The sequence below is a fragment of the Arcticibacterium sp. GJ41-1 genome, assembly GCF_055808875.1.
This window is the reverse complement of the sequence record NZ_CM147888.1, coordinates 65,172-526,544: the sequence shown is the minus strand read 5'-3', so window position 1 is coordinate 526,544 and position 461,373 is coordinate 65,172. Positions and strand designations below refer to the sequence as shown.

General features: G+C 37.5%; 387 protein-coding genes, 5 tRNA genes and 1 pseudogene (2 of these 393 running past the window's edge). 250 read left to right on the top strand and 143 right to left on the bottom strand.

Features of this window, described 5'->3' with window-relative positions:
* The 5 genes from AC0L6O_RS02205 to AC0L6O_RS02185 form a co-directional block, all read left to right on the top strand.
* Positions 1–173 carry the final stretch of a rhomboid family intramembrane serine protease gene (locus AC0L6O_RS02205; RefSeq protein WP_473305974.1) on the top strand. Its footprint begins 745 nt before the window's first position, so the window shows 173 of its 918 coding nt (coding positions 746–918); the start codon falls outside the window, past its left edge; its stop codon occupies positions 171–173.
* Between the two features lie 98 nt (positions 174–271).
* On the top strand, positions 272–2,203 hold the full coding sequence (gene dxs / locus AC0L6O_RS02200; RefSeq protein WP_473305972.1) for a 1-deoxy-D-xylulose-5-phosphate synthase: 1,932 nt from the start codon (positions 272–274) through the stop codon (positions 2,201–2,203).
* A gap of 6 nt (positions 2,204–2,209) precedes the next feature.
* On the top strand, positions 2,210–3,004 hold the full coding sequence (locus AC0L6O_RS02195) for an AAA family ATPase (protein WP_473305970.1): 795 nt from the start codon (positions 2,210–2,212) through the stop codon (positions 3,002–3,004).
* Between the two features lie 132 nt (positions 3,005–3,136).
* On the top strand, positions 3,137–3,355 hold the full coding sequence (locus tag AC0L6O_RS02190; protein ID WP_473305968.1) for a hypothetical protein: 219 nt from the start codon (positions 3,137–3,139) through the stop codon (positions 3,353–3,355).
* A gap of 7 nt (positions 3,356–3,362) precedes the next feature.
* The gene (locus tag AC0L6O_RS02185; RefSeq protein WP_473305967.1) at positions 3,363–4,238 is read left to right on the top strand and encodes a hypothetical protein; all 876 of its coding nucleotides are present in this window, start codon (positions 3,363–3,365) and stop codon (positions 4,236–4,238) included.
* 123 nt (positions 4,239–4,361) lie between these two features.
* Here the strand turns inward: AC0L6O_RS02185 and AC0L6O_RS02180 are convergent, their stop codons facing one another.
* Positions 4,362–5,591 carry an MFS transporter gene (locus AC0L6O_RS02180; RefSeq protein ID WP_473305966.1) on the bottom strand — a complete coding sequence of 410 codons (1,230 nt, stop codon included), beginning with the start codon at positions 5,589–5,591 and terminating at the stop codon, positions 4,362–4,364.
* Positions 5,592–5,913: 322 nt separating this feature from the next.
* Between AC0L6O_RS02180 and AC0L6O_RS02175 the strand changes: the two genes are divergently transcribed.
* A complete protein-coding gene (locus AC0L6O_RS02175) occupies positions 5,914–6,516 on the top strand; it encodes an outer membrane beta-barrel protein (protein WP_473305964.1) in 603 nt (200 codons plus the stop codon).
* A 163-nt stretch (positions 6,517–6,679) separates the two neighbouring features.
* Complete coding sequence (locus tag AC0L6O_RS02170; protein ID WP_473305963.1) at positions 6,680–8,272, top strand: fibronectin type III domain-containing protein; 1,593 nt, start codon at positions 6,680–6,682, stop codon at positions 8,270–8,272.
* Between the two features lie 69 nt (positions 8,273–8,341).
* Here the strand turns inward: AC0L6O_RS02170 and AC0L6O_RS02165 are convergent, their stop codons facing one another.
* The 5 genes from AC0L6O_RS02165 to AC0L6O_RS02145 all read right to left on the bottom strand — a co-directional run bounded on the left by AC0L6O_RS02165 (position 8,342) and on the right by AC0L6O_RS02145 (position 13,914).
* Entirely contained in the window at positions 8,342–8,689 is a 348-nt protein-coding gene (locus AC0L6O_RS02165; RefSeq protein ID WP_473305961.1) for a zinc ribbon domain-containing protein YjdM, read from the bottom strand.
* 141 nt (positions 8,690–8,830) lie between these two features.
* Positions 8,831–11,803, bottom strand: coding sequence for a protein translocase subunit SecDF (gene secDF, locus AC0L6O_RS02160; protein ID WP_473305959.1), 2,973 nt, complete (start codon positions 11,801–11,803; stop codon positions 8,831–8,833).
* A 133-nt stretch (positions 11,804–11,936) separates the two neighbouring features.
* The gene (locus AC0L6O_RS02155; RefSeq protein WP_473305958.1) at positions 11,937–12,293 is read right to left on the bottom strand and encodes a hypothetical protein; all 357 of its coding nucleotides are present in this window, start codon (positions 12,291–12,293) and stop codon (positions 11,937–11,939) included.
* Between the two features lie 74 nt (positions 12,294–12,367).
* On the bottom strand, positions 12,368–12,757 hold the full coding sequence (locus AC0L6O_RS02150) for a hypothetical protein (protein WP_473305956.1): 390 nt from the start codon (positions 12,755–12,757) through the stop codon (positions 12,368–12,370).
* Between the two features lie 89 nt (positions 12,758–12,846).
* On the bottom strand, positions 12,847–13,914 hold the full coding sequence (locus tag AC0L6O_RS02145; RefSeq protein ID WP_473305955.1) for a mannose-1-phosphate guanylyltransferase: 1,068 nt from the start codon (positions 13,912–13,914) through the stop codon (positions 12,847–12,849).
* A gap of 241 nt (positions 13,915–14,155) precedes the next feature.
* On the opposite strand from AC0L6O_RS02145, the gene AC0L6O_RS02140 reads away from it, so the two are divergent.
* From AC0L6O_RS02140 to lnt, 11 genes are all read left to right on the top strand, one after another.
* Positions 14,156–14,653 (top strand): hypothetical protein, encoded by a 498-nt coding sequence (locus AC0L6O_RS02140; RefSeq protein WP_473305953.1) that lies wholly within the window; start codon positions 14,156–14,158, stop codon positions 14,651–14,653.
* A 309-nt stretch (positions 14,654–14,962) separates the two neighbouring features.
* A complete protein-coding gene (locus AC0L6O_RS02135; RefSeq protein ID WP_473305952.1) occupies positions 14,963–15,250 on the top strand; it encodes a hypothetical protein in 288 nt (95 codons plus the stop codon).
* A 29-nt stretch (positions 15,251–15,279) separates the two neighbouring features.
* Positions 15,280–17,139 carry a sensor histidine kinase gene (locus AC0L6O_RS02130; RefSeq protein ID WP_473305951.1) on the top strand — a complete coding sequence of 620 codons (1,860 nt, stop codon included), beginning with the start codon at positions 15,280–15,282 and terminating at the stop codon, positions 17,137–17,139.
* A 9-nt stretch (positions 17,140–17,148) separates the two neighbouring features.
* On the top strand, positions 17,149–17,877 hold the full coding sequence (locus AC0L6O_RS02125) for a LytR/AlgR family response regulator transcription factor (protein WP_473305949.1): 729 nt from the start codon (positions 17,149–17,151) through the stop codon (positions 17,875–17,877).
* Between the two features lie 218 nt (positions 17,878–18,095).
* Positions 18,096–26,504: a 3-coathanger stack domain-containing protein gene (locus AC0L6O_RS02120; protein WP_473305948.1), complete on the top strand. Its 8,409-nt coding sequence runs from the start codon at positions 18,096–18,098 to the stop codon at positions 26,502–26,504.
* A 50-nt stretch (positions 26,505–26,554) separates the two neighbouring features.
* Complete coding sequence (locus AC0L6O_RS02115) at positions 26,555–27,007, top strand: LytR/AlgR family response regulator transcription factor (RefSeq protein ID WP_473305947.1); 453 nt, start codon at positions 26,555–26,557, stop codon at positions 27,005–27,007.
* A gap of 43 nt (positions 27,008–27,050) precedes the next feature.
* Positions 27,051–31,289 carry a 3-coathanger stack domain-containing protein gene (locus AC0L6O_RS02110; protein WP_473305946.1) on the top strand — a complete coding sequence of 1,413 codons (4,239 nt, stop codon included), beginning with the start codon at positions 27,051–27,053 and terminating at the stop codon, positions 31,287–31,289.
* A 314-nt stretch (positions 31,290–31,603) separates the two neighbouring features.
* Positions 31,604–34,357, top strand: a complete 2,754-nt coding sequence (locus tag AC0L6O_RS02105; RefSeq protein ID WP_473305945.1) for an ATP-binding protein — start codon at positions 31,604–31,606, stop codon at positions 34,355–34,357.
* Between the two features lie 105 nt (positions 34,358–34,462).
* Complete coding sequence (locus AC0L6O_RS02100; RefSeq protein WP_473305944.1) at positions 34,463–36,007, top strand: hypothetical protein; 1,545 nt, start codon at positions 34,463–34,465, stop codon at positions 36,005–36,007.
* A gap of 8 nt (positions 36,008–36,015) precedes the next feature.
* Positions 36,016–36,633 carry a hypothetical protein gene (locus AC0L6O_RS02095; protein ID WP_473305942.1) on the top strand — a complete coding sequence of 206 codons (618 nt, stop codon included), beginning with the start codon at positions 36,016–36,018 and terminating at the stop codon, positions 36,631–36,633.
* A gap of 5 nt (positions 36,634–36,638) precedes the next feature.
* Entirely contained in the window at positions 36,639–38,192 is a 1,554-nt protein-coding gene (lnt, locus tag AC0L6O_RS02090) for an apolipoprotein N-acyltransferase (RefSeq protein ID WP_473305940.1), read from the top strand.
* A 14-nt stretch (positions 38,193–38,206) separates the two neighbouring features.
* Here the strand turns inward: lnt and AC0L6O_RS02085 are convergent, their stop codons facing one another.
* Positions 38,207–39,169, bottom strand: coding sequence for a nucleoside hydrolase (locus AC0L6O_RS02085; RefSeq protein WP_473305939.1), 963 nt, complete (start codon positions 39,167–39,169; stop codon positions 38,207–38,209).
* Between the two features lie 403 nt (positions 39,170–39,572).
* Between AC0L6O_RS02085 and AC0L6O_RS02080 the strand changes: the two genes are divergently transcribed.
* The 3 genes from AC0L6O_RS02080 to AC0L6O_RS02070 all read left to right on the top strand — a co-directional run bounded on the left by AC0L6O_RS02080 (position 39,573) and on the right by AC0L6O_RS02070 (position 44,019).
* Positions 39,573–40,235 (top strand): ABC transporter ATP-binding protein, encoded by a 663-nt coding sequence (locus AC0L6O_RS02080; RefSeq protein ID WP_473305937.1) that lies wholly within the window; start codon positions 39,573–39,575, stop codon positions 40,233–40,235.
* 24 nt (positions 40,236–40,259) lie between these two features.
* The gene (locus tag AC0L6O_RS02075; protein ID WP_473305935.1) at positions 40,260–41,558 is read left to right on the top strand and encodes a TolC family protein; all 1,299 of its coding nucleotides are present in this window, start codon (positions 40,260–40,262) and stop codon (positions 41,556–41,558) included.
* 70 nt (positions 41,559–41,628) lie between these two features.
* The gene (locus tag AC0L6O_RS02070; RefSeq protein WP_473305934.1) at positions 41,629–44,019 is read left to right on the top strand and encodes an ABC transporter permease; all 2,391 of its coding nucleotides are present in this window, start codon (positions 41,629–41,631) and stop codon (positions 44,017–44,019) included.
* Here the strand turns inward: AC0L6O_RS02070 and AC0L6O_RS02065 are convergent, their stop codons facing one another.
* Positions 44,020–44,496: a hypothetical protein gene (locus tag AC0L6O_RS02065; RefSeq protein ID WP_473305932.1), complete on the bottom strand. Its 477-nt coding sequence runs from the start codon at positions 44,494–44,496 to the stop codon at positions 44,020–44,022.
* A gap of 131 nt (positions 44,497–44,627) precedes the next feature.
* Between AC0L6O_RS02065 and AC0L6O_RS02060 the strand changes: the two genes are divergently transcribed.
* From AC0L6O_RS02060 to AC0L6O_RS02040, 5 genes are all read left to right on the top strand, one after another.
* A complete protein-coding gene (locus tag AC0L6O_RS02060; protein ID WP_473305931.1) occupies positions 44,628–45,458 on the top strand; it encodes a winged helix-turn-helix domain-containing protein in 831 nt (276 codons plus the stop codon).
* Positions 45,459–45,524: 66 nt separating this feature from the next.
* Positions 45,525–46,238 carry a (Fe-S)-binding protein gene (locus AC0L6O_RS02055; RefSeq protein WP_473305930.1) on the top strand — a complete coding sequence of 238 codons (714 nt, stop codon included), beginning with the start codon at positions 45,525–45,527 and terminating at the stop codon, positions 46,236–46,238.
* Positions 46,235–47,599, top strand: a complete 1,365-nt coding sequence (locus AC0L6O_RS02050) for a lactate utilization protein B (protein ID WP_473305928.1) — start codon at positions 46,235–46,237, stop codon at positions 47,597–47,599. The genes AC0L6O_RS02055 and AC0L6O_RS02050 overlap by 4 nt, the downstream gene beginning before the upstream one ends.
* Positions 47,596–48,174, top strand: a complete 579-nt coding sequence (locus AC0L6O_RS02045; RefSeq protein WP_473305926.1) for a LutC/YkgG family protein — start codon at positions 47,596–47,598, stop codon at positions 48,172–48,174. The genes AC0L6O_RS02050 and AC0L6O_RS02045 overlap by 4 nt, the downstream gene beginning before the upstream one ends.
* 90 nt (positions 48,175–48,264) lie before the next feature.
* Positions 48,265–49,902 (top strand): ribulokinase, encoded by a 1,638-nt coding sequence (locus tag AC0L6O_RS02040; RefSeq protein ID WP_473305924.1) that lies wholly within the window; start codon positions 48,265–48,267, stop codon positions 49,900–49,902.
* 129 nt (positions 49,903–50,031) lie between these two features.
* On the opposite strand, the gene AC0L6O_RS02035 is transcribed toward AC0L6O_RS02040, so the two are convergent.
* Positions 50,032–50,490 carry a GyrI-like domain-containing protein gene (locus AC0L6O_RS02035; protein ID WP_473305922.1) on the bottom strand — a complete coding sequence of 153 codons (459 nt, stop codon included), beginning with the start codon at positions 50,488–50,490 and terminating at the stop codon, positions 50,032–50,034.
* 177 nt (positions 50,491–50,667) lie between these two features.
* Here AC0L6O_RS02035 and AC0L6O_RS02030 point away from each other — a divergent pair, with 177 nt between their 5' ends.
* The 3 genes from AC0L6O_RS02030 (at position 50,668) to AC0L6O_RS02020 (ending at position 52,699) form a co-directional block, all read left to right on the top strand.
* Complete coding sequence (locus AC0L6O_RS02030) at positions 50,668–51,552, top strand: sulfite exporter TauE/SafE family protein (protein ID WP_473305920.1); 885 nt, start codon at positions 50,668–50,670, stop codon at positions 51,550–51,552.
* Positions 51,553–52,108: 556 nt separating this feature from the next.
* Positions 52,109–52,498, top strand: coding sequence for a hypothetical protein (locus AC0L6O_RS02025; protein ID WP_473305919.1), 390 nt, complete (start codon positions 52,109–52,111; stop codon positions 52,496–52,498).
* Positions 52,499–52,699, top strand: coding sequence for a helix-turn-helix transcriptional regulator (locus AC0L6O_RS02020; protein WP_473305918.1), 201 nt, complete (start codon positions 52,499–52,501; stop codon positions 52,697–52,699).
* On the opposite strand, the gene AC0L6O_RS02015 is transcribed toward AC0L6O_RS02020, so the two are convergent.
* Genes AC0L6O_RS02015 through AC0L6O_RS02005 form a run of 3 tightly spaced genes read right to left on the bottom strand, consistent with a single transcriptional unit; the run spans position 52,696 to position 56,332 of the window.
* Positions 52,696–53,940: an acyltransferase family protein gene (locus AC0L6O_RS02015; RefSeq protein WP_473305917.1), complete on the bottom strand. Its 1,245-nt coding sequence runs from the start codon at positions 53,938–53,940 to the stop codon at positions 52,696–52,698. The two genes, AC0L6O_RS02020 and AC0L6O_RS02015, sit on opposite strands and share 4 nt — an antisense overlap.
* Complete coding sequence (locus AC0L6O_RS02010; protein WP_473305915.1) at positions 53,941–55,473, bottom strand: gluconokinase; 1,533 nt, start codon at positions 55,471–55,473, stop codon at positions 53,941–53,943.
* Positions 55,463–56,332, bottom strand: a complete 870-nt coding sequence (locus AC0L6O_RS02005; RefSeq protein ID WP_473305914.1) for a helix-turn-helix transcriptional regulator — start codon at positions 56,330–56,332, stop codon at positions 55,463–55,465. The genes AC0L6O_RS02010 and AC0L6O_RS02005 overlap by 11 nt, the downstream gene beginning before the upstream one ends.
* A 139-nt stretch (positions 56,333–56,471) precedes the next feature.
* Between AC0L6O_RS02005 and AC0L6O_RS02000 the strand changes: the two genes are divergently transcribed.
* From AC0L6O_RS02000 to AC0L6O_RS01980, 5 genes are all read left to right on the top strand, one after another.
* The gene (locus tag AC0L6O_RS02000) at positions 56,472–59,597 is read left to right on the top strand and encodes a SusC/RagA family TonB-linked outer membrane protein (protein WP_473305912.1); all 3,126 of its coding nucleotides are present in this window, start codon (positions 56,472–56,474) and stop codon (positions 59,595–59,597) included.
* A gap of 31 nt (positions 59,598–59,628) precedes the next feature.
* Entirely contained in the window at positions 59,629–61,185 is a 1,557-nt protein-coding gene (locus tag AC0L6O_RS01995) for a SusD/RagB family nutrient-binding outer membrane lipoprotein (RefSeq protein WP_473305910.1), read from the top strand.
* Positions 61,186–61,373: 188 nt separating this feature from the next.
* Positions 61,374–62,300: an RraA family protein gene (locus AC0L6O_RS01990; RefSeq protein WP_473305909.1), complete on the top strand. Its 927-nt coding sequence runs from the start codon at positions 61,374–61,376 to the stop codon at positions 62,298–62,300.
* A gap of 51 nt (positions 62,301–62,351) precedes the next feature.
* The gene (locus tag AC0L6O_RS01985) at positions 62,352–63,869 is read left to right on the top strand and encodes a mandelate racemase/muconate lactonizing enzyme family protein (RefSeq protein WP_473305908.1); all 1,518 of its coding nucleotides are present in this window, start codon (positions 62,352–62,354) and stop codon (positions 63,867–63,869) included.
* 43 nt (positions 63,870–63,912) lie between these two features.
* Positions 63,913–64,842 (top strand): bile acid:sodium symporter family protein, encoded by a 930-nt coding sequence (locus AC0L6O_RS01980; protein WP_473305907.1) that lies wholly within the window; start codon positions 63,913–63,915, stop codon positions 64,840–64,842.
* Positions 64,843–64,932: 90 nt separating this feature from the next.
* Here AC0L6O_RS01980 and AC0L6O_RS01975 read toward each other — a convergent pair whose 3' ends face one another.
* The 3 genes from AC0L6O_RS01975 to AC0L6O_RS01965 are packed head-to-tail and all read right to left on the bottom strand — an operon-like array spanning position 64,933 to position 68,687.
* Positions 64,933–65,292 (bottom strand): phage holin family protein, encoded by a 360-nt coding sequence (locus AC0L6O_RS01975; RefSeq protein WP_473305906.1) that lies wholly within the window; start codon positions 65,290–65,292, stop codon positions 64,933–64,935.
* A 19-nt stretch (positions 65,293–65,311) separates the two neighbouring features.
* The gene (gene priA, locus AC0L6O_RS01970; protein ID WP_473305905.1) at positions 65,312–67,798 is read right to left on the bottom strand and encodes a replication restart helicase PriA; all 2,487 of its coding nucleotides are present in this window, start codon (positions 67,796–67,798) and stop codon (positions 65,312–65,314) included.
* 19 nt (positions 67,799–67,817) lie between these two features.
* Positions 67,818–68,687, bottom strand: a complete 870-nt coding sequence (locus AC0L6O_RS01965; RefSeq protein ID WP_473305903.1) for a DMT family transporter — start codon at positions 68,685–68,687, stop codon at positions 67,818–67,820.
* Between the two features lie 131 nt (positions 68,688–68,818).
* Here AC0L6O_RS01965 and AC0L6O_RS01960 point away from each other — a divergent pair, with 131 nt between their 5' ends.
* The 5 genes from AC0L6O_RS01960 (at position 68,819) to AC0L6O_RS01940 (ending at position 75,126) form a co-directional block, all read left to right on the top strand.
* A complete protein-coding gene (locus AC0L6O_RS01960; RefSeq protein WP_473305902.1) occupies positions 68,819–70,711 on the top strand; it encodes a 3-coathanger stack domain-containing protein in 1,893 nt (630 codons plus the stop codon).
* Positions 70,712–70,839: 128 nt separating this feature from the next.
* Positions 70,840–72,636, top strand: coding sequence for an acyl-CoA dehydrogenase family protein (locus AC0L6O_RS01955; protein ID WP_473305900.1), 1,797 nt, complete (start codon positions 70,840–70,842; stop codon positions 72,634–72,636).
* Between the two features lie 644 nt (positions 72,637–73,280).
* A complete protein-coding gene (locus AC0L6O_RS01950; protein ID WP_473305899.1) occupies positions 73,281–73,991 on the top strand; it encodes an ATP-binding cassette domain-containing protein in 711 nt (236 codons plus the stop codon).
* 3 nt (positions 73,992–73,994) lie between these two features.
* Positions 73,995–74,753 carry a HipA family kinase gene (locus AC0L6O_RS01945; RefSeq protein ID WP_473305898.1) on the top strand — a complete coding sequence of 253 codons (759 nt, stop codon included), beginning with the start codon at positions 73,995–73,997 and terminating at the stop codon, positions 74,751–74,753.
* Positions 74,743–75,126, top strand: a complete 384-nt coding sequence (locus AC0L6O_RS01940; RefSeq protein WP_473305897.1) for a DUF3037 domain-containing protein — start codon at positions 74,743–74,745, stop codon at positions 75,124–75,126. The genes AC0L6O_RS01945 and AC0L6O_RS01940 overlap by 11 nt, the downstream gene beginning before the upstream one ends.
* Here the strand turns inward: AC0L6O_RS01940 and AC0L6O_RS01935 are convergent.
* The 3 genes from AC0L6O_RS01935 to AC0L6O_RS01925 form a co-directional block, all read right to left on the bottom strand.
* A complete protein-coding gene (locus AC0L6O_RS01935) occupies positions 75,123–75,677 on the bottom strand; it encodes a DUF4136 domain-containing protein (protein ID WP_473305896.1) in 555 nt (184 codons plus the stop codon). The genes AC0L6O_RS01940 and AC0L6O_RS01935 overlap by 4 nt on opposite strands.
* A gap of 114 nt (positions 75,678–75,791) precedes the next feature.
* Positions 75,792–76,820 carry a 3-dehydroquinate synthase gene (gene aroB, locus AC0L6O_RS01930; protein ID WP_473305894.1) on the bottom strand — a complete coding sequence of 343 codons (1,029 nt, stop codon included), beginning with the start codon at positions 76,818–76,820 and terminating at the stop codon, positions 75,792–75,794.
* A gap of 15 nt (positions 76,821–76,835) precedes the next feature.
* Complete coding sequence (locus tag AC0L6O_RS01925) at positions 76,836–77,609, bottom strand: 1-acyl-sn-glycerol-3-phosphate acyltransferase (RefSeq protein WP_473305893.1); 774 nt, start codon at positions 77,607–77,609, stop codon at positions 76,836–76,838.
* Between the two features lie 151 nt (positions 77,610–77,760).
* On the opposite strand from AC0L6O_RS01925, the gene AC0L6O_RS01920 reads away from it, so the two are divergent.
* From AC0L6O_RS01920 to dinB, 3 genes are all read left to right on the top strand, one after another.
* A complete protein-coding gene (locus AC0L6O_RS01920) occupies positions 77,761–78,237 on the top strand; it encodes a DinB family protein (RefSeq protein WP_473305892.1) in 477 nt (158 codons plus the stop codon).
* Positions 78,238–78,290: 53 nt separating this feature from the next.
* A complete protein-coding gene (locus tag AC0L6O_RS01915; RefSeq protein ID WP_473305891.1) occupies positions 78,291–79,028 on the top strand; it encodes a hypothetical protein in 738 nt (245 codons plus the stop codon).
* Between the two features lie 94 nt (positions 79,029–79,122).
* On the top strand, positions 79,123–80,205 hold the full coding sequence (dinB, locus tag AC0L6O_RS01910) for a DNA polymerase IV (protein WP_473305890.1): 1,083 nt from the start codon (positions 79,123–79,125) through the stop codon (positions 80,203–80,205).
* Here dinB and AC0L6O_RS01905 read toward each other — a convergent pair.
* Entirely contained in the window at positions 80,195–81,532 is a 1,338-nt protein-coding gene (locus AC0L6O_RS01905; RefSeq protein WP_473305888.1) for a Gfo/Idh/MocA family protein, read from the bottom strand. The genes dinB and AC0L6O_RS01905 overlap by 11 nt on opposite strands.
* 25 nt (positions 81,533–81,557) lie before the next feature.
* The gene (locus AC0L6O_RS01900; RefSeq protein WP_473305886.1) at positions 81,558–82,925 is read right to left on the bottom strand and encodes a 3-keto-disaccharide hydrolase; all 1,368 of its coding nucleotides are present in this window, start codon (positions 82,923–82,925) and stop codon (positions 81,558–81,560) included.
* A 104-nt stretch (positions 82,926–83,029) separates the two neighbouring features.
* On the opposite strand from AC0L6O_RS01900, the gene AC0L6O_RS01895 reads away from it, so the two are divergent.
* From AC0L6O_RS01895 to AC0L6O_RS01875, 5 genes are all read left to right on the top strand, one after another.
* The gene (locus tag AC0L6O_RS01895) at positions 83,030–83,893 is read left to right on the top strand and encodes an AraC family transcriptional regulator (RefSeq protein WP_473305885.1); all 864 of its coding nucleotides are present in this window, start codon (positions 83,030–83,032) and stop codon (positions 83,891–83,893) included.
* Positions 83,894–84,156: 263 nt separating this feature from the next.
* Positions 84,157–87,300 (top strand): carboxypeptidase-like regulatory domain-containing protein, encoded by a 3,144-nt coding sequence (locus AC0L6O_RS01890; protein WP_473305883.1) that lies wholly within the window; start codon positions 84,157–84,159, stop codon positions 87,298–87,300.
* Positions 87,301–87,474: 174 nt separating this feature from the next.
* Positions 87,475–89,691, top strand: coding sequence for an NADP-dependent isocitrate dehydrogenase (locus AC0L6O_RS01885; RefSeq protein WP_473305882.1), 2,217 nt, complete (start codon positions 87,475–87,477; stop codon positions 89,689–89,691).
* A gap of 60 nt (positions 89,692–89,751) precedes the next feature.
* The gene (locus tag AC0L6O_RS01880; protein WP_473305880.1) at positions 89,752–91,674 is read left to right on the top strand and encodes a T9SS type A sorting domain-containing protein; all 1,923 of its coding nucleotides are present in this window, start codon (positions 89,752–89,754) and stop codon (positions 91,672–91,674) included.
* A gap of 45 nt (positions 91,675–91,719) precedes the next feature.
* A complete protein-coding gene (locus AC0L6O_RS01875) occupies positions 91,720–92,712 on the top strand; it encodes a Gfo/Idh/MocA family protein (protein WP_473305879.1) in 993 nt (330 codons plus the stop codon).
* On the opposite strand, the gene AC0L6O_RS01870 is transcribed toward AC0L6O_RS01875, so the two are convergent.
* Together AC0L6O_RS01870 and AC0L6O_RS01865 are read right to left on the bottom strand one after the other, a co-directional pair.
* Complete coding sequence (locus tag AC0L6O_RS01870) at positions 92,709–93,443, bottom strand: polyprenol monophosphomannose synthase (RefSeq protein ID WP_473305877.1); 735 nt, start codon at positions 93,441–93,443, stop codon at positions 92,709–92,711. The genes AC0L6O_RS01875 and AC0L6O_RS01870 overlap by 4 nt on opposite strands.
* A gap of 3 nt (positions 93,444–93,446) precedes the next feature.
* Positions 93,447–93,821, bottom strand: coding sequence for a DUF4296 domain-containing protein (locus tag AC0L6O_RS01865; protein WP_473305876.1), 375 nt, complete (start codon positions 93,819–93,821; stop codon positions 93,447–93,449).
* A 172-nt stretch (positions 93,822–93,993) separates the two neighbouring features.
* Here AC0L6O_RS01865 and AC0L6O_RS01860 point away from each other — a divergent pair, with 172 nt between their 5' ends.
* From AC0L6O_RS01860 to AC0L6O_RS01840, 5 genes are all read left to right on the top strand, one after another.
* Positions 93,994–94,854 (top strand): DUF58 domain-containing protein, encoded by an 861-nt coding sequence (locus AC0L6O_RS01860; RefSeq protein ID WP_473305875.1) that lies wholly within the window; start codon positions 93,994–93,996, stop codon positions 94,852–94,854.
* Positions 94,851–95,765 (top strand): hypothetical protein, encoded by a 915-nt coding sequence (locus AC0L6O_RS01855; protein WP_473305873.1) that lies wholly within the window; start codon positions 94,851–94,853, stop codon positions 95,763–95,765. The genes AC0L6O_RS01860 and AC0L6O_RS01855 overlap by 4 nt, the downstream gene beginning before the upstream one ends.
* Positions 95,766–95,772: 7 nt before the next feature.
* The gene (locus tag AC0L6O_RS01850) at positions 95,773–96,408 is read left to right on the top strand and encodes a NeuD/PglB/VioB family sugar acetyltransferase (protein ID WP_473305871.1); all 636 of its coding nucleotides are present in this window, start codon (positions 95,773–95,775) and stop codon (positions 96,406–96,408) included.
* A gap of 163 nt (positions 96,409–96,571) precedes the next feature.
* On the top strand, positions 96,572–100,024 hold the full coding sequence (locus tag AC0L6O_RS01845) for a pyruvate carboxylase (RefSeq protein WP_473305869.1): 3,453 nt from the start codon (positions 96,572–96,574) through the stop codon (positions 100,022–100,024).
* A 140-nt stretch (positions 100,025–100,164) separates the two neighbouring features.
* Complete coding sequence (locus tag AC0L6O_RS01840) at positions 100,165–102,024, top strand: SulP family inorganic anion transporter (RefSeq protein WP_473305867.1); 1,860 nt, start codon at positions 100,165–100,167, stop codon at positions 102,022–102,024.
* Between the two features lie 87 nt (positions 102,025–102,111).
* On the opposite strand, the gene AC0L6O_RS01835 is transcribed toward AC0L6O_RS01840, so the two are convergent.
* The 4 genes from AC0L6O_RS01835 to AC0L6O_RS01820 all read right to left on the bottom strand — a co-directional run bounded on the left by AC0L6O_RS01835 (position 102,112) and on the right by AC0L6O_RS01820 (position 105,427).
* Positions 102,112–103,059 carry an N-acetylornithine carbamoyltransferase gene (locus AC0L6O_RS01835; protein ID WP_473305865.1) on the bottom strand — a complete coding sequence of 316 codons (948 nt, stop codon included), beginning with the start codon at positions 103,057–103,059 and terminating at the stop codon, positions 102,112–102,114.
* 171 nt (positions 103,060–103,230) lie between these two features.
* Positions 103,231–103,983 (bottom strand): hypothetical protein, encoded by a 753-nt coding sequence (locus AC0L6O_RS01830; protein ID WP_473305864.1) that lies wholly within the window; start codon positions 103,981–103,983, stop codon positions 103,231–103,233.
* 161 nt (positions 103,984–104,144) lie between these two features.
* A complete protein-coding gene (gene rimK / locus AC0L6O_RS01825; protein ID WP_473305862.1) occupies positions 104,145–105,023 on the bottom strand; it encodes a 30S ribosomal protein S6--L-glutamate ligase in 879 nt (292 codons plus the stop codon).
* Entirely contained in the window at positions 105,020–105,427 is a 408-nt protein-coding gene (locus AC0L6O_RS01820) for an ATP-dependent zinc protease family protein (protein ID WP_473305861.1), read from the bottom strand. The genes rimK and AC0L6O_RS01820 overlap by 4 nt, the downstream gene beginning before the upstream one ends.
* A 156-nt stretch (positions 105,428–105,583) precedes the next feature.
* Here AC0L6O_RS01820 and AC0L6O_RS01815 point away from each other — a divergent pair, with 156 nt between their 5' ends.
* Positions 105,584–106,675 (top strand): Gfo/Idh/MocA family protein, encoded by a 1,092-nt coding sequence (locus AC0L6O_RS01815; RefSeq protein ID WP_473305859.1) that lies wholly within the window; start codon positions 105,584–105,586, stop codon positions 106,673–106,675.
* 77 nt (positions 106,676–106,752) lie between these two features.
* Complete coding sequence (locus AC0L6O_RS01810; RefSeq protein ID WP_473305858.1) at positions 106,753–106,944, top strand: YqaE/Pmp3 family membrane protein; 192 nt, start codon at positions 106,753–106,755, stop codon at positions 106,942–106,944.
* On the opposite strand, the gene mazG is transcribed toward AC0L6O_RS01810, so the two are convergent.
* Together mazG and AC0L6O_RS01800 are read right to left on the bottom strand one after the other, a co-directional pair.
* The gene (gene mazG, locus AC0L6O_RS01805; RefSeq protein WP_473305857.1) at positions 106,941–107,720 is read right to left on the bottom strand and encodes a nucleoside triphosphate pyrophosphohydrolase; all 780 of its coding nucleotides are present in this window, start codon (positions 107,718–107,720) and stop codon (positions 106,941–106,943) included. The two genes, AC0L6O_RS01810 and mazG, sit on opposite strands and share 4 nt — an antisense overlap.
* Before the next feature lie 125 nt (positions 107,721–107,845).
* Entirely contained in the window at positions 107,846–108,508 is a 663-nt protein-coding gene (locus AC0L6O_RS01800; protein WP_473305856.1) for a thioredoxin family protein, read from the bottom strand.
* A 226-nt stretch (positions 108,509–108,734) separates the two neighbouring features.
* On the opposite strand from AC0L6O_RS01800, the gene AC0L6O_RS01795 reads away from it, so the two are divergent.
* Together AC0L6O_RS01795 and AC0L6O_RS01790 are read left to right on the top strand one after the other, a co-directional pair.
* Entirely contained in the window at positions 108,735–110,240 is a 1,506-nt protein-coding gene (locus tag AC0L6O_RS01795) for a zinc-binding dehydrogenase (protein WP_473305854.1), read from the top strand.
* Positions 110,241–110,264: 24 nt separating this feature from the next.
* Positions 110,265–110,975, top strand: coding sequence for a 2-phosphosulfolactate phosphatase (locus AC0L6O_RS01790; protein ID WP_473305852.1), 711 nt, complete (start codon positions 110,265–110,267; stop codon positions 110,973–110,975).
* On the opposite strand, the gene AC0L6O_RS01785 is transcribed toward AC0L6O_RS01790, so the two are convergent.
* Complete coding sequence (locus tag AC0L6O_RS01785; RefSeq protein WP_473305851.1) at positions 110,972–111,817, bottom strand: AraC family transcriptional regulator; 846 nt, start codon at positions 111,815–111,817, stop codon at positions 110,972–110,974. The two genes, AC0L6O_RS01790 and AC0L6O_RS01785, sit on opposite strands and share 4 nt — an antisense overlap.
* Before the next feature lie 2 nt (positions 111,818–111,819).
* On the bottom strand, positions 111,820–112,764 hold the full coding sequence (locus tag AC0L6O_RS01780) for a glycosyltransferase family 2 protein (RefSeq protein WP_473305849.1): 945 nt from the start codon (positions 112,762–112,764) through the stop codon (positions 111,820–111,822).
* Positions 112,765–112,967: 203 nt separating this feature from the next.
* Here AC0L6O_RS01780 and AC0L6O_RS01775 point away from each other — a divergent pair, with 203 nt between their 5' ends.
* The gene (locus AC0L6O_RS01775) at positions 112,968–113,279 is read left to right on the top strand and encodes a DUF6787 family protein (RefSeq protein ID WP_473305847.1); all 312 of its coding nucleotides are present in this window, start codon (positions 112,968–112,970) and stop codon (positions 113,277–113,279) included.
* Here AC0L6O_RS01775 and AC0L6O_RS01770 read toward each other — a convergent pair.
* The gene (locus tag AC0L6O_RS01770; RefSeq protein WP_473305846.1) at positions 113,276–115,396 is read right to left on the bottom strand and encodes an outer membrane protein assembly factor BamB family protein; all 2,121 of its coding nucleotides are present in this window, start codon (positions 115,394–115,396) and stop codon (positions 113,276–113,278) included. The two genes, AC0L6O_RS01775 and AC0L6O_RS01770, sit on opposite strands and share 4 nt — an antisense overlap.
* A 216-nt stretch (positions 115,397–115,612) precedes the next feature.
* On the opposite strand from AC0L6O_RS01770, the gene AC0L6O_RS01765 reads away from it, so the two are divergent.
* The 6 genes from AC0L6O_RS01765 to AC0L6O_RS01740 are packed head-to-tail and all read left to right on the top strand — an operon-like array spanning position 115,613 to position 122,493.
* Positions 115,613–118,093, top strand: coding sequence for a YfhO family protein (locus tag AC0L6O_RS01765; RefSeq protein ID WP_473305844.1), 2,481 nt, complete (start codon positions 115,613–115,615; stop codon positions 118,091–118,093).
* Positions 118,094–118,103: 10 nt separating this feature from the next.
* Positions 118,104–118,844: a class I SAM-dependent methyltransferase gene (locus tag AC0L6O_RS01760; RefSeq protein WP_473305843.1), complete on the top strand. Its 741-nt coding sequence runs from the start codon at positions 118,104–118,106 to the stop codon at positions 118,842–118,844.
* Positions 118,841–120,109 (top strand): glycosyltransferase, encoded by a 1,269-nt coding sequence (locus AC0L6O_RS01755; protein WP_473305841.1) that lies wholly within the window; start codon positions 118,841–118,843, stop codon positions 120,107–120,109. The genes AC0L6O_RS01760 and AC0L6O_RS01755 overlap by 4 nt, the downstream gene beginning before the upstream one ends.
* A gap of 5 nt (positions 120,110–120,114) precedes the next feature.
* A complete protein-coding gene (locus tag AC0L6O_RS01750; RefSeq protein WP_473305839.1) occupies positions 120,115–120,900 on the top strand; it encodes an FkbM family methyltransferase in 786 nt (261 codons plus the stop codon).
* Positions 120,890–121,708, top strand: coding sequence for an O-fucosyltransferase family protein (locus AC0L6O_RS01745; protein ID WP_473305838.1), 819 nt, complete (start codon positions 120,890–120,892; stop codon positions 121,706–121,708). The genes AC0L6O_RS01750 and AC0L6O_RS01745 overlap by 11 nt, the downstream gene beginning before the upstream one ends.
* Positions 121,705–122,493, top strand: a complete 789-nt coding sequence (locus AC0L6O_RS01740; RefSeq protein WP_473305837.1) for a DUF268 domain-containing protein — start codon at positions 121,705–121,707, stop codon at positions 122,491–122,493. The genes AC0L6O_RS01745 and AC0L6O_RS01740 overlap by 4 nt, the downstream gene beginning before the upstream one ends.
* On the opposite strand, the gene AC0L6O_RS01735 is transcribed toward AC0L6O_RS01740, so the two are convergent.
* Positions 122,488–123,975, bottom strand: coding sequence for an oligosaccharide flippase family protein (locus AC0L6O_RS01735; protein ID WP_473305836.1), 1,488 nt, complete (start codon positions 123,973–123,975; stop codon positions 122,488–122,490). The two genes, AC0L6O_RS01740 and AC0L6O_RS01735, sit on opposite strands and share 6 nt — an antisense overlap.
* Positions 123,976–124,025: 50 nt before the next feature.
* On the opposite strand from AC0L6O_RS01735, the gene AC0L6O_RS01730 reads away from it, so the two are divergent.
* The 5 genes from AC0L6O_RS01730 to AC0L6O_RS01710 all read left to right on the top strand — a co-directional run bounded on the left by AC0L6O_RS01730 (position 124,026) and on the right by AC0L6O_RS01710 (position 130,667).
* The gene (locus AC0L6O_RS01730; protein WP_473305835.1) at positions 124,026–124,949 is read left to right on the top strand and encodes a glycosyltransferase family protein; all 924 of its coding nucleotides are present in this window, start codon (positions 124,026–124,028) and stop codon (positions 124,947–124,949) included.
* A gap of 66 nt (positions 124,950–125,015) precedes the next feature.
* Positions 125,016–126,407, top strand: coding sequence for a dihydrolipoyl dehydrogenase (gene lpdA / locus AC0L6O_RS01725; protein WP_473305833.1), 1,392 nt, complete (start codon positions 125,016–125,018; stop codon positions 126,405–126,407).
* Between the two features lie 90 nt (positions 126,408–126,497).
* Complete coding sequence (locus AC0L6O_RS01720) at positions 126,498–128,441, top strand: hypothetical protein (protein WP_473305831.1); 1,944 nt, start codon at positions 126,498–126,500, stop codon at positions 128,439–128,441.
* A 2-nt stretch (positions 128,442–128,443) separates the two neighbouring features.
* Positions 128,444–129,748: a DEAD/DEAH box helicase gene (locus AC0L6O_RS01715; RefSeq protein ID WP_473305829.1), complete on the top strand. Its 1,305-nt coding sequence runs from the start codon at positions 128,444–128,446 to the stop codon at positions 129,746–129,748.
* A 61-nt stretch (positions 129,749–129,809) separates the two neighbouring features.
* Positions 129,810–130,667 (top strand): tetratricopeptide repeat protein, encoded by an 858-nt coding sequence (locus tag AC0L6O_RS01710; RefSeq protein ID WP_473305828.1) that lies wholly within the window; start codon positions 129,810–129,812, stop codon positions 130,665–130,667.
* Here the strand turns inward: AC0L6O_RS01710 and nudK are convergent.
* Complete coding sequence (gene nudK, locus AC0L6O_RS01705; RefSeq protein ID WP_473305826.1) at positions 130,650–131,243, bottom strand: GDP-mannose pyrophosphatase NudK; 594 nt, start codon at positions 131,241–131,243, stop codon at positions 130,650–130,652. The genes AC0L6O_RS01710 and nudK overlap by 18 nt on opposite strands.
* 53 nt (positions 131,244–131,296) lie before the next feature.
* Here nudK and AC0L6O_RS01700 point away from each other — a divergent pair, with 53 nt between their 5' ends.
* Positions 131,297–131,983 carry a DeoR/GlpR family DNA-binding transcription regulator gene (locus tag AC0L6O_RS01700; RefSeq protein ID WP_473305825.1) on the top strand — a complete coding sequence of 229 codons (687 nt, stop codon included), beginning with the start codon at positions 131,297–131,299 and terminating at the stop codon, positions 131,981–131,983.
* A gap of 127 nt (positions 131,984–132,110) precedes the next feature.
* On the opposite strand, the gene AC0L6O_RS01695 is transcribed toward AC0L6O_RS01700, so the two are convergent.
* The 5 genes from AC0L6O_RS01695 to AC0L6O_RS01675 all read right to left on the bottom strand — a co-directional run bounded on the left by AC0L6O_RS01695 (position 132,111) and on the right by AC0L6O_RS01675 (position 138,871).
* Positions 132,111–132,488, bottom strand: a complete 378-nt coding sequence (locus AC0L6O_RS01695; RefSeq protein WP_473305823.1) for a hypothetical protein — start codon at positions 132,486–132,488, stop codon at positions 132,111–132,113.
* Between the two features lie 135 nt (positions 132,489–132,623).
* Positions 132,624–133,250, bottom strand: a complete 627-nt coding sequence (locus tag AC0L6O_RS01690; RefSeq protein WP_473305822.1) for a response regulator — start codon at positions 133,248–133,250, stop codon at positions 132,624–132,626.
* Positions 133,251–133,252: 2 nt separating this feature from the next.
* On the bottom strand, positions 133,253–134,908 hold the full coding sequence (locus AC0L6O_RS01685) for an ATP-binding protein (RefSeq protein WP_473305820.1): 1,656 nt from the start codon (positions 134,906–134,908) through the stop codon (positions 133,253–133,255).
* 26 nt (positions 134,909–134,934) lie between these two features.
* Positions 134,935–136,659: a M3 family oligoendopeptidase gene (locus AC0L6O_RS01680; protein WP_473305818.1), complete on the bottom strand. Its 1,725-nt coding sequence runs from the start codon at positions 136,657–136,659 to the stop codon at positions 134,935–134,937.
* A 241-nt stretch (positions 136,660–136,900) separates the two neighbouring features.
* Positions 136,901–138,871: a YgiQ family radical SAM protein gene (locus tag AC0L6O_RS01675; protein ID WP_473305816.1), complete on the bottom strand. Its 1,971-nt coding sequence runs from the start codon at positions 138,869–138,871 to the stop codon at positions 136,901–136,903.
* Between the two features lie 311 nt (positions 138,872–139,182).
* On the opposite strand from AC0L6O_RS01675, the gene AC0L6O_RS01670 reads away from it, so the two are divergent.
* The 3 genes from AC0L6O_RS01670 (at position 139,183) to AC0L6O_RS01660 (ending at position 144,469) form a co-directional block, all read left to right on the top strand.
* Positions 139,183–140,691, top strand: coding sequence for an erythromycin esterase family protein (locus AC0L6O_RS01670; RefSeq protein WP_473305814.1), 1,509 nt, complete (start codon positions 139,183–139,185; stop codon positions 140,689–140,691).
* 120 nt (positions 140,692–140,811) lie between these two features.
* Complete coding sequence (locus AC0L6O_RS01665) at positions 140,812–141,972, top strand: PQQ-dependent sugar dehydrogenase (RefSeq protein ID WP_473305812.1); 1,161 nt, start codon at positions 140,812–140,814, stop codon at positions 141,970–141,972.
* 70 nt (positions 141,973–142,042) lie between these two features.
* Positions 142,043–144,469: a DUF5686 and carboxypeptidase regulatory-like domain-containing protein gene (locus tag AC0L6O_RS01660; RefSeq protein ID WP_473305810.1), complete on the top strand. Its 2,427-nt coding sequence runs from the start codon at positions 142,043–142,045 to the stop codon at positions 144,467–144,469.
* Positions 144,470–144,484: 15 nt separating this feature from the next.
* On the opposite strand, the gene AC0L6O_RS01655 is transcribed toward AC0L6O_RS01660, so the two are convergent.
* Positions 144,485–145,438 (bottom strand): hypothetical protein, encoded by a 954-nt coding sequence (locus AC0L6O_RS01655; RefSeq protein WP_473305808.1) that lies wholly within the window; start codon positions 145,436–145,438, stop codon positions 144,485–144,487.
* 29 nt (positions 145,439–145,467) lie between these two features.
* The gene (locus AC0L6O_RS01650; RefSeq protein ID WP_473305807.1) at positions 145,468–146,505 is read right to left on the bottom strand and encodes a hypothetical protein; all 1,038 of its coding nucleotides are present in this window, start codon (positions 146,503–146,505) and stop codon (positions 145,468–145,470) included.
* Positions 146,506–146,595: 90 nt separating this feature from the next.
* Between AC0L6O_RS01650 and AC0L6O_RS01645 the strand changes: the two genes are divergently transcribed.
* On the top strand, positions 146,596–147,747 hold the full coding sequence (locus AC0L6O_RS01645; protein WP_473305806.1) for a 1-deoxy-D-xylulose-5-phosphate reductoisomerase: 1,152 nt from the start codon (positions 146,596–146,598) through the stop codon (positions 147,745–147,747).
* Between the two features lie 42 nt (positions 147,748–147,789).
* On the top strand, positions 147,790–148,515 hold the full coding sequence (locus tag AC0L6O_RS01640; protein ID WP_473305805.1) for an RluA family pseudouridine synthase: 726 nt from the start codon (positions 147,790–147,792) through the stop codon (positions 148,513–148,515).
* Positions 148,516–148,543: 28 nt separating this feature from the next.
* On the opposite strand, the gene AC0L6O_RS01635 is transcribed toward AC0L6O_RS01640, so the two are convergent.
* Positions 148,544–148,711 (bottom strand): hypothetical protein, encoded by a 168-nt coding sequence (locus AC0L6O_RS01635; protein WP_341226516.1) that lies wholly within the window; start codon positions 148,709–148,711, stop codon positions 148,544–148,546.
* A gap of 158 nt (positions 148,712–148,869) precedes the next feature.
* Positions 148,870–150,792 (bottom strand): glucosamine-6-phosphate deaminase, encoded by a 1,923-nt coding sequence (nagB, locus tag AC0L6O_RS01630; RefSeq protein ID WP_473305803.1) that lies wholly within the window; start codon positions 150,790–150,792, stop codon positions 148,870–148,872.
* 219 nt (positions 150,793–151,011) lie between these two features.
* On the opposite strand from nagB, the gene AC0L6O_RS01625 reads away from it, so the two are divergent.
* The 4 genes from AC0L6O_RS01625 to AC0L6O_RS01610 all read left to right on the top strand — a co-directional run bounded on the left by AC0L6O_RS01625 (position 151,012) and on the right by AC0L6O_RS01610 (position 155,759).
* Positions 151,012–153,369, top strand: coding sequence for a TonB-dependent receptor (locus AC0L6O_RS01625; protein WP_473305802.1), 2,358 nt, complete (start codon positions 151,012–151,014; stop codon positions 153,367–153,369).
* Between the two features lie 3 nt (positions 153,370–153,372).
* On the top strand, positions 153,373–154,278 hold the full coding sequence (locus tag AC0L6O_RS01620) for a DUF4249 domain-containing protein (RefSeq protein ID WP_473305801.1): 906 nt from the start codon (positions 153,373–153,375) through the stop codon (positions 154,276–154,278).
* Positions 154,279–154,308: 30 nt separating this feature from the next.
* On the top strand, positions 154,309–155,151 hold the full coding sequence (locus AC0L6O_RS01615; protein WP_473305799.1) for a 1,4-dihydroxy-2-naphthoyl-CoA synthase: 843 nt from the start codon (positions 154,309–154,311) through the stop codon (positions 155,149–155,151).
* Between the two features lie 155 nt (positions 155,152–155,306).
* Complete coding sequence (locus tag AC0L6O_RS01610; RefSeq protein ID WP_473305798.1) at positions 155,307–155,759, top strand: cold-shock protein; 453 nt, start codon at positions 155,307–155,309, stop codon at positions 155,757–155,759.
* Between the two features lie 144 nt (positions 155,760–155,903).
* Here AC0L6O_RS01610 and dnaN read toward each other — a convergent pair whose 3' ends face one another.
* A complete protein-coding gene (dnaN, locus tag AC0L6O_RS01605; RefSeq protein ID WP_473305796.1) occupies positions 155,904–157,028 on the bottom strand; it encodes a DNA polymerase III subunit beta in 1,125 nt (374 codons plus the stop codon).
* Between the two features lie 95 nt (positions 157,029–157,123).
* Positions 157,124–158,782: a gliding motility-associated ABC transporter substrate-binding protein GldG gene (gldG, locus tag AC0L6O_RS01600; RefSeq protein ID WP_473305795.1), complete on the bottom strand. Its 1,659-nt coding sequence runs from the start codon at positions 158,780–158,782 to the stop codon at positions 157,124–157,126.
* A 61-nt stretch (positions 158,783–158,843) separates the two neighbouring features.
* On the opposite strand from gldG, the gene AC0L6O_RS01595 reads away from it, so the two are divergent.
* Together AC0L6O_RS01595 and AC0L6O_RS01590 are read left to right on the top strand one after the other, a co-directional pair.
* Positions 158,844–159,341, top strand: a complete 498-nt coding sequence (locus AC0L6O_RS01595) for a cupin domain-containing protein (protein WP_473305794.1) — start codon at positions 158,844–158,846, stop codon at positions 159,339–159,341.
* A 27-nt stretch (positions 159,342–159,368) separates the two neighbouring features.
* A complete protein-coding gene (locus AC0L6O_RS01590; protein WP_473305793.1) occupies positions 159,369–159,836 on the top strand; it encodes a DUF4293 domain-containing protein in 468 nt (155 codons plus the stop codon).
* A gap of 28 nt (positions 159,837–159,864) precedes the next feature.
* Here the strand turns inward: AC0L6O_RS01590 and AC0L6O_RS01585 are convergent, their stop codons facing one another.
* From AC0L6O_RS01585 to AC0L6O_RS01570, 4 genes are all read right to left on the bottom strand, one after another.
* Positions 159,865–160,449: a non-canonical purine NTP diphosphatase gene (locus AC0L6O_RS01585; RefSeq protein WP_473305791.1), complete on the bottom strand. Its 585-nt coding sequence runs from the start codon at positions 160,447–160,449 to the stop codon at positions 159,865–159,867.
* Position 160,450: 1 nt separating this feature from the next.
* A complete protein-coding gene (gene prfA, locus AC0L6O_RS01580) occupies positions 160,451–161,524 on the bottom strand; it encodes a peptide chain release factor 1 (protein WP_473305789.1) in 1,074 nt (357 codons plus the stop codon).
* A gap of 35 nt (positions 161,525–161,559) precedes the next feature.
* Complete coding sequence (locus AC0L6O_RS01575; RefSeq protein ID WP_473305787.1) at positions 161,560–162,225, bottom strand: nitroreductase family protein; 666 nt, start codon at positions 162,223–162,225, stop codon at positions 161,560–161,562.
* Between the two features lie 188 nt (positions 162,226–162,413).
* Positions 162,414–162,929, bottom strand: a complete 516-nt coding sequence (locus AC0L6O_RS01570; RefSeq protein ID WP_473305786.1) for a hypothetical protein — start codon at positions 162,927–162,929, stop codon at positions 162,414–162,416.
* Between the two features lie 186 nt (positions 162,930–163,115).
* Here AC0L6O_RS01570 and AC0L6O_RS01565 point away from each other — a divergent pair, with 186 nt between their 5' ends.
* The 3 genes from AC0L6O_RS01565 (at position 163,116) to AC0L6O_RS01555 (ending at position 165,475) form a co-directional block, all read left to right on the top strand.
* Positions 163,116–163,781 carry a hypothetical protein gene (locus AC0L6O_RS01565; protein ID WP_473305785.1) on the top strand — a complete coding sequence of 222 codons (666 nt, stop codon included), beginning with the start codon at positions 163,116–163,118 and terminating at the stop codon, positions 163,779–163,781.
* Positions 163,782–163,883: 102 nt separating this feature from the next.
* Positions 163,884–164,375 carry a cyclic pyranopterin monophosphate synthase MoaC gene (gene moaC, locus AC0L6O_RS01560; protein ID WP_473305784.1) on the top strand — a complete coding sequence of 164 codons (492 nt, stop codon included), beginning with the start codon at positions 163,884–163,886 and terminating at the stop codon, positions 164,373–164,375.
* 2 nt (positions 164,376–164,377) lie between these two features.
* Positions 164,378–165,475, top strand: coding sequence for an NTP transferase domain-containing protein (locus tag AC0L6O_RS01555; RefSeq protein WP_473305782.1), 1,098 nt, complete (start codon positions 164,378–164,380; stop codon positions 165,473–165,475).
* Here AC0L6O_RS01555 and AC0L6O_RS01550 read toward each other — a convergent pair.
* Positions 165,472–165,897: a molybdenum cofactor biosynthesis protein MoaE gene (locus AC0L6O_RS01550; RefSeq protein ID WP_473305781.1), complete on the bottom strand. Its 426-nt coding sequence runs from the start codon at positions 165,895–165,897 to the stop codon at positions 165,472–165,474. The genes AC0L6O_RS01555 and AC0L6O_RS01550 overlap by 4 nt on opposite strands.
* Positions 165,898–165,905: 8 nt before the next feature.
* Complete coding sequence (locus AC0L6O_RS01545) at positions 165,906–166,148, bottom strand: MoaD/ThiS family protein (RefSeq protein WP_473305779.1); 243 nt, start codon at positions 166,146–166,148, stop codon at positions 165,906–165,908.
* A 134-nt stretch (positions 166,149–166,282) separates the two neighbouring features.
* Here AC0L6O_RS01545 and AC0L6O_RS01540 point away from each other — a divergent pair, with 134 nt between their 5' ends.
* Both AC0L6O_RS01540 and AC0L6O_RS01535 read left to right on the top strand, forming a co-directional pair.
* A complete protein-coding gene (locus AC0L6O_RS01540; protein ID WP_473305778.1) occupies positions 166,283–167,371 on the top strand; it encodes an XdhC family protein in 1,089 nt (362 codons plus the stop codon).
* Positions 167,371–168,561 (top strand): molybdopterin molybdotransferase MoeA, encoded by a 1,191-nt coding sequence (locus AC0L6O_RS01535; RefSeq protein ID WP_473305777.1) that lies wholly within the window; start codon positions 167,371–167,373, stop codon positions 168,559–168,561. Before AC0L6O_RS01540 ends, AC0L6O_RS01535 begins: the two co-directional genes overlap by 1 nt.
* A 139-nt stretch (positions 168,562–168,700) precedes the next feature.
* On the opposite strand, the gene AC0L6O_RS01530 is transcribed toward AC0L6O_RS01535, so the two are convergent.
* Together AC0L6O_RS01530 and recF are read right to left on the bottom strand one after the other, a co-directional pair.
* Complete coding sequence (locus tag AC0L6O_RS01530) at positions 168,701–169,258, bottom strand: YqgE/AlgH family protein (protein WP_473305775.1); 558 nt, start codon at positions 169,256–169,258, stop codon at positions 168,701–168,703.
* Between the two features lie 16 nt (positions 169,259–169,274).
* Entirely contained in the window at positions 169,275–170,351 is a 1,077-nt protein-coding gene (gene recF, locus AC0L6O_RS01525; RefSeq protein ID WP_473305774.1) for a DNA replication/repair protein RecF, read from the bottom strand.
* Between the two features lie 255 nt (positions 170,352–170,606).
* Between recF and pdhA the strand changes: the two genes are divergently transcribed.
* The 11 genes from pdhA (at position 170,607) to AC0L6O_RS01470 (ending at position 183,126) form a co-directional block, all read left to right on the top strand.
* On the top strand, positions 170,607–171,626 hold the full coding sequence (pdhA, locus tag AC0L6O_RS01520) for a pyruvate dehydrogenase (acetyl-transferring) E1 component subunit alpha (protein WP_473305772.1): 1,020 nt from the start codon (positions 170,607–170,609) through the stop codon (positions 171,624–171,626).
* A 159-nt stretch (positions 171,627–171,785) separates the two neighbouring features.
* Positions 171,786–172,487: a tetratricopeptide repeat protein gene (locus AC0L6O_RS01515; protein WP_473305771.1), complete on the top strand. Its 702-nt coding sequence runs from the start codon at positions 171,786–171,788 to the stop codon at positions 172,485–172,487.
* A 76-nt stretch (positions 172,488–172,563) separates the two neighbouring features.
* Complete coding sequence (gene ribH / locus AC0L6O_RS01510) at positions 172,564–173,043, top strand: 6,7-dimethyl-8-ribityllumazine synthase (RefSeq protein ID WP_473305769.1); 480 nt, start codon at positions 172,564–172,566, stop codon at positions 173,041–173,043.
* Between the two features lie 51 nt (positions 173,044–173,094).
* Positions 173,095–174,426: an aspartate kinase gene (locus AC0L6O_RS01505; protein ID WP_473305768.1), complete on the top strand. Its 1,332-nt coding sequence runs from the start codon at positions 173,095–173,097 to the stop codon at positions 174,424–174,426.
* On the top strand, positions 174,423–174,863 hold the full coding sequence (locus AC0L6O_RS01500) for a DUF1572 family protein (protein WP_473305767.1): 441 nt from the start codon (positions 174,423–174,425) through the stop codon (positions 174,861–174,863). The genes AC0L6O_RS01505 and AC0L6O_RS01500 overlap by 4 nt, the downstream gene beginning before the upstream one ends.
* A gap of 2 nt (positions 174,864–174,865) precedes the next feature.
* Positions 174,866–176,137, top strand: a complete 1,272-nt coding sequence (serS, locus tag AC0L6O_RS01495) for a serine--tRNA ligase (protein WP_473305765.1) — start codon at positions 174,866–174,868, stop codon at positions 176,135–176,137.
* A gap of 3 nt (positions 176,138–176,140) precedes the next feature.
* The gene (locus AC0L6O_RS01490; RefSeq protein WP_473305764.1) at positions 176,141–176,722 is read left to right on the top strand and encodes a 5-formyltetrahydrofolate cyclo-ligase; all 582 of its coding nucleotides are present in this window, start codon (positions 176,141–176,143) and stop codon (positions 176,720–176,722) included.
* Positions 176,723–176,744: 22 nt separating this feature from the next.
* Positions 176,745–179,138: an RCC1 domain-containing protein gene (locus tag AC0L6O_RS01485; RefSeq protein WP_473305763.1), complete on the top strand. Its 2,394-nt coding sequence runs from the start codon at positions 176,745–176,747 to the stop codon at positions 179,136–179,138.
* Between the two features lie 233 nt (positions 179,139–179,371).
* Positions 179,372–180,364 (top strand): aspartate-semialdehyde dehydrogenase, encoded by a 993-nt coding sequence (locus AC0L6O_RS01480; RefSeq protein WP_473305761.1) that lies wholly within the window; start codon positions 179,372–179,374, stop codon positions 180,362–180,364.
* 418 nt (positions 180,365–180,782) lie between these two features.
* Complete coding sequence (locus AC0L6O_RS01475) at positions 180,783–181,673, top strand: DMT family transporter (protein WP_473305760.1); 891 nt, start codon at positions 180,783–180,785, stop codon at positions 181,671–181,673.
* A 247-nt stretch (positions 181,674–181,920) separates the two neighbouring features.
* Positions 181,921–183,126, top strand: coding sequence for a hypothetical protein (locus AC0L6O_RS01470; protein ID WP_473305759.1), 1,206 nt, complete (start codon positions 181,921–181,923; stop codon positions 183,124–183,126).
* A gap of 81 nt (positions 183,127–183,207) precedes the next feature.
* On the opposite strand, the gene AC0L6O_RS01465 is transcribed toward AC0L6O_RS01470, so the two are convergent.
* The 4 genes from AC0L6O_RS01465 to AC0L6O_RS01450 form a co-directional block, all read right to left on the bottom strand.
* Entirely contained in the window at positions 183,208–183,969 is a 762-nt protein-coding gene (locus AC0L6O_RS01465; protein ID WP_473305758.1) for a ThuA domain-containing protein, read from the bottom strand.
* A gap of 107 nt (positions 183,970–184,076) precedes the next feature.
* Positions 184,077–185,300: an ADP-ribosylglycohydrolase family protein gene (locus tag AC0L6O_RS01460; RefSeq protein WP_473305757.1), complete on the bottom strand. Its 1,224-nt coding sequence runs from the start codon at positions 185,298–185,300 to the stop codon at positions 184,077–184,079.
* Between the two features lie 9 nt (positions 185,301–185,309).
* Positions 185,310–186,284 carry a phosphotransferase gene (locus tag AC0L6O_RS01455; RefSeq protein ID WP_473305755.1) on the bottom strand — a complete coding sequence of 325 codons (975 nt, stop codon included), beginning with the start codon at positions 186,282–186,284 and terminating at the stop codon, positions 185,310–185,312.
* A complete protein-coding gene (locus AC0L6O_RS01450; protein WP_473305753.1) occupies positions 186,284–186,706 on the bottom strand; it encodes an NUDIX domain-containing protein in 423 nt (140 codons plus the stop codon). The genes AC0L6O_RS01455 and AC0L6O_RS01450 overlap by 1 nt, the downstream gene beginning before the upstream one ends.
* A 180-nt stretch (positions 186,707–186,886) precedes the next feature.
* Here AC0L6O_RS01450 and AC0L6O_RS01445 point away from each other — a divergent pair, with 180 nt between their 5' ends.
* From AC0L6O_RS01445 to AC0L6O_RS01425, 5 genes are all read left to right on the top strand, one after another.
* Positions 186,887–188,131: a DUF6807 domain-containing protein gene (locus tag AC0L6O_RS01445; RefSeq protein WP_473305752.1), complete on the top strand. Its 1,245-nt coding sequence runs from the start codon at positions 186,887–186,889 to the stop codon at positions 188,129–188,131.
* Positions 188,128–189,501, top strand: a complete 1,374-nt coding sequence (locus AC0L6O_RS01440; RefSeq protein WP_473305750.1) for a Gfo/Idh/MocA family protein — start codon at positions 188,128–188,130, stop codon at positions 189,499–189,501. Before AC0L6O_RS01445 ends, AC0L6O_RS01440 begins: the two co-directional genes overlap by 4 nt.
* A gap of 74 nt (positions 189,502–189,575) precedes the next feature.
* Positions 189,576–190,940 carry a putative oxidoreductase C-terminal domain-containing protein gene (locus AC0L6O_RS01435; protein WP_473305748.1) on the top strand — a complete coding sequence of 455 codons (1,365 nt, stop codon included), beginning with the start codon at positions 189,576–189,578 and terminating at the stop codon, positions 190,938–190,940.
* A 24-nt stretch (positions 190,941–190,964) separates the two neighbouring features.
* Positions 190,965–191,150 carry a hypothetical protein gene (locus AC0L6O_RS01430; RefSeq protein WP_473305746.1) on the top strand — a complete coding sequence of 62 codons (186 nt, stop codon included), beginning with the start codon at positions 190,965–190,967 and terminating at the stop codon, positions 191,148–191,150.
* A gap of 41 nt (positions 191,151–191,191) precedes the next feature.
* Positions 191,192–191,710 (top strand): cupin domain-containing protein, encoded by a 519-nt coding sequence (locus tag AC0L6O_RS01425; protein ID WP_473305744.1) that lies wholly within the window; start codon positions 191,192–191,194, stop codon positions 191,708–191,710.
* Between the two features lie 101 nt (positions 191,711–191,811).
* Here the strand turns inward: AC0L6O_RS01425 and AC0L6O_RS01420 are convergent, their stop codons facing one another.
* A complete protein-coding gene (locus AC0L6O_RS01420) occupies positions 191,812–192,402 on the bottom strand; it encodes a hypothetical protein (RefSeq protein WP_473305743.1) in 591 nt (196 codons plus the stop codon).
* 120 nt (positions 192,403–192,522) lie between these two features.
* The gene (locus AC0L6O_RS01415) at positions 192,523–194,145 is read right to left on the bottom strand and encodes a dipeptidyl-peptidase 3 family protein (protein WP_473305741.1); all 1,623 of its coding nucleotides are present in this window, start codon (positions 194,143–194,145) and stop codon (positions 192,523–192,525) included.
* Positions 194,146–194,430: 285 nt separating this feature from the next.
* Here AC0L6O_RS01415 and AC0L6O_RS01410 point away from each other — a divergent pair, with 285 nt between their 5' ends.
* Positions 194,431–194,847, top strand: coding sequence for a hypothetical protein (locus tag AC0L6O_RS01410; protein WP_473305739.1), 417 nt, complete (start codon positions 194,431–194,433; stop codon positions 194,845–194,847).
* A gap of 164 nt (positions 194,848–195,011) precedes the next feature.
* Here AC0L6O_RS01410 and AC0L6O_RS01405 read toward each other — a convergent pair whose 3' ends face one another.
* Both AC0L6O_RS01405 and AC0L6O_RS01400 read right to left on the bottom strand, forming a co-directional pair.
* The gene (locus tag AC0L6O_RS01405; protein ID WP_473305738.1) at positions 195,012–195,293 is read right to left on the bottom strand and encodes a GIY-YIG nuclease family protein; all 282 of its coding nucleotides are present in this window, start codon (positions 195,291–195,293) and stop codon (positions 195,012–195,014) included.
* 162 nt (positions 195,294–195,455) lie between these two features.
* Positions 195,456–195,528, bottom strand: a tRNA-Phe gene (locus tag AC0L6O_RS01400).
* 170 nt (positions 195,529–195,698) lie between these two features.
* On the opposite strand from AC0L6O_RS01400, the gene AC0L6O_RS01395 reads away from it, so the two are divergent.
* Genes AC0L6O_RS01395 through AC0L6O_RS01380 form a run of 4 tightly spaced genes read left to right on the top strand, consistent with a single transcriptional unit; the run spans position 195,699 to position 201,501 of the window.
* On the top strand, positions 195,699–197,030 hold the full coding sequence (locus AC0L6O_RS01395) for a 4Fe-4S dicluster domain-containing protein (RefSeq protein WP_473305737.1): 1,332 nt from the start codon (positions 195,699–195,701) through the stop codon (positions 197,028–197,030).
* A gap of 41 nt (positions 197,031–197,071) precedes the next feature.
* Positions 197,072–198,253 (top strand): anhydro-N-acetylmuramic acid kinase, encoded by a 1,182-nt coding sequence (locus AC0L6O_RS01390; RefSeq protein WP_473305736.1) that lies wholly within the window; start codon positions 197,072–197,074, stop codon positions 198,251–198,253.
* A gap of 52 nt (positions 198,254–198,305) precedes the next feature.
* The gene (locus tag AC0L6O_RS01385) at positions 198,306–199,862 is read left to right on the top strand and encodes a DUF1800 family protein (RefSeq protein WP_473305734.1); all 1,557 of its coding nucleotides are present in this window, start codon (positions 198,306–198,308) and stop codon (positions 199,860–199,862) included.
* A gap of 1 nt (position 199,863) precedes the next feature.
* On the top strand, positions 199,864–201,501 hold the full coding sequence (locus tag AC0L6O_RS01380; RefSeq protein WP_473305732.1) for a DUF1501 domain-containing protein: 1,638 nt from the start codon (positions 199,864–199,866) through the stop codon (positions 201,499–201,501).
* 3 nt (positions 201,502–201,504) lie between these two features.
* Here the strand turns inward: AC0L6O_RS01380 and msrA are convergent, their stop codons facing one another.
* On the bottom strand, positions 201,505–202,032 hold the full coding sequence (gene msrA, locus AC0L6O_RS01375; protein ID WP_473305730.1) for a peptide-methionine (S)-S-oxide reductase MsrA: 528 nt from the start codon (positions 202,030–202,032) through the stop codon (positions 201,505–201,507).
* A 99-nt stretch (positions 202,033–202,131) separates the two neighbouring features.
* Between msrA and AC0L6O_RS01370 the strand changes: the two genes are divergently transcribed.
* The 3 genes from AC0L6O_RS01370 (at position 202,132) to gldJ (ending at position 207,789) form a co-directional block, all read left to right on the top strand.
* Positions 202,132–203,019 carry a PPK2 family polyphosphate kinase gene (locus AC0L6O_RS01370; RefSeq protein WP_473305729.1) on the top strand — a complete coding sequence of 296 codons (888 nt, stop codon included), beginning with the start codon at positions 202,132–202,134 and terminating at the stop codon, positions 203,017–203,019.
* A gap of 82 nt (positions 203,020–203,101) precedes the next feature.
* Positions 203,102–206,458: a transcription-repair coupling factor gene (gene mfd, locus AC0L6O_RS01365; protein WP_473305727.1), complete on the top strand. Its 3,357-nt coding sequence runs from the start codon at positions 203,102–203,104 to the stop codon at positions 206,456–206,458.
* Between the two features lie 71 nt (positions 206,459–206,529).
* Positions 206,530–207,789 carry a gliding motility lipoprotein GldJ gene (gene gldJ, locus AC0L6O_RS01360; protein ID WP_473305726.1) on the top strand — a complete coding sequence of 420 codons (1,260 nt, stop codon included), beginning with the start codon at positions 206,530–206,532 and terminating at the stop codon, positions 207,787–207,789.
* A 52-nt stretch (positions 207,790–207,841) separates the two neighbouring features.
* On the opposite strand, the gene AC0L6O_RS01355 is transcribed toward gldJ, so the two are convergent.
* Positions 207,842–208,528 carry a ComF family protein gene (locus tag AC0L6O_RS01355; protein WP_473305724.1) on the bottom strand — a complete coding sequence of 229 codons (687 nt, stop codon included), beginning with the start codon at positions 208,526–208,528 and terminating at the stop codon, positions 207,842–207,844.
* Between the two features lie 11 nt (positions 208,529–208,539).
* Between AC0L6O_RS01355 and AC0L6O_RS01350 the strand changes: the two genes are divergently transcribed.
* The 9 genes from AC0L6O_RS01350 to AC0L6O_RS01310 all read left to right on the top strand — a co-directional run bounded on the left by AC0L6O_RS01350 (position 208,540) and on the right by AC0L6O_RS01310 (position 222,097).
* Positions 208,540–208,905 (top strand): hypothetical protein, encoded by a 366-nt coding sequence (locus AC0L6O_RS01350; protein WP_341226461.1) that lies wholly within the window; start codon positions 208,540–208,542, stop codon positions 208,903–208,905.
* A gap of 9 nt (positions 208,906–208,914) precedes the next feature.
* Positions 208,915–209,679, top strand: coding sequence for an exodeoxyribonuclease III (locus AC0L6O_RS01345; protein WP_473305723.1), 765 nt, complete (start codon positions 208,915–208,917; stop codon positions 209,677–209,679).
* A 12-nt stretch (positions 209,680–209,691) separates the two neighbouring features.
* Positions 209,692–212,997 carry a DUF4175 family protein gene (locus tag AC0L6O_RS01340; protein WP_473305722.1) on the top strand — a complete coding sequence of 1,102 codons (3,306 nt, stop codon included), beginning with the start codon at positions 209,692–209,694 and terminating at the stop codon, positions 212,995–212,997.
* Positions 212,998–213,133: 136 nt separating this feature from the next.
* The gene (mnmG, locus tag AC0L6O_RS01335) at positions 213,134–214,996 is read left to right on the top strand and encodes a tRNA uridine-5-carboxymethylaminomethyl(34) synthesis enzyme MnmG (protein ID WP_473305721.1); all 1,863 of its coding nucleotides are present in this window, start codon (positions 213,134–213,136) and stop codon (positions 214,994–214,996) included.
* A 4-nt stretch (positions 214,997–215,000) separates the two neighbouring features.
* Positions 215,001–216,599 carry an Ig-like domain-containing domain gene (locus tag AC0L6O_RS01330; protein WP_473305720.1) on the top strand — a complete coding sequence of 533 codons (1,599 nt, stop codon included), beginning with the start codon at positions 215,001–215,003 and terminating at the stop codon, positions 216,597–216,599.
* Between the two features lie 396 nt (positions 216,600–216,995).
* Positions 216,996–218,795, top strand: a complete 1,800-nt coding sequence (locus tag AC0L6O_RS01325) for a tetratricopeptide repeat protein (protein ID WP_473305719.1) — start codon at positions 216,996–216,998, stop codon at positions 218,793–218,795.
* Between the two features lie 157 nt (positions 218,796–218,952).
* Positions 218,953–220,071 carry an MORN repeat-containing protein gene (locus tag AC0L6O_RS01320; protein WP_473305718.1) on the top strand — a complete coding sequence of 373 codons (1,119 nt, stop codon included), beginning with the start codon at positions 218,953–218,955 and terminating at the stop codon, positions 220,069–220,071.
* A 129-nt stretch (positions 220,072–220,200) separates the two neighbouring features.
* Entirely contained in the window at positions 220,201–221,046 is an 846-nt protein-coding gene (gene accD / locus AC0L6O_RS01315) for an acetyl-CoA carboxylase, carboxyltransferase subunit beta (RefSeq protein ID WP_473305717.1), read from the top strand.
* Between the two features lie 268 nt (positions 221,047–221,314).
* A complete protein-coding gene (locus AC0L6O_RS01310; protein WP_473305716.1) occupies positions 221,315–222,097 on the top strand; it encodes a PIG-L deacetylase family protein in 783 nt (260 codons plus the stop codon).
* 202 nt (positions 222,098–222,299) lie between these two features.
* Here AC0L6O_RS01310 and leuB read toward each other — a convergent pair whose 3' ends face one another.
* From leuB to leuC, 5 genes are all read right to left on the bottom strand, one after another.
* A complete protein-coding gene (gene leuB, locus AC0L6O_RS01305) occupies positions 222,300–223,361 on the bottom strand; it encodes a 3-isopropylmalate dehydrogenase (RefSeq protein WP_473305714.1) in 1,062 nt (353 codons plus the stop codon).
* 99 nt (positions 223,362–223,460) lie between these two features.
* Positions 223,461–223,844: a GxxExxY protein gene (locus AC0L6O_RS01300; protein WP_473305712.1), complete on the bottom strand. Its 384-nt coding sequence runs from the start codon at positions 223,842–223,844 to the stop codon at positions 223,461–223,463.
* 212 nt (positions 223,845–224,056) lie between these two features.
* Positions 224,057–225,589: an alpha-isopropylmalate synthase regulatory domain-containing protein gene (locus AC0L6O_RS01295; protein WP_473305710.1), complete on the bottom strand. Its 1,533-nt coding sequence runs from the start codon at positions 225,587–225,589 to the stop codon at positions 224,057–224,059.
* Positions 225,590–225,727: 138 nt separating this feature from the next.
* On the bottom strand, positions 225,728–226,324 hold the full coding sequence (leuD, locus tag AC0L6O_RS01290) for a 3-isopropylmalate dehydratase small subunit (protein ID WP_473305708.1): 597 nt from the start codon (positions 226,322–226,324) through the stop codon (positions 225,728–225,730).
* An 82-nt stretch (positions 226,325–226,406) separates the two neighbouring features.
* The gene (leuC, locus tag AC0L6O_RS01285; protein WP_473305706.1) at positions 226,407–227,804 is read right to left on the bottom strand and encodes a 3-isopropylmalate dehydratase large subunit; all 1,398 of its coding nucleotides are present in this window, start codon (positions 227,802–227,804) and stop codon (positions 226,407–226,409) included.
* A gap of 272 nt (positions 227,805–228,076) precedes the next feature.
* Here leuC and AC0L6O_RS01280 point away from each other — a divergent pair, with 272 nt between their 5' ends.
* From AC0L6O_RS01280 to AC0L6O_RS01265, 4 genes are all read left to right on the top strand, one after another.
* Positions 228,077–228,457: a DUF983 domain-containing protein gene (locus AC0L6O_RS01280; RefSeq protein WP_473305704.1), complete on the top strand. Its 381-nt coding sequence runs from the start codon at positions 228,077–228,079 to the stop codon at positions 228,455–228,457.
* Between the two features lie 24 nt (positions 228,458–228,481).
* Complete coding sequence (gene trxA, locus AC0L6O_RS01275) at positions 228,482–228,781, top strand: thioredoxin (RefSeq protein ID WP_473305702.1); 300 nt, start codon at positions 228,482–228,484, stop codon at positions 228,779–228,781.
* A 219-nt stretch (positions 228,782–229,000) separates the two neighbouring features.
* On the top strand, positions 229,001–229,765 hold the full coding sequence (locus AC0L6O_RS01270) for a TerC family protein (RefSeq protein WP_473305701.1): 765 nt from the start codon (positions 229,001–229,003) through the stop codon (positions 229,763–229,765).
* A 15-nt stretch (positions 229,766–229,780) separates the two neighbouring features.
* Positions 229,781–230,533 carry a lysophospholipid acyltransferase family protein gene (locus AC0L6O_RS01265; protein WP_473305700.1) on the top strand — a complete coding sequence of 251 codons (753 nt, stop codon included), beginning with the start codon at positions 229,781–229,783 and terminating at the stop codon, positions 230,531–230,533.
* Between the two features lie 4 nt (positions 230,534–230,537).
* Here the strand turns inward: AC0L6O_RS01265 and AC0L6O_RS01260 are convergent, their stop codons facing one another.
* Positions 230,538–231,044 carry a DUF1905 domain-containing protein gene (locus tag AC0L6O_RS01260; RefSeq protein ID WP_473305699.1) on the bottom strand — a complete coding sequence of 169 codons (507 nt, stop codon included), beginning with the start codon at positions 231,042–231,044 and terminating at the stop codon, positions 230,538–230,540.
* Between the two features lie 86 nt (positions 231,045–231,130).
* On the opposite strand from AC0L6O_RS01260, the gene AC0L6O_RS01255 reads away from it, so the two are divergent.
* The 5 genes from AC0L6O_RS01255 to AC0L6O_RS01235 all read left to right on the top strand — a co-directional run bounded on the left by AC0L6O_RS01255 (position 231,131) and on the right by AC0L6O_RS01235 (position 236,798).
* Positions 231,131–232,240 carry a glycoside hydrolase family 26 protein gene (locus AC0L6O_RS01255; RefSeq protein WP_473305698.1) on the top strand — a complete coding sequence of 370 codons (1,110 nt, stop codon included), beginning with the start codon at positions 231,131–231,133 and terminating at the stop codon, positions 232,238–232,240.
* A 134-nt stretch (positions 232,241–232,374) separates the two neighbouring features.
* Positions 232,375–232,899, top strand: a complete 525-nt coding sequence (locus AC0L6O_RS01250) for a gluconate 2-dehydrogenase subunit 3 family protein (RefSeq protein WP_473305697.1) — start codon at positions 232,375–232,377, stop codon at positions 232,897–232,899.
* A gap of 40 nt (positions 232,900–232,939) precedes the next feature.
* Positions 232,940–234,643, top strand: a complete 1,704-nt coding sequence (locus AC0L6O_RS01245; RefSeq protein ID WP_473305695.1) for a GMC oxidoreductase — start codon at positions 232,940–232,942, stop codon at positions 234,641–234,643.
* Between the two features lie 19 nt (positions 234,644–234,662).
* Positions 234,663–235,553 carry a sugar phosphate isomerase/epimerase family protein gene (locus tag AC0L6O_RS01240; RefSeq protein WP_473305694.1) on the top strand — a complete coding sequence of 297 codons (891 nt, stop codon included), beginning with the start codon at positions 234,663–234,665 and terminating at the stop codon, positions 235,551–235,553.
* Between the two features lie 168 nt (positions 235,554–235,721).
* The gene (locus AC0L6O_RS01235) at positions 235,722–236,798 is read left to right on the top strand and encodes a glycosyltransferase WbsX family protein (protein WP_473305692.1); all 1,077 of its coding nucleotides are present in this window, start codon (positions 235,722–235,724) and stop codon (positions 236,796–236,798) included.
* On the opposite strand, the gene AC0L6O_RS01230 is transcribed toward AC0L6O_RS01235, so the two are convergent.
* Positions 236,795–237,475: a TVP38/TMEM64 family protein gene (locus AC0L6O_RS01230; RefSeq protein WP_473305690.1), complete on the bottom strand. Its 681-nt coding sequence runs from the start codon at positions 237,473–237,475 to the stop codon at positions 236,795–236,797. The genes AC0L6O_RS01235 and AC0L6O_RS01230 overlap by 4 nt on opposite strands.
* Before the next feature lie 4 nt (positions 237,476–237,479).
* Positions 237,480–238,418 carry a GDP-L-fucose synthase gene (gene fcl, locus AC0L6O_RS01225; RefSeq protein WP_473305689.1) on the bottom strand — a complete coding sequence of 313 codons (939 nt, stop codon included), beginning with the start codon at positions 238,416–238,418 and terminating at the stop codon, positions 237,480–237,482.
* A gap of 61 nt (positions 238,419–238,479) precedes the next feature.
* On the opposite strand from fcl, the gene AC0L6O_RS01220 reads away from it, so the two are divergent.
* Positions 238,480–239,496 carry a toxin-antitoxin system YwqK family antitoxin gene (locus tag AC0L6O_RS01220; protein ID WP_473305687.1) on the top strand — a complete coding sequence of 339 codons (1,017 nt, stop codon included), beginning with the start codon at positions 238,480–238,482 and terminating at the stop codon, positions 239,494–239,496.
* On the opposite strand, the gene AC0L6O_RS01215 is transcribed toward AC0L6O_RS01220, so the two are convergent.
* The 4 genes from AC0L6O_RS01215 to rnr form a co-directional block, all read right to left on the bottom strand.
* Positions 239,493–242,795, bottom strand: coding sequence for a VCBS repeat-containing protein (locus AC0L6O_RS01215; protein WP_473305685.1), 3,303 nt, complete (start codon positions 242,793–242,795; stop codon positions 239,493–239,495). The genes AC0L6O_RS01220 and AC0L6O_RS01215 overlap by 4 nt on opposite strands.
* Before the next feature lie 80 nt (positions 242,796–242,875).
* Positions 242,876–244,414 carry a RagB/SusD family nutrient uptake outer membrane protein gene (locus AC0L6O_RS01210; RefSeq protein ID WP_473305684.1) on the bottom strand — a complete coding sequence of 513 codons (1,539 nt, stop codon included), beginning with the start codon at positions 244,412–244,414 and terminating at the stop codon, positions 242,876–242,878.
* Between the two features lie 40 nt (positions 244,415–244,454).
* Positions 244,455–247,592: a SusC/RagA family TonB-linked outer membrane protein gene (locus AC0L6O_RS01205; RefSeq protein WP_473305683.1), complete on the bottom strand. Its 3,138-nt coding sequence runs from the start codon at positions 247,590–247,592 to the stop codon at positions 244,455–244,457.
* A gap of 380 nt (positions 247,593–247,972) precedes the next feature.
* Positions 247,973–250,306 (bottom strand): ribonuclease R, encoded by a 2,334-nt coding sequence (rnr, locus tag AC0L6O_RS01200; protein WP_473305682.1) that lies wholly within the window; start codon positions 250,304–250,306, stop codon positions 247,973–247,975.
* Positions 250,307–250,467: 161 nt separating this feature from the next.
* On the opposite strand from rnr, the gene AC0L6O_RS01195 reads away from it, so the two are divergent.
* Positions 250,468–251,526: a 2Fe-2S iron-sulfur cluster-binding protein gene (locus tag AC0L6O_RS01195; RefSeq protein WP_473308491.1), complete on the top strand. Its 1,059-nt coding sequence runs from the start codon at positions 250,468–250,470 to the stop codon at positions 251,524–251,526.
* 41 nt (positions 251,527–251,567) lie between these two features.
* On the opposite strand, the gene AC0L6O_RS01190 is transcribed toward AC0L6O_RS01195, so the two are convergent.
* Positions 251,568–252,296 (bottom strand): outer membrane beta-barrel protein, encoded by a 729-nt coding sequence (locus AC0L6O_RS01190; RefSeq protein ID WP_473305680.1) that lies wholly within the window; start codon positions 252,294–252,296, stop codon positions 251,568–251,570.
* Positions 252,297–252,502: 206 nt separating this feature from the next.
* Here AC0L6O_RS01190 and AC0L6O_RS01185 point away from each other — a divergent pair, with 206 nt between their 5' ends.
* Positions 252,503–252,991: a DUF4136 domain-containing protein gene (locus tag AC0L6O_RS01185; RefSeq protein WP_473305679.1), complete on the top strand. Its 489-nt coding sequence runs from the start codon at positions 252,503–252,505 to the stop codon at positions 252,989–252,991.
* A gap of 7 nt (positions 252,992–252,998) precedes the next feature.
* Here the strand turns inward: AC0L6O_RS01185 and AC0L6O_RS01180 are convergent, their stop codons facing one another.
* The 6 genes from AC0L6O_RS01180 to AC0L6O_RS01155 form a co-directional block, all read right to left on the bottom strand.
* On the bottom strand, positions 252,999–253,907 hold the full coding sequence (locus tag AC0L6O_RS01180) for an ROK family protein (protein WP_473305677.1): 909 nt from the start codon (positions 253,905–253,907) through the stop codon (positions 252,999–253,001).
* 115 nt (positions 253,908–254,022) lie between these two features.
* Positions 254,023–254,619 (bottom strand): ribosome biogenesis GTP-binding protein YihA/YsxC, encoded by a 597-nt coding sequence (gene yihA, locus AC0L6O_RS01175; RefSeq protein WP_473305675.1) that lies wholly within the window; start codon positions 254,617–254,619, stop codon positions 254,023–254,025.
* 2 nt (positions 254,620–254,621) lie between these two features.
* A complete protein-coding gene (locus tag AC0L6O_RS01170) occupies positions 254,622–255,032 on the bottom strand; it encodes a Fur family transcriptional regulator (RefSeq protein WP_341226425.1) in 411 nt (136 codons plus the stop codon).
* A gap of 5 nt (positions 255,033–255,037) precedes the next feature.
* Positions 255,038–256,843 carry an ABC transporter ATP-binding protein gene (locus AC0L6O_RS01165; protein WP_473305673.1) on the bottom strand — a complete coding sequence of 602 codons (1,806 nt, stop codon included), beginning with the start codon at positions 256,841–256,843 and terminating at the stop codon, positions 255,038–255,040.
* 1 nt (position 256,844) lies between these two features.
* Positions 256,845–257,813 carry a gliding motility protein GldB-related protein gene (locus AC0L6O_RS01160; RefSeq protein WP_473305672.1) on the bottom strand — a complete coding sequence of 323 codons (969 nt, stop codon included), beginning with the start codon at positions 257,811–257,813 and terminating at the stop codon, positions 256,845–256,847.
* A 71-nt stretch (positions 257,814–257,884) separates the two neighbouring features.
* Positions 257,885–259,627 carry a DUF4153 domain-containing protein gene (locus AC0L6O_RS01155; RefSeq protein WP_473305670.1) on the bottom strand — a complete coding sequence of 581 codons (1,743 nt, stop codon included), beginning with the start codon at positions 259,625–259,627 and terminating at the stop codon, positions 257,885–257,887.
* A gap of 150 nt (positions 259,628–259,777) precedes the next feature.
* Between AC0L6O_RS01155 and AC0L6O_RS01150 the strand changes: the two genes are divergently transcribed.
* From AC0L6O_RS01150 to AC0L6O_RS01125, 6 genes are read left to right on the top strand one after another with little or no spacing between them, the layout of a single operon-like run.
* Entirely contained in the window at positions 259,778–260,407 is a 630-nt protein-coding gene (locus AC0L6O_RS01150) for a TetR/AcrR family transcriptional regulator (protein WP_473305669.1), read from the top strand.
* Positions 260,404–260,754 carry a DUF4260 domain-containing protein gene (locus AC0L6O_RS01145; protein ID WP_473305667.1) on the top strand — a complete coding sequence of 117 codons (351 nt, stop codon included), beginning with the start codon at positions 260,404–260,406 and terminating at the stop codon, positions 260,752–260,754. Before AC0L6O_RS01150 ends, AC0L6O_RS01145 begins: the two co-directional genes overlap by 4 nt.
* 6 nt (positions 260,755–260,760) lie before the next feature.
* Positions 260,761–261,189, top strand: coding sequence for a PaaI family thioesterase (locus AC0L6O_RS01140; protein WP_473305666.1), 429 nt, complete (start codon positions 260,761–260,763; stop codon positions 261,187–261,189).
* Between the two features lie 2 nt (positions 261,190–261,191).
* On the top strand, positions 261,192–262,532 hold the full coding sequence (locus tag AC0L6O_RS01135; protein WP_473305665.1) for a TolC family protein: 1,341 nt from the start codon (positions 261,192–261,194) through the stop codon (positions 262,530–262,532).
* Positions 262,533–262,544: 12 nt separating this feature from the next.
* A complete protein-coding gene (locus tag AC0L6O_RS01130) occupies positions 262,545–263,582 on the top strand; it encodes an efflux RND transporter periplasmic adaptor subunit (protein WP_473305663.1) in 1,038 nt (345 codons plus the stop codon).
* A 12-nt stretch (positions 263,583–263,594) separates the two neighbouring features.
* Positions 263,595–266,636, top strand: coding sequence for an efflux RND transporter permease subunit (locus tag AC0L6O_RS01125; protein WP_473305662.1), 3,042 nt, complete (start codon positions 263,595–263,597; stop codon positions 266,634–266,636).
* Here the strand turns inward: AC0L6O_RS01125 and AC0L6O_RS01120 are convergent.
* Both AC0L6O_RS01120 and AC0L6O_RS01115 read right to left on the bottom strand, forming a co-directional pair.
* A complete protein-coding gene (locus tag AC0L6O_RS01120) occupies positions 266,633–267,436 on the bottom strand; it encodes an alpha/beta hydrolase (RefSeq protein ID WP_473305660.1) in 804 nt (267 codons plus the stop codon). The two genes, AC0L6O_RS01125 and AC0L6O_RS01120, sit on opposite strands and share 4 nt — an antisense overlap.
* A gap of 13 nt (positions 267,437–267,449) precedes the next feature.
* Positions 267,450–268,304, bottom strand: coding sequence for an alpha/beta hydrolase (locus AC0L6O_RS01115; protein WP_473305659.1), 855 nt, complete (start codon positions 268,302–268,304; stop codon positions 267,450–267,452).
* Positions 268,305–268,705: 401 nt separating this feature from the next.
* Here AC0L6O_RS01115 and AC0L6O_RS01110 point away from each other — a divergent pair, with 401 nt between their 5' ends.
* From AC0L6O_RS01110 to AC0L6O_RS01085, 6 genes are all read left to right on the top strand, one after another.
* The gene (locus tag AC0L6O_RS01110) at positions 268,706–270,160 is read left to right on the top strand and encodes an ATP-binding cassette domain-containing protein (RefSeq protein WP_473305657.1); all 1,455 of its coding nucleotides are present in this window, start codon (positions 268,706–268,708) and stop codon (positions 270,158–270,160) included.
* A gap of 38 nt (positions 270,161–270,198) precedes the next feature.
* The gene (gcvT, locus tag AC0L6O_RS01105; RefSeq protein WP_473305656.1) at positions 270,199–271,296 is read left to right on the top strand and encodes a glycine cleavage system aminomethyltransferase GcvT; all 1,098 of its coding nucleotides are present in this window, start codon (positions 270,199–270,201) and stop codon (positions 271,294–271,296) included.
* 1 nt (position 271,297) lies between these two features.
* On the top strand, positions 271,298–272,032 hold the full coding sequence (gene fabG, locus AC0L6O_RS01100; protein ID WP_473305655.1) for a 3-oxoacyl-[acyl-carrier-protein] reductase: 735 nt from the start codon (positions 271,298–271,300) through the stop codon (positions 272,030–272,032).
* 92 nt (positions 272,033–272,124) lie between these two features.
* Entirely contained in the window at positions 272,125–273,264 is a 1,140-nt protein-coding gene (locus tag AC0L6O_RS01095) for an acyl-CoA dehydrogenase (protein WP_473308489.1), read from the top strand.
* 292 nt (positions 273,265–273,556) lie between these two features.
* Positions 273,557–274,480, top strand: a complete 924-nt coding sequence (locus AC0L6O_RS01090; protein WP_473305653.1) for a helix-turn-helix domain-containing protein — start codon at positions 273,557–273,559, stop codon at positions 274,478–274,480.
* Positions 274,481–274,844: 364 nt separating this feature from the next.
* On the top strand, positions 274,845–275,096 hold the full coding sequence (locus AC0L6O_RS01085) for a hypothetical protein (protein WP_473305652.1): 252 nt from the start codon (positions 274,845–274,847) through the stop codon (positions 275,094–275,096).
* Positions 275,097–275,221: 125 nt separating this feature from the next.
* On the opposite strand, the gene AC0L6O_RS01080 is transcribed toward AC0L6O_RS01085, so the two are convergent.
* From AC0L6O_RS01080 to AC0L6O_RS01070, 3 genes are all read right to left on the bottom strand, one after another.
* The gene (locus AC0L6O_RS01080; RefSeq protein ID WP_473305651.1) at positions 275,222–277,267 is read right to left on the bottom strand and encodes a penicillin acylase family protein; all 2,046 of its coding nucleotides are present in this window, start codon (positions 277,265–277,267) and stop codon (positions 275,222–275,224) included.
* A gap of 107 nt (positions 277,268–277,374) precedes the next feature.
* Positions 277,375–278,766 carry a purine-cytosine permease family protein gene (locus AC0L6O_RS01075; RefSeq protein WP_473305649.1) on the bottom strand — a complete coding sequence of 464 codons (1,392 nt, stop codon included), beginning with the start codon at positions 278,764–278,766 and terminating at the stop codon, positions 277,375–277,377.
* 307 nt (positions 278,767–279,073) lie between these two features.
* Positions 279,074–280,399, bottom strand: coding sequence for an ApeA N-terminal domain 1-containing protein (locus AC0L6O_RS01070; protein ID WP_473305647.1), 1,326 nt, complete (start codon positions 280,397–280,399; stop codon positions 279,074–279,076).
* A 425-nt stretch (positions 280,400–280,824) separates the two neighbouring features.
* On the opposite strand from AC0L6O_RS01070, the gene AC0L6O_RS01065 reads away from it, so the two are divergent.
* The 10 genes from AC0L6O_RS01065 to AC0L6O_RS01020 all read left to right on the top strand — a co-directional run bounded on the left by AC0L6O_RS01065 (position 280,825) and on the right by AC0L6O_RS01020 (position 288,269).
* A complete protein-coding gene (locus tag AC0L6O_RS01065) occupies positions 280,825–282,078 on the top strand; it encodes a tyrosine-type recombinase/integrase (protein WP_473305646.1) in 1,254 nt (417 codons plus the stop codon).
* 12 nt (positions 282,079–282,090) lie between these two features.
* A complete protein-coding gene (locus tag AC0L6O_RS01060) occupies positions 282,091–282,954 on the top strand; it encodes a hypothetical protein (RefSeq protein WP_473305645.1) in 864 nt (287 codons plus the stop codon).
* A gap of 47 nt (positions 282,955–283,001) precedes the next feature.
* Complete coding sequence (locus tag AC0L6O_RS01055; protein ID WP_473305643.1) at positions 283,002–283,334, top strand: helix-turn-helix domain-containing protein; 333 nt, start codon at positions 283,002–283,004, stop codon at positions 283,332–283,334.
* A 3-nt stretch (positions 283,335–283,337) separates the two neighbouring features.
* Entirely contained in the window at positions 283,338–283,889 is a 552-nt protein-coding gene (locus tag AC0L6O_RS01050; RefSeq protein ID WP_473305642.1) for a hypothetical protein, read from the top strand.
* A complete protein-coding gene (locus tag AC0L6O_RS01045) occupies positions 283,879–284,622 on the top strand; it encodes a hypothetical protein (protein WP_473305641.1) in 744 nt (247 codons plus the stop codon). Before AC0L6O_RS01050 ends, AC0L6O_RS01045 begins: the two co-directional genes overlap by 11 nt.
* A 196-nt stretch (positions 284,623–284,818) precedes the next feature.
* Complete coding sequence (locus AC0L6O_RS01040) at positions 284,819–285,106, top strand: hypothetical protein (protein ID WP_473305639.1); 288 nt, start codon at positions 284,819–284,821, stop codon at positions 285,104–285,106.
* The gene (locus AC0L6O_RS01035; RefSeq protein ID WP_473305637.1) at positions 285,090–285,347 is read left to right on the top strand and encodes a hypothetical protein; all 258 of its coding nucleotides are present in this window, start codon (positions 285,090–285,092) and stop codon (positions 285,345–285,347) included. Before AC0L6O_RS01040 ends, AC0L6O_RS01035 begins: the two co-directional genes overlap by 17 nt.
* Before the next feature lie 255 nt (positions 285,348–285,602).
* Complete coding sequence (locus tag AC0L6O_RS01030; RefSeq protein ID WP_473305636.1) at positions 285,603–285,887, top strand: hypothetical protein; 285 nt, start codon at positions 285,603–285,605, stop codon at positions 285,885–285,887.
* Between the two features lie 129 nt (positions 285,888–286,016).
* On the top strand, positions 286,017–287,204 hold the full coding sequence (locus AC0L6O_RS01025) for a phage integrase SAM-like domain-containing protein (protein WP_473305635.1): 1,188 nt from the start codon (positions 286,017–286,019) through the stop codon (positions 287,202–287,204).
* 339 nt (positions 287,205–287,543) lie between these two features.
* A complete protein-coding gene (locus AC0L6O_RS01020; RefSeq protein WP_473305633.1) occupies positions 287,544–288,269 on the top strand; it encodes a hypothetical protein in 726 nt (241 codons plus the stop codon).
* A 99-nt stretch (positions 288,270–288,368) separates the two neighbouring features.
* Here the strand turns inward: AC0L6O_RS01020 and AC0L6O_RS01015 are convergent.
* A tRNA-Val gene (locus AC0L6O_RS01015) sits at positions 288,369–288,443 on the bottom strand.
* 313 nt (positions 288,444–288,756) lie between these two features.
* A complete protein-coding gene (locus AC0L6O_RS01010; protein ID WP_473305632.1) occupies positions 288,757–290,211 on the bottom strand; it encodes a tagaturonate reductase in 1,455 nt (484 codons plus the stop codon).
* Positions 290,212–290,498: 287 nt separating this feature from the next.
* Between AC0L6O_RS01010 and AC0L6O_RS01005 the strand changes: the two genes are divergently transcribed.
* From AC0L6O_RS01005 to AC0L6O_RS00965, 9 genes are all read left to right on the top strand, one after another.
* Positions 290,499–292,469 carry a sensor histidine kinase gene (locus tag AC0L6O_RS01005; RefSeq protein ID WP_473305631.1) on the top strand — a complete coding sequence of 657 codons (1,971 nt, stop codon included), beginning with the start codon at positions 290,499–290,501 and terminating at the stop codon, positions 292,467–292,469.
* Positions 292,470–292,484: 15 nt separating this feature from the next.
* Positions 292,485–293,183: a response regulator transcription factor gene (locus AC0L6O_RS01000; RefSeq protein WP_341226403.1), complete on the top strand. Its 699-nt coding sequence runs from the start codon at positions 292,485–292,487 to the stop codon at positions 293,181–293,183.
* Between the two features lie 145 nt (positions 293,184–293,328).
* Positions 293,329–294,360 (top strand): rod shape-determining protein, encoded by a 1,032-nt coding sequence (locus AC0L6O_RS00995; protein ID WP_111373174.1) that lies wholly within the window; start codon positions 293,329–293,331, stop codon positions 294,358–294,360.
* Between the two features lie 28 nt (positions 294,361–294,388).
* Positions 294,389–295,243, top strand: coding sequence for a rod shape-determining protein MreC (mreC, locus tag AC0L6O_RS00990; RefSeq protein WP_473305630.1), 855 nt, complete (start codon positions 294,389–294,391; stop codon positions 295,241–295,243).
* A complete protein-coding gene (locus AC0L6O_RS00985) occupies positions 295,236–295,757 on the top strand; it encodes a hypothetical protein (protein ID WP_473305628.1) in 522 nt (173 codons plus the stop codon). The genes mreC and AC0L6O_RS00985 overlap by 8 nt, the downstream gene beginning before the upstream one ends.
* Positions 295,757–296,947, top strand: coding sequence for a serine hydrolase domain-containing protein (locus AC0L6O_RS00980; RefSeq protein WP_473305626.1), 1,191 nt, complete (start codon positions 295,757–295,759; stop codon positions 296,945–296,947). Before AC0L6O_RS00985 ends, AC0L6O_RS00980 begins: the two co-directional genes overlap by 1 nt.
* A gap of 42 nt (positions 296,948–296,989) precedes the next feature.
* Positions 296,990–298,312, top strand: coding sequence for a vanadium-dependent haloperoxidase (locus AC0L6O_RS00975; protein ID WP_473305625.1), 1,323 nt, complete (start codon positions 296,990–296,992; stop codon positions 298,310–298,312).
* Positions 298,313–298,513: 201 nt separating this feature from the next.
* Positions 298,514–298,948, top strand: a complete 435-nt coding sequence (locus AC0L6O_RS00970; RefSeq protein WP_473305623.1) for an Hsp20/alpha crystallin family protein — start codon at positions 298,514–298,516, stop codon at positions 298,946–298,948.
* Between the two features lie 180 nt (positions 298,949–299,128).
* Positions 299,129–300,661, top strand: a complete 1,533-nt coding sequence (locus tag AC0L6O_RS00965; protein WP_341226397.1) for a trypsin-like peptidase domain-containing protein — start codon at positions 299,129–299,131, stop codon at positions 300,659–300,661.
* 143 nt (positions 300,662–300,804) lie between these two features.
* Here the strand turns inward: AC0L6O_RS00965 and tsf are convergent, their stop codons facing one another.
* From tsf to AC0L6O_RS00935, 6 genes and pseudogenes are all read right to left on the bottom strand, one after another.
* Entirely contained in the window at positions 300,805–301,638 is an 834-nt protein-coding gene (gene tsf, locus AC0L6O_RS00960) for a translation elongation factor Ts (RefSeq protein WP_473305622.1), read from the bottom strand.
* Positions 301,639–301,882: 244 nt separating this feature from the next.
* A pseudogene (gene rpsB, locus AC0L6O_RS00955) lies at positions 301,883–302,701 on the bottom strand (30S ribosomal protein S2); the annotation flags it as partial.
* A 133-nt stretch (positions 302,702–302,834) separates the two neighbouring features.
* The gene (rpsI, locus tag AC0L6O_RS00950) at positions 302,835–303,221 is read right to left on the bottom strand and encodes a 30S ribosomal protein S9 (RefSeq protein WP_341226394.1); all 387 of its coding nucleotides are present in this window, start codon (positions 303,219–303,221) and stop codon (positions 302,835–302,837) included.
* Between the two features lie 23 nt (positions 303,222–303,244).
* The gene (gene rplM, locus AC0L6O_RS00945) at positions 303,245–303,688 is read right to left on the bottom strand and encodes a 50S ribosomal protein L13 (RefSeq protein WP_341226393.1); all 444 of its coding nucleotides are present in this window, start codon (positions 303,686–303,688) and stop codon (positions 303,245–303,247) included.
* A gap of 263 nt (positions 303,689–303,951) precedes the next feature.
* Complete coding sequence (gene mraY, locus AC0L6O_RS00940) at positions 303,952–305,148, bottom strand: phospho-N-acetylmuramoyl-pentapeptide-transferase (protein ID WP_473305620.1); 1,197 nt, start codon at positions 305,146–305,148, stop codon at positions 303,952–303,954.
* 90 nt (positions 305,149–305,238) lie between these two features.
* Positions 305,239–305,586 (bottom strand): YraN family protein, encoded by a 348-nt coding sequence (locus tag AC0L6O_RS00935; protein ID WP_473305619.1) that lies wholly within the window; start codon positions 305,584–305,586, stop codon positions 305,239–305,241.
* A 120-nt stretch (positions 305,587–305,706) separates the two neighbouring features.
* Between AC0L6O_RS00935 and lipB the strand changes: the two genes are divergently transcribed.
* From lipB to moeB, 3 genes are read left to right on the top strand one after another with little or no spacing between them, the layout of a single operon-like run.
* Entirely contained in the window at positions 305,707–306,414 is a 708-nt protein-coding gene (gene lipB / locus AC0L6O_RS00930) for a lipoyl(octanoyl) transferase LipB (protein ID WP_473305618.1), read from the top strand.
* Positions 306,411–307,427 (top strand): dipeptide epimerase, encoded by a 1,017-nt coding sequence (locus AC0L6O_RS00925; protein ID WP_473305616.1) that lies wholly within the window; start codon positions 306,411–306,413, stop codon positions 307,425–307,427. The genes lipB and AC0L6O_RS00925 overlap by 4 nt, the downstream gene beginning before the upstream one ends.
* Before the next feature lies 1 nt (position 307,428).
* Positions 307,429–308,502 (top strand): molybdopterin-synthase adenylyltransferase MoeB, encoded by a 1,074-nt coding sequence (gene moeB / locus AC0L6O_RS00920; RefSeq protein ID WP_473305615.1) that lies wholly within the window; start codon positions 307,429–307,431, stop codon positions 308,500–308,502.
* On the opposite strand, the gene ruvX is transcribed toward moeB, so the two are convergent.
* Together ruvX and AC0L6O_RS00910 are read right to left on the bottom strand one after the other, a co-directional pair.
* Positions 308,483–308,896: a Holliday junction resolvase RuvX gene (ruvX, locus tag AC0L6O_RS00915; RefSeq protein WP_473305613.1), complete on the bottom strand. Its 414-nt coding sequence runs from the start codon at positions 308,894–308,896 to the stop codon at positions 308,483–308,485. The genes moeB and ruvX overlap by 20 nt on opposite strands.
* 2 nt (positions 308,897–308,898) lie before the next feature.
* On the bottom strand, positions 308,899–309,315 hold the full coding sequence (locus tag AC0L6O_RS00910; RefSeq protein ID WP_473308488.1) for a nucleoside-diphosphate kinase: 417 nt from the start codon (positions 309,313–309,315) through the stop codon (positions 308,899–308,901).
* Between the two features lie 114 nt (positions 309,316–309,429).
* Here AC0L6O_RS00910 and AC0L6O_RS00905 point away from each other — a divergent pair, with 114 nt between their 5' ends.
* From AC0L6O_RS00905 to AC0L6O_RS00870, 8 genes are all read left to right on the top strand, one after another.
* Entirely contained in the window at positions 309,430–310,476 is a 1,047-nt protein-coding gene (locus AC0L6O_RS00905) for a DHH family phosphoesterase (RefSeq protein ID WP_473305611.1), read from the top strand.
* A 28-nt stretch (positions 310,477–310,504) separates the two neighbouring features.
* Positions 310,505–311,338: an FKBP-type peptidyl-prolyl cis-trans isomerase gene (locus AC0L6O_RS00900; protein WP_473305610.1), complete on the top strand. Its 834-nt coding sequence runs from the start codon at positions 310,505–310,507 to the stop codon at positions 311,336–311,338.
* Entirely contained in the window at positions 311,335–312,198 is an 864-nt protein-coding gene (locus AC0L6O_RS00895) for an FKBP-type peptidyl-prolyl cis-trans isomerase (RefSeq protein WP_473305608.1), read from the top strand. Before AC0L6O_RS00900 ends, AC0L6O_RS00895 begins: the two co-directional genes overlap by 4 nt.
* A 301-nt stretch (positions 312,199–312,499) precedes the next feature.
* Complete coding sequence (locus tag AC0L6O_RS00890; RefSeq protein ID WP_473305607.1) at positions 312,500–312,886, top strand: TraR/DksA family transcriptional regulator; 387 nt, start codon at positions 312,500–312,502, stop codon at positions 312,884–312,886.
* 42 nt (positions 312,887–312,928) lie between these two features.
* Positions 312,929–314,221, top strand: coding sequence for an MptA/MptB family glycosyltransferase (locus AC0L6O_RS00885; protein WP_473305606.1), 1,293 nt, complete (start codon positions 312,929–312,931; stop codon positions 314,219–314,221).
* Between the two features lie 169 nt (positions 314,222–314,390).
* Positions 314,391–315,899, top strand: a complete 1,509-nt coding sequence (gene atpD / locus AC0L6O_RS00880) for a F0F1 ATP synthase subunit beta (RefSeq protein WP_473305605.1) — start codon at positions 314,391–314,393, stop codon at positions 315,897–315,899.
* 30 nt (positions 315,900–315,929) lie between these two features.
* Positions 315,930–316,178 carry an ATP synthase F1 subunit epsilon gene (gene atpC / locus AC0L6O_RS00875; RefSeq protein WP_473305603.1) on the top strand — a complete coding sequence of 83 codons (249 nt, stop codon included), beginning with the start codon at positions 315,930–315,932 and terminating at the stop codon, positions 316,176–316,178.
* A gap of 108 nt (positions 316,179–316,286) precedes the next feature.
* Positions 316,287–317,768: a GH3 auxin-responsive promoter family protein gene (locus AC0L6O_RS00870; protein ID WP_473305602.1), complete on the top strand. Its 1,482-nt coding sequence runs from the start codon at positions 316,287–316,289 to the stop codon at positions 317,766–317,768.
* A 10-nt stretch (positions 317,769–317,778) separates the two neighbouring features.
* Here the strand turns inward: AC0L6O_RS00870 and AC0L6O_RS00865 are convergent, their stop codons facing one another.
* The 3 genes from AC0L6O_RS00865 to AC0L6O_RS00855 form a co-directional block, all read right to left on the bottom strand.
* Positions 317,779–318,558, bottom strand: coding sequence for an amidohydrolase (locus tag AC0L6O_RS00865; RefSeq protein WP_473305601.1), 780 nt, complete (start codon positions 318,556–318,558; stop codon positions 317,779–317,781).
* Between the two features lies 1 nt (position 318,559).
* Positions 318,560–319,138 carry a peptide deformylase gene (def, locus tag AC0L6O_RS00860; protein WP_473305599.1) on the bottom strand — a complete coding sequence of 193 codons (579 nt, stop codon included), beginning with the start codon at positions 319,136–319,138 and terminating at the stop codon, positions 318,560–318,562.
* A gap of 72 nt (positions 319,139–319,210) precedes the next feature.
* A complete protein-coding gene (locus AC0L6O_RS00855; RefSeq protein WP_473305598.1) occupies positions 319,211–319,654 on the bottom strand; it encodes a GNAT family N-acetyltransferase in 444 nt (147 codons plus the stop codon).
* Between the two features lie 136 nt (positions 319,655–319,790).
* Between AC0L6O_RS00855 and AC0L6O_RS00850 the strand changes: the two genes are divergently transcribed.
* From AC0L6O_RS00850 to AC0L6O_RS00710, 29 genes are all read left to right on the top strand, one after another.
* On the top strand, positions 319,791–322,451 hold the full coding sequence (locus AC0L6O_RS00850; protein ID WP_473305597.1) for a PKD domain-containing protein: 2,661 nt from the start codon (positions 319,791–319,793) through the stop codon (positions 322,449–322,451).
* An 86-nt stretch (positions 322,452–322,537) separates the two neighbouring features.
* On the top strand, positions 322,538–323,563 hold the full coding sequence (ruvB, locus tag AC0L6O_RS00845; protein ID WP_473305595.1) for a Holliday junction branch migration DNA helicase RuvB: 1,026 nt from the start codon (positions 322,538–322,540) through the stop codon (positions 323,561–323,563).
* Between the two features lies 1 nt (position 323,564).
* Positions 323,565–325,421 carry a glycosyltransferase family protein gene (locus AC0L6O_RS00840; RefSeq protein WP_473305593.1) on the top strand — a complete coding sequence of 619 codons (1,857 nt, stop codon included), beginning with the start codon at positions 323,565–323,567 and terminating at the stop codon, positions 325,419–325,421.
* 131 nt (positions 325,422–325,552) lie between these two features.
* Positions 325,553–326,149 (top strand): glycerol-3-phosphate 1-O-acyltransferase PlsY, encoded by a 597-nt coding sequence (plsY, locus tag AC0L6O_RS00835; RefSeq protein ID WP_473305592.1) that lies wholly within the window; start codon positions 325,553–325,555, stop codon positions 326,147–326,149.
* Positions 326,150–326,233: 84 nt separating this feature from the next.
* Positions 326,234–327,613, top strand: a complete 1,380-nt coding sequence (locus AC0L6O_RS00830) for a dipeptidase (protein ID WP_473305590.1) — start codon at positions 326,234–326,236, stop codon at positions 327,611–327,613.
* Between the two features lie 6 nt (positions 327,614–327,619).
* Complete coding sequence (gene murQ, locus AC0L6O_RS00825; RefSeq protein ID WP_473305589.1) at positions 327,620–328,438, top strand: N-acetylmuramic acid 6-phosphate etherase; 819 nt, start codon at positions 327,620–327,622, stop codon at positions 328,436–328,438.
* Positions 328,438–329,430 carry a VWA domain-containing protein gene (locus AC0L6O_RS00820; RefSeq protein ID WP_473305587.1) on the top strand — a complete coding sequence of 331 codons (993 nt, stop codon included), beginning with the start codon at positions 328,438–328,440 and terminating at the stop codon, positions 329,428–329,430. The genes murQ and AC0L6O_RS00820 overlap by 1 nt, the downstream gene beginning before the upstream one ends.
* Positions 329,414–330,643 (top strand): nucleotide sugar dehydrogenase, encoded by a 1,230-nt coding sequence (locus tag AC0L6O_RS00815; RefSeq protein ID WP_473305586.1) that lies wholly within the window; start codon positions 329,414–329,416, stop codon positions 330,641–330,643. The genes AC0L6O_RS00820 and AC0L6O_RS00815 overlap by 17 nt, the downstream gene beginning before the upstream one ends.
* An 87-nt stretch (positions 330,644–330,730) precedes the next feature.
* A complete protein-coding gene (locus tag AC0L6O_RS00810) occupies positions 330,731–333,034 on the top strand; it encodes an SLBB domain-containing protein (RefSeq protein WP_473305584.1) in 2,304 nt (767 codons plus the stop codon).
* Position 333,035: 1 nt separating this feature from the next.
* Positions 333,036–334,082, top strand: a complete 1,047-nt coding sequence (locus AC0L6O_RS00805) for a Wzz/FepE/Etk N-terminal domain-containing protein (RefSeq protein WP_473305583.1) — start codon at positions 333,036–333,038, stop codon at positions 334,080–334,082.
* Between the two features lie 46 nt (positions 334,083–334,128).
* Entirely contained in the window at positions 334,129–335,139 is a 1,011-nt protein-coding gene (gene pseB, locus AC0L6O_RS00800; RefSeq protein ID WP_473305582.1) for a UDP-N-acetylglucosamine 4,6-dehydratase (inverting), read from the top strand.
* The gene (gene pseC / locus AC0L6O_RS00795) at positions 335,136–336,287 is read left to right on the top strand and encodes a UDP-4-amino-4,6-dideoxy-N-acetyl-beta-L-altrosamine transaminase (protein ID WP_473305580.1); all 1,152 of its coding nucleotides are present in this window, start codon (positions 335,136–335,138) and stop codon (positions 336,285–336,287) included. Before pseB ends, pseC begins: the two co-directional genes overlap by 4 nt.
* Positions 336,284–337,132 (top strand): aldo/keto reductase, encoded by an 849-nt coding sequence (locus tag AC0L6O_RS00790; protein WP_473305578.1) that lies wholly within the window; start codon positions 336,284–336,286, stop codon positions 337,130–337,132. The genes pseC and AC0L6O_RS00790 overlap by 4 nt, the downstream gene beginning before the upstream one ends.
* Positions 337,133–337,135: 3 nt before the next feature.
* Positions 337,136–337,906 (top strand): SDR family NAD(P)-dependent oxidoreductase, encoded by a 771-nt coding sequence (locus tag AC0L6O_RS00785; RefSeq protein WP_473305577.1) that lies wholly within the window; start codon positions 337,136–337,138, stop codon positions 337,904–337,906.
* 2 nt (positions 337,907–337,908) lie between these two features.
* Complete coding sequence (locus AC0L6O_RS00780) at positions 337,909–338,736, top strand: cytidylyltransferase domain-containing protein (protein ID WP_473305576.1); 828 nt, start codon at positions 337,909–337,911, stop codon at positions 338,734–338,736.
* Positions 338,726–340,156, top strand: a complete 1,431-nt coding sequence (pseG, locus tag AC0L6O_RS00775) for a UDP-2,4-diacetamido-2,4,6-trideoxy-beta-L-altropyranose hydrolase (protein ID WP_473305574.1) — start codon at positions 338,726–338,728, stop codon at positions 340,154–340,156. Before AC0L6O_RS00780 ends, pseG begins: the two co-directional genes overlap by 11 nt.
* 34 nt (positions 340,157–340,190) lie before the next feature.
* Positions 340,191–341,234 carry a pseudaminic acid synthase gene (pseI, locus tag AC0L6O_RS00770; RefSeq protein ID WP_473305572.1) on the top strand — a complete coding sequence of 348 codons (1,044 nt, stop codon included), beginning with the start codon at positions 340,191–340,193 and terminating at the stop codon, positions 341,232–341,234.
* Positions 341,235–341,246: 12 nt separating this feature from the next.
* A complete protein-coding gene (locus AC0L6O_RS00765) occupies positions 341,247–342,455 on the top strand; it encodes a hypothetical protein (protein ID WP_473305570.1) in 1,209 nt (402 codons plus the stop codon).
* Between the two features lie 78 nt (positions 342,456–342,533).
* Positions 342,534–343,439, top strand: a complete 906-nt coding sequence (locus AC0L6O_RS00760) for an FkbM family methyltransferase (RefSeq protein ID WP_473305569.1) — start codon at positions 342,534–342,536, stop codon at positions 343,437–343,439.
* Positions 343,440–343,445: 6 nt separating this feature from the next.
* Positions 343,446–344,732: a hypothetical protein gene (locus tag AC0L6O_RS00755; RefSeq protein WP_473305567.1), complete on the top strand. Its 1,287-nt coding sequence runs from the start codon at positions 343,446–343,448 to the stop codon at positions 344,730–344,732.
* A gap of 312 nt (positions 344,733–345,044) precedes the next feature.
* Positions 345,045–346,031, top strand: coding sequence for a hypothetical protein (locus tag AC0L6O_RS00750; RefSeq protein WP_473305565.1), 987 nt, complete (start codon positions 345,045–345,047; stop codon positions 346,029–346,031).
* Positions 346,032–346,123: 92 nt separating this feature from the next.
* Positions 346,124–346,636 (top strand): DapH/DapD/GlmU-related protein, encoded by a 513-nt coding sequence (locus AC0L6O_RS00745; protein WP_473305564.1) that lies wholly within the window; start codon positions 346,124–346,126, stop codon positions 346,634–346,636.
* Positions 346,621–348,126 (top strand): GMC oxidoreductase, encoded by a 1,506-nt coding sequence (locus AC0L6O_RS00740; RefSeq protein ID WP_473305563.1) that lies wholly within the window; start codon positions 346,621–346,623, stop codon positions 348,124–348,126. Before AC0L6O_RS00745 ends, AC0L6O_RS00740 begins: the two co-directional genes overlap by 16 nt.
* The gene (locus tag AC0L6O_RS00735) at positions 348,123–349,166 is read left to right on the top strand and encodes an NAD-dependent epimerase/dehydratase family protein (protein WP_473305562.1); all 1,044 of its coding nucleotides are present in this window, start codon (positions 348,123–348,125) and stop codon (positions 349,164–349,166) included. Before AC0L6O_RS00740 ends, AC0L6O_RS00735 begins: the two co-directional genes overlap by 4 nt.
* Complete coding sequence (locus AC0L6O_RS00730) at positions 349,156–349,911, top strand: glycosyltransferase family 2 protein (RefSeq protein WP_473305561.1); 756 nt, start codon at positions 349,156–349,158, stop codon at positions 349,909–349,911. The genes AC0L6O_RS00735 and AC0L6O_RS00730 overlap by 11 nt, the downstream gene beginning before the upstream one ends.
* 100 nt (positions 349,912–350,011) lie before the next feature.
* The gene (locus tag AC0L6O_RS00725; RefSeq protein WP_473305560.1) at positions 350,012–351,301 is read left to right on the top strand and encodes a hypothetical protein; all 1,290 of its coding nucleotides are present in this window, start codon (positions 350,012–350,014) and stop codon (positions 351,299–351,301) included.
* Positions 351,302–351,359: 58 nt separating this feature from the next.
* The gene (locus AC0L6O_RS00720; protein WP_473305559.1) at positions 351,360–352,295 is read left to right on the top strand and encodes an NAD-dependent epimerase/dehydratase family protein; all 936 of its coding nucleotides are present in this window, start codon (positions 351,360–351,362) and stop codon (positions 352,293–352,295) included.
* On the top strand, positions 352,292–353,245 hold the full coding sequence (locus AC0L6O_RS00715) for an MraY family glycosyltransferase (protein ID WP_473305557.1): 954 nt from the start codon (positions 352,292–352,294) through the stop codon (positions 353,243–353,245). Before AC0L6O_RS00720 ends, AC0L6O_RS00715 begins: the two co-directional genes overlap by 4 nt.
* A 69-nt stretch (positions 353,246–353,314) precedes the next feature.
* Positions 353,315–355,243 (top strand): polysaccharide biosynthesis protein, encoded by a 1,929-nt coding sequence (locus AC0L6O_RS00710; RefSeq protein WP_473305556.1) that lies wholly within the window; start codon positions 353,315–353,317, stop codon positions 355,241–355,243.
* Here the strand turns inward: AC0L6O_RS00710 and AC0L6O_RS00705 are convergent.
* The 3 genes from AC0L6O_RS00705 to AC0L6O_RS00695 form a co-directional block, all read right to left on the bottom strand.
* Positions 355,221–356,732 (bottom strand): capsule assembly Wzi family protein, encoded by a 1,512-nt coding sequence (locus AC0L6O_RS00705; protein WP_473305555.1) that lies wholly within the window; start codon positions 356,730–356,732, stop codon positions 355,221–355,223. The genes AC0L6O_RS00710 and AC0L6O_RS00705 overlap by 23 nt on opposite strands.
* Positions 356,732–358,717: a T9SS type B sorting domain-containing protein gene (locus tag AC0L6O_RS00700; protein WP_473305554.1), complete on the bottom strand. Its 1,986-nt coding sequence runs from the start codon at positions 358,715–358,717 to the stop codon at positions 356,732–356,734. The genes AC0L6O_RS00705 and AC0L6O_RS00700 overlap by 1 nt, the downstream gene beginning before the upstream one ends.
* A 153-nt stretch (positions 358,718–358,870) precedes the next feature.
* The gene (locus AC0L6O_RS00695; protein ID WP_473305553.1) at positions 358,871–360,232 is read right to left on the bottom strand and encodes a hypothetical protein; all 1,362 of its coding nucleotides are present in this window, start codon (positions 360,230–360,232) and stop codon (positions 358,871–358,873) included.
* A 294-nt stretch (positions 360,233–360,526) separates the two neighbouring features.
* Here AC0L6O_RS00695 and AC0L6O_RS00690 point away from each other — a divergent pair, with 294 nt between their 5' ends.
* From AC0L6O_RS00690 to AC0L6O_RS00625, 14 genes are all read left to right on the top strand, one after another.
* On the top strand, positions 360,527–361,063 hold the full coding sequence (locus tag AC0L6O_RS00690) for an SPOR domain-containing protein (protein ID WP_473305552.1): 537 nt from the start codon (positions 360,527–360,529) through the stop codon (positions 361,061–361,063).
* A 6-nt stretch (positions 361,064–361,069) separates the two neighbouring features.
* Positions 361,070–362,167, top strand: coding sequence for a GDP-mannose 4,6-dehydratase (gene gmd / locus AC0L6O_RS00685; protein WP_473305551.1), 1,098 nt, complete (start codon positions 361,070–361,072; stop codon positions 362,165–362,167).
* A gap of 170 nt (positions 362,168–362,337) precedes the next feature.
* Positions 362,338–363,360 carry a PorP/SprF family type IX secretion system membrane protein gene (locus tag AC0L6O_RS00680; protein ID WP_473305549.1) on the top strand — a complete coding sequence of 341 codons (1,023 nt, stop codon included), beginning with the start codon at positions 362,338–362,340 and terminating at the stop codon, positions 363,358–363,360.
* Positions 363,361–363,476: 116 nt separating this feature from the next.
* Positions 363,477–364,928: an amino acid permease gene (locus AC0L6O_RS00675; protein ID WP_473305548.1), complete on the top strand. Its 1,452-nt coding sequence runs from the start codon at positions 363,477–363,479 to the stop codon at positions 364,926–364,928.
* A 105-nt stretch (positions 364,929–365,033) separates the two neighbouring features.
* Positions 365,034–366,602: an alanine/glycine:cation symporter family protein gene (locus AC0L6O_RS00670; protein WP_473305547.1), complete on the top strand. Its 1,569-nt coding sequence runs from the start codon at positions 365,034–365,036 to the stop codon at positions 366,600–366,602.
* A gap of 139 nt (positions 366,603–366,741) precedes the next feature.
* Positions 366,742–368,019, top strand: coding sequence for a DUF349 domain-containing protein (locus AC0L6O_RS00665; RefSeq protein ID WP_473305546.1), 1,278 nt, complete (start codon positions 366,742–366,744; stop codon positions 368,017–368,019).
* 9 nt (positions 368,020–368,028) lie between these two features.
* Positions 368,029–370,032: a glycosyltransferase family 39 protein gene (locus AC0L6O_RS00660; RefSeq protein WP_473305544.1), complete on the top strand. Its 2,004-nt coding sequence runs from the start codon at positions 368,029–368,031 to the stop codon at positions 370,030–370,032.
* 82 nt (positions 370,033–370,114) lie between these two features.
* Entirely contained in the window at positions 370,115–370,345 is a 231-nt protein-coding gene (locus tag AC0L6O_RS00655; RefSeq protein WP_473305543.1) for an acyl carrier protein, read from the top strand.
* 6 nt (positions 370,346–370,351) lie between these two features.
* Positions 370,352–371,404, top strand: coding sequence for a 3-oxoacyl-ACP synthase III family protein (locus tag AC0L6O_RS00650; protein ID WP_473305541.1), 1,053 nt, complete (start codon positions 370,352–370,354; stop codon positions 371,402–371,404).
* 5 nt (positions 371,405–371,409) lie between these two features.
* Positions 371,410–372,384, top strand: coding sequence for a 3-oxoacyl-ACP synthase III family protein (locus AC0L6O_RS00645; protein ID WP_473305539.1), 975 nt, complete (start codon positions 371,410–371,412; stop codon positions 372,382–372,384).
* A gap of 10 nt (positions 372,385–372,394) precedes the next feature.
* A complete protein-coding gene (locus AC0L6O_RS00640; RefSeq protein WP_473305538.1) occupies positions 372,395–373,027 on the top strand; it encodes a PglD-related sugar-binding protein in 633 nt (210 codons plus the stop codon).
* 6 nt (positions 373,028–373,033) lie between these two features.
* Positions 373,034–374,017 carry a glycosyltransferase family 2 protein gene (locus AC0L6O_RS00635; protein WP_473305537.1) on the top strand — a complete coding sequence of 328 codons (984 nt, stop codon included), beginning with the start codon at positions 373,034–373,036 and terminating at the stop codon, positions 374,015–374,017.
* 40 nt (positions 374,018–374,057) lie between these two features.
* On the top strand, positions 374,058–375,170 hold the full coding sequence (locus AC0L6O_RS00630; protein WP_473305536.1) for an aromatic ring-hydroxylating oxygenase subunit alpha: 1,113 nt from the start codon (positions 374,058–374,060) through the stop codon (positions 375,168–375,170).
* 2 nt (positions 375,171–375,172) lie between these two features.
* On the top strand, positions 375,173–376,510 hold the full coding sequence (locus AC0L6O_RS00625) for an NAD(P)/FAD-dependent oxidoreductase (protein WP_473305535.1): 1,338 nt from the start codon (positions 375,173–375,175) through the stop codon (positions 376,508–376,510).
* A gap of 75 nt (positions 376,511–376,585) precedes the next feature.
* On the opposite strand, the gene lgt is transcribed toward AC0L6O_RS00625, so the two are convergent.
* Complete coding sequence (lgt, locus tag AC0L6O_RS00620) at positions 376,586–377,416, bottom strand: prolipoprotein diacylglyceryl transferase (RefSeq protein ID WP_473305534.1); 831 nt, start codon at positions 377,414–377,416, stop codon at positions 376,586–376,588.
* 221 nt (positions 377,417–377,637) lie between these two features.
* Here lgt and argC point away from each other — a divergent pair, with 221 nt between their 5' ends.
* The 7 genes from argC to AC0L6O_RS00585 all read left to right on the top strand — a co-directional run bounded on the left by argC (position 377,638) and on the right by AC0L6O_RS00585 (position 386,928).
* Positions 377,638–378,606, top strand: a complete 969-nt coding sequence (gene argC / locus AC0L6O_RS00615; RefSeq protein ID WP_473305533.1) for an N-acetyl-gamma-glutamyl-phosphate reductase — start codon at positions 377,638–377,640, stop codon at positions 378,604–378,606.
* Positions 378,607–378,631: 25 nt separating this feature from the next.
* Complete coding sequence (locus tag AC0L6O_RS00610; RefSeq protein WP_473305532.1) at positions 378,632–379,759, top strand: aspartate aminotransferase family protein; 1,128 nt, start codon at positions 378,632–378,634, stop codon at positions 379,757–379,759.
* Positions 379,760–379,932: 173 nt separating this feature from the next.
* Positions 379,933–381,600: a carboxylesterase/lipase family protein gene (locus tag AC0L6O_RS00605; RefSeq protein WP_473305531.1), complete on the top strand. Its 1,668-nt coding sequence runs from the start codon at positions 379,933–379,935 to the stop codon at positions 381,598–381,600.
* 124 nt (positions 381,601–381,724) lie between these two features.
* Positions 381,725–383,233, top strand: a complete 1,509-nt coding sequence (locus tag AC0L6O_RS00600; protein WP_473305530.1) for an MmgE/PrpD family protein — start codon at positions 381,725–381,727, stop codon at positions 383,231–383,233.
* A complete protein-coding gene (gene prpB, locus AC0L6O_RS00595) occupies positions 383,230–384,126 on the top strand; it encodes a methylisocitrate lyase (RefSeq protein ID WP_473305529.1) in 897 nt (298 codons plus the stop codon). The genes AC0L6O_RS00600 and prpB overlap by 4 nt, the downstream gene beginning before the upstream one ends.
* Before the next feature lie 87 nt (positions 384,127–384,213).
* Complete coding sequence (locus AC0L6O_RS00590; RefSeq protein ID WP_473305528.1) at positions 384,214–385,329, top strand: bifunctional 2-methylcitrate synthase/citrate synthase; 1,116 nt, start codon at positions 384,214–384,216, stop codon at positions 385,327–385,329.
* Positions 385,330–385,458: 129 nt separating this feature from the next.
* Complete coding sequence (locus tag AC0L6O_RS00585; protein WP_473305527.1) at positions 385,459–386,928, top strand: alpha-L-fucosidase; 1,470 nt, start codon at positions 385,459–385,461, stop codon at positions 386,926–386,928.
* On the opposite strand, the gene AC0L6O_RS00580 is transcribed toward AC0L6O_RS00585, so the two are convergent.
* Positions 386,925–388,535 carry a hypothetical protein gene (locus AC0L6O_RS00580; RefSeq protein ID WP_473305526.1) on the bottom strand — a complete coding sequence of 537 codons (1,611 nt, stop codon included), beginning with the start codon at positions 388,533–388,535 and terminating at the stop codon, positions 386,925–386,927. The genes AC0L6O_RS00585 and AC0L6O_RS00580 overlap by 4 nt on opposite strands.
* A gap of 272 nt (positions 388,536–388,807) precedes the next feature.
* Between AC0L6O_RS00580 and AC0L6O_RS00575 the strand changes: the two genes are divergently transcribed.
* Entirely contained in the window at positions 388,808–390,007 is a 1,200-nt protein-coding gene (locus tag AC0L6O_RS00575) for a glycoside hydrolase family 117 protein (RefSeq protein ID WP_473305524.1), read from the top strand.
* 119 nt (positions 390,008–390,126) lie between these two features.
* Here AC0L6O_RS00575 and AC0L6O_RS00570 read toward each other — a convergent pair whose 3' ends face one another.
* From AC0L6O_RS00570 to AC0L6O_RS00560, 3 genes are all read right to left on the bottom strand, one after another.
* Positions 390,127–391,203, bottom strand: a complete 1,077-nt coding sequence (locus AC0L6O_RS00570; protein WP_473305522.1) for a DUF2652 domain-containing protein — start codon at positions 391,201–391,203, stop codon at positions 390,127–390,129.
* Positions 391,204–391,536: 333 nt separating this feature from the next.
* Positions 391,537–391,622 (bottom strand) — tRNA-Leu (locus AC0L6O_RS00565).
* Between the two features lie 52 nt (positions 391,623–391,674).
* Positions 391,675–391,747, bottom strand: a tRNA-Gly gene (locus tag AC0L6O_RS00560).
* Positions 391,748–391,860: 113 nt separating this feature from the next.
* Here AC0L6O_RS00560 and hisIE point away from each other — a divergent pair.
* Genes hisIE through AC0L6O_RS00545 form a run of 3 tightly spaced genes read left to right on the top strand, consistent with a single transcriptional unit; the run spans position 391,861 to position 393,189 of the window.
* The gene (gene hisIE / locus AC0L6O_RS00555; RefSeq protein ID WP_473305521.1) at positions 391,861–392,463 is read left to right on the top strand and encodes a bifunctional phosphoribosyl-AMP cyclohydrolase/phosphoribosyl-ATP diphosphatase HisIE; all 603 of its coding nucleotides are present in this window, start codon (positions 391,861–391,863) and stop codon (positions 392,461–392,463) included.
* Positions 392,464–392,470: 7 nt separating this feature from the next.
* A complete protein-coding gene (locus tag AC0L6O_RS00550; protein WP_473305520.1) occupies positions 392,471–392,809 on the top strand; it encodes a phage holin family protein in 339 nt (112 codons plus the stop codon).
* The gene (locus AC0L6O_RS00545; protein WP_473305519.1) at positions 392,806–393,189 is read left to right on the top strand and encodes a hypothetical protein; all 384 of its coding nucleotides are present in this window, start codon (positions 392,806–392,808) and stop codon (positions 393,187–393,189) included. The genes AC0L6O_RS00550 and AC0L6O_RS00545 overlap by 4 nt, the downstream gene beginning before the upstream one ends.
* Here the strand turns inward: AC0L6O_RS00545 and AC0L6O_RS00540 are convergent.
* The 10 genes from AC0L6O_RS00540 to AC0L6O_RS00495 form a co-directional block, all read right to left on the bottom strand.
* Positions 393,164–393,781, bottom strand: coding sequence for a hypothetical protein (locus tag AC0L6O_RS00540; protein WP_473305518.1), 618 nt, complete (start codon positions 393,779–393,781; stop codon positions 393,164–393,166). The genes AC0L6O_RS00545 and AC0L6O_RS00540 overlap by 26 nt on opposite strands.
* A 5-nt stretch (positions 393,782–393,786) precedes the next feature.
* Positions 393,787–395,241, bottom strand: a complete 1,455-nt coding sequence (locus AC0L6O_RS00535; RefSeq protein ID WP_473305517.1) for a cellulose synthase family protein — start codon at positions 395,239–395,241, stop codon at positions 393,787–393,789.
* 7 nt (positions 395,242–395,248) lie between these two features.
* On the bottom strand, positions 395,249–395,938 hold the full coding sequence (locus tag AC0L6O_RS00530; protein WP_473305515.1) for a glycosyltransferase family 2 protein: 690 nt from the start codon (positions 395,936–395,938) through the stop codon (positions 395,249–395,251).
* A gap of 55 nt (positions 395,939–395,993) precedes the next feature.
* Positions 395,994–397,043, bottom strand: a complete 1,050-nt coding sequence (locus AC0L6O_RS00525) for an energy transducer TonB (protein ID WP_473305514.1) — start codon at positions 397,041–397,043, stop codon at positions 395,994–395,996.
* A complete protein-coding gene (locus AC0L6O_RS00520; RefSeq protein WP_473305513.1) occupies positions 397,044–398,513 on the bottom strand; it encodes a S41 family peptidase in 1,470 nt (489 codons plus the stop codon).
* 141 nt (positions 398,514–398,654) lie between these two features.
* Positions 398,655–399,860, bottom strand: coding sequence for a DUF2130 domain-containing protein (locus AC0L6O_RS00515; RefSeq protein WP_473305512.1), 1,206 nt, complete (start codon positions 399,858–399,860; stop codon positions 398,655–398,657).
* A 2-nt stretch (positions 399,861–399,862) separates the two neighbouring features.
* Positions 399,863–401,749, bottom strand: a complete 1,887-nt coding sequence (locus AC0L6O_RS00510) for a mucoidy inhibitor MuiA family protein (protein ID WP_473305511.1) — start codon at positions 401,747–401,749, stop codon at positions 399,863–399,865.
* Positions 401,746–402,315 (bottom strand): hypothetical protein, encoded by a 570-nt coding sequence (locus AC0L6O_RS00505; protein WP_473305510.1) that lies wholly within the window; start codon positions 402,313–402,315, stop codon positions 401,746–401,748. The genes AC0L6O_RS00510 and AC0L6O_RS00505 overlap by 4 nt, the downstream gene beginning before the upstream one ends.
* Before the next feature lie 7 nt (positions 402,316–402,322).
* On the bottom strand, positions 402,323–403,180 hold the full coding sequence (locus AC0L6O_RS00500; RefSeq protein WP_473305509.1) for a fumarylacetoacetate hydrolase family protein: 858 nt from the start codon (positions 403,178–403,180) through the stop codon (positions 402,323–402,325).
* Between the two features lie 13 nt (positions 403,181–403,193).
* Positions 403,194–403,970: an SDR family NAD(P)-dependent oxidoreductase gene (locus AC0L6O_RS00495; RefSeq protein WP_473305508.1), complete on the bottom strand. Its 777-nt coding sequence runs from the start codon at positions 403,968–403,970 to the stop codon at positions 403,194–403,196.
* Positions 403,971–404,118: 148 nt separating this feature from the next.
* On the opposite strand from AC0L6O_RS00495, the gene AC0L6O_RS00490 reads away from it, so the two are divergent.
* The 4 genes from AC0L6O_RS00490 (at position 404,119) to AC0L6O_RS00475 (ending at position 407,088) form a co-directional block, all read left to right on the top strand.
* Positions 404,119–404,192, top strand: a tRNA-His gene (locus tag AC0L6O_RS00490).
* Positions 404,193–404,319: 127 nt separating this feature from the next.
* The gene (locus tag AC0L6O_RS00485; RefSeq protein WP_473305507.1) at positions 404,320–405,489 is read left to right on the top strand and encodes a sialate O-acetylesterase; all 1,170 of its coding nucleotides are present in this window, start codon (positions 404,320–404,322) and stop codon (positions 405,487–405,489) included.
* Between the two features lie 41 nt (positions 405,490–405,530).
* Positions 405,531–406,229, top strand: a complete 699-nt coding sequence (locus AC0L6O_RS00480; RefSeq protein ID WP_473305506.1) for a hypothetical protein — start codon at positions 405,531–405,533, stop codon at positions 406,227–406,229.
* A gap of 46 nt (positions 406,230–406,275) precedes the next feature.
* Entirely contained in the window at positions 406,276–407,088 is an 813-nt protein-coding gene (locus tag AC0L6O_RS00475; RefSeq protein ID WP_473305504.1) for an enoyl-ACP reductase FabI, read from the top strand.
* Positions 407,089–407,148: 60 nt separating this feature from the next.
* On the opposite strand, the gene AC0L6O_RS00470 is transcribed toward AC0L6O_RS00475, so the two are convergent.
* Positions 407,149–408,339, bottom strand: a complete 1,191-nt coding sequence (locus AC0L6O_RS00470) for a dipeptidase (protein WP_473305503.1) — start codon at positions 408,337–408,339, stop codon at positions 407,149–407,151.
* 197 nt (positions 408,340–408,536) lie between these two features.
* Here AC0L6O_RS00470 and ilvD point away from each other — a divergent pair, with 197 nt between their 5' ends.
* The 4 genes from ilvD to ilvC all read left to right on the top strand — a co-directional run bounded on the left by ilvD (position 408,537) and on the right by ilvC (position 413,676).
* Positions 408,537–410,222: a dihydroxy-acid dehydratase gene (ilvD, locus tag AC0L6O_RS00465; RefSeq protein ID WP_473305502.1), complete on the top strand. Its 1,686-nt coding sequence runs from the start codon at positions 408,537–408,539 to the stop codon at positions 410,220–410,222.
* Positions 410,223–410,243: 21 nt separating this feature from the next.
* The gene (ilvB, locus tag AC0L6O_RS00460; protein WP_473305501.1) at positions 410,244–411,983 is read left to right on the top strand and encodes a biosynthetic-type acetolactate synthase large subunit; all 1,740 of its coding nucleotides are present in this window, start codon (positions 410,244–410,246) and stop codon (positions 411,981–411,983) included.
* Entirely contained in the window at positions 411,983–412,519 is a 537-nt protein-coding gene (gene ilvN / locus AC0L6O_RS00455) for an acetolactate synthase small subunit (protein ID WP_463046167.1), read from the top strand. The genes ilvB and ilvN overlap by 1 nt, the downstream gene beginning before the upstream one ends.
* Positions 412,520–412,632: 113 nt before the next feature.
* Complete coding sequence (gene ilvC, locus AC0L6O_RS00450; protein ID WP_111373268.1) at positions 412,633–413,676, top strand: ketol-acid reductoisomerase; 1,044 nt, start codon at positions 412,633–412,635, stop codon at positions 413,674–413,676.
* Between the two features lie 214 nt (positions 413,677–413,890).
* Here the strand turns inward: ilvC and AC0L6O_RS00445 are convergent, their stop codons facing one another.
* Entirely contained in the window at positions 413,891–415,384 is a 1,494-nt protein-coding gene (locus tag AC0L6O_RS00445; RefSeq protein WP_473305500.1) for a SusD/RagB family nutrient-binding outer membrane lipoprotein, read from the bottom strand.
* Positions 415,385–415,397: 13 nt separating this feature from the next.
* The gene (locus AC0L6O_RS00440) at positions 415,398–418,421 is read right to left on the bottom strand and encodes a SusC/RagA family TonB-linked outer membrane protein (protein ID WP_473305499.1); all 3,024 of its coding nucleotides are present in this window, start codon (positions 418,419–418,421) and stop codon (positions 415,398–415,400) included.
* 366 nt (positions 418,422–418,787) lie between these two features.
* On the opposite strand from AC0L6O_RS00440, the gene ilvA reads away from it, so the two are divergent.
* Entirely contained in the window at positions 418,788–420,035 is a 1,248-nt protein-coding gene (gene ilvA, locus AC0L6O_RS00435; RefSeq protein WP_473305498.1) for a threonine ammonia-lyase, read from the top strand.
* Between the two features lie 272 nt (positions 420,036–420,307).
* Here the strand turns inward: ilvA and AC0L6O_RS00430 are convergent, their stop codons facing one another.
* Both AC0L6O_RS00430 and AC0L6O_RS00425 read right to left on the bottom strand, forming a co-directional pair.
* A complete protein-coding gene (locus tag AC0L6O_RS00430; protein WP_473305497.1) occupies positions 420,308–421,006 on the bottom strand; it encodes a 3'-5' exonuclease in 699 nt (232 codons plus the stop codon).
* A 30-nt stretch (positions 421,007–421,036) separates the two neighbouring features.
* The gene (locus AC0L6O_RS00425) at positions 421,037–422,002 is read right to left on the bottom strand and encodes a YpdA family putative bacillithiol disulfide reductase (RefSeq protein WP_473305496.1); all 966 of its coding nucleotides are present in this window, start codon (positions 422,000–422,002) and stop codon (positions 421,037–421,039) included.
* A gap of 287 nt (positions 422,003–422,289) precedes the next feature.
* Here AC0L6O_RS00425 and rseP point away from each other — a divergent pair, with 287 nt between their 5' ends.
* The 4 genes from rseP to AC0L6O_RS00405 all read left to right on the top strand — a co-directional run bounded on the left by rseP (position 422,290) and on the right by AC0L6O_RS00405 (position 425,156).
* Positions 422,290–423,636, top strand: coding sequence for an RIP metalloprotease RseP (gene rseP / locus AC0L6O_RS00420; protein ID WP_473305495.1), 1,347 nt, complete (start codon positions 422,290–422,292; stop codon positions 423,634–423,636).
* Positions 423,611–424,135 (top strand): DUF6702 family protein, encoded by a 525-nt coding sequence (locus tag AC0L6O_RS00415; protein WP_473305494.1) that lies wholly within the window; start codon positions 423,611–423,613, stop codon positions 424,133–424,135. Before rseP ends, AC0L6O_RS00415 begins: the two co-directional genes overlap by 26 nt.
* 82 nt (positions 424,136–424,217) lie before the next feature.
* Entirely contained in the window at positions 424,218–424,685 is a 468-nt protein-coding gene (locus AC0L6O_RS00410) for a MarR family winged helix-turn-helix transcriptional regulator (protein WP_473305493.1), read from the top strand.
* Positions 424,686–424,706: 21 nt separating this feature from the next.
* Entirely contained in the window at positions 424,707–425,156 is a 450-nt protein-coding gene (locus AC0L6O_RS00405) for a hypothetical protein (RefSeq protein WP_473305492.1), read from the top strand.
* Between the two features lie 2 nt (positions 425,157–425,158).
* Here the strand turns inward: AC0L6O_RS00405 and AC0L6O_RS00400 are convergent, their stop codons facing one another.
* The 5 genes from AC0L6O_RS00400 to AC0L6O_RS00380 all read right to left on the bottom strand — a co-directional run bounded on the left by AC0L6O_RS00400 (position 425,159) and on the right by AC0L6O_RS00380 (position 430,235).
* Positions 425,159–426,802 (bottom strand): S41 family peptidase, encoded by a 1,644-nt coding sequence (locus AC0L6O_RS00400; RefSeq protein ID WP_473305490.1) that lies wholly within the window; start codon positions 426,800–426,802, stop codon positions 425,159–425,161.
* 163 nt (positions 426,803–426,965) lie between these two features.
* Entirely contained in the window at positions 426,966–427,925 is a 960-nt protein-coding gene (gene nadA, locus AC0L6O_RS00395; RefSeq protein ID WP_473305489.1) for a quinolinate synthase NadA, read from the bottom strand.
* A 1-nt stretch (position 427,926) separates the two neighbouring features.
* A complete protein-coding gene (locus tag AC0L6O_RS00390; protein WP_473305488.1) occupies positions 427,927–428,844 on the bottom strand; it encodes a hypothetical protein in 918 nt (305 codons plus the stop codon).
* Between the two features lie 135 nt (positions 428,845–428,979).
* Positions 428,980–429,441 (bottom strand): DUF5606 family protein, encoded by a 462-nt coding sequence (locus AC0L6O_RS00385; RefSeq protein WP_473305486.1) that lies wholly within the window; start codon positions 429,439–429,441, stop codon positions 428,980–428,982.
* An 89-nt stretch (positions 429,442–429,530) separates the two neighbouring features.
* Entirely contained in the window at positions 429,531–430,235 is a 705-nt protein-coding gene (locus AC0L6O_RS00380; protein ID WP_473305485.1) for an SDR family oxidoreductase, read from the bottom strand.
* A gap of 82 nt (positions 430,236–430,317) precedes the next feature.
* Here AC0L6O_RS00380 and AC0L6O_RS00375 point away from each other — a divergent pair, with 82 nt between their 5' ends.
* Positions 430,318–431,052: an MlaE family ABC transporter permease gene (locus AC0L6O_RS00375; RefSeq protein ID WP_473305483.1), complete on the top strand. Its 735-nt coding sequence runs from the start codon at positions 430,318–430,320 to the stop codon at positions 431,050–431,052.
* A 6-nt stretch (positions 431,053–431,058) separates the two neighbouring features.
* Positions 431,059–431,805 carry an ABC transporter ATP-binding protein gene (locus AC0L6O_RS00370; RefSeq protein WP_473305482.1) on the top strand — a complete coding sequence of 249 codons (747 nt, stop codon included), beginning with the start codon at positions 431,059–431,061 and terminating at the stop codon, positions 431,803–431,805.
* 41 nt (positions 431,806–431,846) lie between these two features.
* On the opposite strand, the gene AC0L6O_RS00365 is transcribed toward AC0L6O_RS00370, so the two are convergent.
* Positions 431,847–433,241, bottom strand: a complete 1,395-nt coding sequence (locus AC0L6O_RS00365; RefSeq protein ID WP_473305480.1) for an MBL fold metallo-hydrolase — start codon at positions 433,239–433,241, stop codon at positions 431,847–431,849.
* 76 nt (positions 433,242–433,317) lie between these two features.
* The gene (gene purH, locus AC0L6O_RS00360; protein WP_473305479.1) at positions 433,318–434,832 is read right to left on the bottom strand and encodes a bifunctional phosphoribosylaminoimidazolecarboxamide formyltransferase/IMP cyclohydrolase; all 1,515 of its coding nucleotides are present in this window, start codon (positions 434,830–434,832) and stop codon (positions 433,318–433,320) included.
* A gap of 165 nt (positions 434,833–434,997) precedes the next feature.
* On the opposite strand from purH, the gene AC0L6O_RS00355 reads away from it, so the two are divergent.
* The 5 genes from AC0L6O_RS00355 (at position 434,998) to AC0L6O_RS00335 (ending at position 439,818) form a co-directional block, all read left to right on the top strand.
* Complete coding sequence (locus AC0L6O_RS00355) at positions 434,998–435,981, top strand: isoaspartyl peptidase/L-asparaginase family protein (RefSeq protein WP_473308487.1); 984 nt, start codon at positions 434,998–435,000, stop codon at positions 435,979–435,981.
* Between the two features lie 66 nt (positions 435,982–436,047).
* Entirely contained in the window at positions 436,048–437,358 is a 1,311-nt protein-coding gene (locus AC0L6O_RS00350; RefSeq protein ID WP_473305478.1) for a DEAD/DEAH box helicase, read from the top strand.
* A 15-nt stretch (positions 437,359–437,373) separates the two neighbouring features.
* Positions 437,374–438,471, top strand: coding sequence for a helix-turn-helix domain-containing protein (locus AC0L6O_RS00345; RefSeq protein WP_473305477.1), 1,098 nt, complete (start codon positions 437,374–437,376; stop codon positions 438,469–438,471).
* Between the two features lie 65 nt (positions 438,472–438,536).
* Positions 438,537–439,184, top strand: a complete 648-nt coding sequence (locus AC0L6O_RS00340; RefSeq protein WP_473305476.1) for a hypothetical protein — start codon at positions 438,537–438,539, stop codon at positions 439,182–439,184.
* A gap of 109 nt (positions 439,185–439,293) precedes the next feature.
* Positions 439,294–439,818, top strand: a complete 525-nt coding sequence (locus AC0L6O_RS00335) for a YceI family protein (RefSeq protein WP_473305475.1) — start codon at positions 439,294–439,296, stop codon at positions 439,816–439,818.
* Between the two features lie 102 nt (positions 439,819–439,920).
* Here AC0L6O_RS00335 and AC0L6O_RS00330 read toward each other — a convergent pair whose 3' ends face one another.
* The 4 genes from AC0L6O_RS00330 to uxuA form a co-directional block, all read right to left on the bottom strand.
* Complete coding sequence (locus tag AC0L6O_RS00330) at positions 439,921–440,859, bottom strand: mechanosensitive ion channel family protein (protein WP_473305473.1); 939 nt, start codon at positions 440,857–440,859, stop codon at positions 439,921–439,923.
* Between the two features lie 182 nt (positions 440,860–441,041).
* Positions 441,042–441,797, bottom strand: coding sequence for an SDR family NAD(P)-dependent oxidoreductase (locus AC0L6O_RS00325; protein ID WP_473305472.1), 756 nt, complete (start codon positions 441,795–441,797; stop codon positions 441,042–441,044).
* A 46-nt stretch (positions 441,798–441,843) separates the two neighbouring features.
* Positions 441,844–443,928 carry an alpha-glucuronidase family glycosyl hydrolase gene (locus AC0L6O_RS00320; protein ID WP_473305471.1) on the bottom strand — a complete coding sequence of 695 codons (2,085 nt, stop codon included), beginning with the start codon at positions 443,926–443,928 and terminating at the stop codon, positions 441,844–441,846.
* Between the two features lie 11 nt (positions 443,929–443,939).
* Entirely contained in the window at positions 443,940–445,139 is a 1,200-nt protein-coding gene (gene uxuA / locus AC0L6O_RS00315) for a mannonate dehydratase (protein WP_473305470.1), read from the bottom strand.
* A gap of 209 nt (positions 445,140–445,348) precedes the next feature.
* Between uxuA and AC0L6O_RS00310 the strand changes: the two genes are divergently transcribed.
* Positions 445,349–446,377, top strand: a complete 1,029-nt coding sequence (locus AC0L6O_RS00310; RefSeq protein WP_473305469.1) for a LacI family DNA-binding transcriptional regulator — start codon at positions 445,349–445,351, stop codon at positions 446,375–446,377.
* Here AC0L6O_RS00310 and AC0L6O_RS00305 read toward each other — a convergent pair.
* Together AC0L6O_RS00305 and AC0L6O_RS00300 are read right to left on the bottom strand one after the other, a co-directional pair.
* The gene (locus AC0L6O_RS00305; protein WP_473305467.1) at positions 446,364–447,581 is read right to left on the bottom strand and encodes an S-adenosylmethionine:tRNA ribosyltransferase-isomerase; all 1,218 of its coding nucleotides are present in this window, start codon (positions 447,579–447,581) and stop codon (positions 446,364–446,366) included. The genes AC0L6O_RS00310 and AC0L6O_RS00305 overlap by 14 nt on opposite strands.
* A complete protein-coding gene (locus AC0L6O_RS00300) occupies positions 447,578–448,075 on the bottom strand; it encodes a hypothetical protein (protein WP_473305466.1) in 498 nt (165 codons plus the stop codon). The genes AC0L6O_RS00305 and AC0L6O_RS00300 overlap by 4 nt, the downstream gene beginning before the upstream one ends.
* Before the next feature lie 77 nt (positions 448,076–448,152).
* Here AC0L6O_RS00300 and AC0L6O_RS00295 point away from each other — a divergent pair, with 77 nt between their 5' ends.
* A complete protein-coding gene (locus tag AC0L6O_RS00295; RefSeq protein WP_473305464.1) occupies positions 448,153–448,704 on the top strand; it encodes a cob(I)yrinic acid a,c-diamide adenosyltransferase in 552 nt (183 codons plus the stop codon).
* Here AC0L6O_RS00295 and AC0L6O_RS00290 read toward each other — a convergent pair.
* Genes AC0L6O_RS00290 through AC0L6O_RS00270 form a run of 5 tightly spaced genes read right to left on the bottom strand, consistent with a single transcriptional unit; the run spans position 448,701 to position 455,404 of the window.
* Positions 448,701–450,722: a ComEC/Rec2 family competence protein gene (locus tag AC0L6O_RS00290; RefSeq protein WP_473305463.1), complete on the bottom strand. Its 2,022-nt coding sequence runs from the start codon at positions 450,720–450,722 to the stop codon at positions 448,701–448,703. The genes AC0L6O_RS00295 and AC0L6O_RS00290 overlap by 4 nt on opposite strands.
* 37 nt (positions 450,723–450,759) lie before the next feature.
* Positions 450,760–451,578: a 3-methyl-2-oxobutanoate hydroxymethyltransferase gene (gene panB, locus AC0L6O_RS00285; RefSeq protein ID WP_473305461.1), complete on the bottom strand. Its 819-nt coding sequence runs from the start codon at positions 451,576–451,578 to the stop codon at positions 450,760–450,762.
* 57 nt (positions 451,579–451,635) lie between these two features.
* Positions 451,636–452,820 carry a murein hydrolase activator EnvC family protein gene (locus tag AC0L6O_RS00280; protein WP_473305460.1) on the bottom strand — a complete coding sequence of 395 codons (1,185 nt, stop codon included), beginning with the start codon at positions 452,818–452,820 and terminating at the stop codon, positions 451,636–451,638.
* A gap of 40 nt (positions 452,821–452,860) precedes the next feature.
* Positions 452,861–453,679, bottom strand: a complete 819-nt coding sequence (gene lolB1 / locus AC0L6O_RS00275) for a lipoprotein insertase outer membrane protein LolB1 (RefSeq protein ID WP_473305459.1) — start codon at positions 453,677–453,679, stop codon at positions 452,861–452,863.
* Between the two features lie 9 nt (positions 453,680–453,688).
* Entirely contained in the window at positions 453,689–455,404 is a 1,716-nt protein-coding gene (locus AC0L6O_RS00270) for a tetratricopeptide repeat protein (protein ID WP_473305457.1), read from the bottom strand.
* A 191-nt stretch (positions 455,405–455,595) separates the two neighbouring features.
* On the opposite strand from AC0L6O_RS00270, the gene AC0L6O_RS00265 reads away from it, so the two are divergent.
* Positions 455,596–457,629 (top strand): tetratricopeptide repeat protein, encoded by a 2,034-nt coding sequence (locus AC0L6O_RS00265; protein WP_473305456.1) that lies wholly within the window; start codon positions 455,596–455,598, stop codon positions 457,627–457,629.
* A gap of 1 nt (position 457,630) precedes the next feature.
* Here the strand turns inward: AC0L6O_RS00265 and AC0L6O_RS00260 are convergent, their stop codons facing one another.
* Positions 457,631–459,043, bottom strand: a complete 1,413-nt coding sequence (locus tag AC0L6O_RS00260; protein WP_473305455.1) for a tetratricopeptide repeat protein — start codon at positions 459,041–459,043, stop codon at positions 457,631–457,633.
* A 207-nt stretch (positions 459,044–459,250) separates the two neighbouring features.
* On the opposite strand from AC0L6O_RS00260, the gene purU reads away from it, so the two are divergent.
* Positions 459,251–460,090, top strand: a complete 840-nt coding sequence (gene purU / locus AC0L6O_RS00255; RefSeq protein WP_473305453.1) for a formyltetrahydrofolate deformylase — start codon at positions 459,251–459,253, stop codon at positions 460,088–460,090.
* On the opposite strand, the gene AC0L6O_RS00250 is transcribed toward purU, so the two are convergent.
* Together AC0L6O_RS00250 and fucP are read right to left on the bottom strand one after the other, a co-directional pair.
* Positions 460,087–460,707: a hypothetical protein gene (locus AC0L6O_RS00250; protein ID WP_473305451.1), complete on the bottom strand. Its 621-nt coding sequence runs from the start codon at positions 460,705–460,707 to the stop codon at positions 460,087–460,089. The genes purU and AC0L6O_RS00250 overlap by 4 nt on opposite strands.
* A 173-nt stretch (positions 460,708–460,880) precedes the next feature.
* A protein-coding gene (gene fucP, locus AC0L6O_RS00245; protein WP_473305450.1) for an L-fucose:H+ symporter permease crosses the window boundary here: on the bottom strand, positions 460,881–461,373 show its 3' portion. Its footprint extends 776 nt past the window's final position; the window shows 493 of its 1,269 coding nt (coding positions 777–1,269); its start codon lies beyond the right edge, outside the window; the stop codon is at positions 460,881–460,883.

The following is a 461,373-nucleotide window of genomic DNA, read 5'->3' as shown; positions in this document are numbered from 1 at the left end:
ACTCTACCGTGGGTCAGTCTATGGCTTATCATAACACCGAAGAAACAGACTATGCCAACGAACAAGAAGAGGTAGACGCCCTTCTTGACAAGATTGGAACTTCTGGCTACAAGAGCCTTACTTTAGAAGAAAAAGAACGACTTTATAAAGCTTCGCAAAGCGACAAACTCTAGGTTTTTTACGAGGCTGCATCCTATCCTCTGGTTTCTTCGTACATTTGTCACAACTCACACGTGGCTCAAATTTGGCCACTAGCTTAAAATGCCCCTTTATGTTTATTGAGCCTGGCGAATTATTGAACAAAGTAAATAGCCCTGAAGACCTCAGGAAGCTTAGCAAAGACCAATTACCACAGTTTTGTGACGAACTCCGTCAATACATTATTGACACGGTTTCTATCAATGGCGGACACTTTGGAGCCAGCTTAGGGGTAGTAGAACTTACTGCCGCATTACATTATGTATTTAACACTCCTGATGACAAACTAGTATGGGATGTAGGCCACCAAGCCTATGGTCATAAAATCATTACGGAAAGAAGAGATAAATTTTTCACCAACCGTATTTATGGAGGTCTTTCTGGTTTCCCTAAGATATCTGAAAGCAAGTATGACGCTTTTGGCGTAGGGCATTCGTCTACTTCTATTTCTGCAGCTTTAGGGATGGCCGTTGGCTCAAACCACAATGGTGACAAAAATGCTCAGCACATTGCCGTTATTGGCGATGGAGCATTAACCGCAGGACTTGCCTTTGAAGGTATGAACCATGCAGGCTCTTTAAAAGATGCTAACATACTCATTATACTCAATGACAACTGCATGTCTATTGACCCTAATGTAGGGGCTCTCAGAGAATATTTGACAGATATTACTACCTCAAAATCTTATAATAAGGTTAAAGAGGATGTTTGGAATCTTTTAGGCAAAATGAGCCATTTTGGCAAAAGTGCTAGAGAGATAGTTCAAAAAATAGAAAATGCGATGAAGGGTGCTGTTCTTGGTAACAGCAATTTCTTTGAAGCATTAAATTTAAGATACTTTGGCCCTGTGGACGGTCACGACATAGACCACATGGTGCATGTCATGGAAGACCTGAAAAACATTCCTGGCCCAAAAATATTACACTGCATCACCAAAAAAGGTAAAGGCTATGAGCCCGCAGAAAAAGACCAAACTAAATGGCATGCTCCAGGTCTTTTTGATAAACTTACTGGTGAAATTAAGCAGGTAGCTTCTCCTACGCCACAAGCTCCAAAATACCAAGTTGTTTTTGGAAAAACGATAGTAGAATTAGCAGAAAAGAACAGTAAGATAGTTGGGGTAACACCTGCCATGCCATCTGGCTCCTCATTAAATATTATGATGGATGCTATGCCAGATAGGGCTTTTGATGTAGCTATAGCGGAGCAGCACGCCGTAACTTTCTCCGCAGGAATGGCCACAAAAGGCTTAACTGTATTTTGTAACATCTACTCCACATTTATGCAGCGTGCTTATGACCAAGTCATTCACGATGTATGTTTACAGGGTTTACCTGTGATTTTCTGTTTAGACAGAGCTGGCTTTGCTGGTGCAGACGGGCCAACGCACCACGGTGCCTATGATTTGGCTTTTATGCGATGCATACCAAACATGATAGTTTCTGCTCCGATGAACGAAGAAGAGCTTAGAAACTTGATGTTTACGGCCCAGTCGGATAAAATTCAATCAGGGAAAGATGCTTTCACCATTAGATACCCAAGAGGAAAGGGTGTGATGGTAGACTGGAAGCTTCCTATGCAAGAAATAGAAGTAGGAAAAGGCAGAAAGCTTAAAGATGGTGAAGATATCGCCATATTGAGTATTGGTCATATTGGAAATTCTGCATTAAAAGCAGCCAAGGAATTGGAGAAAGAAGGTTTATCTGTAGCACATTACGACCTTCGTTTTGTGAAACCTTTAGACGAAGAAATGCTTCATGAAGTATTCTCTAAATTTTCAAAAGTAATAACAGTAGAAGACGGTTGCCTACAAGGTGGCATGGGCTCAGCTGTTTTAGAGTTTATGATAGACCACGGCTATACTGCTCAAGTAAAACGCTTAGGTATACCTGACAGACTGGTAGAACACGGCGAACAAGCAGAACTTCAAGCAGAATGTGGTTTTGACCAAGAAGGCATACAAAAGGCTTGTTTGGCTATGCTTGCTGCTAAAACCTTGGCCTAGTTTGAGATGCTTCACTTACAATCCGTAAGTTTAAGAAACCTTCCCGAAGAAGAGGAATTCCCTTTTACGCTTCCGCTTATCAAAGATTTGGAGCCTATAATCTTCAATAAGAACATCACGTTTTTTGTTGGTGAAAACGGTGCAGGAAAATCAACCATTCTAGAAGCTATAGCCTATAAACTTAATGTTCCCGTGGCAGGTACTGCCAGTGTGGAAATTGACCCAATGCTAGAAAATGCAAGGAAACTGGGCAAATACCTCAGCGTAAGACAAGCTTCAAAGTCATCTCGTGGTTTCTTTCTGAGAGCAGAAGACTTTATAGGCTTTGTAAAGAATATTCAAAGACAAATAGTTGGTCTTAACAGTGAGATAGATGAAATTAAAAACACTTGGACTGGCGGAGACATCACCTTAGCACTTGGAGCGGTAGAAGGCGAAAAGAAAGCCTTGATAGACCGATACGGTGAAGACTTAGATGCCATGAGCCATGGCGAAGGTTTCTTGAAATTTTTCCTTTCTAGAATAACCGGCAAAGGCGTTTACCTTATAGATGAGCCCGAAGCCGCCTTATCTCCTACTCGCTTACTTTCACTAATCTCCCTTATTCGCCAAAAAGTAAATGATGTGGATGCTCAGTTTATAATAGCCACACATTCCCCCATCATCATGGCCATACCAGAAGCGGAAATCCTACATTTCAAAGATGGTAAAATAGCCCCTATTGCTTATCGAGAAACTGAGCATTACACGCTGACTAAATCATTTTTGGAGAACCCTGAAGTGTTTTTGAGGGAGTTGTGAAATTCTATTAGTTAGTCTGAACAAGATGGCAAACCGCGACAAACTAATTGCTATTAACACTTCTGAAGTTAAACCCCATTTAAATGTTTCTTTCTACCTTAGATCTTTAAACAACCAAAAACACACAGACAGATGGAAACAATCGAATTTGAAGCACCTAAATACTATCCCTCAGACAAATTTACTCCAACAACTGGGCAGTATCTCATTTTCATAAGTAATAAACTCTCAATCCCTGAAATAGGTCTTTACACAAACACCGCTGGCTTTCAAAACTTAGTTGGAGAAAAAGTAAATCCTACTTTTTGGGCATACGCGGGCTCATCGTTTGGTGTCGACCTAAAATTATAGAGAAATCATGGATTTCAAGTTTAAGGATAGACGTAAGTTTGAGCGGTTGATTCCTTCTTTGAAAGAAGTACGTGCTTTTGAAAAGGAAATTACTAATTCGAATATATTAGGGGACGATTTTTCTTACTTTAAAAACATTTTGAATCAAATTGTACCTACAGATCTAACTTATGCTGGTCAGTCAATGGAGACTCCCTTTCCAATATTATATCGAGCTAGTTCTTTTGACGTTTTCCAGAAGGAAAATCTTTCTGACATTACAACGAAATCTTTTTCACATCCTCCAAAACAAAAATGCACTAACTTTCAAAGGTGCAATATTCTAAAATACCCAGTACTATATCTCGCCGGTGATATCTATACTGCTGGAAAAGAAGCTAGAATCCAAATTGGTCAAAAAGTATATATTTCAATCTGGGAATACCCTCATGAAATTCGACCAAAATACATAAATTTCATTGGAGAGCCAGCTCCAAACTCCACTATTGAATACCAAGCACATTGTAAAGCTTTTTATCAAATTCAAGAGCAATTGATAACAGGACTTTCCAAAAGCAAAAGAAAGAGTATTAAAATGATAAATGCTTTAGTCTTTGATTTGTTCACCAAACAATCGAACTATAAGTGGAGCTCTGCCTTAGCTCATATTAAATTATACGAAAAGGAATATGCAGATATTTTAATATATCCAGGCATCGCATCTGACAAACAAAGTGTCTGCTATGCAATACACCCTAAAGCATTACAGACAAAAAAGTTAACAATCAAAGAAGTATGGTTAATTGAGGTAAAAGATTATTTTCGATGTAATGAAATCACTTTCGACTTGATAAAAAAAGGAATACCCGTAAAGGGCTCAGATGAGCTTAAATGGCTCAACTAATAGCCTATAAATATACCTTTACTATCATTCCCTGTGCTCCTTATCCTCCGAAATTAGTTACAACATTTTTTCCATTTATAAATAAAAAAGAGAATACTACAATCGATTTAAGGGAGTTATAACCTATTCCTGCTCCTTAGTACGTTTCTCAGCTAACTTATTAATACCAAACATTAAAGCTCCCGAGGCTATCATGGATACTATCACTACGCCGCCCAACAAAGGATAATTTTCTACAAAACCATCGGTACGCTGCACCACTATCAAACCTGCTATGGCGGAGGCTATTCCACCAGAAATTTGAGAAACGGATGAGTTAATACTCATAAATGCCCCTCTATCTTTTAAATCAGGAATGGCCGTAATAAGTGATGAAGATGCTATCATTCGGGCATTAATGCCTAAAAACAGAATGACGTTTAGCACTAAAATTACCCAGAAAGGTGTCACGCCTAAATTAGTGTAAATCCCCACCAAGATAATTCCTAAAACCGTCCCAAATATAAAGACTTTGAGTCTTCCGAATTTGTCTGCCATTTTACCTAGAATAGGACCAAAAACTATAGTAAAAACACCAGTTATTCCATAAAGTAATGGCAGCTCTTCTAGGGTTATTCCGAGATTATTAATTCCGTAAGTAGAGCCAAAAGGCATCAACATAAACCCACCAGTAGCTAATAAAGTTGTGGCTAAAAACACCCTAATATAATCTGGATTTGACACTGTACTGAACAGGTGGCTAATCGGGTTTTGTCCCTTACTAGCTTCTAAGTGGGTATTTATTGGCCTAATTTTCCAAACCATCACTATACCTACCAATATTCCCACTATCACAATCATCCAGAAACTAGAATGCCAGCCATAATTATTTGCCAAATATAGCCCTATGGGTAAGCCTAGAATTTGCGAAGCTGCAAAAGCCATTTGGGTAAAACCCATTACTCTTCCACGTACTTTAAGTTCGAAAATGTCGGTAATAATAGCGAAACCTATGGAGCCAATTACACCACCAAAAACACCCGTGAAGATACGAGCCGCAAGAAGCATGGGATAGGTATTGGCAGAAGCACATAAACCCGTACCAATCAAAAATCCTACATAAAAGAAGAGTAGCAACTTTTTGCGGTCAAACTTATCAGCAAAACCTGCCGCCAAAATCCCAGAAATACCTGCACTAAAAGCATAACCAGACACTACCCAGCCAAACTGAGCGGTGGTAATGTTCATTTCTGGTATAAGGATGGCACCCAAAGGCGACAATACCATAAAATCTAAAATGACAGTAAACTGAATAAAAGCCAAAATGGCAATCATGAATACCTGATAGCGAGTAAAAACTCTTTCTTTCTTCATTAATAATTTTAACAGCTTGGCTTTGTTTTAAGCCCCTTAAAATGTCTTTTAATAATAAGGTGGTACAATAATTATTTTTCGCGGTAGCTATTAATCTCTTTTGGAAGAAACATTTCAATATCCCCTTGAAAAGGCAAAGGTAACTTTTAATTATTGAGTGCTCTATGTTGAAACTTATTTAACCTATGCAAATAATGAGCTCACCATATGTTGCGAACAAGTTGCGAATTATGCCGCCTGTGTCACATTCTCCACATATCCCTAAAAAATAAGGTGGGGAACAAGTATTTAGGAATAGACTCCAAACTAAAACAATTAAGAAATGAAAAAACTACTTTCTATATCAGCTGTACTTATCGCTCTAATAACCATTCCTAACCTGGCTAAGGCTCAAGACACCTCATGGGGGCCAATGATTGGAGTCAATGGTTCTAGCATTCCTGATTTCCCATTAAGTGCTAATAAAACTGGTGTAAACCTAGGTGCCTTTTTAAATCATTCTAAACATGAGCATTTGGGTCTTAAAGTAGAGGCCTTTTACTCACAAATGGGCTCTAACTTTAACGGGTTTGAAGACAAAATAGAAATGCATTATTTCCAAGTGCCTGTGTACGGGGTTTGGTATTTGAACGATAAAGGAAACGACTTCCGTCCAAAAATCATGTTAGGGCCTTACTTAGGTTTTCTTGCAGGAGCGTCGGGTTCAAATACGAGTGGAAACAATTTCTCTGGAGAAAATTTCAAAAGTATAGACTTTGGTGGTAAAGCCGCTGCTGGCTTTAACTGGAAGCTTAATCCTAAAATGTGGTTAAATACAGAGTTTTACTATGGCGGTAGCTTCGCAAATATTTACAAAACAGATATCATTAATATCAAAAATCAAAACCTCGGATTAAACCTTGGTCTAAGTTTTCCTGTCAAATAAGTCTCAATACGTAAACCCAAGTACTTCAAGTATTTGGGTTTATTTTTTACCCTAAACCCAAATTTCTTTACTTAAACTTAATACTCAAGTCCACTCAAAACTTACCAATAAACTTCAGAAAGCTGTAAATTAGGCTCACAATTAAAAAAGACCCTAGACAGCCATGAAGATAAAAAGCTTTTTATTACTCCTACTTTTCTTTCCTTTTTTAGGGAAATCTCAAACGACAGAAAAATTTCTAGTTCAGCCATATTTACAAGACGCTGAGCCTAACTCCATAAAAATCTTGTGGGAAACCTCCACAGGGGAAGAAAGCATTGTACAGTATGGCCTAAGCCCTAAACTTGGTAAGAAAGAGATTGGCTCAGCCCATGACATCAATTTTAGCGAGTCCAGAGTACATGAGGTAAAACTAAAAGATTTAAAAAGGTTAACCACTTATTACTATAGGGTAAAAACGGGTAAAATCCTTTCTGATATTTATCAATTCAAAACACCCCCATTTGCATCAGACCGCCAGTCTTTCAACTTGATTGCCATGAGCGACATGCAAAGAGACCATAACAATCCTGAAAAATTTGCTGAGGTGGTGAATGATGGTATTTTAAAATACATGGAAAAGGAGTTTGATGGTGCTGTGCCAGAAAACTTGGCTTTAGTTCTAATTCCAGGAGACTTAGTAGCTACAGGTACAGAATATGACCAATGGCAAAATGAGTTTTTCAATCCTGCCGAAAAGCTTTTTTCACAGGTTCCTGTATATCCTGTTTTAGGCAATCATGAGAAAAACTCGACCTTCTATTTCAAGTATTTCAGTTTGCCAGAAAATGGCACAGCAGGGTATGCAGAACACTGGTGGTACAAAGACTACGGAAACACTAGAATAATAGGCTTAAACTCAAACGATGGCTACAGAGACACCCCAGAGCAATACAAGTGGTTACAGAAGGTGCTAGATAAGACTGCGGAAAACGAAGATATTGATTTCGTATTTGCACAGCTCCATCATCCATTCAAATCTGAACTGTGGATTCCTGGCGAAGAGGAGTTCAGTGGTAAAGTGGTTAAATTGCTAGAAGATTTCTCTACCAAAACAGGTAAGCCAAGCATACATTTCTTTGGTCATACACACGGTTACTCTCGTGGTCAGTCTAAGAATCACAAGCATTTATGGATTAACGTAGCCTCAGCAGGTGGAGCTATTGATAATTGGGGAGAATTTGAAGGGCGAGATTATGATGAATTTACAAACACACAAGACGAATACGGTTTTGTGATGGTAGAGATAGATGCCAATAAGGAAAATCCAAAATTCACGGTCAAAAGGCTTAGTCGTGGCAACGAAAACATTGAAAGAGATAATGAACAAACCGACGAGATAACCATCTATAAAAAAGAGAGAAAGCCTAATACGCCTAAAGCACTTTCGCCTACTGGAGATGAGGTTGCTGGTAAATATGGTACATTGCTAAAAGCAGCCCCTTTTAAAAGTAGTTTTGCTTCAGCGGCTCACACAGCATCAAACTGGCAACTAGCAGAAAACGAAAACTTCGAAAACCTAGCACTAGATAGCTGGAAACAATCTGAAAACTGGTATTACATGGAAAACCGTCAAAAGAACGATGATTTGACAGATGAAATCACCAAGAGGTTAAAGCCAAGCACCACCTATTTTTGGCGAGTTCGCTATAGAGACCAAAACCTAAACTGGAGTGATTGGTCAGAGACCCAATCATTTAAAACTAAAGAATACTAATCAGACATTCCTCCATAAAAAAGCAGAGCCTCCCAAAAAGGGGCTCTGCTTTCATATAATAGCAAACTATTACGCTTTCCTTACAAACTCCGACTTTAAGCCCATAGAGCCAAAGCCTACTATTTTACAGTCAATATTATGGTCGCCGTCGGTCAAACGAATGTTTTTAACCTTTGTTCCCGCTTTCACTGGCTTTGGAGCACCCTTTACTGGTAAATCTTTAATGATAACTACGCTATCACCGTCTTGCAGCACATTTCCATTAGAGTCCAACACTTGGCCTTCTTGGCTTTCTAATTCTTCTTCCGTCACTTCGTCAGGATTCCACTCATGGAAACACTCCGGACAAACCAATAAACTATCCATAGGATAAGTATACTCGCATTTGCATTTAGGACATGGAGGGAATTCGCTCATTTTTAATCAGGGTTTTTGTTCACACAAAGATACAATTTTAAAGCTTTATTTCACTCAAAAAAAGGAGCCCTTAAAACAAAAAAGGGCTGCGTTGATATTAAATCAACACAGCCCTTCTAAATTCTAAATAAGTATTAAAGCTTATTTCTTAGCACCAGCTACAGCTACTTCAGCAGCCTTAAGACCAGCGTCTTTCTCTTTCAAAAGCTGTCTTTGCATAGCATCAACCACGATAGGAGCAGCAATATAAAGCGAAGAATAAGTTCCTACTATAACTCCCAAGAACATAGCGAAGATAAAGCCACGAATGGTTTCACCACCGAATATCAAAAGAATAAGTAATACTAATAAAGTAGCAATACCTGTTACGGCCGTTCTACTCAAAGTACTGTTCAAGGCATTATTAATAACCTTAACAATATCTTCTTTGGCTTTGCTCTTGTCGTTTAGGTACTCACGTACACGGTCAAAAACTACCACGGTATCATTCATAGAATAACCCATCAGTGTTAACACCGCACCTACAAAAGCCTGATCTACATCTAAAGAGAATGGCAAGATGCCATTGAAAATAGAGAAGATACCAAGTATCACCAATACATCATGGAATACCGCAACCACAGCACCAAAACTAAAGGCCACACTACGGAATCTTACATAAATGTATATGAAAGTTAATATCAAGGAATAAAGAATGGCTTTCAGCGAGTTCCAAATAGTGTCATTCGCAATAGTAGGTCCTACTTTAGAAGAACTAACCACCTCCCCATGATTTCCATTTAAACTAGTTACTACACCGTTTATCTGATCTTGAATTTGTAACTCTACATTAGGGTCTGTGTTATCAATTTCATACGCTGTAGTAATTTTAACTTGGTCAAAACCACCAAACGTTTTTACCTCTGCAGTGAAACCTGCATTTTCCATCGCTTGTCTTACGTCTTCTGTTTTAACAGAGTTTTCAAATTTGGCAACATAAGTTCTACCTCCTTTAAAATCAACACCAAGACCAAAGCCTCTAATACCAATAGAAACAGCACCTGCAATGATAATAGCACCAGAAATCATATAAAAGACTCTACGCTTATTAACGAAATCAATGTCAGTATCCTTAAACATTTTCTCTGTCCAAGCAGTAAAGAAAGTCACTGTTTTACCTTTCTTGATATAGTGCTCAAACACTAAACGCGAAATGAAGATGGCACAGAAAAGAGAAGTGAAAATACCAATCAAAAGAGTGGTAGCAAATCCAAGAACCAAACCAGTACCGAAGATAAATAAGATTATACCGGTAATTAAAGTAGTAACGTTAGAGTCAATAATTGACGGCATCGCAAATTTAAAACCGTTTCTTACAGCAGTAGCAAAAGGTTTCCCTTCGTCCAGTTCTTCTTTTATTCGTTCATAAATAAGTACGTTGGCATCTACCGCCATACCTACAGAAAGTACCATACCTGCAATACCAGGAAGTGTTAATGTAGCACCAAAAGACGCCATCACACCTAAAAGCAAAATAAGGTTGACAATAAGGGCAAGGTTAGCAATCCAACCTGCTTTGTTATAATAAACCAATACAAAAATCAATACCGCTAATAAACCTACAAGTGATGAAATCACACCGGCTCTTACAGCACTCTCACCTACTGAGGCTCCTACTATAGCTTCTTCAATAATGTGTGTTGGAGCAGGAAGCTTACCCGCTTTAAGAACGTTTGCAAGGTCACTTGCTTCTTCTAAAGTAAAGTTTCCAGAGATGCTAGAGTTACCACCTGTAATCTCTTGGTTTACATTAGGAGCAGAATAAACATAGTTATCAAGTAAGATAGCTACTCTTTGACCAACATTAGCTGCAGTTAAATCTCTCCACTTTCTAGAACCAGTAGCATTCATTTGCATGCTAACATCTGGCTGACCTGTAGTAGGGTCATAATCTTGACGTGCATTTGAAATCACATCTCCCTCTAAAGGAGCATGACCCAAATCTTTAACCATGTATAAACTAACTAACTCTTCGTTAGTTGTTTCGTTCATAAACGCTTTAACGTCATAAACAAAACTAAGATTAGCTGGGAATAACTGACGCACCGCTGGTCTGTGTAAGATTTCATTCACTTTTGAAGAATCTTTTGTTCTTACCATTAAGCCACCTTGACCGCCAATAAACAAGCTACTGAAAGCATTGTTTGACAATAAAGAATCAGCTCCAAGCCCACCTGTACTATCAGAACTTCCTGTAAGTTGAGAAGCTAAGTCGCCAGCAGAAGAAGATGTATCTGTACTTGATACAGCAGGAGCACTAGTAGCAAGTTTCTCTAAATTTTTAGTTTGCTCTTCTAAATCAAGCTGAGATAGGTAAGCAGAAAACGCTTCTAAAGATGTTCCGATTTCTTGTGGCTCGTAAACCTCGCAAAACTCTAACTTCGCTGCACCAGAAAGTAATTTTCTTACACGCTGCGGATTATCAATACCCGGAAGCTCCACCTGAATTCTATTTGTTCCAGATAGTCTTTGAAGGTTTGCATTAGCCACACCAAACTTATCTACACGTGTTTGGATAATGTTAAAGGCACGGTCAAAAGCTCCATCTACCTCGTCTTTTACATAATTAGTAACCTCTGAATCTGTAGAGTTTAAGCCTAACTCACCTCTGTTAGACGCTGTAGAGAATACTCTTGCTAATGGCACATTAGGAGCCAATGCTTTAAAGTCGCTTACAAAAAGGTCTACAAAGTGGTCAGAGCTAGTTATTGCTTTTTCAGAAGCACTTTCAATAGCCTGAGCTACTCTTGGGTCTCTTGAACCACTTGCTAGTGACTTAACGATATCGTTAGGAGAAACTTCAAGAATTACGTGCATTCCACCTTGAAGGTCAAGACCTAAACCTAATTCTTGCTTAGTTAAATCTTCTAATGTAGTTCCTAAGAAAACAGGTTGTTTCCAAAGAGAATCTAAATAACGTTGTTTTACTTGTCTGTCTACGTTACCGTCTGCAGTCATGGCCGCAACCTCTGCATCATTTCTAATACTATTGGCCTTGTAAGTTCTGACCAAATAATAAACACTAACCGCCAAGAAAATGGCTACCAGCGTTAAAATTCCACCTCTATTTCTCATATTTTTAATTTTGCCCCTATTGAAAGACTTTTTGTGTTACAGGTAATCCGTGGGGTATTCAGACACCTCAAATGTTTTGATTTAATAAAATTGGAGTTTAATGACTGTTAGGAAAAACAATCATTTACAGCACTCAGGGTGCATTAATAGCTATATGAAGCTCAAAAAGCTTATCAAAATAAGAATGCTTAAATATTGGCTTTACAAAATTAGCAACAACGTCACTAAGCGGTAAAAACTTAACTGTAGGGCTAAGTAAAAAAACTAAGTCGCTATTAAAACTAAAAGCATTAGAAGGAATAACTACTTCCGAAGATAACTCACTAAAATAAGTTTGTTCCTCGTCGGGGTCATCGCTATTTTGGTCTGTAGAAACAGACACATCCGTCAAAACCTGCGTACTAAGCAAGCTTTTCGAAAGCACGGCCGTGAGCATAAAAATGCTCATAAAAACGCCGAAGGCTCTAATAATAAGACGGTTTTCTTTCATAATGAAGCCGCAAAGCTACAATCTTTTATCAAAAAAATTCAAATAATATGCCAGATAATTGAACTTATTACCTTTTACTTGATTGCGTTGACCAAAATTTCCTTTTGAAAAAGTACCCGCCAAAAGAAATCACTAGAGTCTGTGCTATCATTACATGTAGCACTATTGCTTGAAAAATAATAGGCATATTCTGTTTCAGAGAGCTTCTGTGGCGTAGCAGTGAAGAGTTCTTTTTGCTTTAAAGAATACGCTAGAGCTTCAATCACTCCTTTCTCCTTTTCGTTTAAAGCAACATAGTTTTCAGGATAAACCTTCTCTATCTTAAGACCTGCTACTCCGTTTAAAGAGTCTAACTGGGTGGTACAGTCTAGTTTCATAAGTAAGCCTTCTACCTCTTTTCCTTTATCATTTAGCACTACCAATACCTCAGATTCGGATACCTTCTTAATTTTGTAAGCATCCATTTGGCTTTTAATCTTAGTTGTATCTAAACGCTCTATGTTATTACAAGACCACAAGCACCCAATGCACAACAAAAAAATAAAATTTCTCATTATATATATTCCTCTCCTACCTCTTTGGCATCCGCCACAAACTGTTTCACTCTTTGTTCGTCTTCCAGTTTACATATCATTAATACATTACCAAACTCTGAAACGATATAACCTTCCAAACCACTTACCACTACTAATTTATCTTTTGGCGTTTTAACTACACAACTTTTAGTGTCGTACACCAATACGTTACCGTCAATAGAGTTTGACTCATTATCTAATTCAGAATTTTCATAAACCGAACGCCATGTACCTAAATCAGACCAGCCAATATCACTTTTCACCACAAAAACATTATCCGCTTTTTCCATGATAGCATTATCAATAGAAATGCTTCTACATCTAGAGTAAGCTGACTCTAAAGACGTAACTTCATTATCGGTATAAAAATCTTTCTGTGCTGCATTAAAAGCCTCCGCCATTTCAGGTAAATACTTTGCAAAAGCCAAGGTTATAGAAGCCGCTGACCAAACAAAAATCCCAGCATTCCAGGCGTAATCACCACTTTCTAAAAACATTTTGGCAAATTCTAAATTAGGCTTCTCTGTAAAAGCCTTTACCTTTTTCACGTCACCATCTGTATCATTAAACTGAATATAGCCATACCCTGTATTTGGGTGTGTAGGTTCTATACCTAACGTAACAAGGGCATCATTATCTTGAGCAAAATCAATTGCTACATTTACTCTTCTTTTAAACTCTTCCTCTTTTAAAATAATATGATCAGCAGGGGCTACCACAATATTTGCGTGAGGATCTTTTTTCTGAATTTTATAGCAGGCATAGCCTATACATGGAGCGGTATTTCTTCTTCCAGGCTCACATAAGACTTGCCCATCAGATAGAAAAGGAAGCTGCTCAAGCGTTAAATCTTTGTATTCACCACCAGTAACTACATAAATATTTTCTTTAGGACATACGCCTTCAAACCTGTCAGCTGTTTGTTGAATAAGTGTTCTACCTGTTCCTAAAACATCATGGAATTGTTTAGGGAAGGTTGTTCTACTGAAAGGCCAGAACCTTGTTCCTACGCCTCCGGCCATTATGACTAAGTAATTATTTTTCATGTTCTTATTTACGGTGAATAGTTTGAGCTGTTTACAAAACTAAGCTTTCTGGTATGCTCTTCCAATAAAATTTCAATACAGAATTAAACTTAAAAACAGCTTATTGCAAGACCCTCATTAGTAGCGTTAAATTTTAACGCACCATAGTACTATTTAAAATAAAATTCCATAATCTGAAATATCAATACAACCAATGCTATGCTTAAAGCATTATAAAGGGCATAAACGTAAATTATTAAAAATGAAAAAGATCCTATTAGTATTAAGTGTATTAAGTTTTATGGCTTGCGAGAACGAAGATGTGGCAAGCGAAGCAATCGATGATGTTGCATTTATTGAAGCAGAAACTTTGGAAGAATTTGACTGTGTAGGTCAACAAGTAGAGAGTCTTCCTTCTATTGAAGATGCCCGTACTATGATAGTAGGAACATGGCAACTAAAAGGAATGATTACTATGATGCCTACCGAAGAAGTTCCAAATATCAAGATTGAGTTTAAAGAAGACGGGGGTGTATTTGTTACTAATGCAGGTGAAAGTGTATTTACAAATGCCTACAGCATCAATGATAATGTTTCTGAAGATGGCTACCGCTCTATAGTAATTACTACAGACGAATTTGGCACCGACCTTAACGACAACAACTTTATAAAGGGAACAATCAGAATTTGTGAAGACGAATTAATGATTGATAACGGTATCGCCTTTGACGCTCCGGGCTATTTGCTTCGCAAAATTTAAGGAATAAAAAGTCTGTTTTTAGAAAGCCGATTGAAGAGAGTTCTTCAGTCGGCTTTTTGCTTTAAGGCAAGTCCATAAATAGCATGATTTACTAAATTGCCCCATTTTTATCGCTCATTAGTCAAAGCTTCGCAAAACGAACACTAAACAGACTTGTTTACAAGCTATTACCATCCCAAAAAAGCCTAAAATCACCTTTTGACTGACAGTCTGATTTGAAAGTTTTTTTATTGAACGGTTGTTCATATACTATAAAAACATATCTTGGAAACAGAGTTTTTACTCAACCCCAAAACCTGACCACCTAAAATGCCTCGAAAATTAGCTGCAATAGCTATCATATATTGCTGTGCTCTACCTCTGTCTTTCGCTCAGAGTTATAATCTAGATAGTCTCCAACTAGTTTTGGAATCTAATGCTCTGAAAGAAATGACATTTGATGAACACATTGAGATACAACGTAGTCTTCCAAACATTGACAAAGAACTAAGCATAGCTTTCGGGAGGGCTCTAAAAAAAAGAGAAGACTTTATGGCAGTGGATAGCCTTAAGGCAAAAGCTTACTTTGAATCTTTCTTTAAACCGAATCTAAAGTGATAAAAAATACAGAGAACACTTTTAAAACAATGACATATTTAGCTCCCTTTTATAGCTTACTCCTCATTTTTTTAGCAACAGATGTTCAAGGACAGTCATTTTCAAAGAGCAAAGGAGATAGCACCACAGTACTCCAAATTCTAAAACAAGCTAAGGCGGTCAAAGCCGATAGAGATTCTGCATTTACACTTAGTAAAAAAGCTTTAGCTATGGCTGAAGCCATCAACTTTGAGAGAGGTGTAGCACTCTCAAAAGCTAAAATGGTTGGTTATTTCCATGCTAAGTCAGACTATACAAATGCCGTTTCTTACAGCTTAGAAGTTATAAATTCTTTCGAAAAACTAGGCTTTATAGAAAGAGCATTACTGGAACAACTAACCCTCTCTACCATTTATAAAAATATGGGTGGAGGAAGAGGTACGGTAGACTATCTAAACAAGGCTCTTGACTTAGCAAAAGATGCAGAAGAAAAAGCCGAAAAGTTAAATTTTACTATAGTCAGTATTGAAAGTCTCAATAATCAAGGGATAATCTTGCGAGACCTTAGCTATACTTTGGACAAGCCACAATATATGGATTCGGCTCTAGTAAAATACGAACAAGCACTAGAGCTTTTAAGAACCCTTAAAGATGAAGAGCCTCAAATAGAGCAAATGCTTTATAATAACATGAGCCAAGTATATATTGAACGGCAAAAGGATTATAAAAAAGCTGCTGAGGTACTGAAAAAAGCGGTAGCTATCAACTTTAGAATAAACAACCAGAATAATCTAACGTATAATTATGGCAACCTGTCAAATCTATATTTAGAGCAAAAAGACTATAAAAAAGCAAAAGAATATGCTTTAAAAATGCTTGCAATAGCTCAAAAATCAAAAAGACCTCACCGAGCTCTAAATGCCTATGGCCAATTGAAAAATATCAGTGAAGCTACGCTGCAGTTCGATTCCGCCTATTTCTACTCCGAAAAAGTATTAACACTCAATGACTCACTCACAAACATTACAAAATCAAAGCAAATAGCTGATTTCCAAACCAAATATGAGACCGTAAAAAAAGATGCGGAGATTAATGTGTTAAACCGTGAAGCGGAATTAGCTCGGCTTAGAACTTGGGTCTTTATTGGTAGCTTAGTCTTATTAAGTTTTCTGGCTCTACTCCTTTACAATAGGTACTTGCTCAAAAAGAAAACCTCTGAAGAGCTTAGTACAAAGAATATTGAAATTGAGAATAAAAACAAGACTATCCAGTCGGCCTTAACAGAAAAAGAAACCTTACTTAGAGAGATACACCACCGCGTTAAAAACAACCTTCAAATTATTTCTAGTCTATTAAATATCCAGTCTAGCAATATTGACGACCCTTCTGTGCTTTCTTCTATTCAGGAAGGCCAAAGCAGAGTGCAGGCTATGAGTTTGATTCATCAAAATTTATATCAAAGCGAGCATATAAACGATGTGGATATTGAAAACTATTTGAAAGAATTGGTGAATTACCTGTCCGACATGTTTACTGGAGGGAATCAGAAAATAGAAGTGGAAGTAAGTGCAAAAGACATTCAGTTTGATATTGACACCGCTATTCCTTTAGGCCTAATCGTAAATGAGCTCGTGTCTAATGCCTATAAATATGCTTTTGATAAAAGAGATAGCGGTAAAATAAAAATTGGTATTAAAGCTGTTAATAAAATAGACTACGAACTCCACGTAGATGATGATGGAGAAGGCTTGCCAAAAGATTTTGACCCAGCCAAGAGTAAGTCACTCGGACTAAAATTAGTCAAAATTTTAAGTAAACAGCTTCGCGGAAAGTTTTCTTCAGGTAGTGATAATGGGGCTAATTTTACCGTATTTTTTAAAGATATTAGAGCTTATCAAAGTCAGCGATAAATATAAAAGATGATAAAGATTTTACTTGTAGAAGATGAGGGAATTATTGCAGCAGACATGGAAAATATGCTGGAGGCAATGGGTTATGATCTTATGGAAACGGCCATGGATTATGAAGAAGCCTTAGAACGATTAGAAGAAGGAACTCCTGATTTAATTCTATTAGATGTAAACTTGGGTGGTAAAAAGGACGGGATTGACCTCGCTGAGGTTATTAACGAACGATTTAGCGTTCCTTTTATCTTTACCACCTCCTATTCTGATGGGCCCACCATTCAAAGAGCCAATGCTGTAAACCCAACAAACTACCTGGTAAAACCTTTTAAGAAAGAACAACTTTTCACGGCCATAGAGCTAGCCTTATTAAAAATAGCAGGAGAAAAAAAACTAGAATCTGAAAAGCCAGAAACAGAAGGCCTTGTAATTAAAGACGCCCTTTTTATAAAGGAAAAATATAGATACACAAAACTCCCCGTGAGTGACATTCTTTGGCTGAAAGCAGAAGGGAATTATATAGAAATACATTTGGCAGAAAAAAAGGAACTCATAAGAATGAGCCTAAGCCATTTTCTAGAAAAAGTAAATAGGCCTAACTTCTTCCGTACACATAAGTCATATGCGGTCAACCTAGATTACATGACCAAGTTTGAGCCTACAATGGTCACCATTTTAGAGTCTGAAATCCCTATTACTAAGACTTATGCCGAAGAATTGGTCAAAAGAATAGAGGTCATGTGATATTGTTCATCACAAGTCCAGCCCGTTTCACACCTTGTGGGGGGCGTTTCAGCCCTTTAATTTGAACGACATGAATGATAAGGAGTATATTAAATTCTTAATCTAAGAAAGTGCCGGTTAATAAATATTAAAGGCTACTTGTAAAAGTATTCGCTGTTTGTTAGCCGTAAAAGGAAACTATAGAAATTGATTAAATCACAAGCATTCATATTTTGAAAATGAAAAGTCTTACTATGTGTCCCTTTAAGAAAGTTTTAGGATTAAGCATAATGCTAACGCTTCTAACGGTCTCTAACTCTTTTGCTGAAACCTATACCTATACTGCCAATAGCCCTAAAGCTGGCTGGGCAGGTGTTCAGCCAAAATGGACAGATGAAGCTCGCTGGGATACTTACCCAGGCACCACCATAAACTCTGGTGATCAGGTACTAATCTATGGTAGAATGATTATTGCCACCACCGTGGTAAATAATGGGTATATTATTATTAAAAATAGGCATGAATGGTGTATTCCAGCTGTCGGCTGTTTTTTTTACGAGAAGGGAGATGTTACCGTCCATGATTACGCTCTTCAAAGTCTAGGAGCTGGCTCTGTTATAAATAATGGGAATTTCATAGTTGAAAATACAGGAAGACTAAATTTATATGGAGGGACCTTCCATAATAACGCCAGTCTGGCCAATGATGGGACCATGAGTTCAGATTATCTTCCGGGGGGAAATGGAACTTTGAATGTCAATTCTGGAGCTACTGTAACCAATTCTGGGAGTTTCTATAATTTTGGAGGTGATATTGTAATCAGTTCCGGCGGACACTTTAACAATTTAGGGCACCTCGGCAGCGTAGCCCCCTCATTGGCTGTAGGCACTATTAATTTAAATCAAGGCGGAACACTCTCTTGGAAACCTTCTAACTCAGGGTTTCCTGATGCAGCATTTACCTGGAATGGCGGGAACTTTGTGGTTAGTGCAGGAGGGGTCACTTCAGTTGGAACACCCTTGACTATTCCAAATAATGGTATACTTACTGTAAATGGCACCTTTTCTTATAATAGCACGCTAACCAACAACGGTAACATAATATTAAATGGCAACTTGGCGATGAATAGCCCGACAGCTAATTACCCGACAGGAAATCTAACTTGGAACAGCGGAGGTACGGTAACAGTAAGCTCCATTACCGAAAATGAAATTACTACGCCGGTTAGCATTCCGGCTGGAGGTACTTTAATCTCTACTGGGGTACTTAAACTTAGCGGCCTTGTAAGCAATTCTGGAACTTTAGTGGCATCTAATGGCGGAAGCCTTACCATAGGGCATGCTTATAACTTTGAAACCGGAGAAGAAAGCATTTTAAGTGGAGGTACATTTAACATAGGGGCTACCGAAAACCTAAATCTTAATTCAGCACTTACCATCTCCGCCAATGGTATTTTGAATATTTATGGTAAACTAAATTTAAACCCAGGAGGATCCATTGTAAATAATGGCTCTTTAGTTCTAAAGCCGGGTGGCGAGTATCTTTTAAACTACCCCAACGCTGTTTTCCCTTCAGGTACGGTAGACTGGCAAGACGGAGGTGCCATTGGTCTTGGAGTTAATGGCACCGCATTGGTTGAAGATTTTAACTTCCCAATTTTTAGGACTGTTTCAGCAGGGAAGGTTTTTGTTAATCACGGTACTTTTAGTTCTAATGTCTCAGATTTGTTCTTTTTAGTGGAGGGTCAATTTGATAATTACGGCACCAGCACCTTTTCACAATCTTTAAGCATTATCGGAACATGTAATAATCATGGAACATTAACCGCTAATGGTTTTTTGGGTATTGATTTTTCAGGTCGTTTTAATCAGAATGCTGGTACTCTAAATCTGAACAAAGAAGTTTCTTATGACCTAGAAATGTATCGCTTTAAATGGAATGGTGGTAATATTAATATCTCGGCCATTTCAAGTGCTGATTTTTATCAATCTCCAACACCAGAGAATGGAACGTTAACCAACAATGGACGAGTAGATGTTCCGCCATTCTTTGAAATTATTAACAATGCCGACATCGTAAATAATGGTTACATGAGATTTGGGGAAAATGATTTTATAAATAACGGCACTATAACTAACAATGATACTCTTATAGTACCTTCATTAGGTTTTTTATATAACCATGATATTATCAACAATAATACGAATGGCAAACTCATAAACGAAGGTGACTTCTGGAATTACCAAACTTTAACGAATACCGGAAATTTCAAAAATAAAAGCTTCTTCAAGAATAAAAGCACCTTTACCAATTCAGGTACCTTTAACCATGAATCTGGAAATTTTGTAGTCGCTACACAGCCTAACATCCTACTCCCAGGTGGAACTTTTAATTGGGGGGGGATTGTGACTTTGGATACTTCCACTAACTTAACTTTAACCTCCTCATTTACGGTATCTGAATCCAAAAGACTTATTAATATTGGGTCCATCATTGTGAATAGTGGCGGGAACATAATTGGTTTAGCCAATTCAGAAATTAATAATTATGGATTACTTCAATTAAATGGTACAGGGGGCATCACATCGTCTTCAGGAGAGTTTATTTTAAATACTGGAGGTGTTTTTGAATTAAATAATTCCAATCCCTCCACATTGGGAAGTCTAACCTGGGTTGCTGGTGATATGGCAGTAGGTACTTCAGCAGATTTAACGATTAGTGAACCTCTTACGATTCCAGCTGGAAGCAATCTAAACGTAAACGGCATTTTAAGGGTGGGCCAGGTTGGTTTTTCAGGAGGCATTACTAATAACGGAACTTTCGTTTTAAATGCTTCAGGTAGTATTTATTTTAATACTGGTTCTGACCTCGGCCAAATGACATGGAACAGTGGTGGGAAGATTATAGTAAACCCAGCTGTTGGCTTTTCTATCAATAATGCATTAACCATTCCGAATGGAGGATTTTTTGAGAATTATGGAAATGTTCAAATAAGTACTGGGTCAAACCTAAATTTGGCACCTGGCTCCATATTTAACATTTATGACGGTGCCAGTATGAATATATACACCGATATCATTAATAATGGGGCTATTAATGTAAAATCTGGAGGGGAATATAGACTGAGCTTTGATACCACTTTACCCGTACCATCTGCTAATTTTAATTGGGAAGTAGGCGGAACATTAGCCTCAGGTGGAGGTGCTTACCTATCATTAGCAAACCCATACACCGTACCTACAGGTAGAATTCTAAAAATGGATGGTGGCGTTTTTTCTGTAAATAAGAAGCTAACCAACGATGGAATTATCAATTTAACCGGTAACCTAAACATCACAGATACCTTAGAGCAAAACAAAGATTTAAACTTTGGCTTATTAGGTGAAATTAGGCTCCAATCAACCGGAGTATTAGTGCTTAATGATACTATCTCTTACGCCGTTACCGACACCATTCATAATGATGGAGGTTTAGTCAAAATTAATCAGGGCGGGGCATTGATTGGTGATGGCGTGGTAAAATTAAAAGGAGGACTTCCGGCCAATGAAAATGGCAGGTTATGCCTTAATCAAACCATTCCAGATTTTGACTTAACAAAGATAGTCTGGAACGACGGCAGCAGTATCATCATAGGAGAAAACAGTACCTACGATTGGCCAAACGGTTTCACTATACCTTCCAATAAGAAGTTTCAGATAGATGGTTTAATGACCATCAAGACAGATAGTACCCTTGAAAATAACGGCTATCTAACCGTGAATGGGACATTAGACGATAATGGTACCCTAAACAATAATGTAGGAAGTACTTTTATAAATAATGGCCTAAGTAATATCAATGGAATTTTCCTAAATAATGGAATCATGGAAAACACCAGCACTTTAAATTTGAACGCCACAGGTAGTTTGACTTTGAATACAGGAAATATCACATTGGATGGAAGTTTTAATTGGCTTAACGGTGGTGATTTAACCATTGGGCCTAATGCCAATATGTATTTGGCAAATACCCTTACTATTCCAGCTGCAGCTACTTTAAATGTAGATGGTTTGCTTCAAATCAACCCTAACGGAGATGTAGCTAATAACGGTACGCTGTCTTTAAATGCTACGGGTGATTTTGTCATAAGAGACACTACAAACTTCATTACCAGTGCCAATTTCGTTTGGAATACCGGAGCCGACGTTACCATAAGAGATGGAGGACTGGTAAGCCTATCACAACCTTTTACCATTCCTACTGCTGATAGTTTAATTATAGAAGGAGGTACTTTAGAATTAAACCCTGGGGCTGTGGTGACAAACAATGGCACCTTAGACTTAAACGCTCATGGAAATATCATCTTAAACGAAAGCCCAGACTTTCTGGTCAATGGAAATTTCAACTGGAATTCACAGGGTATAGTTACACTTAGCAGTGGGATAACATTTAATGTCACTACGCCGCTTAACATTGGTTATTCTGCCGTTTTGGTTAATAATGGTAAAATTGTAATTCCGAGTGGAAGTAGTATCAATAACGGAGGTACGATCACCAATAATGATTCTTTAATTAATAACGGAACAGTAGTCAATACTCAGAGTAACAATAGCTTCATTTATAATAATGGTGCATTTGTTAATAACGGCGTTATTAACAACGACAAATGGTTTCATAACGAGGGACATTTGGTACTAAATACTCCTGGTAATACACTCTCAGCACTAAACCTATCATCCAATACTTCTGGAATTCTGATTATAGGGCAGAATGGAATCCTCGATATATCAGAAAATGTAGAATCTTCAATTGTTCGTGATTTATGGGTAGAGGGTATTCTGAATATCAATGACGGAGCTTCTTATACGGGGCTTTTTGAACTAAAAGATGGCGGTAAAATTAAATTGAATACTTATGCTAGCTATAAATCAGGAGATGGATTTAAACCTGTAGCACTAGTCCCTTATTTATTAAATGATTTTGATTGGAATACCAACTCTACCCTAGAAGTATCAGCATTGGGTGAACTTACCTTATTTGACACCTTAAAAATCCCGACGAATGGTAAATTTATTGTCAATGGAATCCTTAACATTGAACGCATCTCCGTTGATGTAGGTTATGTTGGTTTTTTCAAAAATGAAGGTATTTTAGAATTAAATAGTGGTGGTAATTTCAACTTTAAAAGTCCTACCGCGATTTTTCCTGAAGGCAATTTTCAGTGGAATGGTGGCGGAGTGACTGTTTCACAATTTACTGCTTTGTCATTAGAAAGTCCTTTAACTATACCAGCTGGCAGAACCTTAACCAACAGCGGAACGCTAAATATTAATGCCAATGGTTACCTTAACACGGTTGGCTCGGTGACCAATTCTGGAACACTCCATGTTAATAGCGGCGGAGTGCTAGATCATTTTGGTACTTTCACTAATTCAGGGGCTATAAATATCAACGCGAGTGGAGAGCTAACCGAAATAGGTACACTGACCAATACCGGAACTTTCGATTTAAATACCGACGGCGAATATCGAATAAAAAAGTCAGTGGCTAGCTTACCAGCCGGCACTTTTAATTGGAATGCAGGAAGGTTAACCTTAGATACGGCCAGCATTTTTGATTTGACTAATCCTTTACTGATCCCAACGGGTGGAACACTGGGCATAGAAAAAAGTGCAGTTTTGAATATCAAAGCAGGAGGTATTTTGACAGAGCAAGGAACACTAGAAATTAACGAAGCGGCTTTAAACCTTAATACTACTGGGCAATTGGTTTTGGATAAAACAAATGCCGCTATTCCTGGAACTGGATTTGCATGGAATGCAGGAACAATAAAAATTGGTACAAATGGCTCTTTGGGCTTAGCAAACGCCTTAAATATTCCAGCCACGGGTATTTTTGAAGTCAATGGACTGCTAGAAATAGACAATGGAGGGTCTGTGAATAACTTAGGTATTTTCAACCTGAATAATGGAGGAAATCTTGATTTCAATACCCCTACGGCCTCACTACCAACTGGTACTTTCAATTGGCTTTCTGGTGGTGACATTAAAGTAAATGCTGGCAGTACTTTTAGCCTTATAAATGCTCTAGAAATACCTACCAGCAGCACTTTGATAAATAATGGAACCTTTAATATCAATAACCTGGGCGTTCTTTCTAGTACTGGGGCATACACTAGTACGGGTGTAACCAACCTTAACTCCGGAGGAAAGTACCTCATCACAGGTGCTTTAACTTCCGTACCAAACACTAATTTCAACTGGAACACCGGCGGTATTTTTGAAATAACCAGTACGGGGTCATTGACTTTGGGTGACTCTCTCAGCATTCCTTATCAGAGACAGTTGGTTAACAAAGGGCAGCTTAACATCAACCAAAACGGCGTTTTGACCCAGATGGGAGCTATTGACAATCAAGGGACTTTTGACCTAAATGATATGGGCTATTTGATTCTTAAAACTTCGCCTTTAGACCTTACTCCTACTTCCGTTACTTACCCAAATGGTAGTTTTAATTGGAATAATGGTGGCGTTATAAAAATTGATTCTTTTACGGTTTTTGATAACGCAGCTCCATTTACGGTAGTGGCAAACAGAGAATTTATTATCTGTGGTACTTTTAATAATACCAGCACACTAGATATCAACGGTAAAATTAGCTTAGCCGGTAATCTGACTAATACCGATGCTATCAACTTGAAACTTGGCGGGGAATTGAATTTCTTAACACCGGCAGTTACTTTCCCAGCCGGAAACTTTGACTGGCAGGAGGGCGGAGATATAAACATTAGCTCACAAAGTACCTTAACACTCGCCAGTTCACTTACTGTCCCAGAATTTAGCAGCCTAAAAAATGAAGGAACCTTGACCATTAATAGTAGTGGTGTTTTGGTACTCAATGGTGATATTTCAGGAAACGGCACCTTAAACTTGAATTCGGCAGGCAAATTCCTTGTGAATTCTACGGTAAACCCATTGCTCACTTTAATGAACTGGAACCCGGGGGGAGAAATTGAAATAGGAGCTACGGGTACTATGGAGATAGAGGAGCCTTTTGTGATACCATTTGGTGGAATTTTCACCAACAAAGGCACAGTAAATATTGGCGACGGGTCTATCGTCAGTACAGCTAAATTAACACAATCGGGCACTTTTGATAATTTGCTTGGCAATCTAATTTTGCAACCCTATGGAACATTAGAATACAAAACGGCCGCTTCAGACCCCGGCCCAAGCACATTCAACTATCCTGCTGGCACCTTTGATTGGCAATCGGCAGGCATAGTAAAAATAGCAGCCAACACCGTATTCGATAATCAAAGCCCATTTGATGTCCAAGTAAGCAGAGAGCTTATCGTAGATGGGACTTTTGAAAACAATAGCATCTTAGCAATCAATGGTACTTTAACTGCTAATGGAGATCTAACAAACGGAGCTACAGGGGTTTTAAACCTAAATAATGGAGGTAATCTTGTGATCTATAAAGAAGGTTTTACAAAACCCGAAAATACTTTTAACTGGGCTAGTGGTGGTACTTTTACCATAGGTGACACAGGGAGTATGGATGTTACTACTGCTTTGGGAATTCCTACTGGTGGTATTCTAAATATTGAAGGGGCTATAAGCCTTAAGGGTGCTGGAATTATCAATAATTTGGGGACTATGGAGCTCCCTTTTGGTGGAAAGTTATTTCTAGATTATAATAATGCTCCAATGCCCACCGGTAATTTCAATTGGAACGGTAATGTTATTTTTGCCGAAAATAGAACCTTTAATATTTCGGAAAACTATGTAGTGCCAAGCTCTGGAAATTTAAAAAACGAGGGAATAGTTTTTATTAATCCAGAAAGTAGTTTGATGATTGATGGTTTATTTTTCAATGACAGTCTTTTGACAAATAATGGAACAATGGCAATTAGTAGTTTTGGGTATTTTGCTAACTACGTCTCCCTGACAAATAATGACACTTTAGTAAATGCTGGAACCATCGAAAACTATGCTCCATTGACTAATTCAGTAAATGGTATCATCATTAATCATTCTGATTTTTATAATTATGATACCCTATATAATCACGGAGGTTTAAGTGGAAACAACGGTACTATTTTTACCGATACCGAACTACTTTTTGAAAACACGGCAACTGCCCATGTTTCCCCTGGGAATGAAAGTACCTCAGGGAAAATTTCTATAACAGGAGATTTTGATTTGGGTAGTGCCACATATAAAGCTGATGTAGATGGCGTTTTAGGGGCTGAAGATCTATTAGAAATTAGAGATAAGGTAACGCTTACCAACAGCGTGCTGGATATAAACTTATTACAAAACCCAGCTGGGTCACAAGTGGATACACTGATGGTTTTTGGAACTAAAACTGGTGAATTTGGCACGGTTAATTTTCCGGTGGTTTCTGGATTTCAGTTTGCCCTAAATTATTTACCAAATGCAGTTACTTTAATAAGTACCTCTGATTGCGTAGCAAATCAAGCGGTGAACACCACCATTACGGACACCCAATCTTTATCTTCTGGGCAAGGCATTACAGGAAGTTCGATTATCACCATAACTGCCAGAGTCACCTTTTCTGCAGGGGCCACGGTAATCCTTGAGCCGGGCTTTGAAGCCAAAGGTGGTTCTGTATTTTTGGCGGATATTGGGGGGTGTCAGTAAGCGAAAACGTAGCAGAACTTAGACAGTCTATTAAACACTAAAGTTGGTGGATGTATGGAACCAATGAAATCTTGGCTACTTATTTTCATCACAACTCCAGCCCGTTTCACACCAACTCCACGGCGTTTCAGCCCATTTTTTTTGCAACCTACCAAGCTTGGACTAAGTTTATATCACCAAGCTTTATAGCCATGAACTCTCCTAAAATATTAAAAGAGATTGCTAATGAAACTTCTATACTTTTCATAAAAGCAGAGCAGAATTATTCCGTTTTCCATCTGGAAAACGGAAACCAGCTTACTTCAGCCTACACACTTAAGCACTACGAAAAACACCTACACAACAATAATTTCATTCGTTTAAGCCGGTCGATTCTGGTTAAAAGGAGTTTTGTGAAAGAAATAGATAAACAAACAAACTCCTCGTATGCAGTTTTAAAAAACGGCAGTAAAATTCTGATTTCAAGAAGAAGGTTACGGAATGTGATTAAAAAAGGCTTTTAAATTAAAACTAACCTTTAATGAAACCTATAACTACTATTTTAAAATGCTTACCAGAACTCTTAAAAGAATTCCGCCTATAAGGACTACTTTAAAAAATATCTTATTGGCAATCTGTATGCTTTGGCTCTCTTTAATTCAAGTGAATGCTACAGATTTTATAGCCCGTCCACCTCTTTTCCCTGGAACTGATGGAGTTCCTGTACAAATCGGAGAGTTTCAATGGTCTAATCCCTTATGCTGGTTACCATACTCACCTGGGAATACCATTGAAGAAGGCGATAGGGTCCTTCTTAATGAGGCAGGTTTTAAAATCACCAACTCTGTATTAATTAAAGGGAGGCTGGTCATACAACCGCCCACAATTGTGGAAGGTGTAACTATTAATTCTCCCCTATTAATTGTGGAAGAATACGGCTCTTTAAACATTGGTGCCACAGGAGTACTTAATAACCAATCAAGGCTTATTCTCAACGGATTGATGACAAACTATGGAGACGTTTTTAACTCTAAAACTTTCACCATTTCAGCTACAGGGCTTTTTGATAATTACAAAAACCTATACAATGATGTCAACGACTTTAGTGTAGCAGGTACACTTAACAATAATGAAGGCGGCCTTATTCAAAATCAATATAGTGGAAACATTCAAGGCACGGGGACGGTCACTTTGAGAGCTACTTCTAACTTCAACTATTTTTCAAACCAAAGCCAAATTCCCGCAAATAACTTTAACTGGTTGGGAGGTACCATTTCTGTTTATGAAGGCAGAACCTTAGGAATAAGTAGTGCCCTATCTGTACCTGCGGGAGGTCTCTTAAATTTAGATGGTGGAACCTTAAACATCAACTCAGGTGGTAAACTTACTGTAGAGAATACAGCATTAATAGTCACAGAGGGCTTTTCAGCCACACATGGCAAGGTCAACATTAATGCCTACGGAAACCTAATTTTCAATGGGACTTTCCTTTATGACCCAGTTGATTATAATTGGCAAAGTGACGCTATAATTACGATAACTAATGTAGTAAAGGTGCCTGGAATAAATGTGCCTCTTGGGGCTATTTTAGAGATTGCACCAACGGGAGTCTTACATTTAACTGCAGGAAGAAAGCTCATCTTAAACTATGCCAATGGCTTAGACAATAAAGGCAGAATCAACCTAAGTAGCACAGGTAGCCTTACATTTAACGGACCCGCTCACAGCTTACCTAATGGGATTTTCGACTGGTCTTCTGAAGGTATCGTTATTGTTTCTCCTGGTGCTACCTTATACTTGGGTGCCAACGACACCATTCCAGCTAACGCCAGTATGACTAACTATGGTAAAATAGAACTGGGAACCACTGATTTGGTGGTAAAGGGAAAGCTGCTCAACTTTGAATTAAGCAGTCCAAGTGTTTCCACGGGGGGTATTTATAATACTTCTATCAGAGTTGCCGATGGGGGAAATGCCGAATTCAACTCTTACACCACACCCGGCCTAGTACCATTTATTGAAAACCTAAAAATAGAGTCAGGCGGCACGGTAGAAACGGAAGTTAGAAGTAACTATGTTTTGCAAAGCAAGCTTGAAATACCTGATGGAGCTAGTTTTATAAACAACGGAATATTGAACATTCCTGTAACGGACACTTTGTCTGTTGCTGCAGGAGGAGCTTTTGAAAACCAGGGAACTACCAATAATGATGGCGTGGTAGAAAACGCAGGAGACTTAACCAATAGGCTAGCTTTCTGGAACAATAAAACCTTTAACAACACGGGTATTCTTTATGATTTCGGCAGTTTTGTCAATGTAGGAACACTTAATAACCCAGGCAGAATAGGCATGTTTGGGACTTTTGAAGACCGTGGAGTTTTTAATAATATCAACGAAATTAATCTTTATAGAACCTTTTTAATGGGTACTTCAAATGTGCTTGAAAACGGAAATTTTCTTTATGCACCAGGTTCAAAGCTTTTTGTAATGTACCCCCTTACTTTAAACGAAAGTTTTGATGTACCCAATTCAGCAGAATTAAGAGTCAACAGTAAACTAACCATTAACAGCGGTGTTATCTTAAAAAACTATGGAGATTTTAACTTAGGAAGCACTGGTATTTGTGAAATAAAAAGTGGCGGAGGCCTAGTGGCTTTAAGTAGCACCACAGCTTTACCAGATTCCGCCCATTTAGAATCAGGGAGCTATGTGACTATTAATGAGCCAGCATTAGTATCTAGAGCTGCACCCTGGGTAATTCCTAATGGCGTTACGCTCACCATTAATGGCTATTTAAGTGCTAGCAACCTTACCAATCACGGCATAGTAAATATAGTAGGTAAATTATCTTCTTCTAATCTCACCAACGAGGCCGACGGGCTAGTAACCTTATATGGAGAGAGCGAATTAACCTCTTCTCTAAAGGTAACTAACAAAGGGAAACTTGACGTTTACGGAACGCTAAGCAGTAATGTTTTAGACAATTATGGCAAAATACGTGGAAGTGGAACGCTATTGGGTGTTTTTCTAAACTATGAAAATAGCGAAATAGCTCCTGGCCCTAGCCTAGGAAGTCGCCTAAATTTCACTACCAAAAAATACAGTTCAGGAAATGACTATCCTTTTGAAATGGGTCTAGCAACTTATAACTGTGAAATAGGAGCCTTTGCAGACCACATCGTGACCACGGGAAATGCAAAAATTGAAAATGCAAAATTGAATCTCTCATTTCCTGAAATCCCAGCTGCTGGGCAGTATTTAATTATGGGATATAATGGCCATACAGGGGAGTTTGCAAACGTAACTATACCTTTCTCTTTTTGTGTCGACGTGGTTTTACAATATGAGGACAACGCCTTATACGCTTTAGTTACCACAAAGAAAGACACAGCCTATGTCAATAAATCAGCTACCCCAGGAAGTGCATCAGGGCGAGACTGGGAAAATGCTTTTCTAGATTTACAGCCTGCTCTAGAAATAGGATGCCCAGTAAATGTCTGGGTAGCAGAAGGAATATATACCCCAAGCAAAAGCCCTTATGGCGAAGAAAACCCAGCAGACCCAAGAGATAAAACCTTCTACCTACATGATGGCCTAAAAATTTTCGGAGGGTTTACAGGCAACGAGACAGACATTTTTTCAAGAGACTGGAATCTACATCCAACTATTTTAAGTGGTGATTTTAACAATGACGATAATGTAACCGGCGAGCTATACAACTTACGAATGAACAATAACGAAGAGAATGCCTATCACGTAGTACTCTCTGTCAATGATGACTTTTTCACCACCTTAGATGGTGTAAAAGTTAAAGGAGGGAATGCCAACGGAAGCGGAAGAATCATAGTAGAAGGTCAAGATATACACCAATCAAATGGTGGCGGCTTAGTCACGGCGTCTTCCAGTGTAGTAAGCAGAAATACCACTTATGAGAACAATGCTGCTTCAAATAGTGGTGGAGGAGTTTATTTATATGCTGGAGTACCTACGCTAGATGGTGTTAATATGATTAAAAACTACTCAGGCGTTCAAGGCGGTGGCTTAACTATTGAAATAAGCTATGCTACTGTTTATAATTGTGTTTTTTACGGAAACAGGTCACTTACTTATGGCGGTGGTATATATACCAATTTTACTCCTACCACCCTTTATAATACCCTTTTCATAGAAAACGCTTCTACCAAAGGCGGGGCTATTTATAATTATCAAGGAGACCCTAATTATGTTAACTCTACCATTACTAAAAACTATGCTGCCATAAACGGAGCTATTATTCATAGCAATGGAGGCAAATTCTCTAACTCCATATGCTATGATAATCAGGGTTTTGGTATCTACCAGATGTTGGGTTCTATGAAGGTAGATTATTCAAATATTGAGGGAGGAAGAGCCGGAATAGCCAATGTTGACGTGGCCCCTTATTTCAAAAGTGATGATTATAATGGCCCAGATAACATTTTTGGTACAGCGGATGATGGCTTACAGCTGAAATACTGCTCACCATTAATAGATATAGGAACCAATGAATTTACCACCAGCCTTGATTTGTCAAATGCGGAACGTGTGGTAGCCGACAAGTCTGACATTGGAGCCTATGAAAATCAGGACAAGAAAACGTTGATTGTTGAAGAGCTAGTACCCAGCAGCACCACAAAACTGGCAAGATATATAGAAGGTGAAAGTTTCATAAATGCACCCTCAACGGTAGAATACAAAGCGGTACATGCTGTTCTTCTAAATCCGGGTTTTGAAACGCAAAACAATGTTGTTTTTCAGGCTAAAATTGGCTCTGAATGTGAAAATTAAAAGCTGTTACGCTTAACTAAAAAACTTTCTTTTAATTCGATTGTAAGGTTCACTTACAATCAGATTTTTTTATTTCAACCGCTCCTTTAAAAGCGTCACCAACCTCAAATTATCACAATTTGGCTATTTGAATCAGAAGGCAGGTAATTCAATAAGTATTGTACTCCTTTAAAGTCGGTTGTCGGGTTATTTGTTGAGAAAAATTGAATAAAGGCCCTATATTGAAGCAAGGAACTAGAATAAAATCTTAATTCTTTATATTTAAAATCTGAATAGGTTTTCACTAAAGCCATATTGGTTTCGACATTTAAATAATGGGTTTAAGAATTTTATTCTTTCTTTTTCTATTCAATACTTGTCTTGCACAAACTGTGGTTTCTGTTTCTGATCATCAAACCGATCTGCTTAAGACTAGTTTTAAGTTTTTTGAGGAATCTGAGGAGCATACATTACAAACCATTCAAAAGGCAAACTTTACTCCTTTAACGGATAGTTTAGTAAACGAGCCTTATAAAATTGCATGGGTTAAATTTTCTTTAATTAACTCTGGTAATGTTAAAGTATCAAAGAAACTCAGGCTATTTGATGGCTGGTGCGAAAGAGTGGACATTTATCAGCAATCCATAAACGATACCCTTTCTTGGAAACACTCGATGGCTGGCTACATGCTCCCGCAAGATTCTTTAGATGGGGAGCACAATCAACCTTTAGTGTTCTGCCCACCTTATCTCACCACTATCGAATTAGATGCAGGTGAAACCCAGTATTATTATATCAGATATCGAAAAGCTTATCGTCCTTTTTTGGAGTTAAACCTTAGCCTTATTTCAGAGTCTGATGCTTTCGCAAAACAAATAACAGAAGCGAAAGGTTTCTGGACCACAGCTGCGTTTATGGGTATGATTGCCCTATTGTCTTTCTTTAATTTGCTCTACTTTTTTATTCTTAAAGACAATGCCTACCTCTTTTATTCGCTTTTTGGTTTTTCCATGATTTTTGGAGCAACGGTTATGGATAATTACAATCTTTTCTTTTACCAACTTTTTTTTCAAAACTATTCTACTATTCAGCCTTGGGTTTATCTTCTCTCGGGTTCTTTAAGTGTAATTTTTTACGCCCAGTTTTCTAGAACATACTTAAACACCAAAGAGCGTTTCCCTTTTTTAGAAAAATTATTGGTTTTTGTAATGGTTTTCGGCACCACCACCACCACTTTAATATCTATAAATTTCATATCATCCGGCAGACAATTTCATCCCTATATACCATTTTCTGGATTTATGATGTTGGTTGGTATTACTTATCTGGTCCAATTTGTTTCTGTAATACCTAAAAAAGAACCCTCAGATATGTTTATTTTAGGTGGAATTGGCTTGTTGCTTCTTTGTATTTTACCCTCCCAATTAAGAGCATTTATATTCCCTAATGAGTATTATTTCAAAGCCCCTATTTTAGGAACTTTGAGCTTGCTTCAATTGGGGACTATTCTTGAAATGGTGCTATTTGCATTAGGTTTAGGTTATAGAACTAGACAGCTAAAAAGAGATAAAACGCAACTGGAATCTTTGGACAAACTGAAGTCTAAATTCTTTACGGACATTTCTCATGAGTTTCGTACTCCATTGATGCTAATAATGGGGCCTATTCAACAATTGCGAAAAAAACTAAATACCCCTGAAGAATTTCAATTGGCAGATATTGCTGAAAAACATTCAGACAAACTGTTAGAAATGGTAAATCAAATTCTTGATTTATCAAAAATTGAATCTGATAAAATGGAGTTGAAATTGAGTCAGATAGATCTTATTATGCTCTGTAAAAGTCTTTTTTACAGTTTTGAATCTATAGCCTTGTCTAAGAAAATAAAACTTCGATTCCATAGCAATTTAGAAGAGCTTTTGATGGATTTAGATCAAGAAAAAATAGAAATCATTTTGAGCAATCTAATTTCCAATGCCATAAAATATTCCGATGAAGGAGGGGAAATAAAACTCAATATTGAAAGAGAAAAAAAACAAGCCAAACTGATTTTATCGGATTCAGGTGTAGGTATTGATAAAAGTGACATCGATAAAATATTTGACCGATTTTATCAAAAAGGCGACAATAGTAACAGTTTTGGGATTGGCTTAGCTCTTACGAAGGAAATTGTCCAGCTCCATAAGGGCGAAATTAGCGTAAAATCAAAAAAAGGAGTTGGCAGCACATTTTCTTTTACACTACCTATTACTATTAATAGTGTTAAAGGCTCTCTGACTCAAACTGCTATTCAAAAACCCACTGACATTTTACCCAATGAAATAACCTCAAGTTTAAAAGAAGAATTACAGATTTTAATCGTAGAGGATAATCCCGAAGTTAGACGTTTTCTGCATTTACAGCTGGCACAGAACTATGGGGTTTCGGAAGCTGAGAATGGGATTGCAGGAATTAAAGTGGCCAGAAAAACTTTGCCAGACATAATTATTTCGGATGTTAAGATGCCAGGGATGGATGGATACTCATTAACCCAAACATTAAAAACAGATATTCTTACAAGCCATATTCCAATAATTCTACTAACCGCCAAGGCAGAACAATCCGACAAAAATGAAGGATTATCAGCCGGGGCAGATGCTTATTTAACAAAGCCAGTCGATTTCCACGAACTTGAACTAAGAATACAAAATTTAATTAAGCTCAGAAAAGAAATGAAAGCCCGTTTTGCGGGAAATATTCAAATTAAGCCATCTGAAATATCAACAAACTCCATAGACAATGAATTTATGGAAAAACTGATGGGCATCATTGAAAGAAATATGAGCAATGAAAACTTCTCAGTAGAAGAATTAAGTGGAGAAGTTAGTTTAAGTAGTAGGCAATTGAACAGAAAACTAATTTCTCTGATTAATCAAACGCCTATTGAACTTATTAAATCTGTAAGATTAAACAGAGCAGCAGATTTGCTTTCCCAAAATGGAGGTTCTGTCTCAGACATTGCATTCCAAACGGGCTTCCGATCTGCCACTTATTTTAGTTCAAGCTTCAAAAAACACTTTGGCGAATCGCCGAAAAAGTATAAAAACTAGCTCAATCAACTTTCTTGTCCGATATTCAAACGTATGTGTCTGATTTTCTAACTTTTCATAAACAGAACAATGAGAGATTTACGCATACAAAATCTCAATCCAAAAATGAAATCAAATTTTACCTTCAAACTGATTTACTTGGTCTTTTTTTTAATGTCCAGTATTAATTCTTTTGCTTTTGCTGTAAGTTGCGAAGCAAAAAACCTTGGGCCTCGTATTTCTGGAACATCAAACAGAATTTACAAGAACCCAAAAAGCCAAAGCGATGACTTTAACCTTACAAATGTCAAGGGCAAAGTGGCATTGATTCTGGAGCAAACAGCAAAAAAGAATATTAAAAATGGAAGGACAGGTAGCAATACACCAATGATTCTTACAGCTATCGAAATGGATGCCATTTCGTCCCCACGAAGTTCTTGGCTGACCTTACTTGACAATGAAAGTTCCGTTAGCATGGACATTGGAATTGCAGATTTGAACAACGCCCAATCTTGGACCTTGCCCACCGATATATTAGATAAATTTGAATCTTATTACAATGAAGACTTTATACCTGTGGCCGAAGTGCCAGAAGACTTACAATTTGATGAAGCAAACAAAGTTGTCAAATCTGAATACAAAGATAGCGGCGGTAACACTATTGAAGTTTATGACCACTATGTTATTGATATTGATGCAGTGGAATATATTGGGGTTAGTTATTACTACTACCTAGATGAAGATGAAGATGTGTTCGATGCTACAGACTATAAATTTAGTGATGTACCGATGCAGCTAAATGATCAATACACATACCAGGTTCAAGAAGATGAAACTGAATTTAGAAATTTAAGATATATCGAAATTACTAAAACAATTGATGCATTTGGTACGCTCAATACTCCCTATGGGGCGTTCGATTGTCTACGTACAACCTTCTACACAAATCGGTACACCAGACCAGATATTAATAGCCCTTATGTGAATGATTTGTCTTCGCAGGCTGTTGGATTCATGACAGATAAAGGGCATTCTTTTCTTGCCAATTCTGCTAGGAGACTAAGTGGCATTACAACACTTGATAATATAGAATTTCGAGTAGTGGCCCCCACCGGCATCTTGCAGGATCAAAGTGAAGTGCAAATCAATAACGACGGCGATGGTGTATTGATAAGCAACACGGGCGTTTATATAGATGTATTGACTAAAACGGCCGACGCCAATGCGATTCTGGACATTGAAAGTGATGATAAGGGAATCATGATACCTAGGCTTGAAATGGCAAATAGACCAAGCTCTCCAAATCAAGGTCTCCTAATTTATCAAGTAGATAATACCCCTGGCTTTTACTATTACGATGGCTCTGCCTGGACACGCCTAGATAATACGACAACTGCTCCTTCTGCTAGAAAAGCGAATTCTTTACAAACTTCTGACATTGGAGCAAGAACTTATAAAAAAGGCTTTGGCAAATTAGAAAAGGGTTCTGCCTTTATATCATTAAAATCCAAGGCTGGGGTTTCTCCAGAAGACTTGTTGATACAGTTACAAGCTGAAGGAGAATGTAATGGCCTTTATATCTCGAGAAAAACAGCTGAAGGTTTCGAAGTCAAAGAGTTAAATAATGGAAAATCGAATAGTGAATTCAGCTGGAGTCTAAATCAAAACTAATTATTACTATGAAAAAAATATGTATTGCAATTGCTTTTTGTATCAGCGTGCTGAGTGTTTCAGCTCAGCGAGTTAGTTATTTTGGTGTTTTTGCTGGCGGAGCCGGACCCAATGCCTCTACGCTACAGCGAGCTTCAGCTCTGGGTTATAATGCCCGTGTATCGGTTAATGATGGTTTGGTGCTTGGCGATACCACACTTGTAAAAGTAGGAATAGGACTTTCAAGTCCGCAGTATCGTCTTGATGTTAAAGGTGTATTTAACATGCGTGTGGCTTTTAATGCTCCTTCTATGAAAATCAACGACCGTAATTTCCTTGAACTAGATAATGAAGGGCAATTTGTACTAAATGAATTCAAAATCAAATATGACAATGAAGGTATGTGGTCTGATAAAGTTTTTGAAAAGGACTACCCGCTACTGACTCTAAATCAGGTTTCTCAGTTTATTGATGAAAACAAACACTTGCCCAACATTCCATCTGCCAGAGAAGTGGTGAACCAAGGAGTGTCTGTAAATGATATGGTTTCAAAACTTTTAGAAAAAGTAGAAGAATTGACACTTTATACTATTCAGCAGCAGGCGGAAATTGACGAGTTGAAAAGCCTAATGAACGCTCAGAAATAAAAAATATGAGTTTTCAAAAAGGATTGGCTCCTTGGATACTTTCTGCTTGTCTTTTGGGGCTATCTTTTCCTTCTTTTGGAGATAGTGTTCCAAATGGAATTCTTGCTTGGGTGGCATTTATACCCGTTTTATGGGCTACTAAAGAGCTGCCAAAGCTCAAGTCTTATATTCTTTACAGCCTGACTTTCACACTACTTTTTCTTTACATTGATGTATGGTGGTTAGGCTATTTCAGTGTAACAGAATCGGCTCTAGTGATTTTTACTCAGGTGCCATTACTATGCTTACCTTGGCTTGGGTACTATTTTGCACATAAAGAATGGGGTTGGTATAAAGCACTTTTTCTTTTTCCTTTCATTTGGACAGTATCAGATTATTTTCATCATTTGATGCCTCATGGCATGCAAATATACCTTTTGCCATATACTCAAAGTCACCTAATTTGGTTCAATCAATTCATTGATATTACGGGAATGTTTGGCTTAAGCTTTTGGGTAATGATGCTAAATGTGGTACTGCTTCTTTTCATAAATAATAAAACGCTCAAGTCTTCTTTATTACTAATTTTGGTTTTTTGTCTTCCCCTTTTCTATAGTATTTGGACTGTAAAAATCAATCCAAAAGGAATCACAGGCTTAGGTAACGTCACTTCTAAAGTGGCGATTATTCAAACAAATAAGGATTCATACGCAAACAAGGATTCCTTGAATTTACAGCATGTACTTGATGAAATAGTAAGTTTAAGCGATTCTGCCGTGAGAACAACTCAACCAGACTTATTAGTACTTCCAGAAGCAGCGATACCCATCCATTTATTGCAGGATTCTACCTTATTGAACTTTACTCGTCAGCTTATTACTAGTTGGCAAACGTCTATAGCTATTGGTTTTCAAAATAATCCAGATGCTACCAAACCTTATGAGTTTGAGAATGATGCCATGATATTCACACCACAACTGGCCATGCTATGGGATAGCTTAAAGCTTAAACCTGAAGACATAAAGGTTTATCAAAAAGAGCACGGATTGCCTTTTGTAGAAATCACTCCATTTTTTAATGAAAAGCCTACGGTTGTAAACCAAAAGCTCATAAGTAACAAAGAAGTCTATACTTTTCAATATCAAAATTTTGCCAATCAGACTTTTAAAATGGCTTTATCTATCTGTTGGGAGCAATTATTTCCTGAAAAAATAGCCGCACTGGTACATGATGGAGCTCAATTCATAGCCCTGATGAATAATGACAGCTGGTTTGGTAAAACACCAGGAGCCAAACAATTAAGTGCTTTTACTCGCTTAAGAGCTATAGAAAATCGACGTTCTATTGTAAGAAGTAGTAATGGAGGAATCTCTTGCTTTATAGACCCCTTCGGGCGAATATATGGCACACTACCTTGGTTTATTTCTGGTTTTGAAACCAAAGAGGTACAGATGGTTTCAAAAAAGAGCTTTTATTCACAGCATTCTGTTTGGTTTCCTAGGACAGTATTAATCGTTTTAATAAGTCTATGCATATTCTTTTTCACTAGCGGAAGAATTGAAGAGCATGATAGGAGTTAATCTTTTGATTAATGTCAAAAAAGCCTACTTTTCAAAAGCCTAACAAGCCTGCCATTATCCACTTTTAGCATAACATTCACCGCTGGCCTTCCACGCCATGGCTCTGAGGCTGGTCTTGCTAGTACAGCTTCGTCACCAATAAGTGGCCAGGTTTTGCCTAAACTAAGACCGTCTTGCGTTTCCACTCTTATAGGGTATTTTTCTCCAGAGAAAATATTTTTGTCAATTAAGTAGGCTATCACGGAAGGGTCGTGAAGAAAAGAGCCGTCAATTTTATTATTCGAAGTGTTAAACTGCTCATAAAAAACATAGGCATCACAGACCATCTTATTCAGCTCCGAATCAGAACCTGCTCGTACCTCTTGGCCTTCCTTATGGCTTAGCAAAGTAGTTTCCGTCACGTCTAAACCTATCATCACCATAGGCCAGTTTGCACCCAAAACATAGTCTGCCGCTTCTGGGTCATTTAAGATATTAGCCTCTGCTGCCGGAGATGCATTTCCTGGCCAAAAGGCATTACCTCCCATTATCACCACTTCTTTAACTAATTCCGCTATTTCAGGAGCTTTTTGCAAAGCCAAAGCAATATTGGTCAAGGGGCCCAAAGGAGCCAAAATGATTTCATTTGGGTACTTCTTAACCTGTTCAAAAATGAAATCTTCCGCCGACTGAGCAATAGGCTTCAAACTACTTTCTGGAAGAAAAATATTACCCAGACCATCATCTCCATGAACAAAAGCCACTCCTCCACCAAAAGGTCTAGTTAATGGCTTGGCAGCTCCTTTAGCTACAGGAATGTCTCCTCTACCCGCCACCTCTAAAAGTTTTAAAGCGTTAGCAGTTGTCAATTCCAAATTCACATTCCCGTAAACCGTAGTCAGGCCAATTACCTCTAACTCTGGTGAGTTTAAGGCAAACTGAATGGCCATAGCGTCATCCACTCCTGGGTCTGTATCAATAATTATTTTCTGCGGCATTTTGATTCGTTTGTGATGATTCTCTTTTCAAGATTCGAATTTACTTGGTTTTTCTATATTTCGCTGTTCGTCACCGAACGAGAGCGTTCGCTTTCGGACACATTTTTTAGCCCAAAACAGCGTAATGTTCTATTAACGTGTCAATTACAATTATTGGCATTATTTAAGAACATTAAATGGCATGAGAGAAAAACTTCGCGGTCATTCTCCAACACAAATTATGAAAAAGTATAACAATGTCAGGCCGAGCGATAGTCGAGGTCTTGTAATAGTTCGATGAGTTAATCTAGAATAGGTAAGACTGTTCTCGACTTCGCTCGAACTGACACTATCGAGTTCGCTCGATGTAACAATAGAAAACATATCAAGCTGATAGCTCATGGCTAAAAGCCCAAAGCAATTTATGATAAAACTAAACAACATTTCTAAATACTATCCTGCAGGATTTGGAAAGACATACGTCCTTAGAAACATTAACCTAGAAGTAAAAGAAGGAGAATTTGTTTCCATTATGGGGCCATCTGGTTCTGGAAAGTCTACGCTTTTACATATTCTAGGCCTTTTAGAAGAAGCCTCTGAAGGGGAGTATCTTTTCATGGACACGCCCGTTCAGAAATTGAACGAGAAACGCAGAACAGAGCTTCACAGAAATGCCATTGGGTTTGTTTTTCAAGCCTACCATTTGATTGACGAACTAACCGTTTATGAAAACATCGAGACGCCTTTATTGTACAAAGGAATTTCAGGTTCAGAACGTAAAAGTAAGGTGGCTGACATTTTAGACAGATTCAATATTGTTGCAAAAAAGGACCTTTTCCCTAGCCAACTTTCTGGTGGACAACAGCAGCTGGTAGGTGTAGCCAGAGCATTGGTAACAGACCCGAAGGTAATCTTTGCAGATGAGCCTACAGGAAATCTACACTCTGAACAAGCGGAAGACATCATGAATGTTTTTAAAGAATTGAATCAAAAAGACGGAGTTACAATCATTCAAGTAACACATTCAGCAAAAAACGCCGAATACGGAAACAGAATTATCAGGCTTAAAGATGGTTGGTTAGATTAATACAGCCTCCAAAAATTGACAATTATGAAATTTTATATCTCGCTCTTTTTTACCCTTACCATTGGCTTGGCAAATGCCCAAACCATCTCCTTAAAAGAGTGCATCGCATTGGGTTTGAAAAACCATCCTGATTATCAAACAGGGGTTTTAACCGCCGAAGCTGCCACAGCCAGTTTGACAGAAGCCAAGAGTTTAAGGCTACCTACCATAGGGGTGGATGTTTACCAAAGTACCAATACCGGACGAAGTATTGATAGGTTTACAAATAGCTATATCAACGATGTTTATAATAGTACTTATGCCCAAGCTAGGTTAACGCAACCACTTTTTCAAGGTTTCAGGATACAGAGTACTATCCGTCAAAACGAACTATTGGTGGAGTCGGAAAAACTCAATTTGGCTTCTACCCAAAATCAGCTGACTATTCGAATAATTCAAGCGTATTTGAATGTTTTGGCTAGCCAAGAGCTCTACGCTATTGCTCAAAATCAAGTGCTTACTTCTAAAACGCAGCTAGACCAAATAAGCAAACGTGTAAACGCGGGTGTATTAGGAAAAACAGAAGAACTGCAAATAAAAACACAAGTAGCCAATGATGAATTTTCTGAAATAACTGCTTCCGGAAATTTAAGAGCCGCTCGTCTAGATTTGTTTCAATTAATGAATGCCAATCTCGCTCCAAACACACAATTTGAAACGCTGAATGCAGAGATTGTTGCTAAAAAATATGGTAACGAACTAGCGGAGAACGCCCTTTCAAATCTACCGGAAGTTAAAGCGGCAGACTTTGAAATAAGAAGCTTCGACAGCAGAATTAAAGCTATAAAAGGAGACAAACTTCCTCGCCTAAGCTTTGTTGCAGACTGGAACACTTTTTATGCCTCTTCTAATCCTGAGCAAGAGTTTTTTGAGCAAATAAATGGTTCTAGAAACGCATCTTTCTCTTTAGGATTAAGCATTCCTATTTTGGGTAGACTTCAAACCAACCCAAGAATTCAAACAGCCTCTATTCAGAAAAGAATGGCAGAAAACAGACTAGCTTCCACAAAACTGGTGGTAAACCAAGCGGTACAAACGGCCATTCAAAATTATGAATTAGCCTCAGAAAGATATAACAATGCTATTTCGCAAGTAGCCATAAATCAGGAAAACATTGACGCCATTCAGTCGCAGATTAATGCAGGTACAGTAAATTCAATTGAATTCATTTTAGCTAAGACAAATTTTGACCGAGCAAACTCTAATTTGGTGCAAGCCAAATATTCATTCTTACTTCAAGAAAAGATTCTGAAGTTTTATGAGAATGGAGCCTGGGATTTATAAAAACAGCCATAAGAAAAGTTAAAAACGTTAAAAGTCAAGGGTATCTACTCTTGGCTTTTTACTTTTAGTTATGCTCCAAAACTACTTCAAAACAGCCTGGCGAAACCTAATTAGGAAACGCTCTTTTTCATTCATGATGCTCATTGGCCTCTCTGTAGGTTTAGCATTCTCCTTTATTATTAGCAGCTATGTTTGGTCTGAGTTGCAAGTAAATCAGAACCTTAAAAACATTAACCGTCAGTTTCTTTTAAAAAGCGAATGGCAACAAGAAGGAAGATCTCCAGACTTTGTGAGTCCTGCTCCTTTGGCGGAAGCCTTAAAAAACGAATACCCTCATTTGGTGGCAAATGCCTATACCTATGATGGCGTAGGCGTTACTTTCCAACATGAAGATATTGTCCATACGGAGTCCGTGCAGCTTGGCGATAATGTTTTAGAAATGTATGGTTTAGGGCTAAGTCAAGGAAATCCAAAAACAGCATTGGAAGAACCTTACAGCATGGTCATTTCTGAGAAAATGGCTTTAAAGTACTTTGGAAAAACTGATGTACTTAATCAAACGCTCGAAGTAGAATCTTTCAGTGGAGAAAGAAGACCATTTAGAATTTCTGGCGTTTTAGCAAAGGCACCCTTTAACTCCGTTTTACAATTAATAAATGAAGAGCTTCCTGTTTTAATGTCAAAAGAAAGCTTGCGTTACTTTGGCAGATTTGAAAGCATAAATCAATGGCAAAACCTGTTTGCTGTCAATAACATCGAACTGGCCGAAGGTGTTTCTCCAGCACAATTAGAAAAACCAATTAAAGACTTGTTGCAAGCAAACACATCGGCAGATATATCGGAGAATTTAAGCATCAAACTAGCCGACTATAAAAGCCTGTATTTGACAGATAAAAACGGTTTTGTACAAAAAAACATCAACACCTTATTGACTATAGCTTTGGTCATGTTACTCATTGGTATTATAAACTTTGTCAATATTTCGCTAGGTGCTTCTTCCAATAGATTAAAAGAAATTGGCATTAGAAAAACACTGGGTAGCAACAGAAAACAACTGGTCTTTCAGCTACTTTTAGAAAGCTGCCTGCTCTCCTTTATCGCTTTCATCATCGGACTTATCATTTACCAAGTTGGCAGAAATTACTACGCCGAAATATTAGGAAAAACATTGGTTTCTTTGTTCCAAATCAATGCTGCATTCTTTGGTTTTGCATTCTTATTCAGTTTACTCATTGGCATTTTAGCCACGCTTTTCCCTACCTTAATTGTGTCCAAACTGCATGTGGTTTTAGCTCTCAAAAATCGATTCCAAAGTATTTCTGGTCAAACCAACTTGAGACGCTTTCTGATTGGCGTTCAGTTTGCCATGGCTTTGTTTGTAGGTTTTGGAGCTTTGGTGGTAGACAAGCAAATCAATTACTTCTTTGAAAAAGACTTGGGCTTTAGCCAGCAACAAATGGTCTATTTGACAATGCCTAGAGACTGGTCGCCAAAAGGTATTTCTAAAATGAAAACCATCCGGACAGAATTCGAAAGTCTTCCAGAAGTAGAAAAAGGAAGCATCTCTTATGAAATTCCTGATGGAAAGGTTGGCATGAGAACTGGAATAAAAAATGGAGAATCTCCGCAAGTGTTTGCTGAAATTTTACAAACAGACGAAGCCTATTCCGACGCCTATAACTTAAAACTATTGGCAGGGAGGTATCATAATGCCGGAAGTGAACCAAACAACCATGTTGTCATTAATCAGACCGCTGCTAAAAGCTTAGGTTTTGACACTCCTGAGAGTGCACTAAACCAAACAATTTATTTAGAAACCTTTCAAGGTGATTTTGAAATCATAGGCGTTCTTTCTGACTTTCACTTCGCCAGTTTCCATCAAAAAATTGGCCCACTGGTTTTTACGAATATCAATAATTCCAACATCTACCGTTACCTTTCTTTACGTCTAGGAGCTTCAGATTTTGGCGAAGCTAAAAAAGCCATCGAAACCAAATGGCAAAGCGTTTTCCCTAACTCCCCTTTCATTTACCAAAGCCAAGAAGCTAATCTTGCCAATCTCTACAGTTCAGAAATTCGCCTAAAAAAAGCATCTCGTTTAGCCACCATTTTGGCTCTTATCTTAGTTAGCCTTGGTGTGCTTGGTACACTTTCTTTAAATGTGTCTAAAAGGTTAAAAGAGCTAAGCCTGAGAAGAGTACTTGGGGCAAATTTCGTTTCTGTAAACTGGCTGCTCATAAAAGAATTCGTGTTCATTCTTCTGGCCGCATTATCTGTCACAGTTCCTTTCACTTATTATATATTGGGCGATTGGCTTCAAAACTATGCTTTCCGTATTTCTATGCCCGTGCAGAGTTTTGTGCTCGTGGTTATTTGCTTTTTGAGCATCATCATAACGCTAGCTGTTTTTCAAATCAATAAAGCTTTACGGCTAAACCCTGTGGAGCATTTGAAAGAATAATCAGGGAATCAGATTCAATATCTTTTTGGCTTTATAATGTTCCTTTTTTACGGGTCTTATAATTAACTCGTCGTTTACTCGGGCATATTTAAATATCTCAGAAATTTCGACCACATAAAACTGCTTGTCAAACAACGGAACGGAAGAAGGGTAAACAATTACACCATTCCTTCTTAAACTAACGGTAAACGGAATTTCTGTTCTATCGCCAGATTCTGGATTACCTCTAACCACGGTCAACTTTCCGTGCGAACGCAAATTGAAGTCATTATAATCTAGCGGCTTTTCGTTTATAAGAATTGGGTTTGTATAAAACGGCTCGTCCTTACCTAGCTCATTCCTTTCCATCTCATTATCTCTTTTGATAAGCCACGCCTTATCCCCCTTAATAATAGAGTCCCAATCTTGGGCATTTGAGGCAAGAGAAACCGACAGAAAAACCAACAGCAAAGCTCCTACTTTCATAAATTTATTCATTCGCTTTTTTGATAAAAGTACCGGCGTAAAGAAGTCTAGAGACAATTTATACTGTAAAAATTTATGTAAAAAAGTGTAAAATAGGCTTTTACAAAATGTTACTCGCCAAGCAAAGCTTTACCTTTAGGCCGATGAAACTTCTCAAAAACATTCTTCTTATTCTTAGCCTTTTCGCTACGCCTTCTTTTGGTCAACAAGCCTCTTTTGATGACGCTAAAACAGAGGTGGTCATGAGAATGATTGGTTATCAGGTATTACTTCAAAACGCTGATAGCACCACACGTGTGTTACCCGTCAAAAAACTGGCTGACGCCCAATATCAAATTCGTTTTAATGGCCCTATTAATCTGAATCCTGACTCCTTGGTCAATATTGTAAAAAGACAAATGGATGCCAACAGCATAGAAACGTCTTATATAGTAAGCGTAAAAGAATGTCTGATTCAGGAGACTTTATTTTCCTACGCCATTCTGCAAAAAAGACAGAAAGAAATAGTCCCCTGTAAAGACAGGCCGCTGGCTCCAGACTGCTACTTTATAGAAATAAGTTTTGACAAAGAAGCAAAAGCAGATTGGACCATTGCTTATGTTCTATTATTCATTGTCGCTTGCTTAGCACTCTTCTTGATTTTCAGAAAACGGAAACCAAAACCTTCTGACAGCTTATTGAAAATAGGCAAATATGAATTTGACACGGCCAATCAATGCCTCCTAATAGGAGAGCAAAAAATCAAATTGACCTATAAAGAAACCCAAATTCTAAGCATTTTGGCGGATAGCCCAAATCAACTAATTGAAAGAAACCGCATTCAAAAAGAAGTATGGGAAGACGAGGGTGTGATAGTGGGCCGAAGTTTGGACATGTACATTTCAAAACTCCGTAAAAAACTCGCAAAAGACCCAAACATTTCTATTTCCAACAAGCACAGTATAGGTTACGAACTTGGGGTTAAAACGGGCTAATCCTTGCACCGCACCCATCTATGATGTAACTATGCTATACAATTGACAACAATCCAGTAGGAAATTTTGAAAGTATCTCTTTTTATACCCTGTTATATTGACCAGCTATATCCTCAAACTGGCGTAGCTACCTTAAGTCTACTAGAAAAATTTGGCTGCGAAGTAGTTTTTCATCAAAGTCAGACTTGCTGCGGACAGCCTATGGCAAACTCTGGTTTTCAGCATTTGACTAAAAAACTAGACGGTCTTAACCAAAACCTTTTCGGTGATTCTGATTATGTGGTTTGCCCTTCTGGAAGCTGCACCCTGCATTTGAAAGAACATGTTTTGGGTACACAAACTAAGGTGTATGAACTCTGCGAATTTCTTACAGATGTTTTAAAGGTGAAAAGTTTAACATCAAACTTCCCATTCAAAGTAGGTTTACACCAAAGTTGTCACGGGCTTCGTGGATTGCAATTGGCCAAAAGCTCCGAACTGGTCGCAGAACCATTTTCAAAACTAGAACCATTGCTTAAAATGGTAGGTGGTTTAGAACTCTCTTATCCTGAAAAAGTAGATGAATGCTGTGGATTTGGTGGTACTTTCTGTGTGAGTGAAGAAGCGGTTTCTGCCAAAATGGGACAAGACAAAGCAGCGGAATTTGAAGCTGACGAAGTAGATTATATCACCAGTGCAGATATGTCTTGCCTGATGCACATTGACGGCATTTTGAAACGAAAAAAATCAAATATTAAGGTGATTCACATTGCTGAAATTTTAAACGGTTTAGCATCATGAGTGAAGGAAAACACGCCAGTTTAGCAGAAAAACTTACAAACGACACCGACCGAACAGATTGGCATAATAAATCTATTTGGGGTGTTAGAAAGAAAAGAGATGTGGCCGCTTTTGGTATTCCAGACTGGGAATTATTGAGACAAACGGCCTCCAATATAAAAGATTATGTTCTTGATAATCTTCATGACCTTTTAATAGAATTTGAAAAAAATGCTACAGAAAACGGCATAACGGTTCACTGGGCTGCTGATGCGGAAGAGCATAACGCTATGGTACATGGAATCTTGGCAAAACATAATGTCAAGAAAATGGTAAAGAGCAAATCAATGCTCACAGAAGAATGTGGACTAAACCCACATTTGGAGAAAAATGGCATTGAAGTTATTGATACCGACTTAGGCGAAAGGATTATCCAACTAAGAGATGAGCACCCTAGCCATATTGTGATGCCTGCCATCCACCTAAAAAGAGAAGAAATTAGCGATACTTTTCACGAGTCTTGGGGAACAGAAAAAGGAAACTTTGACCCTCAATACTTAGCAGAAGCCGCTCGCCAAAGCCTAAGACAAGACTTTTTGACGGCAGACGCCGCCCTTACGGGTGTAAACTTTGCGATAGCCGAAACGGGCGAATATGTAGTATGCACCAACGAAGGAAATGCAGACATGGGAGCACATTTAGCCCCAGTTCAAATCTCTTGCATGGGTTTAGAAAAACTTATTCCAAAAAGAGAGCATTTAAGCGTCATGCTTCGTTTACTGGCAAGAAGTAGCACGGGCCAACCCATAACGGCCTATTCCAGTCATTTCAAAAAGCCAAGAAAAGGGCAAGAGATGCACTTGGTTTTGGTAGATAATGGGAGAAGCAGGCATATTCAATTACCAAAATTCAAAGCGGGTCTAAAATGCATCAGATGTGCAGCATGTATGAATACTTGTCCGGTTTACAGAAGAAGTGGCGGACACTCTTATCATGTGACCGTTCCTGGACCTATTGGTTCTATTCTGGCTCCAAACACTAATTTAAAAGAGTATTCTGACTTACCATTCGCCTCTACTTTATGTGGTGCTTGCAGCAATGTTTGTCCTGTCAAAATAAACATTCATGAGCAGCTTTATGAGTGGCGACAGGTCATAGGAAAAGCGGGGCATTTAGAAACCTCCAAAAAGATAGGATTGAAAGTGATGAACTTCGTTTTGTCTAACCCGAAGGTTTATGATATTGGAGGGAAACTAGGTAAAAAAGCCATGACCTTAATGCCTTATGCCATCAATAACCCATTGAACCCTTGGTATAAAAGCAGAGAAATGCCCGACATGGACACGGAAAGTTTTAAAGATTGGTATAAGAAAAACAGATGAGCAGCAGAGCCCAAATATTAGATAGACTTAAAAGTCAAACCTCAAGCCAAGAGCAGGTGATTTTACCTGAATTTGATGTAGCCTACATTGGTGACCCTGTGTCAAAATTCAAAACCATTTTAGGCGAACTTTATACGGAGGTGATAGAGGTTAATTCCTTAAGCGAAGTGGCCAGTTTTGTAACTGAAAAGTTTGATGGAAAACGAATGATTTCTAATGTGGAAACCATTGACTTTCCAGATACCGCAAACTGGAAAGAGCAAGACCAACACCTTCTAGAAAATGTAGAGTTTGCTCTTTTTGAAGGAACGCTTGGCGTAGCAGAAAATGGTGCCATTTGGATTTCTGACAAACAAATGGGACAACGTGTAGCTCCTTTCATTTGCCAAAGGCTAGGGATTATTTTAAAGAAGTCGAGCATTGTTCCTTTGATGCAGCAAGCCTATAAAAATTTAGATAGCAGCAAATCAAGCTTTGGAACCTTCATTTCAGGCCCTTCAAAAACCGCTGATATTGAACAATCGTTGGTGGTGGGAGCTCATGGCTCTAGAGAGCTTTTCGTTTTCTTAATGTAATACTTAGAATTTAGTCTTAAGGACTGGTCAATCGAGGTCAATTTCCGTTTAAAGCTTTATCTTTAAACCCAGAATTAAATACCCTTTTGAATGACCTCTAAATACACCATCGGAATAGATTTTGGCTCAGACTCCGTAAGAGCCCTCATAGTTAATGCAGAAAATGGTGAAAGCCACGGTACTGCTGTATGCTATTATCCACGATGGAAAGAAGGAAAGTACTGTGACCCTGCTGCTTCGCAATTCAGACAGCATCCCTTAGATTATATTGAAAGTTTAGAAACTGCGGTAAAAGGGGCTCTAGCAGAAGCAGGCTCTGAGATAGCAAAAAACGTAGTTGGAATTTCTGTAGACACCACGGGTTCTACACCAGTAGCGGTGGATAGAAACGGAACGCCCTTAGCTCTTTTGCCTGAATTTGCCGAAAACCCAAACGGGATGTTTATTCTCTGGAAAGACCATACAGGCAATGCAGAAGCAGAAGAAATAAACGAATTGGCTCATAATGGCTCCATTGATTATACTAAATATGTAGGTGGCATTTATTCTTCGGAATGGTTTTGGGCTAAAATATTAAGAACGCTTAGGGTAGATGAACAAGTAAGAGATAAAGCTTTTTCTTGGGTAGAGCACTGCGACTGGATTTCAGCCGAATTGACAGGAAATACCAACCCACTAACACTTAAAAGAAGCCGATGTGCGGCAGGGCATAAAGCCATGTGGCATGAAGAATTTGAAGGACTTCCTTCTGAAGAATTTCTTACCATCTTAGACCCTTTACTTTCTGGATTAAGAGACCGACTTTTCTCCGAAACTTTCACCTCTGATGAAGCCATGGGTTATATTTCGCCTAAATGGGCTAAGAAGCTTGGCGTACCAGAAAACGTGGTTATAGGCGTAGGTGCTTTTGACGCTCATATGGGCGGCGTGGGTGCAGAAATTGAACCTTATTCGCTGGTAAGAGTAATGGGAACCTCTACCTGTGATATGCTGGTGGCACCTACCGAGGAAGTTGGGCATTTATTAATCAAAGGGATTTGTGGCCAAGTAGACGGCTCCATTTTGCCAGGAATGCTAGGAATGGAAGCAGGTCAATCTGCTTTTGGTGATGTTTACGCTTGGTTTCAAAGATTGATTCTTGGACCTGTTAACGACCTCATCGAAGACCAAGCTGTCAAAGATAAAATGGCGGAGGAATTGATACCTCATTTGGCAGACAAAGCTTCTCAATTAGCCCTAACAGAAAACGACGCCATAGCCCTAGACTGGTTTAACGGCAGACGTACTCCTGATGCCAATCATACATTAAAAGGTGCTATTGCTGGATTGAATTTAGGTAGCGATGCCGCTGTGGTTTTTAAAGCTTTGGTAGAAGCTACAGCCTTTGGTGCAAAAGCCATTGTAGATAGATTTATAGCGGAAGGTGTTCCTATAAAACAAGTGATTGGAATTGGTGGCGTTGCCAATAAATCGTCTTTTGTAATGCAGACATTGGCAGACGTACTAAACATGCCCATCAAAGTGGCAGCTTCTGACCAAGCCTGTGCTTTGGGAGCAGGAATGTTTGCCGCCACAGCCGCCGGGATTTATGACAATGTAGAAGAAGCTCAAAAAGCGATGGGTTCAGGATTCAATAAGGAATACCGTCCAAACCCATCAAAAACGGCTATTTACGATAAGCTTTATGCCAAATACACGGAATTTGGACAGTTTGTGGAGAACAAGTAGGCGTTTATGCCCTCAACGTTTGTCACGATTTTGGGACCAAAATCACGCCAAACAAACGAAGCTTTTAACCGAGTAGCGAGGGGTGAAACCCCTCGCTACCAACATTTCGCTCCTCTGGAGCTAAAACCGTTATTTTACAGCCACAAAAATATCAACCTCCGCATCTTCTCTATTCTGTGATTTGGCTCCATACACTTCAAAATCTGTAGTGTATCTTCTATCTGCTCCACTTTCCCAAATTTCCATCCAAGCATTACCTACTGCACCTTCGTTTAAATTCCCTTTAGCCACAAACTTCACATAATCACCTCCACCTATTTCTAATCCTTTCATACCTTCTGGTATTTCGTCTAAACTACTTACTTCACAGGCCAAAACTGTGGTATAAGGTTTTGTAAAATCGCCTTCGTATTCTGTGTAGATAGAATAAATTTCAGAGCCTATTAAATTGGGGATTTTTGACATGATTTCTTCTGACATAAACCTGCCCCAAAGTGCTTGAATATCTGTGAGTGCTTGCTCCTCGTGATTAGTGGTTCTTACCCAAATACCAATTACTTTTTTCGATGCTAATTCTTGTTTTTTCATATGCTTATTTCTTTTGATACAAAGTAAACCAGTGCAAGTGACATCAGTTTGTCAGTAGCCTCAACCTATTTGTATAAATATATTTAGTCTATTTATCTTATAGATTAACTAGAGTATAGTTTATTTGTGAAATTTTTAGTGACCTAGAAATCATAAATTATTTTTCTGTCAAAGCAAATGCATTCAAAAACTCAAACAAGTAATGTGATCGGGGCTAATAAGCTTTGGTACATCATACCTGCAGTCCTGCTTACTGGACTTGCCGTTTTCTTGTTTATAAACTATTCTGAGAGCTTTACCATTGAAAAAATCGAAAACGGATTTAATCAAGAGTTTCTCATATTTCTAGCTATTGGTGTTTTTGCCCAATTAGTAGATGGCACCTTGGGCATGGGTTATGGAGCCACCTCTACCACTTTTTTACTTTCTTTTGGTGTGCACCCTGCCACCAGTAGCATGGCGGTTCATGTAGCAGAAATGTTTACCACAGGTGCTTCTGCCATATCGCATTATAAGTTTAAAAACATCAACAAGAAACTCGTTTTAAACTTGTTAGTTCCGGGTATTGCTGGGGCTATAATCGGTGCTTATTTACTTGCAGATGTTATAGACGGAGAAGCCATAAAACCCTTCATAGCTATCTACATGATTATTCTAGCAGCTACCATCATCATTAAAGGCCTGAAGAAAAACATCAAAAAGAAGAAAAGTAAAAACCTTGGTCTACTGGCAGGTTTCGGTGGTTTTATGGACTCCATTGGCGGTGGAGGTTGGGGGCCAATTGTCACCTCTACGCTTATGGGTAGAGGAAGAGACCCTCGCTATACCATTGGTTCTGTCAACACCGCGGAGTTTGCAATTTCCTTTGCCAGCGGCATCACCTTTGTCCTTTTTGAAGGCATTAGCGGCTGGCGAGTAATTGCAGGGTTAGTGGTAGGTGGTATTATAGCTGCACCAGTCGGAGCCTATTTTCTAAACAAAATTCCAAGAAAACCAGCTACCATTTTAGTGGGTTTACTATTAATCATTTTAAGTGTCAGAACGCTTATTAGGCTACTTTAATAGTAACACTCAATTAAAATAACCTTTCGCTTTTCAGCAGTATCCGAGTATTTTTTGCCTCAAAACGGTAATCAACACTTGTCTTTATGTAATATATACTTTACATTTGGAGTGTATAATTTACATATCTTTTAAAAATGAAATATCAATTCTTACCACACTATTTTAAGTATGTAGGCCTAAGCCTCTATTTTTTGTTTGGTCTTGGCTCTGGATTGCAAGCGTTTATTAATGGTCTTAATGGGCTCCCTGAAGACATAAAAACTCTTGGCCTTCATCCTATTTTTTTTTCGGAGAAATTCGATTTAATCCAATACTTTGGGATTTTCGTTTACGCGTTTTCCAAGGATAAAATTATTGACGAATTCATGATCTATAGGAGGCTTGAAAGTATGTACATTACTTTTTTTGCTAGTCTAGTTTTTATATTTATCCGTTTACTTTTCAATATTGATTGGCAAATTGGAGCTTCTTATTTTTTCGAAACTCAGATTCTCCTTTTCCTTATAATCAACAAGTTTAGAAAACATTATTCCTTGTCAAGCTTTTAAACTCTATGAAATATCAATTCTTACCACATTACTTTAAGTATATCGCCTTAATATTCTTTATCCCTGTTGGAGTAATTTCGATAATAAACGGATGGAATGAGGCTCACTGGACAGCTAATGGGATAACGTTTCATCAATCTGAATTCTTACTAACCATTACTACACTAATTAGTATCATAATTTATGCATTAGCAAAAGACAAAACCTTTGATGATTATATTCAAAAGATAAGGATGGAAAGCATTTATCTTGTTTTCTTTGGCACTTTAGTATACATCGGTATTCGACTAATTATTGACAAGAATTGGTCAATGGAAGCTTCAAAATTATGTTTCTATCAAATCGTCTTCTATCTTCTATTAAATAAAGTGAGGAAAAACGCTCTGCCAGATTAAATGAAAAATCTAATACGTGTGGAAAGGGCAAGATTAGAAATGTCTCAAATAGAACTCGCAGAACACATAGGTGTCACGAGGCAAACCATATATGCTATTGAAAAAGGGAAATTTACGCCCTCAGTCATTCTTGCATTTAAACTAGCTAAAGCTCTTAAAGTTGACATTAACTACCTCTTTACGATAGAAGAAACCGATTAAACCTTCACAAAAATCTTCTTTTTATAAAATACCGCTAAAACAGCAAACCAGAATAGCAGATAAAGAATTGCCCACGAAAGAGACGCATATTTCGGGTCAGCAAACATTGGTACTAAACCATTTTTATAAACGTATTGCTGAAAGCCCACACCATCTATTTTGACAGTAGAAAGCACCCTTGGAATAATGCCTGAAAAGAAGAAAATAAGCATTGGGTTTACACCAAAAATTAAGAATGGCTTAATCCAAAATTTAATACCACGCTCTTCTACCACGAAATAAATCAAGGCCATTAATAAAGTGGCTAAGCCAGCTGTATAAAGAACATAAGAAGATGTCCATAAGGCCTTATTGATAGGAAAGACCATGTTCCAAAAATATCCCACGGCAGTTAATCCAAGACCAGCATAAATAAGATAATTGACTCTTTCTTTATCATATTTCTCCTTAGTTAAAAGGGTGCCTATAAATACACCCATTAAGCCCGTGGCAAAAGCCGGAAGCGTGCTAAAAAGTCCTTCTGGGTCCCATGTTTTAGAGGATGCCCACATGTGCCCTTCCAAAAATAACCTATCAAAGGCAGCGGCCACGTTTACATCTTTATCAAAAACACCAATTACCCCGTCTATTGGAATCAAAGCCATGGCGGCCCAATATCCCAAAAGAAGCACCACACAAATACCCGCTAATACCTTTAATGAAAATTTATTATACAGAATAGCGACCACAAAATACACCAAACCTATACGCTGTAACACACCCGGAATTCTAACATTTTCAAATCCTGAAACGGGTAAATAAGCTAAGGTGAAAAGTATAGCTAGAAAACCCAGAACCACGTATAATTGCCTCTTCAGGTCATATTTAGTCAATAATAAATAGTAGACCAAAGCCACAAAAATCAGTCTCACCATCAAAAGGGAGTAGCCCTCTAGCCCGAAAAGGTGAATTTTTGAAAAGAAATTTAGAAAGAGACCCAGTGAGAAAATTCGTAATGCTCTAACCGTAATTTTCAGAAAAGTATTCTTATCAAAAGAAGGTTCTGGCGATGCCAAAACGGTGGTAATACCTACCACAAAAAGGAAGAAAGGAAACACCAAATCTGTAGGTGTGCAGCCATGCCATTTAGCATGTAAAAATGGTGTAATCACATTGCCCCAGTCCCCTGGGTTATTAACTAAGGTCATGAGCATGATGGTTATTCCGCGGAAAACATCAATGGAAGGAAGTCTTTTCTTCATTTAATAGTCGTTTTGCAGTTTTGATATTTCTTCGAATTCCGGCTCCAATTTATTCGTAAGTCGCTCAAATAAATCGTAATATTTTGAATAAATCTTGTTTTTCTTTCCATTCGGGTTTTTCATGATTTTTTCTGGAGCTATTTCCAATGAATGCTCTAGACTATCATATACGCCCATTGCTGTTAAACCCACCATAGCAGACCCCATATTAGCAGCATGCTTGTAAGTACTTACCGAGGCCGGCATTCCATACAAATCACAGATTATGCCAGACCACAAAGGATGCATGGCATTATAGCCATTTAAGTGAATAGTTTGAAATTCTCTGTGACGCTTTATAGACCTCCCAATACTATAAATTTCATACAAAATACCTTCCAGTGTAGCCCTAATAATATGTCTTGATTCATGAGTAATGTTTAAGCCAAAATATACACCTCGTGCATTAGAATTCCATATAGGTGCTCTTTCTCCCTGTAGATAGGGTAAAAATATAAGCCCTTCTGACCCTTCTTTTACTTTTGCTGCCTCATTAAATAATTTCACCATCAAATCCTCTAATGGTAAATCCTTGTAATTGCCTCCCAAGCCTCTGGCAGCCCACTCAAAAGCTACTCCTCCATTATTAGTAGGTCCTCCGCTTATATATTTACCTTTTTCCAGTATATAATTAAAGAAACTTCCTTTACCGTCTAATAAATACTCTTCACCAAACACTCTCACAGCACCAGAGCTAGTCACCGACACCACAGCTTGATCACTCCTCATCGAACCAGCACTTAAAGATGCCATACAACCATCCGAGCTTCCCAAAATCAACTTAGTGTTCTTATCCAACCTTAAAGAGGTAAGAATGGGAGCTTTAATTTTCAATTCTGAATAAAAAATGTCCGCTGGTTTAGAAAAATAAGAGGCGTCTAGGTTGGCAAACTTCATAGCGTCTGCATCCCACTTAAGCTGCTCTAAATTAAACAAGCCTGTGGCAGATGCTATGCTATAGTCTACGCAAAACTCGCCTGTGAGCTGATAAATCACATATTCTTTCAAAGAAACAAACCGGCTTATTCTTTCAAACTTCTCTGGTTCATTTTCTCTTATCCATGTAATTTTTGATAATGGAGACATAGCATGAATAGGGGTACCCGTATTTTTATAAATTCTATTACCTAGCTCGGTTCCTTTTAAGGAGGTAGAAATATGACAAGCTCGATTATCTGACCAAATCACAGCATTGCCTAGTGTATTTCCACTCTTATCTAAGGGTAAAACACTGTGCATAGAAGAGCTTAGAATAATACTTTGTACATAATGTTTATCGTAAAAGGATGCATCATTTAAGATTCCCTTTAGTAAAAACATAATGGTTATAAAGATTTGCTCAGGATCTTGTTCACTCAAATCAGGATGTGGGTGAAAGGTAGGGTACGCCCCCTTTTTAACTACAACTTCTACTCCTAAATAATCAAAACCAATTATTTTAGTGGCAGAGGTACCAATGTTAATGGTAAGAATACAGGCCTTTTTAGAATCCATTTTTTCTATAACTTTTAGGAGAGAAACCCGTTAATTTTTTAAAGGTAGAAGAGAAGTGTTGTGAACTATAAAACCCAAGTTCTAAGGCAATTCTTGTCATAGAAAAGTCTGAGTTTTTAATCATACGCATGGCCTCCGCTACTCGCAAGTTTATCAAATATTGCAAAGGAGCAAACCCTGTATAATATTTTATTTTTTCTGTGAAGGCTGTTGTGCCCAATCCTACCATGCTTCCCATTTCATTAACAGTCCATGGGTGCCCTAGATTTTCTCTCAACATTTTATCCAATTTGAGAAACACTTTTGGGAAGTCATGACTCTGATTGTTTTCAACACTTAAGGCCCTTGAGACCGTAATAAAAAGTTCATCAATCAGGCCATTTACTCTTGTAACATGACCTAACCTACAACCCGTCAACTCATATATAAGCGTTTGAAGTATTCTCGAAACTTCCTTTAAATCCTGTATTATTAACGGGAAGTTCTGCTCCAACGTTTGTTTTATAAGTAAGCCATCTGGCACACTAAGCCCACTCCAAGTTCTATTAAACAAAACACCTTCAAGCTCATCGATAGATAATTCCACATAAGTACCCGTTTCCAAAATTCCTCCCCCAAAACTTAATAAATCGTTGGGATGCAAAACCAATAAATCATGAGGAAGTAAAATACAAGAGATACCATTAACAAACCACTCAAATTTACCCTCGTGTATAAAAAAGAACGTTAAACATTTAATTTCTAGCAGCATAGAATGCTCTTCCAGCTGTGGTGTACCCTTATGCACCACAAGCTTCCCAATCTGTTTGAAAGGGTCTAATAGCTCCGTTTGGCCTTGAATTAAAGCTTTTGGTGTCATTTTATAGGTTAAAAGGCATATCAAATCTGCGAATTATACAATTTTTGTAAAATCAGCCGCCGAAGTAATTTGAAAGCTTAATATAAATAAAAGGGGAATTTTTGACACTTATTCAATCACTTAACCTAAATAATTTAATATGAAGAACAATTATCTCATTCTAATGAGTTTGATGCTTCTATCTTTCAGCACGCTTGCTCAGCAAATAACCGGAACAGTGCAATCAGCCGTTGACAACTCCGCTCTCCCAGGTGTATCGGTCGTTGTTAAAGGAACCACAAACGGAACCACAGCAGATGCCAATGGAGCCTACCAAATAAATGCAGGAACCAATTCAACCTTAGTTTTTAGTTTTGTTGGCTTTAACTCTCAGGAAGTTGTAGTGGGAAATAAAACCACTATTAATATTAAGCTTTCAGAAAACTCTAAAAACCTTAGTGAGGTTGTTGTTACCGCATTAGGTATCAAGAAAGAGGCTAAAAGTCTTGGCTATGCTACTTCCACTGTTGGTGGAGAACAAATTTCAACCAATAGAACGGTGAATTTTATGAACGCCGTTCAAGGAAAAGTACCTGGTGTAAACATTTCTAGCGTTGGTTCTGGCCCAGCCGGTACCAGTAAAATCAGGATTAGAGGTCAGTCTTCTTTTGGTGGACAAAACACTCCTTTAATTGTAGTCAATGGTGTTCCTATTGATAACTCAACATTTGGAGTTACAGGTGGAAACCAGAGTTCTGACAATTCTTTAAGCACCGGTTCCGATTCTGATGGTGGAGATGGTCTAAGCAGTATCAACCCTGATGACATTGAAAGCATGACTATTCTTAAAGGTGCTGCCGCATCAGCTTTATATGGTTCAAGAGCAAAGGATGGTGTAATTATGATTACCACCAAGTCAGGAGGAGAAAAGGGACTACAGGTAGAGTACAACACAAACTACACCGTCGATGTCCCATTAGACTTTACAGATTTTCAGTATGAATATGGACAAGGTGAAGGTGGCTTAAGACCTACCAGTGCAAATCCTGTTTCTGGTGTATGGAGTTTTGGTGAAAAATTTGAGCCAGGTATGACGCAAGTCTTATTTGATGGAGTAACTGCCCCATACGAACCTGTTTATGACAGAATAAAGCAGTTTTATAGAACTGGGCAATCTTTTACAAACACAGTAAGTGTTTCTAATGGTGGAGCTAATGGTGGTATGAGAATGTCTTTTTCCAATCTAGATAATAAAGGGATTGTTCCTAACAATAGCTTTGACAGAAAGACCGTGAATTTAAACTTCAACCAAATTTTAGCCAATAAGCTGTTGGTTTCTGGAAGTGTAAATTACTCTCACAGTTATAATAAAAACTTACCTACTGTAAAAACGCAGGATTTAAGTACTCCTACCGTAATCTACTCCCTAGCGAACTCTATGCCCTTTGACTTATTAGAGTCTGAAGCAGAAGATGAGTTTGGCAATGAGCGTATTTACAGTAGGTTCAGAAACCGTACTAACCCTTATTTCATATTAAAAAACCACTTTAACAATGTTACCTCTGACCGTATCTTCGGTAACCTTTCGGCAAAATATGACTTTAATGACTGGGCGTATGCTCAAATACGAGTAGGACAAGATTACAGTACCCGTTATCAAGAGCTTAACAATAGACCAACAGGAGCCGCCGCAGAAGGTACAGCACCTGCTGGCTTTGTGAATGGAGACTACAGGCAAGATGTTAGTAGAATTAGAGAAACTAATGTTGATTTCATTCTTGGGGCAAACAGAACCTTTGGAGACATTGGTGTAAACCTAACCCTAGGTGGAAATCAAATGTCTAGAAGAATAGACAGACACATCCAATCTGCAACAGACTTTGTAGTTAGAGGTCTATATACCTTAGAGAATGCTAGAGTAGTAACGCCAAATTATATTCTTCAAGAAAGAAAAGTAAATTCTGTATTTGGGGCTTCTGAAATAAACTACAAAGGCTTTTTATATTTAAATGCTACGCTTAGAAATGACTGGTTCTCCACCTTGGCACCAGAGCTTAGAAGTATCATGTACCCATCTGTTACCGGTAGTTTTGTTTTTTCTCAAGCATTTTCAAACATACCAGATTGGATGAACTTTGGTAAAGTAAGAGTTGCATATGCAGAGGTAGGTAGCGATACAGATGTATCTCCTTATTCAAACAACCTTTTCTATCAAACCAATTCTCAACTTTTCAATGGCCTTAGCATAGGAAGTATTAGTGGAGATAGAATTCCAAGTAGCATCCTTAGCCCAATGAGAGTTAAAGAGTGGGAATTTGGAGTAGAAACTAAGCTCTTTAATAATAAAGTAGGTGTAGAATTGTCTTATTATGACAAAATCACGGAAGACCAAATTCTGGAAGTGTTGACCTCAAACTCTTCAGGATACACATCCAAGCTTGAAAACGTAGGGAAAAGTAAAAACAAAGGCTTGGAGATGTTAGTAACTTTCACTCCTATTGAAAGGGCCAATTTCTCTTGGGATATAAACTTTAATGCTGCCAACAATACCTCAGAAGTATTAGATTTAGGAGAAGGAGTTACCCAATTAATTCTTTCGCAAGGAGAAGTTAGAGGGGAGCTTTGGCATGTTTTAGGCGAGCCACTTGGTCAGCTTCGTGGTTTTGGCTACTTAAGAGATGATAACGGAAACCAAGTATTTTCTAGTACCAGCGGAAACTTCTTAACAACACCACAAAGAGTTGCTCTTGGATCTGCTATTCCTAAATGGGTAGGCGGTATATATAACTCTTTTAATTATAAAGGAATTAGTCTCTCTGCTTTGGTTGATTTCAAATTAGGTCATGATTTATTTTCTACTACCAACTTTAATGCTTGGCGACACGGCCTTCATAAAGGTACTTTAGAAGGTAGAGATACTGGTTTTGTGATAGGAGACGGCGTAAACGAAAACGGCGAGCCAAATACTACACCAATTGATGTTGATTCTTACTACGGAAGAATTAGAGGAGCAAACTTAATGGAAGAGTTCACTTATAATGCAGGTTTTTGGAAACTACGTCAATTAAATCTGGGATATGATTTGACCAAACATTTGAAGTCAGTGAAGTTTATCAAAGGAGCCAAAATAGACATCATCTCAAACAATGTATTGATTCTTAAAAAATGGACTCCAAACATAGACCCTGAGCAAATTTCTTTTGCCTCTGATAATTTAAATGGAATTGAAGACCCAGCTCTTCCTCCACAAAGATCATATGGTTTCAACTTGAACTTGAAATTTTGATAATCAGGCTAAACCAATAAAAATAATTAGAATGAAAAATATATATAAATATACTGGCCTATTACTCATCAGCTTATTCTTTACTACAAGCTGTGATGAAGGTTTTGACGAATTAAATGTTTCCCCAACGGCCGTTACCCGTTTGGATCCAATGACGGTACTTAATCAAGCTATTTTATCTTGTGTGCCACGAGCTAATGTGTTACCCCTAGAAATGGCTTTTGTACAGCAAGTAGTTACTCCAAATAGTGGAGTAATAGCTGGTGGTAATTTTAATCAAATCAATGTAACATTAACTAATGCCAACTGGAACAATGGATATCTAGAACTAATAAAGCATGCCGCTGATGTTATTAACACGCTAGAAGGAGATACAGGAAGATCAAACCTTTACAATATGGCAAGAATTATCAAAGCCTACGGAGCCATGATAATTACAGATACACATGGTGACATACCTTACTTTGAAGCGGGTAAAGGTTTTCTGGGTGACATTACATTTCCTGTATATGATTCTCAAAGAGCCATCTATTTAGACCTCATAAAGGAGTTTCAAGAAGCTTCTGCCGGCCTAAACTCTGGAGGAGCCGCGGAATCTACTGATATTCTTTTTGGTGGAGATGTTAACAGATGGAAACGCCTTGGCAATTCTTTACTATTGCGTGCAGCCATGAGAGTTTCAAACAGAGAACCAGAAATAGCCAAAACAGCTATTGCTGCTGCAATAAGTGGTGGATTGATAGAAAGTAATGATAATAACTTTGTGATTCGTCATGATAATAATTATCAGAACCTAATTTCACAACCTCTTACCAGTAATGAGTCATCTAACTATTATATGACTGGTAATTTTGTTGATCATTTGAAGAACACAAATGACCCAAGGTTAACTGCTATGGCCGTGCGTTATAAGGGTTCAGGTAGTGGAACAGACCAAAATAATGCAATTGCAGGAAACGCTCCGGACATCACAATAACGTCAAAGCCTGAAGACCAATTTGGCCTTCCAATGGGTTATGAGAATACCACAGCAGCCATTTGGGCTACGGAAAATGGGTTTGCCAGTTTTTATGATTTGACTCAGTTAGATAGAACAAGAATGGCTAAGCTTACCGCCCCTTCTTATATGGTAACTTATGCTCAAACACAATTATTATTGGCAGAAGCTATAATAAGAGGTTATGCTAGTGGTGACGCCAATTCTGTGTTCAAAACAGCTATTGCTGCCAATATGGATGTGATCTCTAATGAGTATGAAAACACTAGCTTAAACTCTGCGGATGTAGATAGTTATATTGCGGCAAACTCTTTGGTTTCAGGTACTGAACTAGAGCAAATCAATACCGAATACTGGGTTTCTTCTTTTTTAAATGGTCCAGAAGCTTGGGCTAATTTTAGAAGAACTGGGTTTCCTATGCTAACCCCTAATCCTTTTCCAGCAAAGGACATACAAGGCGATTTTGTAAATAGACTACCGTACCCAGTAGCCGAATTAAGTGCAAATGCAACTAACCTTCAAGCAGCTATTTCTAGTCAAGGCTTTAATGGCAATGACGACATGGATGGCAAAGTTTGGTGGGATAATTAATAACTCTCTCTACCCTTTTCAAAAGCCATGGGGTCTAACCTCATGGCTTTATTTTCATTGTCTTTCTCAACACTAAATATTGTGTTCTTTTGGTCGATTAAAATCAGCTAATCAACGTAAAAACGCTGTTTTCTGAATATTTTTTTCGAAATTAAACACAATTTCAACCCTGAATAATTATATAAAACATGAAGCAAATTAACTTATGCCTCACCCTATTTTGTGCACTTATTGTATTTACAGGAAATGCCCAACAAATAGAATGGACACCAGAGCAAATCAAAACTTTTACGAGCGATTATCAAGGAGAACGCTCTAAAGATGGAAGACCCCACGTCTCCGACGCTCTTATTAAAAGATTAGCCAATGTCTCTACCGAAGAGGCTTGGGGCTTTTTAAGAAACAAAGGTTACCATAACCAGTTTGACGCAGGCTGGGTCATTATTGGCGACAAGCCTTTAGTAGGGCGTGTAGTGACTACGCAGTATATGCCTTCCCGTCCTGACATGGATGACAAAATTAAGGCCAAAGGAAAACAAGAAAACCGTGTAGGCTCTCCAAACTCATGGCCAATTGATGTGCTTCAAGATGGTGACGTTTATGTTGCTGATGGTTTCGGGAAAATTATTGACGGAACACTTATTGGCGACAACCTAGCCAATGCCATTTATGCCAAGTCTAATAATGGTGTAGTCTTTGACGCAGGAGCTAGAGACATAGAAGGTATCAGTAAAATTGACGGTTTTGTGGGTTTTGTAAGAGGCCTTGACCCTTCTTATATCCAAGGTGTAATGATGACTTGTATAAACTGCCCTATCAGAATTGGTAGAGCAACAGTTTTACCTGGAGATTTGGTTTTAGGAAAACGAGAGGGCGTAGTTTTTATACCAGCACAGTTTGCAGAAGACTTAATTATAAATTCTGAATTTACTGCTCTCAGAGATGAATTCGGTGTTTTAAGACTTAAAGAAGGCGTTTATACACCGGGTGAAATTGACATGAAATGGTCAGAAAAAATCAAAACTGATTTCTTAAGTTGGATAAAATCTAATCCTCAAAAACTTCAAATGTCTCCAAAGGAATTTGACGACTATATGAAAGAAAGAAACTGGTAATTCCCTACTCTGGGACTCTTAAATAAAATTACAATTCAACCTTTATATAAAATGAAAAATAATTTATTCGACAGATTTAAGTTCAAGGGAGAAATTCCTTCTGGGCCAAAAGTTCATCAAGCAGACCAAACTGCTCAAAAATTAGCTTCTGAAAATGGCAGTGAGCCAAACAAAGGAGACAACAGAAGAGACTTCATTAGAAAATCTGCTTTAGGAGGACTTTCCTTAGGTATGATGTTTAATGGTCAGCCTGATAAAGAAATAGAATTCCTTTCGCAAAAAGTGAAAAGGTCAAGCAGCCCTTCTGACTTAAGAATTACAGATTTAAGAATTGCTATTATAGCAAAAGCTCCAATGACCTGCCCTATTATCAGAATTGATACTAATCAGGGTATATCAGGCTATGGCGAAATTAGAGATGGTGCTAGTGCCAACTATGGTCTTTTTCTTAAAAGCAGATTACTTGGTAAAAACCCGTGTAACCCAGAAATGCTTTTCAAAGAAATCAAGCAGTTTGGAGGTCATGGACGTGCAGCAGGTGGCGTTTGTGGTGTAGAAATGGCATTGATGGATTTAGCTGGAAAGGCTTACGGGGTTCCTGCTTTTCAAATGCTAGGAGGAAAATACCGCGACTATATCAGAATATATGGTGACACACCAACCGTGGCTGACCCAGTAATTTTTGCTCAAAAAATGAAAGAGCGTCAAGACTTAGGCCTTACTTTCTTAAAAATGGATTTTGGTGTAGACCTCTTAAAAAATCACCCTGGAACGGTAGTGGGTGGTAATGCCATGGACTATACAAAACAATGGGGAAACCCTCCTAAAATGAAAGGAAACGCTAGAGCTTATGCCAACACTAAGCACCCTTTCACAGGAATTCAGCTTACAGATAAGGGGATAGAAATATTGGCAAACTACGTGCACGAAGTAAGAAAAGCGGTAGGCTATGAAGTTCCTTTAGCAGCTGATCACTTTGGTCATTTTGGTGTCAATACTGCTATTAGAATAGGAAAAGCTATCGAAAAATATCAGCTAGCTTGGTTAGAAGATATGATTCCGTGGTTTTATACTTCTCAATGGAAACAAATTTCAGATGCCCTAGACACGCCTACGCTAACTGGTGAAGATATCTTTTTGAAAGAGGAATTCATTAAGCTGATTGACGCGAGAGCGGTTGATTTGGTTCAGCCTGATTTAGCCAGTTCTGGTGGCTTAATTGAAACCAAGAAAATTGGCGATTATGCCGAAGAAAGAGGAATTCCTATGGCCATGCACTTTGCGGGCACACCAGTATCCTTCATGGCAAATATTCATTGTGCGGCCGCTACAGAAAACTTTGTGGCTCTAGAACATCATAGTTTTGATGTGCCATGGTGGGAAGATTTAGTGGACGGAATAGACAAGCCTATTTATAAAGATGGTTTTGTAAAAGTGCCTGAAGCACCTGGTTTAGGTATAGACCTTAATGAAAAAGTAGTGAAGGAGCACCTGAAAAGTGGCACCATGTATTTTGCCCCAACTACAGAATGGGATGAACTAGATAGCCATGATAGAACTTGGAGCTAAATTTTCATATCTTTTCACTTTAATAAGGCCCTAAAACTCTTTTATGAAAAATTATTTGTACACCATCGTCATCATTGTTTTGGTGATAATAGCTTACAATTTCCCCGAATACCTCATTGAGGTAGGTGGTATAAAATTGACGCTTTTAATTATTCCCGTACTCCAGATTATCATGTTTGGTATGGGAACCACCATCACCATTGATGATTTCTTGGGAATCTTAAGAACACCAAAACTCGTTTTGATTGGTCTCTTTTTACAGTTTATGATCATGCCTGTTTGGGGCTATGGTTTAACACAAGTTTTTGATTTCCCTCCAGAAATAGCCGCAGGAATGATTTTAATAGGAAGTAGCCCTAGTGGTTTGGCATCAAATGTCATGTCGCTTTTAGCTAAGGCAAACATCGCCCTTTCTATTACATTAACCATTTTTGCTACTATGCTGGCTCCCGTGATAACGCCTACGCTTATGCAGTGGCTGGCCGGTGAGTTTATTGATATAGACTTCTGGGGAATGATGTGGAGCATGTGTAAAATCGTTATTCTGCCTGTGGCTCTTGGTTTTCTTTTAAATAGGTTTGTACCAAATCAAATTCAAGCCATAAAGAAGGTTTTGCCACTGTTTTCAATGGCTGGAATTGCCTATGTTATCACCGTAGTTACTGCCGCAGGTCAAGCTTCTTTAGCCGCTGTAGGTGCCTTGCTTTTTGTGGCAGTGGTGCTACATAATTTAGGTGGCTATGCCTTTGGATATGGTGCAGCTAAGCTGTTCCGCTTAAACAAAAGAGACGCCAGAACGATCTCGCTGGAAGTTGGAATGCAAAACGGCGGACTAGCATCTGCCTTAGCCGTAGAAATGGGAAAAGTAGCCACTGTGGGCTTAGCAGCCACTATCTTTGGACCGCTGATGAACGTTACAGGCTCTATGCTTGCCAGCTGGTGGGGAAGAGAAGATAATCAAAAAGACCTATAAGAGTGTAAATTTTAGCCCTTCTAAATCACTAAAACCCCGTTTGGTTTAATTACCAAATCGGGGTTTTTATTTATTCACAAGTAAGGCTTTTCAGCTATCCATAGCGTCCATTTCTTTCTGAATAGTTTCGGTTATTATCTCCTTAATTTCTGATTTCTTATTATAAACAATGCCTAGCGTCAGCAGAAGCAAAACCAATATCACCACATAGCCATAAGGCTCTCCTAGCCAAACATTCAAACCGTAGGCAGCTAAAATCAAAGCAAAAACCAAGGCAATAGAACCCAAAATCATGAGTAAAATAACAAAGATTAGTTCTGCTACACCCCTTTCAGCCTTCTCCTGAATTTCTATTTTCTTTAGCTCAAACTTGGCTTCAAAAAGACTTATAACACTATCTTTTATTTCTCCTAGTTTTAACAAATCACCGATTGTATTTCTCAGTCCCATATCCTTTCTTTTTTCGGTTTTAAACCACGTCTACAGTCACCACAAACCTAACACTTTTAAACTCTTTTTGTGTATTGAGTTCGGTAATCTGCTCTCTTATAAACTTCTTGGTAGCAGCCATATTCAGTTTATTTTTCTCCAGTTTTATCCAAACATCAAAAATATACTGATTTCTTATTCGCTCCACCATGCCTCTTTCTGGCCCCAAAACCCTTTGTGAACCTAGTTTCTCTTGCAATACTTTTACCAACAATCCCGCAGCCTTATGAGACACCGTTCTTTCCACATGCTTGGTAGACACACTAATAATTCTAGAATAAGGCGGATATCTAAAGCCTTCTCGTTCTTTAACTTCGGCATGGTAAAAACCCTTATAATCTCCCTGCACCACATAGCTTAAAACAGGATGCTCTGGGTCACCAGTTTGAATAAGCACTTGCCCAGGCTTCTCTTTTCTTCCTGCCCTACCACTTACTTGTGTTAGCATTTGATAAGCTCTTTCGGCAGCTCTAAAGTCAGGAAAATGAATCATCTTGTCGGCATCAAAAACACCCACCAAACTTACATTATCAAAATCTAGCCCCTTAGAAATCATCTGAGTTCCTACCAGAATATCTACCTCACCTTCGCTAAACTCATATATAATTCTTTGATACGCGTTTTTAGCTCGTGTGGTATCAAAATCCATCCTCAACAAACCTGCTTCTGGAAATATCTCTTGCAGGTCTTCTTCTATTTTTTGTGTCCCTACTCCTTTAGATTTTATCTTAAGCGAATCGCACACAGGGCATGTTTTAGGAAGGCTCTCGGTATGCCCACAGTAATGGCACACCAGCGTATTTTCATACAAATGATGCGTCAAACTCACTGCACATTGATGGCATTTCCCTATCCAGTTACACTCCTCACAGTTCATGTAGGGGGCATAACCTCTTCTGTTTTGAAAAACAATAGTCTGCTCGTTTCGCTTAATTCTAGCTTCAATAGCCTCTAACAAAACTTTGCTAAAATCACTTCGTACCGAATCATTTTTCCGCTCGGCTTTCATATCAATAAGCTCAATAGAAGGCAATTTTGCATCACCAAAACGCTTATTCAACTCCACGAGTCCATAATTTCCATCTAAAGCTTGCGTATAAGACTCAAAAGATGGCGTTGCTGAGCCTAATAAAACCTTCGCTTTTTGTTTGTGTGCCAACATGATGGCAACATCTCTGGCGTGATATCTTGGTGCAGGGTCAAACTGCTTATAAGAAATCTCATGTTCCTCATCTACTATGATTAAGCCCAAGTTTTTAAAAGGAAGAAAAATAGAAGACCGCACACCCACCACAAACTGGTACCTGCCAGACAGCACACCCATGTAAACCTCCACACGTTCATTGTCTGAAAACTTGGAGTGGTACACACCCATTTTGTCGCCAAAAACTTTTTGAAGCCTACTTACTATCTGTGTGGTTAATGCTATTTCTGGCAATAGCATTAATATTTGCGAACCACTGTCTAGTACTTTCTGAATAAGGTCAATGTAAATTTCGGTTTTTCCACTACCTGTAATTCCATGAAAAAGTACCACCTGTTTTTCGGCAAACGATTCCATAATGGCATCCGAAGCCTCATTTTGATGTTCCGTGAGCTTGATTTCTTTCAGGCTATCGGTGTCAATGCTGTCAAAGCGAGAAACTGTAATTTCAAATTGCTCTAAAATCCCTTTGTCAATCAGTGTTTTTAAAGACGATGCTGAGTTCTCTGCTTCTTTAAAAAAGACTTTGTCAATACCGTGAAGGTTTTTTGACTCAATATCATCTATTGCCACATGGCTCAAATACGTCAAAATTACCTGCTGCTGCTTTTCACTTTTGCCCAGCTGCTCTATCAGCGACAGCACGCCAGTTTTATTTGCTAAGGAGGCCTTAAGCCTAATTTTCTTTATTTTTTTAGGAACATAACGCTCTTTTACTTCTTCATAAACGATGATGGCGTTTTTCTCAATAAGCTTTTTGACCAGTTTGGTAACATCTATCTCATTGATAAACTTTGACAAATCGGCATAAGAGATGGAATCATTTTCAGCAATAATTTTCAATATCTCCACCTCCATGGGTTCTAAGATATCTTCCCTATCAAAATCTGGATTTATCTGAATTCTAGATTCACTATTGACCTTTAGGCCAGACGGCAAACCCATATTCATCACTTCGCCAGCATGGCACATGTAATAATCTGCTACCCATTGAAAAAGCCAAAGCTGGTTTTCTGTCACTATTGGCTGCTCGTCCATCAATTCAGAAATGTATTTGGCTTTATATTTTTCAGGCGGTGTGCCATGAACATCAGAAATTATTCCTGTCAAAACACGGTTTCGGCCAAAAGGCACAATCACCCTGCTCCCTTTTTTGACATACTCCGTAAAGTGCCTAGGCACCCTGTAGGTGAAAGCCTGCGGAATGGGTACTGGAAGCAGTACATCCACAAAAAGTGTTTCTGTTGGAAATAATTCAGACATAGAAAACAAAGATAAAATATCAGGACGCCTTTTTAGACTGATAAGAGATAATTATCCCTGAAATAATAACGAAAGCAATTCCAATAAATGCTAAAGTGGAAGGTCTAGGGTCTCCCAAAAATATTCCGAAAATAACCGAGAAGACGATATTGCTAAAGCCAACAGCTGAAATAGTGCCTGCTTTGCCAAAGCTAAAGGCTTTGGTCAAATATATCTGACCTATCATGGCTGCTATACCTAAGACCAAAATCCAGAGCCAGTCTGAACCATGTGGCTGTACATATGCAGCTACTAAAAAATCTAAAGACGGCAAGTCATAAAACTGCCCAATTAGCATTGAAATTATTGGCAATAAAATTCCTGAAATCATAAATGAAAGCACTATGCTCCTACCATCGTAATACGCACTAAGCCCTCTAATACTCATATAGGCAAATGCTGTCAAAACGGCATTGGTAACCCCAATAATATGGCTACGCGTATTAAGCAGACCCGTTGACATTTGCGGAACAAAAATGAAACATATACCTCCAAAACCTAGTAACACCGCAAGCCACTCGTTTCGCCTTAATCCTTCTCCTGCTATAAAAACAGAAAAAACGGCTATAAAAATGGGATAGGTTTGTTGATAAGTAATGGCCTCTGCCAGACCAATTTGTGTAATACTATAAAAGAAAGTATACAAGGCTATGGTACCAATAACCCCTCTAAAGATAAGAAGTCCTGGCTTTCCTCCTACCTGAACCAAAGGTCTTTTCAATACTGAATAACCAATAAACACCACGCCAATAAGATTGCGGAAGAAAACAATTTCTACCGAACTGATAGAATCTCTTAAAATACGTGTACATGCACCTACCAGAGCAAAGCAAAAAGATGCGATGAGCATAAAAATGACTCCCTGTTTGACATTCTCTTGGTTCATGTGGGGCAAAAGTACAATCTCCCTTGCCTTTGAATCAATTTCTTCTGATATATCTCATAAAATGGCTTACATCTTTTATTTTTGTGCTACTACATATGAAAAAATTCTTATTCTTTTACTTTGGTCTTCTGAGCTTTACCTCATCTTTTGGGCAAATCTCATTGACATTCCCTGTGGAAAGGCAGATATTTCAGCGTAATAATTCCAACCAAGCTTATATTCAAATAAGTGGAAACTTCACAGCAGAATATGACAGCATTACTGCCAAGGTTTTTCCAAGAGTAGTAGGGCAAGGAACAACCAGTGCCTGGCAAACAGTTGATTACAGAGATAGCAAGCCATACTTTTATGGCAAAATATTAGCCCAAGGTGGCTGGTACAAACTAGGTGTAAAAGCTTATAAGAACGGGGTACAAATAGACTCGGTAGGAAGAAACCGAGTAGGTATAGGTGAAGTTTTTGTGATAGCAGGTCAGTCAAATTCTACAGGAACCACATCCACTTCTGGAGTAGGCCATGATTCTAAAGAAGATCGCTCCAATGTGATGCGTTACTCTAATAAAACCAACGACTACGATATGTTGCCTATTGGTTATTCGCCAATGAATGCTGACAGTGTAGCCAGTGACTCCGTTTATATTGGCCCTTTTCATAATGCTCCTTGGATTTGGGGGAAAGTATCAAGTGATTTAGTAACTGCTCTAAATGTACCCGTCCTTTTTTACGGTGCTGGCTTTGGCGGTACTTGGGTTCAACTTTGGGCAGAGTCCGCACTTGAACAACCTTTAACCAATCCAGAATTTTATATTAAGCAAGAGTTCAAACATCCATATGGAGCTTTAGCTTCCGTTGTCAGAATGTATGCTAGTTTAACAGGACTAAGAGCAGTTCTTTGGCATCAAGGAGAATCAGATAGTTGGACTCAAACATCACATTATCAAGGATGGTTAGAAACGGTAATTGCGAAAACTCGAGAACAAAGCGAATACCCAAACTTAGCATGGATGGTAGCAAGAGCCTCCTATAATGGTAATTATCATGGAAATGTAATTCTAGGACAAAATCAAACTATCAATGCTGATGGAAATGTATACGGCGGCCCAGAAACCGATAATATAGTAGGTGGGGATAAAAGATCGGATGGTGTCCATATGGATAGACCTAACGGATTAACCGCTCATGCTACCGCATGGTACAACTATCTCACAAATGGATTTCTAAGTAGTTCCACTCCTCTTTTGGCTTCAGATTTAATTGAATTAAACTTTACCTGCACCGTAGGAAGTCCTTTCTCTCCCATTAGCCTCAGCCCCACAGCAAGCTACGAAAGTTACGACTGGTCTAACAGAGAGAACACAGATGCAGAAGCTTTAGGAAATACTAGCGACTACGGAGCAGACTATACCGCATTGCCACCCACGGGCTACTTACGACCAAATTGGGGCTATTCTTCCAGTCCAGGTGTTATTGTAGGTACTGGTAAATATTCCCTTAGAGTTCGTAAAGCCACTTCTGGCAAAATACTTTTTAGTCCTATCGTTGATTTAAACACTTTCACACTTCCTACTAACCCTAGTTTTGTGACTTCGGCTAGTCAAGTACGCTCTGCAGATACCTTAACTCTGACAGGGAGTGGCTGTAATGGTATTTATACTTGGGGCACTGGTGCCAAAACCAATCCATTAGAAATTTACCCAACAGTAACAGCAGATTATACATTGGCTTGCAAAACCTTACATTGCTTAAGCCCATACACCGCTCCTCAAAATGTGGTGGTGTCTTCTTGTTTTAATAGTCCTTTAAGTTTGACCGGCGGCGTTTTAAACGCCCAAAGTCCTTATCAAACCCAGCAGTCGCTTCAAAGTGTTCAGAAACTAGCCGCTACTGGTAAAATTAATTACTCTGCTAATCAGTCTGTATTTCTTAACCCTGGCTTCGAAGTAAAACAAGGAGCAGTGTTTAAAGCTACCATAGAAAACTGTCCTTAAAATAAGTCTAAGAATTATTTACTTTTTCATATAGTATGCTTGCATACTATTATTTAATTGTCTTATATTTGTAACGGTATGCAAGCATACTATTATTTCGACAGATAACATTTCAATTCTATAATTCTATGACAGCGGTATCAGAAAAAGCGTCTTTAAAAGGTGGCGAGTTTTTAATAAAAGAAACATCTGCTCAAGATGTGTTCATTCCAGAAGAGTTTAACGAGGAGCAGCGTATGATAGCTGACACTTGTATGGACTTCTTAAAAACGGAAATTCACCCGATTTTAGATGAAATAGACGAGGCTAAATCACCCGAATTAATGTCCTCTCTTATGGACAAAGCTGGAGAGCTTGGTCTTTTAGGAACAGCAGTTCCTGAAGAGTATGAAGGTTTCGGAATGGACTTTAATACTTCTATGCTAGTAGCAGAAGTGTTAGGAAACGGTCATTCTTTCTCCGTAGCTCAGTCGGCTCATACAGGTATAGGAACCCTTCCTATCTTATATTATGGAAACGACGAACAAAAGAAAAAATATTTGCCAAACCTTGCCACGGGTGTTTGGAAAGCGGCCTATTGTTTAACTGAGCCAGATTCTGGTTCGGACGCTAATTCAGGAAAAACGAAAGCGGAATTAAGTGCCGACGGCAAAACGTATAAAATCAACGGTCAAAAAATGTGGATCACCAATGGTGGTTTTGCCGATGTTTTTATTGTTTTCGCCAAAATAGAAGACGATAAAAATCTTACAGCCTTTATCGTTGAAAAAACACATGGTGGTATCACCATGAACGAGCCTGAGAAAAAACTAGGTATTAAAGGTTCTGACACGCGTCAGGTATTTTTTAATGACTGTACTGTACCTGCAGAAAACATGCTTTCTTCTAGACAGAACGGTTTCAAAATAGCTGTAAACATCCTTAACATTGGTCGTATCAAACTAGGTATAGCCGCTGTAGGAGGTTCAAAAGGAATTATCAACAAATCTATAAACTATGCCAATGAGCGTAAGCAATTTGGTATTTCTATTGGTCGTTTTGGAGCCATCAAACACAAAATAGGTGAGATGGCTACCCAAATTTGGGTATCAGAAACGGCATGTTACAGAGCAGGTCAAAACATTGACGATTTAATTATCTCTTTTAAAGAGAGTGGTAAGTCTGATGCAGAAGCCAAACTGAGTGCTTTAGAGCAATTTGCTATTGAGTGTGCTATTTTGAAAGTGCATGGTTCAGAAGTATTGGACTATGTAGCCGACGAAGGTGTTCAAATTTTTGGAGGCATGGGCTACTCAGCCGATGCTCCTGTAGAAAGAGCATACAGAGACTCTAGAATCAATAGAATTTTTGAAGGAACCAACGAAATCAACAGACTCCTTACGGTAGACATGCTTCTTAAGCGTGCTATGAAGGGTGAAATGGATTTGATGGGACCTGCTCAAGAAGTTGCCAAAGAAATCATGTCTGTCCCTTCTTTTGGAGGAGACGATGATGGTGTTTTTGCGACAGAGAAAAAAGTGGTTAAAAACTTGAAGAAAGCAGTATTGATGATTGCAGGTGCTGCAGTTCAGAAATTCATGATGAAGCTTTCTCATGAGCAAGAAATACTGATGAATGTAGCCGATATGATTATCGAAGTTTATGCCGCTGAATCTGCCATATTAAGAGTAGAAAAGAAAATGAGCACCTCTAGCGAAGAGGCCGTAAGTTTAGAAAAAGACATGATGATGCTAAACCTTCACAAAGCAGTAAATAAATCTGCTTCAGCAGGAAGAGACGCCATCCAGTCTTTTGCCGAAGGCGACGAACTAAGAGTGATGCTAATGGGACTGAAAAGGTTTACCAAAATAGACCCTTTCAATGTGAAAGATGCTAGAAGAAGGATTGCAGAAACTTTGCTTGCGGAGAACAAGTACATCTTCTAAGAAAATTTTACCCCTTTTATAATATTTACAATACTTCAACAAACACAAAAAACCAGAAACCGTCCCGCCATTTGGCAGGGCGGTTTTTCCTTTTAACAGAACAGAGCCGAGATAGATCCCCTGTAGAGGCATATTAATTGGACCGTTGATTATAACCTGAGTTCGATTCAAAATCGCCTAAAGGTATATTCAATATTTTGTCACATTTTTTGCTTGAGGGCAAAAAAAACGCCAAAATGAGAGACAATTTTCATCTTAGCCGTGGGTTAAAACCCACGGCTATTAATATTACACCCCTAAAGGGGTTTTTAAAGTATCGTTATACTGAACTTAAGTTTATAATAAGCCAGGTTCGCTTATTCAAAGTTTTCTATTCATTTTGTACCCCTCTGGACACTTTTGAACTCACATTGAAAAAATAAAATTGAGATGGATGCCCTGTAGGGGCATAATGTTGGTAGCGATGGGTAAAACCCATCGTTATAATACCAAAGCTTTATTCATTTGGCGGGATTTTGGCTACCAAAATCCCGCCAAATATTAATTGAAATATAATTCTGAACCTACATGCTTTAAGCTTAAACCACAATATCACATCACCACGAAATAAAATGTATTAATTTCGTTTTTCATTAAAAGCGTTTATGTCAATATCCATAAAGAACCTTACTAAAGTCTATGGCACGCAAAGAGCCATTGACGGTATTAGTTTTGATATCCAAAAAGGAGAAATAGTAGGTTTCCTTGGGCCAAATGGTGCAGGAAAAAGTACCACCATGAAGATTCTCACAGGTTATTTAGAAGCCACAGAAGGAGAAGCCATGGTTAATGACTATTCTCTGAACACACAAGCCAAATTGGCTCAGGCCTCTATCGGCTATTTGCCAGAGCATAATCCACTGTATTTAGAAATGTACATTCGTGAGTTTCTAGAATTTGCAGGTTCCCTTTATAACATGAGTGGTAAGGCTTTAAAAGATAGAGTTGCAGAACTCATTGACATGGTAGGGCTTGACCGAGAAAAGCATAAGAAAATAGGTCAGCTCTCTAAGGGTTATAGGCAGCGTGTGGGCTTGGCACAAGCCTTAATTCATGACCCAGAAATTTTGATTTTAGATGAACCTACCACAGGTTTAGACCCAAATCAGTTAAGTGAAATAAGAAGTTTAATTAAAGCTGTAGGCAAAAACAAAACTGTCATTTTTAGCACGCACATTATGCAGGAGGTGGAGTCTATCTGTGAAAGAGTAATAGTGCTAAATCAAGGTAAAATAGTAGCAGACGAAAGCATAGCAGCCTTTAAAGGCATGGGAGAAAGTCTCGAAGCTACTTTTCAAAAACTTACGCAATCTTAAATAATGATTGAAATAAGAAACGTTCATATAGACCGCTATGTCACCCCACTGAGAGAGGGAGGCTCGCTACCAGCTATAGTAGATGCCGATGACGGCTTTATGTATGTTCTGAAATTTCGTGGAGCAGGGCAAGGCTGTAAAGCCCTAATTGCCGACCTTATAGGTGGTGAAATAGCCAGAGCCGTTGGGCTAAAAATGCCCGAAATGGTTTTTGGTAACCTACCAGAAGGCTATGGCAGAGCGGAAGCGGATGAAGAAATTCAAGATTTATTAAAATGGAGCGTAGGCCTAAATCTAGGCGTTCATTACCTAAAAGGTTCTATCACTTTTGACCCAGTCGTAAATACTGTAGATGCTCTTACGGCATCCAAAATAGTGTGGTTAGATGCATTCTTGATGAATATTGACCGTACCGCCCGAAACACCAATATGCTTATATGGAACAAAGAGCTTTGGCTTATTGACCACGGAGCATCTTTATATTTCCATCATAATCCGGAAAACTGGAAAGAACAAAGCGAAAAACCTTTTGTGCTTATCAAAGACCATGTTCTTTTGAAAAGTGCTTCTATGCTCGCAGAAGTCAATGATTTTATGCTTGAAAAGATAAGCACAGAACTTTTAGAAGAGGTAGTTAGTGTTATTCCAGAAGACTGGCTAGCATCAGACGACAATCTTAGCAGTAAACTTTATTTGGACTTTCTTTTAAACAGAAGAAAGCACTCTGATGTATTCTTAAAACACGCCATCGATGCCAGATAAGCACCTTTACGAATACGCCGTATTGAGGTTAATCCCATGTGTAGACCGTGGTGAGTCTATCAATATTGGCGTAGCTTTATATTGCAAATCGAAACGATTTCTTGGTTTTAAATATCATCTAGACACAGACCGCTTAAAGGCGTTCAACAAAGATATTGACCCCATTGAGCTTAAGGAGCACCTCCTTTCTTTTGAAAAAATATGCAAGGGAACGGCTGACTCTGGCCTTATCGGCGAACAAGACCAAGCATCAAGGTTTAGATGGCTTACTGCAAGACGCAGCACCATCATCCAAGCATCAGAGGTACATCCTGGCTATTGCCAAGAACCCTCGGAGGCTATTGAAAAGATTTACGCTAAAATGGTCATTTAAAGACTCGTCAGCTTACGCGGCTGTTCACCTGCTGCAAAGAGCGGATATTGGTCAAAAATAGTTCTGACTACACTACGGTAATAATTAATAGGCTTTTTGACTTTCTTGTTAAACACACCGGAAGCATATCCTCTCCAAATCAGCTTGCTACTTTCTGCATCTAATAAAGAAACAAGAATCATACCTCCACCAAAATTAAAATTTTGTGTTTTATAGGTATCGTCGTAGTCATACTTATTTACCCATCGGTTTAACGTAGGCTGAAAATAACCTTTGTATTCTACTCTTTCTTTGATGATACTATAGCTTACTAGCAGTCCTGGACCTTCGTCAGTTAGTTTATAACCTCTGGCTCTCATCTGCCTCCTAATGGCATCTTGAATTTCAGTACAGATAAAAGAAGTGTCTACTTCACAAGCTAAAAAATTATAGTTTCTATAGGTTGTAAAGTCTGTATCGTAACTATAATCGTTGTCAACCATCAGCTTTAAAGAGTTGCATCCAGCAAAACTAAAAGCGATTAAGGCAAAAAGGGGTAAGAGTTTTTTCATTCAAAAAGATTTTAAAGGTTTCAACATCTACGAGCATTCTTTAAAAAAGGATGCAAGTAGCAAATAAAAATAACTTGGAAAACCGTTAAAACCAAACAATTAGTCCAAAATGACCTAGCCTACATAATATAATAAGGCACTTTTCATTTCAGCTTTATTACATATTACATCGAAAGCACAAGAACCACGGCCATCAAGTAAGGAAAACCTCACTTTAGAACCTTTGTTTTTTTTGTCTTGTAACGTATGTTTCAAAATAGCAGGAATATACTCTGGCTTTAGTTTCACTTTGCCATAAACACTGAACACAAACTCCTCAATTTCGTCAAATAGCTTTTGGTCTATCATGCCTCTTTCTAGCGAAAGAAATGCTTCGCAAATCATACCTACAGCGATGGCTTCGCCATGCAGCAATCTATGTTTCGGACCTTTTTCTAAAAAGTAGGTTTCTACTGCATGACCTAGTGTATGTCCAAAATTTAGAATCTTACGCAAACCTTTTTCGGTAGGGTCAGCAGCTACTACTTTCTTCTTAATCTCAATAGAATGCTCTATCAAGTCGTCAAAGTTTTGCTCTTCAAAATCCAAACTACTTATCTCTTCCCATTTTTTTGCATCCTGAATTAAGCAGTGCTTTGTAATTTCAGCAAAGCCAGACCTAAGCTCCGCGAAAGGAAGTGTTTTCAAGAAAACAGAGTCAATCAGTACGGTTTGTGGCAATTGAAAAACTCCAATATGGTTTTTGAAACCATTAAAATCTATCCCTAATTTTCCACCCACACTGGCATCTACCTGAGCTAAAAGCGTAGTAGGAATTTGAATAAAATCTATCCCTCTTTTATACGTGGCTGCACAAAAACCTCCCATGTCTCCTATCACTCCGCCACCTAAGTCTATCATAAGAGCATGGCGATCCATATTGGCATCAGTCATGGTTTGCCATATCTTCTGACAAGTGTCCAGCGTTTTATGAGCTTCGCCGCTTTTGATTTTGACCAAAATATGTTTTGGCAAAAGGCCTTTTACTAAAGGATAGCAGTGTTTTTTGGTGTTTTTATCTACCAACACTATTACCTGAGAGTAATCTTTATCTGCCAAAAATGCTGGCAACGTTTCTGCAATAGATCCAATTTTTACTGACATGCTTATAAGTTTTTTCTAGAAGATAAATGAAAGGCCGAAAATCAAAAGAATTAAATAGAGTGGATATGTAAGGTAAAGTACCCCAAACCAAATGGAATCTGAAAATATAGTCTTACCGAATTTCTTTTTGACAAAGGCATCAATGGCTAAATAGAGCGGAAAATTAATGAGCCAACCAAAATAATGAAACGCATTTCTAAGAAAACCAACTGGCTTAAACGTATGGTCAAACAGGGGCTCCATTTTACTGGCTAAAGTGGCTGTAAAGTCTTTTGAAAAACTAATTTCCTCACTCAGGTCAAATGATTCTTTTTGCAATGGTTTTCCAAAGTTTAGGTTAATCCTTTTGCCAAACGTTTTAAATGAATCATAAGTAAGTACCACGGGTACCACCTGTACATCTATACCATCGTTCCAAGCTTTAAAAGCCATGGAAGCTGTTCCTCTTTTCTTGAGTGGCAATAGCGTTGTTTGATTTTTACAAATTCCTTCTGGGTATATCAAAACCTGCTTATTCTGCTTGAAAAGCTCATTACACTTTTCAAAAGTTTTGGCATTCTTAGCCATATTGCTTCTCCCCTCTGTAATACGCCACACTGGCAGCATGTGAATAACATTTAAGATTTTAGCTACCAAAGGTTTCTTAAAAGCATCTCCCCTAGCCAAAGCATACACATACCTTTTAAAAACAATATGAAGCACTATGGCATCATAGAAAGAATTGGCATGAGTTGAGGCAAAAAGAATCGGTTTGTCCTTAGGAACATTTTCAATTCCAGTGGTGTCCATTCTCTTTACAAAAAAGAGATTAACAAAAAATGCCTCAAAGCGTAGAAAGAAATATATAAAAGGAATCAAAATGTAGAATGCGTTAGTATTTACCTATTAGATGTCTTTGAAAATCTAAATCTTTAAATTTGGCTCAAAATTAACGATTTGAATGATAGAAGTTGCCCAAAACTTAAAGGATGTTGTCAATAAAATGACTCCCATTCTCAAAGAAATAAATGATAAATCTGCATCAAAGAGACCTGCCGAAGGCAAATGGAGTCCAAAAGAGATTTTAGGACATTTGATAGACTCGGCAAATAACAATCAAATGAAGTTTGTAAAGGCTATAGAATCAAAAAGTATAGATGTGGCAGGTTATCATCAAAATGAGTGGGTCGATATTCAGAAATACGAGCATTATGACTGGAATCAATTGATAGATTTCTGGGCTATGTTTAATCATCACATCGCTCATATCATTGAAAATGTACCTGTGGATGCTTTATCAAACGAGTTAAAAGTGGAAGGTGTAGGACCATTCACGTTGGAGTTTATTATGAAAGATTATGTGGAGCATTTGAAGCACCACATGAACCAAGTTTTGCCAGACTTGGGTTTGGACTCTGCTTTTAAGATGGTTTATTAAAGAAAATGAACCAGTATTGGATATGAAGGAGATAAGCGATTTGATTAAAAAAGATGGGTAAAAAAAGATTGAATTTCTGGGATGCTGAATATTTTATTGAAAGAAAGGAAAGAATTACAAATTTAGAATTCTCAAAAGAATTTATTGATATAGCCAGCAAAAAGTTAGAACGGAATTTTAAAAGTAAAACGGGAATTAAATCTCGTGGAAATGTAATTATTGAATTACCTTCGGCTTTTTTTAAGGATAAATTTTCATACTCCTCTGGGGATGTGTCAAAAATACAATGGGCTCTAATATTGTACGATTACTTTTATCCGGTAGAAATAAATTGGAGTTCAAAATCAGGTAGGATATATGTGCCAAGTGATATTGATATTGAAGAATCTGATATTATTTTTTGGTTTGAGGATTTGGACGCAATTAAAGTTCATGAGATTTTGTACCCAACCATTCAAAATCCTTTAAAACTCGATTCGTTGCATTTTGATTTAAATATTAAGAGTATGAATCAAAACTTAATAATCGATATTGAACCAAATATTGTAGGCGATTTAATATTATTAAATATTGAAAATATGGTTATCAGAGTTTTCCAAAAGTGGAATGAAAAAGCTTTAAAAGACTCTAATGATAAACTTGGTTTAGGCTTAATTCATAGCTGGTCATTTCATAAGGAAAATAATTTGGAAATTAGAGTGGATATGGGATCAGCAGATGTCACCGTGTTAAAAAAACTGCTTTTAGAGTTAGATACTCTTGATACAATAAAGGCTATAAATATTGAATAATGTCTTGTCTTGCAATGACTTTAAAATCCTCTCGCATGGGTATTTGCTCTAAAGTATTCAAAAACCAGCTGATTAATGAGTAATTTATAAACTATTGAAAACACCCCTCCGAAAAATTATCCACATAGACATGGACGCCTTTTTTGCGTCGGTGGAGCAGCGTGATAATCCAGAGCTGAAAGGGAAACCTGTGGCCGTAGGAGGCAGTGCAGAAAGAGGTGTGGTGGCAGCGGCTAGCTATGAGGCTAGGAAGTTTGGCGTACGTTCAGCCATGCCATCTAAAACTGCCAAAAGGCTTTGCCCTAATCTTATTTTTGTCAAGCCGAGGTTTGAAGAATACAAAAAAGTTTCAAATCAAATCAGAGAGATTTTCTTAGAATATACCGAATTGATTGAGCCGCTATCTTTAGATGAGGCTTATTTAGATGTGACAGAAAATCACAAAAACATTTCGCTCGCTACAGAAATTGCGAAGCAAATAAGAGAAAAAATAAAGGCAAAAACGGGATTGACCGCTTCAGCTGGAATTTCCTTTAATAAGTTTCTCGCCAAGACCGCTTCGGATGTCAATAAGCCAAATGGCATGTTTGTCATAAAACCTCATCAAGCAGAAGCTTACGTAGAGACCCTTCCTATAAAACGTTTTTATGGTGTAGGAAAAGTGACGGCAGAAAAAATGACGAAAATGGGAATTGCCACAGGCAAAGACCTCAAAGAAAAAAGCTTAGAATTTCTGGTAAACAACTTTGGCAAAGCCGGCCGATACTACCACGAAATATGCCGAGGAAAAGATAACAGAAAAGTAAACCCCGACCGCATCAGAAAATCAATAGGCGTAGAAAACACTTTTAGTAATGACCTGAACTCGCCAGACGAACTTTATGTGGAGTTAGATATTATTTTGGCTCAGCTCTGGAAGAGGGTAAAAAAAGCAAGGGCATTTGGCAAGACGCTCTCGATAAAGATTAAATATGACGACTTTGAGATTATTACTCGAAGCCGAACCTCCCAACTTTTAATTATGGAAGAACAATTTATATCTAAACAAGCCTACGAAATGCTAAATGCCCTTTTGCCGTCGCCAAAAGGCATCAGGCTAATGGGATTGACGGTTTCTAATCTAGAATTTGAAACAGATTTAGAAGGCCGCCAAATACCATTGGTTTTTAGTATTTAAAAGGAACTCCTCCCGCTAATACCTGCTGCGTTTTCTCATCAAACGTAACTTTCAAGCCCGTTCTATAAGCCGCATTAGACATCATCGTGGCAATAGAATGCTGGTATCCAGCTTCTATAGGTGCATTAGGAGTTTTTCTACTTCTTACACACTCCATCCAGTTTTTCACGTGATTAAGTGTAAGATTATCTCCTCCCGTATTTGCAGAAGTTTCTACTCGTTGACCCTTAATTTTAGAAGGTGTCAATAAGTTTGCCTTCATACCCATAGCAGATGCATGACGCTGCTCAAGACCACCTTCTGAAGAAATCTCGTTGGTATCAAGATTAATCATTCCACCATTAGAGTAGTAAAGCTCTTTAGTACCACCAGCTGAGTTAGAAAAACGGCTAGTAAACTGTACTTGGAAACCTTTTGACATATCATCTAAAGGACCATAATCAAAAACTACTGTTAATGTATCTGCATTACTTCTGCCATCTTGCCATTGGTAAATACCGCCATTAGCTACTACGCTTCTTGGGTGAGCTAAACCACTAAACCAGTGAACTGTATCAATTTGGTGAGACATCCACTGTCCTGGAATTCCAGAAGAATATGGCCAGAATAGTCTGTACTCTAAATATTTACGAGGGTCAAACTCCTCATAAGGTCTGTTCATCAAAAATCGTTTCCAATCTACATCAGACTCCTTAAGGTTTGCTACCAACTCAGGTCTTCTCCATCTGCCTGGCTGGTTTACATTCCACATAAGTTCCACCATCTTGATATCACCAAATTTACCAGATTTGATATAATCTGCTGCTGCGTGGTAGTTAGCCCCACTTCTTCTTTGAGAGCCTATCTGAACTATCTTTCCAGAATCCTTAACCGCTTTTAAAACCGCACGGTTATCTTCCATGGTTTCTGCCAAAGGCTTTTCTGCATAAACATCACATCCTGCCTGAACAGCTTCTATAGTATGTAATGCGTGCTGAAAATCTGCCGTACTAATCATAACAGCATCTACACTTTTAGAAGCGTAAAGCTCATCGTTATTATTATAGGCGGTAACCTTACTGCCTAGTTCCTTTTGTAAATATGCCTGACCTTCTGTTCTTCTTTTGTTCCAAATATCTGAAACGGCTACCATTTCAAAATTCATCTCTTTTTGTAGAGCTTTGAAGGAAGCTACATGTGAAGAACGGTGACGGTCAGAAAAACCAACGCAACCAACTCTTACGCGATCATTGGAACCAATAATTTTAGCGTAACTACTGGCTGAGATGCTTGTGGCCATTCCTGCCAATACAGATTTCTTTATAAATTCTCTTCTATTTGTATTCATAGGGTTGTTTTATTAAATAAGAATATTACAGTTTTCTAATTTTAAGATTTTTAAACCTTACTTCATCTCCATGATCTTGAAGCAAGATTGGACCTTCGTCTGCCGTACCAAAGTTTTCATACTTAGCATATTTACTTCTAGCTACTAAAGCATTGAAAATATTGCTCTTTCTTTCGTACTCTACCACTTTATAGCCGTTTAACCAGTGTTGAACAGTGTTGTTTGGCATTACTACTAGTCTTCCCTGATTCCACTCACCAATTTTTCTTTGAAAACGCTTATCAACCTTTGTAGATGGAATCAAATCATATAAAGAGGCCAATGTTCTATTACCAACCACTCCCATTTTAGCATCTGGGTGAAGTACATCATCTAATACTTGAAACTCAAGACCTATTCCAGACTTTCCGCCTGCATCAAAATCTTCGTTCACAAAATACTTTACACCTGAGTTTGCACCTGGTGTCAATTTAAAATCAAACACTAACTCAAAAGCACCATAGTTTTCTGTAGTAACAATATCATTTCCTGTTTCAGAACCATCAGACTTACTAATCATGATGTTACCATCATCTACAGACCATCTTTTACCAGTCATGTCTTTTCTATTAACACCTCTCCAGCCGTCAAAACTTTTTCCATCAAAAAGTAATTTATACCCTTGGTTTTCTTCTTGTGCTGAAAGATTATTGTCAATCAAGTTTACTACAGGAACCTCATCATAAGGACTAGCAACTAAATTCTCTGTCTTTATTCTGATGTTACGCCATTTTATTTGCTTTCCTGCTCTGTCGCTAGAGCCTATACCATGTACCTGAAGGGCAATAAACCCAGCAGCTGTTTCTTCATCAATAAGGTGAGAAACCGGCACTCCATTTACCCATGTTCTTAGTACAGAACCAATAGCCTCTATCCTATACGTATTCCAGTCATTATGTTTGAAAGCCTTCTTTGCTGGCTCATTCATGTTTGGAATATAAAGCCAGCCTCTTCTAGCTTCATCATAAATTCCACCAGACCATGCTCTGTCAGATGGATCTACCTCCATTTGATATCCATGTACTCTCCCTTTATTATAATCTGGAGAAGACAAGCTTCTGAACTGAACACCAGAATTCATTTCTTCAGCTACCTTTAAGTCTACTTCAAAAATGAAATCGCCGTATTCTTTATTGGTACATAAAAAAGAGTTTGGCGTGTTGGCTACTGTTGTTCCTACTATTTCACCATTTTCTACAGTGTATTTGGCTTCTCCGTTTTTTTGATTCCAGCCGTCTAAATTTTTTCCGTTGAATAGGGTTATCCAACCATCTTTTGATGCTTTTTGGGCCAAAGAACTAAAGCTAAGGCAACTCAAAAGCACGTAAACCATGCTTGTACTAAATGCTTTCATTGAACTATTATTTGATTTAATATGATATTATGTAACAAAAGTAAGGGAAATCTAATACTATTATTACTATTTAGTAGTATTTTTGGACAAAATATACTTAAAAAGTGAAGCCACAATTATTAAAAATATCAACGCCGTCTGATTATTCTTTCAATATTTTTGATCAAGAAGCGGCTTTTTTCCCTACACCATGGCACTATCATCCAGAAGTAGAAATAGTGTTTATGCAAAAAAGTGTTGGTGAAAAGTACATCGGTAGCAGCATATCAGATTTTGAGCCAGGAGATTTGGCTATGATTGGCTCTTACTTACCACACTATTATAAAAATACGCCAGAGTATTATAAAGAAAACTCTGGACTGCGAGCTAAATCTTTAGTCATTCACTTTAACGAAGACTTTCTTGGAACCTCATTTTTAGAGGCACCAGAAAATCTTCTCATAAAACAGCTTTTAGATAATTGTAAAAGAGGGGTACAATTTGGTAAACGTTTTGCAGAAGAATTAGAAGACGACTTATTAGGTCTTTCTGAAAAAGAAAACATGGACAGGCTCATTGCTCTCCTTTCTATTTTAAATAAAATGAGCAGAACCAAAGACTTTAAATTTTTAACCTCTGACCCTATTTATTTAAACAACCATGTAGACTCCGACAGAATCAAAAAAGTTTTTGAATATGTCATGCAAAACTTTAAGCAAGACATCAAACTTCATGAAATTGCTGGATTGGCAAGCATGAGCGAATCCGCTTTTAGTAGATATTTTAAAAAGCGAACCCGCAAAACTTTCAGTACCTTTTTAACAGAAATAAGAATTGAGCACGCCTGTAAACTACTTCAAAAAGACAAACATAGCGTTTCGGAGGTTTCTTTTGAAAGTGGCTTTAATAATCTTTCCAATTTCAATAGACAATTTAAGAGCGTCAAAAACACAACTCCATTAAACTACCGTTCTCGTTTTTTATCTTAAGACAAGCCTTAGTAAATCGCTTATAACCTGCTTGATACAAAGTAGCAGCTTCCACATCTCTTCTGACTTATACGTATTATTCAATAGCAGTTTATAGCCAAACTTTAGATGGCTATAGCTTAGAATACCCCAATAATCTCTTCAAACTGCCCGCTGAATAAAAAATATCATAATTTTTAGTTTGAATTGAATAATAATACTATTTGATTTGTAGTATTCTAGCCAGCAAAAAATTACTTTATCAATAAATTAAAAACTGAAATATGTCTAAACTTATCCTTCAAAAGTTTACGCCAATAGCTTTTTTGCTATTTCTGGCAGCTTTTACCACAAATGCCCAAAGTACTATTACGGGTATCATCACCGACGCCGAGACAAAAGAGCCGCTTATAGGGGTGAGTGTTCAGGTTAAAGGAAAGATCATTGGAACCATTACAGATATCAAAGGCGAGTTTGAGCTTAATACCTCTACTCCTACCCCTTTTGAAATTGTGGTGAGTTACCTTGGTTTCCAAACGCAGGAAATACAAATCACAAGTGATAACACGAAACTCCAGATTTCTCTTGATGAGCAATCTCTTCTAGGTCAAGAGGTGGTAGTAGCCGCTTCTAGAGTAGAAGAAAGTGTTATGAAGTCGCCAGTGACCGTAGAAAAAATGGACATAAGAGCCATTCAGCAAAATGCCTCTGCTAGTTTTTATGAAGGCTTAGCCAACATGAAAGGAATAGACATGACCACGCAAGGTCTTTTATTCAAATCTATCAATATGAGAGGTTTTGGAGCTACGGGTAATCCAAGAACAGTTCAGATGATCGACGGAATGGACAACTCTGCTCCGGGGCTTAACTTCCCAATGGATAATATCATTGGTATTCCCGAACTTGATTTAGAAAGTGTTGAGGTGCTACCAGGAGCAGCATCTGCTTTATATGGCCCAAATGCCATCAATGGTCTTATTCTAATGAATTCTAAAAGTCCATTTTTATACCAAGGCTTAAGTGCCAATGTGAAAACAGGTATTATGGTAGCAGACAATAGAGACAAAAAAACAACGCCTTTTTATGATGCTACTATAAGATATGCGAAAGCTTTTAACAACAAATGGGCCTTTAAAGTAAACTTATCTTACCTAACAGCTGACGACTGGCAAGCTACCGACTATACTAACCTAAACGCTGCTTCAGGAAATCCTTACGAAACAGATGCCATTAATATTTATGGCGATGAAGTTCAAGCAAATATGACAACTGTGGCAAATGGCCTTTTAGCTAGCCCTGCAGTACCTGACGCTTTTAAAGGTCAATTACAAGGAGCCTTAGATGCTGGTTTAGTGCCTAATACCAATGTAAGTAGAACAGGCTTTATTGAAAGGGACATGGTAGACTATGGAACTAAGAGTTTTAAAACAAACCTAGCACTACATTACAGACTTAATGACAAAATAGAAGCAATTGGTCAGTTTAACTATGGTTATGGTACCACCGTTTATACTGGAACAGGTAGATACTCACTAAGAAACTTCAATTTGGCTCAGTATAAATTAGAACTGAAAGGTGATAACTTTATGCTAAGAGGTTACACTACGCAAGAACGATCTGGTGATTCTTATTTTGCAGGTCTTGCAGCTGTTGGCATGTTAAATAGTGTTAGTCCTCATGCAAACTGGTTTGGCGAATACCTTCAAGGTTTCCTTACAGGTAAATTAGGAGGAGCTGCTGATGCCGCTTCACATGCTGCTGCAAGAGCTTATGCAGACAGGAACCTTCCAGTTTCTGGTTCTAGCGAATACAATACTTTATATGAAACGTATAGAAACGAAGCCATCGCAGATGTTGATAACGACGGAATTACTGGTGGTGCTTTTTCAGAGAAAACCAACATGTATCATCTTGATGGTGTCTACAATTTCAAAAATGAAATAACTTTCATGGATGTTTTAGTAGGTGCTAATTATCGTCAATACGACTTACGCTCTAACGGAACATTATTTGCCGATACCAAAGATGGAAGAACGGGAAGTATTCCAATTAATGAGTGGGGTGCTTTTGCACAAGTGGCAAAAAGTGTATTTAACGATCACTTAAAGCTTACTGCTTCTATGCGATATGATAAAAATGAAAATTTTGAAGGTCAATTTAGTCCAAGGTTCTCTGCAGTAACTTCTTTTGGAAACTCTAACATTCGTCTTTCTGTACAGCAAGGCTTTAGAATTCCTACTACACAAAATCAGTACATTGACTTAGCAACACCTTCAGGAACATTGATTGGTGGCTTGCCAGAGTTTAATGACAGATATAACTTAGGTAATGGAGTTTCTTTAGTAACGCTTACCGCTTTAGCCACAGGTCAGTTCCAATTTTCAGATGCACAGTTAGCATCTATTACTGAGAAAGCTACTAATTATGGCATAGCGGCAGTGACTCCTAGTATTCCTTTAATTCAACAGGGAGTAATAGCCGCTGTTCAAGAGCAAGTAACTGCAGGAGTTACAGCTCAAGTTCAAGCTGCAGTTCAAGCTGGTCAAATAGCTCCAGAGAATGCAGAAGCGGCAATCATTGCTGGCGTAACAGCTCAAATGAGCAGCCCTGAAATTGCAGCAACAATCGCTGGTGGTGTTGAGGCTGTAGTGACAGAAAAAGTAACGGAGGTAGCGAGTCAGGTAAGTGCTGCTTACGCTGCAGAAGCTTTACCAAAATATCAATATAAGCAACTTCAGCCTGAAAAGATTGTTTCTTACGAAATCGGCTATAAAGGTATAATAGGCAAAAAACTACTAGTTGACGCTTATTACTATTACAGTAAGTACACAAATTTCATAGGTACAACTTCTGTAATTGTTCCAATAGCCGCTGCTGGCCCGGGCCTTCCTGTAGAATCTGGTGTGGCTAGTGCAAGTACAAGGCTAGCATACTCTAGACCAGCTAATACTTCTCAAGAAATTACCGTTCAAGGTTGGGCTGCACAGTTAGATTATTCATTACCAAACAGGTTCACGATTGGTGGTAACATCGCGTTTAATCAGCTTCAAGGTTTCACTCCTTCAGATGAATTACAATCGTCAGGTTTTAACACACCTGCATATCGTTATAACTTAAGCTTTGGAAGAAGAATTGCTCCAGGAAATGACTTTGGATTTAATATCAACTTCAGACACCAAGATGAGTTCACTTGGGAGTCAAGCTTTGGCGTTCCTACAAACTCTAGCTTAGCAAGATATCAAAACACGCAAGTACCTGTAGTTAATAACATAGATGCACAAGTTAGCTACAAGCTTTCTTCTATCAAGTCTATTGTTAAAATTGGAGGTTCTAACATAGGTGGCAAACCTTACATTCAGGCTTTTGGTAGCCCATCTGTAGGTTCTATGTATTATGTTTCATTAACATTTGATGAGCTATTAAACTAATTAAGATTTAATTGACAAAACTTAATATTGTGCATAAAGAGTTCTCGGTTTCCGAGAACTCTTTTTTTGGTTAAAGTTTGCGTCAAAATTCTTATCTTTGCACCTCTTTTCAAGAGAGAACATTGTTCTATTATATATGGCCGAAGACCATAAAAGACTTAAAACTAACAATTCATGTCAAAAATCATTTATACCATAACCGATGAAGCACCTGCTTTAGCGACCTACTCTTTACTTCCAATTATAAAAGCTTTTACTTCTAAGGCTGGTGTAGCTGTAGAAACTAGAGACATTTCGTTGGCTGCTAGAATTTTATCTGCTTTCCCTGAGTACTTAAAAGAAGACCAAAGACAAAGCGACGATCTAGCTGAATTGGGAGAATTAGCAAAATCACCAGAAGCTAATATTATCAAATTGCCAAACGTTTCGGCTTCGGTTCCTCAACTAGAAGCAGCAATAAAAGAATTACAGTCTCAAGGATATGCTCTTCCAGATTATCCTGAAGAGCCAAAAACAGACGAAGAAAAAGCTGTTTTTGCAAAATATAGTAAACTTAAAGGAAGTGCGGTAAACCCTGTACTTCGTGAAGGTAACTCAGACAGAAGAGCACCAAAAGCAGTTAAAACTTACGCAAAAAACAACCCACATAGCATGGGGGCTTGGTCTACAGACTCTGCTACACACGTAGCCACCATGAGCTCAGGCGATTTCTGCTCCAATGAAAAATCTGTTACCGTACCAACTGCCACAGATGTAAAAGTTGAGTTAGTTGCCAAAGATGGTTCTGTAACTGTTTTAAAAGACAAAATTTCTTTACTAGCTGGAGAAATTTTAGATAGCACAGTAATGAGCAAAAAAGCTTTAATTAGCTTTTTATCAGAACAAATAGCTGACGCAAAAGCGAAGAACGTTCTTTTCTCGCTTCACATGAAAGCAACCATGATGAAGGTGTCTGACCCTATCATTTTTGGACATGCTGTAAAGGTTTTCTTCAAACCAGTATTTGAAAAATATGCTGACACTATTGAAAAGCTTGGTGTTGATGTAAATAATGGCTTTGGCGATTTACTTAATAAAATCTCTGAACTTCCTGCAGCTGAAAAGGCAGCAATTGAGACTGACATTCAGGCGTGCTATGAAAATGGTCCTGCTTTAGCAATGGTTAATTCTGACAAAGGAATTACCAACCTTAATGTACCTAGTGATGTTATCATTGACGCTTCTATGCCTGCCATGATAAGAACATCAGGTCAAATGTGGAATGCCGCTGGAAAACAACAAGATACTAAAGCAGTTATTCCAGATAGTAGCTATGCTTCTGTTTATGAAGAAACTATCGAATTCTGCAAAAAGAATGGTGCTCTTGACCCTACTACAATGGGTAGCGTTTCTAACGTTGGCCTAATGGCTCAAAAAGCAGAAGAGTACGGCTCGCATGACAAAACATTTGAAATACCTACTGACGGTGTTGTAAAAGTTATTGACGCAAGCGGTGCAACACTTATGGAGCATGCTGTAGAAGCTGGTGACATCTGGAGAGCTTGTCAAGCTAAAGATGCACCTATTCAGGACTGGGTTAAACTAGCTGTAAATAGAGCAAGAGCTACAGGTACACCAACCATCTTTTGGTTAGATAAAAACCGAGCTCACGATGCACAGTTAATTGAGAAAGTAAACAAATACCTTCCAAATCACGATACTACTGGCTTAGAGATTAAAATAATGTCTCCTAAAGATGCCACTCGTTTTTCTTTAGAGAGAATCATCAAAGGAGAAGACACTATATCTGTAACTGGAAACGTGTTAAGAGATTACTTAACAGACCTATTCCCAATTTTAGAGGTTGGTACTTCTGCTAAAATGCTTTCCATTGTACCATTAATGAATGGTGGCGGATTGTTTGAAACTGGTGCTGGTGGTTCTGCCCCAAAACACGTTCAGCAGTTTGTACAAGAAAACCATTTAAGATGGGATTCTCTAGGAGAGTTTTTAGCCATCGCAGTTTCTTTAGACCACTTAGGCGAAAAAGACAATAACCAGAAAGCGAGAATCTTGGGTGAAACTTTAGATAACGCTACTGAGAAATTACTTTTGAATAGAAAATCTCCTTCTAGGAAAGTTAAAGAATTAGATAACAGAGGAAGCCATTTTTACCTTGCTATGTACTGGGCAGAGGCCTTAGCAAACCAAACAGAAGATAAAGATCTTCAAGCTCTCTTTACTGATATCTCTTCAAAACTCGGGGCTAATGAGTCTAGTATTGTAGAAGAATTAAATACAGTTCAAGGTAAGGCTATTGACATGGGCGGATATTACCACCCATCTGATGATAAAACATCAGCAGCAATGAGACCTAGTGCTACATTGAACGGCATTATCGCTTCTCTTTAAGAAGCTCCTTATTATTTAGTCTAGCCCTGATTGCTCCGCAATCAGGGCTTTTTTATAGGCATGAATTTTGTATTAATCTATAAAACATATTCTTGCTTGATGATTTCTTATAAATGCTTATTGACAGCTCTTGCTCTATCAATAAGCCCTTACGTATTTTCCCAGACTTACAGCATTACATCGCAGCACTCTTTTGGTGGTGATGAAGATGATGCTGCAAATGACCTTATAAAAACTTCTGACAATGGCATTATCATGGTGGGCTCCACGCATTCAAAAAACAGTTTTGATGTAGGAGCATCTAATGGGGCTAGAGGAAATGGCGGAAGCGATTTTTGGGCAGTAAAGCTAAATCAAAGCGGAAGCTTGGTATGGTCTAAAACCTTTGGTGGTTCGGATGACGATGAAGCTACCAGCATAGCAAAAACATCAAATGGCGAATATGTAATAGTTGGCTCCACCAAATCTACTAATGGCGATGCAAACTATAACGGAACCAATGGCGGCATCTTAATGATTAGAATAAAAGAAGATGGCAACCTGGTTTCCACGCGAATAATCCCGGGAGGAAGGAGATTTACAGAAGACACTTATCATTACGCCAGCACTTTTTCAAAACCCGCGGTAGCGGTATCAAAAGACGGATTCATATACATAGGAGGAACACATGAAATAGGCTCTTCGCCATATAAAGCAAAGCAGTTTTACCTAACAAAGTTAACCCCAACAGGAGACACACTTTGGCAAAAAATATTTGGTAGCGATTTTGACGAACAGCTTTCTAATATCGCAATAGCTTCTAATGGCGACGTACAGATGGTGGGTAGCACTACCTCTAACTCAACCCAAATAGCTGGTGCAGGAAACGGGAACCTAGATTTTTTTGCTGTAAGAACAGACAAAAATGGCAATTTACTTTGGCAAAAAGCTTGGGGAGGAAATAACATTGATGCACTTCACGGACTCATTGAAAACCATCAAAAAACAGGCTTTGTTTTAGTGGGTGAAACCAGCTCTAACCAAGGTTCAATCAATTCAAGTTTTGGAAATAAAGATGCCTACCTATTTGAAATAGACACAAACGGAAACCTGCGATGGAAAACACCCTATGGTGGAGAGAGTAACGACAACCTTTATGACATCGTTTATAGCGGTAATAGCAACTATCTAGCTCTTGGAACAAGTGATTCTAGGCTTACAGGAGTAACGTCAAAAGGCCCACTCACAGATATACTAACGCTTACGGTAAGCTCGTCCGGCCAAATTATTAATGCAGGACAGTACGGTGGAGAAGACTTAGACGTAGGTCGAGGAGGAATTGCCCTAAGCAACGAGACATGGGCTATTGCTGGCGTAAGCCGCAGTTCTTCTGAAGACGTATCAAAAAACAATGGCGAAAACGACTTTTGGCTATTAATGCTGGGTGAACCCACACCTATTGAAATTACAGATTTTAGAGGTTTCAGAAACCTAGATAACCAAGGAGAACTCTCTTGGAGAACTAATTATGAGTCTTCTGCCAAATCTATTGTGGTAGAAAAGAGTGCAGATAACACCTCATTTATCCCGCTTCAAACATTTTCAATTTCCGGAAATAGTAGCAGTAGAAAAAACTATAGTTACCTAGACCCTCAGTTAAGGTTAGGGGCAAACTACTATCGCCTTAAATATTACGGCACCAATGGCAAAGCATATATAGGACCTAGCTTATTAATTCAAAACATCCCATTGGCACTAGCTCCGGAAACAACTGCCATTTCTTTGTACCCAAACCCTACTGATGAAAAAGCAGTTCTTTCCATTTTTGACCTAGAAGCGTCTATAACTATATTTAACATTGCTGGTGTTTCACAAAAAACAGAAAATACTTACTCAAACCAGAATGGTTGGCTATTAAACCTTCAGGCCTTAAACCCTGGAGCATACCTCATTAAGGTTGATACCAAAGAGCAAAGCCTAACAAAGCGTTTTATAAAAAAATAATCTCGTATTTTTCTCATAAATTAGATGTTCAAAAAAGAACATTTAATGAGCAAGACAATTCACTGGGGAATTATTGGAATAGGTAGAATAGCAGAGAAATTTGCATCAGATTTAGCTACCGTAAAAAACGCAAAACTAGTAGCCGTAGCTTCACGCTCTATCGAAAGAGCAACAGATTTTGGCAAAAGATATGATGCCGCCCACGCCTATGGCTCTTATGAGGAAATCTTTAATACACCAGAATTAGATGCTATTTACATAGCAACACCTCACACCAGTCATGCTGAATGCACAAAACTCTGCCTAAATAAAGGTATAGCGGCTCTTTGCGAAAAGCCATTTGCCATGAATGAGCAAGAGGTACAAGAAATGATTGATTTGGCAAAAGAAAAAGAAACCTTCTTAATGGAAGCTCTTTGGACTCGTTTTTTGCCTAGCACTAAAAAAGTCCTTGAAATTATAGCATCAAAAGCTTTGGGTGACATAAAGTTACTTCAAGCAGACTTTGGCTTTATTCCACCATTTCTACCTGAAAGAAGGGTTTTAAATCCTGAATATGGCGGCGGTGCATTCTTAGATATCGGCATCTACCCAGCCTTTTTATCGCTGTTGATTTTGGATTATCCTTCCAGCATTTTAGCCACTTCTACCCAAGGTCCTACAGGTGTAGATGAAACCACAGCCTTCATATACAAATACGACAATAATGCCATAGCCAAGTTAAGTTGCACTTTTGGGGCACCAACTAATGTAGAGGCAACTATTTTCGGTACAGAAGGACGCATTGTGATGAAAACTAAGTTTCATGAAACAAAAGAAATAGAATTCATCCCGAACGAAGGCGAACCACAAGTTTTCAAGTTCCCAAGAGAAACTTTCGGCTACGATTCTGAGATAGAAGAAGTGAATGACTGCCTTAGAAAAGGAAAAACACAGTCTGACTTATGGCCTCTTTCACAAAGCTTAAAACTGATAAGATTATTAGATAAAACCAGAAAAGAAGCAGGTATACAGTATAAAACAGATGAGCCAGCTTAACGCTCGAACTTTTTAAACCAGCTCCATATTTTCATTATTACCACACCAAAGATGGCTTCCTTGAAAATGCCTGACGACATTTTTGAGGTGCCTTTGGTACGGTCTGTAAAAATAATAGGCACTTCGTGCACTTTAAATTTGTAGAGATAGGCGTTAAACTTCATTTCTATCTGAAATGCATAACCCACAAACGTGATTTTATCTAGCGGAATAGTTTCCAAAACCTTTCTGGTATAACAAACAAAGCCACCAGTAGGATCCATAAAAGGCATTCGTGTCAAAAAACGAACATAAACCCCAGCAAAATAAGACATTAACACGCGTCCTATAGGCCAGTTTACCACATTTACGCCAGAAATGTACCTAGAACCAATAGACATATCATTCCCGTCTATTTTACAAGAATTGTAAAGTCGAACTAAGTCATCTGGATTATGTGAAAAATCGGCATCCATTTCAAAAACAAACTGATAGCTTCTCGCTAAAGCCCATTTAAATCCATGAATGTAAGCCGTGCCCAAACCTAGCTTCCCTGCACGCTCTTCTAAATGAAGTTCTTCAGGATACTTTTGCTGCAATTTTTTTACAATATCAGCAGTGCCGTCCGGAGAGCCATCATCCACAATAAGCACGTGAAAAGGTACAGAAAGACTGAAGACCTTAAGAATTATGGCCTCAATGTTCTCCTTTTCATTATACGTAGGTATGATAACTAAATTCTCTTCTATCATGCTTTATTCTTTCGAAATTGGTTCTGCCGTTTCTATGTCTTTCGCCTCGTTTTCCATGGCCTCCAGATTGTCTTCTACCTTTTGATAAATCTCGGTAAAGAGCTTTGGGTACTTGGCATAATACTCATAACTCTCATTATACTGCAGAGAATCCACTCCCTTCTCTTCCCAAAGCCTCTTTTGAAGGTACTGAAATGCCACATGAGCCGAATCATAACTGTTTAGGTTCATTCTACCCACCTTTGACTCTAAAATATGTGTTTGGGAAATCAAATCTACCATAACCTCTTCTGAAATCAGATTTTCTGGAGCATCCTCATTACCACAACTCGTGAAAAATAATGCCAAAACTAGTACCTTGATAATTTTCAAACTCACCTTAATTGTAACTGATTAATAAACAACACATTAAAGACTCCAAAGAATTTAAGACTTAAGCACTCTTATCTTAAAAGCGAATTTCAGATAAACCCACTAACTTTGCTCAACAAAAGTAATCAATGCCTGCATTCTTAATAATAAAGCAGATTATAAAAAAGCTTAATACCGCGTGAAAAAGATATTTTCCAGACTGGACAAATATGAAATTAGAATTAGAAAAGCCGTCAACTCTCAAATGCACGGTAATTTTAGCTCTATTTTTAAGGGAACCGGTTTGGAATTTGCCGATTTGAGAACATATCAATACGGCGACGATGTAAGAACTATTGACTGGATTACCACCGCAAAAGGTCACGGAGCTTACGTCAAAATTTTTAAAGAGGAGAAAGAGCAAACCGTCTTTTTCTTGCTTGATATGAGTGCATCGCAGCAAGTAGGCGAACACGGAAGAGCTAAAATTGACAGAGCAAAAGAGATTTGTGGCGTTATGGCATTATCTGCCATAAAAGAGTCTAGTCACGTTGGTTTATACTGTTTCACAGACCAAAAGGAGCTTTATCTTAAGCCTGATAACGGCATGAAACACGCCTACAACTTCATATTGAAACTATTTCAGGTTATTCCAAAATCATTCAAAACAGATATTACAGAAGCCATTCGTTTTACTTTAAATATTCTTAAAAGGAAAAGCGTTATCATCATGATTTCCGATTTTCAGGACGAAGGCTACCAAGACAACCTCAAGGCACTTGCAAAAAAACACGACTTAGTGGTTTTACATTTATATGACGACAGAGAAGTGAACTTGCCTGAATTGGGGCTAATTCCAATTCAAGATACAGAAAACAACACCTTGAGATGGGTAAATACATCTTCTAGAAAGTTTCAAAAGGGAATGAAGCAGTCATTTAACGACAGTAAGAACACTTTAGAAAAGCTTTGTAAGCAGTATAACGCTTCTTACCTGTCTATTTCGTCTACCGAAGATTTTATACCAAGACTTGTTGAACTATTCAGAGTAAGAAAGTGATAATATCAAACTTTAAATATCCCCTTACTTTTTTAAGAATTTGGACTTTGATAGGTACTTTTTCCATAGCCACCTTTGGTCAAAATCCAAGTATAAACTTTATCTCAAAAAATGCCAATGTTGGTCAAGACATAAAGGTTTCCTTAACCTATAGGCACAATGCTAAAAGCGACGTCTTTTTCCCAAATAAGGCGATTTACTTTAAGCCATTCGAATTAAAAAACTACGTTTTCTTCCCTACACATACCAAAGACTCCACAAGTGTAGATAGTGTTATTTATACACTTAGGACTTTTAATGTTGACAAAATCCAAACCCTCAAACTTCCAGTTTGGACATTTGTTGAAAACGATAGTACTGCCTTCTGGTCAAATACGGACAGCTTATTCTTTCAAGAGTTAGTCTCAGACAGCTTGCTGAAAGACAGGCTTCTTGTTTCTTCTGCAGATTTCATAAAAAAGAAGGAAAACAAAATGCTCTCCATTGGGCTACTTATCTTTTTTGGAATACTAACCCTACTGGCTCTGTTGGCTTTGATTTTTCAAAATCAAATCAAAAAACAAATACTTCTTTATCGGTTTCAAGAAAAACAAAATGTTTATAATAAGAACTTCCTGAACCTAATGAAGTCCGACCTAAACCCTGAAAACCTAGAACAGGTTTTGGGTCTTTGGCGAAACCAAATGAAATGGATGGAGAAAAAACCATTTGACTCCCTGTCTTCCGTAGAAATTGAAAAGGTATCTGGGCAAAAAGTGGGTTTAGCCATTAGAGAAATTGAAACTAGTCTTTTTGGAGGTCAAAACTCTGAGAGAATCCCACTAGCTTTGCAAATTCTTTATTCATACAGTAAAGAACGTTTTAGAGAAAGAAGACTGGCTTATAAAAACCAGCTTAAAAATTTATATTAAAATCAATATGGACAATCCCGTTATAATTTTTGGTGCTGGCACCTTAGGAAAAATAGCTCTCGATATATTTAATGAGAACAATGTGCTCATTTATGGCATATTAGATGACAAAACGGAACTTCATAATACTGAAATAGGAACGGTTATGATTATGGGTGCTACGGACGATGCCGGAATCCTAAAAATTATTGGTAAAAAAACAGAAGCTTTTGTGGCTGTTAAAAACCAAGCCGACAGAAAAAGCCTTGCGGAAATGCTAAATAAAAAACGCAAGACCATGCCCATCAACGCCATTCATAAATCAGCAGTGGTTTCAGAAGAAGCCGTAATTGGTCATGGAAATTTAGTAGCCGCAAGTACGGTAGTAGGGCCTTTTGCTAGAGTAGGCAACTTAAATATTTTAGGAACATCAGTCGTGATAGACGCAGAAGCCGAAATTGGAAACTATGTAGAAATAGGTAGCGGTTCGGTTATTTCTAGTGAAGCCAAAATAGAAGAAGGTGCATTTTTGGGTAGCAATGTCACAGTAGTTTCAGGTATAACTATTGGGAAAAATGCACGTGTAGGTGCTGGTTCTGTGGTAATAGAAAACGTCGCAGAAAACGCAACAGTTTTTGGCAACCCAGCTAAGGCTATTGGATAGATTAAAAGAATCTATTACCAAAATTGAATTATTCCAAGATTCGATTGAGATTATAGTCTCAAAAATTGATTGGCTTTGTCTCTACCACTAAATTCGTTAGTTTTTAGAGTTTATATATGCTATATTCTCTATTGAGATACTGACTTTACCCCCATCCATTTAGATGAAAGATTACGTAAAACCAATAAAAAGATTACTAATAGCTAACCGTGGAGAGATTGCCATCAGAATAATGCGAGCAGCATCTGAACTGGGAATTACCACTGTAGCTCTATATACTTTTGAGGATAGATATTCACTGCACAGATACAAGGCAGATGAGGCATATCAAATAGGCACAAACGATGAGGCTCTTCAACCCTATTTGGATATTGAAGGCATTATTCAATTAGCCAAAGACAAAAAGGTTGATGGAATTCACCCAGGATATGGCCTTCTTTCTGAAAACGTCACTTTAGTAAGGAGATGTATAGCAGAAGGAATCATTTTTGTAGGCCCTGAGCCTGAGGCTATGGATGCTTTAGGTGATAAAGTAGCTGCAAAAAATATGGCCAAAAAAGCTGGTGTGCCTTTAATCCCTGACTTTAGAGAGGATATTCCAAATGCAGAATTTGCCCTAGAAAGAGCCAAAGAAATAGGCTTCCCAATGATGGTGAAAGCTGTAGCTGGTGGTGGTGGTAGAGGAATGCGAGTAGTGCATAGTGCAGAAGATTTCCCTAAAGCATATTCTGAAGCTAAGAATGAAGCAAAAACGGCCTTCGGAAATGATGTAGTTTTCCTTGAGAAATTTGTTTTGGAACCAAAACACTTAGAAGTACAGCTTTTAGGAGATAAACATGGTAACCTTATTCACCTTTATGAGAGAGACTGCTCTGTTCAGCGTAGATTTCAAAAAGTAGTAGAAATAGCTCCTTCCGTAGGTTTAAAACAAGAAACAAGACAAAAACTTTACGATTACGCCATTAAAATGGGTAAAGCCGTAAATTATTCAAATGCTGGAACGGTAGAGTTTTTAGTTGACAAAGAAGAAAACGTTTACTTCATTGAGGTAAATCCTCGTATTCAGGTAGAGCATACCATTACGGAAGAAATAACGGGTGTTGATATAGTTAGAACCCAGCTTTTAATAGCAATGGGGCACAAACTGTCTGACAACGGAATTTATATTCGCAACCAAGACGAGGTACCTTTAAAAGGCTTCGCCATCCAGTGTAGAATCACTACAGAAGACCCAGCCAATGGCTTCAAACCTGACTTTGGAACTATCATTGCCTACAGAAACGCTGCTGGTTTTGGTATAAGATTAGACGAAGGAAGTGCCTACCCAGGCATGAAAATTTCGCCTTACTTTGACTCCATGATTGTTAAAGTAACCGCTAGAGGTCGTACCCTTAAAGGTGCTGCTCAGCGATTATCAAGAGCATTGGTTGAGTTTAGAATTAGAGGTGTAAAAACCAACATTCCTTTCTTAAGTAATGTAATTAACGATAAAGATTTTCAAAAGGGTAAAGCTAGGGTTTCATTCATTGAGAATCGCCCTGACCTTTTAGTGCTTCGTAAGCCAAAAGACCGTTCTACTAGAGCGATGAAACTTTTAGCTGACGTAATAGTTAACGGAAACCCAACCTTAGGCAAAGTAGAGAAAATCGACTTTGAACTTCCTAAAGTTCCAATCATCGACCCATACAGCTCATATCCAGACGGTAACAAGCAAAGGCTTGATAGCATGGGTGCTGATAAGTTTGCTCAGTGGGTTAAAAACGAAAAATCGATATTATATACAGACACCACTTTTAGAGACGGACACCAGTCGCTTCTTGCTACTAGAGTAAGAACTACGGATATGTTGCAAGTAGCTGAAGGGTTTGCTAAAAACTTTCCGCAGCTGTTTTCTATGGAAGTGTGGGGTGGAGCTACTTTTGATGTAGCCATGCGTTTTCTTTATGAGAGCCCATGGAGACGTCTACAAGAGTTTAGAGAGGCTATGCCAAACATGCTTCTTCAAATGCTACTTAGAGGTTCTAACGCGGTGGGTTACACGGCCTATCCTGATAACCTTGTAGAGAGTTTCATTGAAAAATCTGCTGAAAACGGTGTTGATGTTTTCAGAATATTTGATTCACTTAACTGGATTGAATCTATGAAGTTAAGCATCAAAACGGTTAGAGAGCGTACCAACTCTTTGGCGGAAGCTGCGATTTGCTACACCGGCGAAATGCTTGACCCAAATCAGAAAAAATATACTTTACAGTATTATTTAGATATGGCTCGTCAGTTAGAAGACGAGGGGGCTCACATTATTGCCATAAAAGATATGGCTGGTCTACTTAAACCTTACACTGCTGAGGTTTTAGTAAGAGAAATGAAAAAGGCCGTAGACCTTCCTGTTCATTTACATACGCATGATACTTCTTCTATCCAGCCTGCTACTTATTTAAAAGCAACAGAATCTGGTGTTGATATTATTGACTGTGCATTAGGTGGTTTATCAGGCCTGACTTCGCAGCCTAACTTTAACTCGGTGGTGGCTATGCTACAAGGTACCGAGAGAGAATGCGAAATAGACCTTCACAAACTAAATCAGTATTCTAATTACTGGGAAGATGTAAGAGCCATGTATGCTCCTTTTGAGTCTGGACTTAAGTCTGGAAGTGCTGAGGTGTATGAACATCAAATGCCTGGCGGTCAATATTCAAACTTAAAGTCTCAATCAATTTCTCTAGGACTTGGAGACAAGTTTGACTTGTTAAAAGAAAATTACGCTATTGTCAATAACCTTCTTGGAGACATTGTGAAAGTAACACCTTCTTCTAAGGTAGTAGGTGATATGGCTCTCTTTATGACATCAAACAGCATAGATGCTGATGATATTTTCAAGAAAGGAGATACGCTATCGTTCCCTGAGTCTGTAAAAGGATTCTTTAGAGGAGACCTAGGTCAGCCTCCAGGAGGATTCCCTAAAGAGCTTCAGAAAATCATCTTAAAAGATGTGAAGCCTTTTACTGATAGGCCCAATGCTCACATGGAGCCAATTGACCTTGAAAAGGAATTTGCCCAGTTCCAGATAGACTTCCCTAACTCGGATGGTTACTTGGATTTCTTGGCCTATAAACTTTACGACAAGGTTTATGAAGACTTCCACGCCAATCGTGAGAAATATGGTGATGTAAGTTTAATACCTTCTCATGCTTTCTGGTATGGTCTGCACCAAAATCAGGAAATCATGATTCAGATAGAAGCAGGTAAAACTATCTTAGTTAGGTACCTGTACACTTCAGAGTCTGACGACGAAGGTAAGAGAACAGTGAGTTTTGAACTGAATGGTCAAACACGAAAAATCAAAGTTCGTGATAAGGCTATGAAGGTGACGAAACCTACCAATAAGAAAATAAGTAAGGAAGGCGATATTGGAGCTCCGCTTCAAGGTCGTATTTCTAGAGTACTAGTTAAGAAAGGTGACGAAGTGGCTAAAAACACGCCATTATTCGTAATAGAAGCCATGAAAATGGAATCTATTGTGGCATCTCCTTTTGAAGGCATAGTAGCCTCTGTACAGTTAGAGCAGGGTTCTGTAGTAGAACAAGATGACTGGGTAGTGGAGATAGAAAAAGCATAAGTTAAATTATTTAGACTTTAATAATCGACAGTTTTTGGGGTAGTATTTAAATGAACCTTCATTTAAGATAAGCCTCAAAACTGTCGATTAATTTTTTGGACCGTTTATGGTCAGGTATTTATTAAAAATTCTCTCTTTTTATGAAAAAGAAATTTAAGCTTTTTGATTTTACTCAAAAAGTGGATTACAAAAACGAAGTCCTTGCAGGTCTAACTGTATCACTTGCAATGATTCCTGAAGTTGTAGCCTTTGCGTTTGTTGCTCAAATTAGCCCTATCGTAGCACTTTTTGGTGCATTCGTTGTTGGGATTGTTGCGGCTACACTTGGCGGAAGACCTGGCCTTATTTCAGGTGCTGCAGGGGCTGTAGCTGTAATTTTTGTAGATATGATTCAGAAAGGACATGCAAAAGGCCTTCTGATGGATACTCCTATTGAAAATATGGGGTATTTTTATCTTATAGCAGCCGTGGTAATGATGGGTGTGATACAAGTGCTCGCTGGCTTCTTTAAGCTAGGGAAATTTGTACGGTTGATTCCAAACCCTGTAATGATGGGATTTGTGAATGGTTTAGCAATTGTGATTTTCATGGCACAATTGGGCATGTTCAAAGAGAACAATAAAGATATTTTTGGCCAAAATAAGCGTAATACAGAAAACACCGAATTAGCCTACAGTGTGGAAGGTAACTCGGTTAGAGACGTTGCCTCAAACTCCGTACTGTTTAACATCGTTGGAAATTCGATTCAAAACGCTGAGACAAATGAAGAAACCTTTGTTATTTCTGAAGGTCAAGTGTTTGATGTAAAAAATCAAAGGGTAGTATACAACGTAGAAGATGATGGCTTTTATAAAGTCAAAATTGCGGGGGTTTCAAAATCCTACTTGACAGGAAGCAAGCTCTACATTATGATTGGCCTAGTATTATTAACCATGCTTATAGTATGGGGGCTCCCTAGGCTCACCACGAAGATACCAGCTGCCTTAACCGCAATTTTGGTGGTTACCTTAATCGTTATTTTTGGAAACCTTGATGCCATAAACGTAGGTGGTTTCATTAGAGATGGAGGTGGCGAAGGCCTCAATGGGCTAAAAGAGATAAAAGATAAGCTTGACGTTTTTGCTTTGTGGAGTAACCTCCCTTTCAATTTAGATACCTTATGGTTTATTTTCCCATATGCATTCCTAGCCGCATCTGTGGGGCTGATAGAAACACTTATGACCATGAACCTTGTAGATGAAATTACAGACACAAGAGGTAGCGGAAACAGAGAGTGTGTAGCTCAAGGAACTGGGAACATTTTAAGCGGTTTCTTAGGCGGAACTGGTGGCTGTGGTATGATTGGCCAAACGGTTATAAACCTGAAAGCAGGAGGCCGAGGACGTTTGTCTGGAATAATGATGGCCTTAACTCTTTTAACGTTTATTCTCTTTGCCGATAAATACATAGAGCAAGTACCTATTGCAGCCCTAGTAGGTGTAATGTTTATGATGGTGATTGACACATTTGCCTGGTCTAGCTTTAGAATATTGAGAAAAATTCCAATGTCAGATGCTTTTGTTCTTATACTGGTTTCTGCTGTCACAGTCTTCTTTGATTTAGCTATTGCAGTATTTGTTGGTGTTATAATTTCAGCTTTGGTTTTTGCCTGGGAGAATGCGAAAAGAATTAGAGCAAGGAAATTTATTGATGAAAACGGTGTAAAACATTATGAGATTTTTGGACCGCTGTTTTTTGGTTCTTCACAAGTTTTTGGCGACAAGTTTGATGTTCTAACAGATCCAAAAGAAGTTATAATAGACTTTAAAGAAAGCCGTGTAAACGACATGTCTGGCGTAGATGCTCTTAATAAGATTACAGAACGTTATCAAAAAGCTGGCAAAAAAGTGCAGCTAAAACACCTAAGTAAAGACTGTAGAAAGCTATTGGCTAATGCGGAAGAAATCATTGATGTAAACATCATTGAAGACCCAACTTATAAAGTAGCGGTAGACCTTTAAAATACGTTTGTTTTTATAAAAGAATCCCCTTCCTAATTAGATTAGAAAGGGGATTTTCTTTGTATAAGAACCTGAGAACAATTAGTCTTATATGTTCTCCAAAATACGCTTTATAGCTGCCTGTACAGACCAAACTCTATTTCCAGCTTGCTGAATCACTACCGAGTTATCTGAGTCAATAACCGCATCTTCCACTATTAAACCTCTTCTTACAGGCAAACAGTGCATAAACTTAGCATTGTCTGTCAGTGCCATTTTATCTTCCGAGATAATCCAATCTTCATTTCCTGGGAGCACCTTTCCGTAATCGGTATAAGACGACCAGTTTTTAGCATAAATAAAGTCTGCCCCTTCAAAAGCCTCCGCCTGATTATGCGTCACGGTGGCATTCCCTCTGTAAGCTTCTGGTAAGTCATAACCCTCAGGATTTGTAATCACAAAATCGTAGTCTGTAAGGTTTAGCCATTCGGCAAAAGAGTTTCCTACTGCCTGCGGCAAAGGTTTAATATGCGGTGCCCAAGTCAAAACAACTTTAGGTCTCGTTTTAGTTTTTAATTCTTCAATGGTTATCAAATCTGCCAGTGACTGACAAGGGTGACGCGTGGCCGACTCCAAGTTAACAATAGGCACACCAGACAAAGCTCTAAAGCTTTCTAAAACCAGTTCTTTATAATCTTCCTCAGCATCTGTCAGTCCCGCGAAGGCTCTTACACCTATGATGTCTGCATATTGACCTATTACGGCTGCCGCTTCTTTGATATGCTCTGCTTTATTACCATCCATTTTGACACCATCGCCAAACTCTAGCTGCCAGCTATCAGAACCTACATTCATCACAATAACATTCATCCCTAGATTCATGCCCGCTTTTTGTGTACTCAAACGAGTTCTTAAGCTTGAATTAAAAAACAAAAGAACAAGTGTCTTGTCTTTCCCTAAATTTTTATTAGCTAAGGGAGCGGCCTTTTGAGCTAATCCTTCTTCTACTAAATCTTGAATATTAGGTACATCAGAAGGGGTAATAAAATGTTTCATTGAGTGCTTTTAATAAATATGGTTCGACAAAGTTAACAGAATCGACTTTTGACGGAACGAACTCCTAATCAAATTTTCATTTTCTTAGAAAAACGAAGCTAATAATATCAAAAAAGCCGTTTTCTATATATAATTGATAGAAAACGGCTTCATTATAGAACTGTATTACAATTAACGCCCAGTTTCAAACACGAAATGAGCTAGCTTTTTATAATCTTCTGTTTGCTTTAATTTATTCTTAGAGCTTTTCAGGTATTCCTTCCCGTTTATTCCTAAAGCCTCCAGCATACTCATAACCTCTTTCTTAGTATCTATGGAAGAGAGCACTTTACCATCCCAAAAGAAATAATGATCTATCTTATTAACCGTTGGCTCCTTACTTCCTACATCTAAAGCGGCATTATAATCTCCTTTTTGAATACTTATCTCTTTTGATTGCAAGAAGGCAATGCCATCTCTAGACCCTAATAATTCAAAAAAACCTTTCACATTTTCACTTCCAAACTCTTTAGGATTAATAAACTGCGAAACAGACTTATCTTCATTCAAGCACAAAATGTTTGAAACCCTTGAAGTCTCTATAACCTTGATTTTCTCACCATGCTTAAACTCTACATTGTTATTCCATAAATCGACTCTAGTCTCCACTCCTTTCAAACTATCTAGGCTTAAGGTTTCTCCTGAAGGTATAGTAAGCTGCTGTGGGTAGAAATAAACTTTCCCTTCTTGAAAAGCCTTTTCCCAAAAATAGTCGCCTTTTACATTAGACTTCATGTCATTTAAACCATAAAGTTTATGTTGACCTCCATCTGAAAAATCTACCTCAGAGAAATTATTTTCAGTAAACCACTGCTGCGGCAAAATACGCTGAGCCGAAAGCTGGAAACTTATAAAACATAAGAAAAATAGGATTTCCTTTTTCATCTTGTTCAATCTATTGAAATGTCATTATTAAATCATTTAAAAAATCGTTTAGTAAAAACCACTAAACCTCTTTTAAAATAGTAGACAGAACTAAGACCCTCCTCACAAAGTGGTGAAAATCATAACTTTCTGCCATTATGACATTTTCAGGTCTAGCTTTTTTAGCTATCTGCATGTCTTTCAATGTACCTGATAATAGCCTTCGCTATGTCTTTTTCAGTTGCCCTTTCTATTCCTTCTAAACCAGGAGACGAATTAACTTCCATAATCTTAGGTCCGGAATTAGAACGAAGCATATCAACACCGGCTACTCCCAAACCAAGTACTCGAGCCGATTTTAAGGCCGCGTTTTCTTCTTCCTCAGTAAGTTCTACTACCTCCGCTGTACCTCCTCGGTGAAGGTTAGATCTAAACTCACCCTCTTTTCCCTGACGCTTCATGGCTCCTACCACTACACCGTCAACCACAAAAGCACGAATATCAGAGCCATTGGCTTCCTTGATAAACTCTTGCACTATAACCCTAGCCTGAAGACCTTGAAAAGCATCTAAAACAGATGTTGCCGCACTTTGCGTTTCCGCCAATACCACACCCACTCCCTGCGTTCCTTCTAATAATTTTATAATACACGGCGGTCCACCAACTTTCTCAATCACCTGTTCGGTATCTTTAGAATAATTAGTAAAAACAGTCTTTGGCAAACCCAAACCGGCTCTAGCCAAAACTTGTAGGCTTCGCAGCTTATCTCTGCTCCTTACCAATGCTTGAGATTCTACCGTAGTAAATACTTTCATCATCTCAAATTGCCTAACCACAGCAGTACCATAAAAAGTTACCGATGCTCCAATTCTAGGAATAATAGCATCAACACCCGTTATAAAGCTTCCGTTATAAAAAATCTGTGGTTTTTTCTTTTCAATCACTAAGTCGCATTTCAATGGACTAATAATTTGAACTTCATGCCCACGTTTTTCAGCAGCCTCTTTTAGCCTTTTTGTTGAATACAAATTGGCGTTTCTCGATAGAATTACAATCTTCATTTTTTTAATATCTCTTTTTTAGCGACATCCACTAAATACTTTTTTCTAATAAATTTCCTGCCCAATAGCAGCGGGGTTTTCATTTCACTTCTGTTTGTAAGTGTAAGCTCAATGTCAAAAACATCTTCCCCCAGGCAGATTTGTGTCCAAATAGAATAGCGTTCTTCTTCAATTCCATTTGAACTTTTGACTCTTCTTTTACCGAAGTCAGTAAAAATTACATTTTCAACTGGTTCTTTAGAATTATCTGAGTTAAGAAATTGACAAGAAATACCACCATCTATTTCCGTTACTTTTTCACAGTGCATACTAGAAGTGTACGCACCTGTATCTACTTTAGCTCCAACATTAAACAAAGCCAAAGCTGGCAAGTCTGCCTGTTCTTTTCTACCTATAACTTTCAATCATATCTCATTTCAATTCGAAAAGTAGTTTGATTCATTAAGACCTACGTAGTTTTTTGCCAAATTTATTTTTTTGACTTGACTTTAAATTTTGAAACATCATCTGAATCGTTGTAAATTCAATTTGTTTAAACCCAATAAAATAATTCAATCCTTATGAATACGACTCGTCGTTCTTTTGTTAAAAAGTCAATTATAGCTTCTTCTGTGGCTGCCTTTTCACCAAACGTACTCTTAGCTACCACTAGACCCGTAAAAGAGAAATTAGGCGTGGCCTTAGTTGGCCTCGGTTATTATAGTACTGACCTTATAGCTCCCGCTCTATTAAAAACTAAACATTGTGAATTAAGGGGAATAGTTACGGGTAGTCCCTCAAAAATTCCAGCTTGGCAAGAGAAGTATGGTATTGTAGATAAGAACATATACTCGTATGATAACTATGAGGATATAGCAAACAATCCTGATATCGATGTGATATACGTGATTTTACCTCCATCTATGCATAGAGAATATACCGTGCGTGGAGCGGAAACAGGAAAACACATGTGGTGTGAAAAACCAATGGCTCCTTCTGCAGCCGACTGCCAAGCCATGATAGATGCTTGTAACAAAAACAAAGTGGGCCTTTCTATTGGCTACCGCTGCCAGCACGACCCAAATATTCAGGCTTACCAGAAAGTGGTAAAAGAGCAGAAGTTCGGAAAGGTTAAAATGGTTACATCGGCCGCGGGTTATGTGGACGGAAGAACAAACCACTGGAAGCAAAGTAAAGCCATGGGCGGTGGTGTAATGGGAGATATGGGCGTATACGCAATTCAAGGTGCTAGGTTGGCAACAGGTGAAGAGCCAATAAGCGTAAGAGCACAAACTTATACCACCCGACCAGAAATTTATCATGAAGTAGAAGAAAGTGCCGCATATATTTTAGAATTTCCTAGCGGAGCTAGAGCCAGCTGTCAATCTAGTTTTGGAATAAACATGAATCATCTGCAGGTCAATTATGAAAAAGGTTGGTTAAAAATGGAACCACAGACAGGCTACGGAGGAAACAAAGGAAGTATGTCTGACGGAACCGAAATTTACACGCCAGTAGACCGCCAGCAACCGCTTCAACTAGATGATGATGCACTGTCAATAATTAACAAAAAACCATACCTGTGCCCAGGTGAAGAAGGTTTACGTGACATCAGAGTGGTAGAAGCTGTATTAAAGTCCGGAGCCAATGGTGGCTGCGAAGTAAAACTATAAATACGTTATAAACCGCTTATCAATAAGAGATTGAAAATATAAGATACGGCAATTAATATTGTAGAAATAAAAAAGCTATGTTACTAATTGCCGTATTACTTCCTTGGTTATCTTTCTTTTTAAGAGGCAAAATTCTCAGTGGAATTCTATGTCTTTTACTTCAAATCACTATTCTAGGCTGGTTACCAGCAGCACTTTGGGCGGTAGCCTCAAGAGTAGATGGAAAAAATAGAACTCGATTTAGACGCATGGAGCGAAGATATCACTAAACCTTTTTAGCCTCTTCCCAAAACACATCCATTTCTGCCAAGGTCATGTCAGAAAGTTGCTTGTTGTTTTCTTTGGCCTTGGATTCTAAGTACTGAAACCTTTTTATAAACTTCTTATTGGTTCTTTCTAATGCTGTTTCTGGATTTATGTCAATAAAACGAGCATAGTTTACCAGAGAAAATAACACGTCTCCAAATTCTGCCTCCGCTTCCTGTTTATCAATGGCCTCTGACTTTTCTGTATCAAACTGCTCTTTAAACTCCTGCATCTCCTCCTCTACCTTGGCCCAAACCTGTGACTTTTCTTCCCAGTCAAAACCTATTCCTCTAGCTTTTTCTTGAATTCGCATGGCTTTGACCAGTGCTGGCAAAGATTTCGGCACTCCCCCCAAAACCGATTTATTACCTTTCTCTTTTAGCTTTAGCTTCTCCCAGTTTTGCTTTACCTCTTCTTCATTTTCCACTTTGACATCTCCATAAATATGGGGGTGGCGAGAAACAAGTTTATCGCAAATGCCATGAAGCACCTCCGAAATATCAAAAGCACCTTTCTCTGAACCAATTTTGGCATAAAAAACCATGTGAAGCATAATGTCACCCAATTCCTTTCTGATTTCTTCTAGGTCACCTTCTAGAATAGCATCCGATAACTCATAGGTCTCTTCAATGGTCAAATGACGTAAAGACTCCAAAGTCTGCTTTTTATCCCAAGGACACTGCTCTCGCAATTCATCCATAATGGTCAGCAGCCTATCAAAAGCTACAAGGTGATTCATGCGTTCTGGAGTAAAAAAGGGCTGCGGAGAGGGTATTGACATTAAATTAAATTTTGATTCAAAGCTAATAAAAAAGGGCTGCTCTAAGAGCAACCCTTTAACGGTATTAATAATTCGTAATTCTTTTAATTGCTTCTCCAGCTCATAGCACAACCAATAGCTCTGGTGTTTTGTGTCACAACTGGTTTTCCTACTAATAGGTTTTCTACGGCCTGCTCCACATATTTATTACTTACCAATTCTGCACTTTTAGGACTATCGTCAATAGCTCCGATATAACGCACAATGTATTTAGCACCTACTTTCTCAAGTACAAAAGCCTGCGGGTTTCTAGAAGCACCGTACTTCTTCGCCACGCCTTTATCATCTACTAAATAAGGAAAAGTAAAGCCTCTTTCTACTGCTCTTTTCTTCATGTTTTCATAATTATCTTCTTCATATGCTGCAGGGTCGTTGGGGTTTATGGCAATTAAAGGAAACCCCTTTGAGCTATACTTTCCATCTAACTTCACCAACCTTTCTTCATAAGCTTTTGAAAATGGACAATGATTACACGTAAAAACCAATACAAAGCCCTTTGCCGACGAAAAGTCGCTCATGGAAACCATTTTACCGTCTACATTTTTAAGGCTAAAATCACTTACTTCATCACCAACTGCAAAGCCCCATGCTGCCAAACTTTCCGTTCCCACTTTTATCCCTCTGGCTTTAACTTGCTTTACCACACTGGTCACTAAAAACCCAATGCTGAGCAAAATGCCACCACCTATTATTAATTTCTTTTTCATTTTATAATCCTTTGAGGCCTTTAAAAGGCTCTTTAGAGTTTAACTAAGCAAAATCTATGCTAAGGAATTTACAACTCTTATTATTCCAATTTGTTTTGGGCATTTAATTCCCCGTTTGCAGAACGAAAATTGCTCAATAATATTTACAAATACACTTCATTTAAAAAAAATGAAAAGAATCTGTCTGTTTTTTTGTATCTAGTTTACACAAAATCAACAAACCTATATGAAAGCCATTTTATGTGAGACGCACGGAAAACCTGATTCCTTAGTCTTCAAAAATATTGACAGCCCAAAAACCAGTGCAAATGAAGTTTTAATAGATGTAAAAGCCTGTAGTGCTAATTTCCCAGACGTACTTATTATTCAAAACCTTTATCAATTTAAACCCGAACTACCATTTTCGCCAGGAGCTGAAGTGGCAGGAATTGTAAAAGATTTTGGTGAAAACGTAAAGCACTTCAAAAAGGGTGACAAAGTTTTATCTCTATGCGGTTGGGGTGGTTTTGCAGAAGAAGCTGTAGTCGATAAAAACCGAGTTTTTCCTTTACCAAAAGGTATGGATTATGTCACGGCATCCTCCATAATGTATAACTATGGCACCTCTTACCATGCCTTAAAAGATAGGGCGAAACTAAAAGAGGGTGAAACACTTTTAGTACTCGGTGCCGCAGGTGGTGTAGGTTTAGCCGCAGTAGAACTTGGCAAACTGATGGGTGCTACGGTAATAGCAGCGGCCTCTTCGGCCGAAAAGCTCGCAGTCTGTAAAGAAAAAGGTGCTAGCCATCTTATAAACTATACAGAGGAAGACCTCAAAACCAAAGTTAAAGAACTTACTGGCGGCAAAGGCGTAAACGTAGTTTATGACCCTGTAGGAGACAAATGGGCAGAAGCCGCAGTGCGGTCAACCGCTTGGAATGGACGATACTTGGTTGTAGGTTTTGCTGGAGGAGAAATCCCTAAAATACCGATGAACCTCCCTCTTTTAAAGGGCTGTGCTCTTATGGGAGTTTTCTGGGGAAGGTTTACTACAGAAGAGCCTGCCTTATCCATCCAAAATATTCAGGAACTGGGTAAATTCTACCTTGAAGGGAAAATCAAACCTCATATTTATAAACTCTATCCGTTAGAAAAAGGAGCAGATGCCTTAAACGACCTCATGAACAGAAAGGTTACCGGAAAGGCTGTGGTTATTACTTGTTCTGCTGAAGAGGCAACGGCCTCAGAAAAAGCCAAACCGAAAGTTAAAAAAACGAAAGAAGAAAGCTCCAAAAGCGAAATCTTACAGTTCAAAAACCAAGACGCGGTCTTGTCTTGGGTAGGAAATCCTTTAGGAAAAAGCCCTTGGCTAGAAGTAAGTCAAAAGATGATTGATGAATTTGCTGAAGCGACTTTAGATAAGCAATGGATTCATATTGACAAAGAAGCCGCGAAATCAACCATTTTTGGCGACACCATTGCTCATGGCTATCTGACACTTTCACTCATTCCTAAATTGATGTCTGACATTTATAGCGTTCCTTTTGCCAAAATGGGCATTAATTATGGCACCGAAAAGGTTAGATTTTTACACCCTGTGCTCTCAAATAGTAGAATAAGACTTAACGCTACGCTCAAGCATGCCTCCAAAACGGCGAGCGGCGGACTGAAAATGATAGTAGAAGCCAGCATCGAGATTGAAGGAATAGAAAAACCTGCTTGTTATGCAGAGGTTATTAGTGTTTTAAACTAAACTACTTTCGTATTTTTGCGGCATATGAAGAGAACCATAGATGTTTGTCTAACGCCCAATTTGATTGAGCAGCACGATTTAGCCGGAAAAGTAGTCGTAGTAACTGATGTTTTTAGAGCCACCTCATGCATGGTAGCTGGTTTGGCGACAGGTGTCAAATCTATCACACCTGTATTAGAGGTAGAAGAGTGCTTAAAACTACAAGCTCAAGGTTATTTAGCTGGAGGAGAAAGACATGCTAAAATGATTGAAGGTTTTGACCTAGACAACTCTCCATTTAGCTATATGGACGAAAAAGTTAAGGGAAAAGACATTGCCATGACTACCACAAACGGTACTTTTGCTATTAATAAGGCCAAAGGAAAAGCCGACGAAATTTTGGTAGCCTCTTTTTCAAACCTCACTCCTACTGCAAAATATTTGCAAAGTATAGACAAAGACGTGCTCGTGATTTGTGCCGGCTGGAAAGGAAGACCAGGTTTGGAAGACATTCTTTTTGCTGGTGCATTGGTAAAAAAACTAAGCGAAACTCACGAAAACGAAGAGGACAGCACGCACTTAGCCACAGCTGCTTATGATGATGCGAAAGATGATATGGTAGCCTATTTGCAAAGAGCTAGTCACCTTAAAAGATTGAAAAGTTTAGCAAGAGATGATATTCCTTACTGCCTGATTAAAGACCAGTTTGACGTGGTAGTTCATTTGGTGGGAGATAAGCTTCAGTTAAAGGCTTAATATTTGGCTGGGGTCTTGCCGTATGTTTCTTTGAAGAGTTTTATAAAGTGGGAGATGCTTTCAAAGCCTACCTCTTCAGCCACTTCTGAAACGTTTTTATCGCTATTTTTTAGTAAGAAAGCGGCACGACTTAACCTTTTTGACCGTATCCATACGGCAGGAGATAGCCCAAACTGCTCTTGGAAGTCTCTCTTAAAACCTGAAAGGCTACGCCCAGAAAGTTTTGATAGCTCGCTAATTGTCAGTGGCTTTAGGTAATAGTTTTGCATGAGATAACCCAAATCCTCTTTCTCTCCTCTATAAATCAATTTCAAAACACTCCGCAGCTCGTCACGATTATCAAACTCCATTAAGTGGAGCAAAAGCTCGTGCAATTTTAGTTTCAAAAACTGATTCAGGTATTTGGTTTTTGATTTGAAATAGGGCAAAACCGACTCCGCAAACTTGCCAAATTTATCATTAGAGTGCAGAACTAAAAGAGCCGAATTGTCAAATGAGACCTTTGTTTCTTCAGGAAAAAGTTCAATATTTTGGTCAACAAAGTCTTTGATAAGTTTGTCTTCAATAAAAAAAACAAGGCTTTTATATGACTCATCAATAGACTCTGACATGAGGTAATAGCCCCGTCTTATAAAAAAGACATCGCCTTTTCTTACCATCACATCCGACTCTGTATTGGTAAAGCGTTTTTCGCCCTCTATAACATAGATTACTGCGTTTTCTTCAAAGAAGACTTCGTTTTTTGATGGGTAAACATCACTCCGATAAGCCACAAAAGTCAGCTCCTGAATCTTTAAAGACTCAAACTGGTCTGCTGCTATTTCGGAAGGTACCCTAAGCATTATTATTTCTTTTCTATGATTTCATCAATCACGAAGAATGGTCGTCTTTTTACTTCAATATATATTCTGCCAATATACTCCCCTAAGATTCCAAGGATAATCAAAGTCACTCCGCCTAAGAAGTACATACCTACGGTCAAAGTGGTGGTTCCTGGGATTTCGGCAGGCGTGTGCCCTAAAACTTTAAAACCTATCATTCTGTGAAGGACAAAGAAAAAGCCTACTATAAAGGATGGTATGGCGATTATAAAACCAAAGTATGTAGCCAACCTAAGCGGAACATTAGAAAATCCAAAAAGCCCGTCGAGAGCTAATTCCATTAGCTTTTTAAAAGTATATTTTACTTCACCTGCTGCCCTTTCCGCTCTTTCGTATTTAACGCCTATTTGTTTAAAACCTGCATAAGCACGCAAACCTCTTACAAAACGAATTTGCTCCGGCATTTCTTTGACAATAGCGTTTACCACTTTTCTGTCCATCACACAGAAGTCTCCAGAATCAAGCGGAATTTCTATTTCGGAAATAGCCGCCAACATTCTATAAAAAGTAGCATAAGCTATTTTTTTAAAAAATCCTTCTTTCCTTTTCGTTCTGACAGCATAAACCACTTGATAGCCCTCTCGCCACTTATCTAAAAATCGATGTAACTCTTCTGGTGGGTCTTGTAAGTCGCCATCCATAATCACCACGGCGTCTCCCTTTGCCTCTTGAATACCCGCTGAAATGGCTGGCTGATGCCCAAAGTTTCTAGATAGTTTAATTAAACGCACACGTGCATCTTTCTCTATCAGGTCTGTCATGATTTCTAAAGAACCATCTGAAGAACCATCATCTACCAGTACTATTTCATAGTCTTCCTTCCATGAAGGTGCGGCGGCGGTTAGTCTGGCATAGAGGTTTGGAATGTTTTCCTCCTCATTAAAAATCGGGATTACGATAGAAATCATATGTGCTATTAAAGATGCTCTGCAAAAATAGAGAAATTAAGAACGTTGTTTAATTTTTGACAAGATGCTTTAGCTATAAACTTCTTTAAACTGATTAAATCTTTAAACTGCAATAATGAATTTTGAATAAAAGGATTCAAGAAAACTAAACTAAACAAGTCTAGTTTTCTTTTGAAATTGTACTTTTGCCACCAAATTCAATCATGGAGAAACTTAAAGAACGCTGGGGACTTACATCGAATTGGCAAGTATTGGCCATCATAGTCGTATTTTCTGTCAATGGCTCTTTTGCCACTTGGGTAGCAAAGCCCGTAACCGCTTTTTTTGGACTCAGTCCAGAAACCACAGAGCCTTATATCCTTTATCTAGTTTGTAGAATCCTCCTAATCTTTCCGATTTACCAACTAACCTTACCACTTGTAGGCTGGGTATTTGGTCAGTTTAAATTCTTTTGGGCTTTTGAAAAGAAGATGCTTCGCAGAATGGGCTTAAAGAAGTTTTTCCCGGAGGATTAATCTGGCAAAGCAAAAGCCAAATAAGAATCTCCACTTTTATTGCTCTTTCCTCCTCCACAAGCTATCACTATATATTGTTTGCCATTCCATTCATAAACAGATGGTGTAGCGTGTCCTCCAGCAGGAAGCTTTGTTTCCCAAAGCACCATCCCTGTTTTCTTGTCAAAGGCTCTAAACATTTCGTCTTCTGTAGCTCCAATAAAAATCAAACCACCTTTGGTCACCACTGGGCCTCCGTAGTTTTCTCTTCCAGTGATAGGAAATCCTTTGGCGGTTAGCTCAGGAAATTCACCTAAAGGAGTTTTCCAGAGAATCTTACCTGAATTTAAATCAATAGCGTTCAATGTTCCCCACGGAGGGTTAATCCCAGGGTAACCATCTTTTGTCAAAAACCTCCTATAACCATTCATTAGGTAAGGTGTTATCAATTTTTCTTTTCCTCCACTCAATTCCCTTTTTATTCCTTTCTGCTCTTGTTCTAATAAAAAATCAACTATCGCGTCTCTTTCTTGCTCAGCTAAATGTCTGAATGAAGGCATTGCTCCTCTTCCATTTTTCAAGATTTTGTGAACCTCTTCACTATTATATTTATCTCCAAGACCTACTAGTTTAGGAAAAGCAGATGTGTTACCCATTCTATCGGCTCCATGACAGTTTGCACAGTTATTGGCATAAATACTACTGCCGCTAATTTCACCTTTCTTGAGTTTTGCGGCCTCATTAGGAGTCATCTCTATTAACCAAGGCATCTCATTGGCATTGACATACATAATGCTGGTTTCTGGATCTACGGCAGCACCTCCCCACTCACCTCCACCATCAAAACCAGGAAAAAGCAGAAAAGGTCTTTCTTGGCTTGGAGCCAACCACATATTCCCATATTCTACGCCCTTAATCATCTCATTTACTTCTTTTTCTAGTTCAGGAGTAATATTCAGCAAATCAGAAGACGCCACATTTTGACGCATAAAAGCTTCTGGAAGCGTTGGTGTTGGCTGGGTTACAGAAGCAAATTCACCATCCATTTTGTTCTCAGGAATTGCTTTTTCTTCAATCGGAAAAACAGGTTCACCCGTTTTACGATCAAAAACAAAGACATAACCATGTTTAGTAATTTGTGCCACGGCATCAATCTTTTTTCCATCCTTATTTATGGTAACCAAATTTGGGTTTGAAGGAATATCTCTGTCCCACACATCATGATGAACAATTTGATAATGCCAAACTCGCTCTCCTGTTGTTGCGTTTAGTGCTATCAAACTATTAGCAAAAAGATTATCACCTTTTCTAAACCCTCCCCAAAAATCATAAGTAGCAGAACCCGTTGGTACATAAACAATCCCTTTTTTTTCATCAAGGGTCATTCCAGCCCAGTTGTTTGCTCCTCCTATTTTATCCACATACTTCGCATCCCAAGTGTCGTAGCCTAACTCTCCCTTCTGAGGAATGGTATGAAAAATCCATTCTTGCTTGCCCGTTTTAGCATTATAAGCCCTGATATGTCCAGCGGCAGCGTCTAAACCTTCAGAAACCCGCATTCCTATAATAATTTTATCTTCATGAATAATTCCTGGGGTATTAGATACCACCAAAAACTGATCTTCAGGATTATCTGACAAGCCAACCTGTAAGTCTACTTTTCCTTCATCACCAAAACGCTTATCTGGCTTACCAGTCAAAGCATCAACAGACATCAAATAACTCCCTGCACAAAAAAGGATTCTTTGGGTAGTTCCTTCTTTGAAATATGTTACTCCCCTGTTTGTTCCCGCCCATGAATTCTCTCCACCTAAAACCTCAAAAGGGTCAAATCGCCAAAGCTCTTTTCCTGTTTCTACATGGAGAGCCACTAAGTTTAATTTTGGCGTGGTAGCATATAAAATGCTATCAACGATTATGGGCTGACACTGGATTTGAGAGTTTTCTGTTGCGTCACCTGTATGATATTCCCAAGCCACATCCAACCCAACTACATTTTCAATATTTATCTGCTCTAAGGACGAATATCTTGCGGCGTCTTTTGTTCCTGCGGAGTTAGTCCACTTTGAATAATCAGTCCTTTCTTTACAAGAATTAAAAATTAATAGGGCCGAAGCAAAGAGAATAAACTGTTTCATTAGGGTTGTTTTGTATAATAATGGGCTGAGAATTGGTCTATGGATTGATAAATAAAATCAATTTCATAGCTTTGGATAAATATAGGTGTTTTCTTTAAAAGGCTAATTTTGCGTTTGCAAATCAAAAACTGGCACGATATGGGTAGCTCCTTAAAAAACATGGTGGCTAGTTTCGTTTTCATAAAGACCACCAGCAAACTTTTCTAATACTATAGAATGAAAAATAGATTTCAAAAAATCCTTCCGGATTTCCTGTTTGTTTTGGGTTTTGCAGTTGTTACACTTGTTTATTGCAGCCCAGTTTTGAACAACAAAATGTTAATACCTAATGATCCTGTTCAATCCTTAGGTTTGGCAAAAGAATCTAACGATTTCAAAGAACAGTTTGGCGAACTTCCTTGGTGGACCAACAGTGCTTTTGGCGGAATGCCCACATATTTAATTGCCTCAGACTTCCCAAATGGTGTTTTCTCATATATAAGACCATTTACAAGACCGTTTCCTGGTAGCTTTGCCGCTAATGACATTTTCCTGACTCTTTTAGGAGCTTATATCCTCCTAATGGCTCTTCAGAAAAACAGATGGACTGCGGCCATGGGTGCCATTGGATACACATTCTGTACTTTAACAATTCTCTATTTAGAAGCTGGTCACTCTTCTAAAATTCAAGCTTTAGCATTTGCTCCTCTTATTATTGCTGGAATTATTTACGCTTATAAAAATCAGAAACTTCGAGCCGTTTTGGCTTTTTCAATTGGACTTGGTTTTGAGGTCAACTCAAATCACCTCCAAATTACATACTATCTACTTTTAGCATGCATCGTGTTTGTTGCCTTCTTGTTGTATTACTCTTTTAAAGAAGGAACTCTTAAATCTTTTGCTATAAATCTAGCCCTAATAGGACTAGGTGGCCTCTTAGCCTCTTCTACGCAGGCAGGGCGTTTAATGAGTACCCTAGAATTTGGGAAAGAAACTATTCGTGGAACTTCGGAATTAACCTTAGAGCTTCCAAATGCAAACTCAAATGCCGCAGGCCTGTCTAAAGACTATGCTTTCTCATGGAGTTATGGTAAAGTGGAGTCGTTCAGTTTTTTAATTCCAGAATTCTCTGGTGGTTCTTCAAGTGGTACTTTACCAAAAAACTCAGCTTCGCAGAAGTTTCTAGCGAGCTTAGGCATGGACAATGCTACAATCAATCAATTTTTACCAAGCCTTCCAAGTTACTGGGGAGATCAAATCTTTGTTTCCGGCCCAGCTTACTTAGGAGCGATTTTATGTTTTTTATTCCTTCTAGGCCTTTTGATTAGTTCAAATAGACTTAAGTATCCTTTAATGGCTTGTGCTATTTTGTTGCTTTTCATCTCTTGGGGTGACAACTTTAAAGTTTTTGGCTATTTCATGTTTGACCATGCTCCTTTCTATAATAAGTTTCGTTCTGTAAACATGGGTATCTCACTGATGCAATTATTTATAGTAGCTGTAGCTGGCTTAGGTATTGCGGAGCTTTTAAAGACTGAAAAAACTTTTAAGGAACTACGCAAACCTCTACTTATTTCTCTAGGTGTTACAGGCGGTTTATGTTTGATGATTTCTGTTCTTCCCGGTTTATTTTTTGACTTCACTGCTTTAAAAGACGCCTCTTTTGTAGAAAATATGAAAAGAGCATTTGGTGATAATGCTCAAGCGGCAAATGGTCTATACAATGCTCTTTTAGAAGATCGTGAAACACTTGCTAAGGAAGATGCCCTCCGCAGCCTTGTTTATATCCTGTTGGCAGCAGCCGTAATATTCTTCTATTTAAAGAAAAAAATAGCTGCCGCTCCTTTTGCCATTATTATGCTGCTAATTACTACAGTGGACATTTGGCAAGTGGATAAACGTTACTTTAACAATGACGATTTTAAGTTTAGTAGAAGTAACAATGCAGAAACTCAGTTTCCCCTATCTACTGCAGACCAAAAGATTTTAGAAGACAAGGATCCTAACTTCAGAGTTTTAAACACCACTGTTGGTTTCTGGTCTAGTGCAAAAGAGTCTTATTATCACAAATCAATTGGCGGATATCACGGTGCTAAACTAAAAAGTGCCCAAGAACTTTATGAACACGCGATGATTAAAGATGGACGATTAAACATGCCCATTTTAAACATGATGAACACTAAGTACTTTATTATAAATGGCGAAAATGGCTTACAAGCACAATTAAACCCTGAGGCTCTTGGAAATGCTTGGTTTGTTGACTCTTTAATTTATGCCGATTCGGCAAACGAAGAAATGACAATTCTTCAAAGTATAGATGTTTCAAAAAATGCTGTTGTAGATAAAAGATTCAAGGATGATGTCGGTAGCTTAAGCACGTTCAATCCAGACTCCTCTTCAATCAAATTGACAGAATATCTTCCAAACAATTTAAAGTATATTTCAAGCTCAAGCAATCCTCAGTTTGCCGTGTTCTCAGAAATGTATTACAGAGGGAACAAGGACTGGAAGTCGTTTATAGATGGCAAAGAAGTACCCCATGTAAGGGTTAATTATGCACTCAGAGGAATGTTGATTCCGGCAGGTAATCATGAGATAGAATTTCACTTTGAACCTGAAGTTGTTAAAAAAGGAAATACAATAGATTTAATTTCTTCAATTCTTTTACTAGTGTTTCTATCTGGTATGGTGTTTTACTCTCTCAAGAAGAAATCTTAAACCCCCTATAATGAATTTAACAGACAGAGACTTTTGGTTAAAATACTGGGAGAACAAAAAAAATCTTGCATTAAAAGTAAATGAGAAGTATATCTTATCTGCTTATTTAAAAAGGTTTAAAAAAGAAAATAGCATTAAAAATGCTATTGAGATTGGTGGGTTTCCTGGCTATTATAGCATATATCTAAAAAAATGGCTTAATGTAGATACTACCCTGCTAGATTATGTAATACACCCAAAAGTTTTAGATGAGGTTTTATCCGTAAATAATATGTCTAAGAAAGACATAACTTTAATCGAGACTGACCTATTTAATTACCAACCAACTAAGAAATATGACCTTGTAATGTCTGTTGGTGTTATTGAACATTTTGATGACACTAAAAATATCATTGAAATGCACACAAAATTCATGGACGACAATGGCGTGCTTTTCATCAACATTCCAAACTTCACCGGCTTTAATGGCTGGCTTCAAAAAACGTTTGACCCGGAAATTTATGCCGTGCATAATATTTCTTCCATGAATATTGACTTACTAAAGGGCATTTGTGAAGAATTGAATTTAAAGAATATTACAGTAGAATACTATGGTGGCTTTATGATGTGGCTTGAAAACCTTCACACAAAGCATGTCTTATTTAGAGCTCTTTTTAAAATCATTTGGTTCGTGCTAAAAGTGATTTCTAAACTTATTCCTATTGAAAGTAAAACCTTCTCGCCTTACATAAATATTGTGGCTTATAAATGAAAATAGCCTTTATAAATATTGATGATTCATTAGGAGGAGCTTCCATGGCTTGTATTCGTTTGGCTGAGGCGATAAATAAAGAAGATGGTGTTGAGGTAGATGTTTTAGTTCAGAAAAAAACTTTAAAGCTCCCGATTATCAAGCCGATTGATACAGGTATATTTTGGGAAACAAAAACCTTCCTTCGCTTTGCAATGGAGCGTTTATATTTCCTCTTTTTTGAAAAATCAAAAGAGATAAGATTTGCATACTCTCCGGCTTTTGCTGGTATCAATATCTGTAAAAAAATAAATCTAAAGGAGTATGACATCATCCACCTTCATTGGATAAACTTTGGGTTCCTATCGCTAAAAAGCCTGCATAGACTCACTCGTTTAGGTAAACCAATAGTTTGGAGTATGCATGATATGTGGCCATTTACAGGAGGTTGTCACTACAGCAATGATTGCTTAAATTATGAAAAAAGCTGTGGGAACTGCTCCCAATTCTTAAGAAACCCAGCAGCCAATGACCTATCAAACAAGCACCTTTTAAAAAAAGCATTAGCCTACACTAAAAACGCAAAAATGCATTTTGTAGGAAGCAGTAAATGGCTTGGAGATCTAGGAAAAAAAAGTTCTCTATTAAAACCTTTCAAGGTTTCAAATATACCTACGGTAGTTTCTGAAGCCTTCCGCCTAGAAGATAAGACTTCTTGTAGAAAAGAATTGGGTTTGCCGGAGGATAAGACTTTCATCCTTTTTGTGGCAATGATTCTTGCCGACAAACGTAAAGGCTTTTCATATCTTAGAGAGGCACTAGATATACTGGAAACAGAACACAAAAAACCGGAAGATATTGAGCTTTTAGTTATTGGAAGTGCAGATGGTTTAGAACAAGATAATTTGCCATTTAAAACACATCTATTTGGTAAAATATCGGAAATGGAAAAACTAAATAAAGTCTATAATGCTTCAGATGTTTTTGTAATTCCATCGACACAAGACAATTTGCCTAACACTGTGATGGAGGCTTTAGCTACAGGTACTCCTTGTGTTGGATTTGACATAGGTGGTATTCCTGAAATGATTGACCATTTAGAAAATGGTTATGTCTCGGACTATAAATCCTCAAGTTCTTTGGCACAGGGCATGAAGTGGGTATTGGAAAATGATTCCTATGACTTACTCTGTACGCATGCACTAAACAAAGCTAAGAGCACTTATGAAGCCAAATCCGTTTCAACCAAATACATGGAAGTTTATAACGAACTTTTAAAGCATTAGCCACCATGATAAGTTTTTTCATCACATTATTGTCACCCACATTTGGTAAAAAGAGCTTTCAGGCTTTCTACAAAAAACTTTACAGCCTTAGCCTTAGAGGGATGAACTATGGAATTGTAGATAGTGGCGAAGAAAATGTCTTAAAAAAGCTATCCCTTGAACTCTCGAAGTCAAATGTGCCTCTGGTTCTTTTTGACATAGGAGCAAATGTGGGAACTTACGCCCAAACACTTTTAAAAAACTTCCCAAAAAACTCGAGAATATTCAGTTTTGAACCTTCAAAAAAAACTTTTCAGGAGCTAAAAAACAATGTTGGTGCTGAAAAAATAAACCTTTTCAATGTTGGATTAGGAGAAAAAACCGAAAACATCAACCTATACTCTGCTGACAACAACAGTACATTGGCTTCCGCCTACCAAAGAATCAACAACGAAAACGACACATTGAATGTTGAAGAAATAGAAATTATTACGTTAGATAGCTTTTGTCTAAAAAACAATATAAATAATATTGACTTCATGAAGATTGACGTAGAGGGTTATGAAATCAATGTATTTAAAGGGGCCTCAGAATCCTTATCAAAAAAAATAATTAAAAATATCCAATTTGAATTCGGTGGAACTCAAATCCCTCCAAGAGTTTTCTTAAAAGATTTTTACGACCTTTTATCTCCCAACTATACGCTATTCAGAATCCTTAAAGATGGTTTAGAGCCAATTGAAAAATACAATGAGCGATTAGAAAACTTTAGTTACTCCAATTATCTCGCTATCTTAAGAAATGATGCCTAAAAAGATTGACATTGTGCCTTTTGGTGGGCTTGGTAACAGAATGCGGGTACTGAATTCTATTGGTGCCATTCAGGCCAGAACTGATTGCGATGTAGAGCTAATCTGGCTAATAAAGGCTGAGCTAAACGCATCATTTTCAAGCTTATTTAAAAGTACAAGCTTTACTTTTACCATTGCTAAAGGTCTAAAATACACGCTCTTCTTAAAGTTTGTAAAACATATTTTTATAGAAAGATATACGGCAATTTATCGCTTTATCTTAGGCTTTTTTTATGATTTAGTTTTATTAGATGAAGACATCTTAAATAATTCAGAGAATGAACTTATAAACTTAATTAAGGCTAAAAAAAAGATTCTTGTTGCGACTTGTTACGCCTTCTATGACTTCCCTTCTTTTGACAACTTTATTCCTTCTGACACGGTGCAGCAAAAGCTAAATTCGCTAAAACTGCCTAATGATTTAATTGGAATTCATATTAGACGAACCGACCATGTTGAAATCATTAAAGACTCTTCCCTTGACTCATACTCCAAGGCCATAGAAGAAGAAATATTAAAAAATAAGGCAAGCACCTTTTACCTTGCCACGGACGATTATGAGGTAAAAGAATACTATAAAAAGAGACTTAAACAACAACTTATCACTCAAGATTTTGAGCTTTCCAGAAACTCTAAAACGGGTATAGAAAATGCCCTGATTGATATTTTGGCTTTAGCCAAATGCAAGAAACTTATTTGCAACTCAAAAAGCAGTTTTGTGGTAACTGCCCAGCGAATTGGTAATACAAAAGAAATAATAGAAGTATGAAACGATTTATAAAACTGACCAAATTCGCTTTAGCCTACTTAGGGTTCTATCCCGATCAACTCTTCGAAAACCTAAAACAATTTCCCTCTTTCGTAGTGGAATTAGGCGACTTTAAAAAAAGTTTCAAAGGCAAATACACCGATTGGAAATTTAGCTACTACCCTATCCTTACGGACAAAAAAGATCAAAGCGGTAAAGCTAGGGGTCAGTACTTCTACCAAGACTTATTTGTGGCAAGCTTAATCTATAAGGCTGGCCCAAAAAGGCACATTGATATTGGTTCCAGAATAGATGGATTCATAGCACATCTAGCTTGTTTTAGACAGGTAGACGTCATGGATATAAGGCCCCTTAACTCTAATATTCAAAATGTTAATTTTATTCAGGCCGACTTAATGATGCCTGCAGCTAATTTAAAAGAAAGTACGGATTCTCTTTCTTGCTTACACACCATCGAACATTTTGGACTAGGCAGATATGGTGATAACATTGACCCAGATGGTCACCTTAAAGGCTTGGATAGCATGTATCAAATTCTTAAAAAGGGAGGGACATTCTACTTTTCTACTCAAATAGGGCCATCTATGGTGGCTTTTAATGCTCATCGCGTTTTTAGTGTGGCATACCTTCTTTCTCTTTTTGAAAAACAATATGAACTTCTCAGTTTTTCTTACATTGATGATAAAGACGTCTTACATCAAAAAATAGAACTTACACCTCAGGGAATAGCAAATAGTTTTGGCTGCAAATTAGGCTGTGGGATTTTTGAGCTAAAAAAGTTATAAAAACTTCTTAAGAAGCTTATCAACCACACCGTTTAAATCTGGCGAGAAATTCATTTTATAAATCAATAAAAGATAAACCCCTCCCAATAAGGCAGAGCTATAAGTTAGTGTCAAAAACTTTCCTAAAACATTGCCAGTAAAAACGGGCAACCAATAACCCAAAAAGGTCAAACCTCCGCCAACAAGCACTACATAGAACAGCCTCCAATTGTAAGGGTGTACCTTAAAAAATCGCCAAATAAGGTAGTTTCGGGCTGAGTTATAATAGACAATCGATAAGAACGCAGCTGCAGCAGCTCCATTTAGGCCATATTTGGGAATTAAAACATGATTAAGCAGGAATAGTAATCCCACAAAAGTTAGCACCAAAAGAGAGTCTAATTTATAATATTTAGAGTACGCCAAAATCAAAGAATTTATTCCTGAGGCCAAGTCGTAAAGCTTAGCCAAGCCTATAATTAGAAGGACATATTTTCCTGTAGCATATTCTGGCTTAATAAAAGAAAACAAGACATCTACATTCACCCAAACAAGCATCAAAAGTCCGGTTCCAAAAATCAGCTGAGTCATGCTGCTTTTAGTGAAAATCGTTTGAATTTTATCAAAGTCGTTCTCTTTCATAGCGTCTAACACAATGGCCGTAGAAGCTTTCATACTAACATTATAGGAGATGGTCATTACGCTCCCAAAAAGCAAACAGGTGTTATATATTCCAGTTTGGCCCAGCCCCAAGTAGTCATAAACCATCAATGTATCCAACTTTGTTATCACGATAGAAGACAAACCCGTAAGTACACTAAAACTGGCAAAGCGAAAAAACTCCGTCTTAAAATCTGACTTCAAAAAATGAGAACTCGGCTTTAAAGAAAAGCCCTCTAAGTTTGTAATATGAACAAACATCAGTACCGTGGGAATTGAAATACCGAGTACCCATAAAAGAACAAAACGGTCAAAGTTTACCCATTCAAAAATAAATGTGAGTACAGCCAATAGAATCAGAAGTCGTTGCAAAAATTGGCTTAAAACATTTCCCCTTACGGTATCATAAAGCCCTTTGGCGTAATTATCAAAGAGATTAAACAAGGCTACAAAGCCTGTAATAGGGATTATATAAAAGAAATACTCCTTAAAAAGAGTATTATCTCCCACAGACGACTTAACTATTTGTTCCTTAAAAACAATCAGGAGTAAAGTACAAAGTACCATCCCAATCAAAAACACCACCAAGCCATTAAAAAGATAACCTTGATGCTTCTTTTCTGCATTCCTGAAAAAATCAAAATATTTAATGCCTGCACTATTATAGCCTAAACTAGCAACAAACACCAAGATAAACATCCAGCTCATCAACATGGCCAAAAGACCATTTTGCTCTACTGTTAAGAAATTAGGTATAAGAAAAGCTTGCGTAAAAGTCCCTACCAACACACCTGCATAAGAATAGATGGTGCCAAGAATAGTTTGCCTTTTAATAATTGTCATTCTAGAATTCTAAATATCTAATAAAATTAAGCTCAAAAGGTAGTTATTAATTGATAAATTTGGGTGCACCCATATCTCCTAATAATTTGCCTGCTCCAATTATAATTTTTTGCTACAATCGAGCCAATCATCTACAACAGACGCTTGAGGCTCTCAAAAATAATGCTTTAGCAGAAGAATCTGATTTATATATCTTTTCAGATGCTGCCAAAGGCCTAGAAGACCAAGAAAATGTAAACAAAGTAAGACAGGTGATTCAGAATATTAATGGCTTTAAAAGCATCAATATTAACCTTTCTAAAAAAAATAAAGGACTTGCAAGCTCTATCATTGACGGAGTAAGCTCCGTAATTAATATTCACAAAAGAGTAATTGTTCTTGAGGATGACATTCTGGTCAGTAATGATTTCTTGTCATTTATGAATAATGCATTGGATAAATATGTTGGGCATGAAAAAATTTATTCTGTTTCAGGCTATTCTTTCAAACTGGAGGATTTACAAATAAACGAGGAAGTCTCTTTAGTAAAAAGGGCTTCTTCATGGGGTTGGGGCACTTGGAAAAATAAATGGGATAACGTGGATTGGGATGTAAAAGAGTTTGAAAATTTCATTGACAATAAAGAGCGAGTTGAAATTTTCAAAGACGCAGGAGAAGACCAATTACCCATGTTAGTCAAACAAAGAAGAGGCATAATTGACTCTTGGGCGGTCAGGTGGACTTTCCATCATTACCTAAATAATGCTTATTGTCTTGTTCCTCGTTTCTCTAAAATTGAAAATATTGGAGCAGATGGTTCTGGAACAAACTTCAAACATAAGGTTTCAAAATATGATACAACACTGCATGTTGGAAGCATAAACCTTCCCCAAAAACCTGAAGTTAACCCAATAGTTACTTCATTCATTAGAAACTATTACAAACCCAGCATTATAAGGAGAATTATTAATTACTATCGTTACCGCACATGGTAGCTAAATAATCTTCATTTTTCCTTACTTTTGCGGAACATTTAGAACGATAAAAAAGCATAAAATTCTATGGCACAATATGACGTGGTGATTTTGGGTTCTGGCCCTGGTGGATATGTAACAGCTATTAGAGCATCTCAATTAGGGATGAAAGTGGCAGTAATTGAAAAAGAAAACCTTGGCGGAATTTGCTTAAACTGGGGATGTATCCCTACTAAAGCTCTTTTGAAGTCTGCTCAAGTTTTTAACTATATACAGCATGCGGAAGACTATGGTATTAAAGTTTCTAAGGCTGAAGCCGACTTTAATGCAGTAATTGACAGGTCTAGAGGCGTAGCCGATGGCATGAGCAAGGGCGTTCAGTTCTTGATGAAAAAGAATAAAATTGACGTCATAGACGGTTACGGTAAAGTACAACCTGGTAAAAAGGTTGAGGTTACTGCCGCTGATGGCACTGTTTCTACCGTAGAAGGTAAAAGCATTATTATAGCTACTGGTGCAAGAGCTCGTGAGCTTCCTAATGTGCCTATTGACGGAGAAAAAGTTATAGAATACAGAAAGGCAATGAGCCTTAAAGAGCAACCAAAGTCAATGCTTGTTATTGGTTCTGGTGCTATTGGTGTTGAGTTTGCATATGTTTATGCAAGCATGGGCACTAAGGTGACTATCGTAGAGTTTATGCCAAGAATTGTCCCTGTAGAAGATGCTGATATCTCTAAGGAATTGGCGAAGCAATACAAAAAGATGGGCATCGAAATTTTGACTAACTCTTCTGTAGAGAAAGTTGATATTTCTGGAAAAGGATGTAAATCTACCGTCAAAACTAAAGACGGCGAAGTGGTGATAGAATCAGATGTGGTTCTTTCTGCTGCAGGTATCGCTGCCAACATTGAGAATATTGGTCTTGAAGAAGTAGGAATCGCTACAGACAGAGGCAAAATCTTAGTAAACGAGTTTTATGAGACTAACATGCCTGGTTATTTCGCTATTGGTGATGTAACTCCTGGCCAAGCACTTGCTCACGTAGCATCTGCCGAAGGTATCATCTGTGTAGAAAAATTAGCTGGACACCATCCACTTCCTTTAGATTACGGCAATATTCCTGGCTGTACATATTGTTCTCCTGAAATAGCCTCTGTAGGTTATACCGAAGAGCAAGCGAAAGAAGCAGGTTACGAAATCAAAGTAGGTAAATTTCCATTCACGGCTTCTGGAAAAGCTAAAGCTGGTGGAGTACCTGAAGGGTTTGTAAAAGTTATTTTTGACGCCAAATATGGCGAGTGGTTAGGCTGTCACATGATTGGCTCTAACGTTACCGAGATGATTGCTGAAGCAGTAGTAGCTAGAAAACTAGAAACTACAGGTATGGAGATAGTGAAGTCTGTTCACCCTCACCCTACCATGTCTGAAGCCATCATGGAAGCTGCTGCAGCTGCCTATGGCGAGGTAATTCACTTATAAATTACTGTGAGCTAAGGCTCAACTATTATATTAAACCCTGACAATGCCTATTTTTGTCAGGGTTTATTTCTTTTACAAAGACCATTTTCCATGAGTTCACAGGCTAAACAAAATCTATTTTATTTAATCTTCGGCTTGCTGTTTTTTTCTATTGCCGAACCCTTTGGATACGCTAGTATTGACATTGACCCTTCTTGGACGGAGTCTTTGGTGATGGCCATTAACCAAAATTTCACCTTTGGCACTGACTTTATTTTCAACTATGGTCCACTTGGTTTCCTAAACACCGCACTATTACCTGAGAAAATTAGCCCTTGGGTCTTATTCCTTTTTCACTCCTTTTTGCTGCTTAACTATTTGATGATAATTAAGCTTTCATTCTTAAAAATGGGAGACAAATGGTGGCAAGCTGCTATAGTTGCTGTCTTAGTTCTTTTACCTTGGGGATTTTTTGCAGACGTTACCTTTACGCTTTTTTATCTGATGCTGTTTTGGCTGCTGTACGTACAGCAAACCAAAAGTACTTTGGGTTTAATATTGGCGGTAGTGCTCGCTGTCTTAATATTCTACATCAAAGTTAACCTAAGCCTGATAGCCTACACAGTACTTCTTTTATCTGTACTGTACTTCTTACTTGCTAAAATAATCTCTTGGAAAGCTGCTTTATTGACACCGGTTTCTCTCATTCTTTTTACGGCTAGCTTCTCTTTACTGCTAAATGTGTCTATTCCTGATTATTTGGCGGCCAGCCTAAAAATTATAGATGCTTATCAAGACGGACAAGCAGTTAACATTTTAAAAATTAAAGAACTTGGGCTTCTTCTCATTTTAGAATTTATTATTCTAGGCGTGGTTTTGCTTTATATATTTAAAAACCTGGCCTTTTTTGTTGACAACTTATACTTATACATCATAAGTGCGTTGGCTTGGTTTCTTTGTTTCAAACAAGCTCACACGGCCACTGGCCATTACAATGTTTTCGGCTTCTTTCTTTTCTTACCTGTTTTGGCTGTTTTGATATTCCTATTTGCGAAGCACTTTAAAGGTGGGGCAAGAATGGTTTTCACAGTGCTTATTCTTCAAATAGTTTCTACGCAGTTTATAAGGCTAGCTATCGCAAATTATGATTTGAAAGAATACGCCCTTTTCTACTTTCCAAACCGTATTGCTGCGGAAGCAAAAGAAAGTAAAAATGTCTTTGTTTTGCTCAACACATTGAAAGCCAAAAGCCCATACAATTACTTTTCAAAGTTTTATAACTACGACTATCAAAAGAATTTTCATCAAGAAGAAATCAATAAAATTAGAATTCTGCCGCAGGCTATTCGTGACAAAATTGGCAACGCATCTGTGGATATTATGCCGTGGGAAATTTCCTATATTTTCTTCAATCAATTGACCTATAATCCAAGGCCAATCATTCAAACGTATCAGGCAAACAGCGATTGGCTTGCCTATAAAAATGAAGAAAAGTATAACGGAACCACCGCTCCAGATTTTGTTTTAGCAAACATCCATGATTATAGAGAACAAAACCCTCTTTGGATGGACAAAGGAGCGTATTTAGCCCTAAGAAGGAACTATTCCCTTGGCGATACCATTAACATGCCACACGAAAAACTATTTCTATTTGAAAAGGAAACCAATATTTCGGTACCTGAATACCAAGAAATAGAAAAGAAGGAAGGGCAACTTGGCGTAGAAATAAGCATTCCAGAAGCAAGTGAAAGCTTAATATATTTGAATGCGGATGTACATTATAGCTTCTTTGGAAAAATAGCTCGACTGTTCTTTCAGCCACCTTATTTAAGGTGTAAAGTGATTTATCAAGACCAAACGGAAGATTATTTTAGAATACCTCCACCTATTTTGAAGGGAGGAATACTTGCCAGTGAAAAAGTTACTAACGAAAGCGACTTCCTTCGATTTGCGACCAAAGGAGCCAATAAAAAAATAAAAAGTCTTACCTTTTGGAGTAAGTACACATGGGGTTTTGAGTCAAACTTTGACTATAGCCTCGAAAAAACTAAATAAAAATGCCAGCCTTATTCTCAGACTTCGCACTCAATAAACAATTGCTAACGGCAATTGAAGAACTGGGCTATAAAGAGCCCACTCCTATTCAAGAGCAGGCCATACCGACACTTTTATATGGTCATGACGTGCTTGGAATAGCCCAAACAGGTACAGGAAAAACCGCAGCATATCTTCTACCTATTTTGATGAAGATAAAATATGCTCAAGGAAATAATATTCGTTGTGTCATACTTGCTCCTACCAGAGAACTTGCCATCCAAATCAATGATGCTATTGCCGATTTTGGCAAATATACAGACCTAAGGCATGCCGCTATTTATGGTGGCTTAGGACCAAAAACCCAGATTGAAACTATTCAGGCTGGTTTGGATATTATAGTGGCTACTCCAGGCAGATTCATGGATTTGTACCTGAGGGGAATTATTATTACCAAAGACATCAAGTACATGGTGCTAGACGAGGCCGACAAAATGATGGACATGGGTTTTATGCCGCAAATCAGAAAGATTCTTGAAATCATTCCTCGTAAAAGAAAGAACCTACTCTTCTCAGCCACGTTCCCCGAAAAGGTGGAGAAATTTTCTCAAGAGTTTTTAGAAGCTCCTGTTAGAATAGAAGTTACTCCGCAGGCCACTACCGCAGAAACCATTGACCAGCGAGTTTATCCTGCTCCTAACTTTCAAACGAAGTTAAATCTACTTGGCTACCTTTTTAAAGACCAAGAAGACATTAAAAGAGCACTGGTTTTTTGTAGAACAAAAACGGTGGCAGACCTGGTTTTTAAATTTCTAGACAGAAAGATAATTGGGAGAGACCACGTAAAAGTAATTCACGCCAATAAGGGTCAAAACACAAGAATCAACTCTATCAATGCATTTAAAAGTGGTGAGCTAAGAGTGCTGGTAGCTACCGATGTAGCCGCTAGAGGGATTGACGTGCAAGCTGTTAGTCATGTTATCAATTTTGACGTTCCTGTTATTTATGAAGACTACGTACACCGCATAGGCCGTACCGGTAGAGCTAACCTGGAGGGTGTAGCCATAACCTTTATGACGCCAAACGAAGAATATCATCTTGAGCGAATTGAGGAGATTATTCGAACAAAAATTCCTAAATTGGACATCCCAAAGGATATCGAGCTCTCTGAAACCCCTTTTGATGAGCAGCAAGTCATTCTTCGTGAAATAGATGAGCAAAAGAAAAAGGCAGACCCAACCTTTAAAGGTGCTTTTCATGAGAAGAAGAAAAAAAATATGCCTAGGGACACTAAAAAGAAGCGTTCTTCTAAAAAAAGAAGGCGTTAAGCATATCAAATAATAATACAGCACTTGCCGTTATATAACAAATTACAGTGCTTAATATAAGATGAAAGGAAGGCTTACAATTGGAATAATATTCTCAACCTGCTTTACCATATTTGGTCAGCAAGTTATTTTGAAATCTGACGCCGCAAGTTCCGGCTCTATAGGGCTTCCTATTTCAAATACCCCAGAAAAAGTTAAAGTAGATTCTAATAAGGATTTTGAACCAACCATGTTCAAAAGTCTAAATGAGACCATTATTCAACGTGATCATGAAGTAATCATGGTGGGGAAAATGGCTCCTGAAGGCTTAAACATTAATGAATTATCTCTTTGGGGCGGTTATCAAAAAAACCTTCAGCAACTGGAGGAAGACAAAGCCTTTTTAAAAGACTGCGACAGAAACTTTGAAAGCAGAGAAAAAGCAAGCCTTTTCTTTTCAGATATGGGCTGGCAATATTTAGAAGAAGGTCATAAAGAAATGGCAACTTATCGTTATAATTTAGCTTACCTGCTTAACCCAGATAACACCGAAATATATTGGGGACTTGGTGTTATAGAATACCAAAAAGGAGAACACCAAGAAGCCATAAAACTAATGTCTATGGGCTTAGAGGCTGATGACAAAAACGCTCCTCTTTTAACAGACCTAGCTACGGTTTATATTACTTGTTTCTCTCAAAACGCTCATAATACAGACCTGCCTAAGGCATATCAGTTATTAAATAAAGCCATTGAATTAGAACCTCAGTACGCAAACGCTTACATGCAGCTTTCTTACGCTAACTTTTTAGACAGCGACATAGATAATGCTTGGGATACCTTTCATAAAGGCTACAAAATAAGCCCAACAGCTATGAATTTTGACTTGCTTTCTCAGCTTCTGGCTGTAAAACCAGACCCTTTAGGCTTCTTTAAGTAATTCTTGTTGTAGCTGAATCATAAGATACTGCAAAAGCATAATGGTCTTACCATCTCTTATCTCGCCAGTTTTTATCATTTCCATGGCTTGCTCAAAGGGTAATTCTAAGACCTCAATATTCTCTTGTTCGTCTTCATGACCTCCGCCATCGCTAACTTTCATTTTAGCCTCATATTCGGCTATAAAAAAGTATAAAATCTCAGTAACCGAACCAGGCGACATGTAAGACTCAAACACTTTCTCTACCTTAGTAAGCCTAAAACCAGTCTCTTCTTCGGTTTCTCTTTTGATACACTCCTCGGGGCTTTGATTATCTAAAAGGCCGGCACAGGCTTCTATAAGCATACCGTCGGCATTACCATTAAGATAAGTGGGCATTCTAAATTGACGCGTCAAAATTACCGTACCTTTCTCTTTATTATAAAGCAAAATCACCGCACCATTACCTCTGTCATAACACTCTCTTGACTGTCTTTGCACCTCGCCTTTATCTGTGGTATAGTCAAAAGTTAGCTTTCTGAGCGTATACCAATTGTCTGACAAAAGTTTATTTTCAATGATATTTATTGCAGCCATATTGAACGAATTTGATTGTTTTTGTTTATTTTTGACCAAATGTAATTCAAAGAATGGGATTTGAAAGAAGAAAGAAGGAAATTTTAAGCCTATTGGCCGAAAAAGAGTTTATTACCGCCTCCGATTTGGTTCAACATCTTGGGGTGTCGGACATTACTATACGTAGAGACCTGTCACAGCTAGAATCACTACACCTTCTTAAAAGAACACATGGTGGTGCTACTAGAATTGACGAAAACCCGATGGTCAGTTTTGACCTAAAATCTTCACAAAACGAGGCCGAGAAACTAAAAATTGGCGAAGCCGCAGCAAAGAAAATAAAAGACCGTGATGTGGTTTTTATTGATTGTGGTAGCACAACTTTACACATTTGCTCACACATCAGAAACCTAAATATAAAGGTGATAACAAATTCGCTGCCTGTGGTAAGTGTTTTGCAAAACTCAAAGGTCAAGGTAAATCTTATAGGCGGTGAATTAGACAGCAAACGACAAGCTGTGCACGGTAAAATGGCTGTAAACCACATAAATCAATATCATGCCAACAAGGCTTTTATAGGTGCTGACGCCATTGATAAAGATGGTAATTTATGGGCAAACTCTGAAACTGAAGCGGAAATAAGCCGAGCCATGATTGACGCCTCTGACAAAACCTACGTTTGTGCCGACTCTTCAAAAAAAGGAAAGAAGGGATATTTGAAGTTTGCTAAAAAAATGGAAGTAGAACAAACCATCTCATAAAACAAAACCCACCTTACTTTCGTAAGATGGGTTCACAATTAGTCTTAACCCCTACGTTAAACTAGAACTGTTTGTTTGTTGAAACTTAAACCATAAAACTAAAAGTGTGGAGTTAGCCTTGGTAAATTTACCTTCTTTGTAAAGTTTGGCTATCCTCTCTACTTTCAAATACCTCTTCTTCCTCTTTAACAATGCCTTCATTTTCCCTAGCTACTCTTACGTATCTATTTTTGGCATTTGCCCCAGTTCCTCTTTTAAGGTCTGTCCTCGCGTATCCAGAAATCAATTCCTTCTCTTCTTGATTTAGAGTCCTGTTTTTAGCGTTTGCTCCTGCTTCATATTTATCTGAAGGCTGAGCGTGTAAACTAAACTTTGTAGCAGGTAAGCTTTCTGCTTTTGCAACTTTATAGTTCTTTGCTTTGGGTCCTTTTTTATACAAAGGGTGCTGGCCAAATGCCACACAAGAACTTAAAAGGAGAACCATTATTATTGATATATTTTTCATAATTGCTTTGACTTTTGATTGATGAATATCTTCATTACAAAAATGTACAAAGCAAGGGCTTTTGTCAATCTAAGAATACCGCCGTTTTTTTGAAGTGACTTTTGGTATGCCTGCCATCCGTATAAATACGGATGCTTAAATAAGCTTTAGTTCAGTAGCCTTTTTTATTAACTCTGCCGAGTTTTTCACATTGAGCTTCTTAAGCATGTTAACTCGGTGAGTTTCTACAGTACGTGTGCTTATAAAAAGCTTTTCAGCTATTTCTTTGGTGGTTAAACCTTCTGCTATAACTTTTAGTATTTCCGTTTCTCTTGGAGATAGCTTCTTTGCCACCTCACCTTCTACGGCCATATTGTTCAGCAAAAGTTCTGTGGTTTCTTTGTTAAAATACTTTTTCCCCTCTGAAACCATCTGAATAGCTAATTTCAATTCCTCCTCATCGGTGTTTTTAAGCAAATAACCCAAGGCTCCATTTCTAACACTTTGCACTATATAGTTGCCATCATTATGCATAGAAAGCATGATAGCTTTTACATTCGGATTTAATTTTCTTAGAATTTCAAGAACCTCTAAGCCTCCTATTTTAGGCATAGTAATGTCTAATAAAACAAGGTCTACAAGGCCTCCTGTTTTTAGAAAATCAATAAACTCTTCACCATCACCAAAAACACCTGCTACTTCCACATGACCCATTTGAGACAACATGGCTGCTAGCCCATTACTGAACAAATGATGGTCGTCTACTATGCCTATTTTTATCATTTTTATAAAGGTAAGGTTACGTCAATGGTGGTTCCTTCTTCTGCACTACTCATGTTAAAACTGCCGCCTAAAGCATCTGTTCTGGCCTTCATATTACTTAATCCAGAACCTCCAGAAATGGCATCTAAATCAAAACCTTTACCATCATCAGAGTAATAAAGATTGACCTGATTTTCTTCTTCTGTTAATACCAAAACAATGTTTTGAGCCTCGGAGTGTTTCAAACCATTATTAAGACATTCTTGAGCTATCCTAAACAAACAAATGTTTGTCTCATCTCCAAAGTTTCCCTGCTTTTCTCCACTATGATTTATAAACTCAATCTCAATTTCAGTGAGTGGCTTCAGCATCAAAACTAGGTTTTGCACAGACTTTGCTACCCCAAAATCCATCAAAGACTGCGGCATTAAATTAAAGGTCATTCTTCTAACCTCATTCACGGTGTCGTCTATAATATCCTTCAAAGCCTTTTTGTTATCCTGAGGCAAATCTTGATTTTGAACCAAAAGTTTGAGGTGCGTTAGCATTGGCCCTAAACCGTCATGAAGTTCTTTTGAAAGCCTTAAACGCTCTTTTTCCTGTCCTGAAATAATAGCAGTTCTTAAATCTCTTTGCTTCAGCGATTCAGATTCATTAAACTTTCTTAACTGTTCACGCATGGCCAACAGCGATTTTCCTAAAGTGTCATTTTCGCCAATTAGCTTGTAATCTGCCTCCAGATTCATGCCTCCTATTTCCTTTGAAAAAGCTATGGTAGACTTAAACTTATTGACCATTTCTGAAAGTGCAACATACATCAGCCTCATTTCATTGCCAATAGGCTTGCTACTAACCTCAAAATCATAGTCGCCCTGAGACATCTTATCTAGATAATACTTCATTTTAAGAAGTGGGCTGGTAAGTGCTCGGGCTAAAAACAGAGAGAGTATAAAAATGATTAGAATAGAAAGTACTATAATAATTAAAAGGTTTTTCTTTAGAGAAACCAATGGCTCCAAAGCCTCTTCGGTGTCAATTTCGGAGAGTATAACCCAATTAATTCCTCTAACATTTAAGGCCTGAAAAGCTCCATAAACCTCCACTCCCCTATAATCATCATAGATTCCTTTTCCTTCTCTTTGCTCAAAAGACTCTAAAACGCCAAAGGAGCGACACTCAAACTCAAAAGGAACTTTCTCAGGATAAAACCTAGACCGAGAGCGTAACCTAAAATCTTCCCCTACTAGGTAAGACTCTCCGCTTTTCCCCATCCCGGTTCGCTCTAATAATATTTTCTTTATTTCCTCCCCTTCGTCATATTGAATCCGGTAGGCTTCATTTTCTTTTTTAACAAAAGCTAATTTCAGAAAACCTCCACTGGCAGCCCCTGTGACATCATAAATGCCATCTCCATGGAAACTTATCAGCTTCTGAAGCTCGTCTAATTCTATAATATCTCCCTCGGAGTCAAACTCAAAAGAACGCCATTCCCTTTCTAAAAAATCTTCAATCTGTACCCTTTTAAGGCCTTTTATTGACGTCAGCTGAAGAAGTACACGTTCGTCAATAGAACTTTTGAACTGTTGATAAAAGAAAAGAGACACCAGCAATATTGTTGGCACAAAAAGCAAATTGACCAAAAATACAATCCAAAACTTTATGCTTACGGTGTTCTTCATTTCTGCCAATTAAAAGAGCCGTTATCCTAAGCCTTTAGCACCTCCAACTCGGAAGCCACAAAACCCATAAGCTCTGAAATAGTAGCCTTTGAGAAATCAAATTTGATATCCATGGCTTCATAAATTTCGCCAATAGTTCCGGTATAACCCATTTTCAAACCTCTCAAATATGCTTCTAAACCTTTCTTTGGATCGTTTTTATAATTACGCCAAACAGAAATAGCCCCAAGCTGAGCCATACCGTACTCTATATAGTAAAATGGTAATTCAAAAATGTGTAACTGCCTGTGCCAAGTAGCTTCTTTGAACTTTTCAAAACCTGACCAGTCTGTCTGTGTATCGGCAAATTGCTCAAAAATCTTTATCCACTCGGCCTGCCTTTCTTCAGCAGTATGGTTTGGATTTTCATAAATCCAATGCTGAAATTTATCTACCGTAGCTATCCAAGGCAACACGGTCAAAATATCTTCTAAGTGCTCTATTTTTGCTCTTTTAAGCTCCTCTGGCGTTTCAAAGAAAACATCCCAATGCTCCATGGAAATAAGCTCCATAGCCATAGATGCTACTTCTGCCACTTCTGAGGTAGTGTTTTTAAATAAACTCAAAGGAAGCTCTCTTACTTCAAAAGAATGAATAGCATGGCCACCTTCATGCACCATGGTTACCACATCTCGTAGCGTGCTCGTGGCATTCATAAAGATGAAAGGAACACCGATTTCCATCAATGGATAGTTATACCCACCTGGGGCCTTCCCTACTCTAGACTCTACATCAAAATGGCCCATTTTACGCATAATGCGAATATAATCGCCCAGCCTTTTGTCAATTTTATCAAAACAAGCTTCTGTTTTATTCAGCAAGTCTTCGCCATCCGTAAATGGTTTCAAACCTTCCCTTCCTTCCACATCCACTTTTTTATCCCAAGGTCTGTAAGAATCTAAACCAAGTTTGGCTTTTCTTTCTTTTTGTCCTGCATCAAGCAATGGAACCACCGCCTCAGCCACCGACTCATGAAAGTCAAAACAGTCTTTTGGCGTATAATCAAACCTCCCTAATGAAGCAAAAGCAAAATCCCTATAGTTTTTGAAGTCTGCATTTTCAGCTACCTTTTGCCTAAGTCCTTTTAACTCGTCAAAAAGCTTATCGAGCTTCGTTCTATCTTGCTCTCTTCTTTCTCCTATTTTTAACCAAGCCTCTTCTCTTTTAGCTCTATCTGTACCCATCATGAAAGAACCCGCCTTTTGAAGTGTCATTTCTTCATCATCAATAGTTACAGTCATGGCTCCAGTGGCAGCCTGATACTCTGTAGACTTTGTTTGAATTTCGGTAACTAAAGGAATATTTGACTCCCTAAATATCTCTACCGACTTTTTCATGCTCCTAAGAGCTATCTTATAACCATTCCCTTTAAGGTCTTTTAAGAAAGGACTTTCTAATGCTTTCTTATTAAGCTTATCGTCAAAAACAGCTAAGTGAGGCTGTATTTCAGTTACAAAGTATTGATAGTTTTTTTGAGCTTCTTCGTTCTTGGTGTCGCAGGTCATTTTGATATAACGCCACGCCATATTTTCTGACAAGTAAGACTCTAATTCATCTCTGTCTTTAAACCATTGCTCTAAGCCTTCACCAGAATTGATTTCTCTACTCACTAAATCTTCGTAAAAACCCTTCAAGCTCTCCCAGCCATTCAGTTCAAAGTCTTCTCCTAAAAATTTTCTTGGCTTACGTGTTGGTATAACTAGTTCTTGCAATGTATTGTTTGTCTTATTGGTTCGTCAAAATTAGTAAACGCTATGAATCGCGGGAAAGTTTGGGGAGGATTATAAATTGGTTTAACCCAAAGTATTCTGCTAAAATTTCGGTATTAAATTTTTACAAGGAGCTATTCTCCTTTAAAAGGACTTGCTATGAAAGCCCAGAATTGAGCTTCCTCCATAGTAAAAATGGACTTCCTCCCAAAGGTAGAGGTTGTATTCAAAAAAAGTCTGAGCCCTAAGCCCAGCCTTTCTTCTTCTTAAAAGTCTTCTTTTTCTTTGATGGCGTGCCGCCTTGAATTGGAGTATTATCTTTTTTGCGTTTTGGAGGTCTTCCTTCTGAAAACTCTTTACGCTCTGTTTTCACTGGGTGAGCCAAAAGCTGTTTGGCCAAATCAGGTCTACCTAATTTGTTCAACCTACTTTTAATCCAACCTCTCATGTCGTTTTTCCACCAGAAGAAATACTTGTTTTGCGTCTGTTTTTCCTCTCTGGTTTTAACGGTTTTAATTGGTTGCAGGGTGTAAGGATGTACGCCCGCATAGTAAATAACCGTAGCCACCGTCATAGGTGTTGGTGTGAAATCTTGTACTTGCTCTAATTTGAAACCCATGTCCTTAGTTTCTGCCGCTAGATTCGCCATATCGGCCTCTTCACAGCCTGGGTGAGAACTAATGAAATAAGGAATAAGTGGCTGTTTTAAGCCATGTTTATCTTGAATGTCGTCATACTTCTCTTTAAACTTTCTGAAGTGCTTAAAGGACGGCTTACGCATTACCTTCAGGGTATTGTCTGCCGTATGTTCAGGAGCTACCTTTAACCTCCCAGAAACGTGACGTGTGACCAGCTGTTCCATGTATTCGTCATGGTTGCCATCTTCGTTATTCTTATTAAAGTCATCTACCAATAAATCATAACGAATTCCAGAACCAACAAAAGCTTTTTTGACATCTGGGTGTTCGTCTACCTTTCTATAAATCTCCGTTAAAGGATTATGCGAAGTATCAAGGTTTGAACAAATAACCGGATGAATACAGCTAGGTGCTTGGCATTTTGCACAAATAGACTCATCCTTACCTTTCATGCGGTACATATTTGCCGAAGGTCCTCCCAAGTCAGAAAGATAACCTTTAAAGTCTGGGTGCTTAGTAAGTTCGTCCACCTCTTTCATGATAGACTCCTGAGAGCGTGAGGCTATGAACTTACCCTGATGGGCAGAAATAGTACAAAAACTACATCCTCCAAAACAACCTCGGTGCATATTGACCGAGAATTTAATCATTTCGTAAGCCGGTATTGGCCCCCTTTTCTTATACTTTGGATGAGGTAGCCTAGTGTATGGCATGTCAAAAGATTTATCCATCTCTTGCTCCGTCATAGTAACAAAGGGCGGATTAATAACTAATGTCTTCCCTCCTACCTTTTGGGTCAACCTATTTGCCTGCCATTTGTTAGACTCTACCTCCACTAACTTAAAGTTAGAGGCATATTTGATTTTATCTTTCAGGCAGTCTTCATGGCTTGAAAGCTCTATGGTATTCCAACCTTTATAAGACCTAACCTCCTCCGTAGTATCTTCTAGGTAAGAAATCTGATTCACATCTTTAATACTTTCAAGAGGCACTCCTTTTTGCACTAACCTTAAAATTTCTCTTAATGGCTGCTCTCCCATTCCGTATACCAACATATCCGCACCTGAATCTGCTAGAATACTTGGGAAAAGCTTATCTGCCCAATAGTCATAATGTGTTACTCTACGCAGCGAAGCCTCAATTCCTCCTATCAAAACAGGAACATCAGGATATAGCTCTTTCAATATTTTAGTATAGACCGTAGTGGCATAATCTGGTCTAAAACCAGCTTCACCGCCAGGGGTATAACTGTCGTCAGAACGTCTACGTTTATTGGCTGTATAATGATTTACCATAGAATCCATACAGCCTGCGGTTACGCCAAAGAAGTACTTAGGCTTACCAAATTTCTTAAAATCACGAAGGTCATCTTGCCAGTTTGGCTGAGGTATAACTGCTACTCTAAAGCCTTCACTTTCCATAATACGACCGATAACCGCAGTTCCGAAAGAAGGATGATCTACATAAGCATCTCCTGACACTATTACCACATCCACATCTTCCCATCCTCGCATCTCCACTTCCTTCTTAGTGATGGGCAGCCAATGTGTTACAGGTCTTTCTCTTACTTTTATCATATCCTCGTATTTTTTACAAAGTACTTGAATAATTGCCACAAATCTTTGAATTCGTGTAGTTTGTTGGCATTACCGAGGCCAATAGTTCTATCTAAACACGTTAAGTCTTTTTAACTAAAAAGAAAAGTTAATTAACTTAACTTTAAAAAATCAACCCTCAACATAAGATGGCTAATGCTATAAAAATTAAAACTCTGCTATTAATTTATCTATTTCTCGTTTGCCAAGCACAAGCCCAAAAAAGCAAACAAAATTCAAGATATCCCGTAAAAACCCTTCAAGACTCTTTTATTTCTCTTGACCAGAATTTAGTGGAAACTGAAGACAGTTCAAACAGTCTCAAGCCTCTTTACTATAAAATCCATGATAAAAAAATTGTAGCTATTGGAGAAGCTACGCATGGAACACATGAGATTAGGAAAATTCAATTAACTATTGCTAAGGGCTTAGTTAAAAACGTCAATTTCAAAATGATTTCATTAGGAGAAACAGGCCTCTTAGAGTCTTATCCACTTTATGATTTCGTGGTAAATGGAAATGGTAACATACATGACTTGACAGATAAACAACATTATAATATGTCTGATTTTCTGGGATGGCTTTCAGAATACAATCAAACTAAAGATTTTAAACAAAAAATATGGCTACTGGGTACAGGTACGGACTCACCTGAAATTGTACTAAATTTTATTGAAAAGCATTTCAAGACATATGAAATAAACAACTCAAAAAAGCATATTAATGCCCTTAGACAACTTTTCATAAACACTGAATCTTCAAATGAAGAATTAGTAGACACCTTAAAAAAACATACCAATAGCTTAACCTTATTTTTAAACTCACAAAAGGGGTTTTCTGACTCTTTAAATTTTAAAGTTGAATGTATGTTAAAGTCCATAGAAACTCTTTCTGCTTTTTTTATAAATAAACACAACTCTCTCGCTTTATTTCAAATCCGAGATAAAATTATCTTTAACAACCTCACTTGGTTATTTGAATTAAGAGGTAAAACTGTAATCCTCTTCGCTCACAACTTACATGTCAATAAAGTGCCCCTATTCAATGATTACTACTCTAGCTCAACCAAGCCCTTTGGAGCATATCTATCGGAAACATTTTCTAATGACTATTTATCTATCGGAACAGAAACCATGAAAGGTGTTTTCTACAATTCTCACTCCGCAAGAAATCTCATCTTAGAAGACAAAAACAAGCTCGGAAACATTATAGGGTCATTCACTCCTAATAATTTTGGTCTCGTTTTATTTTCTGATAAATTAAGAAATCACCTTAATTCCTATGACTTAAAAATCACAAACGGAACAGCTAAAAGTGAACTCGTAACTTGTAAAAGAAACCTAGGAGATGCTTTTGATGGAATTATATATATTAAAAAATCAAGTCCATATCAAAGACCAAACTTTTACACTCTTTTCCTAAACCTTAGTGAACAACAATCTGAAGAAATACTCTCAAAAAGAATGCTCGAGATTAGAGCAAATATTAGCCACTTAGAAAAAAAGAGTTCTGTCAAATATCGAATTTACCTGCACGATAAAAACAAAAACCTTCTTTCTGATCATACAAGTTACTTAAACAATAGTCTTCAAAACCTTTCCTTTCCTATTCCCCAAAATGCCAAGTTTTTATCTATAAGCTTACACATTCAAAATTGCGAATACTTCAAAATTGAAGAGTTTACTGTAAATGGTTTTAAACAAAACCTAAAACATTTCAGCCTGCATGACTGGAATAAACAAGGATATAAAATCAAACAAACTAAGGAGAAGCTTTCGGTTTCAAAAGCCACGGCTTTTTAAACTATTATCTATGTCATAAAAACATCAATCTCATGCAACAAAATGCCAAATACTGTTTCGTTTCGTTCATATATTAGTACAGCGAAACCTCTGTATGATAAATTATTATAAACACATAAGATGAAAACATTACTCTTCTTAATCTCAAACCTACTCTATTTAGCTCCCTCTTGCTCTGACTCAGCTCAAAACAACATTGGAACAGACTCGGACGCTGAACTTAAAATGGTAGTAGCCTTTCACAACCTTGAGTTTACAAGACCTGTAGACTTTCAGGTGCCAAACGACGGCACCAATAGAGCTTTTGTAGTAGAGCAAGAAGGCATTATTTCTGTCTTTGAAAATAAATCGGCAGTCACAGAAAAAAGTGTTTTCCTAGATATTTCAAACCAAGTAGACGACAACAGTAACGAAGAAGGTTTGCTAGGTTTAGCCTTTCATCCTAACTTTAAAGAGAATGGCTTTTTCTACCTTAATTACACGGTATCTAGCAGCGAAACATATATTTCTAGGTTTTCATTAGACTCGTCAAACCCTAACAAAGCAAACCCAGAAAGCGAATTAGTCATTCTCAAATATGACCAACCCTATGGAAATCATAATGGCGGACAAGTTACTTTTGGGCCTGATGGCTTTCTCTATATTTCGGTAGGTGATGGTGGTTCTGGTGGCGACCCAAAAGGAAATGGACAAAATGCTGGAACGCTTCTCGGCTCTATTTTGAGAATTGATGTTGATAAGACCGAAAACGGAAAAAACTATGGCATTCCACAAGACAATCCTTTTGTAAATAGTTCAACCAAGAGAGAAGAGATTTTTGCCTACGGCTTAAGAAATCCATGGCGTATAAGTTTTGACGCCGAAACTGGCAGACTTTGGTGTGCTGATGTTGGCCAAAATGCCTACGAAGAAGTAGATATTATTACAAAAGGTGGAAACTATGGCTGGAATGACATGGAAGGCTTACACACCTACAAATCTGGTAGCAACTCTCCAGATTATATTGCACCAGTATTAGAAATAGCACAAAGCACAGGCGACAAATCTATAACAGGAGGTTTTGCCTATAGAGGTACTCTTCTTCCTGACTTAGTAGGCAAATACATTTTTGCAGATTATGTTTCCGGTAGAATATACGCCTTAACTGAAAATGCTGATGGCTCTTTCACAAACGAAATTTTGATGGACCAATACCAAAACATTTCAGCCTTTGGTGTAGACCAAGATAATGAACTTTACATCTGTGCTTTTGATGGGAAAATTTATAAACTTGAGCAATAGACCTTTAAACCTTTTTAACAACTTGCTATGTTAAAATACCCTTATTTTGTGGTTCAATAAACCCATTTTAATGCGGGCTATTTTATCTTGTTTTTTATTTCTTGGCGTTTTGAGTCTTCAGGCTCAAACCTTCTATAAACTTAGAGGCTATGTTTATTCAGAGGATAACCAACCCCTACCGGGAGCAAACATCAGGGTTTATGACTCTCAAACAGGAACCCAAGCAAACGCCGAGGGTCAATTTGAAATTAGCTTAGAGCAGGGTTTGCACCGTATTGGCGTGTCCTACATCGGCTACACAAGCCAATACTTAGAATTAGTTATTGAGAAAGATGATGTCAAGAACATCTTTCTAAAGGCCGACACCTCTATGCTTAATGAGGTAGTAGTAAATGTCAAAAAGAAAGATTTTAGCTATGAGGTGATTAGGAATGTTATTGAAAACAAAGAAAAGTACCTCAACCAATATCAAAACTACCGCTGTAACACCTATGTCAAATCTCTGGAAGAACCTGTCAATATAAAAGCTCCGAAACCAAGCAAAGACGACGACCCATTCAAAAACGATAGCATTCCACAGAAAAATTATTTTGAAGCCAATATTACTCGATATGCCGCTCCTCCAAATAAATTAAAGGAAGAGCGAACGGCCGTTAAAAAAATAGGCGAACAAGAAACCTTGTTTTTTACATCAACCACCGATGGAGAGTTTGACCTTTACCAAAACCTTCAGCAAATCAATAAGCTGAGTGAAAACTCCTTTGTCTCGCCCATTAGTCCGCTAGGTTTTGCATCATATAAATACAAACTAGAAGACACCTTTTACGATGACGGAAAACTGGTTTATAAAATTTCAATCAAGCCAAAGCAAACCGGAAACGCTCTTTATGAAGGAGAAATTGAGGTTTTTGACCAGTTATGGGTGCTAAAGTCGGTTGATTTAAGCCTTTCAAAAAAGTCCCTTATCATTTACGACGAATTCGCCTTTAAACAAGCTTATGAAAAATTTGAAGATAAGTGGGTCATCACTTCAGAACGATTTGAATGGAAGCTTAAAGAAGCAGGGCAAATAAAGACAGGAGTTACCACAGTTAGCCAGTCTAACTTTGTTTTTGACAGCACTTACGCCAAAAACTTCTTTGGTCCAGAATTGGCGAAAACAACACAAGAGGCATACAAAAGAGATTCTACCTTTTGGGACAGCATAAGACCAGAACCCTTATCAAGAGAAGAGCGAGACGTGGTCAAAAAACAAGAAGTCTACGACCTCCGCGTTAACTCAAAAGAATATTTAGATTCGATAGACGCTGTTTATAATAAAATAACATTTTTAAAAGTAGCTTGGAGTGGCGTAGGACATATAAATAGAGCAAAAAAAACGAATTGGGAGTTTGGCTCTATTCCATCACTGATTAACGTTGTGGCTATTGGCGGTTGGCGTATGCAGTATAACATCAACTACCTAAAACGCTTTGAAAACCGTAAAAAAATTAGGGTTAGCCCATATCTGAATTATGGTTTTCTCAATAGAGACTTAAGGGGGCAACTTACGGTAGACTATCTCTATAATCCTGTTAAACAATCGAGCCTTTTCTTAAACGTCGGTCAGGGTTTTGACGTAATTAATGGCAGTGCTACCATCTCAGACATCATAAAAAGAAACAACTTTTACATAAACACGGGCCTAAACCTTGGTCATAGAACAGAGCTTTTTAACGGTTTTTACTTCAATACAGATATTCAGGTAAACAAACGAGAGGACTTTGGAGATTTTAAGTTTTCTAGGCTTGGTGACGAGCTTTTTGACGAAAATGACCCCCAGGTTTTCCCAAACAGCACCATTCTGAAAACAAATTTCAAGATAGATTATACACCAAAACAGCTCTATATTTCAGAACCCAATGAAAAGATAGTTTTAGGCTCTAAATTTCCAACATTCAGTTTACAATATAAAAGAGCATTGCAATTAGATAATAAGCTCAAAAAAGCCTTTACCAACATAGAGTTTAATATCGCTCAGTATTTTAATGTGGGTATACTCGGCACTTCGGAATACAAAATCAGTATTAGTAAGTTTTTAGATACCACAAAGGTGGCACCCATGGATTATAAATATCAAAGAGGTGGTGACCCCATTTGGTTTTCGCCAAGCATGTCTACCTATCAGTTAATTCCTCAAACATTTAGTACTTTCGGTTGGGTATTTGAATCGCATTATGAACATCAGTTTAATGGCTTTTTGACCAGCAAAATCCCACTTATTAATAAAACTGGCATTAATACTACCGCAGGGGCAGGTTTGCTTTATGTGCCTGACCAAAATTATCAATACTCCGAGTTTTATGCAGGTATAAACAGGGTTTTTAAAATAGGTAAAGCCAGGTTTAGACTGGGAGCTTATTATGTTACCTCACAGTCAAATCAGTTTGGTTTTGATAGTGGTTTTAAGTTCTCTCTGGAGCCTTACAATAGGAATAAGAATACTTGGAGTTTTTAGGTACTTCTACTTATGTTAGAACTGAACCTTGGTCTTTTCAAATTTCCCAGTCTCTAAGTTTAACAAAAGTATTTCATTCTTTGCCGTTTTAATATGCCATTTATTTGAAGGAGCGTTTGGTTGAAGTGCAGATGTACCTCCAGAAAGAAGAAGCCTTTCTGCGTAATGTACTTTTATAGCATTCATATTATAAGCAAGGCTGTTTTGGTATTTTATCAAACCAACAAATACTCCATTCTCTTGATACATAAACTTAGTGCCGTCATAAAGACCCCATATTTCATTACTGTTTTTATTGTTTATACCTAAACATTCTAAGCAATCAAAAAACCAGTTTTTTCTAACATTCGAGTCTAATATTTCCTCTTCTGTCAAAAAAATGCTTGGTGAATTGTTCAATAATTCCTCGATGCTCATATAAACACCAATGGAAGGAAATTCTGGTATTTTATAAAATTGACTAGCTCTACGAGCTTCACTTATTAATTCCTGATAGGCCTTAACCTTTTCCTCTTCAATTGTCTCTAAGATTGCTTTTAAGGCTAAAGTTGGTAGCTTTCTTTGTTTTCCTTTTACATGTTCATCAAAGCGGCGAAGTTTGTTCCTAGAAATACCATTTGTTAAATAAATCACTCCTTGAACATTCCAATAAACGGTTTGAGTATTACCTATATTTAAAGGTTCTTCAATTTTTTCTATGTTTATTTCATAGCTAAACCAAGGCTCATATCGATATTCAATAAATTCTAATTTTGTGGTACAAGTATTAAGAAGATGTGAAATTTCATCTTGCGAAACTTCGGAAACAAACCCCTTAGACTTTAAACTAAAGTCTGAAGCAAAACTTACTTGAGCTGCCTTTATATTAACTCTATTTTTAACCTTCACAGAGAACGGTTCATACTTTTGAGAAAAGGCCAGTAAGGGAAAAGTAAATAGTAGAACAGTAGCCGTATATATATTTTTCATTTGCTAATGTTAGAAAACACTATTTTAAATTATTCTTCCTCTTTAAAGACATAATTGAAGTGCCCATTTTTCTTATTCAAAATATAAAGCTTCTTCTCTAGAGAAGGTTTATTTATTCGCCATAAGGCTAAAATAGCTTCGTTCCCAGCATCCAGTAAACCTATTGGGCCTTGTAATAGTACATTCCCTACCAAAGACAAAGGTAAAGTTGATGGAGAGTTACTTACTACCTCCAACTCTAATGCATAGGCTGGAAAAACAAAATTGCTATCTTTTTGGTGAAGTTTTACTAAAACATTGTCAATCAAAGCCAAATACTCCTTTCCTGTAAAAATCCCCCAATAATTACTTAGAATTGATGAAGCTTGCATCTTCTTATCATCTAGACCAAAATCCATATAAATACTTAGATAATTCTTATCTGGTATTATATTAACCAGCTCTTCTTCTGACAATGCTCTTCTAGGTTCATTTGACTTTAAGTCTTCAAAAAACAAATAAACGCCTGGTTTTTGTGTTTCGAAGTTAAACCTGAACGGTTCATTAATTTTACTAATTTCCTCATGCCAACTCTTAATTTTGCTGGGCAATCTTAAGGATTGCTCAATCTCTTCGATATCTAAGTCTCCTATAGCCTTTTCTAAAAGTAGTCTGGGCATATATTTCATTTTTGTCTCGACCTCGGCTCTAACAGACTTTATTTTTATTAACTTCTCTCCCTCTTTAGAATAAAAATAAAAGATACCAGTCGCTTTTCCGTAGTCTTTAAAGTTAGGATTCAACTCAATATCCAATTCAGAGAAGTAAACTAAAAAATTGTGTAGCGTGAGTGCACTTTTATTCTTCTTTTTTGAGGCAGTGAATATGCCTTGCTCTAGGTGTTCTATTAATTCATTATTCCAAAAAGACAACTCTATCTCCTTAGAAAGAACAACCTCAACAGATTCTACTTGAAGGTTATTAATCTTCATTTTGTAATTAGCCAACTTTATTTCATTTGGAGTCTGAGCTGAAGACGTTATCCAAAAAGATAACATGCAAAAAACAATAGTTGCTAATTTTTTCATACTTGCAGAATTGCTTGAATTTATAGTGTGATTGATATTAATAACAGAATTTGACATAAAATTAAGACCTTTGCAGTCAAATCCTTTTGCATGCAAAAAAGAAACATAGCCATATTAGGTTCTACTGGCTCTATTGGCACTCAAGCCTTGGAGGTTATTGAAGCCAATTCTGATTTATTTCAAATAGAGGTGCTAACCGCACAAAATAACGCTGAATTACTCATTCAGCAAGCTGCCAAGTTTAAACCAAACGCGGTGGTCATAGGAAACGAAGACCTTTACGACCAAGTTTCAAACGCTCTTGACCCTTTAGACATAAAAGTTTATGCTGGTCAAAATGCTCTTGGAGCTGTGGTAGAGTCTGACGAGGTGCATATGGTGCTAACAGCACTCGTAGGTTACGCAGGTTTACTTCCTACTATCAGAGCCATAAAGGCAAGAAAGCATATAGCCCTTGCCAACAAAGAAACGCTAGTAGTGGCTGGTGAATTAATTACACAGTTGGCTATTGAAAATAAGGTTGAAATTTTACCCGTTGATTCTGAGCACTCTGCTATTTTTCAATGTTTAGTGGGTGAAAACTTAAACCCTATTGAGAAAATTGTATTGACTGCTTCTGGCGGGCCGTTTAGAGGAAAAGACAGAGCATTCTTAGAAACCGTTACAAAAGAACAAGCCCTCAAGCATCCAAACTGGGAAATGGGAGCCAAAATCACCATTGACTCTGCTTCCTTAATGAACAAGGGCTTAGAAGTTATTGAGGCAAAATGGCTATTTGACTTGAAGTCGGAACAGATAGAAGTCATCGTACATCCACAAAGCATTATTCACTCCTTAGTACAGTTTGAAGATGGAAGTATGAAAGCTCAAATGGGCTTGCCAGACATGAAACTGCCTATTCAATATGCCATTGGTTTTCCGCAGCGATTAAAGTCTGACTTCCCAAGGTTTGACTTTATGGATTACCCTAATTTAACGTTTGAAAAGCCTGATTTAGAAACATTTAGGAACCTTGGCTTTGCTTTTAACGCCCTTAATCAAGGTGGAAATATGGCGTGCATAGTGAACGCCGCCAATGAAATTGCTGTTGATGCTTTTCTGAAAGACAAAATTGGTTTCCTTCAAATGTCTGATTTGATAGAAAACTGCATGAACAATGTGTCCTTTGTGAAAAAACCGAGTTTGGATGATTATATTGAAACAGACAAACAAACTCGTGTAAAAGCCCTTGAGCTGATTTAAAGAATTTACATCTTTGAAACCGTAGAATAGCGGTAAAGAACTATGAAAAAACCATTTAGAGTAATATACGAAGACAATCACCTAGTTATAGTCAATAAAAGAGCTGGGGTACTTGTTCATGGCGACAAAACTGGAGACAAGACGCTGGAGGAAGCTGTCAAAGAATATATTAAAGAAACTTATAACAAGCCTGGAGCCGTGTACTTAGGAACGGTTCACCGTCTAGATAGACCAGTAAGTGGTTTGATTATTTTCGCAAGAACATCAAAGGCTTTGGAAAGGATGAATGAGCTTTTTAGAAAAAGACACATTCAGAAAACATACTGGGCCATCACAAGAAACAAGCCTAGAATAAAGAAAGGAAGATTAACGCACTGGTTAGTTAAAGACCAAGATAGAAATGTGGTAACCGCCCATGACGAGGAAGTACCAAACAGTAAGAAAGCAGAACTAGATTACAGGTATATAGGTACTATTAATAAGCACCATTTAATTGAAGTAGAGCCTATCACTGGACGTTCTCACCAAATTCGTGTACAGCTTGCTAGTATGGGTTGCCCTATACGAGGCGACTTGAAGTATGGCTACCCAAGGCCAAACCCTGATGCGTCTATTAATTTGCATTCAAGAAGAGCATACTTTATTCACCCAGTGAAAAAAGAGCCTGTTTTATGCAAAGCACCATTGCCAGAAAATGCATTCTGGGAAGAATTCCTTCAATTAGAAACGGAGGATATTAAAGATGACACAATGAAGTTTCTTCATTAAAAAGTAGACCAGTAAAATGGTCTATTTTTTAAATTTCAGTAAGATTAGCCTGTTCTTCAAAAATGTCGGCATTTGCTCTATTAAAGGTCTTTTTAATACCTTCAAAAGCTCCGGCTAAAATGCCCATTGGTAATAACAGCGGCATAAATATCAGCCATTGCACAACCATTAGTAGATTGATGTTTCTTTTTTTCATATCGTTATATATGCACGTTAGTAATATTTTTTCAATAGCGGTTGGTACTAACTTAACGCAAAAATTCTTAGGTTTATTATAAAAAACTGCCTTTTAGTACAATTTCTACTTAAACCTAAGAATTTTATTTTACGGTAACAATATTTCAAACAGAATATTTAGAAATGGTACCGAACAAAAGCTTCCATTGCCTCATATTCAGCTAGACCAAGGTCATTATACAGTTTAGCTGTTGCTTGGTTTCTTTCTTCAGCTCTTTGCCAAAACTCACGTGAATCTGCTCCTTGGAACACTACACCGTCTTTTTGAGATTGGTGCTTAAAAATACCCATTCGCTTCTGCATCACTTGATGAGGGCTCATTGGCACAGCCATTTCAATTTCATGAATATCCCACTCTGCCCAAGCTCCTCTATATAGCCAAACCCAGCAGTCTTTCATGTAATTTTTATGTCTCAGTTCCTTTAACGATTCAAAAATAGCATCCAAACAAACCTTGTGCGTACCGTGTGGATCGGCCAAGTCTCCTGCTGCATAAATTTGATGTGGTTTCAGTTCCTCAATCAAAGCAGAAACTATTTTCACATCTGCCTTACCTAAAGGGTTCTTTTGAACTCTCCCTGTTTCATAAAACGGCATATCTAAGAAATGAACATTTTCCGGAGGAATACCTACAAGTCTACAAGTGGCCTTTGCCTCGCCTTTCCTGATAATTCCCTTCACAAGTCTTACCGTAGGGCTATCCAATTCGCTATCTTTCTTGTTATTTAAATAGTCTATTGCCTCTTTATAGGTTTCTAAAGTCTCTTTATTTTCAACATTAAAGCCACTATTATAATCAACCACAAATTCTAAAAACCTATGAGCTTCTTCGTCCGAAACGGCAATATTTCCTGAAGTTTGGTAAGCTACATGCACATCGTGGCCTTGGTCTACTAATCTTTGAAATGTACCACCCATTGAAATAATATCATCATCAGGGTGCGGACTAAAAATCAAACATTTCTTTTTCTTTGGAAGTGCTCTTTCTGGTCTATGTGTATCATCGGCATCTGGCTTTCCACCTGGCCATCCCGTAATGGTACGTTGAAGCTGATTAAAGATGTCAATATTAATATCATAGGCGTTACCATGTGAAGCTAGCAAGTCACTCAGACCATTGTCATTATAATCTTCGTTGGTAAGCTTTAAAACTGATTTACCCAAACCAATTGACAAACCTGTTACAGCTTTCTTTGTCATGCTGTTGGTCCACTTTACATCTTCAACAAGCCACGGCGTCTTCATTCTTTTTAATCCTGAAGCTGCAGCTTCATCAATTACAAAAAGAGCGTTTGCATGTTTTTGAAGATATGATGATGGATTTTGGGCAGAAACCGTACCCTCTACCGCATTGCAAATCATTGGAGCCTTTCTTTCTCCCCATGCTAATAATACAATTCTCTTAGCTTGAAGAATCTTGGCTACACCCAAAGTGATTGCTTTTTTGGGAACCTTTGTAAGCTCACCACCAAAATCACTTTTGGCCGCAACTCTGGTAGATTGATCTAGCATCATCAACCTAGTCTTGGTATTTTCTAAAGAACCTGGCTCATTAAAGCCAATATGTCCGTTACCTCCAATTCCCAAAAGTTGAAAATCTAAACCTCCAGCTTCCTTTATTTTCTTCTCGTAATCTTGACAGTGCTGAGCAAGCATACTTGGAGAAACCGTACCATCAGGAATATAAAAATTACCTGGTTCAATGTCTACATGATCAAAAAGCTGCTCTTTCATGAATCTCCAATAACTCTGAATAGCATCAGGCTGCATTGGATAGTACTCATCAAGGTTAAAGCTTATTACATTCTTAAAACTAAGCCCCTCCTCTTTATGCATTCTAATAAGTTCTGCATAAACAGTCTTTGGTGAAGAACCTGTAGCTAATCCTAAAACCGCTTTTTGGCCAGCCTTCTGCTTGGTTTTAATAAGTTCCGCTATTTCATTGGCAACAGCCTTTGAAGCCTCTTCTGAGTTTGAAAAAATACGAGTTGGTACTTTCTCGTAAGCGATGGGTTCACGTATAATTTGGGTTTCTTGCATAATTTTTTTTCGGTATAAATCAGACAAATATAATATTAAATTAATTGACTATTGAAATTATATATATTAAATTATTTTAATTACTGTAGTCTTCTACCATTCATAATCTTTAGCGACTGATTAAAATCTTCCTACACCAATAAACACTAATCCATAAGATATAAAAGGTGCGGGGCTTATCTTTGCATCTCTTAAAAGCAACTCTGCGTATACTCTCATATGAAGATAATAAATTACCTCATTCTTTTTACATTAATTCCGCTCTCTACCCTTGGTCAAAACTCCAGCCTTAGTGGCTATATAAGAGATGCCGAAAACGGCGAGGGTATGATTGGACTCTCTTTATATGTTAAAGAAGCCAAAACTGGAACACAAACTAATGCCTATGGTTTCTACTCCATCACCTTGCCTCAGGGTGATTACACCTTGGTTTTAACCTATTTAGGCTACGAAACATTAGAAAGAACCATTTCTCTTACAGAGAACCAAACACTTAATCTTGAAATGAACGCTGCTTCCTCAGCCTTGGAAGAGGTAGTCGTCAAAGCCGAGCGAGAAGACCAAAACGTAAAAAGTCTTGAAATGTCTGTCAACAAAGTTGACATGAAGACCATCAAAAAAATGCCTGCTTTCTTAGGTGAAGTTGATGTCATAAGAAGTATTCAGTTTTTGCCAGGAGTTAGTACTGTGGGGGAAGGAGCCTCTGGATTTAACGTTAGAGGTGGTGGTGTCGACCAAAACTTAGTGCTCTTGGATGAAGCTCCTGTCTATAACTCCTCCCATTTATTTGGATTTTTCTCCGTTTTTAACCCTGACGCGGTCAAAGATGTTAAATTGATTAAAGGCGGGATTCCCTCAAATTATGGTGGTAGAATATCTTCTATTCTTGATGTAAGAATGAAAGAAGGAAACTCTAAAAAGGCTGAATTCACTGGCGGAGTGGGTACCATCTTTTCCCGCTTTGCTTATGAAAGACCTATTCTTAAAGAAAAAGGTTCTTTTATAGTAGCTCTTAGGCGTTCCTATATTGATGTTTTAGCTAAGCCATTCCTCAAAGGCGACCTGAAAGACTCAAAATTTTACTTTTATGACTTTACGGCTAAAGGTAATCTTAAGATAAACGACAAAAACACAGTCTTTCTTAGTGGCTATTTAGGACGTGATGTGTTCGGTGCAGACTTTGGCTTTAACTGGGGAAACACCACTACATCGCTCCGATGGAATCATATCTTTAATGAGAAGCTATTTATGAATGCTACTGTATTTTACAGTAATTATGATTACCTGCTAGACACCGACTTAAAAGATGAAGACAACCAAGACTCTTTTGAGTGGAAATCAAATATTGAGAATTACAGTATAAAGCCCGATTTTCAGTATTTCATCAACCCTAAGAACACGCTTAGTTTTGGTGGACAAAGTATCTATTATAATTTCAATCCGGGTCAAGCGACTGCTGTTTCTGGTGGTCAGGCAGTTAGCATTGGTTTAGAAAACAAATATGCTATAGAATCAGGCCTTTATGTAAGCCTTGAACAAAAAGTGAACGACCGACTTTCTTTCCAATATGGTATCAGATACTCCGATTATAGATACATTGGTTCTGGGTCAGAAATCATTTTGGATGAAACGGGTGTAGAGCCTGGAGAAAGAAAAAATGTTGCAGAGATTAATAGCATTCCAAAAGGTGAACTGATTCAGCAATACGGCAATTGGGAGCCTAGAGCCTCCGCTAATTTCAGCCTAAACCCTAAAAGCTCCATCAAAGTGAGTTATAATAGGCTTGCCCAATACATTCACTTACTCTCAAATACCACGGCATCTTCTCCATTAGATGTTTGGACTCCAAGTAGTAATAATATCAAACCTCAAATAGGAGATCAAGTCGCTTTGGGCTACTTCCAAAATTTTGAAAACAACACTTACGAGGCATCCGTAGAGGTTTATTATAAGAAGCTTCAAAATCAAATTGACTACGTTAGAAACGCAGACCTTTTCTTAAATAATGCTGTGGAAGCCGACCTTCTTTCTGGACGAGGAAGAGCTTACGGAGCTGAGTTTTATGTCAAAAAGAACAAAGGAAAGTTTAACGGCTGGTTGAGCTACACTTTAGCAAGAACTGAGAGACTAGTAGATGGCTTAAACAACAATGAATGGTTTCCTGCAAGAATAGATAAGCTTCATAATGCATCCGTCGTTGCTATTTATGACACCGAAAAGAAATGGAACTTTGCTGCTACATTTAACCTCTCTTCAGGTACACCTGCCTCCTTCCCTACCAGTAAATTTGTTTGGCAAGACATAGCCCTTCCTCATAATTATTCGGATGCTCGTAATTCATACCGAATTCCAGCCTCTCATAGGTTAGATTTGGCAGCCACCAAAAAGAACAAACATGCCCTCTTTAAAAAAGGTGAAAGCGAATGGGTGTTTTCCATTTACAACGTCTATAATAGAAGAAACGCCTTTTCTGTTTATGTAAGACAAAAAGAGGATAATCTAGCTCAAACGGAAGCTGTAAGGTATTCTGTTTTTGCTTCTATTCTGCCAGCTGTAACATACAATTTCAAATTCTAGAAAATGAAAAAGATAATAATTCCAACGCTAGCTCTACTTTCATTAGCATTAAGTTTCAGCTCTTGTGAAGATGTAATTGACATTGATGTTCAAGACGCCGTAGACCAACTAGTAATAGATGGTTGGTTAACTAATAAGGCGGAAGACCAATATATAAAACTAAGCCTAACACAGCCTTACTTCGACAATTCGCCAGTAAGAACGGTAACTGGTGCTGAAGTTATTGTATTTGAAGCTGATAGCACTGCTCACCCATTTACAGACATGGGTGATGGTAGATATCTCTTAAAAAAAGAAGATGCTAATTTTTTAGAAGAAAACGGCCAGTACGCTTTATATGTCAAATACCAGAACGAAGAGTTTACTGCACTCTCAAAACTAAATCGCGTGCCCGCTATTGACTCCATAGCCTATGAGTTTTTTGAACTCCCATTTGCTGCTGATGACAGCTCAGAAAGTGAAGGATATTTTGCAGAGTTTTATGCAAAAGACCCTGAAGGAGAAGGAGATACATACTGGATTAGAACTACCAAAAACGGAAAACTTATAAATGACCCAGGTCAAATTTCATTAGCCTATGACGCTGGTTTTTCTCCCGGCTCACGCTCCGATGGACTACTCTTTATTTTGCCCGTAAGGCAATCTATAAATGATGGTCTTTATCAGCATAATGACTCTATTCATGTAGAAGTTTGGAGTATTGGGCTGGATGCTTACTACTATCTTCAGCAAATAGCTCAGGAGTCTTCTAACGGTGGCATTTTTGCTACGCCTCCTGCCAATATTCCTACCAATATTTTTAACCGCAATGGCGATTCCCAAAACAAAGCTCTTGGTTTTTTTGGAGTATCTGCCGTAAGCGAATTCTCTACTGTTTTAGATAGTACATTGGCTCGTCCGAGAGATTAATTATTTTTGAGCCTTAAAAAAATATATCCTATGCCAAGTCCAGATTGGAAAACAGCTAAAGAATACGAAGACATCACTTATAAGAAAGCAGATGGTGTTGCCAGAGTGGCTTTTAATAGACCTGAGGTTAGAAATGCCTTTCGTCCAAATACGGTTTTTGAACTTATTGACGCTTTTGAAGATGCTCGAAACGACGGCAACATTGGCGTAGTACTACTTTCTGGAGAGGGACCTTCTTCAAAAGATGGTGGCTGGGCTTTTTGTAGCGGAGGCGACCAAAACGCAAGAGGAAAAGACGGCTATAAAGATGCCGTTGGCGTTGGCAGGCTTAACATTTTAGACGTACAGAGGCAAATTCGCTTTATGAGTAAACCAGTCATTTGTGTGGTGCCAGGCTGGGCTGTAGGTGGAGGCCATAGCCTTCATGTGGTTTGCGATTTATCTTTGGCGAGTAAAGAGCACGCCATTTTTAAACAAACCGATGCTGACGTAGCTTCTTATGATGCAGGTTACGGCTCAGCATACTTAGCTAGACAGGTAGGTCAAAAAAGAGCAAGAGAGATTTTCTTTTTAGGCAGAAACTATTCTGCTCAAGAAGCTTTTGACATGGGTATGGTGAATGCCGTAGTACCTCATGAAGAATTAGAAGACACCGCTTTTCAATGGGCTCAAGAAATACTAGAAAAAAGCCCGATGGCCATCAGGATGTTAAAATACTCCATGAATATGATTGATGACGGACTAGTAGGTCAACAAATATTTGCTGGAGAGGCTACAAGGTTAGGATACATGACCGAAGAAGCCAAAGAAGGAAGAGACGCCTTCTTAGAAAAAAGAAAGCCCGATTTCGATAAGTTTCCAAAATATTCGTGATTGGGGAATTATATTGTAGATGAAATACGTTTATAATTAGCAGCTATCGCTTGAGTAAGCATTATTTTACAATATCTTTGTGCAATCCACTTCTTTTTTGTATCATATGTATGTACAGCGAGAGGTTGTATTTATTGATTAATTTAAAATAATTTATGGGTAGGTCGCAGGAAACATTTAGTAAGAAGGAAGTAAGAAACAAAAAGGAAAAGAGAAAGAAGGAAAAGGCCGAAAAACGCCTTGCAAAAAAGGAGCTAGACAAGTCTGGAAAATTAGAAGACATGATAGCTTATGTGGATGAATTTGGAAACATTTCAAATACACCACCGGATCCAACAAAGGTTAAAGAGGAAATTGACGCTGAGAATATTGAGATAGGAATTCCTAAGAGAGAAGATGGACCACCAGAAGAAATAGAAAGAAAAGGAACCGTTAGTTTTTATAACGACTCTAAAGGTTACGGATTTATTAAAGACCAAGGTAGCCAAGACAGTGTTTTTGTACACGTTAACAACACCTTAGACGAGATAAGAGAAGGAGATAAAGTTATCTTTGAAATCGAAATGGGACCTAAAGGACCAACTGCCGTTAAGGTAAAAGTGGTTTAACCCTCCGTTATTAATCAAATAAGAATTAAGCTTTGTCATGAAAATGGCGAAGCTTTTTTTATGCCTAAAAAACCAAACCTTGGGCAAATAAAAAGCCCGGCTTTCGCCAGGCTCTCTTTTTCATAGAAAACGGGTAAGTGTCTATTAAGAATACGAGTTAAGCATTACTGGCATTACCAATAATAGCATATCCTCATTCTCTGCTTTATCTTCTGGCACTATAAGTCCAGCTCTATTAGGCTGAGACATTTCTAGTGTTAAGTTATCAGTGTTTAGGTTGCTTAGCATTTCTACTAAGAACTTCGCATTGAAACCTATTTCTATATCTTCTCCAGTATATTCACAGCTAAGCTTTTCGTTTGCTTCATTAGAGTAATCTAAATCCTCAGCAGAAATTTCAAGCTCATTTCCTGTAACTTTTAATCTAATCTGGTGCGTAGTCTTGTTAGAGTAAATTGAAATCCTCTTAAGCGTGCTTAAAAGCTCCGCTCTTCCAATCTTCATGTGGTTTGGATTGTTCTGAGGAATCACGTTCTCATAATCAGGATAACGCTCATCTATCAAACGACAAATCATTTTGATATTCTCAAAACTAAAAAAGGCGTTTGAATTACTGAACTCTGCTTTTACAGGAACATCACCACTTGGCAAGCTCGATTTTAAAAGCATAAGAGCTTTACGAGGCAAAATCATTGATGTTGAATTCTCTGATTTTACATCTTCTCTACGGTATCTTATCAATCTATGACCGTCAGTAGCTACAAAAGTAGTATGGTCTGTTTCAACCTGAACAAAAACCCCAGTCATAGCAGGCCTTAGGTCATCTGTACTCGTTGCAAAAATAGTATTCGCTATAGCTGCTCCTAATACACTTGAATCTAACTCTATGCTGAAATTCTTATTTACTTCTGGTGCGTGTGGGAAATCCATTGGATTCTCTCCCGCAAGCTTAAACCTTCCGTTAGAAGTAACCAACTCTACCCCAAAACTATCTTCGTCTATATTGACTGTAACTGGTTGTTCTGGTAAACTACGTAGCGTTTCCATCAATAATTTGGCTGGAACAGCTATAGAACCTTTATCAGACGACTCTACTTGTGCCTCCGTCATCATTACAGTCTGCATGTCAGATGCTGTGATGGTAAGGTTAGTTTCGTCTAGTTCTAATAAGAAATTTTCTAAAATCGGAACTATTGGATTACTAGCAATAACACCACTGATAGTGGCCAAATGCTTCAACAGCTCAGAAGAAGAAACTACAAACTTCATATTTGAATATTTAGTTTTATATGGGTTTAAGATTAGGCAAAGTTACTCAAATTGAAAGAAAATCGCTCTTTAGTCTTATTTTTTATCTTATAGAATTAGTGAGCGTATTTCCTACGCCAAAAGAAGCCCCTTATCAAACCAAAGAGGATTATCAAAACAGACGGTATTACCAGATTAACTAATTGAATTTGAGTTCTATTATCTCTTGTCTTTATGGCATCTAGTGGCCTAAGTTTAACTTCTTTGCCTCTTGCATTAATTACACCGTTTTCATCCACCAGATAGTCAATAGCATTCATCAGAAAGTCTTTATTCCCAAAAGTATGCTGGCTTACCTTATCATAACCTAAAGGTAGTGGCTCACCTGTTCGTCTGTCAAGACTGTTTACGATTAAGTCGCCATCCGCACAAACTATCATTTTGGTAGCTACACTTTTCGCTTTGAAAGCTTCGCTTCTTGGGTCAGACGGAAGAATTCTATTTTCATAAAGCGAAGAAAACTCTCCCTCTAATAAATAGGCAATGGTTTTCTCTCCATTATTATATTCTTGCTGGTCGGTATTGCTCCTAGCGTCATTATAAGTTACCAAAGCTGGAGCATTCAAAATTTTTGTATAAGGTGTTGTTTTTAAAAGAGGGGTCTTAGCTATTCCTGAACTAAGCACGGTGTCAATAGAGGAAGTAAACTTACTCTCTACCAAGTCAAGGTTTTTAGTAATAAGGCTCTGCCCAAAATTATTTATCAAAGGGAAAAAACGATATGGAATAGGCTGGATATTCGGCTTATCTCCCATGTTTCCTACCACTAGCGGCACCATCGTGGCACTGGCTCCATCTTTAATCATGTCATAATTTAACCGAATACCGTATTTGAAAAACATATCTTGAAGATTACTCTCATATGGCTGAGCATAAGTACCTTGCAAACCAATAGAATCTACCTTTAAACCGTCAATAAAGAAAAGTGTTTTACCTCCACTCATCACATATTGGTCAATCTTATATTTGGTAGAGTCATCTATTCTCAAGTCTGGTTTTGGTAAAATAAGAGCGTCCAAACCAAGAAAAGATTCGGAAGTAGCGGCATCTACAAAATACAAATCATAGTATTCTTGAAGGGAATTTATGAGACCCGCAAAGTTGATTGGCTCCAAGGTTGTAAACTCAGTTAATAAGCCAATTTTCTTTCTTTCGGTAAGCGTAAGCTTTCTAAATGCTGAAGCAAAAGAATATTCTAGATTTTCATACGATTGATTCAGTTTTTCTTCTGCAGATAAAGCTTGATTTCCTTGCAGTAAAAGCACTGTTTGTTCTTTTCCCTGATAAGAAACTAGAGCAAAAGGAAAAACCATTGTTTCTGTTTTACGTCCACCGTCGGTGTCAAAAACATTAGTAGGCTGCACCCCTTTATTATAAAGCGTGTCAATCAAGGCATTCTTTTCTTCAGGATTCGTTAAAGAATTAGGGTCAAAAAAACTGTAGGAAACATTAGCCCCACCGTATGTCTTAAACTCGCCAAGCGTTTCATTTACCGCCTGCTTCAACCTTTCAAAACCTCCTGGAAGTTCATCACCATCTAATAATACCTGCACCTCAATAGGCTCTTCTAGCCCACTCACAATATTCTTGCTCGCTTCCGAAATACTATATCGTTTCTCTTCCGTCAAGTCTTTCCTGAAGAAAAAAAGAATGGAAATAATATTGACTACAACCAGAATAAGAGGAAAAAGTAAAAACTTAATTTTTTTGTTCATGAAAGCAATGACCAGAAATTTGGATACAAAAATTAAACTATTTTTGAACAAAAACGAATAAATGTTTGATGCCGCATACTGGATTGACAAATTAGGCCTTATTTCTCATCCTGAAGGAGGATTTTACAAAGAAACTTATAGGTCACCTGGCTCTAGTTCCTTTCTAATGAATGGTGAAGAAAAAACAAGAAACCATTCGACTTCCATTTATTTCTTAATGGAAAAGGGAGACTTTTCGGCCTTTCACAAAATACAATCTGACGAACTCTGGCACTTTTATGCTGGAGATACCTTAGAAATATATCATATTGACCCGAAGGGCAACATAATAACAACACTACTTGGCTCAAACCCTAAAAAAGGAGAAACGCTACAAACCGTAATTCCTGCCAATCTTTGGTTTGCCTCACGGCCAAAAAACACATCAGATTACGCTTTAGTAGGCTGCACTGTTTCACCTGGATTCGATTTTGAAGACTTTGAAATGGCAAAAAGAGAGAATTTATGCTCCAAATACCCAGAACATGCCAAAATTATAGAAGAGCTAACGAGAGAATAAATATCTTTGTACAAAATTTACAACTATATGCTTCAGAGAATACAATCTGTCCTTCTTCTTCTTTCTGCTATTGCCTTAGGCGTTTTTCTATCCACTAATTTATGGACAAGCCAAACGGCCACAGGAGAGGTTATTGTAAACCCTTATCATGTATTGGTTACGCAAGGAGGACTTTCTTCTTTCAGTCAAGACATTTTCTACATTGCGGTAATGGCAGCTTTAGCTATTGTACTTGCTATTTTCACTATTTTCCAATACAAAAACAGAATACGTCAAATGCTTTTTGTGGCTCTTAATTCGCTGCTAATTGGTGCTGCAGTAGCGGTAGGCGTTTACCACGTGAAATATGATGGAATGTCAGTAGAAGGTGCTGGCGAAGGTAACTTTGACATCGGAATATATGCCGGTTTTGCAGCTCTAGCTTTAAACTGGTTGGCAAATAGATTTATCAAGAAAGACGAGAAACTGGTAAAAAGTGCTGATAGAATGAGATAGGTCTTAAACCTATCTCTATCAAAAGTTACTATTTTTTTGCTTTTAAGAATTCAATAAGTTTTTCAACGGCTCTTCCTCTATGACTAATTGGAATTTTCTGTTCCATGGTCATTTCAGCAAAAGTCTTGTCAAAACCATTTGGTACAAAAACAGGGTCGTAACCAAAACCATTGTCTCCTACTTGGCTTTCAATGATTTTTCCCTCTACAGTTCCCTCAAATAAGTCTACAGCACCGTTCTGAATTAATGTTACTACGGTTCTAAACCTTGCATCCCGGTTAGCCTTGCCATCTAGGTTCTTTAGTAGCTTTTGAATATTCTTTTGATGATTTCCATGTTCGCCAGCATACCTCGCAGAATATACACCTGGCTCACCATTTAAGGCATCTACTTCAAGGCCAGAATCGTCTGCAATGCAGTCTATACCATAATTATTATAGACATACTGTGCTTTTAAAAGAGAGTTACCTGCCATGCTATCGGCCGTTTCAGCAATATCTTCTGTACACCCTATTTCAGCAAGTGAAGTGATTTCAAAAGAATCTCCTAAGAGCTCTTTCAACTCCTTTATCTTATGAGCATTATTGCTCGCTAAACATATCTTTTTCTTCATTCTAAACAGCTCCTTCTTGCATTCTTTCTGCATTCTCTGCAATTCTCAATTTCTCCATAAACTCACCTACTTCGCCATCCATTACGGCTGGTAAGTTATATACGGTAAAACCTATGCGATGGTCTGTCACGCGGCTTTGAGGGTAATTATACGTTCTTACTTTATCTGACCTATCTCCGCTACCTACTAAAGACTTACGCTCCGAACTTATGGCATCATTATGCTTTTTTAGCTCTGCCTCATATAGCCTAGACCTAAGCACCGTAAGTGCCTTGGCATAATTAGCATGCTGAGACCTTCCGTCCTGACACTCCACCACCGTATTAGTAGGTAAGTGAGTAAGCCTAACGGCAGATTCTGTCTTATTTACGTGCTGCCCACCTGCTCCAGATGCACGGTATGTATCTTTCTTTATGTCTGACTTATTTAGAATAAAGTCAACTTCATCTGCCTCAGGAAGCACGGCTACCGAAGCCGCCGAAGTATGAACACGTCCTTGAGATTCTGTAGCAGGTACACGCTGAACGCGATGCACACCGGACTCAAATTTCATTTTACCAAAAACGTCTTCTCCGTCTATCTCGGCAATTATCTCTTTAAAACCACCCGATGTACCATGGTTAATATCCATGATAGTCATTTTCCATCCCGACTGGTTTTCTACAAATCGCTCATACATACGGAATAAATCTCCCGCAAAAATTGAGGCTTCGTCTCCACCAGCACCTGCTCTAATTTCAAGAATGACATTCTTGGCATCATTGGGGTCTTTAGGAATAAGCATTTCTTTCAAAATAACTTCCATCTCCTCTTGGCTTGGCTCTAGTTCATCTAGCTCCTCCTTTGCCATTTCTCTCAGCTCCTCGTCCTTCTCATTATTCAGAATTTCTCTGGCTCCAGCAATGTTTTCCAAAACCTCTTTATAGGCTTTAAACTGGTTAACAATTTTTTCAAGATCTTTATATTCCTTACTGATCCTCTTAAATTTAACCATATCGGAAACCACCTCTGGCATTCCTATTTGCTGTGATACTTCCTCAAAGCGTTCTCTTATAGCCTCTAACTGTTCTAACATAATATTCTATTCTAGCGGCAAATTTACGATGATTTTTAGTACCAAGCTATTACCTCCGCTTCTCCCTTTTTTTGAATATTAGGTACAGTAGCCTCTTTTTCTGGATAGCCTACCGGCAATAGCAAAAATGGCCGTTCGTTTTCTGGTCGTTTTAAGATTTTACTAAGGAAAGCCATTGGGCTAGGTGTATGTGTCAAAGTAACCAAACCCGCTTGGTGAATGGCCGAAATCAAGAAACCACAAGCAATGCCTACACTTTCGTTCACATAATAATGCTGTTCCTTAGAACCATCTTCTGCTAAACCATAAGGCTTTTTAAAAACTACAATGAGCCAGGGTGCTTTTTCCAAAAATGGTTTGTGCCAGTCGGTATCAAATGGTTTTAAATCATTTAGCCAAGTTTCACTCATTTTGCCATGATAAGCCTCATATTCTTCTTTCTCCGCAGCTTTTCTGATTTCTATCTTAATATCAGCATCACTTATTGCACAAAAATGCCAAGGTTGTTTGTTTGCTCCACTAGGAGCCGAAGAGGCCGTCATTATTATGTTTTCTATGACATCTTTTGAAACGGTTTTTGAAGAAAAAGACCTGATAGATCTTCTTCTTTTCATCTCCTCTCTAAACTTTTTACTATTGTTTAAAGTCTCTTCAATGGCTTTCTCATCAAACTGATAAGTACTATGTTTTTCAGAATTCATATCGGCAAGATAATTCCTTTCAGTAAAATAAAATTATCCAATATTTTTAAATCTTTGATAAACCTTCAAATAAGTATTTCTTTGAAATTTTGTATGCACCGTCTAGTACGATAAACCTATGTACCATAAAACAAAAAACGCATGAAACAGAAATGTTTCATGCGTTTTTTGTACTATTCAAATGGTTCTTACATTCCGAGTTTAATGCCAAATGTAAGCCAAGACGGTCCATATCCGGCTTCGGAGAAAATCCCCATTTTGTCAGAAAATTTCATCGAGCCACCTACTCTCGAAAGAACGCTAATTCCTAAATCCGTTCCGCTTCCTCCATAGTAATCATAATAGGCGTTATCGTAATTTCTAACTTCCAACCCTAGTCCGACAGCAGCATATACATCAAACTTTTCAGGAATATTTAATAATTCATTAAAGTGATAAGCTCCCCTAGCTCCAAAACTTAATTCAGTTCGTTTATAACCAAGGTCTCCAAATAATAATGCACCATAACTACGTCTTGTAAATGCTGCATAAACACCCACCCCAATGTTATCCATTATAATTCTTTCATAATCCGCATTTAAACCTAAGCCAGAAACTCCGACACCCAATCTAAACTGAGAAGTCCCAACATCCTGAGCATTCACTTTGTTAGAAGCAAAAAAGAAGAATAAAAGAAAAGATACACCTGTAATTAATTTTTTCATATTCGTATAAGATTTTAGTTTATGCAATACTAATAGTTTTTTAGTTTAAAAGTGCTAAGGTTTAGTACCTCTACCCAAATATTTCCATTATCTTTTATTTTACGGCGAGCTTAAATCCTTTCCATTCGAAAATAAAAATATATCTTTAGCTGTTCGAATATATCATATAACTTATAAAATTATTGAATGAAAAATCTACTTCTTCTTTTCTTAACTGTACTTATCGCATCGTCTTGTAAAAAGAACTTTGCGACATTAAGCAATTCGGATACACAATATCTACATACCCAAAAAGCTAAACTTACTGATTCTGAAACCGCAAATCTTTTAAAAGAAAATGAGGTCACTAGCCAAAGTTCTATTGAGCCAATAATGGAAAATTTGGTGTCAGAAAAGCAAATAATTTCTGCAAGTATATCTAATGAGATGCCTTTATTAGATAATACCTTTGATTATAAAACAGCCCCTTTAACTACTACAGTTAATGTTCAGTCTACGGCGAAAAATATAGCAAAAGAAAAGAGCGTAAAATCAAAAAGAATAAAAATCAAAGATGTTCTTAAAGTAAAAAAAGAGCTTAAGAGAAACGGAGACAAAGGCGGAGGTATGGGCATCCTTTCTTTAATCTTTGGTATAATAGGAACAGCATTAATAGTGATAGGTGCATATGTCGCTCCTATTCTTATTATTCCTGGTTTCCTTTTAGGTCTATTAGCACTAATTTTCGGAATAATAGGAGTAGGTAAAAGAAGGAGCTCAAAAGCTGCTGCTATAGTGGGATTAGTATTTGGTTCTATAATTACTTTGGGAGCTATTATAGGTTTACTATTATCAACAGCTTATTATTATTAAGAATAAATAACTTCAGAAAGGCTTCTCTTAACGGGGAGGCCTTTTTTCGTTTCTATCCCATCCAAAAGCGGCTTTTTAAATACAGGTCTCTATCTTTGAAACATGAGCACTCAGAATTTTACACATATTGACCCTGCCGGAAACCCTTCTATGGTGGATGTTGGAGACAAACCTATCACCAAACGAATTGCGAAAGCACGAAGCATTGTGGTCCTAGACCAAGAAATTATGGATAAACTCAACAATGAGGAAATTCATACCAAGAAAGGTCCTGTGTTTCAAACCGCCATCATTGCAGGCGTAATGGCCGCAAAAAAAACAGGCGAACTTATACCACTCTGCCATCCACTAGGTTTGGAAAACTGTCAGGTAGAAATATCTGTTAATGCAGACAACGAAGTAGAGATTATTTGCACCGCCTCTCTGACTGGTAAAACAGGCATAGAAATGGAAGCTTTAACAGGTGCAAGTGTAGCCGCACTTACCATTTATGATATGTGTAAGGCCTTTTCTCATAACATCATTATTAAAGAAACTCGCCTAATAGCCAAAAGTGGAGGGAAAAGAGACTTTGATTTGACCAAGTCAAAATAGCTATGAAAAAACATCAAAAACACGCTAAGCTTACCAAACCAACCATAGGAAACTTTGGAAGAAACGAGGTGGCCTTAGTAGGAGCTCCATGTGATTTAATACAGACTATTTCACAAAAAATCATTGCTGCTTTTCCAGAGAAAAACTGCACTTATATTGATGCTGACCATGCCTTTGGCGATTCAGAGGCTCCTTCTCTAGCTAACAATGAGCTTATTGACAAAATCAAATTCTTTAGGCAAGACAAAGCCTCCATGAACGATTTTGACAAAAAAATAGCCCTTAACGACCAAGATTTAATCCTGGTTAATGGAAATCATTTTGAAGCACAAAAGCAGCTGGTCCTAATTCACCCGAAAAAAAAAGCTTCTCTAAAAAAGAGATTATCCCAGCTTACTAATGTGATTGGCTACGTGCTTTGCGAAGACATCACAAAACCCTTCGACTGGTTAATTGAAGACATCGGGCTTCGTCCAGTATTTAATTCTGATGATGTTGATGGGATAAAAAACATTGTTGAAAATTCTTTTACTACCTCTTCTATCAAAGGCTTAGTATTGGCAGGCGGAAAAAGCCTGAGAATGGGAAGCGACAAAGGACAAATAAACTATCACGGCAGCAGCCAAGTAGATTTCCTTCTAAATGAGTTCAAAAACTTAGGAGTAGATGCCTATGTTTCATGTAGGCCAGAGCAATACCAAGACTATAACAGAATAACGGACAAATTTGACGGCTTAGGCCCTTACGGAGCCATACTTTCTGCTTTTCAAACAGACCCAAATGCTGCTTGGCTTGTTTCTGCTTGTGATTTGCCTTTGGTAAACGCCGCCGTTTTTGAAACACTCATGAAGGAAAGAGACCCTTCAAAACTGGCTACTTGTTTTTACAATCCAGAAACAGATTTTCCAGACCCACTTATTACACTCTGGGAACCTAAAGGTTATATGAGAATGCTAGAGTTTTTAGCCTTGGGCTACTCCTGCCCTAGAAAAGTTTTGATAAATAGTGATGTGAAAGTGGTTCAGGCGGCCAATTCTGCCATTCTTAAAAATGTAAATACACTAGAGGAAAAAGAGCAATTTCTTTCGGGAAAAAGTTAAGGCGTAGCACTCACCCAAACCTCACCATCTTCAAAGTATTCCTTTTTCCAGATAGGTACGGTTTCTTTTAAAGTATCTATGGCATATTGACATGCCTCAAAAGCAGCTACTCGGTGAGCCGCAGAAACGGCAATAATTACCGGAACTTCCCCCACCATTAGCGTACCCACCCTATGGTGAATCGCTATTTTTTTGACGTCAAATTTTTCAATCGCTTGCTCGGCAATCTTTCGCATTTCAGAAATTGCCATAGGCTCATAGGCCTCAAAGTCTAGTCGCAGTACCGTTTTTCCTTTTGTTTCATTTCTCACCGTACCTACAAAGTGAACAATTCCGCCAACAGAATCTTCGGAAACATAAGCCTGACAAGTGTCAAGCGAAAGCACATTGGGTGTTAAAACTATGTCAATATTATCTTTCATATACTAAATCAACCTCCGCTTACTGGTGGTATTAAAACGACCTCATCTCTTTCTGTTAACACCAAAGCACCATCTCCATACTCCTCATTCACGGCTATTCTTAAAGAGGTCAATTTTGAAAAACTTGGGTAGTCCGCTATTAACTTCGCTTTTAATGTATCCACGGTGCTTCCGTCGGCTAGTTCCACTTCTTTTTCAAAATCACCTAGAATTTCCTTCGTAATTCCAAAACACAATATTTTTACTTTCATCCCTAAACCTTTCGTATAAAACCGCTCAATCATCACAAAAGTGCAACATAAATTCAAATATGAATTACCTTTTATGATATCGAATATTTAACGAATCTGCCTTTGTTAAAATTCATTGACTAATTTTGATTTTGATGAAAGAGATAAGAAGCATTTTAAAAACCTATGCACAAAAAGCACCTTCCGAAAAGGTGGCACTAGCCACCGTGGTGCGGGTAGAAGGTTCTTCTTATCGAAGAATGGGAGCTAGAATGCTAGTCTCTGAAAATGGAACGTGGGTAGGCGGAATTAGTGGTGGCTGCCTAGAAGGAGATGCTCTAAAACGTGCCAGAATGGCTATTTTGAAAGACAGAGCCTCTGTAATAACCTACGACACCTCCACAGACGACGACCACCAGATAGGCGTAGGGCTTGGCTGCAATGGCATTATTGATGTGCTGTTTACACCCATTGATGAGAACGACCCGAACAATGCCATTGCCGTATTAAATTCAACAAACCAAACACCTAGAAAAGTCAGAAAATTAATTTCTGTAACATCATCAGATGACAAAAAACTTCTCGGAAAACTCTTAGAATTTACTGGCATTGAGTGTTTGAAAGTTTTAGACGGTAGTGCTGATATTGAGAAGCTTAATAAGCAAATTCAGCAGCTTGAAAAATCAAAGAATTTAGTGCTCAATGAGCAAATCACTTTATTTATTGAGGTAGTTCCTCCCGCATTGCAAATTCTTCTCTTTGGTCACCAATATGATTTATATCCCTTAATAAGACAAATTCGCGAACTTGGTTGGGATTATAGTGTAATAGCTCCGCCAACTAAAGTCAAAGATGAAAATGTAGTAGCTCCTGAAGATATAGCTCAGCTCTATTTTGATGACTTCACTGCTGTCATATTAATGTCGCACTCTTTGGCCACTGATAAGGATAACCTCTCTAAATTATCTCACAAAAACCTTCGCTATATAGGCATGTTAGGGCCAAAAGTTCGCTCAGAGCGAATTTTAAACGAACTTACGGAAGAAGGAAAACAAATACCCAAAGAGCTTTTAAAGTACATTTACGCACCAACAGGACTAGATATAGGAGCTACAAACCCCGAGGAAATAGCCCTTTCTATCTTAGCAGAGATTAAAACAGTATTTTCTAAAAGAACGGGCCTGCACTTAAGAGAGCGACAAAGCCCCATTCATGTACGCGACCAACCTATGAATTTCGATTAATGGATTTTATTACCGTAGCACAAGCGAGTCAAATAGTTTTAGAAAACACTCAAAGTTTTGGTGTGGAAACTATTCCTTTTCAAAAATCAAAAGGGCGAATATTGGCAGAAGAAATACAAGCCGATAGAGATTTTCCTCCTTTTGACAGAGTGACTATGGATGGTATTGCCATTCAAGGAAAAATCTACGAAAACGGTCAAAGAACTTTTATTCTAGAATCCATTCAATATGCAGGAGAACCTCAAAAAACACTTGACAATAAAAACGCTTGTGTAGAAATAATGACCGGTGCCTCTTTACCCAAAAACACAGACTCGGTAATAAGGTATGAAGATGTGACCTTAAAAGATGGTGTAGCTACCATAAATGATGGCCTGCCAATGTTTAAAAATGTGCACAAAAAAGGGCACGACAGAAGAAAAGGCGAAGTTCTGCTCGCAAAAGGGCATCAACTAAAAAGTGCCGACTTAGCTATTTTAGCCACTACAGGAAAAGAACAAGTCACAGTAAATAAGCTACCCAAAATTGCGATTATTACCTCTGGCGATGAACTGGTAGAAGTCAAGGAAACGCCCGAAAGTCATCAAATCAGGAAGTCAAACATTTACGCTATTTCTTCATTATTAGAGCCCTTTGCGACGTCCGTAAGTCAATTTCACCTTAAAGACGAGCTACAAGAAAGCATTGAAATGCTCCAAAACATTTTTGAAGAATACGATGCTATCATATTATCTGGAGGTGTTTCGGCCGGAAAAAAAGATTATTTGCCGCAAGCTTTAGCTGCAGTAGGAGCAGAGAAGCTCTTTCATAAAATTCAACAAAGACCAGGCAAGCCGATGTGGTTTGGCAAAAAAGGAAAAACACTGGCTTTTGCTCTTCCAGGCAACCCAGTTTCCTCTTTTATGTGTGCTGTGCGGTATGTTTTGCCATGGATTCAGAAATCCATTGGTCTCAAACTAGAAACCGAAATGGCCATTTTAGCCGAAGAAATAAGCTTTAAGCCTAAGCTCGGTTATTTTTTACAGGTAAAACTGAAAAACGAAAACGGACGCCTAAAAGCCTTTCCGATAGAAGGTGGCGGCTCTGGAGATTTAGCAAACCTTAGTTTAAATGATGCCTTTTTAGAACTCCCAAACCAAGAATCCAGTCGTTTTGAAATGGGAAACGTTTACCCTATTTGGCAATTTTAGTTTTATTATTTGTCACAATTTTGGCTTCTAATGGCCAAAATTCCGCCAAATGCTTTACTCCCATATTTTAAATCAAGACGGGCTTCACCCGTCTCTACTAATATAATACCCCGCTGGGGTATTCAATATTAAACTCTTCTTAATTTAATCTTGGGTCAGTAGGGTAGTTGCTCATAACTTTATACGAGCCACCCATGCCTCTTAATATCTTTCGCCAAAACTCTTCGGGTTTTGAATCAAATATCAAATCGGTATCAATATCAGACACTATCCATGAATTTTTATTCATTTCGGCATCTAACTGCCCTTCGCCCCAGCCAGAGTATCCAAGAAAAAAGCGAATGTCCTTTTCTTCTACCTGCCCTACGTTCACTAAAGTTTTAAGCGTTTCAAAATCTCCTGACCAGTAAAGGTTACCTCCCAAATTCACAGAATCTGGAATTAGATCACCGAGCCTATGTATATAATGGAGTGTATTATGCTCTACCGGCCCTCCTACATGAAGCGGAATTTCCACATAACAGTCGTCAATAGCATCTTTCAGTGTCAAATTTGACAGCTGGTTAAGCACCAAGCCAAAAGAACCCTTCGCATTATGTTCGCATAAAAGGATAACACTTCGTTCAAAATTTGGGTCACCTAAAAAAGGCTCCGCAATTAATAAACAACCGCTGGTAGGTTTTGTAGCTTCTGACATATACAAACTTAAGACTTTAGAGCTCAATATACTTGACCTCCGCTTTAACATTTTCTAAAATCCTTTGCGTTCTCTCAGGTCGAGCGTCTGTAATAAAAACCTGCCCAAACGTATCATTGTCAATTTTTTCAATCAGTTTTTTGATTCTGCTATCATCCAGTTTATCAAAAATATCATCTAAAAGCAGAATTGGCTTCAGCTCTTTTCTCCCTTCCAAAAGGTTAAATTGAGCCAACCTTACAGACAATACCACCGACTTTTTCTGCCCTTGTGAGCCAAACTTTTTTGCAGGTAAATCATCCAATTGAAAGATATAATCATCTTTATGGATACCTAAAGTAGTGCGTTGAGCCTGTCGGTCTCGAAATTCATTATTCTTAAATTTCTTTTCAAAACCCGCTTCCACCTCTGTTTGGTAATGGATGCTTACTTTTTCTTTTCCACCACTTATCTCTTTATAATGTTTGACTATTTCAGGTTCAAACTCGCCCAAAAAGCTTCGCCTTTTATTAGCTATTTCTACAGCAAAGCCAACTAAAGGCTGCGAATAGCTATCCAACATCTCTTGGTCAAAATACTCTCTTTCCGCAAACTGCTTTAATAAACTATTTCGCTGGTCCATCAGTCGGTTATACTTCTGGAAAGCCTTGAGGTAGTCCATGTCAAACTGAGAAATTATCCCATCAAAAAGCTTCCGGCGTGTATCACTTGCATCACGAATCATGTCGGTATCGTCAGGGGCAATAAGCACGACTGGATATTTACCAATATGCTCCGTAAGCCTATCATAAGCTACTTTGTCTGCCAAAAGCGTTTTCTTTTGACCTTTTCTTACGGAAAGTGTAATGTTTTCTTCCTTGTCTTTATTGACAAAATTTCCATCTATTACCATGATAAGCTCATCATGGGTAACACTTAATTGGTCTTGCTTCTGAATAGAGCTTTTGGTCAAAGCCAAAAAATATACAGCGTCAATAAGGTTTGTTTTTCCTCCACCATTTTGACCAACAATACAATTTACCCTTTCCGAAAATTGGAATTGGGCATCTGTATGGTTCCGAAAATTGAAGAGTCTGATTGACTTTAAATACATTTTTGCTTCAGTAATGGTGGCAAAATTGACCAAAGAATTGCCAATTCACAAAGCTATTTGCACATGAAAAAGCCAAAGAATCAATCTTGCAGGTCTTATTATCAAATTTTCACCAGCATATTTAGATAGATTTAAAGGATATTTTTCATCTGTAAACCTTTAATAGCTATTTTTGCTCTCCCTTTAAAAAGGAATATCTAATTCGAAAAAGATATTTTGTTTTGATAATTTAGAGCTAAGAAACGAAAGAAATATATGGCAGCTACAAAGAAGAAAGCAGCAGCGAAAACTAAATACTCAAAAGAGCAATACCTATACTGGTATGAATCAATGATGCTTCAGCGTAAGTTTGAAGAAAAAGCGGGTCAATTATATGGTCAGCAAAAAATTCGTGGATTCTGTCACTTATATATAGGACAAGAAGCTTGTGCATCAGGAGCAGTTTCTGCTCTAGAAAAAGGTGACAAATACATTACATCTTACAGAGACCACGGTCAGCCACTAGCCTTAGGAACTAGCCCGAACGCCATTATGGCCGAGCTTTTTGGTAAAGTTACTGGTACTACTAAAGGAAAAGGTGGCTCTATGCACATTTTTGATAAAGAAGTAGGTTTTGTAGGCGGTCACGGTATTGTGGGTGCTCAAATTCCTGTTGGTGCTGGAATTGGCTTTGCAGAAAAATATAAAGGAACTAAAAACCTATGTATTTGCTACATGGGTGATGGTGCGGTACGTCAAGGTGCTTTTCACGAAGCGTTTAACCTAGCCATGACATGGAAAATTCCTGTAATTTTCGTGGTAGAAAATAACGGATACGCCATGGGAACCTCTGTAGAAAGAAGTTCGAACGTAAAAGAACTTTACACCTTAGCAGAGGCTTATGATATGCCAGCTGAGCCTGTAGATGCAATGGACGTAGAAGCTGTTCATGAGTCTGTGAGCAGAGCTGCAGAAAGAGCGAGAAAAGGTGATGGTCCTACTTACTTAGAGTTTAAGACATACCGTTTTAGAGGTCACTCTATGTCTGACCCACAAAAATATAGAACGAAAGAAGAAGTAGCTGAATGGAAGTCTCGTGACCCAATCGAAATGACTAAGGAAAGAATCCTTAAAGACAAGATTGCGACACAAGACGAATTGGATGAAATCAATGCAAAAATTAAGGGTCAGGTAGCTGAAGCTGTAAAATTTGCAGAAGAATCTCCATATCCTGCTGCAGAAGATGCCTTCAAAGACATCTATGTGCAAGAAGATTACCCATTCTTAATGGAATAATTTTAAGCAAAAATCGTATTAAAAGGCACCGTTGGTGCCTTTTCTTGTATATAATAGTTTATTTACCCCTACCATTCAATACATTTTGGGCAAAGGATTGATTGAATTAGAAATCAATTAACTAAATTTGCACCTCGAAAAATTAAGCGAAAGCATAAGATGGCAAAACAGAAAGAAGACAAATCAGGTATTGAGATTCTAGAAAGTGCAGAAGCACTTCAACAAGAGTTTAGCAAAGCCGAAAGTTTCTTTGACTCAAATAAAAAAGTCCTTGGAATAATAGGAGGAGCAATTTTAGTAATTGCCCTTGGTATCTTTGGATATAACTATTGGATGAAGCAACAGAATACAGAAACGCAAAAAGCGATGTTTGATTCTGTATACTATTTTGAATCAGATTCATTAGACCTTGCTTTACAAGGAACTGGTGGAAACGCTGGTCTTTTGGAAGTAGCGGAGAATTATGGTTCTACGCCAGCTGGAAATTTGGCTAAGTATTATGTAGGTGTGGCTTACATGAAGCAAAGCAAGTTTGATGAGGCTATCAATTATCTTTCTGATTTTAGTTCAAGTGATTTAATCATTCAAGGCAAAGTTTACGCTTTGATAGGTGATGCTAATATGGAAAAAGGAAATACTGAAGAAGCTATTTCTTACTATCAGAAAGCTGCAGATTACAATCCTAACAAAGAAATGACACCTAACTATTTAATGAAGCTTGCTACGGCATTTGAAACTTCAGGAAATACTAAAGGTGCTATGGAAGCTTACACTGAGCTTATAGAAAAGTACCCTACGTCTACAAGTGTGTTGGCGGCTACTAAGTATAAATCGAAATTAGAAGCAGAAGCTGGTAACTAACCCAAGCATAATAATATTAACAAGGGGTAAGCCAGCAGGTTTATCCCTTTTTTTATAAATCATTTTTAAGAAAAACATGAGTTCAGCACATAAAAACCTTTCTGTTTATAACACCGACGGTATTATTGACATTTCTAACAAGAAATTTGCTGTAGTAGTAGCCGAATGGAACGAAGAAATAACGGGTGCTTTATACCAAGGAGTGTTTGACACCTTAATAAAACACGGTGCTCAGAAAGAGAACATATTAAAAATAGACGTACCAGGCAGCTACGAACTAAGTTATGGCTCGCAAGTATATGCGGCTAAAGAAGAAATTGATGCGGTTATTGCCATTGGCTGTGTGATTCAAGGCGAAACAAAGCACAATGATTATATCAACAATGCGGTAGCACAAGGGCTTACTTCGGTAAGTTTGAAATATAGTAAACCTGTGATCTTTGGTGTTTTAACACCAAATACGCACCAACAAGCTGTGGATAGAGCGGGAGGGATTCATGGCAACAAAGGAGATGAAGCAGCAATTACGGCGGTTAAAATGCTTGGCTTGAAATAGAAAGGAAATATCATAACAGTATAAATCAGTTTTTACCTTTATTTAAATAACATGCAAGTTTGGAAATTTGGTGGCACTTCCGTTGGAAAGCCAGAACGTATGAAATCAATTAGGGACTTAGTTACGGCTGATGATACCCGAAAAATTGTGGTTTTATCTGCCTTATCTGGCTCTACAAATGCCCTTTTGAGCATTGGAGAAGCTTTGTCTCAAGGTGATAAAAAAGCTGCTTTTAGTAAAATTGATGAGCTATTTGCTCACTATGAAACCTTCATTGCGGAGCTTTTTGTTACAGAAGAAGGCCTAGCGGAAGGAAAAAAAATCATTGAAAAAGAGTTTAGTTTTATAAGTTCTTTGGCCAATGTCAACATTTACACCCCAAGACAAGATAAAAAGATGGTGGCTGAGGGTGAGATACTAAGCACTCAACTTTTTGCTGCTTACATGAAAGAGCAAGGTGAGTCTGTGGTATTATTACCTGCTTTGGAGTTTATGAGCATTGATGCCGACGGCGAACCTGAGTTTGCCAAAATTGGTGAAAAACTTAGTGCTATTCTTCTAAATCAAGCAGAGCAAATATTGGTTACACAAGGTTTTATTTGCCGAAACCCTAGGGGAGAAGTGGATAACCTTAAAAGAGGTGGCTCTGATTACACGGCTTCTTTAATAGGTGGTGCTATCAAAGCAGAAGAAATTCAGATTTGGACAGATATTGACGGTATGCATAATAACGACCCAAGGATAGTTACTAGAACTTTCCCGGTGCGTGAATTGCTTTTTGAGGAAGCTGCCGAGCTTGCTTATTTTGGTGCTAAAATATTGCACCCAAGTACTATTACGCCTGCCAAAATGGGAGGTGTACCCGTTAGACTAAAAAACACCATGGCTCCAGAAGCTCCAGGAACACTGATTACCTCAAAAATTTCGGGTGGTGCAGAAATTAAAGCGATAGCTGCCAAAGACAACATTACCGCCATTTATGTACACTCTACCAGAATGCTGAATGCATACGGTTTTTTAAGAAAGGTTTTTGATGTTTTTGAGAAATACAAAACTCCTGTAGACATGATTACCACTTCAGAGGTTTCTGTGGCGGTGACTATTGACAACTCAGAAAGGTTAGAGGAAATTAGTGCGGAACTAAGACTGTTTGCTGATTTAGAAGAGAATGACAGAAACCAGAGTATCATCTGTATTGTTGGAAATTTCTTGGCAGATAATGCTGGAATAGCAATCAAAATCTTGGAAGCGGTAAAGCACATTCCTATCAGAATGATTTCTTACGGAGCCTCTGAGCATAATATTTCTCTTTTGGTGGACTCTGTTCACAAAAACGACGCATTGGAAGCTCTCAACGAAGGACTTTTTAAATTTGACCAATGATGGAAGCACTTATTTTAATTTTTACGAGAAGCCTTAATAAACTCAAAGAAGAGGTTTTGAGTTATGAAAACGAGGACCTTCTCTTTTCAACACAAGAAGGAATTAGTAATTCTGGCGGAAACCTGGCCATGCACTTGACAGGAAACCTGAGATATTTCATTGGTGCTGTTTTAGGCAAATCTGGATACATAAGAAACCGTGAAGAAGAATTTTCGGGAAGGTTTACTATAGAACAAATTGTTGCTGACATAGAAAGTAGTATTGAAGTGCTTAGCAAAACACTTATCAAACTTTCTGCTGATGACTTGTCAAAAAATTACCCAGAAAAGGTTTTGCCTACTGAAATTTCCACAGAGGTGTTTCTTTTTCACCTACTTGGCCACTTAAACTACCATTTGGGTCAAATTAATTACCATAGACGACTAACAAATAAGTAATTATGCTTCAGATAGCACATATAAAAGATAATAGAGATGCCGTAATAGCGGGTCTTGAAAAAAGGAACTTCAAAGATGCAGCCGCTGTGGTGGACAATGCTTTGGAAATTGACCAAAACAGACGTAATATTCAACAAGAGTTAGACAGTGTTTTGGCACAATCTAATGCCATGGCGAAGCAAATTGGCGGCTTAATGAAAGCCGGCAAAAAAGAAGAAGCCGAAGCGGCAAAAGCAGAAACAGGTCAACTAAAAGCCAAATCAAAAGAGCTAGACGAGCAATTAAAAGTACTTAGCTCTGAGCTAGACGAGGTGATGTACACCATTCCAAACCTTCCTCATGCGTCTGTTCCTGCTGGAAAAATGCCAGAAGACAACGAAGAGATTTTCAGTCATGGTGAAGTGCCGGTTTTACATGAAGGTGCAAAACCTCACTGGGATTTAATTTCGGATTATGACATTATAGACTTTGAATTAGGAAACAAAGTAACGGGTGCTGGTTTTCCTTTTTACAAAGGCAAAGGGGCTAAAATTCAGCGTGCACTTATAAATTTCTTCTTAAACGAAGCAGAAGCCGCAGGATATGGCGAAATACAACCGCCTATCATGATAAACGAAGCCTCTGGTTACGGAACAGGGCAGTTGCCAGACAAAGAGGGGCAAATGTACGAAGCCACGGCAGACAAGCTATTTTTGATACCTACGGCAGAAGTTCCATTAACAAATATGTACCGCGGTGATATTATCAAAGAGGAGGCTTTGCCTATAAAACATGCTGGTTACACGCCATGCTTTAGGAGAGAAGCTGGAAGCTGGGGTGCTCACGTGAGAGGACTAAACAGATTACACCAATTTGATAAAATTGAAATTATTCAAATCAGAAAGCCAGAAGAGTCTTATGCTGCACTAGAAGAAATGGTGGAGCACGTAAAAGGCTTACTAGAAAAGCTAGAACTGCCTTACAGAATCTTAAGATTGTGTGGTGGTGATATGGGCTTTACATCTGCCTTGACGTATGATTTTGAGGTTTATTCTGCTGCTCAAGAAAGATGGCTAGAAGTAAGTTCTGTATCGAACTTTGAAAATTATCAGGCAAACAGACTTAAGCTACGCTACAAAGTAGATGGCAAAACGCAGCTGCTTCATACCTTAAATGGTTCTGCACTCGCATTGCCTAGAATTTTGGCTTCTATTTTAGAGAATAATCAAACGGAAGACGGTATCAATATCCCTAAGGTTTTACAGCCATTCTGTGGTTTTGACAAAATAAACTAAGTCATGAAAAAGTCGGTCTTGCGTAAAGCATACCTTGAAAAGCGATTCCAGCTGAGCCCTGTAGATGTTTATAAAAAGAGCTTGGCCATAAAGGAATTGCTTTTCAGCAGACTTATGATGCACCGCTACGACAAGGTGCATTGTTTTTTGCCTGTAAAAGACCGAAACGAGGTGGATACCACCATTATCATCAATACGCTTCACAAAGACTTCCCGGTAGCTGTATATGTACCTAAAATAAGAGAAAACGGCATGCTAACGCATCATCTTTTTGAATCTAACACAGAGACAGCCGAAAACAAATGGGGCGTACCTGAGCCAACTACAGAAGGAATATCTTCTGAAGAGTTTTTTGATACTGATGACGACATACTGATTCTGGTTCCGTTACTAGCCTTCGACAAAAAAGGCCAACGGGTAGGCTACGGAAAAGGTTTTTATGACCGTTTTCTAGCACTAGCCACCGATAACACAACCATAGCAGGCTTATCGTTTTTTGAAGCTGAAGAAGAAATAGAGGATGTGGAGGAGACGGATGTGCCGCTGCATCATGTGATTACTGGGCTTAGGGTTTATAGTTTTTAGGGGAATTTCATAAATAATTGAAATGAAACAAGTAATTATAGTATTGTTTTTTAGTATTCTTTCAGTGTTAAACGTAAGAGCTCAATGTCTCCATAAAATATCTTTGGGGCCAAATTATAACATTTCCATAAGAACCGATGGTACATTATGGGCTTGGGGTAAAAACAATTATGGTCAGTTGGGTGATGGCACTAAGATAAATAGAATAGACCAAACTCAAATTGGGACTGATTCTGATTGGGAAATAGTTTCAGCTGGGATAAATAATGCTTTCGCCATAAAAAATGATGGTACATTATGGGCATGGGGCTATAACTATCCTGGAAAATTAGGTGATAGCACTTTTATTGAACATTTAACACCAAAAAAAATCGGTGTAGATAATAATTGGATTTCAATAAGTGCCGGTTATGATCATTCTGTTGGAATAAAAAACGATGGTACATTATGGGCATGGGGAGGGCACTCATATGGGCAACTTGGGATTGGAAATATCGAAAGTGGTGATAAATACATTAAATACCCTGTTCAAGTAGCTTCCGAAAGCAGATGGGTAAAGGCAATAGCTGGTGCTCTTCATACCATCGCCATAAAAGAAGATGGGTCATTATGGGCGTGGGGTAATAACCAACTTGGTCAGCTTGGAGATGGAACAAATGTGCATAAAAACACTCCTCAATTAATAAGCGAAGAAAACAACTGGTCTAAGATTAGTACTAAAGGAAGCTTTAATTTAGCGATAAAAAAGGATGGCTCATTGTGGTCGTGGGGGGATAATAGAAAAGGTCAGTTAGGAGATGGCTCTATAAATTCCTCAAACTTTCCAAAACAAATTGGTGTAGAACAGAATTGGTCGCACATTTCAGCCGAAGCAGACTATTCATTAGCTATCAAAAAAGATCGCACATTGTGGGGTTGGGGAAGTAATAGTTTTGGACAACAGGGAAGCTCTAACAACAATAGCAGCAATATCCCTATCCAAATTGGCAATGATAATAATTGGGCTATTCCAATTACAGGATATTACCACAGTGTCGTTATTGATAGGATGAATGAAGCTTGGAGCTCAGGAAACAATTACTACGGAGAATTGGGAAATAAACGAAGTCCCCTATACCCAACTAAAATTGTAGAAAATGGTTTTTGGAAAGATATAAGCGGTGGAAGCATTCATGGACTTGCTATAAAAAGTGACGGGACTTTACATGTCTGGGGTAAAGGAACAGGACTAATTGGTGACGGTTCAGGAGTTGAAATTAGTACAATTGTACAATCAGGCACCGACAATGACTGGAAAACAGTCTCTGCCGCCCACCTGTATTCCGTGGCAATAAAAAACGACGGCTCTATGTGGGCTTGGGGTAATGCTAGCCAAAGTATATTAGGCACAAATTCACAATCAAATAATAAAATCATTAGCCAGGTTGGGGCTGACCTAGATTGGGATGCCGTCTCTGTGGGTAAAATACATAATGTTGCGATTAAGACAAATAAAACTATCTGGTCTTGGGGTGCAAACTACGATGGTCAATTAGGCCATGGTAATAATATTCAATCAAATGTGCCAAAACAAATTGGAACTGATGCAAATTGGAAGTCAATTGGAGTCGGGTACAAGCATAATGTAAGTATCAAAACCGATGGAACATTATGGGCATGGGGTGATAATTCTTATGGGCAACTTGGAGATGGCACTTATGTTAATAAAACCGCCCCTATTCAAATCGGAACAGGTTCTGATTGGGACTACGCTGTTTCTGGAGATTATTTTAATATCGCCAAGAAAAAGAATGGAACTATTTGGGCATGGGGTTATAATGGTTATGGGCAATTGGGTGACGGCTCCTCTTACAAAAAAAATGTACCTACGCAGATAGGTCTAGAGTCTGACTGGTTAAAAATAAGTGCTGGACACTCCCATTCGATAGCCCTTAAATCTGATGGGAGCCTATGGGTTTGGGGAGACAATTACGATCATTTATTGGATACTCGGACAAGTTCCAGTTATATTAGAGAACCAACGAGAATAGGAACCAATTATGACTGGAAGTCCATTAGTGGTGGAGGCCAATTCACATTATTATTAAATAAAGATGGTAGCCTTTGGGCTTGGGGAGCGAACTCTTTTCTTCAATTAGGCTATAAGACTTCTTTGAATACTCCAATCCCAATAAACTGCGACTTCTGGATCGAACCTGATTGTCCCAATTATCTCTCAATATTTAACCCCAATCAAAATATGTTTGAAGGAACATACCAAAAACTGGCAAAGAGAAATCATGGTGAAATAAAAGCTGACAACTTAATTGGTAACAGTGCCAGAGTTGACTACAAAGCCGGAAACATTGTCTTAAACCCTGGTTTTAGTGTAAGCTCAGGGGCATATTTTAAAGCAGAGACGGGAGGATGTGATTGAGTTAAACCATGTGCCCTATTTACTCATAGGATACAGTTTGAAGAGTAGAACTTGGTTCAAGTAATTTAGAAAAAGCAATGTTTATAATTAATTGTCTCTTTTACTTACTTTTGCACCCCAAACAGTTTAACCAGCTTAATTGTTGGTGATTATAAAAGGAAACAAAGAGAACAGACCTATCTCTTTATTACATATAAAATGCTCCGCCATGGGTCGGGGGGCATGAAATTAACATGAAAGTAGCAGTAGTAGGAGCCACTGGTCTTGTAGGTGGCGAAATCTTAAAAGTATTAGAGGAAAGAAATTTTCCTGTAACAGAAATCATTCCAGTAGCTTCTGAGAAGTCTATCGGAAATAAGGTTTCTTTTAAGGGTACAGAATACACCGTGGTGGGTTTTGAAGACGCTATAAAGATGAAACCTAATGTAGCAATTTTCTCTGCCGGCGGCGGAACGTCATTGGCTTTAGCTCCTAAATTTGCAGAAGCTGGTATTACGGTTATTGACAATTCTTCTGCATGGAGAATGGACGATACCAAAAAATTGGTAGTTCCTGAGGTTAACGCTAGCTCACTTACCCCAGAAGATAAAATCATTGCCAATCCAAACTGCTCTACCATCCAAATGGTAGTGGTTTTGAAGCCGCTTCATGATAAATACAAGATTAAAAGAGTGGTAGTTTCTACGTACCAATCTGTAACAGGTTCTGGTAAGAAAGCAGTTGACCAACTTTTTGGTGAGCGTGCCGGAAAAGAGATTGCAGACCCTGCATACCCACACAAAATAGATTTGAATGTAATTCCGCATATTGATGTATTCCAAGAGAATGGCTACACCAAAGAGGAAATGAAAATGATAAAAGAGACTAACAAAATCATGGAAGACGACAGTATCCGAGTTACGGCTACTACCGTTCGTATTCCTACGGTAGGTGGTCACTCTGAATCACTTAATATTGAGTTTGAAAACGATTTTGATTTAGACGAGGTAAAATCTCTATTGGCAAACATGGAAGGCGTGGTAGTGCAAGACGACCCAGCAAACAATGTTTACCCAATGCCGCTTAACGCTCATGGTAAAGATGAGACGTTTGTAGGTAGAATTAGAAGAGATGAGTCTCAAGCAAATACGCTTAACCTTTGGTGTGTAGCAGATAACCTTCGTAAGGGAGCAGCTACCAACACTGTTCAAATTGCAGAATATTTGAATGGTAAAGGAATGATTTAGGCTTTTTAAAAGACCTAAGACTATAGATATAAGATTCAAGACCCTGCCGTTTGGCGGGGTCTTTTGTTTGAAATATAGCTGTGGAGACCTAATAAATGCCGCACACGGTCAATCACTGTGAAATAACCCAAAAAGGCTTCACCTTTATTGTGAATTAAAACAGCTTTCAGTAAAATAATTGAATTCCTTATATCGCTCTGTACTGTTTGAACACTGTCGAAATTCTAGCGACAAAAGTTAAATTAAATGTACGATGAATTAGAATTTTGACTGTGTGAGTTTACAGAGTGCTGTTTTTTTGATTCGTTTTTTTTCGAAAAAAAATGAAGTCCCCGCTGGAAAGCGAGCCAAGAAGAAGTGACCAGTAACTTTTGAAATAGATAAAATCCTCACCTTTAATTATTGATTCAAAATCAAAATGACACAAACTCAGAAAGGAATAATCTTCGTAGCGATAGGAGCCATCTGCTTCTCGGCAAAAGCCATTTTTATAAAACTGGCCTACGCAGAATATGACGTAGACGACATCACCCTTTTGACCCTTCGTTTTGGTTATGCTCTGCCCATTTTTATTTTGATTGCCTTTTGGCGATATAGAAAAGGTGCTCTGTCTTTACACACCATTGATAATCGAGACTTTGGCTATATAGCTGTTTTGTCAATGCTGGGTTACTACTGGGCAAGTTGGTTTGATTTTAAAGGTCTTCAGTATGTTTCAGCAGGTTTAGAGCGAATTATTCTTTTTATCTACCCCACGCTTGTCGTTCTTTTTTCTAGAATATTTCTAAAAACAAAGATTTCAAAAGGTGCTTTGATAGCCCTTGGTATTACCTATTTCGGTGTTATGATTATTGCGGCCGAGCCGCGAATATTTGAATCAGAAAACTTCTTAAAAGGTGGGGCATTTATTTTGGTGAGTGCTATTACTTATTCCTTGTATTTAGTTTTTGGCGGTGAGCTTATTAAGAAATATGGCTCCATAAATTTCAACAGTATCTCCATGATTCTTTCTTCTATTTATGTTCTAATCCACTTCAATCTAATATCCGATGTAAAAGTTAATAATTTAGAAAGCGGCGTTCATATTTATGGTATGCTACTGGCGTTGGTCAGCACCATCATTCCTACTTTTTTGGTTATGGAAGGCATTAAACTTTTAGGTGCAAATAAAGCTTCTATTGTGGCGAGTATTGGCCCTGTTTCCACTATAATATTAGCTTATATTTTCTTGGATGAGGTTTTAAGTGTACAGGAAATCATAGGTTCTGCACTTGTTTTGGCTGGGGTATTGATGATTGGAAGGAAGTAGTTAAATACCAGTTTTCATGTATTCGCATCTAAAATGGATTGGAGCCTATATACGAATGTCAAATAATCGAAAGTATATATAAACTTCCTTTTGCTAAATACGTATATTGCTGATAAACAGAATGTTTCGAAAACAACACTAGGTATAGTCAAAGAAAAACTTGAATAAATCACTTTATTAACATTTCATTTGCAACCTGAGCTTCGTTTTCTGCATCTAAGAGGTATACAATCTAAAAATTACGATAATGAAAAAGCTAATAACAATAATACTTCTTGGACTCTTCGGTTTTACTGCCGCAGCCCAAGACGGAAACAGATACGACGACCGATACTACTACGATGATGAGTTTGACTGGCACTGGGATGTGCGAGTAAGAATCTCTGACGGTATTAAGTCTGGTCTAATAACAAACTGGGAGTCTAAGAGACTGTACAGTAAGTTAGAAAGAATAGAAGAAAAAGAATACGATTACATGGCAGATGGCAACTACGATGAGTGGGAGCAGGATGATGTGTGGGAAGATGTAAGGTGGTTAAACAGAAAAGTAGGCTTAGAGCTTGCTGACTATGACCGCTCTTACTACGGATTTAACAGAGTTTACTTTGGTTTCAATACATACCCTTTCTGGTATAACAGATACTATGTAAACGGATGGAATTTCTACCGCTTTGATAACTTAGGCTGGGGAAGCTTTAGATATGGATACGCTCCAAGATATTACTACCCAACCACCAGAATTTATGTTTATAATAACGAACGTTATGCCTACAGAAACGGTAGAAGGTTTCGTAACAATAACGTAAATGCTAACAATGCAACCCGTCATACGGTTACGAGGTTAGACAACAGAGCCAACGGAAACGTGGTGGTAAGAGATAGAACAAACCCTTCTGCAAGAGTAGGTAACAGTAGATCTTCTAGCACTGCCAAAGCAAGAACCTACAGCGGTTCTACTAACGGCAGAGTGAGCACTACCAGACCTTCAAGTTCTGCGAGAACTTCGACATCTAGAAGCAGTAGCTCTAGAGATGCCGTAAGAGCAAGAACTACTAGTCCAAGACCATCTTCATCTGCAAGACAGTCTAGCTCAAGTAGCAGCAACAGAAGCTCTGCAATAAGACCTTCTTCTAGCAGTAGAAGTTCGTCTTCAGCAAGACAGGCTAGCCCAAGCAGCACCAGAAGCTCTTCGGTAAGACCATCTTCTAGTAGCAGAAGTTCGTCTTCAGCAAGGCCAGCATCTAGCAGCAGCTCTAAAAGGTCTTCAGCAGTAAGGTCAAGCTCTAGCAGCAGGTCTTCTTCTGCCAGACAAGCCACTCCAGCTAGAAGTAGCAATAGGAGTTCGGCCGTAAGGTCTTCTTCTAGCAGCCGAAGTTCATCGGCAAGAAGTAGCTCTCCAAGGAGTTCTTCTTCATCTTCAAGAAGCAGCAGCTCTAGAGGGTCTAGAAACTAATTAATTTTTAGACTGTATAAAGACAAAGCCCCGCCAACCAAACGGTTGACGGGGCTTTACTTTTTCTAATGCTTATTAGTCTTACAAACCTTTACCAGTAGCTGCCCAGTAAATACCACCATAAAGATGGTCAAGGTAAGTTTGGTCAGAATAAATAGCCCCAATATGACCTAAGCCAGTGTAAAAAGCTCTTCCTCCATCATAATTATGGTACCAAGATATTGGGTGAAAGTCTCCCATTCCTTTTCCTTCGTTGTCACCCCATTTAGCATACGGCTCATACGTTTTCTCATCTACAGACACTAAATAATTTAGGTCCTTAGTAAGTATTGGCTTCTGATACTCGTACCACTCGTCTGTCCAAAGTAACTTCTTAGGAAAACGCTCCATACCAGGGAAATTACTGTTCTCTACATGGATATAGGCCGTTTGCTGAGCAGGGTGAATTTTAAACATCATCCCCACCATTTTAGTATACCATTCCCACTCATACTCTGTATCCGCAGCAGCATGTACTCCTACATAACCTCCACCATTCTGAATGTATTTTTCAAAAGCTGCTTGCTCTTTATCATTCAATACATCGCCCGTTGTATTTAAGAAAATTACAACGTCATATTTTTTTAGTCCGTCTTCAGTAAAGACAGAGCTATTCTCTTGCCAATCTACTTGGAAAGAATGCCTTTGCCCAAGGGCACGAACGCCAGCTACACCTTCATGAATGGACTCATGATGATAGCCCGCAGTTTTAGTAAACAAGAGAGCCTTTAGCTTTCCGCTTTGAGCATTTGCAGCAAATGCCATTGAAATCAAACATAGCACCGCTACTATTCTATTTCTCATTTTACAATAAGGTTTATGGTTCTGAAAACTCGAAGTACCCTAATAATTGCGTGATTGCCAAATCAAATTAGACAAACAGCTTTAGTTTGTGTCTCTATGACCAATTATCAATGAAGTTTAATAATTTTTTTAGTCAGGTTTTGTGCTAGTTTTTCTAAGTCAATACTTAGCTCGGTATTTGAAACATCAATGACCTTCTTCCTTTCTATCGCAGGCAAAGCATCAAAACCACAAAAGGTTCCTAGAATTCCTCCAGCTATAGCCGCTGTGGTATCGTTATCTCTGCCATAATTAGTAAGGAATTGCATGGTTTTCATAAAGTCAAAGTCTGAATAGAGCATGGCTACCAAAACCTGCAAATGAATTTCACCTGCATGAAAAGGCATGTCTTGTTGGTTTTGATCCAAAAGTTCAAATGCCTTTTCCATCGAGTTTTCTGGATCTTCTTTAGCCTCCTTCACTATACCCAAAGACTTTTGAAGAATTCTGTATGATGTTCTGCCTACCAATCTGCTCTTGAAATAACCCTGTGGGTCCACACTTCTTAAAACATCTAAAAGGTCTTCCTTTTGGGCATCTTTTTTCATTGCCACAGCTGTCATTCCAGCAGCTAAAGCACTTATATCTCTTGCATAACCGACATCAAAAAAGCTCAATTTATACATTTCATCATAAGCACGTTTTGCATCACCAGGATAAAAAACACCAATCGCGGGAGCATAAAGCAAGCCCGCACAAACCATCTCACCACCATAAAACTTGCTCATTGCCACTGAATAGGCATCCAAATTATTCTCATTAAATGGTTTGGCCACCTTGGCCCACTCTTGTAGCCAAGCCACATGAAGCGTATTCTCCTCAAAAGGCTCTGGCATAAAAGAATCTATTTCCTTATATCGGTCGATGGCCTTCTGATAAACTGCTAAGATCTCCGACGCAAAATCATTCGCGTTTAATGTCGAAGTCTTCTGTTCAGTAAGGTATTTAAAGGTTAATTCTTTCCATCTTGTATCATCTGTGGTACCACCCGCTGGCAAATTAGTTTTCCAAGTTCCTTCTGGCGAAACTTCTCTAACCATGGAGTCCAACCCTTTTACAAACCCATATTCCAATTGTATGGCATCTCGGCTCCACATTTCTGTAGGGGCTCCCATGGCATCTCCAATCGCAGAACCCACAATGTTCCCTAAGACTTTATTATATAATTCTGCTTCTGTTAAGCCTAAGCCTTTTACCTGTTTAGCTCCAAATTGAACTGTTGATTGGGCTATAATTTGATTACCATTAAAAAGAGCGAAAAGGGCAAATAAGCCAACATAAATCTGTTTCATAGTATTCTATTAAGATAGTATCAATTCGGTTGCTTCAGAAACCAAAGCTTGTTTTTGATTAAGGTTCAAAGCCAAAGGTAATTGTGCCAAGCCAATTAATCGTCTCAATATTTCTACGCCGATAAATTGATTCAATAGTTTTTCGTCAATAGCTCTTTCTTTTCTGTATTGGCTCTTAGCAAAGTCAATTAAGTCATCCGCTAAACCAGCCAATTTGAAATGTGCCAACATCACGCCCAAATCAAACTCAGAGTCGCCCATGAAAGCAAATTCCGGGTCAATAACCTTAAGGCTCTCTTCTACCTTTAACCAACTACCCGGGTAAAAGTCACCATGAAGTAGCGTCTTTCCATTGGCCAAATACCGATTTCCGATTTCCTTTATTTTTGCTTTTAAAACTTCATTCTGTTTTAAAGGCTTCGCTAATTCCTGAAGTCCTTCTTGTACCGAATTCAAATCGAAACCATTCTCTTCCAAATACGGGTAATTGAAAATATGCTCATGATTAAGAGCTTTCATCTTAGCATTATCAGGAAAATCGCTTGGTTTTAAAGCATGCAAGACTGTCATGTATTTTATCAAAAGCACTATCTCCGCTTTTGTAACATCCACCTCTCCAGCATAAAGCCCTAAAAAGTCAGTGCCTTCACCAAGGTCTTCCATCACCATAACATGGTTCTCTTTGTCAAAGTCCAAAATCTCTGGCGAAAAACTACTGATAAATTCAGACTCAGTGGCTGCCTTATAAAAAGCGTTTTCTACCTCAATCCGCTCTATTGGAGCAGGTACTTGCTTATACTTTTCTACGTATGCTCTTGACTGTTTTACTATAAAACTAAAACCGTTTGTTTTGACACGAGCTACAAAATTCATGTTACCCTCGCCAGCTTTGGCGTATTCCAAAAGTTCATTTTCGGCCTTTAGCCAGCCTTTCTTTCTGAAATATGACTCAGTTTCTTTGTTTAATTCTTCCGTTAAAATCATTAAAACCATTTTTGTTCTATAACACCTACGTATTTATCAGCTAAATCTATTTTTCCAAGATAAATATTGATGTTAGGATATAGGTTGTACTCCTTAATTCTGTCAATATCAAGCCAACAAACTTCTAAGGCAGTTGTTTCTTCTGGGTTCAATACGGGTAGGCCATTCGCTATACTACATTCATATATCTGATGAAGTGTTTGTTCCTTCTCTTTTATCACCTCTGCTGTAAGCAATTCTTCACCCACTTTAATGTCAATCTGTACTTCCTCAAAGAACTCCCTTTTCAAAGCTTCTTTAAGTTCTTCGCCAAACTCTAGGTTGCCACCTGGAAGAGCAAAAACGTCTACTCCGCCATAATTATATCGCATGGTCAATACCTTATTCTCCTCTTTTATAACTCCTGCTACTCTTACTTTCAAATTGTCTCTATTTAGTAAATCTAATTTGGGCTCTTTTTTGAACAAATCAATAAAAAACTTAAAAGAAATCTAATCATAAGCCGCTATTATCTCCTTGATCAAATAAATTTCAACCGATTGCATAAACTTTTTTCTATATTTCCCTATCTTTAAATTTCTCTTGAAATAATTTAACTCTCTATGAAAAAAAACATATTGCTTTTAGCGATATCTCTTTTTGCCTTTCAGGCAAAATCTCAAAAAATTGCAAGCTTTAAGGTAAGCCCAAAAGCTGTCACCGCTTCTTCCATGTCTTATAATGCTCAAGTGAGCCTTGACAAGGTTACTTTTTTAGCTCAAGAGCAGCTTTCACTCATTGAAGTGAGCGAAAATGTTAGAAGAGAAGTTCCGTTTCAAATAGAAAATGGAAAGAGTAGAACCCTGCATTGGAAAATAAACCAAGAAAGCACTGTGGGAGCTCTTAGCTATGACCTTATCAAAAAGAAACCAACTGCCACGGCTTCTAATCTTAAACTTAAAAGAGAAAATGGCCTATTGACAGTGAATAGCGGCCGTTCAACATTACTTGGCTACAAATACGAATTTATGCCTTCTCCAGAAGGGATTGACCCAGTATTTGGACGTAGTGGTTTCATTCATCCTTTAAATACTCCTAATGGAGACCTTTTAACTAGAATACAGCCTGACGACCATTACCATCATTATGGTGTATGGAATCCATGGACACACGTTCTTTTTGAGGGCGACACTTTAGACTTTTGGAATCTAAAAAAGAAACAAGGTACGGTACGCTTCGCTCAATTTTTAAAACAAGAAGACGGTCCAGTATTCGCAGAATATTCTGCTCTTCATGAGCATGTAGTTCTTAAAGATGGTGCTGAGAAAGTTGCTCTAAACGAAGTTCAAAATGTACGCGTTTACCAACCAGAAAATGACCTTTATGTCTTAGACTTTTCAATTGACTTGAGCCCAGCGGGCGACTCTCCTTTTCATATTCTAGAATATCGATATGGTGGTTTTAGCTGGAGAGCTACTGAGGTCTGGACAGATAAAAACAGCGTGGTTATAACTTCAGAAGGAAAATCAAGAAAAGAGTCTGACGGAAGTACAGCGAGATGGTGTATAGTAAAAGGTGAATTAGGAGAAAACTATGGTGGAGCGGTATTGATGTCGCACCCTACTAATTATAATCACCCTGAACCTTTAAGAATATGGCCTGAAGGCTCAAACGGCAACGGTGACATGTTTGTGAACTTTGCTCCAACTAAAAATATGGATTGGGTTTTAGAGCCAAATAATACTTATAACTTAAAATACAGACTGCTAGTATTTAATGGCGAAATGACCGCAGAAAAAGCTGAGGCCGCGTGGCAAGAATATGTAAACCCGATAAAAATTGAAACAGAAAAAACCAAATTAAAATGAAGAAAATAAAATCAGTAAACAGAAGAAACTTTATCAAAAAGACCTCTATGGCCGTGGCTTTGCCCTACATAGTGCCATCTACGGTTTTTGGGAAAAGTGCTCCGAGTAATAAAATTAACATTGGCCAGATAGGCTGTGGAAGAATAGCCACAAGCCATGACCTTCCTAGTACATGGCAACATGATTCGGCTAGAATCATGGCCGTTTGTGACCTAGACGTAAATAGAAAGGAATACGGTAAAAAATTAGTTGAAAGCCATTATAAGAAAGCTGGTTCAACAGTGGATGTTAAAATGTATGACGACTACCGTGAAATGCTTTTAAACAAAGACATTGACGCAGTAATTGTCAGTACGCCTGACCATTGGCATTCTCAGCCAGCTATTGAAGCTGCATTGGCTAAAAAGCACGTGTATCTTCAAAAGCCGACATCATTAACTATTGCCGAAGGCCGTCAGCTTAGTGATATTGTACATCGTCAAGGTATTACACTGCAAGTAGGAACGCAACAACGCTCTTCTCCGCAGTTTCGTTATGCGGCAGAATTAGTAAGAAACGGTAGAATTGGTAAAATACATACCGTAAAAGTTGGACTTCCAGGAGACCCAGCAGGTCCATTAGCAGAAACAGGTCCTGTTCCAGCTGGTTTTAACTATGATATGTGGTTAGGCTCAACGCCAGAAATGCCTTATTCTGAAATGCTAGTTCATCCTCAAAAAGGATACGGAAGACCAGGTTGGTTAAGAATGGACCAATTTGGTGCTGGTATGATTACTGGTTGGGGACAGCATCATTATGACTCAGCTGCATGGGGAATGAACACAGAATTTACTGGTCCTATCTCCGTAGAAGCTGTAGCAGAATTTCCAAAGTTTGGAAGTTGGAATGTACATGGCGATTTCATGGTAAAAGCTGAATATGAAAACGGAATTACCATGCTTACTAGCGGTGGTTTCCCTAACGGAATCAGGTATGAAGGAACCGACGGATGGATTTTTGTGACACGTGGAGCCTACAGAGCTACCCCATCAGATCCAATTCCAGAAAATAACGGCGTAAAATCTTTAGATGCTAGTGACCCAAAACTATTGACTTCAGTCATTGGAAAAGATGAAATACACCTTTATAAGAGTGACGAGCAGCACGGAAACTGGCTTGATTGTATTCAATCAGGCAAACAGCCTATCTCTCCTGTAGAAATCGGCCACAGGGCTTGTTCTGTATGTCTTGTGAGCCATATTGCTATGAAACTTCCTCGCAAGCTGGAGTGGAATCCTAAGGCAGAGCGTTTTGTAAACGATGATGTGGCTAACTCTATGTTAAGCAGACCGCAGCGTTTCCCTTACGGTACTAACTATATAAAAATGTAATTTCACATTGAAGGTCAAGCTTTTCTGCTTGACCTTTTTTCAAAACCTTACCTCGATAAACTTACTCTTTGAAAATGTTTAAATCTAAACTCCTGTTGAGTCTTTCGACTTCCTTAATCGTTATGTCTTGTGCGACCTCCGATACTACAGAAACAGCTTCTAAATTCAAGCTTATAACGCTAGACCCTGGTCACTTTCACTCAGCATTGGTTCAAAAATCAATGTATGACTCTGTGGACAGCACGGTACACATTTATGCTCCAGATAGTCCTGATGTAAACCTGCATCTTGATAAAATTAATAGCTATAATACAAGAGATGAAAAGCCAACTTCATGGAACTCAGTGGTCTATAAAGGCGATGATTTCTTTGAAAAGATGCTATCAGAAAAAGCAGGTAACGTAGTTATGTTAGCTGGTAACAATAAGAAGAAAACAGAATATATTTCTGAGTCAATTAACAACGGTTTCAACGTTTTTGCCGACAAGCCGATGGTTATCAATCCTGCAGGCTTTGAACTATTGAAAAGCACTTTCAAAACGGCGAAAGAGAAAGACTTGCTTGTTTATGATATCATGACCGAAAGGTTTGAAATAAGCACCATGCTTCAAAAAGCTCTCTCTCAAATTCCTTCCGTTTTTGGAGAATTAGAAAAAGGAACTATTGAAAATCCAGCAGTTACAAAGGAGTCTGTTCATCATTTCTTTAAGTATGTTTCTGGCTCACCACTTACCAGACCAGCATGGTTTTTTGACGTAACACAGGAAGGTGAGGGAATAGTAGATGTTACCACGCATTTGGTTGACCTAGTGCAGTGGGAGTGTTTTCCGGAACAAATTATTGACACCAACGCTGTCAATGTTTTAGAAGCTAAAAGATGGCCTACAGTACTTACAAAAGACGATTTTCAAAAAGTTACTAAATTAGACGAATACCCAGATTATTTATCGCCCTATATAGCAGACGATAAACTGAGCTCATACTCAAACGGAGAGATTAACTATACCATCAATGGTGTACATGCCAAAGTATCTGTAATCTGGAATTACAAAGCCCCTGAAGGTGCTGGAGATACGCATTACTCCATTATGAGAGGAACCAAGGCTAACTTGATTATTAGACAAGGGGAGGAGCAAGGCTTCAAACCTACGCTATATATTCAAACGCTTGGCGAAACCACTGAGGCTGATTTAACAGCGGCCTTTGAGGCAATAGACAAAACCTTCCCAGGTGTAAGTTTTGAAAAACAAGGTGATGAGTATGTAGTACTGATTCCAGATCATTACAAAGAAGGCCACGAAGCTCATTTTGCACGTGTCACAGAGAAGTACCTTGAATACCTTCAAAACAGAAATATGCCGGCATGGGAGGTTCCAAATATGATTACAAAATATTACACCACCACCAAGGCTCTTGAAATGGCTTTAAAAGGAAATTAAAAACAATTTAAACCCTGAACCCTCATGAAGAAAAAAGCACTATTCTCGTTCGTTTTGATAACATTGTTTGCTTTTCAAAGCATGGCTCAAGTGGCGTCAAAAGCTTATTCTTTCGACAATACTCCAGCGGAGGGTTCAGGCAACCTTTTAGTTAAAACCTTTTTTGATGGCTCTACTAGAGATTTTTCACACATGAGCATGAAACTCTAGTTTCTAAAAAGAAGCTAAATCACACAATTTCTGATGCTGTTATGGAAACGCTGGTGATAGTGAAATCGGGCGAAATTAATTTCTCGCTTAATGGTGAAACTAAAACCATGGGGGCAGGAAGTATTGCTCTCCTAATGCCTCAAGATGCCTTGCGTTTAAAAGCGAAAAAGGAAAGTTCTTTTTATGTCATGAGCTACCAGTCAAGAGATGGAAAATACCAAAACGCAGGAAAAAGTGCTCTACAAAACTGGGGTGATGTACCTTACAAAACCCATAACAAAGGTGGAATTAGAAAATTTTATGACAGACCTACGGCACACTGCAAACGAATGGAAATGCATGTCACAAACCTAAACCCAGGTATTAAAAGCCATGAACCACATACGCACAGAGCTGCAGAAATCATTTTGCTAACCACCGGAAAATCAGAAATGGAACTAGGTGATGGTATTGTGAAAGCACAAACAGGAGATTTCTATTACGTAGAATCTGAAGTGCCACATGGAATTAAGAATATTGATTCAGAACAAATTCAATATTTCGCTTATCAATTTGAATAAGACAGACCTTCTGAATTTACAGACTTTTAAATAACCCAAAAAGTAAAAGAGGCTTGGCAGTTAATTCTACCAAGCCCTTTTTTATAGAATTTATTTTAATGTTACTTCGACTTACGACTTCCTGCGTTAATTGCAGAAGCACTCGTATAATCGTAAAGCTTTAATACGCCAGTATATGAACCAGTCATTTTCTCTCCACTATCTAGTGTTACATCAAATGTGATTGTATACGTGTCACCTTCTTTTTCAACCTTAACACTTCCAGACTCAACGAAATAATCTGTTCCCGTTCCAGCAGTAAAATTTGCGTCAGCTAGTGCCGCTCCTACTGCAAAAGTACCAGCCTCATATCCCTCACTGTAAGAATATGTACCTGGAGCTAAGTCACTTTCAGTATTAGTTGCAAAATCAAAATATAATGCATTTCCTTCTCCAGCAAGTTCATAATACTCACCGTCTTCTTCTACCACTGTAACTGCTGATGAGTATAATGTAATATCAAAGTCATATACATCTATGTCCGTCTCACCATAGTTTTCAATCAAACCAGCGTCAAGAGCATACTCTTGTCCATTTATAACGAATGAAATATTTGTTGTTGGTTCTACATCATTATCATCTGATTTGGAGCAACCAAAAAGCAATATTGATACTAAGAATAGTGTGGAAATTTTTTGAATGTTTCTGCTCATTTTTTTAATTAGAAAGTTTTGGAATAAATAATTGAATTGCAAAAAAGAGAATGTTTTGCATTAAAACAGTTTCCTTTTTGCAATTTTCTTGCCTAAAACACTCCAAACATATTTTTTAGTCTACAAAGCCAATACCTCTACGCCTTGTTTAAAGACTATATCTCTTGGTATTCCAGCATTACCAACCCTGTCTAAGTCTTTTTGAAGCTCCGCTCCAACTACGCCCATTTCGTCAAATAGCTTTCCTACGCCTTCATAATCTCCATTTCCCTGAAGGGTCAATATTTTCTCTGATAAAGAATTCATAGCCTGCTGAAATTCTTCAAAATTGACTTTATAAGTTCCTTTTTGAGCATCATAGCTAAAAGCGTTTTGCTCTTTGAAATAGTTGAACCTTATCATGTTTGCTTTGCCATGTGCACTGGTAGCACCAAATCTCACAGAACGAAAAATACCCGCCAAGAAAGTGGTGTAGTAATCCATCAACTCCCCATCAATTTCTCCTTTTTTATGAAGTTGGGTAACCATATAAAGCCCTAAAATGTCCGCCTTTCCTTCTTCCAGTGCCGAACTATGCTCTTTTAGAGCTTGTCTTACCGTTCCTTTTCCATTAATGGTGTTTTTTACACCAAGGCCATGAGCCACTTCGTGGAACATTGTATTGGCAAAAAACGCATCAAATGTGACATGTTTTTGCTGCGAAGCATCAATCAATAATTCGTTAATCGGTAACAAAATTTTATCAAATTTGGCTTTCATTGCATTTTTTAACTGCAACCTACGTGTTCCTTTTTCTAGCTGTACACGTTCATCGTTAGGAAGATTAATAGCAATAGTTTTACCACCAGAGTTACAGTCGCCCGCATAAAAGATGACGTCATAAGCATTCAGGTCTGAATCTGTTCCTGGCTTTTCCGTTTTATATGCTGCCTCCACAGGTAAATTAGCTTGAAGCTCAGGAAGAAAAGAAGCAAACTTTGCCAACCTTTCACTCCATTTCGTATCTTTTATCAACACATAAGCCTCATGTGCGGCTTTATAATTGAATAGTTGGTCTTCATAATTTTCAATAGGTCCTACCACAAAATCAATTTTATTTGACTTCATGTCCATCCATGCCATGTCACTTTCTAGGTAATCATCTGTCAATAATGCTTCCGACCTAAGATTTAAATACCTACGAAATCCAACATCTTCTGTCAAAGAAGCTGCCTCTTTTAACAGCTCAGAAGCTCGCTCCACCTCTTTTTTGAACGCCTCATAATAAGGCACTGTATAAAGTTGACCATTTTCATCACGTCTTATAAGGGTATAAAGACTCCTCTTATCATCAGACTCAAAGGCTTCAAACTCTTCCTTTGTCATATCTTGAGGATAATACTGAGCTCCTGCTGGCTTTGGACCAACTCCTTCTAAAAATGGTTCATTACCACCCAACCTGTCCCATGGACCATAATTATATTTTACGAATGTTTTAGCGGCCTCGTCAGTCAAACTATTCAGTAAAGCACCCTTATCTCCATAAGCTTCTTTCCAGAAAATGTCATCCATTATCTGTGCTACCTCTATTAAAATTGGAATTATTTTTTGCTGATTTTCAGACAGATGACTCAAGTCGGCCGTTAATGTAAACTCGGCATATTCGTTTACTTTTTGTTGCATTTCAGATACTTCAGCTTCCTTTTCAGAGCTACAAGCCCAAATAGATGAAGCAAGAAGAAGAGCGAAGATTGTTTTTTTCATATGTCAATAATTTTGAATGTATACAAAGCAAGGGAAAGTAGTGCTCTCTTCAAAATATCAACAAAAAAAGACGATCTCTTTAAAAAGTACAACTTAGAGGATTCTCAATGGTTTTTCCCTCCAAATTCAGCAGATTACTTTCTCCTATATTTCTCACTTCTATCAAAAGTTAATAATATTCAACGAGGCTAAAAGGGAAACTTTGAATTGTTTAAATGCTTGATTTCTTCTTTTTTTGTATCTAAAGCGTCCTTGATAAAAAAGAACAAATCACACATTAAGATTATGAAAAAATCAACAATTCCCTTTTTAGCTATTTTACTATTTCTTGGTTTTATGAGCTGTGGAAAAGAAACAGAACCACAGTCTTTGGAAGAATACGTTTTGGAAAAGGTACAAAAAGAATGTGGTTTATATGCCCAATTTAGTTTAAGAGATGTGGTTAAAGCACGAAAATTAGAAAACACCGAGTTTGAAATAAAATATGGAGGCCAAGCTGGTGGCTCAACTGCTCTATACTTTGTTTCAAACGACTACAGCTATGCTGGTTATACCAAAACCAATTGTGGTCTAGATCTTACAAACTTTGACTTCAAATTAGGTGAAAAATATGCTCTTTCTGGCTATGGTATTTTAGCTGACCGCGGTGCGGATGAGGGAGGTGGAATATTAATTATAGAACAAATAAAAAAACTTGATTAGGTGACTCACGCCACTTAGTTTCAAATATTTCTTCGCTAGCTAGCCAAGCAGAAAATATAGCAATTAATGTTATTTTCAAAAACAAAAAAGACCACCTCTTTCGAGACGGCCTTTCTGCTGTGGTGATGGACGGTCCCGATAGCTATCGGGAGAACCGCCGAACTTTATATGTTTAATAACTTCTGAATCATCTCTGGATATTGCTTTAAATTCTTAATGTACTTAGTTGATTTCATAGACTTTATCTTCTTCTCTACTTTCAACGCATGCTCACGTCCTTCACATTCTATTGTTAAAAATATCTCCCAATCAGAACTCTGTTTTGTAAAAGAACCTACATACTTCCCTTTGTTATGCTCTTTTAATCCCTCATTAGGATAAGCTGTCTCTCCTACATAAAACTTATTCAGTTTTAATGAAAAGATAATGTAATTGTAGTGTAACATATTCAAAAACTCGATCAAAAAAAAAGACCACCTCTGTTGAGATAACCTTCCTTTCTGTGGTGATAGACGGTCCCGATAGCTATCGGGAGAACCGCTCTCCCAATTTTTTATACTATTTCTCTTGAAACAAAAAAAGCTACCTCTTTCGAGATAGCTTTGAAGTGGTGATGGACGGAATCGAACCGCCGACACAAGGATTTTCAGTCCTTTGCTCTACCGACTGAGCTACATCACCAACCTGCCTTATTGCTAAGGGAATGCAAAAGTAAAGAAAAAGTTATTCTACGCAAACAATTTTGCAAAAACTCATAAAAAATATTCTTCTTTTTTATTTCCAGCATTTTTATGACCTTTGTATAGTATGCAAGCATACTATTTTTAAAAAGAAAACATAACCCTAATTCCATGGCCTATTTATCTCAAATAGTTTTTATTCTAGCCTTAGGTACAGCCGCCTATTTAATTCTACGCAGGGTTTTCCTTATAAAGAAGACCATTCAGCTCGGAAAAGCGGAAAACAGAACAGACCAACCTTTTAGACGTTTCAAAAATATGCTCCTAATAGCATTTGGACAGAAAAAGATGTTTGACAGACCAGTGGTAGGAATTTTACATTTCTTAGTTTATGTAGGTTTCATCTTAATAAATATTGAAGTTTTAGAGATTGTCATTGACGGTATTTTTGGAACACACCGTGTTCTAGCTGAACCATTAGGTTCTTTTTACCCTGTCGTAATTAACTTTTTTGAAATACTTGCTGTGGGCGTAATACTCGCTTGTGTTATATTTTTAATAAGAAGAAATGTATTAAAGATAGAAAGACTTCACCCGAGCTCATCAAACGAAATGAACGGCTGGCCAGCTATGGATGCCAATATTATTCTTGTTTTTGAAATAGCTCTTATGATGGCTTTCTTAAAAATGAACGCTGCAGACTCCATCCTCCAAAGTAGGGGAGTAGGTCACTTTGCCGAGGCAAATACAGGCAACTTTCTAATTAGTCAAACCTTAATTCCGATACTAGATAATTTCTCTTCTGGCTTTCTAGTGTTTACAGAAAGAGCTGCTTGGTGGTTCCATATTTTGGGCATTATGGCCTTTGCTCTATTCGTAACTTACTCTAAGCACCTTCACATCGCTTTGGCTTTCCCAAACACCTATTTTGCCAACCTTGGCTCAAGAGGTGAAATGAACAATATGCCTGCGGTAACCAAAGAGGTTAAAATCATGATGGAACTAGAGCAACCTGGTGATGAAACAGAAGAGGTTGGCCGTTTTGGTGCAAAAGACGTTGAAGATTTAAGCTGGAAAAGCCTTATGGACGCTTACAGTTGTACAGAGTGTGGTAGGTGTACTTCGCAATGCCCAGCAAATCAAACAGGAAAAGCCCTTTCTCCACGTAAAATTATGATGGACACCAGAGACCGTTTGGAAGATATTCAGAAAGGATGGCTTAAGAATGGTTACGATTTCAAAGATGAGAAGTCGTTAAATGGTGATTATATCAAAGAGGAAGAATTATTGGCATGCACCACCTGTAATGCTTGTGTAGAGGCCTGCCCTATTCAAATTAGCCCTCTTGATATTATCTTAGAGCTGCGTAGATACAACGTCATGGAAGAGTCTAAAGCCCCTCAGTCGTGGAATATGATGTTCCAAAACTTAGAAACTAGCATGTCTCCATGGAAGTTTTCTCCAGACGATCGTTTCAAATGGGTAGAAGATATGAATGCTTAATGCAAGCATTTTTTGAGCTTAAGATTTATTAAGTTTGTGGCATGAACCCACAGATTGAAAAGCTCTATCAAGTTAGCCAAAAGCCATCTCGACTTATCATTGGTTTGATGTCAGGAACATCCATGGATGGGCTAGACGTGGCTTTGTGCAAATTTCATAACGCTGGTCAAAAAACAAGCGTAGAACTTCTTGAGTTTGAAACTGTTCCTTTTGACAAAAGCGTCAAGTCCGAAATAAGAAAAGTCTTTGCAAAGCAAAACATAGATTTTCCATTGTTATGCATGCTAAACCCTTGGATAGGGAATATGCACGGAGAAATGGTTAATAGTTGCCTTAAAAAATGGGCTATAAACGCCTCTGAAATTGACGCAATCGCTAGCCATGGGCAAACGGTGATGCATCAACCAAAAAGGCTTCACGGCTTAGAAAAATACCCAAACAGCACCCTGCAAATTGGAGATGGCGATCACCTTGCTATCAAAACAGGCATACTTACACTTTCTGACTTTAGACAAAAACACTGTGCTGCAGGTGGCGAAGGTGCTCCATTAGCTCTTTATGGAGATTATCTACTTTTCTCTTCAAATGAAGAAAACAGAGTTTTAATAAATATCGGAGGGATAGCCAACTTTACATACCTACCCTCAGACGGCAATTTCGACAAAGTTTTTGCCACCGATTCTGGGCCTGGGAACACAATTATTGATGCCTATGTCCAGAAGCATTTCAACCTTCCCTTTGACGATAATGCAGAAATAGCTAAAAAGGGAAAGCTGAATGAAACATTGCTCAAAAAACTAAAAGAACACCCTTATTTCACAGAGTCTATTCCTAAAACAACAGGGCCAGAACTCTTTAATTTAAGCTATATCGACCCATTAATTGGAAATTTAAGTAAAGAAGATGTTCTAAATACTTTATGCCATTTTACGGCAGATACCTTATGTGACTGCATCATAGAAAATGTGGCTTTAGAAGATAAAACAAACATTTACCTAAGTGGGGGCGGAATGCACAATCCTTTGATTGTAGAATTAATAAAACAAAGGCTTCCTAATATCGTTATTGACAAAATGGACGTCTTAGGCATTTCAGGAGATGCTAAAGAGGCTGTTCTTTTTGCGGCTTTAGCCAATGAAACTTTAGCAGGGAAAACAGGCTTCCAAAAACCAAGCGGAAATGGAAGTTCTTTTTATATGGGTAAAATATCGCTTCCAAATTAAAGAGTGACCTTACAAACAGCTAACTTAGCAATTTAGAATATTTTAGATTTTAATGGCAAATCCTACTAGCAGGCGAGCATTTTTTAATAGTCTTTTAGGTGGTTCAAATCAACTGGCCGTTAACAGCCTTGATGAGCATACCACTCCTTTAGACATTGCAGACGTATACCATCTTCTGAGGCGTTGCTGCTTCTCTGTAGATGATACTTTCGCAAAAACACTTGTAGGTAAATCGGCAAAAGAGGCTGTCAATTTATTGATAAATAATGCTCCCTCTTTAAATAAACCTGTACCAAATTTCGATTTAAATCAAGGCTTCAGAAATCCTAACTTACTTGGGCCAGGAAGTCCTGCATATCAAATGGAAAGGACTTTCAATCTAGAAACACACTTTCATCAAAACGATATTCTAAAAGATTGGTGGGTAAACCTGATGAAGGCCGACACCAAAAGTCTTTCGGAAAAAGTAACTTTCATGTGGCATGGTCACTTTACCACGCAGTATGAAGGAAACGAACCAATAGCAGCACAGTGGATTTACAGACAAAATGAACTGTTTAGAACCCTATTTTTGCCAAATTTCAAACTTTTCCTTGAGAAAGTAACTGTTGATGGTGCCATGCTGATGTACCTAAATGGGAACGAAAATGTGCGTGAAGCTCCAAATGAAAACTATGCTCGTGAGCTATTTGAGCTTTTTTCAATAGGAATAGATGATGGAAACTATACAGAAGATGACATTAGAGAAGCCGCCAAGGTTTTAACTGGCTGGAAGGCGAGTCACTTTATTGAAGACAATAGTCTATATAAGCCTTACTTTAACCCTGGCGACTATAGTACAGACGAAAAGGAAGTATTTGGAGTTAAATTTACAGTTGACTATGAAGTCAATAAAGACAATGCCTATAAAAATGCCATTGAAAAACTCTCAGCTGTTATTTTAGAGCAAAAAGGTGAGGCTGTTTCTAAATTTATGGCCATTAATTTATACAATTACTTTGTTTATAGCAAACCTATTACAGAAGAAAACAGTCTAATTAACGAGTTAGCAGAGCACTTCAGAAACTCAGGTTTTAATCTTAAAACAATGTTAGTTAAGTTATTGACCAGCAAACACTTTTTTGATGTAAACAATAGAGGCGTACAAATAAAAAACCATCTCGAGAACCTTATTTCCTTCTCACACCACTTTGGAATTGAAACAAATCAACTCAATAAGTGGTCTAAAGAATTTGGTTTAGAACCATTAAATCCCCCGAATGTTAGCGGCTGGACGGGTTACAGAAATTGGATAACTACTAAAACACTACCTGCTTATATTCACGAGTATAGTAAGATTATTACGGCTAAAACTAACTTAGAGATAGGGGAGTGGGCTGCTAAAAATGGAGGCTTTTTTGAGTCGAGAGCCTTGGTGGAAGATATCTCTCTCAAGTTGCTCGCCAAGCTACCAAACAGCGAAAGAATAGAAAAGCTTGAAAACGTACTTCTTGGCGGAGCCCCTTACTATGAGTGGCCAGAAATAGCACAAAACAAAGAAAACGCTGGGCTTCGTGTCAAAGCATTATTAAAAGCCATGTTTAAACTCCCCGATTTTTATTTGAATTAATATGGACAGAAGAAAATTCATAAAGAACACATCTGCCGGACTTGGAGCCATTGGAACCATGAAGGTGGGAGATATAAACTTATCCTCTTTTAACTCGCTGTACCAAGTAGGAGAAGAAAACGACAATATTCTGGTAGTGGTTCAGCTATTTGGTGGCAATGACGCTATAAACACCATTGTACCTTTTGAATGGCCAGATTATTACAATCGTTTCAGGCCAAGAATAAGTATTCCTAACAATGTCTGCCTACCTTTTGCAGACCCTAAAGATGGCTCTGCCATGCATCCTTCATTAGGAAGCGGGGTAAAAGGCGGCATGCACGGGCTTTATGAGGCGGGTAAGCTTTCAGTAATACAAGGCGTAGGATATAGTAAACCAAATCTTTCACATTTTAGGTCTACAGACATCTGGTTTTCTGGAATAGTACCTCAGTCTGACGGACAAGTCCTTTCTACCGGCTGGTTAGGAAGGTATTTTGACCAATATAAAAACGAAAACCTTCCTGAAAGTCCATATTGTATTCATGTAGGAGATAGTCCATTACTGATGTTTCAAGGTCAGGAAGAAGAAAATGCAATTTTACTTGAAGACCCAGAAGAGTTATTTGAAAGAGGGAAAGAAGTAGAAAGCGAAAAAATTGACGTTGATGAAAACTCTCTTTTCTCTGAAGAGTTTGACTATATAAACGACGTTGGAGTTAAAATAAATCACTTTTCAAAGTCTGTAAAAGAGGCTTTTGATAAAGGAAAGAATACAGAAACCTATCAAAACGACGGGCTTTCAAACCAAATGAAATTGGTTGCTAGACTTATTGATGGAGGTTTAAAAACCAAAGTCTATTCTGTAAGTCTTGGCGGATTTGATACACACTCTGGGCAGGGTGGTTTAGAAGGCGTTCATAGCTCGCTCCTTAAAAAAATGAGTGATGCCATTGCTTCTTTTCAGTCTGATATAGAGGCTCTTGGTCATTCAAAAAGGGTAATAGGAATGACCGTTTCGGAATTTGGAAGAAGACCATACGAAAACGGAAGTCAAGGTACAGACCACGGTACTTCTAATGTGATGTTTGCTTTTGGTGACCAAGTAAAGGGTCAAACCTTTGGTGGGAATGTAGCCTTTCTCCCTTTCTATGACCATGAAAACCTAGCCTACCGATACGACTTTCAAAGCATTTATCAAGAAGTGCTAAGAACTTGGTTTGGAGCATCTTCTTTCTTTACTGAGGAGATTTTAGGGGGAAAATTCGCTTTAATAGATCAGGTAGGCTTTTTAAAAGATACCGAAAAAGACGACTCTTTACCTGCACAGCCTGTTATTCCCGAGATCAATGTAGACCCACGTTCTCCTAGCAACCCATACAGCCCTTATAATGTATCGGAACAAGACGTTTTTAAAGCTTTTCCAAACCCTACAGTTGATGGAAAAATTGCTTTAAGTATGGTGCTTTATGTAGCCGCCAAAATTGAAATTACCCAATTTGATATCAAAGGAAAGCCCTATGGCGTTCTTCTCAAAAAAACCGATTACAGACAAGGTGCTTATGTGGTAAATCTTCAACTTAAAGGTGGTCATGGCTTTCATTTATTACACATAAAAGCCAATAACCGTAACCATTACCTGAAAGTTATCAGAATGTAATGCCTACTTTAAACGACTAGCAAACACCTTTTTAAACTTCTCTACCTTTGGTTTTACCACCATGGCACAGTAAGGGTTTTGCCCGTTTTCATTAAAGTAGTTTTGATGATAATCTTCTGCTGGGTAAAAAGTAGTAACTGGCTCTAATAGCGTTACTATTGGGTCATCAAAAACGTTTTCTTCTGTCAATTTTTTGATAATACCTTCAGCAATCAACTTTTGCTCCATATCATGATAAAAGATAGAAGAACGATACTGTGTTCCTACATCATTTCCTTGCCTATTTAACGTAGTAGGATTATGCGTTTTAAAAAACACCTCTAATAATTCCTCAAAGCTTATTATATCTTTATCAAAAGTTACTTTCAAAACCTCAGCATGGCCAGTTTCTCCAGTACAAATATCTTTATAAGACGGATTTTCTAAATGACCTCCCATATATCCAGAAACAGCCGTTTCTACACCTTTTAGATTTTGAAAAACTGCCTCTACACACCAGAAACAGCCTGCGGCCAATGTTGCTACGCTCATATTTTTATTCTCAGATTCCATATCGTTTTTGTAGATTGCTTACCTCTTTAGAACAAAAGGAAACCCCATTTTAGTTTAGAACTATTAAATAAAATATCAATGTCAAAAATAAAAGGTGATGACTATCTATTTGATGGAAAAGGTAAATTCAAAATAAACGAAGTTAAAACCAAAATAAAGGACTTTTATGAGGATAAAGCCGACTACTCTAGCCAATTAAAAGAACTTCAGTGCGAAATAGATGCTCTTCAAAATATGATGTATGCTCATGATAAATACGGCATGCTCGTAATTTTTCAAGCTATGGACGCCGCAGGAAAAGATGGCACTATGAAACGCGTTTTTGCGAATGTACACCCATTAGGTACAGCTTTTTATTCTTTTAAAAGACCGAGTTCTAAAGAATTAGACCATGATTTTATGTGGCGATGCTTCAAAGAACTTCCAGAAAGAGGGAAAATCAAGGTGTTTAATCGCTCTTATTATGAAGAGGTTTTGGTGGTAAAAGTTCATCCTGAAATATTAACTGACGTTCAAAAAATTCCTGCTGAAATTTCTAGCAAAAAAAATGTGTGGGAAAAGCGATATAAGGACATCAAAAACTTTGAAGAATACCTGACGAACAATGGCATTGTAGTGGTCAAATTTTTCCTAAATGTTTCTAAAAAAGAGCAGGGTGAAAGACTAATTGCCCGAATAAACGAACAAGAGAAAAACTGGAAATTTGAAGAAGGTGATATCAAAGAAAGAGGCTACTGGGACAACTATCAGCAAGCTTATGAGGACTTAATCAACGAAACGGCTACCAAAGATTGTCCTTGGCACATTGTTCCGGCTGACGATAAGAAGAACATGCGACTTATAGTGGCCAAAGTGCTTCAAGAAAAGCTTAAAACGCTTGACATTTCTTATCCAGAATCTAGCGATGAGCGGCAGAAGGAATTATTATCTTTTATTGATGTTATTAAAAAGCAAAACGAAGAGTAACATTTTGTCGTTAAATTTGTGAAGATAAAAAGACGCCCAATACTCGGAGCGTCTTTTCGGTATTTGAATACATTAGACTTACGTGGTAGCAGAAGAATTCCTTAAAATATTTCAAGAAGATAGTTTTGTTCAAAGCATAAACGAACAGCTAAAAGATAGCGATAGAGTCCAGATTGAAGGGCTTCACGGAAGCTTAGATGCTGTTTTGGCGGCTAGCTTCTATAAAAAGAAACCTTATTCAGGTCTCTTTATTCTACCCGAAAAAGAAGATGCTGCTTACTTTTATAATGACCTCCGAAATCTCTTAGGAGAGGAAGGTGTATTTTATTTTCCAGCTTCCTACAAAAGACTTTTTGAGTACCAAGAAATTGAAAATGCCAACGTTCTCTTACGTGCAGAACTCATTACTAAGCTAAATCAAGGCCTAGAAAATGCACTTATAGTTACTTATTCTGAAGCACTTACCGAAAAAGTTATCAACAAGAAAAGTCTAGTAGCCAACACTTTAAAACTACGAAGCGGTGAAACACTAGACCTTAACTTTATAACCGAATTACTGGTTTCATACGATTTTGAAAAGACTGACTTCGTTTACGAACCAGGTCAATTCTCTGTCCGTGGTGGTATTGTAGATATTTTTTCGTTTGCATCCGATAAGCCTGTTCGTTTAGAGCTTTGGGGCGACGAGATTGACACCATGCGTTTCTTTGACCCAGAAACACAGTTGTCTATAGAAACGCTAGAAGAAGTAACCATCATTCCGGATGTGGAGCATAAGCTCAAAACAGAAGAAAGAGAGTCATTCTTTGGCTTTTTGCCCAAAGATTCTCAAATCTGGGTTAAAGACGTTAACTATTGCCTAGAAATAGCAAAAGAGAACTTCGAAAGAGCCACGCTGTCTGTTGAAAGTATGGTGGAGAAAAGTGGCGATATTCAGATTGTTTTTGATGCCGACGAGAGCTTCTTGACAAGAAAACTCTTAAAGGACGACATTGAAAAGTTTAAAACTATAGAGTTTGGAAGGCGTTTCTTCTATAATCATTCGCTCAGACTAAACTATCCATCCAAATCTCAACCTTCGTTTAATAAGGAATTTAAGTTATTAATAGACGACATTTCTGAAAGACAGTCAAAAGGCTTTAGTACCGTAATTTGCTCCGACCAAAGCAAGCAATTAACAAGGTTAAAAAGAATATTTGAGGAGCTTGACCCTCAAAACAAATTCATACCTGGTAACTTTTCTTTAAGAGAAGGTTTTGTGGACCAACAGTCCAAAATAGTTTGTTATACAGACCATCAAATTTTTGAGCGTTATCACCGCTATAACGTCAAAGAGAAGTTTTCTAAGTCAAAAGCTATTACCATAAAAGAGCTTAAATCGCTCAAACCCGGTGATTTTGTCACGCATATCGACTACGGTATTGGTCGTTTTGCGGGTATGGAGTTTATTGACGTAAAAGGAAGAAAGCAAGAAGCTATCCGACTGATATATAAAGACAATGATTTGCTCTTTGTCAATATTCACTCCCTACATAAAATAGCCAAATATTCAGGAAAAGAAGGCCTTCCGCCTCCAATGAGTAAGCTTGGAACGGGAGATTGGGAAACCAAGAAAAGCAAGGTTAAAAGACAGGTTAAAGACATTGCAAAAGAGTTAATTGCTCTTTACGCTAAAAGAAGGGCTGCTCCAGGTTTTGCCTTCAGTCAAGATACTTACTTACAGATAGAATTAGAATCTTCTTTCCTTTATGACGACACGCCAGACCAAGCCAAGGCTACTGCCGACGTAAAAGAAGACATGGAAAAGCCGAACCCTATGGATAGGCTGGTTTGCGGTGATGTAGGCTTTGGTAAAACAGAAATAGCTATTAGAGCGGCCTTTAAGGCTGTAGCTGATGGGAAACAAGCTGCGGTACTAGTTCCAACTACCATTTTGGCCATGCAGCATGCCAAAACTTTCCGAGAAAGGCTAGAAAAAATGCCTGTGACGGTAGATTATCTTAACAGGTTTAAGTCAGCTGCAGATTCTACCAAGACTTTAAAAGAGCTAAAAGCTGGAAAAGTTGACATCATAATAGGCACCCATAGGCTGCTCAATAAAAAAATAGAGTTTAAAGACTTAGGCCTACTTGTTATTGATGAGGAGCAAAAGTTTGGTGTAAAAGCGAAGGATAGAATTAAAGAAATTAAGCATAATGTAGACGTGCTTACATTGACGGCTACGCCAATTCCGAGAACGCTCCATTTCTCCTTAATGGGTGCTCGAGATTTGTCAATAATTGCTACTCCGCCGCCAAATAGACAGCCCGTAACTACAGAAGTAAAGGTTTTTCAAGAAGAAGTTTTGAGAGATGCCCTTTCTCATGAGTTACAGCGAGGTGGACAAGCATTTTTTGTGCATAACCGTATTAAAGACATTGATTCCATAGGAAATATCATCATGAGACTGGTTCCTGACGCTAAAATTGGTGTGGCACATGGTCAAATGGATGGCGATAAGCTAGAAAAAATCATGATGTCCTTCATTGAAGGAGACATTGACATTCTTATTTCTACCAATATTATTGAGTCTGGATTAGATATTCCAAACGCCAATACCATCATCATTAACCAAGCACACATGTTTGGTATGTCTGATTTGCATCAAATGCGAGGTAGGGTAGGGCGTTCTAACAAAAAAGCATTCTGTTATCTGCTTACTCCGCCACTATCTGGTTTGACACGCGATTCTAGAAAAAGACTTCAAACATTGGAAGAATTCTCTGATTTAGGCGATGGCTTTAAAGTAGCCATGCGAGACCTAGACATTAGAGGTGCCGGAAACCTATTAGGTGCAGAGCAAAGCGGTTTCGTAAATGACTTGGGTTATGAACTTTATCACAAAATCCTTGATGATGCAGTTTCTGAATTAAAAGAAAACGAATTTAAGTCGCTGTTTGAAAAAGAACTTTCTGCAAAAGAATTTAAAGTAGAAGACTGTCAAATAGAGACAGACCAACAAATTCTTATTCCAGATAGTTATATCACCAATATTTCTGAAAGGTTATCCGTTTATAACTCTATTGACGGTTTAAAGACACAAGAGGAGCTTGATTCATTTAAAAATTCTATTCATGATAGGTTCGGAAAACTACCAAAAGAGGTGGAAGATCTATTTGAAATAGTAAGAATTAGATGGAAAGCCGAAACCCTTGGTTTTGAAAAACTAACATGGAAAAATAATATCCTGAAAGGCTATTTCGTTTCATCAAAGCATGTTGAATATTATCAAGCAGATAAATTTGGCAGAATTCTTGATTACGTTAAGGTGCACCCTAAAAAGTGCACACTGAAGCAAATCAAAGAAAAGCTAGTTTTGAGTGTTCAAAACGCTGATTCTATTCAAAAAATAGAGAGTTTCTTTGATTCTGTTTTAGAACATGTTGACAAAAAACAATAGAATTTACCTTCGGGTTAAACATTAATTACATTTGCGATTGCTTTCGCATGAAATAAATAAATAATAAACTAATGAAGAGACTATTTTTAGGTGCTTCACTTGTAGCTACATCGCTTTTCCTATTTACAGGCTGTAAAGAGAACAAAAGAACAAGTATGGAACCCGGTAAAACCAATGGTGCAACCGGCTTATCATACGGAGATAAAAAAACAGATGGCTATAAAGCCGAAAGTTTTGCAGGTCAGCCTGCGGCTCCAAATATGGTATTTATAGAAGGTGGTAGATTTACCATGGGTACAGTAGCTGAAGATATCACTTTTACAAGAGATAATCTTGAGAGAACAGTAACCGTTGCCTCTTTTTACATGGATGAGGCTGAAATCTCTAACATTGACTACTTATTTTACCTTTATAATATTCAGTCAGACTCAACTTCCGAGTTTTACGAATCTGCATTACCTGATACTACGGTATGGCAAAATTATATGTCTTTTAATGACCAATACGTTGATCATTACCTAAGATATCCTGGTTTTAGAATGTACCCTGTAGTTGGTGTTTCTTGGATTCAGGCATCAGATTATGCCACTTGGCGTTCAGCAGCTGTAAACAATTCTCTTGCCCAAGGTGGTGGAGAAAAGAAAAAAGGCATCTCTTTTGGTAAGAAAAAGAAAGCAGAAGAAGGTCTTGCAGAAGCTGCTCCAGTTTCTGACGGAGGACGTAAAGCAATTGAATCAGGGACTGTTCTTCCTAATTATAGACTTCCTACAGAGGCAGAATGGGAATATGCAGCTAAAGCTATGATTGGAACGCAGTATAATGATGAAAATCAGGCAAATCAAAGAATTTACCCTTGGGATGGCTCTTCTTTAAGACAAGATGGCGGAAGAGATAAAGGTATGATGATGGCTAACTTTAAGCGTGGTCGTGGAGATTATGCTGGTATAGCCGGTCGTCTAAACGATCAAAATATTATTACTGCTGAGGTTTATTCTTTTGAACCAAATGATTTCGGTCTTTATAACATGGCTGGAAACGTTAACGAGTGGGTATATGACTTATACCGTCCTGGTTCTTATCAAGACTTCAATGACCTGAATCCAATCAGAAGAAATGATTATCAAGATGAGGATGGTATGTATGATTCAAAAAACTATAACTCATTGATTGATAATAATCAGCGAGTTTATAAAGGTGGTTCTTGGGCTGATGTGGCCTATTGGTTATCTCCAGGAACTAGAAGATACATTGACCAAGATTCTTCTACTGCTACTATTGGTTTTAGATGTGCTATGATTTCTGTAGGTGCACCTGGTAAAAAGAAAATGTAATTCGTTTTAAAACGTGTTATTTAAAGCCTTGGTCGAAAGATCAAGGCTTTTTTTATAGGGCTGCCGCCAAAGTTAGAATGGATAATTCTGAACAACCTGCCTTTATCAATTCACCTCCCGCTATTTCTAGCGTTGCCCCTGTGGTTAACACATCATCTACCAGAGCTATTCTTTTCCCTTTTACTTCATCCGTGTTGGTTATACTAAATACACCCTCCATATTTTCAAATCTTTTATATCTCGATTTGTTCGTTTGGGTTTCTGTAAACTGATTTCTTATTAATAAACCGGTTCTAAATTCAATATTTAGCACTTCTGCAATACCTTCCGCTATTTGGTCGGCTTGGTTATAACCTCTCCGTTTTTGCTTGATGGGATGCAGCGGAATGGCTAATATTAGGTCTATTTCTTTATCAAATCCTAACGTTAACAATTGATTACCAAACCATTTTCCCATAAAATTGGCAAGTTCAGGACTGTTCTTATACTTTAGTTTATGCAAGATATTTTGAACTGGTCCGTTTTTGACAAATTGTAAAAATGAATAAGTATTTTTAATATTAAGCTTACCCCAGAACTTCTTATCTAACTTTACTTGTTCATTTTCGTGAAGAGCTATTTTGGGAAGCGAAAGGTTACACTTTATACAAATATGATTTTCATAGACTTGGAGTGTGCTAAAACATGCCGAACATAGCCGCGGATACATTAACTCTATTGCATATTGTAATGGATTCATATTGTTAAATTATGTCAAAAATAACTGATAACCAAGATGTTGAACAAAAGTGGAAGCATATTCTACTTTTCTTTAAGCAGACAATCGGGAAAAAGCCATCCGATTTGAAAGGTGTTTTATTTCTTATAGGTATTCAAGAATTGGGTAAAGGTCCTGAGCATTTTTCTAAGGAACAGAAGCAGGATCTTATACATATTGCCACTTGTAAAGTATTAAGCAAAGGAGGTTTCTATACGTTAATTGGTACGGATGAAGAGGGATGGCCACACTGGGAGTTAGTTAAAGAATTACCTCCTTTTGACCTATTTTCGCAAGAAAACCTACTGAAACACTACGTGATAGAGTATTTCAAAGACGAGATAGGTCTTCATATTTAAACACAATTAATGAAAATATTTACGTTTAACGTTAATGGAGTAAGAGCCGCAATTAAAAAAGGACTCATAGAATGGTTAGCTGAAGAAAAACCAGATATTCTCTGTTTACAAGAAATAAAACTGTCCGAGACAGAATTAGTGGAAGACCAATTCAAGGATCTTGGTTTTAACTGTTATTGGTACCCTGCCAAAAAAAGAGGGTATAGTGGTGTAGCCATTTTAACAAGGGTAAAACCCGAACTTATAGAATATGGAATAGATATTGAGCAATTTGACTTTGAAGGCAGGGTTATAACGGCTCATTTTAAGAGTTTTAGTTTAATCTGTGCGTATTTTCCATCAGGAACTACAGGAAGTATTAGGCAAGATCTTAAGATGGAATTTTTAGTTGAAATGGAACGCTATATTTCTAAGGTTCAAACTAAAACTAAAAACATAGTTTTATGTGGTGACGTGAATATTTGTCATACCGAAATAGATATTCATAATCCTAAGAGTAATAAGAACAGTTCTGGTTTTCTTCCCGAAGAGAGAGCGTGGGTTGGTTCCTTTTTAGATTTAGGGTTTATTGACACTTTTCGTCAATTCAATAAAGACCCACATCATTATACCTGGTGGTCTTATAGGGCGGGCTCACGTGGAAAAAACTTAGGTTGGCGTATTGACTACCTTTTTGCAAGCAAAGAAATGGAAGACAAACTTATGCATGCACAAATTCACCCTGAAATAAATATGTCAGACCATTGTCCCGTTTCGTTAGAGTTAAAGGATTAAAATATTGATAAAATGACTAGTTCAATTCAAACCCTTCTACAGAAAATAGAAGAGTACAAAGACAAATTCTATAAAAATCAGCTTTTAAAGGGTGGTTTGATAGCAGTTTCATTATTGGTCTCTTTGTTCCTTTTTGTCAATTTTATCGAATATTTTGGACGATTAGGAAGTGTTTTTCGTGGCATTCTTTTGCTACTTTTTATAGTGGTATCACTCTATACCCTAGTTTTCTTGATAGGCAAGCCCCTTTTACACTTCTTTAAAATGGGGAAAAGAGTTAGTAATAAAGACGCAGCAGCTGATATAGGTAAGTTTTTCCCTGAAATAGGGGACAGGCTACTTAACACCCTCCAATTGTCAGATAATAGCTCTAAGGACAATGCCCTTTTATTAGCCAGTATTGAACAAAAAAGTACTAAACTAAGTCCATTTCATTTTACCGACGCCGTAAACCTTAAAGAGAACCGCAAGTATCTCAAATACACATTACCTCCTTTGGTGATATTGCTATTTATTTCAGCCATTTCTCCTTCGTTTTTTAATAGTAGTGAACGAATTATTAATTTCCGCAAAGAATTTGTAGAAGAGGCCCCTTTCCAATTCAAAATTGTAAATGATAATCTGGAAGCATACAGAAATGAGGATTTTACGCTAGTCCTCAAACTTGATGGTGAAGCCATTCCTGAAGAAGTTTTTTTGATATACAATGAAAGACGATTCAGAATGAACAACACAGGTGACAATAGCTACTCATACACCTTCAATAAACTTCAACAAGGGGTTAATTTTAACTTTTTGGCATCTGGTTTTCAATCAGAACATCATGAATTAAGCCTTTTAAATAGGCCAGAACTGCTTTCTTTCGACATAGAAGCTCAATACCCCAAATATCTTGGCAAAAGCCCTGAAAGGCTCGAAAATGTAGGAAATTTGATAGTTCCAGAAGGAACCAACATCCGCTGGTTGTTTAATACACAATTTGCCGATTCTGTATCAGTCATTTTCAATCCAAACGCGACTTCTAGTGAACCCAGCATACTGGTAACTACTAAAAATCATTCAAATCAATTTTCTGTAAGAAAGAAAATGTCAGAATCTTCTGATTATAAGTTAATTATAAAAAATAATACAACGTATAACAACGAAAATATTGCCTATTATATCAACGTCATTCCTGATTTACACCCAAAAATTAAATTAGAGCAAATAAAAGACACTACTCTGTATAATTACATAGCTCTTGGTGGAAATATTGCCGACGATTACGGCCTTTCAAAGTTTCAATTAAAATACAAAAAGAAAGGTGCTGAAGGAGAGCCTTATAAAGCGGTAGATGTCAGTTTTAATAAAAATCAGCTTTCGCAGTCATTCTTTTATCAATTTGACGTAGCCTCTTTGGGTTTAGCCCAAGAAGATGAAATTGAATACTTTTTAGAAGTTTGGGATAATGATGGCGTCAATGGAGCCAAGTCTTCCAAAACTTCAATCATGACTTTCGGAATGCCGTCTTCTGCAGAATTTGATCAGGAGGTGGAAAAGCAAATAGAGCAAACTGAAAACAAAATGGATAAGCTGCTTCAAAAATCGAAGGAGCTTCAAAAAGATATTGACAAACTTGATCAAGATCTTAAGAGTAAAAAGAAATTAGAGTTTCAAGATAAAAAACGTCTTGAAGAACTAGTCAAAAAGCGTGAAGAAATGCTAAAGGATCTTAAAGATCTTCAAAAGCAGTTTGACCAAATGCAGGAAAAACAAAATCGTTTTCAAGAACAAAATCCTCAGACTCAAGAGAAGATGGAACAGCTCCAGAAACTTCTTAATGAGCTAATGCAAGATAAAGAGAATGAACTTTTCGAACAGCTGGAGGAAATGTTAAAGAAAAACGAAGATGAAAAAATTCAAGATCAACTTCAGAAAATGAAGGAGCAAGACAGAAACCTGAATAAGGATATTGACCGAGCTCTAAAGCTTTTCAAAAACATGCAGCTTAAACAAAAGGTAGAGCAGGTAGCTAAGGAATTAGAAAAGTTAGCTGAGAAACAAGAGGATCTTGCCGAAAAAACAGAAGAAAACAAAGACGCTACTAAAAACAAAGAACTCAAAAAAGAGCAGGAAAAACTGAGTAAAGAGTTTGAAGAGAAGAAGGAAAAACTAGAGGATATCCGAAAGTTGAGCAAAGAGTTACGCAAAGAGATGGATATCGACAAAGAGAAACAGGAGGAAACATCTGAAGAACAAAAGAAAGCCGAAGACAGCTTAGAAAAGCAAGAGAATTCCAAGTCGAGTAAAGCTCAAAAGAAAGCTGCTCAAAACATGAAATCTATGGCAGCAAAAATGTCAGAGTCTATGAAGTCTGCAGAAATGAAACAGCTAGATATTGACCTTGAAGCTTTAAGAGCTATTCTAGAAAACCTAGTTACACTCTCTTTTGACCAAGAGCAAGCAATGAAAGATTTAAAAGGCCTATCTAAATCCGACCCTCGCTTCATTGATCTTTCTCAGCAACAGTTAAAACTTACTGACGATGCACAGGTAATAGAAGATAGTCTTTACTCTTTGGCCCAGCGTGTCATGCAAATAGAATCCTTTGTTACTAAAGAAGTAACTGCCATGAAGAATAGCATGGACCAATCTATCCAATTACTTAAAGATAGAAGTCTACCAAAGGCCGCTGCCAAACAGCAGTTCTCTATGACCTCTATTAATAACTTGGCTCTAATGCTCAGTGATACCTTTAATCAAATGCAAGAGATGATGGCTATGTCTATGCCCGGAAGCGGGAAGGGAGGAAAGAAAGGAAGTATGCCAATGCCCGGTATTGGTGAACAACAAAAGAGTCTTAATGAAAAAATGAAGAGCTTAGGTCAAAGCGGGAAGAAGGGCTCAGAGCTATCAAAAGAATTAGCTAAACTAGCCAACGAACAGGCTCAAATCAGAAAGCAGTTAGAAAAAATGCAAGAGTCATTAAATGGTACTGAGGCAGGGAAGAAAGTAGGGGATGAGTTAAAAAAACTACAAAAAGAGATGGACGCTGCCGAGAATGAAATTATCAATAAGAGAGTTAATTCTGAATTAATAAAGCGACAATTAAAACTTGAAACTAGATTACTAGAGGTAGAAAAGGCAGTTAAAGAACAAGAGCTAGACCCAAAGCGGAAAGCCAAAACAGCCCTAAACTTTGAAAGAGAATCACCGCCATCTTTAGAGAGTTTTATGAAAGAGAAAGAAAAACAAGTAGAACTTATAAGGACTACTCCACCTAATTTCACTCCATTCTATAAGCGTGAAACAGATAATTATTTCAGGAGAATTAACTAATCAGCCCATTACATAAATTTGCAATGGCTTAAAAATTGGTGTTTAAGCACCTTATTAAAACAATAAAACGACAGTGTTTCACGTGGAACTAATAAGTACTAAATAACGAAAGGTTTCACGTGGAACAGTAATATATATGTTTCCAAAATACGATGTAATAGTGGTAGGGGCAGGACATGCCGGATGTGAAGCTGCACACGCAGCCGCTACCATGGGTTCTAAGGTTTTACTTATAACTATGAACCTTCAAACCATAGCCCAAATGTCATGTAATCCCGCAATGGGTGGAGTGGCAAAAGGGCAAATAGTAAGAGAAATTGATGCCCTTGGTGGAATGTCAGGTATTATATCTGATGAAACCATGATTCAATTCAGGATGCTTAATAGATCAAAAGGACCCGCTATGTGGAGTCCAAGATGTCAAAGTGATAGGCAAAAGTTCGCTGAACTATGGCGATATAAACTAGAACAGAATCCAAACGTTGACTTCTGGCAAGAGATGGTTACTGGACTTATCACGGAAGATGGTGTCGCCACTGGTGTAAAAACATCACTTGGTTTAGAAATAAAAGCAAGCTCCGTTATTCTTACAAATGGTACTTTTCTTAATGGTCTAATCCATATTGGTGAGAAACAATTTGGTGGTGGCAGAGCAGGGGAAAGTAGTTCAATTGGAATAACTGCAGACCTAATTAAACTAGGTTTTCAGTCAGGGAGAATGAAAACAGGAACACCTCCAAGAGTTGATCAACGTTCCATTAACTTCCAAAAGATGGAAGAACAACTAGGTGACGAACAGCCAGAAAGATTTTCATACACAGATACCAATATTACAACCGACCAAAAAAGCTGCTGGATATCCTTCACTAACCTAGCCGTTCATGAAGAACTCAAAAAAGGCTTCGATAAATCGCCAATGTTTAATGGGAGAATTCAAGGTCTTGGTCCTAGATACTGCCCTTCAGTAGAAGACAAAATAAACCGATTTGCTGATAAAGACAGTCATCAAATATTCCTAGAACCAGAAGGACGAGATACCGTAGAAATGTACGTCAATGGATTTTCCACCTCGCTTCCAGAAGATATCCAGTATAAGGCACTAAGGAAAATTCCTGGCTTCGAAAACGTTAAAATGTTTAGACCGGGTTATGCCATTGAATACGATTTTTTCCAACCAACCCAACTGAATTCTACCTTAGAAACTCAACTAGTAAGTAATCTATATTTCGCCGGTCAGATAAACGGTACTACTGGATATGAAGAAGCAGGTTCCCAAGGATTGATGGCAGGAATTAACGCTCACCAAAAAGTACATAACAAAGAACCTTTTGTTCTTAAAAGAAATGAAGCGTACATCGGAGTACTCATAGATGACCTTACTAACAAAGGCACCGATGAACCTTACAGAATGTTTACTTCAAGAGCTGAGTTTAGAACATTGCTCCGCCAAGATAATGCAGATATCAGGTTAACTAAAAAATCAAATGATATAGGATTAGCGTCTGATACAAGATTAGAAAAGGTAAACCATAAGATAGAATCCTCTCAAAACTTGATGAAAGAACTCAGTACTATCAAAGTAGAACCAGTTCAGGTCAACGATTACTTAAGTGAAAACAAGTCATCAAAACTTAGAGAAAAGACAACGCTTAATAATCTACTGAAAAGACCCGAGTTGAATATTGATAATCTTAGAGCAATATCTCCAGAACTAGACACTTTACTTCTAACGCTAACACCTGAAGTAGCACAACAAGCTGAGATTAATATTAAGTATGAAAGATATATAGAGAAAGAAGTCACCATGGCAGAAAAGATGAATAAGCTAGAAAACTTGTCTATCAATCCTGACTTCGATTATAGCAAATTGACCTCTCTCTCTTATGAAGCAAGACACAAACTTAAAGATATCAAACCTGAAACATTAGGGCAAGCTTCTCGCATAAGTGGTGTTTCACCTGCAGATATTTCTGTTCTTATGATATTCCTTGGTCGTTAAAAAAATGAAACGCATCTATACTCTTCTTTCCCTCTCTATACTAATAAGCAGCTGTGCTCAGTTTGTTCCACCTACTGGTGGGCCTAAAGACGAGGATCCTCCTGAACTAGTGTCTTCTTACCCTGAAAATAAAACACTTCGGTTTAAAGAGAAAACTATAAATCTCGTTTTTAATGAGTTAATAGACGCTACGTCTTTGAGACAAGAGTTAATAATAACACCAAGTCAAAAGGGAATCTATAGTTTAAAGGCTAAACCATTTAGTATAGAATTAAAATTTGATGATGACTTTAATGACAGCACTACATACACCTTAAATTTCAGAGACGGCATAAAAGACTTGAATGAAAAAAATCCAGCCAAAAACCTAAAACTAGTATTTAGCACTGGTTCAGAAATTGATTCACTAGGTCTTAGTGGAAAAATCACAAACCTATGGACGGGCCTACCAAGTAAAGAAACCTTGGTAGGCATTTATGATCTAAACACAGATGATACGCTCCCTTTACTTGACCGTAAACCATCTTACTTTACAGAAACAGATACCTCAGGAAATTATGTCTTTGAAAATATAAAATCATCTTCTTACAGACTATTAAGTTTTTCTGATAAAAACCAGAATCTAATATTCGATAGTAAAAACGAACTATTCGGATTTCATCCAGACACTTTAAAGCTTCATAGTATACTCACCAATCTTGACATTAAGATTTATCCATATAATACCAAACCTCCAAAAATAAAAAGAAGCTTGTCAAGACAATCAAACTTCTCAGTAACTTTTGACAAAGCTGTAAAAAATATAAATGTTGAATTTTTAAACACACCTGATAGCTTAACCTATCAAAAACGCGATGAAGAACTCCTATTTTTTAACCATCCCTACACTACTGATACAACATTAACTAAAATAATAGTTTTAGACTCTGCCAATAATATTCTTGAAGACACACTTAAAATATATTTCAATACCAATATTAAAAGCGAGCCTAAACCCGAAGTACTTTCAATTTCCAATAAAACTATAAAGTCAAACAGTATCATAAAAAAGCCAAGTAGATACTTACTTGACTTTCAATTTCCGATTACGAATATTGACACCTCAAAAATCACGATAACCGCAGACACCACTACAAAAGAAGAATTTACATTAAACTGGATAGATAAATCTCAAACACAACTTCAGATAGATTTTAACAGTTCTGCCATGCGTGAAATATCACTAAGTATAGAAGAAGGTGCCATAACTAACTATAAATCAGATACTAATAGGACTTATCAACTTATCAACAAACTTTATCAACAGGACTCTTACGGTAGTATATCCGGTAGGTATGATAAGTTTAAAGGTCAAAAAATTGTTGAAGTATTAAACTTTAAGAACCTTAGTATAATTGATAGTCAGATATTTACAGAAGAATATAGTTTTCCTGAGTTAATTCCAGGTGTGTATAAACTAAGAATAATAGAAGATGCCAATTCGAATGGCCAATGGGATACCGGCGACTTTGAACAGAATAATCTTCCAGAAAAGATTGTTATATCTAAGGGAGAAATAAAACTTAAGGCAAACTTCGAATTAAACGATATTAAAATAGAATGATGTTGGTAACCCTGTAGATAACCCAAATTAGACGGTGCAAAACCTATTAAAACATTGGGGATAAAAAACGACTTACAGAAATCAACATCAAAACCGGTGGATGAATCCACATAAGATAGAGTTATACTCAATTTAGTTAAAACATATATACACACATATCTTGCTAATATTAACATCAAAACTAACTGACTTTAAAAATGCAAACCTTGGTGGAGAATATCTTAAGCATCTAAAAATCAAATATCTAAATGTGGAATAAATATTGAACTATCCACATCAGTAAAACCATTAAGAACAATTAGAATTAACAATAGAATTCTAAGAAAAAGATAAGCACATATCCACAGCCCTAGTAATTAATAATAATAAATAAATACATATTCTTATTTTTAATATATGAAGAGATTTATAAGCCTAATGATAATAATAATGTCTGTTGCGGCGGCTCACGGCCAAAGCTTAGAATTGGGCAACGAATATTATAATAAAGGGGAATATGAAAAGGCAGCAGAAATTTTCGATAAGCTTAGTAGGAAGAAAGAGAATGGAAGACTTATTCACGATAACTACTTAAATAGTCTTATTCGTTTAAAACAGTTTGATAAGGCAAAAGACTTCCTTAGACAAGAGATAAAGACCTATCCTGATGTGGTGGTTTATGAAGCGGACTTAGCGTATTTGATAGAGGTTTCTGGGGACCAGGCGGGTGCTGATATAGCATATCAAGAACTTATTGACAAAGCTTCGCAAAAGGATTCTTATGTGTACCAACTTCAAAATTTCTTTTACAAAACAAATAAGATCAATTTATTGATTGATATGCTGCTTAAATCAAGGTTGAGGTCAAAATCCGACGATAAGCATAACATTCATTTGGCAAGGGCGTATTTGTTTGCTGGCAAAAAAGATAAAATGTTGGAAGAGGTTTTTTCCTATGGAATTAAACATAGGAATTCGGATTATGTAGAAAGAACCATTCAGGATAATGTAAAGGAGGATAAGGAAATTGAAATGTTGGAGCGTTTACTCTACACGAAAATTCAAGACAACCCTGATGAGTTTTATTATAACGAAATTTTGATTTGGCACTTTGTGCAACAAAAACAATTTTCGCGAGCTTTTACACAAGCCAGAGCTTTGGATAGAAGATTGGAATTGGGAGGGCGTAAGGTTTTTGAGTTAGCAGGTTTGGCTTATACAAATGGTCAGTTTAGAGATGCTGCTAGAATGTATCAGTATGTCATGACCGAATACCCACAAGGTGATTTTTATCCCTACGCACGAAGATGGAATATTCAGTGCCGTGAACAATTGGTGAAAAATACCTTCCCGATTGATGAAACAGAAATCTTAGAGTTGATAAGTCAATACGAGTTGTTGATAAAGGACCTAGGCCTGACGCCTAAAACAATAGACGCACTGCGTAACATGGCTTTATTGTATGCCTTCTACCTAGACGACCAAGATCGTGCGGTAGAAGTCCTAGAAATGGCTATTTCGGAAGCTGGTTCTAATATCAAATTTAAAGACCAATGCAAACTAGACTTAGGAGATATCTACATTCTGAAAGAAGAACCTTGGGAATCCACATTGCTTTATATGCAAGTGGAAAAGTCTCAAAAAGAGGATTTTCTAGGAGAAACAGCAAAGCTTAAAAATGCTAAACTGCATTATTACACTGGGGAGTTTGACTTGTCAAAAGACATTCTGAACATATTAAAGAAGGCAACCACTAGAGAAATTGCAAATGATGCTATGCAGCTCAGTTTACTTATTCAGGATAATTTGGGGCTTGATACTACGGATGCCGCCATAAGTGCATATTCCGCCGTTGATTTACTCTTATTTCAGAACAGAAACGAAGAGGCTTTATTAAAACTTGATTCTCTTTTTGATATTTATAAAACTCATTCTTTGGCAGATGAAATTCTTTGGCTTAGAGCAAATACTAATTACAAACTAGATAGGGTAGATGCTGCTATCAGTGACCTGAATGTCTTACTGGAGAACTATAAATATGATATTCTTGCTGATGATGCTTTGTATAAATTGGCCAAGATTTATGATGAAAAGTTAGGTGAGAATACAAAAGCGATGGCTTTGTACCGCCAAATTTTAACTGATTTTCCAGGTAGTATTTTTGGGGCTGACGCCAGAAAAAGGTTCCGAGAACTTAGAGGGGATTTTGTCTACTAAAATTTAGTTCCACGTGGAATAAGCTACGCTTTTCGTTAGTTTTTGATGCAAATTGAGTCAAAAATTACCTTTTCTGTGAATCAAGATTTCTGATCTTTTAAAATAAAATTTTGATTGCAGGCGTTGGTATATTGCTATCAATTCAAAAGGCTAAAGAATGTCCCTTCCAAAATTATTAAGCTTACTAATTTTATTCTCTACTTCCGTCAATTTAGCTATTGCTCAAGAGGAAGAAAAACTCGATAAATCAAACTTTGTTTGCAGCTACACGGCAGGTGTTATAAATGAAAAATCAATTTGTAGCATGCTTGGTTTTAGAACCAGGCCAGAGGCTCAAAAAGCGGTTGAAAGAATAGTGAGTAGGTCTGGATTGAAGCAAAACTTTTATGTAATGGAGTGTCCTAACATTGACAATTGTTTTGCGGCAGCTAGAAACGGAGAACGCCTAATAGTGTACGACGCCAGTTTTATGCGTAGGGTAAATAGCATTACTAATACCGACTGGGGAGCTATGAGTATTTTGGCTCATGAAATAGGGCACCATTTACAGGGTCACACCCTTAAGCAAGGCGGCTCCGACCCAAATAGAGAATTAGAAGCAGATGAATTTTCTGGTTTTGTGATGTACCAAATGGGTGCAAGTTTGAAGGAAGCTCAGTCTGCCATCTGGAAAATGACAACGGATTATGATACCGGTAGTCACCCCCCAAGAAGAAAAAGAATGACAGCAATAAAGCGTGGCTATGAAAATGCCCAAGGCATGTATCCAAGATTAAGTGCTGAGCCAGAGCCAGAAATTGAAAGAGAAGTTCCAAAGACAGAACCAGTAGTTAGAAAACCAGAAATAGTTAAGGTTCCTGCCAAGCCAAGAAACGTGATTACGGTAAAAACTGGATGTATAGAAGGAAACTGCAGCCAAGGTTACGGTGTGGCCGTCAATAGAAAAACCCTAGAGAAATATGCAGGTAACTGGAAAAATGGAAGAAGGGTAGGGTACGGAATAGAATACTATGCCGACAACAGAAAGAAATATGAAGGTGATTTTTCTGGAAGCAATTTCCATGGCTACGGCACCTACTATTTTAAAGATGGAAGTAAATACGTGGGTAAGTTCAAACAGGGTCTTATGCATGATGATAAAGCCACTTTTTACTATCAAAACGGAGATCGGCTTTATATTCGCTATGTGAATGGGAAAAAGGAAGGAAAAGGACGTGTTATCTATTATGGTGGCGTACAAGGAACCATATTTTTTGAAAACGATATTGAAAGATAAGTAAGTGGATTTCGGCTTACGTGCAGCTAACTAGCCACTTCATAAAGGGTATTTCTAATTATCTGCTAACTAGATTCAGGTTCTTAGCAGTACCCTTTATATATTTGCCCCTCAATCAACATTTAATTTATGTCTTGGTTTCAACGTACAGGAAAAGGAATTAACACCCCTACGGAGCTTAAAAGAGAAGCACCTGATGGATTGTGGTATCAGTGCCCAGAATGCAAACAAGCTACGCATACTAGGGAACACAAGCAGAACTCTTTCACCTGTATTCATTGTAATTATCACGAAAAACTAGGTTCAGAGGCTTATTTCCAATTGCTTTTTGACGAAGGAAAATATACAGAGCTAGACGCAAATATGCGTTCTGCAGACCCTTTAGAGTTTGTGGATACTAAAGCTTATCCTGATAGAATTGTTCAAACAGAAAAAAAATCGGGATTAGTAGATGCTTGCCGTACGGCAGAAGGTATAATGCACGGTAAGGCCATCACCATTTCGTGTATGGACTTCGGTTTTATTGGTGGTTCTATGGGTTCTGTGGTAGGAGAGAAGATAGCTAGAGGAATAGATAACTCTTTAAAGAAGAAAATTCCTTTCTTAATGATTTCAAAATCTGGTGGAGCCAGAATGATGGAAGCAGGTTTCTCTTTAATGCAGATGGCAAAAACATCAGCAAAGTTGGCCCTGTTAGATAGAGCAGGAATTCCTTATATATCTTTATTGACAGATCCAACTACAGGAGGTGTAACAGCTTCTTTTGCAATGTTAGGAGATTTCAACATTGCTGAGCCAGGTTCGTTAATTGGTTTTGCAGGACCAAGAATTATAAAAGAAACAATAGGGAAAGACCTTCCTAAAGACTTCCAAACAGCAGAATTTATTCTAGATCATGGCTTTTTGGACTTCATTGTAGATAGAAAAGACCTAAAAGATAAAATGGCCAGCTTACTGGCAATGATTTATAAGTAAGAAGCTTATTTATCCATAAAATTGAAAAGCCGCAATCGACGATTGCGGCTTTTTTTGTTTTTAAAATTTGTGAAAAAATAGCTGCATCGGAGCGATATATCGGTAAAAAAACTAAACTCAGAGATTCAATTTGCTTGTCGTGATTTTGAACCAAAATCACGACAAACGTTTCATTTAAGACTGAAATGATGCATTCTTGGATGTTTACCACTCAAATGATTATCTTTAAAATACCCTAGCTGTATTAGAAAAAATCAACCTTATAATAATGACCAATAAACTACTACAAATTCTATCCCTCCTAGTTCTAACAACGGCTTGTCAAACTAAGAAAACAAACCCAAGGACAATCTTAGCGGTAGTAGCTCATCCTGACGATGAAACAACAATAAGCCCTGTTCTGGCTAAATACGCCGCTACGGACTCAGTTTACCTAATCATTGCGACAGACGGGCAATATGGAATAACCGACCACGCAGCAATTCCTGCAGGAGACTCCTTGGTGGCTATAAGAAACGAAGAAGCAAAATGCTCCTGTGCTAAAATGGGAATTCATGAACCTATACGACTAGGTATTCAAGATGGAATGGGGCTAAACGGACATGGTGATTTCTATGAGCAAGAACCTATGTTGAAAGAAAGGTTACTGGATGAAATATTAAGAATTAATCCTGATGTAATAGTCACATTTGGACCAGATGGCGACACTGGACATCCAGACCATCGCATGGTAGGTTTAGTAACTACCGAGCTCTTACTTAGAGAGAATTTGACTGATAAAATGGACCTTTATTACTTAGGTTGGACAGAAGAACAAACAGAGAAATACAAAGCCTGGAACCTGAATTATTCCGCCATAGAAAGCTTTAACACAGTAATATCATTTTCAGACGAAGATGAAGCAAAGTCAAATGAAGCGATACGCTGTCATGAAAGCCAATTCACAAAAGAGGAAATGGATAAGTGGATTTCGACCGAGTTAGCAGACGATTCAAACGTGCTGTACTTCCGAAAATTTGCGATGGATAAGGAGATTAGAAAGGGCTTTTGAGGTAATTTAAAGGAGAGAGGTTATAAATAGCTAGTGGTGTAGTACTTTGAGAGAGAAAAATTAGGTGGCTTAACCTAAAAGCAAAAACCCCAATCTCTCGATTAGGGCTTTCTTTTTATAGGTCAGGATAATATTTTATTTCGGCATAGACATTAGGCAAAAAACACCCAACACCGAACATCTGGCACCAAACATCCAAACATCAAACAATTTGAGCAGCTAACCAGTCACCCACTTCTTTAGTGCCGTAAGCTTTATCTTTTCCAGCGATATCTTCGGTTACTATTCCTTCTGCCAAAGACTTATTCACCACATCTTTAATTTCCTGAGCTTCGTCCATTAGTTTGAAAGCATATTCAAACATCATAGCAGCCGATAAAACGGTTCCAATTGGGTTTGCTATGTTTAGACCTGTCGCTTGTGGATAAGACCCGTGTATAGGCTCAAAAACAGACGTATGAAGGCCAATCGATGCTGAAGGCATTAATCCCATAGAACCAGAGATTACAGACGCCTCATCGGTCAATATATCACCAAACATGTTTTCAGTCACCATCACGTCAAAACCTTCAGGCCACTGGATAATACGCATAGCGGCTGCATCTACTAAAAGATACTCCGTTTTAACTTCTGGGTACTCTTTTTCTAAAGATTGACCCACTTCTCTCCAAAGTCTAGATGTTTCTAAAACGTTAGCTTTATCCACAATAGTCAACTTCTTCTTTCTCTGCATAGCATAATCATACGCCAAACGGATAATTCTTTCTACCTCAGGTTTTGTGTATTCACACACATCCCAAGCCTTATCTCTAGCTTCGTTTCTTCCTTTGTCGCCAAAGTAAATTCCACCAGTAAGCTCACGAATACATACGAAATCAGCGTTTTCTATCAATTCTTGTCTCAAAGGAGACTTGTGAAGAAGCGAAGGAAACACCAAAGTAGGACGGATATTAGCGTAAAGACCTAATTTCTTACGCATTGCCAATAAACCTTGCTCAGGTCTTACCGGATTAGAAGGGTCATTATCAAACCTTGGTAGACCAATAGCACCAAATAAAACTGCATCAGAATTCATGCAAATTTCATGTGTAGAATCTGGATATGGTTCGCCTACGGCGTCAATGGCTGCTGCACCTGTTATGGCTGGAGTCCAATTGATGGTGTGACCATACTTTTTTGCTATCGCATCAGATACTTTCTGTGCTTGTTCTACCACTTCTGGTCCGATGCCGTCACCGGCTAATACTGCTATGTTTAAGTTCATTATTTTTTATTTTTCTATTCTTTTATTTTTACCACCGAGTTGCTCTGAGTTTATAAACCGAGTATCACGGAGTTTTAGCTTTGTCTATTTATTAACTCTTTAATTCACGTATCTTTTAATTCCCAATTTGAGACTCTTTACATTAAAGTTTATAAGAAACCCTATCGGGAAACCTCCTAACTTTAAGTATGTCAAAACCTGAGCGGTATGCACATCTGTTAACCCTTCTACAGACTTTAGCTCAATGACAATTTTATTCTCAACTAATAAATCAATCCTATATCCACATTCAAGCTTAACCTCTTCAAATACCAAGGGAAGTCCCTTTTCTTTCTCTACAAAAATCCCTTCCTTCTGAAGTTTATAGAATAGACATTGTTTATATGTGCTTTCTAATAAACCAGGCCCAAGAGCAGTATGAACCTCATAAGCACAGCCAAGTACTTTTTGAGTTAGTGAATCATATTCTGCATAAGACCTCATTTAATTATGTTTTCAAAAGCCAAAACTCCGTGTTCCTTAGTGTCAAACTCTGCGAAACTCAGGGGTAAAAAATACTCCTATATCAACGTCAAACAGCCTCAAGAGCTTCATTATGTCAAATTTTCAAAAGCCAAAACTCTGTGCTCCTCCGTGGCAAACTCCGAGAAACTCAGTGGTTAATAAACTCACCGCTCAAAGCCAATAGCCCACAACTAAATCAAATTCAACATCTTCACCGTAGCCTCAATCGCTGAAACCGTTTGGTCAGAGTCTAGTCCACGGGTTTTCATCTCTTTTTTACCCACTTTCCAGGTAATAATAGTTTCACAAAGTGCATCTGTATTCCCTCCTGGAGGTATTCTTACAGCGTAATCTGCTAATAATGGAAAGTCCATTTCCTTTTGTTTGAATATCTTTTTCAAGGCATTCATAAAGGCATCATACTGACCATCACCTTGAGCGTTTTCTTCAAAAATTTCATTTTCAATCTTGATTTGAAGCGTAGCGGAAGGCCTTAGATTTCTAGAATGTGTCAACACATAATTGATTAATTCTACTTTTTTCTCCTCAGGGTCGCGGTCTAAAACATCCGCAATTATGAAAGGAAGGTCTTCACGAGTAACGGATTGTTTCTTGTCGCCAAGTTCAATAATCCTTTTAGTGACCTTTTTGAGGTCTTTATCTGGCAAAGAAATTCCTAACATTTGAAGGTTTTTCTCAATGTTTGCCTTTCCAGAAGACTTTCCTAATGCGTAAAGTGTTCTTCTTCCAAACCTGGCAGGTTCTAAATCACTAACGTAAAGGTTGTTTTTCTTGTCACCATCCGCATGAATACCGGCAGTTTGTGTAAAAACACTATCACCTACTATCGGCTGGTTTGCCGGAATTCGCATTCCAGAGAAACCTTCTACCAAGCCACTTATTTTGTATAGAGACTTGTCATCTACCTTAATTTGAATATCAGGGAAAAAGTCTCTTATTACCGCCACTGTGCTAGCCAGCGGAGCATTTCCTGCACGCTCACCAAGACCGTTTACTGTTACATGAAGTCCATGTGTTCCTGCCCTAAGGCTTCCCATTACATTGGCTACACTTAGGTCATAATCATTGTGGGCATGAAAATCTATGTGTTTATCCGGGTACCTGGCCACAATATCTTTCACAAAAGAATACGACTCCATGGGGGTCAAAATCCCCAAAGTATCTGGCAGTAAAATCCGTTTAATTGGAAGCTTGATAAGGTTATCTAAGTGTTGATAAACATATTCCTTAGAATGACGCATTCCATTGCTCCAGTCTTCTAAATAAACATTGACACTGAAACCTTTGGCCGTAGCTTTCTTTACAAGAGTGTCAATTTCAGAAAAGTGTTGTTCAGGAGTTTTCTTTAGCTGATGGGTCAAATGGTTTAAAGAACCCTTGGTTAAAAGGTTCATCACTTTAGCACCTGATTGTTCCATCCAATCAAGCGAAGCGTCACCATCCACAAAAGTCAGAACTTCAATCTTATCAAGATAGCCTTTTTCTTTTGCCCAGCTTGTTATCTTTTTTACGGCGTTTAATTCTCCTTCTGAAACACGTGCCGAAGCCACTTCAATTCTGTCAACCTTCACTTCTTCAAGTAAAAGCTGAGCCATTGTTAGTTTTTCAGAGGCAGAAAAAGATACCCCGCTAGTTTGTTCACCATCCCTGAGGGTGGTATCCATTATTTCAATATGGCGTTTGTCGCCTTGAGCTGTTATCATGTAATGCTCTTTATTTCGTATTCAATGAATAAATAGAGTCGCAGTTTAATAAAAATTGAGAAAAGGACTTTTTAAAATCACATTTCTCAATTCATATAAAGCCTATTGCCTAAAAGCAAATAGCTTGAAGTTCTCATCCTAAAACGGACGAGCGGCTTCAAAACTACCGATTTCTTCTTTCATTGCTTGCAAGTAATCAATATCGTCAAAACCATTCACCATATTGTTTTTCTTGTAACCATTAATCTCAAAACTCTCGCTTTCACCTGTAGAAACAAGAGTTACAGTTTGAGCAGGAAGGTTAACTTCTACTTGAGCATTTGGATCTTTTTCAATGTCTTTGAAAATTTTATCCAAAAACTCAGGACTAACAGTCACAGGAAGAATACCAATGTTTAAAGAGTTTCCTTTGAAGATATCAGCAAAGAAACTAGAAATAACACATCTGAAACCGTAATCATAAATAGCCCAAGCAGCGTGCTCACGGCTAGAACCAGAACCAAAATTTCTTCCAGCTACTAGTACTTTTCCAGAATAGGTATCATTGTTTAATACAAAATCTTCCTTTGGCGAATCGTCATTGTTATATCTCCAATCTCTAAAAAGATTATCTCCAAAAGCCTCTCTTTTAGTAGCTTTCAAAAAACGAGCAGGAATGATTTGGTCGGTATCCACATTCTCTAAAGGAAGTGGTACACAAGTGCTTTTTAATACTGTAAATTTATCGTATGCCATAATTGACTTTAGCCTTTAGTCTTTAGTCTTTTGCTATCAGCTTAATTTTTAATGTTTTATTAAATTATAGTCTCCTATTTTATTAATCCATAAACCCACGAGGGTCAGCCACTTTTCCAGAAACCGCAGCAGCAGCTGCCACTAATGGAGAAGCTAAGAGTGTTCTAGAATTAGGACCTTGACGACCTTCAAAGTTTCTGTTTGATGTAGAAACAGCAAGTTTTCCTGCAGGAACCTTATCATCGTTCATTGCTAAACAAGCAGAACAGCCTGGCTGACGTAATACAAAACCAGCTTCAGTAAATATATCTAAAAGACCTTCTTCTTTGATTTGTGCTTCCACAATATGAGAACCAGGAACTAACCATGCTGTAACATTATCAGCCTTCTTTCTTCCTTTAACTATAGATGCAAAAGCTCTAAAATCTTCAATACGACCGTTAGTACAGCTACCAATAAATACGTAATCTACAGGTTTTCCTATAATGCTTTCGCCTTCGGCAAAACCCATGTAGTTCAATGATTTTTTATAACTAGCTTCACCGTCAATTACATCACCTGATTTAGGAATAGTACTAGAAATACTCGTTCCAAGACCTGGGTTAGTACCATAAGTAATTTGTGGTTCAATCTCCTCTGCCGTAAATGTCAATTCTTTGTCGAAAACAGCAGCATCATCAGTTTTGAGCGTAGCCCAATACTTAAGAAGTTTTTCCCAATCTTCACCCTTAGGCGACATTTCTCTTCCTTTCAAATAAGCAAAAGTAGTTTCGTCAGGAGCAATCATACCACCACGAGCACCCATTTCAATGGTCATGTTACAAACAGTCATACGACCTTCCATGCTCATGTTTTCAAATACATCACCAGCATATTCTACAAAATATCCAGTTGCACCAGCAGCAGAAATTTGAGCGATAACATAAAGAACAACATCTTTAGGAGTTACTGCTTTTCCAAGATTACCATTAACGGTAATTCTCATTTTTTTAGGCTTAGGCTGCATGATACACTGTGAAGAAAGCACCATTTCAACTTCTGAAGTACCGATACCAAAGGCAATAGCACCAAAAGCACCATGTGTAGAAGTATGCGAATCACCACAAACGATAGTCATACCCGGAAGAGTAATACCGTTTTCTGGTCCTACTACGTGAACAATACCATTTTTCTTATGTCCAAGACCCCAGTGAGAAATGCCATATTTGGCAGAGTTTCCTTCCAAAGCTTTAAGTTGATTGGCAGAAAGAGGATCCTCTACAGGAAGGTGTTGGTTAATTGTAGGAGTGTTGTGGTCGGCTGTTGCAAAAGTCCTTTCAGGAAAAATTACTCCAACTCCTCTACTTTCAAGCCCTAAAAAGGCAACTGGACTGGTAACTTCGTGTATAAAGTGACGGTCAATAAAGAATACGTCAGGACCATCTTCAATGCTTCTAACTACATGAGCGTCCCATACTTTGTCAAATAATGTTTTAGACATTTTATTATTATGGTTTTGTTGTCAATTCCGATATGAATATTGATAAAAACACCTAAGTGATGTTTTACAACAATGCAAAAGTGATACAATAAATGCGTTCTGTACTAATGAAAGCCGTTCAAACAATGTCGTTTTTGGTTCAAATGGTATTTTTGGGCTATTTAGAACTTTTATACCCTCTTTGTTCATAATATAGCTAGCTCTTTAACACCTGATACGCTTTTACAGAAGATTATTTGGTACTTTTGCGGCCAGAAAACTAAAAAAATCTTATGGGAAACTTAAAGGGAGCTGTTTTATTAAAATGCCCAAGATGTGAGGAGGGAAACTTATATGAATCTCAAAACCCGTACAAAATGGGTAAAATGATGGAGATGCATAAAAACTGCTCTAAATGTGGTTTAAGGTATGAGAAGGAGGCTGGCTTTTTCTATGGGGCTATGTATGTAAGCTATATGTTAAATATGGCGTTTTTTGTGGTAACTACGGTTTTGTGGTACACTGTCTTTGAAGACAAATTGGATTGGAGGATTTATATCGGGAGTTATGTTTTCTTGACTATTCTCTTAGTTCCAATTATTTTCAGGTATTCTAGGTCATTATGGTTAATGATGATGATAAAGTTTGAACCAGAGAAAAGGGGAGAACGTTAATAGTTTAGATTAAAGAAATAAACAATGAACGGAGCTTTTGAAGAATTAATAAATAGTGAAACACCGGTATTAATAGATTTTTTTGCCACTTGGTGTGCCCCATGTAAAGCTATGTCGCCTGCATTACAGCAATTGGCCAACGAAATGGGAGATAAAGTCAAAATTGTAAAAATTGACATTGATAAAAATCATGCACTACAGCGTAAGTATAAAGTAACAGGAGTACCTACAGTAATGATTTTTAAGAATAGAAAACAGCTTTTTAGGTCAACAGGTGTAATGATGTTGCCACAATTGAAAAAGGCTGTTCAGCCTCATTTGTAAAACAAGAATCCCGTTGTTTCTTAAGCAACGGGATTTTTGTTTCTTAAGAACACAGTTCTAACAATGGTTTTCATAAATCAGGAGAGAAAAACCCCACTTTCTAAACAGAAGACATTAGGTATTTTCATGTTTTTAGAAATTTATGGTTTCTTAAATTTGAAAGTAGCAATTTTGTCTTACGTATTATTTCAAATACTTTAGCGTCAAAAAAAGTTTTAAATGGAACAACTTCTTACCACAGCGGCTCTTACTAGTGTTTTCACCTTAACACTCCTTGAAATGGTTTTGGGTGTAGATAACATCATCTTTATTTCCATTATTTCTGGAAAACTTCCGATTGAAAACCAGAAAAAGGCAAGAAACATTGGCCTTATGTCAGCCATGATTATAAGGGTAGGCTTGCTTTTTGTGTTAGGCTGGATTTTAGGCTTAGAAAAAGACCTGTTTAATCTTCAAGATTTGGGATTGCCTTTTGATATTGGAATGAGTGGGAAAGGTTTAATTCTGTTAGGAGGAGGTTTGTTTCTTCTTTATAAAGCAACTTCCGAAATTCACCATAAACTAGAAGGTGAAGAAGACGACATGGGGAAAAAGGCAATAGCATCTTCTCTGTCTAGAGCCATTTTGGACATAACTGTTATTAATATTATTTTCTCTGTCGATTCTATAATTACAGCGGTGGGCATGACAGATGTTATACCAGTAATGGCGGCAGCCATTATTCTTTCTACCATTGGTATGTTGTTATTTGCCAAGCCTGTTGGTGACTTTGTGGAAGCTCACCCAAGTATTAAGATGCTAGCATTGTCTTTTCTGGTTATGATTGGTACACTTTTAATAGCGGAGGCATTCCACTTTACGGTGCCTAAAGGCTATGTGTATTTTGCTATGGCATTCTCCTTTTTAGTAGAAATGCTAAATATTAAAATGAGAAAATCTGCGGCTAAACCAGTAGAACTTCATAAACACCTTATCGAAAAGTAAGCTTATGCTTATTGAATGAAAAAGCTTTTAAGCATCTTATATACAGTATGGTGCGGGATGGTTTTTGTTATCCCGTTTCTGTTTTTTTACCCTTTTATTTATATCTGTATTCAGAATAAGGGCTGGCACCGCTTTGGGCATAAAATCATTCGTTTTTGGTCTCAGATATTCTTCATTCTTACGGGAATGATTATTCAGAAAGACTGGAAGTTTAGACCTGATAAAAGCAAAACCTATGTTTTTGTGGCAAATCATTTCTCTTACTTAGATGTGGCTGCAGGAATGAACATTGTTGAAAACTACTTTGCTTATGTGGGTAAGAGCTCAGTATCTAAAGTGCCGCTGTTTGGTTATATGTTTGACCAGCTTCATATTGCGGTAAATAGGTCAGACAAGGACAGTCGAACTAAGACGATGTTACGTGGAATCAGAGCATTAAAAAACGGGAGAAGTGTATTTATTATGCCTGAAGGAGGTATTGTATCTAAGAATATTCCAAAGATGGCTCAACCTTTTAAAGACGGACCCTTCATAATGGCAATTGAAAATAAAGTGCCCATTGTGCCGGTTAGCTACCTGAATAATTATGAATTAAATCCGAGTAATTTTTTCTTTTGGGGTTTACCAAAAGTGATAATCAATAAGGAAATTAGTACAGAGAATAGGACCTCCAAAGATATTGAAGCCTTGAAAAAAGAGGTTTATGATGTTATTCAGGGAGACTTGGATAAATATTACGGCTTAGAAAAAACGGAATACCTAGGCTAGTTTCTCACTTTTGTCCTTTAAAATGCCTTATCATGGCACCATAATCCATTTGATTTGCTAAGCCAAAAAGGCATCGAGTAATTCTTGTAGTTTTCGTTTCAATGGTTTTGGCAGATTCTATCCACTTTGAAAAATACCTTTGATGGCTTGGCGAAAGCGTTTTGTAAAAGGAGTCAGCGGTAGGTTCGTCTTCTAGACAAGCTAATAAGTCTGCAGAATATTCAAACGCACTAGTGTCTTCTTCTAGTTTTAGTAATACTTTGTCTCCCTTGCCTTTACCTATTTTCTTTCGAATGGTATTATTAACAGGCAAAATAAAATCGCCATTTCCTATCGGAATCAAAGCCGCTTGTTTGATTTCTAAATTATCAATAAGTCCCTTGACTCTATAAGACTTTTTGGTGTTAGGCTTTATATTTTGAGAAACCGTGGCGTCAATTTTGAGAAAAGTCCATCCTGTTTTATCTCCTTGTTCACCATATTTATCCAATGTCAATTCTAATACTACCATATCTTAAAGTTCCTTTTTTAAAGATAGCCTATTTGCTTTAAGTTTGAATTGCTTCTTTTTAAAGTTCAAATTTATTATTCAACCCGATGAAGTTTTTAAACCTATTTTTAGCTGGATTATTAACCACGAGTTTAGGATATGGTCAATTAATAGATAAAAACGCTACCAGAGAAACCACTAAGCTATTCAAAAGTTTAAAGAAAATACAAAAGAAAGGTGTGGTCTTTGGGCATCAGCACGCTACCGAATATGGAAGAGGCTGGCGTGGAGACGAGAATAGGTCTGATGTAAAATCTGTAGTAGGAACCCATCCAGGAGTGATTGGTATTGATTTTAGTGGTTTTACGGGAAGAAATCCAGCCTTATATAAACGAAACTTGAGGAAAACGGTAGAAGATGCGTATAACCGTGGTGGTATAATTACCGTGGCTTGGCATTTTTACAATCCTATGGGCAAGGGTGGCTTTTATTGGGAAGGTTCAGATTCTATAAAAGTAGTGCCTAGGCTTATTCCAGGTGGAGATGGTCACGAAAAATATAAAGAGATTTTAGATGAAATAGCGGAGTGGGTTAACTCTTGCCGTGGTAGGAATGGAGAGTTAATTCCAATGATTTTTCGTCCATATCATGAGTTTGATGGAGGGTGGTTTTGGTGGGGAGCACCACATTGTTCGGTTGATGAGTTTAAAACACTTTGGAAGTTTACATTATCTTATTTGAGGGACGAAAAGAACGTTCATAGCTTTATTTGGGCTTTTTCTCCGGATAATAAGTTTAATACAGAGGCGGAATTTTTAGAAAGATATCCAGGAGACGAATGGGTCGATATGGTGGGAATGGATAATTATGCTGATATGGGAAGAAACAGGTATGATTTGGAGGCCGCAGTTTCAAAACTTAAAGTAGTGTCTGATTATGCTCAAAAGCACAAAAAACTGGCTGCTTTTACAGAAACGGGATTAGAGTCCATACCTAATAAAACGTGGTGGACTGGAACACTTTTAAAAGTACTTAAGGCCGAAAACATCAGGCTGAGTTATGTTTTAGTTTGGAGAAATGACCAGAATAGTGAAACCCATTACTATGGTCCAGTGCCGGGTCATATTAGTGCACCAGATTTTATAAAGTTTTATCAAGACAAGTTTACTTGGTTTGAAGAAGATTTGATTAAAAATAATATTTATAAGAAAAAGTAGCTTTAATTGACCCATTTGAGGTTTTAAGAGCTTTTGTCTTTACAGAGAGAGGTTTTATCTAAACAATTTTCTCACCTTAAGGTGTGATTCGTTGTTTATACTAATTTACATTCTTACACTATTAATTGGGCGATATGCAAAGACGAGAATTGTTGAAAAAATTAGCACTAGGAGCAGGTGCTGTAGTGGCATTGCCTAGTTGGGCTAATGCTTGGTCATCATCAAAACTAGTTAGTTCAGGAGTATTTTCTTCTTTAGAGCAAGGTTTGCTTTCTAGCATTGCTGGCACTTTTATTCCAGAAGGAAAAACAGAACCGGGAGCTTTAGGTTTAGGCGTGGATAAATTCTTAGATAGGCTTTTTGCGGATTGTTATACGGAAGAAGACCTGCAAAAAATAATGGAAGGCATGACCTTGTTAAACAGCACCGCTGAAACGTCGTATAAAAAACCATTTTCTGAATGTACACAAGCTCAGCGAGAGAGTCTTTTAATAGGCTTTTCTGAACCAAGTACTGTGGATAAAGAGTGGTTTTATGATACACTAAAAAAGGAAACCATAAGAGGTTATACTACATCAGAATATGTGATGGTAAATCATTATGACTATGTGATGGCCCCGGGACATTATGATGGATGTGTTGACGTAGTCGAGGCTTAGCCTCATTTTAATTAGAAAATTGTATTTAAGAAATATAGATATGGCAAACCTAAATTTAGAGGTAAAAAAGAAGCACAAATATGACGCTATAGTAATAGGGTCTGGTGCTAGTGGGGGATGGGCAGCTAAAGAGCTTTGCGATAGAGGCCTTAAAACATTGGTTTTAGAAAGAGGAAGGGGTGTCAAACACATTGAAGATTATCCTACCGCGTCTAAAGCTCCTTGGAATTTTGAGCATAGAGGAAGCGTTACGCAGGAGCAGCGTAAAGGTTTTGAAATGGCAAAATTTATGCGAGCAGAAACGCTGCATTGGGCTTTGCCAGATGATGAACAGCCAATAGTTCAAGAAAAGCCCTTCAATTGGTTTAGAGGATATCATGAAGGAGGAAAATCTTTGCTCTGGGCTCGTCAAACGCAGCGTTGGTCAGATTTTGATTATGAAGGTCCTGCTAGGGACGGTTTTGCGGTAGATTGGCCTATACGCTATAAAGACATGGTTCCATGGTATGAGCATGTTGAAAAGTTCGCAGGAATAGCGGGTTTTAATGATAACATAGAAGCTTTGCCAAATAGTATTGTTCAGCCGGGTTGGGACTTAAATTGCGTAGAACAACATTTTAAGGAAACCATAGAAAAAACATACAAAGACCGTTTTCTGGTTTTTGGTAGATGTGCACATTTGACAGACCCACAGCAGGTGCATTATGACCAAGGTCGTGGAAAATGCATGAGTCAGCGTATGTGTAATAGGGGCTGTAATTATGGGGGGTATTTTAGTAGTAACTCCAGCACATTGCCATGGGCGGCTAAGACAGGAAATCTAACGCTCAGACCTCATTCGGTAGTTCATTCTATTATTTACGATGATAGAAAAGAGAAAGCTACAGGTGTTAGAGTGATAGATGCGACAAGCAAAGAAATGGTAGAGTTTTATGCCAAAGTGATATTTGTGAATGGCTCTGCCATTAATTCGAATGCTATTTTGATGAATTCTACGTCAAATCGTTTTGAAAATGGTTTAGGAAACGATAGTGGTGTTCTCGGAAAATACATTGCTTGGCATAACTACAGAGGGCAAGTTTCCGGAAAATACGCTGGCTTTAAAGATAAAAAAACGAGTGGAGCCCACCCGAGTCATTCCTATATTCCTCGATTCAGAAACTTACACAAGCATGAAGAAGGCTTTTTGAGAGGATATGCTACCGGAATTGGTGGAGGGAGAGGCTCTTATTCTTCCAAAGATGGAATTGGTGACGAATTAAGAGATAACCTTTTGAAACGTGAATTAGGCGGTTGGGGTTTATCAGGCTGGATGATGGGTGAAACCATCCCTGTAGAAGAGAACCACATTAGGCTTCATGAAACGTTGAAAGATAAATACGGAATTCCGCAGATTGTTTTTTCTTGCGAATGGCAGGACAATGACACAAAAATGGTGGAAGATTTCCAAACCACTATGGCGGAAATGTTTGAAAAAGCGGGTTTTGAAGACATAAAAACTAGGGACTCAAAAGCGGCACCAGGTTCAGATATTCATGAAATGGGTGGCGTGCGAATGGGGCATGATGCTAAAACATCTATTTTGAACAAACACAATCAAGTACACTCGTGCAAAAACGTTTTTGTGACAGATGGTGCTTGCATGACTTCGACAAGTACGCAAAACCCAACATTGACTTATATGGCTTATGCAGCTCGTGCAGCCAATTTTGCGGCAGATGAACTTAAAAAGAAAAACCTATAATTATTTAAAACCCTTAGATATGATGAAAACAATTTATTCCTTCCTTTTCCTGGCTCTTTTTACAATGGGATGTGCTTCAGAAAGCAGTACGGAAGAAAGTACGCCCCTTTTTAAAGGCGAGTTTGGTGTTCAAGCTTATACTTTTAGAGAACAGTTTAAAGACAGCACCAGAACGGTAGAGCAAAACTTAGACATGATTGCTGAAATGGGTTTTACAGAATTAGAAGGCGGAGCACCAAAAGGTGTGGCACCTGAAGACTTTAAAGCAATGTGTGAAGAAAGAGGAATTAGTATTCCTGCCTCAGGAAGTGGTTTTAACGAATTAGAAGAAAATCCACAAGAAGTAGCAGATAGGGCAAAAGCTCTTGGGTCAAAATATGTGATGTGTGCTTGGATACCACACAATGGTAGCGAAGGTTTTAACTTTGACGATGCTAAAAAAGCGGTGGAGGTTTTCAATGCTGCAGGAAAAGTCTTAGCAGAGAATGGTTTGACATTCTGTTATCATGACCATGGCTATGAGTTTAAGCCAAACCCAGAAGGTGAAGGAACCATGATGGATTATATCATTCAAAATACTAATCCTGACTATGTTTCTTTTGAAATGGACGTGCTTTGGACCATGCATGGTGGAGGTTCTGATGCTCCTCAAAAGCTTTTAGAAAAATACGGAAATCGTTGGAAGTTGATGCACGTAAAAGACTTGAAGAAAGGTGTTGTGGGTGATGGTTCTGGAGGAACTCCAGCAGAAAACGACGTTGTTCTTGGAACGGGCCAAGCTGACTGGCCAGCTATTTTAAAACTTGCTAATGAAGTAGGAATTAAGCATTACTTTATTGAAGACGAAAGCGAGAATGAAATAGAGAATATTCCATTGAGCATAGCTTATCTTAAGAGTTTGAAGGAGTAAACTTTCTTGGTAGTTATTTATTAAGTCCATTTGAGATACTCTCAAATGGACTTTTTTTCTTTACAATCTGTAATCAATTTCAAATCAAGGTTGGAAGATGTTGTGATTGGATGCAATCTCCTTAATTTTGCAATCCATTAATACTTAGTCAAAAGTTTCAAGACTCATATGAGTAAAAAGTTAAGAGCTCTAGCCGTACTACTTCCTCAGTTTCATCCTATTGCAGAAAACGATAAATGGTGGGGTAAAGGCTTTACTGAGTGGACTAATGTAACTAAGGCAAAGCCAAGGTTTAAAAACCATTACCAACCACATTTGCCGTCTGACCTTGGTTTTTACGATCTAAGGTTAGAACAAGCAAGAGAAGAGCAAGCCAATCTGGCAAAAGAACATGATATTTTTGGCTTTTGTTATTACCATTATTGGTTTAATGGAGAGCGTCTTATTGAAGAGCCCTTTAATGAGGTTTTAAGGCTTAAAAAGCCTGATTTCCCTTTTTTGTTATGCTGGGCAAACGAAAATTGGACTAGAAGATGGGACGGGATGGACAGAGAGGTATTAATGCAGCAAGATTATAGTGAAGAAGATCATAGAGAACACGCCAGATACCTTTGTAAAGACGTTTTTTCTGATCCTCGTTATATTAGAGTTGATAATAAACCGGTCTTTTTGTTTTATAACACTCACATCATCCCCGAGCTGAAATCTTCCATTGCTATATGGAAAGAAGAAGCGAAGAAACATGGCTTTGATGATTTATATATCTGTGGTGTAAAAACGTTTGAAAGTGCCATTCCTAATGCAAAGGAAGTTGGTTTGGATGCGGTGATAGAATGGCAGCCAGACTGGGATAATGTCAATCTCAAACCAAGTTTGTGGAACAGGATAAAGGATAAGTTTGGTTATGGAAGTTCTTATAAAAAGGATAATTATGGCGAATTAGTCAAACGAATGTTGGCTAAGGACGAACCTAAATTTAAGCACTATCCTTGCATTATGCCTAGCTGGGATAACACGGCAAGAAGAAAGCAAAATGCTTTTATAGTGGAGGGTTCTACACCGGAGCTTTATGGTTCATGGTTGAATGAAATATGTGAGAAGTTTGAACCAGAATCGGAAGAAGAAAACTTTGTATTTATTAATGCTTGGAATGAATGGGCGGAAGGAAATCACTTAGAACCTGACCTTAAGTGGGGTAGAGCTTACTTAGAAGCCACAAAAAAGATACTTTCAAAATACCTTTAAGCCCTTTTTACGGCTTTAGTAATTACCCAAACTAATCCTATAAGAGAAATTAGAATTAGGCCTATTAGAAGTATTTGCTGAAGGTTACCACTGTTAGGCTCTTTTAGTAAACGTTGTATTTCTTTTGCCTGAGTCCCTGTCCATAGCGAAACAAGCGTTCTTGGAATCATTCCTAGAAAACCTCCGAGAAGGATGTTTTTTAATTTCGCTCCAGAGAGCGTAAATATCACATTGGTTAATGTGAAGGGAAGAACAGGAGAGAGCTTGGTGAGAGAGATTATTTTTAACTCGTCTGTTTTAATACTTTCAAGCAGCTTTTTAGCTTTCGGATTAGTCTCAATAAAACCAGTAAAACGATTTTGGTCAAGAGCTCTAACTATTCTATTTATTAAATAGATAGAAAGAAGATTAATAATAAAGAGCCATGGCAGGGTTTGCCAACCCCAAAAATAACCTAATACCAAGGCACAAAAAGTAGGAGGGGTTAAGGCTAATGCTTGCGTTAGTATTCCTAAAAGAGAAAAGGCAATCCATTCTGCGGACGCCATAGAAGAAAAGTACTCTTCGTTATTAATAAAAAAATAACCGAGAAAAGATGTGGTTATAAGAGGCACTATCATAAGCACCACCGAAGTAAGAACAGGAATACTTAAGTACCTCTTAAATGCCTTTTTCACAGAATTACATTTTTCTTACAATATTGTTCTTAAAGTCCTCATACACCAATTTGATACCCTCTTTTAAGTCAATATTATGTTTCCAGCCAATGTTATTTAGCTTAGAAACATCCATAAGTTTTCTTGGTGTACCGTCGGGTTTGTCGGTATTCCAGTTTATTTTGCCTTCATAACCTACAGTTTTCTGGATAGTTTCCGCCAGTTCTTTTATGGTTACGTCTACACCAGTTCCGATGTTGACAAGTGTTTCTCCATCATAATTTTGCATTAAGAAGAAACAAGCTTCCGCAAGGTCGTTTGCATGAAGAAACTCTCTCATTGGTTTGCCGGTACCCCATAATTCGACACTTTCTTTACCCTCTGCTTTCGCTTCGTGAAACTTGCGAATCATAGCAGGTAATACATGGGAGTTTTGTAAATCGTAATTGTCGTTTGGCCCATAAAGGTTGGTAGGCATTACCGAAATAAAGTTACAGCCATATTGGGCTCTGTATGCTTCACACATTTTGATTCCAGCTATTTTAGCAATAGCGTATGGCTCGTTTGTTGGTTCTAGAATACCAGTCAAAAGGTAATCTTCTTTTAAAGGCTGAGGGGCCATTTTTGGATAGATACAAGAAGAACCTAAAAACATCAACTTCTTGACACCAATTAGGTAAGAACCATGAATAAGGTTGTTTTGAATTTGAAGGTTTTCGTATAAGAAATCCGCTCGATATGTATTATTAGCTACAATGCCTCCAACTTTCGCAGCTGCTAAAAAAACGTATTCTGGCTTTTCTGTATCTAAAAATCCTTGTGTTGCTACTTGGTTTCTTAAGTCAAGCTCTTTTGATGTTCTAACTATAATATTGTCAAAACCTTCTTGTTTTAGTTTTCTTATTATAGCGGACCCTACCATCCCTCGATGTCCTGCTACGTAAATTTTAGCTGATTTCTCCAATTTTTCTCTATTTTTGACGTTTCTGGAATACTAATTGACATTAGCTTAACACGAAAGTACGATGCTTGATTCAGAAAAGAAATCAGGTCAAATAAATATGCGTCCAATAATTCTTAAGACTTCCCTTTTTCTACTGGTAACTTCGTTTTCCTTTGGTCAAGATATTATACCGAAAGCAAAGACAAAGGCAGAAAGAAAAGCAGATCGAAAGAATATGACCTTGGAAGAGCGAATTGAAGATACACTTCCGGTAGATGTTACTTTGCCTTCGGCATCAGCCAAACTTCCTGGCGGAGAAAAAATAAGCACTGTAGAAGAGGCAAAAAAGTACGTGACTGAGACTATTCCTGGATATGGGAAGAAAGTAAAAGACAAGTCAAGAAAAGCAAAGAAGGCTTTGGCAGAAGCTAAAGAAAAAGTATTTGATGGAAAACGCTACGAAGGTATAGAGGTAGAAAAAAGAATATACAGGCGAGGCAGCGGTAGCCGAATGAAGTATATCGAGTTTTATACCTTAAAGGAATTTCAGCAGCCGAATGTTTATGCAAAATCTGTTTTTTGGTACGATGAAAGAACCAAAAGAATAGTGGAAGCCATATCAAGAGACAGAAAGACGAACCATTTAATGCATGGCCCATACAAAGAATATATAGGCGAAAACCTAATTAAAGAAGGTTTTTACTACTTAGGAACGTTAGATGGTAGGTGGGAAACTTATGATAAAGAGTTTATTCTTCAAGATAAAGTTTATTACAATAAGGGCTTTTTTAAGGACTCCGACATTAGTTATTATGATGAAGCACAAAAGAAGCTAAAAGAGGTTATTCCTGTTTTATATGGTAAGAAAACGGGGGAATATTACCGTTTTCATGAAAATGGCACGTTGGCTGAAGAAGGAAAATATGATAGTGGTGTTAAAATAGGCCGATGGGTAGAGTACTACGAAAGTGGTAATCGTAGAAAAAGTGAAACACAGCACGGTAAAGACTGTTATGACGATACCGAGCCTATTGTGATTCGTGAATATTCTGAAACCGGTAAAATGACTTTTGAGCACGAAAGTGTGAAGAGGATTTAATCTGATTTTAGTAGGCGATGAAAAATTGGAGTTGCAGAATTGATAGATGTAATTAATGTATTTGATTGATTCAAATAAATAGACTTTCTAGCATCCCCCTTTATAAATAAACCGCTTTTACTTGAGCTAATTGCCTCAAAGGTACCATTGCCATTCCCTTTTAGAAAAAGTCCAAGAGAAGCATCTTGACGGCCAGTGTTGGCTTCGTTTGGATAGAAGTTTCCTGTGGCTACAGCGTCTAAATTACCATCAAAATCAAAATCTTGAACAATAAAGGAGAAAATTGGAGATTGTTGAGCCAAAACTGGTAGCTGCCCTAGTTTGAAGTTTCCGTTGCCAAGGTTTTCCACGTAACAGTTTTTAAGCTCCTTTACTTCTGCGTAAAATGAGTTTTTTAAATCTATTGCAGAAAGAAGGTCGTTAAAATCAGCTTTGGCGTAGTCAGAATAGAGGGTGTACCTTTTTCTAAATTGTACAATTTGCTTTGACAGTGAGCCTAGAGGTAAGAAAGGTACTTCTTGTCCTTTTAAATAATGTCCCATTATTGGGTCTAGAATCCCATCATTATTAAAATCTTTGGCGTATATTTTTATAGGTTGTTTTTCGGAGGCTCTGAAGGTTGTATTTAAACCTTCGTTTCCGAGTAAGAGATCTATGTCTCCATCATTGTCAAAGTCTCCCTTTTGAATAGTATTCCACCAACCTTTAGGAGCGATGTTTGCATTAGTCTTTTGAAAACTACCATTTTTTGATTCAAAAAGTATGGGGCTCATCCATTCTCCCACTACTATAAAATCGTCGTCTTTATCACCATCAAAATCAAAAACAGCGATATCTGAAACCATTCCTGCATGACTTAATTCAGGTGCTATTTGTTCTGTAGCATCAGAAAAAATACCATTGTCGTTTTTGAGAATATAAGATTTAGGAGAAAGCGGATATTCATTTGGTATTTGCCTGCCGGCAATTATTACATCAAAGTCGCCATCTTTATCGAAGTCAATTTTGACGGCTTTTTGAGAACTAGCCAAAATTTTTGGAAGGTTGTTTGAAAGGTTAAAGTGTGCCTTTCCATTATTAAGGAATAGGAGAGGCTGATAAGCATCTGTTGCGGCTAATGGTCTTTCGTTTCCTGTACCCGTAATTAAAAGATCTTCATCACCATCTAAGTCTGCATCAAAAACTAAGATGGAACCTACTTCCATGTCTTTCGTATCTAAAACGATAGGCTCGGAGAAGGAGCTGTTTTTGGACTGAAGGAAGATATTTGTAGTGCTTCCTTGGTAAGAACCTCCTAAAATGAAATCTTCTAAACCGTCGCCATTAAAATCCCCTTGCGAAATGGCAGGTCCCGATTTTGAAAGCATCTTGTGTAATGAAGCGGTATGGTTAAAGTCAATAAAATTGGATTCTTTGTGAGTATAAACTACTGGGGATGGAATCTCTTCAAAAAGGGGTGTTTCGAGGTGGATTTTATGTTTGAAGTTCGGTTTAGCGTTTACTTCTTTGATTTTTAGAAATTGATTTGTTGGAATATTATAGCGTTTTTCAATTTTGCCGTTAGGCCAGAGTACCTCTAAAGAGTCAACGCTTGGGCTTTCGCCCAAACCAACATGAATGCTTTTGTCCATAGAAGACTGAAAACCCCTGATGGGATAGTTTTCAAAAAACTGTGGATGGCTTTTAGTCCAAACGGTCAATTTTACGCCTATTCCACGCTTGTTATCTTTTTCTCCCTCGAAGGAAAAATTGAGGAAGGTATTGGTAGTTCCCTTATTCTCGAAAAGAGACGCAGTTTCATCTATATTGTTGACTAATAAATCAAGATCCCCGTCTAGATCTAAATCACAATATACAGAGCCATTTGCATAGGAGAGTTCATCCAATCCCCATTCTTGTGAAACATCTTTAAAAGACAGGTTTGAAAGGTTTTTGTATGCGTAATTTCTAAGTTTTATTTCTGGTACTTTGTTTATTAAATCTTCGCGATTTGCCGCCCTAGTTTCATCACTCCCAAAAATATTATGTGTTTTGTTATAGCTGATAAAGTCTAAGTCAGTAACGTTTTTTCTATATCCATTGGTAATAAAAACATCTTTCTGGCCATCGTTATCTAGATCTGCCAGTAATGTGGACCAGCTCCAGTCGGTTTTTGCAATGCCTGCGAGAAGCCCTAATTCACTAAAAACAGGAAGTTTGCTGTTGTTTCCTTGGTTTACTTGTAGACTATTTCGCATGTACTGCAGTTGATAACCGAATCGCTCAGAAATACTCGCTTCTGTTTTGTCATATTCTTGATTACTTATCATCTGTTTCTGCCGCTCATTACCCTCAGGTAACATATCGAGTTGCATAATATCCACTAACATGTCATTATTGATGTCTGCTGCATCTATACCCATGCCGTATTTACTCGTGTGGCCAAAAGAGCTTTTAATAGTATTTGTAAATGTTCCATCTCCATTATTGAGATAGAGAATATCACTGCTTTGAAAATCATTTGAGCAATAAATGTCTGGGTATCCATCCATGTTAACATCGGAGATGGATAAGCCTAAACCAAGCCCTTCAAATACAATTCCCGCTTCTTTTGAAACCTCAACAAAAGGATTTTCTGCATCAGGGTTATTTACTTCGTTTCGGAAAAGTTTATCTGTAGAAGGGTAGGTGCCGTTATTGATAGAAGGTCTTAGGTAGTTTGGATTTTGGAAGTCGGGAGCTGTGTTTAATAAGAAAGCGTCTAGATCTCCGTCTAAATCATAATCAAAGAATGCGGTTTGTGTAGTAAATCCATTATAGTCAAGATGATACTTTTTAGCCTCTTCTTTGAAAGTTGGACTGTCCGTTTTTTGATTTATAAAAAGTAAATTTTTTGTGTTAGAAAGGGAATTGTGAAAAGCTGTACTTATGTAAATATCGTCCCAGCCATCTTGGTTTATGTCAATAATGGAAACACCTGTATTCCAAGATTGGTCAATATTTATACCCGCAGTTTCTGTAATGTCTTCGAAAGAAAGATTGCCTTTGTTTATGTATATTTTGTTCTTTTCTTGGTTTGCCGTGAAAATGACATCGGGTAAACCATCCTTATTGAAATCTCCAATTCCAACGCCACCTCCATTATAGAAATTGGTAAAAGTAAAGGCATTTAAATCTTTATTAGGAACGATTTTATTAATAAAATTAATATTTGAAACGCTATTGTCAACCTTTTTGTAAAGCGAATCTTTGTTTTGGTTACACCCAAAAAGAAGAAAGAAACACAGAAATGATAAGGGTGATAATTTAGCGAATATCATCGTTGTCGAGTTTAATTGGTAGAAAAGGAAAAACTCCCTATACTCGAGATGAATAGGGAGTTTTCGTTTAAAAGTAATAATTAATAACCTGGGTTTTGATCAGCCTGTGTCAAATTTGGGTTATTGTCTATTTCACCTTGAGGAATTGGTAAAAACTCATGCTTTCCTGATACAAAATAAGAAAGAGGCTCTTCTGTTAACTTACCATTTTTTCTCCATCTCACTAGGTCAAAATCACGAACTTGCTCTCCCGCTAGCTCTACAAAGCGTTCATGCTGGATTGCAGCTAAAACTTCTGCTTGTGTGCTAGTAGGATAGTTGGCAGTAGGTAGTGGTGGCATGTCTACAGACTCCCTTGCTCTAACTTGGTTTACTAAAGCTACAGCAGCAGCCAAATTGCCATCTTCTGCTTCACATTCTGCTAACATAAGGAGCACATCAGCATATCGCATTATTCTTTGATTAATTGCACTGGTTGCATAACCTGCGTTTGACTTATAAAGAACAGAGTATTTTCTCCAGCTTACTTTCTGTTCTACACCATCTACTATTGAAGAATTTCCTTGGACAATATCAGAGCTTATAACATCTGCACCATTATTGAAAAGGTCTCCGTCTTTCCAATATGACATGTCATAACGAGGGTCTGACTTAGCATCTCCTTTTGATGTTCTCTCATAAGCATTAAGGATTTTGTTAGAAGGAATTAGGTTTCTCCAGCCTACAGCAGAGTATTCTTGAGTTCTAACGGTTTCTTCTTGCGTATTTCCATTACTGTCACCACCCCAGTTGTAAGCTCCACCAGAATCTGAGAAAACTATTTCAAATATAGATTCAGGGTTAAATTCACCTTCTTCATTAGTTAAATCGAGATAGTTTGGAACTAAAGAAAACTGTCCTGAATCAACTATTTTTTTAAGCTCAGTCTTAGCACTGGCGTAGTCACCCATTTGAAGGTATATTCTTGCTAAAAGCGTTTGAGCTGCAGCTTTTGTAGCTCTTCCTAAATCAGCACCAGAATAAGAAACTGCTAAGCCTGCTTCAGCAGCTTTTGCATCAGCAATAGCTTGGCTATAAACTTCTGACTGAGACGCCCTTGAATTGGCTCCATCAACAGTCTTTGAGAATTCGGTATATATAGGTGCTCCGCCAAAAAGTGTTCCTAGCTCGTAATAAGCCCAAGCTCTTAAAAATTGAGCTTCGCCAATTAGTCTAGCTTTAGTTTCTGCAGGAACAGACTCAATAGATGGTCCCTTTTCTATTACTACGTTTGCACGATGGATAGTTCTGTACCAACCCGTCCACACGGCGTTACATAAACTGTTTCCAGAGTTAGCAACCCCAATAAGGATTTGGTTTCTTGGGGTTTCTAGTTGGCCACCACCAGTAGCAACCTCATCTGCTTTAAGATCATGGGTAAAAAACCATTCTCTAGAAACTAGACTATTTGATTGTACTAGGGCATAGATTGAATTTACACCCGCAGTAAGTTCTGCTTCATTATTAAAATATGTTTCGAAAGTAACCCCATTTGGGTTTATTTTATCAAGGATCTCGTCATTACAACTCATTGCTGTAAAGAGCGATAGAAGTCCTGTGATTGCTATTATTTTTTTCATGTTAACAATAATTTATTATTAATAAGATTTTCTTTTATGATTAGAATCCAATATTTACTCCAGCAAGAATAGTTCTCGCTTGAGGATACTGGCCATAATCTATACCGTTTGTAAGTAGGTTTCCTCCTCTTGTTGAAATCTCAGGATCGTACCCAGTATATTTTGTAAAAGTCAATAGGTTTTGACTTGACACATAAAGCCTAATTTTATTGATAAAGCCTTTTGAAACGGATTCTAACGTTGTTGCAGGTATAGTATATCCTATACTTAAGTTTTTCAAACGTAAGTAAGAGCCATCTTCCACAAAACGATCAGACGTTCTTGAGTTTGCATTTGGGTCGCCACTTACAGCTCTAGGTACATCGGTATCAGTGTTTTGAGGAGTCCAAGCATCTAATACATCAGTAGAAGCATTAAATAGTCTAAGCATCCCTTGTCCTATTACCTTGGTACCGTTATAAATCTTGTTTCCGTGAACACCTTGGAAGTAAACAGTAAAGTCAAAGTTTTTGTAATTACCATCAAAGTTTAAACCGTAAGAAAACTTAGGAAGGTAGCTACCTAAATAGGTTCTGTCATCACCGTTTATTATTCCATCGCCATTTATGTCTTTAAATCTGATATCACCGGCGGCCGTAGCTTCGTTTTGGAATGGTGTGTTTGCGTCACCTAAAGAGTTTGCCGTTCTTACCTCCTCATCGCTTTGGAAAATACCATCTACCTGCCAGCCGTAAAATGATTGTACAGGCTGTCCTGTTTCAGTTTTCGTGATATCGAATCCGCCATAATCAGCATTATTACCAGAGTATATACTTGCGGTAGGAGTAGAAAGACTTAATACTTCATTTCTAATTACATCGAACATTCCTGTCAAATTCCAATTGAAGTTGTCACTTGTGTGATGGTATCCTGCAGATAATTCAAATCCGTAGTTTTTCATGCTTCCAACATTGGCATTAGGAGCTGTTGAATACCCTAAAGAGTTGGCAATTGGGACGGCTAATAGAAGACCGTCTGTTTCACGGTTGAAATACTCGGTAGTAAGGCTTATTTTATTATTGAATAAAGACATGTCTAATCCAATATTACTCATGGTAGTAACCTCCCAGCTTAAGTTACTGTTTCCTAAACGGTCAAAGTAGGAACCTAACTGTACGGTATTATTAAATGGATATGCTGTTTGATTGGCAGAAATAAGTGGTTGCCAGTCATAATTACCAATTGAGTTAAAACCTGTTTGCCCAATACTACCTCTAATTTTTAATTCATTGATAGCTGGAATCTCTTTCATAAATTCTTCCTCACTTAGTCTCCAACCTAAAGAAACGGCAGGGAAAGTACCCCACTTGTTACCAGGAGCAAACTTTGAAGAACCGTCTCGTCTTACAGAGGCTCCTAAAAGGTATTTTCCGGCATATTCGTAGTTTAATCTACTAACATAAGAGATAAGAGCGTTTTCACCAAAGTTTGAGTTAGATGTTTGGTTAGCTGTACCTTGTTGAACTTGAATGTTGTTATCAGGTAATTGACCGCCGGTATTAAGCTGTCTTACTGATGATTTTTGTGTTTCGGCCACACCAAGAAGGTTTACGTAGTGTTTTCCAAAGGTTTTCTCAAACGTAAGAGCATTAGTAAGAATAGTAGAATTATAAGTACTTCTATTTTCCGCTATTGCAGCTACGTCCCTTGACCTGTTTCCATCATTATATATTGGTAGGAAACTATTAAACCTTGAGTTAGCATAATCTACACCAGCAGTAAATCTATATTTTAGCCAGTCAGTAAGTTTTACATCCGCAAAAAGGGAACCTAGCAATTTAAAACCAGTATTCGTTTGAAAGCGTTGTTCTTGTTCTGCAATTCTAAGAGGATTCTCAGGGTCTGTTGCATCTAGCCCTTGAGCTGTTGTACTGAAACCACCAATTTTAGTTGGGTCTCTTACAGGCCAGTAAGGAATCATTCTCATCATGTTCATAACAGTCGTTCTTCCTCCGCCATCTTGTTCGGCTTTTCTATTATCCGAAGATGCTACCAAGGTTTGTCCAATGGTTAAGAACTTAGATAGTTTATGATCGGAGTTAATTCTAAAACTCTTACGTTCATAGTTAGTTTCAGGGAAAATACCTTCTTGTGTAAAATAGCCCAAAGAGGTATAAAATCTTGAAGATTTATTTCCACCAGAAAGTGAAAGTTGAGTGTTTGAAATAGGAGCACTTCTAAACATTACATCTTGCCAGTCAGTCTCTGTCTGTGCAAAAGTGGTTGATGCACCTTCATAAATAGGCGTATTAAGATTATTAAATCTACCAGGAACTGGTTGGCCAGAAGCTGTTAAAAGTGCGGTACCATACTGAATATATTCTGCACTATTAAGTAAATCTAACTGTTTCCAAGCGGTTTGTGTACCGTAATAAGAGTCTAGGTTAACAGACATTTTACCTGCTTCCCCTTTTTTGGTAGTAATGAGGATAACCCCGTTAGCCGCTCTGGAGCCATAAATGGCAGCAGCACTTGCGTCTTTCAAAACCTCTAAGGACTCAATATCTTTAGGGTCTATGTTGTTCAAGCCTCCCGCAGGTATACCATCAATAACGTATAAAGGGCTAGAATCAAGGCTTATAGAGCCAACTCCTCTAATCCTAACAACAGGGCTTGCACCTGGGCTGCTGTTATTTGTAACAGAAACACCGGCAACACGCCCTTGTAAAGATTGGGTTAGACTTACTACAGGTAATGCCTGTAGTTCTTTTTGGGAAACAGTAGAAACAGCACCAGTAATAGATGATTTTTTCTGTGTACCATAACCTACAACCACAACCTCCTCTAGGGCTTTGTTATCGTCTTCTAGCGTAATGTTGATGATAGAACGAGAACCAACTTGTACCTCTTGGCTTTGAAAACCAATATAACTGAAAACTAAGGTAGAGGAGGTAGTTGTTCCATTTAAGCTGTAGTTTCCATTTGGGTCTGTAGTTGTTCCAGTGGTTGTTCCTTTAATGGAAATAGAAACACCAGGAAGTTCATCTCCTTCTTGTGACAGAACCTTACCACTTATTTGAGCGAGTAAGGGACTAATAGATAAGAGTGTTAGTAGGGCGGTTTTTCCAAATAGGTGAGACCATTGGTGAATGAGTCGCAACCCTTTTTGAACTTGATTTGTAGTCCAGTTTTTTTTCATTTTGGGTAATTTTTATTAATAGATAAGAGTGAAAAAGTCGTTCAATAGACTTTTTTTAAAAGTGTGAAAAGAGAATTAGAAGACGAATTTATTAATAATTGTCAATTCGACACGTAAGAGAAATGATATTTTTTCCAAGTTTATGACTATTTTTTCTCTTAAGTATAGTACTATAGAACCTATATTTTGTACTATTTAAATTTTGAATTCAAAAAGCAAAATGTGTGTGGCTCAAGAGAGAGAAGTGAAAAAGAATTTGTGTGTAGGATTTTATAATCGGACTGGTCTTATAAATGATACTGTACCAGACGAATAGTTTTGCTGGTACAGTTTATAAGGTGTAGATGGAATAGGACTTTTCCTATTTCAAAAAAATAGAATTAACGCTTTTTTCTTTTGCCATTTTTTCTTGGTGGAATAACTTTTCGGCTTTTTGAACCACCATTTCTAGATGACCTTCCTTTTGAAAATCTTTTACCACCACTGGTATTAAGAAAGGATTTGCCTCCGGCTTCAATTAAATCCAAGTCCATACTACGTTTTTCTAAATCAGTTGCTTTGATACTCACCTTTACGGCATCACCAAACCCAATAATTCTTCCGTTTCTTTGACCAGTTATTCTGAAGTTGTCAGGGTCGTAATCGTAATAGTCGTCATTTAAGTCGGCTAGTCTAACCATTCCTTCACAACCCGTTTCGGCTACTTCTACGAATATTCCAAAGTCTGTAACACCAGTCACTACTCCATCAAAAACCACATTGCGGTCTTGATAACTCATGAATTCTACCTGCTTGTATTTAATAGAAGCCCTTTCGGCTTCTGCAGCTAGTTTTTCTTGGTCAGAGGAGTGCTTACATTTTGCTTCAAAATCATCTTTGCTCAGGCTGGATCCATTGTCTAGGTAATGCTGAAGCATTCGATGAGCCATCACGTCAGGATACCTTCTAATAGGAGAGGTAAAGTGGCTATAATGTTCAAAAGCTAATCCAAAGTGACCCTGAGGAGAGGTGGAGTATTTTGCCTTTGACATGGTTCTAATGGCTAATGACTCCAAAACACTTTGCATTGGTGTTCCTTCTATTTCAGCCATCAAATTATTCAAAGAATTAGAAAGAGCATCTTGTGAATTAGAGTTGATTTTAAATCCAAGTTTACCTGCAAAAGCGGTGAAAGTAGTTACCTTATCAGGGTTTGGTGGTTCGTGTACTCGGTACACCATGGTGGGCGTTTTCTCTTCGTTTTTCTTGACCTCTGCTTTCACTTTGGCAGAAAACTTACCCCAGAAAACAAATTCAGCAACTTTTTTATTTGCCAAAAGCATAAACTCTTCAATAAGCTTATGGGCATCTTTTCTGACCTTATGATAAACACCTAATGGCTTTCCGTTTTCGTCAAGTTGAAATTTGACTTCATTAGTTTCAAAGTTAAAGGCACCCTTTTTGAAACGCTCTTTTCTTAGTTTTTTGGCTGTACTATTTAAAAGTATGAGACAATCGCGGAGCTCAGTATTACTTCCTTCTGGAATGTTATTCTCATCAGACTCTATAACATCTTGGGCTTGCTCGTAAGCGTATCTTTTATCGGAGTGAATAATACACCTGCCAAACCATTCTTTTTTAACATTACCGTTCAAATCCATTTCAAAAACAGCGGAGAAAACCAACTTGTCTTCGTTAGGCCTTAAAGAGCAAAGGTTATTTGAAAGCTTTTCTGGAAGCATCGGGATAGTTCTGTCAACCAAGTAAACAGAAGTTGCTCGTTTAAAAGCCTCTTCTTCCAAAACACTGCCAGGACGTACATAATGAGATACATCGGCAATGTGAATGCCTATTTCAAACGTATTTTCGTCAATATTTTTATAGCTTAAGGCATCATCAAAGTCTTTGGCATCATGTGGGTCTATGGTGAAAGTAAGCGTATCACGCATGTCCCTTCTTTTCTTAATTTCTTCTTCGTCTATTTCTACAGGGATAGCTGCTGCTAGCGTCTCCACTTCTTCAGGAAAACTGACAGGAAGGCCAAATTCAGCCATGATAGCATGCATTTCGGCATCATTATCTCCTGATTGACCTAATACTTCAATTACCTGACCTGTGGCTTGTTGAAAACTAGAAGGGTATTCAATGATTTTGATGATGACCAAATCATTTGTTTCTGCATGAAACATCTTGTCTTTTGCTATAAAGACATCTTCATGAAAATTTTTATTATCTGGTTTGACAATAGCGTAGTTGGAATAGACCTTAATCTTTCCAACTAATTCACTTTTGCCTCGTTTTTCTATACCTAAAACCTTGCCTTCAGGGTTTCCACCTTTTCGGTTTGCTCTTCCTGTGATAGCCACAGACACAGTATCTCCATGTATAGCACCATTTAAATGGTCTGCCTCAATGTAAATATCTTTTTCTCCATCATCATATCTTACAAAGGCAAACTTTGGGTTGACATGGTCTAGTACGCCGACTATTGCGGCTGTTTCTGTCTTCTTTTTGCCATCAGAAAGCGTAAACTTTCCTCGGGCTATTCTAGTTATTTTGCCTTCATCTTCTAGTTCTTCAACGATAAGTTTAAAGAACATTTTATCTTGGTCGGTATAAATATCGAATTGATTGTAGTAGTCTGTGAATGTTACTGGTCTTTGGTCAAACTGACGCATAAAACCAAGAATGGCATCTTTTTGCTTCGTTATTTCTGATTTCTTCTTTCTTGCCATGTAGCTTTTTATTATTGGAAAGGTGTAAGTTAATTTATTTGTTTTAATCTGTTGTTGAATTGATAAAATCTTAATTGGCTAGAATGGATTAAATCATTCCCGCGGCTCTCTTGTTTTGGCAATGAGAATCGTATTTTTGCCCAATTGATGTACGTATCTAAATTATGAAAACATACTTTTTACAAGTTAAGAACATAGTAAAGGAGACAGAAGATTCCATTACCATTGAGTTTTGGCATCCTTTGTCGGAGCAAATTAAGTATAAAGCGGGTCAATTTTTGACTTTAATAGTACCAGCTGACAATGGAAACAAAGTCAGAAGAAGCTATTCTATGTCTTCCTCGCCGCATGCAGACACCTCAGTAGCGGTTACTATTAAAAGAGTAGCTGGTGGTTTGGTGTCAAATTACCTTTGTGATAATGTTAGTGTTGGTGACTTTTTAGAGGTTGTGGAGCCTATGGGTCATTTTGTGGTAGAGCCAGATGCTAACATTAGTCGAAGTGTAGTGTTGGTAGGAGCGGGAAGTGGAATTACACCTTTAATTTCTATTGCTAAATCTATTCTAAAAGTAGAGCCTAATTCAAAGGTTTCTCTGATTTATGGTAACAGAACTTCTAGTAATATTATTTTCAGGAAGGCTTTGATAGACCTTGAAATGGAATATTCGGGAAGGTTTCAGTCTACAATTATACTGAGCCAAGCAGATGAAAATTGGGCTGGTGAACGTGGAAGAATAAGTAGAGCCAACATTGTCATTTTACTAAAAGAAATGGATATTCATTTTAAAGAAGAATCCTTTTATTTATGCGGTCCTGTAGAAATGATGGATGAGGTAACTAAGTCTTTGAAAATGTTCGAAGTGCCTGATGAGCGAATCCACAAAGAAAACTTCCAGGCACCTACTTTAGATGATAAAGTGGAATTAGCGGAGGAAGAAGGATTGAAAACTCAGGAAATAACGGTTAAATATGATGGTGAAGACTTTACATTTAAAGTGGAGCCACATCAATCTATTTTAGAAGCTGCATTGGAGCTTGATATTGATTTGCCTTATTCTTGCCAAGCAGGTATGTGTACGGCTTGTTTAGGAAAATGTACTTCAGGAAAAGTAATAATGGATGAAGATGAAGGACTAACAGAATCAGAAATTAAAGAGGGCCTTGTTTTGACCTGTGTGGCTCACCCAAGCACATCTGGTGTGGTAATAGAAATAGAATAGAGTTTAGGCCGCAACAATCGATTTTTGCGGCCTGTGTTTCATTAAAGTCTTATGCCTACACTTAAGACATTCGCGTTTATTGGGTTATTGTCGTTAAACATAGGAAGCATGTCATATTTGGCAAAGAGACGAAAATCTCCTCGTCCTGCTTCTGCCATTAATCCGTAATTATACTTCCGAAGGTTATAAGAGCCTTTTTCTTTATATTTTTCTTGTTCCGACTCCTTAAACTTCTGGTAGCTATTTATACGAACACCAGCATAAGCTCCAATGCCAAATTTGAAATTGCTTTCCTTAAAGCCAAACTGTAGCATGACAGGAAGGTTTAGGTTATTCACTACTAATTTTGATTTTTCGAGTGGATATTCTAAAAGTTCAAAATCACTAATGTTACCATCTTCATAGAATTGTTCGTCGTGTTGCATCATGAAATTATTCCATGCTATTTCTAGGCCTGTACCTAAGGCTACATCAACCTGCCTGCCTGTTAATAATTTATGGTTTCTTCTCCACTGAAGTGCTACATATCGAGACTGCCAAGTGTTAAGGTCTGGCATATCGTAGGCTGCATCAAAACTGTTTAAGGCGAGTATTACTCCGAAGTCTTTTTTCTTGAAAACGTTGTTTCCCTTTTGATTTTTCTGATGAACATTTTTGTGGCGTTCCGATGATTGATCTCGACTGTCGTAATGCTCATAATCTTGACTCATTGCGGTCAAGCTTAAGGTGCAAAAAGAAAGAATTGTTAATGTTTTGTATAGCTTTTTCATAATTGTAATTGTTTGAAGGCTAGATGTAGACTTTGTTCTTACGGTTGCACCAAAGAAGAAAGTTTTTAGTTTTCGAGGGAAAACAAAATGCTTATTGGCTAATATGGAGTTATGCCCATCTTTCTCTTTAAAGTGAAATAAATTATGGATATAGTGATAGGTTGAGGGCTTTTTTTAAGAACTTTGTCCTATTCAACCCTATTAAAATGAAGACTTTAAACGTATTACAAGCATTGGCTATCTTATTCATATTTAGCTCTTGTTCTAAGCAGAATTACACCGTTATTGGCAATAAAAGCCTACCTAAATCGGAAGAACTAAAAAGTTTTGCTTTTGCAGCGGATGGCATAAATGATGTAGCCTTGTCCGACTGGAATTTGACAGAGAAAGCTATTTACAAAGAGATGCGTAGACGGAATTATTTCTTTGATAACAGTAATCCTGAGGTTCTTGTCTTTGTGACGGAATTTCCTGAAAATGTTAAATTATTGACAGGTAATAAGTATAGAGATGGAAGTGGGAAGACTTACTTAGAGCCAACTAAAGTAACAACAAAAGCAAATACGCTTTTTATTCAATTAGTAGAAACGGGGAAATATGAAACAGTTTGGAGAGGATTCTCCTATGTAAATGCAGGAAAATTACTACCAAAAGCTGGTAGTAATTTAATGTCACATTCTATTCTAAATCAATAATCGCTTATTAGAAGCAAAGGCTAGCTGCCCCTAGAAGCCCTGCATCATTTGCTAGGGTTGCTCTTTTTATGGTTAAGCCTTTTTTGTAGTAAGGAGATAACCAGAAGTCTATTTGCTTATTGATAGCTGGTAAAATGTATTCGAAAGAAGCAGAAAGTCCACCGCCTATCAGAATGGTATTAATGTCTAATATTCTTATCATGGAAACAAGGCCGTCTCCTAACAAGGTACCCACTTCTTCAAAAATCTCTAAAGCGAGCTTGTCTCCATCTGTTGCTGCAGAAACTAATCCCATGGTTGATATGGTACCATCACCTACTAATAGGGTCTCGCCTGTCCAGGCCGCTCTCATTTCCGTGGCAAGGTTAAGTAACTCTACCTTACCTATATTTCTTTCTAAAACTTTATTGTTTTTTGAAGGCATATGCCCAGGCTCCATGGCGTTTCCGCCACCGCCTTTAAAAACCTTTTTGTCAATTATAGCAGCTCCACCTACTCCGGTACCCAGTGTAACAAAGATGTAATCTTCAGGTATTTCTCCTTCTCCAAAGTAATACTCTCCTAGTGCAGCAGCATTGGCGTCGTTTTCAAGGAAAAATTCTTTTCCCTTAAAACGCTCTTTTAAGTCAGGAATAACGGAAATACCGTCAATTTCAGGAATTGCAGTAATTTCAATTAAGCTTTGTCTATCTCTAGTAATTAGGCCTGGAACACCAATACCACATTTAGTCACCTCAGGGTTCTGCTTAAGCTGTACAGAGATGGCATCTCCAAGGCTCTTTACAAAATGCCCTGACTCTCTCCAATCGCCTGTATCGTGACTATAAAAGTTTGAAATGATGCCTGTTTCGGCTTCTACTATGCCCATTTTGACGTTAGTTCCGCCAATATCAATTCCTAGATATTCTGTTGCCATTAACTGTTAAATAGTTGATTGAGCAAATATAAGTTAAAAATGCTTTTAAAAACGCTACTATGCGGCACTTATTGAATAGAATTACTATTAAAGCGGCATTAATTAAAATTTTTAATTAATTGCTTGCGTTGATTTCGTCAATAAGTTGCAGTATTTCTAAGCGACCCATTCCTTTTTCTGAAGAAGTGATATAATGTTCAGGTAGAATTTCCCAACGATCTAAAAGAGCCATTTTAAAGTCACTAAGGTTTTTTTGACCTTTCATGGGTTTAACCTTATCCCACTTAGTGAAGATAAGTTTTAAAGGCAATCCTTTTTCGCCTAGTCTATGAACAAATTCTAAGTCTATTTTTTGAGGAGGAATTCTACTGTCAATAAGCACGAAAACGTAAAGCAAATTTTCTCTTTGCTCTAAATAATCCCAAGTCATTTTTTCCCATTTGGCTTTTTCTTTTAGGGGAACTTTAGCAAATCCGTAACCCGGCAAATCAACCAAAAACCAACGGTTTTCCACCAAAAAGTGGTTAATAAGCTGTGTTTTTCCTGGGGTGGAGGATGTTTTTGCCAGCCTTTTCTGCCCAGTTAGCATGTTGATTAAAGATGATTTACCCACATTGGAACGACCTATAAAGGCGTACTCTGGATAATCTGGCTTTGGGCAACCGTCTATGGTAGCCGCACTTTTTATAAATTCTGCTTTAATTGGGTGCATTATTATTTACAATTAGGACAACTTCCTTCAATCAAAAGGTTGATGTCTTCTCTTTCATAGCCACCAGGTAATGAAATGGTGGGAATGTTGATGCTTTCTAAACATGTGGTGTCTCCACAAAGTTTACATTTAAAATGAACATGATCATGCTGATGTGTTTCAGAAGTACATTCTGTTTTGCACAAAGCATATTTGGTGCCTCCATCGGCATCTAATATTTTATGAATAATTCCTTTTTCTAAGAAGGTCTTTAACGTTCGGTAAATGGTTACGCGGTCATATTTATCATCTACGGCCATTTCTAAGTCACCATGAGAAAGGGCAGCAGATCTTTCCGAAAAGGTACTCAATATCTCTTCACGACACTCGGTGTGCCTTAAGTTGAATGCTTTTAAAGAAAGTGTTTTTGCCATAAATCTTAAGATACTTGTGTACTTCTTTCCATTTGGAGCTTAACCAAATTTGAATAAATTCCGTCAGGATTCAAAATCAGGTCTTCGTGTTTGCCTTGCTCGGCTACTGTACCCTCATTTAAAACGTAAATCTGGTCAACATTTTTTACCGTGCCTAACCTATGAGCGATTATAATGGTAGTTCGGTTTTTCATGAGCTCATCAAGAGCCTCCTGAACAAGGTTTTCAGATTCCGAATCTAAGGCACTGGTAGCCTCGTCCAATAATAATATGGCAGGGTCTTTTAAAATGGCCCTTGCTATGGCTATTCTTTGTCTTTGCCCACCAGATAGTTTAACGCCTCTTTCACCTACAATGGTGTCAAGTCCTTCAGGAAACCTGTCAATAAACTCTAAGGCATTTGCTTTTTTAGCAGCTTCTTTGATTTCCTCATCGGTAGCATCTAACCTACCATAGTTAATGTTTTCTTTGATGGTTCCACCAAATAGAATGACCTCTTGTGGCACAATTGCCATATTTTGACGAAGGTTCGTTACATCTTGCTCTTTGATACTTTTACCATCAATAAGGATATCACCAGAATTGATTTCGTAGAAACGAAGTAGTAACTGAACTACCGTAGATTTTCCAGCACCACTTTGACCTACTAGGGCTATTTTTTCTCCCGGTTTTATACTCAAAGAAAAATCTTTAAAAACTGGAAGGTCGGTTCTTGACGGATAAGCGAATGCTACTTTTTTATATTCAATGGCTCCTTTTACTTTCACAGAGCTTCTGCTTTTGTATAAGTCTACTTCAGAGTTTTCATCTAAAATTTCTAATATTCTTTCTGAGGCTCCTACACTGCTCTGAATTTGAGAATAAATATCTCCTAAACCATTAACAGACGCTCCGATAAAAGCTGTATAAAAAAGGAAAGACATGAGGTCAGCCAGTTGGATTTCTCCTTGAAAAACAAGGCCACCACCATACCAAACTACCAGCATTATTCCGCCAAACAAACCCACTATAGAAAAGCTGATAAAGCCTCCTCTGAAAATCGCCGATTTGATTGACAGGGCTACCACGTCACTCATAGATTCGTCATATTTTTCTGATTCAACTTTCTCGTTTGTGAAGCCTTTTACCACAGAAATAGATTGTAAGGTTTCAGAAACCATGGCATTTGAGTCTGCCAGTTTTTCTTGAACCTTTCTAGAAAAAACGCGAATATATCTTCCAAAAACAAAAGCCGCCACCACAACAATGGGGAAGGTCAGTAGCATGAAAAGTGTTAGTTTCCAGGAAATGTAAAGTATGATGGCTATACCTACAATAAGCGTAACTATCTGCCTAAAAAGTTCTGCAAGTGTTACCGAGAGAATGCTTTGGAAGGAGGAGACGTCAGAGGTTATGCGGCTAATTAAATCGCCCACTCTATTTTTCTCATAAAAGTTGATAGGCAAAGAGATGAGCTTATTAAAAACTTTCCTTCTAACGTCGGCAGATACGTTTTGACTAACATACGAGAAGATGTAAACCCTTAGAAAGGAAAAGATTCCCTGAAGAATAAGAATAGCACCAAAGAATAGAACGACCTGATTTAAACTATAATCTGAATTTCCTTCTATTACTCTTGTAACTTCACCAATCAAACTTGGAAAGGTTAGGGTAGTAGATGTAGAAAGCACTAAGAAAACAATTCCGATAGCGAAAGCCCATTTATATGGAAGTACAAAACTTAGAAGCTTGAGAGCTTTTTTGAAGCTAGTCTTATCAAACTTCTTTTTTTTGAGTCGCTCCGCAAATTCTGAATTACTTTTCTCTTCCATTTTACTCTTCTACCTCGCCTCTATACTTTGACATTCGCAAAATTTCTTGAACATCAGTCATTTCCATTAGTTGTTTAAACGTCACCGATGGGTTTTCCGTTCGAAACTTATCAATGATTCTCCAGCCTAACCATTGTCCTATTCGCCCTGGGCAGCTAGAGCCAATCTCTGGAACCTTTGGTCGTTCACCCAAATATTTTTCTTTCACCTTTTGGTTTTGCTCAAAAAGTAGGTTTTTATCAATAAAATGTGCCCAAATAAGGTCTTGGGCATACCAGTTTCCTACAAGAGAGCTGTCTGGTATCCCGATAATTAGAGAGTCGGCTATTTCTGGGAGCATGGTTTGTGTGAATTCAAACGACTTTCCAAAATATACCATGTCATTTAGCATGGAGCCCTCTGGTTTTGATTTTATGAATGTGTCAGAGAGAAGCCTAATAATAGTTGGAACAATATAGGGTCTGTCGTATCGTCGTAAAATATAGGCAGGTTGGTCGGGACGGTACATGGCCTTTGGCCCAACGAATGATTCTAAAGAAATAATTACCACAGAATCAGAAACGTAGACGTCGTTTTCTATGCCCGTAAAAGTGGTGTATACCTTTGGTGGAACAAAAGAAGGATAGTGTTCTTTGATATTATCAAATGCAGAAGAAAGCTCTTTTTTCAATGGAGCTAAATCACCGTAAGTACTATCTACTTGTTTATAAAATGTTTGCGTTCCTGGATGGCTTATGATATAAAATAGGTGGCTGACAAATGCGGTGTCATCAGGAAAGACGCGATATAGGCTTTTGCTATACCAAGGGTTCTCTTGAAGAAAAGAAGCAAGTTCTTCTTTGGTTTCAATAGACATTAAGTCCTTGTCAAAACGGGTTATTTCTAGTTCTGAGTTTTCCTGCTTAGTGTCTGAACAAGACTGAAAAGCGAAACCAGAAACGAGAAGAATTATGCCGAGGATATATTTCATTATGATGCTTTTAAATACAAGGAGGCAAAGCTATGAAATTTATCAGTGAGAAGCTTAAGAGCTTTAAGTAGCTATTTCTTCTTTAGATAAACCTTGCCGTCTATATTACTTTCAGTGTCACTATATTCATAGTATTGGGTAATAACCATTGTCACCTTCCAATTATTTGATTCCTGTACAAAAGTTAGGTTTTCTTCCGTTTGCTCAAAGCCTGTAGCTTGGAGAGCTTTTAGGTCAAAGTCAAAGACCTCGTCGTTTAATTCAAAATGGATTTGAGTGTCAGCTTTCTTTTCAAGGAGGTATTTGATGTCATGCTTATCGCTTTTCCCTTGAACTTTATTTGAATTAAGATAAAATGGTATAGCAAAGTCGGCATTATACGTTTTGTGGAAACCATTTAAGTCTTGGTATATATTTATGAGAGGCGTATGTTTCTTTGTTTTTTTGGGAAGACTAAGCCATTTTTCTACCTTAGAAGCTCTTTGATATTTTTGGGCTTTGGTTAGTTCTTTGTATTGGGTAGCGTCTAAATATTGCTCAAAGGTTTCTAGATTATTTTCGGACAAGTACTCTATGGCAGCATATGTTTTATCAATTTCTTTTTCTGACAGATCAAGGTTTTTGTTTTCGACAAACTTCCCGTTTTCTAATAGGGTGTGTTTTGTTAAAACAGCGTTTAACCTTTTAGATTGGTTGATATAAGAAACATTGAAGGCACTGATTGGACCATAAATACTTATAATTCCAATAATCATTAAGCTAAGGGGGACGGCTTTAATGTTATCTTTTTTGCTAATGATGAAGTACAAAGAAATGCCTAAAAGCCAGATACCTAATAAAAGAACAAAGTAGCGTGCTTCAGTAAAGCCATATTGATTTAATCTCACATAAATAGCCACGAGCATAAGGGCTACCAAAGGCAGCATAAGCCAATAGAAAACCTTATTAAATTTTTTGACCCAGGTAGTTTTATTCTGGATAGGAAAAAGTAGGAGGAAAGCGAGAATTCCAAAAACACCACTGGCAAGAACCAAATTGCTCACCCAGCCTTTTGGCAAAGTCCACTGAAAAATGATTTTGGCCTCATAGCTTAAGAGTATGACTAAATAAATAGCAACTAATGGTAGGAGAATATAAATAGTAAACGTTTTGAGTCCTTTTGGAAAGTAATCTTGATTGTCTATTTCTGTAAGCGAGGGAATGTAGTTTACAAAGATGTTGGTGTTGATGTAAAAGGCGACACCAAAAAATAAATATAAATAAAGGTCAGAGTTGATGTGAAGGTCAAACAATTTGTCAACAGCCAATAAAGCTAAACTCAGCCCAGCATAAATGGTTATGGAATATAGAGCAGCTGTTAAAATGGAGAGAAATAGCGTTTGATTATAATGCCAAAATTGTTTCGTTTGAGCCTTTTTGAGGAAGGGCGTAATGGAAACCCCAAGATGAAAAACAAGACCTAAAACCAATGTTCTAATGATAAAATGGTCTTCTTCGTTAAATCGAACTGTTATATCGTTAAGAAAATAATAGAGAAGTAGGAATAGCAAAGCCGCTGATAGCGTAAGCCACTTAGGTATCCATTTTCGCTCATTCAATATTTCCATGCTAAAGAATAATGGAACGGCGAGGGCAAAAGTTACTAAGGCTTTGCTGAGGTTTGTTGAACTTTCTTGGTCTGTCTCTGCAATGATTATAGATAATACAGAAACTGCAAAAGCACATAATAAAGTAAGCGGGAACCTTTTGTGTCCTTCAATGGCCTTATTAATCAATTGAAGAATGTTTTCGGATTTGAAAATAGATTTTATCATGTGAAATGTTCTTTTGCTAAAGTTAATACTATTTCTAAACCCTATTTATTGACCGTAGGTACAAATTATTTCAATAAATTGATAAACGCACTTTGTTTTCTGAACACCGTTCATTTTATTTGCAGTGTAAATTATAATAACATTGTTTAGATGGCTATTTCAGATAGAAAGGAAAGAGAGAAGGAAGAGATGAAGACCAAAATTCTGGAAGCAGCAAAAAAGTTGTTTCTCGAGAAAGGTTTTGAAAAAACGAGCATTAGAAATATTGCAGATTTAATAGAGTACAGCCCTGGTACCATCTACTTATATTTTAAAGATAAAAACGATCTTCTTTTCCATCTTCATCAGGTAGCTTTTCAAAATTTGATAGTGGCATTGATTAATCCTAATCCGGCAGAAAAGGCCATCGATAGGTTAGAAGATATGGGAAATAGGTACATCGCTTTTGCCTATGAAAACCCTGAAATGTACGATTTGATGTTTGTGATGGAGGCTCCTATTGATTGCTTAGATAATGCAGACGAGATTTGGGATGATGGTATGAAAGCCTTCGATTTGTTGAAATTTCTTGTGATGGATTGTCAAAAAGAAGGCTATTTAGGAGAGCATGAACTAGAAGATGCCTCTTTAATGGTATGGAGTTTTGTGCACGGCTTAGTTACCCTGAAATGTAGAAAAAGGCTACAGATGTTTGGGGATGATGAGGAAGGAACGCTTGAAAGAATGATGAAGTCTTATAGAGTTTTTGTAGACACTATTAAAGGTACCAAAGGGAAATGAAGAAACTTTTAAGCCTCGAGGAGTTTGCTCAGTTTGCATTTGGAGTCTTTCTTTTTAGTAAGCTTTCTTTTGCTTGGTGGTGGTTTCCTGTCTTAATTTTTCTCCCTGATTTCAGCATGTTGGGTTATCTCTTTAATGCCAAAATAGGAGCATGGGGTTATAATTTTTTTCATCATAAAGCATTAGGAATTGTAATTCTGACCATAGGTTTCATTTATGATTTCGAGGTGGTTTCGCTAACAGGAATCATTTTGTTTTCTCACGCTGCATTAGATAGGGTTTTGGGTTATGGCTTAAAACACGAAACAGATTTTAAGGATACACATTTAGGTAGGATAGGCAAATAATTAATTATGGGAACAATAGAACAATTTAAACAGATGATTGGCCAAGAGGCCAAAAATGTAAGTCCTTCTCCGTACGGGCGATGGTTAAACGGAACGCTTTTAGAAGCGGAAGAAGGCAAACTTCGAATGTCATATCTAATAAGAGAAGAGTTTGCGAACCCCGCCGGTATAACACATGGAGGAGTTTTGGCAGGAATCATTGACGAAGTTATGGGCATGACCACCTTCTCTTTAGGACGAGATGGTTTTTATGTAGCAGCCAACCTAAATGTAGATTTTCTGCGACCAGCAATGGTTGGCGATAAAATCACAATACAATCAGAAGTGATAAGAGCAGGAAAAACCATAGCTCATGTAGAGTGTAGAATAAGCTCTAAGGAAGGGAAGTTGCTAGCAAAGGCTACTTCAAACTTGATTATGACAGTTATCAAATAAACATGAAAAAGCTCACCTACCTGTTTGTGTTGTTCTCTTTTGGTGCTTTAGCTCAAGAAAGGATTCTAGATGCGTATATAGAAGAGGGTTTAAGTACAAACCTTGCTTTAAAGCAGCAGAAACTGGAAATAGAAAAATCGGTCAAGGCTATTGATATAGCTCGCTCTAATATTTTCCCTAAAATCACTTTTGCCCCAAATTATACGATAGCAGCTGGTGGTAGAAGTATTGAGTTTCCTATTGGAGATTTGTTAAATCCGGTTTACGGTTCGCTTAATCAGCTTACGCAAAGCGATAATTTTCCGATGGTGGAAAACCAGAACATTCAATTTGCTCCAAACAACTTTCATGAGACCAAGTTCACATTTGAGTTACCTTTATTCAATCCTGAAATAAAGTATAACATGCTTCTTCAAAGAGATTTGGTTCAAACCGAGGAAGCAAAGAGAAAGCTCCTGGAATATGAACTGAAGTATAATATTGAAGCGGCATATTATCAATATTTACAAAGTTTAGAGGCTCTTGATATTTATAAAAACTCGGCTGTTTTTTTGAATCAGTATCTTGATTTTAATCAGCGACTTGTAAAAAATCAATTGGCTTTGAAAGATGTCATTTATGCGTCGGAGTATGAAATCAATAAGCTAGAAGGGGAAATAGCCAATGCTGAAAAGAACATTGATAAAGCGAAAGCCTATTTCAATTTTTTGATAAATAGACCTTTTGATTCGCCAGTGGAAGTGGACACGCTTTTGCTAGATAAACTTCCATTAGTGCAAGAGGTTGATGCTTTGCAAAGTGCTGCTATTCTTCATAGGCCTGAGTTTAGTCAACTTCAAGCGGGAATGAATGTAAATAACACCTTACTCCAGCTGCAAGAGAAAAGTGCAAAGTTGCCAAGTGTTTATTTTGGTGGCAGCACAGGTTTTCAAGGTTACGGATATACATTTAATAAGCAGGCTTATGCTATTGGTCAGCTGGGTTTAAACTGGGATATTTTTCATGGAAACGAAAAGAAGCACAAAATTCAGCAAACAGAAATTCAAGGGAAAATATTAGAGGTAAAGCAGCAAGAAGCAGAGCAGCAGATAAAAATGCAGGTTGCTCAAGCCTATATTGACTATAGTGCTTCTTTGAAAGCTTTAAAAGCATCCGAAGCGGCTTTGGGGAGTACAGCTTCGCTACTTGAGATTGTTGAGAAAAAATATAAAAACAAAGACGCTCTTTATATAGAGCTTATCAAAGCTCAAAACGATAATTTGATAGCAGCACAAAAGACCTCATTGGCCAAGTTTGATATTTGGTTGAAAAAATCGGTTTTGGATAAAGTTAGTGCTCAGTAAAAAAAGAATACAATGAAAAAAATCAGCTATTTATTGGTCTTAGGCGTTCTTTTCTGGTCTTGTAAAGAGAGTGGAGAAGCGAATGAAACTGAGCAAAAGGAGGAGTTGGAGTCGGTAAGTACCGTGTTTCCTCTTCAAAAAACCATTCAAGATGACATTTTGGCGAGTGGCGTACTTTCTTCTAAAGCAGAATTAAAACTGGCTTTCAAAACAGGGGGAATGATAAAGAGAATGTATGTTAAAGAAGGACAGTACGTGAAGGCAGGGCAATTACTTTCTGAGCTTGATATGTCTGAAATTGACGCGGCTGTAAATCAAGCTAAACTTGGTTTAGAAAAAGCAGAACGTGATGTAGCTCGTGTCAAAGGAATGCTAGAAGATGAGGTGGCTACAAAAAATAATTTAGAAGATGCAACCACGGCCTTTTCTTTAGCGAAAGAAAGTGTGGAAACGGCCAAGTTTAATCAAAAACTATCTAGAATATATGCTCCTCAGGCTGGAAAAGTCTTGATGAAAATTTCAGAACAAGGCGAGCTTATAACCCCTTTTGCTCCGGCTATAATTCTTGGAACTGGTGGCTCTTCTTTTAATGTAAAAGTAGGTTTGGCAGATAAAGATGTAGTCAAAGTCAAAATAGGAGACAATGCGGAGGTTAGACTTGACGCTTATGCTGGCGAGGTTTTTCCTGCTAGGGTAACAGAAATTGCTCAAATAATAAATCCTAGTACGGGCACTTACGAAGTGGAGCTGACTTTAAACAGTAAAGGGAAGAAGCTAATCTCTGGTTTTGTGGCAAAATCTAAAATTACGCCGCAATCAGAAAGACAGGTTTTAATGATTCCTGCTTCATCTCTAATTGAGGCAGAAAATGAGAATGCTTTTGTGTTTGTTTTCAATGGTCAATCGGTAGAAAAAAGGAAAATTCTAATTGGTGGAATACACGAAAATCAAGTGGAGGTTTTGACAGGTTTAAGCACTGCCGACCAAGTAGTGACGCTAGGAGCCAATTTTTTAAGCGAAGGTCAAAATGTTAAAGTAGTAAACCTGTAAAGGTCAATTAATATGAAGATAGCAGAGTTTTCGGTTAAAAATTATCAGTTCACCATTATCATCTTTGTCATGATAGTGGCCTTGGGTGTTAGCTCTTTGCTAACCATGCCTAAGGCAGAAGACCCCGTTTTAAAGGCAACTTTTAATACCATTGTGGTTATTTATCCAGGAACAGGTCCTAAGGATATGGAGAAACTAATTGTTGACCCCATAGAAGACCGACTGAATGGCTTAGATGACGTTAAAAACATCTTTTCGGTTTCAGGTGATGGGGTTGCTAACATCACGGTGGAGTTTATGCACCACGTGGATGATGATGAGAAATATGGCGAAACTTTAAGAGAGCTAAACGCCATCAGAAACAAGCTTCCAGAAGATATTTATAGCCTAGATGTGTTTAAATACACGCCAGAGTCGGTAAATATTTTACAAGCCGCCCTGATGTCGGAAACGGCACCTTATCATGAAATGAAAGAAAAGGCAGAGGAGTTAAAAGATGCCTTAGAAAAAGTAAAAGACATTAAAGGTGCGGAGGTTCACGCTTTTCCTAACAGGGAAGTTAAAATAGCATTGAATACCGATAGAATGGCTCAGTACAAAATCCCGATTAATAGAGTAATGGGATTAATTCAGGCCGAAAACACTGATATACCTGCAGGTTCTATTGAAATAGGGGACAGAACGCTAAACGTCAAAACCTCTGGTTCATATAAATCTTTGGAGGAAATTGAGAACACTATAGTAAGTACTTCAGGAACGCAGGTGACTTATTTGAAAGACATTGCGGAGGTCTCCATGGGTTATGAGGAAATCACCTATAAAGCCAGACTAAATGGGAAAAGAGCTGTTTTTATAACCGCTACGCAAAAAAACAACACCAATATATTTGATGTCAAAAGTGAGGTAGAACCCATTATTTCAAACTTTCAAGAAAACTTACCAGCCAATCTGACTTTTGAGACGAGCTTTGACCAAGCTAATTCTGTTTCAAAGCGTTTATTAGGACTGGCTCGTGATTTTTGCATTGCTATACTTTTGGTGATGATTACCCTAATTCCATTAGGGTTTAGGGCAGCTTTAATTGTCATGGTTTCTATTCCGTTATCCTTGGCAATTGGTTTGGCAGGTTTAGATATCATGGGTTTTGGAATAAATCAACTTTCTGTTGTTGGTTTGGTGATAGCCCTTGGTTTGGTGGTGGATGATTCCATTGTGGTCGTAGAAAATATTGCAAGATTTTTAAGAGAAGGTTACAGCAGAAAAGAGGCGGCCGTTTTGGCAACAAAGCAAATTGGTCTTGCGGTGGTGGGTTGTACCGCTACTTTATTATTTGCCTTTTTACCTCTAATTTTTTTACCGGAGTCGTCGGGTGAGTTTATTAGAAGTTTGCCAATGGCGGTTATTGCCACCGTGCTAGCATCTTTGTTTGTGTCCATTACCATTGTGCCGTTTTTGGCTAGTATGATAATGCCAAAACACAGCAGCGAAGAAGGGAACATTGTTCTACAATACATGAAAAAAGGAATTGAAGGTTCTTACCGAAAAATCCTTCATTGGTCATTATCAAGACCGCTTACCACCTTGTTAATTGCTGTTTTAATTTTTGCTGGCAGTTTGGCTCTGATTCCCGTAATTGGAATTAGCGTATTTCCTAAATCGGAAAAGCCACAGTTGCTCATTGATATTACTACGCCCGTAGGTACAAATCTGGAGACTACGGATAAGGTTGTTCGTTTTGTAGAGAAAACGCTTTCAGAGGAGGAAATAGTGAGAAACTATGCGGCAAATATTGGAAAGGATAATCCACGAATCTATTATAACCTTTTGCCTAGAGGTGGAGCGAGTTCAGAGTTTGCACAGCTGTTTGTCCAACTTCAAGAAGACACCGAAGTGCCAGATAGAATAGTTTTTGTAAATGAGTTGAGAGACAAATTTGCCGATTACCCAGGAGCAAAAATTGTGGTTAAAGAGTTTGAACAAGGGCCACCAGTGGCTGCTCCTTTGGCAGTAAGGGTTTACGGTGAAAATATAGATTCGCTGCGAAACTTGTCAATAAAAGTAGAGCAAGCCTACAAAGATACCGATGGGACTATTTACATTAATAACCCAGCCACCGTTGTAAATACCGACTTGAGGGTCAATATAAATAGGGACAAAGCTGGAATGTTTGGCATCCCAACGGCTGAGATAGATAAGAGCATCAGAATGGCTATTTCTGGTTTGAATATTGGTGAATTTAGAGATGAGGCTGGTGATGAGTATGCAATCAATGTTGGTTTGAAAGATGCTAACAATAGTACGTTCGACGTTTTTGATAAAATTTATGTGCCTGCGGCAAATGGAGCTCAAGTGCCCTTAAAAGCATTGGCAACGGTGCAATTTGAGAGTTCGCCAAATAATATCAACCATTATGATAAGGAGCGTTATGTTTTAGTATCCTCTTTTGTAGCAGATGGTTATTTGACACCTTCGGTCAATGAAAAATTCATTGAAAAGCTAGAGCAAATAGAAATCCCTGAAGGCTATAGGTATCAAATCTCAGGAGAAGTGGAGCGTCAAAAAGAGACCTTTGGCGGCTTAGGAAACATCATTATCATTACCATTTTTGGGATTTTAGCCATCTTGATTTTAGAGTTTAAAACTTTCAAAAGCTCTTTTATCGTCCTTTCAGTTATTCCTTTGGGAATTATTGGAGCGGTTAGTATTCTATATTTGACAGGAAACTCACTTTCTTTTACAGCCACCATCGGTATCATTGCCTTGGCAGGAATAGAAATCAAAAACTCCATTTTGCTGGTGGACTATACCAACTTTCTTCGTTCCGATGAAGGATTAAGCATAAATGCGGCCATTGAAAAAGCAGGGGAAACCAGATTTATTCCTATTGTATTAACCACTTTAACGGCCATTGGAGGTTTAACGCCTTTAGTGTTGGAGCATTCACCTTTGTATTCTCCACTCGCTTTGGTAATTATAGGGGGTTTAATTTCATCATTGATATTAACGAGAATAGTTACTCCGGTGATGTACAAATTACTTCCACCGAAAGTTTAAGGAAGTAACTCAGGAGCCAGTAATTCTTTCCATTTTTTGTGGTAGGCCTCTAGTTGGTATAATCCTCTGTGCCCTCCTGGCAAAAGGGTGAGCACTTCGTCAGGAGATTTACTCATTTTTTTTGCCAGCATGTAGCTAGATTCCACAGGAATCAATTTGTCTTCAGTTCCATGAATGAGATGGGTTTCACAGGTGACTTTGTCAATTCTTAAATCGGTTCTAAAAGGGTGTTTTACTATCCATTGGTAAGGGAATATGGGTAAATGCATTTTGCCCACTTCAGGTAAACTGTAGTAACAACTTTCTAAAATTAGCATTTTAGGTTTGTTTTCGGCGGCCAGCTTGGTTGCCACGCCAGATCCTAATGAACGACCATATATCACTATGCCGTCTTCGCTGTATTTCTTTTTCATTTCGCCATAAAGAAATGCCGAATCGCTAAAGATGTTTTCTTCGCTTGGCTTGCCTTTTGTTTTACCAAAACCTCTGTAATCATAGAAAAAGACGTCGTAGCCTAGGCTTGTGAATTGCTCCGCAGAACGACCCCATCTAGATAAATTTCTCCTGTTACCGTGATTATTAAACACTAAACCCTTTGACTTTTGAGAAGTGGGAAAGAATAAGGTGTTTATTTCTGTACCATCGGGAGCCGTGTAGTTTTTTTCCACAAAAGGTTGGTCAAAATTGAATTGATAGCCCTCAGGAAGTGGATTGGCCTGAAAAATAACCAAGTCTTGAATAAAGTAAAGGACTACTAGAATAAAGCAGTATCCGATTATTAGCCATTTGAGAAATTTCATTTTTATCCCCGAATTAAGTGTTGAAGCCTATATCGCCCAAAATCTGTTTGTCAAATTCGTCATACTCACCTAGCAGAATATCCCTTAATACTCTGTGGTATTCTGGAAAAGAAGGAAGGTTATTATGTCCACCTCCGTAGATTGGTGCTAGATGTGTGTTTAAGGGAGCTACTTTTGATAAGCGGACGCTGCTTCGCAGTGGTATCAGCCAATCTTTGGTGCCATGAATAATGTAAATAGGGCATCGGCAGTATTTCAGCCATTCGTCGGTTCTTATTTTGAAACGAAGTATGATACTTAGCGGAAGAAATGGAAGAAATCGACTTGTCAAATTAGAGAAACTGTAATAGGGAGCATCCAGAATAAGCATTTTGGGTTTATTAGAAGATGCTAGTTTTGCGGCAAAGCCAGAGCCTAAAGAGCGACCGTAAATCACTATATCACTTTCTAATATCCCGAAATCATACCGGAGCCTATTATAAACATGCTGTGCATCTTCTTTCATGGCTTTTTCGGAGCGTTTTCCTCTGCTTTTTCCAAAACCACGATAATCTATCATGAGTACATCGTAGCCATGAACGGTAAAATCGCGAGAGTATTTCGCCCAACCTTTGATACTTCTTGTGTTTCCATGAAAGTAAATGACTAGGCCATTCTTTTCTTTTTCTTCCGAAAAAAAGCGAAGTCCATTAATCGTGACTTTGTCAGAAATGGTGAAGTTTAATTCTTCAAAAGGATAGTCGTATTTAAACTCAAAGTCATCAGACAGTTTCTCAGGTTTAAAAATGAAGAAGTCTTGAATGAAATAGGCAAGCGTACTCAGAACCACATAAGAGCCAAGAATCCAGAAGGCAATAGTCCAAGTCATTTTAAATTGGGTTGTTCATTGAAATCTACTAAAAATGAATAGTAACAGAAAAAATAGCGTGTTCTTTTATCTGGAAATGTTGATTGAGAGTAATATTAGTAATTCCCTATATAGTCCTGTACTTTTTGAACACTGGCTAAATTCTAAAAACCAAAAGTTAAACTCTGGCTGTCTATTATTTAGAATTTTGACTGAGTGAGTTTACAGGGCTCTGTTTTTTTTGCTTCGTTTTTTTTCGAAAAAAAATGGAGTCCCCGCCGGAAGGCGAGCCGTGATTATGTAATGGTTGGTTTGAATTGAGAAAAAGCATTTTACGCCTATTTTTTAGATAGCAAATGAATTTTGGGTAGTAATTTTTCGAATATGATTCTTTTCTGAGCACAGAAGTATAATTTTACCGAATGATTTCATTCAATCAAGTCTTCATAAAAAAGGGAGAAAATACGGTTTTAGCTGATATAAATCTAGAATTGGCTGATAGCCAAAACTTTGGAATAATTGGAGAAAACGGTAGTGGAAAGAGCACGCTCATTGATGCCATGGCGGGTAAAATTTTTCCTTGGAAAGGGAAAGTGTCAAAACCGCATTATTCCGAAATAGAGCTTGTACCTAGAGATTATGGCTTTCACAGATTGGTGGGGCCGGCCTATCAATATTACCAACAGCGATATCATGCCCATGATTCTGAAATAGGGCCTACGCTCTATGAAGTCATTCAAAATCAAGTAATGCCCGTAGGAACTGTAGATAGTAAATCTGTGGATTTACCAGAACCAAAGTACGAGAAAGCCTGGGTAGAAGAGATTGCAGATAAAATGAAAATTTCACACCTGCTAGAAAGGAAGGTTACTTCGCTTTCTAATGGTGAAACAAGAAGGTCATTGATTGCCCTTTCGCTGCTAAAGAAACCTAAAATTCTTTTGCTTGATAATCCTTTTATTGGTTTAGACCAAGAGAGCAAGTCTGCATTAAAAGCCCTTATGGATAACATGAAAGTCCAGTTGGTTTTGGTGGCGAATGTGGACGATATGCCAGCTTGTATTGATAAGCTTATTGAGCTAAAATCGGGAACGATAGAAGGAGTTTTCGAAAAGCCATTTCCAAGTAAGGAGAAGAAGGAGCTTAAAATTGAGTTTGACCAGGAATTATTGGAACATTTTAAGACGGCAAAGAGTGAGAAAACAGACTCGGTAATTAAAATTATTAATGGTAAAGTAGTTTACGGAGACAAGCCTGTTCTTCAAGATATTAACTGGGAAGTAAAGGCAGGTGAAAAATGGGCTTTGATGGGGCCAAATGGCTCAGGGAAAAGTACGCTACTTAGCTTAATAACAGGAGATAATCCACAGGCTTACCAAAATCAACTTTACTTGTTTGGTAAGAGGCGTGGAACAGGGGAGAGTATTTGGGACTTAAAGAAGAGAATGGGATATTTATCTCCCGAAATGCACATTTACTTCCCTAAGAATATGCAAGTCTGGAAAGTTATAGCATCGGGTCTTTTTGATACAATTGGCTTATTTAAAAAGCTTAGCGATGTGGATAAAGTGGCTTTAGAGAAAATCATGAAGCTTCTTGATTTAGAAAGTATTGAAAATCGTTTACTGAGCGAGTTATCAACAGGGGAGCAAAGGCTGGTTTTACTGGCAAGAGCCTTGGTTAAAAATCCGGAATTACTCTTATTTGATGAAGCTTGCCAAAACCTAGATTATAATCACATGGTTTTTATCAGGGATTTGGTCAATGAACTTGTTTCCAAGCTTAATAAAACGCTCATTTATGTTACGCATAATGTAGAGGAGCTTCCGGCAGTTATTGATAAGAAGATACTATTAGAAAATGGACGGATGCTTTAGTATTTGTAATTTTAAGCTTTAAATAAAAAGAAAATTGTATGACAGAGATTAAGAACATTCCGCTAAATGACCTTCATGTAGAACTTGGAGGAAAAATAGTCCCTTTTGCAGATTTTAATATGCCGGTTAGGTATTCTTCAGACATTGAGGAGCACATGGCAGTGAGAGAGTCTGTGGGTGTTTTTGATGTGAGTCATATGGGTGAGTTTTATCTGAAAGGAGAAGGTGCTTTAGATTTGATTCAAAGAGTTTCTTCAAACGACGCTTCGTTACTTTATAACGGAAAAGCTCAGTATAGTTACTTGCCAAACGAAACAGGTGGTGTAGTCGATGACCTTTTGGTGTATAGGATTGATGAAGATGAATACATGTTGGTGGTGAACGCATCAAACATTGAGAAAGATTGGAATCACATCCAAAAGTATAATACTGGAAATGTAGAAATGGTAAACTGGTCTGACGACTTATGTTTGTTTGCCGTGCAAGGGCCTAAAGCTATAGCGACGCTTCAAAAATTGACGCACATCCCTTTAGATAATATTGAATACTACACTTTCACCAAAGGTACTTTTGGCGATGTAAAAGATGTTATTCTTTCCGCAACTGGATATACTGGTGCTGGTGGTTTTGAACTGTATGTTCCTAAAGAAAATGCCGAGGCTCTTTGGCATAAAATTTTTGAAGCAGGAGCTGAGTTTGATATAAAGCCAATAGGCCTAGGTGCTAGAGACACCTTAAGACTAGAAATGGGTTATTGCCTTTATGGCAACGACCTTTCTGATACATTATCTCCTTTAGAGGCGGGTTTGAGTTGGGTAACTAAATTCACTAAAGATTTTGTGAACTCAGAAAACTTAAAAGCGGAGAAAGAAGCGGGAGTTAAAAGGAAACTTGTAGGCATAGAGTTGATTGACAAAGGAATTCCAAGAGCACATTATGAAGTTTGTGATGCCGAAGGCGAAACGATTGGAGAAATCACTTCTGGAACCATGTCGCCAATGCTTAAAAAAGGAATTGCTTTAGCTTATGTAAGTAAGGCGTTTTCAAAAACCGGAACGGAGGTTTTTGTTAAGGTGAGAAATAAAACATTAAAAGCTGTGGTTAAAAGACCACCTTTTGTAAAAACTGGAGTTTGATATGAGATTAGAAAACAAAGTAGCCATTATCACAGGAGGAGCCAGAGGAATAGGAAAAGCTACGGCAGAACTGTTTGTGAAAGAAGGAGCAAAGGTTATTATCTGGGATGTTTTAGAAGCTGGTGAATCTACAGCTTTGGCGATTGATAAAACAGGGAAACAATGCGTTTTTCAAAAGGTTGATGTAAAAGATATGAATTCAATCGAATCGGCGGTTGATGAAACAATTAGTCGTTTTGGGAAAATTGACATTTTGGTAAATAATGCAGGAATTTTAAGAGACAAAAGTTTCTTGAAAATGAGCCAAGATGAATGGCAGTCTGTGATTGACATCAATTTGACGGGTGTTTTTAATTGTACGAAGGCTGTGGTGCCTCACATGGTTGAGGAGAAATATGGTCGTGTAATTTGTACTTCTTCGGTAGTGGGAATAACAGGAGGTTTTGGTCAAACGAATTACGTTGCCACCAAGGCAGCCATTATTGGAATGGTAAAAACATGGGCAAAAGAGTTTGGCAAACATAATATTACTGCCAATGCCGTAGCTCCTGGTTTTATAAAAACCGACATGACAGATAGTATTCCAGAAGAGATTAGAAATGGTTTTATTGCTGACATTCCGGTGAGGAGACTGGGAGAGCCGGCTGATATTGCAAATGCATATTTATTCCTAGCTACAGAAGAAGCCTCTTATATCAGTGGACATACACTTTCTGTAAACGGAGGTGTAGCCTAAAACTTAAGATTTATTAATAATGGTATGCTTGCATACTGTTATTTCCTCTTGTAACTTTGGTTCTACATCAACATAGAAACCAAATGCAAGGAATTAATTTTGATTTATCGGAAGAACAGTTGGCTGTTCAAGAAGCTGCCCGTGATTTTGCGGAGAAAGAATTGCTCCATGATGCTATTGAGAGAGATACGCATTCAAAATTTCCAGAAAAGCAGGTAAAAATGATGGGAGAGCTAGGCTTTCTCGGAATGATGGTAGACCCAGCGTATGGTGGCGGAGGTATGGATACTATCAGTTATGTACTCGCTTTAGAGGAAATAGCCAAAATAGATGCATCTGCTGCCGTAATTATGTCTGTAAACAACTCCTTAGTTTGTTGGGGACTTGAAAAATACGGTACGCAAGCTCAAAAAGAGAAATACTTGAAGCCTTTGGCTCTAGGCGAAAAACTAGGTTGTTTTTGTCTTTCGGAGCCAGAAGCGGGTTCGGATGCTACCTCCCAAAAAACGACAGCGATTGATAAAGGAGACCATTATTTGGTCAATGGTACTAAAAACTGGATTACCAATGGCGGCTCTTCTGATATTGCCTTGGTGATAGCTCAAACCGATGCAGACAAAGGTCACAGAGGTATAAATGCCTTAATTATAGAAAAGGGAACAGAGGGTTTTGTGGTTGGGAAAAAAGAAGACAAAATGGGAATTAGGTCTTCAGATACACATTCTTTGATGTTTTCTGATACTAAAGTTTCAAAAGAGAATAGAATTGGTGATGATGGGCATGGCTTTAAGTTCGCCATGGGTACGCTTGATGGCGGTAGAATTGGTATTGCGGCTCAAGCTTTAGGAATAGCTTCAGGTGCTTATGAGCGAGCTCTTCAATACTCTAAAGAACGAAAGGCTTTTGGTAAGGAGATTTCAAGACACCAGGCTATACAGTTCAAATTGGCTGATATGCATACTAAGATTGAAGCGGCTAGGTTCTTAATTTATAAAGCTGCCTTTGAAAAAGACCAAGGCAGGAACTATTCTGAATCCGCGGCTATGGCCAAAGTTTATGCTTCTGAAGTAGCCATGTGGGTGACCACACAAGCGGTTCAGGTACATGGAGGTTATGGTTATGTAAAAGAATATCATGTAGAAAGAATGATGCGTGATGCTAAGATTACGGAAATTTATGAAGGAACATCAGAGATTCAAAGACTAGTAATCGCAAGGTCAATATTGAAGTAAAACAACAAAGCATTGGACTTTTTAAGGGCGTCAAAAACGCCCTTTTTTTATGTCTGGCCTATATTTTCTAGGTTTTTTACCAAAAAGATATTATCGTATAAGTATATAAATTTGTACAAAAGTTAGATTTTTTTAAGAAAAGAACCTATTTGGTCTTACTTTTGTATAACTAATTAAACATTCTAATGCAATTTAACGTTTGAGTGTTAAAAAAAGATTATTAGTTTTGTACAATGTGTTTGATTGAATATTTGAACACAGAAAATTTTGAAGGGAATACTGTTTGTTGATTATGGAAGATTATAATAAGATAATTGAATCGCTGGGAGTGAAGTTTGCGAAAGCAAGGCACATTAACATTTTGCAGCCAATAAGAATCAAGAATTTCTACGATGTGGAGAACACATTGCTTATTCTTTATGATGGCAATGTGAAGCTGGAAGGGATTGATGAGGAAATTGAGGCAGGAGACATGCTTTTCATTCCAGGTGGTAAATCTTCTAATATCACTTATGGTTCTGGCGAGCCAAAGAATATTACTTACGAAGAGTTCATGACTAGAAGAGAGCATTATTTTGATGCCATGACCATTCCTCATGAAATAGGGAAGGTGCGTAACTCTTTTGGACTTATTGCTTTTGAAGCAAAGGTTTTTGACTCAGTTAATTTCTTTACCTCTTTAGATATTCCTCCGTTTTTTATCAAAAACGATAGCAAACTAGCGGGTCTTATTAAAGATATTCTTGTTGAAGACTTTACGGACGAAGCAGGTAGGGGTAGAGTGATAATGAATAAAACCGAAGAGGTTGTTATTGAGATTATTCGCTTTATCTTAAGAAATAAAATGTTTGTAGAACAATTAGCCACAAACAGTACGTATTTCAAAGACCCTCGTTTGATAGACATTTTTGCTTATATCAAGGAAAACTTGGAAGGCGATTTATCAAACAAGCAACTAGCCAATGTTGCTAACGTTTCAGAAGATTATGTAGGTCAATACTTCAAAATGTTGACAGGTATTAATCCTCAAGATTATATCGAGTATCAAAGAATGGAAGCTGCGGTAACCCTTCTAAGAACTTCTAAGAAAAGTATTCGTGCCATAGGTGCGGAGGTTGGTTATAAAGACACCGCTTATTTCTGTAGAAGATTTAAAATGATGTTTGGTATTCCAGCAGGAAAAATGAGACGTAGAGAAAGCTTATTGATAGGCTAATCTTGACATGAATATATTGTATTAAAAGGAGCCTCGTGCTCCTTTTTTTATGTTCGCTCTACGAAGCTTTTAGCTTCGTAGTAGTGTCACAAGGTCTCCGGCCTGATTTATGCTTTTTTGCTACCCTGAAGCTGTATCAAAAACACTTTGAAACACGGGGAAGGTTACTGGATTTGAAGCCTAGCAGGCATACTGATATAAATGATTAGCCCAGGTCAGAGGCCTTTATTCACCACACCGAAGCTACAAGCTTCGGAGAGCGGTAATGGATGTTTAACTCTAAAAAGTGGAAACTTTCTTAGCAGCAGAGTCACACTAAAATGTCATTTTAGAGGCTTCTAATAATTAGTATTGATTTTTAATTATGAGCAGAGACGAATTAATTGCACTTTATAGAAAGATAATAGTTCCACCACTTGGAACAAGTGAAGAAGAAAGAAACGATTGGATTTTTAAATTGGCTAGCGAATTTAAGGGAATTGGTATATTCGAAATAGAGAGTAATATACCTGATTTAGACTTTAGCAATCTGTGGGAAAATCCAAAAGCGGAAAACAAGTATGTTGAAATGGTAATAGATATCGCTTTAAAAAGAAGGGAGGAGGTTAAAGATTAAACCCCCGCTCTGCAAAGTCCTTTAGACTTGGTGGAGTATGCTCATAGGTCTTCAGACCGATTTAATGTCATTCTATTGTTCTTATTTTAAAACAAAGCAAGGGCTAGATAATTATCTTACCCTTTTCATTCAGGCGAATAAACCCTTTCTGCATTTTTCAATACCTCAGCCTTGTCCAAAGTCATCTTCTTGGTCTTTTGATTAACAAACATTTCCATCTGGTCAGCATAATGAGGTTTTTTCGGGTGGTTAGAAGCACCGTAGTTTATTACGGTTTCTATTTGTGGACGTTGGTTCTTCTTAAAGCGTACTAATTGTATATAAGATTCGCCTGCCATGCCTTTACGCATACCGTCTTTGTAAGGGCTCGTGTACATGGCTGCTAAAACATCAGGAAGTCCGGGTAATGGAATCGCATTGTTTCCTCTTACTAATTTCTGTACTTCTCCTAGAGCGACTTCTGTTGAGCCGAAGTTAGCTAGCAAATGTTCTTTACTAGCCTGAATAGCTTTAACCGCCAATTCCTTTGATAATATCTCAATATCTTTAGAGCCTTTTGTTATTGCTATGATTTCATAAGCAAGAATGGCGAAGAAGCCAGCACCCGTATTTTCAATATTAGATTTTCTATTCCAATTTTGAAGCAATTCTATCTCTTTTGCTATTTCGGGATACTTCTCGCTTTCCATTTCCCAGATGATATTGATATCTAAAGGGAAATGAAACTTAGCAGGATATTGACCATCATATTTGATGGATTTAAAATCATCGTAGCTCAGTTTATCATAGGCCTTCATTCTTTCTACAAATCGCATGCTCCGGTTATTATCCTTGAGCGGGTATCCCATTGTTGGGTCAATATCTTCTGGCTTTAGATTGTCAGATTCGGCAGAAGCATTAAAAACGGTATTATTTGAATTGAACAAATAGCCAGACTTAGGATTTAAATATTGCGGTAAGTCGTCTAAAGGGTGAAACTCCGTCCACAGTGTTTCAGATGTATTTCCTGGTAAAACACCTGACCAATTATATTTGGGGTTTCTAATTGGAATTTTACCGTTGGAGACAAAGAAGATATTGTCTTGATTGTCGGCATATACGGTATTGAATCCAGGAATTGCCACCATCTCCATGGCTTTATGAAATTCTTGATAGTTGGTAGCTTTATTCATTTTATACCATTGTTCTACACCTCTTATGTCCTGATTCGCTCCCATTCTTATGGAATAAACACCGCCTTTTGTTTTTAAAGTAGCACCATATTCACTCCAGTATGCCTTCTTGCCAATGGGCAAGGTTATCCACCCGAGGTCTACTTTTAGCTTAACTTTATTCTTTTCAAGTTTTCTCCAAACACCATCAAAGAGATACTTTCTAGAGTTTTTCGACTTCATCTCTAGTTTATAGACATCTATCTTGTCTTGATGATTTACTGTATGAGCCCACCCTAGGTTTTCATTAACCCCATGAAAAATAACGCAGCCTCCCGGAAAAAACCCACCAAGCATATTCCAGCCTTCTTCACTTTGAAGGTGTGCCTCATACCAAGCCACCGGTCCTTCTAAAGGTTGATGAGAGTTGATGTTTAAAAAAGTTTCGCCAGTGATTGTTTTGGCAGAGGAGAACGCAAAGGCGTTTGAGCCTTTTATTTCTTCTTTGATTTCGGGCTTTTCTATAGTTCCGCCATAAATGTCTTTAATAACACCATCGGCTCCAGAAATAACCGATAAAGAAAGTATCAATGAGGAGACATAGTCTTCCATACTAACTGGGAAAGAGTTTTTGACCAAAACTTCTTCCGGGTGTAAGCTTGCATATTGGTTTAGTCCAGCTAAGTAGCCTTTGGCCAAAGCCGTGAACTCAGGGGAAAGGGTATGCATTTTTGCTTTAGCTATTTCTTGTGTTTTTAAAAGGCCTACTACATAATCTACAGCAGCACCGTCTTTTCCTTTGAGCTTGCCAAGCATTCCTTTTCCGGCTAGTAGCGTTAATTGGATGGTTTTGAAGTCGTCTTCGGCATGAGCCCACGCTAGCCCGTAAGCCACTTCTGGGTCGGTTTTTCCAAAAATATGTGGAACACCCCATTGGTCTCTCACAATTTGAATGTTGGCAGGGTTTATTTGAGCATAGCTCGAGAAAGCTATTAGAAAGAGTAGAAGTGTATTTTTCATAAATAGGGTGAAGTGTTTCTCGAATATACGCCAAAATAGAATGTCATATAAAAAGAAAGAGGTGGCTTAATGAAAAACCACCTCCTTGAATATGTTGTTGTTCTAAATTAGGAGGTCTTTTTCTGCATTATTTTACTAAATACTAAGAAAAGAACGCCGCAAGAAATCCATGCAGGAAGTGTTAAGAACGATAAGAATACGCCATTCGTTTTGGCGTAAAAGTAGAATCCACAAACACTTAATGCCCAAGCTAAAAGAACGGCCCAGTTTAGGTTCAATTTATTCTTCTCGGCGTAATTAGAGCTAACGTCAAATTTAGAAGAGAAATATTGGTCAAAAACGATAATGGCACCCACTGGAGCTAGAATGAAGCCATAAACAGCCACAAAATCTAATAATTGCATGGCAAAGGCAGGGAATATCCCAGCCGCCGTGGCTATTACACCTGCAATGATGGTGGCACCACTCGATTTCATTTTTGGGAATAAAGTCTGAAAAGCCAAACCAGCTCTATAAATGGTTGGGTTTGCGGTAGTCCATCCGGCAAGAAGAACAACTAATACACCAAAGGCTCCTATAGCGTTATAAGCAAGTGGACCCGGTGCTACAGAAGGAGCTTCTCCGTTGGCTAAAAAGTTTATGGCCTCTGGAGTCTTAAGGTAAACGGCATAAAGCAATGCAGCGGCTATCCAAGCAATGTAATGCCCTACATACATACCAGCTGCTGTAGTCCATCCTGATTTCGCAGACTTTGCATAACGGAAAACGGATAAGTCAGACATACCAACGTGCATAGCAGCATTAGCAAACCAAGACCAAATGGCAACATGCCAAAATGTATATTTGATTTGACCAGGGAAAGGCTCTTTACCTTCACCCCAAATGTTCCAGAAGTCAGAAAAGCTATGAATCTCTAATTGACCCATGGCTACAATAGCAGCAGCTACAAAACCTACAATAATGATAGGAGACATCCAGTTGGCAGCTTTGGAAACCATAGCGTAGCCTTTTGCCGCTATTAAAGTGGTGATAGCACCTAGTACAACCACGATAATAATCCAAGTGATACCGTTAGGCATAACATCGGTTAGTTTGGGCATATCCATGTCAAATGGAATACCTACAGCAGTGGCCGATACCGTGAGCATGGAACCTGCTAAAAAGCAGAAAAGTATACCGTTGGCAATGTTATAAAACTTGACAAGGTTCTTTCCACAGATTTTTTCTAACTGGAAGTATAAGGTGAGTCTATTTTTGACACCAATTTCGGCGGTTAAGAATCGCCAAGAAAGTACGGCCATTAGATTTCCAACAAAAAGACCAGCCAAAAGGTCAAAAGCACTAACACCTGTGGTTAGGAAAAGGGGGCCAATGACGAATTCAGTACCTGCAGCATGTTCGCCTGCATACATGCCTAAAAAGCTTTTCCATCCTTTCAGTGCTTTTTTGGGAACGGGTTCTCTTTCGTATTCTTCAGCAACGACAACTTCTTCGCTCATTTTATTTCTTATAGGGTTTGACAAGCAAATTAGTACAAACGATTGATAAACCGATGGATTAAATATGTGGCTTGGCTTTTTGAAAAGGTAAGGGCTGGGTTTTTGGGGTGAGTTTTATGTTAGCGGGAAGTATTAGATTTAGAACATTAGTTGTATGTAACTAATTGTAGGTGAGTTTTTTATGTGCTTGGTGGATGGTATGTGAATCTATGATTATTTCATAAAATAGCGACGAAAAGGTAAAGTGTGGGGATATGGACAGTATAGGATTGTGGGTGGTTTGCTTGAAGGTCGTTTCGGCTAAACATTAGTCCAATTTAAGTAAACTTGTATTTCTATAAGATTCATTAATTGGCTTAGTGCCTAAAATTAATTTTTTATTAACTACCGAAAGGAAAACGGCTGAAATCAAGTGAATGTTTTTGATGAGTTCTTCGTCTGTGAAGACGTCTTCGTCCTTGAAGTCCATATGTACAAATTTTATTCTGGTAGCTCTGATTTTTTTTGCAAAACCTTTTTCAGTGAAGGGGCTTATGTTCACATTAGATGTTTGGATGAGCTCTAAAACTCTATCTTGGAAGCTTATCTCACGCCGCTTTTCAGCAATTTGAGTTCGGAACCATTCGTGATATGGAGTGCCAACTAATTTTTCTAAAATAGCTGTGACTTGTTTTGTACGCTTTTCAGAGTAGGGTTCTGTCCTTTTAAAATATTCTCTATGAAATAATTCTAAGGAGAAGCAAAACGCAAGGAACTTATTTTTAATGTGAAGCCCCTTTTCTACATAAGCTGTATGGAAGTTTTCTAATGAAAAACCAATTCTATCATAAATGTTAAACCAATTAGAGAAAAGGATGTATGAATTTTTTACCAAAAAGCTTAAGTGATAAGTATCAAGGTCGTGGTCATAATTATTTTTAAGGCCGTAAACCCAAAAGTCGGCCTTTTCAAAACGAACCTCAAACATTTCGAAGGAGCACATGCCTTGTGCTAAGAGTGTGAAGAACTCTTCCATTCTTTCTTTTTCTTTGAGACATTCATTAAAAGACTTAGGTTGTGAAAAATCCACATTAAGCCATCCATGATTTTTAATGGTCATCTCTCTGCTACTCGACAAAGGAAGGCTGGTTCTCCACCAAAGGTATATGTTCAAATATTTATCCCTAAAGAGCGGATATTTTTTTGATGGTTTAATATGATAAATGACGTTTTCTTCGTCAAAGTTATAGTCTACCTTAATGTCATTTGTAACAGTACATTTTTGAAATGATGTACTCGAGATCATAAGAGAGTCGAACCTTATATTTTTTGGACGAGATACGTGGTTTGGTGAAACTAGGGTATATCGATATTTAAAAGAAAAATTATTTACGAGACCACCCAATGACGATCTTGTATGTCTACCCTCAAAAAGAATAAAAGTAAAAGCTTTTAATGTGGACGTTTCTGTAAAGTGTCCATAGATAATGTTCAGCCTTTTTTCATCTGAATGTGGCCAGAACGTTTGAAAGTTAATAATATCAAGCCTTGAGGTCCCATCAAAATCTAAAAAAATAGAACCAGAATGATGTAAAGAGTTATCTTCATTTTCCCATTTTCCAACGAAGGTCTTGCCAAGGAGGTCGTTTTCCATTCTTTTTTATTCAAATTTAGTAAGTTCCGTTTATGTTTCCCCAAATTTTTATACTGAAGGTCTTTCTTTTCTTCTTTAGACTTTCCTATGGTTTTGGGATATTTTTTGTGCTTGAACTAAACATATGGGAAGAAGGCTTTCCTTTAAAACTAAAGCCCTAAAAATCAAAAAGCGTTAACAAATTTTACTTTGCTAACGCTTTGATTTCGAAGTGGGAGTTGAGGGATTCGAACCCCCGACCCTCTGCTTGTAAGGCAGAATATTGGCTAATATTTGTTGTCCGTTCACTATCTATTTATTCCTTAATATGCTGTAAATATAGTATTTATGTGATAGTAGTTAATATTTAGTATTGGTTTTCTTTTCTCGTTTGTATGCAAATAAAATGCAAATTGTTATATTTGGTGTATAACAAGGATTTAGAAATGGAGAAGAATGTTTTCATATCAATTTATCTGGATAAAAGAAGAATTAAGAAAAATGGGAAGTTTCCCGTTAAGCTTAGGGTTTTCACTAAAAGTCCAAGAGTTCAAAAATTGTATACTACTCAATACGAGTACAGTCAAAAGGAATTTGATAGTGTTTGGTTAACTATAAAGCCTAGGGCGGAATATAAAAGCCAAAGGTTAGAGCTTGCTAGTATCGAAGCATCTGCAATTGATGTGGCTAATAGTTTAAACTCATTTACATTTGAAGATTTTGAAAGAAAACTATTTCGAACCTCCACAGATGGACAAGACGTGTTTTATCATTATCAATATTCGATAGATAAGCTAAAAAGAAATAGGCAATTCGGAACGGCCAGTAATTATGAGTTGAGCCTAAACTCTATAAAAAGGTATCTTGAATACAAAAAAAGTGGTGGAGGTTCTAAGCTTCACTTTAATAGTGTAACAAGTGAATGGCTTCAAGGTTATGAAAATTACATGATAGATGTTTTAGGTAGGAGTTCCACAACTGTTTCAATTTACATAAGGGTTTTGAGAACTATCTTTAATAATGCCATTTCTCAAAAAGACATTGATTCGGATTTGTATCCTTTTGGTAAAGGAAAATATCAACCACCAACTTCAAAAGGTGTTAAGAAGTCGCTTAATAATTCACAGTTAAAAGAATTATTTAACTCCATTCCTAAAACGGAGGAGCAGGAGCTTGCAAAAGACATGTGGTTTTTCTCTTTTGGCTGTAACGGAATGAATATGAAAGATATATTATTGCTTCGTAATTCAAACGTTGACAATGATATGATTTCGTTCGTTAGAGAAAAAACTAAGAGAACTAACAAAGCATCATCTAAGCCGATTACGATTTATTTAAATAAAATCACTTTAGATATTATTAATAAATATAGGAGTGAAGATACTAGTGCGAATGCCTTGCTATTTCCATTCTTGGATTCGGAAACGGGTGAAGATGTTCAGCGTATTAAAATTCAGAATTTCACGAAAAAAGTAAATCAACATATAAAGAAACTTTCGGTTGAGATTGGGCTACCAAAAGAGATTTCGACATATTGGGCTAGGCATTCTTTTGCCACGAAAGGAGTGCATGAAGGGGTCAGTATGGAATTTATGAGCGAAGCCCTAGGACATAAGAATTTAGCCACAACTAGAGGTTATATTGGTAGTTTTCCCTCAGAAGTGAAAAAGGAATTTTCACAAAACATATTTAACTTTTAGTTTATGGACTATATGAAAATTGTTCTTGATGGTGTTGTGGACGAGAATACGAGTAGATACTTAGATAAGTATTTTTACAGGGAATTTAAAAAAGCAACGGTTCAGTTTTATGATTATGAAGAATTTTACAATGGACTGATTGGTGCAACGGATAAGTTGATTTCAGATATAAATAGTCAATATTATAAGAACCAAAATGAACTCCTTAAGATGAAAAACTTAGCAGTTTCGGGAGAGCTTGGATATCTAGATATAAAAGAAGGAGAAACGATTGCGGACAAGGTTAAAGATACCGTTAAGTATGTTAATGAGGAGTTGAACAACATTACAAAGTTCAATTATTCGGTCAATTTGTTTCAGTTTACGGGAGATAGGTATAGGGGAAGTTTATATTATGGTAGGGTGTTGGAAATTAAACAAAAAGTAATTTCTGCTTATGAAAGGATATTACAGGAGCTACTTAAGGAGGAGGTGTCAAAAACGAAAGTGAAGGAAACGGTATCATTTGTTTCGACGATTGAGAAAAAACTGATAGAATATGGTTTAGAAGGTTTCTTAGAGGAAAAAGGAATAAGCTTTTCAAAAGTAATCCAACTTATTAAAACAAGGGGATGCGAGTTTTCGATTTGCCTATTTCATCATTTGGATTACTTAGAGTATTTAAAAAGAAACTATTGCGAAAGGCAAAATAGAGAGGAGTTGCATAAACTAGTTGCTAATTTTTTCAATATTCCTAAGAGAAGGGCAAAGGGGAATATTAATGTTCTAACACCTCATTCTAAGGAAAGAAAGGAGGTATATACAAGTGTTAACAACCGCACAGAAGTGGTTGAATGGATAAGTCAAAATAAATTGGGTCATGATAACCCAAAATGACCCAAAATCACCCACCTATCATTGCAAAGTAACAAATACTATATGCAATGAATTTATCTTTCAATGATTTACCCACAGCGGTGGAAGGGCTTTATTCCAAATTAGAGTCGATTGAAAAACTTTTAGCTCAAAAGAACGAGTCTTTTAATAGTGACGAGCTTTTGACGGTTGAAGGGGCGGCCAGTTTTTTAAGCTTAGCTAAGCCAACGATATATGGATATGTCCATAGATGTGAGATACCTTTTATGAAAAAAGGGAAGAAGCTATATTTTAGTCGTGAAGATTTAATGGGCTGGATGGAATCTAGTAAGGTTCAAACCTCCACGGAGGTAAAGGAGCGAGCAAAGCAGGGGTTAATTGACGTACAAAAAAAGAGCTGAAAGATGGAAAACCAAACAAACAACTCTTTGCCAATAACGTATGGTAAAGGTACGCAATCAGTTCTAGAATCAAGCACGGTTAAAGCATTGGATGTGCTAGCTAAATTAAGGATTAAAGAGCTTAGAAACAATTGTCCAAGAGTGCCAGAACACGCAATTCCAAGAAAGATTTATTCGGATAAGACTTCTAACGGGTTGACGAAGTGTATAATTGACTACGTTCGCTTCATGGGAGGTCAGGCTGAAAGGATAAGTTCAGAGGGTAGGGTAATTGATACTCGAGAAAGTTATACCAATGTTTTAGGGCAAGTAAAAATGATTGGCAGTATAAAACGTATAAAGACTAGCGGTCAACGAGGAACAGCCGATACGAGTATGACATTTAAGGGGCGTTCTATTAAAGTGGAGGTTAAAGTTGGTAGAGATAGGCAAAGCGAAGTTCAAAAAGCCTATCAAAAGTCTATTGAAAAGGCAGGAGGTATTTATTACTTAGCTAAAGACTTTCAAACATTCTTTGATTGGTTCAATAAAACGTTTCTAGGCGATGAGGAGTAAAGGAATGGCTAATTACATTGCTTTCCCAATCGGACTGCTTAAAGGCTTCGAAATGATGGAGTTTAAAGAGGTTAGTGCTATGCTTTCTAGTGCAATGGCTTATGCATTGTATTTAAACGGTCAAAGGTTTGGGGATTTAGAGCAAGCTGCTGATGTTCTCGCAATTAAATTTCATGATATAGACGATGCTTATGATAGAGGTGAAGGGCTTTACAAGTTTTATGAAGGAAGCCCATTGGTAAGTATTAATACTAGTATTGTCTTTGATTTCTACAAGAATGAAAAGTCAGATAGTGAAAAGTTAGTCTTTGCGGTGTATTGTGGCTTGCGTTCTATATTAGGCAAGAAGAAATATACTAAGTCGAATAATAAGCACCTAATAGCAAGAAGCCTTGGTTTTAAGAGCTTTAAGGATTTAGAAGAAATAGATGTTCCTATTTATTGGCGTGATAAGTACTTTTCAACTCCGAACAAAATAAGATATCATTTAACTGAGAAAATTCTAATCAATGAAATAAGCTTGAATTGGGGTATGAAATACTACAGTTTGAGAAACAGAGGTTTTTATTTCGGGTTTAATATAAGTCAAGAGTCATTGGTTCTTAATGCTGAGATGGCTAGAAAAAAGAATAGATTGTTAGAGTTAAAGAAAGGTAAAGAAGAAGCCAGACAAAAAGCATTAAAAATGCTAGCTTCTTTACCAACTAACAACCGCAACTTTACCCCACCTTAAATAGAGCAACCGCAACTATACCCAATTAAGTACACCGAATCAACAACACTAAGTACACACAAACTACCCCACCTTAAATAAGATATTCTAATAAGGTATTTTGATAAGATACTTTGATTAAGATTTTAAAATAAGGTTTGTAAATGCAAAAAAAAGGTTTTTCAATTCTAAAGTAGAATAAAATAGAATAATAATTATGGCTTTTGAGGTAGGAAAAGAGAAGACTGGTGGCAGAAAAAAAGGCACACCAAATAGGGTTAAATCCGAGTTGAAAGATTCAATCAATAAAATAGTCCAAGATAATATGATGACCGTTCAAAATGACCTTAACGGCTTAGAGCCTAAAGAAAGGGTTGGTTTTTTATTGCGGTTTATTGAATTCGTTATTCCAAAAGAAAAGAGCGAAAAAATTGATTTTTCAAGTCTTTCTGAAGACGAGGTTGATGAATTAATACAAAGAATAGTAAATGAACAAGAAAGATAAAATAAAGGCTTTGAATAAGGCATTTAGCAGTAATTCAAGTAAAGCACTTGCTAGCATAATGTCCGAAACATTGGTTTGCATTTATAACCTAAGCACGGGTACAATTTCAATTCCTGATATTCTAAATAGGAAAATGGTTGAAATACCGAGTTCGGAGTTTCCGAATATGCCTATTGTTCAAGGGAGAAAAGTTGAAATGAAAATCAGTTTAGGTAAGGGTGTAAAGCCAGAAGATAAATAAATATGAAGAGGTTTAACAAAATAAGAGCGTTGGAAAAGGCTTTTCGAGGTGATTTTAATTCACTTGTGAAAGCTGAAGAAACAAGCCTAAGTAGTATCGTGATGTTCAATAGTGACAATCAGAGGAGGCTTTTGTTTACTTCTAATGAAAATAGTTCAATTGGTAGGTATAGAGATTCCTTAATCAATGAGGAGCAATTTCAAGAAGTGTTAAGGGTAAGTAGTAGAGTGTTTTTATTGCCAGACAATCAAAGAAATGAGGAGAATAAATAAGATTAAAGCCTTGAATAGGGCTTTTCAGGGAGACATGAAGCTTTTAATCAAGCAAAACGAAAAGCAAGTTACTTTAGTAGTGGAGCTTATTGATGGTGTAATTATGTATAAGAGTATTCTACCCAATGAGAAGGTGGAGGTAGGTCAATATCTAGGTTTTTTTTATTCAGAAAATGGAAAATCTTTTTTTCAAAGTGACTGTGAAGAATTAAAAATGTTCAATGGGGAGGTGAAAGAAGGAAAATTGGAGTTGCCTTTATTTTTATAATTTCCAATAGTTGGTATTTCCCAACTATAACTGCCTTATAATCAACTTAAAAGGTTTTTGTTGCTGCAAAAAAAGTGCTTATTTGCCTAAATGTTACTACAGAGTTAAAAGATTACAATAAAAGAGATTATGAAAAATACAATTTTTATAAATTTTTGGCCAAGGGTTTCGAGGTCGTCAAAGGATTTCGTTTCTATTCAAACAAGGGTGACTTTAAATTCTAAACGTGTTGAGATTGGTTCAACTGGAATCAGGTTGAGTAAAACCTATTGGAGTCAAAAAAATCAAAGTGTTTTAGAGGGCTGTCATGGTTATCAGCAGTTTAATGCAATATTGGCGTCACAAACGTCTGGTATTTTAGCTATTTACAATAGTTACGAGGTTAATAAGCAGAATTTATCAGCTAAGAAGCTCAAAGAATTATTTCTAGGTGATGGAAAGCCAAAACATAGCCTAGCCAGTTTGCTTGAGCATTATATTGATACTAACCCCAAACTAAAAAAAGAGTCGGTTGAGGGTTATCGGAGGAGGTTTTCGAAAGCCTTCGAGTTTACTCCTCTTCTCGAGTCTGATGATGTTGACCCCGTATTTCTAAATAGGTATAGAAAGTTTTTGGAGAATGAAAAAGGCTATGGTGAGCCGTATGTTTATAAGTGCCTAGCAGTGGTAAAGATGATAATGGATTATTCATATTCGCAGGGGTTAATTGATACAAATAAAATTAACTCAACATCAATTAAGCGTGTTGTTGAATATAATACAGAACATCTATCAGTAGAGGAGGTTGAAAAGCTTGAAAGTTATAGGTTTTCTAATACTAGGGTTCAGTATGCTATTGATATGTATCTCTTTTGCTGCTATACGGGTCTTTCATATTGCGATTATGCGAAGTTTGACATTTGTCAGATTGAGACTAATGATAATCGTAACTACATAAGAGGTAAAAGGCAAAAGACCGATTCAGAGTATTTTCTACCATTGTTTAAAGGGGCGGAAAGGATTCTAAAAAAATACAATAATGAGATGGTTAAGCTTTGCGATTCAGAAGCCAATAAGTTAATTAAAGTCGGAATGAAAGAGGTTATAGGGAACGACCAAATGGTTTTTCATAGCTCACGCAAGACCTTTGCAAATTATTGCCTCAATCATCTTCTGTATTCTAAAGATACCACGGCTAAAATGATGGGTCAGAAAGATTTGAAAGAGCTTGATGCTTATGTTTCAACCTCCGCTAAAAGAGTAATAAAAGAGACAAATGGTAAGGGTTCGCTATTTGGAAATATAGGTTGGATTAATCGTCTAAGGGATTTTTTATAGTTTGGGACTACTAAATAGTTAATCAGTGATAAATGAATATTGGTTTTGTCAGGAGGAAAAAGTATTTTGCATAAGAGAACAACTCAACTAAATGCCACAACATAGCAAAAAGGATAGAGTGAAAAGGTATATTTTTAGAAAATGGGATAGAGATAGCCAACCTCCACATCCTTTAATAAAAATGCTTCCACCAATTGTATGGGATTTTTTTAGTGTAGTAGTTTTTTTGGGGTTAATGATGAATTTGTTTTTGTCATGTTACCCTTGAACTTGCTTTTCACCACTATAAATATTTAATTTCTCAAAGTCTTCAATTAACCAACATTCAATTCATTAATAATGAGAACGTCACTAATAGCCATTCTTTTAAACCTTATTAGTTTGGCTGCTTTTTCACAAGCCAACATGATTAAACCTATTACTCATGTTGTGAATTTACCTTTGGAGGGTAAGATTACAACATCTGAGTTGGGCAATACTTTAGTTAGCTTTATTGAAGTTTCTAAATATGAAAAAGGGTTTCATCTAGATAAGGATTTTTCTTGGACTTCTACGGGTGTTAAGAAGCATTTTATGGCGGATGATTTTTATTTATACTACACCACGTCAAAAGGCGAAGTTTATGTGTCCTCAACAAGGAGTTCAGAGGTTAACGGTGTGAAAGCTCGTTCAGCTGTTGCTGTATTGAAGAATAAGAAGAAGGTTAAGTATGGTCTTTCTATACCTGAGTGGCCGTTGCATGGGGAATACACCGTTCCTTCTTTTTTAGGTGGATATAAAGCTGTAAATACAATACAAGACCAGATAGATGATAACAAGGAAATTATTTTGTTAGACGAAACTAAATTTAAACAAGAGTTTATCTATGGAGGAAAGGTTGGGGATAATGTGAAATTCACTTATCGGGAATTTTCTGAAGGTTTGGCCAGACCAAGTTTTACTCAAGAAGTTCAGTATGATTTGACAGATAGTAGGATAGTGGGATTCAAGGGAATGAAATTGGAGATACTAGAAGTTTCGAATGTTGAAATAACATACAAAGTATTGTCTCCTTTTACAAAATAAGTTGATATAAGCTTTCTTTTGAGGTCGCAGGAATGCAAATTGTATGCAACTAAAAAACAAAAGCACTTAACATTTCTGCTAAGTGCCTGATTATAAGTGTGGGAGTTGAGGGATTCGAACCCCCGACCCTCTGCTTGTAAGGCAGATGCTCTGAACCAACTGAGCTAAACTCCCTTCGTTTGGGATTGCAAAGATGCAGGATGAGTTTATATTTTCCAAACACTAGGCAGAAAAAAGTTAAAATATTTTCAAAATAATTTTTGAGCGAAATCCAAATTGTATTTATGCCGCATTAATTTGAATTTTTATTTTAAAAATGTTGCGAAAAAAATGGAACCCACTGTTTGGGATAACAATTCTATTATTAGATTTGCTTAATCATTTATTCAACCGTATTCTTACACAAAAGCGTTGGAAATCAAGCAGAAGATTACTTCCGTGCGACTACCAACGCTTTTTCTTTTATATCTCGTTATTTTAAGAAAGGCTAGGCAAATACATTTAATGCCGAAACCACTTCTTTTACACCAAGCATATTCATGTTGCAAAGGTGCGTAGCTACTGCATCCTCAAACCCTTCTAAGGTGCATAAGTCCATTCCCCAAAAATCAGTATTGCTTAGTGCTTTTTTTGCTAATTCTTTTGCATCACCACACTTCCATGCTTCAAAATACCACGCTGCCTGGTCATCATTTAGGATATAGCTTTCACCATTATGCTCGCCAAAGTATTGTCCGTTCTCTTCTTTAACCGCTTTCATAAATAATAAGTAAGCCGCCATGCCTCTTGCGAAGTAATGAGGAACATTGCCAAATACTTCATAATATCTTGTCAAAAGAGGAATGGTCCTCATTTGTATTTTCATGGTATACTGGAAAGTAATGCTATGCCATTTATGATCAAGATATGGGTTTCTGAATCTGTCAATAATTTCTCTTCCATAACGCTGAACCACCTTAGGGTCTACTTTTGAAGAAACCGCCGGAGCGAGTTCAGTCAGCATTAAGTTCGAAATGAATTTTTCTATAATATCATTATTAAGAGCTTCCTTAACCGTTTCGAAATCGGCTAAAAAGCAAAGGCCACACATTAATGTATGCGGTGCATTAAGCATTCTTAGCTTAAGCTCACGATACTGTGTAATATCTTTTTCTACTACTACTCGCTCATCTGCTTGCTCAAAAGAAAGCCTTTTCTTTACATCTTCGTTTCCTTGAATAGCCCAAAGAGCATATACTTCAGATTTTGTGAGAAGCTGGTCTTCGTAACCAAGTTCTTTATAAATCTCTTGAAGCTCATCTTTAGCTGGTTTTCCAGGAACAATTCTGTCTACTAGAGAATTACAGAAATTAGTTTCATTTTCAATCCAGTTTTTAAATTCGCTGCAAAGGTTTTGGTCTTCTATTTGACGAAGAATAAGGTCTTTTAAAACATCACCGTTGTCTACCACTAATTCTGTAGGAATGATAATTACGCCAGGTAGGCCAGCATTAAATCTTCTTTGTAACCAAGCAGTAAGTTTTCCTGGGAATGAAGTAGGAACGCCATCTAAAGTTTCTTTGACATACTTTAAGCCTACTTCAGTGGTATTACTTATTACCACATCCATGTCAGGGTTTTCAGCAGTTTTAAGAATTTCCTCCCATTGAGTGCTAGCAGCCAAAACTCGGCTTATTGTTTCGCAAACAACGTTTTTAGAAATGTTTTCGCCACTTTTTATTCCTCTTACGCAAACGGTATAAAGGTTGTCTTGTGCGTTAAATACTTCTATTCCGCCTGGCATCGATTTTACCACTACCGCACTTCCTTTAAAAAAGCCGTCTTTGTTGGCTTTGTCAATAAGGAAATCGCATAAGCCACGAAGCAATACGCCTGTACCAAACTGTAATATTCTTTCTGGGTGTTTTTCTTGTCTCGCGTGAGATGCTTCTGAAAGCTTCATGATCATTAAGAGGGTTGTTGTTTCGGGTAAAAGTAATAAATAAGGGGAATTTGACTATCTAATAAAGTGAATTTTACACAATTGAGTTGTAATAAACGCTTTCATAGTATTAGTATATGGGCATGCTGCTAAGGTTTTTAGCGAGAAAGTGTGTTTGATTTAGAACTTCTTTTAACTGGGTTTTGGGCTTAGACTAGGTTAAAAAGTGTTAAACGCTGAAGCGGTGGCTAGCGAAACTTTATTTTTGTAATATGAATCAAATGTTAATCGGCTCTTTTTCTGCTTAAATGAAGAATATAAAATACATCATTGGTTTAATGTTATTTGCTCTAATCGCACTGATTGCTTTTCAGTGGTATTGGATTGAAAATGCTCTTGTGGTTAAGAGAGAGCAATTTGATAGAAAAGTAGTGGAGTCAATGAACCAGGCCGTAAATAGAGTGGAGAAACAAGAGGTTCTATTTCTGGCAAATAAAAAAATTAAGGAACAGGAACGCTTGGCTTTAGCATCTTTAACTGACCAAGGTAAGCCAAAAAAGAAGCTAAAGAGGGTTTTAAAGAAGAAGCCAACTTCAGCAAAAACGATAAAAAAAGTAAGCGAGCCATTATTGGCAAAGAAAACACCCGTTGAAGAGCCTGTTAGGCAGTCTGCAATTGCAAGACCAGATACTCATTTTGTGGTTTTTGACCCAAGAACTGGTGGTTTGCCTGCCATGGAAGAGTTTACTATCAATATTCAGTTATCAGATGCTGGTTTTGACGAGAGAAATCTTTTGCCAGAAAATAGAATGGCTTTTGTTAAAAAGATGATGCGTGAGCAAAATTTGATTTTGCAACAATTAGATCAAAGGTCTGGCGATGCCATCAATAGAAATCAAGGAATTAATCAAATTCTAAATATAATTGATCAAGAGTTCAGGGCTTTTGTAAATGCGGGTCAAAGAATGGGGCCAATGGGCTTACAGCAGTCTAATGGTCAATTAGCGGTTATAGGCGATACGCTTAGTAGAGCTCAGCAAACAAACTTAGACACAGCAAGAGCACGTCAAAAACAAAATGTCTCAAAGCCAAAACCCAAAGCGAAGGCGGTGGCTACTGAGCTGGAAGAACCAGAATATGAATGGGTGGAGGTAGTGGATGATAGTGAGCAGCTGGAGAAATCTAGAAATAAAGCAGATTTAGTCAAAGATGTTTTTACCGATTTTATGCAAGGTAAAAGAGATATTTACGAACGCGTTAATCAGGAAATGCTAGACACGTTGCTTAAGCAAGAACTGAAAAATCACGGCATCGATTTGGCTTTTGAGTACGGGGTAAAAGACAAAGGGAATATGCGATTTGCATCCTTCGGCCTTGATAATAATCCTGAATTAAGCGACTTGGCTTATAATGTTAAGCTATTTCCTAACGACGCTTTTCAGCAAGATCAGTACCTATATGTTTATTTTCCGCAAAAGGAGAATTTTATAATGGGTAACATGTGGTCTGTTTTTGGTAGCTCACTGGTCTTGATTTTAATGATAGGCGGTATTTTCTTCACTTCAGTAAACACCATGCTGAAACAGAAAAAACTGTCAATGATTAAGAACGATTTTATCAATAACATGACACATGAGTTCAAAACGCCTATATCTACCATTTCATTAGCTGTGGAGGTTATGAAAGATGCCAGCATGAAAAATGATCCTGAAAAATATTTAAACATCATAAAAGATGAAAATAGCAGGCTTGGAAGCCAGGTAGAAAAAGTGCTTCAGATGGCTCTTTTAGATAAAGGGCATGTTAAATTAAATCAAACTGAAGTAGATCTTCATGAAACCATAGAGCAGGTTTGTCAAAACCTAAGCGTACAAATAGAAAATAAAGAAGGAAGCTTAGAGTTAGATCTAGCAGCAAGCAATCCTGAAATTATAGCAGATGAAGTTCACATGACTAATGTGATTTATAACTTGCTTGATAATGCAAACAAATATTCTTCAGAAAAACCAAAAATTAAAGTGGCTACAAGAGACACCGTTGGAGGTGTTTCTGTAATTATAAGTGATGAGGGTATTGGAATGAAAAAAGATCAACTAGGTAAAATCTTTGATAAGTTTTATAGAGTTTCTACCGGAAACGTACATGATGTAAAAGGTTTTGGCCTTGGCCTAAGCTACGTCAAAAAAATGATGGATTTGCATCATGGAAATATCAAAGTCAACAGCATTGTTGGCAAAGGAACAACTTTTGAATTAGAATTTTTAAACACGGCAGTCTAACCAATTAACATAAAAATGGAAAACCAATTAAAGATCTTGTTAGCCGAAGATGACCCCAATTTAGGGATGCTACTTCAAGAGTATTTGTCGTCAAAAGGCTATACAGTAGAGCTGGCAAGAGATGGAAATCAAGGTTTAGACATGTTCTTAAATGTTGGTGGTTTTGATTTATGTCTTTTAGACGTAATGATGCCAAAAAAAGATGGTTTTTCTCTGGCCAAAGAAATTAGGCTCAAAGATGAGAATGTCCCAATTATATTTTTGACGGCAAAGTCAATGAAGGAGGATACCATCCAAGGTTTTAAAAGTGGAGCAGACGACTATATGACAAAGCCTTTCAGCATGGAAGAGCTTTTGATGAGAATAGCGGCTATACTTAGACGAGTAAGTAAACAAGAGCCTGAAGAGGTTCAAGAAGAGTTTAAAATTGGGCCTTATTCATTTAACACTATTGATTTAAAGTTGACCCTAAATGGGGGAGAATCTAAAAAGTTGACAACCAAAGAATCTGAGCTATTAAAGCTGTTTTGTCAAAACCCAAATAAGCCCGTAAGTAGGAGTTATGCTTTGAAATTAATTTGGGGAGACGACTCCTATTTTAACGCCCGCTCTATGGATGTTTACATTACCAAACTTCGTAAACATCTAAAGGCAGACGAGAACATTAAAATCCTAAACTTACACGGCGAAGGCTTTAAGTTGATAACCGGCTGATTAAGAGTTGGCTAATTATTTGTTGAGAACAAATGGTAGCATAAGAAAACTAAGCAAGAAAAATCTTTAGCCAAAGAAAATTTTGCAAATAATAATCGTAAATTTGCATCCATTATTTCCATATTTTTAAGAATTAACTCTTCGGATGGCAGGACTATTTAGCTTTCTTACTAGCGACATCGCAATTGATTTGGGTACAGCGAATACCCTTATAATTCACAAAGACAAAATTGTTGTTGATGAACCTTCAATAATTGCCTTAGATAAGGTAAGCGGGAAAGTCTTGGCTATTGGTCACAAGGCCATGCAGATGCATGAAAAGACCAATGAAAATATTAAAACCATCAGGCCCCTTAAAGATGGTGTAATTGCTGATTTTACAGCAGCTGAGTTGATGATTAGAGGAATGATTAAGATGATTGACTCTGGAAAGAGTTGGTTCTTTTCTCCATCACACAGAATGGTTGTTTGTATTCCTTCAGGAATTACGGAAGTTGAAAAACGTGCCGTTAAAGATTCTTGTGAGCACGCAGGTGCCAAAGAGGTTTATATGGTTCATGAACCAATAGCTGCAGCAGTTGGTATTGGAATCGACATTGAGCAGCCTAACGGGTCAATGATTGTTGACATCGGAGGAGGTACTACCGAGATTGCTGTAATAGCTCTTTCAGGAATAGTTTGCGAAGCTTCTGTTAGAATCGCTGGAGACCTTTTCACTAGAGACATTGTCGACTATATGCGTAGAGAGCATAACCTTTTGATAGGGGAGCGTTCTGCAGAGTCTATTAAAATTCAAGTAGGAGCTGCATTACCAGATTTAGATGATGCACCTGCAGACATCGAAATTAGAGGTAGAGATTTGATGACTGGAATTCCTAAGGAAATTAAAGTTACATATAGTGAAATAGCTTACGCTTTAGATAAGTCTATCTCTAAAATAGAAGAGGCTATCATGAGAGCCTTAGAAATGTCTCCACCTGAGCTTTCTGCTGATATCTTTGAGAATGGGATTTTCCTTACTGGCGGTGGTGCATTACTTCATGGTTTAGATAAGAGATTGGAACTTAAAACTAAGCTTCCTATTCATGTGGCAGAAGACCCGCTTAAGGCGGTAGTAAGAGGAACAGGTGAAATTCTTAAGAATATTGAGAAATTTCAAGCTGTTTTAGTTCATTAGAATTTATCATTTGAGCATTTAATTTTTTATGTCTCAATTACTTGGGCTTTTAAACAAAGCCAAATACTTTTTCTTATTCCTATTTTTGGAGATTATCTCCTTTGCACTTATTCGTAAGAATAATCTGCAATGGGATGTTAATGTCTTCAATTCCACCAACGCTGTGGCTGCGAATACAATGGCTGCTACTTATAAGGCGAAAGAATATCTTTATCTTAAAGAGGAGAACTTAGGTTTAGCAAACGAAAATAAGGCTCTGAGAGATAAGGTGGTTCAGTTAGAGCAAAAACAAGGAAGGCCTGACGCTTTCTATAGAGTTGATTCCATTTATGCTCAGCGGTTTGATTTTCAGGTAGCTAAGGTAATTAATAGTACTACGGCAAGAAATAAAAACTATATCACTATTGATAAGGGTAGGCTGGACGGCATTGAACCAGGAATGGGAGTAATAGGGCCGAGAGGTGTGGTAGGTCAGGTGATGTCATGTAGTCAGCATTTTTCTAGAATTTACAGCATACTTCATGATGATTTTAGAGTTTCTTCAGAGGTTACAAATCAAAAATTAAGGGAGTCTGGTCAAACAGCTTTAGGTTTGGCTAATTGGAACGGTGTTTCACATGACGTGGTGAAACTAGGAACTATTGATAAGTTTAAGAAAGTATCTGTTGGCGATAGTGTAGTAACATCATCTCAAAATTTAATTTTTCCTCCAAACATCTTAGTAGGTACCATAAAAATGGTGGCTACGCCTGATAATGGAGCTTTCCATGATTTGGATGTGACTTTAGCCACAGATTTCGGTGGTTTGACTTATGTCTACGTGGTGAATAATAAGTTAGTAGACGAGCAATTAAACTTAGAAAGGGAGGACGAGAATGAATAGTCAAAGTTTAATAAAGGCCACTTTAGTTGTTATACTCTACTTAGCTCTTCAAATTCTGTTGGTGCGTAATCTTGTGCTTTATGATGTAGCTTTTTGTTTTATATACATCGTAGCTATTTTATGGTTGCCGGGCGATATGGATACCCTCTGGGTAATTCTAATTAGTTTTTTTATTGGCTTGACGGTAGATGTGTTTTATAATACTGCTGGTGTGCATGCCGCTGCATGTACTTTAGTTGGTTTTTTAAGGCGTGGCATACTTCTGTACTTTTTCCCTGCCAAAGGAATTGAAAATGACCTGAGTGTTACGCTGCCGGAGCTCGGTCATCAGCGTTACCTCGTTTACATTAGTGTTGTGGTGTTTATTCACCATCTTGCCCTTTTCTTCATTGAAGCAGGAGGTACACATTTGTTTTTACATACGCTTCTGAAAATATTTTCTAGTACAGTTTTTACCGTTTTGGTTATTTATCTAAGCAGTGTTTTCACTTCTAATTTGTCTGTACAGAGATAATGCTCTTAAGGTTTTTTTATTCCATCCTGTTTTGTGCTACCTTCTTTTATTCTTGTAACTCCAAGTCTGGAGAAGAAACAGTAGTAAGTACCATTGATTCTGAATGGCTCAAGCAGCAGAAAATAGATTCCTTGAGAAGGGAAATATCGGCTTCCAAAAAAGAGGCTTTACTTAGAGATTTTGTTCAAAGTAAGGTCAAAAAGGGTTTTAATGGAAGTATTTTGATAGCTCAAAGTGGTGTTGTTTTGTGTGATTCGTCCATTGGCTTCGCAAATTTTGAGGACTCTGTTTTAATTAGCGATGAAACACCATTTCAGTTGGCCTCTTTGTCAAAGACGTTTACGTCTGTTGCTATCATGCAATTGGTGGAAAAGGGAAAACTAAGTCTAGATTTAACAGTTAAAGATTATTACCCTGATTTTCCTTATGAAGGAGTAACGCTTCGCAGCTTGCTAAGTCATAGGTCTGGTCTCCCATATTATGAGTATACGTTTGACTTAAAGGCGAGAAAGGAAAAACTTTATCCTGATAATCAAATGTTATTGGATTGGTTTGTTAAAGCGAACCCATCGCCAAAGGCTTTTAATTTGCCAGACCATTATTTCTCATACAACAATACCAACTTCGCTATTCTTGCCGCCATAGTAGAGAAGGCTTCTGGCTTAAGCTTTAAAGATTATTTAAGGAAAGAGATTTTTGAGCCTTTAGGAATGTCTAATTCTTATTTTGCTTCAGAATTAAGGGATTCAACGAACAGAACCTTTGGGTATCAGAATAGAAGGAAGATTCCTTTTGATATATATGATAATATAGGAGGGGATAAAGGGGTTTTTTCTACAACTAAAGATTTATTGAAATGGTATCAAGCCCTTAGGTCTGAGACTATTTTGAAAAAGGAAACTTTGAGAGAAGTATATACTCCAAGAAGTTTCGAGTTTCCTGGTTTAAGAAATTATGGTTACGGTTTTAGGCTATGGGTAAATGATAAGCAGCAAACAGATTATATTTACCATACTGGTTGGTGGAAAGGCTATAACACCATTATGTTTTTTGATTTAAGAGAAGACTTTGTTATTATTTTGTTGAGCAATCGTTATAATCGGGATGTTTATCGTATTAAAGAAGTTGTTGACATTTTGCACGATGGGGAAAAGAAAACAAGTGTAGAAGAGAATATTCTTGATGAATAACTATTTGTATTTTTGTCTGAAATTTTAAGATTTTAATTGGATATGAAAAAAGTATTATTCCTATTTGCAGCATTCTTTGTGTTTGTAGCTTGTGAGAGAAAAACGCCTGAAGAATATGGGAAAATCACAAACAACCCTGAGTATTTGCATGGGGCTATTGATAAATTGACTGATGTTATAATTCATGATATTTTCTCGCCTCCGGTGGCAAGTAGAATTTATTCTTATTGCACACTTGCTTCATATGAAGCTATGGTACATTCTGATGATAGGTTTCTGAGTATGGCAGGCCAGTTTAATGGTTTTGATAATGTTCCGCAACCCGTAGAAGGTGAGGAGTACTGTTATCCTTTGGCTAGTATTAAAGCTTTGCTTTTAGTAGCAAAAAGCCAGACGTTTACCATCGACAAGTATAATGAGTTCGAAGAGAATTTATACAAAGATTTTCAGGAAGCCGGAGTTCCTTCGGACGTTTATGATCGCTCTTTAGAATATGGAGAGGCCATTGCAAATCATGTAATAGAGTATGCAAAGGGCGATAACTATCCGCAAACAAGGGGTTTGAGATATACAGTGAAAAACGAGCCTGGATACTGGGTTCCTACACCTCCTCAATATGGTGATGCAATGGAACCATATTGGGAGACTATTAGATTATTGGCTTTAGATTCAGCAGACCAATTTGCACCACCACCACCACCACCGTATAGTTTGGATAAGTCGAGTCCTTTTTGGAAAGAATTAATGGAAGTTTATAATATTTCAAAAACTAAAACAGAGGAGCAAGAAAGCATGGCTTGGTTTTGGGATGACAACGCTTTTGTGATGAATGTTCAAGGTCACGTTATGTTTGCGAATAAGAAGATGACTCCTGGCGGTCATTGGCTTGCTATTGCTAAAACGGGATTGAAAGGTCAGAAGAAATCTACAATGGAATCGATAGAAACGTATATGATGGTTTCTACGGCTCTTCATGAGGCGTTTATAAGCAGTTGGAAGGAAAAGTATAGAAGTGAGAAGATACGACCAGAGACTGTGATTAATGCAGAGTTCGACTCTGATTGGGTTCCTTACTTACAAACACCACCTTTTCCTGAGTATGCTAGTGGTCATAGTACTATTTCTGCTGCTTCTGCTGAAATAATGACGGGTTTGTTAGGGGATAATTATGCTTTTACGGATTCTACGGAGTTTCCTTACGGTCATGGTGTGAAGAGTTTCCCGTCTTTCAGAGAGGCTGCAACAGCTTGTTCATACAGTAGGATGTATGGTGGAATTCATTACAGATCGGGATGTGAACAAGGACAAGCCGCTGGAATTAAGATTGGACAATACTTATTAGAGAAGGTAAAGACTCGGAAGTAAGATAATTTCATTAGAAGAGTACCCTGTCATTTGATGACAGGGTATTTTTTTTGGCTGACTATTTAAAGACAAAATGGCATACTTTGTTTGCTGTTTTGAGGTAGATGAAGACAAGATGTCTTGTTTTTGGGATTGGAACAGGAGTTGTTGAGGATTAATTGAATTGAAAAAATGATTTAAAACTTAACAACAACAATAATTATGAACACTTTAGTAAAATCTTTCAGACCAGTAGGTGCTTATCCTTCACTATTCAATACACTCTTTAGCGAGGGAGAAATTTTCAATGAAAATCGTTTAAAACAGTCTACTCCAGCAGCAAATGTTTCGGAATCAGATGAGGCCTTCAAAATAGAATTGGCAGTACCAGGATTTAAGAAGGAGGACTTCAAAATCAATGTGGATGGTAAGAACTTGAAAATATCGACTGTAAGTACAGAAGAAAAAGAGGAGTCAAAAGAGAATTATGTGAGAAGGGAGTTTAGTTTCTCCTCTTTTGAAAGGCTGTTTTATCTGCCAAAATCTGTGGATGTTGATAAAATAGAAGCTTCGTATGAAGATGGAATTTTGGATCTAACTTTACCAAAGAAGGAAGAAGCTAAGCCTAAAGAGCCAAGACTTATCAGTGTAGGATAGATGAATATGGGATTTTGGGACGGCTTTGCTTATGCTAAGCCGTCTTTTTGCGAAAAAAGGCTGTTAAATAATGTTAAGACTAGGTGGTGTCTTTGAATTTAAATCAGCAAGCCTTCGTTTCTTAGGTACAAAAAAATATTTTTGTATGTATTAATTAAACCGATATCAGATTAAGCGTTTATGAAAAATAACTTAAAAATTGTATTAATAGCTGTGGCAAGTAGTGTGGCTACTGTGGTGGCTTTTAAATACTCAGGCCTGGAGGAGAAAGCTGTAATAATTAATGAGGCGGTTTCTTCCGATGCAGATACGAACTCAAAACTAATCAATTTTGCCAATTTGCCGGCAGCGGCTCCAGGCGATTTTACTTACGCTGCTGGCGTTTCTGCACCTGCTGTGGTACATATCAAGGCTACAGCCACAAGGGCTGTTAGACAGCAAAGAATGCCGTCTATTTTTGATGATTTCTTTGGCTTTGATGATAACATGTTTGGTGCACCCAGAAGCCAGCAACAGCAATCGTCTGGGTCGGGAGTAATTATTTCAAAAGATGGATATATAGCAACGAATAACCACGTGGTAGATGGAGCGGATGAATTGGAGGTTATTACGTATAATAAGAAAAGCTATACGGCGGAGGTTGTGGGTGTTGACCCATCTACGGATATTGCTGTTATTAAAATAACAGAGAAGGACCTACCTAGTTTAACTTTTGCAAATTCTGATAATGTAAAAGTAGGGGAGTGGGTTTTGGCCGTAGGTAATCCTTTCAATCTAGAGTCAACAGTGACGGCTGGAATTATCAGTGCTATTGGTAGAGATATTAGTATTTTGGCTAGAGGGTATCAGGAAAGATTTCAAAGAAGTGGACAGCAAGAAGATACGCCTATTGAGTCTTTTATTCAGACAGACGCTGCTGTTAATCCGGGAAATAGTGGTGGAGCATTAGTAAACCTTAGAGGAGAATTAATAGGTATTAATACAGCCATTGCTTCGCCAAATGGAGCTTATGCGGGTTATGCTTTTGCGGTTCCTTCTGGTATAGTTAAAAAGGTGACTACTGATTTAATAAAATTTGGTAATGTTCAAAGAGGTTATCTAGGTGTTGTTCCTGTAGAATTGGATAACAAGAATGCTAAAGAGTTTGAGGTTAAAGTATCTCAAGGTATTTATGTAAGAGAAACTACAGAAGATGGAGCTGCTAATGTAGCAGGCATCGAGCCAGGTGACGTTATTCTTAAAATTGATGGGCAAGAGATTAAATCTGAGCCTAAGTTTAGAGAGTTAATTGGTATTAAACGCCCAGGAGATAAAGTTAAGATTACAGTTAACCGTGATGGAAAAGAGAAGGATTATACGGTTACATTAAGGAATAGAGATGGTGGAAAGTCAATAATTAAGAAAGAAGCAGCTAAGAGCGTGCTATCTAAATTAGGTGTTAAGATTGACGATTTGTCTTCAAGTGAAAAAGAAGAAATTGGCGTTAGAAATGGCGTTAAGGTGGAGAAAGTATTTGAGGCTGGAAGTATTGCCAGAGATACCGATATTCGTGCGGGCTTTATTATTACCAGAGTTGGTAATGTTAGGGTAGACTCTAAGAAAGAGTTTGATGCCGCTATTGAAGAAGCCGTTAAAAATAAGGAAGATGGTGTCTTGATTTGTGGCGTTTATAAGAGCGTTTCAAGAAACTTCTGCTATGGTTTAACGCTGTAAGGATTAATTTAAAATTCAGATTATTGAATCCAGTTAGGCTGTGCCTAGCTGGATTTTTTTTGGGTATAAGTTTTGACTTTTAGGCAAGAAAAAAGCCATATCCTGATGGATACGGCTTTTTTATAAAACTATTAAAGGAGATATTATCCAATCACAACGTGTACAAACGAAGAGATTTTTAAACCTTTTTGAGTCTTTTCTAATAATTGAGCGATGTTCATTGAAGGGTCTTTAACAAATGCCTGATTCAATAAAGTATTCTCTTTGTAGAACTTGTTAAGTTTACCAAGAGCAATTTTTTCAAGCATTGCTTCAGGCTTACCTTCTTGACGAGCTTGGTCTTTTCCAATCTCAATCTCTTTCTCAACGATTGTAGGATCTACATCGTCTTTGTCAAGACCAACAGGCTTCATTGCAACTATTTGCATAGCTACGTCTTTTCCTAAAGTTTCTACATCAGCTCCTTGAACATTTTCAAAAGATACTAAAGCAGCAGCTTTGTTATTTGAGTGAATGTAGGCAACTACAGCTTCACCTTCTACGTGCTTATAATCAGAAACAACTATTTTCTCACCAATTTTACCAATAAGCTCAGTAATAGCCTCGCTTACTTGTCTACCATCTTCTATGTTTAGCTCAGCTAAAGTGCTTGCATCTTTAGCATGGTGTTTTACACCAGCTTGTAATACAGCATTACCAAGAGAAGAAAAGTCTTCAACTTTAGATACAGGCTCAGTTTCACAAGCAAAAGCTAATACTTTTGCAGATTTACCGCTGTCGCTAACGTCTACCAATATTACACCTTCAGAAGTCGTGTTATCAGCTCTTTTAGCGGCTACTTTTTGTCCTGCCTTTCTTAAGAACTCTACTGCTTTATCAAAATCTCCTTCTGCTTCCACAAGGGCTTTTTTACAATCCATCATACCAGCACCTGTGGCCTGACGAAGTTTGTTTACATCTGCAGCTGTTATTTTCATTTTCTGTAAATATTTAATTATAAACTTTTAAAAGTGAATAGCCCGAAAGTTTCCTTCGGGCTATTCGAAAACTTATTTTTCTTTCTTAGAATTAAGCTTTGTCACCTTCTTCTTTAGGAGACTCTGCAGGAGTTTCAGCTGGAGTTTCAGCTGTTACTTCTTTCTTAGTTCTAGTTCTTTTTTTCTTAGTAGCTTCACCTTCTTCCGTTGATGCAGGAGCTTCTGCTGTTTCAGCAGGAGCAGCAGCTTCTTCAGCTTTAGCGTCAGCTACAGCTTTTTGGGCAGCAGCTTTTTCAGCAGCAGCTTCTTTCTTAGCGTCAGCAACTTTTTTAGCTTCTTCAGCTTCTTGAAGTTCAGCAGCTTCTTTATCTTGCTTTCTTTCCATGATTCCTTCCTCAATAGCCTTACCAATAGCAAGAGTTATTAAAGAAACAGATTTGTAAGCATCATCATTTGCAGGAATTGCGTGTTCTACTAATTCTGGGTTAGAGTTAGTATCAACCATTGCAATAACCGGTATACCTAATCTCTTAGCTTCTGAGATAGCTAGGTGCTCACGCTTAATATCTACAACGAAAAGTGCGGCAGGAAGTCTTGACATGTCAGTAACACCACCAAGTAATCTTTCCAACTTGATTCTGTCTCTGTCTAACATCAATCTTTCACGCTTCGCTAAGTTAGCTGCAGTTTTCTCATCAGAAAGCATTTTCTCGATGTTCTGCATTTTCTTTAACGACTTACGGATAGTAGGAAAGTTGGTAAGCATACCACCTAACCATCTTTCTGTAACGAAAGGCATTTTAAGTCTTTTTGCTTCTTCAGAAACAATTTCTTGTGCCTGCTTTTTAGTAGCCACAAACATTATTTTTCTTCCAGAGCGAGCAATACCTTTAACGAAGTCTTGAGCATGGCCAAGAGACGCTAATGATTTGTTCAAATCAATGATGTGGATACCATTCTTCTCCATGAAGATGTATGGAGCCATACGTGGATCCCACTTACGCGTAAGGTGACCGAAGTGAACACCCGCGTTTAAAAGTTCTTTGTAAGTTAACTGTGCCATTTCTTTTTTGTTTTTAAAGAGTTATTAATAAGCAGCCCAACACATCGGACACGATAAGTGCTGACTGGACAAGTGTTTTATGAAAGACAGAATCCAGAATAAACAATTATCCTGAATTCTATCTTCAATATTATTAACGTTTCGAGAATTGGAATCTCTTACGTGCTTTTCTACGTCCGTATTTCTTACGCTCTACCATTCTAGAGTCACGAGTAAGGAATCCTTCTTTCTTAAGAGCAGGTCTATTTTCGCCGTCAGCCTCAACTAAAGCACGAGAAATGGCCATTCTGATAGCTTCTGCTTGACCAGCAATTCCACCACCATTAACATTTACTTTAAGGTCATATTTTCCATCAGCTTCAACTAAGTTGAAAGGTTGATTTAAAATAATTTGTAATACTTCCGTTGGGAAATATGTTTGCAAATCGCGACCGTTTACAACAACATCACCCTTACCAGGCTGCATGTATACTCTTGCAACTGCTGTCTTTCTTCTACCTATGGTATTGATTACTTGCATATTTTTAATGTTTTAATTTAGAATTAAAGTTCGATTGACTTCGCTTGTTGTGCTGTGTGAGGATGCTCACTTCCAACATAAACAAACAGGTTTGTAAATTGCTTACGACCTAGACGAGTTTTAGGAAGCATGCCTCGAACGGCCATTTCCACTACTCTTCTTCCGTCTTTCTCCATTAATTCACGAGGAGTTGCAAAACGTTGTCCACCTGGATGGCCCGTATGACGGATATATTGCTTATCAGTCATTTTCTTTCCAGTAAGCTTCACTTTTTCAGCGTTGATTACAATGACATTGTCACCACAGTCTACGTGAGGAGTGTAGTTCGTTTTGTTTTTTCCTTTTAGTATGCTGGCAATCTGGCTGCAAACGCGACCTAAAACTTGGTCCTTTACATCCACAATTATCCATTCTTTGTTGACCGTTGCGTTGTTCGCTGATACGGTCTTATAACTTAATGTATCCACTGTTTATATTTTTAAACGTTTATAAAAAAACATTCGCCCTTTGATTTTTGAACTTATCCCAAATTCAGTGTCAAAAATCTCAAGCCTAAGTAAAGTTGTAAGGTGCTGAAAACCAGCACAAAAAACAGATCGGAACTTCCGTTTTCTCCAACTTGATTAACCCTTCGAAGCACGGGCGGCTTCATGAAGGCATTCCTTTGGGGCTGCAAAGGTATAAATAAGTGGTTTTAAATACAATAGACTTTTGAAAATAAATATTAAGCCTATCTAAGTTTCAGAGTAACAAGACAAATGACAGCCAAAATAATTCCAATAATCCAGAATCTTGCTACAATTTTGGCTTCATGCATTCCCTTTTTTTGGAAGTGGTGGTGCAGTGGCGACATGAGCAGCAAGCGATTAGCTTTGGCATACTCTAAGCCATTTTTTCGTTTTTGATATTTGAAATAGGCAACTTGAGCCATTACCGAGACTAGTTCAATCAAGAATATTCCGCATAAAACTGGAATTAGTAACTCTTTTCTTAGAGCTAATGCCATGGTAGCAATCACGCCGCCAAGCATTAAACTTCCTGTATCTCCCATAAATACCTGTGCTGGGTATGCATTATACCACAAGAAGCCAATACAGGCACCCAAGAATGCAGCACAGAAAATCACAATCTCACCGGAATTAGGGATGAGCATAATATTCAGGTACTCCGCGAAAATTTTATTTCCAGAGAGGTAGGCAAAAATCGCTATTGACAAACCGATAATAGCAGAGGTTCCAGCGGCAAGGCCGTCGATGCCATCAGTAATATTGGCACCATTAGAAACGGCTGTTATAATAAATGTACAGATGAAGACATAAGGGAGCCATGCTAAAAAATCTGGGAGAAATGAGCCCATGATGCCATAGTCTATTTCATTTCCTTTTAAAAAGGGAACGGTGGTGGTAAGTTTAGCAACATCAAGAAATTCTCCAGAGTTGCCAACGTATTCTCTTACCACTACGCTATCATTATAATATAAGGTAAGACCAACTATTAGCCCAAGACCTACTTGACCAATTACTTTAAACTTTCCTTTTAGTCCTTCTTTGTCTTTTTTGAAAACTTTGATGTAATCATCGGCAAAGCCAATCATACAGGTCCAAAGTGTAGCAATGATTAAAAGAACAATGTAAACATTGTCAAGTCTGGCAAACAATAATACTGGAATAAGAAGTGATGCTAGAATAATGAAGCCACCCATTGTTGGAGTGCCCTTTTTTTCCATTTGACCGTCAAGACCAAGGTCTCTTATTGATTCCCCAATTTGAAGATTTCTTAAAAGGTTAATGATTTTCTTGCCAAAAACAGCGGCAATCACTAAAGATAAAATAGTGGCTGCAGAAGCACGAAATGATATGTATCTGAAAACGCCAGCTCCTGGCAAATCAAGAATCCTATGTAGGTAGTCGAAAAGGTAGTAAAGCATATGAGGGAAAAGGTATGGTCAAAGATAGGGATAAAAAGATGTAGCGACCAATTTATACTTTTGACTTAATTGTGATTTTTTTAAATAGCCTTAATAAAATGCGTCTTCAAAATGAACAATTTCAAAGGGTGAAATAGTTATTGAAATAAGGTCGAATCTGACTTTTCCTTCCCAATCGTTTTGGTTGAGGTAAATGTCGGCTGCTTTAATAAGGAAGTTTTGTTTTGACTTGCCCACATTGTCTTCAGGCATTCCATGTTCGTTGTCGGCTCGTAGTTTCACTTCTACAAAAATCAGCCAGTCTTCTTTTTTAGCAATGATGTCAATTTCAAGGTGACCGATTTGATGGTTCCTGTCAATGATTTGATAACCTTTCTTGCTAAGATAGTCAACGGCCCATTGCTCTCCTTTGTCTCCTACTTTTCTTTTGTTTTTCAATTGTGGGGTCTTTTAAGATGTTTGCTCCTCGTTTTTCTAGTGACTGTTTGAAGATATAAAATTAATTTTGTCAAGAAAGTGTTAGCAAGGAAATAAGATTTCAATCTTTAAGAGGGAAGAATGCAGAATAAGCAGGTGAAAATAACAGACCTAGGCTTGATTGACTATCAAGAAGCGTGGGATTATCAAGAGAAGGTTTTTGCGGAAACGGTAGCGGTTAAGTTGTCGAACAGAAAAAACGACGAAGAAAAGCCAACGCCAAATCACGTTTTGATTTGTCAGCATCCTCATGTTTATACTTTAGGTAAAAGCGGGAAAGAGGAAAACCTGCTTTTAGATGCAGCAGCCTTGGCAGAAAAGGAAGTGAATTTTTATAAGATAAATAGAGGGGGTGATATTACCTATCATGGTCCGGGGCAATTGGTCATTTATCCAATTCTGGATTTGGAAAACTTCTTTACGGACATTCATAGGTTTTTAAGGTTGTTAGAAGAGGCTGTGATTTTAACTTTGGCGGAGTATGGAATTGAGGCAGGCCGAGTTGATGGTTATACCGGCGTTTGGCTGGAAGCTAATAAAGAAAGATTATTAGGCGAAAGAAAAATTTGTGCCATGGGTGTTAAGGCTAGTCGCTGGGTTACTATGCACGGATTGGCTTTAAATGTAAATACAGATTTAGCTTATTTCGCAAACATTGTTGCTTGTGGAATTCAGGATAAAGCGGTGACTTCTATGCATATGGAATTAGGAAAGACCTTAGACTTTAATGAAGTGGCAGGTGTAATGATAGAGAAATTGGCTCACTTATTTGAAATGGAGTTGGTATGAAGTTAAGTACTAAAACGGTCAGTCTCGAAAACAAAACACCATTTAGGATTTCGCATGGTGTAAGAACGCATACAGATACGCTTTTTGTCAAAATTTCTCACGAGGAAATTGAAGGAATAGGCGAGGCTTCGCATGTGCCATATTATGGTATTACGGTAAAAGAGTCCATCGATTTAATAGAGTCGCTAAACTCAGAGATTGAAGGGCTTTTCGGGAAATCTCACGAAGTTTTCTGGCGAAGAATTGATGCCCTTTTCGGGCAAAACCATTTTGCTAAATGTGCGGTAGATATAGCCTATTATGATTGGCAAGCAAAAAAAGCAGCGAAGCCACTTTATCAATATCTTGGATTAAACCTTGATGATTTGCCAGCGTCTTGTTTTACCATAGGGATGGATAAGCCTGAAAATATGGCAGAAACCATTTCAGAGTCAGATTGGCCAAGCTTTAAGATTAAGCTTGGCGGAGAAAATGATTTAGAAACGTTGAAATACTTAAAAGGCTTTAGCGAAAAGCCTTTTAAGGTAGACGTTAATGCCGCATGGGAGTTGGAAGAAGCTATAGCATTACTACCCGAATTAGTTCTTTTGGGTCTAGAGTTTATTGAGCAGCCTTTGGCAAAAGATAAGATATTGGAACATGGTATTTTGAAGGAAATTAGTACTACGCCAATCTTTGCAGATGAAAGTTGTTTTTCCATAAGTGATGTGGAGAAATGTGCATTAAATTTTGATGGTATAAATATCAAGCTAACAAAATGTGGTGGTATTTATCCTGCTCTGGAAATGGTAAAGCGTGCTAGAGAATTAGATTTGAAAATAATGATGGGTTGCATGACAGAAAGTAGCGTTGGAATCTCCACCATTGCCCATCTAAGTTCATTGGTAGATTATGTAGACATGGACGGAGCTGCACTTTTAAAAAATGACCCAGCAGATGGTGTAAATATTATAAAAGGAGTTGCTGTTTTTAATGAAAAGAATGGGCATGGAGCAAGCTTAAAAGATGATTGAAATGAAACTAGACGTCAGTGAAATTCAAAGATATAGCAGACAAATTCTAATTCCAGGGTTTGGCATAGAAGGTCAGCAAAAGCTGAAAGAAAGTTCTGTCTTGGTGATTGGCTGTGGTGGTTTGGGTAGTCCTGTTTTGATGTATTTGGCGGCTGCGGGTATTGGGAGAATAGGTCTAGTAGAAGATGACAAAATAGATACGTCGAATCTGCAGCGACAAATCCTTTATAATGAAGATGCTGTAGGTTTAGAGAAAATCGAAGAAGCATCTAAGAGGCTTAAAGGTTTTAATAGAAATGTCATAATTGAGAAATATAACACGCGTTTATCCTCAAAAAATGCATTGTCAATTGTGGAGAAGTATGACGTAGTGGTGGATGGCTCAGATAACTTTCCTACCCGTTACTTGGTAAACGATTCATGTGTTTTGAGAAATAAACCGCTCGTTTATGGTGCCATTTATAGGTTTGAAGGACAAGTTTCTGTTTTTAATTATGATGGAGGTGTAAATTATAGAGATTTATTTCCAAATCCGCCATCGGAAGACATGGCACCGAATTGTGCTACCGCAGGAGTTTTAGGAATGATGGCAGGAATAATAGGCACTTTGCAGGCTACAGAGGTTGTCAAAATTTTGACAGGAATGGGAGAGGTGTTGAGCGGTAAGCTTTTATTGGTTGACGCATTAAGCATGAATTTTCGAAAAGTAAAAATTCTAAGAATTCAAGATGCGAGGCCCATTGCAGAGTTGATTGATTATGAAAAATTTTGCGGGCTTAATAATGAGTTGATAAACAGTATGTCTTTTTCTGATTATGAAAATCAAAAAAGTGAAATAGTTCAGCTTATTGATGTACGTGAAGGAAACGAGTATGAAGCGGATAATTTGGGTGGAGAACTGATGCCACTGTCAGAATTAGAAGAGTATGTATCTCAAATAAAACGAGAGGGAAAAGTTTTGGTTCATTGCCAAAGTGGGCCGCGAAGTTTAAGAGCAATAAAGTTACTTCAAGAGGAATATGGATTCACAAACTTGATAAACCTAAAAGGCGGACTTAGTGCTGTCTACTCATAAAGTCTTGTAAGATAATCGTGGCGGAAATCTTGTCAATGTTTCCCTTTACTCGCCTATCTTTTTTGCTGGTACCACTGGCAATCATTGATTGAACTGCCATTTTTGAAGTAAACCTCTCGTCAATTAGATGCACAGGGATTTGTGGGAATTCTACTTTTAGTTTAACCAAGAAGTTCTTAACCAAAGAGCTGGCGTCTGTGTCGGAGCCGTCTAGGTTTTTTGGTTCGCCAATAACAAAGGCGTCTACCTGCTCGGCATTGACATACTTTTTTAAGTATGCAATTAGTTCCGAGCTAGGAACGGTTTCTAAAGCAGTGGCAATTATTTGAAGTGGGTCGGTAACGGCTAATCCGGTTCTTTTTCCACCGTAGTCAATTGCCAAAATTCTTCCCATGCTTAAAATTGCTCTATTTCAGAAAAGAAGAAAGAAGACTCTATTTGAGCGTTTTCATCAGAATCTGAGCCATGAACAGCATTTTCGCCTTTAGACTTTGCGTATTTCTTTCTGATAGTTCCTTCTGCAGCTTCAGCAGGGTCAGTTGAACCAATTAAAGCTCTAAAATCTGCTACAGCATTTTCCTTTTCAAGAATCATTGGAATGATTGGTCCTGCAGACATCGTTTCACAAAGCTCAGCATAGAAAGGTCTTTCTTTATGAACTTCATAAAATTTACCTGCATTTTCTGAAGTCAATAGTACTTTTTTCATCGCAACAATTCTGAAACCTGCAGCTTCAATCATTTGGATGATACCTCCTATATTATTGTCGGCCACGGCATGTGGCTTAACCATTGTGAATGTCTTATTGCTCATATTGATAAGTGTTAACTCTGTTTGAAACAAAATTAAGGTTTTTAGAAATACAATGCCTGATAATTCGGAAACCATTCCAAATATGCTTTGTACCTTTGCAGCCAAATTTAGAAAATGCATCAATACTTTACTGACAGTCAAAAGCAAAAGGATGATTTTTTGGTTCTTCTAAAGGAACCCAAGAACATTGTTTTAACCGCACATCAAAACCCCGACGGAGATGCATTTGGCTCTTCATTAGGACTTTGGGCCTTTTTGAAACAATTAAATCATAACGTAACAGTCATCAGCCCTACAGACCATGCGGATTATATAGCATGGATGCCTGGTGTGAACGAAGTTTTAGACTTTCAGGATGATAAGGCACAGCCTATTGCCAAAGAATTAATTGAAAAGGCTGACATTATATTTTGTCTGGATTTTTCGTCACTTGGTCGCGTGGGAGAAATGGAAGAAAGTGTCAAATCTTCTTCTGCTGTGAAAGTGCTAATTGACCATCATCAGGCACCAGAAACCTTCGCAGATTATGTCTTTTGGAATGAAAAAGCGGCAGCGACTTGCGAACTCATTTATTTAATGATAGAAGAGCTTGGGCTATTAAAGTACATTAATAAGGATGTAGCCACTTGCCTTTACACAGGTATTTTGACGGATACTGGTTCTTTCAAATTTGACAGTACTTCTATCACGGTTCACAGGATTGCTGGTGAATTGATTGACAAAGGGATAAACCCGAATGCTATTAACAGAAGGTTATTTGACCAAAACAGTATTGATAGATTACGCTTTTTGGGCTACGCCCTCAAAGAGAAATTAAATTTTTTAAAGGAATATAGAGTATCTTATTTCTACTTTTCTAAAGAAGAATTAGTTGCCTATAATTCTAAGAAAGGAGATACCGAAGGTTTGGTGAACTATGGATTATCAATTTCAGGAGCGGTTATGTCCGCCATATTTATAGAAAGAGACGACATGATTAAAATTTCTTTTAGGTCTGTTGATGATTTTTCTGTTTCAGAGTTTTCAAGAAACCATTTTAGCGGTGGTGGACATAAAAATGCTGCAGGAGGAAAATCGGATGATAGCTTAGAAGATACAGTTAAAAAGTTTTTGGAATTACTTCCAACATATAAAGAAGAATTAACCTCTCAGCCTTCATAAAGAGGCGGGAATCATAAACAAGAAAAAAATGAAATTAAAATCAAGTGTATTATTTGCTGCATTAGTAGGTTCAATTTTGGCCTGTAATCAATTTAAGGTAACTGAAACCGAGGATGGTGATAAGTATCAGATTCACGAAAAGGGAGGAGATAAAAAAATTCAAGAAGGCGATATGCTAACCTTGGATATGAAGATATCAAGTGAATTAGACACAGTTTTTAGAGATACTTGGTCAGAAGGCCAGCCAGTACAGGTTCCTGCTAGAAAAGGTCAATTTAAAGGTTCTTTTGAAAATGCTTTGTTTCTACTTTCTGAAGGTGATAGTGCTACAGTCTATGTAAAAGTAGATTCATTGTTTGGAAAAATGGGTCAACCACTTCCTCCAGGAGTTCCAGAACATTCTGATTTAAAGTTTTTGGTAAAAGTAAAAAGTGTACAATCTGTTGAGGAATTTCAGAAATCTCTTGAAGAGAAAAGAGAAGGCGAAGCAGAAGTTGTAGCTGAATTTGTGAAAGAAAAATACCCAAATGCCGTTAAGATGGAGAATGGTATTTATTATTTGACAGAAAAAGAAGGTGCCGGAGCAACGGTGGCAACGGGAGATACCGTAACTGTTAGTTACGTAGGGAAGTTTTTTGACGGTAATGTTTTTGACCAAAATAACCCTTTCACATTTCCAGTAGGTTTAGGATACGTTATCAAAGGTTGGGACGAAGCTCTTAAAACTATGAAAAAAGGTCAAAAGAGTACTTTCATTATTCCTTCGGACTTGGCTTATGGAGAAAGAGGTGCTGGTGCAACCATTCCACCGTTCTCTCCGTTAGTATTCGACATCGAACTTTTTGAAATAGGTAGAAAATGAAAAATGTAATTATTACGGTTTTAGTGGCATTGGGTCTTTCTTCTTGTGGGAAGAACTTTATTGAGAATGAAGATCAAAAGTATTTAGATCTAAACAGGGAAGAAATTAGAGCCTATAATGAGGCTAATAACTTAGGTCTAGAAGAGAATGCCTCTACAGGTATTTTCTTTAAGAAGTTAGTGGAGGTGGAAGACCCAGTTTATCCTGAAGGAGACGTAACACTTCATATAGCTTTTAAGTTAAGCACTTTGGACGGCAAAGAGTTAATTAATGTTACTTCGGAGGACTCTAGTTTTTTTGCGGCTAGCTCTTCTGGTAGTGTTTTTCAAGGTTTTGTAATTGCTTTAAGTGCTTTAGGAGAAGGAGAGAAGGGTGTATTTTACTTACCTTCTCCATTAGTTTATGGTGCTAACCCACCTGCTAACTTCGCATTGGATCCTTGGGAGGTGACCGTTCTAGAAATGGAGAATATAAAGTCATATGGAGAAGAGGACTTTATCGATCTTTTTATTGCTAGGAATAATTTAGGAACGCCAGATGTTACGGATAAAGGTGTAAGCATTATTAGAAATGCCGACAGGCCAGCAGAGGGAGACTTAGTAGCGGGGGACGAGATTAGAGTGAAGTACAAAGGTTATTTCTTAAATAAAACAACATTTGACGAAGGGGAGTTTGATGTTACGTTGGGCTCAGGTTCTGTTATTGCTGGTTTTGAGGATGGACTTCTTAATATGAGAGTGGGCGAGAAGGCTACACTTATTATTCCATGGAGTTTAGGATACGGAGAGCTTGGTACGGGTTCTATTCCTGGTAAAACTACCCTTGCTTTCGACGTAGAGGTGGTTTCAAAATCAAATTAAAAGGGAGATTTTAAGCTTGTGAGGCCTTTGTCTGCTTAGAATTACCATATTATTTATACTTTTAAGAATGTTTTTCTTAGCAGTATGAAAGTTTGTAAAAAGCACAACAATTAATATAATGTTGTGCTTTTTTTTGCTTTATCGTTTTTTTATGGCAGAAATAGGACGCTTATCCATTTAATATAAATGTTATGTTTTGAAACTTTCTTTTAAATGGCATTGATATAAGTTGCATAAAAACATATATTTGCGGCGATAACGGCAAAGCCTGTATTCTTACTTAAAAGAAATAGAGTTAATTATGTCAGCTACAGTAGAAAAAACATACTATACGGAAAGTGAATTAGCAGAGTTTGAAGCTATAATCCACAGAAAATTAGACGCCACTAATAATGAGATTGAATTTATTAGTAGAACACTAAGTAGAAAGGACGATAACGGAACAGATAATACTGCGGTAGGGAGTAAGACTTTGGAAGATGGTGCAGACATGAGAGAGAAAGAGCGACTTAGTCAATCTTCTGGTCGATTGAAAAAATTTGCTTCCCAACTAGAGGCTGCCTTAATAAGAATTAAGAACGGAACTTATGGAATCTGTAAAGATACGGGTAAGCTTATTCCAGCGGAAAGGCTGAGGGCTGTACCTCATACACAACAGACCATTGAGGCCAAATTGGCTAGAAAGTAATTTAACTATACCTATTTAACCCTAAATTACCGTCATTTATTAATGGCGGTTTTTTTTATGCGATATGTTGTCCTGATAATTTCTTTTTTGCTTTATGCTGTTCTCGTTTTTGTTCATCAAGAGCGGGAAGACTTCTTTGTCTACTTTGTTGCCCTGTCTTTCTTGTTCGCACTTTACTTTTATAGTATAATAAAAACGAAGCTTAAAGTCTGGCACCTTTTAATAATTGCTTTACTTTTCAGATTTGTCTTTATAGGTTTTGTTCCAATACTTTCGGATGATATTTACCGATTTATATGGGACGGTGTTTTAGGCATTAAAGGTTTCAACCCTTATTTGTATTTACCATCGGCTGTTGAGTTTGGTACAATAGATGGACTTTTTGGAAAACTGAACTCTCCAAATTATTATAGTTTATATCCACCGCTGAAGCAGTATTTTTTTCAGCTAGGTGCTTTTATGGGAGGAGGAACCATCCAAGGAAGCATAGTTTCTTTTCGCTTTATTTTAATAGGAGCCTTCTTAGGTAATTTTTATTTCATAATGGGTATTTGTAAGGAGCTCTGCTATTCAAACTCTAGAACAATTAAAGTGTTGACTATTTACGCTTTAAATCCTTTTTTGATTATTGAAACCATTGGTAGTCTGCACTTTGAGGGACTTATGCTAATGTTTTTGTTAGCGGCATATTATACTTATCTGAGATTTAATAAGGCTTATTTATCCGCAATTATTTTCGCTTTTTCTGTTTCGGTGAAGCTCTTACCACTTATTTTTCTGCCGCTTCTTTGGAAGAAATTGGGATTTAAGGAAGGGTTATTTTTTGTTGGAGTTACCATAGCGACAAATATTTTACTCTTCATACCGTTTTTTCAAACAGAACTCTTGTCCAACATCTTAAACTCACTGGATTTATATTTTCACAAGTTTGAGTTTAACGCCAGTCTTTATTTTCTGTTAAGAGAGTTAGGCGAGTGGTTTACGGGTTATAATCTTATCTATTACTTTGGGCCTTTTCTGGCACTTATGAGTTTTTCTCTTATACTAAAGGTGTCTTTTTCTTCCTTTACGTTTGTAAAAGCTTCGCTTTTAATCTTACTTATATACGTAAGCTGCACTACTACCGTACATCCGTGGTACATAATTACACTTTTTGGAATTTCTCTTTTTACACACTTTCGCTTCCCCGTAGTCTGGACTTATACGGTTGGTCTTTCGTATTTTGCTTATTCGTTTAGCCCAGTGAAAGAAAACCTATGGCTTCTCTTTTTAGAATATAGCTTAGTTTTTTTCGCATTTTATTGGGAATGGAAAAAGGGTAAGGCACTGTTCTAAAGCTTACATTAGGCTTCTAATTCACCATATCCTCCTATTATTTATGGAAAAATATGTGGATTCTCTTCAAAAAATGCAAAAAACAAAGAGGGAGAAGTTTGTTTTCACTGTCGGAGTTTTTAATTTTGCATTCCAAAACTCAACATAGACGAACAAAATATATCTTGATATGGCGAATATCGGTAAAATTTCACAAATAATTGGACCTGTAGTTGATGTAAGCTTTGAGGGCAAAGACTCTCAAATCCCTGCAATACTCGACGCATTGTCTGTTATTAAACCAAATGGTCAAAAAGTAATCTTAGAGTGTCAACAACACCTTGGAGAAGATAGAATTAGAGCTATTGCGATGGACTCTACTGACGGTCTTCAAAGAGGAATGGATGTAACACACTTGGGTTCGCCAATCATGATGCCTACGGGTGAAGAAATTAAAGGTCGTCTTTTCAACGTTGTTGGAGAAGCAATTGATGGTTTAGGAGAAGTAAATACTCCAGGTCTTTCTATACACCGTTCGGCTCCTAAGTTTGAAGACTTAGCTACCACTACCGAAGTACTTTTTACAGGTATTAAGGTTATTGACCTTTTAGCTCCTTATGTAAAAGGTGGTAAAATTGGTTTATTTGGTGGTGCTGGTGTTGGTAAAACAGTATTGATTCAAGAGCTAATTAATAATATTGCGAAAGCATACGAAGGTTTATCTGTATTTGCTGGAGTAGGCGAGCGTACTCGTGAAGGAAATGATTTGCTTCGTGAGATGATTGAGTCTGGTATTGTAAAATACGGTGACGCTTTTAAAGAGTCTATGGAAGCAGGTGGATGGGACTTGAGCAAAGTGGATAAAGAAGCTTTGAAAGATTCTCAAGCAACATTTATTTTCGGACAAATGAACGAACCTCCAGGGGCTCGTGCAAGAGTAGCCTTATCAGGTCTTACAGTTGCAGAGCATTTCCGTGATGGAGATGGCGAAGGTAAAGGCCGTGATATACTTTTCTTTATTGATAATATTTTCCGTTTTACCCAAGCGGGTTCTGAGGTGTCGGCTCTTTTAGGTCGTATGCCATCAGCGGTAGGTTACCAGCCAACACTTGCAACAGAAATGGGTGTGATGCAGGAGCGTATTGCTTCTACAAAAAGAGGTTCTATTACTTCGGTTCAGGCGGTATACGTACCAGCTGATGATTTAACTGACCCAGCACCTGCAACTACATTTGCTCACTTGGATGCTACTACAGTATTGAATCGTAAGATTTCTGAGCTTGGAATTTATCCAGCGGTGGATCCATTGGATTCATCTTCAAGAATTCTTTCTGCTGAAGTTTTAGGTGATGCTCATTATGACTGTGCTCAGCGAGTAAAAAATACACTTCAACGTTACAAAGAGCTTCAAGATATTATCGCAATTCTTGGTTTGGAAGAACTTTCTGAAGAAGATAAATTGATAGTAACAAGAGCTCGTAGAGTTCAGCGTTTTTTATCTCAGCCTTTCTTTGTTGCGGAGCAGTTTACTGGTCTTCAAGGAGTATTGGTTGACATTAATGATACTATCAAAGGCTTTAATGAAATCATGGATGGTCTTTATGATCACCTTCCTGAAGCTGCGTTTAACTTAGTAGGTACTATCGAAGACGCTGTAGTAAAAGGAGAGAAATTGTTGGCAGAAGCAAACGCTCAATAATTCTTTTCAAATCAATTAATTGAATAGATTATGATTTTAGAAATAATAACACCAGATAAAAACGTTTTTGAAGGCGAAGTGTCAGTAGTGACCTTGCCAGGAAAGAATGGAGAGTTTCAAGTTTTGAATGATCATGCTCCCTTAGTTAGTACTTTGGCTAAAGGTAATTTGACGTACGAACAAGGAGGCTCAAAAAGCTCTTTGATAGTAGACGGTGGAGTTATTGAAATAGTAAATAATAAGATTCTGGTCTTGGCTGAAGCTGTTTTAGAAGCTTAATCAGAAATGTTTATATAGAAGAATCCCATGATTAATTTCATGGGATTTTTTTTTGGTTTTAAGGGTAAATAGAAATCATTTTTAGCTTTTCTGTATAGTTTTGTATCAATGGGAATAAAATCTAGTTTAAGTAAGCCACTGGCGGCCTTTACGGCTAATAGACAGGAAAAGTGGAAGTCAAATGCTGAAGCTGTTCAAGAGAAATGGCGAAAAAATATCGTAAAAAGTGCGTCGAATACTGTTTTTGGGAAAGACCACAAGTTTACTGAAATAGAATCGTACATGGATTTTAAGCAGGCGGTTCCTGTAAACGACTATGAGGGCTTAAAACCTTATGTAGAGAAAATTATTGCAGGTGAAAGTGATGTGCTTTGGAAAGGAAAGCCACTTTACTTCGCAAAAACATCTGGAACAACCTCAGGAATCAAATATATTCCCATTACTACTGATTCTATTCATAACCATATTGGCTCTGCCAAAAACGCTTTACTAAATTATATACATGAAACGGGGAAGTCTAAATTTTTAGACCATAAGCTCATTTTTCTTTCAGGAAGCCCTGTTATGTCAAAAACTGCGGGTATCCATACAGGAAGGTTGTCTGGTATTTCAAATCATCATGTTCCAGGCTATTTGAAAACTAACCAACTTCCTAGTTATGAAACTAACTGTATAGAAGACTGGGAGGAGAAACTAGACGCTATTATTGATGAGACCATCACGCAGCCGATGAGTCTTATATCGGGAATTCCACCCTGGGTTCAAATGTATTTTGACAAGATTAATGCAAGAACAGGTAAGCAAATAAAAGATGTCTTTCCTGAGTTTGACCTTTTTGTTTACGGAGGAGTAAACTTTGAACCCTACAAGGCTAAATTGTTTGAATCAATTGGGAAAAAGATAGACTCTATTGAGCTATATCCGGCTTCTGAAGGATTCATAGCCTATCAAGATAAATTTGAGTCTGAAGGGCTTCTAATGCTTCTAGATAGCGGTATTTTTTATGAGTTTATTCCTGCGGAAGAATATTTTGACGAAAACCCAACGCGATTAAGTATTGGCGAAGTAGAACTTAATAAAAACTACGCTTTAATAATAAACAGCAACGCTGGTTTATGGGGTTATTCTATTGGAGATACAGTGAAGTTCGTTTCGCTTGACCCTTACAGAATAATTGTTTCTGGAAGAATCAAGCATTTTATTTCAGCCTTTGGCGAACATGTGATTGGAGAAGAAATAGAAAAGGCCATGAAGTATGCCTGTGAAAGGCATCCAGAAGTTTCACTGGTAGAATATACTGTAGCTCCTATGGTGGCTCCTGCAGATGGTTTACCCTACCATGAGTGGCTTATTGAGTTTGAGCAAGAGCCTAATGATTTGGTTTCTTTCGCAAAAGACTTAGATAAGAAACTAGTGGAGCTAAATACCTATTATAAAGACTTAATTGTAGGAAGCATATTAAAACCGCTTGTGATAAAGGTTTTGAAAAGAAATGCTTTTATAGATTATATGAAATCAATAGGAAAACTTGGAGGACAAAATAAAGTGCCACGCCTGTCAAACGATCGAAATATTGCTGATAAGATTTAATAGCTAAGCCTTAATTTAATTGAAAATCATCGGCATCTCGGTGAGCGGGAAATTTTTCGCGAAATTCATTTAGACTCTTTTTTGACAAAGTGGAAATACTTATTTCGCTTTTGTTACTTAGCTTTTTAAGTTCATAGCCCTTCGGGTCAATGATGGCTGAATGCCCATTATATACGAGCTTGTTTTCATCAGTTCCAACCCTGTTGACACCAATTACATAAGCTTGATTTTCAATTGCTCTTGCTTTTAGTAGCGTTTCCCAAACGTTTTCTCTTTTTGCTGGCCAATTTGCAGAATACAACAGTATGTCATATACGAGCTTAGTATTTCTAGAAAAAACAGGAAAGCGAAGGTCGTAACATATCAAAGGGCAAATATTCCAGCCTTTATAATTGATTATTACTTGCTCAGAACCTTTACTGTAAAGAGCATCTTCTCCGCCGTAAGCAAAGAGATGGCGTTTATCATAGAAAGAGGTTTCGCCGTCAGGTGTGACAAAAAGTAAGCGATTGAAGAAATTTTCACCTTCTTTTATAACCAAGCTTCCACATATGGCAGCATCATACCTTTTCGCCATTTGTTTCATCCACCTATGTGTGGTGAGATTCATTGGTTCTGCTATCTTCTGTGGATTTGTGCTAAAGCCTGTCGAAAACATTTCGGGCAAAGCTATTAAATCCACTGAGGCATCCAAAGAAGAAATCATTTCTTCTAACTCCGACCTATTTGCTTCTGGATTTTCCCAGTATGTATCTGGCTGAATTATCGCTACTTGTAGGTCGTTTTCCATTTTACTTTTTGTAGAAACGCATTTTATAGTCGGCTTTTACTATTCCCTTTGAAATGTTGTTTAGCTTCTTCTTCAGCATTTGCTTTTTCAGTGGACTTACTAAATCGGTAAATAGAATACCGTCTATATGGTCATATTCGTGCTGTATAATTCTAGCAGCCATATCTTCATATACCTCTGTATGCTCGTTCCAGTCAGTATCAAAATATTTTATTTTTACTGTTTCTGGTCTATAAATATCAGCTCTAACATCAGGAATGCTTAGACAGCCCTCTTCATAGGCCCATTCTTCACCAGTTTCTTCTAGAATTTCAGCGTTAATAAAAACTTTCTTGAAATTCACTAATGATGGGTTGACCTCTTCGCCCTCTTCTAAATTCTCATTTATTTGATGACCATCCACCACAAAGATTCTAATGTCTTTACCAATTTGAGGAGCTGCAAGGCCAACTCCAGAAGCTGCGTACATAGTTTCGTACATGTCTTCTGCTAGTTTTTTAACATCTAGCTCACCTTTTTCAATGTCACGACACTCCTTTCTTAAAACAGGATCGCCATATGCCACAATAGAATACTTCATCAAATACTAATTTATTTTTTTTGCAAAAATAAGGATATGTTTTTCAACATTAAATTTCCAGGCTTTTTCAGTTCAATTAAGTGCCTTTTTAAGGATGATTCTGTTTTCAGAAGCGATATTCTTTTCTTCAATGCCAGTAATATTGAACCCATTGCGAATTCCGAAGATGAGCATTGCCTTTAAATAATTTCTAGTTTTAAACGAAATAAATTGAAACCCCTCTTCGCTCACTAGCTGTTCTTGTCTTTTTGCAAGTGCTTTGGCCACGCCTTTTTGCCTATACCCAGGAATTACTCCACCCATCCAGCTATAGAATGTTCCATTTTTATCTCTATCATAGCCAACCTTAAAACCTACGGCTTCGTTATTATCATAGGCTATTAGTATTAAATGAAAGGTCTTATCTAACCTTTGTTTGTAGTCTGTGATGTCATATTTTTTGTCAGAGAATTCTGGAATGTTATCAGAAATCTTAATACAATCATTGATGTTTCCAGTACTTATTTTGATTTTCATGTTAAAATCTGGTAGGAATAAATGAATAAAAGGGCTAAAATGTCGTTTTCTAAAGGCAATTTTACCTTTAATCTCGTATATAATATTAAACCGTTGGTTTAATTTTTGAGGCAATTTTTGATTAGAAATTTATAAAATGTTTCGCTTAACTAGGAAAAATATAATAAAACTGTCGATTTTGACGCTTGCCACTTTTGGTGCGGGTCAGTCTTGGGGGCAATTTTATGTTAGTCCTAAATCCTGCGTATTGGATATTACGGCAGGAGCAGGTGGAGCATTAGAAGGTTGTCCAAATGCAACTTATTTTTTTGATACAGACTTAGATTCAGAAAGCTGGGTTTGGGACTTTGGAGATCCAGCTAATCCTACCCAAGCAACTACAAGAAACCCCCAGCATTTTTATTCTACCCCAGGTGATTATCAGGTTTCTTTAACAATGATTTCTAAAACAGGGATAACGTCAACCGTTACGAAAAACGTTACGGTAGGCGGTTTGCCACAGCAGCCTAAATTTAATGGAGTAACTTCTGCAGATACTACAGTTTGTGACAGTGATGCTCTAACGCTTAATCCCTTTAAATTATCCGTAGGAACTTCTAATTATTCTTATTTATGGTTTCCCGGTGGAGACACCACCAAAACCATTGATGTTGATTCTTCTGGTTGTTATTCTGTAGAGGTTTTCAGTCCAGATGGTTGTTCACGTACTGCTAAAATAAATGTAAAATTTTGTTATGAAGAAGGTGGAGGTGGTGGAGGAAATGAAGAATGGTTTTTTGGAAAAGGTGCAACCTTAGAGTTTCAAAGTGATGGCGGTGTTGAAATACCAAGAGACTCCCTAGACCCAGAGGGTGACTTTTTTGCTGATGTTGAAAGAGATAGCATTACCATTTCGCCTGCTGCTGGCAGGTCAAATCCACTTGATTCGGATGTAGCTACTGCCATGGTTTATGGACCATCTGGGAGTTTAGCTTTTTATTCTGATGGTAAAAACGTTTACGATGGAAATGATGAACCTATCTTAGATGCTAATGGAGTAGGCTTCCTGAATGGAAACAATACCGCATCTCAAGGTTTAACTATTATTCCTAAAAGCAGCTGCAATGAGTGCCCTCATCATCAATACTATGTCTTTTCTAAAGATGTTGACACGGGACTTTTGTCTTACAGCGTTATTGACCTTCGGTATAATGAAGGTATGGGGCAAATTGTGGAAAGGGATGTGCCTGTTGCCGCAGGAATTTCAGATAAGGTTACAGTTCTACCAAAACCAGACGAAACGGGTTTTGACATTTTCACTCATGAACTAGGTAACAATCAAATTCAAATTATTGGAGTAGATTCTGTAGGAATTCAAACAACAGAGACAGCAATAGGAATACTGCAAGACGAGGTGGATTCTAAAACTGGCTATACGGTTTTTAATGAAGGAGGTACCCAAATGGCTCAGTCTGGAGTTATTGGTGGTGACAATGTGGTGGAAGTGCTAACTTATGATCCAGATACTAAAGCCTTTTCAAATCCAATAACTATTAATCTTGGAATTTCTGCTCCACCGAGTGTTTATGGTCTTTCGTTTAGTCCAGATGGTAATCTACTTTATGCTACTATTTCTGGAGACCCAGCTAACGGAGAAACTTCTTATTTGCTCCAAATTCCCATTTTTTATACAGACCCAGCAATAATTCAAGCTAACATTTTAACTATAGATCAATCAAATACAGAACAATTTGGAGCTTTGCAGCTGGGACCAATTAACCCTAACAGTTCAGGTGAGAAGTTTCTGTATATGGCTGTTAAAGGAAGTGATAAGATTGCATATTTACAGGCACCAGATGAGCTTGGAGGACCCGCTTTAGTAGGTTATAATGATATTAATAAAGGAATTGAGGTTAATGGTATCGTTGGCTTGGGCTTTCCTTCTGTTACTTATGCTAATCAGGAACAAGATGGCGGCGGAGCATCTGCTAATTATTCAGGAAACTGTTTCAATTCGGCTACAGCCTTAGAAGCTCAAGGGATTTGCGACCCTATGCGGAATGAAATTTCTTGGGAGTTTGAAGATGGAACCACCATGAAGGGTGAAAATGTCAATTATACTTTTCCAAAACTTGGATGGAATAGAATTAAGGTAATAATAAAGGTTTTCAACAAATCGCCACTTAGCGGTATAATTGATTCACAGGTTATTGATAAGCTATTAGAAGCTACAGAAACAGAATGTACCCAAGTGGTTTTAGAAGATTCTATTTACATAAAGCCATCTCCAGTTTCTGCCCTTCCAGATTTCGCCTATGTGTGTACAAGAGACTTTCCGGTTAAAAAGGCAAAATTATACGCAGCGGTAACTGGAGGTGACACTTTCACCTATAGTTGGGGAACTGCTACTGGTGTTCCTTTAGGCGGAAATGCAAGTGATTCTATTCAGGAAGTAATAGCCCCTTCGGTCTATACTTTGGAGGTAGAAAATAATTTCGAATGTTCTACAAGTGATGAAATTGAAGTACTAGAAGGCTGTGAGCCAAGAGTCTTTTTCCCTGAAGCTTTTACACCATTGGGTCAAAATCCTCAATTTAAAGTTCAATACGCCTATTTAGATGAAGTTAATCTGAAAGTTTTTAACAGGTGGGGTGAGCTAGTTTTTGAAACAGAGAACTTAGATAATCAATGGGATGGAAGAGTTAAAGGAAAAGTACAAGCCCCAACGCTTTATCCTTATGTGTTGACCTATAAAGCTTTAGACTTTCCAGAAAGAGGAGTCTTGAAAGAAATAGGTTCTGTATGGGTACTCAAGTAAAAAAAATAGATTTTTTCTTTCCGCAATAAAGATCTTGCTAAGTCACAATTCGTATTTTTACCAAATTTAATTCTGTAACGAATTCTATGCGGGAAGACTATTTAGACGGAGATCAAGAAAAGCTTAATCCTATTGATAGGGATATTGAACGGGCTTTAAGACCAGTAAATTTTGAAGATTTTACGGGTCAAGCAAAAGTGCTTGAAAACTTGAAAATATTTGTTCTTGCTGCTAAGCAGAGAGAAGAAGCAATGGATCATGTGTTGCTTCATGGTCCCCCAGGTCTAGGAAAAACTACTTTATCGTATATTATTGCCAATGAACTTAACGCATCAATTAAGATAACTTCAGGTCCTGTTTTAGATAAACCAAGCGATTTGGCGGGTTTATTGACAAATCTAGAAGAAAATGATGTGCTTTTTATCGATGAAATTCATAGATTGAATCCGATAGTGGAAGAGTATTTATACTCAGCTATGGAAGATTACAAAATTGACATCATGCTGGACTCAGGTCCAAATGCAAGAAGTGTTCAAATTTCGCTTAACCCTTTTACCTTAATTGGTGCTACCACCAGGGCTGGATTATTGACAGCTCCTTTGAGAGCAAGATTCGGGATTAATGCGAGATTGGAATATTATGATGCTAAGCTTTTGAGTGTAATTGTTGGTAGGTCTGCTCAGATTTTAGAGACGCCAATAACAGCTCAAGGTACTTTTGAAATAGCGAGAAGAAGTAGAGGAACTCCTAGAATAGCGAATAATCTGCTAAGAAGAACGAGAGATTTTGCTCAAGTAAAAGGTTCAGGAAAAATTGACATTGAAATCGCAAAGTTTGCTTTAGGAGCACTAGATGTAGATGAGCATGGCTTAGATGAGATGGATAATAGAATTCTACACACTATAATTGATAAATTTAAAGGAGGGCCTGTGGGTCTTTCTACCATTGCAACAGCTTGTAGCGAGGAGGCAGAGACAATAGAAGAGGTATATGAACCATTTTTGATTCAAGAGGGATTTTTGAAAAGAACTTCTAGAGGACGTGAGGCCACGGAAAAAGCATATAAACACTTAAATATAGTACCCAAACATAGAACCGGAGAATTGTTTTAATATGGCAGTAAAGAAATTTGTAAAAGCATCAGAAGAGACATTTAAGGTAGAGCCTAGAAAACAGTCTAAAGAAGTTCTATTCGAACTTGCATGGGAAGTTTGTAATCAAGTTGGTGGTATTTATACCGTTATCCGCTCAAAAGTACCTGCCATGGTAGAAAAGTGGGGAGATGATTATTGTCTTATAGGACCTTATTTTGATCAAACAGCATCTATAGAGTTTGAGGAGTCCTCAGATGACTCGCCATTTTGTAAGGCTGCAGAGGAACTTAAGAAAAGTGGTATTACTGTGCATTACGGCCACTGGCTAGTTACCGGTAGACCAAGAATGATTCTTATTGACTTTGCAAAAGCATTAGAGGGGATTGATAATTTGAAGTTTGACCTTTGGGAAGAACATAAAATAAGCACTATAAATGCAGAGCCACTGGTTAATCAAGTTATAGCCTTTGGTCACTACATTGAGCTTTACCTGACAGAATTTGTCAATAATCATTCAAAGAAATTAAACGTTATAGCTCATTTTCATGAGTGGATGTCGGCTGTTCCAATTTTAAATCTTGCTAAAAATAAGATTGACTTAGCTACTATATTCACTACGCATGCTACTATGCTAGGGAGGTATATTGCTGGTAATGTCGAAAACTTTTATGAGGATTTGCCAAATTACAATTGGGAGGTTGAAGCAAGAAATTATAACATAGAAGCTCAAGCCGGAATAGAACACCATGCCGCACAAAGCTGTCATGTACTTACAACAGTGAGTGAAATTACAGCAAAGGAGTGTGAGGTGTTTTTTGAAAGAAAATGTGATTTAATACTTCCGAATGGACTTAATATCACTCGCTATGCCGCTACACACGAGTTCCAAAATCTACATATTAAGTTTAAGCAGAAGATAAACCAGTTTGTGATGGGACATTTCTTCCAAAGCTACAGCTGGGATTTAGATAATACCTTGTATTTCTTTACCTCAGGGAGATATGAGTTTAAAAATAAAGGTTATGATCTTACCTTAGAAGCACTTAAAAGACTCAATTTTAAATTGGTAAAGAATAACATTGACACCACTGTGGTCATGTTTATTATTACCAGAAACCCTGTTCATTCTATTAATCCTGAGGTTCTTCAATCAAGAGCCGTAATGGAAGAGATTAAGCAAACATGCGAGTCTATTGAAGAGCAAATTGGAGAGCAATTGTTTTATGCTTCTGCAGCCAATGAAGACCCAACTTTACCAGACTTAAATACATTTGTAGAAGATTACTGGAGGCTAAGGTTAAGAAGAACTATCCAAACATGGAAGACACATAACCTGCCTCAAACCACAACGCATTTGCTAAAAGGGCCAGATCAAATCACCGAGTTTTTTGATCATTCCAATATGAAGAACAACAAGGAAGATAGAGTGAAATTCGTTTATCATCCTGATTTCATTTCTACTACTAATCCTTTGTTTGGTTTAGAGTATGGTCAGTTTGTAAGAGGGTGTCACCTTGGTGTTTTTCCTAGTTACTATGAGCCTTGGGGTTACACACCACTAGAGTGTGTTATTAGAGGAATTCCAACAGTAACTTCTGACTTGTCTGGTTTTGGTGATTTTATGCTCCAAATAATGAAGGATTATGAAAATGTAGGAGTTTATGTGGTAAACAGAAAGAAGAAAAATTATGATGAAGCTGCAGAGCAATTGGCCGATCAACTTTTCAACTTTGTGACCATGAACAGACGAGACAGAATAATGCAGCGAAATAGAGTTGAAAACTTTTCTGATATTTTTGATTGGGCAAACCTGCGTTCGTATTATGATACGGCACATGATCTAGCTATGAAAAAGAAAGGAGTGAAATTGAAATAGGTAAACTTAGAGAATGTTAATTTCGTCATAAATAACTTAAAATAAGTACGTTGTGTTTTATTTTCAAAGCGGTTGTCTTAAAATGGTACAATTTATTTAGTTTTGCAATTCAATAAATTGCACCGTATCAAATGCTTCCTGTTGCAGTCTTAATATTACTGGCTTATTTACTTGGTTCCATTCCTACTGCCGTACTGTATGGTAGATTTTTCCATAAAGTAGATGTAAGGGAGTTTGGCTCTGGAAATGCAGGTGCCACCAACTCACTAAGAGTTTTAGGTAAAAAAGCGGGCTTAGCCGTTTTAATTATTGATATGCTCAAAGGTTTTTTAGCAATTTTTATTGCCAAAAAGGTTTTAGGCTCAGATGAATCTACTTTAATAATCATTGGTTTTGCCGCGGTTATTGGTCATCTTCTTCCAATCTTCGCTGGCTTTAAAGGAGGAAAAGGAATTGCTACTTCCTTTGGTGTTATTTTGGCACTAAATCCTTACGGTGCATTAGTTTGCCTAATAGTTTTCGCTATAGTTCTGACTCTTAGTAAGTATGTTTCTTTAGCCTCATTGATGGGCTCTTTTTCTTTTATTCCATTTAACTTCTTTAGAAGACCAGACGAGCATTTTTTTCATGCCATGGCTCTTGCACTTTTCTTACTTCTCTTGTTCACGCATAGAGAAAATGTAAAAAGACTTTTAGCAGGCAATGAAAACAAATACCCACCGAAGTAGGCGTTTTTTCAAATAGATAATCTCAAGTTTATTTCGAATGATTTAGTATATGTACCTTTGCCTAAAATAAAGGTAATTTAAGGTATGAAATCATTCATTGAGAAAAATAAACAACGATTTTTAGACGAGCTTTTTGATTTTCTTAGAATCCCATCAGTAAGTGCAGACCCCAAATTTGATGGTGATATGCAAGCTGCTGCTGCTTGGATTCAAAACAAGCTTTTAGATGCAGGAATGGACCTGGCAGAAATTTGCCCAACAGAAGGTCATCCAATTGTTTTCTCAGAAAAAATTATTGATAAGAACTTACCAACCATTTTGGTCTATGGACACTATGATGTTCAGCCAGCCGACCCATATGAGCTTTGGGATTCTCCTCCTTTTGAACCAGTAATCAAAAAATCTAAGGTGCATCCAGACGGAGCTATCTTCGCTCGAGGAGCTTGTGATGATAAAGGTCAAATTTACATGCATGTAAAGGCTATCGAAGGCATGCTTGAAAATAATTCTTTGACTTGTAATGTCAAAGTTATGTTTGAAGGAGAAGAGGAAGTTGGTTCTGAAAACCTTGAAACGTTTATTAAGGCAAATAAGGAGAAATTGGCAGCAGATATTATTCTGATTTCCGATACCTCTATTATTGCGAATGATATTCCATCTGTAGAGACAGGCTTGAGAGGCCTTTCCTATATGGAAGTAGAGGTAACGGGTCCAAATAGAGATTTACATTCTGGAGTATATGGTGGAGCAGTAGCAAATCCAGCGAATGTTTTGGCAAAAATGATAGCATCTCTTCACGATGAAGATGGTAAAATCATGGTAGAGGGCTTTTATGATAAAGTAGTAGAATTAACAGTGGAAGAGAGAGATGCTTTAGAGAAAGCTCCTTTTGATGAGGAAGAGTATAAGAGCGATTTAAATATTGACGATGTAGCGGGAGAGAAAGGTTATACCACGAGAGAGAGGGCTGCTATTAGGCCAACTTTGGATGTCAATGGAATTTGGAGTGGCTATACAGGAGAGGGGTCTAAAACGGTATTACCGTCAAAGGCTAACGCAAAAATTTCAATGAGACTAGTACCAGACCAAGATTGGATAGAGATTTCAGAACTGTTTGATAAGCATTTTAAAGCGATAGCCCCTTCCACGGTCAAAGTCACCGTTTCAAGACACCATGGTGGACAGCCTTATGTTACGCCTACTGACTCCATAGGATATCAAGCCGCTTTCAATGCAATGCAGGAAGCCTTTGGTAAAACACCAGTGCCAACACGTGGAGGAGGAAGCATTCCAATTGTTGCTTTGTTTGAAGAGGTGTTAGGACTAAAGTCAATATTGTTTGGTTTTGGTTTAGATTCAGATGCTTTGCACTCGCCAAACGAAAACTACGGTGTTTTCAACTTCTTTAAAGGGATTGAAACTATTCCTTTGTTTTATAAACATTTTGCAGAATTGTCTAAATAATTGAAGATGGCTGATTTATTAGAATTATCAACGGAGTCAAGTTCAAATCATGACAACTTGGAGAACAAATCCGTAAAGGAGCTTCTTGAGGGAATGAATCAGGAAGATAGGTCTGTTCCAGTTGCAGTAGATAAGGTTATACCTCAGATAGAAGCCCTTGTGACTGAGATAGTCAAAAGGATGAAGAATGGTGGCCGACTATTTTACATAGGTGCAGGAACCAGCGGCCGTCTTGGTGTGGTAGATGCCTCAGAGTGTCCTCCTACTTTTGGCGTAAGTCATGATTTGGTAGTCGGAATTATAGCTGGTGGAGATAGTGCCATCCGAAAGGCAGTAGAGTTTGCGGAAGATGATGAAGAACAAGCTTGGAAAGATTTGGAGGCTTACGGTATAAATTCAAATGATAGTGTAATTGGAATAGCAGCCAGTGGAAGAACGCCGTATGTAATAGGAGGGCTTAAAAAATCTAATGAGTCTGGTGTTTTAACAGGTTGTATTGTTTGCAATGCTGGTAGCGGAGTGGCTGCAGTGGCAACTTACCCCGTTGAGGTAATTGTTGGACCAGAATATATTACCGGAAGTACACGCTTGAAATCAGGAACGGCTCAAAAACTCGTTCTAAATATGATTTCTACAGCAGTGATGATTCAGCTAGGAAAAGTCAAAGGAAATAAGATGGTAGACATGCAGTTATCTAATGATAAATTAGTGGAGCGTGGCACCAGGATGGTTATGAATGAATTAGCCATTGATTTTGAACTGGCTCAAAGCCTTCTGCTGAAACATGGAAGTGTTAGAAAAGCTGTGGAGGCTTATAAAATGTAATGATGGCAGAATGGTTTTCCTTTTACTGGTTTTCTCCAGCTACGCTTAGGGGATTTATATGGGCAAACCCTATGTACCTCTATTTGATTTTAGGAATTCCCTTATTATTTATTTTAAGGTGGTTTTTTGGAGGAAACACCGGTCAAAAGTTAAACCTGACGGTCAAAAAAGAGAGCACTTCAACTAGTTGGTTAAAAAATCTACGATTTGTAGTCCCTGCTATTTTTGGTTTAGCTACAGCCTTGCTATTACTTGCTTTAGCCCGACCACAACGGAGTCTTGATTCGGAGGAAACGTTAGCGGAAGGAATTAATATCATAATAGCCTTAGACGTCTCGGAATCGATGCGAACCGCAGATTTATTGCCAAATAGACTGAGTGCTGCAAAACTAGTAGCCCGACAGTTTTTGGATAAAAGAGCTAATGATAAAATTGGTTTAGTGGTATTTGCTGGCGAATCCCTTTCTATTTGTCCGTTAACTTCAGACTATGGCGTATTGGCGGATTATTTAGATAAAGTATCATGGGACATGATAAGTGCATCCGGTACTGCCATTGGTAATGCTATTGCAACTTCTATAAACAGACTTAGGGATGCTTCTGGTGAAAGTAAGGCCATAATTCTTTTAAGTGACGGAGACAATACAGCGGGAAGCCTTTCTCCAGAATCTGCTTCTGATTTAGCAAAATCTTTTGGGATAAGAATTTATACCATTGCAGTAGGAACTAACATAGGAGTAGAAGCTACCAATTCCCAAATTTTAAATAAGATTGCGGCTAATACCGATGCCGTATTTTATTCAGCAGTGTCTAGAGAAGCCCTTTTAGGTGTTTTTGAAAACATAAACGGCTTAGAAAAAACTAGGTTCGCAGAAACGCTGGTTAAAGACGTAAGAGACTATTATTATATATATTTGAACTGGTCTTTGCTTGCATTTATTTTGTTCTTCTTACTAAGAAATACCTTTCTGAATAATGCATTGGAAGATTGATTCTAGTTTACAAATTGTAATTGTAGGTCTAGGTTATGTAGGCCTACCAACGGCTGTCGCTTTTTCAAAGAAATACAAGACTATTGGTGTAGATGTAAATCAGAAACGAGTGGATGAATTGAACCAAGGTATTGATTCAAAAAACATCGTTAAGCAGGAATCTTTGAAAAATAACGCTGCTTTAGTTTTTCAACACCATCTTCCAACAAATAAGCAGCGGACTGTTTTTATAGTTACGGTGCCAACTCCTGTAAATGGCGAGAAAGAACCCGACCTTTCCTTTTTGGAGGCTGCAACGTCCTCTATAAGTTCAGTCTTAAAAAAAGGAGATATAATAGTATATGAATCTACGACTTATCCCGGCTGTACGGAAGAAATCTGTATCCCAACGGTCGAGTCTGTTTCAGGGTTTAAGTTAAATGAAGGCTTCGGTGTTGGCTATTCTCCTGAAAGGTATAGTCCTGGCGAAACAAAAAGGATTGAGTCTATTGTGAGAGTTACTTCTGGCTCAAACTCAGAAGTTGCCAAAATGGTTGATGAATTATACCGGTCCGTTTTGGACGTAGAGACACATTTGGCTCCCTCAATAAAAGTTGCTGAGGCGGCAAAGCTTGTTGAAAATTGCCAAAGGGATGTAAATATCTCTTTTGTTAATGAGTTAGCTCTAATTTTTGACAAAATGGGCATTGAGACAAACGATGTTCTTAGTGCAGCAAAAACGAAATGGAATTTTTTAGACTTTAAGCCTGGACTAGTAGGAGGTCACTGCATTAGTGTTGACCCTTATTATATGATTCATAAAGCTCGAACTTTAGATTATTATCCAAAAGTAATTGGTGCTGGTAGGTTAGTAAATGAAGAGATGGGTAAGTTCGCGGCACATAAAGCTATGAAAACTATAACGGCTCAAGGCTTAAATCTAATTGGCTTACGGATTCTTGTTTTAGGTTTTGCGTACAAAGAGAACTGCTCTGATTTTAGAAATACGAAAGTTCTAGATTTAGTAAATGAATTAAAGGATTTTGGTGCTTTAGTAAGTGTTTATGACCCATTGGTCGATAGGGTATCTGTATTAAATGAGATGGGACTAGAGCTTGTTGAAGAGTTAGATTTTAGAACTAATACAGTAGTGATTTTCGCGGTAAACCATTTTGAGTTCGGGCACATAAAATTTGAAAACTCTTCGACATTGCAGATTAAACCTTTCGCATAAAGTTCCGAATAATAAGAAATGAGTTTCAAAATGTGCAATAGAGATTAAATTTCCTTTTCTTTGTTCAAAAATCCAAAAGATATTTAAATGGCGAAACGATATTACGCTTACTTTTTGCTCTTCATTCTTTTTTCTATATCTCTTGAAACTTTTTCTCAAAGTCCTGTTAATGTTGATGAGGTTACAGATGCTCAGGTAGAGCAGTTCATTAAGGAAATGGAGCAGCGTGGAATGTCTGATGCGGAAATTGAAGCTGCTGCTTTACTAAACGGCTATACTCCGGACGATGTTGCCAAACTTAGGGAGAAAATCAATCGAATTAAAACAGGAACAAATAACCTCTCTAACGAACCAGATAACAAAACTGCACGTGAACAAATAGGAGAATTAGCAGAAAGGACTCCTATACAAGTGGATAAAAAAACTGAGATTGCTCAAAAGAAGGAAGTTTTTGGTCGTGAAATCTTTAATAACAAAAACCTTTCTTTTGAGCCCAACCTAAGGCTTCCAACACCTAAGGATTATGTTTTAGGAACAGATGACCAGTTGAAAATAGATATCACTGGGTATGCTTATCAACATTATGATGTAACGGTTTCACCGGAAGGTACTATTAAGTTAGAGAGTCTATCTCCAATTTATGTCAACGGATTAACTGTTGAGGCGGCAAAGATTAAGATAATAGAAAGACTTAAGTTATTATTTGGCGGATTGAGAAATGGGAAGTTAAATGCTGATGTAACACTAGGAAATGTTAGAAGTATTAAGGTTACTGTTGTTGGTGAGGTCGAAAACCCCGGAACCTACACTATTTCCGCTTTTGCCTCAGTTTTTAACGCACTTTACTTAGCAGGTGGTCCAGGAGAAAAAGGCTCTTTTAGGAATATTAAACTACTCAGAGACAATAAAGAGAAATCTAAAATAGATTTATATCCTTTTCTTACAAAAGGGGAATTTGTTGGGAATGAAAGGCTTTTAGATCAAGATGTAATTTTTGTCCCAATGGCGGAATCCAAAGTGGAGCTGGAGGGTAAGGTAAAGCGAGAGGGTATTTATGAGTTAAAAGTAAATGAGACGCTAGAGGATGCTTTGTTTTTTGCGGGAGGACCTTCAGATCAGGCTTATCTAGAAAGTGTTAATATCACTAGGAACACAAAAAAGGAAAAGAAGCTTATAACCGTAGATGGTAACAAGTTAGGAATGTATGCTTTACAAAATGGCGATAGAGTTTATATTGGAGCTATTTTAGATAGATATGAGAATAAAGTAGAGGTTTCTGGAGCTGTTTTTAGACCGGGAGAGTATTCTTTAAGTGAGTCTTTAAGTACTGTAAAAGAGCTGGTAAAGGCTTCGGAGGGTTTAAGGGAAGATGCTTTTTTAGAGCGAGTTTTAATTGTTAGAGAGCGAGAAAACTTAGACCCTGAAATTATTTCGATTAATTTAAAGGAAATAATGAATGGTTCTAAAAGCGATTTAGATTTAAAGAAGAATGACCAAGTTATTGTTAAGTCAATTACAGAATTAAGAGAATTAAGAACGGTAGAGATAGAAGGATCGGTTAATCAATCTGGAGAGTTTGATTTTGCTGAAGGCATGTCTGTCGAAGATTTAATTTTACTTTCTGGAGGCTTTAAAGAAGGTGCTTCTCAGAAGCGAATAGAGATTGCTAAAAGGTTATATAATGATGAAAGTTCTAACGAAACAGTCCAGGTAGTTATAATTAATAGTGAAGACCTTTTTGCCAAAGAAGGAAAGACGCTTTTAAGTCCGTTTGACAAGGTTTTTGTTAGGGATCTTCCTAATTATGAGGAACAGAAATTAGTTAGTATTATAGGTGAGGTGAATTATCCAGGCTTGTATACCATATTAAAAAGAGAGGAAAGGATATCAGACCTTATAGATAGGGCAGGAGGTTTAAGAATGGAAGCTTATTCGGAAGGTGCCCGTTTTTATAGAGATGGAGATTTAGTTGCACTTGATCTAAAAAAAGCATTAAATAATAGTAAGGATTTAGGGAACTTGATTCTGTCTAAAGGGGATAGTTTAGTGATTCCAAAAGTACAAGAAGTGGTTAAATTAAGTGGACAAGTCCTAAATCCAACAATTATTGCTTATCAGCCGGACCTAAAGTTTAAGGATTATATTTCTCAAGCAGGAGGAGTAACGGACTCTGCTTATGTGAGGAAAGCTTATGTACGCTATGCAAATGGCTTGACGGATAGGACAAAGTCGTTTATGGGGATAAAAAAATACCCTGAGATTCAGCGTGGTATGGAAGTCATAATACCAACAAGAAATAAGTATAGATGGACACCGGCTGAGAGAATTGCGGTCAGTTCTGCTTTTGTTTCTATCGCTACTATTTTAGTGACAGTAATAAGAATATTATAGTATGTCTAATTTAATGGAGGAGGATGTTTTTACGGTAGATATCAAGGCTTTTCTAAAGGTTGTTTGGAAGGAGAAGTTATTGATATTTGGTATAATTCTATTGTTTGCGATATTAGGGATATGGTTTGCTTTTAGTTTGAAAAAGGAATTTGTTTCTGAAGGGAAAATATTGCCAGAAATATCAAGTGGAGGCGGTGGTTCCTTAGGCGGTTTAGCCGATTTGGTAGGCATAGGAGGTTTTGAGCTTGGGATGAAAAATAATACAGATGCTATTAGGCCAGACTTATATCCAGATGTTATTAAAACAACTCCATTTTTTTTAGGGTTATTAGAACAAACTTTTATAAAGCAAAACGGCGATAGTATACGTTTTAATGAATATTGCGATATATATATAATTGAAAGCTCCGAAGAAAACACAGATGAAGCCTTTAAAGGTAGACCAGAAGGGGTGATTGTGTTAGACAAGTTAACTGAGAGTAAGATTAAGGAACTGAGAGAGAGAGTTGTTGGAAGTATTGATAAAAAAAGTGGAGTGATATCAATTTCAGCAAAAATGCCAGACCCTGTAATTGCTGCTGAGATAGCCCATTATGCTATGAATTATCTGACAGGTTATGTTAGTACTTATAGAACTGAAAAGCTAAGGTCGGAGGTTGATTTTTTAGAGAATAAGGTAGCATCCGCTAAAGGGACTTTTTATAAAGATCAGTCAAAAAAAGCAGTTTATGAAGATCAGTTTTCAGCCTCAACAATGAGATTGAAATCAGCGGATATCCAGAGAGAGAGGATTGAGTCAGAGTATAAGATGTCAACTAGCATTTATAACGAGCTTTTAAAAAAATTCGAAGAGTCTAAGTTAAAATTAAAACAGGAAACTCCGATTTTTCAAATTCTGGAACCACCTATGGCTCCTAATTTGGCAAGTGAACCAAAGAAGGGATTCATTTTAGGTGTTTTTATCCTAATTGGATTTATGGTTTCTTTGGTAGCAACATTATTTGTAAAGAAGAACCATAAGAAAGTTTTTCTTACTTCACATAATTAGTATGATCCATAAGGTCTATAAATAAAATAAACACTCAAGAAGGCTAATGTTAAGCGAAAAATCTATTTTAATTACAGGAGGTACTGGCTCACTCGGAAAGGCCTTGACTAAAGAGATTCTCTCAAAACCCAATGGGGTTAAGCGATTAGTAATATACTCTAGAGATGAGCAAAAGCAATTTCAGATGGCTCAAGAGTTTCCTCATAATTTATATCCTCAAATACGTTTTTTTATTGGTGATGTCAGGGACTTTGACCGATTGAAAAGGGCTATGCGGGGTGTTGATTATGTTATTCATGCGGCGGCTATGAAGCATGTGCCTATTGCCGAGTATAATCCCATGGAATGCGTGAAAACTAATATCCTTGGAGCCGAAAATGTCATAAATGCTTGCTTAGAAACAGATGTTGAAAGAGTGGTAGCACTGTCTACCGATAAGGCATGTGCTCCAATAAACCTATATGGTGCAACTAAGCTTGCTTCCGATAAGTTATTTGTTGCTGCTAATAATATTAGGGGTTGGAATCCAATTAAATTTTCCGTGGTCAGATATGGAAATGTAATGGGTTCTAATGGCTCCGTCATTCCATTTTTCTTAGATAAAAGAAAAGAAGGTGTTTTGCCAATTACGGATGCAAATATGACCCGTTTCAATATTCCAATTCAGGGTGGAGTAGATATGGTGATGCATGCCTTGGAAAAAGCTTGGGGAGGAGAGATATTTATCCCTAAAATACCATCTTATAAGATTCTTGATTTAGCCGAAGCGATAGGCCCAAAATGCGAAAAGAAGGTAGTAGGTATTAGACCAGGAGAGAAAGTACATGAAGAAATGATTTCTGAATCTGACTCCTTTTTAACCTATGATTTAGGGAAATATTATACAATTCTTCCTGCCACGCATAATTGGTCAATAGATGAGTTTATTGCAAAGCATAACGCCGTAAAGGTGAAAGAAGGCTTTAAGTATAATTCGGGAACCAATGATGAATGGGAAACGATAGAAGGCCTTAGAGAATTAATTAAAGTTCATATTGACGATACTTTTGAAGTATGAGAGCGATAAGTTATGGGAGACAAGACATAAGCCCTGAAGATATTCAGGCGGTTATTGAGGCACTTGGTGACGACTTCTTGACTCAGGGGCCGCGTATTTTACAGTTCGAAGAAAAATTTGCAGACTATGTAGATGCTAAATATGCAGTGGCTGTTTCTAACGGAACTGCCGCTTTACATTTGGCTGCATTGGCATTAAACGTTAGTGCTAGTAGTAATGTGATTACTTCTCCAATAACTTTTGTGGCTTCGGCCAACTGTATAAAGTACTGTGGTGGGAAAATTACATTTGCAGATATAGACCCAAAGACATTTACCTTAGACATAGAAGCTGTAAGAAGACTTTTAGAGGAATCTCCAAGAGGTACTTATGATGGTATTATTCCTGTGGACTTTGCTGGTTATGCATGTAACCTTGAAGAATTCAAAGCTCTGGCTGAAGAATACGGTCTTTGGATTATTGAGGATGCGTGTCATGCCCCAGGAGGCTATTTTATAGATTCTAAGAATAAAAAACAAAAGTGTGGCAATGGTGCTTATGCCGATCTTGCCATATTCTCTTTTCACCCTGTAAAGCATATTGCCGCAGGTGAGGGAGGCATGATAACTACAAATGATAAGGCTCTTTACGAACGCCTATTATCATTAAGGACTCACGGTATTACCAAAGAACCTTCTAAGTTAATTGAAAACCATGGTTTGTGGTATCATGAGATGCACGAGCTAGGTTATAACTATAGACTAACAGATTTTCAGGCTGCCTTAGCCACATCACAGCTTAGCAGAGCAGAAGAAGGATTAAAAAGGAGGCACAAAATTGCCCAAAGATATGAATCAGCTTTTAAAGGAACTGCTGTTAAAACAGCTGAGGTAGCTTCTGATGTTTATCACGCCTATCATTTATACTTGGTGGAGTTAAGTAATAGAAAAGAGGTTTATGATGAATTAAGGAAACATAAAATTTTCACTCAGGTTCATTATATTCCAGTGCATACACAACCTTTTTATAGAAGCCTTGAATCTGAAAGGTTAGTTTTTCCAATAGCAGAGACATATTACTCAAAGACTTTAAGTCTTCCAATGTTTCCAAGTTTAACAGATGAAGAGCAAGACTTTGTTATTACTAAAATTTTAGAAGTAGCTGAATGATTTCAAAACTGGCAATAGGAACAGTTCAATTTGGAATGGACTATGGGATTAACAATAAAAAAGGTAAGCCCAGTTTGTCAGCAGTAAGTGAAATTTTGGAATATGCGAAATCGCAGGGAATAGACACTTTAGATACGGCGGCATTATATGGTGCCAGTGAAAAAGTTTTAGGTCAATGTGATTTGGATGGGTTTAATATAGTTTCAAAACTACAACCTTGCAAAAAAGGTGATTTTGAAAAAAACCTGGACAGCACTCTAAAAAACCTTAACAGAGAGGAAATTTATGCATACCTATTTCATCACTTTTCTACTTACCTAGAAGATGACCTCCTAATGGAGCGAATGATGGAGGCAAAGAGAAAAAAGCTAATAAAGAAATTAGGTTTTTCTCTGTATAATCCAGCTGAGTTGGATTTGCTTTTAGAGAAGGAAATTAAATTTGACATAGTTCAAGTTCCCTATAGTGTTTTTGATCAACGTTTTAATGCTCAACTGGTAAAATTAAACTCAGAGGGAGTTGAGGTTCATGTAAGGTCAGTTTTTCTACAAGGTCTATTTTTTATGGATGTGAAAGAAATACCCAATTATTTTCAATCGATTATTCCTAAATTGAAGAGTTTAAACGAGTATGACTTAAAGAAAACGTCCATTTGTTTAAATTTTGTTTTGTTAAACCCGAATATTGATAAAGTAGTACTTGGAATTGACAACTTGGATCAGTTAAAAAATAATATTAGTACGCTGTCTGATAGTAGCTTGGTAAATGAAATGTATGAAGAGCTTAAGGGCTATAGGGTAGATGATGAAATGATTGTTAATCCAAGTAACTGGAAAATTAAATAATAGATGCAAGACCTATTTTCATTACAAGATAAAGTTGTTCTAATAACGGGTGGCTACGGTTATTTGGGTACATCCATTACAAAAGGCCTTCTTAAATGCGGTGCGAGTGTGGTAGTGTTGGCAAGGAATAAGGAGAAATTTGAAGAAACCTTTAGTGACAAGAATGTTTCATTTCAATATTTAGACATTGACAGTTCTAGTAGTATAAAAGAGGCATATCAAGCTGTATTGAGTAATCATGGGAAAATAGACGCACTTATTAATAATGCGTTCCATGTGAGCGGAAATAAGCCAGAGTCCTTGTCAGATGAGGATTGGAACGGAAGTATAGATGGGAGTTTAAATAGTATTTATAGGTGTATTAGGGAAGTACTACCTTTTATGAAAAAGAATAAAGGCGGAAGAATAATTAATGTATCTTCTATGTACGGAATGGTGGCACCAGACTTTTCTGTTTATAGTGATTTTCCACAGTTTTTAAACCCACCACATTACGGAGCTGCTAAAGCAGGAGTAGTTCAGCTAACTAAGTATTTTGCGAGTTATTTGGGTGGAGATAATATTTTGGTAAACGCAGTTTCTCCAGGACCATTCCCAAGTGAGGCTGTTCAAAAGAATGTAGGTTTTATAGAGGCTTTAAGTAATAAAAACCCTTTAGGCAGAATTGGTAAGCCAGAAGAGTTGCAAGGCATATTTGCCTTTTTATGTTCTAATAGCTCTTCTTTTATAACTGGTCAAAATATTGCTGTTGATGGAGGTTGGACTTCAATTTAAAAATGAGAACAGGAATTGTCATACAAGCAAGGTTAAACTCGAAAAGGTTAGCGGGAAAGGTTCTCTTGCCAATCACTGAGGAAAACACAGTTATTGAGAAAATCTTAAATACTGCTAGCAGCGTTAAAAACTGCGATAAAGTAATTCTTGCAACTACAGATAAGCAGACGGATGATAGGTTAGTAGAATTTGTTACTTCTAAAACGAATTTTGAAGTATATAGAGGGAGTGAAGATAATGTGCTGAAGAGGTTTTGTGATGTAGCGGAGAAATTTGACTTTGATAACATTGTTAGATTAACAGGTGACAATCCTTGTATAGATGCTGGCATAGTTGAAAAAGCTGTGAATGAACATCTTTTGAAGGGTTCGGCTTATACACATACAGTTGGTTACCCAATTGGTATGAACGTTGAGGTGATTTCAAGAGCGGCCTTGTTAGAATCCTTAGAGCATGCTGAAGCTATGGATAAGGAACATGTAACTTTTTATGCCAGAAATCATGAAGAAAAATTTGCTCATAATATTATGATGGCAAATTTCCCCAAAGAAGTGGCTAATTTAAGGCTTACACTAGATTCCAAAGAAGATTATTTGATGTTGAGAATTCTCTTCGACTACCTTAAATCAAATGAAGAACACTTTTCCTTTCAAGATATTTTTGATCTATGGCAAAGGAAACCATACATTTTTACTTTAAACCAAGAAGTGTATCAAAAAAGAGTGTTTAAAAGCCTGAGTGACGAATTAAATGAGGCTGTTGAAATCTTAGATTTACAAGAAATGTTTAGAGCATCAGATATCTTAAAATCATATCAGCATGAAAGGTAAGGCTAGGATATTTTTTAGAGCTGATGGTAACTCAAAAATAGGTTTGGGGCATGTTTTTCGGAGCTTAGCGTTGGCAGAGGTATTGAACGATACTTTTGAATGCCATTTTATTATTAACCAACCATCCAAGGAGCTCAAGGAGAGGATACTACAAGTTTGTGATTTTCTAATTGAATTAAGTGATTATACGTCGCTTGTACTAGAGACTAACAACTTAGTGTCTTTTATTAAAGAGCAAGAGATTATTGTTATTGATGGTTACCAGTTCGATGTTCAATACCAGAAGACGTTTAAAAAAAATAAAATTAAAGTAATTTGTATTGATGATTTAGCGGAGGCTCATTTTGTGGCTGACGCAGTAATAAATCATTCTGGTGGTTTTACTAGAGCAGACTATAGTGTTGAAAACTATACAAAGCTTTATTTAGGCCCACAATACGCATTATTAAGAAAGCCATTTCGGGCAAAAAATACAATCGAAAAAGAGAATAATCTTTTTATTTGTTTAGGTGGAGCAGATCCTGAAAATAAAACCATTGAGATTCTTTATAAACTGGAAAGTTGTAAAGAGTCGGCTAGATGCTTTTTGATTATAGGTTCTGCATATATTTATAAAAAGGAATTAAATGTCTTTTTGGAAAGAACCTCATTGGTCATTGAAGTTTTAAATGACTTGTCTGCTGAAGAAATGCATTATTATATGAGTTTGTGTGCTAGGGCTATTACGCCTCCCAGTACGGTATCTTACGAATATCTGACTACAGGAGGCTTGTTATTCTTAAAACAGATTGCAGATAATCAAAAAAACATCCAAAGCTATCTGTTGAAAAATCAGCTAGCCTTAAGTTTTGATGATGATTTTGAAAAAACTAGTAGTCTTAAAGTAGATGGAAACGTATTTTTAAGAGAAAAAGCTAACCCCTTTGATGGAAGACAAAGCCAACGATTAAGGGATATCTTTTATGATTTAATGGTTTCAGTAAAAGTTGCACAGGTTTCTGATTGTAAATTATATTTTGAGTGGATTAATGATGAAGATACACGTCAACAATCATTTAGTTCTGAAAAAATTGATTATCAAACACATGAAAATTGGTTTAATAGAAGGGTCCAAAGCGAAGACTCTATCTTATGTATTATGTGTTTAGGTAATGAAGAAATAGGTCAGGTTCGTTTTGAGAAAAATGAAGAATCTGCGGTTTTAAGCTATTCTGTAGATAAAAAATTTAGAAGAAAAGGTTTGGGGTACTGGGTGCTAGAAAAGGGCTTAGCCTTCTTTAGAAAAAGAAATCCAGACATCGAAATTATTGGCTACGTTAAAATGAATAACTTGGCCTCTGTGAAGCTTTTTAGAAGGCTTAAGTTTAAAGAAAATGTTTCAAACGAGTATAAAAACTCATATCAATATATTTACTCTTAAATTTGCTTTTAAGTAAATAGAAAAATTATTTAGAATGGCGTCTTTTAAAATTGGAACTAGGGAGGTTGGTCAAAACAGTAAACCATTTATTATTGCTGAGATGTCGGGTAATCATAATGGTGATATAAAAAGAGCCTTGGAGCTGGTAAAAGCGGCTGCAGATGCGGGTGCAGATGCCTTAAAACTTCAAACCTATACAGCCGATACTATTACCATGAATCATAGAGGAGGTTTATTTGACATCACAGACTCAGGTTCACTTTGGTACGGGAAAAACCTTTATGAACTATATCAAGAGGCCTATACGCCGTGGGAGTGGCATAAAGAAATTTTCGATTATGCCAAATCATTAGGCATGGAGGCGTTTTCTTCTCCATTTGATGAGACAGCTGTCGATTTTTTGGAAGACTTAGATGTGCCTGCTTATAAAATAGCTTCGTTTGAAAGTAATCATTTCCCTCTTTTAAAGAGGGTAGCACAAACGGGTAAGCCTATTTTAATATCATCGGGGGCTAGCAAGTTAAATGAACTCTATGAGGCTATTAAACATCTTAAGGAAAATGGAGCCAAAGATATTATAATTTTCAAGTGTACTTCTAATTATCCCGCTACGCCTGAGAATACTAATTTAAATACCATTCCTGTTTTTCAGTCTATTTTTGAGGACTGTATCATTGGCCTGTCAGATCATACCATGGGTATTGGTGCTTCTGTAGGGGCAGTAGCTTTAGGTGCTAGGGTAATAGAAAAGCATTTTACTTTACGCCGTGCAGACGGAGGAGTGGATAGTGCATTTTCTTTAGAACCAGAAGAACTGAAAAGCTTAGTAGTAGAAACGGAAAGAGTGTTCTTGGCTTTAGGCCACACGCAGCTAGATACACAGAAAAGTGAAGAAAAGAGCCGCCAGTTTAAAAGATCCATTTACGTAGTGAACGATATTAAGAAAGGCGATAAATTTACTTCAGAAAATATAAGGGTTATTAGACCAGGAGATGGTTTAAGTCCTAAATTTTATGAAGAAATTTTGGGTAAAGCTGCAGAGAAAGATTTTTCAAAGGGTAGTCCTTTTTGTTATTAAAACCCAATTAATTTGCTATCTCTGAACCGAATCCTGAAAAATAAGAAATATTTAGAGCATGGAAAAACCATTGTTTTTAGATATTTTCTATATGGAATTGGAATAATAGAGGGGCTCGTTTTGCCTTACTTTCTAGTGGATTCTCCAAGCCTATATTCAGATATTGAGTATTATAAAAACGCAATCTTACTGTTTCCTAATGTCTTGTTAGGTTCTTATAATGGATATACTTACGTGAAGTATAATTATGGGATTGATTATTTTCCTGTCCTTTTAAAAATTGGGCTTGTATCTAGTGTAGTAGTTGCAGTTGTTTTCGGATTTTCAGTTGGCTTACCTTTTTTAATACTTCCCTTAATATTTATTAATCTTTTTACAATTGTTGAGCAAAGGTTAAGGGTTGAGAAAAAGTTTAATTTGGCGTTTGCGTTTAAACCACTCTTGGCTTTGTTTAGTATGGTTTTAGCATTTATCTATTTTAAATTTGATGTAAGCCTTTCGTTTGATGAGTTTATTTTTTTTACGTTTCTTATTTCTTTTGCTCTATGGTTTCTGATGTCATCTAAGTATATAGATTATACTGAGCTTTCTTTAAAAATTAGGAATAAGGATTTAATTAGGTACTATGTTTTAGTTAAGAAGATTTTCACGTCTCTCCTTGCAACAATTGTGGTTGGCCTATTGATTTTTTTCGAACGTTACTTGGTTGATAAGTACTATGGAGCTGAGCTACCCACTTATACTTTTGCTTTTAAACTGTCACAGATAATTGTTGTTTTGATTAGTTCTTTTAGTTATCTGTCAAATATTTTTTTCGGCGAAAAAATCAACCTTCTAAATAGAAATAATTTACTAAAGCAGCTAAAAGTTTCCTTGTTGTCATATTGTGTTCTCTTGGTTGCTTTTAGTGTTTTTTTGATGATAATAACCCCTTTATACCCACAGTTCGATAATGTAATATTGGTGACGCTATCTATAGCTGTTTTCAAGGGCTTCTTTTTCTTAACTGGTATTTTTAGCCCAATCGCTGTCTATAAGGACTTTAATAATAAACTATTAATTGCGATTACTATAATTTCCATTATCAATGTTTCTCTTGCCCTTTTTATAGCAATTAACCAGTTTTCAATTTATCTTCTTTTCTTTGTGGATGGGATATGTATTTCTTTGTACTCCTTGTATATTTTAAATATTGTTTTTAGAAAAGTAAAATACTCATAACTAATGATGCCAACTCCTTTGAAAGTGTCCTCTGTAGACCTTAAAAATCTTGCAAGTTATCTTGTTCAGAGAGCGAAAATGAAAGCACTTATTGCTTTTGGAGAGAAAGTGCCTAAAGTAAAGACTACTGAAATACTCGGTACCACTATAAAACTTAATATCACAGATATCGAACAGCGATATTTGTATGAGGATTGTAATAGGGAGCCCGAAAATATTTTCGTTTATAGAGCCTTGGCCAGAATGGGTTTGTGTAAAACCTTTTTGGATGTAGGGGCAAATTATGGTCATGAGGCAATACTTTTAGTAAACGACTATTCTTCTATTGTTTTAGTAGAGCCTAACCCAAGGGCCGTGGAAACCTTAAAGGAAATTTTTCAAAACAATAAGAATGTTAACATTTTAAATGTGGCTATTGTTTCTAAAGATTCACCTAGAGAACTTGAACTCAAGGTACCATTAGATAGCTCAGGACTTGCCTCTTTTGAAGACTCTCCCTTAATGCGTGATAAGGTGGAAACTTTTATGTGTGAAGGAAAAACGCTAAAAGAATGTATTGGCTTAGAGGAGCTTTCACACACTTACGTTAAAATCGATATTGAAGGGGGAGAGTTTAAAATTCTTCAAGATGCTGCTGAGGATATTATGAAGTCAGGGGCAATTGTAGGTTTTGAAGCACTTTCTAGAGAATATGCAAAAAAATGCTCTTCCTTATTAAATGGGTATACATTTTACTATGGTAAGTTTGACTTTCTAGCTGACCACGGTTCTTTAATGACTCCAGGAAGGATTTTTAAAACTCTTTTTGGCTGGAAGCGTTCTATCTCAGTTTATAAGGTTCCTGACGGAGATTTTTCCAATACACCAGATAATTTTAGTCAGGTATACTGTGTGCCAAACAGTAAAGTTGACACTTTTGAAATGGCAGTGAAAAAAATGGCTTTAGATGTAAAGGAAATTGATCTTATTAGCAATAATTACTAACACTAAATGGAAGATATTAGCCAACTATTTAGAAGTGATAATAAAGGTAAAAAAGTCTTATTATTTGCCAGAGAGCCTACGGGTTACGGAAATCTTTTCCGAGACTATGGAGATAAAATAATAAAAAACCATCTTAAAGCGGATTCCTATGAAATCCTTTCGGACTATCCTCTAAAAACTGACTTTTATATCGATTTAAATAAATATTCCAAGACTGATTTTACGGCAGAGGATTATGCTTTTTTTGAGTCGGTTCTTGATTTTGAGTCTATAATAAAGAATGATAGGTTTTTTAGAATACATATACCTTATCTAGAGGCTTTAAATTACATATTTAACTGTTCTAAGTTTCTGCTAGAATTCTTTCGGGCTAATAAGTACGATATATTAGTAACTAATATGCCAGATTGTTATGTTGTGGATTTATTAACACAAATAGCTAGGCACTTTGGTGTTTCTGTGGTTTCCTTTTGTGGTAGTTCATTTGGGAAAGCTCATTGTAGAATTACTGAACGTGGAGAGGTGAATAATGTGAGGGATATTACAGAGGATGAGATAGATGACTTTATCGCTGAAATACAATCAAAATCAGTACAACCATACGTTTCTTCAAAAAAGCAGGTCTATCAAAAAGTGGCCAAATACTACTTTACCTATAAGCTGAAGTATTTTTGGCACTACCTTATTCAGTTTAAATTGCTGAATAATAAGAATTATAGATATTTGATGACTGTAGTAGATACCTACCCAAGAAATTTATTAGATATTTTTGGGGTTTCTAGTTTATTTACAAATAACGTAGAGTCTTTTAAGGAGCGTGATACTAAAAAAATAGTTTACATTCCACTCCACTACCATCCCGAGTCCACCACGGAATATTGGGTACCTAGAGAAAATTACTTGTCTTATTATCCATCCCTGTTTAAGACTATTAGCAGTTATTCTAAAAGAGGGTATACTGTTTTAGTTAAAGAGCATACAGCATCTTATTTAAGAAGAGAAAGGAAGGTATATAAGGATATTTTGTCTTTCGAAAACACTTATTTAATTAGTCCTTTTGTGTCTACATTTGAAATGTTTGATATTTCAGAATATATTGTTGTTTGGACGGGAACTACTGGGGTAGAAGCAATTATGTCGGATAAAAAGGTGGTTTTGGCAGAGTCAGAAGTTTATTACAGTAGAGGGCTTTTACCTTTTGTAGGGGATGAAGGAGAGGCCAGAAGTTTAACCAGAAAAGAAAAGGAAGAGGTTGCAAGGGTTTGTTTAGAAAGCATCGTGGCAATTAAATAAAGCCATGTTAATTAATAGTATTAGAGAATGTCCTCATTAAGTTTTCCAGTAAAGTGTTTCCTGTTTGGTTGGGTTCTGGTAATAGGCATTCGTTTTTTCGGACTTATGGCTTATACTCCTATTAGTCATGAGACAACTTTTGCAATAGCTCTGTTTATCGTTTTTTTTATTGTTGGTTTTTACCTAGGAACCTTCTGGTTAATTCAATTTAGAAAAAACGTCAGAATATTTGTTGGAAAACTCGAACCTAATAAAAGTTTAAGTTTTTTGATTTATGTTACAGTTTTTCTCTCTTTCATATGTGTTTTTTTTATGTATTTGAAGGTTAGAAACTTATCTTCTCATTATGGTTCTAATCTAAGTCTAGAGGGTTTTTCGGAAATAAGAAGTGCCAGCATTGGCGATGACAGTAAAGAGTTGGGTTCGAGCTTCTTTGGCATGATATCTAGCTTACTCTTTGGATTTCCAGTTTTAGCCGGACTTTTAGCTGTATTCTACTCAAAAGTGCTAAGTTCAAGAACTCTCTTAGTGCTTAATGGTATGTTTATAATAGGTGCTTTGTCTTCCTTTATGACTGGAGGAAGGTTTACCGCATTTACTTTTTTATTAATGTATCTTTTTGCAAGAGCTATTGGACCAGTAAAACTTAAGAAGAAAGTCAAATATCTTTTAATGGTTGCGGTAAGTGTTTTTATTATAATATCGAGTCAAATATTTCTTGACAGAATTGGAGAAAGGGACATAAGCCAGGTAGCATATCTTCTTAAATTGTGTCAACCAAAACCTTTTGCAGAAAAGTTATTAAGCATAAACCCTAACCTTGTTACACTTACCATCTATTTTGAGTATTACGTGGCACACGGAGTAAACCAACTAGATGTGCTTCTGAGTGCTCCTGACCCACAGAATTTTCCATATTGGGGTGCTTACCAGTTAAAGACCTTTGTTATAATGTTTAATAAATTGGGTTTTGATATAATTAACTCTACTGAAATTACAGCTGAAATCATTAACCCAGGGGTTTATTTTACTGAGATTGGAGCTATGTATCTTGACTTTGGTTCTTTTTTCTCTGTAATTGTTACATTTATTTTTGGAGTATTATTGGGAATAGTTTGGAAGAGGTATTTGGTTTTAAAAACCTTGTCTGATTTTTTTCTAAGTATAATCTTCCTTTCGCTTATATCGGTGTCATCAATAGTTAGTTTGGTAGGTGCGGGATACTTTTCGGCTATTATTGTCTCTGCCTTGTTTGTGATTATATTTGATTTATTGTATCCTTTGCCAGTAACAGAATAGAAATTATGAGGTTCAGGTATTCTTTGGGAAGTGTTATATACTTAGCATACTGTTTTTTGAGGACTAAACTAATCGCTCGAAAGGCACGCTTAATGCGTTTCCCTATAGATATTAGAGGCAGATCTTTTATAGATTTTGGAGAGAGTTTGACTACAGGAGTGGGCTGCAGAATTGAAGCGGAGTTTGTTGGCAATGAACATAAGCAAAAAACAAAAATATTTTTTGGTAGAAACATACAAATCAATGATTATGTGCATATAACCGCGGCAAAAAAAATCACATTTGGAGATAATGTGCTAATCGCGAGTAAGGTATACATATCAGACTGTAGTCACGGAAGCTACGGCTTTGAGGGGCATCATGACAGTCCTTTAAGTATTCCTAAAGACAGAAAGACGTATGCTGACGAGGTGAAGATTGGAGATAATGTATGGTTGGGAGAAAATGTGGCAGTACTAATGGGGGTAGAAATAGGTAAGGGTAGTATAGTAGGGGCTAATTCGGTTGTGACGAAAAGCATACCTGCAAACTGTATTGTAGCTGGAGTGCCAGCGAAGGTTATTAAAAAATTTGACTTTGATTTAAATCAGTGGAGAAAGGTATAAAGATGAAATACGATTACTGTATTATAGGTTCTGGTATAGGTGGGGGAATGTTGTTAGATTCGTTGATTAAAAAGAACCCAAATAGTAAAATAGCGGTAATAGAGGCAGGAGGATATCGCCCTAAAAAAGACCCGCATTATGAATCAACAGGTTTGCCATTTAAAATGATAACTACAAGTGTTCAGGTGGGAGGAACCAGTAACCTGTGGCATGGTGTCTTGAGTTTTTTAGATGAAATTGATTTTAAAAAACGTTCTTGGATTCCTAAGAGTGGTTGGCCCATAGTTAGAGATGATATCATGTCTTATTATAAGAAGGCTGCAAGTTTCTTTGGGGTAGAGGAGTATAATTATTTCTTTTTAAGTCGACTTAATGCTTTTTTAAAGAAGTCTGTTGAGAGCATACGCTTTAATAGCGATCTTTTGGAAAATAAATTGTTTCAGCAACCCAAGAATGTTTTAAGCCTAAAAAAAACTATTAGAGACATTACGGTAAAGCATGCGAATGTACAGCTTTATGATAATACTACTGCTTTAGCTTTGAAGGAGGGTATTTCAGGTACTGTAAGTTCTTGTCTTGTTGGCTGTGGAGAAGGCCAGACGAAGGAAATTTTTGCAGACAAATTTATAGTTTGTGCTGGGGCTTTGGAAACGCCGAGGTTACTTCTAAATTCTAACTGGATACAAAATAAAAACATTGGTAGGTACTTAATGGATCACCCTATGGGAAATTTGGTCCAACTAAAATTTAGGAAAAAGCAAAAGGCTCATATCTATTCCACCACCCCTTATGGAAACGGAACAAAAATCAAAACAGGTTTGGTTTTTAAAGAGGAATGTCAAGAGAAATTTAAACTCCCTAATCATAATTTTTACATAAGACCCTCTTTTGTGAAGGGCATAGATGATAAATCGGAAAAGATAAAATTATCTCTTTTGACTTATAAAAGTGGAAAACTTAGCCTCTCAGATATAAAAAACACCTTGTTGAATTTAAATGTGGTTAGGCAGATTTTAACCTATAAGCTTTCTCTTAATGTATCTTATAAGTACGCTGACCTGTTTTTTATGACAGAGCAAGTACCAAGTTGGGATAGCCATGTGGGTTTGTCTGAAATTAAAGACGAGTATGGATATAGAAAAGCTAATGTGAATTGGTGCTTAGCTCCATATGATATCGAAAACATGAGACAGGTGTATAATATGTGTCTTAAAAACTTCTTCGATGATAAGGATTTTGAAATAACGCATAGGGAAAGTGATTTCAATTGGGAAAATATTTTCACCTCAGGTGCACATCATGTGGGAACGGCAAGAATGGCCGATTCTGATGCCGACGGAGTAGTAGATGCTGATTTAAAGGTTTTTAATACAAAGAATCTTTATGTATGCGATGGCTCGGTTTTTCCTACCTCTGGAAATGTAAACATAGGGCTGACCATAGCCGCTTTGGCTCTTAGGTTGGCAGACCATTTAGAAGATAAGGCATGACTTTAGGGATAATTGGTGGCAGCGGTTTTATTGGGAATGATTTTCTTCAAAGATATGGGGCTAATTTTTCCGCCATACGGGTGTTGCATAGAAGGCCGGTAGAAAAGCTAAGTGCTAATATGGTCGAAATTATTGGTTCGCTAGACAATAAGGAGGCCATTGAAGGCTTGACAGAGGGTTGTGATGTCTTAGTACACGCAGGGTTTGACCATTCTTATAAAGACAACCTTATAGGTATTAAGAATATACTAAAGGCCTGTGATAAAAATAGTGTTAAAACGCTTATATATCTCAGCTCTTATATAGTTTATGATTTAAACAAGGAGAGACCTCCAATTACCGAAAATTCTGAAAAATCGAAACTTCAAGATATTTATACCCATGAAAAGCAAAAGATAGAAAGCTTATTAGCAAAGGCACCATCATCATTGCTGAAAATTGTTTTACAACCTAGCATTGTTTATGGCTTGGAAGGAAACTGGAGTAAAACCATAATAGGTCTATTGCGTTTGCCGGAGTTAACCATTCCGAAAAATGGAAAAGAAAATGTGGCGGCGGTATATGTAGCAGATGTTTCTCAAGCCATTTTTAGGGCTACTCAACAAGAAAGAATAAAATTTAAGAATGGCTATCAATGTTTTTTGATCTCCAATAAAAATACGGTTCAATGGCATGATTTATATAAGTTACATGCAGCTGCTATGTCTGGGGAGTCTAAAGAACTTGATTATTCACTTAGTAATGAAAATATTTTTGCAGAGGGAAACTTGAAAAATCTTATAATAAGAATACTCTATTCTAAGTTGGCTGGTTTTTTTATGCGGCCACTGCTCAAAATACTTAAAGGTATTTTGGAGTCAAAGAAAACCGCTTCAGACAAATTGCAAAAAAACAGCGTCAGCTTGAATGGCCTGTCTAGGGCACTTCACTTTGGAAGTCCCAGTGTTAAAATTTATAAAGCGGAACAGGAGCTAGGTTATAAACCAGAATACCATTTAGAAAAGTCTTTTAAAGAAATGTGCATTAATTATGACAAGTAGTGTAAAGGTTTCTATCATAACACCCATGTATAATGCAAGTGCTTATATTTCTGAGACCATAGAGTCTGTTATAAATCAATCTTACGAAAACTGGGAAATGCTCATAAGTGATGACTGCTCCCAGGATGATAGTGTAGCGGTGGTAAAAGCTTATGCTGAAAAAGATACTCGCATTAAAGTCTTCTTAAACCCTAAGAATGTAGGACCAGCGGAAACTAGGAATACAAGCTTGACTAAGGCAAATGGTCGTTTTATTGCTTTTTTAGATGCGGACGATCTTTGGAGTACGGATAAACTTGAAGAGCAACTTCATTTTATGCTTAATAAATCCATAGGTTTTTCTTTTACCGAGTTTCACCGCTTTAAAGGAAATTTACAAGGTGAGCGAGTAAGTATTCCCAAAACGATAGTCTACACTGAACTGCTAAAAAATACCGCAATTGCTACTTCAACTGTTTTAATTGATACAAAGATTGTTACACCGCCAATAAAAATGCGGCAAGTTTTTTATGATGATTTCGTGTTGTGGTTGGAAATTTTAAAAAAGGAGTCTAAAGCTTATGGTTTACAGAAAGATTTGATGGCATATAGAGTATTGCCTGGTTCTGTTTCCAGAAATAAACTTAATTCGGCAGTGGAGGTTTGGAAAACTTATAGAGTAATTGAGAAAATAAACTTATTAAAGTCTGCTTGGTTCTTCGTAAATTGGACTTTTAATGCTGTAAAGAAGTACCGAAAGTTTTAAGATTTAGAAAAACCATTTAATAAAAAAGGTCTATTATGCTTTAGATTAAAGAAAATGGTGTATACTTTTATTTCGTAATAATTGACTAAAAAAAAATAACATGAAGAAATTTTACAAACTGCTGCCTGCGATTCTTGGAATTGCTGTAGCCACAAGCACATTTGCACAAGATAACGTAGGTATAGGTACTAAAAGTCCAGATAACTCTGCGGTATTAGATATTCAATCTCAAAACAAGGGTCTATTGATACCTAGAATGAGTTTGGAAGAAAGAAATTTAATTGATAATCCTGCTCAGGGTTTGTTAGTTTATCAAACTGGCGAAGATGCGGGTTTTTACTTTTTTAATGGTAAAGATTGGTCTGCAATGACTGACAATGAAGCGAAGTCTATAGCGGCAGATCCTAACGACTGGGCTAAATCGGGTAATGCAGGAACAACTCCAGGGACCGATTTCATAGGGACTACTGATGATAAGGCTCTTATGTTTAAGACCAATGGTGTAGAAGCAGGTAAAATCGGAAATTCTACCTCAAGAAATGTGTCACTAGGTTATGCTTCAATGAGAAATATAACAACAGGTACTGATAATGTGGCTATCGGTCATTTTTCAATGCTTCAGGCAGTGGGAGCCGTTAGTTATAACGTTGCTATTGGATCGAATGCTTTAGGATTCAAAGCAAATCCAGGTAATTTTAATATGGCGATTGGTAGAAACTCATTGTCTTACAATGAAGGAATTGCTAACGTTGCTGTAGGTGACGCTGCTCTTCAGAAGAATACTACGGGAGCTTATAATATTGCTATTGGACAAAATGCGATGTCTCAAAACTTGACAGGTAGTAACAATACTATTATTGGTAGATCTGCGGGGTATAATTCGACTGGTAGTAGAAATGTGTTAATTGGTTATTCTGCGGGTTATAATGAAACTGGTTCGGATAAATTATATGTAGCCGCTTCTAACACTGCCACACCACTTATTTATGGTGATTTCTCTGCTAAGTTTGTATCTATTGGAGATGTGGATCCTGCAAAAAGAGCTTCTGCAAATAGTTCTGGAGGGTATAACCTTTTGGTAAAAGGCGGTATTTTAACAGAGAAAGTAAAAGTAGCATTAGCTTCTTCTGCTGACTGGGCTGATTATGTTTTTGCTGATGATTATAAATTAATGCCATTAAGTGATGTTGAGAAATTTGTAAATGAAAACAATCATTTACCAAACGTTCCTTCTGCAGACCAAATGGCTGCAAATGGTTTAGAAGTGGCCGAGACTTCTAAAATGTTTATGGAGAAAATTGAGGAATTGACCCTTTACATGATTGAACTAAATAAAGAGGTTAAGTCTTTAAAGGCCGAAAATCAGGCTCTTAAAGCGTCTATTAAATAATTCGCATATTTAGTGTTATTTTTAATATAGAGCCTTTAGTGATAAAGGCTCTATTTTTATGAATATATTATTAACAGGTTCTACAGGTTTTTTAGGCTCTCATATTTATGATCAATTGATTGTAAATAATGAGATTAGGGAAGTTGTTAGAAAGACAAGAACAAATAATAAGAAATACATTGTTTGTGATTTGGCTGAGGAAATACCAGAAATTGACGAAGGCAATATTGATGCGGTTGTTCATTGTGCTGGTTTGGCACATTTTGTTCCTAAGTCAAAAGAGGATAAAGCTAATTTTTATGATAAAAATTTAGCAATTACGTCTAATCTTTTACTGGCTTTAGAAAAAAGCAAATTAAGACTTCGTTACTTTATTTATATAAGTTCTGTTGCCGTCTATGGGCTAGAGAAGGGTAAATCGATTGACGAATCGACCCCATTAAATGCAAAAGATCCTTATGGTCTTAGCAAAATTAAAAGTGAAGAAATTATTAAAGAGTGGTGTGATGAAAATCAGATAGTTTTAACTATCCTGAGGCCAGCATTAATTGTGGGAGATAAACCACTAGGGAATCTAGGTACCATGATTTCTGCGATAAAAAAGGGTTATTACGTAAGAATTGTTGGTAATACGGCACAAAAGAGTGCTGTGTTGGCTTCTGATATTGCTAATGTTATACCAAAGGCTTTTGAAATTGGCGGAATATATAACCTTTCGGATGGAAGGAACTTTACCTTTAGAGAGTTGGAAAAAGTGCTAAAGCAAAGTTTTGGTGTTTCAAAGAAGACGTTTTTAATACCTTTGTTTGCTGTAAAGTTTGTGGCTAAAATTGGCGACTTAATAGAGTATGTTACGGGGAAAGGCTTTTTAGTTAACTCTAAAAAACTAAACAAAATTACTTGTGACTTAACTTTTAGTAGCTCTTTAGCTACTTTAAAGTTGGGTTGGAAGCCTAGGTCCATTATGGATTTTTACCTTAATAATAAGAAATGACTTATTTTTTACTTTTCCTTTTGATGCTGTTTTCTACAGTGCTTTATATAAAAATAGCAACTAAGTTTAACATTGTAGATGTGCCAAACGAGAGAAGTTCTCATAGTGAGGTGACCATTCGTGGTTTAGGAATGGTCTTTATACTTTCTTCTATTTTTTATTTTATCTATAGCGACTTTCAGTACCCATTTTTTATGCTAGGCCTGGTCTTAGCGGGAACTATTAGTTTTATAGACGACATATACACTATTTCAAGTAAAACGAGAATTCTGGTGCAAATAGCCTCAGTTTGTTTTTTGCTTTTTGAGCTAGGTGTTTTTGACGAACATTTTCTTTGGGTAGGCTTTCTTCTAGTTCTTGGGGTAGGTATTATCAATGGATTTAATTTTATGGATGGAATTAATGGGCTAACGGGCTCTTACGGGCTGATTACCGTTTTGACCTTGATTTATATCAATATGTATCTCATTGAATTTGTTGATAACGATTTTTTAGTTTTCGTGGGAGCTAGTTTGCTTATTTTCTTGGCCTATAATTTCAGAAAAAGGGCTAAAGGCTTTTCTGGTGATGTTGGAAGCATTGGGATAGGTCTTTTGATAATATTTTTTGTGTTTCGGTTAATAATAGTTTCCGACAACTATAGATACATTTTTCTTATTTTTATATATGGATTGGATACGATAAGTACAATATTGATAAGGCTTTATGATAAAGAGAATATTTTTGTAGCACATCGTCGTCATTTTTATCAATTACTAACGAATGAAGTTGGGCTTGGGCATTTAAAGATTGCATTGTTTTATGCTGTTGTACAAGCCTTACTTAATTGTTGGATTATTTACTATCCAACCTTGGATGTGCTTTTTTTAATACCATATCTTACTGTATTTGTCTTGATCTTGTATTGTAGATTAAGGATTGAAAAAACATTTCAAGTTTCCGTAAAATAAAAACTCAAATAGAGTAATTAAAAAGCTGAGTATTAAGACGTAATTTTGGTAAAAGTAAAGTACAACTTGATGAGAAGATTAACTAAATACACAACGAATTTTGTCTCTAAGTGGCTCATTCTGGTTATTGACGTTTTTATTGTAGCAGCTTCCTTTACTTTAGCTACTATGGTTAAGTCTAATTTTGAATTAGACTATATCAGTCCGGGTTTATTTAAGTACCATCTTTTTTTAGTCACGCTCTTCCGATTAGTCTTTTTTCTTTTCTACCGTTCTTATACTGGAATAGTAAGACATACTAGCTTTGAAGACGCTAAGGTCATTATCAAGGCTGTTTTTTCTTCTAGCGTTTTGCTCTTTCTTTTGTCGTATAACTCTTTGTTTGGAATAAAACTAGCAATCCCATCATCTATTCTATTAATAGACTTTTTCATTTTGACCTTTTCCATGATAGCAAGTCGCTTTCTAGTGAAACTGGTTTATGACAAGATGATAACCACATATAAGAAAGAAAAGCATGTCATAATTTACGGAGCAGGGCATTTAGGACGAATAACAAAAAACTCTCTATTGAATGATAAGAGGTACAAGTATAAGATTATTTGTTTTTTAGATGATAACCCTCAACTTAAAGGAAAGTCAATTGAGGGCGTGATAGTTTTGAATAAAAAGGAGAATTTAAAAGATTTTATCTTAAAGAATTTGGCCTTTTTTCCTGATATGGAATTGATTTTTGCAATTCAAAGTATTAGCTCGATACAGCGGAATGAAATTATTGATGAAATTTTAGAAACAGGAGTTAAGCTAAAAACATTGCCTCCAATAAAACAATGGATGAATGGAGAGCTAAAGGCTAACGAAATTCACCAAATTAAAATTGAAGATTTATTGCAACGGGAGCCAATAAAGCTTAATAATCGTTTAGTTTCTGATTATATAAAAGATAAGACTATAATGATTACCGGTGGAGCTGGCTCCATAGGTTCTGAGATTATTCGTCAGGCTCTTAAGTTTGAGCCATCTAGTATTGTGGTAATTGACCAAGCAGAGTCGGCTATTTATGATATCGAATCTGAACTAAAGAGGCTAAGGAATAGAGAGGATGAGAAAACAACTTTGGACTTCATTGTTTGTAATATTACAAATTTAAATAGGATGGAGCATTTGGTGAGTAAGTATAAGCCACATGTTATTTTTCACGCTGCAGCTTATAAACATGTACCTCTTATGGAGGCAGACCCTTTTAATGCGATTGAAGTAAATATATTAGGAACTTGTCAGTTAGCAGATTTAGCACTAAAACATAAGGTAAGTCGGTTTGTTTTTGTTTCTACAGATAAGGCGGTAAATCCAACAAATGTAATGGGTGCGAGTAAGAGAGTTGCAGAAATGTATATTCAAAGCTTGAGCTTACAACAAAACTCGACGAGGTTCATAACTACGAGGTTTGGAAATGTGCTAGGTTCAAATGGGTCTGTAATTCCTCTTTTTAAAAAACAAATAGAGTCTGGGGGACCTGTGACTGTTACGGACCCTGAAATTATTAGATATTTCATGACGATTCCAGAAGCTTGTCAGCTTGTCTTGGAGGCAGGTACGATGGGTAAGGGCGGAGAGATATTTGTCTTTGAAATGGGTGAACCAGTTAAGATACTTAATTTAGCTAAGAGAATGATTCGTTTGTCAGGATTGGAGCCTGGGGAGGATATAGAAATTAAGTTTACTGGACTAAGGCCGGGCGAGAAGCTGTTTGAAGAGTTATTAAATGATGCTGAGTCAACTAAACCAACACATCACCCTAAAATACTTATTGCTCAAGTTAGGCCAAACTCTTTAGAAGAGATTTCTAGTGCTATTAATTCACTTCGCAAGTCTCTGAACCGTGCTACGTCAATGGAATTGGTCATGGTTTTAAAAGACGTAGTTCCTGAATATACTAGTCAAAACTCTAAGTATGAAGTGCTTGACACTAAGGCTATAAAAAAGATTTCGCTATAGTGACGTTTCCTCCAAAATTATTTGGTAAGAGCTCTCCATTATCGTAAGCTATAGATAGGCGGTAACTAATTGATTTTTGATTTCTAGTAAAGTTAACTAAAAAAGAGTTTTGCTTTTTTGAAATAGGGAAACGGTAATTGCCTTTACTAAGTGAGGTCGAGTACCTAAGCATAACTGAAATTTCGTCTAATTTACCTAGTGCACCTAGGCTCAAGACGTTTATTCGATTATTTACCAAATAATTTGGACTAAGTGTTTTTAGTTGTGATTGGCTAAAATGGTTGCTATAAGATGTTAATGGTAGGATGAATGGAGTTCCAATAGTTCTTTTTTTATAGGTATAGCCATCTTGATAGACGCCGTTATTAAAATAATTGTCAACTCCACGGAATTCAGGTATAAATCCCAATCCACTTAGGGAGCCACCTTGGTTTGTTGTACTCAAATATTCAAGATTAAGGCCATTGAGTTGGAACCTTCTAGAATTGGACAAAGAGTTTTTAGAAGAATAGGAGATTCCAGTAAGGCCGTCACTGACATTGTTTAAATAGTATAGAGAGCCATCTTCATATATATTACTTCTATATAACTTAATAAACCCAGAGGGGGCCTCAAACTCTAGCATCATATCTAAAGTACCCAAATGGTTTCCAGCTCTATTAAATGCGTCGTTAAAGGGTACTCCATCTTTGCTTTGTCCGGCATCCAGGTCTTTATTGAGGCTAGTCCCAGTTACTACTTTTAAGTATGTCGATAAATCACTTGGGAAATCCGTGATAAACTGTTCTGTTTTTTGATCATAAAAAGGGTTTACGGGTTTACCCGCCCACTGTACTTGATGATTAAAACCACCGTAAATTTTTATTTTCCAAACTGGACGCCCAATTCGGAGGTATATTGATTTTTGATGTAAATAGTAATTCTGTACAGAATCAGCACTTCCAAACCAACCGTGTGCAAAACTTACCTTGACAGCCAGAAGGTCATTTTTTGTTATGGATAAATAGTTAGGTGTAGAAATTTGAACTTTAGGGATAGGCAGTGCATTGCCAGACCAAATAAAAGAGCCGGTGGTCATAAGAGTGTCAACTAATCCAACTATTTCTTTTTTTCTTCCTGCATATAATTCAAAACCTCCGAGACGAACTTTAGCATAAGCTTCAGATAGTATACCTTGGTTTATTTTCCCCGCATTGATTACTCCCGTAAGACCGTAACCATAACTAAACTTATTTAGAACCTTATCTCGCGTGTAGAGGCTGTCATATTCATGCTTAACCGAGGCTTTTAATTGTAGAAACTGCGATTCGTAGGGAACTTCTCCATATTGGTTAGCTTGTAACCAAAAAGGAAGCCTATCAGTGGATGATAGAAATAAAGAAGAAGCAGCTGTATACTTATTGTTCTTTATAATACTCTGGCATAAACCATCTATTCCTGCAAGGATTAATGCAAGAGCAATTGGTATACAGGATAATCCCTTTCTCATTATTTGATTATATTAATAAGGCCAGAGTAGGACAGGTTTTCACTTCTTTTGTTAAGGGCCTCCACGCTAAATGTAAATGTTCCCGAAGGTAAAATTATTCCTTTATAACTACCATCCCAACTAAAATATGGGTCATCACTATAAAAAACTATTCTTCCCCAACGGTCATAAATCTTAATTTCAAAGGAACTTAAAGCATTTAAGCTTCCGAAAACCTTAAAGGTTTTATTCTCTAATACACTGCTGGTGGGAGAGAAAGTATTAGGGAAGAAAAACTCCGCTTCTATTGGGAGTGTTGCGATATTGGAGAAAGACTCTAAGCCAGATGCCGTTATAACACGGATAATGAAACGTGCTTCAAATTCATTGTTCTCTAAGTTGGGTTCATAGTCTCCTTCTTCAAAATTGGTCCCAGAAGAAATAGATGTTCTTAAGGTAGGATCTGTTTCGTCAATAGCAATAATTTCATAAGCCGCTATTGAGTTTGGAGAGAAAGGGAGATTCTCTTCCCAAAATATTTCTGAAACACTATCAGTTTCCAAATAAATAGAACAAACTTCAGGAGAGAGTTTAGACTTACTCCCGCATTCGTCCAAGTATTGGATTTGAAAGCACCGACTTTTAGAAGAGGCGTCTAAATCAGGGTTAAAGGAGCTTTGTGAAGCATCAATACTATCAATAAGATTTGATTCGCTATAAAGGTAAAATTTATCTTTAGTCAATAGCCAGCCACTGTCATCCTTAAATTTGACTATTGGTGAATTATTATCAATGGATACAAATAGATTATTTATACTATCAGGCTCAAAGTCTTTTCGAGAAATACATCTTTCGTTTGATATGCTTTCACCAAAGAATTTATGGTAGTATAGCTGTCCTTCTGTAGTGATTCTAATTCTATAACAAAAGTCTTTTTTACAATCTATAGGTTCAGTATATGGGTTGTTTGAGTTCAAAATGCTTTTAGACGTTGCTTCTTGACCAGCCTCACTTGTCAGGATTTCGGTATTGAAAGTGAGAAAAGTTCCGTACGAAGTAGAGTTTGCGAAGTTTAGTAAATTCGTTTTATAATTCTCCCAAGAGAGTATATTCTCTTTCTCTAAACCTTGAATTTCATTTAAAGGAGTTGTGCAAACCTCCGCGGAAAATTCATCACCGCAAGATATTAGGCCTTTGGCATGGAAGCAATATGACTTTTCTGGGTTTTCTATATCGAATGGGATAATACCAGGAGATTGATTTTCTAAGTAAATTTGGTAAGGGTTTTGACCTTTTTCTGATTTATAAATGGAGTATCCTCCGGACCTGAATGAGCCACTTAATGTTAATTCACCACTTGTTTCATCTAATAACTCTATTTTATCAATATTGGGGTGAAATGCAAGATCGCCATCCAACTTACTAGAACTTGTAAGTGTTATTGGACTAGGAGCTCCACAATTTAATGCAAGACCTGTGTAGAAACCCTCCACATTGATGCTGACAGGTAATGTTATGTTTTTAGTTTTTGAAAAAGATAGTTCATCTTTGGTAACTGTTTCTTTTGCTCCGGTTCCCCAATTAATTTCATAGTAATCAAAATCATTGATATTAGTTTTTGGAATATCAATGGTCAAACTATTGCTGTTACATAGTGTGTAGCTAAACTTAGGAGTATTGTCTACACGAACAGTTACATTCTCGCAAGAATAAAAATCTTTTCCATTTGTATCTTTTCCATATTGTAATATGGTATAGTTCGAGGTTTCTTCAGGTTTAAAATAGGTGTTTTCAAGGCCAGTACTTGGACTCAGTTCATTTAGTTTTGACTTGGCTTGGCCTTGATAATAATAGATGTATTTGATGTCAGAACCTCCAGTTTTATCTTCTAGTTTTACGGTGTATGGGCCACAACCAACAGCTGCAGTAAGTAGTTCAAAGCCACCAGAAATTGATTCGGTGCTATTGCAGAGGTCTTGAGAATGGGCTGTAAGGTGAATTGTCATCCAGACACAGATGTTTAAGACTACCTTAACGTATGATTTTATGTTATAGTTTTTTCCCATGCCCATTTGCCCAAAAGATTCTAAAGATACGCAGCTTTTAGCTTATATTTTGAATTTATTATTTAGTGGTACTTAGGAGCGATAGACTCTGAGCTATTTTAACATGTACCTTAAAGACGTTCTAGAGCCAAAAGAGGAAGTATATAGAGACCCACTGTCTAAGGAAAATACTTGTTGCAAAAGCCAATTCTGATTTAGTTCTTTCTGAAGAAGTAGATTTAGCGAATATTGCTTTTTTAAGAATTCCTTACCAAAAGTGCCATAGTTAAGAGAATAGGCTTGTCTAATTTCATAATTGGCAAATTTGATGTTTCCTCTAAGCAATAATGAAAAGTATTTAATTCTATTATTGTATCTAATTGCCCCGTTCTCTGATTTATATATAATAAAAGGGTTGCCAATAATTCTATTTTTATAAGACCAGCTTTGGTAGACACCATGAAAAAAATAGTTGTCTACCTCTCCAGAATTACTTTTGTTCACCTTTCCAAATCTTGTTCTGCCATGGCTTTTAGAATAAAAGAACTCGAATGCAATTTTGTTTAAATTGTCGTGAGGTAAGTTTAATGCAAATGTATATAGGCCATCTTCAATATTGTTTAGATTTTTAATTGATCGTCCGAAATCATATGGTTGTTGCTTCCCAATAAAAAGTTTGAAATTATGGATTTTTATTTCGGTACCGATATCAACAGAGCCTAATTGATTTCCTATCGCATTTCCTCCATCGTTTCCCGTTACTTTTTGAGTATTTGGGGGGGTGATTTTTTGTAAGAAAGGAATTAGCAGGTATTGGTATGAGTAGAGCGGGTATGGTGCCAGATAGCCATCTATGGTAGGAGGGTATGGTCCACTTATGTTTTTCAATATTTCAGAATAGCCTCCCCACATAGCTTGGTGGTTAATACCAGCATAAAGTCTCACCTTAGAATTGTTGTTCCCTATTTTTGCATATAACCATTTTTGATGCAAAAGGTGGCTAGAAACTACACTGTCTTTGCCAAACCAACCATGTGATATTCCTGCTTTAAAGGAGAAAACTCCTTTTTTATCAATTGGGACATACCCAGGGGTATGCAATTGTATTTTTGGTATGGGTAAAGCGTTTCCAGACCAGATATAGGAGCCAGAAGTGCTAGAGGTGTCGGTAAGTCCAAATATTTCTTTTCTTCTACCGACGTAGAATTCTAAAGCTTTCCAACGGGCTTTTAAATAAGCTTCGGAAATGATGAATTGATTTTTTTTACTGAAATTGTTTACAACTGTAGTACCATATGCCCAATCAACCCTTTTTAATTTACCTAAAACATTTCTTGAACTGTCATATTGGTTTCTAAGAGAATACTTAAGTTGAAGGGAAGGTAGTGTTTCGGGTGTTTCTCCATAATTATTTGCTTGAAGCCAAAAGGGAGCCTTGTTTTCATTGGCAAGGAATAGGCTTGACTCTAGCCACATTGTTGTTCTTTTGGCCGATTGGGCCATCAATGTCACATTTGCACCCCAAAGGGCAATCGAAATCAGTAGTATTTTTTGTTTAAGGGAGTGCAAAACCTATTTTTTTAATGAGTTTTTACTAAGTTATGGAATTGAATTCACAGTGTTGTTTTTTTGTTGATTGAAATGCTGTTTTTTATGGCCTTTATTTATTTTACGGAAGGTCATTTTTCCTCATTTCGATAAAATGTTCAATAAATCACATAATTTTGTAAATTCAAAAATGATAAAGTCTTTGGGATTTAATTCGAATATATGAGACACTTCCTATTTTTTTTTCTTTTCAGTTCCTTGCTCTTTTCTTGTGCAAGAAACATTACTTCCAAAAACAGTGGGAGCTCCAGTGAGGTTTCTAATTATGAAGAGTCATTGAGCGGAGTTCGTCCAAAAAGTGATTTCAATGAGAGCGTTAAAGAGGTTGTTGAAGAGGAATTGGATACTAGAGCTTATGTTCCCGAAGAGCTGAAAAGTGAGAATGTGAAAATTGATGGTGTATTATCTGAAATTTCAAGACATAATTCATCTATTTCGGAATTGCCTGGGTATAGGCTACAAGTTTATTCAGGGAATAGCAGAGGAGGTTTTGAGCAGGCAAAGTCATACATTCTTCAGCACTTTCCTGAATTAGAAATTTACGAGTCTTATAGTCAGCCTACTTATAGAATTAAGGTTGGTGATTTTTTAAAGAAAATGGATGCTGATAGGTACTATTCGTCTATAGTTAGTAGATTTTCTTCAGCAAAGGTTGTAATGGACAATGTGGATGTTCAAAGAAGTTTAAAAATAAATTAGAGTATTTTGAAAAAAGCACTTATTACTGGGGTTACTGGTCAAGACGGAGCCTACTTAGCTGAGTTTTTATTAGAAAAGGGGTATGAAGTTCATGGCATAAAAAGAAGAGCATCTCTTTTTAATACGGATAGAATAGATCATATCTATAAAGATCTTCACGAAGCTGATGTAAGGTTTATACTCCATTATGGAGATTTAAGTGATTCTACTAACATTATTCGAATTATTCAAGATGTTCAGCCAGATGAAATTTATAACCTAGGAGCCATGTCTCATGTGCAGGTTAGTTTTGATTCGCCAGAGTATACGGCTAATGTGGACGGTATAGGTACTTTGAGGATTTTAGAAGCAGTTAGGATTTTAGGGTTGACAGAAAAGACTAGAATCTATCAGGCCTCGACTTCAGAACTGTATGGTCTTGTACAGGAGGTTCCTCAAAAAGAAACAACGCCTTTTTACCCTCGCTCACCATATGCTGTGGCTAAGATGTATGCCTACTGGATTACGGTTAACTACAGAGAGGCTTATAATATGTACGCCTGTAATGGTATTCTTTTTAATCATGAGTCTCCACTAAGAGGAGAAACTTTTGTTACAAGAAAAATAACTAGAGCCACTGCTCAAATAGCCCTTGGAACAAAAGAGTGTTTGTATTTAGGGAATATGGACGCTAAAAGGGATTGGGGCCATGCAAAGGATTATATTGAAGCCATGTGGCTTATCCTTCAACAAGATAAAGCAGAGGATTTTGTGATTGCTACAGGTATTACCACTACGGTTAGAGATTTTGTTAGAATGTCTTTTAACGAAGTTGGGATCACGTTGGAGTTTAAGGGTAGTGAAGAAAAAGAGGTAGCGATAGTAGCTGCTTGCTCTAATCCCAAGTTTCAAATACCAATTGGTCAAACAGTGGTGGCGGTAGACCCGAAATACTATAGACCTACAGAAGTAGAGCTTTTAATAGGTGACCCTACAAAATCAAAAACCAAGCTTGGTTGGAAGCCTAAATATGACTTGCCAATGATGGTAAAAGAAATGGTTGAGGCTGATGTGAATTTGTTTACAAATCAATCTAGTCTTAACAAGGCCGGTAAGCCTTTATAATTTACGATCGTTTAATTCGTTGTAAATTAGCTTGTTTGTGGTTTATGTCTTCTTTTTGAAGAAATATATCATTTAACTATGCCGAAGTAAAAGGTTCATTTTGACCAAAGATATAATTGGAATGAAAATTGTAGAATAGGTCAATGTATCTTTAACACAGAAGTGATTAAATGAAAAAAAGCATTTACATACTATTGTTTCTAAGTTGTTTAGGAAATAAGGCATTTTCACAAGATCCTCAATTTTCTCAATTTTACGCGGCTCCCATGTACCATAATCCTGCATTTACAGGAAGTGGCTATGCACCTAGGGCTATATTTAACTTTAGAAACCAATGGCCTTCATTAGCGGCCAATTATACGACATCAGCAGTATCTGTTGATCATTATATTGACAAATTTAACAGTGGTGTTGGTTTAATGTTGGTGAGTGATCAGCAAGGAGCTAGCAGGTTAAAGAATACTGAGATATCTGGATTTTATTCTTATCAATTAAATTTGATAGATGACCATTTCTTAAGAATGGGTGTTCAGGCTACCAGCTCAAACAGAAGTTTTGATTCCAATGGATTAACTTTTCCAGATCAGTTTGATAATAATGGTTATACAGGAGACCCTTCGGGAGACCCATTAGCTAATACAGGTAGCACTGTGCATTTTGCTGATTTTAGTGCAGGTGTTTTATACTATAATCCAAAGGCATATTTAGGAGTATCAGTACATCACCTTACTCAGCCAGACATCGCTTTTACTGCATCTAATGATTTTCTGGCTAGGAAAATAATGGTTAATGGAGGCTTAAATATTCCATTGGCTGATTTATCAACTTCAAGTAATAAAGAGTTTGTTTTGATTCCAACATTTCTGTTTAAGCAACAAGGAAAGTTTAATCAATTAGACTTAGGAGCTTATGTAACCTACAGTCCATTAACTTTTGGTTTATGGTACAGAGGGATACCTGTAAAGAAAAACGATACCGACGCCTTGAATCACGATGCCATAGTAGCATTAGCTGGTTTTAGATTTGATAATTTTTCGTTTGGTTATAGTTATGATTTAACTATAAGTGGTTTAGGTGCATCTTCTGGAGGTTCGCATGAAATATCAATTGCATATCAATTTGACCCCTACGAGTCAAAACGAAGTCCGAGTGCTCGAAGGAGAAAAAAGTCATTGTCGTGCCCCAAGTTCTAGGAGGTACGACGAGACGTAATGGTAATTAAATGGAGGCTTGAGTTTTTCAAGCCTCTTTTTTTCGTTTATATTGCGTTGAACAACTTTCTAAAATAATTATTAAATAAGAATTTTATATGGCTTCAAATCTCTGGGCAAAAAAATCCATAGACAAACTGGTTCAGTCTGCATCGGGAGATGAAAATGAGCTAAAAAGAACACTCAGTTCCACCAGTTTGGTTGCTCTAGGAGTAGGGGCAATTATTGGTGCAGGTTTATTCTCGTTAACTGGTATTGCTGCAGCCAATCATGCGGGCCCCGCTGTAACCATTTCATTTGTTTTAGCAGCTGTAGGTTGTGCTTTTGCTGGTCTTTGTTATGCAGAGTTTGCATCTATGATACCTGTAGCAGGAAGTGCATATACATATTCCTATGCTACCATGGGTGAGTTTGTAGCTTGGATTATTGGTTGGGATTTGGTTTTAGAGTATGCACTTGGTGCAGCTACGGTGGCCGTATCTTGGTCAAGGTATCTTTTAGAGCTATTAAGTTCTTGGGGAATTCACTTGCCAGTGAATTTGGTTTGTTCTCCTTATGAGGTTCTTGAACTAGCCGACGGAACTATTGTAAATGGAGGTTATATCAATCTTCCAGCAGTTTTAATCGTGGTTTTTTTATCACTTTTATTAATCCGCGGAACTCATGAGTCGGCCAAGCTGAATAATATTCTGGTAGTTTTAAAGATTGCGGTGGTTATTCTTTTCATAACGCTTGGCTGGGGACACATCGATCCTCAAAATTATGTGCCCTATATTCCTGAGAACACTGGGGTTAGAAGTGAATTTGGTTGGACTGGAATTGCGACCGCCGCCGCCGTTGTGTTTTTTGCTTTTATTGGCTTTGATGCAGTTTCTACTGCAGCTCAGGAAGCAAAAAATCCTCAAAAAGGGATGCCTATTGGTATTTTGGGTTCTTTAGTTATTTGCACCATATTATACGTGTTGTTTTCTCATGTTATGACGGGCTTGGTTAACTATACTGAATTTGCGAATGATGCAAAACCAGCTGCTACAGCCTTTGCAAAAACGGGGTATGATTTTCTTCAAAATGGATTAATCATAGCTATTCTGGCAGGTTACACTTCTGTTATGTTGGTGATGCTCTTGGGGCAGAGTAGGGTGTTTTATTCTATGAGTACTGACGGATTATTGCCTAAGTTCTTTGGAAGTATTCATAAGAAATTTCATTCTCCATGGAAAACTAATTTATTCTTCATGGTTTTTGTTTGTCTTTTTGCTGGTTTTGTTCCAGTAAGTGATTTGGGGCATATGGTGAGTATAGGTACCCTTTTTGCTTTTAGCCTTGTTTGTGCGGGGGTTTGGGTTTTAAGGGTAAAAAGCCCTGAACTAAAAAGAGCTTTTAAAACGCCGTTAGTTCCTCTTGTTCCAATACTTGGAATACTTGTTTGTGTATACCTTATGACCTCTTTGCCTATTGAAGCTTGGTATAGGCTGGCAGCTTGGTTAGGTCTGGGCTTACTTATATATTTTGTGTATGGACGCAAAAACAGTAAAATCAATAAGGACTAAGGCTGAAATAAGTAATTTGATATCGATATTTCTTAATATGTGTTACTAATTCGTTTATCTTGCGAGCTAGAACCTTTTATAAACAAGCTATAACCCAATATAATAATGATGCTATTAAACTTCTTGGCCTTTTTAGACCCTGAAAAAGGAATTGACGAAATAATTAACGACTGGTTTACACCCATTGCTGAAGCTTGGGGAAATATTGTTCTCTTTAGAGTTTTCGACGTTCCATTTATTTTGGTGCTTTTGGTGGGAGGAGCTTTAGTTTTTACAATCTATTTTTCAGTTATTAATATCCGACGTTTTCCTTTGGCGATTAATATTGTAAGAGGTAAATATGACCATATAGAGCAAGGCGAAGAGCCTGTAACAACGAAAAACCTCAATATAGTAGATGGTGATATTGTAGACACAATAAGAACTGAAGGACAGCAAGGGGAAGTAAGTCATTTTCAAGCTTTAGCTACAGCCGTTTCAGGAACAGTTGGTTTAGGGAATATCGCTGGGGTTGCTTTAGCAGTAGGCTTAGGAGGGCCAGGAGCTACTTTTTGGATGATAGTTTGTGGCGTTTTAGGAATGTCTACAAAATTTGTAGAGTGTACTTTAGGTGTTAAGTATAGGGATATTGGTGAGGACGGAACAGTCTATGGTGGTCCGATGTATTATCTGAAAAAAGGTTTTGCAGAGATTGGTAAATCTGGTCTTGGAAAAGCTTTAGCCGTAATTTTTGCTATCTTATGCGTTGGAGCTTCTTTTGGAGGAGGTAATGCAGCTCAGTCTAATCAAGCGGCTTCTCAGTTAGCTTCGCTTATGGGAATCACTGGGGGGAATTCAGGAACTATCATTGGTGTTTGTATTGCTGTTTTGGTCGGAATTGTCATTATTGGAGGAATTAAGAGAATTGCCTCAGTAACTGAAAAGATTGTTCCTTTCATGGCCGGAATATATGTTGTGGCTTGCCTTTTTATTATCTTCTCTAACTATGATTTGATAGGTTATGCATTTGGAGAGATATTTTCTAGTGCTTTTACTATGGAAGCAGGATGGGGTGGTTTCTTTGGTGTTATGATGGTTGGTTTTCAAAGAGCCGCTTTCTCTAATGAAGCTGGTGCTGGTTCGGCATCTATTGCTCACTCAGCAGTTAATACTAAGTATCCTGCATCGGAAGGTCTTGTGGCACTTTTAGAGCCATTTATTGATACTGTAGTTATCTGTACCATGACAGCTCTCGTAATTATTATTTATAATAGCACTGGAATTTTTGAATATGGTGGTTCTACAGTATTGATTGATGGTGTGGAGGTAGAAGGAGCGGTATTGACATCTATGGCTTTTGAGTCCGCTATACCATGGTTTCCGTATGTTTTAACATTAGCAATAGTGTTGTTTGCTATTTCTACCATGATTTCGTGGTCTTACTATGGTTTACAAGCTTGGATGTACCTTTTTGGAAAGAGTAAATTGGCCGACTTGTCTTATAAAGTTATGTTTTTGATCTTTATTGTTATTGGTGCTGCCGCTAACATGTCTGCTGTTTGGGGTTTTTCGGATGCTATGATTTTGGCATTGGTATTCCCAAATATGTTCGGTTTGTTCTTCCTTTTTCCTAAGGTTAGAGAGGAACTTAATAGATACTTAGACGCAATTGACGTAAAAAAATTCTTTAAATAAATAATAGAAAATAGGACCTCTTGTTTTAGATGGCCTTTATTTCGAATTAAACTAATGGTATTTTGGATTGTAAGTAAAAACCCCGAGTTTTACGGTTTATAAACCTACAACCTTTAGCCTGATACAAATACAATAAAAAATGGAAGGTGCTACTTTAGAAAATGAATACGCTTACATCAAAGACAGTAAGGTATTTTTAAAAGGGTATTTAGAATTGCCCGAAAGACAAATTGGAGAAGTTAAAAGAACAGAAGAAGAAGCTTTTCAGTACTTTATCAATCGTTATGACATAGCGGTAAAGAAGGTAAAGCAGCTTGAAAAGGAAATTGATGAGGCTGCGAATAAGGGGTCTTATCTTACTAAACTACTTCAACTTAGAAAGAGATTAGAGAGTTTTGATGGTATAGGGAATTTCATTCCTTTACTATCAAGGTTAGATATAAAAGAGGCCTATCTTAATGGCCTAATTGAGCTAAATCAGAAAAATAATTTAAAGGTTAAGGAAGAGTTATTGACTGAGACAAGAGCCATTGCTGATAGTGATGACTGGGGGCCGGTTTCTGATCAACTTCAAGATATTAGGACTCGTTGGATTAGAACAGGGCCAGTGGAGAAAAAACTTAACGACGAAAAAGAAGAGGAATTCAAATCTCTTTTAGACTCTTTTTATCAAAGAAGAAAAACATTCTTTGATGAGCAAAATAGAATCATTGACGAGCGTAAGGCTAAGTATGAAGCTTTAATAGAGACTTCTTATGACCTTCATAGAAGGAGAGATTGGGAAGATGCTTTTGAAGACATGAAACGCATGCAGCGTGAATGGAAAGAAGTAGGAGAGCTTCCAGCCAAAATGATGAAGTTCCTTTATAGGAATTTTAAGAAATCGAACACAGGATTCTACGAGAAATACTGCAAGGCAAAAGGAATTCAGATTCAAAGAAGAGTAGACCCAAGAGTAGAGGCTCAAATAAGAATGATGAAAGAGGCCGAAAGGTTAGCTGCCGCTGAAAATGATGCCATATTTGATTCTACGGTTAAAGCTAAGGTGCTTCTTAATGAGTGGAAAAATATTAGAGTACCTTCTCATGTAGCTGATAGAAATGTAGCTGAACGTTTTAGAGCTGCTTGTGATAAAATATTTGAGTTAAGTTATTTGATGAAAGTAGTAGGTAGAAAACACCCTACTTTTAATTTCTTAGATGACGATCAAAAGAACCATACGAAGTATCGTGAGATGGAGAATATCGTTCGTAGAGCACGTCACGACCTGCAGCAGTTAGAAGAGACTTCTAATGTAGGCGGAAGTGGTAGCGGAGATATGGACAGAATGATGTTTAATAACCTCAAAACTCAAAAGAGAAAACTTCTTATGAAGGAAATAATCTTGGAGGAGTTACGTCGTAGTGCGGGTGCTTAATGCGTTCAAATGGTAATAGTGAGTCTTGTATTCTTTGCATTATTCTTTTTCTTGTTGCACAAAATTGGTGCAGCTTTAGCTAAAAGTGTAAGCTCTTATCTTCTTCTTACTTTTTTGGGCCTTGTAGGTATAAGCATTCCTTTAGGTTATGTAATGTCTTTCTTTGGACAAACGGGAAGTGCATTAACTTGGTCAATTAGCCTTTCTTTGATAACTGGAGCTTTATATTTTCTAATGCTTCGTTTTACAAGTACGGAAGTGGTAAGGTTTAGAAAGTTATTTAGGCAATCTATTGCCGATAAAAAGCAAATTTGGTCTGAGCTCAAGTTAGTCGAAAAGCTAATCTTTGGCGTTCTAGGTGCTGGCGTTTTCGTTTGTACCCTGATTAATGTTTATGTCCTTTTTGCCACTTATCCAAATGAGTGGGATAGCATGACGGGGCATTTAGTTAAGTGTGCCTATTATATTCAAAATGGAAATATGGATAGGCTAAGTGGGACCACCTGGTCTATTGATTTTTATCCTAACTCTTTACCCTCTCTTCAAATATTAGGTTTTCATATTTTTGGAGAAAAAGGATTCAAGTTAATTCATTTTCTGTCATACTGGGTTTTTGTGATTACGAGTTATAGTATCACTCAGGAGATATTCTCAAATAAGAAAGCGGCCATTTTTGTTGGATTAATTTCGGCTTTACTGCCTTCTGCATTGATTCAGGCTGTTACTACAGAGACCGATATCGTTCAATCTGCCTACTTAGGTTTGGTCGTTTTATTTTTGCTGAAGGTTTACAAAAAAGCTTCTTGGGAGAATGTTGGTCTATTCGTGTTGTCTTCTTCAATTTGGGTTTCGCACAAGGTTACTTTTCTTTTGATAGGTCCTCCTGTGGCTATTTTGGTTCTTTTCATGATTTGGAAAAGTGGTGAGGTAAGAAAGAAGATTGTTAAAACGGTGCTTTTGCTACTTTTAGGACTGGCATTTTATGTACTACCGAATGGCTATATTGGAAATGTCAAAGAGGTAGGCAAGTTTAGTTTAGGAGCTCTTTCGGCTCCTGCGGAGGTTATGAAGTGGCACGGAATAGAGGGCTATTCTGGGGTAGAGAAATTGAAGAACTTTCAGTTTAATGTGCTGAGGTATTCGTCTGATTTTTTACAATTAGATGGAATTAGAAATACGGAATTTGGTTCAAAAGTTAACGACACTTTCAGATATTTCCCTAATAAGTTTTTTGATAAGTTTGGTTTAGAACGAGGTGTCTTTTGGGTAGTTTATCCTTTTGAAATGATGGGCAATGAAACCATGCATTTTTATAAGGAAAGGCCTTTTTGGGGTATCATTAGCTTTTTATTGGTCTTGCCAGCATTATTCTTTGTTTTAATTCGGGCGTGGAAGAATAGGGCTTCCGAAAAGGTTCAGCTTTCTCTTGTGTTTATCGTTGCTGGAACATTGCACTTTTTGTCGCTTTGTTTTTCGGCACCTTATGACCCTATCAAAGGAAGGTACTTTATGAACATGGTGGTTTGGTTTATTCCTTTACTGGCGTGGTTTTTTGAGGTTAAAAAAGGAAAATACTATTTGGTATTTTGTTCATTGATAATTGTGGTTTCAGGTTTTTTTACGCTTTCTCATCGCGGACTTTATCCTCTAGTAGGAGAAAGAAACATTTTTGAACAAGATAGAATCGCACAATTAACACAAACTCGTCCTGAAAGTACAGAGGCATACTACGAATTTGAAAAGTTAGTTCCAGAGGATGCGGTAGTGGCTTTAGGTACACAGCAAGAGCACGAAGATTATGTTTATCCTTTGTGGGGACCAAACTTTAAAAGAACATTGATTCCTATTCACCCATTTAGAGCACCTGTAAAGCCTATTCCAAATGAGGCAGAGTATTTGTTCTATTCCGAAGGCGTAATTCCTTTTAAAGAGGGTGATATCAGACTTAACGAAGGTGACAAGGGGCCAGATACACCAGTAATAGAAAGTACGTTTTATTTGAGAAAGCTGTAAGGCTGAGCTACATCATAATTATTACTGTCTTTTTCGCTAACTTTGTGGCGATAATTTATACATAGAAAAGGAACTAGACCGGATGGATATAGAAGAATTTATTCAACTTTTTGCAGAGCAATTTGATGAAACAGAAGTTTCAGAATTTAAACCTGAAACGGAATTTAGACAACTTGAAGAATGGGATTCTATGGTAGCACTAATGATTATTGCTATGGTAGATGAGGAGTACGGCGTTAAAGTAAGTGGAGATGATATCAGAAACTCTACCACTATTAAAGATTTGATGGATGTAGTGGCTTCAAAAAAATAATACGAAATGTCACATTTAAATATACCTAATGTAAGTATTCGAGGTATGGCCGCAACGGTTCCTGCCTTGAGGAAAGACAATCTAACGGACCCCTTGGTTACTGATGCCGAAAAGGTTTTGAAAAATACAGGTATTCAAATAAGACATGTGGCTTCAGAGAGTATTTGTGCTTCAGATTTATGCGAAGATGCGGCAAAGAGGCTTTTAACGGAATTAAACTGGTATCCTGAAGAGGTAGATTGTTTAATATTTGTTAGTCAAACACCAGACTATATACTTCCAGCTACCGGAACATTGCTTCAAGAAAGACTTGGCTTGTCTCAAGGCTGTTATGCTATTGATATTTCGATGGGTTGTAGTGGTTATGTTTTGGGCTTAAGCAATATTGCTGCATTAATGCAGGGTGGTCTTTTTAAAAAAGGATTATTGTTAGTTGGAGATACGATTTCACGAACTTGTTCTCCAAGTGATAGAAGCACTTATCCGTTATTTGGTGATGCGGGTTCTGCTACCGCTTTAGAGTTTAACAAAGATGCGGCCGAAATGAAATTTAGTTTCGGTACAGATGGCTCAGGAAAAGATGCTATTATTATCAAAGACGGAGGCTTTAGAAACCCTTTTAATGCGGATTCTTTAATTCAAAAAGAGATTAGTGAGGGAATATCCAGAACAGATACCGATTTGGTGTTGGACGGAATGGATGTTTTTTCGTTTGGTATAAGTAAGGGGCCTAGCAGTGTAAAAGACTTGGTCTCATTTTTTGAAATTGACATGGATGCGGTGGACAATTTTATATTTCACCAAGCAAATCTTTTTATGAATGAAAAGATTCGTAAAAAGCTAAAAATAGACGAAGCAAGGGTGCCTTATTCTTTAAGGAAGTTTGGCAATACCAGTTCGGCCACTATTCCATTAACTTTGGTTAGTGAAAGACGAGAGGCTTTAAATAAGGCTTCTCAGAAAAACATTGCCTGTGCTTTTGGAGTTGGTCTATCATGGGCGTCAGTCTACTTTGAAACAGAGAATTTGGTGATTCCAGAGATTGGATATTTGAATTAATTACTATGGCAGCCTTTATAAAAGCAATATCTTATTATTTGCCAGAAACCATTTTGACTAATGAAGAGTTGGTCAAAGAGTTTCCAGAGTGGACTGTAGAAAAAGTAGCTAAAAAGGTAGGTATAAACGAAAGGCATATCGCGGCTAAAGATGAGTATACTTCTGACATGGCAGTTTCAGCCGCTCAGAAGCTTTTTCAAGAGAACAGTATAGAACCATCTGAAATTGACTTTGTATTGCTTTGTACACAAAGCCCTGATTACTTTTTGCCAACTACAGCATGCATAGTCCAAGATAGATTAGGTATTCCCAAAACTGCGGGTGCTTTAGATTATAATCAAGGCTGTTCAGGTTATGTTTACGGTTTGGCTTTAGCCAAAGGCCTAATCGCCGCTAATGTGGCAAAAAACATTTTATTAATTACGTCTGAAGCTTACTCTAAGCACATTCAAAAATCAGACAAAGGGAATAGAACCATTTTTGGTGATGCGGCCTCTGCAAGTTTAATTAGTACAGATGGTTTTGCGGAAATAGGAGCGTTTGAGGTAGGAACGGATGGCAGTGGTTATGATGATTTGATTGTCAAAAATGGCGGAATGAAGTCTGCCAAGGTAGGAGATGATTCATCGGAAGACTACTTGTATATGAACGGTTCGGGTGTGTTTAATTTTACTATTGCCGCCGTGCCTGGGCTTATTGATGAAACATTGAAGAAGAATAACGTAGAAGATATTTCAAAAATAGATTGGTTTGTGTTCCATCAGGCTAATTCTTTCATGCTAAACCATCTTAGGAAGAAGATAGGTATTGAAAAGGATAATTTCTTGATGCACATGGAAAACTGTGGAAACACAGTGTCTTCTACTTTACCTATTGTACTAAAAGAGCATCTTCAAACTTTTAAAAGCGGCGATAAAGTTATTTTAGCTGGTTTTGGCGTTGGATACTCGTGGGGCGGAACCATGCTTTCTGTCGTATAAACAACATTGAATGAAAAATCTTATTATTATTGGTGCCAGAGGCTTCGGAAGAGAAGTTTTTGATTTGGCGAAAAACACCCAAGCATATAAAGACGGCGAATATAAAATCAAGGGTTTTCTTGATGATAAGTCAGATGCATTAGACCCGTATAAGGGTTATCCTCCTATTTTAGGTGATGTAGAGGCTTATGAAATTCAAAAGGACGACGTTTTTGTTTGTGCCTTAGGTACTGTTCAACCTAAAAAACACTATGCTCAACTGATTTTAGAGAAAGGTGGAACCTTCATTAATTTAGTTGATTTGGAAGCCAACGTTCGCTCAGACATAAGTCACCTTAAAGGTGTTCTAATATTTTCTTTTGTATTTGTTTCTGTTGATGTGACGCTATCAGATTTTGTTTCTATTCAACATTTTTCCTGTTTGGGCCATGATGCAAGGGTGGGTCAGTGGTCTCATATGAGTTCTTATAGTACTATTACAGGTTTTACTGTTTTAGAGGAAGAGGTGATGTTGCAAACGGCAGCAAAGGTCGTTCCTAAGAAAACAGTAGGGAAAGGGGCTATGGTAGGAGCTGGTTCTTTAGTAATAAAAAATGTTAAACCCGGTGAGTCCGTTTTTGGCAGTCCAGCCAGAAAAATGTAAGTAAATATGGTTGCGAATCCTATGGTAAGTGTCGTGATGATAACTTACAATCATGAGTTGTTTATTGAAGAGTCTCTAATTTCTATATTAAATCAAGAAACGAGTTTTGAGTATGAAGTTATTGTTGGCAATGACGGCTCTAAAGACAATACAGACAAAGTAGTTCAGGAGATTCTTAAATCGCATCCGAAAGCGTATAGAGTCCGGTATTATAATAATAACCCAAACATGGGTGTTACTACCAACTCAAAGAAGGCTTTGGACATGGTGCAAGGCAAATACATGGCTCTTTGTGAGGGGGATGACTTCTGGATTGATAATAAAAAACTTCAAAAGCAGGTAGACTTTCTAGAGCAAAACGATGATTTTGCTATTTGCTTTCATAATACAAGAGTAGATTTCTTTGATAAGAATGAGCCATCTTATTATGTCAATGAGAACATTGAAAAGGATGTTTTCACACTTGACGATATGATAGGTGAGGATGAGATATGGTTTATGGCTACTGCTAGTTTGATGATTCGCTCGTCGGCATATGGTAAAACGCCAGACTGGCTTGTTAAATCTAAAAGTGGGGATATTCCAATTATTATTTTAGCGGCAAGGTTCGGGAAAATTAAATACTTGCCAGATGTAATGGCGGTTTACAGAAAGAATTTAGCCAGCTATAGCCATACAGATAGTCATGAGGACAAGTATTTCCTGTGGAATCGGATTTTTATGTATAATAAATTGAATGAGGAAACAGGCTTTAAGTACAATGATAGGGTTAAAAGAAATATAGCCAGGTACTATTTTATGCTGCTAAATTCAACGCAGTATAGGGATAGGTATTTTAAAAATTTTCCTATTGCCTTTAAATACATACAGCTTACCTTTCCGAATATTCCCAATGTCAAATTGGTGATCAGAGACCATTTGATTCCACCCTTTGTGATGAATGTTGTCAGAAGGGTAAAGAAGGCATTTGGTCTTATCCCTTCTGAGTAATAAATCTTTAGCATATCTTTGAAAAAAAAACAAAATCTAGATGTCTCAGTTTCTTTCAGCCATCATTCCGAATGAAAAGTATTATGAAAAGAGTGCATTTGAGGAGGAAAACCAGAAGATTTTTCAAGAGTCTTGGTATTATATAGGTCTAACAAGCTCTTTAGCGGAAAAGAACGATTTCATTACCACGGATATAGGAGGGAAATCGGTGGTGATTCAAAACATTAAAGGAGTAATTAAGGCCTTTCATAATGTTTGCACTCACAGGTTCAATAAAATAAAGACAGAAAGGGCTGGAAATGGATCTTTAACCTGCCCTTACCACGGTTGGTCTTATAATCAAGATGGGATTCCATTCGGTATTCCATTGAAAAAAGAGTTTAAGGGTCTTGACAAGGAATCGCTACAAACTCTTTGCTTGCCTGAGTTCAATGTTGGCATTTGTGGGAAATTTGTATTTGTTAATGTTTCAAATTCTAGCGTTCCTCTTGAGGAATTACTGGGTGAAAGTGCTGAGAAATTAAAAGAGATTAGTCAAATGATTGGTAGAAAAGTGGAATACCATCAAATACCAAATAAGGCTAACTGGAAGACCGTAGTAGAAAATACCCTAGAAGGTTATCATATCAGTAATGTGCACCCAACCACATTTTTCAAACAAGGTTTCAATTTAAAATCAGAAGTTGATTTTGAGGTGCAGGGTCATCATACCAATATGACATTGCACTTGGCAGATAGCCATAAAGAGGATAAGAAAAGAGCGAAGTTTCATAAACTATTAGCAAATAGACCATTTAAGCCAGATGGCTTTTTTCATCAGTTAATATTTCCTAACCTTTCTATAGGTTCTTTATTTGGTATCACGGTTTATATAGGAAGTATACAATCTGTTTCGCCGGATGAATCTGTTTTTGCATATGAACTCTATGAAACTAACCTAGGAGAAGGAGAGCTTTTATCGGAAGCAATATCTGAAGTGGTTAAGTTCTCATCCATAGAGTTTACGAGAACTACGCTGGCCGAGGATAGAGAGATTTGTGAAAACGTTCAGATTGGCATGGAACAAACAAAGTCTGTAAAAGGGGTTCTCAACTCCTCAGAAATTAGAATTTGGGAGTTTCAAAAAACATATATGAATCTAATTAATAAATAAAAGTGGCAGAGAAACTTACGATTATAGGGGGAGGAATGACTGGTCTTACGGCAGCCTATTTGGCGGCAAAAAAGGGTCAGAAGGTTCAAATAGTGGAAGGAAGCGATAAGATAGGTGGTTTGCTAAACACTTTTGAAATAGGTGGAAATCAATTAGAACACTATTATCATCATTTTTTCACACAAGATGCTGAGCTTCATTGGTTATTGAAAGAACTTAATATCTCTGACCAAACCGGTTATTATAATACCTCCATGGGGGTTTTTAGAAATGGGAAGCTCTATGGTTTTAATGGAATTATGGACTTATTAAAGTTCAAACCTGCTAACCTTTTTGACAAGTTTAGGTGGGGTTTAACCACACTTTACCTAGGAAAGGTGGCAAACCCTACCAAGAGCGAAAATGTATCAACATTGGAGTGGTTTTATAAGTGGGCGGGTAAAGGAATGACGGATGCACTTTGGAAACCAATGCTGGATATTAAGTTTGGACCCTATGCAGACAAGGTGCCATTAACGTGGATGATTGGCCGACTGGCTCAAAGACTGAATTCAAGAAAAGGTGGAGATGAGCGATTGGCCTACATTAACGGAAGCTGGAAAACACTTCTGGATACTATGAAGGCGGAGCTAGAAAAGCTAGGCGTGGAGATTATCACAAACGAGCCTGTAAAAGAGCTTGTGGTAGAGGGTAATCAAATAAAAGGAATTAAAACGAAGTCCTTAGAAATTAGCGGAGGTAAGTATTTAGTAACTATTCCATCAATTTTCTTTGACAAAGTAAAAGGTCTGCCTGTAGATTTTGGTGGTAAGAGTATTGAGTATTTCGGGGCAGTCTGTACCATATTAGAGCTCAAGAAGTCGCTAAGTGATATTTATTGGATGAATGTGGCAGATGATGGTTTCCCATTTGGTGGAATTATAGAACATACCAACATGATTCCAAAAGAGGAGTATAATGGCTCTCATGTAGTTTACCTTTCTAGATATTTTGCCATGAGTGAAGATTTGGCCAATATGAACGAAGAGGAGATTAAGAAAGTGATGATACCGCCATTAAAGAAAATTAATCCTGCCTTTTCTGAAGATTGGATTAAAAACGTATTCGTGTTCAAAACAAATACCGCGGCAACGGTATGTGATTTAAATTTCTCTGAAAAAGTACCTGCTTGCAAAACGGACATTGAAGGATTATATGTGGCAAACATGACGCATATTTATCCAGACGAAAGAAGTACTAATAACTCTATTCGTGTAGCGGCAGAAGCTTGTAAAGTAATGGGTATTGATACTTCAGACGTATCTTATGGTGCTTCTTTATCTGGGAAGATAGGATTTTAGAAGTTATTTGATTTGGCATTAAAAAAGGATTCTCGCAAGAGAATCCTTTTCTTTTATAACATGATGGTGTTTCTTTTAAGACACGCCGTTTAATTTCTTTTTAGCATTATTATTAGCTCGTATGAGCAAGAATATTCCAAACAGCACCATTGGAATACTTAATATTTGCCCCATGTTTAATGACATCCCTTCTTCAAAAGCTTCTTGGTTTTCCTTTAAGAACTCATAAAAGAATCTTAAAACAAAAATCCAAACGAAGAAGATTCCTGAAAGCAAACCGTCTGGTAAATTAGCTTTGTATTTATTCCAAAGGCTGTACATAATTACAAACAGTACTAAGCAAGAAAGGGCCTCATAAAGCTGCGATGGGTGTCTTGGAACCTGAGCAAACTCAAAGTTTCTTAAAAAATTAAAAGCCCATGGCACATCGGTAGGTTTCCCTACTATCTCAGAGTTCATCAAGTTTCCAAAACGAATAAAAAAGCCAACAAGAGCTACTGTCACCGCTACACGGTCTAGTATCCATAAAAAAGATTGGTCTGCTCGTTTCCTAGAATAGAACCATAAAGCGAATACGATACCGAATCCTGCTCCATGACTAGCCAAGCCAGCATAAGGAGGAATCAGCATGTCTGCCATAAATTTTAGCGGGTCTTCGCCAAAGTGCTGCCATTCGTAAAATACATAATGACCAATTCTAGCTCCAAGAACCGTCGCTAAAATCATGGTAAGTAGTAAAGCATCTAGGTCTTTCTCTGGTTTGCCTTCTTCTTTGAATATTTTGGTAATCACCTGGTATCCCAAAAGGAAGCCTCCGGCAAACATAAGTCCGTACCATCGAAGCTCAAATTCTCCGATTTTAACAATAGTGGGGTTGATGTCCCAAATGATTTCAGCTAGTAACATATTGACATTTTATTGATGTAAAATTAGCCCTTTATTAACAAATTGAACAAAATTCTTGTGATTCTTAACTGCTTTATAGAATTTTGAATCGCAATGACAGATAAAAGTCAATTACATATTACTTCATCTACAATCTTCGCCGCAGGTCGACGAATTCGCCGTGTCTAATTTAAAAGATACGGTATACTTCATTTTTATTTTTTTGAACTTAAAATTTTCTCATGCAAGCCATCAAAGTAGGTATCATTGGTGGGGCGGGTTATACTGGAGGAGAACTTCTAAGAATCCTTATTAATCACCCCAATGTCGAAATCGTTTTTATTAATTCTGTAAGCCAAGTAGGTAAATTAGCCTCTGATACGCATAAAGACCTTTTCGGGGAAACGGAAATACGCTTTTCTAACGATAAGAATTTTGAAGCGGTAGATGTTATTTTTCTATGTTCTGGCCACGGTCAATCAGAAAAGTTTTTGAAAGAAAACGATGTGCCGATTACGGTCAAAATAATTGACCTAAGTACAGATTTTCGTGATGGAAGCGAAGGCTTTAGCTATGGTTTGCCAGAGCTTCAAAAGGAGAAAATAGCAGCCAGTCATAAAATTGCAAATCCAGGTTGTTTTGCCACATCTATTCAGTTGGCTGTTTTGCCATTGGCTAAAGCAGGCGTTTTACAAAATGACATTCATGTCAGTGCGGTTACAGGTTCAACAGGAGCAGGTCAATCACCAAGTGCTACAGGTCATTTTAGTTGGAGAAATAGCAATATTTCTGTGTACAAAGCCTTTACACACCAACATTTAAAAGAGATTACACAAAGCTTAAAGTCACTTCAATCTAGTTTTGATACGGCTATTAACTTCATTCCATATCGCGGAAATTTCACACGTGGAATAATGGCAAATGTTTACACGAGCTTTGACGGAACTTTGGAAGAAGCTACAGCCTTGTTTACTTCATTTTACAAAGACGCCCCATTTGTACATATTTCAGAAGGTACCATTGATTTGAAAATGGTGGTCAATACCAATAAGTGTATTCTTCAGTTGCAAAAGCATGAAGACAAATTACTAGTGACTAGTATTATTGATAATTTGACAAAAGGAGCATCGGGACAAGCGGTGCAAAACATGAACTTAATTTTTGGATTAGAGGAAACCACTGGGCTTCATCTAAAACCTGTCGGATTCTAGTAAATTATTTTAAGCGATTCAAAAAATGAAAACATTCAATGTTTACCCAGTATATGACATCACGCCAGTAAAAGCGGAAGGGTCAAAACTTTGGGACGATAAAGGAGTAGAGTATTTAGACTTATACGGTGGTCATGCGGTTATTTCAATAGGGCATTCGCATCCACAGTATGTTAAAGCCATTCAGGAGCAAGTTGGCAAACTTGGTTTCTATTCCAATTCAGTAAAAATGCCTTTGCAAGAAGAGTTGGCATCAAAGCTAGGCGAATTTTCAGGCTTACCTGAGTATAGTCTTTTTCTAGCTAATTCAGGTGCAGAGGCAAATGAGAACGCTCTTAAGCTAGCCTCCTTTCATAATGGCAGAAAAAATATTATAGCTTTTTCAAAAGGTTTTCACGGAAGAACGTCTGCTGCAGTTGCGGCTACCGATAATCCTAAGATTCAAGCTACCATTAACTTTGCTGACCACGTAACTATTCTCCCATTTAATGATGTAGGTGCGGTAAAAGCAGCTATTAATGGAGAAACCTGTGCCGTTATCATGGAAGGAATTCAGGGTGTTGGTGGAGTAAATGTAGCTACGGAGGAATTTCAAAAAGCCATCAGAGATGCTTGTGATGAGCACGGAGCTGTTTATATTCATGACAGTGTACAGTGTGGTTATGGAAGGTCTGGAAACTTCTTTAGTTTTCAAGATACCGCTGTCAAGCCTGATATTATTTCTATGGCTAAGGGTATGGGAAATGGCTTTCCAGTAGGAGGGATTCTTATTTCACCAAAATTTGAAGCACAGTATGGTCTTTTAGGAACCACTTTTGGTGGCAACCATTTAGCCTGTGCTGCGGCTATTGCTGTTTTGGATGTTATGAAATCTGAGAATTTATTAGAAAATGCTAAAACTCTTGGAGCCTATGTGCTAGAAAGTTTAAAACCTTTGGTGGAAGCAGGTAAAATAAAAGAGCTTAGAGGAAAAGGCTTAATGATAGGTATAGAACTAGACGGACCCATCAAGGAAATAAGAGAGAAATTGATTTTTGAGAACCATATTTTTGTGGGTGCTTCGGGTGCAAATACCCTAAGATTACTGCCAAGTTTAGCTGTGAAAAAGGAAGAATTGGATAAGTTTATTATTGCTTTGAAGAGTTACCTATAAGGTTTTAGGGCAGTTTTTTTATCCATTTAAAATTAATTTTTATCGACTCGAAAGTGCTTAGGTCTTTTCTCTTAGCACTTTTGTCTTGTTTTGCTTGAATTTCAAGCATTAGCATGAAAATCTAGGTGAAACCTTTTTGTAGATTTCGTTCGGTAAAAAATGTTCTACTCGAAATGAAATCTAACAGACGTAAGTTTTTTAAGCATGCAGCCACGGGTGCCGCTACTTTAGGGGTGGCAGCTTCGGGTCTTTCTTTAGCTTCTTGTAATAAGCCACATACGGTTGCTTGTGAAGCTTCAACTGGCGATGAACCTATTCTTCAAATGGGAGATGGAATAGCTGTGGTTAAAACTACAAATGGAGATGTTCAAGGATTCAAACTTCGTGGAATAAACACTTTTCTTGGAATTCCTTATGGGGCAAATACTTCAGGTAAAAACCGTTTTATGCCACCTCAAAAACCAGAGCCATGGACAGATATTAAGCCAGTTTGGTGGTGGGGAAATTCGGCTCCGCAACAAATGGAAGGTAGGTACAGCAATCCAGGAGCAACTTTTGTTGACCATTGGAATTACGATGAACTAAGTGAAGATTGTCTCAAATTAAATATTTGGTCTCCTGAGGTAAATGATAAGGTAAAACGACCAGTGCTTGTTTGGTTGCACGGCGGTGGATTTAGGAATGGTAACGCTATAGAACAAGATGGCTATCATGGAGAAAACTTAAGCCGAAAAGGCGATATGGTTTTTTGCTCTTTAAACCACAGACTAGGACCTATGGGTTTTACCAATTTGGCGGATGTAGGAGGTTCTAAATTCATTTCTTCAGGAAATGTGGGCATGTTGGACATTGTTTTTGCTCTAGAGTGGGTAAAGGATAATATAGAAAACTTTGGTGGAGACCCTGATAACGTGACTATCATGGGTCAATCTGGAGGAGGGGCTAAAGTTTGTACCTTAATGGCTATGCCTGCCGCACAAGGACTTTTTCATAAGGCAGTTCCATTGAGTGGGTCGAGTGTTTATGCTCAGAAAAAGTCAGATTCTGAAAAACTTGGAGCCTATGTTTTTAAAGAGGGAGGCAAAAGCATTGAAAACCTTCAGGAAATGCCGTGGCAAGAATTCCTAAACTTGAGCGAGCTTGCTGCTGAAAAGTTTAGGGAAGAGGTAACACCTACAGAAGGTAGAAGAAGCGGTTTTGTCCCTGTTGAAAATGGTATTGATATTCCTTTAGGAGAATTCTTTTCTGAGCCAGAAGGCCTTTCTTCTGATATTCCAATGATGATTAGTACCACATTTCATGAGTGGTCGCCGAGTAAAAGCAATCCTAGTTTAGAAAGTATTGACTTTAATGGGGTTTTGATAGAATTGAAAGAAAAGTTTGGCGAAAAGTCGGCTGGGATTTTACAAGCTTTTAGAGATGATTTCCCGAAAGCTACGCCTATTGAAATTTATGCAATGATATTGAGCTCTAGAACCGCTGTCATTAAAACGGCTAATGCAAAGGTGAATCAAAATGCTCCTGTATACTTAGCTTGGTTTGGCTGGCAGCCGCCTCACTTTAATGGCAGATTAAAGGCTTTCCATTGTTTAGATATTTGTTTTTGGTTTGATAATACAGACCTTATGTACACGCATACAGGAGGTGGTTCAAGGCCAAGGTCTTTAAGTGAAAAGATGTCAGATTCTTTGATATATTTTATGAAAACTGGCAACCCGAATGGTTCAGGTTTGCCTATTTGGCCAAGATATTCCATTGAAAATGGGGAAACAATGGTTTTAAATGATGTTTGCCAGGTCAAAAACAATCCAGATAAGAAGTCCAGAGCTTCTTTGGCTTAAAACTAAAAGGTCTCTTATAGCTTCGCACAAAATATTAATCAGAGGTTTTGCTTTGTTAATTTAGAAAATAGGACAATTCAGTCTTAAATTGCTAAACTTCAAAGAACAAACAGAAACGATTAATATGAAAAACCACGAGGTAAAAGTATATCCCTCTAAATATGGTCTAAAAAAAGAAGACCAACTCGCGTGGAAACTAGCAGCTTTAGTTACGGATAATGTACCCATAAGTAAGGAGGTAGAAGCCATGGTTATCAATCGAATTATTGATAATGCATCGGTAGCGGTAGCTTCTTTAAACAGAGAGCCCATTATAAACGCTAGAGCTCAAGCCTTAGCTCACAGAAGAGCGGACAATGGTGCTTCAGTCTTTGGTTTGCCAAGTGACATTAAAGTACATGCGGAGTGGGCTGCATGGGCAAACGGTGTAGCAGTAAGGGAATTAGATTATCATGATACTTATTTGGCGGCAGACTATTCCCATCCTGGAGATAGCATACCTGCTGTTTTGGCGGTAGCACAGCAATTAGGTTTAAGCGGCGAAGCCCTTTTAAGGGGTATAGTGGCGTCTTATGAAGTGCATGTAAACCTTGTAAAAGGAATATGTCTTCATGAGCACAAGATTGACCATGTAGCTCACCTTTGCCCAGCTCAGGCGGCCGGCGTTTGTGCCCTTTTAGGCTTAGATACCGAAACTACTTATCAAGCTATTCAGCAAGCTTTGCATGTGAGTATAAGTACACGCCAATCGCGTAAAGGAGAGATTTCTAGCTGGAAAGCTTATGTACCTGCTCATGGAGCCAAATTGGCGATTGAAGCGGTAGACAGAGCTATGCGAGGCGAAGGAAGTCCATCACCCATTTATGAAGGGGAAGATTCTGTGATTGCATGGATTTTAGATGGTCCAGAAGCTAATTATACAGTGCCTTTACCAGAGAAAGGGGAGGAGAAACGAGCGATTCTGGAAACATATACCAAAGAGCATTCGGCGGAGTATCAATCGCAAGCCTTAATTGATTTGGCTTTTAGAATGCGTGAAAAGGTCGGTGATTTTTCTCAGATAAAAAATATCCTAATAGAGACTTCTCATCATACCCATTATGTGATAGGTACTGGAGCAAACGACCCTCAAAAGATGGACCCGAATAGCTCTAGAGAAACCTTAGACCATAGCATCATGTATATTTTTACGGTGGCTTTAGAAGATGGTTTCTGGCATCATGAAAAATCTTATGCCAGAGAGCGGGCTAGTCGAGCGGAAACGGTGAAGCTTTGGCATAAGGTAGAAACCATTGAAAAAGAAAAATGGACAAAGCTTTATCATGATAAAGACCCAGAGAAAAAGGCTTTTGGTGGCAGAGTTATAATAACCATGAATAATGGCGAAGTTATTTCTGATGAATTAGAAAGAGCCAATGCTCACCCTGCAGGGGCTATTCCGTTTGTGAGAGAAAATTACATTAAGAAGTTTGACATGCTTACCGAAAGCATTATTGACAAAGCTGAGCGTGATAGGTTTATTGCTTTGGCAGAAAACCTGTCAAAATTAAGTGCTGAGGAGGTTTTACAATTGAATGTACTAGCTCCGAACGGTTACGTTATAGAGTCAAAAACTAAAGGAATTTTCGGATGATAACGAATCAAATTAGTCCTTACGTCAAAAGAGAGAATTTTGTAAAGGCTCTTAATTCTGGAAAATTACTACGCTTTCCTGGAGCTTATAATCCTATGGTGGCTATGCTTATTGAGCAAAAAGGCTTTGAAGGCGTTTATGTTTCTGGTGCTGTGATGGCAAATTCTATGGGTTTGCCTGATATTGGTTTTACCACCATGACGGAGGTTTGTCAATTTGCTTCGCAAATAGCGAGAATAACGGCCTTGCCAACCTTAATGGACATAGACACCGGATTTGGCGAAAGTATGAACGTAGCACGTTGTATTCAAGAAATAGAGCATGCCGGTTTATCAGCCTGCCACATGGAAGACCAGGTTAATCCTAAGCGATGCGGTCATTTGGATAATAAGACCATAGTTCCCGTCAATGAAATGGTGCAAAAGATTCAAACAGCTGCTAAAGCAAAGTCTGACCCCAATTTTATGATAATGGCAAGAACGGATGCCAGAGCTTCAGAAGGTTTGGAAAAGACTATTGACCGAATGAAAGCTTATGTAGATGCAGGTGCAGATATGATTTTTCCTGAAGCCATGTATTCTGAGGCCGACTTTGAAGCTGTTAGAAGAGCGGTTTCTGTACCAATTTTGGCAAATATGACGGAGTTTGGTAAGTCAAAGCTTTTGAACATTACCCAGCTTTCTAATTTGGGTGTCAATATGGTGATTTATCCAGTTACCACGCAAAGGCTAGCTATGAAAGCCGTGGAAGATGGTTTGGATACCATAAAAGAGAAAGGAACACAGGAAGAATTATTGGACAAAATGCAAACGAGAAAAAGACTCTACGAGGTCTTGAAGTACGAAGACTATAATGCTTTTGATAGTCAGATATATAATTTTAAGTTGGAGTAAGGCTTGACCTCACCCCAACCCTCTCTTCTGGAGAGGGCTAGGGTGAGGTTCTCCACTTTTTAACCATCATCAACAAACCCTATAAAAATGAAAGAAGAACCTATAATATTTAAAGGTTTAGCAGGCGTAACTGTGGACTATACCAGTATTTCCAAGGTCATGCCTGAAACCAATTCTTTAACCTACCGCGGTTATGCGGTAGAAGAACTCTGTGAGAAAAAATCATTTGAAGACGTGGCTTATTTGTTGGTAAATAATGATTTGCCAAACGCTAAAGAAAGAGCGGCTTTCATTGACAAAGAAAAATCTCAAAGAACGCTGTCAAAAGAGCTACTGAGTATTCTTCAAAACTTACCAAAATCGTCTCACCCTATGGATACTTTACGTACAGGTGTGAGTGTTTTAGGCTGTGAAGATACTCGAATTTGGGATAGCTCTAGAGAAACCAATATGGATAAATATATTTCTCTATTGGCTAAAATCCCTGCAATTATTGCGGCGTCATATAGGCACCAAATAGGGCAGGATTTCATTCCTGCTGATAATAAGCTAAGTTTTTCTGAAAATTTCTTTTACATGTGTTTTGGTGAAGTGCCAGCTCCAGAAGTAATAAAAGCTTTCGATGTTTCACTGATTTTGTATGCAGAGCATAGTTTTAATGCTTCCACTTTTACCGCTAGGGTAATTACCAGTACTACTTCTGATATATATTCGTCGGTTACGGGTGCCATTGGTGCTTTGAAAGGGCCATTACACGGTGGAGCTAATGAGCAAGTAATGCACATGCTTAAAGAGGTGGGTTCCAAAGAAAATGCAGAGGCTTGGATGTTAAATGCATTGACAAACAAAAAGAAAATCATGGGCTTTGGGCATAGAGTGTATAGAAATGGCGATAGCCGTGTTCCGACCATGAAAAAGTATGCTTTAAAAACAGCAGAATTTACCAATAATCAGGCTTTGATGGAAACATCTGCGAAGCTGGAGGAGGTCATGGTAAGAGAAAAGGGCATTTACCCTAATCTTGATTTTCCTGCAGGGCCTGCTTATTACATGATGGGTTTTGAGATAGAAATGTTTACACCCATTTTCGTTATGAGCCGAATAGCGGGTTGGGCTGCCCATATTATGGAGCAAAACGCGAGTAATAAATTAATACGGCCACTTAGTGCTTATAACGGAATAGCTCAGCGAACCATTAGCTAAATGAACGGAAAGATATATTTTTCTAATAAAACTCCCCTAAAAAGGGAGTTTTGTCTTTTTATTCATGTTTTATTAAGAAACAATTAAGCCCTCTAGAGCATATTGCGGCTCTTACCATAAACTAGTAATATGTTCAGAAAAGATACCCCTCCGTTAAATTTTGTCAGGAGGTTATTTATATATAAAGTGGTTTTTATGTCTGTGCTGTTTTCAGCACAGGCTCATGCCCAAAATACCATTCACCCAGCTTCTACAGAATATGTTTATCCTGAAGATGAACTCGTAGCAGAAAATCTAGAAAACTGGAGAGACCAGAAGTTTGGAATTATAATTCATTGGGGACTTTATGCTGTTCCTGGGATTATTGAATCTTGGACTCTCTGTAATGAAGATTGGATTTATAGAGATAGCACCAGCCATTATGATGATTATAAAAGATGGTATTGGGGATTAAACAAATCTTTTAATCCTACAAAGTTTAATCCTGAATCTTGGGCTGCTGCTGCAAAATCCGCCGGTATGAAGTATGTGGTTTTTACCACCAAACATCACGACGGATTCAATATGTTTGACACCAAATTTTCTGATTTTAAAATAAGTAATGGTCCTTTTGAGGCAAATCCAAGAGCAGATGTGGCCAAATATGTTTTTGAGGCATTTAGAGAAAAGGATTTCCTTATAGGAGCATATTTTTCAAAACCAGATTGGCATTCGCAATATTTTTGGTGGGACAGATATGCTACACCCGATAGAAACGTCAATTATGACATAAGAAAGAATCCATGGAGGTGGAATCAATTTGAAAATTTTACGCACAATCAGCTTAATGAATTGACTTCCAACTATGGAAAAATTGACATTGTGTGGCTTGACGGAGGTTGGGTTAGACCAAGAAATACAGTGACGGAGGAGGTTAGAAACTGGGGTGCTCCCATTCCAGACTTCGACATGCAAATAAATATGCCTAAAATAGCGAAGGTCATGCGTGAAAATCAGCCAGGAGTACTAATAGTGGATAGAACTGTGCATGGTCCGTTTGAAAATTTCCGTACACCAGAGCAAGGCATTCCAAAAGACAAATCTGAAAACCCTTGGGAAAGCTGCATAACGCTAGGCGGTGCATGGGGCTATGTTCCAAACGATAAATTTAAGTCTGCTGAAACTGTGGTTCATACACTCATAGAGATTGTGGCGAAAGGTGGTAATTTACTTTTGGGGGTGGGTCCTACGGCAGAAGGAGAATTTTTGCCAGAACAAATTTCTAGATTGGAAGAAATAGGGCAGTGGACGAGCAAGTTTGGCGAAGCTATTTATGGTACCAGAATCATGGACACGTTTAAGAGTGGCAATACCTACTTCACGAAGTCAAAAGATAAATATGCCTATGCTTTGGTGACTACGTCAAAAGAAAACCCATTGTCGGAAGTTTTGACTTGGGAGGGAAATATGCCTAAGAAAGGGTCAAAAGTATATCTTTTAGGAAGTTCTGAGCCTTTGAAATGGAAAACGGAAGGAAGTCAGACAAAAGTATGGTTAACTAAAGCCCAAATGAAGGAGAATAAAAACCAACCCGCTGTGGCATTAAAGTTTGAGTTTTAAAATTTCATTATAAAGTCGGTAAGGTTATCGTCTCTTTCTAAGCCTAACTTTTTTCTTAGTCTGTACCTTGTTGTGTGTACGCTTTCAATAGAAATGCCCAAGAGTTTAGACATGTCTTTGCTGTTGAAATTCAGCTTAATGAGTGCACAAATTTTATCATCGCTAGCAGTAAGGTTTGGGAATTTAGCGTGAAGGTTTGTGTAAAATTGGCTGTTGATTGCTACAAAACGAGTTTCAAACTCTTCCCAGTTTTGCTTATGATTTACTTTTAATGATTTGACGGCTCTTTTGAGTTTGTTGGGTTCTATTTGCCAGTCTAACTTTTCTAGATTGGATTTGAATTCATCAATGATTTCCTCCTTTTCTATGAGCTTTAAAGAAGAAACGGTCATTTCTCTATTTTTCAATGCTAGCAGTTCTTTAGTTTTCTGCACTTCCAGCTCCTGATTTTTCAGGGCAATCCTTTTTTCGGCTTTATGTTTATTTCTAAGAAACTTGAAATACAAAAATGCCAGTACAGAAAGGAAAACTAGGGCTATGATGAGAATGGTTCTTTGAAGAAATAGAATCTCTTCTGCCGCTTCTAGTTCCTTTAATTTTTGTTTTTGAATGAGAGCATCCGCTTTTTCTTGTTCTAGTCTGAATTGGTCTTGAATTTCTAATAAACCCCTATTGTTTTCACTTCTACTGTCAAAAAACAGTTTGTCTAGTTCTTTTACCTTTTTTAGCTCTTTATATGCTAGCGGTAAGTTTCCTTTTGTAAAGTATAGCTTAGAAAGATATTCGTGAATAAGATTCGCGAAATCTCTGTGGCTATCGTAGGTTTCTGAGAGTTCTAGAGCTTTTATGAAATTCTTTTCTGCTTGGTCTAGCTGTCCATTAGTTTGATAAGCTAAACCTTGATGCGAAATCACTAAAACGTTATAAGATGGATTATGTTGGGCAAACCATTCTTTGACTTCGTCAAATAGTTTTATCGCTTGCTTAACTTTATTGGTGTTGCTTAATATGACTGCTTCTTCAAATTGAAGCTCTGCTAAGTGAACAGAGGCTGTTTTGTCAAAATAAAGAAAACAGCTATCGAGGTAAGTTTGGGCTTTTCCAAAATCTTCAAATTCTCTGTTTAAAGCACACATGGCTGCGTAACTTTCTACCAGCACCTCTTTTGAGACTTCGCCTTTTTGAATCAAACTCTTTTTTGTTTTAATCGACTTATTGACAAAATTTAACGCCTCTTCTTTTCTTTTGTAAAACCCATAGTATCGGCCTATGTCTACATATAAAGAAGCCACAGTACTTTCTTTTCCTGAAAGCGATGCTAAAGAGAGAGCTTTCCACAGACAGTCGTAAGATTCTTTGTATTTGGCATGATGTCCGTTAATGAAGGCTATTCTCCTAAGTGTTTTGATAGCATTTGTGGTGTCTTTTAAAGTAGTGAATTCCTGATAGCACTCGGCTAGCATAGTTAAACTCTCTTTATGATTTTTGAAGCGAAGCTCATCTGCTTTCTTGAATTTTGAGACAGCAGTTTGGGCATTAATGAGGTTAACACCGAAAACCAGCAGTGTTAAGATTAAAAAAGTAGGTAGCCGTTTATTAAAACTCATATCTTTTTTAGTGAGAGGCAATTGAGCTTTTCAATTTAGTGAGAATTTAGGTTTTAGTTAGAAGTATTATGAGAAACAAGCTTTATCTATGGCTAAAAGCCTTTTTTCTAGTAAGCTAATTTTGCCTTGTTCAGTTTTTGAATAGTGGGTTTTTATGGTAGTAGGCTAATAATGTGTTTGATTTGGAAGCTGATGACCAAAGCAAGAAAGGAGATTCCTTTTAATGAGTTTTGGTCTTCGTACAAATTTTTAAAATCCTATTTAAATACAAAATGAAGCATTTATTCAGAGTAGCTAGCCTTTCTTTAGTATTCCTGTCTTTTTCTATGATGTCATGTAAAGAGACCGAGCCCTCAATCTCTCAAAGCCAAATTGATAAACTTGGTATTTCGGATGTCACGCATTTAAGTGCAGCATCAAAAAGAGCATTGGACTGGCCTAAAGATTTAGGAAATGAATGGTTTTTAGATTTTCAAGGTCTGAAGCCTTTAAAAGGTGATTTGGCTTATGAAGAAGGTGTGGTTAGAAGAGACCCAAGTGCTGTGCTTAAAGTTAAGGATACTTATTACGTATGGTACTCTCGCAGTACTGGTCCTACGCAAGGTTTTGGTGGAGATATTGAAAATGAGAAGGTTTTTCCGTGGGACAGATGTGATATTTGGTATGCGACCTCACAAGATGGCTGGACATGGAAAGAGCAAGGTGTAGCAGTAAAACGTGGGGAGAAAGGTTCTTATGATGATAGGAGCGTTTTCACCACAGAAATTATGGAGTATGATGGTGTCTATTATTTATGTTATCAAACCGTGAAGTCTCCTTATGTGGTTAGAGTTAAAAATCAAGTTGGATTGGCTTGGTCAGACTCGCCAAATGGTCCATGGACTAAGAGTGCTGAGCCTATTCTTAGCCCTGCGGACAATGGAATATGGAAAGGAGAAGAGCAGAATAGATTTAGTGTAGAAAAGAAAGGAGACTTTGACAGTCATAAAGTACATGACCCATGCATTCTTCCATATAAGGGTAAGTTCTATTTGTATTATAAAGGGGAGCAAATGGGTGAAGAAATAACTTGGGGTGGGAGACAGATTCGTCATGGTGTGGCTATTGCGGATAATCCTAAAGGACCATATGTGAAATCTCCGTTTAACCCAATTAGTAATAGTGGTCATGAAATATGTGTTTGGCCATATAATGGCGGAATAGCATCTTTAATTACAACAGACGGACCAGAGAAAAACACGATTCAATGGTCTGCTGATGGAGTAAACTTTAATATTATGGCTTCTATTAAAGGAGCTCCGCATGCCATAGGTTTGAATAGAGAGTTAACATCAGAACAAGACCCTGTACAAATTATGGATTGGGGTTTATCCCATATTTATAACTCTGGAGATTATCAAAGCATCATGCGTTTTGAATCTCGCAAAATCAGAGAACATAAGGCTATTGGCGAAAAAGGGAATTTGAAGTAGGCTGATGAAAGGAGCTCAAAAACATTTGTTACGGTGGACGGGTTAAAGTAACTAGTCCACCGTGCTTGTGTTTTGGAACGATAAAATAGTTTTATTCCTTATCTTTTCTTCTCATTTGCCTATTCTTGTAGCTTTTCCAGCCCAGTTTGTTCAGCTAAGGCTTTAAGGTCAATTAAGCCTTGAAGCATACGCTTTTTCATAAGTATTCTTAGCAGGTACTTAGCCCATCCTCTGTATTTTTTGAATGTTGCAAAAAGAGTGAATTCGATATTTGTACCCGTTTCTGTTTCAGTGAATACGTAAAAATTATCTAGTTGACTTGTAAAAGGAGCTGACTTAGTTCGCTCTGCATAAATAAGCGGCTTTCTTTCTTGGCCTGTATCCAGCGTCTCAAACTCCACGGTATCACCATTGATGACACAAAGGTGAGTAGACCCTGCTCTATTAACCCTATCCTTATCATAAGAAATGGAATCTAGATCTTTATTCCATAGATGGCGATAAGCAAAATTGCTAGTAATTTCATGCACGTCATCTACCGATGCGGCAATATCAATGTTGAAATTCATTAGCTCAACTTTTGATTTGGTCACTTCAAACTTAGGGGTGACTGACACCTCTGAGCGAAGCGGGCTCATATCAATCGCCGAATACTTATAAGGCCCAAAATCATATTGAGTTTCGTAATAATTAATTTTTTCAGAACTAGGAAGTGAGCCTAAAGCGGTTGTTGTTTCATTTGAAAGTAGCAAATATTCGCTGTTCTGAATATCGTTTTTTAAAAGCCTATGCACCTTAACTACCTCCGGGCCGTAAGGTTTTTTTCTGCCAGCTACTTCTATAAAATCAATGGGGGCTAGGTGAACAACAAACTTAAGGCTCAAACTGCTCGCTGTAAGGCAGGCTCCACAATCACAAATTCTTCTGTGCTTATAAAGCAAAAGGTGCTCGTGAAAAGCTAAAAACATTTTTTTTGCTTGAGCCCAAACATCTTCAATGGTAGACGAACTCTGCAATTTGTACAGAAAAAGAGCATCGCCTTCTATTTCTGCCAATTCTAAACCCAAGGTGTCTTTTGCCAATATTACCTCTAGTAATTCTGAAATAATATGACGGCTATGCTCTACGTCCGTATGATTGATAAATTTGGTATAACCACTTATATCAGGAATGAAAAGTAGGGCATTTTGGCTCATTTAACTGTTTGTTTGAAACGCTTAATCTTCTTAAGATAGTCTTTATTGAATACTAGGTCATTCATTTTGCTTCTTTTAAAGTTTAAATATCCGAAGGTTCTCTTTAGAAGACTTATAAGTAAGAACGTAAAATTAACGCAAAATGATTGAGGGAGTAGACAGCATGCTGATTAGAACAGTAAGGATTATCACAAAAAACCGCAAAACTTAAGTTTTTTCAGTACCGAAGACGGGTCAGGATCGCCTGCCCGTCGAACCCGTGCGTTCGTTTCGATTCAGAGGATTTTAGGATTAACACAAAAAAAGCCGCAAAACTTAAGTTTTGCGGCTTTGTACCGGGGACGGGGGTCGAACCCGTACGAGCGTTTCGGCTCACAGGATTTTAAGTCCTGCGTGTCTACCAGTTCCACCACCCCGGCGGACTGTGTCCTTTGAAAAAAAAAGCCCCATAAATGGGAGCTTTATTTTTCGAGCAAAAGACGGGTCTCGAACCCGCGACCTTAACCTTGGCAAGGTTACGCTCTACCAACTGAGCTACTTTTGCTTGTAATTGAGCTGCAAAGATAAGTGAAGGATTTTATTAGTCAAGACATTTTTACAAAATTTTTATTCTTTTCTCTTTTAGCAAATGTACTTTTGTAGCTCAAAGATAATGATATGACAAGAAAACCCGATTTCTCTAAAAGTTCTGATGGTCTGCTACCCGCTGTGGTTCAAGATGTTCATACACTAAAAGTACTCATGCTGGGGTACATGAATAAGGAAGCCTACGAAAAAACATTGGCTGAAAAAGTTGTAACTTTTTTTAGTAGAAGTAAAAATAGGCTTTGGACAAAGGGTGAAACCTCAAAAAACTATCTTCACTTAGATTCTTTAGCGATTGACTGTGATGAGGATAGTATCTTAATAAAAGCTAGCCCAGATGGCCCTACCTGTCATACAGGTGATGATACTTGCTGGCAAGAGACCAACGTGGGAAAGGTTGGCTTTCTTGAGCATTTAAGGAAAACGCTTCATGACCGAAGATTAAATCCTTCAGATAAATCTTATACAAGTAGCCTTTTTGCCAAAGGCATCAATAAGGTGGCTCAGAAAGTAGGAGAGGAAGCTGTAGAACTTGTGATTGAGGCGAAAGACGATAATAAAGATTTGTTTTTAGGAGAAGCTGCCGATTTGATGTATCACTATTTAGTGCTGCTAGAAGCAAAAGAAATTGAACTGGATGAGGTCATAGATGTGTTAATAAGTAGACATAAATAGAAAAGCTATGATAAATTATGCGATAAGATTGATTTTGGTGGGTCTAGTGGTATTTCAAATACCTAATATACTGCCAGATATTTTTGTGGACTCTATTACTACGGCCATTATTGTGGCATTGGTGATGAGTATTCTAAACACATTTGTAAAGCCAATTTTAACCATTCTGTCTTTACCTATCACCATTCTTACTTTAGGCTTATTTTACTTTGTAATCACTGTTTTGATAGTTTATATCTGTGATGCTCTGATTGGTGGTTTTGCTGTAACTGGTTTTATTCAGCCATTGATATTCAGTTTTATCTTGAGTATTGTCAATAGCCTAGTTGGTTCTTTCCAGAAATGAGATACTTTTTAATTTCCTTTTTTTTAATAGGCTTTTTCTCGTGCAGACCTAAGCCTATTGACATGGGAGCGGCTTTTAGTGCCGATGTGTTCAAGTCTGACAGGAATGCTTGTGATGGGCTGAGAACGTCTTTTAAAGACGCTCTAGTGGCCAATAAAGATTCGTTAATAGGTCACAGTGAAAACGATATTTTTTCGACCCTAGGAAGGTATGACCTTCAAATGCTAGATAGCAGAAACCAAAAGGTATTTATTTACTTTTTAGAGGCGGGGCCGCAATGTGAAAACATACCGAAACCAACAGAAGCTACTTCGATAGCCGTTTATTTTAATGCCACTAAGCTGGTCAAAGAAATTACTTTTCAGAAGGGAGTGCTTTAAGAACTCGCTTTGTTTCAGGACTTAAATCAAGCTCTGGTTCAGGAGGAGGTTTTGGTTGGTACTTATTTAACGCTTCGGTTCTAATATTCCACATTTTAGTGTATTCGATATTTTTACCATAATAGACACCGTAAAAGGTGGAGTCTAACAAATAGCGATGAAGTATAAGTGAGATAGTGTCTTTGTTTTCGATTATATCAAGAGAAAGCTCAAAGTTGCTGTGTTCTTTTATACTGGCTCTGTCTCGTTTAAGGTTTTTCAGGTCAACTAATAATTGGTCATTTAATTCTGGTTTACCATTAACAAGAATAGTAGGCTGAAAACAGCCGCTCAATCGCGTCTCTAAATCTTTTTTTACAAAAAAATGATTTAGAGACGAACTAAAAAACATAAGAAAGAAAAGGTAGAACGAAATGGCAAAGGAGAGCCTGCTCCCTTTGAAGTGACCTGACCGTTCCAAAAAAGTGATGAATTCTCTGTTTTCTGAAGGGTTTTCGCTGATAATGGCGAGGGCATAACAGAAAGAAACAAGAAAGGAAATCCCCAAGAGGATAAAAGAGTTTGTACTAATAAAATCTAATATTTCAAACATTAGCTTTAAGCTTCAAACAAGGCGTGCTTGACAGTATAATAAACGATCAATCCATAACCCATAAATACCATGAAATGGAAAGGCATCATGCCGTACAGTTGTTTTTGTGCGTCAATGAATAGCATACCTAAGAAACCAAGCGAGATTAGGCCTTCTACCCAAGTAAGCCAGCCAATTTTTTTGATGGAATAAACATTCCCTTGCCATGCATCTGTTTTGTTGACTACGTTAAACTTAGGCGTTCTCACAAAAGGTGTTTTCTTACCCATTAAACCTTCCACTACCGCTATGGTGTTATGCAGCGATAAACCCATCATAAATACTAAGAACATGAAAAACCTTTTGACAAAGGCAAAGAAAGAACCATTTTTACGCTTAAAAGCTAGCCAATAAAATGAGCCAAGAATAAGCCAATTGACTTGAAAAAGTGTGGTTAAATTGACAATGGTGTGATAATCGGAGAAAATATGTGTGTTAAGCACCAATGGAATACTAAAGAATGCCAAAGCCATCACGCTAATAAAAATGGAGCTGTTCAGAAGGTGATAAAAACCATGGAGCTTTGAGGTGAGTTTTAAGTCTTTGGCGGCTATTATCTTTTTTGCATTTTTGACAAAACACTCGGCTCCGCCTTTCATCCAGCGGTATTGTTGCGATTTGACCGCAGGTAAACTTACAGGCAATTCCGCAGGAGAATCTAATTCCCTTAAATATTCAAATTTCCAGCCTTTAAGCTGTGCTCTGTAGCTTAGGTCTAAATCTTCTGTTAAAGTGTCAGGAGACCAGCCTCCAGCGTCCTCAATCGTAACTTTTCTCCAAACTCCCGCCGTGCCATTAAAGTTGATGAAATGATTTGCGGCGGAACGCCCTGGTTGTTCTATAAAAAAGTGAGCGTCTAAGCCAAAAGCTTGAAGTTTTGTCAGAAGGGAGTAGTCTTCGTTAATGTGTTCCCAGCGAGTTTGTACCACACCCACTTTTTCATCTTGAAAAACAGGAATGGTTTTCTTTAAGAAATCAGTTCTAGGAATAAAGTCGGCATCAAAAACAGCTACAAATTCTCCTTTGGCAGTTTCTAATCCATATTTCAAGGCTCCGGCTTTGAAACCTACACGTTCTGGTCTTCTTATTAGAGTAATGTCAAAACCCTTTTCTCGGTATTCTTTGGCTTTGGCGGCTAGTAGTTCTGTGGTAATGTCATCAGAGTCGTCTAATAACTGAATCTCTAATTTATCAAGCGGATAATCTATTTTGGTGACAGCATCTACTAACCTGTTAACCACATACTTTTCGTTATAAACGGGCAGCTGAATGGTTACAAAAGGTAGTTCTTCTAGGTTTTGAGTAGGAGGGGCTGGTGCTTTATATTTAAAATGAGAAACTATAAGACTAAACTGCATGACACAATAAATAAAAATAATGGTCAGCGGAATTAAATAAGCAAGTAGAAATATTAAGTCCATTCGAGTGTTATTTCAAGGCGTATTTAAAAATCCAAGACAAAATCTTATACCCAGCCAAGATGGTTCCTTTGACCGTACCGGAAACCTTAGACTTGCCAATGCGTTTTCTGTACTTAACAGGAACCTCCGTTACTTTTAATCCTTTTTTTGCTGCTTTAAGCTGCATTTCCACCGTCCAGCCGTAGGTTTGGTCTACCATGGCTAAATCTACCAAACTTTTGTATTTGATGGCTCTAAATGGTCCTAAATCGGTATACGATACTTTGAAAAATAGTTTTATTAGCGTAGTGGCTAGCCAGTTTCCAAAAATTTGCTGAGGCGTCATGGAGCCAGGCTCTTTATTTCCCAGATTTCGGCTACCTATAACCATATCCATATCTCGATTAAGAATAGGAGCAATGATGTGGGTCAGTTCTTCTGGGTAATCGGAGTAGTCGGCATCTAAGAAAACTACTATTTCAGGTTTCTTAGTTTTTAAGTATTCAATGCCTTTTAGGCAAGCATAGCCATAGCCTTGTCTTGGTTCGTCAAGTACAATGGCACCAGCATCTTTGGCAGCCTGAGCTGTGTGGTCGCTTGAATTATTATTCACCACCACCACTTCTTCCACAAAATCAGGAATCTCTGCTATTACTTTGTCAATAGAAAGTGCCTCATTAAAAGCGGGAATAATAACGTAAATTCCTTTTGGAGTCAATCGCCTAATTTTTTGTTGCAAATTAAAGATTATTGACCACTATCTACGGTAAAAGCTAAGGCTCGGTTGTTTCGGGTTTATAGTTTTGGCAGTATTTGTCATAAAGCCCCTCCGCTCTCTTTTGGCCTAATATCTTTAGTTGAAGATAATCTGCACAAGCCTTATTAGGTGTTTTATTATAGATATAAGCCGCAGCTCTCAGGTAATAAGAGTTAATTTGATAAGGGTCGTTATCTATGGCTTTGCTAAGGTAAAAGATAGCCGAACGGTAGTTTTTAGCAGAGAAATAGTATTTCCCATTTGAGGCATATTCTTCTGCCATTGCTTTTTTGTCTTCTTCAGGGTTTCCTGAAGTATAGTCTGGCTTAGTATAACCAAGGTCAAAATTAAATTCTACCTCACAGTTAACGGCTTCGCCCAAATATTTGGCAGGACGCCACTTTCCTTTAGTCTTATTAACAGCGTCTATTAGCCTTTGGTCATATTTCTGATTAGAGCTCGCAATTATTCTTTGACCTTCTAGTTCTCCTGTTTTTGTAATTACAAAACGCACTACAAAACCGCCTTTTTTAAATTCTGGGTACCTAAAATGACTGTTTATATAATCAATGGCCGTGTACCTAGCATTGATAAACTTTGGCTCTATTTGGTCAGGCATTAAAAGGTAAACGGGGTCGCCATTTTTTGCCAAATAAGTTTGAGGCGTAATGCCGATATCTACTGTTGGCTTAAAGGTCATCTCTATTTTAATAGGCTCCACTTCATCGGTGGTTAGCACTTGGCTTAGCTCTAAAAAAGGCTTGTCGAGACGTAAAATTTTGAAATAATTATCGCGGTAGTTTAAGATACTGTCTTTTACATCATACGAGCTGTATGAGTTTTTACCACCAATGTTTATGACGAGGCTGTCACCAGAAAATTCCAGCCCGAAGCTGGAATTTTTTAAATTCTCGTCATAAATAGGACTTCCGTCTATTAAAGTGATTTTATTTTTAACCCATTCGCCTTGAAGGCTCTTCTTAACAGCAACTTGCGAAACTGCTATTTGGGATATTGAAAAAATAAAAAGAAATAAGGCGGAGGTGTTTTTTAAATATTTAGACATTTATCTTTTTTTGCTCAAGTACTCAGTGGTAAACTGAATCCAATCAGTTTCCTTTTTTGGTACTTTAACGTCAGGTGTAATTCCCTTATTATCTATTCTTGTTTCTCTAGCACTTTTAGCTAGGCCAAAAGCTAACCTCCAGCCAAAAGCAGGTAAGCCCCAGTCTCTAACTTCAATGTAGTCTGCAAGACCTTTAGTCTTAGTACCAATAATGACAGTCTTGTCACTTTGTTTGGCTTCTAAAGTAACACTTTCCGCTGTACTTGCCGTATTTTCATTCACAAGAATTGCCACATTTTTAGGATAAGGAGTTGCTCTTAGGTATTGAAATACCTTGTCTGGCCCCTGCACATCACCACCTAAATTGTTTTTCATTCCTGCTATTACCTCTTGAAGTTTAGGAGCTAGAATACGTTTATACTTTGGAAAAGCCTGAATAGACTCTAATTCATGTGTAAGAAGAATAAGGTTCTCTTCTGAAGACCTAAACATGCCACCTTTTCTTACGATAGGCTTATCGGCAATAAATGGATACAAGGCAGAAAAAGCGTTTTCGTCTCCTCCTGGGTTGTTTCTCAAATCCACAATAAGATTCTCAGTGTTCGCAATAATTGCTTTATTGTTGTTAACCATATCAAGGATATAATCAGCAGCATCTATTATCGTAAATGGAGGAAGGGTAATTAATGCAGTATTGCTATTTATTTTTTCAACTCTCCATTGCGGTAGTCGCGTAAGTATGTCAGCATTATTTACCACTTCAGAAGGTTCTGGGTAAATCTTCTGCATTTTGAAGATGTCGTCAATCACAAGGTAGTTTTTAACTAACCGGCCAAGCTTCTTTTCGTCTGTAAAATCAGCGTAATAGTAATTAGTTTCGAACCTGTTCTTTTCTACTTCTTTGAGCTCAAACTTAACTTTACCTTGCGTCCAAAGCTCATCTCTATCGCTTAATAAGAACGCTTCGTATCTGTTTTTCTTTGAGCTGGCTACTATACCTACACGGTAAGTTTTGTCGTCGTTTTCCCAAATCCCTACTATTTCTGGAAGGTTTTTTTGCTTGTCAAGATATTTCTTGAAAGCAGGTTCGTTTTTGAATGATACAGAGCCTACTTTTCCTGCTCTTTTAACAATGTCGCTTGGGTCTTCTGGTTTTACAAAAGGCGGAATGTTTAAGAAAAGATGACCGTCTTCAAAAAATGCCAACCATTCATTTAATACGTGGTAACAAGCTTCCGGCTCATTAATATCTGATATTTTTTGCTTGGTTTCTTCTGTGATTTTGTCAAACTTCTTTTGATTTCTAGAAGTTACTTTTTCGCTCCATCCGGCATAGTTGTCTTCTACTTTTTGGTAGACGGCATCAAAGTTTCTGGAACACAAGCTTTGTTTTTTTTCTGGGGCGTCTTGAGCAAAAGTGCTGAGGCTAAGTAAGACAGTAGCGGCTGATAAGATGCTAATTTTTTTCATTGGGATAACACGATTTTAAATTTACAATTAATCGTGACTCTAAAACGATGCCAAATTTTCCCTGTGGAGGTTCTTTAAGAATTAATGAATTGTTAATTACTTATAGCTGAGTCGACTATAGTTGTTTTTTTTTCTTAAAAATTATTCTTCTCCATCAGGAAGTTCTAGAGATTTTATGCTAGAAATAGAGTTTCCGGCTATCCCTTTTATGCTTCCATACATGTCAATAGTGTTGCCTATGACTTTCTCTATTTGTACTTCGCGTTCTTTCCATATACGTTGCATGGCTCTTTTTTCACGGTCTAGTTCGCTTTTCAAATTAGAGAAACCTTCTACTATGGCCTCCATTTGCTGTTTAAACTGGCTGCTGGTAAGAAAAGAGTAAAGTAAGCTCATTTTGTCTGCCTTATTTTCATTGACAGATTTTGCCTGCTGGGTTCTAATTAATATTTGACGAAGTACAAAAACTAAACCTTTTACTTCATGAAATCCGCAAATCCAAACACCTTCTCTTTCGCCAAAGCGTTCCATGTCTTTAGGCATGGTTTGAGTTACCAAAACAGCAATTTCTGCTCCTGTTTCTCTTTGGTCGGTTTTTAGTTTTTCAATCCAGTCGCCTCCCCAGTTTTGGGTTCGTTTACTTTCAAAAATGATTTTACCACAGATTTGTCCAAACTCATTGATAACAGTCTGAATAGCATCTGCCCCGCGAATTCCTTTTTTTACCTCTTCTATTTCATCATAAGGGAAGGTTCTGCCAAGAATAGATTCTATTTCTAATTCTTGTATTTCACCTTGAAGCTGCATGGAGCCCTGTTCGGCTTTTCGCTGCATTTCTTTTACCAGGTTCATCTGGTTTTCTAGTTTCTTCTCGTATTCCTTTTTGACGAGTTCAAACTCTTCGTCTTTCTGCTTCTTGGCTTTTTCTTCAATGCCTCGGCTACGCTCCAGCATTTCTTTTTCTAACTTTAACTGCAGCTGCTCTTGCTTAAACTTTAATTCGTTCTCTTTTTTCATAAGCTCAAGCTCTTTCTTTTGTCCATCCAGAATGAGCTGCTGCTTAATTTTGTTATCTTCTTGCAGTGCTTTTAATTCGGCACCGTTTTTTTCATCAGCACGCTTTTTTGCCTCTGCCTGAGCTATGGCCCACATTTTCTTTTTTTCTTCTTGCTCAAATTTAGCTTTGTCTTCTTGAAGCTGCTTTTTATATAGCTCAAGCTTTTCAGAGTTTATTTTTTCTTGCTCAGCAATTCGCTTTTTCAGCTCAATATCCATGTGCTTTTGAAGTGCCTCACCGGCATCAAAAACGTTTCCACAATTAGGACAAGTAGTTTGATTTGATGTCATGATTAATAGCTTACTGTTCCGTTTTTTGGATATTTTATGGTATAACTAAATGGCAATGTTTTTTCAGTAGATGGCTCAATTTTGTTTAACCATACGAGCTCACCCGTTTCCTGATTTTCATTGGCTCCTATGGCAGATTTATCGTAAACCTCCACTTCTTTAAATTTGCTCAAAGGGAATTGGTCTTCTACTAAAATCTTTATAGGGACGCTTTTGGTGTTTCTAATAGAGATTTCATAACCATAAGAGTCAATAGCATTTCCGCCAATGAATGTGTTCTTAGAAAACTGTTTAACAGGTTTTCTAAGAACCTTTACGGCTTGGTCTCTACCTAAAGAAATGCTTAAAGTGTCTTTGTTGCTTAGGTCTAAGTCTGTTTTTCCTAAGTAAGTTCCTTCAAAATAAAGACTGGCCTCTCCTTCAATGAGGTTGTACTGTTCCCAGTCAAAAATTCTAGCTGTTAGAAAAGCAACAGGGTCTATTTTGGGTACCGCTTTGTATTCAAAGTCTGTTGGAATTTCTAGCTCTTTTAGCTCGGTGGTGTTTTCTTTTCCATCGGAAAGAAGTGTGAATTTACTATCTAAAGTGAAGTTTATTGAAGTAGGGGCTTCGTCTTCTGAGATAAGCTTCTTGGTGATTTTGGATTCTCTTATACTTAATCCAGAAGCCTTACCTATAACTGCTCTTGCCGCTGTCATCATTTTTTTACTTTGGGTTCCATATCCGGTAACCACAACTTCGTCTAAAGCCTGAAGGTTTTCGGTCAAGCTAATATCAAAAGGAGAGTCGGAAGTCTTAACATTCAGAGGCTCAAATCCTACAAAACTAATAGAAAGGACATTTGATTTTCCTTGAAGGTCGGGTGGTATGTTTAGTCTGAAAAAACCATTTATGTCTGTAATAGTACCAAGGGTAGTACCTCTGATAACAATGTTAGCCCCTGGAAGTGGTAGGTTTTCAGAGTCTTTTATTTGACCCCATACTTGAGTTTTGTCATTGTCAGGAGTTTCTTTTTCGTCAAAGTAGTCGTTGTAAATATTGTTTTCTCCCCAGTACCATTTCTTTAAACGTGGAATATTTGAACTGGTTTTAGGAGAGGTATTGCTAAGTGTTAGTTTGACATCTTTCCAGTCTTCACCGCTGTATTGGTACACCTTTGCTTTGTATAATAAACTTATTGGCTCGGTAATTTTGGTAGCTTTGATATCATAACTAGGTGCCCAGCCAGCATTTTTGACAAAATACGAGATTGTCAATTTTTGATTTTTGAGCGGAGCTTTAGTTTTTAGCACTAGAATAATTTCAGCTAATTGGTTTTCTTTATTTTGGCTTAGGGTATTTAATGAAGAGTTATTTTTTTTTGTTTCACCCTGAAGAGAGTCAAGTTTTTGGCTCAGTACAAACCTTTGGTTGAGAATGAGTTTCATTCTCTCTCTAAAGTAATCTGCTGTAATTTTCAGGTCTTCAGGTTTCATTCCTGAGTAAGTTCCACCAACCGTTTGATTTTGTAATAGTAAATCTTCTTCTCTTTTAAGTAAAGTCAGGTCTACTTTAAGAATTTCAAACTGGTCATTGATTTTCTTATTTGCATCATTGATTTTTTTTGTGGCCGAGATGATTGAGCTATCAGATTGTAAGCTCATTTGATGAAAAACAGAGGCAATGTTGATGTCTAAGTTTGTAGCAATTTTAATACTGCTTTTGTCTATTTCAGGAGAGATGCCTTTAAAAACCAATGTGTTTTCTCCTGCATTGAGGTCTATTTTAGCTTCTCGCGAGATTTGTGCTCCAGAAAAATAGAGGTTAACATTACTAATTGTAGAGTTAACTTTCTGCTCTTGACTAATGCCAGCAAAAGGCAGTAAAAGAAGAAGTAGAACCTTTTTCATGCGTTTTGTTTCTTTAAGTTAAATAGATGGATTGTAAATGTGAAGCCTATCAAAATTAGCCCTAAATAATGTAATGGCGAAGGTTCGGCTCCTTCAAAAGCACCAGACAATCTAGAGAAAATGGTAATTGCCATTATTAAAAGCAGGTAATAAAAATAGAAATAGTCTAGCCAAGCCGGTGGGTTCTTTGACTTTAATAGCCAGGGGTAAATGAGTAAGGTAAGGTAGCCTAAACCTCCTCCTAAAAGTTTAAAGGGAATTAGCTCAATTTCGTTTAAATAGATATTTGTCGCTAAAAAGAGAAAGTGGATAAAGTGTAATAGACTAAAAATAAGTATCAAGCCCACAAAGTTTTGTTTGAACTCTATTCGTCGTTTTGACCAGTTTAAACTGGTTAAAAGAAAGGTGGCTAAGAAGAAAAATAAAGAAAGTCTGCCACTGTATCGGGCAGACAATCTCATAGTTTCGCTAAAAATAAAATTTGCTTGGAAAAAAGAGAACAGGGCTATCAGTACTTCGGCAATTAAGCCCAAGTTTAGAAGCCGTTTTAAATTCACTTTTTCCATTTGATGCTTATTTTGAATAAGCCACAGCAGTTTGGGTTTGAACGCCAAGACCTTCTATCCCTAATTCTATTTTATCTCCTGCTTTAAGGTATTTGGCAGGTTTAAAGCCAAGTCCTACGCCAGCGGGTGTGCCTGTAGAAATTACATCGCCAGGAAGTAAGGTCATGTAGTTACTAAGGTAGCTTATGATTTCGTCAATGTAAAAAATCATATCGTCTGTGTTAGAATCTTGAATTTTTTCACCGTTCAGTTTTAACCAAAGGTTTAATTTCTGTGGGTCAGCTATTTCATCTGCTGTAGCCATAAATGGCCCAAGAGGAGCAAAGGTGTCATTTGATTTTCCTTTTACCCACTGTCCGCCGTGCTCTAGCTGAAAAGCTCTTTCACTATAATCATTATGAAGGCAGTATCCAGCTACATAATCCATAGCGTCTGCTTTGTCTACATAAGATGCTTTTTTGCCAATAACTACTGCTAATTCTACTTCCCAGTCTGTTTTTTCAGAGTTTCTAGGAATAACTACATCGTCATTTGGGCCACATAAGGCAGATGTTGCTTTGAAAAATACTACTGGCTGCTCAGGGTTTGCCATGCCAGACTCTGCTGCATGTTTGGCATAATTCAAACCTATGCAAACTATTTTAGATGGTCTGGCTACGCATGAGCCAAGTCTTGTATTTGGATCTAGCACAGGACAAGAGCTCTGATTAGAACTTAGCCATGTGGCCAATCTATTAATTCCGTCTGTTTCAAAGAATTTTTCGTTAAAGTCTTCGCCAAAAGCAGAAACATCTAATGAAGTGTTATCATCAGAAATGATTCCTGGCTTTTCGTTTCCTAGTTCTCCGTGTCTTATTAATTTCATTCTGGTTGTTTTATTATGGTGTATTGAGTGTTAGAAATCCTCCGTCAATCGGATAATCTGTTCCTGTGGCAAAGGCGGCCTCGTTTGAAGCCAAGTATACTGCTATGGCAGCTACTTCTGATGGTTTACCCATTCTACCTATAGGTTGAGTTTTTGACAATTCTTCAAAAATCTCTTCCTGTCTGTCTGGGTATTTGTTTTTAATATATCCGTCTACAAATGGCGTATGAATTCTTGCTGGTGAGATAGAGTTGCAGCGAATGTTATCACCCACATAGTCTTTTGCCACCTGAATGGTCATGGTTTTTATTGCTCCTTTTGAAATAGAGTAGGCAAACCTATCAGGAATACCCACACTTGCCGAAACCGAAGCCATGTTTATAATTACGCCACCACCATTTTCTTTAAAATGAGGAATCAAACAGTGGATGCAGTTATAAACGCCTTTGATGTTGACATTATAAATTTTATCTAAGTCCTCTTCGGTCGTAGTTTCGGCTGTGCCAATATGTGCTATACCAGCATTGTTTACCAAAATGTCAATAGGAGAGACTGTTTTAATTTTGTCGATGGTCTTCTGAACATCAGACTGTTTTGAAACATCTACTTTATGACAATAGGCAGTTCCTCCTGAGGCAATAATTAAATCGGCCTCCCTTTCTGCCAAATCCATATTTAGTTCAAAAATGTGAACTACGGCTCCTTGTTTTGCGAAGCTCCTTGAAATTTCGAGCCCTATTCCGCTGGCTCCTCCTGTTACTATCGCAACTTTTTTATCTAATCTAAACATCTTGGGTTATTTTGATGCGATTGCAATTTAGGTATCCTTTCTAAAAAAATGATAAATGCTTTTGTAAGTTTAAATACTTTAAAATTAATGAAAATAGGACTTGCAGAATTTGAGGATTCAATTTACCTTTGCACTCCGTTTGAAAATGGAGGTTATAGCTCAGCTGGTTAGAGCATCGGTTTGTGGTGCCGAGGGTCGTGGGTTCGAACCCCATTAGCCTCCCATTTTTAGCAGGTCTTTTTAGACCTGCTTTTTTTATGCCTAAATTTTAGATTCTAAAGGTTGGTGAAATCTCTAAATCGTTTGAAATCAGTTAAATTTGGAAATGTAACTAGCTGAAAAAATAATATTGAGAAAGAGGTTTACTTTGATTGTACTATTTTTTCTAACCGTCTATTCAGGATACGGTCAGAATGTTTTTTATAATTTCCCCAAAAATCATCAATTCTATGAAAGGGATTCACTGGGCTTTTCACCTGTCAATATTTTTGGGAGTGTAGCGGATGAAAGCTATAAGGCTATAAAACTTACGATTCTTCAAAATGGTGAGTTTTATTTCAGTCAAATGATTGATTTGAAGGAAGAGCAAAAGTTTTCCTGGAAGACTTCTCTTGTTTCAGGCTTGTTTGAGTACGATTTTGAAATAAAACTATTTCTCGAAAATGATTCTTCTTCCGTTGCTAAGGCATCTAAAGTTCTTAGTGGAGATACCTATTTGATTTATGGGCAATCAAATGCTGTAGCAGGCTGTTGTTTTGATATGGTACGGAGCGAAGTGGACGATACTTTTTTAAGAAGTTTTGTTTTTGACCATTTTGACCCGAGTTCCACGAACAATGGTTGGCATGACTTGGGTGTTGAATTTAATTGGCCGGGTGTTATGGGAAGCAGAATTGCTGAAAATATCATTGAAGAAAATCATATCCCAGTACAAATAATTAATGGAGCCGTAGGTGGCCAGTCTTTAGAAACATTAGTTGAACGAGATTCTATTCATCCAGAAAACCCTGAAACGTATTATGGAAGGTTTTTGAAAAGAATTTTAGGTAGTAGCTCTTTGAAGCCAAAGGGTTTTATTTTCTCGCAAGGAGAATGGGAGTCGGATACTGGTGTGCAAGATGCTATTGATTCTTATAGGCAACGGTTTAATAAGTTGATTTCAAACCTTAAATACGATGGAGTGGATCCAAAGTATTTTTATTTGGTTCAAACCAACATTCTAACGAGAAGTTATAGGGAAGAAGCTCCCGCTAAACTTAGAGATATTCAGCGTCAGTTAAAAAAAGATTTTCCAGAAATGAGGATGTATGCGGCGTTTGGGAAAGAGCTTAGCGGAGATGGATTGCATTATGCAAAATCTGGTTATGAGGGAATGGCGGATGATATTTATTTGGGAATAAATAATGATACTTATGGAGCCAATTTAGATTCTCCTGTGACTGGGCCTTTGATTCAAAAGGCAGTATTAAGTGAGCAAAAAAAAAAATCACTTTGGTCTTTGATGAAGGACAAAGGCTAAATGTGCAAAATGTCATGGATTTTGGTCATTATAAGCGAAGAATGAAAGACTATATCTATGATGGAAATGGTGAACCTTTTATTGATTCTGTTAAAGCAGAAGGGAATGATGTAGCAATGTATTTTTCTAAAGATTTTAGAGAAGATGTAGTTACCTATCTTCCATCGGTTTTTACGGATTCGTATAGTTTAAATTATAATGGGCCTTTGATTAAGAATCAAAATGGTTTGCCGGCTCTTAGTTTTTCTGAATTTAAAACATGTAAGGCTCTTGAAAAGCCGACTATTTCCTCTCATCTTTTGAGTAAAAGTGGCGTTTCTCTTTTTGTGGAACAGGAAATTGATTGTAATTCTTGTACCTATGAAGTTTTTGGTAAAGCAGAAGGAGCCCAAGGCTACCAATATTTAGGAAGTCAGAGTTTTCGAGATGATTCGCTTTACGTAGATCTTTCTTGGTCTGGAAGTATAAGGGATGTTTCTCTTAAGGTAAAAATTGTTTCAGAGGAGTGTCAGTCTGATTACAGGCTTGTTGAGGTAAATAAATGTCTATCACTAGGCTTGAGAGGAGCTTTGCCCTTGTTTTCTGAAGAACTGATTAGAATTGAAGCTTTTAGCCCTATTCTGACTGGTCAAAACGAATTGATATTAAACCCATCTAAATTCTGGAAACCTATGTCTGCAACTAAAGGCAAGGGTAAAGAAGCATTTTTTAATAAAATAGGTCAATGTGGTAATAATTGATATTTGACCGAATGTGCTACTTTTGTGGCAAACAATTAATTCAAATATGTCTTACGGTTTACTAAAAGGTAAAAAAGGAATTATTTCAGGAGCATTGGATGAAAATTCAATAGCTTGGAAAACAGCAATAAAAGCTCATGAGGAAGGTGCTCAAATAGTTTTGACAAACGCTCCTATTGCCATGAGAATGGGTAAAATAAATGAATTAGCGGAGCAAATAGGTGCCGAAATAATACCTGCCGATGCTACTTCTGTAGAAGACCTTGAAAATCTTTATACTAAGTCTATGGAGGTTTTAGATGGTAAAATGGATTTTGTACTTCATTCTATTGGAATGTCTCCAAACATACGTAAAGGAAGAGCGTATGGAGATTTGAATTATGATTGGTTCTTAAAAAGTATTGATATCTCTGCTCTGTCTTTTCATAAGTTTATGCAGGTTGGTGACAAGCTTGGTGCATTAAATGAATGGGGCTCTGTAGTTGGTCTTTCTTATATCGCCGCTCAGAAAACTTTCCCGTTTTATACCGATATGGCAGATGCCAAAGCGGTATTAGAGTCTATTGCTAGAAGTTTTGGTTATAGATTGGGTAAATCTAAAAAGATAAGAGTAAATACTATTTCTCAGTCGCCTACCATGACTACGGCAGGTTCAGGAATCGGAGGGTTTGACTCTTTCTTTGATTTTGCAGAGAAAATGTCTCCACTAGGAAACGCCACAGGCGAAAATTGTGCTGATTATATAGTGAGCTTGTTCTCGGATTTAACCAGAATGGTTACCATGCAGAACTTGTACCATGATGGAGGATATTCTTCAACAGGTATATCGGAAGAAATAATTGAGATGATGCAGAAGTAATAATCTGGTCAGACTTATGTATTAAAGCAGCGTTACCCTTAAAGTAACGCTGCTTTCTTTTTATTGGGCAGCGGCATAATCTAATGCGGACTGCCAAACTCTGAAAAGGTTGCCAGAGCATATTTTTTCAATATCGCTTTCTGAGTAACCTCGTTCTAATAGAAGTTTAATGATGTTTGGGTAGTCAGAAACATCTTTAAGGCCTGTAGGCAATGAGTCACCTACGCCGTCAAAGTCTGAGCCGAGACCTACGTGGTCAATTCCTGCAAATTTTACGGCTCTGTCAATATGGTCTACTACTTTTTCAACATCAGAAAAGGCGGAAGGGCGTGATTTGACAAATTCTTCAATAATTGGCTTGGCAGCTTCGTCTCTTCTACTTAGTCCTTTTTCATCTAGTATTTTGGCTAAAAGTTCGCCGTTTTCATTTCTGATTTTTTGTATTTCTCCATCAATAAACGTAGACCCGAAATTTATCATCACTACGCCTCCGTTTTCTTTTAGCTTAACTAGCATTTCATCATTCATGTTTCTTTCAAAATCAGGTGTGAAAAATCGTAAAGAAGAATGCGAAGCAATAACAGGAACGGGGCTGATTTCGATGGTATCATAAAAAGTGCTGTCTGATACGTGAGAGATGTCAATCATGATGCCTTGTTTGGCCATTTCTAGCACCACCTTTTCACCATAAGGGCTTAATCCTTGCCATGGTCTTTCTGGGTCGTAAGAAGAGTCGCAAATCTGATTGGCTTTAGAGTGTGTTAAGGTTACATAACTGATTCCTTTGTTTTTGAAATAGGCTACATCGGAAAGTTCTTTAATAGGAGTACCGTTTTCCATACCCATTGGCAGAGCCACTTTTCCAGCTTTAAATATTCTACGAACATCTTCTGGGCTTTTGGCAATTTCAAAATATTCCTTGTTTTCGTCGCTTATATAGTTGACCATGTCAATTAAGCTATCGGCTAATAGTTTTCCTTCTTCAGAGCTGAATCTAGCAGGAATGTAGATAGACATAAACGGAGCGTCAAGTCCGCCTTCTTTTGCCCTTTCAAAATCAAAGTCGCCATCTTTTGACGATACAGGAATACCTGTAAACTCTTTGGTGAGTTGAAAGTTTTTGACCTTTAACCGGTAAGGTAAGTCAACGTGACCATCAGTGATTATAAACTTATGGGCTAGTTCAGTAGCCTTGTCTTGCCCGAATAAAAGAATCGGAGCTAAGAAGATTAGAGTTAGTATTTTTTTCATGTCAAAATTTACTTGAAAAAATGGACTAGATGAATGCTGCGATTGGAAAATTCACAAACTAAATTAGAAAAGTGATAACGAGTATTGGGGGAATAGGAAATTTCTATGAAAAAGGTTGGATAATATGCTTAGAGTAATTTATTTGCCGAACGATTTTAATATTTAGCGAATATTCGCAAACAGCGAAACTTGAAATAATGTCTGAAAATCTTAACAAATACAGCAAAACGCTTACTCAGGAAGTAAGTAACCCAGCAGCACAAGCAATGCTTTATGCCATTGGCATGACAGAAGAGGATATGAAAAAGCCTCAGATAGGAATTGCAAGTACAGGCTATGAGGGAAACCCATGTAACATTCATTTGAACGGTCTTTCTGTTCACGTGAAAAAAGGTATCCAAGCCAATGACATGGTGGGTCTGATTTTTCACACCATCGGTGTTTCTGATGGAATGACTAATGGAAACGACGGCATGAGCTATTCGCTTCCAAGTAGAGACATTATTGCAGATTCTATTGAGAACGTAGTAGCGGCTCAGTGGTATGACGGTGTAATAGCTGTAGTGGGTTGTGATAAAAATATGCCAGGTGCTATTATGGCCATGGCAAGACTTAACCGCCCAGCCATTATGATGTATGGTGGTACGGTAAGAACAGGTAACTGGAAAGGAAAAAAATTAGATATAGTTTCGGCTTTTGAGGCCTACGGCCAAAAAGTAGCAGGTACTATTTCTGAAGAAGATTATAAAGGAGTTATTCAAAACGCAATTCCTGGTCAAGGAGCCTGCGGAGGTATGTATACTGCTAACACGATGGCTTCTTCTATTGAAGCATTAGGTTTAAGTATGCCTGATAATGCATGTTACCCAGCAACTCACCAAGGAAAAACACAAGAGTGTATTGATTTAGGTGCTGCTATGAAAAATCTTTTGGAGAAGCAGATTTTGCCCAAAGATATTTTGACTAGAAAATCGCTTGAAAATGCTTTGACTATTGTAATGGCATTGGGTGGTTCTACGAATGCAGTATTGCATTATTTAGCCATTGCTCATTCTGCAGGAATTCCTTTAACACTGGATGATATTCAGGCTGTTTCAGACAGAACACCTTTCATAGCTGACCTAAAACCTTCTGGAAAATATTTCATGGAAGATATTTTAGAGTTAGGTGGAGTGCCTGCAATCATGAAATACCTTCATAAGAAAGGTTTAATTCATGGGGAATGTATGACAGTGACGGGTAAAACGGTTGCAGAGAATTTAGAAGCGGCACCTGATTTAGATTTTGAAGCTCAGTCTTTAATTAGATCGCTAGAAAACCCTATTAAGCCTTCTGGACATATTCAAATCATGTATGGTAACCTTGCCGAGAATGGCGGTGTTGCTAAAATCACAGGAAAAGAAGGAACGAAGTTTGAGGGACCTGCTAAGGTTTGTGATAAAGAAGAAGATATGCTAGAGGCTTTTGCCAAAGGCGAAATAAAGGCGGGTCAGGTTATCGTAATAAGATACGAAGGACCAAAAGGCGGGCCTGGTATGCCAGAAATGCTTAAGCCAACCTCTGCCGTTATGGGAGCAGGTTTAGGAGACAAAGTTGCGATGATTACTGATGGTCGTTTCTCTGGAGGAACACACGGTTTTGTGGTTGGGCACGTTTCTCCTGAAGCTTATGATGGTGGAACTATCGCTTTAGTAGAAGATGGCGATTTAATAACTATTGATACAGATAGCAGAGAATTGAAATTGCATGTTTCTGATGAGGTTTTGGCCGAAAGGCGTAAAAGTTGGAAACCGTTGACACCTCCTTTTATAGAGCAAGGTGTATTGAGAAAGTACTTTAAGACTGTTTCTGCAGCTCATGAGGGCTGTGTAACAGATAAATAATTCATCAAAAAATAAACTACCATGGCAACAACAGCTGAAATCATGGAAGAAAAGAAAGTGGAAAGTAAAGCGGAATTTATTTCTGGAAGTCAGGCTCTAATGGAGTGTTTCATTCAGGAAGGTGTTGATACCATCTTCGGTTATCCTGGAGGAGCCATCATGCCTATTTATGACGCCCTTTATGATTACACAGACAGAATAGAGCATATTCTAGTTCGTCACGAGCAAGGTGCTTCTCATGCTGCGGAAGGTTATGCCAGAAGTAGTGGTAGAGTAGGGGTTTGTATGGCAACTTCTGGTCCTGGTGCTACTAATTTGGTAACAGGAATAGCCGATGCTATTATTGACTGTACGCCTATGGTGGCTATAACGGGTCAAGTAGCCTCTAATCTTTTAGGAACTGATGCATTTCAAGAAACTGATGTTATTGGAATTACGGCACCGGTTTGTAAGTGGAACTATCAAATTGTAGATCCAAACGAAATTCCTGAAATCTTAGCAAAAGCTTTTTATATAGCTAGAGCTGGAAAGCCAGGTCCTGTGTTAATTGACATCACGAAAGATGCTCAAATAGCTTTAATGAATAAGCCTTTTGAATATAAAAAGGTAGAAGGTTTGCCTGGGTATCATCCAAGAAGGGTTCCTAAAATGGAACAGGTTGAAAAGGCCGCTGAATTAATCAATAATGCTAAGAAGCCTTATATATTAGTAGGTCATGGTGTTTTGATTTCAGAAGCCATGGAAGAGTTTAAGGAGTTGGTGGAACAAGGTGATATTCCTGTGGGAAGTACGCTTCTTGGTTTATCAGCTTTGTCAATAGACCATCCGAACTATATGGGCTGGTTAGGAATGCATGGTATGTATGCACCTAATGTAATGACAGATGAGTGCGATGTTTTGATTGCTATCGGAATGCGTTTTGATGACCGAGTTACTGGTGATGCTACTCTTTTTGCGAAGCAAGCCAAGATAGTCCATATCGAAGTAGACCCAGCGGAAATTGACAAAATCAAAAGAGCAGATGCTCCAGTAGTTGGTGATGCAAAAGAAGCATTAAAACTTCTTAATCCTTTAATTGAGAAAAAGGAGCGTGCCGCTTGGAAACAAGAGTTCCGCGATTTAGAAGCTGCGGAATATGAGGCTGTAACTGCGAGAGACTTAAAAGGCGAGGGTAAGATAAAAATGGCTGAAGTTGTCAGAATGGTTTCTGATAAGACTAAAGGCGAGGCTTGTATAGTAGTGGATGTAGGGCAGCACCAAATGGTAACTGCGAGATATTACGATTTCAAAAAACCTCACTCTTATATTGCTTCTGGTGGTTTAGGAACCATGGGTTTTGCACTTCCTGCGGCTTTTGGTGCCAAAATGGGTGCTCCAGAAAGAGAAGTAATTACTTTCATTGGTGATGGTTGTTTTCAGATGACTATTCAGGAGCTTGGAACAATTGCTCAAAAAGGACTTCCTGTGAAAATTATTATTTTAAATAACAATTTCTTAGGAATGGTACGTCAGTGGCAGCAGTTATTTTTTGATAGAAGATATTCTTTTGTTGAATTACAAAATCCAGATTTTATCATGATAGGTAAAGGTTTTGGGATTGACGGTCATAAATGTGAGGAAAGAGCAGATTTGTCTGATTCTTTGGACAAGCTTTTAAACTCAGAAGGCTCCTACTTACTAGAAGTGGTTTGTGAAAAAGAAGAAAACGTATTCCCAATGGTACCAGCAGGAACAAGTGTTTCGGAAATTAGATTGAAATAATGAAGACATATACTATATGCGTATTTACGGAGAATAGCATCGGCTTGTTAAACAAGATTACGATTATTTTCACACGCAGAAGATTGAATATTGAGAGTTTAACTGTTTCTGAAACAGAAAGAAAGGGTGTCTCTCGTTTTACCATTGTTATTAAGCATGACCAGCGTGAAGCTGTAGAAAAACTGGTAAGACAGATTAGAAAAGTAGTGGAGGTTTTAGCTGTTTTTGGTTACCTGAATGAAGATATCGTTTATAATGAAATAGCGATGTTTAAAATTCCTACGCCTTTAGACTCTAAACCGTTGGACATGGAAACTATAAACCGTGTTCATAAAGCTTATTTAGTTTATTGGGGACTAGATTATATGGTGCTCCAAAAAACTGGAACGGAGGAGGAGATTTTTGATTTCTTTAAATACATTAAGCCTTTCGGGATTTTAGAATTTATTCGTTCAGGAAGAATTGCGGTAGGTAAAACACCAAAAGGATTGGTAGAATATCTGCCAGAAGATACAGAGTGGGAGTATTTGGTATAAGTTAATTAGCAGTTAATAATAAGGTTTTTTTGAGTAGTTTTGCTGCTCGAAATGATAGACCGATTTTTATATATTATCATAACAAGTAAGTATTTATAAATTAGATTTAAATAATGGCAAAGTTAAATTTTGGTGGTGTTGAAGAGGAAGTTGTAACAAGAGAAGAATTTCCTTTAGAAAAAGCAAGAGAAATCCTTAGTGATCAAACTATCGCTGTAATTGGTTACGGTGTACAAGGTCCTGGTCAAGCAATGAACATGAGAGACAATGGTCTTAATGTAATTGTAGGGCAGCGTAAGGGTAAAACATTTGATAAAGCAGTAGCTGACGGATGGGTTCCTGGTGAAACTTTATTTGAAATTGAAGAAGCTCTTGCAAAGGGTACAATTATCTGTTATTTACTTTCAGATGCGGCTCAAATTGAACTTTGGCCTACCGTTAAGAAGCACCTTACTCCGGGTAAGTCGCTTTATTTCTCTCATGGTTTTGGAATTACTTATAAAGAGAAAACAGGTATCGTTCCTCCTGCTGATGTAGATGTATTCTTAACAGCACCTAAAGGTTCTGGAACATCTCTTCGTCGTTTATTCGTAGCTGGTAAAGGCTTGAACTCTTCTTTTGCAGTTTACCAAGATGCTACGGGTAATGCTCGTAACAAATGTATCGCTATGGGTATTGGTGTTGGTTCTGGATATTTATTCGAAACTAATTTTTATAACGAAGTAACATCTGACCTTACTGGTGAGCGTGGAACTTTGATGGGATGCATCCAAGGTATATTCGCAGCTCAGTACGAAGTATTAAGAGCAAATGGTCACTCTCCTTCTGAGGCTTTCAATGAAACAGTAGAAGAGCTAACGCAGTCTCTTATGCCTTTAGTAGCTGAAAACGGAATGGATTGGATGTATGCTAACTGTTCTACTACAGCTCAGCGTGGTGCACTAGACTGGTGGAAGCCTTTCCGTGATGCTACTAAGCCAGTTTTTGAGAAACTTTACGAATCAGTAAAATCTCAAAACGAAGCTGAAATTTCTATTACGCGTAACTCTCAATCAGATTACCGTGAGAAATTAGAAATTGAACTAGCTGAACTTCGTGACTCTGAAATGTGGAGAGCTGGTAAAACAGTAAGAAGTCTTCGTCCAGAGAATGCTTAAGAGATAAGTCTCGAAATTATATTTAACCAGAAAGGGCTTCGCTCTTTCTGGTTTTTTTATGGAAGAAATGTGAAGCACAAAAAAGAGGAAGTCTCATAAGTCAAAAGTAAGCTCTGAGAATTGCTTATTTGAAAATGTTCTCAGATAGGAGTCCAAATAAAAAGAGGCTGTCTCACACTTTTGAGACAGCCTCTTTCGAGTTTATAGCTAAATTTTATTCAGCCACGTTCCACCAAAGTGGAGTGGTAAGTCTTACTTCTGGCACGTTGGAAGGCATGTTTTCGTAGTTTCTATCTTCTTCGTTATACTCATAAACCATCGCTTGAATCCAGTCATTTTCATTTGGGAAAATAAACAAGTTCACGTTTGTTGGTCTAGTCAAGCCCTTGTAGATTTCAGAGCTATAGTCCATTCTTCTCATGTCTACCCAAGTTTCTGGGTCAAACACCATTGAAATGTATTTCTGAGTCATAATTTGCGATAGGGTCAAACTAGCAGAACCCATTTCATCCAATTTCGCAATATATGGAGCCGCATCTGCAGCAGCTACGTTAGCTTTTTCCATATCCGCAATAACGCCTGCTTTTAAAGCCTCAAAAGCCCCTGCATTATCTCCTTTTCTAAACCTAGCTTCAGCCTCAATGAATTTCACTTCACTAAAAGTCATAAGATAAGTGGGAGAGGTGGCACTAGTATAGGCTCCACCGTTTCCAGCACTATATTGGTCTCTTCCGTTTACAGGGCCTGCACCAGTTTTTACACCAATGTACTCTCCAGTGGCGGTAGCTGGAACTATAGTCTTTAATCGAGGGTCTTCTACAGGGTTTGTCAGATTTAGCGAGTTTTTCAAGGTCTCTACAAAAAACTCAGACCAATAATCAACCCTAGAGCTACCATAGCCATTTGAACTGTAAGGTTGGTTGTCGTTCTCTGTAAGTCCACCACCGTATGTTCTCATAGCATTATCAGCATTTGATGTTAAGGCCTTTGAGCAAGCTTCAATAATAGCATCTGCATTATAAGCCATATCGCCAGAGGTCTTTTTAGAAAGATGATTTAGGTATCTAGCTTTTAAAGCATACGCTAGCTTCATCCACTGAGATTTGTCTCCTTGATAAAACACATCACCATTAGCGGTATTAAGTTCAATTTCGCTTGGCTCATTTATTTGGACAATAGCCTCATCAAGCATCTTTAAGATATTGGTATAAGCTGTTTTTTGAGTGACAAACTTTGGAGTGATGTTCATCGTAGATTCTCCATCATAAGTCTCATCAAAAACTATGTCGCCGTATTGGTCTGTAGTGCAGCCAAAGTTATAAGCTCTAAGTATTTTACCAACAGCCACAAAATTTGGGCTATTATGAGCTTTCCCTAGAGCTATTAAGTCTGCCGAGTTTGGCAGCGAATAAACGTAGGCATTTTGCCAAAGGAAATAACGGCCTGTGGTAAATTCATTGCTCCAAACTTCCGAATAGTAGTTTGCCACATTTTGAGAGCCATATTGCATTACGCCTAGCACCTCTCTGCTTCCACGGTACATCGTGGCTGCAAAGGTGTTTTCTATGGCTCCCTGAATCCTAAACTGTGGAGCCAGGGATGCCGAGGTAGGAGACGTTACCGAGCTGTTTACGTCAAAGAAGTCGTCACTACAGGCACTTAGTGCCAATAGCGAAAACATATATAAAGCTTTAGATAATATTTTCATGATTCAATTTCAATTAAAAAGTTACTTTCATTCCTACATCAAACCCTTTAACGTTTGGTGCACTTAGATTGTCAATACCTACAGAACCCGCACCAAGTACGCCCGCACCAAATGCGTTAATTTCTGGGTCAACGCCACTATAGTTCGTAATAGTTAATAGATTTCTTCCTGTTAAGAAAAATTCTAAGCTTTTTGCAGGAAGCTTTTTACACACAGTTTTGTCTAGGCTGTAAGATAAGTTGATGTACCTAAGTCTACCATAAGAGCCGTTTTCTGTAAAGTTATCTGCCAATCTGCTGTAATAGCTTTGATAGTAGTTTTGGTCTTTTGTTACTGCCACAGTGTTTGGAGAACCATCAGCTGTAACACCTTCAATAATTGTTGTTGTTCCTCTATCCGTTGTTTCTGCTCCCACGCCATAATATGCTAAAGCAGATTTAGTTGCATTGTAAACAGTGTTGCCAGAAGAAATGTCAAACAAGAACGATAAAGCAGCATTTTTGTATCGGAAACTATTTGTGATACCTAGCGTAAAAGTTGGCTGTCTGTCTATATCAGTAAAGGTTTGGTCGGTTAAGGTTGGGTACCCGTTGGCATTTATGATAACCTGCCCTGCATCATTAGTAACCGCTCTTTTTCCTCTTAGTCCAAACAGGGAACCATCTAAAATACCAGCTCCTGCTGCAGAGTTTAAGAAAGTCCATGAGTCAGAAAGGTAAACTTCATTAATAGCACCAGGTAGTGTTTTTACTTTAGACTCATTTCTAGCAAAGTTGAAAATTGCATTCCAGCTTAAACCTGAAGTGTTCTGAAGTATTTTATAACTCAAAAGTCCTTCAAAACCATTGTTTTCTATAGAACCACCGTTCAAAGTAGCGTAAAAAGTTCCGGTAGTAGGAGGGACACGAATGTCTATCAATATTTGATTGTCAGACACGGTGTTGTAGTAAGTTAAATCTAAGCTCAGTCTGTTTTGAAGAAATCTAGCTTCAGCTCCAACTTCAAAACTGTTTGTGAACTCTGGCTCAAGACTTGGGTTTCCTACATCCACACCATTCCATGTGTAAGCAGAACTAGCCAATCCATTGATGTTTGTGCTCAAATAACTTTCTAATTGTCCTATAGGAGCATCTTTACCTACTTGAGAAAAAGTAGCTCTTACTTTTAAGTAGTCTAAAGCATTAAATGAGCTCATATCTGCTAGTTCCGTCACCACGGCAGCTAAACCTACAGAAGGGTAGAAGAATGAACGCTTATCTACAGGCAATGTAGATGACCAGTCATTTCTTCCAGTTATGTTAAGGTAAAGGGCATCTTTATAGCCTAATTTAGCTTCTCCAAAAATAGCCATACCTCTTCTTCTAGATATTAGCTCTCTGATAGATTGATTTTCTTTGGCAACATTGCTGATATTGAATATACCAGGTGCTAGAAAGCCAACCCCACTTAAATAATCTGTTTTAAGATTATAATCTTCCACAGTATGTCCAGCTAACAAACCTAAACTGAAATCGTCTGAAAGCTTGGTGTCGTAAGTCGCTATTAAGTTGGATGTATATTTCTTATGAAGTCTTTCATATTGAGCTATAGCACCAGACTGTCTAGACTCAATAAACGAACCTGTAGTAAGAGAGCTGTTATGTTGGTCATAAACATCAACCCCAAATTTGTAAGCCAAGTTTAGACCCTTTAAAAGATTATAATCTATGCTTAAAATTCCCATAAAACGGTTCAATTCGTTTGAAATAGGATTCTTATCCATGCTCCAGTATGGGTTATCAAAAGTCTGGTCTAAATAATAAGGTTTTTGTGTACCGTTATCGTTTAGATAGTCTCTGATGTCAATATTGGCAGGGTAAGACAAAAGACTGGTGTAGCTTCCTCCGCTTGCATTTCCTTGTCTTGTACTTGAAATGTTGGTTTTGATATAATTGGCGGTAGCCCCTACGGTCAATTTGTTGTTCAGTTTCGTGTTGTTTGTCAATCTGAAACTGGTTTTATCGTAAGATGTCGTTGGAATAACACCATTGTTGTCTAATCTACCAAGAGATAAATAGGTACGGCTTTTATCTGAACCACCCGAAATGCTGACGTTATTATTATAAGAAACGGCAGTTTCGTAAAAGTTGTCAAGATGGTTGTAAACCTTTGTTCCTGCACTTAATTGCTCACCCCAAGAAAGTGGACTTTCAAGATTATAAGTATAAGTGCCATCCGAGCCAAGTATTTGTTCACCTTGTCCGTAGGTCGTTTGAATACCTGGAGTTCCAAGTATAGAGCTTGTGCTTATGGTTCCGTTATAACTTACATTTACAGCTCCTGCTTTTCCTTTTTTAGTGGTATAAACCACAGCACCAGAAGCGGCCTGAATACCGTAAAGAGCGGCGGCAGCTGGTCCTTTAAGTACCGTTACGCTTTCTATGTCTTGAGGGTTTAGGTCAGATGCTCGGTTAATGCTGGCTACTTCTGAACCACCGTCAGTAGAGTTGTCAATTGGGATACCATCCACAATAATAAGAGGCTGATTGCTTCCAGTAATAGAAGTACCACCTCTAATCATAATCACGGAGGAAGAACCTGGTGCTCCACCAGAGTTGGTTACAGAAACACCGGCTATTCTACCTTGAAGGGTATTGATAACATTGTTCTGATTTCCCTCTGTTAATTCTTTACTGTCTAAGGATTGAATAGAGTAGGCTAAAGATTTTTTCTCTTTTGTAACACCGAAAGCAGTTACTACCACTTCTCCAAGAAGTTTGGTGTCTTCTTCTAAGTTTACATTAATAATGCTTTGATTATCAACAGTAATTTTCTCAGTTAATAAACCAATAAAAGAGAAGGTTAGGACATCTCCCGATTTAGCACTGATTTTGTAATTGCCGTTTACGTCTGTAGTGGTTCCCGTGGTGGTTCCACTAATTGTCACGCTTGCTCCCGGAATAGGTTCATTTCCTGCTCCGGTAACCTTTCCTGTTATTTGTGCATTAGCAAAGGCACAAATGAAACTCAGGAGAATTGTAAGTTTGGTTTTGTTCATAAAAGAATATTTGGCTTGTTAAACGATTTGGGTATAATAAAGTCGTGGATAGCCTTTAATTGATTTATGAATGTTTTTCATAGTCAATCAAAAGGCTTGCAATTATATTTTAATAAGAGCTATTAAAAAACTATTTTAGACCAATTTGCCTGATGTGAAGAGCCCTTCTTTCTTTTGTGCAATATGAGGTAATAATGGTGCAAAAATTATGCCTTATAGCTGTATTCCGTTAAAAGAAGAACAGCTGAGAATCTTTAATAAAGGCTAGGTTTGAGGTCAATGCCGTAGCCTTAGATTTGATAATTGTGTTTTTGATTGTCTTTTGCTTTAAAGCTCTTTTAATTTACGGCTACTTAAAATAGAAAAATGCAATCTCCAGAATTAGAAAATATTTATACCGCCGCAGAATTACTGACCGGAATAGTGACACATACACCACTACAATATAATGTTAACCTGTCAGAGAAGTTTGGAGCTAACATTTATTTAAAGCGAGAAGACTTACAGCTGGTTCGTTCTTATAAATTAAGAGGTGCTTATAACAAAATGGCTTCTTTAAGCAATGAGATACTGAGTAAAGGTGTAATCTGTGCTTCAGCAGGAAATCATGCTCAGGGGGTAGCTTGGGCTTGTCAAAAGTTGAAGTCGCATGGCACTATTTTTATGCCCACTACCACACCAGCTCAAAAAATAAAGCAAGTAAAGTTTTTCGGAGGAGCGTGGATCGATATTAAGCTGGTTGGAGATTCTTTTGATGATGCTTCTGAGGCGGCAAAAGAATATACCACAAAGTCTGGAGGTACTTTTATACACCCATTTGACGATTTAAAAGTTATAGAAGGTCAAGGAACAGTAGGGCTTGAAATATTCAAAGACGCCAACTTTAAGATTGACTATATTTTATTTGCCATTGGTGGTGGAGGTTTGGCTTCTGGTATTTCTACTGTTTTTAATCAATTAAGTCCGCAAACTAAACTAATTGGCGTGGAGCCTACTGGAGCGGCATCTATGAAAGGTTCTATTGACGCTGGAGAGCTGATAACTTTGAGTGAGATGGATAGGTTTGTAGATGGTGCTGCTGTGGCAAGAGTAGGAGAGATAACCTTTGATATTTGTAAAAAAAGCTTGTCTGAAGTAATTCTTGTGCCTGAGGGCAAAGCTTGTTCTGTGATTTTGGATTTATATAGTGAAGAGGCTATTGTGGCAGAGCCAGCAGGAGCTTTAAGTATTGCGGCCTTGTCTAAGGTTCAGGAAAAAATAAAAGGGAAGAATGTAGTTTGTGTTATTGGTGGAGGTAATAACGATATTCTAAGGATGGAGGAGATTCGTGAGCGTTCATTGGTTTATGAAGGGCTAAAACATTATTTTATTATACGCTTTGCTCAAAGAGCGGGTGCTATGAAAGAGTTTTTAGACGATGTGCTGAGCCCAACGGATGACATAGTTTTCTTCGAGTACTCTAAAAAGACAGCTCGCGAAAGAGGCCCTGCTTTAGTAGGCATTGAAATTAAAAAGAAGGAAAACTTTGATGCCCTAATAGAAAGGATGAAGGCTTTGGGGCTTAAGTTTACTTATATCAATGATAAACCTGAGTTGTTTGAGTTTTTGGTTTGATATTGGTTTCGTGGAATGGAAATCTTGAAGCCTTTCAGGCTTCTCTGCGTTGTGGAAGTATTGCTTTCTATTCGGCTTAAAGCCCGCAGGGCTTTCTTGCTTTAATGAAAGTTTAAATTGGAGAATTTCACTTTAAAATAACTTGTTCGAATAGCTTATAAGAGTACAAGCCCGAAGGGCTTGAATATGAATAGAAAAGAAGGCTAGAGGTTCATTGCAATCCTGATGGGGTTGAAGTTTGTTCTCTCAAACTATATTTGCCCTACACTTTTTCATAATTGATAACTTAAACCTCTCATCTTCAAATAAAGTTGGGCTAAAACAGCCACATCTCTTTCACAGTACGTCTTGATTTTCTCCAAATCATTTTCCTCGTGATAAACACGATTTACGTCTGCACCAGAAATGTCAGATTTACTGCTTGGGATATCAAAAACTGCGGCTAATAAATCTAATGAAGTGAATTTCTTATAATCACCAAACTTCCAAAGCTCCATGGTATCAATATGGTTGATTTCCCAAGGCTTTTTGCCTCCAAGGTCTAATGCTTCTGGAAGTTTAAGTCCATTTATAAGCATTCTTCTTGATAGGTAAGGGAAGTCAAACTCTTTTCCATTATGGGCACAGAGTTGGAGGGAGTTTTTGGCTCTATGCTTATCTAATATGGCTGAGAATTTTTCTAAAAGTTCTTTTTCGGAGCTTGCACTTAAAACTTTCGTTTTAAGGCGAGGTTCTTTGTCCTCATTAAGGTAAAGTCCGCCAATGCCAATACAAATCACTTGACCAAACTCAGAATAAATAGCTGCCCTTTCATTGTACACTTCTGCAGATGAAAGCGATTCATCCGTTTTTAAGTAGGAAGCTTTTTTGTCCCAAAGAGGCCTAAACCTTTCAGGTAATTCCTCGTAAGTTTTATACTGAGCGGCAGTTTCTATGTCTAGAAAAAGTATGTTAAAAAGAAGTGGATCCATGCGTTAAAGATAAAAGAATCAGTTTAATAATTACCTTTTATCCAAAATTGACTGCACTATCTGCTCTGCATGCACCCTTGAGTTTTCAATAAACAAACTATGTGTATTCATGCCGCCACATACCACGCCAGCCAAGTAAATATTGGGCAGGTTCGTTTCCATGCTTGTTTCGTTGTACTGGGGTTTCATGACTTTGTCGTCAGAGAGTTTGATGCCAATTTTTTCTAAAAAAGGTAAGTTTGGTTGATAACCCGTCATGGCTATTACCCAATCATTGTCAATGGTGGTAATGCCCTCAGGTGTCTTTATTGACACCGTTTTTTCGTCTATTGATACTATGTTTGAGTTGAAATAGGCTTTTATTGACCCTTCTTTTATTCTGTTTTCTACATCGGGTTTTACCCAATATTTGACACGTGTGCCTATTTCCTTATTTCTAATAACCATGGTTACCTCAGCTCCTTTTCTCCATGTTTCCATGGCGGCATCTACGGCAGAATTGCTTGAGCCTACTACCAGTACTTTTTGAAATGCGTAAAAGTTAGGGTCTTTATAATAGTGAGTGACTTTTGGAAGGTCTTCGCCCGGTACGTCCATTAAGTGCGGTATATCATAAAATCCTGTGCAAACCACAACATTGGAGGTTTGATACGCTGATTTCGATGTTTTTACAATGTATTTTTCGCCATCTGTTTCAACATTTTCTACTGCCTCAAAAAGCTTAACATTTAGGTTCCACTGGCTTGTAACTCTTCGGTAATATTCTAATGCTTCTGTACGCGTAGGCTTAGAATTGACGGTCATAAACGGAACATTGCCAATTTCCAATCTTTCTGAGGTGCTAAAAAAGGTCATGTTAAGCGGATAATTATATAAAGAGTTAACAAGAGCACCCTTTTCTATGATTACATAAGAAAGGCCATTTTTTTTAGCCTCAATACCACAAGCCAAGCCAATAGGGCCTGCACCAACAATTACAATATCCGTTTTTGTCATTATTTACACCTTTTTGAGAGCGTTAGCGTTCACTATCTGTAATACGGAACAAAGATAAAATGTCAATTGGTTCTGAACGAGCTGTAAATTAATTGTGTTTCGATTTTGTAAAGTTTGAAAGCTTAATAATCTGAATGATTGTTTTCTCGTTAAGAAAAAGCGACTTTTGCAGGCTGTAAACCATTATGTGTTTGCGGGATAGATTTGTTTAGCGTTTAAAGAAATACTTCTTGCCCCAAGAAGAGAAAATTGATAAAAGATGCCTGTAGGGGAACAGGAAAAAGAATATGGAAGGATTAATTATGGCCGGTCAGCTTTTGCTGGGCCTTACTGTTTTAGTGGGATTGCATGAGTGGGGGCATTTTATTGCTGCTAGAATTTTTGGAATCCGTGTAAACAAGTTTTACATATTTTTTGATTTCTTATTTCCAATGCCAAATGTTTTGAATTTTGCTCTTTGGAAAAAGAAAAAAGGTGATACTGAATATGGTTTAGGATGGTTTCCAATGGGTGGCTATGTAGATATTGAAGGTATGATTGATGAGACTACTGACGCCTCAAAACTTTCGGAAGAGCCAAAACCTTATGAGTTTAGAGCTAAACCAGCATGGCAGAGATTAATTGTAATGCTTGGTGGCGTAATTGTGAATATAGTTTTAGGCGTTCTTATTTTTTGGGGAATGACCTATAAGGCAGGTGATAATTACCTGTCAATGGACGAGGTTAATAAATTAGGAATAGTAGCACATCCAATAGCTGAAGAGATTGGTCTTAAAACAGGCGACAAAATTGTTGGCGTAGCAGGAAAGAAAATTGAAAACTTTTCTGAGGCTATGGGCTCTGATGTGATTTTGGGAGAGAATGTTTACTACACGGTAGAAAGAGAAGGAAAGTCTATTGAAATCCCTATTCCAAACGATTTGTATGAAAAGCTCTCTGATGAAGAGAACGAAGGCTTTATTGATGCTTTGCAAACTTTTAGTGTTGGGGAAATAGTGCCAGACATGCCAGCAGAAGAGTCTGGTTTAAAAGAGGGAGATAGAATACTAAATTTCAATGGTGATAATGTTGATTTTTATCATCAATTCTCTGCTTTAGCGGCAAAGAACTCTGGAAAAGAAGTTGAACTAGTTGTAAAGAGAGGAGACGATACGGTAACTATAAAGCCTACTTTAACAGAAGATGGTAAATTAGGATTTCAATCAGTTCCTGATTTAAATTATAGCCACACAGACTTAGGAGTTGGTGAAGCATTTATGATGGGCTCGGGCAGAGCATTTTCTGTTATCACTGATAATATTAAAGGTTTCAAAAAGATTTTCACGGGTCAGGTTTCAGCTGGGAAAGCTTTGGCTGGCCCTGTAGGAATAGCTAGAAAGTTTTATGGAGGTGTTTGGGACTGGACTAGGTTCTGGATGATTACGGGTATGCTTTCAATGGCATTGGCTTTTATGAACTTATTGCCAATTCCGGCTTTGGACGGAGGTCACGCTGTTTTATTGATTTATGAGATGATTTCTGGGAAAGCACCTTCTCCTAAGTTTATGGAGCGTACGCAGCAAATAGGAATGGTGATTTTACTAGGACTTCTGGCTTATATCATGTTCAATGATACCATGCAAGCACTCTTCTAAGATGAAAATAGGACTTAGATACATTTGTGTTCTAATGACTCTCGGTCTTCTTTCTTTTAGATCTGTTAAACATGATTTCCATACGTCTTTAACGGAAATGAAATATAATCCCTCATCGAACTCTTTTGAGATTACGATGAGGGTTTTTACTGATGATTTTCAATTGGCGATTGAACAAAGCAGTGGCAAAAAAAATATTGTTCTCAATGATGAAGTCCTTGAGCCTTTTGTCAAAAAGTATCTCAATAAACATTTTGCATTCGTAAAAGGAAAGGAAGTTAAGTTTGCGAATTACCTAGGAATTGAGGCAGAGCCTGATGTTTCATGGATTTATTTAGAACTACCGTATAGTAAAGAGTTAGAAAGTTATAGTATTCTGAATATTGTCCTAATGGATCTTTTTGACGACCAAAATAATCTTTTAAATCTTTTAAAAGATGGTGGTAGACACACCTTGATTTTTGCAAAGGACTCTAAATTACAGTCCTATCCTCGTTAATTCATAGAATTTCTTTGAATAGTATGCTTGCATACGAATTTTTCTCTTCTAACTTTGTGGGGTTAGAATTCTAATCTGAATCATGAAAAAAGAAGAAACAATAGACTTCCATATTAAGTGGACATGGCACGCTGTATCCAGAATGTATAATGTGTATGCCGCTCAAAACGACATGACCATGTCTATTGGCTACGTACTCCTCAATATAGATTTGGAACACGGTACTCCAGCCACTAAAATTGGTCCTTCCATAGGAATGGAGCCAAGGAGTTTGACGCGAATGCTAAAGTCTTTAGAAGCAAAGGGTTGGATTTACAGAGAGACAGATGTTAAAGACAAACGATTTGTAAATGTTTTTTTGACTGAAAAAGGTAAAGCAAAACGCTCGTTTGCTAGAGATGGTGTTATTGCTTTTAATGAAGCCATAAAAAAAGTAATTCCAGAAAAGGAGCTTACTGTCTTCATTGAGGTTCTTGATAAAATTAAAGAGGCTGTGGAAGTACAAACATCTGACCCAAAAGCGGGAATTATGGCATTGGAATTGACATAAGTTTTCTAATTTTGGTCAATTATGAAAAAAGCACTTCTACTATTATCTCTAGTTATTGGCCTAAGTGTAACATGCAAAGCACAAAGTGTCGCTTATTACCCTTTTAGTTCTATTCTCTCGGTTTCTACTAATCCTGATTTACGGGTTTGGGGAGATTTACGTTTTCAAACAAACTCATTTTTTTCATCGCTAAGCACCGAAATAGCACCAGCTATAAATATTAATCAAAACCAGAAAGGGAGATTTTATCTTGGAGGGGGGATTAGGCTTAATTATCTAGCTTCTTTTCAAGATGGAGATGTATTTGAAGGGTATTTTTTTAATTTCGGTGTGCGTTCAGCCCCTTTTGATAAGTATCCACAAGTGCAGATAGCTTTTGAACTTTCTCCTTATGTGGCTAGCGACTTTGAGTCGGGCCTTTTAAGAACCCGACTCGGTGTAGCTTATAATTTTTCTAGGAAGAATAAATAAACCTATTTTCCTAAGCTTTTCGCCTCTTCAAAGTGGTTCATTGCTGCTTTTAGCATTTCGTCATCTTTTCCAATAACCTTGTAGAAAGAGTTACTCAATCCATTGGTGTCTTTCCAGATGCTTCTTGCTATTAATGCTTTTACTTGTCCTTGAATAAAGCTTTTAGATTTAGCGTAATCTTTTGCCACATATTCTATGCCTAGAGATTTTCCTTTCTTAATAATTTCTTGAAGCATAGCGTCGCTTACATTGAAACTTTTAAGGAAGTTGTTGAACTCCATTTTGTTCAATTTATCTGCATTGTCGTTAGCGTACTCAAGGGCGTATTCTCTAATGATATTAGTGCCATAAAGCTCCATAAGATATCTGCTAATATGTGATGTGTCTCTACTCACAAAAACATCAGGTGTAATTCCGCCACCACCGTAAACAGTTCGGCCGCCCACGGTTTTGTACTGATTTTTCACATCGTTTTTAATGCTATCTTCAGAAAAGAACTCACCATGTTCACCTCTTTCGTTTAATTCACCATAATAGTCTTGCAAATCGCCAGAAGTATATGGTTTTTGGATACTTCTTCCAGATGGAATATAGTATCTAGAAATGGTCAATCGCAGTTCAGAGCCGTCAGATAAAGAAATAGGTGCTTGCACTAAACCCTTTCCAAAAGTCCTTCTTCCTATTATCAAAGCTCGATCATAATCTTGTAATGCTCCAGAAACAATTTCAGATGCGGAGGCACTTCCCTCGTCTACTAATACCACCAAGGCTCCCTTTTCAAAAATTCCTTTATGTCTAGCGTACATTTTGCGGTCGTTCCGGTCGTCTTTACCGTCCGTGTATACTAATACGTCGTTTCCTGAAATAAACTCATCAGCAATTGCTGTAGCCCTTTCTAAATATCCACCAGGGTTTCCTCTTAGGTCTAAAACCAGTTGGGTCATTCCTTCTGCTTTTAATCCTTTTAAGCCACTAAGAAATTCGTCATACGTAGTTTCTGAAAATCTATTGATTTTGATATAACCAGTTTTACCGTCTTCCATTAAGTAGGAAGCATCCACTGAGTAAGTTGGGATTTTGTCTCTTAAAACGGTGAACTCTAAAGGCTCTTTAAAGCCTTTACGTTTAATTTTCATTTTAACCTCTGTTCCTCGTTCTCCTCTGAGTGTATTAAATATCAAACGAGTGTTTAGCTGCTCTCCTGTTAGACTTACTTCATTTGCTTCTAAAATGGCATCACCGCTGAGAATTCCCACTTCTTCAGAAGGGCCTCCAGAAAGCGGTGTAACCACATAAACAGTGTCATTGAAAATATTGAATTCTACGCCTATGCCGTCAAAACCATTTTGAAGTTCGGACATGGCTAGTTGAGCTTCTTTTGCTGGAAGATATGCGGTATGTGGGTCAAGTTTTTCTAACATTTTTGCAATACCATATTCCGCAAGAGAATCCGTGTCAACAGGGTCTACATAGCTTCTGTCAATGTAGGTTAGGATTTCTTTAAACTTGCTTGAAGACTTTATTACATCGCCAACCATGTTTTGGTTGCCGAAAAATTTTGCACCAATCTGTATACCAGCAACTAAAGTTATCGCAACAATAATTGGGATTCTGATGGCGAACTTACTATTCTTAATTTTTTGCATTTTTCTCTTGTTAATAGGAGACTGTAGTAATAACTGGTAAATGGGATGCTTTAGTTTCCGCAGGAAAGCAATAATTTATCAATTATTCTCATTACGTAAGATACCGACATAAAGACCACGCATTCTTGAATACGATGTTTTTTTAGTGCGTATCAATAAAAGCTTATAGTCCGTGCTTGGCAGAAATTTCTAACATTTTGTCAATCGGAGCTTTGGCTTGTTTTAGAATATCGTCTGAAAGTATAATTTCAGGAGACTCATCTAAAAGGCATCTATAAAGCTTTTCCATGGTGTTTAATTTCATGTGCGGGCAGTCAGAACAAGCAATACAAGGATGTCCGTTTTTGACCGTAGGTGCCACATGAAATGTTTTTTCTGGAGAGGCTTTCTTCATTTGGTGAAGAATACCTGATTCGGTAGCTACTATAAACTCTTTAGAAGGGCTGTTCATAGTGTATTTTAAAAGACCAGTAGTAGAACCAATATATTCAGCATTGTCTAAAACTGGTTTTTCACTTTCTGGATGGGCTATGATGGTAGCATCTGGGTGTTTTGCTTTTAAATCAGCAATCATGTCTGCCGAAAAAGCTTCGTGCACCATACAAGCACCATCCCATAAAATCATATCTCTACCTGTTTTTCTGTTTAGATAGTCTCCCAGATTTTTGTCTGGTGCAAATATGATTTGCTTGTCTTTAGGTACGCTTTCAACAATTTTGATTGCATTGGTGCTCGTACAAACTATATCGGTCAATGTTTTTAATTCAGCAGAGCAGTTTACGTAAGAAATAACCACTGCTTCTGGGTGCTGTTTTTTGAAAGCAAGAAATTTGTCAGCAGGGGCCGACTCTTCCAAAGAGCAGCCTGCATTAATATCTGGCAATACTACTTTCTTTTTTGGAGAAAGGATTTTAGCAGTTTCAGCCATAAATCTAACACCAGCAAAAACGATGACATCTGCTTCGGTTTTTGCAGCTTGCTGTGAAAGGCCAAGGCTGTCGCCAATATAATCAGCTACATCCTGAATGTCGGCAGTTTGATAATAGTGGGCTAGTATAACCGCGTTTTTCTCTTTTTTAAGTCTGGCGATTTCAGCCACGTAATCAATTTCTGTTGCTACCATATCAGTTTGGGCAGTTATACTCCCATGTTTTTGTTCTTAAAAGTTGATTTCCTTTATTATACCTTTTTTCAACTACCAGGTTATCAAACTCGTCATAGCTGTTTTCTACACGGCTTAATAACTCGCCATTATATATAAAACGCTCTTCTGTGACATTTCCTGTGTTATCATTGGTGTAAATAATTTCGTAATCTACTTTGTTATTTCTTCCAATTCGTGTTTTTGTAGTCAAAAAACCATTGGTGTATACAAATAACGTTTTAGCAATTAAAGTGTTATTTAAATAGGTGCTATCCTTAGATATTTGACCTTTGGCATTATAGTCTGTGTAGGTTTCTTCTACCATTCCGCCTACTACATCATTGTTTTTAGCATAAACCGTTTTTGATTCATTATCATAACGGTATTCTTTGGAGCTGTTAAGCTTGTTTTCAGAATTAAGCACATTATGCTTTGTTATGTTTCCTGAAGCATCTTTTTCAATGATTTCAGTTCCGCTAATGGTGTTGTTTTCGCCAAAGTATAATTTGATAGAGCCTGTACCACTGGTAGTAAGTTTATTGATAACGTTTGTTCCGGTAGTTTCTAAGCCTTCTGTTTCAGAAATTAGGTTACCCAAGTTGTCGTAAGTTCTGTTTTTGACAGACTTTACCACATCATTAATAAATTCTGTTGTCTTGCTTAAGTAGCCTTTGGCATTGTACTCAAAAGTTTTCTTTTGGGTGTAATTACCATTTGGCGAAGCTAAGATTTCCCTGTACTCTTCAGTGAGTTTGTTTTCGTTGTTGTAGGTGTTCTTAAGTTGTGATTCCAATCCCTTAGATGTAGAAGTAGCACTTTCAATTAAAAGGCAATCTGACTGGGCATTTACTGCACCAACGGTTAGAACGAGTAGGACTAAGTAAGAAAGTCGTGACATTTGGTTTGTCTTGTTCATAGTAAACCACCAAAATACAAATTTTTAAAGTCTATGCATAAATAGACTAGGGCATTACACTGAAAATTTATTATACGTCAAAAAGGCTCTTTGCTTTTTTGACGTATAATTTAGAAGTTATTTCTTCTTAGCAGGCTTTTTCTTTGGCTCTTTCTCCGCTTTTGGCTCTTCCGCTTTTGTTTCCCAAAGCTCAGGCATTTCTTTTGCAAGAAGGTTATACCATTGAATAATCTTCTTAACGTCTGAAGAATAAACACGCTCTTTATCGAAATCAGGCATTACGCCTTCAAAGAATGTGAAGAATTCTGCTGGAGTTGATTTTTTTGTGTCAAAATCAATTTTCTCTCCGTGTTGTTCTTTAAGTGTTGTGAATATTTCAGCAAGTGGAGTCGATTTGTCATACTCTTCACTGTAGATTGAAATATCTTTCAAAACAGAGACTTTGGCATTTACATTGACAATTTCTCTCTTTTTATTGCCGTCCATGCTCTCGACAATTACTCCAGAACGACCTGGTTTGATGATTCTAAATAATCCTGGTCTTCCAGAAATGTGTGCTACGTCTTGTAAAGCCTCCATTGATTGTTTTTCTAAATTTGACTGCAAAAGTAAGGATTTTAAATTTTCTCAATTCAGAACCTTTGCGAAGTTTTTATTTGATACGAAGACTAAATGTCTCCTTCTGTAGGTCTAATAACTATTTCTTCTACCACAGCAGATGGGGAAAGCGAATAAGCCGACCAAATAGTGTCCGCCACATCTATGGCCGAAATAAACCTAGACTCAGGTAAATCAACTCCTTCCCAGCTGCTGGTAAACGTGGCTCCAGGTAAAACAGCGGTTACTTTAATTTTTTCAGGGAGCAGTTCTGCTCTCAAAGATTTACTGAAACCTAGCAAGGCAAATTTTGAAATAGTATAAGAACCAGAACCGCTGTAAGCCTGTAAACTGGCAATGGAGCAAATGTTGAAAATATGAGCTTGAGGTGCTTTCCTTACACTTGCTATTACACCTCTAGTTAAATGATAAGCAGAGTAAAGGTTTGTATCAATTTGTGTTTCTAAAGCTCCGTCAGGCTCATCTAGTAAGTTTCCCTGGAGAAAGGTTCCTGCATTGTTTATAAGGATATCTATTGGTCGGTTTAGGCTATTTATGAAATCACTAAAAGCTTTTACAGCTTCCTTTTGACTTATGTCAGCTTTAAATACATGGACAGAAATATTATACGTCTTTTCTAGGTCGACTTTGATTTTGTCTAGGTCGTCTTGATTTCTTGATGTAATAATCAGGTCAATACCCTCTGATGCAAATTTATTTGCTATTGCTAGGCCTATTCCTTTTGAAGCCCCGCTTATTACTGCAACTTTGTTCATGGTTCGGTTTTTGCACAAAGCTACTTGATATTGCATACCCAATCAATTTATTAACTTTGCGAGAGCTAAAATCATAGGTAGAATGCTTTCTATTGCTGGAAATTTTTTCCTTTTCTTAGGTAGTCTTTTAACAAGACGTGAAACTTTCAAAGTTTACTGGGAAAGGTTTATAGACGAATGTGTCAAAATTGGCATCAATTCCGTTTTCATTGTGTCCATTGTGGCTTTTTTTATTGGTGCTGTAACTTGTGTACAGATTTACGCCAATTTAGTGAGCCCTTTTATTCCTAATTACATTGTGAGTAATGTAGTTAGAGATATGATGCTGTTAGAGCTTTCGTCCACATTTATGTGTGTGGTGTTAGCTGGTAAGGTAGGATCTAACATTGCTGGTGAACTAGGAACCATGCGAATCACCGAACAAATAGATGCCTTGGAAGTGATGGGAATCAACGCTTCGTCTTATTTAGTGCTTCCTAAAGTTTTGGCTTCCATGGTTACTTTTCCATTGTTGGCTATTCTATCTGATTTTTTAGGGATTTATGGAGGTTATTTGGCAGGAACCTTAACCGGAATACTTACTCCTGAAGAGTATATTTATGGCATTAGGACGTCTTTTGTTCCTTATAATATAATTATAGCCTTGGTGAAAGCCTTTGTCTTTGGTTTTCTGATTACCACTATTTCTGCATACAAAGGGTATCACACTAAAGGAGGTGCTTTGGAAGTGGGACAAGCAAGTACTACGGCTGTTACTAATAGCTGTATCGCTATTTTAGTAGCGGATTATTTATTAGCTCAACTTTTAACTGGATAGGCTGTAGTGATAGAAATAAAGAATATATCAAAGTCATTTAACGGTCGCCAAATTCTGTTTGGGATTGACGGAGTCTTTGAAAAAGGTAAGACGAGTTTAGTTATTGGGGCCAGTGGGACAGGAAAGAGTGTGCTTTTAAAGTGTATGCTTGACCTTGTAAAGCCAGAAGAAGGCCAAGTTTTATATGATGGTAGACGCTTTTTGCTTCAAGAAGAGGAAGACAAAAAGGATGTAAGAAGAGATATGGGTGTTCTCTTTCAGGGGGGAGCATTGTTTGATTCTAAGACTGTTTACGAAAATGTAGAATTCCCCTTAAAGATGCTGACCACCATGTCGGAGTCTGAAAAAAGGGATAGGGTAGAGCTTTGTCTGCAAAGGGTAGGTTTAGAGGGTACAGGAAAATTGATGCCTTCTGAAGTTTCTGGTGGAATGAAAAAGCGAGTGGGTATAGCGAGAGCTATCGTCATGAATCCGAAATATCTTTTCTGTGATGAGCCAAATTCTGGATTAGACCCGCTTACGGCCATAAAAATTGACGAGTTGATTAAAGAAATTACGGAGGAGTATAATACCACCACTGTAGTAATCACCCATGACATGAATTCCGTTTTGTCTATTGGTGATTATATCATGTTTCTTAACAAAGGCAGAAAACTATGGGAAGGAGATAGCCAGTCTATCTTAAAGACTCATATTCAAGAACTAGATGAGTTTGTATTCTCAAATCATGCCTTGAGGCAATTGAGGGGGTAAACTAATGGTTTTTGAAATCTAAATTTCAAAAACCATTGCTCTTAAATAGTAAAGCTCTCTTTGTGTTGAGGAATCTCTATATTACTGAACCCTACTTTTTCCAATCTAGCTTTGAAGGCTGTTTGCCTGTCAATTTCACCATGTACTAAGAATAGCTTTTTTACCTGTGAAGTGTCTTGGCAGCTTAAATAGCTGATCATTTCTGCATAATCAGCATGGGCAGAGAAAGAATCCATTACCTCAACATTGGCGTTAAGCTTAAATGTATCTCCAAAGATTCTTAGCTCAGGAGCTTTAATCTTTATTTGGTAACCTAATGAGCTAGGAGAACAATAACCAACGATTAGGATAGTGTTATTTGCGTTCTCACAGTTGTTTTTAATGTGATGCTTGATTCTACCTGCTTCTGCCATCCCGGACGATGATATGATAATGCAAGGCTCTTTAGAATCATTGATAGCTTTAGAATCGTCAACCTTGGTGATGTAGTTTAGGTTTTCAAAGCCAAACGCATCCCCATCTCTTTTTATATAATCTAATATCTCTGGATTAAACTCCTCTTCATGCTTACGCATAACTAAGGTAGCTTTAACAGAAAGTGGACTGTCAATATAAACAGGAATTCTTGGTAGTAAACCTTCGTTTTCTAAAACATCTAAGGCATAAATCAATTCTTGTGTTCTATCTACCGAAAAGGCTGGAATAATAAGTCTGCCTTTCTTTTCAACACAAGTGGTTTTAACTACCTCTAAAAGGTGGGCTCTAATGTCAGCTTCTGCTGGATGGAGCTTGTCGCCATAAGTAGACTCCGAAATAATAAAGTCTGCTTGTGGGAAAGCTTCAGGTTCTCTTAATATTTTATCATTTGGTCTTCCAATGTCACCTGTGAAAAACAATGACTTCGTGATGTTGTTCTCTTGAAACTCAATATAAATACCAGCACTTCCTAGTATGTGACCTGTTTCGTAAAAACTAAAATTAACACCTTCTTCAATCTCAAATTTGGTATGATAGCCTTTCGTATCCATTAGGTCAATGGCCTTTTGAGCATCAGCTTCTTGGTAAAGCGGCTCTAGTAATTCATCCCCTCTTTTTCTACGTCGTTTATTTATTCTTTTTACATCACTTTCTTGAATTCTGGCCGAATCCATAAGCATTATTTCACAAAGGCTCTTAGTGGCGTGAGTGCAATAAACAGTTCCATTAAAACCTTCTTTTACTAGTTTAGGTAGTAAGCCAGTATGGTCAATGTGGGCATGAGAAAGTATAACGAAATCAACATCTTTAGGATTAAAACCGAAAGAACTGTTTAGTTCTGTAGTTCCAATGCCCTGAAACAAACCACAGTCTAAAAGGATTTTAGTTCCTTTATTTGTGGTCAATAGGTGCTTGCTACCTGTTACTCGTCTAGCTGCTCCGTAGAATTGTACTTTCATTTAATATAGGGTTGAGTGTGAGGTGATGTATAAAAAGATGGAGTCTAGTAAGTTCTAGACTCCATAAAATGTAATATCAATGTAAGAAGTGTCTTACGCCAGTCATAACCATGGCAACACCGTTTTCGTCACAATAGTCAATTGACAGTTGGTCACGAATAGAACCACCTGGCTGAACTACTGCTTTTATGCCTGCCTTGTTTCCAATTTCAACACAATCAGGGAATGGGAAGAAAGCTTCAGAAGCCATCACTGCACCATTTAAATCGAAGCCAAATTGTTTAGCTTTATCAATTGCTTGATTCAAAGCGTCTACTCTAGAAGTTTGACCTACGCCACATGATAGTAATTGACCCTCTTTGGCAAGAACCACATTGTTTGATTTTAGGTGTTTGCAAATCTTTAAAGCAAATTCAAGAGCCTTAACTTCTGAGTCAGAAGGTTTGGTTTTGGTAACTGCTTTGAAATCTTTGCCAGATTCCATTGTCATGTCTTTGTCTTGTTCTAAGACACCGTTTAAAAGACTTCTAAATTGTTTCTTTGAAGTTTTAACGGCCTTTCTGATGAGTAGCCTTCTGTCTTTCTTTTTTGTTAAGATGGCTAATGCATCTTCGTCAAAAGCTGGAGCTACTAGTATTTCAAAGAATAAGGGATGCATTGCTTCTGCCGTAGCTTTATCTACAGTAGTGTTGGTGATGATTACGCCACCAAATGCAGAAACAGGGTCACATGAAAGAGCATTTTTGTAAGCATCTACGGCGGATGCCGCTGTAGCTACACCACAAGCATTATTATGCTTCATGATAACGAATGTCAAATCTTCGAATTCGTCAATTAACCTTACGGCAGCATCGGTATCTACTAAGTTGTTATAAGATAACTCTTTGCCGTGTATTTGGTTAAACATGGCATTTAAATCACCATGGAAACTAGCAGATTGGTGAGGATTTTCTCCGTATCTAAGGGTTTTAGAAGTTCCTGCTCTGAAGTTGCCAGCATCTTCTGCTCCTGAGAAATAACCATGAATAGCAGAGTCGTAGTGTGAACTAACGCCGAAAGCTTTCTTTGCATATTCTTTTCTATCTTCTAAGTCTGTTCCGCATCCTTTTGAGGCAAGAATATCGTAAACATCGTCATATTGGTTTCTAGAAGAAACTATAAGAACATCTTGGAAGTTTTTGGCAGCTCCCCTTATTAAGGCTATTCCACCAATGTCAATTTTTTCGATGATGTCATCTTCGGAAGCACCAGAAGCTACTGTTTCTTCAAAAGGATATAGGTCAACAATGACTAGGTCTATTGCTGGTATTTCCATGTCGGCCGCTGTTTTCACATCTTCCGCATTTTCTCTTCTGTGAAGAATACCACCAAAAATTTTAGGGTGTAAAGTTTTAACACGTCCTCCAAAAATGGAAGGGTATGAAGTTAAATCTTCAACAGCCACTACAGGTATCCCTAGTTCTTCGATGAACTTTTGGGTACCACCAGTTGAATAAATGGTTACATCATTCTCGTGTAATAATTTAGCGATTTTGTCCAATCCGTCTTTATAAAAAACAGATATGAGTGCCGATTGAATTTTCTTTGCCATTCTTATTAAGTAGTATATTCTTATGGGAAATTGAATTGCAAAAATAAAGGAAAAAGATAGACTATCATGGGGCTTTTTGCTTAGTCTGAGAAGTCTAACGAAATTAAATTTATTTAGAATGGTTTTCTTTCTTAATTTCATTTTTAATATTCCTTAAAAAAACGAATCATGAAAAGAAGAAATTTTATTAAATCAGGTGCCATTGGGGTAGCCTCTGTGGGTGTTTTAGCTTGTAAAACGGAGAAAGCTCCCGTTCAAAATGTTAATTCAAAACCTGGTTTACCAATATCCATTGCAACCTGGGCACCAAATGCAGATGCAGTAGATGCCGCTATGAATGCTATGAATGAAGGAGGTTCTTCTTTAGATGGGGTGGAGAAAGGTGGAAGTGTACCGGAGGCCAACCCTAAAGATATGAGTGTAGGATATGGTGGAAGACCAGATAGAGACGGAAAAGTAACACTAGATGCCTGTATCATGGATTGGGAGATGAACGCAGGTTCGGTTGCTTTTTTACAAGGAATAAAGCATCCATTGTCCGTAGCCAGAAGAGTCATGGAAAAAACACCTCATGTGATGTTGGCGGGAGCAGGGGCACAGCAATTTGCGATAGAGGAAGGTTTTGAAGTGGAAAATATATTGACAGAGGAGGCTGAAAAACAATATAAGGAATGGGTCAAAACCGCCGATTATAAGCCAGTGGCAAATATTGAGCTTCATGATACTATTGGTATAATGGCGATTGACGAAAGTAAAAAGCTTGCAGGAGCTTGTACCACAAGTGGGATGGCTTATAAAATGCATGGTAGAGTAGGAGACTCTCCGATTATTGGTGCTGGAATGTATGTAGATGATGAAGTTGGTGGTGCGGTGGCAACTGGTGTAGGGGAACTGGTTTTGAAAACGTGTGGGTCTTTTCTTATAGTAGAGCTAATGCGTCAAGGAAGAAGTCCGCAGGAGGCTTGTGAAGAAGGTGTAAAAAGAATAGCGAACAAGTTGAAAGACTTTGAACAATTTCAAGTTGGCTTTTTAGCAATTGATAAAGTTGGTAACCATGGGGCGTATGCTATTCAGAAAGGTTTTAATTACGCTATTAATCAAGGAGGAGAAACAAAGGTTTATGATAGTGATTTCTTGGTAAAAGAGTAGAATAGAGATTATGGCTAAATTTTTGTTTAGTTTTGTTAAAACAACGTGCTTTAAAACACTAGAAATTTGACATTTAAAGAACTTAAATTAGACGAAAGGTTGCTTGAAGGCTTAGATGCCATTGGATTTGATAAAGCAACACCGATTCAAGAATTTGCTATTCCTAAGATTATTGACGGGATAGATTTAATTGCTTGTGCTCAAACAGGAACAGGTAAAACGGGAGCTTTTATTCTTCCGGTACTTCATAAAATTGCTCAGCTTCCTGACGAAGCTAGACATTTAAATACCTTGGTCATTACACCGACTAGGGAATTGGCCATACAAATTGACCAGCAGGTAGAAGGACTTTCTTACTTTACAGGAGTAAGTTCTATAGCAGTTTATGGTGGAGGAGATGGTGACACATTCATTACGCAGAAGAGAGCTTTGGAGGCAGGAGCAGACTTAGTTATTGCTACGCCAGGTAGGTTAATTGCTTTGATGAATTCTGATAAAGTAGATTTTTCAAAGCTACAGCATCTCATTTTAGATGAAGCAGATAGGATGCTAGATATGGGCTTTTTAGGAGATATTCTTCGCATTAGCTCGCAATTGCCAGAGAATAGACAGACCTTGCTTTTCTCAGCAACTATGCCACCACAAATTCGTCAGTTGGCAAATAAGATACTAAAGAACCCTGAGCAAATTAACATAGCTATTTCTAAGCCTGCTAAAGGTATCAAGCAAGAAGCTTATGTGGTTTATGATACGCAGAAACTACCGCTTCTTACCTCAATTCTTAAAGACGATAGCTATAAAAGCATCATTGTGTTTTCTTCTTCACGTGAGAATGTAAAGAATATTGAGCGTGAGCTTAACAAGCACAAATTAGGAGCAAGAGGCTTTAGTTCTGATTTAGACCAGACGGCTAGAGAAGAACTGATGAATGAGTTTAAGGCGGGTAAAGTACGTGTGCTTATAGGAACAGATATTATTTCAAGGGGGATAGATGTAACAGGAATTGACTTAGTAGTTAATTATGATTGCCCACCTGACCCAGAAGATTATATCCATAGAATTGGAAGAACGGCTCGTGCGGGTTCCGCTGGTACGGCCATTACGCTGATAAATCAGAAAGACCAACGTAAGTTTTTCAGAATTGAGAGTTTGATTGGGGACGACGTTCCTAAAATGGATATTCCGAAAGATTTAGGCGAAGGCCCAGCTTATACACCTGAAAAGAAATCAGGAGGAAACTTCAAAGGAAAAGGAGATTTTAAAGGGAAAAAGAAACCTTTTAACAAAGGGAAGGGTGGTTATAAGGGGAAGCCGAAGTCAAATAATTACAAAGGGAACCGAAATTCAGGAAGTAGTTCTTCTCCTAAAAGTCAATAAGACCTTCGCATTAAGATGAAGACCTTGATTGTTCTAAGTATTGTTCAATCTGCCTTTTTGATTTTACTCTTACTTTCTAAAAAAGAGAAATCAAGGTCTGGCTCTATTTTGTCTTTTTGGCTATTGGTCATGATTTTGAGCCAGTTGTATTATCTACTGGTTTATCATTATTCCGAAGTCTTATCTCAAAACCTAATTTTAGTTTTGGCCTGTACGCCTTTGTTGGCAGGTCCTGCTTTTTTGTTTTATGTGGCGGAGCTTACGCAATCAAAGTTGCGTGCTTGGTTTCTTCATCTTATCCCTTATGGGGCGTTTCTACTTTATATTTTATTAAACGCCGATAATCTTGCCATAGATAATGGTTTTTTAATTCCTACTAATGGGGGTTCAAACATAGTGAGTAGTTATTATGGCTATTTGTTTGTGTTAATTCCATTCCTATATATTCTTTGGAGTTATAGCTTTTTCAAAGCTTTTGAAAAACGCCTGAAAGAAAACTATTCAAACACGGAGAAGATTAACCTTGACTGGTTAAAGAAGTGGATTTTGGCAGCAGTCATTTTCATGATAATCTCTTTTCCTACTATCTATTTAGCTACCCGTTTTAACTTGTTTCCTAGAGAGTATTCATTTCGGTTTATCGCCATATTTAATACTGTTTATATTTTTGTGGTGGGGTATTTTGGGTTCAAGCAAACGACTATCTTTTCGGATGTAATTTCACTTTCAGAGAATAGCCCTAAATATCAAAAATCTGGATTGAACGATGAATTGGCTGATGTTTATAGAAAGAGGTTGATTAGTTTTATAGAAAAAGAAAAGCCATACCTGAATCCAAATATTAAGGCCAAAGAGTTGGCGGAATCTTTAGGGATATCGGTCAATAATCTATCACAGTTATTAAATCAATATGAAGGCAAATCCTTTTATCAGTTTATAAACGATTTGAGAATAGGAGAGGTAGTCAAATTGATGAAGGATAATGAATTTTCAAACCTTTCAAACGAGGGTTTGGCGTATCAATCAGGTTTTAATTCGAGGTCTACTTTTACTAAAGCTTTCAATCAGAAAATGGGTATTAGTCCGTCTGAATACCGTAAAAAAATAGATTAGCCTATCGGCTGATACATTCAACTGATGATGTCTTTCGAAATTCGATTCAAATTAATCGAATAACAATGAAAGAAACATTACATCAAATTAACATCATAACACACATCACCTTTGGCAGCCTTGCTATCCTTGTGGGCTTTTGGCCTCTGGTAAGTGAAAAGGGAAAAAGAATTCATAATTTATCTGGCAAGATATATTTGTACTGTGTTGCTGTTGTTTTACTCACAGCTTTGTGTGGAGCCTTATTTTTTGAGTTTAGACCATTTCTATTTCTGTTAACTGTTATGGTTTTCTACACCTCTTTTGTTGGTTACAGAACTTTGAAATTGAAAGAACGAAGACCAACATTCACTGATGGCTTTGTACAGCTTCTGGGCTTGATTACGGTTTTAGCCTATTTTTTCGTATTTGACATTGATAAAGCGGCCATGAGTAAACCTGTGGTTTACTTTACTTCGGTTATTCTTTTGGCACATGTCATATATGATTTTGGGAAATACTTTTATTCCACCGAATACTTAAGAAAATCATGGTTAAATGACCATATAATTAGGATAATTTCTTCGTTTGGAGGCTTAATTTGTGCTGCCGCAGGAAATGTGCTTGATGAATCTTATCAGCCCTATAGTCAACTTGTGCCTTCTGTGATTGGCTATCTACTAATCGCTTATTTCATTTTTAAGTATAGGCATTACCTAAGGCCTAGGCGTTAAACGTTCTGGCTTTCGGTGTTGTAGGGAAGATTTTTACTGACAGTGGGAACGAATATCTTAAATTCCGAGTTGTATATATGTATCGACATATAATGTAAAAACAATGAATATGAATATTTGGAATATTGACACAATGCACTCAGAGGTTCAGTTTAAGGTAAAACACTTAATGATTTCTAGTGTAACAGGAAATTTTAGTGAGTTTGACGCTCAAGTAAAAGCAGAAGATGAGACATTTGAAAATGCTGACATCACATTTTTAGCAAAAACAGACTCAATTTCTACGGGGAATGCAGACAGAGATGGTCACTTAAAGAGTGCTGACTTTTTTGATGCAGAGAAATTTCCAGAGTTAAAGTTTCAGTCAACTTCTTTCGAAAAAAAGGGTTCTGACGATTATAAATTAATAGGTAATTTAACCATAAAGGATGTTACTAAACCAGTTGAACTTGACGTTGAGTTTGGTGGGAAAATGGTAGACTTTTATGGAAATGAAAAAGCAGGTTTCGACATTTCAGGCAAAATTAAGCGTAAAGAGTTTGGTCTAACATGGGATGGCGTTACAGAAGCTGGGGGTATAGTAGTTAGTGATGATGTAAAATTGATACTAAATATACAGTTAGCAAAAGGGTAATACGTTTAGGTTTAAAATGACAAAATTCCGCTTAGGTCTTCTGATAGACCTAGCGGATTTTTTGCTTTATAGGCTGTTTATGAGATGTTCAGGGAACAGGCTTTAATCAATTTCCCTTTGCGAATTAACTTGATTCTCTAGCAAGTTCAATTTCATTTCTGAAAGTTTCTCTCCTCCTTTAATTCCGAAGTCCAAAGTTCTGATAGGATACGGAATCATAATGTCTGCATTGTCAAAGGCTTCTTTGATGGACATAATTGCTTCGCTTCGCATATCTAAGAAGCTAGGGTGATCAGGATAGTCAATCCAAAATTTAATTTCAAAATCTATAGAAGAACCGCCAAAGCCTGTGTACGCAAATATCGTATTTTGAGGGTCAATCACATTTTGCATCTTGTCAATGGTATCTAAGACTACTTTTTTTACTCTTCTTAGGTCTTCGCCATAGGAGACACCTACTGCCAAATCTATTCGTCTTTTACCGTAAGTGGTATAATTTACTATGGCATCTTGAAGTATGGTGGAGTTAGGAATAAAGACTTCTTGACCTTGAAATGTTTTGATAGATGTAACACGTAAGTTAGTGTCTGTTACTGTTCCCATGTGCCCTGAAACCTCTATAATGTCGCCAATGTTTATTGGACTTCGAACGGCTAAAATCACCCCCGAGATAAAATTGGAGGCAATGTCTTGAAAAGCGAAACCTAAGGCTAAGCCAATTACCCCAACTCCCGCTAGGAGGGAAGTAACGGTTTTATCTAATTCTAGAATACCTAAAGCAGCGAACAAACCGACTGCGATTATGGCAAAATAGCCAATGCGAATTAAAAGGTTCTGTAAAGCAAGGTTGCTCGTGGTTTTATCTAAAAGCTTCGTTAAAATCCGACGTACTATTCGAGCTATTATTATAAATGCTATCAATGTTAAAACAGCAACCAAGAAGTTTGGGAGCATTTTAATTGATGCAGCAGCCCAATTATTTATTTTTTCTAGAATTAATTTTACTGGTTCGCTATAAGAATCAAGGTCTAGTTCAAACATATTTTATTGCTAATTGGTATGGTTATACCTTCAGCGTAAAATATTTGTTCCGTTTGAATAAATAGAACTCTTCTGACCTTATCCTATAAATAAGGCTTAAAGAGGGCTCTAGAATCAATTGATAAATTCATGAACTGTAGAATTTTTTCAACAGTCATCGATAGCTACTGGTAAGCTCTCGATTAAAAGCCTTTGCTATTTCCACCATCTACTGGAAGAGAGACTGATGTAATGTACTCCGATGCATCTGAAGCAAAGAAGACAGCGGCGTAACCTATATCTTTTATTTTACCCCATCTGTTTAAGTGAATTTTGTCAAAAGCTTTGTCTTTTCTTGCAGGGTCAGAGTTCATGGCGGTTAGCATCATGTTAGTTTCTATGAAACCTGGAGCTATTGCGTTTACCCTTACATTGTCTTTCCCAAACTCTGAAGAGAATGCCATTACTAAACCCTCTACGCCAGTTTTTGAAGCTGTATAAGAAACTACTCTGTCAATTCCGTAATAAGCCGCCATGCTGGAAATCATGATGATAGAGCCTGACTTACGAGTGGTCATTCTTTTTCCAACCTCTCTGGTCAATGCAAAAACACCATAAAGGTTTGTTTGTACCACACGGTCAAATTCCTCATTCGTGACTTCAACCGCTGGTTTCTTTTGATTTACCCCAGCATTATTTACTAAAACGTCTATGTTTCCAATATTCTTCTCAATGTTTTCAACTAGTTCGGGAAGGCTGTCAAGATTTGTAATATCATTAACGAAGTAATGAACTTTCGAACCAAGGTTTTGTGCTGTGGCTTTTAAAACCTCTTCACGTCTTCCAGTGATTACTACAGTTGCACCTGCTTCAATAAAGCATTCTGTAATAGCTAGGCCAATGCCTGCACCACCGCCTGTTACTAAGGCTAGTTTTCCTTCTAATGAGAATTTATTCATAGGGTTTGGGTTGTATAAGTCTAAAGCAATGTGTTTAGACTACTCTTTATCTTAAATGGTATATTCGTTCTATGTTTTTAACGTCTTCCAACGTTCTAGATGGTGCCTTTAAACCATTTGGAAGAGGTAGTTTTGAAAAGTCTTTGAAGTATAAGTAACAAGCGTCTCGCCACCAATAAGCTTCTCTTTCTTGAGTTTTTAATCTGCCTGCCACGTTGTCAAAGAACTCACTGTCAATTTTTCCTTTAAGTTTTTCCCATTGACTTTGCATAGCTTTAACTTCTTCCGGCCCCTGGAAATATCTAATCATCAGTTCATCCCAAACGGTATTGCCTGTTGACAGTTTATAGGTCCAGTCTAGGTGGTGAAACCACATGAGGTAGTTTAAATCACAGGTAGCAGGATTGTTCCATTTGTTTTGAACCTCTTTGCTGTATAAGCTAAGAGCATTGCTCATTTTACCATTTCTGTCAAAGCCTATTCCTTTGGCGTCAGCTCTGTGATAATATACCGAAGTCCAATCTGGTCTGCCACTCTTTTCAAGCCAAGGCTGAGGCCCGTAATGATGTCCTTCGCCCATCATGTGATGTAGGCCGAGCGGATAGGTATATTTTATATAAGTAGGCAGAGATTCGGTCATTAAATCAACGATGGAATTGACAACAGACGGCTCATGGCTTAAAGTCATGTTTGTCCATTCTTTAGCTATCTGTTCAGAGCTTAAAGAATAATCCCAAGCGAGCCTTCCGAAAGCGTACCAGTTTGCTTGGTTAAATGGATGGCCTGTCCAGTTAACATCTGAGCCAGTATTTGCTACACCAGCGATTACCGATATTGGAAATTTGTCTTTGGTGCCTTCTACTACTTCTGCAACTGTGTAATTCGCATCTATTTTAGAGTCTAAGGTTTCCTTAAACATGGGAGCCAAATAGGTAAGATGGGTAGATTGTCCTAAATATTCCTGTGTGATTTGAAACTCCATTGCGAGTGGTGTCTTTGGAAAAGCACCAAACATGGGGTGAAATGGCTCACGTGGCATAAAGTCAATCGGGCCATTTTTCACCTGAACCACTACTTTTTCATGGAAACTTCCATCTAAAGGTTTAAATTGATTGAAAGCTTCTTGGAAACGGTCGCCGTTAATATCTGCATTATAAACAAAGGCTCGCCATATAACGATGCCATCTCTTTTTTCTAAAGCTGCTGCTAGCATATTGGCTCCATCCGCATGGGTTCTACCATAGTCTTGTGGACCAGGTTCTCCTTCAGAATTGGCTTTAACCAAGTAGCCGCCGAAGTCAGGAATGTAGTCATGAATCTCATTCGTTTTTTTCAGCCACCAGTTTCTTACACTTTCGTCAAGAGGGTCAGACGTTTCTAATCCGCCAAGAGTTTTAGGTGATTTGAAATTGACAGATATAAAGACTTTGATTCCGTACGGTCTTAAAACATCGGCTACGCCTTTGATTTTTCTTAGATACTCAGGAGTAAGAAAACGCGAACTTGCATTAACATTATTAATGCTGACCGCATTTATGCCTATTGATGCATTTGCTCTAGCATATTGAATAAGCCTAGGGTCAATAGTCTCTGGCAGTTCTGGCCATTTCCACATAGAGGAGCCAGCGTAGCCTCGCTCTACTGTTCCGTCGGCATTATCCCAATGATTAAGCATCCTAACTTTGACTTTAGGACTATCGGTTAATTGAAAAGTGGTAGATTCTAAATTTTGTATCCTTCTGATAAAGGCAAAGGTGCCGTAAAGCAAACCAATTTCAGATTTTGATTCAATTCGGGCACTTTTATTATCTCCTGCAATGCTGAAGCCTTCTTCCGATCCTAGGTCTGTTAAACCCAAGACAATGCTTTTCTTGCTTGAAGTGACATTGTTAGATTCGTAAGAAATTGGAATTTTTGTACCAAGAAGACCTGTCAAGGCTTCTTGTAGCTCTTTTGCTGCCAGTTCTATTCCAGGCGTTTGGTTTAAAACAACAATCTTTTTATACGTCTTGCTGTAAACCTTTCTTTGACTTTCTGATTTTATCAAATCATACTTTAACCAAAGACGAGAGCCATCATCTGCAAAGCTTAAAAAATTGCAGAGCATGAAGAACACAAATAATCGTTTCATTACTAATTAGTTTAGTTTTTGAGCTCTCTTTTGATAGCGTATTCTAAACCACGAAGTTCTGCTAGACCTTTTAATCTACCCATGTAAGAATATCCTGGGTAGTATGTTTTGTCCATATCACTCCAAAAATGATGACCATGATCAGGTCTCATCGGAATTAGCGTTACTTTTTCGCCAGCACTTTCTCTTCTATACTGCTCTTGCCATAACGCTTTAACTACATCGTAAAAGTCTACATCACCAGCCATATGAGGAGCTTCATGGAAGTTTCCAGGAGTTTCTTCTCTCATGGTAGTTCTGAGGTGAATGAAGTGGATTCTGTATCCAAACTGCTTTATGATACTTACTAAATCATTATCAGGTCTTACGCCTAAAGAACCCGTGCAGAAAGTGATTCCGTTAGCTGGGTCGTTATAAGCATTCATTAGTTGTTCTACATCACTTTGTGTAGAAAATACCCTTGGTAAGCCAATTAATGGTCTTGGTGGATCATCCGGGTGGATGCACATATTGACACCAACTTCTTTTGCTACTGGACCAACTTGCTGTATAAAATAGTATAGGTTTTCTCTTAGTTCTTTGTCTCCTATGTTTTTGTACTCGTCTAAAAGTGCTTGAAAAGACTCTAAGGTAAATGCATCATCAGAACCAGGTAGTCCTTGTAAAATAGCACCTTTAAGCTTTTTGATTTCAGCCTCGGTCATTGACTCAAATCGCTCCTTTGCGGCTTTTTGCGTTTCATCGTCATAGTCTGCCTCTCCTCCAGCTCTTTTTAATATGAAAAGGTCGAAGGCTGCAAAGTCTAGGTAAACAAACCTTAATGCATAAGAACCATCGGGCATTTGATAGTTAAGCTGAGTTCTTGACCAGTCTAAAACAGGCATGAAGTTGTAACACACGGTGGTTACACCGCAGGCGGCCAAATTCCTAAGAGATGTTTTATAGTTTTCTATATACTTTTCTCTTGAGGCAATTCCTTTTTTAATGTCTTCATGAACCGGTAAACTTTCAACTACATCCCATGTAAGTGGAGTATACTTGTCATTGTCTGCCTCTATTATGTCTTTTCTTTTTTGAATTTCGGACTGTGACCAAACATCGCCTACAGGTACTTCGTGAAGGGCATTTACAACGCCTGAGCACCCTGCCTGTCTTATGTCCATTAAACTGACCCCGTCTTTTGGGCCGTACCATCTCATGGTGTGTTTCATCGATTACTTCAATTTTATAGGTTTATACTGCTTCGCAAATAAAGCGAAGTTTCATAATAAGTTGAAAGAAAACAAAATATCAAAAGATATTAGGTTTGAGGGTGAAATATACGAAGATTTACAAGAATTCAACCGATTGCATTGTTCTTACGACTCATTTTTGTGAAATTTAAAAGAACTATTTTTACAAATTCAATAAGCTACTATTCATGGACAAAGAAGTTACCATTTATGATATTGCGGAGCAATTGAACATTTCTGCCTCTACAGTAAGTAGGGCACTGAATGATCACCCTGCTATAAATGAAAAAACCAAGAAAAAGATAAATCAAACCGCCAGCGACTTAGGATATCGTTCAAATTTGTTCGCAAAAAATTTAAGGGCAAAGTCTACTATGACCCTTGGAGTAATGGTGCCTAAACTAGATTCGTACTTTATTGCGACTGTTTTAGCTGGTATGGAGAAAGAAGCCAATCAAAGTGGTTACAATTTGCTCATCACTCAATCCTTGGATTCTGCAGTTAAGGAAATAGCCAATGCAAAAACAATGTTTAACTCTAGGGTTGATGGTTTATTGGTTTCTACCTTGTCAAGTGTTGAAGATATTAATCATATTGAGCCATTTCTAAGAAAAGGTATACCCACGCTGTTCTTTGATAGAGTTTTGGATATAAAAAAGATACCTAAAATAGTTATTGATAATTTTCAAGCAGGGTACGATGCTACAACTCATTTAATAGAGCAAGGCTGTAAAAGGATATTCCATTTCACGGGAGACCTGGGTTGGAATGTTTACAGAGATAGATATCATGGTTACTTGAAAGCCCTGGCTGATGCTGGTCTTGAATTTAATGAGGACATGCTTTTTGTTACAGACTTACGTTTGGAAGCATCAAGTGAGGTTAGTCAGCACATAGTAGATCTTGAGAATAAGCCAGACGGAGTTTTTGTTACTAATGACACCTGTGCTGCATCTTTAATGGTTTCTTTAAAAAAGGAAGGAATTAGTGTTCCCGAAGATATTGCGATTATAGGTTTCAATGATGACCCTATAACTAGGATAGTGGGGCCAAGGTTGAGTACTGTTCATTACCCAGGTGAAGAAATGGGTGAGATTGCTGCTAGAAGTCTAATTAGCCATTTGAATGGTGACACCAAAGTGCAGCTGACTAACACGATTGTCTTAAGACATGAATTAATTCCAAGAGGTAGTTCTCTTAGGCTTAAGGCAGAATAAGACTTGAGTCTCCATAACTTAAAAAGCGATACTCTTTCTGTAGGGCAAAATCATATATTTCTTTCCATTTGTCTCCTACTAGTGAAGATATGAGTAGCAGTAGTGTTGACTTTGGTTGATGGAAATTGGTTATGATACCCTCACAAAGGCGTGGTTTGTAACCAGGGAAAATGTAAATCTCTGTATCTCCAACTAGCTTTTCAGTGTTCTGGTTTTCCATGTATTCAAGAATAGCCTGAATGGCTTCCTTTTTATTCGGTAAGTCATTTTCTTCAAACCCGTACGGGAAAAGCTTTTCAATCTTAAATGGAATTTGACTTTCTCTATCTTTCCAAACTTTTAAAGCAAACCAATAGAGACTTTCCAAACAACGCATGGACGTAGTGCCAACAGGAATTATGGGGCCGCCATGTTCTAGTAGAGACTTAAGAAAGTTTTTAGAAAAGACTATTTGCTCGGAATGCATGTGATGTTCCAGAGCATTTTCAGTTTTAACGGGTTGGAAAGTGCCAGCTCCCACATGAAGTGTTATAAAGGAAGTTTTTATTCCTCGTTCTTTCAAGCTTTCAAAAGTATTGTCTGTAAAATGAAGCCCAGCGGTCGGAGCAGCTACTGCTCCGTCAGATTCTGAATAAACAGTTTGATAAGTTTCTTTATCTATTTCTTCCGTTTTTCTATTGAGGTAGGGTGGAAGTGGTATTTCTCCAAATACTTTGACGAGCTCTGCAAAACTAATACCACCAGTCCATTTGAATGAAATGGTGTTTTCTTCTCTTTCTACAAGTTCTGCTTTGACATTTATTGCACTTCCATTTTCAATCGGAATATCTAGACTTAATACTTCATCTTTCCATTTTTTTTTATTCCCAATCATTGTTTTCCAGGTAGTAGAATCTGTTGATTCCATTACTTGAGAAATGACTTTGCTGGGCAAAATTGGTTCTAAAAGGAAAATCTCAATTAAAGCTCCAGTTTGCTTTCTGAAAAATAAACGAGCAGGTATAACCTTAGTATTATTAAAAACTAAATGAGCGTTTTTAGGTAGTTCAGCTGAGAGTGACGAAAAAGCTTCGCTTCTTATTTGTTTGTTTTTATATACAAGCAATTTTGATGAGTCTCTTGGGCTAAGTGGGTACTTGGCTATTTGAGAATCAGGAAGCGAATAATTGAAGTCTTCTATTCGTATTTCGGAAGGAATTATCAATTTTTAGGAGGATTAGAAAACAAGATTTTTAGAGGAACTGAGAAAATTAGACCAATTAGAACGATTGCTCCAATGATTAAAAACCAGCTATAATCTCTATCGAGATTTTGCTCTACTTCCATGTTTATACTTTTTAGCCCCATCAATGAAAAAACTAAATAGGTATTTATAAAAGCAAGTATGGCATTAAACCATCCTGAAAGTAGGTTTTTTAGGTATTCTTGGTTTGTCCCCCAATTATTGTTTGGAAGCAATTTTTGAAAGTCTATTTTTTGAAACTGAGATTTGACAAGACCGAAAACAAGGTTTAGTCCAACAATCACTCCTACCGATAAATAGAAGAAATTTTGTTTGTCAATAAAGCCAATTGGTCTACCCACTCCATTGTGCTTATATGCTATGGAGTCAGGGAAACCCACATAACAAAAGAGCAAAAGCCCAAGTAGAAATAAAAAAGCAGCCCTTCTCCAGTAATTGAAAATAACGGTGTACATATTTTAAATACTTAAATTTCTTGTGGTAGTATTAATTTGAGTGCAAATTTAGCCTTGCATCACTTCTAAAAATAATTATGTCAAAGATTTATACTAAAACTGGTGATAATGGCACCACAGGCCTAATAGGCGGAGAGCGAATTAGCAAGGGAGAATTAAGAATTGAGGCTTATGGGAGCGTTGATGAATTAAATTCTTGGATTGGTTTGCTGAGAGATGTTTCTAAAAATATGGAACGAAGGGTTCTTTTGAAAGAAATTCAAGATAGACTTTTTACCATAGGGGCAGAATTAGCTTCAATTCCAGAGGGTAGAGCAAAAAAACTCCCTGATCTTATTGAGGATGATATTGAACTTTTAGAAAAAGAGATGGACGCTATGAATGAGAAGTTGCCAAGTTTAAGGCATTTCGTGTTGCCCGGTGGTGCTATTAATGTTTCTTATGCTCATTTAGCAAGAACGATCTGCAGAAGGGCTGAAAGATGTGCTATTAGGCTTCATGATGAAGCTGGTTTAGACTTTATACTCATTAAGTATTTAAACAGGCTTTCTGATTATCTGTTTGTGCTTTCTAGACTGATAGGCAAAGAAGAAGATGCCGAGGAGGTCAAATGGATTCCACGAGTTTAGTAGGTGAAGGTGGTTCCGCCACTTTCATAAAGTGAGATGAGGTTAATGCCTAGGGAGTCTGCTTGGTTCTTAAGTTTACTTATTCTGTATTTCGAGTTAGAATCATCTAGAATGATTTGCTTAGGATATGTAGTAAACTGTTTTTCGAGGTCATAAACAGCGTTGTTCGATACTAATATTCTATTGAACTCTTCACTTACTTTGCCACGATAAAACCTTCTTATCCAAAGGTTTTTGGAACTAGCTACTTCAAAAGTATAGCTTGTGTTCTCTTTTTCAGGACTGATGATTTTATAGTTTTGAATTCCTTTATTGTCGTAATAGTTTTTAAGGTGAAAGTCATACGCCCTAGGATTGTTGGCGGTGGTGGAGTCTGTCAAAAACACAGCGGACTTAGCTTGGATAATGCTAATTCCCGATGATTTAGGAATGAAATGATAGGTTAAAGCACGTTGTTTGCTTTGATGAATGTCTTCAGAAATGTTCCAAAATGATAAACCAATTAATAGGGTAAGTCCTACTAAAAAGAACTTGATATCCTTTTTCAGGAAGAATAGAATAATGCAGAATAAGAATAAATAGAGTAGAATTACTTCCGTTTGAGAAATAGAAAAGCCGAGGGCTTTTGATTCAGGAAGAGACGAAATTAGAAAAATGCATTTGTTTAAAATATCCAAAACAAGGTTTAATACCCAGTAAAGTATATCTGATATAAACGGCACTGCGGTGAAAATTAGACTAAAAATACCTACAAAAAGTACTGCGAAACTCATGACTGTTACTATCGGATTAGTCAAAAGGAAGTAGTTTGGGAATTGATGAAAATAGTAGATACTTAATGGGAAAGTGAATAATTGAGCAGCAATGGAAACTATACTTATTTGCCACAGTTTAGCAATGAGCCAGTTTTTGGGTTCGTAAAGTTTATTGAGAAATGGAAATAAATATATAATTCCAAATATGGCTAAATAGGATAATTGAAACCCAACTTCAAATAGCCAGAAAGGCTTAAGCAACAAAAGTAAGAAGGCAGAGCCTGCCAAAACATTGATACTATTTTTGTCTCTATTAAACATTGTTCCAAGTTGAAATAGGCTGAACATTAAAGTGGCTCTGGTTACACTTGGAGACAAGCCAGTGAAAACAGCATACGCCCAAAGTAAAGAGACGGTAAGTAGACCAAAAAGCAAAGGATTTCTTTTTAATGGACTTAAAAGGAAGTTGAGCATCAACATCAATATACCAACATGCAAGCCAGAAACAGCTAAGATATGAACCGCTCCTGCAGTGGCGTAAGCGTCTCTTGTGTCATTATCTAATTCATCTTTGGTTCCTAGTAACATGGCTTCGGCTACCGCTAAACCCGCTTTATTATCTAGCTTTTCTTTGAGGATGCTACCACACTGCTCATTCAGATTATATGACCAAGCCAGAATAGGGTATTTTGCTTTATGGCCTAGTTTGACAAAATCGTCTTTTCTTAGGAAATGATGTGATTGGATACCTCTTCTGTTTTGAAAGGTTTTGTAATTAAACTCGAATGGGTTTTTCGGGCCTTCTATTTCTCGTGGTGAATTATTGATAAGATAAATATCGCCATATTGTGGTTTATCTAGTTCTTTAGTGAAATAGAGTAATATTTCTCCTTTTGAGTCTTTCCAAGTACTGTCTTTTCTTATACTTAGAATCTCGGCAATTGCTTTAAAAGACTTGGGTTTGGTTTCAACGGCTCCATTAACTCTGACCATATAGCCGTCCAAGTTGCTTAAGGAGTCGGTGGCTTGGTTTTTCTTGCTGATTTGTGCTGCTCCAAATCCGAGACAAATTAAAAGTGTATATATTCCAATGCTTTGAAGGATGCCTGCTTTAGTGAAGAAATATCCGATTGTAAAAAGAACGGTGGCACTGGCTAAGGTTAATAGAAAAACCGTTTCGCTTAAGAATTGATATTCGTAAGCGTATATTCCAATAATTAGAAAGAGAACTAAGCGTATGTATGGATAGGCTCTAAGTTCCATTTGGTTTTTATTTTAGTGTGTGGAGTTTTAGCCAACACTAGCCATAACTCTCCTTTTCGTTCGGGAAGTCTCCCGATTTTACATCTTTTATATATCCTGTAAAAGCATTTGTCATTTCTTTATGTAGGTCGGCATAGCGTCTTAAAAAACGCGGACTAAAATCTTTGTTTATGCCTAGCATATCATGAATTACCAAGATTTGACCATCGCAGCCACTTCCTGCACCAATACCAATGGTTGGAATTTCTATAGAAGCAGTCACTTCTTCCGCTAGGCCTCTAGGTATTTTTTCAAGGACTACACCAAAGCAGCCTAGGTCGCTTAAAAGTTTAGCATTTGACTTTAGTAAATCGGCCTCTTCTTCTTCTTTTGCTCTTACTGTATAAGTTCCAAATTTATAAATAGACTGTGGCGTTAAGCCTAAATGACCCATCACCGGAATTCCAGCACTTAGTACTCTGGTTATTGACTCCTCTATTTCTTTGCCACCTTCCATTTTTACTGCATGTGCTCCAGATTCTTTCATGATCTTGATAGCCGATTTTAGAGCCTGCGTGGAGTTTCCTTGATAACTACCGAAAGGCAAATCAACTACCACTAAAGCCCTTTTTACAGCACGTATTACACCTTGAGCATGGTAAATCATTTGGTCTAGTGTAATAGGAAGCGTGGTTTCATGGCCTGCCATTACATTGGAGGCAGAATCGCCCACAAGAATCAGTTCGATGCCAGCAGCATCTACTAAGGCAGCCATAGAATAATCATATGCTGTTAAACAAGCAATCTTATCACCATTGTCTTTCATGTTGCGAAGAATGTTGGTGGTGACTCTTTTAATATCAGAATGTACAGACATGATTATGCTTTAATTATTATTGAAGATTGAAGTTTTTTTTGTGCTTTCCAAATCGAGCTATTTTCTAGCTAGCCAAAGTTCAGGATTCATTTTGGTGAATTGCTGCCAAACTTGGAAATTGATTTCGTATTCTCCGTCCTTTTGCCCTGCTATTCCTATCAGCTGCCCTGCTATTACTTTGTCCTGAAGTTTTACACTAACAGACTTTAAGTTGGCATAAACGGTATAGTAGTCGCCATGCTGAATGGCAATGACATTGTTTAAACCAGGGATTTGAGAGATGTCTAGTACTATCCCGTCAAAAACGGAACTGACTCTTGCGTTTGGCGAAGTTTGAATGTCAACACCATTATTATCAATTTTTATATTCTTCAAAAGAGGGTGGTTTTTAACACCAAATTTATCAGAGATAAAGCCATTTTGAACAGGCCAAGGGAGTCTTTTCTTGTTGTTTTGAAAAGAGGCGGACAAAGCGGTATTTACCACAGCTTCATTTTTAGTGACATTGCTATTAGAAGATTTTCTAATGATAGACGAAATCAAGTTGTCTAACCTCTTAATAGCCTTTTTAGTGTCTTGAATCTCTTTCCTAATCTGTTTTTCTTGCTTTGCTAGTTGGGCTACCGTTAATGACTGCTCTCTTTTTAGCGAAGACAATTTATTGGTTTCACCTTTCTTTTGGGTTAAGACACTCTGTTTCTGCACTTTCTTTTGTGACAAATCCTTTTGTCTAGCTGCAAGAGTTTCCGAAACGGTATTGATTTGAGCCACCTGAATTTTCCTGTTGTCAGTGTATTGTTCTAGGTATTTATATCGCATTACGAGGTCATTAAATGACCTCGCAGAAAAAAGAAAACTTAGCTTATTTAGCTTTCCACTTGATTTGGAAGCTATATAAAGCATTTCGGCATACTCCTTTTTTAATGCGGATAGTTTTTTTTGAAGCTCAGCATTTGCTAGCTCTAACTCGCTAATTTCTGTATTGATAAGGTTGATGTCTTCAGAGAAAAGGTCAATCTGCTTTTGCTGATTTATGATTTGGGTATTTAGAGCTTTAACTTTCCCTAGTGAGGCTTTTTTCTTAGAGCTAGTTTGGTTTAAAACCCTTTCTGCTCGCTTGATGTTTTCGAGGTTAGCCTTTTTTTCTTGTTCTAACTGCTCTCTTGACTTTTGACCCAAAACAGAAAAGCCTACACATAAAAATGTGATTAAGAGGGCTGCCTTTTTGAGATTGAAATTCATATTCAAAATTAAAGCTAATTTTTAAAGAATGTAGTTCCTTTTAAAAGACTATTACACCCTTCTGATAACTTTTAGGAATGGTGTAAGGAAAGCGGAGTTCGCTATCTAAGAATTCAAATTTAGTATGTTTGAAGTCAAGTGTGGAAGTTTTTACCATATCTCCTCTAAAAACATCAATTTTTGCAAAGATTGCATGGGGCACCACGCCACCGCTTACTTCTTGAAAAAAGTCGGAGTATGAAACGCCAAGCTTACTTTTACCTCCTAAATCCTCAGCAAGGACAGTGGTTAGTTTATGACTAACGTTATCAATTTGGTTCTCAATCTTTATGTTCCTTGCTTGTTGAAACAAACTGGTGTACAAGCTATTTAAAACCACTTGGTCCTTGTCTCTTTTGCTAAAAGGCAGGTTACCTATAAGGAGCGACTGTAAAATGCTAAAGTTAAAGTCAAAATTGAACTGCTCGCTTAACTCGGAGATGCTTAGCTCGTAATAATTGCGGTTAATTCTATCTAAAAACTGAATGGAGTCTTGTGTTATAAGACATCTAGCGGCCTCAATTCCCACAGAAACGGAAATCCAAATGACACTATCTTTTTTGATATGTACATTGGCAGGGAAAGATTGCGATAGGTTTTCTGATTGGAAATCAATCTTACTCTTAAGTTTTAGGTATTGAAAATCGGACTCTTGAATTACTAAATCTGCAACACTGGGAACAATTAAGGTAGAGTCAATTCCAGCAATATCTGATTTTGGTAATTCTGCAATGGATTTTTGAATTTTACTTCGCTTGCAGGAAAACTGAACAAATAGAAGAGAAGAGAGAATCAGAAGGCGAACTAAATTAAGGGCCATGAAAAGGGATTATTCTATGTATTTCTGTTCTGAAATTTTTTGGTCAATCGTTTTGCTGTTTTCGCCTAATAACTTGGCCTTTTTCCATTGCTCTAAGGCTTGAGGTTTGTCTCCAAGTTTGTACAAGATATCTCCGTAATGTTCTAAGACAGTTCCGTTGACATCTTTGGCGTAAATCACAGCACTTTCAATAACTTCTTTAGCGTGTAGATAGTTTTCCGCTCTAAATAAAACCCAAGCTCTTGTGTCTAAATAATCGACATTGGAAGGGGAAAGACTTACTAGTCTCTTAGACATTTCTTGGGCTTTTGGGAGGTTTTTGTTTCTTAAAGCCAAGAAATAACTATAGTTGTTTAAAACGGGCAAGTATTCAGGATCCATTTTAAGGGCTTCTTCATAGGCTCTTTCTGAATCATTGTATTGTTTAGCTGCGTTATAAGAATCGCCTAATAAAGATAAGATATGCTTTAAGAGCTCAGGCTTGTCAAACGAGAGATTTCTAGCCTCTTCTAGTGCATAAATAGCTTCTTCATAATCTTTGATTAAAACGTTTCCATACCCAAAGTGATACCAGAAAAAGGCTTGATTCGGGAAGTATTCCGCCGCTTTCCCTGCATCCTTTACTAGATTTTTAAGGTTTTCTGTTTTAGTGTCTAATTCTACAATGGCTAACCAAACTTCAAAAACAGACTTGTCAAACTCTGTAGACTTAACATAATTTTCTCTAGCCTCTTCTAGTCTACCCTTTTTCATAAGAAGATCGCCCATGAAAACATAAGCTCCTGCTAATTCAGGGTCAATGTCAATTAGATTTTGAGTTAAGGAGATAGCGTTGTTAATACTTTCCGTGTCGGGCTTTTCTTCTACTAGTTTTATAAATGAGCCTAGCACTTTAAGTTTTATTTCAGATTCTAATGACGGATTCTCAAAGGCAAGTTCTAAGTGTTCGTGACAGGCATCAATGTCTCCAAAGCGTCTATAGATATCGGCTAATAGTACGTGACCTTCAGCTAAGTTTGGGTCGCTTTTAAGGTGGTTTAAAAGTAGCTTTTCGGCATCAGGTAGTTTCTGATTGCCAATCATTATCTGAGCCTGATTTAGCACATATTCAGGATCCAATGGTTGACTTTCCATAAGTCTATCACCTTCTTTTATGGCTTCATCTACCTTGTTTTGTCTCAAATAAAGCATTTGCTTCCTGTGAGATATTTCTTCGTCAGAGCCAATGTTTTTCTCTACTTGATTGTAGAGCTTTATGGCGGCGTCATATTCCTCTTGTACTATATAAATTTCACTTAAAAGAATATAGGTAGATATGTCTAAAGGATTTTTTCGGATTACCTTTTTGTATAAATCAATGGCACCGTCATAGTCTAAAAGCTGCGTTAAAATATCTGCATAAAACGTTTGATAGTAGGTATTATCTTTTTCTAGGTTTAGCGTTTCTTTTGCAGCTACAGATGCGTCATTCAAGTTATTTAGTTGGAGGTAGGCCTTGCTAAGCATGTGATACATTCCTGCGGTAGGTTCATGCTTTTTAATTACTCCTTCAAATATATTAGCCGATTTAGCATAGTTTTCGGCAATGTATTCTTTCATCCCTTCAATAAAGGAGGCTTCAGCCGAAATGTCTTCGTCGTTTTTTACCACATCTTCAGTTATATCTTGGGCTAAAGACATAAAAGGAGTAAGTATTGAAGTAAGAAAGAAAAGCCTTTTTAACATTAAAGATTTCGTTTTTAGTGAGTTAGCAGAAGCTGTTTAAAGCTTTGCAATAGTTCTGCCAAATCAGAACGCAAAGTACCTCAATTTGTTACAATTAGCCAAAATATGATTTTATAGGCCAGGGAAGGATGAAAATGTCACATTTTTATACAAATTTGTAATAAATATAATTTGTTGAAGACAGCGTTTAGATGGCAAAAAATAGGTATCAGAAAAATAAAAAGGTTTCAGAAGTTAAAAAGGTAGCAAGACCAGTAGCGGAAAAAGAAGCTAGTTTTGAAATTGATCAAAAGTGGGTTTTGCTCATTTTGATGGGGGGTATCTTTTTGTCATATGCTCAAATCTGGTCAAATGGCTTGGTTTGGGATGATGACCCTTATATCACCCTTAATGAGGCGGTTAAAACATTTGACCTTAATTCCCTTTTGACGGGCTTTCATGTTGGTAACTTTCATCCCTTAACCATGCTTTCATTGGCTTTGGAGTACGCGTTAGTGGGCGATAGTCCTTGGTTTTATCATTTTAATAACCTTTGGCTGCATGGCTTAAATAGTTTCTTGGTTTACCTGCTGATTAAGAGGCTAAATAGAAATACTTGGGTAGCTCTTTTAACGGCAGGCTTCTTTGCTTTACATCCTTTGCACGTAGAGTCCGTGGCCTGGGCGGCGGAAAGAAAAGACGTGCTTTATACACTTTTCCTGCTTCTTTCTGTATGGACCTACTTGAAGTATGATGCCGAAAAGAACAAACTTCAATATGGTCTTTCGCTCTTGTTCTTCATTTTGTCATGTTTATCAAAAGGTATGGCAGTAGTTCTGCCAGCTTTATTAATTATTACCGATTGGTGGTTTTTGGGTAAAAAGCTGTCAATTAAAAACTTGTTGGATAAGATTCCGTACTTCATAATCACTTTATCTTTTGCTTATATAGCTACCACTGCACAGAAAGATGCTGGAGCAGATGCGAGCTCAGTTATTTCAGCGGCTTATACTGTTTCTGAAAGAGCTAGAATAGCCTGTTACTCATTTTTATTTTATTGGGTTAAAACACTTGTACCTTATAATTTACTCCCTTTTTATCCTTATCCAGGAAAGCCGAATGGGGCTATTCCAGGTATTTTTAATTTGGCGGCAGCTGCCCTTCCGGTTTTTCTCGGAGTCATGTATTTCTTAGGAAGAAAAGATAAAAGAATCTGGTGGGCGGTGGCCTTTTTCACTATTGCTATTTCTACCGTTTTACAGATTTTACCAGTAGGAAGTGCCATAGTGGCTGATAGGTACTATTACTTGTCTTCCATTGGACCACTCTTTTTGATAAGCTTATTTCTTGGAAATAAAATAGCAGAAGGTGTTTCTTGGAAATATATAAGTTATGGTCTTTTGGGTATTTATGCTGTATTGACTTTTATTCAAGTGCCCCATTGGAAAAATGGTTATACGCTCTTTACGCCAGCTGAAAAGGTTTACCCACAAGATGCCATGGTGCTTAGTAATATTGGTTGGTACCATTTAGGGGAGAAAGACTTTACATTAGCAAAGAAATACCTAACACAAGCTGATAATAATGGTTTTAAGAATGCAGATGTTTGCCGAACCATTGGCTCTATGTATATAGATGAAGGCCAGTATGATTTGGCATTGCCTTATATACAGCGAGCTTATAATTATATGCCTGTTAAGACCAGAACAGACTGGTTAATGGCTTTGGTTTTGAGTAAAACGGATAGGAACGAAGAGGCTTATCAATACGCAAAACTAGCGGCAGAAGCTGAACCTGATAATTTTGACTATATGCATACTTACGGTTCTGTTCTTTCTTCAGTAGGAAGAGGGGAAGAGGCTAGGGCACTTTATGATAAATTGATTTTAGAAAATCCTGATAACCTTGATTTGTTACTAAATCATTCTTTTAGCTATAGACAGGAAGGAAACCTTTCGAAAGAGATAGAGGAATTGGAAGCTTTGATTAAAAAAGCACCTGACTTTTTAGTGGCCTATAAAAATATAGGATTAAGCCTAGCTGAAACGGGTAGGAATGATGAAGCTTTGGCATATTGGGCAAAGGCAGCTGAATTAGACCCTAGTGGCGATTATGAGTATAACATAGGAATTAACCACGCTAACCGAGGCTTAATAAATGATGCCATAGAATGGTATAAAAAGGCGGCACAAAAAGGTAAGCAGGAAGCTATAGATATATTAACGCAGAATGGCGTTGCTTTCTAGCCTATTTGTATTGCTCAATAATTCTGAAAAGAGCTTTTTGGGTCTTTAAGTTTGGGAAGAACGGATAAATTTGCTCGTGAGCATCAAAATCTAAATTCAAACCATCTTGAAGATATTTGTACGCCTCGTTATAGGTGCCGTCATATACTAAATAAACGGTAGCTCTGTAGTAAAGGTCGGCTTCGTCAGGAACCTCTTCAATGGCGTTATAGATAACTTCAAATGCCTTATGGTACTCTTTTTGGTCAAAATAGAGTAAAGACCAATTTAACCATATGTCTATATTTTCAGGGTCAAGATTAGCTGCACGGTTATAGGCTTCAATGCTTGAAGCTACATTTCCTAGTTGAGCTTCTATATCACCTTGAATAAGCCAATAGTCGCTATTTGTTTCATTTATTTTGGTCGCTTTTTTTGCAAAATGAATGGCTTCCATCCATTTTTTCTGCTCAAAAAGCACGGATGCCATACCGTACCAAGCTTCTTCCCAATTTTCTTCTATTTCTGTGGCTTTTTTGAAGTTTTGAAAAGCTCCTAAAAAGTCGCCAAGTTTTTCTAAGCTAGAAGCTAAATAGGTTAATACTTCAGCTGAAGGTTTTTCTAGACTAAGCGTTTTTTCGTAAGACCCTTTTGCTTTTTCATAGTTCTCCTCATTCATGTAATTATGGCCAAGGTTAAACCATCCACTGGCAAAATCCTCCTTTATAACTACAGAAAAATCAAAGGCTCTAATGGCTTCTGGATATTTTTTTAGCCTGCTGTAAGCTAGACCAAGGCAATACCAAGCGTAATGCGAGTATGGCTTTTCGTCAGTTAAGTTTTTGAAATATGGAATACTAGCCTCTAAGGTATTCAAGTATTCTAGGTTATAAATTAGCTCTAAGTAAGCTATTTCGTTGTCATAACCCAGTTTAATAGCCTCTTTGTAATGAAATACGGCCTTTTGAAATTCGCCAATATTTTGAAAAGTTTGAGCTAATTGAAAGTGAATGTCATCTTTTTGGTCAGAGAGGAGCAATGCTCTTTCCAGTAATTCAAGAGCGGTTTGGTGTTCGCCCATCAAATTATAAATAACCCCTTTCATATAGAGTATTTCTGTATCGGCAGGAAAAAAAGTGGCAGCCTTCTCCAGAAGCTCTATGCCCTCTTCATATTCTAGTTCATTGACATGAAGCTGGGTTCTGTTTAAAAGGAGTTCTAAAGAATAAGGATATTGATTTAAGCCTAGTTGACACGCTTTTTTCGCTAAAACCCAATCAGACTTTTCTATGTAAAACTCAGATAGTGATTCGTAGGTATCTTCGTTTAGGTAGTGAGACTCGTCATTAAGAACCATGTCCTCAAATTTCTTTGCGGTTTGGTTAATGCCTTTGTCTCCTACTTCATCAAAATTATCGTTAAATTCAATATTCATTTATAGGCTTCAAGGTTTCGGGTTTTCCTGTGTAACATGAAATTAAAATTATTTATTCTAGCATCACAATTAATTTTAACGAAATGTAATTTTTTACCACTAAAGTGAAACTTAAAACATAAAAATCTAAAAATAAAGTTCATATAATTTGCTTGATGGTACTACCATCTATTTGTTTCGCATAAAATTAGCCTTTGGCAACAGAAAATGACTAGAAATATCCTTTTAATGGAAGGACCAGATTCAAAAGGTTTGGTTTATCACGTTACAAAAGTTCTTTATAAAAATGAGTGCAACATCATCAATCAAGATGAGTATGTGAGCCCTGCTGGCCAGTTTTTTATGAGGACGGAGTTTGAAAGTGAGGAAGGTTTCGATACGGAAAGAGTTATTCCTGACTTGAGAAAAAGGGTGCCAAATGAAGAAATCAAGTTCCGATTAAATCCTAAAAAGAAAAAGGATATAGTTATTCTATGTACTAAAGAGCATCATTGCCTTTCTGATTTACTTACACGCTATCACTTTGGCGAATTAAATGCTAATATCTTGGCAGTGATTAGTAACTATGACTCCCTGAAGCCTTTTGTTGACAAATTTGATATCCCTTTTCATCATGTAAGTCATGTAGGACTTTCCAGAGAGGACCATGAGTTGGCTATAATGAAGGTGGTGCATGACTATCAGCCAGAGTATCTGGTTTTGGCTAAATACATGAGGATTTTGACGCCTTACTTTGTGGCGAAGTTTTCAAACAAGATTGTCAATATTCACCATTCTTTTTTACCAGCATTTATCGGAGCAAATCCATATAAGCAGGCTTTTGACCGTGGTGTTAAGATTATTGGAGCTACAGCTCACTTTGTCAATAACAATTTGGACGAAGGCCCAATCATTGCTCAAGACGTGAAAAAAGTGGACCATCGATTCAGTTCAAAAGACATGTCAAGAGAAGGTAAGGACGTAGAGAAAATGGTACTTACCAAAGCACTAAAATTAGTCTTTAACGACCGCGTCTTTATTTTTGGGAATAAGACAATTATTCTTTAAAAGAAGAATCCTAACCTTAATACTAAAGGGGAGTCATTGCCACCTAAACCTTGTGGAGACACAAATCCTTTTCCATAAGAGTGACCAATGTTATACATGACGGAGATGAAACTTCCGGACTGCTGTCTATTTCCACCTTGGTAAAAACCAAGACCTATTAAGGGTGAGCCTTCCCATTTTCTAGGATATTCTTCTAATCCAGCAGGCAGATTGTTTTGGTCGAAGGAGTAGAATTGGGTTTCTGGGGCATTTATGATTTCATATTCTGCATGAGCAAATATGCTTCGCCAGATTGGCTGACGCACAAATATCCTTGGACCAGCCATAGCAACTCCCGTTCCGTTAGGATTGTAACTGCCTTGATAAATAAATGTGGCCCCTAAACCTGCTATTGTTCCTGCTTCATTTAGTTCATAACCAGCCATAGGAGAGAGGTCGGCGTAGAAAGTACCAAAAAAGCCTAACCAAACGTTCCCACCGTAGTGTAAATTCTCTTTGAAATTAGACTTAGGTTGCTCAAAATAAATGGGCTTATCTTCCTCAGGTTGTGGCATTTCTTGAGAAAAAGCTTGAAAGCCTATAAGGAATACGAATATGGTGATAAGTGATCTTAGCATTAATAATGGTTATTCTGTTGCTAATAACGCAAAATCTTAATGACTTATTGATTTTTTAATACTGAATCTACTTTAGTAGGTAAGCAAAAGGCTTATTTACTAAATAATAAATAAGCCTTTTGTCAACTATTTTAAGAGATTCTTATTCCTTCAAATTGTCTAATATTCTCTGCTTAAGCATATTTGGTATACGCTCTTCTTCCGTAAAACACCACTACGATGAAACATACTAATGGAACAATGAAAGATAAATTCACAGAAGAATTGTCAATAATAGAAGCCTGAACCAATGGCAATAGTGCACCACCACCAATAGCGGCCACTAAACCTGCTGCACCTAACTTGGCATCGTCTCCCACTCCTTTTAGTGCAATACCATAAATAGTTGGGAACATTAAAGACATACAGCCAGAAACACCAACAATGCAATACATGCCTATTTCTCCGCCTACAAATATGACAGGAAGCAATAAGACGATTGCTAATGTGGCTAAAAGCATCAATAAGAAACCAGGCTGCATAAATTTCATTAAGAAGGTGAAGACGAATCTGCTGGCTGCAAAAAGGACTAAAGCGTATATCTGGATACCACTAGACTTTTCTACCGCTTCGGCTTCAATCATGCCAAGGTTCATATAAACCTCTGTGCCGTATTGTACTATGAAA

Bases quoted from the DNA above. Each gene is read 5' to 3' on its own strand.
- dxs (WP_473305972.1), top strand. From the start codon at position 272: ATGTTTATTGAGCCTGGCGAATTATTGAACAAAGTAAATAGCCCTGAA.
- AC0L6O_RS02195 (WP_473305970.1), top strand. From the start codon at position 2,210: ATGCTTCACTTACAATCCGTAAGTTTAAGAAACCTTCCCGAAGAAGAG.
- AC0L6O_RS02190 (WP_473305968.1), top strand. From the start codon at position 3,137: ATGGAAACAATCGAATTTGAAGCACCTAAATACTATCCCTCAGACAAA.
- AC0L6O_RS02185 (WP_473305967.1), top strand. From the start codon at position 3,363: ATGGATTTCAAGTTTAAGGATAGACGTAAGTTTGAGCGGTTGATTCCT.
- AC0L6O_RS02180 (WP_473305966.1), bottom strand. From the start codon at position 5,591: ATGAAGAAAGAAAGAGTTTTTACTCGCTATCAGGTATTCATGATTGCC.
- AC0L6O_RS02175 (WP_473305964.1), top strand. From the start codon at position 5,914: ATGAAAAAACTACTTTCTATATCAGCTGTACTTATCGCTCTAATAACC.
- AC0L6O_RS02170 (WP_473305963.1), top strand. From the start codon at position 6,680: ATGAAGATAAAAAGCTTTTTATTACTCCTACTTTTCTTTCCTTTTTTA.
- AC0L6O_RS02165 (WP_473305961.1), bottom strand. From the start codon at position 8,689: ATGAGCGAATTCCCTCCATGTCCTAAATGCAAATGCGAGTATACTTAT.
- secDF (WP_473305959.1), bottom strand. From the start codon at position 11,803: ATGAGAAATAGAGGTGGAATTTTAACGCTGGTAGCCATTTTCTTGGCG.
- AC0L6O_RS02155 (WP_473305958.1), bottom strand. From the start codon at position 12,293: ATGAAAGAAAACCGTCTTATTATTAGAGCCTTCGGCGTTTTTATGAGC.
- AC0L6O_RS02150 (WP_473305956.1), bottom strand. From the start codon at position 12,757: ATGGATGCTTACAAAATTAAGAAGGTATCCGAATCTGAGGTATTGGTA.
- AC0L6O_RS02145 (WP_473305955.1), bottom strand. From the start codon at position 13,914: ATGAAAAATAATTACTTAGTCATAATGGCCGGAGGCGTAGGAACAAGG.
- AC0L6O_RS02140 (WP_473305953.1), top strand. From the start codon at position 14,156: ATGAAAAAGATCCTATTAGTATTAAGTGTATTAAGTTTTATGGCTTGC.
- AC0L6O_RS02135 (WP_473305952.1), top strand. From the start codon at position 14,963: ATGCCTCGAAAATTAGCTGCAATAGCTATCATATATTGCTGTGCTCTA.
- AC0L6O_RS02130 (WP_473305951.1), top strand. From the start codon at position 15,280: ATGACATATTTAGCTCCCTTTTATAGCTTACTCCTCATTTTTTTAGCA.
- AC0L6O_RS02125 (WP_473305949.1), top strand. From the start codon at position 17,149: ATGATAAAGATTTTACTTGTAGAAGATGAGGGAATTATTGCAGCAGAC.
- AC0L6O_RS02120 (WP_473305948.1), top strand. From the start codon at position 18,096: ATGAAAAGTCTTACTATGTGTCCCTTTAAGAAAGTTTTAGGATTAAGC.
- AC0L6O_RS02115 (WP_473305947.1), top strand. From the start codon at position 26,555: ATGTATGGAACCAATGAAATCTTGGCTACTTATTTTCATCACAACTCC.
- AC0L6O_RS02110 (WP_473305946.1), top strand. From the start codon at position 27,051: ATGCTTACCAGAACTCTTAAAAGAATTCCGCCTATAAGGACTACTTTA.
- AC0L6O_RS02105 (WP_473305945.1), top strand. From the start codon at position 31,604: ATGGGTTTAAGAATTTTATTCTTTCTTTTTCTATTCAATACTTGTCTT.
- AC0L6O_RS02100 (WP_473305944.1), top strand. From the start codon at position 34,463: ATGAAATCAAATTTTACCTTCAAACTGATTTACTTGGTCTTTTTTTTA.
- AC0L6O_RS02095 (WP_473305942.1), top strand. From the start codon at position 36,016: ATGAAAAAAATATGTATTGCAATTGCTTTTTGTATCAGCGTGCTGAGT.
- lnt (WP_473305940.1), top strand. From the start codon at position 36,639: ATGAGTTTTCAAAAAGGATTGGCTCCTTGGATACTTTCTGCTTGTCTT.
- AC0L6O_RS02085 (WP_473305939.1), bottom strand. From the start codon at position 39,169: ATGCCGCAGAAAATAATTATTGATACAGACCCAGGAGTGGATGACGCT.
- AC0L6O_RS02080 (WP_473305937.1), top strand. From the start codon at position 39,573: ATGATAAAACTAAACAACATTTCTAAATACTATCCTGCAGGATTTGGA.
- AC0L6O_RS02075 (WP_473305935.1), top strand. From the start codon at position 40,260: ATGAAATTTTATATCTCGCTCTTTTTTACCCTTACCATTGGCTTGGCA.
- AC0L6O_RS02070 (WP_473305934.1), top strand. From the start codon at position 41,629: ATGCTCCAAAACTACTTCAAAACAGCCTGGCGAAACCTAATTAGGAAA.
- AC0L6O_RS02065 (WP_473305932.1), bottom strand. From the start codon at position 44,496: ATGAATAAATTTATGAAAGTAGGAGCTTTGCTGTTGGTTTTTCTGTCG.
- AC0L6O_RS02060 (WP_473305931.1), top strand. From the start codon at position 44,628: ATGAAACTTCTCAAAAACATTCTTCTTATTCTTAGCCTTTTCGCTACG.
- AC0L6O_RS02050 (WP_473305928.1), top strand. From the start codon at position 46,235: ATGAGTGAAGGAAAACACGCCAGTTTAGCAGAAAAACTTACAAACGAC.
- AC0L6O_RS02045 (WP_473305926.1), top strand. From the start codon at position 47,596: ATGAGCAGCAGAGCCCAAATATTAGATAGACTTAAAAGTCAAACCTCA.
- AC0L6O_RS02040 (WP_473305924.1), top strand. From the start codon at position 48,265: ATGACCTCTAAATACACCATCGGAATAGATTTTGGCTCAGACTCCGTA.
- AC0L6O_RS02035 (WP_473305922.1), bottom strand. From the start codon at position 50,490: ATGAAAAAACAAGAATTAGCATCGAAAAAAGTAATTGGTATTTGGGTA.
- AC0L6O_RS02030 (WP_473305920.1), top strand. From the start codon at position 50,668: ATGCATTCAAAAACTCAAACAAGTAATGTGATCGGGGCTAATAAGCTT.
- AC0L6O_RS02025 (WP_473305919.1), top strand. From the start codon at position 52,109: ATGAAATATCAATTCTTACCACATTACTTTAAGTATATCGCCTTAATA.
- AC0L6O_RS02020 (WP_473305918.1), top strand. From the start codon at position 52,499: ATGAAAAATCTAATACGTGTGGAAAGGGCAAGATTAGAAATGTCTCAA.
- AC0L6O_RS02015 (WP_473305917.1), bottom strand. From the start codon at position 53,940: ATGAAGAAAAGACTTCCTTCCATTGATGTTTTCCGCGGAATAACCATC.
- AC0L6O_RS02010 (WP_473305915.1), bottom strand. From the start codon at position 55,473: ATGGATTCTAAAAAGGCCTGTATTCTTACCATTAACATTGGTACCTCT.
- AC0L6O_RS02005 (WP_473305914.1), bottom strand. From the start codon at position 56,332: ATGACACCAAAAGCTTTAATTCAAGGCCAAACGGAGCTATTAGACCCT.
- AC0L6O_RS02000 (WP_473305912.1), top strand. From the start codon at position 56,472: ATGAAGAACAATTATCTCATTCTAATGAGTTTGATGCTTCTATCTTTC.
- AC0L6O_RS01995 (WP_473305910.1), top strand. From the start codon at position 59,629: ATGAAAAATATATATAAATATACTGGCCTATTACTCATCAGCTTATTC.
- AC0L6O_RS01990 (WP_473305909.1), top strand. From the start codon at position 61,374: ATGAAGCAAATTAACTTATGCCTCACCCTATTTTGTGCACTTATTGTA.
- AC0L6O_RS01985 (WP_473305908.1), top strand. From the start codon at position 62,352: ATGAAAAATAATTTATTCGACAGATTTAAGTTCAAGGGAGAAATTCCT.
- AC0L6O_RS01980 (WP_473305907.1), top strand. From the start codon at position 63,913: ATGAAAAATTATTTGTACACCATCGTCATCATTGTTTTGGTGATAATA.
- AC0L6O_RS01975 (WP_473305906.1), bottom strand. From the start codon at position 65,292: ATGGGACTGAGAAATACAATCGGTGATTTGTTAAAACTAGGAGAAATA.
- priA (WP_473305905.1), bottom strand. From the start codon at position 67,798: ATGTCTGAATTATTTCCAACAGAAACACTTTTTGTGGATGTACTGCTT.
- AC0L6O_RS01965 (WP_473305903.1), bottom strand. From the start codon at position 68,687: ATGCTCATCGCATCTTTTTGCTTTGCTCTGGTAGGTGCATGTACACGT.
- AC0L6O_RS01960 (WP_473305902.1), top strand. From the start codon at position 68,819: ATGAAAAAATTCTTATTCTTTTACTTTGGTCTTCTGAGCTTTACCTCA.
- AC0L6O_RS01955 (WP_473305900.1), top strand. From the start codon at position 70,840: ATGACAGCGGTATCAGAAAAAGCGTCTTTAAAAGGTGGCGAGTTTTTA.
- AC0L6O_RS01950 (WP_473305899.1), top strand. From the start codon at position 73,281: ATGTCAATATCCATAAAGAACCTTACTAAAGTCTATGGCACGCAAAGA.
- AC0L6O_RS01945 (WP_473305898.1), top strand. From the start codon at position 73,995: ATGATTGAAATAAGAAACGTTCATATAGACCGCTATGTCACCCCACTG.
- AC0L6O_RS01940 (WP_473305897.1), top strand. From the start codon at position 74,743: ATGCCAGATAAGCACCTTTACGAATACGCCGTATTGAGGTTAATCCCA.
- AC0L6O_RS01935 (WP_473305896.1), bottom strand. From the start codon at position 75,677: ATGAAAAAACTCTTACCCCTTTTTGCCTTAATCGCTTTTAGTTTTGCT.
- aroB (WP_473305894.1), bottom strand. From the start codon at position 76,820: ATGTCAGTAAAAATTGGATCTATTGCAGAAACGTTGCCAGCATTTTTG.
- AC0L6O_RS01925 (WP_473305893.1), bottom strand. From the start codon at position 77,609: ATGGACACCACTGGAATTGAAAATGTTCCTAAGGACAAACCGATTCTT.
- AC0L6O_RS01920 (WP_473305892.1), top strand. From the start codon at position 77,761: ATGATAGAAGTTGCCCAAAACTTAAAGGATGTTGTCAATAAAATGACT.
- AC0L6O_RS01915 (WP_473305891.1), top strand. From the start codon at position 78,291: ATGGGTAAAAAAAGATTGAATTTCTGGGATGCTGAATATTTTATTGAA.
- AC0L6O_RS01905 (WP_473305888.1), bottom strand. From the start codon at position 81,532: ATGAATACAAATAGAAGAGAATTTATAAAGAAATCTGTATTGGCAGGA.
- AC0L6O_RS01900 (WP_473305886.1), bottom strand. From the start codon at position 82,925: ATGAAAGCATTTAGTACAAGCATGGTTTACGTGCTTTTGAGTTGCCTT.
- AC0L6O_RS01890 (WP_473305883.1), top strand. From the start codon at position 84,157: ATGTCTAAACTTATCCTTCAAAAGTTTACGCCAATAGCTTTTTTGCTA.
- AC0L6O_RS01885 (WP_473305882.1), top strand. From the start codon at position 87,475: ATGTCAAAAATCATTTATACCATAACCGATGAAGCACCTGCTTTAGCG.
- AC0L6O_RS01880 (WP_473305880.1), top strand. From the start codon at position 89,752: ATGAATTTTGTATTAATCTATAAAACATATTCTTGCTTGATGATTTCT.
- AC0L6O_RS01875 (WP_473305879.1), top strand. From the start codon at position 91,720: ATGAGCAAGACAATTCACTGGGGAATTATTGGAATAGGTAGAATAGCA.
- AC0L6O_RS01870 (WP_473305877.1), bottom strand. From the start codon at position 93,443: ATGATAGAAGAGAATTTAGTTATCATACCTACGTATAATGAAAAGGAG.
- AC0L6O_RS01850 (WP_473305871.1), top strand. From the start codon at position 95,773: ATGGACAATCCCGTTATAATTTTTGGTGCTGGCACCTTAGGAAAAATA.
- AC0L6O_RS01845 (WP_473305869.1), top strand. From the start codon at position 96,572: ATGAAAGATTACGTAAAACCAATAAAAAGATTACTAATAGCTAACCGT.
- AC0L6O_RS01840 (WP_473305867.1), top strand. From the start codon at position 100,165: ATGAAAAAGAAATTTAAGCTTTTTGATTTTACTCAAAAAGTGGATTAC.
- AC0L6O_RS01835 (WP_473305865.1), bottom strand. From the start codon at position 103,059: ATGAAACATTTTATTACCCCTTCTGATGTACCTAATATTCAAGATTTA.
- AC0L6O_RS01830 (WP_473305864.1), bottom strand. From the start codon at position 103,983: ATGAAAAAGGAAATCCTATTTTTCTTATGTTTTATAAGTTTCCAGCTT.
- rimK (WP_473305862.1), bottom strand. From the start codon at position 105,023: ATGAAGATTGTAATTCTATCGAGAAACGCCAATTTGTATTCAACAAAA.
- AC0L6O_RS01815 (WP_473305859.1), top strand. From the start codon at position 105,584: ATGAATACGACTCGTCGTTCTTTTGTTAAAAAGTCAATTATAGCTTCT.
- AC0L6O_RS01810 (WP_473305858.1), top strand. From the start codon at position 106,753: ATGTTACTAATTGCCGTATTACTTCCTTGGTTATCTTTCTTTTTAAGA.
- mazG (WP_473305857.1), bottom strand. From the start codon at position 107,720: ATGAATCACCTTGTAGCTTTTGATAGGCTGCTGACCATTATGGATGAA.
- AC0L6O_RS01800 (WP_473305856.1), bottom strand. From the start codon at position 108,508: ATGAAAAAGAAATTAATAATAGGTGGTGGCATTTTGCTCAGCATTGGG.
- AC0L6O_RS01795 (WP_473305854.1), top strand. From the start codon at position 108,735: ATGAAAGCCATTTTATGTGAGACGCACGGAAAACCTGATTCCTTAGTC.
- AC0L6O_RS01790 (WP_473305852.1), top strand. From the start codon at position 110,265: ATGAAGAGAACCATAGATGTTTGTCTAACGCCCAATTTGATTGAGCAG.
- AC0L6O_RS01785 (WP_473305851.1), bottom strand. From the start codon at position 111,817: ATGCTTAGGGTACCTTCCGAAATAGCAGCAGACCAGTTTGAGTCTTTA.
- AC0L6O_RS01780 (WP_473305849.1), bottom strand. From the start codon at position 112,764: ATGATTTCTATCGTAATCCCGATTTTTAATGAGGAGGAAAACATTCCA.
- AC0L6O_RS01775 (WP_473305847.1), top strand. From the start codon at position 112,968: ATGGAGAAACTTAAAGAACGCTGGGGACTTACATCGAATTGGCAAGTA.
- AC0L6O_RS01770 (WP_473305846.1), bottom strand. From the start codon at position 115,396: ATGAAACAGTTTATTCTCTTTGCTTCGGCCCTATTAATTTTTAATTCT.
- AC0L6O_RS01765 (WP_473305844.1), top strand. From the start codon at position 115,613: ATGAAAAATAGATTTCAAAAAATCCTTCCGGATTTCCTGTTTGTTTTG.
- AC0L6O_RS01760 (WP_473305843.1), top strand. From the start codon at position 118,104: ATGAATTTAACAGACAGAGACTTTTGGTTAAAATACTGGGAGAACAAA.
- AC0L6O_RS01755 (WP_473305841.1), top strand. From the start codon at position 118,841: ATGAAAATAGCCTTTATAAATATTGATGATTCATTAGGAGGAGCTTCC.
- AC0L6O_RS01750 (WP_473305839.1), top strand. From the start codon at position 120,115: ATGATAAGTTTTTTCATCACATTATTGTCACCCACATTTGGTAAAAAG.
- AC0L6O_RS01745 (WP_473305838.1), top strand. From the start codon at position 120,890: ATGATGCCTAAAAAGATTGACATTGTGCCTTTTGGTGGGCTTGGTAAC.
- AC0L6O_RS01740 (WP_473305837.1), top strand. From the start codon at position 121,705: ATGAAACGATTTATAAAACTGACCAAATTCGCTTTAGCCTACTTAGGG.
- AC0L6O_RS01735 (WP_473305836.1), bottom strand. From the start codon at position 123,975: ATGACAATTATTAAAAGGCAAACTATTCTTGGCACCATCTATTCTTAT.
- lpdA (WP_473305833.1), top strand. From the start codon at position 125,016: ATGGCACAATATGACGTGGTGATTTTGGGTTCTGGCCCTGGTGGATAT.
- AC0L6O_RS01720 (WP_473305831.1), top strand. From the start codon at position 126,498: ATGAGTTCACAGGCTAAACAAAATCTATTTTATTTAATCTTCGGCTTG.
- AC0L6O_RS01715 (WP_473305829.1), top strand. From the start codon at position 128,444: ATGCCAGCCTTATTCTCAGACTTCGCACTCAATAAACAATTGCTAACG.
- AC0L6O_RS01710 (WP_473305828.1), top strand. From the start codon at position 129,810: ATGAAAGGAAGGCTTACAATTGGAATAATATTCTCAACCTGCTTTACC.
- nudK (WP_473305826.1), bottom strand. From the start codon at position 131,243: ATGGCTGCAATAAATATCATTGAAAATAAACTTTTGTCAGACAATTGG.
- AC0L6O_RS01700 (WP_473305825.1), top strand. From the start codon at position 131,297: ATGGGATTTGAAAGAAGAAAGAAGGAAATTTTAAGCCTATTGGCCGAA.
- AC0L6O_RS01695 (WP_473305823.1), bottom strand. From the start codon at position 132,488: ATGAAAAATATATCAATAATAATGGTTCTCCTTTTAAGTTCTTGTGTG.
- AC0L6O_RS01690 (WP_473305822.1), bottom strand. From the start codon at position 133,250: ATGATAAAAATAGGCATAGTAGACGACCATCATTTGTTCAGTAATGGG.
- AC0L6O_RS01685 (WP_473305820.1), bottom strand. From the start codon at position 134,908: ATGAAGAACACCGTAAGCATAAAGTTTTGGATTGTATTTTTGGTCAAT.
- AC0L6O_RS01675 (WP_473305816.1), bottom strand. From the start codon at position 138,871: ATGATAAAAGTAAGAGAAAGACCTGTAACACATTGGCTGCCCATCACT.
- AC0L6O_RS01665 (WP_473305812.1), top strand. From the start codon at position 140,812: ATGAAAACATTACTCTTCTTAATCTCAAACCTACTCTATTTAGCTCCC.
- AC0L6O_RS01660 (WP_473305810.1), top strand. From the start codon at position 142,043: ATGCGGGCTATTTTATCTTGTTTTTTATTTCTTGGCGTTTTGAGTCTT.
- AC0L6O_RS01655 (WP_473305808.1), bottom strand. From the start codon at position 145,438: ATGAAAAATATATATACGGCTACTGTTCTACTATTTACTTTTCCCTTA.
- AC0L6O_RS01650 (WP_473305807.1), bottom strand. From the start codon at position 146,505: ATGAAAAAATTAGCAACTATTGTTTTTTGCATGTTATCTTTTTGGATA.
- AC0L6O_RS01645 (WP_473305806.1), top strand. From the start codon at position 146,596: ATGCAAAAAAGAAACATAGCCATATTAGGTTCTACTGGCTCTATTGGC.
- AC0L6O_RS01640 (WP_473305805.1), top strand. From the start codon at position 147,790: ATGAAAAAACCATTTAGAGTAATATACGAAGACAATCACCTAGTTATA.
- AC0L6O_RS01635 (WP_341226516.1), bottom strand. From the start codon at position 148,711: ATGAAAAAAAGAAACATCAATCTACTAATGGTTGTGCAATGGCTGATA.
- nagB (WP_473305803.1), bottom strand. From the start codon at position 150,792: ATGCAAGAAACCCAAATTATACGTGAACCCATCGCTTACGAGAAAGTA.
- AC0L6O_RS01625 (WP_473305802.1), top strand. From the start codon at position 151,012: ATGAAGATAATAAATTACCTCATTCTTTTTACATTAATTCCGCTCTCT.
- AC0L6O_RS01620 (WP_473305801.1), top strand. From the start codon at position 153,373: ATGAAAAAGATAATAATTCCAACGCTAGCTCTACTTTCATTAGCATTA.
- AC0L6O_RS01615 (WP_473305799.1), top strand. From the start codon at position 154,309: ATGCCAAGTCCAGATTGGAAAACAGCTAAAGAATACGAAGACATCACT.
- AC0L6O_RS01610 (WP_473305798.1), top strand. From the start codon at position 155,307: ATGGGTAGGTCGCAGGAAACATTTAGTAAGAAGGAAGTAAGAAACAAA.
- dnaN (WP_473305796.1), bottom strand. From the start codon at position 157,028: ATGAAGTTTGTAGTTTCTTCTTCTGAGCTGTTGAAGCATTTGGCCACT.
- gldG (WP_473305795.1), bottom strand. From the start codon at position 158,782: ATGAACAAAAAAATTAAGTTTTTACTTTTTCCTCTTATTCTGGTTGTA.
- AC0L6O_RS01595 (WP_473305794.1), top strand. From the start codon at position 158,844: ATGTTTGATGCCGCATACTGGATTGACAAATTAGGCCTTATTTCTCAT.
- AC0L6O_RS01590 (WP_473305793.1), top strand. From the start codon at position 159,369: ATGCTTCAGAGAATACAATCTGTCCTTCTTCTTCTTTCTGCTATTGCC.
- AC0L6O_RS01585 (WP_473305791.1), bottom strand. From the start codon at position 160,449: ATGAAGAAAAAGATATGTTTAGCGAGCAATAATGCTCATAAGATAAAG.
- prfA (WP_473305789.1), bottom strand. From the start codon at position 161,524: ATGTTAGAACAGTTAGAGGCTATAAGAGAACGCTTTGAGGAAGTATCA.
- AC0L6O_RS01575 (WP_473305787.1), bottom strand. From the start codon at position 162,225: ATGAATTCTGAAAAACATAGTACTTATCAGTTTGATGAGAAAGCCATT.
- AC0L6O_RS01570 (WP_473305786.1), bottom strand. From the start codon at position 162,929: ATGAAAAAATTAATTACAGGTGTATCTTTTCTTTTATTCTTCTTTTTT.
- AC0L6O_RS01565 (WP_473305785.1), top strand. From the start codon at position 163,116: ATGAAAAATCTACTTCTTCTTTTCTTAACTGTACTTATCGCATCGTCT.
- moaC (WP_473305784.1), top strand. From the start codon at position 163,884: ATGAGCACTCAGAATTTTACACATATTGACCCTGCCGGAAACCCTTCT.
- AC0L6O_RS01555 (WP_473305782.1), top strand. From the start codon at position 164,378: ATGAAAAAACATCAAAAACACGCTAAGCTTACCAAACCAACCATAGGA.
- AC0L6O_RS01550 (WP_473305781.1), bottom strand. From the start codon at position 165,897: ATGAAAGATAATATTGACATAGTTTTAACACCCAATGTGCTTTCGCTT.
- AC0L6O_RS01545 (WP_473305779.1), bottom strand. From the start codon at position 166,148: ATGAAAGTAAAAATATTGTGTTTTGGAATTACGAAGGAAATTCTAGGT.
- AC0L6O_RS01540 (WP_473305778.1), top strand. From the start codon at position 166,283: ATGAAAGAGATAAGAAGCATTTTAAAAACCTATGCACAAAAAGCACCT.
- AC0L6O_RS01535 (WP_473305777.1), top strand. From the start codon at position 167,371: ATGGATTTTATTACCGTAGCACAAGCGAGTCAAATAGTTTTAGAAAAC.
- AC0L6O_RS01530 (WP_473305775.1), bottom strand. From the start codon at position 169,258: ATGTCAGAAGCTACAAAACCTACCAGCGGTTGTTTATTAATTGCGGAG.
- recF (WP_473305774.1), bottom strand. From the start codon at position 170,351: ATGTATTTAAAGTCAATCAGACTCTTCAATTTTCGGAACCATACAGAT.
- pdhA (WP_473305772.1), top strand. From the start codon at position 170,607: ATGGCAGCTACAAAGAAGAAAGCAGCAGCGAAAACTAAATACTCAAAA.
- AC0L6O_RS01515 (WP_473305771.1), top strand. From the start codon at position 171,786: ATGGCAAAACAGAAAGAAGACAAATCAGGTATTGAGATTCTAGAAAGT.
- ribH (WP_473305769.1), top strand. From the start codon at position 172,564: ATGAGTTCAGCACATAAAAACCTTTCTGTTTATAACACCGACGGTATT.
- AC0L6O_RS01505 (WP_473305768.1), top strand. From the start codon at position 173,095: ATGCAAGTTTGGAAATTTGGTGGCACTTCCGTTGGAAAGCCAGAACGT.
- AC0L6O_RS01500 (WP_473305767.1), top strand. From the start codon at position 174,423: ATGATGGAAGCACTTATTTTAATTTTTACGAGAAGCCTTAATAAACTC.
- serS (WP_473305765.1), top strand. From the start codon at position 174,866: ATGCTTCAGATAGCACATATAAAAGATAATAGAGATGCCGTAATAGCG.
- AC0L6O_RS01490 (WP_473305764.1), top strand. From the start codon at position 176,141: ATGAAAAAGTCGGTCTTGCGTAAAGCATACCTTGAAAAGCGATTCCAG.
- AC0L6O_RS01485 (WP_473305763.1), top strand. From the start codon at position 176,745: ATGAAACAAGTAATTATAGTATTGTTTTTTAGTATTCTTTCAGTGTTA.
- AC0L6O_RS01480 (WP_473305761.1), top strand. From the start codon at position 179,372: ATGAAAGTAGCAGTAGTAGGAGCCACTGGTCTTGTAGGTGGCGAAATC.
- AC0L6O_RS01475 (WP_473305760.1), top strand. From the start codon at position 180,783: ATGACACAAACTCAGAAAGGAATAATCTTCGTAGCGATAGGAGCCATC.
- AC0L6O_RS01470 (WP_473305759.1), top strand. From the start codon at position 181,921: ATGAAAAAGCTAATAACAATAATACTTCTTGGACTCTTCGGTTTTACT.
- AC0L6O_RS01465 (WP_473305758.1), bottom strand. From the start codon at position 183,969: ATGAGAAATAGAATAGTAGCGGTGCTATGTTTGATTTCAATGGCATTT.
- AC0L6O_RS01460 (WP_473305757.1), bottom strand. From the start codon at position 185,300: ATGAAACAGATTTATGTTGGCTTATTTGCCCTTTTCGCTCTTTTTAAT.
- AC0L6O_RS01455 (WP_473305755.1), bottom strand. From the start codon at position 186,284: ATGATTTTAACGGAAGAATTAAACAAAGAAACTGAGTCATATTTCAGA.
- AC0L6O_RS01445 (WP_473305752.1), top strand. From the start codon at position 186,887: ATGAAAAAAAACATATTGCTTTTAGCGATATCTCTTTTTGCCTTTCAG.
- AC0L6O_RS01440 (WP_473305750.1), top strand. From the start codon at position 188,128: ATGAAGAAAATAAAATCAGTAAACAGAAGAAACTTTATCAAAAAGACC.
- AC0L6O_RS01435 (WP_473305748.1), top strand. From the start codon at position 189,576: ATGTTTAAATCTAAACTCCTGTTGAGTCTTTCGACTTCCTTAATCGTT.
- AC0L6O_RS01430 (WP_473305746.1), top strand. From the start codon at position 190,965: ATGAAGAAAAAAGCACTATTCTCGTTCGTTTTGATAACATTGTTTGCT.
- AC0L6O_RS01425 (WP_473305744.1), top strand. From the start codon at position 191,192: ATGGAAACGCTGGTGATAGTGAAATCGGGCGAAATTAATTTCTCGCTT.
- AC0L6O_RS01420 (WP_473305743.1), bottom strand. From the start codon at position 192,402: ATGAGCAGAAACATTCAAAAAATTTCCACACTATTCTTAGTATCAATA.
- AC0L6O_RS01415 (WP_473305741.1), bottom strand. From the start codon at position 194,145: ATGAAAAAAACAATCTTCGCTCTTCTTCTTGCTTCATCTATTTGGGCT.
- AC0L6O_RS01410 (WP_473305739.1), top strand. From the start codon at position 194,431: ATGAAAAAATCAACAATTCCCTTTTTAGCTATTTTACTATTTCTTGGT.
- AC0L6O_RS01405 (WP_473305738.1), bottom strand. From the start codon at position 195,293: ATGTTACACTACAATTACATTATCTTTTCATTAAAACTGAATAAGTTT.
- AC0L6O_RS01395 (WP_473305737.1), top strand. From the start codon at position 195,699: ATGGCCTATTTATCTCAAATAGTTTTTATTCTAGCCTTAGGTACAGCC.
- AC0L6O_RS01390 (WP_473305736.1), top strand. From the start codon at position 197,072: ATGAACCCACAGATTGAAAAGCTCTATCAAGTTAGCCAAAAGCCATCT.
- AC0L6O_RS01385 (WP_473305734.1), top strand. From the start codon at position 198,306: ATGGCAAATCCTACTAGCAGGCGAGCATTTTTTAATAGTCTTTTAGGT.
- AC0L6O_RS01380 (WP_473305732.1), top strand. From the start codon at position 199,864: ATGGACAGAAGAAAATTCATAAAGAACACATCTGCCGGACTTGGAGCC.
- msrA (WP_473305730.1), bottom strand. From the start codon at position 202,032: ATGAGCGTAGCAACATTGGCCGCAGGCTGTTTCTGGTGTGTAGAGGCA.
- AC0L6O_RS01370 (WP_473305729.1), top strand. From the start codon at position 202,132: ATGTCAAAAATAAAAGGTGATGACTATCTATTTGATGGAAAAGGTAAA.
- gldJ (WP_473305726.1), top strand. From the start codon at position 206,530: ATGAAGAGACTATTTTTAGGTGCTTCACTTGTAGCTACATCGCTTTTC.
- AC0L6O_RS01355 (WP_473305724.1), bottom strand. From the start codon at position 208,528: ATGAATCCATTACAATATGCAATAGAGTTAATGTATCCGCGGCTATGT.
- AC0L6O_RS01350 (WP_341226461.1), top strand. From the start codon at position 208,540: ATGTCAAAAATAACTGATAACCAAGATGTTGAACAAAAGTGGAAGCAT.
- AC0L6O_RS01345 (WP_473305723.1), top strand. From the start codon at position 208,915: ATGAAAATATTTACGTTTAACGTTAATGGAGTAAGAGCCGCAATTAAA.
- AC0L6O_RS01340 (WP_473305722.1), top strand. From the start codon at position 209,692: ATGACTAGTTCAATTCAAACCCTTCTACAGAAAATAGAAGAGTACAAA.
- mnmG (WP_473305721.1), top strand. From the start codon at position 213,134: ATGTTTCCAAAATACGATGTAATAGTGGTAGGGGCAGGACATGCCGGA.
- AC0L6O_RS01330 (WP_473305720.1), top strand. From the start codon at position 215,001: ATGAAACGCATCTATACTCTTCTTTCCCTCTCTATACTAATAAGCAGC.
- AC0L6O_RS01325 (WP_473305719.1), top strand. From the start codon at position 216,996: ATGAAGAGATTTATAAGCCTAATGATAATAATAATGTCTGTTGCGGCG.
- AC0L6O_RS01320 (WP_473305718.1), top strand. From the start codon at position 218,953: ATGTCCCTTCCAAAATTATTAAGCTTACTAATTTTATTCTCTACTTCC.
- accD (WP_473305717.1), top strand. From the start codon at position 220,201: ATGTCTTGGTTTCAACGTACAGGAAAAGGAATTAACACCCCTACGGAG.
- AC0L6O_RS01310 (WP_473305716.1), top strand. From the start codon at position 221,315: ATGACCAATAAACTACTACAAATTCTATCCCTCCTAGTTCTAACAACG.
- leuB (WP_473305714.1), bottom strand. From the start codon at position 223,361: ATGAACTTAAACATAGCAGTATTAGCCGGTGACGGCATCGGACCAGAA.
- AC0L6O_RS01300 (WP_473305712.1), bottom strand. From the start codon at position 223,844: ATGAGGTCTTATGCAGAATATGATTCACTAACTCAAAAAGTACTTGGC.
- AC0L6O_RS01295 (WP_473305710.1), bottom strand. From the start codon at position 225,589: ATGATAACAGCTCAAGGCGACAAACGCCATATTGAAATAATGGATACC.
- leuD (WP_473305708.1), bottom strand. From the start codon at position 226,324: ATGGCATACGATAAATTTACAGTATTAAAAAGCACTTGTGTACCACTT.
- leuC (WP_473305706.1), bottom strand. From the start codon at position 227,804: ATGTCTAAAACATTATTTGACAAAGTATGGGACGCTCATGTAGTTAGA.
- AC0L6O_RS01280 (WP_473305704.1), top strand. From the start codon at position 228,077: ATGGGAAACTTAAAGGGAGCTGTTTTATTAAAATGCCCAAGATGTGAG.
- trxA (WP_473305702.1), top strand. From the start codon at position 228,482: ATGAACGGAGCTTTTGAAGAATTAATAAATAGTGAAACACCGGTATTA.
- AC0L6O_RS01270 (WP_473305701.1), top strand. From the start codon at position 229,001: ATGGAACAACTTCTTACCACAGCGGCTCTTACTAGTGTTTTCACCTTA.
- AC0L6O_RS01265 (WP_473305700.1), top strand. From the start codon at position 229,781: ATGAAAAAGCTTTTAAGCATCTTATATACAGTATGGTGCGGGATGGTT.
- AC0L6O_RS01260 (WP_473305699.1), bottom strand. From the start codon at position 231,044: ATGGTAGTATTAGAATTGACATTGGATAAATATGGTGAACAAGGAGAT.
- AC0L6O_RS01255 (WP_473305698.1), top strand. From the start codon at position 231,131: ATGAAGTTTTTAAACCTATTTTTAGCTGGATTATTAACCACGAGTTTA.
- AC0L6O_RS01250 (WP_473305697.1), top strand. From the start codon at position 232,375: ATGCAAAGACGAGAATTGTTGAAAAAATTAGCACTAGGAGCAGGTGCT.
- AC0L6O_RS01245 (WP_473305695.1), top strand. From the start codon at position 232,940: ATGGCAAACCTAAATTTAGAGGTAAAAAAGAAGCACAAATATGACGCT.
- AC0L6O_RS01240 (WP_473305694.1), top strand. From the start codon at position 234,663: ATGATGAAAACAATTTATTCCTTCCTTTTCCTGGCTCTTTTTACAATG.
- AC0L6O_RS01235 (WP_473305692.1), top strand. From the start codon at position 235,722: ATGAGTAAAAAGTTAAGAGCTCTAGCCGTACTACTTCCTCAGTTTCAT.
- AC0L6O_RS01220 (WP_473305687.1), top strand. From the start codon at position 238,480: ATGCTTGATTCAGAAAAGAAATCAGGTCAAATAAATATGCGTCCAATA.
- AC0L6O_RS01215 (WP_473305685.1), bottom strand. From the start codon at position 242,795: ATGATATTCGCTAAATTATCACCCTTATCATTTCTGTGTTTCTTTCTT.
- AC0L6O_RS01210 (WP_473305684.1), bottom strand. From the start codon at position 244,414: ATGAAAAAAATAATAGCAATCACAGGACTTCTATCGCTCTTTACAGCA.
- AC0L6O_RS01205 (WP_473305683.1), bottom strand. From the start codon at position 247,592: ATGAAAAAAAACTGGACTACAAATCAAGTTCAAAAAGGGTTGCGACTC.
- rnr (WP_473305682.1), bottom strand. From the start codon at position 250,306: ATGGCAAGAAAGAAGAAATCAGAAATAACGAAGCAAAAAGATGCCATT.
- AC0L6O_RS01190 (WP_473305680.1), bottom strand. From the start codon at position 252,296: ATGAAAAAGCTATACAAAACATTAACAATTCTTTCTTTTTGCACCTTA.
- AC0L6O_RS01185 (WP_473305679.1), top strand. From the start codon at position 252,503: ATGAAGACTTTAAACGTATTACAAGCATTGGCTATCTTATTCATATTT.
- AC0L6O_RS01180 (WP_473305677.1), bottom strand. From the start codon at position 253,907: ATGGCAACAGAATATCTAGGAATTGATATTGGCGGAACTAACGTCAAA.
- yihA (WP_473305675.1), bottom strand. From the start codon at position 254,619: ATGCACCCAATTAAAGCAGAATTTATAAAAAGTGCGGCTACCATAGAC.
- AC0L6O_RS01170 (WP_341226425.1), bottom strand. From the start codon at position 255,032: ATGGCAAAAACACTTTCTTTAAAAGCATTCAACTTAAGGCACACCGAG.
- AC0L6O_RS01165 (WP_473305673.1), bottom strand. From the start codon at position 256,843: ATGGAAGAGAAAAGTAATTCAGAATTTGCGGAGCGACTCAAAAAAAAG.
- AC0L6O_RS01160 (WP_473305672.1), bottom strand. From the start codon at position 257,813: ATGAAATATATCCTCGGCATAATTCTTCTCGTTTCTGGTTTCGCTTTT.
- AC0L6O_RS01155 (WP_473305670.1), bottom strand. From the start codon at position 259,627: ATGATAAAATCTATTTTCAAATCCGAAAACATTCTTCAATTGATTAAT.
- AC0L6O_RS01150 (WP_473305669.1), top strand. From the start codon at position 259,778: ATGGCTATTTCAGATAGAAAGGAAAGAGAGAAGGAAGAGATGAAGACC.
- AC0L6O_RS01145 (WP_473305667.1), top strand. From the start codon at position 260,404: ATGAAGAAACTTTTAAGCCTCGAGGAGTTTGCTCAGTTTGCATTTGGA.
- AC0L6O_RS01140 (WP_473305666.1), top strand. From the start codon at position 260,761: ATGGGAACAATAGAACAATTTAAACAGATGATTGGCCAAGAGGCCAAA.
- AC0L6O_RS01135 (WP_473305665.1), top strand. From the start codon at position 261,192: ATGAAAAAGCTCACCTACCTGTTTGTGTTGTTCTCTTTTGGTGCTTTA.
- AC0L6O_RS01130 (WP_473305663.1), top strand. From the start codon at position 262,545: ATGAAAAAAATCAGCTATTTATTGGTCTTAGGCGTTCTTTTCTGGTCT.
- AC0L6O_RS01125 (WP_473305662.1), top strand. From the start codon at position 263,595: ATGAAGATAGCAGAGTTTTCGGTTAAAAATTATCAGTTCACCATTATC.
- AC0L6O_RS01120 (WP_473305660.1), bottom strand. From the start codon at position 267,436: ATGAAATTTCTCAAATGGCTAATAATCGGATACTGCTTTATTCTAGTA.
- AC0L6O_RS01115 (WP_473305659.1), bottom strand. From the start codon at position 268,304: ATGACTTGGACTATTGCCTTCTGGATTCTTGGCTCTTATGTGGTTCTG.
- AC0L6O_RS01110 (WP_473305657.1), top strand. From the start codon at position 268,706: ATGATTTCATTCAATCAAGTCTTCATAAAAAAGGGAGAAAATACGGTT.
- gcvT (WP_473305656.1), top strand. From the start codon at position 270,199: ATGACAGAGATTAAGAACATTCCGCTAAATGACCTTCATGTAGAACTT.
- fabG (WP_473305655.1), top strand. From the start codon at position 271,298: ATGAGATTAGAAAACAAAGTAGCCATTATCACAGGAGGAGCCAGAGGA.
- AC0L6O_RS01090 (WP_473305653.1), top strand. From the start codon at position 273,557: ATGGAAGATTATAATAAGATAATTGAATCGCTGGGAGTGAAGTTTGCG.
- AC0L6O_RS01085 (WP_473305652.1), top strand. From the start codon at position 274,845: ATGAGCAGAGACGAATTAATTGCACTTTATAGAAAGATAATAGTTCCA.
- AC0L6O_RS01080 (WP_473305651.1), bottom strand. From the start codon at position 277,267: ATGAAAAATACACTTCTACTCTTTCTAATAGCTTTCTCGAGCTATGCT.
- AC0L6O_RS01075 (WP_473305649.1), bottom strand. From the start codon at position 278,766: ATGAGCGAAGAAGTTGTCGTTGCTGAAGAATACGAAAGAGAACCCGTT.
- AC0L6O_RS01070 (WP_473305647.1), bottom strand. From the start codon at position 280,399: ATGGAAAACGACCTCCTTGGCAAGACCTTCGTTGGAAAATGGGAAAAT.
- AC0L6O_RS01065 (WP_473305646.1), top strand. From the start codon at position 280,825: ATGGAGAAGAATGTTTTCATATCAATTTATCTGGATAAAAGAAGAATT.
- AC0L6O_RS01060 (WP_473305645.1), top strand. From the start codon at position 282,091: ATGAAAATTGTTCTTGATGGTGTTGTGGACGAGAATACGAGTAGATAC.
- AC0L6O_RS01055 (WP_473305643.1), top strand. From the start codon at position 283,002: ATGAATTTATCTTTCAATGATTTACCCACAGCGGTGGAAGGGCTTTAT.
- AC0L6O_RS01050 (WP_473305642.1), top strand. From the start codon at position 283,338: ATGGAAAACCAAACAAACAACTCTTTGCCAATAACGTATGGTAAAGGT.
- AC0L6O_RS01045 (WP_473305641.1), top strand. From the start codon at position 283,879: ATGAGGAGTAAAGGAATGGCTAATTACATTGCTTTCCCAATCGGACTG.
- AC0L6O_RS01040 (WP_473305639.1), top strand. From the start codon at position 284,819: ATGGCTTTTGAGGTAGGAAAAGAGAAGACTGGTGGCAGAAAAAAAGGC.
- AC0L6O_RS01035 (WP_473305637.1), top strand. From the start codon at position 285,090: ATGAACAAGAAAGATAAAATAAAGGCTTTGAATAAGGCATTTAGCAGT.
- AC0L6O_RS01030 (WP_473305636.1), top strand. From the start codon at position 285,603: ATGAGGAGAATAAATAAGATTAAAGCCTTGAATAGGGCTTTTCAGGGA.
- AC0L6O_RS01025 (WP_473305635.1), top strand. From the start codon at position 286,017: ATGAAAAATACAATTTTTATAAATTTTTGGCCAAGGGTTTCGAGGTCG.
- AC0L6O_RS01020 (WP_473305633.1), top strand. From the start codon at position 287,544: ATGAGAACGTCACTAATAGCCATTCTTTTAAACCTTATTAGTTTGGCT.
- AC0L6O_RS01010 (WP_473305632.1), bottom strand. From the start codon at position 290,211: ATGAAGCTTTCAGAAGCATCTCACGCGAGACAAGAAAAACACCCAGAA.
- AC0L6O_RS01005 (WP_473305631.1), top strand. From the start codon at position 290,499: ATGAAGAATATAAAATACATCATTGGTTTAATGTTATTTGCTCTAATC.
- AC0L6O_RS01000 (WP_341226403.1), top strand. From the start codon at position 292,485: ATGGAAAACCAATTAAAGATCTTGTTAGCCGAAGATGACCCCAATTTA.
- AC0L6O_RS00995 (WP_111373174.1), top strand. From the start codon at position 293,329: ATGGCAGGACTATTTAGCTTTCTTACTAGCGACATCGCAATTGATTTG.
- mreC (WP_473305630.1), top strand. From the start codon at position 294,389: ATGTCTCAATTACTTGGGCTTTTAAACAAAGCCAAATACTTTTTCTTA.
- AC0L6O_RS00985 (WP_473305628.1), top strand. From the start codon at position 295,236: ATGAATAGTCAAAGTTTAATAAAGGCCACTTTAGTTGTTATACTCTAC.
- AC0L6O_RS00980 (WP_473305626.1), top strand. From the start codon at position 295,757: ATGCTCTTAAGGTTTTTTTATTCCATCCTGTTTTGTGCTACCTTCTTT.
- AC0L6O_RS00975 (WP_473305625.1), top strand. From the start codon at position 296,990: ATGAAAAAAGTATTATTCCTATTTGCAGCATTCTTTGTGTTTGTAGCT.
- AC0L6O_RS00970 (WP_473305623.1), top strand. From the start codon at position 298,514: ATGAACACTTTAGTAAAATCTTTCAGACCAGTAGGTGCTTATCCTTCA.
- AC0L6O_RS00965 (WP_341226397.1), top strand. From the start codon at position 299,129: ATGAAAAATAACTTAAAAATTGTATTAATAGCTGTGGCAAGTAGTGTG.
- tsf (WP_473305622.1), bottom strand. From the start codon at position 301,638: ATGAAAATAACAGCTGCAGATGTAAACAAACTTCGTCAGGCCACAGGT.
- rpsI (WP_341226394.1), bottom strand. From the start codon at position 303,221: ATGCAAGTAATCAATACCATAGGTAGAAGAAAGACAGCAGTTGCAAGA.
- mraY (WP_473305620.1), bottom strand. From the start codon at position 305,148: ATGCTTTACTACCTTTTCGACTACCTACATAGGATTCTTGATTTGCCA.
- lipB (WP_473305618.1), top strand. From the start codon at position 305,707: ATGCAGAATAAGCAGGTGAAAATAACAGACCTAGGCTTGATTGACTAT.
- AC0L6O_RS00925 (WP_473305616.1), top strand. From the start codon at position 306,411: ATGAAGTTAAGTACTAAAACGGTCAGTCTCGAAAACAAAACACCATTT.
- moeB (WP_473305615.1), top strand. From the start codon at position 307,429: ATGAAACTAGACGTCAGTGAAATTCAAAGATATAGCAGACAAATTCTA.
- ruvX (WP_473305613.1), bottom strand. From the start codon at position 308,896: ATGGGAAGAATTTTGGCAATTGACTACGGTGGAAAAAGAACCGGATTA.
- AC0L6O_RS00910 (WP_473308488.1), bottom strand. From the start codon at position 309,315: ATGAGCAATAAGACATTCACAATGGTTAAGCCACATGCCGTGGCCGAC.
- AC0L6O_RS00905 (WP_473305611.1), top strand. From the start codon at position 309,430: ATGCATCAATACTTTACTGACAGTCAAAAGCAAAAGGATGATTTTTTG.
- AC0L6O_RS00900 (WP_473305610.1), top strand. From the start codon at position 310,505: ATGAAATTAAAATCAAGTGTATTATTTGCTGCATTAGTAGGTTCAATT.
- AC0L6O_RS00895 (WP_473305608.1), top strand. From the start codon at position 311,335: ATGAAAAATGTAATTATTACGGTTTTAGTGGCATTGGGTCTTTCTTCT.
- AC0L6O_RS00890 (WP_473305607.1), top strand. From the start codon at position 312,500: ATGTCAGCTACAGTAGAAAAAACATACTATACGGAAAGTGAATTAGCA.
- AC0L6O_RS00885 (WP_473305606.1), top strand. From the start codon at position 312,929: ATGGCGGTTTTTTTTATGCGATATGTTGTCCTGATAATTTCTTTTTTG.
- atpD (WP_473305605.1), top strand. From the start codon at position 314,391: ATGGCGAATATCGGTAAAATTTCACAAATAATTGGACCTGTAGTTGAT.
- atpC (WP_473305603.1), top strand. From the start codon at position 315,930: ATGATTTTAGAAATAATAACACCAGATAAAAACGTTTTTGAAGGCGAA.
- AC0L6O_RS00870 (WP_473305602.1), top strand. From the start codon at position 316,287: ATGGGAATAAAATCTAGTTTAAGTAAGCCACTGGCGGCCTTTACGGCT.
- AC0L6O_RS00865 (WP_473305601.1), bottom strand. From the start codon at position 318,558: ATGGAAAACGACCTACAAGTAGCGATAATTCAGCCAGATACATACTGG.
- def (WP_473305599.1), bottom strand. From the start codon at position 319,138: ATGAAGTATTCTATTGTGGCATATGGCGATCCTGTTTTAAGAAAGGAG.
- AC0L6O_RS00855 (WP_473305598.1), bottom strand. From the start codon at position 319,654: ATGAAAATCAAAATAAGTACTGGAAACATCAATGATTGTATTAAGATT.
- AC0L6O_RS00850 (WP_473305597.1), top strand. From the start codon at position 319,791: ATGTTTCGCTTAACTAGGAAAAATATAATAAAACTGTCGATTTTGACG.
- ruvB (WP_473305595.1), top strand. From the start codon at position 322,538: ATGCGGGAAGACTATTTAGACGGAGATCAAGAAAAGCTTAATCCTATT.
- AC0L6O_RS00840 (WP_473305593.1), top strand. From the start codon at position 323,565: ATGGCAGTAAAGAAATTTGTAAAAGCATCAGAAGAGACATTTAAGGTA.
- plsY (WP_473305592.1), top strand. From the start codon at position 325,553: ATGCTTCCTGTTGCAGTCTTAATATTACTGGCTTATTTACTTGGTTCC.
- AC0L6O_RS00830 (WP_473305590.1), top strand. From the start codon at position 326,234: ATGAAATCATTCATTGAGAAAAATAAACAACGATTTTTAGACGAGCTT.
- murQ (WP_473305589.1), top strand. From the start codon at position 327,620: ATGGCTGATTTATTAGAATTATCAACGGAGTCAAGTTCAAATCATGAC.
- AC0L6O_RS00820 (WP_473305587.1), top strand. From the start codon at position 328,438: ATGATGGCAGAATGGTTTTCCTTTTACTGGTTTTCTCCAGCTACGCTT.
- AC0L6O_RS00815 (WP_473305586.1), top strand. From the start codon at position 329,414: ATGCATTGGAAGATTGATTCTAGTTTACAAATTGTAATTGTAGGTCTA.
- AC0L6O_RS00810 (WP_473305584.1), top strand. From the start codon at position 330,731: ATGGCGAAACGATATTACGCTTACTTTTTGCTCTTCATTCTTTTTTCT.
- AC0L6O_RS00805 (WP_473305583.1), top strand. From the start codon at position 333,036: ATGTCTAATTTAATGGAGGAGGATGTTTTTACGGTAGATATCAAGGCT.
- pseB (WP_473305582.1), top strand. From the start codon at position 334,129: ATGTTAAGCGAAAAATCTATTTTAATTACAGGAGGTACTGGCTCACTC.
- pseC (WP_473305580.1), top strand. From the start codon at position 335,136: ATGAGAGCGATAAGTTATGGGAGACAAGACATAAGCCCTGAAGATATT.
- AC0L6O_RS00790 (WP_473305578.1), top strand. From the start codon at position 336,284: ATGATTTCAAAACTGGCAATAGGAACAGTTCAATTTGGAATGGACTAT.
- AC0L6O_RS00785 (WP_473305577.1), top strand. From the start codon at position 337,136: ATGCAAGACCTATTTTCATTACAAGATAAAGTTGTTCTAATAACGGGT.
- AC0L6O_RS00780 (WP_473305576.1), top strand. From the start codon at position 337,909: ATGAGAACAGGAATTGTCATACAAGCAAGGTTAAACTCGAAAAGGTTA.
- pseG (WP_473305574.1), top strand. From the start codon at position 338,726: ATGAAAGGTAAGGCTAGGATATTTTTTAGAGCTGATGGTAACTCAAAA.
- pseI (WP_473305572.1), top strand. From the start codon at position 340,191: ATGGCGTCTTTTAAAATTGGAACTAGGGAGGTTGGTCAAAACAGTAAA.
- AC0L6O_RS00760 (WP_473305569.1), top strand. From the start codon at position 342,534: ATGAAAGCACTTATTGCTTTTGGAGAGAAAGTGCCTAAAGTAAAGACT.
- AC0L6O_RS00755 (WP_473305567.1), top strand. From the start codon at position 343,446: ATGGAAGATATTAGCCAACTATTTAGAAGTGATAATAAAGGTAAAAAA.
- AC0L6O_RS00750 (WP_473305565.1), top strand. From the start codon at position 345,045: ATGTATTTGAAGGTTAGAAACTTATCTTCTCATTATGGTTCTAATCTA.
- AC0L6O_RS00745 (WP_473305564.1), top strand. From the start codon at position 346,124: ATGCGTTTCCCTATAGATATTAGAGGCAGATCTTTTATAGATTTTGGA.
- AC0L6O_RS00735 (WP_473305562.1), top strand. From the start codon at position 348,123: ATGACTTTAGGGATAATTGGTGGCAGCGGTTTTATTGGGAATGATTTT.
- AC0L6O_RS00730 (WP_473305561.1), top strand. From the start codon at position 349,156: ATGACAAGTAGTGTAAAGGTTTCTATCATAACACCCATGTATAATGCA.
- AC0L6O_RS00725 (WP_473305560.1), top strand. From the start codon at position 350,012: ATGAAGAAATTTTACAAACTGCTGCCTGCGATTCTTGGAATTGCTGTA.
- AC0L6O_RS00720 (WP_473305559.1), top strand. From the start codon at position 351,360: ATGAATATATTATTAACAGGTTCTACAGGTTTTTTAGGCTCTCATATT.
- AC0L6O_RS00715 (WP_473305557.1), top strand. From the start codon at position 352,292: ATGACTTATTTTTTACTTTTCCTTTTGATGCTGTTTTCTACAGTGCTT.
- AC0L6O_RS00710 (WP_473305556.1), top strand. From the start codon at position 353,315: ATGAGAAGATTAACTAAATACACAACGAATTTTGTCTCTAAGTGGCTC.
- AC0L6O_RS00705 (WP_473305555.1), bottom strand. From the start codon at position 356,732: ATGAGAAAGGGATTATCCTGTATACCAATTGCTCTTGCATTAATCCTT.
- AC0L6O_RS00700 (WP_473305554.1), bottom strand. From the start codon at position 358,717: ATGACAATTCACCTTACAGCCCATTCTCAAGACCTCTGCAATAGCACC.
- AC0L6O_RS00695 (WP_473305553.1), bottom strand. From the start codon at position 360,232: ATGTGGCTAGAGTCAAGCCTATTCCTTGCCAATGAAAACAAGGCTCCC.
- AC0L6O_RS00690 (WP_473305552.1), top strand. From the start codon at position 360,527: ATGAGACACTTCCTATTTTTTTTTCTTTTCAGTTCCTTGCTCTTTTCT.
- AC0L6O_RS00680 (WP_473305549.1), top strand. From the start codon at position 362,338: ATGAAAAAAAGCATTTACATACTATTGTTTCTAAGTTGTTTAGGAAAT.
- AC0L6O_RS00675 (WP_473305548.1), top strand. From the start codon at position 363,477: ATGGCTTCAAATCTCTGGGCAAAAAAATCCATAGACAAACTGGTTCAG.
- AC0L6O_RS00670 (WP_473305547.1), top strand. From the start codon at position 365,034: ATGATGCTATTAAACTTCTTGGCCTTTTTAGACCCTGAAAAAGGAATT.
- AC0L6O_RS00665 (WP_473305546.1), top strand. From the start codon at position 366,742: ATGGAAGGTGCTACTTTAGAAAATGAATACGCTTACATCAAAGACAGT.
- AC0L6O_RS00660 (WP_473305544.1), top strand. From the start codon at position 368,029: ATGGTAATAGTGAGTCTTGTATTCTTTGCATTATTCTTTTTCTTGTTG.
- AC0L6O_RS00655 (WP_473305543.1), top strand. From the start codon at position 370,115: ATGGATATAGAAGAATTTATTCAACTTTTTGCAGAGCAATTTGATGAA.
- AC0L6O_RS00650 (WP_473305541.1), top strand. From the start codon at position 370,352: ATGTCACATTTAAATATACCTAATGTAAGTATTCGAGGTATGGCCGCA.
- AC0L6O_RS00645 (WP_473305539.1), top strand. From the start codon at position 371,410: ATGGCAGCCTTTATAAAAGCAATATCTTATTATTTGCCAGAAACCATT.
- AC0L6O_RS00640 (WP_473305538.1), top strand. From the start codon at position 372,395: ATGAAAAATCTTATTATTATTGGTGCCAGAGGCTTCGGAAGAGAAGTT.
- AC0L6O_RS00635 (WP_473305537.1), top strand. From the start codon at position 373,034: ATGGTTGCGAATCCTATGGTAAGTGTCGTGATGATAACTTACAATCAT.
- AC0L6O_RS00630 (WP_473305536.1), top strand. From the start codon at position 374,058: ATGTCTCAGTTTCTTTCAGCCATCATTCCGAATGAAAAGTATTATGAA.
- lgt (WP_473305534.1), bottom strand. From the start codon at position 377,416: ATGTTACTAGCTGAAATCATTTGGGACATCAACCCCACTATTGTTAAA.
- argC (WP_473305533.1), top strand. From the start codon at position 377,638: ATGCAAGCCATCAAAGTAGGTATCATTGGTGGGGCGGGTTATACTGGA.
- AC0L6O_RS00610 (WP_473305532.1), top strand. From the start codon at position 378,632: ATGAAAACATTCAATGTTTACCCAGTATATGACATCACGCCAGTAAAA.
- AC0L6O_RS00605 (WP_473305531.1), top strand. From the start codon at position 379,933: ATGAAATCTAACAGACGTAAGTTTTTTAAGCATGCAGCCACGGGTGCC.
- AC0L6O_RS00600 (WP_473305530.1), top strand. From the start codon at position 381,725: ATGAAAAACCACGAGGTAAAAGTATATCCCTCTAAATATGGTCTAAAA.
- prpB (WP_473305529.1), top strand. From the start codon at position 383,230: ATGATAACGAATCAAATTAGTCCTTACGTCAAAAGAGAGAATTTTGTA.
- AC0L6O_RS00590 (WP_473305528.1), top strand. From the start codon at position 384,214: ATGAAAGAAGAACCTATAATATTTAAAGGTTTAGCAGGCGTAACTGTG.
- AC0L6O_RS00585 (WP_473305527.1), top strand. From the start codon at position 385,459: ATGTTCAGAAAAGATACCCCTCCGTTAAATTTTGTCAGGAGGTTATTT.
- AC0L6O_RS00580 (WP_473305526.1), bottom strand. From the start codon at position 388,535: ATGAGTTTTAATAAACGGCTACCTACTTTTTTAATCTTAACACTGCTG.
- AC0L6O_RS00575 (WP_473305524.1), top strand. From the start codon at position 388,808: ATGAAGCATTTATTCAGAGTAGCTAGCCTTTCTTTAGTATTCCTGTCT.
- AC0L6O_RS00570 (WP_473305522.1), bottom strand. From the start codon at position 391,203: ATGAGCCAAAATGCCCTACTTTTCATTCCTGATATAAGTGGTTATACC.
- hisIE (WP_473305521.1), top strand. From the start codon at position 391,861: ATGACAAGAAAACCCGATTTCTCTAAAAGTTCTGATGGTCTGCTACCC.
- AC0L6O_RS00550 (WP_473305520.1), top strand. From the start codon at position 392,471: ATGATAAATTATGCGATAAGATTGATTTTGGTGGGTCTAGTGGTATTT.
- AC0L6O_RS00545 (WP_473305519.1), top strand. From the start codon at position 392,806: ATGAGATACTTTTTAATTTCCTTTTTTTTAATAGGCTTTTTCTCGTGC.
- AC0L6O_RS00540 (WP_473305518.1), bottom strand. From the start codon at position 393,781: ATGTTTGAAATATTAGATTTTATTAGTACAAACTCTTTTATCCTCTTG.
- AC0L6O_RS00535 (WP_473305517.1), bottom strand. From the start codon at position 395,241: ATGGACTTAATATTTCTACTTGCTTATTTAATTCCGCTGACCATTATT.
- AC0L6O_RS00525 (WP_473305514.1), bottom strand. From the start codon at position 397,043: ATGTCTAAATATTTAAAAAACACCTCCGCCTTATTTCTTTTTATTTTT.
- AC0L6O_RS00520 (WP_473305513.1), bottom strand. From the start codon at position 398,513: ATGAAAAAAATTAGCATCTTATCAGCCGCTACTGTCTTACTTAGCCTC.
- AC0L6O_RS00515 (WP_473305512.1), bottom strand. From the start codon at position 399,860: ATGACATCAAATCAAACTACTTGTCCTAATTGTGGAAACGTTTTTGAT.
- AC0L6O_RS00510 (WP_473305511.1), bottom strand. From the start codon at position 401,749: ATGAAAAAGGTTCTACTTCTTCTTTTACTGCCTTTTGCTGGCATTAGT.
- AC0L6O_RS00505 (WP_473305510.1), bottom strand. From the start codon at position 402,315: ATGGAAAAAGTGAATTTAAAACGGCTTCTAAACTTGGGCTTAATTGCC.
- AC0L6O_RS00500 (WP_473305509.1), bottom strand. From the start codon at position 403,180: ATGAAATTAATAAGACACGGAGAACTAGGAAACGAAAAGCCAGGAATC.
- AC0L6O_RS00495 (WP_473305508.1), bottom strand. From the start codon at position 403,970: ATGTTTAGATTAGATAAAAAAGTTGCGATAGTAACAGGAGGAGCCAGC.
- AC0L6O_RS00480 (WP_473305506.1), top strand. From the start codon at position 405,531: ATGAAAGACTATATCTATGATGGAAATGGTGAACCTTTTATTGATTCT.
- AC0L6O_RS00475 (WP_473305504.1), top strand. From the start codon at position 406,276: ATGTCTTACGGTTTACTAAAAGGTAAAAAAGGAATTATTTCAGGAGCA.
- AC0L6O_RS00470 (WP_473305503.1), bottom strand. From the start codon at position 408,339: ATGAAAAAAATACTAACTCTAATCTTCTTAGCTCCGATTCTTTTATTC.
- ilvD (WP_473305502.1), top strand. From the start codon at position 408,537: ATGTCTGAAAATCTTAACAAATACAGCAAAACGCTTACTCAGGAAGTA.
- ilvB (WP_473305501.1), top strand. From the start codon at position 410,244: ATGGCAACAACAGCTGAAATCATGGAAGAAAAGAAAGTGGAAAGTAAA.
- ilvN (WP_463046167.1), top strand. From the start codon at position 411,983: ATGAAGACATATACTATATGCGTATTTACGGAGAATAGCATCGGCTTG.
- ilvC (WP_111373268.1), top strand. From the start codon at position 412,633: ATGGCAAAGTTAAATTTTGGTGGTGTTGAAGAGGAAGTTGTAACAAGA.
- AC0L6O_RS00445 (WP_473305500.1), bottom strand. From the start codon at position 415,384: ATGAAAATATTATCTAAAGCTTTATATATGTTTTCGCTATTGGCACTA.
- AC0L6O_RS00440 (WP_473305499.1), bottom strand. From the start codon at position 418,421: ATGAACAAAACCAAACTTACAATTCTCCTGAGTTTCATTTGTGCCTTT.
- ilvA (WP_473305498.1), top strand. From the start codon at position 418,788: ATGCAATCTCCAGAATTAGAAAATATTTATACCGCCGCAGAATTACTG.
- AC0L6O_RS00430 (WP_473305497.1), bottom strand. From the start codon at position 421,006: ATGGATCCACTTCTTTTTAACATACTTTTTCTAGACATAGAAACTGCC.
- AC0L6O_RS00425 (WP_473305496.1), bottom strand. From the start codon at position 422,002: ATGACAAAAACGGATATTGTAATTGTTGGTGCAGGCCCTATTGGCTTG.
- rseP (WP_473305495.1), top strand. From the start codon at position 422,290: ATGGAAGGATTAATTATGGCCGGTCAGCTTTTGCTGGGCCTTACTGTT.
- AC0L6O_RS00415 (WP_473305494.1), top strand. From the start codon at position 423,611: ATGATACCATGCAAGCACTCTTCTAAGATGAAAATAGGACTTAGATAC.
- AC0L6O_RS00410 (WP_473305493.1), top strand. From the start codon at position 424,218: ATGAAAAAAGAAGAAACAATAGACTTCCATATTAAGTGGACATGGCAC.
- AC0L6O_RS00405 (WP_473305492.1), top strand. From the start codon at position 424,707: ATGAAAAAAGCACTTCTACTATTATCTCTAGTTATTGGCCTAAGTGTA.
- AC0L6O_RS00400 (WP_473305490.1), bottom strand. From the start codon at position 426,802: ATGCAAAAAATTAAGAATAGTAAGTTCGCCATCAGAATCCCAATTATT.
- nadA (WP_473305489.1), bottom strand. From the start codon at position 427,925: ATGGTAGCAACAGAAATTGATTACGTGGCTGAAATCGCCAGACTTAAA.
- AC0L6O_RS00390 (WP_473305488.1), bottom strand. From the start codon at position 428,844: ATGTCACGACTTTCTTACTTAGTCCTACTCGTTCTAACCGTTGGTGCA.
- AC0L6O_RS00385 (WP_473305486.1), bottom strand. From the start codon at position 429,441: ATGGAGGCTTTACAAGACGTAGCACACATTTCTGGAAGACCAGGATTA.
- AC0L6O_RS00380 (WP_473305485.1), bottom strand. From the start codon at position 430,235: ATGAACAAAGTTGCAGTAATAAGCGGGGCTTCAAAAGGAATAGGCCTA.
- AC0L6O_RS00375 (WP_473305483.1), top strand. From the start codon at position 430,318: ATGCTTTCTATTGCTGGAAATTTTTTCCTTTTCTTAGGTAGTCTTTTA.
- AC0L6O_RS00365 (WP_473305480.1), bottom strand. From the start codon at position 433,241: ATGAAAGTACAATTCTACGGAGCAGCTAGACGAGTAACAGGTAGCAAG.
- purH (WP_473305479.1), bottom strand. From the start codon at position 434,832: ATGGCAAAGAAAATTCAATCGGCACTCATATCTGTTTTTTATAAAGAC.
- AC0L6O_RS00345 (WP_473305477.1), top strand. From the start codon at position 437,374: ATGAAGACCTTGATTGTTCTAAGTATTGTTCAATCTGCCTTTTTGATT.
- AC0L6O_RS00340 (WP_473305476.1), top strand. From the start codon at position 438,537: ATGAAAGAAACATTACATCAAATTAACATCATAACACACATCACCTTT.
- AC0L6O_RS00335 (WP_473305475.1), top strand. From the start codon at position 439,294: ATGAATATTTGGAATATTGACACAATGCACTCAGAGGTTCAGTTTAAG.
- AC0L6O_RS00330 (WP_473305473.1), bottom strand. From the start codon at position 440,859: ATGTTTGAACTAGACCTTGATTCTTATAGCGAACCAGTAAAATTAATT.
- AC0L6O_RS00325 (WP_473305472.1), bottom strand. From the start codon at position 441,797: ATGAATAAATTCTCATTAGAAGGAAAACTAGCCTTAGTAACAGGCGGT.
- AC0L6O_RS00320 (WP_473305471.1), bottom strand. From the start codon at position 443,928: ATGAAACGATTATTTGTGTTCTTCATGCTCTGCAATTTTTTAAGCTTT.
- uxuA (WP_473305470.1), bottom strand. From the start codon at position 445,139: ATGAAACACACCATGAGATGGTACGGCCCAAAAGACGGGGTCAGTTTA.
- AC0L6O_RS00310 (WP_473305469.1), top strand. From the start codon at position 445,349: ATGGACAAAGAAGTTACCATTTATGATATTGCGGAGCAATTGAACATT.
- AC0L6O_RS00300 (WP_473305466.1), bottom strand. From the start codon at position 448,075: ATGTACACCGTTATTTTCAATTACTGGAGAAGGGCTGCTTTTTTATTT.
- AC0L6O_RS00295 (WP_473305464.1), top strand. From the start codon at position 448,153: ATGTCAAAGATTTATACTAAAACTGGTGATAATGGCACCACAGGCCTA.
- AC0L6O_RS00290 (WP_473305463.1), bottom strand. From the start codon at position 450,722: ATGGAACTTAGAGCCTATCCATACATACGCTTAGTTCTCTTTCTAATT.
- panB (WP_473305461.1), bottom strand. From the start codon at position 451,578: ATGTCTGTACATTCTGATATTAAAAGAGTCACCACCAACATTCTTCGC.
- AC0L6O_RS00280 (WP_473305460.1), bottom strand. From the start codon at position 452,820: ATGAATTTCAATCTCAAAAAGGCAGCCCTCTTAATCACATTTTTATGT.
- lolB1 (WP_473305459.1), bottom strand. From the start codon at position 453,679: ATGGCCCTTAATTTAGTTCGCCTTCTGATTCTCTCTTCTCTTCTATTT.
- AC0L6O_RS00270 (WP_473305457.1), bottom strand. From the start codon at position 455,404: ATGTTAAAAAGGCTTTTCTTTCTTACTTCAATACTTACTCCTTTTATG.
- AC0L6O_RS00265 (WP_473305456.1), top strand. From the start codon at position 455,596: ATGGCAAAAAATAGGTATCAGAAAAATAAAAAGGTTTCAGAAGTTAAA.
- AC0L6O_RS00260 (WP_473305455.1), bottom strand. From the start codon at position 459,043: ATGAATATTGAATTTAACGATAATTTTGATGAAGTAGGAGACAAAGGC.
- purU (WP_473305453.1), top strand. From the start codon at position 459,251: ATGACTAGAAATATCCTTTTAATGGAAGGACCAGATTCAAAAGGTTTG.
- AC0L6O_RS00250 (WP_473305451.1), bottom strand. From the start codon at position 460,707: ATGCTAAGATCACTTATCACCATATTCGTATTCCTTATAGGCTTTCAA.